Genomic DNA, 461,373 nt, shown 5'->3' with positions numbered 1-461,373 from the left:
CCAATAAATAGTTTATTATCGAATATTTTTTTGACTTTTTTTCTATGTTCAATACTTGTATTTACTTCAGTATCTTTTGCAAAAGGTAGGTTTAATTTTAATATATTTAATAACTCTGGAACTAATGATATTGTGAAATTTGATCAAAAAAAGCGTCTAGATATAAATAAATTAAAGGATATAGATTCTACTGATTCAATAATCCAACAAAAACTTCAGATCAAAGATTTAGATCAATCAAATAAAATCAATTCATCAGATGATTATTTAAATAATACAGATGAGAAAATAATAAATAAAAACATTGATAAACAAAAGACTTTAATAAATGAAAGTGAAAGTAATAAAGATCTTAAAATTTTAGAAAATAAGAAACCAAAATCAAATTTTATTTGAACTATTTTTGTTGTATTAATAAACAATTCTTAGGTTTTTTAAAAATTGTTTTATCAGATAAACTTTTTTTGTTTTTTGGTAGAGTTAGATGCTTTAATTAACGTGATTTCTATGAGTTTTAAAGGTGTCTGAAGCAAAGGGTAATCAACTCGCAACTATATCTGTTTACTTGAATACACCAATAATAGCAGTGCTTTTGGCTGTTGGATTCCTTTTGGGTTCTATTTTATTCGCTGGAATCTTAATTATTGCTAAATAGCTAATTTGTTTAATTCACTGCTAATAGCAGGAAGTAAAAATTGATCTTTGACTAATGCTTTTCCAGTTGTAAAAACAACTGTAAGCATTGGATTCTTATTAGGCGCTTGCCACCATGCGACATCATGGCGAACTTCACTCATTAGTCCAGCTTTGCTCCAAAGCTTAGACGCCAAAGGAAGTCCTGCTCCTAAAAAACCATCTACTTGATTCTCTAAATCTTGCTTGCGATTAACTGGATCGAGTGAACGTTGAAAAACTTTTTTTAAATGCTCGCTCTCTGATTTTGGGAGCATTTCAAGAGTCATTAATGATTCAAAGATCCTCGCACTTCCATCGCTTGTCATCTTGTTTCGGTTTTCATTGTTTTTTCCATAAAAATCCTTTTCCCTACCAAAAGGCCCATCATTCCATGTCTTTTGACTGCAGTTCCAATTTTCTATTTCAGGCCATTTAAGATCATTTAGCCATTGGTTAATTAATTGTCTTTGGATTTTCCATGCTTGAAAGTTTGACTCATTAAGTGATGGACCACTTGTTGTACCTGTCAATAGATCTAAAATATAACTTGTGGCGTCATTGTTAGAGTTTGCGATCATTTCATGTAATGCTCTTCTAAGTTCTTCGGAGTCGATGATTAAGTCTTTTTGTTTCCATACTTGGGTTGCTAATGCATAAACGATTTTTACTACACTTGCTGGATAAAACTCTTTGTTTGAATTCCACCCTGTCCCATAACCACTAGACGGAGATGGACTTTGTTTGTCATAACGTATGCATGTTATTGCAATATTTCTTTGAAGGCTTGGACGACCTTCTTTTTCAAATCTATCGAGGAGACCTTTTAGGCAATTTGCCATCTCATGGTCTTGTCGGTAGAACGCCATAGCGCTCGAGAAGAATTCAATATGACCTTAGAGGTTTTGCTAACTAAAGCTTCATTTGTATTAGGAAGTTTGTGGAAACTCCAAATAAATATAGATGGATTTAAAAGTCAAGATTGTGATGAACTAGTCACGCAAGCAAGTGTTGGTAGGACTTTTCAATTGCTTGATTATTTGAACTTGGAATTTGAAAACAAGGAAATTATCGATAAAGTTAAGGTGCGTCTTTTGGAAGATGATTATATTTGTTGGTTTAAATTTGCAGAATTAGCTCATAATGCTTCGAAAATAGAATCCTGGAAAGCTGAATTTCTGAGTGAAGAGAAAATCACTTCTAGTATTCCAAAAATCTTGGCTTGGACTAGGCTTGCGAAAACAATGAGTAATGAATATTTGTGGGGTGGAACTATAGGTCCCAATTTTGATTGCTCTGGTTTGGTTCAATCTGCTTTTGCAAGTTCAGGAATTTGGATACCAAGAGATGCTTATCAGCAGGAAAAATTCTGTAAAACTGTTGCATTGGATATTCAATCTTTAGATGGGAAATTAATACCTGGAGATTTACTATTCTTTGGCTCTTCTGAAAAATGCAATCATGTGGGATTGCATATTGAGAATGGTTTTTATATTCATAGTTCTGGGGTAAGTAATGGGCATAATGGAATAGAGATTGACGGTTTATTTCACCCGAACCTTGGCAAAATTGCTTCTTTTTACAGATCTCAATTTAGATCTGCTGGAAGAGTGATCTCTTGTTATCAGAGTGAAAAATCAAAAGAAGATTATTGACCCCTATGAGGAGTTTTGAATGAATTCTAATGTCGCGCTATCAGTAGTTGTTCCTATCTATAACGAAGAAGAAAGCCTCCCCTTTTTGGTGAATCAATTACTAGAAGTTTTAGAGCCTATGGAGGAAACTTTTGAATTAGTTTTAGTTAATGATGGTTCATCAGATAACAGCGCAGAGGTCATTAGAAAACTAAGCTTTGAGATCCCAGAATTAGTAGGAGTTCTTCTACGTAAAAACTATGGACAGACTGCTGCAATGGCAGCAGGCTTTGATAGTTCTTCCGGAGAGATAGTCGTTACACTTGATGGTGATTTGCAAAATGATCCTGCAGATATCCCTTTATTAGTTAATAAGATTAGGGATGGATTTGATCTCGTAAGTGGATGGAGATACCGAAGGCAAGATGCCGCTATCAGTAGAAAGCTTCCATCAAAAATTGCTAACCGATTGATTGGGAAAGTTACTGGAGTTCGACTTAATGATTATGGATGTTCTTTAAAAGCTTATAGGAAAGAAGTATTGATAGATATGAGATTATATGGTGAATTGCATAGATTTTTGCCTGTTCTAGCAAATATTGAAGGAGCTAGAATTACGGAGGTTAAAGTAAATCATAGAGCCCGTAAATTTGGATCTAGCAAGTATGGAATAGATAGAACTTTTAGAGTCTTAATGGACTTGTTGACTGTTTGGTTTATGAATAGATTTTTAACGAGACCGATGTATGTTTTTGGCTTTGGTGGAATTCTTGCAATTATTGGGAGCTTCTTAACCAGTTTTTACTTATTAACCATTAAACTTTTAGGTGAAGATATAGGAAGTAGACCTTTACTTTTTTTGGCTTTACTTCTTGCAGTGACTGGAGTTCAACTATTTGGTTTTGGATTGCTTGGAGAGCTTCAAATCCGTACTTATCATGAAAGTCAAAATAGACCAATTTATCGCATTAGAGAAACGTTTCGAGGAGGACGAGGAGCTTGAGATTTTTTATTTAAACCAATATTTTTTCCTTTATAAAATGAAATGCCAGCAGCAGACGCAATAACAACCCTACTGTCAGAATCCTTCAATCCTCTTCTTAAAAAAGGTAATGCTTTTTTGTTGTTCCATTTACTAACAATTTGGATGGCTAATAGACGATCACTTGGGTTGCTTGAGATTAATTTAGTTAAATGTTTTTTTGTTTCTATTGGATCAAGTGAAGGTTGATGTGAAAAAGGCTTGGAATTTTTATTAGTTAGTTTTATTGATTGTTGATTTTTTGAACTCTTTTCGATTACTAAAGCTGATGATGATACCTGTGCCTTAGAAAAAGAATCCTTGTGAAATTTGAAAAAAGCTGATGCCTTGGATTGTTTTTTTGAACTCCAAAGGATTAAAGCAATAATTAGAGCTAAACCACCAGCAAAAACTTGATTCATGATGAGAAAGAATTTTTAGTAATGCATCTTCGTTAAAGAAGATATATGGATTGAACTTTTATGTCATCAATGTGTTGTATATGGTTGGATTAGATCATAATTCTATAAAATAAAGATGGATTTATTGAAATAAGTAATGACTAGTGAACTAGCTTCAAGCTTGCTTCCCGCTATTCTGATTCCATTAGTTGGAATAATGGGTCCAGCTGTTTTCATCGTTTTGATTGGTAGGTACATAACTGCTACTGAGTAATTTCAAAAACTTAATCTTCTACCAATTCTTTTAGCCCATGACTAAATCTCAAGAAACACTTATGCAAAAATGGGCTGTGAAAACAGTCTCAGACCCAACTGTTGGCAATCTCCAAACCCCAGTTAACAGTGGTTGGTTTACAAAAATGGTTATAAATAATCTTCCTGTTTATAGAGAAGGCTTATCGCCAAACTTTAGAGGTCTCGAAACAGGTGCGATTTTTGGTTATTTACTTTTTGGTCCTTTTTCTATGACAGGTCCTCTTAGGAATACTGATTTTGCCTTGACGGCAGGTTTGCTTGGCGGTGTGGGGGCTATTCAAATATTGACTGCTCTTTTTATTCTTTACAACGCTGCAGGTAAGTCTCCGAATGTGCAACCTCCTGATGCAACAGTAGCTAATCCTCCTTCTGACTTATTCACCAGAGCAGGATGGAGTGATTTCACTAATGGTTTTTGGTTGGGTGGTACAGGAGGTGTCGTTTTTGCTTGGTTGCTAATTGGTACTTTGCATCTAGATACTATTCTTCCATTGATTAAGGAATATCATTTACTTGGAGCCTAAGATCTTTTCTAGAAGACGTTTAATTAAAAAACCCCTTGAATTAAGGGGTTTTTTAATTCTCTAAATTATTTACTTCAATTGACTGATATTTTTTAAAAACTTTAAAGTAGATGGATTTTATTGTATGCGTAATTCTTTATGAATGAATCTATTTCTGACAAATATCAATGGATAATCTAAGAAATATTATTTCCAATAAAAAAACACTGTCTTTAAAGACAGTGTTTTTTTATTGAAGCTCTTTATACAGAGTTAACCGAACTTCCCTGAAGTAGAGGCAATAACAAATGCTCCGAAGGTTACAAAGTTTCCAACAGTAAAATGAGTTAAACCAACTAATCGAGCTTGAACAATAGATAAGGCAACAGGCTTATCCCTCCATCCCACTAAATTAGCTATTGGAGTTCTTTGATGAGCCCAAACAAGAGTTTCAATAAGTTCTTGCCAATACCCCCTCCAGGAGATGAGGAACATAAAACCTGTTGCCCATATTAGATGACCAAATAAGAACATCCAAGCCCATGGGGATAAAGCGTTTACACCAAATGGGTTATAGCCGTTAATTAATTGAGAGCTATTCAGCCATAAGTAATCTCTAAACCAACCCATCAAATAGGTACCAGACTCATTGAATTGAGCCGTATTACCCATCCAAATTGCTAAATGCTTCCAATGCCAATAGAAGGTAATCCAAGCAATAGTATTTAAAGCCCAGAACATTGCCAAATAAGTAGCATCCCAAGAAGAACTATCACAAGTACCTCCTCGACCTGGACCATCACATGGGAAAGCAAAACCTAAGTCTTTTTTATCTGGAATTAGTTTTGTTCCTCTAGCGTCAAGAGCACCTTTAATAAGAATTAAAGCAGTTGTATGTAGTCCTAATGCAATAGCATGATGAACTAAGAAATCTGCTGGTCCAATAGGTAAGAAATTGGTAAGTGCATCTGGTCTATTGATCATGTCCATCCAGTAGTGATTACCTGGCATGGAATTTGCAGCTATGGATGCAGAACTTGATGCATTTGCTAGCAAAGCATTAAAGCCATACATCATTTTTCCACTAGCAGCCTGAGCGAATTGTGCAAAAACAGGCTCAATAAGAATTTGTTTTTCTGGTGTTCCAAAAGCTACAACCACATCGTTGTGAACATAAATTCCAAGTGTATGAAAGCCTAAAAGCATTGTTACCCAACTTAAGTGACTAATTAAAGCTTCCTTAGTGCTGAGGATTCTTGCTAGCACATTGTCTTTATTAAGCTCTGGATCATAATCTCTAACAAAGAAAATAGCTCCGTGTGAGAAAGCTCCAACCATCAAGAACATTGCTATGTATTGATGATGGGTATAAAGAGCAGATTGAGTAGTGTAATCCCTTGCGATAAATGCATATGAAGGTAATGCACCCATATGCTGAGCAACTAAGCTGCAAGCAACCCCTAGAGAAGCAAGTGCAAGACCGAGCTGAAAATGCAATGAGTTGTTAACTGTCTCGAAAAGACCGTTGTGCTTTATTCCGAAATAGCCTCTGTGTGGATCTTTTGGGTGACTTGTATTATGAGCTTCAACAATTTCTTTTAGACTGTGGCCAATACCAAAGTTGGTCCTATACATGTGACCAGCAATTATGAATACAACTCCTATAGCTAAATGATGGTGAGCGATATCGGTTAGCCAAAGTGATTCACTTTGAGGATGAAGTCCTCCTAAGAATGTAAATATTGCTGTTCCTGCACCTTGAGAAGTACCAAAAACCGCATCAAGAGAATCAGGATTTTGTGCATAGGCGCCCCAATTCCCAGAGAAGAATGGAGTTAAACCTTCTGGATGAGGCATAACAGTTAACCAGTTATCCCAGCCAACATGTATACCCCTTGACTCAGGTATGGCTACATGAATTAAGTGTCCTGTCCAAGCAATGCTGCTGAATCCAAATAGAACAGCTAAGTGATGGTTTAGTTGGGATTCAGCATTTTTAAACCAAGCTAATGATGGCCTGTATTTAGGTTGAAGATGCAGCCATCCTGCAAACAATAACCAGCAAACGAGAATGTTTATAAATATCGCACCTTGAAAAAGTTGCTCATTAGTTCTCATTCCAATTGTGTACCACCAATGGTATAAGCCAGAATAAGCAACGTTTACAGGAGAAGTAGCTCCTGCCTGAGTCAAAGCATCAGTAAGCCCCTGTCCAAAATGAGGATCCCAAATTGCATGAGCAATTGGACGAGTGTGGAGTGGATCGAGTACCCATTGCTCAAAGTTTCCTTGCCAAGCAATGTGAAAAAGATTTCCAGCAACCCAAAGCCCAATTATTGCTAGGTGACCAAAGTGGGTAGAGAAGAGCTTTTGATATAACTGCTCCTCTGTCATACCGTCATGACTTTCAAAGTCATGAGCAGTTGCTATGCCGTACCAGATTCTTCTGGTTGTTGGGTCTTGAGCAAGACCCTGACTAAAAGATGGAAATTTAGTTGCCATTTTATAAAAAATCAGAGAGGGTCAGCCGAGACCGATTAAGCGAGCGTGGAAGAAGGCCCAAGTTGTAGCAATTCCTCCAAGAAGGAAATGAGCTGCTCCTACTGCACGACCTTGAGTAATAGATAAAGCTCTTGGTTGGATAGTTGGAGCCAACTTAAGTTTATTATGAGCCCAAATAATTGACTCAAATAACTCTTGCCAGTAACCACGACCACTGAATAAGAACATAAGACTAAAGGCCCAAACGAAATGAGCTCCTAAGAACATCAAACCGTACATACTTATAGGTTGACCATAACTTGTTAAGACCTGGGATGACTGAGCCCATAGGAAATCTCTAAGCCATCCATTGATAGTTATGGAGCTTTGAGCAAAGTTACCTCCTGTTAGACCCCATACATCACTTTGCATCTTCCATGAGAAGTGGAAGATTACTACTGATAATCCGTTGTACATCCAGAATAATCCAAGGAATACATGATCCCATGAAGACACTTGGCATGTACCTCCCCTTCCAGGACCATCACAAGGGAACCTAAATCCAAGATTTGCTTTGTCTGGTATTAGTCTGGAACTTCTTGCGAATAAAACTCCTTTTAGGAGAATTAGCAGAGTGACATGAATTGTAAAAGCATGTATGTGGTGGATCATGAAATCAGCTGTTCCAAGGGGTATAGGTGCGATTCCAATTTTCCCCCCAACTTGACTTACAGAACCATTGAAAACCTCACTAACTAAGCCACTTTGAAGATTTACGTTTGCTCCTGCAAGGGTAGTAGAACCAGCTGCTGAATGATGAATGTTTTGTATCCACTGAGCAAAAACAGGTTGAAGTTGTATTCCTGTATCACTAAACATATCTGCAGGTCTTCCTAACGCACGCATTACATCGTTATGAATATAAAGACCAAAACTATGGAAGCCTAAGAACATGCAAGCCCAGTTTAGATGACTTATCAATGCATCTCTTGCTTTCAAGATTCGGTCAAGGACGTTATCAATATGAACAGCTGGGTCATAATCTCTAATCATTGCAATACCAGAATGTGCTGCTGCACCAACAATGAACAATCCACCAATCCACATGTGATGTGTAAATAGACCCAGAACAGTTGGATAATCGATAGACAAGTATGGATATGGAGGCATCGCATACATGTGATGAGAAATGATGATGCTTAAAGAGCCAATCATCGCAAGGTTTAGTCCTAGCTGGGCGTGCCAACTATTGGCTAAAAATTCATATATTCCCTTATGTCCATTTGGAGCAGGGAAAAGAATAGGATCTCCAGCATGATTATCAAGTATTTCTTTTAGGCTATGCCCTATTCCAAACATAGTTCTATATAAATGCCCACCAAATACAGCTAAAACTCCAAAAGCTAAATGATGATGTGAAATATCTGTCATCCACAAACTTCCTGTGACAGGATTCAGGCCACCTTTAAAAGTAAGAAAATCACTAAATGCCCACCAATTGGTTGTAAAGAAATTTTCTACTGTTCTTCCAGCAAGTCCAGGAAATATCTGACTAGCTATTGCTGGATTACAAAGCTCGTGAGGTAGAGGCATATCTGCAACTGAAGCTATTGGAATGCCATCAATAATTAGTGGCTTTCCCGCGTCAATAGCATCCATAAGTGCTGCAGTAGGTGCTCCAATGTGAATGCAATGCCCAGCCCAGGCAATTGAACCTAATCCCACAAGTCCAGCTATGTGGTGATTGAGCATAGATTCAAGATTTCTGAACCAATCGAGCTTGGGTGCGGCTTTGTGATAGTGATATATACCACCATGCAACATGATTGCAGCCATTAGAAGTGCACCAATAGCCAAAGCCATTAGCTCTGTTTCATTGGTGATGCCCCAGCCTCTCCACATCTGAAAAATTCCTGACGTGATCTGGATGCCGTGGTAATTTCCGCCTAAATCGGCGTTTAACATTTCTTGACCGACTATTGGCCAAACCACTTGAGCTCCTGGTTTGACATGAGTTGGGTCTGCAAGCCATCCAGAATAATTAGAAAAGCGAGCTCCATGGAAGAAAGCTGCACTCATCCAAATAAAGATGACTGCTAGATGGCCAAAGTGAGCAGAAAATACTTTTCTGCTGGTTTCTTGTAGATCTCCGACATGAGTATCAAAATCATGCGCATCTGCATGAAGATTCCATATCCAAGTTGTAGTTTTTGGACCCTTTGAAAGGGTCTTAGACCAAAAACCAGGCTTGTCAAGCTTGGAAAAATCTACTGGGATAGCATCAGTTTCGATAGGTCTATCGAGAACTGGTTCTTTTTTTTGTTCTCTTTCTGGTGGGCTAATGGTCATCGAGTGATTCCTTCAGGAATGTGATCGAGGTTTGGGGGGCCTAATTTTTAAAAATTAGGGTTAAATCTTTGGTAGGTAATACTACTTACTAAGCGGTATTACCTGTTGAAAGATTTTAGGAATTCAAGACCTACCTTTGAAGTTACTTGAATCCCTAGGTTGTGTGTTATCCCATAAGCATAAAGTAGACTCTCACTTACTACGGCTGCATGTAACAAATGTTCTACACTTTTTCTATGTCTTCTTGAAAACCAAATATTTTCCTAGTTAAGAAAGTCTATAGGTTTAAAAAGAAGTTAGAAAAATTTTTAAATGAGATATTCGGCTATGGTAATTATAAATATCTATTGAGTAAAATAATAGTTATTGTAATGCTTCTTGGATTTGATCGGATTTTTTATGTAGGTAAAAATACTTTTAAATTTAATTATTTAATGCTGGTTGTGGACTTAGGTGAATTTTATTGAATGCCGATTTAAAGATTTTTTGTTTTTAATAAAGCTTTCTCTAAGTGTTTTCCTAATATGAAATAACGTTATTTTTAACTCCTGTTCTGGCGAAAATATCAGTTAAAACCTCAAAAAGAATTGCCTTTGGATTTTCTTTAAGTTCTCTGCCTTTGCTTGAGAGATTAAAGGCAAGCAAACATGTAGATCAAATTTTTATATCTAATAGTTCAACTCTATCCTTAGATCAACAAATTGAAGGTTTAGTTGAATCCTTGCCATTTGATTTTTTAAAAAATCATTGGCAGAAAAGTAATAAAATAATTTTCATAGGTGCAATCGGAGCTGTAGTTAGACTCATATCTCCTTTTGTTAGATCTAAAGAAAATGATCCAGCGGTCTTTGTTATTGATTCAAAAGCTAAAAATATTATTACTCTTTTAGGAGGTCATAAGCAAGGAGGAGACTCATTTGCTAACGAGTTGGCAGCTGCTTTAGAGGCAGAAGTGATTTGTACTTCAGATTCATTTACTGAAAGAAGAATACCTTTGGATTGTTTTGGTGAAGGATGGGGTTGGAAAAGAGGAGGGGCAGATGTCGATTGGCGAAAATTAATGATTAGCCAGTCTAAAGAGCAAAAAAATATTGTTTTTCAATCAAAAGGGTCAAAATTGTGGCAGAAATTAAAAGGTTGTTCAAATTTTTCTTTTTTAGAGAAAAACGACCCAATCTCTTTTGAAGATATCAACTTATATATAGGTCAAGCAAATTCCAATATATGTGCATGGCATCCCCCATCAATAATTATTGGAATTGGTTGTGAAAGAAATACAGATGAAAAGCTAATTCAAAGAGCAATTCTTGAGTCATTGAATCAAAACGGCTTATCACTTCTTGCAATTTCTGGATTAGCAACTGTCGATAAAAAAAATGATGAAATGGGATTATTGAATTTGTCAAAAAAAAATGAGTGGCCAATTTATTTCTTTAGTGCCATTGAACTTTCAACAGTAAATGTTCCTAATCCCTCAAATGTTGTGTTGAATGAAATGGGAACTGCCTCAGTCGCTGAAGCAGCAGCAATTTTGTTAGGAGCATGCGGTGGAAGATTAATACAAGAAAAACAAATCTATTATTCCCAGGAAGATGAGTGTGGGGCTGTAACAATTGCATTGGTGGAGGTATCAACTCCTTTTGCACCTCATAAAGGTGAATTGCATTTAATTGGCAGTGGACCTGGCGAATTGGAAATGCTTACTTCTGACTCACGCCGAGTTTTAAATAGGTGCGTAGCTTGGATCGGTTATACTCCTTATTTAGATTATTTGGATTCAATTCGTCGCCCAGATCAGGTTCGCATTGATTCAAAATTAACCTTTGAAAAAGATCGATGTGAATACGCTCTTGAACTGGCAAAAGAGGGAGCAAGGGTTGCTCTTATTTCATCTGGAGACAGTGGAATTTATGGAATGGCAGGGTTAGCTCTTGAACTTTGGCTAAATGAAAAAATTGATTCAAGGCCTTTATTTCAAGTTCATCCAGGCATTAGCTCTTTCCAAATGGCTGCTGCAAAACTAGGAGCTCCCTTTATGAATGATTTTTGTTCTATCTCTTTAAGTGATCTTTTGACTCCATGGGATCAAATTGAGAGGAGAATAAAAAATGCAGCTATTGGTGATTTTGTCATTGCAATCTTTAATCCAAAATCAATAAAACGTGATTGGCAGTTAAAAAAGACAGTTGATTTATTACTCGAATTTCGCAAACCATGTACCCCTGTTGCTATTGCTCGAGAGCTTGGGAGGCCTGATGAAAGTCTAGAAATACATACTCTTGAAACTTTGCCATTTAATCAGGTCGATATGCTTACTATTTTGGTCATTGGTAATAGTCAAAGTGTCATTAAAAACAATAAATTTTTAACACCAAGAGGTTATTTTCCAAATTAATTTTTTGTTATTTCTTTAAAACCAAAAAATTGAATACTTTTTTAAGCTTATTTTTAGTTATCAACTTGAGAAGAAGTTAAAAAATCAAGTCAATCTTGAAATTCTTTCTAAAGTTAGTTTGTTATTAAAAGAACATTGCTTAAACCAGACTGGTTACGTGTTAAGGCACCACAGAAAGAGAGGATTGGCAATGTTGCTGATCTATTAGTCGATTTAAAACTCAATACAGTTTGTCAAGAAGCAAGTTGTCCAAATATTGGAGAATGTTTTGCAGGGGGTACTGCTACTTTTTTAATCATGGGCCCCGCTTGCACGCGGAGATGCCCTTATTGCGATATCTCATTTGATAATTCGAAAAGGCTTTTAGATCCATCAGAACCTGATCGTTTAGGTGAAGCTGTGTACAGGATGGGCTTAACTCATGTTGTAATAACTTCCGTGAATCGAGATGACTTAGAAGATGGAGGCGCTAGCCAATTTTTGAAATGTATTAAGGCTGTTCAAAGTAAATCTCCTTTTACCTCTATTGAAGTATTAATTCCAGATCTTTGTGGTAATTGGGATGCTTTGAAAATTATTTTGGATGCTGCTCCAAATGTGCTAAATCACAACATTGAGACAGTTCCAAGGCTATATCCAAGAGTAAGACCTCAAGGAAAATATGAAAGGTCTTTGGAATTATTACAAAGAGTTCGTGAAGGTTGGCCAAGAGTGTATACAAAATCAGGCTTAATGGCTGGATTAGGAGAAACGGATGAAGAGATTTTGAGCGTTCTTTATGATCTGCATCTACATAAAGTCGACATTGTAACTATTGGACAATATTTATCGCCAGGACCAAAACATTTACCTGTTAATAGATTTGTATCTCCTTCTCAATTTGATAGTTATCGTGTTGAGGGAGAAAATAAATTAGGATTTTTACAGGTCATTAGTTCACCATTAACTAGAAGTAGCTATCACGCTGGAGAAGTTAAAAAATTAATGATGTCTCATCCAAGATGATTTGAAAAATTTGGTTGACTTCCATCAATTGATATCCATTCTTGGAGTTCCCATATAACTAAATTATTTTTAATCATAGGATCATTTTCGATGATTTCTTTTGCTGTTAAATAATCTTTCGCTTCAAGAATTAATAAACCTCCTCCGCCGGGCTTCTTTTTTTCATTTATTAAATATCCACTATGGATATAATTACCTGATTTATTAATTTCTTTGACCCATTCTTTATGCATTAGTAAGAATTTTTTCCTTTCATTGTTAGATAATTCTAATGTTTTATTTTTAAACTTCTCTCTCTTAATAAATATAGGCATTCTTCTCTATCTATATTTTCGCTTTCTCCAGCGCTTCCTGAATACCTAATTTATTTTTCTCGCTTGGAGGAACTACTATTTTAAATAAGTTTCTCCACGAAGACCACTCTGAGAGAATATTGTTTGCTCTAGGACTTTTGGTTTTCTGATGATATTCAAAAATTAGATCCTTTAAGAATTGCTCTTGGTTAGTTGAAGTTAGATCGTGTACCTCAACAATTTCTTTGTTCATTCTTAAGTCAAGTTCATTTTTTTGATCAAGAATAAATGCTATGCCTCCAGTCATCCCTGCACCAATATTTCTTCCAGTTTTTCCTAGCACAACAACAACTCCTCCAGTCATATATTCACAACAATGGTCTCCCGCTCCTTCAATAACAGCATAAGCTCCACTATTGCGAACGCCAAAACGTTCACCTGCTATTCCAAGGGCGAATAATTTCCCACCGGTTGCTCCATATAAACATGTATTTCCAAGTATTACCTGAGCGTTAGATGTTTCATTGATAATTTCGGGGACAATCGTAATGGAACCCCCGTTAATCCCTTTGCCTACATAATCATTTGCTTCTCCTATTAAAGAAATATTCATTCCTTTTAATATAAATGCACCAAAACTTTGCCCAGCTGAACCTTTAAATATCAAATTTAAATTCCCATTAAAACCCTTATTTCCGTATTTCTTAGCTATTTCACCAGATATGCGTGCACAAACACTTCTATCTGTATTAATAATTGAGATTTCTTTAGTGATGCTCCCCTGCCTATTAATTGCTTTTGAAATTTCTTCATCTTTGAGAAGAGAGTTCTCAAGAACTTCTCCATTGCTATGAGCTTGGATTTCGTGGCTCAACCATGAACGATCTGTTGCGTTATCTAAAGGTTTGAGCAGGCTAGATAGGTCGACTTCTTTTGTTTTTGTTAGGTCTAGTTTCCTTGGTATTAATAAATCTGTTCTTCCAATAAGATCCTCGACCTTTGCTACACCAACTTGACTCATCAATTGTCTCACTTCCTCCGCTACGAAGATAAAGAAGTTAACAACATGTTCTGGTAGTCCTGGGAATCTTTTTCTTAAGCCCTCTTGTTGAGTTGCTACACCGACTGGACATTTATTTGTATGACAAATCCTCGCCATGATGCAACCTTCGGCAATCATTGCGATTGTTCCAAAACCATATTCTTCTGCTCCAAGTAAAGCCGCAATTAGGACATCCCATCCTGTCTTTAAACCTCCATCTGCTCTTAATAAAACCCTTTTTCGCAAACCATTTTCTAACAAAGATCGATGAACTTCAGTTAATCCAAGTTCCCATGGCAAACCAGCATGTTTAATTGAACTCAGTGGCGAGGCGCCTGTTCCACCATCATGTCCTGAAATTTGGATTACATCAGCATTGGCTTTTGCCACTCCCCCTGCAATTGTGCCAATACCTATTTCAGCAACTAATTTCACACTGACTTTTGCAGTTCGATTTATTTGATGTAGGTCGTGGATAAGTTGGGCAAGGTCTTCTATGGAGTAAATATCATGATGTGGGGGAGGAGAAATAAGAGCAACTCCTGGCTTGCTATTCCGAAGCTTGGCTATGTATTCATCAACCTTTGCTCCTGGTAATTGTCCTCCTTCTCCAGGTTTTGCTCCTTGAGCTACTTTGATTTCTAATTGCTTGCCGCTAGTTAAATATTCAGGGGTCACACCAAATCGGCCAGACGCAATTTGTTTAATTGCAGAACAGGCAGTATCTCCATTCAATAGTCCTTTGAGATTGGGTAAGGTCTTTGACTGATTATTTTCATCAACATCTTCAAGGACTTTGAATCTTGCAGGATCTTCTCCTCCCTCACCACTATTACTTTTGCCTCCAATTCTATTCATTGCTATTGCAAGAACTTCATGCGCTTCCCTTGATAGGGCACCGAGACTCATTCCACCAGTGCAAAATCTTTGGCAAATACTCTCAACACTCTCTATTTGATCAAGAGGTAAAGGGTGTGGAGCCTTTTTAAAAGTAAGTAGATCTCTTAGGGTTGTAGCTGGACGACTTTCTAGAAGTTGTTGATAAGTTTTGAAGTGGTCATATCCAGGACCAGCTTTCACTGCAGCATGAAGAATTTTTGACATTTCTGGATTATTTAAATGAAATTCTCCACTATTTCTATATTGAACAAATCCATTGAAATCAAGTTTTTTTTGCTCTAGTGCTGGGAAAGCTTTTTTATGAAATGAAATTGTCTCGATTGATAATTCGCTCAGAGTTAGTCCTGCTATACGACTTGTTGTTCCCTTGAAAGCTAAATCAATTAAATCTGCACCGATACCAATAGCTTCAAAGATTTGTGCTCCGTGATAACTTGCTAGTACTGAGATTCCTATCTTAGAAAGAATTTTTCTTAATCCATCTTCCATTGCTTTCTTAACATTATTTTGAGCAATCTCTACAGAAAGATTAGATAACTTCCCATCAGAAATAAGTTTTTGAGTTTTAGGTAATTGCCACCAATGACGAGTAGTTTCCCATGTCAACCAAGGACAAATTGCACTTGCTCCAAATCCAATCAGACAGGCTATGTGATGGGTACTCCAGCATTGAGCTGTATCTATAATTATCGATGTTTTTAGCCTTAGTCCCTTTCTAAGTAAATGATGATGAACTGCACCAACCGCAAGAAGAGGAGGTATGTAGGACTTATTTCGATTAATGTTTCTGTCTGAGAGGATTAGTATTTCTCCACCATTGATTACACTGTCTTCCGCTTCTTGACATAGATTTTTGAGACCTTTATCTAAGTTTCCTTCATCAAAATTGATAGGAATTAAAGTGGAAATTTCCTTAAAATTAAGCCCAGATTTTGTTATTGATGTTAATTCTTTTTCATTAATAATTGGTGATTTAATATGAATTAGTCTTGCTGATTCTGCTTTTGGAGATAATGGTGCTTTTCTAACACCAAGATACATTTCTAAACTGGTAACTAGTTTTTCTCTGAGAGGGTCAATTGGAGGGTTAGTGACTTGTGCAAATCTTTGCTTGAAATAGTCATAAAGAATATGAGATTTCTTTGAAAGGATGGCTAGTGGAATATCATCTCCCATGCAATAAGTTGGTTCTTTTGCATTTGCTGCCATACTATTAATTGTGTAATCAAAATCTTCTGCACTAAATCCAAATGCAATTTGTTGCTGCAATAACTCTTGCTTATTAAATTTATTATTTACTTCCCAATTTTGGTTGTTGAGATTTATACGATTTGCTTTTAACCAATCTAAGTATGGATATCTGTTTGCTGATTCTTCTTTGACATCCCAGTTTCGTAAAATCCTCTTTTTTTCTAAATCTACTTCTAGCATTTGCCCAGGTCCAAGTCGACCTTTTTCTTGGATTTGATTCTCATTTAATTCAACAACACCTGTTTCAGATCCCATAACAACATATCCATTTTTAGTGATGCAATAACGAGCTGGTCTAAGTCCGTTTCTATCTAGTGTTGCTCCTATATTTCTCCCATCAGTAAAAACTATTAATGCCGGCCCATCCCATGGCTCCTGAGTTCCTGCTGCGTATTCATAGAAAGCAGTTATTTCAGGCTTATTTATTAATTCAGGTTGGTCCCTAAAAGCCTCAGGTATAAGTGTTAATAAGCTATCAGTTATTGGTCTTCCACTTCGAACTAATAGTTCAAGAGTTAAATCAAGATTGGCTGAATCACTAAATAAATTATTGACAATGGGTTTTAGATCACTTGCATTGTCTCCCCATACTGAACTTATATCTGTTTCTGTTGCTTTTGCCCAATTTATATTTCCTAGCAATGTATTTATTTCTCCGTTATGTCCTAAAAGTCTCATGGGTTGAGCTAATGGCCATTTTGGCAAAGTATTCGTACTAAATCTTCTATGGTAAACAGCGTATGAAACTTCGAATCTATCGTCATTTAGATCTGTGTAAAAAGGAGCCAATACTTCAGATCTGACCATACCTTTATATACAATTGTTTTGCTACTTAAAGAGCATATATACAGTCCTAATTTATCTTCTTTTAATTCTATATTTGCTCGGTTTGAAATCCTTTGCCTTAGTCTAAAAAGTAAAGCTTCAAGATTAATTTCTTTATTCTTAATATCAACTATCCATTGTGTAATAAAGGGTTCATTCTCTCTTGCAAGTTTTCCTAAAACTTGATCATTAACAGGAACATCTCTCCATCCTTTAGAAGTTAAGCCTAAATATTCAGCTTCTTCTTCACATATATTCCTTGCTAATTCTCTATTATTTGTATCTTTGGGCATGAAAATCATGCCTATTCCTGATGATTGGGGTTCGCATTCTTTGGCAGTTTGCCAAACTTGCTTTAAATATGACCATGGAATTTCACATAAAATACCAGCACCATCACCTGAATCGCCATCTCCCCCGCATCCTCCTCTGTGCTCCATGCAGTTGAGGCCACGTAATGCTTGAGACAATACCCAATTACTTTGTTCGCCTTCTACGCTAGCTATGAAGCCAACTCCACAAGAATCTTTTTCCCCAGAAAAGGCATCTGGATAGGTGCTATCGCAGTAAGGCCAATTTGATCTTGAGAGTCGTTGATGCATGTTTTTTAACTTACTATTTTTCTTTTCTTGCAAAAGTGCTATCGGTAAGCTTTGAAATAGATGATTAGATTGATTTGATAGTTCTTAGAGTTACATCTTAAACATTTTTGTCGACCATCAAGTTTTTTATTCAATATTTTCTTTAAAATATTCTTTACTTATGCATAAACCTAGATAAAAAATAAAAATAAAATATTAATTGAAAAAAAATACTAATTTGGGTGCTTGACCAAGTAGTCTGGTGAATTGTTGAATCTGGTCGAACCTAGACCAATTATAAAATTAATGCCAACCATTCAACAGTTGATAAGAACGGAGAGAAAGACTCTCAAAACAAAGACAAAATCTCCTGCTTTGCGAGGTTGCCCAGAAAGGAGAGGAGTCTGTACAAGGGTTTACACCTCGACTCCCAAAAAACCTAACTCTGCTCTAAGAAAAGTAGCTCGAGTCAGATTAACTTCCGGTTTTGAAGTTACTGCTTACATTGGCGGTATCGGTCACAACCTTCAAGAGCACTCTGTAGTTTTGCTCAGAGGCGGAAGAGTTAAGGATCTACCAGGAGTGAGGTATCACATAGTAAGAGGAACGTTGGATACCGCTGGGGTTAAAGACCGTAAACAGTCAAGATCAAAATATGGAGCTAAATCTCCTAAGGAATAAAAACTTATTTTGATTCATTGAATTTTCCCATTAAACAAATTTAATTTCATGTCAAGAAGAAACGCTGCAGAAAAAAGACCTGTTCTGCCTGATCCTCAGTTCAATAATCGTTTGGCAAGTATGATGGTCCACCGATTGATGAAGCACGGTAAGAAATCAACAGCCCAAAGAATTCTTTCTGATGCCTTTGGTTTGATTAATGAACGAACTGGATCAGACCCGATTGAATTATTTGAAACAGCAGTGAAAAATGTCACACCTCTTGTTGAAGTTAGAGCTAGAAGAGTTGGTGGAGCTACATATCAAGTTCCAATGGAGGTTCGTCAAGAAAGAGGGACTGCAATGGCACTCAGATGGTTGGTAAATTTCTCAAGATCAAGAAATGGTAGAAGCATGGCTCAAAAACTTGCTGGGGAGCTTATGGATGCAGCTAATGAAGCTGGAAATGCAGTGAGGAAGAGGGAAGAGACCCATAAGATGGCCGAAGCAAATAAAGCTTTTGCTCATTATCGCTATTGATTTAATTCAAATTTTTCTATTTAAATCCTCAAAATATTTCTTTTTTAGCATGCTTAGTTGTAGAGTCCATGCGCATTTTAAAGCCCTTTAGTCGGAGTATTTTCTGTGGCACGCGCCTTTCCTTTGGAACGAGTTAGAAATATCGGGATTGCTGCACATATTGATGCTGGTAAAACCACTTGTACTGAAAGAATACTTTTCTATTCAGGTGTTGTTCATAAGATGGGAGAGGTTCATGATGGTGCCGCAGTCACCGATTGGATGGCTCAAGAGAGAGAGAGAGGAATTACTATTACCGCTGCGGCGATTTCGACTACATGGGACGATCATCGTATAAACATCATCGATACGCCAGGACACGTTGACTTCACAATTGAAGTTGAGCGCTCAATGAGAGTTCTCGATGGTGTAATTGCTGTCTTTTGCGCGGTTGGTGGCGTGCAGCCTCAATCTGAAACAGTTTGGCGTCAAGCCGACAGGTATTCAGTACCTAGGATGGTATTTGTCAATAAAATGGATAGAACTGGAGCGGATTTCCTTAAAGTCCATGGTCAAATCAAAGATAGATTAAAAGCAAATGCAGTTCCAATTCAGCTACCTATTGGAGCCGAAAATGACTTGAAAGGCATTATTGATCTCGTGGAAAATAAAGCATATATCTATAAAGATGATCTTGGAAAAGATATTGAGCAGACAGATGTTCCATCAGACATGGTTGATTTAGTATCTGATTGGCGATCAAAATTAATGGAGTCGATAGCTGAAACTGAGGAAGAATTGCTTGAGGCGTTTCTGGAAAATGGTGAGTTAACAATTGAACAACTCAAAACTGGAATAAGGGAAGGTGTTCTTAAACATGGTTTGGTTCCAATGTTATGCGGATCAGCTTTTAAAAATAAAGGGGTTCAGTTATTACTTGATGCAGTAGTTAATTATCTTCCTGCTCCTGTTGATGTACCTCCCATACAGGGGTTGCTACCGAATGGAAAAGAAGCTGTCAGACCTTCCGACGATAGCGCTCCATTTAGCGCTCTTGCATTCAAGGTAATGGCTGATCCATATGGCAAATTGACTTTTGTTCGAATGTATTCAGGTGTCCTTGAAAAAGGAAGTTATGTTCTCAACTCAACTAAGGATGCGAAAGAGAGAATATCTAGGTTGATAATTTTGAAAGCTGATGACCGTGAGGAAGTCGATGAATTAAGAGCTGGGGATCTTGGTGCTGTACTTGGCCTGAAAAATACAACAACTGGAGACACTTTATGCGCGTCCGAAGAGGCAATTGTTCTCGAAACTCTTTATATTCCTGAACCAGTCATTTCAGTTGCGGTAGAACCCAAAACTAAGAGTGATATGGAAAAGTTAGGCAAAGCGCTTACATCTCTTTCTGAGGAAGATCCAACATTCAGAGTCAGTACTGATCAAGAGACGAATCAAACTGTAATTGCAGGTATGGGTGAACTTCACTTAGAGATTTTGGTGGATCGTATGTTGAGAGAATTTAAGGTAGAGGCAAATATTGGAGCACCTCAAGTTTCATATAGAGAAACGATTAGAGCCAGTTCATCAGGGGAAGGAAAGTTTGCGAGACAAACAGGAGGTAAAGGGCAGTATGGACATGTTGTTATTGAAGTTGAGCCAGGTGAACCAGGAACTGGTTTTGAGTTTATTAATAAAATTGTCGGTGGATCTGTTCCAAAAGAATATATAAAACCTGCTGAATCAGGAATGAAAGAAACATGTGAATCTGGTGTTATTGCTGGCTATCCTTTAATTGATGTAAAAGTTACATTGGTTGATGGCTCCTATCATGATGTTGACTCATCAGAGATGGCTTTCAAGATTGCTGGCTCTATGGCTTTCAAAGATGGAATCAAGAAGTGCAATCCTGTCCTTCTAGAACCTATGATGAAAGTTGAGGTAGAAGTGCCTGAGGACTTCCTAGGCTCTATAATTGGAGATCTGTCCTCTAGACGAGGTCAGGTTGAAGGTCAATCTATCGACGATGGACAATCCAAAGTCCAGGCAAAAGTGCCATTAGCCGAAATGTTTGGCTATGCCACTCAACTCCGATCAATGACTCAAGGTCGGGGTATTTTCTCAATGGAGTTCAGCACCTACGAGGAAGTTCCTCGTAATGTTGCTGAAGCAATTATCTCCAAGAATCAGGGCAATTCCTGATCTCTAAAATTTACTAACCAATCCCCGATTCTTTAAAAAAAATGGCTCGCGAGAAGTTTGAGAGGAACAAACCTCACGTCAACATAGGTACTATTGGCCACGTTGACCATGGCAAAACAACACTGACTGCTGCAATTACAAAGGTTTTAGCCAAGAAAGGTCAAGCCGAAGCGCAAGATTACGCAGAAATTGATGGAGCTCCTGAAGAGCGTGAGCGCGGTATCACAATCAACACCGCTCACGTTGAATATGAGACTGATGGTAGGCATTATGCTCATGTTGATTGTCCAGGTCACGCTGATTATGTAAAAAACATGATCACAGGTGCTGCTCAGATGGACGGTGCAATTCTTGTTGTAGCAGCTACCGATGGAGCAATGGCACAAACAAAAGAACATATTCTTTTGGCCAAGCAGGTTGGCGTGCCTGCATTGGTTGTTGCACTAAATAAATGTGACATGGTCGATGATGAAGAAATGATAGAACTTGTAGAAATGGAGATTCGCGAACTCCTAACTAGTTATGACTTCCCTGGCGATGACATACCTGTTGTGCAAGTTTCAGGATTAAAAGCTATTGAAGGAGAAGCAGATTGGGAGACAAAAATAGATGAATTGATGACTGCTGTTGATTCTTCAATTCCAGAACCGGAACGTGAAATTGATAAGCCTTTCCTTATGGCTGTTGAAGACGTTTTCTCAATTACTGGTCGTGGAACTGTTGCCACTGGCCGAATTGAAAGAGGAAAAGTAACAGTTGGAGAGGAGGTTGAAATTGTAGGTATCAGAGATACGAGACTTACAACCGTTACCGGAGTAGAAATGTTTAGAAAGCTTCTTGATGAAGGTATGGCTGGAGATAATGTTGGACTTCTATTGAGAGGTATTCAAAAAGAAGATATTGAAAGAGGGATGGTTCTTGTCAAAAAAGGCTCCATTACTCCCCATACTAAATTTGAGGGTGAGGTTTATGTGTTGAAAAAAGAAGAGGGCGGCCGCCATACCCCTTTCTTTGCTGGTTATCGACCTCAGTTCTATATACGTACAACTGATGTAACAGGTCAAATTACGGCATTCACCTCTGATGATGGAAGCAATGTTGAAATGGTTATGCCTGGGGACAGAATAAAAATGACAGGTGAATTGATATCTCCTGTAGCTATCGAACAAGGAATGAGATTCGCAATTCGAGAAGGTGGACGTACTATTGGTGCGGGAGTGGTTTCTAAAATTATTGCGTAATCATTATGAGGATGACTTGTAATTTATTCAGGTCATCCTCTAGATTAATTAATCAATGAACTAATTAGTTCATATCAAAAAGAACCTCGAAAATTTAATTAACTTTTGGTAAACCCATTATGTCAACCGCAATAGCACAGCAAAAAATACGCATACGCCTAAAGGCTTTTGATAGAAGAATGCTTGATTTATCTTGCGACAAAATAATTGAGACTGCTGATACAACAGCTGCTTCAGCAATAGGGCCTATTCCTCTTCCAACAAAAAGAAAAATTTATTGTGTTCTTCGTTCGCCTCATGTTGATAAAGATTCAAGAGAGCATTTTGAAACAAGAACACACAGACGAATTATTGATATTTACAGCCCTTCTGCGAAGACTATTGACGCTCTAATGAAGTTGGATCTTCCAAGCGGAGTTGATATAGAAGTTAAGCTCTAGGTCTTTTTCTCTCAAACCAGAGATTGATTATCTAGGATATGTGTAATTAGGAATACCCATTTGAGCGAACTTTCAGTTAGGGAGCTAGCAATTTTTCCGTTGCCTGAGGTTGTGCTTTTTCCTCAGGAGTACTTGCCACTTCATATTTTTGAGACTCGTTACAGACTTATGCTTAAATCTGTTTTGCAGTCGGATAGCCGTTTTGGAGTTGTTAGATGGGATCCCACATCAAAAAAAATGGCAGATGTTGGTTGTTGTGCTGAGATTATCAAGCATCAAACTTCCCAAGATGGTAGAAGTAATATTGTCACTATTGGGCAGCAAAGATTTCGAATTTTAGAAATTATTAGTGAAACCCCTTTTATTAATGCCTTAGTTAGTTGGGTTGATGATGATAAAATATCAGATCAAAAAAAATTATTGGAACTTAAGGATTCCGTCACCACTGCTCTGAGAGATGTAGTTTCACTTACTTCAAAGTTAACTGAATCTGAGAAAGAACTTCCTGACTCTTTGCCTGAGATTCCCAGAGAGTTGTCTTTTTGGATAGCTGCTCACCTTGGAGGTCCAGTAGCTAGTGAACAGCAGAATTTATTAGAATTAACAAATACATATCACCGATTGGAAAGAGAATATGAACTTCTTGATCACACAAGAAGACAATTAGCTGCTAGAACTGCTTTGAAAGATACCTTTTCAAACGCTGATCAAACCAACAATTAATTATGCAATGGATATTGATTTTTATATTTAGTGTTTTCTTGCTAATAATATTAAGTACTCAATGGCTCAGAAAAAATCGCAAATATGAGTCTGTTAATAGCGTTGCATCCTCATATGATTCCTGGACTAATGACCGTCTATTAGAAAAACTCTGGGGTGAGCACATTCACCTTGGCTTTTATGAAAAACCAAGAATAAAAAAAGACTTTAGAAAAGCTAAGGTTGATTTTGTTCATGAGTTGGTTCGTTGGAGCGGTTTGGATAAGTTACCAAAAGGCTCGAGGATATTAGATGTAGGATGTGGAATAGGCGGAAGTTCAAGAATATTATCTAATGATTATGGATTTGACGTAATTGGTATTTCCATAAGTCATGAACAAATTAAAAGAGCAAATGAATTAACAGCCAATAAGGATTTTTGTCGTTTTGAAGTAATGAATGCGCTTGATTTGAAGTTTGAGAAAGGGAGCTTTGACGGGGTGTGGAGTGTTGAGGCTGGGCCTCATATTGCCGACAAACAAACTTTTGCAGATGAGATGCTCAGAGTCCTTCGACCTGGCGGGGTTTTAGCAATTGCTGATTGGAATAAAAGAGATTCCACAAAACATCCCTTAAATTTATTTGAAAAGTTAATCATGAATCAATTATTAATTCAATGGACCCATCCTGAATTTTCAAGTATCGAAGGATTTAAAAAAAACTTGTTAAATAGTCCTTATTGTGGAAGTTCTGTAGAGTCTTCCAATTGGACAAAATATACAATTCAATCTTGGAATGAATCAATATATGAAGGTTTTAGAAGACCTTCATCTATATTGAAATTAGGTTTCAGATCTTTTATAAAGGCATTTAGAGAAATACCAACGATACTAATGATGAGATGGTCTTTCTCAAGAGGTTTAATGAGGTTCGGTGTATTTAAATCAAGAGGATAGATTACTCAGCTTCTGAAGCGAAATAACATCCAAAATTTACTATTTGATTGCAAAGTGGAGATAACTCTTTAGTGATTTTTTCAAAGTCTTTTTTATTGGAATGATTTAAATCAAGATCTATGAAAAATATATATTCGCCCAGTTCTCTTTTAGAGGGTCGAGATTCAATTCTACTCATATTCAGACCAAGATTAGCAATGCAATTTAATGCTTTTAGTAATGCACCTGGACTATTTGACTTAAGGGAAAAAGCCAAACTTGCTTTATTTCCATCTACTTTATTATTGTTTTTACTTAGAAGAACGAATCTGGTGCAATTGCCTTCAATATCATTAATAGGGTAAGCCAGAATATTTAGTTCTTGACTTGCATCTTTTGATGCTATCGCAGCTCTAAATGAGCTACCTTTCACCATTCGGATGGCTTCTGCTGTTGAATTCGTTGGCAAATGAACGGCATTTGGAATATTGTCATTTAACCATTGACTGCATTGAGCTATAGCCTGAGGATGGGAAAGGACCTCTGAAATAGTTGAAATTGATCCGCTACTCATTAATGAGTGTTGGATAGGTAGGACGAGAGCTCTGTGAATAAATAGATTTTTATTTCTCCATAAAGAATCTAATGTTGTGGTAACACCACCTTCTACTGAATTTTCAATTGGTACAACGGCTGCTTCACAAAGATTGTTTGCAAGATTATCTACCACAGACCTTAACCCTTTGCATGGTGAGAACTCTGGCGAATCAAGCTTTTCTAAGGCTGCCAGAGCTTTTGCAGCTTTCTCAGCGTATGTTCCTTTAGGCCCAAGGTAGGCCACTCGAGTTGACATTAGATAAAAAAAATGGGGTAGATGCCGATAAGATCAAGATGAGCAAGTTTTTGATAATGGCTCTTGCCTTTAAAGCACGACAAAAGATTGATCTAGTTGTTCAAGATAATGCGGAGCAACTTCCTGATTATCTCTTACAACAGGAACGAGTTGTAGGAGCAATGCTTGATCCTGAAAAATTGACTTCTTTGGGGCCAGGTAGCTTCAAGTACGAAGTCACAAGTTTTAAGGTCTTTCAACTTCAAATAAATCCAATAGTATCAATAGGTGTAGAAAATACTGATAGAAAAATCAGAATGTACGTTACTGAAAGCCATTTAGATGGTTTAGGGTTTGTTGATGACTTTGACTTAACTTTGGATGCAATTCTTGAAGCAAAGCCATCAGGTCTTGAAGGTGAAGCTCTTTTAGGTGTAACAGTCAGTCAGCCGCAGCTATTGAGATTAATCCCTCCTAAAATGCTCGAGTCAACTGGGCAATCAATATTAAATGGAATTTTGTTAGGAATTAAGGCAAGGGTTGGGAAACAGCTCATAGTTGATTTTAATAATTGGTGTAAAGAAAATTAGTTACAAATAAATATCAATCTATTTCTAATCTGGAGAGAAAACTTTTTCTATGGAGTTTGGATACACCAGCCTTAATTAGGTTTTTCCTATGTATTTCAGTTCCATACCCCTTGTTTTTCTCGAGTCCATACGCCCTGAATTTGCGAGCTAGACGTATCATTAATTCATCTCTTGCTTCTTTGGCTAGAACACTTGCAGCAGCAATTGAGGGGAAATGACTTTCTCCTCGAACTTGTGTTTTTTGTTTTCCTGACCACAAACGGTTAGGTAATATACCATCCACCAGAAGTAGGTTTGGTGGTGATGAAAATTTTTCTAATGCTCTTAGCATTGCTTTTTCGGTAGCCTCTCTGATGCCGATACTGTCAATTTCTCTTGCCGAAGCCTGTCCTATAGACCAAGCGATTGAGTTTTTTTTAATTAAAGGAACTAAGTTATATCTTTGATGAGGACTTAATTTTTTACTGTCCCTCAATCCCTTACTTAAGAGCGTTGTTTCGTTCGCTTTGCTCAATATTACAGCTCCAGCAAAAACAGGACCAAATAAACAACCTTTCCCTACTTCATCAATTCCTGCAATTAGAGATTCCTTGGCTTCCATTTTTAAGAAGAAGCTGATGATCTTCTTCTTTTTCGCCTTGGGTCCTCATTAACTTCTTTTGATTCGGTGTCACTTAATTCATTTTTTTCGTCATCTAAAGCTACATTTGTATCGCGCTCATTGAGATTTTCGGTTTCTTCAGGATTTGTTGAATTGTGTTCCTCAAGATTGGTGCTTTTAAAACGAATAATATCTTTATTATCCGGGTTGGATTTGGCACTGGAAATGTTAGTTTTATTTTGTTTTTCTTCTTTATTAATTACTTTTTTTTCTTCTCCTATCTCATCTCCAGGTCTGATGATATTAACTGTGTAGTTTTCAGTTAGCGGAGGTTCTTCTAAAAGTAGTATAGGATCTAATCCCATTGAACTGTATACTAACTCTTCGTTCTTATTCATATTAATATTAAGTATAATCTTTTCTTTTCTGTTGTTGTTGTTATCTGCAATAGCATCTTCTTCAATGGTGTCTGAGGAGATAGATATTAAACTATTAGTCGTTAATTTATTCTCTTCGTTACTCAAGCTCGCGTCTATTTCGTTTGATTTATTTAAGCGTTTCTTTTTGATATTATTTTCTTGTAATGATTGTATTTCATTCTCGACAATTAAAGTTGAGCTGATTACTCCAGCTTCAGAAGAGATTGTTAGGTTTTTTTCTTGAATTGTTATATTTGGAAGATGCCCTTCTCCCTGGCAGTTAGTACAAGTTTTCCCAAACAATTCATATATATTTTGCCCTTGTCTTTTTCTGGTTAACTCAACAAGTCCAAGTTCTGTAAGCTGAGCAATTTGTGGTCGTGCTGAGTCTCCATTCATAGCAGATGTGAAATGTTCTAATAATTGAAGTTGATCTCTTCTTGTATCCATATCTATAAAATCAATAATAATTACCCCACCTATATTCCTTAATTTTAATTGTCTTGCTATTTCAATTGCTGCTTCACAATTAGTCCATAAAACTGTTTCTCTAGAATTTGCAGAACGAGTAAATGAGCCTGAATTAACATCAATGACTGTTAAAGCCTCGGTTGGTTCTATTATGATGTAACCACCAGATGGCAGTTCAACTCTTGGCTTTAAAGCATCAGTAATTGCAGCGATTACTCTGTATTTTTCTAAGATATTTTGTGATTCACTATGTAGCTCTATTACTAATTCCTTAGCATCCTTGCCAAGGAAATTTTTAACACGACCAACTGCTTCAGGATTATCAACGACTATATGGTTAACATTTTGGCTTGTATGATCTCTAAGAATTCTATGAATAAAATCTTCATCTCTATTTAAAAGAATTGGAGGAGTGCAATTTTCAGAGGCTTGTTGAATAAGTTCCCATTGTTTAAGAAGATTTTCAAGGTCATCTATTAAAAATTCTTCAGAAATATCTTGCGCTTCTGTCCTGATTAGAAGGCCAGTACTTGGTGGCTTAACTAGGACTCCTAATGCTCTAAGTCGATTCCTTTCACTTTCGCTGTTTATTCTTCTTGAAATATTTACACCTTGTCCATAAGGTTGAAGCACAAGATATCTACCTGGGAGAGCCAAGTTACCGGTTAATCTAGGACCTTTGGTTCCAGTAGGCTCTTTCATTACTTGCACTAAAACCTTTTGCCTTGGTTCTAGTAACTCTGTTATTCCTGCAGTAGCTTTTTTTAATCTAAGTGGTCCAAGATCATTTACATGAATAAAACCATTTTTTTCACTTTCTCCAATATTGACAAAAGCTGCATCTATTCCTGGAAGAACATTTTCAACTGTTCCTAAGAAAACATCTCCTATCTGGTAGCTACCTTGAGCTACGATTAATTCATCTATTCTCTCATCAGTGAGCAGAGCGGCAATTCGTAATTGCTCAGCAATGACAATTTGCTGGGGCATATATGATTTTGAGCTTTTTCAAGCTATTAAAAATTGAACAGCAGAAAACTGCATTATTAAGTTGTGAATTTTTGAACGCCTAAGAAACTTAAAGAGATTTTTGTTACTGTTCGAATTGGGAATTAAATATATTCCGGTAAATTTCTGGATTTGCCAGAGTTTAATCTAGTTGTCTCTTTAAGATTACTGACGTTAACTAAGCAAAAAAAGTCTTAAACCTTTTTGCAAAGTTATGATCATCTTATCACAGTATTACTTTTTAGATCTTATCGATTTGCATCTGTGGCCCCATGACATAATTTGTTCTTAATTATTGAATCGTCTACCTTTGATTATATGAAGGTGTCTAAGGGATTATCCTTAAAGAAATCTGGGTGATTTTTACGTGGTTCAAGTTAATGCTGATTACCTGAAATTAAAGGCAGGTTATCTTTTTCCAGAAATTTCTAGAAGAATTAAGGATTTTAAAGCTAATAATCCAGCGGCTGATTTAATCCGCTTAGGAATTGGTGATGTAACAGAACCTCTGCCCTTGGCTTGTCGCGAAGCAATGAAGGCGGCCATTGATGAGATGGGAACTGAGCAGGGCTTTAGAGGTTATGGCCCTGAGCAAGGGTATCAATGGCTTCGAGAGGCTATCTCGAAAAATGATTATTTATCTCGTGGTTGTGAAATTACAGCAGAAGAAATCTTTGTTTCGGACGGGTCCAAATGCGACAGCAGTAATATTTTAGATATTCTTGGGAAGGAAAATAAAATAGCAGTCACTGATCCTGTTTATCCAGTTTATGTCGACACTAATGTGATGGCTGGGAGGACAGGAGAAGCAAATTTAAGAGGTGAATATGATGGTTTAAATTATATTCCAATTACTTCAGAAAATGCTTTTGAGGCAGTAATACCAAAAGAAAAATTCGATTTAATTTATCTTTGTTTCCCTAATAACCCAACTGGGGCAGTCGCCACTAAAGAACAACTAGCCTCCTGGGTCCAATACGCAAAGGAAAATAATTCTTTGATTCTTTTTGATGCGGCTTATGAGGCTTTCATACAAGATGATTCAATACCACATTCGATTTATGAAATTCAAGGAGCTAAAGATTGTGCAATTGAGTTTCGTTCATTTTCGAAAAATGCAGGTTTTACTGGAACAAGATGTGCTTTTACAGTTATTCCTAGGTCTTTAAAAGGTAAAGCAGCTCAAAACGAAGTTGACTTGTGGTCTCTATGGAATCGTCGTCAAAGTACTAAATTCAATGGCGTAAGTTATATAGTTCAGAGAGGGGCTGAAGCGGTTTATTCCAAAGAAGGAAAAGCCCAAACTAAAAGATTGGTAAATTTTTATATGGATAATGCTCAAATTATCAAAACAAATTTAACTTCTGCCGGGTTTCAAGTATTTGGTGCAGTCAATGCTCCATATGCATGGATAAAAACTCCAAATAAAAAGAGTTCCTGGGATTTCTTTGACTTCTTACTTCAAAAAGCAAATGTGGTTGGGACTCCGGGAAGTGGCTTTGGAGCTGCGGGGGAGGGCTATTTTAGATTGTCTGCATTTAACAGTAGAGAAAATGTTGAAAAAGCAATGGAAAGGATCGTAAAATTGTGATACATATTCTCATGGTAAGTTCCTTTTCGAGAGCTATTCATGTCGGCAGTTTAATTATGGTTGACTCTGCAAATCAAACTGATGGAGACACTGCTGTTATTGATCGCGAAGTTCAGCGAGTACGAAAAGTATCTCCTAAATACAAGGTTTTACTTCATAATGATCCAGTGAATACAATGGATTATGTGGTTGAAACTTTAAGACAAGTAGTTCCTCAATTAAGTGAACAAGATGCTCTGAATATTATGTTGGAAACACATAATAATGGCATTGGACTTGTTATCGTTTGTGACTTAGAACCTGCTGAATTTTATTGTGAATCTTTAAAGTCAAAAGGTCTAACAAGCACAATAGAATTAGAAAACTGAAATTCTCCATACACATATTTTGGAATAGATGGTTGCATCAGAAAATGCAATTTGTTCCAACATTTAGTTTGTTTTTTTTTCTATATCCTTTGGGATGGTTTATTAGTCATTTTTTTTACTTAATTAAAAGTGATATTAGTTCAAATGATTTAAGTATTATAGGTACTTTAATAACATTCTCTCTGTTTTTAATCCTTCTACCTAGTTGGGGTAAAATTAGATGGAAAACTAATAATCTATGGCGATCTATAGGATTAGATTTTAGAAATAAATTTAGAGCACTAAAAATATTTTCTAGTGGATTTATATTTTCATTTTTTCTGTTATTAATTTTTTCTCTATTTTTTTTCTTGTTCGGTTGGATTGATAGCATTGCCTACATAAAAGGTGGTGCATTACTTAACGCAATATTATTGATAGTGGGCATTGGTTTTGCTGAAGAGCTAGTTTTTCGAGGATGGTTATTAGAGGAAATGGTTCTTTTGTTTGGCTTGAGGAAAGGAATTATTGTCCAATCTGCAATTTTCAGTCTCGCCCACTATCGATCTGATATTGGTTTATTAGCTTTAATTCCTTTTCTGACTGGTCTTTTTCTTTTTGGAATAGCCCTAACTTTAAGAAGAACTATTGATCAAGGATCATTGTTGGGCTGTATCGGTTTGCATGGTGGATTGGTTGGAATTTGGCATCTATTTGATTCGGGAATGGTCGTTTTTGCTATTGATACTCCTTATTTTTTGCTTGGGCCAAGCAAGGAGATGGTTAACCCAATTGGTAGCGTGATAGGTATAACATTTTTGTTAATCATTATATTTTTTCAACGAAAGTTTTTTGCAAGAACTGGACGATTTTTAGCCTTGACAGTTAAGGCTTCATCTAAAGATGAAACCCCATAATCTCTCTCTAATAAGTTCATAACTGTTCTGCCGAAATCGTTTGGATGTGTGTCGAAGGCCTCTAGACAAACCCTTCCGAACTCTTTACCCATTGGCTCTGGATTCCAGAGGAGTTTCCTAGCAGTCCAAGGCATTAAACTCATAGGATTATAACCAGGCTTTAATAAACCATTTTTTAATCCATATTCTTCTAATAATGTATGAGGCTGCAGTCCTATGAAAAATATGGATGGCTCAACAATATCAGCTCCAAAAATCTTTTCTAATTCTCTATGGTAAGCAACTGTTTGTCTTATCGTTTCTGGACGCTCGTCAATAACATTGAACGAATAATTTACTGAAACGTTTGCTTTAAAACCTGCTTTAGCTAGAAGTTCGCAATTTTTCAAAACTGTTTTTAAGTTGTATCCCATTCTCATTTTTCTGACAAGCTCTTGCGAGCCAGATGTTATTCCAATTTCGAAATAGCTCATACCTGTTCGAACCATTAATTCAGCTAATTCTTCGTCTAAATTGTCAGCTCTTATGTATGCGGCCCAATGAATATCCTGCAACCCTTCATCATAGATAGCTTGAAGAATATCTTTAGCGTTTTGAATGTGTCCTCTGGAAGGTATGAATTGGGCATCAGTAAACCAAAAGCCACGAACACCATAGTTGTATAATTGTTTAATTTCTTTAATAACTTCACTTACAGGATTAATCCTTACTTTCTTACCCTCAATAACAGTATAAATGCAATAACAACAGTTATGAGGACAACCCCTCTTGGTTTGTACTCCAATATAGAAATCTCCTCCGTCTAAATACCATTTAAATTCAGGCCAGATAGATTGAATGTATTTATAATCACATGCTGTTTTAATGATATTACTTGGTTTCTCATGAATAAGTTTTTCTCTAGGTGATTCTCCAACCACAAAACATCTCTCATCCGTAATTGATTCATTTCTAATTAATTTTTCTATTAATAACTCTCCTTCTCCTAAAGAAATAATAGTGCCTTTTGGGAGTGAATTTTTAAGTTGATTATAAAAAACACTAACAGCACCTCCACCTAATATTGCATTTGCATTTGGCTTAAATTTCTTTGCATATTTTAATCCCTTTTTTATTAATTTTTGGTTTCTCCATATTTCTCCGTAATGAGTTTTCATTAGTTGAAAGCCACCGAAGGCGCCTCGAATTTTCTTTAGAGGATTTCGAGCATAAAAGACTTCAAAAGAATTTTGTAATGGGTTACCACCTCTTCCATCTACAGGAGCATATATTTGTATATCTCTCCATGAAAAAACGATTAATGAGGGATGAAAATTTTTAATACTATTTATTAATATTCTTTCGACATCGAATATTGGTAAAGATGCTAAGTCTACGATTAATTGTTCAATTTCTGGGAAACACTTATGAATATGATCAGCTAAATAAATTGGTCCAATTGGGAAAATTGGATTACAAGGTAATCTGACATACAAGACCTTAACCTCTGATTTGGGTCCATGAATTTTTAACTCAGAAGTCAAATTTGCTTTCATCAGAACATCTATTAACAGTAAAAATAATCATCTAGAGATAAACACTAACAATTTGTTGACCTTTTTGATTGAAAATTAGATTAATGGTAAAAAGGGAGAAAATTCAATTTCATTCAAAATCGAATCAAAACGTAGTTGTAGAAGTCATTTTGACATTTTTCTGCTACTAGTAGGATAAAAATTTAAATGCAATGAAAAGTTTTTTCATGGATTTTTTAATCGATATTGATCAATTGCTTTAAAAAACAAAAAATAGATCAGACTAAACAAATAGATTTCATGCTTGGATTATGAATCCTCCAATGACTTTGATCATATACATCCTTAGCGGCGCTACTCTAGGAAGTTTGATGCTGTTAAGTGGAATTCCTGCAGCTCCACTTCTGGGATCGATTTTGGCGGCAGGTTTTTTAAGTATAAGTGGTCAATTTGAACCTGCTCAATGGCCCATAGGTACAAAAACTTTACTTGGAATTGGCGTAGGGACTGTTATTGGTACTGGCATTAATCGAGATACTCTTTCAGAGTTACAAACGCTATGGAAGCCGGCTATTTTAATTACTATTACTTTAATTCTTACAGGTCTTTGTGTTGGATTGCTTGTAGTCCGTTTATTTGGAATTGATCCTTTAATAGCCCTTTTAGGTTCTGCGCCTGGAGGAACACTTGGTATGAGTCTTGTTGGTGCTGAGCTTGGAGTAGGAGCTGCAGTGGCTGCAATTCATGCTTTTAGATTGATAACTGTTTTATTAATTACTCCTGCTGTTGTTAAGTATTTAGCGCCTATTTTTAATGTAAATGTTAATTAGATATTGGTAATGAAAACTCAGTAAAAATGATTGATTAACCCTTTTTTAAACTATAAAATTTTCCAAACAGAGTTTGCAGGTATTTTAGGCGCTTTATATTTATCTAAAGGTTCTGTAGTACTGATGCGCCATTCAGGGACGCGACATTGCACATAAGCTGGATTGTGAATAAGTACTCCTGGATTCGCATCTTTTTTGTAGGTAAAACCTCCTTTCCATACTCCTCCTTCTTGGAGTGAACCTTTAAACCAAACCCAACAATTTTCTTTTTCCATTTGATAAAGCTCAAAAAGTCTAAATATCTAAGTGTTTGTAATCTTTGATCTTTTGTTTATCTTCTTCTGCTTCTCCGCCTTTGTTGCAATTTACGCTTATATTTTTCAACAGGAGTTTCATGATGACGCAATCGCTTTAATTCTCCAAAGATGCCGGCTTTGGAAACTTGACGTTTAAAACGGCGAAGTGCTGATTCAATGCCTTCGTTTTCTCCAACAGTTACTTGTGTCAAAAAGATAAAAAATTCTATCTGATAATTTTACAGGACGATAAAGCATATTTTTGTTTTGACCTTTTTGGGAGAAAAAGATCTAGAATATTTTTTGAATTATCCAAATAGCTTTCTTCAAGTTTTGCTTATTAGCCAAATTATTGAGGTTTCCCCTTTTCGGACCATTCATTATTACTTCTTAGGTCCGTTAACCAATGACTATTTACATAGGGAATCTCTCGTTTGATGCTGAGGTAGAAGATATTGTTGGGGTTTTTAGCAGTTATGGCGAAGTTACTAATTGTAAGCTGCCGTTAGAAAGGGAGACAGGAAGAAAAAGGGGTTTCGCTTTTGTTGATATGGGCGATGATGATCAAGAACAAAAAGCAATCGATGATCTTCAAGACGTTGAATGGATGGGTAGAGCTATAAGAGTTACAAAAGCTAGACCTAAAAACAATTAATCAGATATTGAGTGAATTTTGCTATCTCTCTGCTGGCAAACTTGGCAGAACCCAATTTGATTTAAATTTTAATTAATTTTAGATTTCAGTCTATTAGCTCTTTAAGCATTTTCTCAAATTAATGCTGTAATGATAAGAAGTAAAGAGCAATGCCTTTTTAAATGGTTTACTCAGCAATTCCTTTCTCAACAATCACATTTGGCGGATTTAACCCTTTGGCTGCAATTGCAGGTCTAGTGATCTTTTTTCAGATCTCTCAAATTTACTATTATGGATTACCTGAGAATGAACCCACAGTTGAACTGTCTGATTCGGGCTCTTATAGATATCTTCAAAAACAATTTATTGGTGTTCAAATAGTCACTGCCCTTATTGCTGCCTCAGTTATGCTCGCAGGTCCTGATAAGATATTTTTCCCTTTTAAATATTTTTAAATTACAGTTAAATTTATTTTAAGTTTTAAAAAGGCAGCTAATTTAGCTGCCTTGTTTCTTAATGAAAGATTAAACTTAAATTAAAAATAATTTAAAGTAAGTAAAATCAATAATTTTTTTGATTAGCTTGTTTCGTCTTGGGATTATCACTTTGTTCATGATAAACATCAATCTATTAGATTGATGTTTTAATACTTTATATACTTAATTTCTTATGAAACTAAATCTTAAAAATTCTACTAATTCTCACAAGATAGTTAATGGAAATCAAAAGATTATTCAAGGTGAAAGTGTTAAAAATAATAATTACTTTTATCCTGATGGACATCGTATTACTCATCAAATGAGATGGTTTAAAGGGAGTAAAGAAAGAGGTTTAAAGTCTAATAGTGCTAACTAAAAAGAAGAATGATTAATAATTATTTTATATAAAAATCAAATGAGACAAACTAAAAGAAACAACAAAGTCAAGCCTGACCCCTATGAAGATGTTGTGAGTTTAGAACAACTTGATCCTTATGAATCCTTAATTAAGAAAAAATTATTTCTAAAAGAAAATAATAAAACTGTTGCATAATATAAATTACTTTATTTAATTATCTTCTCAGATTGATTTTTATATTTATTAAAAAGCCTCCTGTTTAATTTAGGAGGCTTTTTGATTAGATTTTAAGTTAAATTTAGAAGCTAAATGCAGTTTCAACAACAACACCTGTGTCGTCATCACCAGTACTTGTATCTTCAACAGTGAAGAAACCTGGAGTAAGTGTAACGTTATCGTTCAATGAATAAGTGTAAGAAACTTCAAATCCTGTTGAATCTAAAGAATCACTACCATCAACATCAGTTGAGTTGTAAGCAGCACTTAATGTTCCAGGACCAACTTCATAGTCAACACCAACGAACAAGTCAGTTGCATCAGCTCCTGTTTCTGGATCTGTTGTGTCATAAGCAACGCTGAATGTTGCATCAATTGATTCTGGGCTGTAGTAGATACCACCACCAAATGTGTCGTATCCAGCTGTTCCGCCTTCGCCGTCGTTAGAAGCGATTACAAGACCGCCACCAAAACCGTCGCCGTTATAGCCAAGTGTAAAAGTTGAAACATCATCGCCATCATCAGCACCGATTCCTACTGTAGAAGAAGAACCACCAACAGAAACGAAACTTACAGAAGCAACTACGCCGTTGTCATTAGAGTAAGCAACAGCAACTCCAGGACCAGTTTCGTTACCAGCTAGAGAATAAGGCATTGCGCCTAGTCTGAAAGCGTCTGAATAAGCAGAGGTTGTTGCGGCAACAACATCATCCTGATCAACCAAAGGTCCAACAGTTACTGAAAGATCTCCTACAGGGAAGGCATAAAATAGAGACTGAACATCTAGGTCACCTGTCTCAGCACTATCCATGCTTGCAAGTGGACCACTAGCATTACCAGCTACGATACCTGCAGAGAAAAGATCTTCACCAGTAAAGCTAGAGTTAACATCTAGTGTATATGCATACTGCATATAAAGTTCTTCTTCTGAATCAGATGTTCCGCCATCTGCAACTGAACCAGTTGTGAAAACAGCTGAACCAGAAAGAGTTGTTGTTGATGAAAATGCAGTATCTGCATTAGCTGCAAGTGGAGCCATTAGGCCCAAAGCAGCTGGAGCTACCAGCAAACGCTGAAAAAGCTTCATAGTGTCCTCACACAAATTATGAACAATTCATTTTTATGGTTAACAATTTAATTTGATGTAGTAGAAAATACATTATCAGATATATAAACGTCATAACGAATACATTCAAAAATTCTAATTTTCGATATTTTTAAGTTAATTGATTAATATTTTTTTAGTCATTATATTTCTTATTTGGCAACAATTAATCTTGTGAACTTTAGAGTATTTTGTAAACATTTATTGGATTTATGAAAATTGAGGGAATTACCTTTTTCTGATCAATCATTTTCTATTGAGTTAGCCTCTGGGCGTAAAGAAGAAATAAGCCATTCTCAGACAACAGCAGAAACACTTGAAAGTTTACTCAGGAATATCCTCTCTTCTGATGAAACTAGCTGATTATTTTCTATTCGATTAAGTATATTTTGTATTCGAATTCTTGTTGTAGTAGAAATCATGAATTTTTATTTTTTAACTAAGCAGACCTTAATTGTTAGTTCGCAATGAACTCTTTTAGAATTGTTTTACATTTAAAACTTTATTTTTTGTATAAGAAAGTACAAATACTTTTTTATTTATTTGTTTTAATTCCAAAAAATAATTTGTATGTTTATGGTCGAGTTCTCTTATAAAAACATCACCTCAAGCATGGTCATACTGAAATGCATTGGACCGGATAGATTTTTTATTGAAAGAGCTATTTTCCCTCAAGAAGTGTTTTCATCAATGGCTCCAGAAGGGTCTCAGCTTGAAATTTGGGGGATAGAGTCTTATGGGCCAAATTTAGAGCAAAGACTAAGAGTATCTGCTTCTACGGCAGAGGATCCAGTGGCAGCTTAGTTTTTTAACGATTCCATTATTAAAGTAATAGATATCTTTGTGCAAGTGGTAGCGATTCAACTGGTTCACAAGTTAAAAGCTCTCCGTTGGCAAAAACTTCGTATGTTTGAGGGTCAACTTCTATTTTTGGTCTTGCATCATTGAGTTTCATTGATTGTTTAGATATTTTTCTTGTGTCTTTAACGGCAGCATAAGGACGTTCTAATTTGAGTTGCGCTGGTATACCAGCGTCTATTGCGATCTCACTTAAGAAAGTAAGGCAAGTAGGATTCATCCCCTTTCCAAAAGAAGAAAACATTGGGTGACCATATACTGGTTGAGGAGTAGGAATGGAGGCATTTGCATCTCCCATTTGAGCCAATGCTATGGATCCACCTTTGATTACTAAGTCATGGCTAGATCAAGCATTAAAAAAAACTTTTGGTTGAAGCAATGGTTGAAAATTTTAAATCTATCCCTGCAATAGCGATAACTTTTTCGAACATAAAAAAATTAAACTCATAACTTACGATAATTTTTAGAGATAGTTAGCTAGTGGATTGTTTGTGTTATTTCATGGCCTTTTGGTTTTAGATCATCTAGGAGTAGCTCTTCATGGCATAGGTGAAATTTTTTTGCGCCTTGGGCTATTAAGCAGAAAGCATGGGACTTGGTTTTTATAGCTTTTTTATTTGGTGCATTTGATCTTTGGGGTACTTTAAAAATAGGCTTTAATTAGAAAGACAATTAGTCTAAATATTCTTATGGTTTGAAATCTGGGAGGGAGGTCAAAACCCTTCCCAGTAGTTGTGACCTCCTTACAGAAAACTTTGGAACGGCTTTTCTGATATGACAGTTATAGCTATTTTAGGTAAAAGTTAAGACTTAATTTATACCAAATTAAAAATTCATCAATAATCAATTGAAGTTATAAATTTATTTAAGTAGTTCCTAATCAGATAGAATTTTTTTGTTTAACTTTTTTTAATTCGTGCATGCTCTCTATTTGTTGGTATATAGATTGAAGTTGGTCGCAAATATGCTCAGTATTTTCTACTTTTTGTAATCTAAGTAGCATTTTCTCTATTTGCTCCTTGCATTCTAAAAAGACATGACAATAGATTGTCCCTGGCTCATATTGCATATTTAAAATGAAAAGAAGTTATTTTAAGTGAATTTATTAATTAAAAAAACTGTATTTATTAATTCCAAATACTCAAATTATATTAATTAATTATTTTAAAAATGATTAATTAATATAATATAATCTTACATTATACATTTAATGGAAATAAGTTTTTTAGTTACTGATTAACCCATCTCGGCTTTCATGGCTTCATGGATCCTCTTGCTCATGATTTCATGACCACAATATTGCAGATGTATCTCTTGTGACCCCTTGGCGGGTTTAGTTTGTGTGTACTTTAGTCCTCGGTAAGTTAGCTCAGCCATTGATGTAATTTCCATTGTTCAAGTCCCCGTTCCATGGCTTGAATCTAACTGCGACTCAAATTGAGCTGAACGTCGTTTGATGATACACAATACTATCCCAATCTGTTGAAGTCTCTTCAAAAATTATTATCAATCTAGATCTGAACTTCTGATTCATTGAAGAATTAGAGGGAATTAGATTTAATTTAAATTACCAATGAGAGGATCAGAGGATCTTATGAAATGAATAAAGAGGTAATTTACGACCTAGCCAGTCTAGAAATGTATGAATCTCTTGAGCCGGCATTGATCCATCCTGTCGCAATTGTTTTTGGATGAGTTTTATTGACTCGGCCTCTATGTATATGAGTAAGACCAGCTGGGAAAATAACTAGTTTTCCTCGTTCAGCAGTCTCATGATATTCCTGCCAGTGAAATTCTGTTCCTCCTGAATCGACATCATTGCAATAAAGAATCCACGCTAGGACTCTGTGTACTGGTTCGGTTGCTTCTTCGCTAATAGTCCAGTCACAGTGCCATTTCTTAAAACCCTCTCCAGGCGCATAACGTTGTAAGTTGAATATGGGATTAACAAAGAGGGATCTTTCAGGTGCGCATTCGCTAAAAAGCGGGCGTTCTTTTAGGTATTTTTGAAGACCAGCATTGACTCCTCTTATTATCACTTCAGACAAAGCAAATGATTCTGGATCAGTTCGATCTAAAGCAACAAGGCTGATATCAGTAGAAATTTTTGCAGGATCTGAATCATTATTTTCCCCATTACTGAAGGCTATTCCATTGCGATGCAAGTCTGTGCGACGATCGAAAAACGACATCACACCATCTGCCACAGATTCAAAACCCCTATTTCTGTAGCTAGCTACTAAATTCATAGGATTTATTTTTAGGTTTTGTGTTCTCTGTATAATTTAAATCACCTGAAAGTACCATTTTAATAAAAATTTAGATATATATTCCGTTCACTCGTGGTTGGGGAACAAGTGTTTTTAACTTAGACGAAGTTGTTTTAATTAATAGAGAATAATTAAGCGGCAGTTTTGTCTTTTAGAGACCTTAAATATCTCTTTCTTTGACCGCTACCTTCTACTTCAAAATGCCATGTAGATTTTTTGTTGTCAGTTTTTTTTAAGTTAACGCCAGGATTGCTAGTGCTGAACTTCTTATTAATCGGTGTATTCATAGGTGTATTAAAGCACATTTTCTAATTCTTTATGGTTCGGTCGTTACTTTTTCTCTCGTAAATAGCTAAAAAAAAGAGGCCCATTTGGACCCCTCTTTAAAATTAAAAACAATTTTGACTTTTACTTAGGCAATTCCTCGATTTTTATATGGGTCATCTCTGAAAGGCTGTGCTTCAAAACTTGGAGGTGAGTTATCTTTATAAGGATGAAATAGAGCATTACCCATTGAAATGAGTAATTCTTGAAGCCAAAGAATTGTTTTTTTCATTGAGTCCTCTGGTGGTACATAACCATACATAAGTTATTTGGAATGTTTATACATCAGTAAAAATCCCTCTTCTTGAATTTTTAATTTTCTAGCCAATAGCAATCAAGTAGCTTTCGAGCATCTATTGGATATCAAGAACTGTAACCTTATCCGAATCCTTGAGGTGCCGTTTTTGTCCGAACCTTAAAATCCCAAACCGTAACTCCTCCGTTTGCATTTATTGCAGCCAAGGCAGTGTCATCAGGATGCCAAGCGATTTGGCTTACAAGGTCACCTGCAAATGCACCACCAACTGGATCACCCTGACCATCGTTTTGGAGAAACCAAGAAAAAACTGAACCATCTCTTGCTCCAGAAGCTAAAAGCATCCCGTTGTGTGAGAAAGCAAGGCATGAAATGGGCTCCGTATGAAGCATTAACTCTCCTGGCACAGTGCCCTCAGGACCATCACCTTGAAAACTCCAAACCGTCACTCGATCACTACCCCCGGTAGCAAGGACTGTGCCGGTTTGATCAAAAGCTAGATGGCTTGGTTTACCTGGGTAGCCTGTCATCTCTGAATCTTGATCAGTTGAACGACGCCAGAAGTGAACAGAATTATCCTGACTGCCGCATGCCACTATGTCTCCATCTGGACTAAGCACCATAGATACCAGTGAGCCTCGCCACTCCAACTTTTGATTGATCTTGTCGCTTACTACATCAAAAAAAGTTACTTGGCCGTAGCATGCTGTGGCTAATTCATTGGAATTAGACCAAGAAATCGCGCTGACAGTGCTGGGATGCTCCTCTGATCGCCAATATTCTTGACCGTTTTCATCAAAAACATAGACGTATTTAGTAAAAACTACTGCTAAAAATTTTCCGTCTGGGGACCACTTGATGTGTTCAACCCATCCTTTACCAAGTTCCAAATTTTTAGTTGATTTACCCTCTTTGCTTTCCCATATACACACATGTCCATCCTGGCCAGCAGTTGCGAAAGTATTTCCATCTGGATGAATAGACATTGCTAGTAAACCACCTTTATGTATGTCTTTTGATTGCCAAATGAGCTTTCCAGATTTCCCCTCAAATGCGTAAAGCCCGCCAGCAACATCACCTACTAAAAAAGTTTTACCTTGTAGTGCCCAGCCGCAGACAATCGCATAGTCTTCAACTTGAGCAGACCAACCTTCATGAAGCATTCCCTTTGGACTAAATGCTTCTACAGCAGACATTTGTCAAACTCTCTACTCATTTCTGCTTCATCAAGATTTCTACCGATAAAGACGAGTTGATTACGACGAGGTTCATTGCCCCATTCTTTATCAGGTTGTGCTGTGAAGAGCATGTGTACTCCTTGAAAAACTATTCGCTTAGATTCACCCGCATAACTAATGAAACCTTTAGTGCGAAATATATCCACACCTTTCTCAGACAAAAGTCGACTAAGCCATCTATTGAGTTTCTCCGGATCTACATCACCGTCTCGCTCGATAGCGAATGAACCTACTTCGTCATCGTGTTCGTGTTCAGCTACCCAAACTCTCTCAGCAATTGGAGAAATTATGGAAATTTTTTGAGCACTATTTTTATCGTCCGCAGTTGAAGTTTGTACTTTAGTTAATTTCATATTAAATTCTTCGGCTGTATGTTGAGTGAATAGACCTATATCCCTTGCTTTATCAACATCTATGAAGAAGGACTTCGTCCCTTCGGATTGAAGTTGAAGGCTCACATGCTTACCGAATGGAACCATATCCCCTGGATTCATAAGTTGTTCTTGTTCTGCGTAGAGTCTTACGCATGATTCAGCACCTGTGTTAAGAGCTGTCTCGTCTTTGCCTTGGTCTAATAACTGGACGAGAGACATTGTGGGGTCTGGACCTTCTTCGAGCGTAAGTTCATAGCGACCTTTTTCAAGTGAAAAAACACCTGTCCACTCAAATGGGTATTCTGGTTCAAGAAAAGTTGGACGACGCTGAAGTACTTGATCTAGATCAAAAGCACTTAGATTTAGCACAGTATCAATTGAGACGTCTGCTTGTTTACTGCGTATGACACGAGCCATACGATTCATATCGCGTAGCCGTGATTCTAAGTTGTCGAGTGATTCATCTGAAACTAGATCAGTTTTATTTAGGACAAGGACGTCAGCAAAGGCAACTTGTTCCGAACTCTCATCACTTCGACCAAGTTGTTGCTCTATATGGGCTGCATCAACAAGTGTGACTATTCCATCAAGTGAAAACTCCTCACGGATTTCATCGTCCATAAAGAATGTCTGAGCGACAGGACCAGGATCAGCAAGGCCAGTAGTTTCAACTAATACATAGTCAAATTTGTCTCGCCTCTTCATGAGGTTTCCAAGTACACGAATAAGATCACCCCGGACGGTGCAGCAAATGCAACCATTCGACATCTCGAAAACCTCTTCATCAGCATTGATGACTAATCCCTGATCAATGCCAACTTCACCATATTCATTCTCAATAACAGCTATTTTTTTACCGTGTTCTTCGCTCAGGATTCGATTGAGTAGGGTTGTTTTGCCAGATCCTAGAAAACCAGTCAGTATTGTAACTGGTACTTTTTGCGTGTTGCTCATTTCTTTAATTAACGATGCGAACAATGAGTGCTATCAAGAGAAATATCAGTTAGCCAATTCTTTTGGATACCCAACAATTCAAGTGATTTTAATTCAAAGTCATCAAGCTCGTGATAGTTGTAAGGGACTTTGAGTCTTACTGTAAGCTTGCTATTCTCTTTTTTTAGCGAATGATTTGAAAATTGAAGTTCTTTTAGATTGGCATCAAAATCAGTTTCGACAGTAAGTTTTAATATCTTATCTTTATCCCATGGTTGTTTATCCATGAAACTTGCCTGGTCTTCCCAGTGTTGTTTGTAAACTTTATATCCTTTAGTTGGAGGCATTTTTTTATGCCGTCTACTTTTAAAAATGTAGACGGTATCGTATCTGTAAAAATTAAGGATTAATTAAAGTATTCCATTTACCCTCAAGTTCATCTCCCTCTTTCTCATCACATTCTCCACCAAGTGAATTAACAACTGTGCATGTGTTGTGTACTGCTACTGAAACAGTATTCCCTTCTAGCATTAGACCATCAACAAAGATTTGATTTTTTGCGATAGGAGTGGAAGTTTGTCTGCTGAGGTTTTTCAATAGCTTTGAAGGAGGCTTTTGCTCAGCAAATAATACATTTACGTTTTCTTCTTTAAGCTCGGATATTACTGTTGAAATGGTTTCTGGTCTAAGACTGGAAGAATCACCAAGAACATCTAGTAAGCTCATGGTCTTCAAGCCAAATGCATCTCCATAATATTCCATCGCTTTATGCTTAGAAACGATAGTCCTTTGATTGCTAGGAATCGTGGCAACTTGTTTTTGAGTCCATAAGTCGAGATCTTCCAAAATAGAATTAACAGATTGAGTTCTTTCTTTTAAAACTTTTTTTGTTTCTCTATCAAAAAAGGAAATTTTCTTATTGATATTTTTAGAAATGACATTTCCCATCTTGATGATGTTATGTGGATCATGCCAGACATGAGGATCTAAGCCACCATGATCATGGTGATGATGATCACCTTCATCTGGGACTTGAGCTATGGGTTCAACATCGTCGCCTGCGACATCTTTAAAGAAATGTTCATCGGCCTCAAACTCAAAAGGCATGTGCTCAGTAAAGAATGCATATTTACCAGCTTTTTTGATATTGACAGTAAATGATGTGACGTCTTTTTTATCGTTAAATGTAAGAACATATGCCTTTTCCTGAGCAATAAGCTTGTCATTATTGCGTTTAACTTCTGAATCTTTGGATCCTAATAATTCTTCTGCAAGCTCTTCTGATGCTTCAATATCACCAGAATTGAGAATAACCATTTTCATTGCAGGATCAGCATAGTCTCCATCAACTTTGGCAAAAGACCATTTGTATGTTCCTGCTGAAAGATCAAAAACACCAGCCCATTCAAAAGCTCCATCTCCATGGGAATCGCCATGATCATCGTGGTCATCATGATCGTCATGCTTAGCAGCTGAATGATCGTCATGATCATCGTGGTCGTCATGATCGTCTATTTCTATTGCACTTACACCAACGACAACAGTTAAGGGATTATCTAACCATTTTTTAATTGCAGGGGTCATCTCTGAACCAAGAGTAAATACTTGATTTGCACTTCTCAGGGTTTGAGCTTGTCTTGGAGTGATCTTGACATCATGAACGTCTTGCTTTCTGTCAATTAAGCAGGTTACGGGCGTTGAGGGTGGTGCAATCGCAGAGACAAGATCACAAACTAACGGCTCTACAGCAACAATTGATTTTGTATTTGCCTGCGCTGCCTGATTTATTCCAGAAATTAAAAATGCTCCAGCAACAAGAGAACTTTTGAGAACTGTTTTATTGATTAGGGATTTAGATTTTTTTGACTGATTTGAAAAATTCAACATTAAAAATATCAATTTAAGTAAAACGATAATCATTTTCATTCACTCATGGCAAGTGTATTATGTTTCTTGTCAGCAAATCCTTTAATTGATGCCTAGCTTGATTGCTGAAAATCTGACATATTCTTATTCGAGTAAAAATAAACCTGCTTTAAGCAAGGTTTCTCTAAAGCTTGAGCAAGGGACTTTGACAGCTCTTGTTGGCCCGAATGGTGCTGGTAAGTCCACATTGTTGAGCTTGTTGCAAGGTAGTAGCAAGCCAGATCAAGGGACAATTACTGTTGACGGAAAACCATTGAGTAATAATAGATCTCAAGTGGCTTTAATGCCTCAGAGGGGAAGACTGAATTGGAGTTTTCCAATTACTGTTGAAGAATTAGTTGCTTTAGGTCGAGTAAATCATTCTAAATCGACTTGTTGTGAATTAGAAGCTGCTCTTCAACGTGTTGGAATATCTCATTTAGCAACAAGGCGACTTGATTCTTTGTCTGGAGGTCAGCAACAAAGAGCATTACTCGCCAAAACCTTGATGAATCCTGCAAAAATATTTCTACTTGATGAACCTTGTTCCGCATTTGATCCCCCTGCAAAAGAAGATTTCCTATTAATCATCCGTCAGTTAGCTGATTCGGGACTGACGATGTTCGTTAGTAGTCATGATTGGGGGACGTCCTTAACTGCCTATGACAAAGTTGTTGTTCTAGATAAGATTATTTTGGCTTCTGGCAACCCTGAAGAGGTTCAGAAAAAACTTAGTTCAATTAATTACCTGAGATGGAAACTATAGTTGTGATTAATATTTATCAAATCTTATCAAGCATTCAATTCTTGGGAACAATTTTGGCAAAGGCCAAAGTATTCAAGAGTATGAAACAACAACTCAAATTTTCTAGAGGCTTTTTGGGGCTCATGAATTGTTTTGACGGGACATCCCTTCAATGGAGTAGTTTCTCCGCAGCTGACGCAAGTTAAATGATGAATATCTCTTTCAACTGGGGCATAAAGGACCTCGCCGTTAGGAAGGTGTCTCGAGCGGATCAAGCCTTGCTTTACTAACGATTGAAGGTTCCTGTAAACAGTCGTCAGCCCCATTGCATTGTCGCCATTATGAAGTTGTCTATGCAGTTCTTGTCCACTCAATTCATCAGTACAACTTTTCAGTTCATTGAGAAGTTGTTGCTGTCTCTTTGTGATTTCAGGTTTGCTTTTCTTCATTCGCAAGATCTTAATTGGATCTTTCTAACTGACAATACTGAATCATTAGCTTAATGTCTTTTATCAATACCAATTGGTGGATAATTCCTTTTCTTATAACTTGTTTCTCAGGAGTGCTCTGCCCGGCTATGGGAACTGTATTGATCACTCATAAAAGGCTTCTTCAAGTTAATTTAATTTCTCACTGCGTTTTGCCAGGACTTGCCTTAGCTATGGCGCTTGGAATTGACCCATCTATTGGAGGAGTCTTAAGCGGATTAGTGGGAGCTATTGCAGCAGAAAGTTTGACAAATAAAAAAAATCAAAATTATGAAGCTGTAATGAATACAATTCTTGCTGGTTCGATGGGACTTGGTGTTTTGCTTATACCTCTACTTGGAATCAGGATTGATTTAGAAGCTGTTTTATTTGGAGATTTATTAACTGCAAATTTGAGCGATTTATTAAGAACTTTGATTGCGTTCTCGGCATTTATTTGCCTACTGATTTTTGGTTACGACAAGCTTGTTCATATTGGTTTAGACCCAGAGGGAGCTGCTTCAAGTGGTGTTAATGTGTCTTTTTTAAATTTAGCTCTGGGATTTACCACTGCACTTGTCATTGTGAGCTCAATGTCAGCAGTCGGGGTCATCCTTGTGATTGCGTTACTCTCAACTCCAACTTTGTTGGGGTTACAGAAAGCAAGATCTTTAAAGATTGCGATGGTTCGATCTTCCATGTGTGGATTAGTTTTATCGACCATTGGTTTTTCTCTGGCTATGTTTATGAATTTGCCTCCAGGTCCACTTATTAGTGTTCTTTGTGTGATTTCATTGATCTTGCTTCCCAAGAATAATTAGATCAAGAAATCTCAAAATAATAACGGTTTGATTGTAGTTTGAATAAAATCGGAAATATATGATTGCTAACTCGTCCTTTTATTGATCGAATCATGAAGAGAACGCAACTCAATGTAAGTATTGACCCAAAACTTTTAGAAAAGATTAAAGAGAGTGCCAGGGTATCGGGCAAGTCATTGGTTAGTTATGTTTCTGATTGTTTTGTTAATCAAGTAAAGAACCTTCCTGTTGAATCGATAGATTCTCGATTTCAAATGATTGAACAAAGGCTTCAATCAATAGAAAAGAAACTTGACTTGCCTAATTATAAAAGCCAAAGAAAATCACCTTTTACATCTCATGAATTACAGAATTTTAATGAATTCATCAAAGCTGTTTTCAGAAAAGAGTTAAAGAGGAAGGGATATAGATCAACTAAAGAAGCATGGAACGATTTTATAAACCATATAAATTGCTTTGAACAATGGAATGAGACATGTTCTTTTAGGCTTAAAGAGTCTCTTTTTATTGAACATGCTGATCCTTTAACAAGCGAAGAAATTAATCACCTTAAAGAAGGACAAGTATGTCCTCAACCAATTCGAACAGGGATAATTAATTGGATAAACAATTCAGATAGAGGAGAATGTTGTTGCTCTGATAAAGGGTTCCCTTCGCAGCAACAAATTTGCGAAAAGGGTTCAATACTAGTCGAAGACATATATTCTTAGATCAATTAAGATCACTTTTCGAAAGTTAATTAAATACTAAATTGTTGAAAATAGGGGAGATGTATTTGATTTGTTTCTAGATATATTTACAAGACACTTATACAACAACTTTAAATTTTAATAACTTCAAGATTAATTTGGGTTGATATGGATTGCACAAGGCATCCACAATTTTCCCATCTTATGTACACCAACGCATCCGAGCTTTTTGGCTTCGATCTCTGCCTGAGCTTTAGTTGGATATGAATATATATTTTTTGAAGACGGAGAATTAGAACGATTGCTTGACTCTTGAATGGCATTATTTTCTGGACTCCATACCTTTAGTCCCATGGTCGTTATTCCCGCAGAAAATATTCCCATTCCGACTATGGAGGCATTCAATACGCCCATGGCTACAGCGCCAATAGAAACGACACCCATGGGAACAATTCCAATGCTAACAATCCCCATGGGAACAATCCCAATGGAAATGAATCCAAGTGGCGCTATTCCAAATGCAATTTTTTTTGGCTTGCTTCCACAATGTGAAGGCCCTTCGGTATCTTTTTGGTCGCTACTATTTAAAGCTGTCATTTATTGTTCCAAAATTTAGTGATGATGGTGATGTCCATCATGTGACTTGTTATTGTCTGCCTCTGCATTGGCAGCATGACTTTTACAAGGCATCCATTTGTCTCCCATTCTATGAGCTCCAGAGCAATTAAAATTTTTTGCTGCTTTTTCGGCCTCTCTTTTTGTGTCAAAAAGAGAGGGACTGACTTTCGTCTGAGAATTATCTGAACACCCTATAAGTGAAAAACAGACAGAAAAAATAATTGTGGAGAACATGAGCTGTAGTTTGTTCATGTTTCTAGTTTTATCTAGTATTCCTAGTTTTTAGCTTAATTAACTGAAGAGATTTGTCATTAATGATTGCTCAAATTCTAGAATAAACATTTTGATCAAACAATCCAAGGCTTCTTTAATTACTTATTGCAGAACTTGTTTTTGATAAAAAATGGCTTTTCAACGTCCCTCTAGCGAAGATTGAAAGAACAATTAATTGTATCTAAAAGCACATATTTTGTGCTTTTTTTACTCCAAGAGCTAATTTCGCCCTGAAAACATAGTTTAACTAGCTTAGCTAGTGATTTGATCTCGATGAGGCTCTTTTCGCGATTACTCTTGTTTCCTGTTGCTTTAGGCTTGATGGCTCCAATGGCTGTTGAAGCAGGAGGTGGTGATCATAAAAGTCATCACGATCACCATGATAGTCGCATGAAGATGGGGGATTTATACCCTTCGACAATGCTTATGGGTAAAACGACTTTTGTTTTGTGTGGAGTAGATGGCGTAAGCGATTCTGGAATGGGTGGAATGTCTACTTCTAAGGACAAGGATGGAACAGTTTTTCATTACGATACAAAGCTCATGTTTCTGACCTGTTTCACCGGTCAAGACATTCTTAAAACGGCTTTTCGCATAGCTAATTTTGGGATGATGGAGCCCTTCGGAATGATGGGTGAGGCAAGATTAGATACTGCTTTTAGTAGTAGTGATGCGTTAGACCTTCACAAGGCTTATTACCAATTCCCTGTTGGAGACGATATTCAAGTAACTTTTGGCCCCAAGCTTCGTCAAGATTATTTACTTGGTGTGTGGCCAAGTGCTTACCCAGGCGATGGAGTTTTATTTGTACTAAACCAGGCAGGAGCCAATGATACTTATTCCCAAAAAATGGGAGCGGGTGCTGGTATTACTTGGTCCTATGACAAATTAGTTGCTTCTGCACTCTTCGTTTCAGAAGACGCAGTAAATTCTTCGATTGGCTTCTTAGCTGATGAAGGCAAAGATCACATAACAACTCAGTTGGTATGGGTTGATGAGAAATTTACTCTTGCAGCGGCCCATACCCAAGCGGATAACGGGAATACTGATAATTCTCCTGATGTGAATGATTACTCTTCTTATGGAATTAGTGGTAGCTATCAATTCGGAGACGACTACAGCTTGAGTGTTGGTATTGGTTGGAAGAATCCTGAAAACTAGGATAATCCTGATACTGCAATGAATAAGGTGGAGGATTGCAAGACATGGTCTGTTGGCTTCCTATAGAATGATGCGTTTATTGAGGTAAATAAGTTTGGATTTGGTGTTGGGACAGCCGAAACTCATAGAGATTACAGTGGTTATGATGATCCTTTGGCTTGGGAAGCTTTTTATGATTTCACTGTGAACGATAGCGTCACAGTTACTCCAACTATATTTGTTATTGAAAAAGATGGCAAAGAAGATTTTAATGGAGCTTTGGTAAGAACTTCTTTCAAGTTCTGATATTAATTTCAGAGGTTTAGTGTTATTAGGGAATATTAAGTGACTCATTTTCATTGATTCCAAAATATAATTTTTTAATTTTTATTAGTTAGTTATCTAGAAAAAGCTGTTTACTGTTGTCTGATGAGTTAAAAGAATTCATGTTTTAGGCTTGGATCTTGTCTGAAATCTCTCACTATTAAATTCAACTGCTGCAATGGATTTCTTTGAAGCTTCTCGATTTCATTAAACTTTGGACTAGCTTTAACCTATTAGTCCACGTTCTTAAGCCACATCTAGACTGTCTTTTGCATGAGCAAGAAACATCACAGCTTTTACTTGGATGGAAGGAACGATTTATAGTTAGTACTTGTCTATGATTCTGATTTTGTAAGAAGTTAATATTGCCAATGAGTATGAGAGATTAACTTGCTCCTTTTTACAGTGGTTTCCATCCTTTATACTCAACTTATGAGCACCCATTGTGTTAGGGTCTCTTGGTTATTGATTTAAGTAAAGACTGCTTTCTATTTTTTCATACAAATATTATGACTTTAAATGCGACTGATAAAAGTGTTAAAGAAAAGATATCTTTCCAACTAACATCAGAAATTATTCGTCATCGGCTGAGAGAAGATGGTGCAAGATTTCATGCGAATGATAATATTTCAGATTACATTTTACCTGGAGAATTTGATACTCTTCAAGAAGAAGTTGAGATGCGTGTAAAAGAATTACTTAAGTCGTTATTAATTGATATAGATAATGATCACAATTCTCAAGATACTGCGAAAAGAGTCGCAAGAATGTACTTAAACGAAGTTTTTAAAGGTAGATATCACAAACAACCTAATGTTACGGATTTTCCTAATGCTAGGAATTTAGATGAAATATATACTTTAGGACCAATAAGTGTTCGCTCTGCTTGTTCACATCATCTCGTCCCAATTATCGGTGACTGCTGGATTGGAATTAAACCTGGAGACAAAGTTATTGGAATATCAAAATTTGCCCGTGTGGCTGATTGGGTATTTTCGAGACCACATATACAAGAAGAAGCGGTGATGATTCTTGCTGATGAAATTGAACGCTTATGTGAGCCTAAAGGCTTAGCAATTCTTGTTAAAGCTAAACATTTTTGTATGTGTTGGCGAGGAGTTAAAGAACCTAATACAAGTATGATTAACTCAATAGTAAGGGGAGATTTTAGGCATGATCCTAGCTTGAAGCAAGAATTCTTTGAGCTTGTTAAACAGCAACCTAATGGCTTGGCTTGTAATTAGTTAGTAATAATAATTACTGTCATTTTTTCATAGAATCCGAAGGGCTGGCTAATGTAGTTTTTATACTTGGAAATTTACATCTGAAAGATTTTAATTTTTCAGGTGTAAAAAACATTTGAAAAATTAAGCTATTGAATAATTTTGCTTATGCCGATGAGTGGAATCGAACCACCGACCTACTGGTTACGAATCAGTTGCTCTACCCCTGAGCTACACCGGCATTAGAATAAAGTTATCATCTTTAGATTTTTTTTTGAATAACTCTAATAAGCCTGGTTCCGATTTGGACCCTAATTTAAGGGCTAGACTTTTGAAGGAGACTAAAAATCCTTATCGGGGCTTGAGAAGAGCTGTTTGGATAGCACTCTTTGGGTCGGCGGCTCTAGGCTTATTGATTATGGTTACTAATATTATTGCGGGAGATACTGTATCTATCAATGATCTTGCAATTCAAGCCTCAGCATTAGTAATTCTTGGCTTTTTATTGTTTAAAGACAGGAGTAAGGAAGAAAAAAATTGATTAGTAAGTGAAGCTAATTAGTTAATTTTCTTCTTTGAGTAACAAGCTTGAAGGCTTCTATTTGATCTCCTTCTTCCCAATTTGCAAAACGATCACAACCTATTCCACATTCGAAACCTGTTGATACATCTTTGACATCATCTTTATTTCTTTTCAGTGAATCGATATCGCCTTCAAAAACGATTTGCTTTCCTCGTTTAACTCTTGCTCTGCAATTACGTTGTATTTTTCCATTTGTTACATAGCAACCAGCAACGGCACTTTTGCCAATTGAGAATATTGCTCTAACCTCAGCAACCCCTAAGGCTTCTTCAATCATTTCGGGCTCTAGTAGCCCCTCCATAGCTAATTGAATATCTTCTAAAAGTTTATAGATAACCTCATAGTCTCTTACGTCAACACCATTCGCATCAGCTGCGCGTTTGGCACCCGGCGCCATTGAAGTGTTAAATCCAACTATGACGGCTCCAGATGCGGCTGCTAAGTCAACATCAGTCTCAGTAATTTCACCTGGAGCTGATAGCAATACTCTTACTTGGACTTCGTCTTTGGGAAGCTGTTCTAGAGAACCAAGTATTGCTTCTAAACTTCCTTGGACATCTGCTTTTAGAATTATGTTTAATTCTTTTAGTTCGCCTTCACTTGCTTGGCCAGACATGGAAGAAAGTGATACACGTCTTGAAGCCATTTGCTGAGCAAGTCGCGCTGCTCGAGCATCTGTGGCACGTTCTCCAACCACTGATCTGGCGGCCTTTTCATCTGGGTACACCTCGAACTCATCACCGGCTGTTGGTACTTCACTGAATCCAAGAGCTTCAACAGGACAAGATGGGCCTGCTTCTTTAATTCTTGATCCATTTTCATCTACCATCGCTCTTATTTTGCCAAGCACGGGACCAGCTGCTACTACATCTCCTGACTTGAGGGTACCGTTTTGAACTAATAATGTTGCAACAGGACCTTTCGCTTTGTCTAAGTGAGCTTCTATAACTGTACCTTTTGCCAATCTATCTGGGTTGGCTTGTAAATCCTCTACTTCAGAGACCAACAAAACCATTTCTAAAAGTTTATCTATGTTTTTGCCTTTAATTGCACTAACGGGAACCATGACTACGTCTCCTCCCCATTCCTCTGACAATAAGTCTTGCTCTGATAATTCTTGTTTTACTCGGTCGGGAGATGATCCTTCTTTATCAATTTTATTAATCGCTACAACAATTGGAACCTTTGCAGCTCTTGCATGGCTTATAGCTTCAAGGGTTTGAGGCCTTACACCGTCATCAGCGGCTACAACCAAAATCGCAACATCTGTCACCCTAGTGCCTCTGGCTCTCATTGCTGTGAAGGCTTCATGGCCAGGAGTGTCAAGAAAAGTTAGTTTTCTAGTAGATCCATCATGTTCAGTTTCAATTTGATAAGCACCAATATGTTGAGTTATACCTCCAGCTTCTCCTGCCGCTACCCTCGCTTTTCTAATGGCGTCTAATAAGGATGTTTTTCCATGGTCTACATGTCCCATGACTGTGACAACGGGAGGCCTTTTGATCAGGTGTTTTAAATCTCCCTCTTCAATCATTTCAACGGTCTTCTTTGCAGCCTCTTCAACATCATCTTGAAGAACAGGTACCCCAAATTCCTCCGCAACTGTTTCGATTGTTGCTAGATCTAGCGATTGAGTGACAGTGGCAATAATTCCTTTAAAAAATAGTGATTTAATAATTTCAGAGCTTTCAACGCTCAACATATCAGCAAGTTCTTGAACAGTTAGATTGTCCTCTGGAACAACAATCATTTCAGGTCTTACAAGTTTTGCTTCTCTTGCTGCCCTTAATTCCATCGCCCGTCGTCGTTGCCTCTGACGAGTTGTTTCTTTCTTACGTTTTTTCAGAGCAGTTAAAGGCTTCCCATTGTTTCTCTTCCCGGATTTAGGCTTCGATGGTCGAGCTAAGCTCGCTGAGAGAACTACTGCTTGTTGCTCGCCTGCAAATCCGCTTGTTTCTGCAGTTAAAGCATCATCATTTTCTCCAATGATGTGGACTTTTTGACGCTGTTTTTGAGGCGATTTATTTCTTAAAGCATCCAGCTTTGCACTGTCATCCCAGTCAGGCCTCCCTGCCCTCCTTGGTGCTGTGGCAGTACCTCCTGGCCTATGAGCTGGCTTTCTTGGGGCTGCTGGGGTAGGTCTGTTAACTGGTGCCTTTGCTCCCGTTGCGTTTTCTCGTTTAGGTCTAGGACTACTTGTTGGAGAGTCAGCTTTTCTTTGAGGAGCATTTGGTCTGGCTTGAGGCTTTTGAAGTTGCATCAATTCACTTGGAGCAACTGGTTTTCTCATGCCAGATGGAACCCCTGGACGATTATTAGAGCGGTTTGGACCACCAACTGTCCTGGTAGGTACGCCAGGTCTATTTTGCCCTCCGCCTCGATTGGCAGATCCAGAGCGAACTGGTCCACTTACTCGGTTACTAGACCCAGGAAAATTTTGTCCCTGAATAGGTCGATTGGCTGCTCCACCTCGATTAGGAACTTGCCTATTTGGCGACCCAGGGCGAGTTGGCCCTCCTCCCCCTGCTCTCTTATTAGAACCAGGTCTATTTGATAATCCTTGACGATTTACAGATGCTGGAGGTTTTGGAGCTCCAGGTCTGGATGGCATTAATGGTTTTTTTCTTGCCTCGTTAGTCTGGGATTTATTTACTGGCTTTTCTCTTCGTATTGGTGCTCCTACAAGTTCAAGAGTATTTCCTTTGGTTGGAGGCTTGGGTGCCCTTGAAGGTGCGTTCTGTTTGTTTTGATTTTTGATTTTTTGGAAATTACCTGGACTAAATTTTTCAGAAGGAATTCCACCTTGATTATTTCCTGTTCTTGGATTGAGCCTATTGACTTCTATTTGTTTTTTATCCTGTATATTTATTTTTGGTCTACTTGGAGGTGCTAGTGGCCTTTTCGGCTCCTGACGATAATTAGGTTTTTCTTGATTGGTTGGCTTTTTAGCAGATTCTGAAATTAGGGTTTGATTGTTGACATTGTTATCTTTTTCTTGCTTGGTAAGAGGTATTTCTCTTTCTATTTGTGGCTCTGGCTTAGAAATAGATGGTTTTAATTCTTTTCTTGGCTTTGGAGGTAATGGTTTGTTTGGTTTAGAGGGTGCGGTTATTTGTTGTTGTTGAGAAAGTTTGGCTTTTTGAATTTTTTGGTTATTTGTGGGAGTTGATTCCTTAGCTTTAACTAAAGTTTGACTTGGTTTTAAAGGGACATTTAACTTTCCTTCTGAAGGCTTAGAGGGAACAGGAGGATTTTGATGAATTTCGGGTTTGGCGTTCTTTTGTGTTTTGGTAGGACTTTTTTTTACGGAAAGAATTTCTTTATCTAATTTCTTACTAGGTTTGCTTGTGGTTTTTAGACTATTGCTGTTTTTTAGAAAATCTTTGATTTGATTTGCTTCAAGAGTGCTTATTGAACTGCTATGGCTTTTTGCAGCAATAGCAAGTTTTCGAGCTGCATCTAGCACATCTTTATTGTCAAGGCTTAAGTCCTTGGACAATTCATAAATTCTGATTTTGCCGCTGCTGGTCATTAATGTTGTTCTTGAACTTTAGATTTGGTTTTTGAGTTAGTAGAGTTCTCTTAAAGAACATCATGCCTCAGTATCTGAATCAATGCAGGTATTAAGTTCTTTTTGGAGCATATTGAAAACGCTTGAGTGAATATCACATCTCAAGGCTTTTTGTAATCGTTTACGCTTCAAAGCTTCTTCAAAGCATGATTCAGTTGGACATAGATAGGCTGATCTTCCCATCCCGCCCGAGAGAACTACTCCATTCTGAAAATCCCTAGTAACTTTTAAAAAATACTTGCGATCAAGAACTTTTTTGCAAGCTACACATCTACGCAGAATGGGACTTTGACTCACCGGGTTCCTTCCTCTTGTGTAATTATTTTATCTTCAACAGTAAGAGATTCTTCTTTAATTTCTTCAATATCACTTTCACTAGATTCAGTTTCTGTTTCATCAGTTTCCAACTCTGATAATTGGTCGCCTTGAAAGTCTTCTTCGTCTTCTGGCAAAGGATAGAGCTCTCTTAATCTTGCGTCTTCTTCTGCTCTAGCTGCCTGTTCTGCCTCTAATCTTTGCTCAGCTTCTCTTTGTAATGACTCTTCTTCTTCTCTTTTGGAAATTAATTCTGCGACCTCAGAATCTTCAGTTGCTTGATCATATTCCTGTGAATTTTTGATATCTATTTTCCATCCTGTAAGCCTTGCCGCAAGCCTTACATTTTGTCCTTCTCTTCCAATTGCAAGGCTAAGTTGATCTGGAGGGACTAGTACATGGGCATGCTGGCCTTCCGGATCCACAAGTCTTACCACTTCAACTCTTGCAGGACTTAATGAGTTACATATGTATTGAACAGGGTCAGAAGACCAACGGATTACATCTATTTTTTCTCCGCGAAGTTCATTTACTACTTGTTGAATTCGTGATCCTCTGGCACCAATACATGCACCAACCGGGTCTACTTCTCTTTCAATACTGTCAACAGCTACTTTTGTTCTTGGACCTACTGCTCTTGAAGGTGGATTCGCTTCACGAGCAACAGCAACAATACGTACTGATCCTTCTTGTATTTCAGGAACTTCATTTTCAAACAAATAAACAACCAGTCCTGCATTTGATCTGCTTACAAAAAGTTGAGGTCCTCTTCTAGGGATTTCACTAACTTCTTTTAGAAATACTTTGAATGTGGCATTTGCTCGATAATTATCATTTGGCAATTGATCTCTTCTAGGAAGCTCTGCTTCTACTTCTGGTCTCCCTAAGCCTGAACTTACTGCCATAATTACTGATTGCCTTTCAAATCTGATAACTCTTGCAGTGAGGACTGGATCTTCTAAATCAGCAAATTCCTCTTGAATCATTCTTCTTTGTTGATCTCTAAGTTTTTGGGCTAAAACTTGCTTGGTTGTAGCCGCAGCCATTCGTCCAAAATCTTCTTTTTCAGGCGTTACATCTAGGACAACGGTATCTCCAACTTGAGCATCATCGGCAACTTGCATAACTTCAGCTATTGCTATTTGATGATCATCACTCTCAACATCTTCCACAATTATCTTACTTGCCAAAACTCTATAGCCCTCTTCTTCTAAATCCAAACCAACATCAAAGTTACTAAAATAATCTTCTTCAAAAGGATCTTCGCTGATACCTAAATAAAGAGTTCTTCGATATCTTTCATAACCTTTTAGAAGTGCTTCTCTTAAAGCAGCTTCGACAACTTGTGAAGGAAGCTTTTTTTCCTCACTAATGTCTTCAATTAAGTTATTTAAACCTGGGAGTAAAACAAGAGCCATCGATGATGGGATATAGAGATGAGAATGATTGAATTAGATAGTTGATATCTAGATTTAACCTGAAGGTGTTGTGAGTCGGACTTGAATAACGTCCTCGACTGGGATTCTGAGAGTCTTCCCCTTTTGATTTACATGTAGTTCATTATCTGTCCTTTTTAGAAGCAAACCATTAGTTTGTTGTTCAATTTTTTTTAAATCCTGATAAGTAACTTCTATTGGAAAGCCTTTAAAAATTTGAAAATCTTTTTCGCTAGTTAAGATTTCACTAATTCCTTCGCTACTAATTTCAAGAGTGAAAGGTTTATCGAGGATAGAAGATTTCTGAATAGCTTCATCAATATCTGCGCTTAAAATAGAGCAGTCATCAATAGTAATTTTTTTGTCAGGATTTTTGTGTCGAATATTAACTTGAATTGATAGCGGATTTAAGTGACTGATCATCTTAAACCCAGTTACATTAAAGCCAAAATTAGTTGCTGACCTTGCTGTAAGAATTTTCAATTCCGTAACGGTTTGATTAGACAAAAGGCAGAGTCGACGTCGGGCAGTAGCCCGAGCGGTTTTAAGATTTGACCCGCCCCTATTTAAAGAGGTACCGTCAGGCAATTAAATATTACTAGATAAAGGTTTCGGTTACCTCTAAAATCAAGTTATTCTTTTTTTTATTTAATTACTTTATTGTTTTTTAAGGGATTGAAATCACCATGCTGGGTCGTAAAAAGTTAGAAACCATGATTAGAACTAGAAAAATATTTTTGTTAGCAGTATTTCTCTTTTGCTTTCTACTGAGACCTTTAGCTTCATTTGCTTTAGAGGATTTTCAAGGAAGTGAATCTCATAGCTTTGTTGCCAATGTAGCGCGTAGGGTCTCGCCATCGGTAGTGAGAATAGACATGGAAAGGGATATTCAATCAGATGAATATGAGTCTGATTTGTTAGACCCTTTATTGAGAGATCTTTTAGGTGATTTAGGGACCTTCCCAAAAAAAGAAAGGGGACAAGGTTCTGGAGTGATAATTGACAGTTCGGGATTAGTGCTCACGAATGCTCATGTAGTTGAAAGAGTCGATCGTGTAATAATTACTCTTCAAAATGGGAATCAAGTTGATGGAAGAGTTGTAGGAACTGATGAAGTTACTGATTTAGCTCTGGTCAAAATTAAAGAATTTCCTGGCTTAGAGAGTGCAGAATTGGGTGATTCTGAAGACGTTCAAGTTGGTGATTGGGCAATAGCTCTTGGAACTCCTTATGGCCTAGAAAGTACTGTCACACTTGGTATAGTCAGTAGTCTTCATAGAGACATTAATAGCCTTGGCTTTTCTGATAAGAGATTGGATTTAATTCAAACTGACGCAGCAATTAACCCTGGCAATTCTGGAGGACCATTGATAAATTCAAATGGAGAAGTTATAGGAATAAATACTTTGGTCAGATCAGGACCAGGTGCTGGGCTAGGATTTGCAATCCCAATAAATCTTGCTTCAAAAGTTACTAATCAGCTGTTAACTAATGGTGAGGTTATTCATCCTTATTTAGGCGCTCAGTTGGTTTTATTGAATGAAAGAATAGCTAAAGAGCATAATCAAGATCCAAATTCATTGATTGTTTTACCTGAACGATCCGGTGCACTCGTTCAATCAGTTGTGCCCCAAAGTCCAGCTGAGGAAGGTGGTTTGAGACGTGGTGATCTTGTGATTAATGCAGAGGGTAATGTGATTAAGGATCCCAAGTCTTTACTTATTCAAGTTGAGAATGCTCAAATAGGCGAGCCATTTGAATTGGGAGTTCTTCGAAATAACATAGAGATCAATCTTTCTATTAAGCCAGCAGCTTTACCAGGTTTAAGCTGAAAATCTTGCTACTGTCACTTGAAACGCACGTAACAATGGATTCCCAAACTCAAATGAAACAAGCAGTTGCTCAAGCTGCTGTAGATCAAATTCAAAACGGCATGATTCTTGGTCTTGGCTCAGGATCGACCGCAGCATTGATGATTGAAGCTCTTGCTCTAAAACTAAGATCAGGTGAAATTAAGGATGTTGTTGGAGTATCTACATCTTTTCAAGGTGAAGTCCTTGCTGGTGAATTAGGAATTCCACTCAAATCTCTTTCTTCAGTTTCTGAAATTGACCTTGCAATTGATGGTGCAGATGAAGTTGATCCCAAATTTCAACTGATTAAAGGTGGAGGAGCTTGTCATGTGCAGGAAAAACTTGTGGCTGCTTTGGCTAAAAAATTTATAGTTGTTGTTGACTCAACTAAAATCGTTTCAAAATTGAATCTTGATTTCAAATTACCAGTAGAGGTCCTTCCAACTGCCTGGAAACAAGTACAAAAAACATTAGAAACATTAGGAGGAAAAGCAGATCTAAGAATGGCTATTAAAAAGGCAGGACCTATAGTTACTGATCAGGGAAACTTAATACTCGATTTATCTTTGAAGAATGGTATAGATCAACCCGAACTTTTAGAGAGTCAAATTAACAATATTCCAGGTGTTCTTGAAAATGGACTTTTTATAAATTTGACTGATGAGGTTTTAGTTGGGAAGGAAGAAAATGGCTTAGTGAGTGTTGAATCACTTAACAAGATTTAGAATCTCTTACTCGTATAGATTCTGCATGACTATGCAGCCCCTCACTGTTAGCTAATTGCACCACAGCATTTTTAGTCTCATTAAAGGCTTCTTTTGAAAAATCTATAAGCGAAGTGTTTTTCATAAAAGTTTCTACCCCAAGAGCACCTGCAAATCTTGCGGTACCTGACGTAGGAAGAGTATGATTTGGCCCACCAAGATAATCCCCAATAGCTTCTGGACTCCATGAACCCATAAATATTGCCCCGGCATTATGGATAATTTTTGATAATTCTTTTGGCTTGTTTACAAGCAACTCAAGATGTTCCGGCGCAAACGTATCACTTAATTTTGCACAAGTTTCTAAATCATCACAAATAACTATTAAACCCCAATCCATTATTGATTTTTGGCATATGTTAAATCTTGGATGATTTATTAATTGACGTTCAATTTCAGCTGGCAATTTTTCTGCTAATTTTTTTTCAGTAGTAATTAATATTGCTGAAGCTAGAGGATCATGTTCGGATTGAGCTAACATATCTGCTGCCACATGTTCTAATTTTGCAGACTGATCAGCGATTATTAGAATCTCACTTGGCCCAGCTAATGAATCAATTCCTACTTTTCCATAAACACTTTTCTTTGCCAATGTGACATATATATTTCCAGGCCCAGTAATCACGTCTACTTTTGGAATTGAATCAGTTCCATTAGCAAGCGCACCAATGGCTTGAGCTCCTCCAACACGAAAAACTTTTTTGATATCTGTTATATGTGCTGCAGCTAAAACGGTTTGGTTTATCTCTCCTTGAGAATTAGCAGGAGACACCATAATTGTCTCATTTACACCTGCAACATATGCTGGAATAGCATTCATTAAGACAGTGCTTGGGTAAGCGGCTCTTCCACCAGGGATATATATTCCCGCTTTTTCAACTGGGCTCCATCTTCTTCCTAGTGACTCACCATGTGATCCGGTATGAGTGATATTTTTTGGGACTTGAAGTCTATGAAAATTTTCAATTCTTTTTTTTGCCAATAAGAGTGAATCTTGCAGAACCTTAGGAGTATCTGACCAAGCTTTATGTATTAATTCTTCTGGAACTTGAAAATTTTCCGTTAGGAATCCATCAAATTGGTAAGTGTATTCCTTAAGAGCCTTATCTCCCCTTTCGCGAACGTTTTTAAGAATATCTTTAACCACCGTTTCCGCTTTATCTTGAACGGTCCCAGACGTTCTTTCCGCTATTTTTTTAAGCTCGAGCTGAGCTTGGGCAATGTTGTTAACTATTTTTATAGTTGATTTTTCAGAAGAGGTTTTTTGAACCTCATCTTTGTTAATTATTTGCGTCATGAACTTTTGGCTATTGGTTCAATTTGATTATCTTATGCCTTAATTTTGATTTATGTAGATCTTCTTCATGGTCTTGAGGTAGTGTGGATAAACAAAAGACTAAAACACCAAGCCTCCGTGGCAAATACCAACTCTGCTAAAAAGCGAATTCAAGTTGCGGAACGCAACCGCATCGAAAACAAAAACTACAAATCTACAGTTCGCACTTTGATGAAGCGATGCTTTGTTGCATGTGAATCATTTGAAAAGGAACCTGCTGAAGAATCTAAAGCAGATCTTCAAAAAGAATTTAATTTAGCCTTTAGCAAAATTGATAAAGCCGTTAAAAAAGGAGTTTTACATAGAAACACAGGGGCGAATCAGAAATCTAGACTTAGTGTGGCTCTTAAGAAAGTTTTGAAGGAAGTTATTTGAGAAAAATAATCTAAGATCTAAAATTGGAACAACATTTTATTTTTAATTTTGAGCGATTCTAAAAGTTCAATAATTGATAGTCACTGCCATATTGTTTTCTCTAATTTTAATGAAGATAGAGAACAAGTTGCAAAAAGGTGGAGGTCACAGGGGGTTAAAGCTTTATTACATGCTTGTGTAGAGCCGTCTGAAATCCCCGCTATTAGGTCAATGGCTGACCAATTTAACGAAATGAGATATTCAGTTGGAGTTCATCCATTGGATGTTAGTCACTGGGGACCTGAAACTTTAAATATTTTGAAAAATGCAGCTCTTGATGATAGTAGAGTTGTTGCAATAGGAGAGTTAGGGCTTGATCTTTTTAAAGAAAAGAACTTGAGCGAGCAGCTATCAATCTTAATTCCCCAATTAAACTTGGCTTTTGAATTGAATTTGCCAGTCATTGTTCATTGCAGAGATGCCGCTAAAGAAATGTTAGAAGTTTTCTATAAACTTTCTAGAGACGGTCGTTGTCCAAAAGGTGTAATGCATTGCTGGAGTGGAAATCTAAAAGAGATGAAAGAGTTCCTGAATCTTGGCTTTTATATAAGCTTTAGTGGAAATGTAACTTTCAAAAACGCTACTTATATCCATGAATGCGCGCAAGAAGTTCCTCCCAATAGGTTTTTAGTTGAGACAGATAGTCCTTTTTTATCACCTGTGCCTCATAGAGGGGAAAGGAACGAACCTTCTTTTGTAAAGCATGTAGTAGAGAAAATTTCAGAGCTAAGAGGTGAAAGTTTTTCTGAAATTGCCGAAAAAACAACTAAAAATGCAAGGGAATTGTTTGCGTTGCCTTAAATATCATCATTTCCTCTAGTTAATTATCTGATTTGAGTGTAGAGTTATTCATTGTCTTGCATAGCGTGGAATCTGCGCTTAACCCTTTAAGGTTCTACCTTTTGAGTCAGTTCGTTCGTTAATTAAGTAAATTCATTTTCAGATCTCAGTCTTTTCGGAGATTCTTTTTGTTTTTTCTTATTAAAGATCATTTTTGACCTAAAGGACAAGACATTCCCCTGTCCTCTAAATATAAACGCAGGTTCTCGAATGAGCAGAAGCGCGATTCAGGTAGCCAAAGCAGCTACATATCTGCCTGATTTGGTTGAGGTGCAAAGATCAAGTTTTAAGTGGTTTTTGGATAAAGGCTTGATAGAAGAATTAGACAATTTTTCTCCTATTACTGACTATACCGGGAAGCTGGAACTACATTTTATTGGGGCAGAATATAAGCTAAAGCGTCCTAGACACGATGTAGAAGAAGCAAAAAGAAGAGATGCAACTTTTGCTTCTCAAATGTATGTTACTTGTCGTTTAGTTAACAAAGAAACTGGAGAGATCAAAGAACAAGAGGTTTTTATAGGTGAACTCCCCTTAATGACTGAACGTGGAACTTTTATAATTAATGGCGCAGAGAGAGTCATAGTAAATCAAATTGTTCGAAGCCCTGGGGTTTATTTCAAGGATGAGCAAGATAAAAATGGTAGAAGAACCTACAATGCTAGCGTTATTCCTAACCGTGGAGCATGGTTAAAGTTTGAGACAGATAAAAATGATTTATTGCATGTTCGAGTAGATAAAACCAGAAAAATTAACGCTCATGTCCTAATGCGGGCTATGGGTTTATCAGATAATGATGTTATTGATAAATTACGACATCCAGAGTTTTATAAAAAGTCAATTGATGCAGCAAATGAAGAAGGGATAAGTTCAGAAGATCAAGCATTGTTAGAGCTTTACAAAAAGTTAAGACCTGGTGAACCCCCCTCAGTAAGTGGTGGTCAGCAGCTACTTCAAACAAGATTTTTTGACCCCAAAAGATATGACCTTGGAAGAGTTGGTAGATATAAAATTAATAAGAAATTACGCCTAACTATTCCCGACAATATAAGAACACTTACCAATGAAGATGTTCTTTCTACTCTAGATTATCTAATTAATTTAGAATTAGATGTTGGTGGAGCAACTTTGGATGATATTGATCATCTAGGGAATAGGAGGGTTAGGTCTGTTGGGGAGCTTTTACAAAATCAAGTTCGAGTTGGTTTAAATAGACTTGAAAGGATAATTAAAGAAAGGATGACTGTTGGAGAAACTGATTCACTTACTCCAGCGCAATTAGTTAACCCAAAACCTTTGGTTGCAGCCATAAAAGAATTTTTTGGTTCAAGTCAATTAAGTCAATTTATGGATCAAACCAATCCATTAGCAGAATTAACTCATAAAAGACGAATCTCTGCTTTGGGTCCAGGGGGGCTAACTCGAGAAAGAGCTGGTTTCGCAGTGAGAGATATTCATCCTTCTCATTATGGCAGACTTTGTCCTATCGAAACTCCCGAAGGACCCAATGCAGGTCTAATTAATTCATTAGCAACTCACGCAAGAGTCAATGAATATGGTTTTATTGAGACACCATTTTGGAAGGTAGAAAATGGACGATTAATTAAAGAAGGCGATCCTATTTATTTGTCTGCTGATTTAGAAGATGAATGCAGGGTCGCTCCTGGAGATGTAGCTACAGACAAAGAAGGAAAAATATTGGCAGAACTTGTTCCTGTTAGGTATAGGCAAGACTTTGAAACGGTTTCTCCTGAACAAGTTGATTATGTCCAACTATCACCTGTTCAAGTTATTTCTGTAGCAGCATCGTTAATTCCATTTTTGGAACACGATGATGCTAATAGAGCTTTGATGGGGTCAAACATGCAAAGACAAGCAGTACCTCTTTTGCGGCCAGAAAGACCCCTGGTTGGAACTGGTTTGGAGACTCAAGTTGCTAGAGACTCTGGCATGGTTCCCATTTCAAAAGTAAATGGAACCGTAACTTATGTAGATGCGAATGCAATTGTCGTGACTGATGAGGAAGGCAATGACCATACCCACTACTTACAAAAATATCAGAGATCTAATCAAGATACTTGTTTAAACCATAGGCCTATAGTTTTCAATGGTGATCCTGTTATCGTTGGGCAAGTTTTAGCCGATGGTTCAGCATGTGAAGGTGGGGAAATAGCACTTGGTCAAAATGTATTAATTGCATATATGCCATGGGAAGGATACAACTACGAAGATGCAATTTTAGTTAGTGAACGATTGGTTAAAGATGACCTATACACTTCTGTCCATATTGAAAAATATGAAATAGAAGCTCGTCAAACTAAGTTAGGCCCTGAAGAAATAACAAGAGAAATCCCAAATGTCTCTGAAGAAAGTCTTGGAAATTTGGATGAAATGGGAATTATTCGCATAGGAGCTTTCGTTGAAAGTGGAGACATTCTTGTTGGGAAAGTAACTCCTAAAGGAGAATCAGATCAACCGCCTGAGGAAAAACTTTTAAGAGCCATTTTCGGAGAAAAAGCTAGAGATGTAAGAGATAATTCTCTTCGAGTTCCCTCTACAGAGAGAGGAAGGGTTGTTGATGTAAGAATCTATACAAGAGAACAAGGGGATGAGCTACCACCTGGAGCAAATATGGTTGTCAGAGTCTATGTGGCTCAACGCAGAAAGATACAAGTTGGCGATAAAATGGCAGGGAGACATGGTAATAAAGGGATTATCAGTAGGATATTGCCTAGAGAGGATATGCCTTACCTCCCAGATGGCACACCTGTAGATATTTGCCTTAACCCTCTAGGCGTTCCTAGTCGAATGAATGTAGGACAAGTATTTGAACTGCTGATGGGTTGGGCTGCTTCAAACTTGGATTGTAGAGTTAAAATTGTCCCTTTTGATGAGATGTATGGATCAGAGATGTCTAATCAGACAGTTCAGGCTTATCTGAAAGAAGCGGCAAATCAGCCAGGTAAATCATGGATATATAACCCTGAGGACCCTGGAAAGTTACTACTTACGGATGGTCGAACTGGTGAGCCTTTTGATCAACCAGTTGCTGTTGGTTATGCCCATTTCCTAAAACTTGTACATCTAGTAGACGATAAAATTCATGCTCGTTCTACAGGTCCATATTCCTTGGTTACCCAGCAACCTCTTGGTGGCAAGGCGCAGCAAGGAGGGCAGAGATTGGGAGAAATGGAAGTATGGGCACTCGAGGCTTATGGCGCTGCATACACGTTACAAGAGCTTTTGACTGTTAAGTCTGATGATATGCAAGGGCGTAATGAAGCTCTTAATTCCATTGTTAAAGGAAAACCAATCCCAAGACCTGGGACTCCTGAATCCTTCAAGGTTTTGATGAGAGAACTTCAGTCATTGGGATTAGACATTGGAGTTTATACAGATGATGGAAAAGAAGTTGATTTAATGCAAGATGTTAATCCACGCAGGAGTACACCCAGTAGACCTACCTATGAATCCTTGGGTAAAGAATACGAGGAGTAATCGACGCAATCAAAACCAATCATCCAATCACTTTAATTTCTCATGACTAATAGCAATTTACGTACAGAAAATCATTTTGATTATGTCAAAATCAAACTAGCATCTCCTGAAAGAGTAATGGAATGGGGGCAAAGAACTTTGCCAAATGGACAAGTTGTAGGGGAAGTAACCAAGCCTGAAACAATAAATTATCGAACACTGAAGCCGGAGATGGATGGATTATTTTGTGAAAAGATTTTTGGCCCATCCAAGGATTGGGAATGCCATTGTGGAAAATATAAGAGAGTGAGACATCGTGGTATTGTTTGTGAAAGGTGTGGTGTTGAAGTAACTGAAAGTCGGGTTAGAAGGCATAGAATGGGATTCATTAAATTAGCAGCTCCTGTATCCCATGTTTGGTATTTAAAAGGTATTCCCAGTTATGTCGCTATTTTGTTAGACATGCCTCTTCGGGATGTCGAGCAAATTGTTTATTTTAATTGCTATGTTGTCTTAGATATAGGAGATAGTAAGGACCTCAAATATAAACAGCTATTAACTGAAGATGAATGGCTTGAGATTGAAGACGAGATTTATGCTGAAGATTCAACTATCGAGAATGAACCAATTGTGGGGATAGGTGCAGAGGCTTTAAAACAACTACTTGAAGATTTAAATTTAAAAGAAGTAGCCGAGCAATTGCGAGAAGAAATTGCAACAAGTAAAGGCCAGAAAAGGGCTAAGTTGATTAAAAGGCTAAGGGTGATTGATAATTTTATTGCTACAAGTGCTAGTCCAGAGTGGATGGTTTTAGATGCGATACCTGTAATACCTCCTGATTTGAGGCCTATGGTTCAATTGGATGGGGGGAGATTCGCAACTTCAGATTTAAATGACCTATATAGAAGAGTTATTAATAGGAACAACCGTCTTGCTCGTCTTCAAGAGATCTTAGCACCGGAAATAATAGTTAGAAATGAAAAAAGAATGCTACAAGAGGCGGTAGATGCACTTATTGATAATGGAAGAAGAGGAAGAACTGTTGTTGGTGCAAATAATCGTGCATTGAAATCTCTAAGCGATATTATTGAGGGTAAGCAAGGTAGATTTCGTCAGAACTTACTTGGGAAAAGGGTTGATTATTCTGGCCGTTCAGTAATAGTAGTTGGCCCTAAGTTGAAAATGCATCAATGTGGATTGCCCAAAGAAATGGCAATAGAGCTTTTTCAGCCTTTTGTAATTCATAGATTGATTCGTCAAAATATTGTCAACAACATCAAAGCTGCAAAGAAATTGATACAGAAAGCTGACGATGAAGTAATGCAGGTATTACAGGAAGTTATTGATGGTCATCCTATTCTTCTCAATCGTGCCCCAACTTTGCATCGATTAGGCATTCAAGCATTTGAGCCGAAATTAGTCGCTGGTCGAGCTATACAGTTGCATCCATTGGTATGTCCAGCTTTTAATGCTGATTTTGATGGGGATCAAATGGCTGTTCATGTCCCTTTAGCGATTGAGGCGCAAACTGAGGCAAGGATGTTGATGCTAGCCAGTAATAATATTCTTTCCCCCGCAACTGGTGATCCTATTGTTACTCCCTCTCAAGATATGGTTTTAGGCTCCTATTACCTAACTGCAATTCAGCCTCAAGCAATTCAACCTAAGTTCGGAGATTATTCATATACATATGCATCACTCTCTGACGTTTTACAAGCTCTAGAAGATAAGAGAATAGACTTGCATGATTGGGTTTGGGTAAGGTTCTCTGGTGAAATTGAGGATGATGAAGAGCTTCAGAAACCACGAAAGTCGGAGATTTTGAAAGATGGCACTCGTGTTGAGGAATGGACATATCGACGAGACCGATTAGATGAAGATGGAAGTTTAATTAGCCGTTATATCTTGACTACAGTTGGTCGTGTAGTGATGAATCATACGATTATTGATGCTGTAGCAGCCACCTCATAACTTTTAGAATAAACACCTTTCTTTCTTTCTTTAATACCTTTATTCATGACTTCTTCCTCTCCTAAAACTCGTAAATCCTCTACTAAATCAAAAGCAAAAAGAGGTTCAAAAGCAAAAAAAGCAGCAGCGATGAAAGTTATGCCAAGACTTTCTAAGACTCCTCCACCTTTTAGAAATAAAGTAGTTGATAAGAAAGGTTTGAAAAATTTAGTTGCATGGGCATTTAAACATCATGGAACCGCGGCAACTGCTGCTATGGCCGATCATTTAAAGGACTTAGGTTTCAGGTATGCAACTCAGGCAGCAGTTTCAATTTCTGTAGATGATTTAAAAGTTCCAGAAGCTAAGCAAGATTTACTTGGTCAGGCGGAAGAACAAATAACTGCTACAGAGGAATGCTATAGATTAGGAGAAATCACTGAGGTAGAGAGGCATACAAAAGTTATAGACACTTGGACAGAGACTAATGAAAGATTGGTTGATGCTGTTAAAAAGAATTTCAATCAAAATGATCCATTGAATTCAGTATGGATGATGGCAAATTCAGGAGCTAGAGGCAATATGTCTCAGGTTCGTCAGCTAGTTGGGATGAGAGGATTAATGGCAAACCCTCAAGGTGAGATCATTGACCTACCAATACGAACTAATTTTAGAGAAGGGCTAACAGTAACCGAATATGTCATCTCTTCTTATGGAGCGAGAAAAGGTCTTGTTGACACTGCTCTACGAACAGCTGACTCTGGATATTTAACTAGACGCTTGGTTGATGTAGCTCAAGATGTAATTGTTAGAGAAGAGGATTGTGGAACTACAAGATCAATTTTAATAAGTGCAGAGGACAAAAAGTTCGGTAATAGGCTTGTTGGACGATTGACATCAGAACAAATAGTTAATGTTGATCAGGATATTTTAGCTGAAAGAGATACTCCAATTGACCCACAACTATCTAAGAAATTTGAGCAATCAAATCTTCAGGGTGTCAGGGTTAGGTCTCCTCTCACATGTGAGGCGACCAGATCAGTTTGTCGTAAATGCTATGGTTGGGCCCTCGCTCACAACCAACTAGTTGATTTAGGGGAAGCAGTTGGTATTGTTGCTGCTCAATCTATTGGTGAACCAGGTACTCAATTAACAATGAGGACTTTCCACACTGGCGGAGTTTCAACAGCAGAGACTGGCGTTGTCCGCTCTACTGTTTCCGGTAAAGTTGAATTTGGTTCAAAGGCTCGAGTTAGAGGCTATAGAACACCACATGGTGTTGAGGCTCAGCAAGCAGAGGTTGATTTTAGTCTTAGTATTGTTCCTATAACTGGTGCTAAGTCTCAGAAGATTGATATACCTATAGGTTCTCTACTCTTCGTAGACAATAATCAAGATATCGATGTAGATGTGACCGTTGCTCAGATTGCTAGTGGAACTGTCCAGAAAAGTGTTGAAAAAGCTACTAAAGATGTTATATGTGATTTGGCTGGACAAGTTAGGCATGAATCAATTATTCAACCTAGAGAGGTTACAGATAGGCAAGGCAATATAACTCTTAAAGCTCAACGACTTGGTAGGCTTTGGGTCCTAGCGGGAGATGTATATAACTTACCTCCCAATGCTATGCCAGTTGTGTCTGGTAATGTCGCTGTAGACAAGGGACAGGTCTTAGCTGAAGCAAGCCAAGCAAGTGAGTTTGGAGGAGAGGTAAGACTAAGAGATTCCATTGGGGATTCCAGAGAAGTTCAAATAGTAACTACGTCTATGACGTTGAAGGATTTTAAATTGCTTGAAGAGTCGACTCACTCAGGTGAAATATGGCATCTTGAAGCAAAAGATAACACCCGTTATAGATTAAATACTATTCCTGGAAGTAAAATTGGCAATAACGAGGTCATTGCTGAGTTATCAGACGATCGTTTTAAAACTGAAACCGGAGGACTTATTAAATATGCTCCTGGACTAACAATTAAAAAAGCTCGTTCTGCAAAGAATGGTTATGAGGTTAGTAAAGGGGGGACTCTTTTATGGATTCCTCAAGAAACTCATGAAATAAATAAAGATATTTCACTATTGATGATTAAAGATCGTCAATGGATAGAGGCAGGCACAGAAGTCGTTAAAGATATTTTTAGTCAAACTGCTGGAATAGTTACTGTCACTCAGAAGAATGATATTCTAAGAGAAATTATAGTTAGAAGCGGTACTTTCAAGCTATGCAAAGAAAGTAAAGCACTAGATAGGTTTGAGGGTGATGGTCAAATAGTTAATCCTGGCGAAACTATCGCAAAAGGTATTAAGACTGATTCAATGGTTATGGTTCAATCAGTTGAAACACCAGAAGGTAAAGGTCTTTTACTACGACCTGTTGAGGAATTCACCATTCCTGACCAAGCGCAACTACCTGAATTGGATCATGTTAAACAACCTAAAGGCCCATCACTAGGAATTAAAGCATCTCAAAGACTTGCATTTAAGGATGGGGAACTTATTAAATCGGTTGAAGGTATCGAATTGCTTAAAACTCAATTGATGCTTGAGACATTTGATACAACACCACAGATGACAGTAGATGTAGAAGTTGTTAAAGACTCCAATTCAAAGGATATTGATAGACTGAAATTAGTTATTCTTGAAAGTATTTTAGTTAGAAGAGATACTACATCTGATTCAAGCCATGGCTCAACACATACGGAATTACAGATAGAAAATGCTCAAATTGTTTTAGCCGGAGATGTTGTTGCGACGACTCAGATCTTATGCAAGCAAGAGGGAATTGTTCAACTTCCTGATGCTTTTGACGGTGATCCTGTTCGTAGACTTATAGTTGAAAGGGATGAAGATACAATAACAATTGATTCCAAAGGAACCATTCTTTTGAAAGTTGGGCAAAGAGTAGTGGATGGTGACTTTGTTTCAAAAGACCAACCAATAGGTGCTTGTGGGGAAATAGAGAAGATTGATGGAAAGAAAGTTAAGTTGCGTCTAGGTAGACCTTATATGGTCTCACCAGATTCAGTCCTTCATGTTCGTGATGGGGATCTAGTCCAAAGAGGTGATGGTTTAGCCTTGCTGGTCTTTGAAAGACAAAAAACAGGAGACATTGTTCAAGGTTTACCAAGGATCGAAGAGTTGCTTGAAGCTCGTAGACCTAGGGATTCGGCTATCCTATGTAAAAAGTCCGGAACAGTAGATATTAAAAAAGGAGATGACGATGATTCTTTAGTTGTATCTATTATTGAAGATAATGATGTGATTTCCGAATATCCAATTTTGTTAGGACGTAATGTAATGGTTCGAAATAGCCAACAAGTTGTTGCTGGAGAGTTCTTGACCGATGGCCCAGTTAATCCTCATGAGCTTTTGGAGTGTTTCTTTGCAGACTTACGTGATAAAAAACCTCTAATGGATGCTGCTCAGGAGGCAATAGCAAAGCTTCAGCATAGGATGGTAAGTGAAGTACAAAATGTTTATAAATCTCAAGGAGTAGCTATAGATGACAAACACATAGAGGTAATTGTTCGGCAGATGACCAGTAAAGTTAGAATAGAAGATGCGGGAGACACTACATTTTTACCTGGAGAATTAATAGAACTCAGACAAGTTGAAGATACAAATCAGGCTATATCGATTACTGGAGGAGCTCCTTCAGAATTTACTCCTGTTTTACTTGGTATTACAAAAGCATCACTTAATACTGATAGTTTTATCTCAGCTGCCTCATTCCAAGAAACAACAAGAGTCCTGACCGAAGCGGCTATTGAAGGGAAGTCTGATTGGCTTCGTGGACTTAAAGAAAATGTAATTATTGGTCGCTTGATACCGGCTGGTACAGGTTTTAGTGGCTTTGTTGAAGAGCTGAATGATGAAGCAGGCCCTCATCCTGATATTTTGGCAGAAGATCCTGCTGGTTATCGAAGGATACAAAACCTTAGACCTGACTATACTGTTGACATGCCCTCCTCCCCAGTCGCCAAGAATACTGCTGTTTTGGATGACCCTAGTGAAGAGGATTTAGAGGCAACTAGAAGTAGACATGGAATCGACCCTACTACGAGTAATTTTGCAGCATTTGCTCGCCCAATAGGTGATGATGATTTAAATGAAGACCAAATGCCAGATCCTGCTGCTTTGGAGGGTTTGCAAGAAGAAGGATTACTTTCAGATGAATAAATGAATTTTTCTACAATACTCTTTTAATTTTTCTAATATTTAGTACCTCCACTTAATTGGCCATCGATGATTGATCCTCCTGTTGTTCCCAAACGTAAATTACCTCGGTATGGATTTCATACACATACCGAACGTGTTAATGGTAGATGGGCAATGATTGGTTTTATTGCATTAGTTCTTTTAGAATTTAAATTGGGGCATGGGTTGATGAATTGGTGACAAAACTTCCTAAACTATCAAGTAATTTCCCTTTACTTGGCTTAAGTTCGGAAGATCTTGAAGAATTTGCACGTCAGGAAGGTGAACAACCTTTTCGTGGTAGGCAAATTTATGAATGGATTTATCAAAGAGGGGCAAAAAGCTTAGACTCAATAACTGTTCTTCCAAAGAAATGGCGAGATTCATTAGAAAGTAAAGGAATAAATATTGGAAGACTTGATGAAGTTAATAGAGTTGTTGCGGCAGATGCAACATTAAAATTATTGATGGGGACTTTTGATGGTGAGATTATAGAAACAGTAGGAATACCAACAGACAAAAGACTTACTGTTTGTGTCTCTAGTCAAATTGGTTGTCCTATGGGTTGCAAGTTTTGTGCGACTGGGAAGGGGGGGCTTAATAGATCTCTTAATGTGAATGAGATAGTAGATCAAGTTATTAGTGTCCGAGAAACAATGAATAGGAGGCCAACACATGTTGTCTTCATGGGCATGGGAGAGCCACTTCTAAATATTGCTAATGTTTTAGACTCTATCGAATGTCTTACTAATGATATTGGTATTGGTCAAAGGAAAATAACTCTTAGTACTGTAGGAATACCTGATACTCTCTCAGATCTAGCAAAATTAGCTCAAGAGCGTTTAGGAAGAGTTAAATTCACCCTTGCAGTCAGCCTTCATGCACCTAATCAGAAGTTGCGTGAATTAATAATTCCTTCGGCCAGTTCTTATCCCATAACCTCATTACTTAACGACTGCAAAAAATATATAGAACTTACAGGTAGACGGGTGAGTTTTGAATATATTCTTCTTGGTGGTTTGAATGATAAACATATTCACGCTGAACAATTAGCTAATCTAATGAGAGGCTTTCAGAGCCATGTTAATTTGATAGCTTATAACCCAATTGCTGAAGAGAACTTTAAACGACCTAGCCAATCCAGAGTTAATGATTTTAGAGAACTACTAGAAAATCAGGGAATTGCTGTAAGTGTTCGTGCAAGTAGAGGTAGAGATAAAGATGCGGCATGCGGACAATTAAGAAGGAAGACAGTCGATAAAATTAAAATCAACTAATCAATAAAAATTAAAGATTTACCAGCTCTTATGACATTTATTGATTGGTTTATTTTCTTTATTTATTTATTATTTTCTTTGGCATTAGGGGTTTATATATCTCTCAAAAATCACAATGAAGCTGATTATTTTGTTGCTGGTCGCCGTCTAACTGGTTTGCTTGCAGGAATATCTATGGCTGCCACAACGTTTTCGATTGATACCCCTCTTTATGTGGCTGGCATTGTTGGGACTAGAGGCTTAGCCGGGAATTGGGAGTGGTGGAGTTTTGGACTTGCACATGTTGCTATGACAGTCATATTTGCTCCACTTTGGAGGCGTAGTGGAGTATTGACTGACGCAGCCTTTACTGAATTACGTTATGGGGGGAAACCAGCAGCTTATTTAAGAGGTATAAAAGCTTTTTTACTTTCTGTTCCAGTCAATTGTATTGGGATTGGTTATGCTTTCTTGGCAATGCGTAAAGTGGCAGAATCATTAGGAGTAGTGGATGGACATATTGTATTTGGGACGTTTACTGACACTATATTTTTAATGATTTTAGTTGCTTCGTTTGTTCTCATTTACACTGTTCTAGGGGGGCTTTGGGCGGTAGTTGTTAATGATTTTGTGCAATTGGTTTTGGCTCTTCTTGGTGCATTTGCTGTTTGCTATGTGGCTCTAGATGCTTCAGGTGGTATGACAGATTTATTAATAAAGTTACAGGCATTAGATCGACCTGAGCTGCTTTCTTTGTTCCCATGGATATTTAATAAAGATGGTTTCAATTGGTTGGATAGTTCAGGAATTAGTATTACTACTTTTTTCGCTTTTATTTCCTTGCAGTGGTGGAGTTTTAGACGTAGTGATGGTGGAGGGGAATTTATACAACGTTTATTGGCTACTAAAGATGAAAAACAAGCAACTTTGGCAGGAATAGTTTTTTTAATTGTTAATTATCTTATTCGCAGTTGGCTTTGGATTCTAGTTGGATTGGCGGGTTTAGTTCTTTTGCCTTATCAGAGTGACTGGGAATTAACTTATCCAAGTCTTGCTGTTACATATTTACCACCCATTGGACTTGGATTAGTTGTTGTTTCATTGGTTGCTGCATTTATGAGTACTGTAAGCACTTCAATTAATTGGGGGGCAAGTTATCTTGCACATGATCTGTATAAAAGATTTTTGAGACCATCGGCTGGCTCCCGAGAAATGATTCTTATGGGTCAGCTTGCAAGTATTTTGTTACTTCTAATTGGAGTCGTGACAGCTTTGTTTAATAACAGTATTGGTTCAATGTTTAGACTTGTGATTGCTATAGGTACAGGCCCAGGGGCTGTTCTTGTCCTTAGATGGTTTTGGTGGCGAGTTAATGCTCTAGCCGAACTTTCTGCAATGTTGAGTGGTTTTTTTATAGGCTTAATCACCTCAGTTTTTCCTTTGTTTATAATTGAAGATTTCGGGAAAAGACTTTTATTCACTACTTCAATTACCGCTGTAATTTGGATGCTTACTTTATTTTTTACTGAGCCAGAGTCTGAGGATACACTCAGTAAATTTGTTATGCAGGTAAAACCCCCAGGCCCAGGTTGGAACAAATTGAGGAAAAAATTGAAGATTGATCCAGTTGACTCTTTATTAGTGCTTGGATCTCGCTTCGTTTTAGGCTCAGGAATTCTCTATGGTGGCTTAGTCAGTATTGGAGCTTTCTTATTACATCAAGAGAGGAGCGCTTGGATTGCACTTTCCATTGCGGTCAGTTGTGTTTTTTTAATGAAGAAAACAAGACTAATAACTCAATAAGTTGACCCTTCATAGCCAAATGGTCAAAATTTAGAGCAGAATGAAATTCTAACTAACTTTCAACCTTGGGTTTCTTACGGACAACTCTTTTCCCTATTTTGATTGTGGCTCTTTTTGCTATCGCTTTGTTTGCAGTCAGCGCTCGAATATGGCTGCCTGGGGATATGCTTGCACCAGCACCAATTAATTAAGATTGCTCTTCGTCAGTCAGAGCTATGAATGATGCAAATCAAAATTTAAGTAAAGAAGGTTTGGCTAATTTGGCCATAGATCCTGATCTGTTGGCTCGGGAATTAGCCGCTCAGTTGGCTGGAGATCCTTTAGATGAAATCGAACTAGATAAAACTGATGAAGATTTATTGAATTCATCAAAAAAGTGCGATATCGCATTGAAATGGCTTCAATCTGGAAATGAAGAAAGACTTCAAGGTCTAAGAGTCTTCTGTGAGCATAGAGATTCCAGAGCTCCTCAATTCCTAGTCCCTTTACTTGAAGAACCTTCTCCTGTTGTGAGAATGAGTGCAGTTTATGCTTTAGGTAGAAATCCTTGTCCTAAAGCTATCGACCTTTTATTACATTTGTTAAGGTTCGATAGTAATGCTTATGTGAGAAAAGCTACTGCTTGGAGTCTTGGAAATTACTCAAATGCCCCTGTTCTAGAACCTCTAATTAATGCATTAAAACAAGATGTTTCTGCAGTTCGACTTTGGGCATCCAGTTCTCTAGCAGAAGTCGGACTTAATTCAGTAGAAAACTCTTTACCAGCAGCACATCAATTACTTGAAAGTTTGCAAATAGATGCTGAACCAATCGTTAGGAGCAACTGTATTTGGTCTCTTGGTCGCCTTTACAGCCTTTTGAGTGAGGAAATCAAATCTCACATAGTTGAGGCTTTTATTTCTGTTTTATTGAATGAGCGTGAGCCTTCTGTCAGGTATGAAGCAAGGACAGCTTTGGAGCAATTGGATAATCCAGAGGTACAAAAAAAATTAAAATCATTAATTGATGATGGTCAATTGCTTTAATTTTTGGTACAAAAACACTTCGTTGTAATTAATAATTCGCGAATCTATACTTTTTTTCTATATCATTCGTTACTTAGACCTTTATTACATGCCCCAACGCACATTGCGCTTTAAAATCCGACAAGATGGACGCGTTGAAGAAACCGTCGAAGGTCTTGTTGGAGAAGCATGTATCAATTTAACAGAGAAGCTTGAAGATGCCTTAGGCACCGTTGAGCGGAGAGAGCCAACCTCTGATACCTTTCTACGTGAAAAGGTCCAAAAACAGACTATTCCTGCAGAAATCCACTGATGTCACATTTCAGCACAGTAAAAACCCAGCTCCGTAAGAAAGAGTTCTTAAAACAGGCTCTTATAGACTTAGGATATGTTCCTAATGATGGTGAAAATTTGGTTAGGGGTTATAGAGGACAAACAGTCAAAGCTGAAATGACTGTCGAAATGAGCAAAGGAGCAGATATAGGATTTCGCTGGAATCAAAGTACAAAATCATATGAACTAGTAACTGATTTAGATCTATGGAAACAATCAATACCAGTAGAGAGATTTTTAGCTCAGGTCACTCAACGTTATGCTTTAAATACTGTTCTTGATTCAACTGCTCAAGAAGGATTTCAAGTATCCGAGCAAAAGAAAAATGTTGATGGGTCTATAGAATTAGTAGTTACTCGTTGGGACTCTTAAAGTACTAATTTAAATTGACTTTTGATCCTAGCGCCGCTTTTGAAACTAGGTCTAATGAGCATCAGCAGCTAGCTGATACTCATGATACTAATGCTGCTTTTGAAGCTTCAAATAATGAAGATTTCCAGCTTAATGGTAGAGATCCAGTCTTAGGAGGAAAATTAAGGGAAAAAGCTGTTTGGGTTGATGAGAGAAAATGTATAGGCTGTACATATTGCAGCTCAGTTGCTACTAATACATTTGCAATGGAACCTGAACAAGGAAGAGCAAGAGCGTTTAGACAAGATGGAGATAGTGATGAACTAATACAAGAAGCTATAGATACTTGCCCTGTGGATTGCATTGAATGGGTTCCTTTTGAGGACTTAAAGAAATTAGGAGAGGTCATAACAAATCATCATTTTAGGAATTTAGGTTTGCCCCCTGTTACCTGATTTTTAAAAGATTAAATTGACAAGAAATAAATATTTTAAAAATAGTTCAATTCCCAGTAGAAGATTTGGGCGAACAGAAATTCAAATGCCTGTTTTATCTCTTGGCGGAATGCGTTTTCAACAAAGTTGGAAGGATTTAGATCCTAAGGAAATCAACCAGCAACAACAAGAAATCTTGAAAAAAACTATTAATCGGGCTGCGCAAGAAGGCTTACATCACATAGAAACTGCTCGTCATTATGGGACATCAGAACTGCAAATAGGATGGGCCTTGGGTCAAATCGAAGACCCAAAAAGAATATTGCAAACAAAAATCCCACCAAATAATGATACTTCGATTTTTGAGCAAGAACTTGAGCTGAGTTTAAGTAAATTAGGCACAGAGAAAATTGATTTATTAGCTATTCATGGTATTAATCTTCCAGAGCATTTGAATATGGCTATTCGTCCTGAGGGGTGTCTAGAAATTGTTCGTCGTTGGCAAAAAGAGGGTCTTGTTGGTCATATTGGTTTCTCAACTCATGCAAAGACGGACCTGATAATAAAAACAATTGAAACAGGACTTTTTGATTATGTAAATCTGCATTGGTATTTTATTCGTCAAGAACATGAAAAAGCTTTAAAGGCAGCCAATGATTATGATATGGGTGTTTTTATTATTAGTCCAACTGATAAGGGAGGTCATTTACACACTCCGTCATTGAAACTTTTAGAGTTATGTAATCCTTTGCACCCAATAGAATTTAATGATTTGTTTTGTTTGAGAGACAAAAGAATTCATACCTTAAGTGTTGGAGCGTCAAAGCCTGAAGATCTTGATATTCATTTGCATGCCATCTCTAAAATAAATAATATAAAAAGTTCAATTGATATCATACAAAAACGATTAATAAACGCTTCATATGAGTCGCTAGGTGAAGCGTGGCTGACTACTTGGAAAGTAGGTTTACCTAGTTGGGATCAAACTCCAGGAGAGATAAATATACCTGTGTTGTTGTGGCTAAATAATTTATTAGAGGCTTGGGACATGGAAAGCTTTGCTAAAGATCGTTATGCTCTTTTAGGTAGAGGTGGACATTGGTTCCCAGGGGCAAACGCAGATTGCTTAGATTGTGAAGTGAGAGTGGATGACTTAAAAAAAGTCTTGGTTAATAGCCCGTGGAGGTCTGAAATACCAAGTGTTCTTAGAAAATTAAAAGATCGATTAGGGGGAGAAAGAAGAGATAGATTATGGGGTATTTAATAACCTAACGGCTGTTTTTTGGGTTTGCCAATAGGTCTTGGATATTCATTGGGGCATTTTTTAGTAGAGCTAATTCTAATAATATTTCTAATACCTCGATTATCAGGAAGTATAGATTCATGTATTTGTTTTATTTCTGCATTTAGTTGTTTCAAGGCTTTCTTTATTACCTTGTGCTCTGTTTGGCTCCAGGTCCCTTTGTATATGAGAGCTTGACCTCTCGAATTTAGAAAAGGCACGAGATATTCTGCTACTACAGTTGCTGGCGCAACGGCTCTAGCGATCGCATAGTCAAAACTTCCTCTAAAGACTTGGTCCTTTCCTGCTGACTCAGCTCGCTCGGTTACAACTGTTATACGAGAACTTAATCCAATTTCTTTTGAAACTTCTTTTAAGAAAGTCGTTTTCTTACTTGAAGAATCTAGAAGAGTGATATTTGAATTTGGTAAAGCTATGGCTATAGCTATACCGGGGAATCCACAGCCAGAACCAACATCTATATATTTTTGAGAAAGGATTTGAGATTGAAGTTCTTTTTTAAGTGGCAATAAACTATCATATACTTGTGCGATCCAGAAATCATCTCCATCTACTAGACGAGTAAGGTTTGTCTTCTTATTCCATTTCCTAAGTAACTCTTGTATTTGAATAAATTGATCTAGTTGTTTTTTAGTAGGCTCCCATTTAATTTTATCCCACATCATTGAATGAGTTAACTTTTTGTTGTTTTTATCAGTAGACATTTGGAGTTAAAAAAATAGTCAGGCCTAAGATATTTAGATAAAATCTGTATACATTAGATTATATTTTCTTTAATTGAAGCATTCTTATAATTGTTACGAATTGCTTGGGGTTTCTCCTTCTGCAAATAATGCAGAGCTTAGAAAAGCTTTTCGCAAACTCAGTTTGCGACTTCATCCAGATACCACCTCTCTTCCAAGTGATGAAGCGACAAAACAATTTCAAAGTGTTTGTGAGGCTTATGATTTATTAAGCGATCCTGTTCTAAGGGCAAATTACGATTTAAGTATAGAAAAAGAAAATAATTTTACAAATCAAAAAACAGAATCTAATTCAATCAAGATAGAACCTGTGCAATTTTCTAAATCTATAGGGGTAAGGCGACCATTTTCAGGTGGTGAATTGCTTTCACTTCTTCTTTTAATAACTTCTATTCTCTTGAGCTTGGCTCTAGGATTGTTGATTGCTCTTTTAAGGGGAGGAAGCATAGGATTTACTCCAAGTTGGTTGATGTGATTTATTTATGCTGTATGTATAACAAAATGAATTTATTGTTTCACAGAGATTGACTTTCTATTTAATACTATCTAAAAAAACTAAAACATACTAGGAGAGAGAGTTTAAACCCTCCTGGATTCCAAAATAGCATTTCTCTAGTTCTTCATCGGTGATACAAAGTGGTGGCATGAGATAAACCACATCTCCTAATGGCCTAATGAACACACCAGCCTTCATCGCATTGGTTTTTATGATTTTTCCCACTGAATTTAGGTATCCTTTTTTACCTTTAACTTTAATATTGAAAGCAGCAATAGTTCCTGTAATTCTTGGATATTCAATTCTTGAATCTTTAACTATTTTTTGTAGATGAGGTAGATGACGTGACTCGAAATCTAAAAATTTATAAGGGGATTTTTCTAGAAGATCTAAGCTGGCATTGGCCGCTGCACAGCCAAGTGGATTAGCTGTAAAACTATGCCCATGCCAGAAAGTATGCTTGGGATCCTCACCAAGGAACCCTTCCGAAATACGTTTGCTTGACATAGTTACTCCCATCGGAAGGAAACCACCCGTTAATCCTTTTGAGAGTGATATAAGGTCAGGCTTTAATTCAGCTCTTTGAAATGCAAATAATGCTCCACATCTTCCAAAGCCAGTCAAAACTTCATCTGTAATGAGTAAGGAATCGGCCTGGCGAATTCTTTTCTCTACTTCTACTAAAAATTCTGAACGAACCATTCTCATCCCTCCAGCCCCTTGCACTAATGGTTCAAGAATTACCGCAATAGTTGGCGTTTTCAAAAGGCGCTCAAGAGTTTCTAAAACTTCTTTTTCTCTTTTTTCAAAGCTTTCATCCCCCAACCATGTTTCAGGCCAAGGCACTCTACTAACAGGAAATAGCATTTGATCAAAAGGCTCACTAAATATATTTCGCTCTCCTACTGCCATTGCACCAAATGTATCTCCGTGATAGGCACCTTCAAATGCAATGATTTGAGATCTATTGTCACCCTTGTTTTTCCACCATTGACGGGCCATTTTTAAAGCAACTTCTACGGAAGTAGAGCCATTATCTGAAAAAAATAATTTTTCTAGACCTGTTAACTTACTTAGTCGATGAGCTAATAATTCAGCTTGTGGATGAGTGAAATCTGCAAAGATAATTTGCTCTAATTGCTCTGCTTGTTTTGCGATAGCTTTGGCAATATATTCATTTGCATGACCGTGTAGGGTGACCCACCAGCTACTAATACCATCGATTATTGGAGTTTTATTTTTAGGAAATAAAAGGGCATCTTTTGCTTTTTCAACTAATAATTGAGGTTTTGACGATGTAAGTTGTGTGAAAGGTGGCCAAATATGAGGATTCTGAAGAGTTTTATTCGAATTTTCTTTCTCATTCATTAAATTTAGTTTTCCTCTTATTTCATTTAACTTGATTAGAGTCAAAATAATCTATTGATTAATAAAAAAATAAAATTTTAATTTCAAATGTATTGTTTAAGCTTTTGACCTAATTGTTGTTTTTTCCATTCTTGAGAGAGAGCTTTTGAGCTGACTTCTTCAAAGATAGGAAGCCTTGCAAGAATTTTAGTACCTCCAAATTGTTCTAGAGTTTTTGGGTTGTCATTATGCGAAGGGCCGTTCAATACTATTCCTAATACATTTATATTTCTATTCCTTAAAGCCTCTAGGCTCAATAAAGTGTGATTGAGAGTACCAAGACCAGTTCTTGCTACAAGAATAATAGGTGATCCCCAGACTTTGATTTGATCTATTTGTAGCCAATTTCGATTTAAAGGAACCATTAGCCCACCTGCAGTTTCGACAATTATTAATTTGTCTAAGTCGGGTAAGTTTAAATTATTTGGTTCTATAAATCTAGATTCTTTTTCAGCAGCCCAATGTGGAGAGACTGGAGCCTTAAATTTATATTTTTCAGCAAGATGACGGTTAGGTGAAAGATCCAATAGCTTACAAACAGTTTGTGTATCTGTACCCTCATCGGTCCCGCTTTGAATGGGTTTCCAGTAGATACCATTAAGACCTTGGACGAAAAAACTACTGACTATTGTTTTCCCTACATCTGTATCAGTACCACAAATAATAATTCTTTTTGAGAAAATACTCATCGTTTTATTAATAAAAACTGAATAGACCAACTAAGGCTTACTTGTTTATCCTCATTGCAAACTGGCCAACAAGACAATAGATGGCGCCAATCTGAAATACTTAATTGTTTCTTGTCACTGCTGTGTGCTCCGACCTTAATCATCGGTTTCAATAATGAAGTTGCACTTCCAGCTGTCTGTTTGATAATTTCAACTTTGTTGTATAAAATATTTGGATTTGGAATGACTCTTAATAGTGAGTCGTGTGATGGTAACTCAAGAGCTGTACATTGTAATTCTGCCTGCTCTGCAGCTTCATACCACTCAGGAAAACTTCCTTGAATTGGGATTGCCAAAGCAATCCATCCATCTGGCCTGAGAGAGTTAAACCATTCCTTCAGTTGCTTTTGTGGGTTGTCGAGCCAATGTAATACAAAACTGGAAGCTAATAAATTTGCTTGTCTAGACCATTTAGGTAACCCATAATTTAAATCCCAAATTTGTATACTACTCTTTGTTGAATGTTGATCAAGCATCTTTTTAGAATTATCCAATCTCATTACATATTGGCTTGGATGCAGGGCCTCTAATGATTTTGCGAGGAGACCAGTGCCAGAACCAAGGTCAACCCACAGTCCATTTTTAATTGAATAATGTGAACATATCTTGGCGAGTTTGAAAGCAGTAAGTTTTTGAATTGATGCTGATTCGTTATAACTTAATGCAGCTTCGCTAAAGTTTTTATTAACTAGGCTAGACCATTGTTTTTGCATAATCAGATTCTAGCCAGTCTTTTATTCTTTTGATATTTTTGATTCTAGAAATAGAATGACCTTCTTCCTGAAGATTGATTATTGTGGGTAATACTTCTAAGTGTTTTTTTAAATCTTCAGCTAGCTTTTTTTTTGTTTGATTAGCTAATATATAGTCTTGCTTACTGTTAACAATAAGTACTTTGGCATTAGTATTTAAGCCAATTGGTAGAGAACCAGAATTCATAAGAAGTTTTAAATCACTTTTGAGTTTCACCCTTCCTGAGTCAGATATATGGAGGTGACTTGATTCTCTTGACTCAATGTCTATGTGATTAGGTTTATATGCTTTTATATGAAATTTTCTTAACATGGATGCTTCATTAGGTGTATCAATTGTATTCATCATCCTATTTAGAGCCATTGTTACAGAGCTACTCTCTTTGCCACTTGGAATAAAACGACTAAAACTATTGATTAAGACAACATGAGTAGATGTATTCAAAACTTGATTATCTATTAAATGTAAACCAAGAGAGTGACATATAGCAACTTTTTTTAGTTTGGCTGAGTTTAAGTTGTTGTTCCATTTGGGTGCATATGGACTTATCTCTTTATATCCGCGTTCACCAGTTTGCCATTGCCAATTGCAACACTTAAACAACTCTATCCAACTTGACCATTGATTGCTATCACCAGCCCACCCATGCATGGCAATAATTTCTTTCATTTGCTTTTAAGAACTTTGATGATTCTTTCAAATGCCTCTACTGGAGTATTTCGTTTGATAACTAATCTTAGTCTCGACTTCCCTTCAGGGACAGTGGGGGGACGGATCGCAACAGTAAGGAGACCTTGAGCCTCAAGTCTTTTTTGGTAATCGATAGCCAACTCGTCTGAACCTAAAATTATGGAGATTATTGGACCTTCTCCGAGAGGTCGTTGCCAACCAATTTGAGTTAATGTGTCTCTTAGAGATCTTGATTTCTTTTGGAGTTCGCTACCCCAGCGAGGATTGCTTTCAATTAGATTTAATGCAGCTAAAGCACTTGCACAGAGTGGAGGAGCCAATGCAGTTGTATAGCGAAATGCCCCACAGTTTTGTATTAGATTTTCTCCTCTTATCTTGTCTGTTGCCAGAAATGCTCCTCCACTTCCGAATGCTTTACCGAAAGTTCCACTGATCATTGAAATAGGTTCTTTTAGTCCAAATGACTCGCCTCTTCCCTCTGAACCCATAACGCCAAAAGCATGAGCTTCATCGACCAATAACTTTGCATCATATTTAATACATAGCTTTGAAATTTTCTTGATGGGAGCTGTTGTTCCCTCCATGCTGAAAAGACTCTCAGTAATTACTAAAGGTTTTTTCTGAGGATTACTTTGCCTACATTTATTTAAAAGTGTTTCTAATTCAAGTAAATTGTTGTGCTTGAATCTAATTAGCTTTGCTCCACTTGCTTTGACTCCAACGAGTAGAGAATGATGTATTAGACGATCACAAATAACAGGAGTATGACGGTCAGTAAGTGCTAAAACTGCAGCAAGATTAGCCTGGAAACCACTCGGGTAAAGTAGGACAATGTCACGATTAAGCCATTCAGCAAGTTTTGTTTCAAGTTTTTGATGAATATTTCTACTACCAGTAATAAATCTTGATCCTCCAGAACCAACTCCATCAGTTTCTAAAGTTTGTCTGGCTGCCTCAATTAATAATGGATGTCTTGCTAGATCTAGATAGTCATTGCTTGCCAAGTCAATTAACCTAATTTGATTCTTATATTCATCTACACCAATTAATTCTGATGAACTCTTTCCTGGCGTCCAAGTTCTGAGTTTACGAATTCTAGCTTTAGGGATTTCTGGCATATTGTTATTTGGGTGTTTGAGTTTGAAGATTTGAGTGTTGGCTTAACATTTTTTTCTTTAGTTTCTTGATTTCATTATGTATCCACGTCAATAATGATGTGGTCATAGAAAAATCCCCTAGGATTTAGCAATGACTTCATTAGAAAGAGATACGTCTGAGAACGAAATCCACCAAAACAATTTAAATCCAAAGGAAATCTTTCCTTTTGCATTGGATGAGTTTCAACTTAAAGCAATTGATTCACTCAATCAAGGGCATTCTGTGGTTGTCAGTGCCCCTACAGGATCAGGCAAAACATTAATAGGTGAGTATTCAATTTATAGAGCTATTTCTCATGGAAATAAGGTGTTTTATACAACGCCTTTAAAAGCTCTATCTAATCAAAAGTTAAGAGACTTTAGGCAGCAATTTGGGTCAAGCAATGTTGGCCTTTTAACAGGTGATTTAAGCCTGAATAGAGAGGCTTCGATTCTTGTTATGACCACTGAGATTTTTAGAAATATGCTTTATGCAGCAGCAGATAGAAATGATGATCCGTTGCTTGATGTAGAAACTGTTGTTCTTGATGAATGTCATTACATGAATGATGCTCATAGAGGGACAGTATGGGAGGAATCAATTATTCATTGTCCTAAATCGGTTCAGTTTGTTGCGTTATCTGCAACTGTTGCAAATGCTGGTCAATTAACTGATTGGATTGAGCAAGTTCATGGACCAACAGATCTTATAGCTAGTGATTTAAGGCCAGTTCCTCTGGAATTTAATTTTTGTAGTGCTAAAGGACTTCATCCATTACTAAATGATAAAGGGACTGGATTACATCCAAACTGTAAGATTTGGCGTCCAACAAAGTCACATAAGAAGAGAGGACGTATCTCCAAACCTAGTCAACCTGATGCTCCTTCATTGAGTTTTGTAATATCGAAAATGGCAGAGAAAAAAATGTTGCCAGCTATTTATTTCATATTTAGTCGTCGTGGTTGCGATAAAGCTGTGAAAACAATAGCTAGTACTTGCTTGGTTAACCAAGCTGAGAGAGATTTAATTCAAGCTCGATTCGAAAAGTATTCAATTTTAAATTCAGAAGGTCTTAGAGATGATTTGCATATAAGAGCTTTATTTAATGGGATTGCTTCTCATCATGCAGGTGTTCTGCCTGCATGGAAAGAATTCATTGAGGAATTATTTCAAGAAGGATTGATAAAGGTTGTATTTGCAACTGAAACATTAGCTGCTGGAATCAATATGCCGGCTAGAAGTACAATTATATCTACGTTATCTAAGAGATCAGATAATGGACATCGACAATTAATGGGGAGTGAATTTTTGCAAATGGCTGGTAGAGCTGGAAGAAGAGGTCTTGACCCTAAGGGGTATGTTGTCACAGTACAAACTCGATTTGAGGGAGTTCGAGAAGCCGGTCAATTGGCTACCAGCCCTGCCGATCCATTGATTAGTCAATTCACTCCAAGCTATGGAATGGTTCTGAATCTATTACAGAGATATGATTTGGATAAATCAAGAGAATTGATAGAAAGAAGCTTTAGTAGATATTTAGCTAGTTTGGATTTAGTCGAGGAGGAGAAAGAATTATCAAGATTAAAAAAGGAGTTTAAAGAATATAAAATCTATGCCGAAGAGGTACCTTGGTCAGATTTTGAAAGATACGAAAAAATAAAAAGTCATTTAAAGGAAGAAAGACGACTCTTGAAAATTCTCCAAAAACAATCTGCTGAAACTTTATCTAATGAACTGAGCTTGGCTTTAGAATTTGCAAATAATGGAACTCTTATAAGTTTAAAAACTGCCCAGCTACGAGGGAAAGTTACACCTGCTGTTATTGTTGAAAAAATACAAAAGGCAGATAAGAAATCTCAGTTATTGTGCTTAACAGATGATAATATTTGGATACTTATTTCTTGTAGGGAAGTTGTTAGTCTTTATGCTGATCTAACTTGCTTAGACGTATCACAACTTACGTCTCCTAAAATCATGAGATTGGGTGAAATATATCATGGTGATTTAATAAGTAATGAAATAGCTTCAATAATTTTCAATTTGGCGCAGAAAAATGATATGAGAACACCTCAGTATGATCTTGCAAGTGAAGTTTTGTCTCAAGCTAAATTAGTTAAATCCCTCGATGATGAATTGTTGCTTCAGCCAGCTCATCGCTGGGGAGATAAGAAAAAATTGAAGAAACATAGACGTAGGATGGGCGAATTAGATATTGAAATTCATGAACGTGAGGAGAGGTTGTATGACAGATCTAATCGTCACTGGGATACTTTCTTATCATTAATAAAAGTTCTAAACCACTTCGGATGCTTGGAAGATTTAACACCAACTGAAATCGGTAGAGGTATTGGGTCTTTAAGAGGTGAAAATGAGTTATGGATAGGTTTGGTTTTGATTAGTGGAAATCTTGATGAACTTACTCCAACAGAATTAGCTGGAGTTATTCAGTCAATTACTACGGAAGTTAATCGACCTGATCTATGGTCTGGATTCATTCCTAGTGCAGTTGCTGACGAGGCTTTTAATGATTTATCAAATATCCGAAGGGAATTGTTTAGAGTTCAAGAACGATTTGGTATAGAAGTCCCAATTTTATGGAGTTCAGAATTAATGGGTTTAGTAGAAGCCTGGGCAAGAGGGAGTACTTGGATTGATTTGATTGCAAACACTTCTTTAGATGAGGGAGATGTTGTAAGAATTCTCAGAAGAACAAATGATTTACTCTCACAAATCCCATATTGCGAGGCGGTGAGTAGGCAGCTTAGAAATAATGCTAAAACAGCGATGAAATTGATGGATAGATTCCCTGTATGTGAAGCTGAAGATATTAATCAAGCAAAAGAAAAGAAAAATGAAATTATCAACCCAGCAACTGAAAGAAATAATGAAATTAAAAAGTAATTTTTCAATTACGTCAAATCATAGATTTTGGATCAATAAGTCTATCAAATTCTTTTTCATCTATAAAATTGAGTTGATTGGATGCCTGTCTTAAACTGATATCCTTCTCATATGCTAATTGGGCAATTTTACTTGCTTTTTCGTATCCAATAGATGGTGCTAATGCAGTTACTAACATTAAGGAATTATCAAGATATTGTTTGATTTTTGGTTTGTTGGGTTTTATCCCTTCAATCATATTTTTTCTGCAACTTTTACATGAATTTTGAATAAGATGAATACTTTTTAAAATATTATAGCCAATTAATGGTTTATAAACGTTCATTTGTAGATGTCCCCCACTTCCTGCTATTGATACTGAGGTGTCCATTCCAATTATTTGAGTACATATCATTGCCATGGCTTCACATTGAGTAGGATTAATTTTCCCTGGCATTATTGAGCTTCCAGGCTCATTCGCTGGCAGCTGTAGTTCTGACAATCCAGCTCTTGGTCCACAAGATAAGAGCCTAAGATCATTAACAATCTTTAGAAAAGTGACTGCTAATAACTTGAGTTGAGACATGATATTTACTAGACCATCATGGCTAGCCATAATGGCAAATTTATTAGAGGCAGTTTTAAAAGGTAAATTTGTCTTTTTAGCAATATCAAGAGCAATAAGATTATCGAAATTTTCAGGAGTATTTAGCCCTGTCCCAATAGCGGTTCCACCTAATGGAAGGGGATAAAGTTCTTCAATGTTTATTTCTATGCGTCTTAACGCTGCTTCTAATTGAGTCTCCCAAGCAGATGCTTCTTGTCCAAGTGTTAGAGGTACAGCATCTTGAAGATGAGTACGTCCTATTTTTATTATGTCCTTCCATTCATTGCTTTTTTGATGGAATAGATTAATCATTTTTTTTAATTCAGGTATTAATGAGCCTTTTAGACTTTTTATTGTGGCGATCTGGATTGCTGCTGGAAAAACATCATTTGTAGATTGAGAGCGATTGACATGATCATTGGGATGTAATGGATTATGGCTACCTAAAGGATTGTTTAAGCGCTTTGAAGCAATATTGCTTATCACCTCATTGACGTTCATATTAGTTTGTGTCCCACTACCTGTTTGCCATATTTTCAATGGGAATTGATCATTATGCTTCCCTTCAGTAATTTCTGAACTTGCTTCGATGATCAATTTTGTGACTTCTGTATTTATTAGACCTAGATGATTATTTACTCGAGCAGCAGAGGCTTTAATTTGGGCAATTGCATGAATGATTTCAAGAGGCATGACCTCATCACCAATAGCAAAATTAGATATTGATCGTTGAGTTTGAGCTCCCCATAGCGCATCTTTTGGAACCTCAATTGAACCAAGGCTATCTTTTTCAAGTCGTTTCATATTGGACATTGATCTTGGGTTGAAATTTTTAGTTTTCTGATGGCTAAAGGTTTTAGATAAGTATCATGCTATCCACCCTTCTTTAGTCTAATAACTGATGGTAATCGATTTGGCTTTTGAAGTTATATACCAAGTCTATCCCAAATAACTTTCAATTTCGATTGATGTAATTCAGTTGAAAAGCAGTCAGAAAGTTTTTCTGGTGAGAGACTATTCATTACTTCTGGATCATTTTCAAGGTTTTTTTTGAAGTTCCCTTCGGGTTGATTCCAGGCTGAATGAGCATTTTTTTGGACAAGTCGATAAGAATCTTCTCGACTCATTCCATTCTCAACTAAAGCTAAAAGAACTCTTTGGCTAAAAACTACTCCTCCATAAATGTTCAAATTTTTAAGCATATTATTTGGATAAACCCCAAGACCTTTAATTATTGCGGTCATTTCTGTCATCATAAAATGAAGAGTAATAGATGTGTCTGGCAGCATTAATCTTTCATTGGAGCTGTGGCTTATATCTCTTTCATGCCATAGAGCTACATTTTCAAGAGCTGCAACCACATAACTTCTTAAAATTCTGGAAAGCCCACTTACTCTTTCACTTCTTATGGGATTTCTTTTATGAGGCATTGCGGAGCTTCCTTTTTGGCCTTTAGCAAAGTTTTCCTCTACTTCAAGAACATCCGTTCTTTGAAGGTTTCTTATTTCTGTAGAAAAACGATCTAATGAAGATCCAATCAAAGCAAGAACCTGTACATAATTAGCATGCCTATCTCTTGAGATAACTTGGGTACTAGCTGTATCACACTCAAGCCCTAAAAGATCGCAAGTTATTCTTTCTATCTCTGGATCAGTATTTGCATAAGTACCCATAGCCCCGCTAATTTGTCCAACCGAGATGTCTTTCTCAAGAATGTTTAGTCTATCTTTATTTCTGAGAGTCTCAGCTAGCCATCCCGCCAACTTGAATCCAAAGGTAATAGGTTCTCCATGAATCGCATGAGAACGTCCAATCATTACGGTTTGCTTATGCTGCCTAGCTAAATCTCTAATAGCTTCTTCAAGTAATAAAAGTTCTTTCCTTAGAAGCTTTACTGATGACTTTAATTGAAGTGCAAGACCAGTATCGAGGACATCGCTGCTGGTCATCCCAACATGTATGTAGCGACCCGCATCCCCAACATATTCATTTACATTTGTTAGGAAAGCAATTACGTCATGTCGAACTTCGGCTTCTATTTCGAGTATTCGCTCTGGTGTGAAATTTGCCTGTGATCGAATCTTTTCCATTGCATTAGTAGGGATTTTTCCCAACTTGCAATTAGCCTCACATGCAGCTATCTCTACATCAAGCCAAGTTTGGTATTTGGCCTGCTCAGACCATATATTTCCCATCTCTGGGTTTGTGTAACGCTCAATCAAAGTGCTACAAAGTTAAAGGTTAATTTAATTTAGTTCGTCAAGGTCAAGCTGACTTGAGTCTATTGTGTTCAACCTCCCAATGGACATATCTTCCCCAAGCTTGCTGTCTTACCCTGCATCTACCTCCTTTACAGTCAATTACTTGAAAGGGAGGCAAATCACTTGGTTGATTTGCAAATTTAGCAAAACTTCCTGGAGGCAGAAGTTCAAGGACTTCTCCTGTTTTGTGTTCTGGGGGTAAATGAAAATGGCCATGGCTAGATAGCTCATTGTCATTGGTTGGATGTCTGAGCTTTTTAGACAAAACCTTTGGTCAGTTGATTAGATTCTCTATTGAAAAAGAGAATTAGCACGAGTTCTGCGGTTTTTGTTCCGTTTCCTGTTTGTTTTTGTAAACAAATGACTAAAAAATCGCGATTAGATCTTCACTTGCTAACTAAAGGGCTGGTTAAATCTCGTCAAGAGGCACAAAGGCTTATAAGAGCTGGCAAAGTTAAAACTACTAACGGTCAAATCCTTGATAAGCCTGGTCAAGAAGTTTTAAAAGACCTTGAGATAAAAGTTACACAACCCTTGAGGTATGTATCTCGCGGAGGTGAAAAGTTAGCTGAAGCATTTAAACAATTTCCTCTCGATATTAAGAATCGAGTTTGTTTAGATGCTGGTATTTCAACTGGAGGTTTTACGGATTGCCTTTTGCAGTTGGGGGCATCAAAGGTATACGGAGTTGATGTTGGTTATGGCCAAACTGCATGGAGTATTAGAAATGACCCAAGAGTGGTTCTTATGGAACGAACTAATATTCGATATTTAACTCCTGAACAATTATTTAATGATGGAGATCCAAGACCAGACTTCGCAGTTGCAGACTTATCTTTTATCTCTCTTAAACTCGTTTTGCCTAGTCTTAAATCTCTTCTTCAAAAAGCTCGATCAGAACTACTTGTTTTAGTGAAACCTCAATTTGAGGTTGGTAAAGATAAAGTTGGTAAGGGTGGTGTAGTTCGTGATAAATGTCTGCATCTTGCAGCTATTAATGCTGTAGTTAAGGAATCTAAAAAATATGGATGGAGACCAAAAGGATTAATTGCATCTCCTTTAAAGGGACCTGCTGGTAATCAAGAATATCTTCTTTGGATGGGTGATGAAGTGAATGGAAATTTTGAAATCGAAAAATTGATAGATTTTGTGTAAGTTTAAAGAGCTGTTTCGTTCCTATCACCTGTTCTGATTCGAACTACAGAATCAATTGGGGTAATGAATATCTTTCCATCACCAATCTCACCAGTTTTGGCTGCATCAGCAATTGCTTTTAAAACAATTTCAGTTTTTTCATCTGGGACGACTACTTCAATTTTAAGTTTTTGAAGAAATTCGACGGTGAATTCTGAACCTCTGTATCTCTCAACTTGTCCTTTTTGTCTGCCAAATCCTCTCACTTCGCTTACTGTCATACCAACAATTCCTGCATTTACTAATGCAATTTTTACATCCTCCAATTTAAACGGACGTATTATTGCCTCTATCTTTTTCATATCGCTCAGAGTAACTGTATGGATATTAGATAATTTTTGATCAGAATTTGTCTATTTGACTTAGAGAATTGATGAAATTTATATTTAATCCGGCTTCTGTAGCATCTTCAGAAAGAATTTGTGCATCTTGGTTAGGAATTATTACTAAACCATCAATGATTGATTCCCAATGCTTGGATTCAAAATGAGTTTGCAACCATAGGATGCCATGAACACTATGCGCTTCTATTTGGGTGCCGTTTCTTTTTTCAGAAAGACTAATGTCCATAAAAATCCTTGTTTATGATCCTATTAAGGGGCATTGCGAGGATTTGTTTTGTGCTTGATGATACAAATTAGCTTTTTAACATCGTTTGGATACTTATGATTAGGAGAATTAGTGAAATTTAAATTTTAAATAAGCTTTTTATGTAGGCTGTACTTAACACGCTATTTAAATGTGATTAAGCGAGGAAAAAACACCAAGGATGAAATTTTGTATGGAGAAAGAGAAATAGCTGACGGTAATTTGATTTGTTTCCCAAATCCCAACAGTAATAGAGACTATGAAATTTTAATAGATTTCCCTGAATTTACATGTAAATGTCCTTTTTCAGGTTATCCAGATTTTGCAACCATGAGGATAATATATCAACCAAACATGAAGGTCATAGAACTAAAAGCGATTAAGCTTTATTTTAATAGTTTTCGTGAAAAGAAAATATCTCACGAGGAGGTTACTAATAAAATAATAGATGATTTTGTTGAGGCTTCTGATCCTAAGTGGATGCAATTAGTAGCAGATTTTAATCCCAGAGGAAATGTTCATACTATTATCAAAGTTTGTCATGGAAAAAGAAATAATCTAGATCTAATTTTGTAGGCAGCTAATAAATTGAGGCAATTCTTTTGACAGACCAAGAAGATTTCTATTGCTCAAGCCACCTATATAAATCTGTGATTTTTCCTTTTCATATAATACCCAGATTTTTTTAGTGGAGATTATACTTAATGAACCCCCTATAAGTATTATAGCAAAACTAGTATATACAAGCGGTACTCCAGGATCACGTTTTAAAAGTAATCCACTACTTGGAATTATATTTATTATCTTTATTAGCTTATCTTTGACTTCTGCTTCATTGTTTATACTTAAGCTTGCCAATTTCGTACCATTTTCATCATAAATTGTTACGGGTCCAAGTTCACTCCCTACTGTTAATAAGACTGGTTCTTTCCCATCTTTTTTGGTAGGTATTATTGTCCCCCAAACTTGTTCACCTAGATCAGGAATAGCTTTTATTGGGATTTGTAATTTTGGACTATTTTTAATCTGAAGTGTGATTGCTGCTAATGCCCAGTCGGCTTGATACAATGTTAATCCTTTGTATCTTAATGGATAATTAACACTAATCTCCTTTTCTTCATTATTGCCATTTGTTTCAATAATTTTTACTATCGATCTATATTGCTCAGCTCTTCCTAAGGGGTCTCTTTCGATTTGGAACTTTTGCAATTTAATAGTTAATCTTTTCTCATCATTATTGTTTAATAAATCTATTGATCTTCCAGGAGCTAAGAATTTTTCTATGGTTATCCCATTTAATGATCCGTATGTGGCACCTATCATTAATAGGATCATACCGAGATGAATTAATATAGGTCCTAATCTCCCAATTACTCCTTTTCTTGCAGCTATCCTTCCATCTGTTTCTCTAATATTCCAACCCTTTTTCTTTAAATTAATTGTCAGTTTTTCTAAGCCATTTGAAGGATTATCTGTTTTAATTGTTTGAGAAATAGAAAGCTTTGCTATTTGACTAGGCGATTTATAATCGATCCAATTTAATGCTGATTTAAGTATGGGTAATTGTCTTCTAAAGCTACAAACTGCAAGAGCTAAACCAAGCCAAATGAGTAGGAATAAAAACCAAAAACTTGTAAAAATATGATTGAACTCAAAAAGTAGTAATATTTTTCCATTGATTATTCCTAGAAAAGGATTATTATCAAAATTATCATAGTAGAATTGATCTGATTCTTGTTGCGGAATTATCGTTCCAGCTGCGCAAGAAATTGCTATCAATAATAATAGTAATATCGCAATCTTTAAGCTAGAAAGCCAATTTAAAACTTGGCTGAGTTTTCTCATCTATTTTATATCCAAAATGAAAAAAGGCTTATAAGACCTACAGTTAATAAAATAAATCCGCTAATTGGTGGAACCCACTTCCCAATAGGCTTTAATGATAATAATTTCGGAATACTTGCAGCAAAACCGCCTGCGACAAATAAAGGAACAATTTGTCCAATTGCAAAGCTTCCAAGTAAAATTGTCCCAGTAAGAGGGTTCCCCTGTTTAGCAACCCAGGCGAGAAGAACCGCTAGGACAGGAGTTGTACAAGGTGAGGAGGCTAGCCCAAAGGCCAATCCTGCTGAAACTGGTGCTAATGAAGGAGGAACTCGATTTGTCCAAATTTCAGGGTCAGGACCAGATGGAAGTGAGAATTTTAAAAGTCCAAGCAGATTAAGACCCATAATTATTGCTAGAAAACTAATGAATACTGAGAAAAAGCCTGGTAATTGCCCATAAATTTTCCCAGCAAACCCGCTTAGACTGCCCAATAAAATAAGTGATATGACTATACCGCTGCAGAAACTAATAGTTCTTTGTAATGGGTTTTGGTTGTTTTTAAATCCAGCTAAATATGCAACTGTTATTGGTAAAAGTGACAATGAACAAGGCCCTAAACTTGTCAAAAGTCCTCCTGTGAAAACTATTAGAAGTGTTAGGGGGTTTGGATTGTTTAGCCCATTATTAATTAACTGCTCGCTATGACGAGTCAAATCAGAAAGAATTAAACTTACAGAAGAAATGTTCAAAAAAAGATTCGCCATTACATATCAATACTCTAGATTATCTATTCAAAAGACTTTTTGAGGGATTTTTAACTAATAAATCTGAAGATTCAATCGAGGATCTCACCAATAAGGCAGCTATTAGTAAGCTTGAAATTAATGAGTTTCCCCCATAACTAATCAAAGGGAAAGGCAGACCAGTTGTAGGCATTGCACCTGATGAAACGGCTATGTGCATAATTGATTGGCCAACTAAAATAGTACCTGATCCAATAGCAATTAGCTTTGAATAATTACTTCTACAATTAAGAGATATTTTAAGAGTTAAATATGCAACCACAAGCAGAAATGATAAAAGTAAAATAGATCCGAAGAAACCAAATTCTTCAGCAAAAACTGCAAATATAAAATCAGTACTTCTATATGGTAGGTATTGTAGCTTTTGCATTGAAAGGCCATAACCTTCTCCAAATAAGCCTCCCGAGCCAATAGCATAAAGACTCTGTATTAGTTGGTAACCACTTACTTGTGGATCTTTCCATGGATTAATAAATGATAAAACGCGACTTTGTTGATAAGCATTAAAAAAAATACTTATTGAACCAATAGTTAAGCCTGTTAGAGCTGTATTAAAAAGATAGCGGAAATCAATACCAGCGGCTAAGGCAATCATCCAAAGCAATATTCCTATTAATGCAGCGGTACTTAAATTTGGTTGTTTTATAATTAATAAGATAATAGATGCAAAAATAGTTAGCCAAAATATTTTTTTTTCTGAATTTATTCTTTCCCATTGACCAAAAAGTTTTGCACTTTGGAGAATAATAAAAGGTTTGATTAACTCCGATGGTTGAAATTGGATTGGGCCGATAATCAGCCATCGAGTAGACCCATTAACAGTGCTACCGAAAAAACTTGTTGAGGCAATCAGTATCATTCCAATTAAAAGGCATGGTCCTGAGAGTCTTAGCCAGCTTTTTAGGTTGATTTTGATTGCTAGGTAGAAAATGCTCCAACTAGCGACCAGCCATATTATTTGTCTTTTTATGTAATAAGCACCTTCACCCATTTCTCTGGTAGCTACCCACCAACTAGCTGATCCAAGTATGAAAACTCCTGATATGCTCCAAAATGCAATTAATCCAATTATTAAGCGTCCTTCTTTGGGCCAAAAAGGCCAAGGCAATGGAAGTATGTTGTTGTTTATTAAATTACCAATATAATCTTTTGGTCCCTGAACATGTTTCACTTGGGAGTCAGTTAAAATCTTTTTATTAGAAATATTACTCAAAGGATCTTTTGCTTATATTCCATTGAGCCGCTTTATTGCCGTTTTGCCAAGTCTTTTGAAATTAACGAGTTTACCTTTTTATGGATTTGAACAAAATTCAGTGCTTTTTATGAGTCATTTTAATTGTTAATTATTTAGAGAAGATTAAAAAAACAGATCTATTATTAATTATCTAATTTTTATATCATTACGATTAAATTTTTAAATATTATTTATTGATTTGTTTTGAAAAGTTAAAACTTTTCTTAAAATAATTTGATCTTAATTAGTAAATTAACAAACTTTATCGATTTATGAAAAAAAATTTTTTTTGTTTTGATGCAAGTCTCGTGATAGATTCCCCGGGCCTTTGCAGAGAGCTTAGGTGTCTTGTTTGCAAAACAATTTTTCAGTTGCACAGAGTATCTTCACAATGAGGAATTTTTGTGGCATCTGAGATTTTTGAAAATTGCTCAAGTCTTGATCCTCTTCTGGATATTGACTCGTCGGATTCATCTTCCGGAGTCAAATCAGACGAATATCTTGAACTGCAATTTCGAGTATTACGTCTGGCATTTTTATTGACCATTTTTTCTGTTGGCATAGCTGGTTTCTTTTGGGGAATTCATGCTAGTGCAAGCCTATTTATTGGTGCTTTATCAGGGATTTTTTATTTTCGCTTGCTTGCTCGCGGAGTTGGAAGATTAGGTACTTCATCAAAAATTGTCGGTAAAATCCAGTTGTTAGTTCCGGTCCTTTTGGTTTTGGTGTCTTCTAGATTTCCTCAACTTGATTTGATTCCGGCTTTATTAGGATTTTTGCTTTATAAACCAGCGTTAATTATTCAGTTTCTCTATATGCCATAGAGGCTTATTTAGAAATCAAATTTTTAAGTTTTGTTTGTTTGGCTTTTATTTTCTACGCAACCTAACTTCCAGATAAATGGGTTTTTTGCCATTTGTTTTTCCTTTGGCTGAGTTAGAGGTGGGTCAACATCTCTATTGGCAAATTGGAAACTTTAGAATTCACGGCCAAGTCTTTATGACTTCATGGCTTCTAATAGGCGCTTTGCTTGCCTTAGTTGTCATTGGTACTAAAAAAATGGAACGTGATCCAAAAGGTGTTCAGAACCTTTTGGAATTTCTTTGGGATTACATACGTGATCTAGCAAGAACTCAAATTGGTGAAAAGGTTTATAGAGATTGGATGCCTTTCATCGGAACCCTCTTTTTGTTCATTTTTGTGAGCAATTGGGGCGGAGCACTAGTTCCGTGGAAGCTGATCGAACTACCAAGTGGTGAACTTGGAGCTCCTACAGCTGACATAAATACGACTGTTGCTTTAGCACTACTGGTATCTCTCTCATATTTTTATGCGGGTCTGAGCAATAAAGGTTTGCGTTACTTCGAGTACTACGTTCACCCAACGCCAATAATGCTCCCATTCAAAATTGTAGAAGATTTTACAAAGCCTTTATCTCTCTCTTTCCGTTTATTTGGAAACATTTTGGCAGACGAACTTGTTGTAGCGGTTCTTGTTTTTCTAGTACCCCTTGTTCTTCCAGTTCCAGTTATGTTTCTAGGCTTGTTTACTAGTGCTATTCAAGCTCTGATTTTTGCAACTCTTGCTGCTTATTACATCGGGGAAGCAGTTGAAGAGCATCATTAATCATTATTTTTTGCTACTGAATTAACTTTTCAATGGCAAATTTCCTGCTTTGAGGCCTGAAATTCTTTCAGTATCATCTCAAGAACTATGAGATGCACCCCTCGCAGGTATAAACTCCCGTTCACAACTCTATAAGCGTTTAAAGCGCTACACATCTTTAGCAGAATTATGGATTCCATTACCACCGCCGCATCAGTTGTTGCAGCTGGTTTAGCTGTAGGCCTTGGCGCAATAGGCCCTGGTATCGGTCAGGGTAGTGCTGCACAAGGAGCAGTAGAGGGTATAGCCCGCCAACCAGAAGCTGAGGGAAAAATCAGAGGTACTTTGCTTCTTTCTTTCGCTTTCATGGAATCACTTACCATTTATGGCCTTGTGGTTGCATTGGTGCTTCTCTTCGCTAACCCTTTTGCTGGTTGAATATTTCAAAGAAGGGCTGATTTAGTAAATCAATCAATTGATTAACTTTCAGCCCAAATATTTGAAAATTCTTTAGCAAATTTCAAATGCCGTTATGCGGCTCGCTTAAATTCTTGCACCCCTAGCTAATGCCAACTTTGTTTTTGTTTGGTGCCTCTGAGGGAGGTCTGTTTGATTTCGATGCAACTCTTCCGCTGATGGCGGTTCAAGTTGTATTGCTTACTTTCATATTAAACGCTCTTTTTTTCAAACCTGTTGGACGGGTAGTTGAAGAAAGAGAGGGTTATGTAAATACAAGTCGGGCAGAAGCAAAGAAAAAAATCGCTGAGGTTGAACGACTTGAGTCTGAACTCAAAGATCAGCTAAAAGAAGCTCGTCTTGAAGCTCAGAAAGTCATTCTTGAGGCAGAGCAGGATTCTGAGAAGCTTTATAAAGAAGCTCTTGCTCTTGCTACCTCAGAGGCAAATGCATCGAGAGAGAAAGCTAGGCGTGAGATTGATTCACAAAGAGATGAAGCTCTTAATCAACTCAAAAGCGAGGCTGAAAATCTTGGTGATTTGATTATTGAAAGACTCTTGGCAAAAAAATGACTTCTTTAATTTTCGCTTCCGAAGGCTTTGGCCTAAATTTAAATATTTTTGAGACCAACATTATCAACTTAGCAGTTGTTGTTTTTGGTCTCTATAAATTCTTGCCAGGTTTTTTAGGAAAAATTCTTGAAAGACGAAGAACCACAATTCTTTCTGACTTGAAAGAAGCAGAAGAGCGTTTAGCTCAAGCACAAGATTCTCTATCAAAAGCCAAAGACGAACTTGCCTCGGCTAAGCAAAAAGCAGACAAAATCAGAAATGATTGTAAAGCGAGAGCAGAAGCTATTCGTCTAGAAAGTGAAAAAAGAACAGTTGAGGAAATGGCAAGAATTAAACAAGGCGCTGCGTCTGACTTAAATTCTGAAGCTGCAAGAGTGACTGCTCAATTAAGAAAAGAGGCTGCAGAACTTGCTATTGAAAAAGCATTAGCAATGCTTCCTAAAAAGTTAGATTCGAATACTCAAGATAATTTTCTTAAACAGTCAATTAAAAATATTGGAGACAACTAATGCCACTACTTAATACTATTACTACTCCATATGCTGAAGCGTTTCTTCAAGTTGCTGAGAGCCGAAACGAAGTGGATGAAGTAGTAACTCAAGCTAAATCTATTTTAGAACTTTGGAATACTTGCCCTGAATTTAGTGATGCGATGGCATCGCCAGTTTTAGAGGTTAATCAGAAGAAAGCAGCTTTAGAAAAGCTTTTTGCTAGTCAGGTCACACCCTCTTTCTTAAACCTGCTAAAACTTTTGGCAGATCGACAGAGAATTGGATTGTTGAATTCTGTTCTTGAAAGATTAATGGAAATCTACCGAGAACAAAGAAATATTGCTTTAGCAACTATTACTTCAGCTTCGGCTTTGAATGAAGATCAACAATCTGAGCTACTCAAGAAAGTACAATCTATAGCTGGTACAGATAATTTAGAAATCGATCTCAAAGTCGACTCTGAATTGCTAGGTGGCTTTGTGGTCAATGTTGGATCAAAGGTCATTGATGCCAGCATCGCAGGGCAAGTTAGGCGACTTGGTCTTGCTTTGGCCAAGGTCAGCTAATACTTTACTGACTTTCTTCCTCTTCTTCCTCCCTTTCATCCTCCCCAACTTAAGTTAATCCCATGGTTTCCATACGTCCCGACGAGATCAGTTCAATCCTTAAACAGCAGATTGCTGATTACGATAAATCAGTTTCAGTTAGCAATGTAGGTACTGTTTTACAAATTGGTGATGGTATCGCAAGAGTTTATGGCCTAGAAAAGGTTATGGCAGGTGAACTAGTTGAGTTCGAAGATGGAACTGAAGGAATTGCTTTAAACCTTGAGGACGACAATGTTGGTGTCGTGTTAATGGGTGAAGCTTTAGGAGTTCAAGAGGGAAGCACAGTTAAAGCAACTGGAAAGATTGCTTCAGTCCCGGTTGGTGAGTCAATGCTCGGAAGAGTAGTTAATCCTCTTGGACAGCAAATTGATGGAAAAGGAGAGATGGCTACAACTGACTCAAGATTAATTGAGTCAATAGCTCCTGGAATTATTAAAAGAAAGTCAGTACATGAGCCTATGCAAACGGGAATCACATCTATTGATGCAATGATTCCTATTGGAAGAGGTCAGAGAGAGTTGATTATTGGAGATCGTCAAACAGGGAAAACTGCAATAGCTATCGACACAATCATCAACCAAAAAGGTCAAGATGTTGTTTGTGTTTATGTAGCTGTTGGTCAAAAACAAGCATCAGTAGCAAATGTAGTTGAAGTTCTTAAAGAAAAAGGAGCTTTGGATTACACGATTATTGTTAATGCAGGAGCATCTGAAGCTGCAGCTTTGCAGTATTTAGCTCCTTACACAGGTGCAGCAATTGCTGAGCACTTTATGTATCAAGGGAAGGCGACACTAGTTATTTATGACGACTTAACAAAGCAAGCTCAAGCTTATAGGCAAATGTCATTACTTTTACGTCGTCCACCTGGTCGTGAAGCATATCCAGGAGATGTTTTTTATTGCCATAGTCGCTTGCTTGAGAGGGCTGCAAAACTCTCTGACGCGATGGGGGCAGGATCAATGACTTCCTTGCCCATTATTGAAACGCAGGCTGGTGACGTTTCTGCTTATATACCCACCAACGTTATTTCAATTACTGATGGTCAGATTTTCTTGAGCTCAGATTTATTCAACTCTGGATTAAGACCTGCGATTAACGTTGGTATATCAGTTAGTCGAGTAGGAGGAGCTGCACAAACGAAAGCTATTAAGAAAATCGCCGGTACGTTAAAACTTGAACTAGCTCAGTTTGATGAACTTGCAGCATTCTCTCAATTTGCTTCAGATCTTGATGAGGCTACACAAAAGCAGTTAGGTAGAGGAAAAAGGCTTAGAGAGCTTCTTAAGCAACCTCAATTTGATCCTCTAAATTTAGCTGAACAGGTAGCTATTGTTTATGCAGGTGTGAAAGGATTGATAGATGAGGTGCCGGAGGAGGAAGTGACAAAGTTTGCTCGTGAATTGCGTGATTATCTAAAAACAAATAAGGCTGATTTCATTAAGAATGTTCTCTCTGAAAAAGTCTTAAGTGAAGCATCTGAATCAATGCTTAAAGACGCTATTGACGAGGTTAAATCCTCCATGCTTGCGGCTTAAATACAAATCGAAAGCTATCCTAAGAGAGACAATCACCTATGGCTAACCTAAAGGACATAAGAGACAGAATTGTATCTGTCAAAAACACTCGGAAAATTACAGAAGCGATGAGACTCGTCGCTGCTGCCAAAGTTAGGAGAGCACAGGATCAGGTCTTACGAAGTAGACCTTTCGCTGATCGATTAGCGAGGGTTTTAGAAAATATACAATCAAGAATGCAGTTTGAAGCGGCAGACTCTCCTCTTCTGAATAGGCGTGAAGTTAAGACAATTACTCTTTTGGCTGTTACTGGAGATAGAGGATTATGTGGGGGCTACAATGCAAATATTATTAAGCGAACAGAGAAACGCTATGCCGAATTAAAAGGTCAAGGATATAGTCCCGATCTAGTTTTAATTGGTAAGAAAGCTATAGGATACTTCGAGAATAGATCTAGTCTTTATAACATAAGAGCTACTTTTAAAGAATTAGAACAAGTCCCTACTTCAGAAGATGCAGGATCTATTACCAGTGAAGTATTAGCAGAATTCCTCTCTGAAAGTACTGATCGAATTGAGGTCATTTTTACCAAGTTTGTAAGCTTAGTTAGTTGTAATCCAACAATACAAACTCTTTTACCTTTGGATCCCCAAGGGATAGCAGATTCAGAAGATGAAATTTTTAGATTAACTACAAAAGATAGTCAATTAATCATTGAGAAAGATTCTGCTCCTTCGAATGATCAGCCGACATTACCATCGGATATTGTTTTTGAACAAAGTCCTGACCAACTTTTAAATGCTCTTTTACCTCTTTATTTGCAGAATCAATTACTACGTGCATTACAGGAGTCTGCTGCTTCAGAGTTAGCGAGTAGAATGACTGCAATGAATAACGCTAGTGACAATGCGAAGGAATTAGCTAAAAACCTTACTATTGACTATAATAAGGCGAGACAAGCCGCAATCACCCAAGAAATTTTAGAAGTTGTTGGTGGCGCTGCAGCATAGTTTCTTCTCTATATCCTACTTAGCTAATTCTCAAAGTATTAGTAATTAATACAGTGAATCTTGAATTTATAGAGTTAGACCTTGATTGGCCTTCTGAATTAAGCGTATTTGATTTGAAAAGTTATATTTTATCTAATTTAATAAAATATGGTGAACCTTTGAGGTGGGCCATTACTTCAGTGACTTCTCATCCTCAGAAAAAAATCCAGATAATATCTGTAGAAGTTTTGGTGATTATAAATCAAGATAACGGGAAAGGTATTAATCCTGAATTGAATTGATTTCTTTATGAATAAGATTGATCCTTTGCCAACATTATTGATTATTCCTACTGGCATAGGGTGCAGTGTCGGTGGATATGCAGGGGATGCAATCCCTGCCGCAAGATTATTGGCTGCTGCTAGTGAATGTTTAATAACTCATCCCAATGTTATGAATGGTGGATCTTTATATTGGCCAGATTCTTATATCCAATATGTAGAAGGGTATAGTTTAAATCTTTTTGCAGCTGGAGAAGTTTTTCTTAAACCAGTAAGACAACAAAAAGTAGGTTTGTTATTAGACGCTGGCTTAGACTCTGATTTAAAAAAAAGACATTTACAAGTGGCTGATGGCTGTGTCGCAAGTTTGGGGCTAGATATTGGCCCAGCAATTACCACTGAAAGAGCGATAGGAATTAATCTGAAAAAAGGTTTAAGTGGTTCAAGTTGGGGGAATATCGAAGAACCAGATGTTCTTTTAAGAGCTGCTGAAAAACTGAAGAAAGCTGGTGCCACTGCAATTGCTGTGGTAACTCGCTTCCCTGATGATAGTGATGAATTAGATACTAAACTTTATCGGCAAGGTAATGGTGTCGATATGATTGCGGGGGTCGAAGCTGTAATAAGTCATTTCCTGGTAAAACATTTATTGATTCCATGCGCACATGCACCGGGATTAGCGCCGTTACCAATTGATTATGATCTAGATCCTCGAACCTCAGGAGAGGAGATCGGATATACATTTTTGCAAAGTGTTTTAGTTGGTCTCAGTCGTGCACCCGATCTTATCTGTAAGTCAGCAATAAAAACTAAAGAAAATACTTTTTCACATGTGGAAACTTTATTAAAGAATACGGATTTAGGAGCGATTGTAGTGCCACAGGGCGCATTAGGTGGCGAAGCAGTTTTATCTTGTATCGAAAAATTTATTCCTTTGATAGTAGTTTCTAATCAAGGAGTATTAAATGTTAGCTCTACAAAGATGAGGCTAGATTGCTTAAGTGAAGAAAATAATAATATTTTGTATGCTGAAAATTATGTAGAGGCTGCTGGATTAATAACAGCTTTACGTTATGGGATTAATATTAAGTCTTTGCGAAGACCCATTCACTGCTTAAAAGAATTGAATGAGGAATAGAAGTAAATTTAAAATTTATCTTGAGGCTATTGGCTTTTTCCACCCACTTCCAAAAGCTTGATTACTAATTTTCAATAAAGGGGGTGCTTGATAACGTTTGAATTCGGCGTTTTTTAATAAGTTGGCTACTTTATCAACAATTGTTTGATCAAATCCTTTTTCTATTAAAACTTCTGTTGGTAAGTGCTCTTCAATTAATCCTTTTAGTATTGGATCAAGAATGAAATAATCCGGCAAAGAGTCGCTATCTAACTGTTCTGGTCGTAATTCAGCACTGGGAGGCTTGTTTCTTATTTCAGAGCCTATTATTTCTCCCGTTTCTGGGAGAAATAAATCATTCCTACAGCTGGATGATGACTCACTATCTATCCAATTACACAGATCAAATACACTTGTTTTATACAAATCTCCAATGACAGACAATCCTCCGTTCATGTCTCCGTAAAGGGTGCAGTATCCTACGGCCAGTTCTGATTTATTTCCTGTAGATAGAAGCAAATGCTTTTTTTGATTTGCAAGAGCCATCAAGATTGTTCCTCTAATACGAGATTGTAGATTTTCAGCTGTGATACCGGTTGGTGTGCCCCATGCTGAATTAGATAAAACATTATTAAAACTATTCATTACATCTGAGATCGGAATCTTTTGATGATGTATTCCAAGTCTATTAGCTAATGTCGTTGCATCATTTACAGACCCTGCTGAACTCCATGGAGATGGCATTAAAATCGCATGAACTTTAGAGATGCCTAAAGCTGCTACGGCAATAGTTGCTACTAGTGCTGAGTCGATACCCCCACTTAACCCAATAATGGCACTATTGAAATTACATTTTCTTGCATAATCTTTTACTCCAAGAACTAACGCTCTGAAAAGAACTTCTTGTGAAGTTGTGGGCTTACTTGATATAGACATTTGTTGATTGAGGGACGATATATCACAAATACCAACTGTCTCCTTAAAGGCAGGAAGTTCTTGTTGTAACGTGCCTTTTTTATTCAGCACAAAACTAGAACCATCAAAGATTAATTCATCATTCCCTCCTACTTGATTGACATAGACCACCGGACATGCAAGACGAATAGCTGCTTTTGATGCTACTTGTTGACGTAATAAACTTTTCGATTCAATAAATGGAGAAGCTGAGAGATTGATAAGCAAGTCTAATTTTTCTTTTTCTAAGGATTTTATAGGATCTTTCCCTAGGATTTTTTCATTTTGTAGGTTTTGTTCAACCCATATATCTTCACAAATAGTTATTCCGATCTTCCAAAGTTTTTCTTGGTAATTAAAGTTTAAAACACTACTATTGTCTGCAGAACGAAAATATCGTTTTTCATCAAAAACATCGTAAGTTGGTAGGAGTTGCTTCCTCGCTACGATACTCCAACTACCTTTTTCTAGAATAACAACTGAATTATACAGTTTAGGAATCTCTATATCTGGAGTTGCTTCTGCGATACCAATTAATACAGATAATTTTTGACTAAGATTACTTATTCTTTTGCTTAAATTATTTAAGATGTCTTTTTGTTCTTCGAAAAGTCTTGGATTAAATAATAAGTCTTTTGGAGGGTAGCCGATCAAAGAAAGCTCAGGTGTTATGACTAGATCGACATTCTTGTTTTTGATCTCTTTACACACATCAAATATTTTCTCGGCATTACCATCGAGATCTCCAATAACTGGATTGAGTTGGGCTAATGCTAATTTCATTATCTGTTATCTGCTAGACCGTATAGATTCTCTTCAAGTAGTAATGGGACAAGCTCCTCAGGTATAAGAACTTCTTGAGGTTTCTCTCTGAATTTCGAACTTGATGATTCAGGTATATGAAATGGCAAGAGATCAATTTTACCACCAAGTTTTTTAATCTCCTCTAATTGTTGATCACTAACTGGCCATCCATCTCTCATCGCGATAGCTATTGTTGCTTTACTGAGAATAGACTTAGCATTAAGCCACTTTGGAACTTGAACAGCTAAATCACTACCAATAACAAAACTAAAACTCGCCTCAGGCCATAGTTGGAAAGCTTTTTTTAGAGTATGAATTGTCCTGGGACTACTCAACTCTTGAACTAGTTCTAATTTAGGATGTGATATTTTTTTTACCAGAATTCTTAAAAGCTGAGTTCTTTTTAGAAGAGGAATTTGATGTTTTTTATCAGGGTTATCACTTGCCCATGTTATAACTTTTGGGAAGATTTTTGTTAATTCACTCAACAAGGCCTGGTGACCCAAAGTGGGTGGATCAGCGCTGGTTCCAAATAAGGCTATTGAATTTATTTTGACTTTCATGGCAATAAATAATTTTTATTTTTTGTCGTATTTGGTGTGATAAGTTTAAAGTCACCGAGTAATATTTTTAAGTCTGAATTTTTTTTGAGAAGATAGTCCAACATTAATCGAGGTCGCCCATCTTTTTTATTTGTATCATTAAGAAATTTATAAGCTGCAAGACGACCTATGAGTTTTGTTGCATTAATAGCAAGAGCTGCTTGTGCAATGGCTATCGGAGCAGTAGGTGCAAGACTTAATCCTCCTGTAAGAGGTGCAGCAAGAATCAGTATTTGCTTGAAAATATTTAGAGTAATTTGTATACCTATTTGTGCACCACCTAGTAATGAATTTTGAAAACTAAGTTTTTTTACTAATTGTCTGGCTGAAGACCCCCCTACCTCTAAACCATATAATTTACTTAGTTGTATAATAAGAGCACTATCAAAAGCTAAACCGGTAATCAGGTCAATCATTAAAAAGGGATTAATTGCTACTCCTGAGGCTTTTAGAGTTGCATATTTCCCAATTAAACTTTGTGCTTCTGCTTTCTTCTTTAGGAGTCGAGTCTCCTTGAGTGATTTGTAGAATTGATCTGCAATTCTTAAACTATTTATATAAAGAAGTAATTCACCACTTTGATCAATAATATCTTTCAGTTCGTTCTTTAGAGTATCAACTTTAGGCTTTTTTTGTTCACTTCTAACAGTTCCGTCTGGTTTTATTTTTGCTTCCCTTGGAGACGAAGACACCAGCGCAATTTTAAGCTTTTGTTTGCAGAATGATAATTTTCTGTGAATACTTGAAAGTATTAGTTTTGTCTCTCTTTTATCCCATTGATCACAACGATTCAATACTAGTAGTATGGGTTTGTTATTACTTAATAGCTTTTCAATGTAATTCAAATCGACTCGTGTTATGTCACTATCAATTACAAAAAGAATTAAATCTGTATCTAATACATAATTAAAATTTATTTTTTCTTTGTTAGAATTATTTATTTCATCTATACCAGGTGAGTCTATTAGCTCAACCTTGTCAAAGTTTTGAAAATTTTTGGACCAAATATAAGATTTACTAGTTTTTGTATTGCCGTTAATTATATCTGTTGGAAATATTTGCTTTTCAATTAATGCATTTAATAAGCTTGATTTGCCAACTCCTACTCGGCCATAAACTGAGATGTGTAGCTCTTTCCGTTGTGATTTGTTTATTTGAAAATCAAGTTGATTTAAAATGTCTTCAAATTTTGTTCTTTCGTAATTAGTAAGATTTAAGTTTTCTTTCCATTGATCAATGGAAAACTTGCATTTTGTGGGTATTTCCCTTTTGTTAATCATTTAGTTGATTTCCTCCACCAACCAGCTAAAACGGCCAAGACAGCTTCTGCTCCTATTAAACCAACAAATCCACCAAACTCATCTACGACGACTCTGACTCCGTTTTTATCTTGATTAAAACCAAGAAGTAGTCTATCTACTCGAATCATTTCTGGTACAAATTCTACATTTTCGCTTAGGTCGTAAGGTGTTAAATGAGAGTCTCCTTGAAGTAAAGAGGCTAATAGCTTTTCGCGGTTAGCGACGCCAACAACCTTGTCTACTTCTTCACCTAAGACTACCCACCATGTTGCATTATTTTCTAATAAGTTTGATTTCACGGATTGCAAAGAAACTCTTCCTGGAAGTGTTGGAGCAGCAACCCTTGGAGTCATTAGATCTTTAGCAGTAAGATCATTAAGCTGAAAAACTTTGGATATCATTGCAGCCTCATCTGCTTCTATTTGACCTATTTGAGATCCAAGTTTAGCCATTTGTCTTATTTCTTCTTCGTCTGTTGTTAGCTCGCTCTTGGCAGTGATAATTGGTAGTAGACGTTCAAGAATTATTAGCAATGGACGCATAACTATACTTAAGAAATCAAGCACAGGAGCACTTGTTAAACTTATTTGCAATGCAAGCCTTGTTCCAAGTGCTTTAGGCACAATTTCTCCAAGAAGTAAAACAAGAATGGTTAGACCAATAAAAAATATTGGTTTTACATTGCCGATCCTATTTTGAAATATAAAACTTGCGTAGCTACCAACCATCAAACTTCCAAAAATGTTGAAACTGTTATTAGCAATTGTTACCACAGTAAGAGTTCTTCCAATTCGGTGACGTAATTTTTCTAATTTTCTAGCTCCAAGTACTTTTGGTTCTCTTCTAGCAAGCTCATGCACGCGTAATGGGTTGACAGCCAATAATGCTGCTTCTATCCCTGAGCACATTGCAGAACCCATCAAAATAACTGTAATAAGAGCAGTTAAGAGCAGAATGTCTTGGCTCATCCTCTAAAGATTTTTTTAAAAGTAAGGATCTTTTGCTTTTATTTTTCCATTAAGTTCCTTCTCTTGCCATCCTTAAGAGTAAATAGGATTATTTTTGTGGCTGATTCAAGCGTTTTTCGTCGCCGTAGAGACATATTTTTGTCACATTTAGGCGAATATGCGGCCATTATTCCCGCTGCAGAACTAGTTACTCATCATGCAGATTGTGAATATCCGTTCAGGCAAAATAGTGATTTTTGGTATTTAACTGGTTTTGATGAGCCTAATGCAGTGGCATTGTTTTTACCTCATAAGCCCAAGGGGGAACAATATGTTCTATTTGTCTTACCTAAAGAGTCTGCCGCAGAAGTTTGGACAGGTTTTAGGTGGGGAACAAAAGGAGTTTTAGACAACTTCGATGTTGATATATCGCATCCTTTGAATGAATTACCAAACCTTTTGCCTCATTATTTAAAAGGCGCTGAAGGGATTGCTTTTCGAGTTGGGAAATATCCACATTTGGAGCCTTTGGTTTTGAAAACTTGGTCTGAGCATTTACAAAAACTTCCTAGAAGTGGAGTCGCTCCGTTTTCAATGATTGCGCCTTGCCCAATACTTCATGGCCTGAGACTTCGTAAGGATGAGTTTGAAATTGAAAGGATGCGTATTGCATCAAAAATTTCTGCGGAGGGCCATGAAATAGCTAGAGAATTTGCCCGCCCGGGGATGAATGAGAGAGAGATACAGGCTCAAATAGAAAAATACTTTCTTGAGAAGGGGACAAGAGGACCCGCTTATGGCTCAATAGTTGCTTCTGGTGATAATGCATGTGTACTTCATTACACTGCAAATAATTCACTCATAAGAGATGGAGAGCTTGTTTTGATCGATGCAGGTTGCTCTTTGGATGATTACTACAATGGTGACATAACAAGAACCTTTCCTGCTAATGGCAGATTTTCTGGAGAACAAAAAGCTTTATATGAAATTACTCTCACAGCTCAAGAAGCTGCAATTCGATGTGTTCGTCCAGGTGGCAATGCGGAAAATGTCCATATGACGGCTTTAAAACATCTTGTTGAGGGTTTAGTTGATATTGGCTTACTTGTTGGTGACGTGGATTCGATAATTGAACAAGAAGCTTATTCTCATTTATATATGCATCGAACTGGGCATTGGTTAGGTCTAGATGTCCATGATGTAGGGGCATATAGACTTGGTGATTATCATCTAAAACTTGAACCAGGAATAGTTTTAACAGTCGAACCTGGTATCTACATTAGTGACCGGTTAGCAGTACCAAATGGTCAGCCAGAGATAGATGAAAAGTGGAAGGGTATAGGAATTCGCATTGAGGATGATGTTTTAGTAACAAAAGATTCTGTAGAAGTATTGAGTAGTCATGCTGCGAAGCATGTGATTGATTTGGAAAATTAATTGAGTTTATTTAGTGATTTCTTAGAAAATAATTTTAATTAAATTGTCCATTTTGAATTGAATCTACTCAAATATTTTTCGCCTTACACAATTTCATAACTATAAAATAGTAGAAAAAATTTGAATTCCTGCTGTAGTAATTCAAATAGGTCCTAGTTCCTGTTAAGTTAGTAGATTGTTAGCTAGTTGAAAACTTAGAAATGATGGTTTCTGAAGAGGCTGGTACTGTTCAAGAAGATTTAACAGGTACTGAGGCAGGCACACAATCTGAAAATCAAGGAAAAATTAATTCTGAAGAAACCAAGTCAGGTCGGCCAAGTGCACTTGGAGGCGCTGCAGCATTGGCGACCGCAACCATAGATGCAGATGGCGTACCTTCTGGACATACTCCAAAGGCAGATGAGGGAAGATTTTTGCTAAAAATTCTTTGGTTGCCAGACAATGTGGCGTTGGCTGTTGATCAAATTGTTGGAGGTGGTCCTAGCCCACTTACAGCTTATTTCTTTTGGCCAAGAGAAGACGCATGGGAAACGTTAAAGTCTCAATTAGAAGAAAAAAGTTGGATTACTGATAATGAAAGAGTCGAAGTACTAAATAAAGCGACAGAGGTCATAAATTATTGGCAAGAGGAAGGGAAGGGTAAAACTTTGGAGCAAGCTAAAATTAAATTCCCTGATGTGACTTTTTGCGGTACTGCATAAAAAAATCCTTGAACAAAGTTATTGTTCAAGGACCTAAAAGTTTAATTAATAAAAATTATTCTGATTTTGATGCTTGAAACCAAGCTTTTGCTTTATTTAATGTTTCTTGAGCTTTAATTTTTTCAGTTGAAGTTTCTTTATCTGATGTTTGGCTTAATTTATTTTTTGCCTGTTCTAATTCAGCCTCAGCTTTAGTTGAATCAATATTTTTCCCCATCTCAGCCTTATTTACTAAAACTGTAACTTCATTGGATTCAACTTCTGCGAAACCTCCAGTTAGGGCAATTGAATCCCAATTACCGTTTTTTAAAACCCTTAAAACACCAAAATCAATAGCAGTAACCATTGAAATATGACCAGGCAATACTCCCAAAAGCCCTGTTGTGCTTGGGAGTATTATTTCATCAGCAGTGTCGTCAAACACGCTCTGATCAGGTGCAAGCACTCTTAAAGTTAAAGTCATTTCTTCAGGGTTTTAGAAAAACGTTGAGTGGGGTATTTGAACAGAAGCAAAATATTTAGGCTTTTGCTTCAGATTCTATTTTTTCTGCTTTGGCTTTCACCTCATCAATACTTCCAACAAGATAAAAAGCTTGCTCAGGAAGATGGTCTAGCTCACCAGCAAGAATCATATTGAAACCTTTGATTGTGTCCTCCAGTTTCACATATTTACCTGACATGCCTGTAAAGATTTCAGCAACAAAGAATGGCTGAGAGAGGAATTTTTCAATTTTACGGGCACGATCAACTGTCTTTCTATCTTCTTCTGATAGCTCGTCTAATCCCAAAATTGCAATGATATCCTGCAATTCCTTATACCTTTGAAGTGTTGACTGAACTGCTCTAGCTGTGCGGTAATGCTCATCGCCCACAACAGATGGCTGTAGCATTGTGCTGGTTGAGTCAAGTGGATCAACAGCAGGATAAATTCCCTTAGCTGCAAGAGCTCTTGCCAAAACTGTAGTTGCGTCTAAGTGAGCAAAAGTAGTGGCAGGCGCAGGGTCTGTTAAATCGTCAGCCGGTACATAAACAGCCTGAATGGAGGTAATAGATCCCTCAAGAGTAGAAGTAATCCTTTCTTGAAGCTCTCCTACGTCTGTTCCTAATGTTGGCTGATATCCAACTGCAGATGGCATACGTCCTAGTAATGCTGATACTTCTGAGCCAGCCTGAACAAATCTGAAGATGTTATCGATGAATAAAAGAACATCTTGCTTATTTACGTCACGAAAATGCTCAGCCATCGTCAATGCAGAGAGGCCCACTCTCATCCTTGCCCCTGGAGGCTCATTCATTTGACCAAAGCAAAGAGCTACTTTTGACTTGGTCAGATCTTCTGAATTGATAACTCCAGATTCTTTAAATTCCTCGTATAAATCGTTACCTTCTCTGGTTCTTTCTCCAACCCCACCAAAAACTGATACACCTCCATGTTCTTTGGCAATATTGTTAATGAGCTCTTGAATTAGAACTGTTTTACCTACACCTGCTCCTCCAAATAATCCGACTTTTCCTCCTTGACGGTATGGAGCAAGTAAATCAATAACTTTGATACCAGTCTCAAATACTTTTGGTTTTGTTTCTAGGTCTGTAAGGCTTGGAGCTGAACGGTGGATTGGTGAAGTGGTTACGTTCTTAAGATCTCCCTGTTCATCTACAGGTTCTCCAAGAACGTTGAAAATTCTGCCAAGTGTAGCTTCACCGACAGGTACAGAAATCGGGGCTCCAGTGTCTATAGCTTCCATACCTCTGACCAAACCATCAGTGCCGCTCATCGCAACGGCTCTAACTCTATGATCACCTAATAATTGTTGAACTTCTGCAGTAAGTGCAACATCTTGCCCAGCTGGATTCTTGCTTTCAATTCTTAACGCATTAAGAATGGAAGGGAGTTTTCCAGCGGGAAATTCAACATCTAAAACAGGGCCAATTACTTGGCGAACTATACCCTTAGTTCCAACAGTAGAGGTAGCAGAAGCGGCCATAAGATAACTAGAAACTTTGTGAGCATGCTCTGATGCGCATACTCTTATCAGCGGCTTAGACTACCACTCCACAGGCATTTTTTTTTAGTGTTCGGTCAACCGCACAGAATATATGTGGTCTAGAGCGTACTTAGATGCATAAATTAATACCGTTGGTAATGAGTAATACTCTTTATCGAGCAGCGCTAAGCGCTTTTGTTTTTTTTGCTACTGCACTAATTTATGGCAGCTGTATCTCTCAGCGTCTCCACTGTAAAGCCACTTGGGGATCGTGTATTTGTAAAAGTTTCTGAATCAGAAGAAAAGACGGCGGGTGGCATATTGCTTCCCGACACTGCTAAAGAGAAACCTCAAGTCGGTGAAGTTGCTCAGGTTGGTCCTGGCAAACGCAACGAAGATGGTTCCCGTCAATCTCCTGAAGTAAGTGTTGGAGACAAAGTTCTCTATAGCAAGTACGCAGGTACTGATATCAAGCTTGGCAGCGATGAGTATGTTCTTCTTTCTGAAAAAGACATACTTGCTGTCGTCAATTAAAACTCAGCTTCTAGCTGTAGTCCAAACCAAAAAACTTTCGAAATTAAAGGAAATCGCCTCTTATGGCTAAGCGCATCATTTACAACGAGCAAGCCCGCCGTGCACTCGAGCGAGGTATTGACATTTTGGCTGAATCAGTCGCTGTGACTTTAGGACCCAAAGGTCGTAATGTCGTTCTAGAGAAAAAGTTTGGTGCACCTCAAATAATCAATGATGGTGTAACAATTGCTAAGGAGATAGAACTCGAAGATCACATTGAAAACACCGGCGTTGCTCTAATCCGTCAAGCTGCTTCTAAAACCAACGATGCGGCAGGAGATGGTACAACCACCGCTACTGTCCTTGCTCATGCAATGGTCAAAGCAGGTTTAAAGAATGTCGCAGCTGGAGCTAATGCAATTACCTTGAAAAAAGGGATTGATAAGGCAACTGAATTTTTGGTTGAAAAAATAAAAGATCATTCCAAACCAATTAGCGATAGCAATGCAATTGCACAATGCGGAACCATTGCTGCTGGCAATGATGAAGAAGTTGGCAAAATGATCGCTGATGCAATGGACAAAGTAGGTAAAGAAGGCGTTATTTCTTTAGAAGAAGGTAAGTCAATGACCACCGAGCTAGAGGTCACTGAAGGAATGCGTTTCGATAAGGGATATATATCTCCTTACTTTGCAACCGATACTGAAAGGATGGAAGCAGTGTTGGATGAACCTTACATATTACTTACTGACAAAAAAATAGGTCTAGTTCAAGATCTTGTTCCAGTTTTAGAACAAGTTGCCAAAACTGGTAAACCTCTTCTAATCATTGCTGAAGATATAGAAAAAGAAGCTTTAGCTACTTTGGTTGTTAATAGACTTAGAGGAGTTTTAAATGTTGCAGCGGTTAAAGCTCCTGGCTTTGGTGATCGCAGAAAAGCGATGCTGGAAGACATGGCTGTTTTAACAAATGGTCAACTCATAACTGAGGATGCAGGATTAAAACTTGAAAATGCCACGCTTGATATGCTTGGAACTTCAAGGCGAGTCACAATTAATAAGGACACATCCACAATTGTTGCTGAAGGAAATGAAGTAGCTGTTAACGCTAGGTGTGAACAAATCAAGAAGCAGATGGATGAGACAGACTCAACCTATGACAAAGAAAAGCTTCAAGAAAGATTAGCTAAACTATCCGGTGGCGTGGCTGTAGTGAAGGTAGGGGCTGCAACTGAGACTGAGATGAAAGACAAGAAACTTCGCTTAGAAGATGCAATTAATGCAACTAAAGCTGCAGTTGAAGAGGGAATAGTTCCTGGGGGTGGTACTACACTTGCACATTTAGCTCCTTCACTAGGGGATTGGTCCTCAGCTAATCTCTCAGGAGAGGAATTAATCGGAGCAAATATTGTTGAGGCTGCTCTTACTTCTCCACTCATGCGCATAGCTGAAAATGCTGGGGCTAACGGAGCAGTTGTTGCTGAGAATGTTAAATCTAAGCCTGTCAATGATGGGTATAACGCCGCAACTGGTGAATATGTAGATATGCTTTCTGCGGGAATTGTTGACCCAGCAAAAGTAACCCGCTCAGGTTTGCAAAATGCTGCTTCAATAGCCGGAATGGTTCTCACAACTGAATGTATAGTTGCTGATTTACCTGAGAAGAAAGAAGCATCCCCAGCAGGCGGCATGGGCGGAGACTTCGATTATTAATTAATCTCTAACTGATAGTAAAAGTAAAAGGAGAGATAGATTATTTCTATTTCTCCTTTTTCTTTTCTTAAAAATTAAAAAGATAAGTATTTGATTATTCTCTAAACAATCCTTTGATATTTATAAACTTTAGTAAGAAAATATATAACTTACTAAGGAAAAAACACTATCTGGTTGTTATTGATTTTATTTTAACCACCCTGCACTAAGAATAACAGCAAGGGCTAGAAATAATATTAGACATGCCCATGTAGCTCTATTTAAGGTTGCCTCGGCACTACTGGCACTTGAGAACATAGAACTTCCACTTGATGCTAGTCCACCCATCCCATCGCCTTTTGGGCTATGAAGAAGAACTAAAAGTATTAAAAAAACCCCTGAAATTGCCCATGCCCAAGATAAAAGAGGAATGATCATTTTTTTGTTATTAATTATGCGGGTTGAGGAATAAGATTTGGTTTCTTAGGTAAGTTAATTGGCTCAATAAGAGTTGAACCGGTCATTGCTTTTGGTTTTGGTAAATTTAATAGGTGTAAAATAGTTGGCGCTAAATCAGATAATCCGCCTCCAGATTCTCTGAGTTTTATATCATTTCCATATCCATTCAATTTACGTTTTTCACCTTCAACAAGTATTACCGGTACAGGATTTGTTGTATGAGCCGTCCATGGTTGGCCATCTGGGCCAACCATAACTTCAGAATTACCATGATCAGCTGTTATCAATATAGATCCTCCTAGCTTTCCTATTGAATTTAATAATTTCCCAACGCAGCTATCAACTTTTTCATTAGCTTTTTTTGCCGCTGAAATTATTCCAGAATGTCCAACCATATCAGGATTCGCAAAATTAATTACCACTAATGAATATATTCCAGTTTCAATTGCTTTGATGCAACTGTCAGTGAGCTCATCAGCTGACATCTCGGGCTGAAGATCATATGTTGCCACTCTTGGAGAAGGCACAAGGTGTCTTGCTTCTCCTTTTAATGGTTTCTCAATCCCTCCATTTAGAAAATATGTTACGTGTGGATATTTTTCTGTTTCAGCTGTCCGATATTGTTTTAAACCGTGATCAGAAACTACTTGACCTAATAAATCATTTAATGGCTCAGGTGGGAAAGCAACTGAAACTGGAAGACCCGATTCATATTGTGTAAATGTAAGGACGTCAATATCTATTTTGTTTTTCCGTTCAAAGCCATCAAAATCTTTTAATTTAAGCGCCTTTACTAATTGCCTAGCTCTGTCAGGGCGGAAATTAAAAAAAACGACTCCATCTCCATCCATTAAGGATGAGGAGGAAAGTCTAATGGGTTCAATAAATTCATCTGTTATTCCTTCTTGATAGCTTTTCTTTATACTTTCTTCTGCTGATAAATCGCTAATTACAAAATTTGGATTAGTCAGCAATTCATAAGCTTTTGAAGTCCTTTCCCATCGATTATCTCGATCCATAGCCCAGTATCTGCCGCAAATAGATGAAATCTCTCCCACCCCTGTTGATTTGATTTTGTTTTCTAGTGTTTTTATATATTTAGAGGCGCTTTTTGCGGAAGTATCCCTTCCATCAGTGAATAAATGTAATGAGACATTTGAGAGCTCCTTTTTTGCAGCCCATTCAATTAATCCACATAAATGATTGATGTGGCTATGCACTCCTCCATCAGAACAAAGTCCCATGATATGCAGAGTTCCTCCATTCTCTTTTAAGTTTTTGGAAAAATCATTAAGAGCAGTATTTTCAATTAATTTATTTTCTTTGACTGTATTAGATATTCGAACCAATTCTTGCTGAATTATTCTTCCTGCTCCAATGGTTAGATGACCAACTTCGGAGTTCCCCATTTGCTCATCTGGAAGCCCTACATCTGCACCGCTTGCTTCGATAAGAGTATGAGGATAGGCATGCCATAAAGCATCAAATACAGGCGTTTCTGCCTGTTTTACAGCATTATGTTCAATTTCATCTGAGTACCCCCAACCATCAAGTATCGCCAATACTACTGGCGCTACTTTCTCTTTGCTTATTGAAACAGCGGGATTACTGCTTGACATTCAAAGAAATTGATTCCTAATAATGGTTGCTTTCGTATTAAATTACTTCCTAAATAGGTCAACAGGCTAATACTTTGATGTTTGGTTAGCTTTTCCCTATTAGATTTAAAAAGTATTTCAACTATTCCTAAGAAAAAATAAAATTTTTAGGACTTTAAAATATGTCTGAAGAAGCAATACAAAAAGAGATAGAGATCCTATCTAAAAAAGAATTTGATAGAACCATAAAAAGATTGGCTTCTCAAATACTGGAAAAGGTTCCAAATACTAATTCATTGTTGCTTGTTGGGATACCGACAAGAGGAGTTTATTTGTCTAAATTATTAGCAATGTATTTAGAGGAATTATCTGGTCAACAAGTCGAGAATGGATGTTTAGACCCTACTTTTCATAGAGATGATCTTGAGAAGGTTGGTACTCGAATAGCACAAGTCACGGATTTGCCCTCTACTCTCGATGATAGAGAGGTCGTCTTGGTTGATGATGTTATTTATACAGGGAGAACTATTAAAGCAGCATTAGAAGCTCTACATTTTTGGGGGCGAGCAAAAAGAGTGACGCTTCTTGCGATGATAGACAGAGGCCATAGAGAAGTTCCAATTCAACCAGACTTTTGTGGGCGGGTGGTTCCAACAAGTAAAGATGAGACTATTGATCTTAGATTGAGAGAAGTTGATGGCGAAGAGGGAGTATTTTTATGTAAAAAAAATAAAAGATAGTTATCTTATTTTTCCAAGATTTTGACTTGTGATTACATTATTATTTCGTAAATCAAAACCTTTAATATCAAGTTGACAATTTTCATTGATATTAAAATTTAATTTAATACAATCCTCCCCAATCTGACCAGGAGGGTCAAGAGGAATTGAAATAACAATATTATTTATTTTTTTAATTTTATCCTTAGATTCTATTTTTTTTAAAGTTGGTAATCCATTAATGTAGATAATCTCATATGAGCCTTCTTCCTGAGGTTCTCCAATTATTAAATCTATGCTTAATTGATTATTTACACTTGCGGCCAATATTATTTCTAAAGGTTTACTTGTTGGCCATGGTTGACCTGCTAGGAAAAGAGGATGCCATATATGTTTTTCATTTTTTTTATTCCAGCACCTCAGACTTACGCCTTTATTGAGAACATCTTTTACTTGAACTCCTGGAGTAAGATTTAATGCTCCTAATGCAATTGCTTCAATAGGTGGGGGAGTTAGAAAAGGGATTGAATCGCAAAGAATATTTAAATAATTTTTAATCAAAGGTATTTGTGATCCTCCTCCCACTAAAACAACACTATCAAGATCTTTTAATTCAAATGAATTTCTTTTAGCACTATTAATTGTTTGGTTAAATAATATTTTAATACTTTCTAAAAGTCCTTTATTAATAAGTAAATCTTCCAGTCCTTTCTTTGATAGACTTAAAAACTTTTCTTCATTTTGGTTAGTTTTTATTTTTTTTGAAATAACTAAGGTTTCCTTTATGCCTCCCTTACTTAAATTACATTTGAGTTCCTCTGCGATACTCAAGAGTGAATTTGTTGGCTTTTCATCTGGTAATAAATGATTAGCTATCCATCTATCTATATCTTTACCCCCCATACGAATTCCTGCTTTGCCAAGCACTTTTGCAGTGCGTAGAACCTGAGTACTTTTTCCTTCGAGATTATTTCCATCAAATCTAACTAGTTGCGCTATTGGAGAAGCTTTTCCCTCTCCTCCCTCTAAAGCAACAATTGACATGTCAATTGTACTTCCCCCAAAATCTAAAACAAGTAATGTTGACCCTGGCTCTAGTCCAGCGCCCATTGCAGCAGCAGTAGGTTCATCAACTAATGCAATTTCCTTTACTTTTAAAGAATTACTTATGTTGACTATCCAAGATCTATATTCTCGATATGTATCTACTGGAGCAGTTAATACAAGTCTTTTGATGTTTACTTTCGCTGAGGCTTTTTTCCAAATATTGTGAATTAAAATCTCACCAGCTTTTTCTGGAGTAATTTTTGAATTATATACTGGAGCAATTTCGGAAGATCCTATCCATCTTTTGAAATCTTGACTTAAGTTATTTTCGTTTTCTTCATTAATGAGTTCTAAATCTATAATTTGCTGTCCTATTAAATAGTTTTCTTCTTTTTCTGTTGTTTTCCAAACCAAACTTGGAATTTCACCGGGGGAACGACTAATTGGAGATAAATCTAAAAGTTCTGGAGATTCCCCATGCTCTTTCTGAAAAACAACTACTGTAGTTGAACTACCTAAATCAATTGCTAATGTTCCAGAATTATTTGTATTAATTTCAGATGACTTGATGTTTTCTAATTGATTTATTTTTTTATTCTCCATATTTCTTAGTGGTTGTTAATTGGGAGCAATCAGAATTAGTAAAAACCAAGTGATTATCAAAAACTAACACTATCGTTATTATTTGGCGAAAAATGTGGAAATGAACGATTCTCGCCTAGAATAAACCAACAATAAAGTTTTAAGTGTGATTAAATCAGGTTCAGGAGTAAATTCCAAGGATTTAGCAAAAAGAGGCGAGAGTCTTATCAGGCAGTCAACTAATCGCTACCTGACAACTGTTCGTATTGCTTTTAGAGCAAAGCAAAGAAGATTTGATGATTTTGACGGACTTTTAGAAGAATCAACAGTCAAGCCAGTACAAAGAGCAATAATTGAACTGAGTGATGAACAAGATCAACCTGATCTTTTGCCAGGGTAGGTGATCAAAAAAGAAGGTCCGGGTTGGAGAATAATTACAGATAAATCAAGAGGAAACTTTTCTGCGCTTATAGGTGGGGAAACCTGGGCAATTGAATTGAATCAATCTGAGTGGAAAAAATTAGTAAAAATAGTAATTCAATTGTCCGATCAATATTCATATGTTAAAGATCAATTAATGGGCAATGAGGATATAACTCTGGAATTAGAACGTAGCCCTTGGCTAGCAATTTTGAAAGGTGATCAATATGGATGGAACCTTAAATTGATTTTAAATCAAAGTGGTTTATTAAATCGAGGAGCAGAGGTCTATTGGCCTAGAAATGTGACTAAGCATGTCGCTAATGCAATGAGAACAATGTGGGATTCAGGCTATTTGTGAAAGAACTTAACTAAAAGTTTTTCAAAATTTCCCCAAATCAAACTTGCTATAACTCACAATTTTTCCACAGAATTAAAACGATTAACAAAGTCCTGACTATTTACTGTGGAAAAAGGCTGCTTTCGGCAGGCATAATTCGATTAACATATAGAACAAACACTTTAGATAAGAAAAACTTATAGCTTTTTCCTGAAGGTAGGTGGGCGCTAGGTCTGAAGATGAGACGGTTCGAGAAAGCGTTTTTTCATATTTGATTTTGATAGTAGTTTGCATGTGGATTTAAAATTTTCAAAAGCCTATTAAATGAACAATATTGATTTTACTAAAGAAAAAAGCTCGATCCAGGGTTCTGAGGTTTTGGAATCTGAGGATACTATTAGTTTTCAAACAGAAATACCCAAGCATATTCAACAAGCGATGAAGGTTTTTATTGAGAAACATCCGAATTGGGATCAATACAGGCTTTTACAAGCTGCACTTGCAGGGTTCTTGATCCAAAATGGTATCAGTTCCAGATTAATAACACGTCTTTATATTGGAAATATGTTTGGATCTCACTCTTTTTAAATTAATTTTTCACGAGCTTTTTTAAAAGTTCTAAAGCGATATCTTGTTTAATTGGCATTATTGACAGCCTATTACCTTTACGAACTAGAGTTAGATCTTCAGCCGTATAAGTTTCAGATAGCTCCTTTAATGTGATCATATTTTTAAATTCAGAGATATATTTAGTCTTTACGCAATCCCAGCGAGGATTGTCTCTATTAGATTTTTGGTCATAGTACTTTGAACTTTCATCAAACTGATAAGGGTCGACTAGATTTGTCCCAATTATTTCCATTAAACCTACTATGCCAGGTGGTTTCGTATTTGAATGATAAAAAAAAGCTTTATCTCCAATTTTCATTGACCTCATAAAATTTCTAGCTTGATAATTTCGAATTCCATCCCAAAGAGTTTCTACTTCATTCTTTAAATCTTTAATACTGTAAGCATCTGGCTCACTTTTCATTAGCCAATAGTTGATTTCTTTCTTTGACATTGATCTTGGGAGAAATACGGAGTTTGAGTAAAGTTTGAGTAAATCAGCGTCTAGTTACTCACATGCTTTCTTTGGTTATGTGAACTCTAACGTAGATCTATCAGGACAAACAGATCGCACAACACACAAGAAATAAATCTGGATAGCAGTTTTATCTATGTAATCCTTGGCCACAGTTTCTTGATTGATGAGCCAACATGTTCACACGTTGGTTACCAGTGAGCAGGATGCCAATGAGAGTTGAGGGAGCTGTTCTTTGCATCAGCTTCCTCATCTTGTTACGTGACCACTTTGATGTGCATAACTGTCAACTCATCAGTTACGCAAAGGCACGGATAATTCAGATATAGATTGATTTGATGAGTCATCTTTTGACGCTTCGCGTAGATGTTTAGCGTTTTGGACGCTAATTGGACAGGAATCTGGACGTAAAACCACCAATAATAATACAATTGTACTAATAATCAACCCCGCAGGATGAAGCGTGACGGATGGCTTAAGGAGCCGAGTGGAGTTTGGATACTGAGGTTTAGATATGATTGGTCGAGCTGGGATCAGAATCCAAAGGTCATTGTCGACAAAGGTAGGCTTGAACGTAATGGTATACCTCTACTTAAGAGTCGTAAGAGGATGCGTAGAAACCTAGCGATTCAGTTATGGAAGAACCTTTTGGCTAATGGCTGGCGAAGAATCAAACCTCAATGGGAATAGCCACATAAAAAAAGATTAATACCCTTACATATAAACAAGACCTACCCACCCCTGTGGGGGACATTCAGTCCTCGCCTTATACGTTATTAGGGTTCACAAATTTATTTTGAATTTTTAAGGCTATTAAATACGCCATTTTCCACAATTCTGAATTCAATACGTACACAATATCTATTTGATTCGTAGACAAGGTGTAGAAGATTTGTACCCAATATGGACATATTTAGTGTTACTTAGGGGTCAACCCTTGTCATAGTAAGGATTATTTAAAAATCAATATTGTCTACAAGTTTCCACAGGCTTTGCAAGTATTTTCCACAGGGTAGTAAATAAATTGTAGACAAGATATAAAGGGTCAACCCCCAGTCACGGTATACCGTAAAGGAATATTTCTTTATTACTTTTTGAATTCTTAAATATGTTGACAGTGTGTGTATAGTAAATTCTACAAATACATTTTCCTGTGAAAGCCATGAAGAATGGAACCAACACCTCTAAAGATTTAAAAGCACCAAGTTCTGAGAATGTCGATGCTTATAAAATGGGACCATCAGGTAGTCAGCCATTAATTAAGAAAGACATTGATTCTTCTGAATTGATGACTGAGGAGTATAGGGAAATTCTTCAGGATAATTTTGATAAAGATCAAGATGCTGGAAATCTTGCACAGCTAAATCAACGAACAAAGCTTCTACCTTCAATACGTTTAGTTCTAGATGAAATAAAACATGAATTCAAAACGGAAATGAAAGATATCAAAGAGAGACTCAACGCAATTGAAAACCATGTTGCTCAATTTGCAGAGGCAGAGAGAGGAGTGAATAGAGCAATAACTAATTCCTGCAATGAGCAAGCTCGTATGAGGAAAAAGAATAGAGAGGGATTTGAAGACACTCAACAAATGGTTCTACTTAAAGGTGAAGATGTAATTGAGGAAGTCCAATATCTTTCAACTGCAGTTAATAAGCTACAAGCATTACTCATTTGCCAAGACGATCAAATTCAGTGATAACTACCATTCTTTTGATCGCTTGGAAGTCGAGAGAAAATGAATAACTTTCCCTTCTACGTCTTAAGTCGATTAATCCTTTTCTGTGTCGTTGGCATAGTTATTAGACAGCAAAAGAAAAACTGATGTTCGTGAAGGGCTCAGAACATGGACAAGAGATACAGGTGTAATTGTCAGGATGAGAACCGATTCTGTAAAAGCTGTTAGTCCTAAGGGGGAGTATGGGCGTTATTTAGAGTGGACTTATTCAAGAACTGGTGAAGGTAACGAGAGTGGTTCAAGTTGGAGTGTCCAAGGAGATTGTCAAGATTTCACAGTGAACTGGGAAGCAGATTCAATGGGCTGGACATCAGTAAAAAGCCCTGAAGAATTTTTGAAAAAACGCTTTCCATTTCCCAGCCCTCAATGGGGCGAAAAAATGTCACCTTTATTTAGTCCTGCAAAAGAGGCAAAAGATGTTCTTTCAGAATTTTGTCCTCAAATGGATCGGCTTGTCAGAGAGGCAAACGAAGATTAATGAAACGTTTCTTACTATTAGTCCTAACCACTGGGCTTCTCTCCCCTATCGCTGCTAAGGCTGAAAGTATATGGCTAGTCCTTGGTTGGGCTGGCTCATATCAGATGGCTCTAGAAAAAATTGAGATGAAGAACATGTCTCAATGTAAGGAGCAAGGTGAGTTATGGATGGCAGAACTTGAAGATAAAAAGAGAAGAATGCATAAAGGATCTTTTCAAAGAGAACTACGGTATCGCTGCATAACAGGTAAATAAATGAAACGCCTACTACTTACATCTCTAATACTTGTTCTTGGGTTACCTGTTCATGCTGGTAGTCCAGATTTTTTTGACGATCAGCAAATTAAGGACTTCCTCTCGAAAGCTCATGGTCGAGTAATTTCTGATGAAGAGGTTAAAGAATATAGACAGGCTGAATGTGTAGGAATTGAGATGGGTATTCAAGCAAGACTTGATATAAATTCAGAGAATCCTACTAAAGGATTCGATAAAAAAATAATCAAATATTGCAAAATAGATAAAGCCAAAATCAAGGAACTCAAACAAGGAAACGAAAAGATCAAAAACAGCCCATCAAGAGTGGAGCGTTATCCTGAAAATTACGTTTATAAAGGCAAAACATATTGGGCTAGCAGAGTTTGTGAACCACCCAGAAGAATGGAAAAAAATAGCTAAATGGTGTAAGAAGGAAGACATACGGATGAGACTTGAAGGTAGACATCCAGAACAACAAAAGAAAAATACTTAAACCTAATTAAAGATAATCAAACTAAATATTGATTCCGTACTGTCCAGCAATACCCTCAAGATCATCCATAGAAAGATCAGAGAAATAACTACTAATACATTGAAAGGCGTGAAAGCTTTCTAGCTTTCCTCTCCCTCTGTAGATTTCTCTAGCAATTTTTTGTGCGAGCTGTTCTTTTGTCATTTGATTAAGCCGCCTCGGGACACCATCCAATCTTTCTCTCTAGTCGCTGCATCTAACAAAGACACTTTGAAGTTAGATGATCTCCATGAGGTATAAGACGTTGATGGAGATGACAAGTAAGGATCGTTCTGCAATGCCTGTCGCAGCAATAATTGAAATGTTGACATGTCATGCAAACGCTAGCTGAACGTGTGTGTTTAAGAGTGTCTTCTTCGAGATAGTCCCACTCCTCTGCTGGGTTGTAACGCTTCTGGGGTAAAACTTTTTGGGTGCGATACGAAGACATTGCCTTAATCCAATAGGTTCTGCTACCACTGAATTCCAATCTGATGCACGAAAAACGGCATAGGGTGAGGACGTTGGAGCCATGTGTCTGTAGCAGTACATCTGTACTAGCAATGGTAAGGAGACGTTGTCAAGTATTAATTAATTGTTTTTCATTAGATTCAGCGATTAATCATCAGATCTTTTTTGTTCAGGATTTGTTGCTTTGACTTGATTTGAAGGTGTCGAAGACTCCCAGTGATCGATCTCAGTATTCCTCTCTAGGAATGCCTTAACTAATGAGTAAGCGTACTTTGCATAGTTTGTATTGACTGAATCGGTCTGCTGTTCAAACTTCTTTAGTCCTTCTAATACCTCACTCCAATCTCGATTGAAGACCTATTCAACATCTTCTCTAAAACGTTGATCAGGTTTCCCGTCATCGTTGGTTGGAGTAAATATTCTTTTTAGTTCTGACATTATTTACATCCTGTGTTTTTACCTTCTTGAGTTGTCTTCACTTTGGAGAGGTTGTGTATCCGCCGTTCTAATTGCCTCTAGCTAATAGGGTTGAAATTATAGGTATTACCTGAGATTCCTTACATCTTCAGTTCCAAGGCTTCAACCAACCATATCATGAGCTACTTCTTTAGATATTCGCAGATACCCATTTCTTTATTCTCGATGCCAATCGAGTGCGAGATAGTGTAAATGCTTCTTTCTCTATAATAATGGCAAGTTATGGATCAATAGATAAAAGCAGCATTTGAGGCGTTGTCATCGCAAATTATTAAGAAGAAATTTTCAATAGATCTTGATGACTTATAAAGGAAAAATATAAGTACAAATTTTATTGTCTCTTTAACTGAAACAAATATATGGAAAGATCAGATAAACAAGAACAAAAAAAGAATCAATTCACTGATATAAAGATTTTCAATGTTCCATTTAATTTAGGTGAAACCAAAACCAATATTACTATTAGTACCAATACTACTTCTAAACCTTCTAAAGAAGAAATAATTAATCAAGCCTTGAAGTTTCATTCACAAGGAAAACTCAAAGCAGCAGCAAAATATTATCAACATTTCATCAATCAAGGGTTTATAGATCAAAGGGTTTTTTCTAATTATGGAATCATATTAAAAGGTCTTGGAAGATTACAAGATGCAGAATTGTCATACCGCAAAGCAATTGAAATTAAACCTGATTACGCAAATGCACATTACAATTTGGGTATCATATTGAAAGAACTTGGCAAATTACAAGATGCAGAATTGTCATACCGTAAAGCAATTGAAATTAAACCAGATTATATAGAATCTCATTACAATTTGGGCAATTTATTGAAAGAACTTGGCAAATTTCAAGATGCAGAATTGTCATACCGCAAAGCAATTGAGATTAGACCTGATTTCGCGAAAGCATACTATTCAATATCATTAATTAAATATTCTGATAAAGATAAGGTATGGCAGGATCTACTCTTTTCTAATAATATCTTAATTAATAAATCACAAAAAGATCAAGTTGATATTTATTTCGCAAGAGCAAATATTCTTCATAAAGAAAAAAACTATAGAGAAAGTGCAAAATATCTAAAATTATCAAATAACCTTAAACTCGATCTTAATCCGTCTAACTCTATTAGTTTAATCAATAGATCTAAAATATTACTCATTGAATCTGATCAAAAAAAAATTAATACAAAAGAATATAGAAATTCTTCTAAAAGTATTTTTATTGTAGGAATGCCTAGAAGTGGATCTACATTATTGGAATCAATTCTTAGTATGAACAATGATGTATATGATCTAGGTGAAACTAATATTCTAGAAGAATTATTCCTAGAGCATAAGAAGTCTAAACAAGTTATAAATCTTGCTGAATCTTATGCACAAAAAATTAATAATAAGACTAAATTGAATATCACAACTAACAAATGGTTATACAACTACCAATATGTAGGTATTATCTCTAATCAAATACCACATTGCAAAATCATTCACTGCTATAGAAATCCTTTAGATAATATTCTTTCAATTTACCGAGCACATTTTGGAAAAGGAAATCAATATTCCTCTTCCTTAGTTGATTGTGCAAAGGTTTATTTACATCAAGAAGAAGTAATGACAGAATATAAGAATAGATATAGATCAAAAATATATGACTTAAACTATGACTCATTAGTTAGCAAACCTCATAAAGAGATTCAATCTTTGATCTCTTGGTTAGGTTGGAAGTGGGAGGATAAATATCTATCTCCTCATCTAAATCCTCGATCAGTTAAAACAAGAAGCAATGTTGAAGTTCGGTCCCCAATCAATTCAAAATCAATTGGTGGATGGAAAAACTACAAAGATATGCTGAAACCTGCTATCGAAATACTTACTCAAAATAGTAAATATAAAGACATCACCACCTAAAAACATTTACAAAACTGGGCAAGATATAAGAGCAACATCCCAACATTTCAAAGCAATGTATCTTTTCTGGGTTTGAAAGCGACGATCAGACCTCTTCACAAGTATGAAAATAATTTGTTTTTGTAGAGAAAAACATCTTTCTACAATTTCTCCATAGAGATGGTAAAAGTGTGCCACACAAAAACCACACAAAACCAGCACCTCAAAACCCTTGTTATATCGTCATCACTCTTCCCACACAAAACTAAAACGAAACCATAAAAATCAAGTTATCACTGGAAAGTGACGTTTCAGTCACTCCCACTCAATAGTTCCCACCTCAAATATTGCTTGTAATCCCTGTTCTTCACACAACTATTTTTCTACACTTCTCGTGTGAAACATGTGTGAAAAGCATAGGAGACATATCTGCCCTCTAATATTCCCGTTTTAGACATTTATATAGATATTACGTAAATCAAATTACATACTCTTTCCGTTTGGTGACTTTGTCCCCTTGTCCTATGTTTTCTACGTAGAGAGATACTATAAATCTCCTTATTGTTCTCACTTTAGAGATTCAAGAATCATTTTAGAAAAAGTCAAGAAAAACTACTGTAGGAGTAAAATACAGAGGAGTAAAGCTAAAAGCGGCATATATGGAGGAATCTGATTTAACAAAACGAATCAAAAAAAAAGTCGCTAAAGTTAAAATATTCCCAGTGTCACTTGCTTTAGAAGAAAATAAAAACAACATTACTATTGTTTCTAATAGTCCTACTAAATCGTCTAAAGAACAAATTATTCATCAAGCATTTAAATTTCATGCACAAGGAAACATTTCAGAAGCAACAAGATATTATCAACATTTCATCAACAATGGATTCAAGGATGAGAAGGTTTTTACAAACTATGGAGTAATTCTAAAAAATATTGGGAAACCACAAGAAGCAGAAATCTTATACCGCAAAGCAATTGAGTTGAATCCTGGATACGCAATGGCACATTTAAATCTGGGAATTGTATTGAATAATCTTGATAAAATTGAAGAAGCAGTAGTATCAATTCGCAAAGCAATTGAACTTAAGCCTAATTACGCAGAGGCATATTGCAATCTGGGAGCCATATTAAAAGATCTTGGCAAAATTGAAGAAGCAGAAGTATCAATTCGCAAAGCAATTGAGCTTAAACCTAATTACGCAGATGCTTTGTTCAACCTTTCATATTTAGAGCTTTTAAAAAGTGATTACAAGTTTGGGCTAAAAAATTATGAGTTTAGATTACAAAAAGAAAAACCTTCTTCCATTCACGGAAATCCAAAAATAGAAAAAGTAGCTAATGAAGAATTTCAAAAAGGAAAAAAACTATTAGTCATAAGTGAGCAAGGTTTTGGCGATACTCTGCAATATATGCGCTACATACCTTATTTAAGAACTTTAGGTTTAGATGTTTCTTTTTGTGCTCAGGCAAAATTACATTCATTGATAAAAGCATCAAATATTGATCACAATCCATTAACCCCAGAGCAATCCACTTTAGTTTCAGAAGGTCAGTGGATTCCTCTTTTATCTTTACCTCTCTATCTAAAAATAAGCCCAGAAAAACCAATCCTTAATGAATCTTATATCTATTCAACAGATGAATTAAATAAAAAATGGAAAAACATACTCTCGAAAGAAAAAAGACCAATTATAGGACTTAATTGGCAAGGCAATCCAGCGATGGAAAAGACTTATCAAGGACGTTCGATCTCGTTAGAAACGTTTTCAATACTTCCAAATAAGAGTGAAATTACAATGCTTTCTCTACAAAAAGGATTTGGTTCAGAGCAATTAAATGATTGCTCATTTAAAAATAAGTTTGTTGAATGCCAACCACAAATTGATAAAATTTGGGATTTCCTTGAAAATGCTGCCATCATTGAAAACTGTGATTTAATTATTACTTGTGATACTTCAATTGCTCATTTAGCAGGAGGAATGGGGAAAAAAGTGTGGTTACTTCTAAAAGATATCCCTTTTTGGACTTGGGGACTGGAAAAGGAAAATACATTTTGGTATCCATCGATGAAATTATTCCGACAAAAAGAGCGAGATAATTGGCAAGAGGTTTTAGAGAGAGTTTCAAATAAGATAAATTTAGAAATGTAGTGTTGCGTTATGAATCAGTTTTTTTATTTGCAGTCGAGCATCTAATATATAAAAGTTGCTAAATTATAAAAATATTATTTTTATGTACCTATATTTTGTGCTTGAGGTAGCTTTTGATATGCAGACAACAAAGAAACTTACGTGAATAGCTTGCCTTCGCAAAGCCTCCAGCATCAACTCGTTTCTTATGTCCAGCCAGCCAGTCATCCAAAGCTTTTTTGACAGTCATCTTTGGTTGCTCTTTCTTTCTTTCTTTCTTTCTTTCTTTCTTTCTTTCTTTCTCTCTTCTCTAGCTAGTATTTCTTTCCTGCTAACTAACTTCACTTCTCGTTGAACCAATGTGAGGGTTCCAGTTGGAATCTTTTCTTGAGGTATCGCATCTCTTAATTTGTGAAGAGGTTCATTTTCCCTTAAAGCAATCATGGCTTCCATTGCCATGTCTTCAGCTTGCTCAATATTTTCTGCACCTTCTAATTTCTTGTTTCTATATCTTTTGGTCCCTTCGATCTTTTCCCTGTATAACCATTGACCAACGGCATTACCATTAGCATAAGTGAGAACAACACCACGCCCGCCTAAGACTTTCTTTTTCTCTTTGATCTTCAACTAAAAAGTTTGAATAAATCATATCAAATCTGTCAAATGCTAGTCACTTACTTAACTTTAACTTTTCATTAACCAATAGTTGATTTCTTTCTTTGACATTGATCTTGGGAGAAATACGAAGTTTGAGTAAAGCTTGAGTCAATCAGTTTCTAGTCGCCCACATGCTTTCTTTGATTAAGTGAAGTCTAACCTAGATCAATCAGCAGAAACAGATGGCACAACAGACAAGAAATAAATCTGGATAGCAGTTTTATCTATGTAATCCTTGGCCACGGTTTCATGATTGATGAGCCAAAATGTTTGTACGTTGGTTACCAGTGAGCAGGATGCCAATGAGAGTCGAGGGAGCAGTTCTTTGTATCAGCTTCCTCTTCTCGTTATACGACCACTTTTACATGCATAATGGTCAACTTATCAGTTACGCATGACTATGGATAACTCAGATATAGATTGATTTGTTAAATCATCTTTTGATACTTCTTGTGATTAAAGTTGCTTTTGTTCATTAATTGGGCATAAGTCTGAACAAAAATTACATATAATAATACAATTGCACTAACAAGCAACCTTAAGTAAGAAGCGTGATGGATGGCTTAAGGAGCCGAGTGGGTTTGGGTATTGAGGTTTAGGTATGACTGGTCGAGCTAGGATCAGAACCCTAAGGTGCTGAGAGAGAAAGTAAGAATGGAAAGGAATGGCATACCACTCTTGAAGACCCATAGAAGGATGAGAAGAAACCTAGCTATACAGCCATGGAAGGATCTATTGGCAATTGGCTGGAGACGTATCAATTCTCAATATGATTCAGCCAAGAAAGAAAAAACATTCATTCCTTCTTGGTTAAAGAAAGTTCGAGATGATTAATTTATCTTTCTTTCGTTTTCATATTTATGTTTGATCTCATCCATAGTTAGTGCAAATCCATTTTGCTTCTTATAAGCCTGTTGATAGTCCTTCTTGCAGTACTGGAGAACATGCTCAAGGTACTTGTCAGTATCTCCTCTCAATGGGCTCGTTCAAGTATGTAGAATATAATCTTATCTAATATTTCACCTCTACTTTTAATTGAGTTTTAAGAGTTCAATTTCTTTTATTATCTCTTTAACTGAAATAAAATATATGGAAAAATTAGATAAACAAGAACATAGAAAGAACAATGTCCCTGAAATAAAAACATTCCCAGTTCCATTCGCTTTAGGAGAAATTAAAGAAAATATATCTATTTTTACGAAGATTCATACTAAACCATCTAAAGAAGAAATAAGAAATCAAGCATTAAAGTTTCATTCACAAGGAAATATAACAGAAGCAGCCAATTATTATCAATATTTAATAGACCAAGGTTTTTGTGATTACATGGTTTTTTCGAATTATGGAGTCATATTAAAAAATCTGTACAAATCACAAGAAGCAGAATTTTTATACCGCAAAGCAATAGAATTGAATCCTAATTTTGCAGATGCACATTTCAATCTGGGAAACATATTGAGAGATCTTGGAAACTTAGAAGAAGCAGAATTATCGACTCGTAAAGCAATAGAATTGAATCCAAATTTTGCAGATGCACATTTTAATCTGGGAGGAATATTGAGAGATCTAGGCAATTTAGAAGATGCAGAATTGTCATACCGCAAAGCAATTGAAAACAAATCTGATTTCGCAGAAGCACATTCTAATCTGGGAAACATATTGAGAGATCTAGGCAAATTACAAGATGCAGAATTGTCATACCGCAAAGCAATTGAAAACAAATCTGATTTCGCAGAAGCACATTCTAATCTGGGAGGTATTTTGAGAGATCTAGGCAAATTACAAGACGCAGAAATATCCACTCGCAAAGCAATTGAAAACAAACCAGATTTCGCAGATGCTCATTATAATCTGGGAATCATATTGAGAGATCTAGGCAAATTACAAGACGCAGAAATATTCACTCTCAAAGCAATTCAACTGAATCCTGATTTCGCAGATGCATACTATTCACTATCGTTACTTAAATTTTCTGATGAAAATAAGATTTGGCAGAATAAACTCTTTTCTAAAAGTATCTTAAATAACAAATCGAAAATAGATGAAGTAGATATTTACTTTGCAAGAGCAAATATTCTCCATAAGGAAAAAAAGTATAAGGAAAGTGCTAAATATCTTATATTGGCAAATAAATTAAAACTTATTCTTAAACAATCAAACGCAAATACTTTAATCAAAAAATCTAAACTGCTATTAATCGAATCAGATAAAATAGAAATTAATCAACAAGAATATGCAAAACCACCAAATAGCATTTTCATTGTTGGTATGCCGAGAAGTGGTTCTACATTATTAGAATCAATTCTTAGTATGAATAAGAGTGTTGATGATTTAGGTGAGACTGTTATTCTCAAAGATTCATTTCTAGAAAATAAAAAGGTTGATCAAGTATTAACACTTGCTGAGCTCTATTGGAAAAAAATAAAAGACCTTAAGAAACAATCCAACATAACAACTAATAAAAATCTGTATAATTATCAATACACAGGTATCATTGCCAAGCAAATACCTAACGCAAAAATTATTCACTGTTTTCGCGATCCTTTAGATAATATTCTTTCAATTTACCGAGCACATTTTCCTAAAGGGACTGAATATTCCTCATCCCTAGTGGAATGTGCAAGAGTTTATTTAGATCAAGAAGAAGTCATGACAGAATATAAGAATAGATATAGATCAAAGATATACGACTTAAATTATGACTTATTAGTCAGCAATCCTAATAAAGAAATTAAATCTTTGATCTCTTGGTTAGGTTGGCAGTGGGACGATAAGTATTTATCACCTCATCTAAATCGACGCTACGTTTTAACAGCAAGTACTGTTCAAGTTCGTTCCCCTATCAATTCAAAATCAATTGGTGGATGGAAGAATTACAAAGAGATGATGCAACCTGCTATTGAAATCCTTACAAAAAACAAAAAATATCAAGACTTAATTGCTTAAATAATCAAAGACAGCACAATGTATAGAACTAATCTTTTTATAATATCGCTAAATAGTTTAATCTTAGCCCCATTTGCATATTGATTGCAAATATTTCCCTCAAAACTTGAGGAAGTATATATAGTCTCTTTAATTACCAGATATGAATAATCCTGTATGTCTACTGTTCCGAGCCGATAGTAGTTACTTCGCCTTCTCCAGAAAGTATAGTTGAGGAATTAGTAATTAAAAACTGGCCGATATGAACTTGTGAAGCGAGTCCTTTTGATTGGACTTATGACGACAAAGAGATATTCTCATTGCTTGAGGGTGAAGTAACTGTGACTCCTCAAGGTGGAAAACCTGTGAGTTTAAGTGCAGGTAACCTAGTTGTATTCCCATTGGGAATGAACTGTAGATGGGCTGCTTACTAATCGGTTCGAAAGCATTATCGATTTGGTGATTAAATATTGATACCTATCTATTAATAGAATTCAATATTTTAATGATTGATAAACTGATGCACTATCAAGGAGATTAAAACACCGGTCCAGATCCCTTTAAATAGTGTTGGATAATTGGCTTGGTTGATATCATTATCAATTGTTATTTGACTTAGATCTTTATTCATATTTAGAAATTAAGTTTTTTATTTTATTGCTTAGATATTTTACTTACTTTATTATTAAATACATACTATTAATAAATACATGACTTAGTCTTATTTTATACCTGCTAGATAAAATAATTAATATTATTCCTTAGTCTAGGCATTTGAGATGGAGATGAAATCCATGTTTTGACTGTATTTTGGACGAAGTTACACTCTGATGAGTATTTTATTACGTGAGATGGAAGTATTTGTTATAACAAGATTGTGAAAAAAAAGTTAATACTAAGTCACTTCGACTTCTAGGGAATCGCATGAGCAATTTTAACGATTTTCGAACAATGATACATAATTTGAATGAAGAAAAATTATCAGAACTTTGTGAGGAATTTCTTACTAATCATGAGGCTGCAATGAATATATTATTTAAATATTGTAGTGATTTTGGATTGGTATTTGATAGTCAAGAAATTAAAGATAATATGACAATCATGCATCAGAATGGAGACTTTGATGATATTGTCTGTTTTGGTATTGAATTATCAGAGAATCAATTATATAAGAAGTTTCATCCTTCTTGAATCATGTCTTATGATTCTTTTTCAAGCTCTTTTAATTTATTATTAATATCACATATTCTATTTTCAGCCATTGAAATATATTCTTTAGCACCATATTTACCTTCAAAAGTTTGACTTTTTTTCTTTAGAAAATTGTTATACATTTCTATATCTTCTTTCCACTGTTGCTTAGCTTCATTTAGCCTTTTTATCTCTTTATTCATTTTAGGAATTTAATCGATCTTAATTAATTTTGTGGAAATCAAAATTGTAGTTACTAATCCAATTATCTTAGCGCTAAACCTTCCCATAGGATTAGAAATTAAAAAGGATCTCTCCAATTTTCTAATTAGATATAATCTTTCCTGCCTCAAAGTCTTTTCTCCTCTCTGAATTAAAAGAGTTTCAATCATTTCATGTATTTGTTTATGTATAGGATGAGAGCTATTAATGCTCCAATATTCATCTAAAGCATGCAACTTACGAGTACTAAAAAATCTTATACTCCCATAAAATAAGTCTGAATTTTTTATAGGTAAGACCATATATACTAAAAGATTAAAAAATCTAAATTTTATTTTCGCTCTTTCCAAGACGAAACGTCTATTAAAAATGAAACAAATTTATGCTTATAAATTACCTTTGTCTTGATCAATTATGTGATTCTGTAATTTTCAAACCAGACCATTCTTTTTTTATTCCAGTAATCACTGTTATTTAAGACTTCTTCAATGCTTCTCTAGCATTTTAATAATGATTTGCTTTGGACTCAACTAAAACCAATCAACTAGCTTATCCTAGTGGGAGTTTATGAAAAAAATAAGTATCAGATTGATAGTAAACGAATTCACACCGTTGCGAAAATATACTAATTCAATAATCATTGATTTGAAGTCGAATTAATTTCAACAATGATCTCGGGTTTACGACTTTAAAGAAAGAACCATAAGCTCATGCGACTCTTATCGGATTTGTTGTTAAATGCATTCCAATAAATGATATCTAAGATAAATGCAAAATCTAAATCACAAAAGATTCAACTGGAAATCTATATCATAAGTAATTAAGATTCAAATTAAGAACATATTTGATCATTGATTATAAATAATTTGTACTCGAACTTATGAGCTGAAGCATATGCTTCAACATCAGTTTCTATTGAGCTGAGTTTTTATTGAATGTTCAGTCTGCAAAGAAATGGAGATTTGATTGCTAATTTTTACTCTAAATCAGATCGCATGTTAACCGCAGATGTACTATTAATCTAAATTGATTACCTTTATACAAATGCATTTATTTCTTGAATTAAATCGATTAGTTTATAAGTTATACAATCTTTTGAATTGTGTTTTGATCTTTATAATATATGTTTTGATTGACAATTATTTTAATTCCTTAACATATTATATATTTCAATAATATGTTTTATAAATCTTTAAGTCGCAAATATAGTTGCTAATAATATCTTTTATTTAACTTCATATTTTGTCTTAATCGTCATTATCATATTTTGAAATCTGGAGATAAAATTATGTTTGGATACTTATAATTTGATTAACCCATTAAGCATAGATAGTATTAATAAAACTTATTCGACTTGCTCGGAAATTAATAATTAAACTTTATTCTATTTTCATATCATATTCTATATCTATGATTGTATTTTCATCTAAAGGATAAAAAGTTGAAGTTCTAGCTGATTTTAGAGCTGCATTATCAATTGATTCAATTCCACTTTTAGTAAGTAATTCAGCTTTAGTAACTTTACCATTTGTGTTTATCCATATTTTTATTATTGCTTTGCCTTCTGCTCCTCTTCTTAGTGCAATCGAAGGATATATAGGACGAATACATTTTAAACATCTAACTTTTATTGTTCCTTTGCCTTTCAAGCTTCCCTTCTCTGGCTCATTATCCTTAATAAGATCTATCGAACCGCTACTTTTAACTTCTTTTGATATAGTTTGATTTATAGTATTTGTTTTTGAATTATAGTTCTCAATATTTTTTCTCTTAATAGCTTTATTTATTTTTTTATCTTTTGATAATTTAATTTGATCTAAAGTCTCTAGGTTCCTTTTGTATTTTTGGGGGTTTTCTTGTAATGAATTTCTCTCCGTAATTCTTTGAATTTTTTTTAGAGCTTCGCCAGTTTCTGATTCTATTAGATTATCAATCACCTCTATTGGAATAATTTTCTCTCCTAGAGTTACGTCTTTTTCATTTTCTCTAAATAAAAACAGTAAACAATGAATCAATATTGACAGAAGAATGTAGTAATTAATCTTGTCGATTTTTAATCTATACATTTTTCTCCTGTATTACAGATTTGTTTGGCTTTCTCTGACTAGTATTATGATAGAAATGTTTAGTATAACTCTTCTTGTTAGATCTTTTTAAATCTGGTGGTATAGTTATGTGGCCACTAATGATGATTTCAATCATTTCATTAGCATGTATATTGGAACGACTTTCATTTTGGCAAGAGTCGATTATAAGAAATGATAATCAACTAAATTTTACTGTTGAAAAATATTCAACTACTAATTACACAAATTATATCAAGAAAAAAAAGGCTGTTCATATTCCTCTTGAAAGAGTATTAGTAGATGCATTGAAAATGCTCGATAATAGTGTTTTAGATGATAAAAAAAATACTGATATTAAATTTGCTTTAGAAATATCAATCCAAGCAATGCAATCTGAATTTGGAAGGTTTAGCAACTTATTCTCTACGATTATTACTGTTTCTCCTTTACTTGGCCTATTGGGAACAGTTTTGGGACTTATCAATTCTTTCTCATATATAAGGCTCGGAGAATCTGGTGTTAATGCTCTAGAAGTTACTGGCGGAATAAGTGAGGCACTAATTTCGACAGCCACTGGACTAGTAGTGGCTATTATGACACTTATTTTTTCTAACTATTTTAATAGTTTATGGAAGAAACAAAATTCAATTTTAAATCAGTATTGTGGTAAATTCGAAATGCTATATAGAAAAAATAATTTTTCAAGTACGCTAAAATAATGCTTTACCTTAAAGAGGAAGATATTAATATAAAAAATAAAATCGATATTTTACCAATGATAGATATTATCTTTGCTATTTTGGCTTTTTTAATAATTTCTAGTCTTTATTTAACTCGTGTAGACACTATTGCTGTTGATTTACCTCAGGCAAGCAACTCTATCAAGCAAAATAATAATAAATTTATCAATATATCAATTGATAAGTTTGGTAATATCTTTATAAAGAAGGACAATATTAAATTAGAGGACCTTAAAACAGAGATTCTTAACTTGATTGATGAAACTAAGAATTTTATTGTTCTAAATGCAGATAAAGATATTTCGCATGGTTATGTGATTGATGTTTTAGATGTTCTTAGAAGTATTGATGATTTGAATATAGCAATTTCGACAAAGTCAGTAGATAAATTGAATTCTATTCCTTAAAGATTATGTTTATATCTAGTCAGAAAATACAACATTTTAGAACGCTTATATTTGTTTCTAGATTTCTTTTCTTAAGCCATTGGTTTATCGACTTGTGTCTATGAGATCTCAGCCAAATTAAGGTTTTAGTAAGCCTGATTAAACCCTTGATGGTTTAGGTTCTCTTTTTAAACTATCTCATTATGAGCAATATATTTTAGCCCTATTCGTAATATGAATTAAAAAGAATATTTTCAAAAACTTAAGAATCCAACGCAACTATTTTGATTATCAAATATATCTATTCCCCTTTTCTGGAATTCTATGAGTGATCCTCAATAAAGAAAACTACTATTTACTTAAGGTACTTGTATGTATTTTCTTATACTTTCTTTTTCTAGTATGTAAAAACTTTTTTCTTTAATATTTTATCGAATTTTCATAGAAAGTTTAAACTATAAGCTTGATTGAATTTGAACATATCCGTCAAATCTACAAATTATTTGGCTAAAGAATTGAGCAGGTCTTAAGATTGAAAACTATAAAAAACTAATCAATTATTAGCAGAAGAAACTCATGCCGCAATTCTTTCAATATCTAATAGTTTGGCAATATCACTATCTACTGCATCACCTTCTTCTTTACGTTTGACGAATTTATCAAAGTCAATCACATTACAATTTCTTCTCTTGAGATCAGCACTTTTATTTAAATAATCGAGCGACACTAGAAATACAGGAATAACACAGAATGGAATAACTAGGATGTAAAACTCTAAAGGCATTTTAATTTATATTAATAAATTCACCTTTACTTAAGTAGCCATTAATCGCAATAGGGATGTCACTTGATTTGCTGTTTTCCATATAATTTGTTGGATTTTAGCCATTAAATAAATTGGTATCTCATTAGTTTGCAGCTAAGGTTCCCCAAGCAGCATTCATGCGAATCCTGTTAAGCAGCTTGATCCTCCAGCTGACCATACCGATACCTCATCATGTCTATAACTTGATCCTTTGTACTCCAAGCTTTAATTCGATCCTTAATGCTAAGTAGTTCTGATTCAGTTAGTTCAAGGCGAGCTTTTTCCTGATGTTTCATTGAATTAAATACTTGTGGTGGTGATGATGATTTTAAGGCAGAGAAAACAGCAAAGAATAACTATTAATCCTCACAAATTTTGGATGAATTGATTCTCACACGTCTATATAGTTTGTCAATTCTTTTGGTGAATTAAGCAACAACCACTAATAGTGGGCTCGTACGTTATTGATTCAATCCAAGCATTATCAGTCTTTACATCTTAATCATTAAAGCTAATTTCAACTATTGAATCAGAGGTTTGTCTATGAAGGACGCTATATTAAGCAGCTTTAGAATCTTCCTTTTCTTGTAATACCTTCTTGATCTTGGAATACTTCCTCCCAATTTTATATTGCCTATGGAATAGATTTAACTGATTGCTGTCAACATTCGTGGCTTTAGTCTTAATCTCTGCTATGGGCTTAGTCATTTGACTCCATACAAAAAGCATAGCAAGTGCAGATACAAGTAATGGAAGGTAAGCTTTGATTAAGCTAACGACTACTAGAGTAGTTATAAAACAAAGAGAAAAGAGAGTCCATTCAGGAATTCTGCTATCTGCTTGCTTTTTCTTTTTTGATTTTAAAGAAGAAATGATTGGTAGATTAGGAGTCATTCGTTATTGAGTTGTAGGTGTATTGGCATAGAGGATGTACTAATTGTTTTATCTGTTCTAATAATTATCTGTTCTGACAATCAGCTTTATTTGATAAGCGTTCTTTTGCCCGATTCAAATAGTTTAAAATCTTTGGCCCGTAGTGATATCGAAAATACGGAGTTTGATAATGACACAGAGGTTATATTCTAACTAGATGATTTTTAACAAATTCAATCCAACTTGTAAATGTTTTTGGATGAATCCTCAATTGATTGAATCTTCTTCGCCCCTTTGTTCGAATGTCAATGAATTTTTATCTGCTCTCTTGCTTTTTATTTGCTAAATAACTAAAATTTGTAAATAAGTTATTTTGCTCCCTTCTAATTATTTTGCTTTTTAAATAACATAATCAAAGTAATTAGAAAGTAATTAGACCTTACATTAAAAAAACATTAGATAAGTTTAGATTAATTATTGATCATTTTCTTTTGCTCTACATTATAATCTCCTTATTCACGCCTTTGAAAAATGGATAATTTAGAGAGGAGTAATATTATTCCTAATGAATATAGATGAAATACCTCGATACGAAAAAATTTTTGAGAGTCTTCTTTGTTATTGCTTCTCTTATTATCGCCTTATTGCTTGGACTTTTGATTAGTATTAATTTTATTGTTAACCCTATTGTTTATTGGATTGCATCAACTGAAGGAGCTAGAATATTCTTAGGTTGTATTTTATCTTGGTTAGGCGTATCGAAATTATTTGATTTGTATTACAAGCGTTATAGGCGTAGAAAAAAACTTCAAAGATTCAATGCTCTCAACGTACCTTATCCGCGTACTTTTAAGGGTAGGAAATAATTGAATAAATCTTGCATGAAGAAGTAAGCTTGGTTGTATGAGGTTTAGAGGTTGTATAAATTAGTCTTTATCCCATATATATTATTTATATAATTGCGAGTAATTACTTAAGAGGGTTTTAACTTAGAAATTATATCAACTACTCAATAGTGTCGTATGGTGATTTGACAACATAAATTCTTAATTGATAGATAATAAACTCAGCCCCAATTTATCTAAATGATTTTTTCTAGGTCTGATCTCAATGCATCACTAAGCTTCATTCATTGTTTTGAAGAAGGCTGTGCAAATACATATAGATTGTAAAAAGGGATAAATGAACAAAAAATCCATAAAACTAAGTTTTCTTTACCTATATCTCTAAGTCTTCTTACTAATAAGGCTAAAAACACTAAAAATGAAGGAATACTGTACAAATAACTCCAGTCGTATACTTCTGCGATTGAATAAAAATTGTTAGGATCATCAACTAGATTGTTATTGGATAATACTGAAACTAAAGCTCCTATTAGCCCATCAAGTATAAAAAAGTGCCAAAATGGTATTCTACTTGTCTTGTCTTTATAATTAAAAATCTGGCTCCAAGCCAAAAAGTAATTTGAAAGAACTCTCTCTAAAAAATTCATAATTACTCTTATGTGTATTTATAGTTATGTAAGATCTTACTCATAAAAGGCTCTATGAGTTTTTCTTCTTATAAAAGATAATAATGAACCGAATTTTGTTGATACCTCTTTCTCTTTCTTTTGCTCTTATGTCTACGATAGCTGTTAATTCTGATGATCGAATTTATGAAACTAAGAATATTTGTGGACGATATTATGCAGTAGAAATAAACGGTGGAGATGCAGCAAGGTTATTAGGATTAAAAGATTCTGGTAGAGTTAGCTCAAGAGTTGAGCAGTACTGTAATTTCTTTCGCTAGATTCTTTGATTACGTTTTTCCCCTATGTCTAAATTCTATCTTCAGTAGTTGATTTTTTTTTATAGATCAATTGTTGGTTTTTTATCTAATCATAGAATTTACTTCTAAGTTCCAGTTAGGTTCCCTGGCTTTCCCCTAAGCATGTATAAAACCTGCTAATAAGTTTGAATATAAAATTTAATCTTTTGTAAATATCTGATGGGAAAGATCCAGGTGAATGAAAATTAAGTTATACGTCTTTTATAAATTTTATGATCAAGAGTAAAAAAGATCTAGAGGCTAAAGGGGTATTATTTAAGAGGAAGCATTATTTTGGATGTGAGGGCATAAGCTGTGTTGATTAGTCTTGTTAATGCTTCAACAGACTTTGGAATTAAAAATCTTTTTAAAAGTTTAGATCTTCACATAAATAAAAAGGAGAGACTTGGTTTGATTGGTCCAAATGGATCTGGTAAGTCAACACTTTTGAGAGTACTTGCAGGAATTGAACCTTTGATGGAGGGACAAAGGAGATGTTTATCATCTTTGCGGATCTCTTTAGTAGGGCAAGAGACAAGGTACAACAGCGAAAAAAGTATTTTGGAAGAAGTTCTTGAAGGATGTGGCGAAAAAAGAAAATTATTACTTAATTTCAGTAAGCTAAGTAGAAAAATTGCTCAAAATCCAGAAGATGAATATCTTTTGAAAAAGCTAGGTCAGGCGAGTGAAATGATGGATGCCGCTGGGGCATGGAATTTGGAACAGGATTGCCAAGATGTTCTAAGAAGACTAGGTATAAAAGATTTAGACAAGCGAGTAAAAGATCTTTCAGGTGGTTACCGCAAAAGAGTGGGACTTGCGGCTGCACTTGTCTCTAAACCTGACGTCTTACTTCTTGATGAACCTACCAATCACCTTGATGCATTTGCAGTGGAATGGCTTCAAAATTGGTTAGACCATTATGAGGGAGCTCTCGTTTTGATAACTCACGATAGATATGTTCTTGATCGAATTACTACTCGGATGGTCGAAATCAATAATGGAGTAGCGCGCAAATATTTGGGAAATTATCGTCAATTTCTTCAACAAAAAGTTGAACAAGAAAAATCAGATGCATCTACAAAGAAAAAATTTCAGGGTGTTTTAAGAAAGGAATTAGCTTGGTTAAGACAAGGTCCTAAAGCAAGAAGTACAAAACAAAAAGCACGTGTTCAAAGGATTGCTGAAATGCAAGCGAAACCTAAAAATCATGTCAAAACTAAATTAGAAATGAATTCATTGAGTAGAAGAATTGGAAAAATAGTAATTGAAGCTGTAGGAGTAGGACTCTCTTTAACTGATAAAGAGAGTAAGTTGGATCTTTTACATGATTTCACTTATAGCTTTAGTCCAGAGGATCGAGTAGGTATAATTGGTCCAAATGGAAGTGGTAAATCGACTCTTTTAGATCTAATTGCAGGTAAAAGATTGCCTACAAGTGGGGAGATAAAACTTGGAGAGACTGTTCATATTGGCTATCTTGATCAACATACAAATGATTTAAATCATGGGAGTGGCTTAAACCGTAAAGTTATCGAATTTGTGGAGGAAGCTGCATTACGCATTGATCATGGAGGAAAACAAATAACTGCATCACAACTCTTAGAAAAATTTCTGTTTCCACCCAGTCAGCAACATAGCCCTCTACTTAAACTTTCAGGAGGAGAAAAAAGAAGACTTGCTCTCTGTAAAATGCTCATACAAGCTCCTAACGTATTGTTGCTTGATGAACCTACAAATGATTTAGATATACAAACTCTAAGCGTGTTGGAAGATTTTCTTGAGGACTTCAAAGGTTGTGTCGTAGTCGTATCACATGATAGATATTTTCTTGATCGAACTATTGATCGAATTTTTAATTTTGAAAATGGCTACCTACGAAGATATGAAGGTAATTACTCTCGTTTTCTGGAACAAAAAATTTTAGAAGAGCGAAATAATGAAACCAAAGAACGAGATAAGATAGTTAATGATTCACAAAACAAGCGTAAATTAGAAATAAAATCAAATCCAAAAAATAATACGAGAAAATTGAGTTTTAAAGAAGCTAAAGAATTAAAGGAACTAGATCTGAAGCTACCGATGTTAGAAAAACAGAAAATATATTTAGAAAAAAAAATAATTAACAGTGATGTAGATATTAATGAAATAAGTCATCAATTAGCAAAGCTTATTGAATCTATTCAAGACCATGAGGATAGATGGCTTGAGCTAAGTGAGTTGTCTGAGTCTGCCAAGTAACAATGTAATGTTTCTCGTGATGCAGAAAAATAGATATAGATCAAATCGACACTATCAATATCTTGTGTATAACTATTAAAAAAAAGAATTTAGTGTTTACTACTTAATCATTCGATTTTCCAATGTAAAGCTCATTTCGATTCAAGCTACTGGAAGAGAACTTGAGTGCTTTTAAGGAATATGAATCATAGTCAATATTTATTGTAATGGAAGATGATTTTATATTGTGATCTTCTTCAGAGGCTCAAACAAATTTCACTAATACGTGATTGGTTTATTTGATTTAATCTCTTGCCTCCAGTAATTTAATGTATCTCAACCTGCTCATGTTTTTAGAATAATATTATCCTGTTTTTATGCCTATTAGAGATTATTGAATTGGTGGAGCGATATTTTCGCAAATTTCAAATGACGCATTTTCGTAGTTATTAATAGAAGACTAATAAGATTATGGTCATTTTTAGATAATTAGTCTTGGAGGCTCTGCATATAAACATATCTTACGATAATAAGAAATTCTATTATTAAAATAATTTCTGATGTGCAGTTCTTAACTATAATAATTCTATTGTAGACAGATGAATTGTGAAGTTGATTAAATTGCATAAATCTTTTGTTGAACGTGTTCAAAAAGAAATGGGGATATCCAACTATGCCCTTTATTGGTTTGGCTTCCTTGAGGGTGCTTTAGTTATGTGGTTACTCATGAAAGTTATTTCTGCTGTTTGGATGAAATCTGAGTTTCCCTTTTAATAAAGATGTTTTTAACAGGCAAATTATGGAGTTTCTAAAAAAAATACCTCCCAAAATCTATTTAACTTTTTCTTTGATTTTCATAACAACAGCTATTGGATTTCTTTTCTTAGGGAAATTTATTTTTGCCATCATATCTTTGGTAATTGGACTTATTTCATTAGTAGCATGGACTTTTTTTGGATTATTTGAAGAAACCAAAAACTCATAGATGCTTCAGTGATTTTTATATAAAGATTTGCCTAACAACAAATTCTCATGATTTCAGTATCCGTTAAGTAGGTTATTTTCCTTTTGAATGAATTTATTGTGTGTAAAAATTATTTGTGAGTTAATAATGGCTTTTATCCAGAGGTGATTTCTCCTTCAAGTAAAAAGGCAGCAGAGCAGGTAGAGATGCCTTGAATTGGCAATTTATAGCACTGCCGGGGGCTTGGTTTTGGTTTTAGTTGGGTTGTTTAAAACCCTTCTCCTTTTAATTGGAATGGCTTTTTTATTGGCTTTCATCTGGTCGGAATCAATAATTAACCGAAGATACTGAGAATTCTTTTCTCCAATAATTAAAGTCTTGCTCCAGGTGATTTTTGAGTTATCTCCCGATAATGAAATGGTGAACAGAGGGAACAGTTCTATAGAGAATATAAATAATAAGAACTAATAAATTTCCTCCAACAACCGCAGCTCCTGCTGCGAAGTTTCCTTCTTTAGTGGTGTAATCCCACTTTGGCTCGTTATCTGTCATGGTTGAATTATCAATCACTTTATTATTGCCATTTATTCTCTGCGATCAACAAATATAACTAATAAAAGAATAAAGAAACTCCTAATTTTTTCGAAATTCAAAATCTAATTTACTTTTCTTGAAGGTAAATGAGTTCTATATAAATGGGTTGAGAGTTTTTGAGACTTCAAATATGAGTCTATGACTACATTTTATAAAAAAAAATTATGATTCCTCTTTAGAAACCACTTCGGCATCAACAACTTCTTTTGAATCAACAAATTCGTTTCGTTTTCTATCTAACCAGCTATTAATACCAAATACAAGAGGCTTTGACCCTCGATAGATAAAAATGGCGGTAGGAAGAACACTTATTATTCCAACAGCAGGGTTTTTGAATATAAGTCGTCCTGCTTTGACATTAAAAAGAATAATTAAGAGAGAAGGAATTAAAACACTGAGAATAGTCTTTAGAGCTTCAGTCCATCCAACACGATAAACCCACCAAATTGAGGCTATACCAGAAATATATAAGATTAAATATGTCATGAAATATTAATTACCTAGTAAGTAAACTCTTATTATTTCAAGTATTCTAAGAACTTCTTTTACTCTTTGAGTTTCTATTCTCAAGAATGTAAACACTAAAAGCTACCAATAAAGTTAACAAAATAGATGCAGCCACCCAACTTAATTGACTTGAGGTCATGCCTAGGTAAGGGCCATCAATAGGTTGCTCAGACCAAGTGCCAGGTAAGTGCCAAACTTGTGGATTCGATAGAAAAACCATACGATACCTTTCCGTTGCTTTATGATCGAAGTTTATATTTAAAATGTATAAATGCTATGAATAATTACTTATCGTTACTTCTTTTGAGAATCAAAATTGATGAATAATTTGATTTTTAATTACTAACGAATATATTAATCCTTTAAAAATAATAATTACTCATGGCTAAGCCATAAAAGATAAGCCATCTTTAAGTTGAATTCATTTCGAAGTTACAATGTCTAGAGCTGTGAACTGGGTTTTACTTCAGTTGGCTATGAGTTATTACGGAGACTCAATGAAAGAGTTTCAAGTTGATGATGATTAGATACCTAAAAGTTTTGGATGTTTTTTAATCTCTAATCACTTTCATGAAATTACTCACTCAGTTCAGTATTCCTAATCCATGCAAGCTGATTTGGCTAAAATGAATAATAGATCTTCAAAAACACTGTGAAAAGCAGCTAAACAATAAAATCTTCATTTATTTTATGGGCAGTGTTTCTTTACCTGAAAATGTCTTTATGTTAATCACCACCTTTTAGTGGTTAGAAATACTTTTAATGTTGATTTTTGGCAAAAGAATACATATTCAATTAATTTAGCTTTTTTCTCAGGATTTCTTAATTGCTGGGGAATTTGAATTTTAATTTCTAGCTTTGATTAAAATCCTGGAGATTTGATGGCATATTCAAATCTGGATAGTGATCAATTCTCAATTTTAGAAAGCTGATAAGATCCAATCAAAAGTCGCGAAACCGTCTTTGGTCTGAAATATGAGTGTCACACTGGATTGTTTAATCCATTTTCAAGACAAGAATTGCAAATGTATTAATTATATCCTTTTTATACGTCTACTGTCTCGTATGATTTTATCCATATGTCTACTTTTAGTTAATAAATCACTCAAATATTTTTTAATTAATATATGTTGAAATATTATCTTTATTTACTACAGATACATTTGATTCAAGTTTAGTGTTCTTAGAGAAGCCTTTACAATCTAATTTTACTCTTTTTATTCTTTCTTTTTCCCAAATCCAGTAAACCGGATGAGCCTGCCGAGCCTTTTTTTGTTGTTTGTTTGATCTTAAACTAATAGGCAAGAATTCTTTTTTTGATCAAATAAAGCATCTCTACTTGGTTGATTCAAAACAATACTACCTTCTTCCCCTGATTCTGATCGGTAATAAGTTCCAGTTGGTATTTGAATTGCACCCATTGCTCTATTTAAAAAAAATCACATGGTACGGCTCATCCCATTTTGGATTGATAAGAGTGAATTTTCGACTACCTTCAATCACTAAATTGTGATCAATTTGGTGATGAATATAATACTGCTCAAAATTTCCGTCATCATCGGGAGATATGGCATATTCATGATGGATAAAAACATCAGCGCCATTTGATCTGTTTACACCTGTATCAAGAATGATACTTGTGGTGTTTCACGAAAAACACGAATAGGGACAAAGTGAAGAAGCATTTGTAAACCTCCTACCCTCATAGTTCTCTCATAATCGAAAACAATTAATTTATAAATCTCGGTTTTCACCTAGGCAGATATTTGTATATCAATTCTGATTCTCGCTAAGATTTAATGGATTAACCTTGCTTAGAGCTAAGACTTTTTAACTCCGAAAAAGAAAATACTTGTTTATTTATTATTGAACCTTCTGAGGATTCTTGATGTATGGATCTAGAAGATAAAACCCAAGGTCCTCCTTCGAATAAAGGGATAAAAGTATCTTCGTAAAAACTTTTTCCCTTTAAATCTTTTTTAGAAATTGGATCAAGATATTGGCTAGAATAACTCTTGCTTAAGTAGCCATTACCAGTATCAGTCACCTCTTTAGTGAGGATGATTATTAGATTTCCATGAATATGCCTGTAAACCATCGTAACAACATTGTTTTTGACCCTGTATTTGTCACCTTCGTTTTTCCCCCCAACTATAACTTCAGAGCCAATTTCGTTTGTATTTCCATAAGTAAAGGTATTTTTACCATGAGTTTGTTCAAATGATCTTCTAACTCGATGAATAGCAACTTCCCAAAGTTGTGAAGAAATGGCTTTGTGTATTTCTTCATCATCTATTTCATTAACAGTTGCTTTTAAATCTTGTCCTAAGGAAAATATTCCTTTTAGTTCTATTTCGCCATCTGTCCAAGAACATCTACCTTCATAACCAGGGAAACTTGATTCCCACGTGTAGCGATTTTCATAGGCAGACTTAAATAAATGCGTACAATCTGCTCCTATCATTTCGTTGTTTGGCATAAAACTTTGTTTGATTCTTATCTTAGTCAATTTGATTTATTAATAAACTAATTAAAAAAATATTTACGAAACCAAATTATTGATAGTTATCCATGGCATTTTTTATTAACAATCAACACATATAAATTACTTCCAAGAACTAATGTTTAATTGCATTTTACTTAAGTTATTTTGTTGCTAGCCCATAACATGCAAGAAATGGTTATCTCGCAAAAGCATCTTCCGAGTTGGAACTTTTAATATATCTCTCAAAAATTTGTAGATTACATGATACACATCAACGCAAATCATTTGACCTTATTAAGGATTAAATGGATTATTCGTTATTTTTTTCAACTAAGGACTGTCTGTTTGATGAGCGTAGAGACTCCTCCTCGCTATCAGCTTTTTCATCCCACCCCCAGCCTCGTTTGATTTCTTTCAGTGAACGGCCACTCTCTCTTTGCTGTGGACTTAAGGGAATCCAACTCCAATCAATTAAAAGTGTGGCGGCAACTCCAAAAAGGACATGTCCGACAAGTACCCCTACTACATCAACCGTAGTTAGTGATTCTTGTCCAATCGAGGGGTCGTACAAATTCTTTCTTGATTCACTTATAAATTATAGGAAATCAACAAGTGGTTCAAAAGAATGTAAGTAGTTTTTGTTTCTTGTATAGATTTTTCTAATGTATTTGATCACTTTTACTAGTATGTTCGGTTGACCACCATCAGCTAAAGGCGCAAATAGTTTACATTAATTTACATAAATTAACTTATTTTAAGATGACACCTGAAGCAGAAAAGTTTAACGGTTGGGCCGCAATGCTTGGCTTCGTTGCAGCCTTTGGAGCATATGCAACAACTGGACAAATAATTCCTGGAATCTTTTAGTTTCTAATCATGCAACCATCTAACAAGACGATTTTAGAAAGAAGTATTGGAAGGCCAGCCATGATGGCTTTCGTTCTTTTAACAGGTATCTACCTAACAACTGGTCAACTTATTCCCGGAGTTGTGTAATGTCTTCTCAAGAAAACAACAAAATAAACATTGATCCTGAGAAGGTTACCGCTGAAAGACTTAACGGCTATGCAGCACTATTTGGTTGTATCGCCTTAGTCGGTGCATATGCAACCACAGGTCAAATTATTCCTGGTTTTGTATAACTTTTTGAAAGATATCGTTAATTGACAGATATTTGATCTAAGTTTGGCAATTTTGAGTCCATTTACGAAGCCATTGATAAATCATTCAATGGCTAGGACCTCAACAAACAGATTTTTTAAGAATCGATTTAAGCTCTCGAAATTGAGAGCTTTTTTAGTGCTACATAATATCAATTAATTAAAAATTCAAAGGAATATTCCTCTTGATTGAACAAAGCTGTGAAAAGCTGGATTATGAAGATATTCAATATATAGTGCTATTAAAATTGCACCACTTAAGCAACCACTAGCAATTATTGCCCCAAAAATAAAAATTTGTTTTTTGTTTACATCTTTCTTCGTATCAACAAATACAAATCTCTTTGATCTTGAGATAGTCATTTAAGATTTTTCCAACTACTAATTAATTAGCTATAGCTTGTCATAATGATTTCCTGCTTAAGGGTTTCTTTATGAAACACTGTTTTCAGTGAAAACAGCTTTACAAGAAAATTCTTGAATTTCACCATTAGGTAAGAGATGAGCAAATCTTGGTTCATCCATTCTTAAACCATTTTTCTCATCCTGATAACTCCATAACCATTTCTTGTCAGTGAATGATATGTCACCGACCTTAAAAGATACTGGGAGCATGAGTTTTATATCTCGCCAATTAAGAACTATAAATGCTCCGTTATCAATATTTTCCAGATCATCAGTTATTGCGAAATCTCCATTTAAATTATTTCTAATAACTGCAGTTAGTCTATCTCCATCGCAATTGAAGTCCGAGGTGGGATGAAGAGTAATAAGTAAACTTAGAAAAAATGAAATAAAAACCATTATTTTAAGTGTAAGGTAAATTTTTTGTAAAAAATAACTTATTTTTTGTTTTTCATCATGATTGCTTTGCTTTTGATAAAAGTAAATTATTGGATACTTGATGAGAGCATAAATTCGGTAAGATAATATATAGATTATCTCCTTCAAATTAAAAACTCAAAAGATACTTATTTAAACTCTACGAAAATCAGTTGCAACTATCTTGGGGATTTGCACACTGAAGCAAAACATTCTCTTTCCGGAAGTGTTATTTATACTGATGCACCTAAAGACCATGATGGAGAAGGAAGAGGTTTTGCTCCAACTGATTTATTAGCTTCTTCTTTGGGAGCTTGTGTAATCACAATTATGGGTATTGAGGCAAAAAGTAGAGGGTGGGACCTTGGTAAGATTAAGGTTGATGTTTATAAGATAATGACGACAGAGGGTCCTAGGAAAATAAAGACTCTTGTGCTAGAAATTTTTATGCCATCTGAATTAGAGGTTCAAAAGTATAAAATCCTTAAAAAAACAGCTGAGAATTGTCCTGTAAAGCTTAATCTTGAGCCCTCTGTGGATATTAAGTTGAACTGGCACTATAAATAAATTTAAAATTGAAGCGGTTTTGTTGCTAATTTTTTAACTGTCTGTTTATTAAAAAGTACTTTGAGTGATGTACTTTTTGCATTGCTTAGACCAAGTACTAATCCTCTATTAAGACCAGCATTCATTAATACAGCTTTTGTTTGGAAAGGAGAGAAATGAAATATAAAGTTGTTGGGACTATAAATATTAGTAAAAGATAAGCCCTTAATCTTTGTTTAAATCCTGAGATAAAAGTATTGAGCCAAAAAATAAACAAACTATAGCCAAAAACAAATAAAATGGAGCCAAGGTAGGGGGTATATTTTTATTTATTATAATTCCATTAGTCTGCTCGAAGTATATTATTTTGCCAGGAATTGCATAAATATAGCTGAAATTAATGATCTTCCAATTAGATTTTTTGTTTGTTCAAAGTTCAGCTATCAATAGAGTTGTGAAAAATCAAGTTCTATTGTGAATTTGCAATACAGGAGATTTATTTATTTTTTATTATTATGTTATGTTTAATTTGTTTTTGTGGATATTTCTGTTTTTTATATAATTTTAAATTGTATGGCATTTTTTTTGTGGAGCAATCAAAATACAAAGATATTGCTATCTTGTTTTTAGATTATTTAAGTTTAATAATGAAAAGAGATTGGGATTCAGGTCCATCATTTTATAAGAAGGGTTCCTTCCATAATAAGATAGGCATGATATTACTTTGGATGTTTTTATGCTTGGCTTTAATTCAAATTTTTATATTAATTCTTAATTGAATTGTTTTTCCATAATTCTTTAATATTAAATTAGTGATGGATATATATAATATTAAATTGTAAATAGATTGAATTTGATTTCAATTTATCCAAGTTTAGTTAATTATGATCCTTCTCAAAATCACTAATGCATCAGATGTGGTTGCCTCTAAAGCAGGTAAAGTATTTGAGAAAATTACTCCGGATATGATTGATCAGAAGTTAGTTGAAAGTCAGGTTATTCAGCAGATGATTGATCAACTTCAATTGGAAGGTTTGAAAGGACAGATCTCTAGCGTCAAAGGTCTAGATCTTAGTGAGGATAGTTTGATAACTAAAAGTAGCTTTAAAATTAGGACTTCAAAGACCTTTTGAATTGCGAAATAATTACAAATATTGGCTATATTGAGAGAAAAAATAATAAGAAAATCCAGAATAGCTATTTTTGGTAGAATGTCTAGAATTTATTTTTTATACAAGCTCTTCAGGTTTGATCTGCTTTACATTGCATTAATTTTTCTTTTAGAAAAGTAATTATTTATTATTAAGAAGAGATTGGTTTTTATATATAGGTTTTATCTATTCTTGAAGAATACTACAAAGGATTTGTTTTGGGTTTTGGTGCCCCAGTAATAAGCAATGAAGAAGAGCGCTTAAAAGCTCTTGCTGAGTACAGGATTCTTGGTACTCAGCCTGAGCAATGTTATGACGACATAACGAAAATAGCTTCTTTAACTTGTGGAACTCCTATTTCCTTAATGAGTTTGGTTGATACAGATAAGCAATGGTTTAAATCAATGTGTGGGTTTGATACGAAAGAAACATCAAGGGACGTTTCTTTTTGTGCTCATGCAATTGCCAGTTCAGAACCTTTGATTGTTGAAGATGCTCTACTCGATGAGCGATTTAAATCAAATCCTTTGGTGGTTAAGGAACCAAAAATTCGTTTGTATGCTGGTTTCCCATTGCAAACCCCAAATGATCAACGAATAGGAACTCTCTGCGTGATTGATAGAAAGCCGGGAAATTTGTCTGCACAACAGCATCAAATTATGGAAGCATTATCTAGACAGGTTGTAACCTTATTGGAACTTCGTAAAAGATCTATTTCTCTTCTTGATGCTCTCACTCAAATGCATAATAATGAGGGTATTTTAACGACATGTTCATATTGCAAAGAGGTAAGGGATTCGGATGGTGAGTGGCAACATCTAGAAAAATATCTTTCGAAAATTTCAGATATTCGTTTTAGTCATGGGATTTGCGATTTATGTATGGAGAAGCATTTCCCTGATGTATTAGAAGTCTGGAGTGATGATAAACTTAATTTAAATAGTAAAAATAATAAGCCCGAATGCAAAAAAAGTAGTTAGTTATCTAGAAATAAATTCATGTGATTTAGTTGATTGCTAAACTTTTGATTAATATACATACTTTTAGAATTTAGGTATCAAACAGTTTTAATATGATTGGTTTTTTTGCTGCAATATCTGCAGTATTATCTTGGACTTTTGCGTGTTCTATTTGGCGTAGAGAATCTGAAAAATTACTACCTAGGCAAATCAATATTTATAAAAATGTTCTTGCTTCAATCTTCTTCTTACCAGTTGTCCTAACGATAAGTTGGTTCTCTGATATATTTTCTATATTTATTTTGATGGTAAGTGGAATAGTCGGTATTTCTATAGGGGATACTTTATATATAAATTCTTTAAAAATCATAGGTACGCGAAAAACTCTTTCATTTGAAGCGTTAACCCCAATAATTGCAACTACTTTAGGAACATTGAGTATCAATGAGATATATCCTCAAAAAGTATGGATAGGATCTTTGATTGTCTCTTTTTCTTTATTTATGATTGTACGTCAAAATACATTTAAAAAAGAGGATTCTAGAGAAATAAATTGTCTTGGTATCCTATGCGCGTTGGGATCGATCTTTTGTGCAGTTTTGGCAGCTTTAATGTCAAGATCAGTTTTAATGAGCTCAACATTAACTCCCTTAGAAACGACTGAAATTCGACTTTTATCAGCATCAATATTTTTATTTTTAATTTTTAAAAAAGATTTTTCGTATCTTCTTAAAAATAGATCAATAACTAAACAAAATCATTCAAGTTTGATTTTGTCAACCTTAATTGGTACTAATCTTGGAATATTATTTCAACAGATAGTTTTTAAATTTTTACCTATTGGAATTGGTTGGACTTTGTTAAGTCTTTCGCCTATTTTTGCACTTTTTATTTCAAAGAGAGAGGGAGATGAAATAAATAAATTAACAATCTTCTATTCTTTTTTATCTTTTATTGGAGTTGCTATTGCTTTGATTTAGACCTCAAAGTAATCATTTTCTTGCCAATATTCATCTGGATCATCTTCGAGGTCGGGCGGATCTTCTAGTTCTCCAGGCCTCTCACCTAATAGTATTAGCAATCCTTCTAGATATCTCATTTCTGAAGGATTATCTGATTTATTCAGGCGATCCTTGACCTTTTTCGCAACTTGAGGATCACCTTGCTCAACAGCTTTTGTTAATAAATAAATAGGATCGCTTTTGGGGTCTATTTCTTTCATTTATTCAAGAAAAATTTCTATCAGTTGTACCTGGATAGAAAAGAGTATTTTGATCGATATTAATTGCTGAAAACTTGATAGGTTCCCAAAATAAATCTCTAGTAATCAAGAAACGAATATCTTTCTCCTTTAAAAATTTCTCATTGACAAGTTCTTGAAGTACTTTTATCGGGATTTCTCCCCATTTTCTGGAATTAGTTAACCATTTATCCATTTCCCAAACAGGTTCAGAATTTATTATTTGAAATCCAAAGGCTTTTCCCCTGTCTTCTGATATCTCTGAAAGGTACCAATCACCTACTACACCATATAGGTGACAATAAATTAAATCATCAACCGAGCCTTTACTGTTTCCTGATATCGACTTCATCGATTTAGCTGTTGACTCTGGAACGAGAACAAGTGGATTTTGGTTTTGCTCGGACAAAATAAAATAGATTACAACCCTTTTAAAAAGGATTTTATACCTAATTATATTTTTTTAAAAGTACGTTTAGTTCTTTTTATTTCTTATGTGATAAACTTACTAATATTTAATCTTCATTGATCAGTTTCTGTTGATTTTAGGGCTTGTAAGGCCATGTTTATATGGGCTCCCATAGCTCCAAGAGCTATAAGAGATTTAGGATTTCTATTTTCACTTAAAACTTTCTCTTCCTTATGCATGATTAGTAATATTTTTTGACTTGTTTCAGTCCAGGTTTTAATCAAATTATTGAATTCTTGATTTTCCTTGATATTAGTGTTTTCAGAGGGGGCAATTGAAGATATATCTTTTTTGGCTTTGATCAAAAAATCATTTAATTTCTTGTGGCTAATAGCGTCTTGTGGGAATTTGTTGTTATTCAACTTATATCTGTAAGATCTTTACTTAAAGTATCATGTGTAAATTTTCCTTCAAGGGTGGATCCCCGACCAAATCTATTCTGTTTTGAAAAAGTAGTTCATGTAATACCTTTATATTTTTTAACTAATTCTTTGAAATGATCACCTCTTTCTTCGTAGTTTTGATATTGATCAAAACTTGCACAGGCTGGAGATAATAATATACTTTTGGAAGTTGTTTTTCTGGCTAAATTAATAGAGGCTTTTATCGCCTCTTCTAGATTTTGTTTGGCAATTACTTCTCCTTTATAAGAAGAATCTATTAATACTCTTTGTAAGTTTTGAGCACTAAGGCCAAATAATACTATTCCGTTAGCAGATTGCTTTATTTGTTTTATCCATGGAAGACAATCTCCTTTTTTTTGTATACCACCGGCTATTAAAATTATAGGAGCCGGAATAGATTTTAAAGCAGTTATGGAGGATTCAAAATTAGTAGCTTTACTGTCATTATAAAAATTTAAGTTGTTTATTTTCCCTAAATCTTCCAATCTATGGGGGATTCCTTTAAATGAATTTATAGATTTAGCAATTGATAAATGGTCAAGACCTATCTCTCTTGCTGCTGCTATTACGAGCAAGAGATTTTGCAAGTTATGATCACCAGGTACCTTTAGTATGGAGCTATGAAATAATTGTTGTTGGTCTTCAAAAATGTAACCTTCTTTATCGATCCAGAATTTGGCATAATGAGAATAGGAAGACTGTTTGTTTATTCCAACCCATATACCTTCAGGTAATTGCTCTCTTTTACCGTATAAATATTTATCATCAGAGTTATATATACGAATTGAAGCTTTCGTAATTAAACTACGCTTTATTTTGAAATATGTTTCTATATCATTATGTCTTTCTAAATGATCAGGAGTAAATGTTGTCCATATACCTATAGTAGGCGCTACTTTTGGTGAACTTTCAATTTGATAACTACTTAATTCTAAAACTAGCCAGTTTAACTTCTGGTAATTATTTTGTATGCTTTCAAAAGCAATTTTAGATAATGCTTTTCCAATATTCCCTCCCATTTCAGTATTTAAATCATTCAATTTAAGAACATGATTAAGCATATTAGTTACAGTAGTTTTTCCATTTGTTCCTGTAATACCAATAGATGGAATATGACTTAACCTTTCCCAAGCTAGTTCAACTTCTCCCTTAACGTTTATGTTTTTAGCTCTTAATTCTTTAAGAGCTATATGTTCCCAATCAATTCCTGGACTTACAATAATTGAATTAATTCTTCCTATCCATGGCTGGAAATTATTAATATTAAGTGGTTCGCCCAGTAAATATACATTGATTCCTTCAGTTTTTAATTGATTAGATATATTGATTAGTTGTTCATTTGAATTATTTTCTAATACTAAAACATTCTTGCCTTCTGATTTAAGTAGCCTTGCTGCATTTATTCCTGAGCTACCTAGCCCAAGGACAATATTTATTTTATTTGAATTTTTTTGTTTTGACAATTTGATTTAGAATTGAATGTAAATAGTTTTTTCCATTACTAGGTAGTTATTACCTTAGGATGAATTTCATTGCAAAAAACTTTGCTACTCCCTAATATAAAATATTTTTATTTGAGTATTATTTTGATTCTTAAACAAAGATATTTTACTTGTTAGTGCTCAGAAAGATATTCCTTGTTTAAACGTATTAAAATCAAGAAAAACTTGGAAACTTTCTTTCAATAAGGTTAAAAAACATTAATACTTCTGGCTTTATTCTTAAAAGTTGTTTTGATGCATAGGAATTAGCTTATTTTTAATGCCTGCAAACATTAATGATAGAGAAATGTTAAAACAAAAAGAAATTCATGAATCAATGAATATTGAGTATTCTCTAAATGGCTTGGCGAATCAGAGTGAGAGTGAAATCACATGGATTAAGCTTCATCAGATGTTTGATAAGTAAATAGTTTTAACATTTTTTCTTTTTTTTACTAAAGATCTATGCAATAAAGGTTTGCTTAATGGGCGATACTGGAATCGAACCAGTGACTCCTACCGTGTCAAGGTAGTGCTCTACCTCTGAGCTAATCGCCCTTGAAAATCGATTTAGAGCTGTGTTGAAAAGTTCTTTAATGAAATTAGCAGGCTATCGGACCTAATAATCATTGCCTTAGTAATTTGATTCTCCAGCGCTCTTTTTTGGTTTTGTCGATGTTTAAAATTTTAAGCGAACCTTTTTTCTCCAAATGAATAAGATCTCCAATATTTACCGATTTGCTTGGCTGCTCATTCAAGCTCCAGTTAAGTCGCAAATAGCCTTGTCTGATTTGACTCGTTATTTTTGATCTTGACAAACCAAAGCCTGCAGAGGCTATTGCATCAATCCTTGTAGAGGCTTCTACTGTATTAATTATTTTTTCTGGTCTTTTAAAAGGAATCTCCATCTCGTTGAAATTTAGTGCCTCAATTACTAATTCGACTTCTCTTAATTTTCCAATTTTTTTATTCATTAAATTCGCACATTTATCCGAGCAAATAGCTTGAGCTCCTCTATCTCTAATCAACCAAATGTCTCCAATTTCACCTTCTTTAGCGTCAAGCTTAAACAAGACATCTCTAAAATCATTTTGTTTTGCTCTATCAAAAAGGAAATTCCCTTTTAGATAAATACCTTTTACAGGAATATCTGAAGTGGGATAGTTCATTCTCTCTTCTGATCTTAGAAAACATATTCTTTTACGTTCGGCGCTCGGGAACCCTCCCTCAAAAAAAAGAGTTATATCATTAAGATTACAAAATTTTTTTTTTACTTCTTCTATTAATTGTGGTGAAACAAAAGGAGTCCATATGGCGACTCTCTCGCTAAGAGCCTTTTCGGCGTAGCCAAGTAAAGTCTCTAAATCTTGGCGAAAATGGCTATTAAACAGAATCTTTTCCTTTGGAAGATGCATGAAAAGAGATTAAATTTTTTCAATTTATATTGAAATAGTCTAAAGCTTTCTAAAGCAATATCTTGTTTAGATAAATATTATATTGAATCTTTAATTTAACGCTGTTAATATTTATAACCACTTTTTATTTTTAAATATTATTAAATAGAGTACTATTCTTTTTCTATGGTTATTACTTCTAGGTTGTCTGTTCCTTTTAGAATTGGCCAAGGTGGTTCTATTTCTATAGGAAATTCTAGAATTAAAAGCCAAAAACCTTCTTCACTTTTTTTTCTAATAGCTCTCAAATCATCAACTGTTTCTTGGTTAATGCCTCCTGCAGAAAAAAAACTTCCCACCGCACCTGAAATCATTCCAACTACGCCACCTAAAAGCTTTTCTAATTGATTTGGGAATCCCAAATCTGCAAATGTCTTTAGATCGGTCATTTGAGAAAAACTTAGGCCTGCAATAAAACCAAAGGGTATTAACCATGTCGCTAAAAATTTTTGGCGATCTTTTCTAGCAAGAGCTGGATTCAAAAGCTTGATATTATTAAAATTTGATTGATTAGCAAATACTTCTCCAGATGTGTCTAAATTTGAATTCTCATGGTTCGATTTATTATCTAATGGTTCCACAAGATCGTAATTGAGGATAGGTGTTTGAGCCTCTCCCAATTTAAGAAGCAACTCTTTTGCTAGTTTCTTTTCTTTTAGGAGGATGACGTATGTGGACACTAAATAGCTCCTTGAAATGTTTGGATATTCAATCCTGCTCAACATAATTCTGGTCAGCGGCAAATAGATCACTAAAGTTCAGATCGGCACGTGTATCGCCTTTAATGACGAAAGTTCTTGTTTCTGATCCCATTGATCAAGCAGGTATTGATATTCTTACTCAGGTTGCTCAGGTTGACCAAAAAGTAGGTCTTTCCATAGATGAGTTAAAGAATATAATTTGTGATTATGACGGATTAATGATCCGTTCAGGAACTCAAGTTACCTCGGATGTGATTGCTGAGGCAAAAAAATTGAGAATCATTGGTAGAGCAGGAGTTGGCGTAGATAATGTTGATGTGCCAACTGCAACCAGAAAAGGGGTCTTGGTTGTTAATTCTCCAGGTGGAAACACTATTGCTGCAGCTGAGCATGCACTGGCAATGATCCTTGCATTATCTAGAAATATTCCTCAAGCTCATGCAAGTATGTTTTCCGGTGGTTGGGATAGAAAGAAATATGTAGGAAATGAACTTTATAAGAAAACTTTAGGAGTAGTTGGACTTGGTAAGATTGGATCTCATGTCGCAAAAGTCGCGAATGCGATGGGTATGGAAGTAATTGGTTTTGATCCTTTTGTTTCCAGTGAAAGAGCTCAGCAAATGCAGGTTCGATTAAGTGATCTTGATGAGTTGTTCAAAGAATCTGATTATGTAACCCTTCATCTTCCAAGGACAACTGAAACAGAGAATTTAGTTGATAGTGACCTTCTTAGAACAATGAAACCAACTGCGAGATTGGTTAATTGTGCAAGGGGCGGAATTATTAATGAAAATGATTTAGCTCATGCATTAGAGGAAAATGTTATTCAAGGTGCTGCAATCGATGTTTATGCAAAAGAACCTTTAGCTGAAAATTCTCCTCTACGTTCTGTAAAAAAAGGTTTGCTACTTACGCCGCATTTGGGAGCTTCAACTGTTGAGGCTCAACAAAATGTTGCAATTGATGTTGCGGAACAAATTAGAGATGTTCTTTTAGGCTTGCCTGCTCGTAGCGCCGTAAATATTCCAGGACTTAGCGCAGAGATAATGGATAGTCTTAAACCACATTTAAAACTTGCGGAGACATTAGGATTATTAGTTAGTCAAATTTCAGGGGGACAGATCCAAAAATTAGAAGTCCGTTTACAGGGGGAATTCGCTCAACATCCTTCTCAGCCTCTTGTTATTGCAACTTTGAAGGGTTTACTCACCAGTGCATTGGGAGATAAAATTAATTACGTAAACGCCTCATTGGAAGCGAAAGGGCGTGGTATTGATGTAGTTGAAATTAAGGATGAGTTGAGCCCAGAGTTCGCTCGAGGATCTTTGCAGTTGGATAGCTTTAGCGATAAAGGAGGACATAGTGTATCTGGGACTGTTTTTGGTGATGGTGATCTTGGCATTACAAGTATTGATGAGTACCCGATAAATTTTGTGCCAAGTAGGCATATGCTTTTTACCAGGCACAGGGATATGCCTGGAATCATTGGTCAGATAGGTTCACTTCTTGGAAAACACAATGTGAATATCGCTTCAATGCAAGTAGGAAGAAGGATTGTAAGAGGCGAGGCCGTTATGGTTTTAAGTATAGATGATCCTATTCCCTCTGAATTGTTGGGCTCAATTCTTTCAATGCAAGGAATAAACGAAGCTCATTCTGTGACTTTATAAATTTTTGGTTAAAAAAACTATAAATTTGCAAAAATCTCAGCCTCCTTGGTTGAGGTTGGAGCAGGAATTTCAGGTTGAGTTAGAAGATTCTTTTTATTGGCTTTTGAGCAGTTTAGAAATTCATAGATTTTCTTTTGAGCATGATCCAAATGAAAAATCCACTCAAAAGCTATTTATATGGCTTCCTTTTAATGAGTGGGCAGCTAGAGATCAAGAGACCCTAGTACAATCCTTGATTTCGTTGGCAAAAACTTTTGACTTAATTCTTCCTCCATGTAAATGGATTAAAGTAAAAGATGAAGATTGGAGCTTAAGTTGGAAAAAAAGCTGGAAACCTGATCCTATTGGAAAATCAATTTTAATTTTACCGGCGTGGTTAGATGTACCTGAAAAATTTTTAGAACGAAAAATTGTTCGTTTAGATCCTGGAAGTGCTTTTGGAACTGGTAGCCATCCTTCTACAAGGCTATGCATTGAAGCCTTAGATAATAATCCTCCAGTAGGTCAAGTAATTGCTGATATAGGTTGTGGAAGTGGAATATTATCTTTAACTGCATTGAAATTAGGAGCAAAGAGTACTTTTTCAGTTGATACGGATTCTTTAGCAATATCAGCAACCAAAATTAATTCTTCTTTAAATGATTTTTCTGAAAATCTCTTAAATGTTTTTCTTGGTTCTCTTGAAGAAGTTGAGGCGAATATGCCGCGAACAAGAATTGATTTGGTGCTCTGCAATATTCTTGCACCTGTCATAAAATTAATAGGACCAGGTTTCGAGAAAATTATTGGTCATAAAGGTAAATTGATTTTGTCTGGTTTATTAGTTGAGCAAATTGAAGAACTTCAAGAATTCTTTTTACCACTTGGTTGGCATGTTCTTGAAATCAAAATAAAGAATCAATGGGCCTTAATGGTGTTGACTTTGGATTTACCTTGATTCAATAAATTCTAAATTTTTAGATTAAAACCCTTCATGACATCTTTTCAGATCACTTTTATTAATGAATTAAGTGGTCTTAAAGAAATTATTGATATCCCCGATGACAAATATATTCTTGATGCTGCATGTGAACAAAATATTGAGCTTCCCTACTCCTGTAGATCTGGAGCTTGTTCAAGTTGTGTTGCTAAATTAGAAAAAGGAGAGGTTGATCAACAGGATCAAAGTTTTTTGGACGATGATCAGATTAAAAAAGGTTATGTTTTGATTTGTGTGGCATATCCGACTTCGGATTGCACAATTAGAACCCATGCAGAAGACGAAATGTATTGATATTAATTTTTTCGCCAATTTTTTATCGTTTTGCTTGCCAAATATCTCCTTTCTCGCCAACCTTTTATTTATGTGCTCATGGGCGCAAAAAAAATTATTTATGAATTAATTGAATTCAGAAGTTTTGCCAACCAATAAAGTTCAAGGTCTTTTAGATCATGGTTCTATTCATTCAAGTATTGGTGGTCAATTTAGTTTTAGAGTTTTAGGGCCATGTTGTCGTCTCTATGACCGCGAAGAATTACCTTGGCCTTGTTGCAGACTCTCATGGCGAAGTAAGGAGCCTAGCTGGAGAAGAATTGGAAAAAGATTGGTAGCTGACATCGCTGCACAAAAATGTCCATCATATTCGGTTGAGATTATCGAACCTGGAGTGAAACCAACAAAAACTATTTTGACCTTATTTTCTAATCGTTTAGATAAGAATATTCAGGAATGGTGGTATAGCAAGCATCCACGTTCTAGAGATAGCTCCAATATTGCGCCTCAAGCGGCATGAGTTTAGGAAAATTGAAAATTCTTTTTGGATTTAAAGTGATGAAGATATGAAGCATTTCAGGCATAAGTTCATAACATTTTTCAAATTTGAAGGATAATTGTAAGTAATTAAATTTCAACACAGGGATGAACTTCGACTATCACGCTGTTGCTTCTGCCGCTACTGCTGCTATTCCTTTGGCTGCCGGAGCTGCTGGGGTTGGCTATTTTATATTGCGCCAAAAAGGTTTTGGCTTTGGGACCTCACACTTACTAGTTGGGTTGCCGATGTTCGCTGTTGGAGGAGCTGCAGCGGCTTTCTTTCTTGTTACAAAGTGAGAAAAGGTAGTTTTTCACAAATAAAAAAGGGGCCAAAGGCCCCTTTTTTATTTGTGAATTAAATTGTTGATTAATTTAAGTACCTGGGTTAAAACCTTTACCTTTGGTTGCAGGAACGTATCCAGCAGCTGTAGTACTACAACCAAGACTTTCGGCTGTACTACCAGTAGCTACTTCACAAAGTTTTTTCTGTTGACTTCTATCTAATACAGCATCTGTAAAGTCAGCGCCATCGATGGTTACACCATCAAAAACACTCTTAAGCAACTCTGCACCAGTAAGATTCACGTTTGTGAGGTTCGCATTGTCAAACCTTGTGGCATAAGCAATAACATTTGTCATGTTTGCTCCTGTTAGATCAGAGTCCTTCAAAGTTGAGACACTGAAATAAGCCCCAGTGAAATTAGCCCCACCAAGATCTTTTCCTGATAAGTCGTATTTTACATACTCTGTATTTTGTAAGTCCTTACCAGCCAAGCTTGGATCTAAGCTCTCCACTGAAGAAGGATCGCTGGGATACAGGGCACTTACAGAAAGAGGACTAATAACGAGACTTACAAGCACAGGTATCAAGACAAATAGTCTTGTAAGGGACCGTTTAAGGGAAGAAATAAGAGAATCCATTAATAACGCCAGCGATTAAAGAAGCACCAAACTCGACTATTGTTTCATGTAGAGGCATTTCATAGGCAAAGGGATCACGAACTGTTGCAGTTGCGGCTCTTATTTACATCAATCTGCAGAAAGTCGTTTGCTAGCTCAGTATTTGGGAAAATAGCTTTTGCCTCATTAAGCAAATCATTAGGACAGGTTTGATTCCCTGGGGTATACCTCGGGCTCAAATGAGTCAGAATTAGTTTCGCAACATTTGCTTTTGCAGCAATTTGAGCGGCCATAGTTGCAGTTGAATGTCCGCGTTCATAAGCCATTTGGGTTTCTTTATGAGAATAAGTTGATTCATGGATTAGTAGATCGGCCTCTCTGGAAAACTCAATTGCTGATTCTGTATAAACAGTATCTGTGCAATAAACCATGCTTACCCCCTTTCTGGGCGGACCGCAGAAATCTTTCCCTGAAAAAATTCGACCATCTTCTAATCTCACTTCTTCCCCTCTCTGTAGGGCTGCATAAACTGGACCAGGAGGTATTTTTTTTGATTTCGCTTTCTCTATATCAAATCTACCTGGTCTAGTTTTTTGATTCACTCTGTAAGCAAAAGATGGGATTCGATGCTTGAGTGGAGCAGATTTGACTTCTAACTCAGAATCTTCAAATAAAATTTCTTTATTAACAGCAGCATTTTCGACCCTATGGAATTTCAGAGAGTAAGCCAATCGACTTGAACTGTTGTATAGACAAGAATCAATAAAGTTTTTGAGAGGAGCTGGTCCGAACAATTCAATCCCAGAGCTGCTGCCTGCCAACCCAATACTTGCTAGAAGCCCAGGCAGCCCATAAATGTGATCCCCATGCATATGGGTGATAAATATCTTTTTTATTTGAGATAACTTAAGATTACTTCTCATGAACTGATGCTGTGTACCTTCGCCACAATCGAACAGCCACAATTCTGATCTTTGTGGAGGCTTTAGTACCATCGCTGATACATTCCTATTAAGAGTTGGCACCCCTGAACTTGTTCCTAGAAAAGTGACTTGCAAGTTTTCCCCTTTTAATACTTGGTGACATTCATTTCTTTGACCACTGGTGGATCTTCTTTCTTATAGGCAAAATTAGTATCTAAATCCAATTTTTATTGTGAGCGCATCACCAAAAAGAAAATCTGGATGGGCAATAATCTTTATCACTATAATTTTCATCTCTCCATTAAAGGCGATTGCGGCCAAAGAACCGATAATGCGTGTCTTGATAGGTAATGAAAATAAGGCAAGATTTAGAGCAGATAATTTAGAAAATATTCTTGTTCAAGGTACATCTCATGATCATAGAAGAATTAAATCTTTAAATTTAGTTTATGAAAAAAATAAGGTTAAGTATTCGATCAATAATAACCTAAATACATGGTTCGAATTACCGAATAATTTTAATTTAATTATTAGAAACGGTGATAAAAGAGGGATTTGGTTTAAGAATAGAAGATATGCTGGAGAATTAAGAATTTCATTAAACAATAAAAAGTTAAGTATAATAAATTATTTAAAATTAGAGAAGTATTTGAAAAGTGTCGTTGGTAGTGAAATGCCTAAAGAATTTCCTCTTGCAGCACTTCAAGCGCAAGCAATAGCAGCAAGAACTTATGCATTAAAACTTTTAGACAAAAATAAATTATTTGACTTACACTCAACACAAGATAGTCAAGTTTATTTAGGCCTTGAATCTGAAACTTCAAAAATAAATAGGGCAGTTAGAAGTACAAGGTCACTTGCTTTATTTTATGATAATCAGCTTATTAATGCTGTTTTTCATAGTAGTTCTGGAGGTAGAACTGAGAATAGTGGTCAAGTTTGGAAGTATCAATTACCTTATTTGAAAAGCGTTGTTGATTATGACCAAAATAGTAAAAAATATAGATGGAAGAATGAATTTACTTCTGTTGAGTTGGACGAAAAGTTTCCTGATTTAGGTGGAGTAAATAGTATTCAAATCATTGATAAAAGTAATACTGATAGAGTCTTGAAAATTAGAATTCATGGAAATAATGGAAATAAGATTATCTCAGGCAAAGAATTAAGAGAAAGATTACAATTGCTTAGTACTAAATTTGAAGTTTATTTGAGTTTTAACCAAGTTAACCTGGGTAATAAATTAAATTTTGCGGATAAAATAGTTGATGAATTTTCTCTACAACCTCTTCCGCCGATTCCAGTAAATCATTTTCTAGTGGTTGAAGGATATGGCGCTGGTCATGGGGTGGGGATGAGTCAATGGGGCGCAAAATCTATGGCTGAAAGAGGATCAAGTTTTAGTGAAATTTTAAAACATTATTATACAGGTGTGCAAATTAAAACCTATTAGTCAATTATATAAAAGGTGTAAGTTATATATCAAAAGATGGAGGTTTAATTCTTTTATCCAATTGCATCGAAAACAACCTTAGGTTTGATTGTATAACTTTCAGCTGAATTTGCTATGCCTAGGATGTTTCTTTCTTTATTTAATACTAATATGTTTTTAGTATGATTAATATTATCTTCAAAATCATTATTTTTTCCTATTTTTAAACGTTCAATGTTTTCTTTAAAACTTATCTTTCTACCTGAGCGCCAACTGAGAACCTCTTCATCAGAAATTAATTCAAAAGAAGACAGATGTTGAAAAAAAATATTAGGATTAAGAACTTTAGGTTTTTTATAATCTGGGTAAAAGTCTAATTTCTCAGGAAGTACAACTGAATGATGTTCCTTGAAATTATATGCTTTTGTTCGGCGCAACTTTTTTAAATAGCCACCGCACCCTATTTTCTCACCAATGTCTCTAGCTAATGATCTGATATATGTTCCTGTTGAGCAGTCAACGTCAATTAATAACTCACCTTTGTTTTGAGACCAGCTAATTAAATTTAATTTTTCGATAGTAACTTTCTTATGAATTAAATCAAATTTTTCTCCTTTTCTTGCTTTCTTATAAGCTCTCTCTCCGTTTACATGAACACTAGAAAAAATGGGAGGCTTTTGTAGTATCTCTCCTCGAAAAATTTCAAGTAGAGAATTTAAATCATTTTCGCTAATTAACGGCCAGTTTTTTGATGCTATAGTCTTACCTTGCATATCATCAGTATTTGTAGTGCTACCCAACTGAATGATGCCTCTATAACTTTTGGAGCCTTGTAAATAAGAGATTAATCTCGTCGCATTACCTATTGCTATTGGGAGTACTCCTGTGACTAAGGGATCTAGAGTTCCACTATGTCCAATTTTTTTTATACCAAATACTTTTCTGAGACGATTTACGCAATCGTGAGAAGTAAGCCCCGCAGGCTTATCAATGACAACAAATCCAAAAGGCTTTTTCAAAATTAATATTGCAGGTTGTCCCACGGATGAAATGATTGTTCAAGTAGCCCCGAACATTTAAAGTTATAACTTAGTGTGTTCAGTGAGCCAAATAATATGACCAATGTAGATCTAAGTATTTCTGGCTTCCTTAAAGATGGCTTTAACTTAAAAAAACATCTAATTGATTTCCTTACTATTGATAATGATGAATTAGATCAAAGATTGCTTAACGGTGTTGATGATTTAGCCGCTCTGCATCCAGGTGCATTTACAGAGAATAATGCAAGCGATTTTTATGAAGACAAAGTAGGAGATGCTCATTTAATAGATCTAGCATCTTGGCATTTAAATAGTTCTAATTACATAGCGGATACTCTTCGTCTACAACAAAAATTTGCTTCTGGAAAAGTTTTAGATTTTGGTGGAGGGATTGGTACGCATGCGCTGGCTGCTTCATTTTTGCCAGATGTTGAACATGTTTGGTTTGTGGACCTTAACCCTCAAAACCGTACTTTTGTAAAATATAGGTCCGAGGAATTAGGTATCGAAAATAAGATTTCAGTTTTTAGAGATTTAGAAAGCATCTCTGATGTTGTTTTTGACTCTCTTGTTTGCTTGGATGTCCTAGAACATCTTCCAGATCCAGCTAATCAATTGAAAATATTTTTGGAAAAACTTTCTCCTGAAGGAATAGCTCTAATGAATTGGTATTTTTATAAAGGAAAAAACGGAGAATATCCTTTTCATTTTGATGATCCAGGTTTGATTTCGAATTTCTTTACTACATTACAACTAAATTACTTAGAGGTTTTCCATCCTTTTTTAATTACTACTCGAGCTTACAAACCATTAAAAAAGATAAATTAGACTGTTTTGGCAGTGGAAATATTAATCCTTTTTCTATTTCTTAATCCTCTACGAATACTTTCGAAATGGACTGAGCCATCAGTCAGAGCGAAAAGAGTATCATCCTTACCTCTTCCTACATTAATTCCTGGAAGAATAGAGGTCCCTCTTTGTCGAATAAGAATAGATCCTGCCGTAACTTTCTCACCGCCATAAGCTTTAACACCAAGTCTTTTGGAGTTTGAGTCTCTTCCATTTCTGGTAGACCCAGTACCTTTCTTATGAGCCATGATTTATGTAATCTTTTGATTTTTTGTTATTACGATTCTACTTTATTGGCAGTGGTTTTGGTTGCTTTATCTTCTTTTGTTTTTTTAGCTTTTGATCCCACCGATATGGATTGAACTAAAACTCTTGTGAGCTCTTGACGATGGCCATTCTTACGTCTTGTCTTTTTCTTTGGACGCATTTTATAAACAATTATTTTTGGACCTCTTCTATGCTCTAGAACTTTTACTTCTACCTTTGCATCTTTGACATAAGGTTTTCCAAGTTTTAAATCTTTGCCATCGTTTAATAGAAGAACTTTGTCAATTGTTAAAACATCATCAACCTCGGCATGACATCGATCTAAGTCGTAATAGCGGTTGGCTTGAAGCCAAAATTGTTTCCCTGATGCTTCGACTATCGCATAAGTTTCATCTTGAGGAGTTTCCTTTTTGGGAGATGATTTTTTATCAGCCATGATTATTGGTGACACGTTAAGGCTCGAAATAAAATAAAAAGGGATTTCCTTTCTCTTTAATCGATTAAGCCCTAATCGTAATCGAAAAACAAACTAACATTTTGGCTTTTTGTCGGTTATTTAGTCAAGATTTAAAAAGGGCTTCTGCCTTATAGTTTTTTGGAGGATTCAAATGAATGCAAGGAAGACATATATTCTTAAGCTTTATGTGGCTGGAAATACGCCAAACTCCATGAGAGCTTTGAATACATTGAGAGAAATCTTAGAAAGTGAATTCAAAGGTGTCTATGCTCTTAAAGTTATTGATGTTTTAAAAAGTCCTCAATTAGCCGAAGAAGACAAAATACTTGCTACCCCAACTTTAGCCAAGATTTTACCTCCACCTGTGCGAAGAATAATTGGGGACTTATCAGATAGAGAAAAGGTTCTAATTGGATTGGATCTTTTGTATGGTGAATTATCTGATCAAGAAATGTTTTATTCCTCAGATAAATAGTGGAAGTATTTAAACAAGAGGTAAATGAATTCTTAAGTCCAACCGATAACTAAGGTCTTTTTACGGTTTCTTCATTATGTTTTATAGATAAGAGCTTAAGAGTTCTTCAATAAAAAAATTTGTCCAAAAATGCAGGTTCAAAAACTACCCACTGGAATTGAGGGCTTTGATGATATTTGTCATGGGGGGTTACCCAATGCCCGTAGCACCCTTGTTAGTGGTACTTCTGGGACAGGTAAAACAGTTTTTTCTTTGCAATATCTTCATCATGGAATATGTAATTTTGATGAACCTGGGATCTTTGTTACTTTTGAGGAATCACCTTTAGATATTGTTAGAAACGCGGCAAGTTTTGGCTGGGATTTACAAGGATTAATTGACCAAAATAAACTTTTTATTTTAGATGCATCACCAGACCCTGAGGGACAAGATGTTGCTGGAAATTTTGACTTATCTGGATTGATTGAAAGGATCAGTTATGCGATTAGAAAGTTTAAAGCTAAAAGAGTCGCTATTGATTCAATGACAGCAGTGTTCCAACAATATGATGCTATTTATGTTGTAAGAAGAGAGATTTTTCGTCTTATTGCAAGACTTAAGGAAATAGGTGTGACTACTGTTATGACTACTGAAAGAATAGATGAATATGGTCCAATTGCTAGATATGGAGTTGAAGAATTTGTTTCTGATAATGTTGTTATTTTGAGGAATGTTTTAGAGGCAGAGAAAAGGAGAAGAACTGTAGAAATTTTAAAATTAAGGGGAACTACACATATGAAGGGTGAATTTCCTTTCACAATGGGAAGTCAAGGAATAGTTGCCTTTCCTTTAGGAGCAATGAGGTTGACTCAAAGATCATCAAATATTCGAATAAGTTCTGGGGTCCCTGATTTAGATGAAATGTGTGGAGGTGGCTATTTTCAAGATTCAATTATTCTTGCTACTGGTGCAACTGGGACAGGAAAAACAATGCTAGTTTCTAAGTTTGTTGAAGATGCTTACATACATAAAGAAAGAACAATACTTTTTGCATATGAGGAATCAAGAGCACAACTTCTTCGTAATGCAACTAGCTGGGGGATAGATTTTGAAAAAATGGAAGAAGATGGTTTATTGAAGATTATTTGTGCGTACCCAGAATCAACTGGATTGGAGGACCATCTGCAAATCATCAAATCTGAGATTAGCGAATATAAACCTTCAAGAATGGCTATTGATTCTCTATCTGCATTAGCTAGAGGCGTAAGTTTGAATGCTTTCAGACAATTTGTTATTGGAGTCACTGGTTATGCAAAACAAGAAGAGATAGCAGGATTCTTTACTAATACTGCAGAAGAATTTATGGGAAGCCACTCAATTACTGATTCCCATATTTCAACAATAACCGACACTATTTTGCTTTTGCAATATGTAGAAATAAGAGGTGAAATGGCTAGAGCAATAAATGTATTTAAGATGCGTGGATCATGGCATGATAAGAGGATACGCGAATATATAATTACTAATGATGGCCCTGAGATTAAAGATTCATTTTCTAATTTTGAACAGATTTTTAGTGGAGCTCCTCACCGTATTAATCCCGAAGATCAGCAGCTGCCTGGCGTTTTTAAAAGCATTACATCAAAAGATGAATAATTTCTATTTAATTAAAGATTTATCATTTTCAAATTCCCAATTTTTCCTAGCAGATTTAAGTAATAGCTGATCAGCATCTGAGTCTTCAAGAGGAAGCTCAAACCAAAAAGTCGTACCAGTATTAGGTTCGCTAGCCATTCTTATTTCACTTCCATGTTTATTAACGATACCTTTAACAATTGAAAGACCTAATCCAGTCCCCACCTCAGTATGAACTGAGTCTTCAACCCTATAAAAACGTTCAAATATTCTTTGCTGGTCTATTTCAGAAATTCCACATCCTGTATCAGATACCTCCACTCTGATTTTAGGCATTGGAGATAATATCTCACAATGCGGAGCTTTATTATCTAGATCAACAGGAGAAGCAACGCATATATCTGGCCATGTATACGCCTTTAAATTTATTGTTCCTCCTTCGTTGCTAAATTTAAGTGCATTACCTACAAGGTTATCTAAAACTTGTAGAATCATATCCCAGTTGCCTAATACAAATGCTAAATTATTTTCAACATTTAGTATTAACTTAACATTTTTATCTTCAGCATTAAGTTTATAGTTTCTTAGAGTTTGTTCCATAGCGTCTTTTATACTTAGAGATTCTAATTGGATTGTTCTACCAGATTCTAATTTAGATAAATCAAGAACATCATTGACCAAGTGAGTAAGTCTATCTGTCTCTGAATTTGCAACGCCTAGGAATTCTTTTTGCTCATCTTTTGTAAGTTGCTCACCTAAATCATATAATGTCTCAACATAACTTTTTATATTAAATAAAGGTGTTCTTAATTCGTGTGAAACATTACTAATAAATCTCTTTTGTGCCGCATTTAATTGAACCTCCCTAGTCAGATCTTGAACCGTAACAGCAATACCCTTGATATTTTCTCCAGTTGTGTCTCTTACGGACTTTAAAACTATCCTAAGTGTTCTTGGTGGCTCTTCAAGATTGCAACGCAAGTCATCGCTGTCTCCAAAGTTGCTTAAAAGAGAATTTATTGGAGTTTCAAGTTGTTTTACAAGTAAATCAGGAAGTTGATTCAATAATTTTTGACCTTCAAGATTTCTACCTTCCCATCGAAAAAGTCTTCGAGCTGTGGGGTTAACTAAAACAATATTTCCTTGTTCATCAAGAAGAAGTGCTCCATCAGCCATAGTTGCTATTAAAGATTCTTGCTTGACTTGGGCAGCTTTTAGTTCTTCGATATTAGCCGCATCATAATCTTCTAATCTTGATGCCATTGCATTAAAACCGTTTAATAGTTCACCAAGTTCTCCACTCATGGGGAGATCTACTCTTGATTTGAAATTCCCTTTAGCAATCTCTCTGACTCCAATCACTAATTCTTTGATAGGGCGAGTAATTGTAAGAGCATTAAATACGGCCCCAATTATTACTAAGACCCAAATGGATATAAATACAGCAACAGTAATCTCTCTAGTTAATGCTGCTGTTGCAAGAGCTTTTTTGTTGGGTGTCACTCCCAGTGCCAAGGCACCTAGATATTCCCCCTTCCATAGCATTGGAACAAAAACATCAGTTACTTGACCTTGAGGAGTTGAATGTTGTCTGACTAATGGAAATTGAGGCTGCTTTTTTAATTCACTTGGGAGCTTAAGTTTTCTGGTTAGTTGTAATTCACCTTCAGCCTCAGATTCTGGATTTGTAGCACTTACTGGGATACCTAGTTTCACTAACCCATCTGGGTCAGTGAAGAAAATGTACCTTAAATTCCTACTTGAACGCCAAAATTTTTCCGCTACATTGAAAAGCTCCCTTGTTTGATTCTTTGCTACTAATTCCGTAACGTTTCCTGATAATAATAATCCTAAATCTCTCGCATATCTTGTATCGTTCATGCCTGCATCTCTCTGTATGCTACTTAACGCAAAAAAAGTAATAAGTGTCATTATAAAGCTAACTACTAGCGTTCCAAATGCTAGTAGCTTTGATCTTAAATTAAATCTTGACCACCATAAACTTATTTTTTCTAAAATACTTAAGTCATTCAAAAATACATCTTTTTTTGAAGGGGAAAAAGTATTATTTTGATTTGAATCTGAGTTATTCATCTAAGAGTTTATTGATTATCTCTGACTTGGTAACCTATATCTCTGCGAAAATGCATACCATCAAAGTCAATTTTTTTAAGGCTAGAATAAGCCAAATCGAAAGCTTTGTCGAAATTTTCCCCCTGTGCAACTACAGAAAGAACTCTTCCACCAGATGTAATTATATTGTCAAATTCGTCGATTGTGGTCCCAGCGTGAAATACTTGGAGCGAAGAATTCGGTTCAACCTTCATATTGATCTTGTCACCTGTTTGGGGTTTCTCAGGGTATCCTTTTGATGCGGCAACAATACATACACTGCATCCAGGATTGATGGTAAGTTTTGGTGCTTTTCCCAAATCGCCACGAGCACAAGCAAAAATTACAGATGCAAATTCCTCTCCCATTAATGGCATTAAGGCTTGACATTCTGGATCGCCAAAGCGGCAATTGAATTCAATAACTTTTGGTCCTGATGATGTGAGCATTAAGCCTGCATAAATAACACCTATGTAGTTGATTTTCTTTTTTTTCAGACCTTTTAAGGTTGGAATAAGAACAAGTTCAGTTATGTTTTCAAGATCTTTTTGATTAATTAAAAGCGCAGGTGCATAAGCTCCCATCCCGCCAGTATTTGGACCATTGTCTCCCTCAAGTAATCTTTTGTGATCCTGGGCTGGGGGAAGAACAATTAATTTCTCTCCATCACAAAGAGCAAAAATAGAAACTTCTGGCCCTTCAATTTTTTCTTCAAGGATAACTTTATCTCCTGCAGAGCCAAACTTTCCAGAAAATACGTCTTTAATTGCTTCCTTCGATTGATCAATTGTTTCACAAACAGTTACACCTTTACCTGCCGCAAGACCATCGGCTTTAATCACAAGAGGCTGGTTGAATCTTTGAAGAATTTTCATTGCTTCTTCTTCAGATCCTGTAGACCAGTACTTGGCAGTGGGAATATTGTTTTCAATCATTAGAGCTTTAGCCCAGTCTTTACTCGCCTCTAATTGAGCACCTTCTTTGCCTGGCCCAAAAACTGTAAGTCCTTTGTTACGCATTTTATTTGCCAAACCCTCAGCCAAAGGGACTTCAGGACCAATGATGACTAAATTAATTTGAAGTCGATGACATTCATTAATGAGTGTTTTTTGATCTTTAGATTTAGGTTTTAAACAAATACATTTTTCAAAGTTTGCAGTTCCACCATTCCCGGGGCAAACATATATTTGTTCAATAAATTGATTTTTTGATAGAGCCCAAGCAATAGAGTTTTCTCTTCCTCCACTTCCAATAATTAATATCCTTTTTAATTTGCTTGATTCTTCAACTTTTTGATTCTTTTTCATGGTTTTTTTGGGCTTGAGTGAAAAAGTAGTTTTAGTGGACCTTTAGTTACTTTTTGATTATTAATTAAAAAATTTTTTTTAGACAAGTTATTTTGTTGTTTGGGTTTTAGTTCTTAAATGAATTTGTTTTGATTTAGGTGATTTTTTTAGCATTATCTATTTATACTAATTAGATATCAGAGGTATTAATGAATCATATACAAGGATCACTCATATACGAAGGGAAGGCAAAAAGAGTTTTTGCATGTGAAGATCCATATAAGGTTTTAATAGAGTTCAAAAATGATGCTACTGCCTTTAACGCAAAAAAACGATCAGAGATCGAGGGTAAAGGACGATTGAATTGCAAAATTTCTGCAGCTCTTTTTAAATTGCTTAAGTTGAATGGAATTCCTACGCACTTCTTAGAACTTCATTCAGAAACATTTATGATTGCGGAAAAAATTAATGTAATCCCTTTAGAAGTTGTTATTCGCAATATTGCCACAGGCTCTTTGTGCAGAGAAACACCAATTAATCAAGGAACAATATTAAATCCCCCTCTGTTAGATTTATATTATAAAGATGATGAACTAGGAGACCCCATACTTACAGAAAGTAGATTGAAGTTGCTTGATTTGATTAGCTCTTCTCAGATGCTAGAAGTAGAGAAAATTACTAGAAGTGTTAACAAAATTTTAAAAGAATATTTTGATTCAATTGATTTACTATTGGTTGACTTTAAATTAGAGTTTGGTCTTAACTCATTAGGAAAGCTTGTGATAGCTGATGAAATAAGTCCAGATAATTGTAGGTTTTGGGATAAAAAAAATTCTGATCCTAAGGGACGTATTCTTGACAAAGATCGTTTTCGGCAAGATCTTGGGGGTGTGATAGATGCTTATGAGGAGATTTTGAAACGTATAGAAAAGGACTCCTATAATGCTATTTAAGAAATTATTTTCAGTAAGAATTCCGTCGTTTAACTAAATTGCTTCGAAATCTATGTTTAAAAGACACGCCAACTCTAATATGAAATTAATAAGTAAAGGTGCATATGCCGTTGCCTTTTTAGTTCCTTTTATTACTCCTGTTCAAGAAACTAAAGCTTCAAAAATAATCTCAGTTGGAAATCCACTCTTTGTTGAAAATGATCAGGTTGAAAGTTTTGAATTTACTGATCCATTCAATCAAAATAAATTGAATTTAAGTTTTGATGACTTTTTAATTTCTGAGGAATCAAATCAAAAAGATGCAAAAACTATATCTGAAGAAAAAAGAGTATTAATTTCAGAGATAATTATTAAGGGACTTGAGGATCATCCTGATAAAGAGCGTTTGGAAGTGCTTGCTTATGATGCAATGCTTATTAGACCTGGTAGTAAAGTTACAAGTAAAGAAGTCAAGAAGGATTTAGATCGAATTTATTCAACAGGTTGGTTTTCTGGTGCCAAAATTGAATCTTTACAGAGTGCTTTAGGTGTTCAACTTTTGATTAAAGTTGAGCCAAATCCTATATTAAATAAGATAAATATCCTACCTCGTGAAAGAAATCTATCAAATACAAAATTAAATGAGATTTTTAATGATGATTACGGAAAAACCTTAAATCTTAATACGCTGCAGATAAGGATTAAAGAAATTAAAGATTGGTATAATTCTAATGGATACTCATTGGCAAGGATCTTTGGTCCAAGTCGTGTGACAAATGATGGCATAGTTGAGCTTAAGATTCAAGAAGGATATATTGCAGGCATTGAGATTAATTTTATAGATGAGGATGGAAACAAAGAGGATGAAAAAGGCAGGTTAATAAAGGGAAAAACAAAAAAATGGGTAATTGAAAGAGAATTAATAACTAAAGTTGGGGATATTTTTGATAGAAATAAATTAGAAGCGGATATAAAAAGACTATACTCAACCTCCCTTTTTAATGATGTAAAAGTAACTCTTAAACCAGTAAATTCTGAACCTGGAAAGATTATAATTGTATTAGGAATAACAGAGCAGAGAACAGGCTCTTTGACTGGTGGTCTTGGATATAGTGGTGCTCAAGGTGTATTTGGACAGATTGGATTGCAAGAGTCAAACCTTGTTGGAAGATCATGGTCATCAAATATGAATTTGACTTATGGCGAATATGGAGCGCTTTTAAATCTTTCTTTATATGACCCTTGGATTAAAAATGATAAACATAGAACATCTCTTAGAACTTCATTGTATTTAAGTAGAGAAGTTCCCCAAGAATTTAGAAGTCAAGAGGGAGGAAGTATTAGAGGAGTTACAGATAGATATCAAGCACCTAATTCATCGATAAGTTATGACACTAATCAATCTCAAAACTTAGACTTAAATAATAATAATATTTTAATTGAAACAGGACCATTTACTAATCTTTCTTCGGCTAAGTTGTCGGCACCGCAGTTTAGTTGGTTTGATTACGAGGGTGATTCTATTGTCTTGGAGCGAACAGGCGGAGGCTTTTCTTTCGCAAGGCCGTTAAATAGTGGTCAGCCTCTAAAAAAGGTTCCTTGGAGTGTACTTATTGGTGCAAATTTCCAGAAGGTTAAGCCAATAGACTATGCAGGAGATAAAAGACCTTATGGCGTAGCATCAACAAATTTTAAAGAAGGTAAAGTTCCTAACAATGAAGTTATTTGTGTTGCCTACAATTGCGCTAGAGAAAATACTCTTGTTAGTTTTAAAAGTGCAGTTACTTACAATAATTTAGATAATTCAAGAAATCCAACTTCTGGAGATTATTTAAACATTGGTTCAGAACAATTTATTAGTTTTGGTGAAAATTCACCTACGTTTAATAGATCTAGGGTTAGTTATTCACGTTTTTATCCTGTTAATTGGTTAAAGTTTCATAAAGGATGTCGTCCCAATCCTGGTGAAAAATCAGATTGCTCTCAATCGATAGGTTTTCAAGCAAAGATAGGTACAATAATTGGTGACCTGCCTCCTTATGAAGCCTTTTGCTTAGGAGGAACAAGCTCTGTTAGGGGGTGGAATTCTTGTGATTTAGGCGTTGCAAGGAATTATGGAGAGGCAACAGCAGAATACAGATTTCCTGTTTGGCGATTGGTTTCTGGAGCGCTATTTGTTGATGCAGGATCTGATTTGGGCTCTCAGTCAAATGTCCCAGGGAAACCTGGGAAAATTCTTGAGAAACCAGGTTCTGGTTTCTCTGTTGGCCCTGGAGTAGTCATCAATACACCTGTTGGTCCCATTCGGATAGAGGCAGCGAGTCAAGATCTCAGTGGTAATTGGCGTTATAACATTGGAATTGGCTGGAAATTCTAGTGTTTTCTTTTCCTGCTGATTATGAACAGGGTTGGACTCTTCAAAATGAAATTAAAAAAGATGGTATTGGATTGCATACAGGTCTTAAATGTAAAGTCATCATTAAGCCAACAGAATTAAAGGGATTTCATATTTCTTTTTCAGATGAGCCCAATATCGTTATTCCTATAAATATTTCGCAGGTAAGAAATTCTCCTTTATGTACAACACTTGACCTGAATGGAAAAAAGGTGTCTACCGTTGAACACTTGTTGGCTTCTTTAATCGGTGTAGGGTTAACTCATGTCCACATAGAAATAGCTGGTAGGGAGATCCCTTTACTTGATGGTTCTGCCATTGGTTGGATAGAGGAAATTGAAAAAGTAGGAATGGTTAATTCCACTACATCTCCTAGGCAAAGGCCAGAAATAACATCTCCAATTTTTGTTAACAATGGAGAAAGTGTGATTTTTGCTACACCAGCAAAAAATTTGAAATTAATAGGTTTGATTGATTTTCCATATAAGGCAATTGGTCAACAAATGTTTTCGATTGAGCTGTCTCCAAATAGTTTTGTTAAAGAAATTGCGCCGGCACGAACATTTGGCTTTCTTGATCAGTTAGAAGGATTAAAGAAAGCTGGACTAATTAAAGGTGGAGCACTTGAAAATGCATTGGTGTGTAATGGTGATTCTTGGGTGAATCCACCCTTGAGATTTGCGAACGAACCAGTGCGTCATAAATTGCTTGACTTGATTGGAGATTTAGCTTTCGTTGGATTACCCAGAGCTCAAATTTTTGTTTATAAAGGGTCTCACTCTCTTCATGCCGAATTTGCAGCTTCTCTACAAAAGGTATTAACTTAATTAAATCTGATTTTGACTGACATTTCTCTCTCCTCTTCTCCTGTTTTAAATAGCGAGCAAATAATGGGGCTTTTGCCGCATAGATATCCTTTTGCTCTTGTTGACAGAGTGATAGAACATGACCAAGGCAAAAAAGCTGTGGCAATAAAAAATGTCACTCTCAATGAGCCTCAATTTCAAGGCCATTTCCCTGATAGACCATTAATGCCAGGAGTCTTAATAGTAGAAGCAATGGCTCAAGTAGGTGGCTTGATTGTTTCTCAAATGTCAGATCTTCCAAAAGGACTTTTTGTTTTCGCGGGGATTGATTCAGTTCGGTTTAGGCGACCAGTGGTACCTGGAGATCAATTATTGATATCTTGTGAATTGATAAGCATCAAAAGGAAGAGATTTGGAAAAGTTAGGGGAGAAGCAAAGGTGGATGATCAGTTGGTTTGTTCTGGAGATTTGATGTTCTCTCTTGTCGATTGAAGTTATGAGTGAACTTGAATATTCTGAACCCTTAATCGGAAATAAAAAAGTTGATATCCATGACTTTGCAGATGTTTCTCCGATGGCGGAACTTGGGGAAGGTGTATCTGTAAGTTCAGGAGCTGTTATTGGTCCAAATGTAATTGTTGGTCCAGGTACTTGGATAGGACCAAATGTAATTATCGAAGGGAAAGTGAAAATAGGTTCAAATAATAAGATCTTCCCAGGAGCATGTATCGGCTTAGAACCCCAAGATTTAAAGTATAAAGGAGATCCAACTGATGTTGTGATTGGAGATGATAATACTTTTAGAGAATGTGTAACAATTAATAGAGCGACATTTGAAGGAGAAAAAACTATAGTTGGCAATCAAAATTTGTTAATGGCATATTCACATTTAGGACATAATTGTGAAATTGGGAACAAGGTAGTCATAGCTAATAGCGTGCAAGTAGCAGGCCACGTTTGTGTTGAGGATCGAGCTGTTATTGGAGGTTGTTTGGGTATACACCAATTTGTACATATTGGTTATTTAGCCATGGTTGGAGGCATGACAAGAGTTGATAGAGATGTTCCTCCATATTGTCTTGCAGAAGGTCATCCTGGAAGATTACGGGGACTAAATAAAGTAGGAATAAAAAGGAAAAACTTAGATAAAGAGAATAAAGAAGAATATCTGCAATTGAAACGAATTTGGAACTTATTATTTAAATCTGAGTATGTAATTTCTGATGGTTTGGAAATTGCAAGACAAGAGAATTTGTTCCAATCTTCCTCTAGGTTATGTAGATTTATGGAAAGTTCTATAAGTAAAGGGAGAAGAGGTTCAATGCCTTCCTTAATTTCAACTCATAAATAAATAATGAAGTTATTAATCAGCACCGGTGAGGTCTCTGGAGACTTGCAGGGAAGCTTATTAATCAAGGCTTTAAAGACTAATGCGGTAAAAAGAAAAATTGAGTTAGAGATAATTGCTTTAGGTGGTAAAAGGATGAGAGAATCAGGGGCCCAATTAATATCCAATACTTCTTCAATAGGAGCAATTGGTTTTTTGGAAGCCCTTCCTTACGTTTTGCCAACATTAAATGCACAATCAAAAATTAATAATTACTTAAGTTGTTCACCTCCTGATGCTGTTGTTTTAATTGACTACATGGGGCCAAATATTCGACTAGGATTAAAAGTTAAAAAAAAATTTCCTAATGTACCGATTATTTATTATATTGCACCTCAAGAATGGGCATGGAGATTAGGTGATTCGGGTACAACAGATTTGATTAGTTTTACAGATAAAATATTAGCCATCTTTGAAGATGAAGCTAAGTTTTATTCAAATAAGGGAGGAAATGTAAAATTTGTAGGTCATCCAATGTTGGATTTTTATAAAAATATTCCTTCTAGAGAAGAATCATTTAAAAAGATAGGATTAACCTCTGATCAGAAACCACTTCTTCTTATTCCTGCTTCTCGAAAACAAGAGCTTAAATATATTTTGCCCACCTTGCTTAAAGCTGCTAAGCTACTTCAAGAAAAGGATCCTTCAATCATTGTCCTTATACCTTCTGGGTTAAAAGAATTTGATGGAATTTTAAATAATGCATTAAATGAATATGGTGTCTATGGAAGAATTATATTTTCGGATGAAGTTGATAATATAAAGCCATTTTTATTTTCGGCTGCTTATCTAGCCTTAGCTAAGTCTGGAACAATAAATATGGAATTAGCTCTAAACTTAGTTCCACAAATTGTTGGATATAAAGTAAGTAGAGTTACTGCTCTTTTTGCGAGATATTTATTGAGATTTAATGTTAAATATATTTCACCAGTTAATCTTCTTTTAAATAAAATGTTAATACCAGAGTTTATACAAGAGGATTTTAATGCTGAAAAAATCTTTAATGAAGCATTAAAAATCCTTGAAGATGATTCGATAAAAGAAGATATAATTTCTGGTTATAAAAAATTGAAAGATAAATTAGGAAAACCTGGAGTTACAGATAGAGCATCAAAGGATATCCTGGACTTATTAGTTCAATGATTCCTATGATTCAAAGCTTTAGAAAATTAATAGTAACTTGCTTCATTTTTCTAGTATTAATAGTTTCGCCGTTGCAAGCATTTGCTGAATTAGAAGAAGCTATTTTTGCAGGCGGTTGTTTTTGGTGCCTGGAACATGATCTAGAGAAACTTGATGGAGTTGTTTCGGTAGAAAGTGGATATTCCGGAGGAGATCTAACTAATCCGACTTATCAAAATCATAGTGGGCATCAAGAGGTTGTTAAAGTTAGTTTTGATTCTAATGTTATTAGCTATAAAGATTTGCTTCAGCAGTACTGGGTGAATATAGATCCTTTTGATGATAAGGGGCAGTTTTGTGATAGGGGTGATTCATATAAGCCTGTTATTTTTACATCTAATAAACAACAAGAAATTGATGCAAAAGATAGTCAAGAAAAAATATCTGTTGCATTAAATACGCCATTGGACCAATTAAAGGTTGATATTATTGATTCAAAATCTTTTTGGATAGCTGAGAAGTATCATCAAGATTTTGCAGTTAAAAATCCACTTAAATATAATTTCTATAGAACTAGTTGTGGTAGAGATAATAGATTAAAAAAAATCTGGGGCGAAGATAAATAATTTATTAATTCACTTTAAGATTCAATTCTTTAATCCAATTGACTAATGTTCTGACTCCATAACCAGTTGCCCCCTTTGGATTTATATCTCTATCTTTTTCAGTCCAACATGTACCTGCTATATCAATATGAGCCCATGGGATGCTTGAGTTCACAAATTCTTTAAGAAACAATGCAGCAGTAATTGATCCCCCTGGCCTGGGACCTGTGTTTTGCAAATCAGCAATAGATGATTTAATTCCAGATTTATATGAATCTTGCATCGGCATTCTCCAAATGCCTTCCCCAGCTTTACTAGCAGCTTTAGTTAATTGATCAGAGAGCTGATCATTGTCAGTCCATAATCCTGCTATTTCATCTCCTAGTGCAATAACACAAGCCCCGGTAAGGGTGGCTAGATCTACAACTGAATCAGGTTGAAGTTTGCATGCATAAACCAAAGCATCAGCTAAAGTTAATCTCCCTTCTGCGTCGGTATTGTTTACTTCAATGGTTTTTCCGTTTGAGGCTTTGATTATATCTCCGGGATGCAATGCAGAACCATTAATCATATTTTCGCAGGCAGCAACAATAAAATGAACTTCAGTGTTGCTTGGCTTTAGTTCTGCGATGGCTCTTGCCGTTCCCAGCACAGAAGCACTTCCTCCCATGTCATACTTCATTTTTTCAATTTGAGACGCACCTACTTTTAAGTTGTATCCTCCAGAGTCAAAAGTTAAGCCTTTTCCAATTAATACGACTTTGGTTTTTGGGGATTTTGGAGAGTATTTTAAGTGTATAAAATTTGGTTCTAAATCTGAACCTTTAGCAACTGCAAGGTACGCTCCCATTCCTTGCTCTTCGCATTCTTTTTTGTCAAGAATTTTTAAATCTAAATCATAATCAGTGGCTAATTTTTCAGCCTCCTTCGCCATTTGATAAGGGGTCAGGACATTGGGAGGCGCTGCAACTAGTTCTCTGGCAAATTTAACTCCTTCGCAAATTGGATTTATTTCAGCAATGGCTGATTTAGTGTTTTCTGTATCCAGGCCTATTAATTCAACTTCATCTATTTGAGTAGGTTCATTTGATTCTGATTTGAATCTAAGATCTTTAATAGATGTCAATCGAACTGCTTCGCCAACTGCGCATGCAGCTGAAGAAGGATCAAATGCATCCCAAGGGAAAAATATTCCTAATTTTGTTTCATAGCCTAAAATTTGGCGAGTACCAATTGAAGCTGCCTTTCGTAGATCATCAATTCGAAGCGTTTCGGCCTTGCCTAGTCCAACAAAGATTATTTTTTTTATTTGACCTTCTGTAAGTTCAATTGATAATTTTTGATTTTTTTTGGCTTCGAACTTTGACTCACTAAACCTATTGCTCAAAAAAGTTTCTTTTATGATTGTCTTAAATAAATTTATTTGATTTTTGATTGTTCCTTCCAAAATCCCTGCAATAAGTACTGAACCTGACCATTCGTTAATTTCTTTGGAGATTGCTGAAATTTGCATTTAATTTTTTTACTTGCACTTATGATAACAATTTTTACTAATTACTTTGAGAAGTAAAAGGTGTTGCCCATAATTCCCTTGTCTCTTTATTAAATGGTGGAAGCCAAGTTTGGATAAGCTTTTGTTCTAATTTTCTTCTCTCCTTGGTTTTAAATGGAACATCAAGCCAAAAACGAATGCTTAAATCAGTAGACATATTTGCTTTATGTAGAGAATCGGAATAACTTGAAAGATAACTTTTACAGTCATGTTCACCTTTCCACCTCTTTTCAGCGGAAATTGTTTCTCCTATATATAAAATTATATTTTCATTAGTATGAATAATTTTATCCATCACAAAATAAACCGCAGGTCCTTCGTGCATTGCTTTTGGATACCTCCAAAAACTTAAAGGTAAAGGAGTGAGTTCAATTGGGTTAAAAGTTTGTTTCGACTTTTCTGACCTAGATTCAAATAGTGAAGATTGAGTTACATTTTTATATCCGCATTTAAAAAGAGGGGATTGATGATTAAGGATTTTTTCTTGCCATCTATTAATTATTTTTTTATCAATAAATATATCTTGAAGAGGATTTTTTACTGAAAAATCAAAATCAAAATTATTAAATAAATCATATTGTTTATCGAATTTTATCATTTTAAAAAGATTAAAATAAAAGATAATGTTCAATTAAAATTTTCATAATGATATGATACATATTTTATATTGTTTTGACTTTGAACAGTTTGATCTTAGCTTAGCCAGATCAAATAAAAAGTATTTTTCTTCATTAGTAAGTTTTTATTTAACTTGTGTAAGGATTTTGTTTTTTGGGTGGTGTGGCTATTTACACTCCCTAAGCAAATGTTTTTAGGTGAAAATGATCTAAACTTTTTAGAAGATTTCAATGCTACAATCAATGACAATCGTTGAATTCAAAATCGAGCAATTGATCTATCAACCTGGGTTAAGGATATGAGTTTTTTTGAGTCTGAAATTGTTCAGGAAGAGGCAAAAAAACTTTTCACTGATTATCAGAATCTGATGCAATTAGGCTCTGATTACGGCAAATTTGATAGAGAAGGGAAAGTAATGTTTATTAATACTATGGAGAATTTGATGGAGAGGTATAAAGTTTTTATGAAAAGATTTGAACTTTCAGAAGATTTTCAGGCGAAAATGACTGTAGAACAGTTAAAGACTCAGTTGGGTCAATTTGGGATTACTCCTGATCAAATGTTTGATCAGATGAATAAAACCTTGGTGAGAATGAAATCAGAATTGGATAAATGATTAATTACTTTTTAATGTTTAGACTATGTTAGAAAAATTCAATGAATTACCTAATTGGATCTCTAGAGGTTTAGATGATCTTTTTCCTTATGATAATTCAGGAGATTCAGACCAAAGTTTTTTAAAGAAATTAGAACTTTCATCTTTAGAAAAAAATCCTTTACGGGTAAAACTTGGAATTGATCCAACAGGAACTGACATTCATATAGGTCATAGTATTCTTTTTAGAAAATTAAGAGCTTTCCAAGATGCTGGACACACTGCAGTACTTATAATAGGAGATTTTACAGCAAGGATTGGAGACCCAACCGGTAAAAGTAAAACTAGAATTCAGCTTTCTAAAGATGAGGTTGAATCAAATGCATTGAATTATCTTGAACAATTAGGCTTAGGTAAAGATCCCAAATATTCATTACTTGATTTTTCAAATCCTAGTCGCATAGAAATCAGAAGAAATAGTGAGTGGCTTGAAAATCTCAATTTGTCTAAAGTTATTGAACTTTTGTCAAATTCAACAGTTGGCCAAATGCTAGCTAAGGAGGATTTTAGTAATCGATATAAATCTGGCACTCCTATATCTCTTCATGAATTTCTCTATCCACTTCTTCAAGGATATGACTCAGTCGCAATCAATTCTGATTTAGAACTTGGTGGTACAGATCAAAAATTTAATATTGCTATGGGTAGAGATCTGCAACGAGCTTTTGGACAGAAACCCCAGTTTGGAATGCTGTTACCTATTTTAATTGGGTTAGATGGAACACAAAAAATGAGTAAAAGTTTGGATAATATTGTAGGAATAAATGAAGATTCATTATCTATGTATTCTAAATTAGAAAAGGTTCCAGATGCTTTAGTTCTCAGTTATTTAAATTTACTAACAAACGAAAACTTAAAAGATTTAAGTTCAAATCCAAGAGAGGTTCAAAAATTTATGGCTTTAAAAATAACATCTAACTTTAAAGGAATAGAAGCGGCAAAAAAAGCTCAGTTTAATTCCGAAAAATTAGTTTTAGGCACTCAAGACACTCTTGAAGAAATACCAGAAGCCTCAATTTCAAATGTAAATTTTCCAGCTAAAGCATTTTATTTATTTAGTAAGATGGAAATGTGTTCAAGTAGCAGTGAAGCAAGAAGACAAATTATTGGAGGTGGAGTGAGAATTGATGGAAAAAAAATTATGGATCCTAATCTAGAATTTGATACTCCGGATGAACTCGTAGGAAAAATATTGCAAGTAGGAAAGAAAAAATTTCTTCGTGTCTCAAGCTGATAGTTCGTTATGAAGAATATTGATCTTCCAAGTGAAAAAATAATTATTGCCTTAGATGGTATGGATAAGAACAATGTTTTGAATTTACTGGAAAAAATACCTGAAATTATCTGGGTTAAAGTGGGACTCGAATTGTTTGTTTCTGAAGGGCCAGATATATTATCAATCTTAAGAGATAAGGGAAAAAAAATATTTTTGGATCTTAAGTTTCATGATATTCCTACTACAGTTGCCAGAGCATGTTTTGTATCTTCGCAAACTGGTGCTGAATTTATTTCTTTACATACTTGTGCAGGTATAAAGGCTTTAAAGATGGCAAAGGAAGCTGCACATGAAGGAGCCTCAAAAGTTAATTTAAAGCCACCAAAACTTTTGGGAATAACGATCTTGACTAGTTGGAAAAAAGAAGCTTTTGCTAAAGATCTATTGATTGATCAATCAATAGATCAACGTGTTGCTCACCTAGCAGAGATTGCGTCTCAGTCTGGTTTAGGAGGATGCGTTTGTAGCCCTCGAGAGGTTCAATCCCTCCGTAAACTATATCCTGAGACTTTTGAGTTAATAACACCAGGAATCCGATCAATAGATTCAGAGCTTAACGATCAATCTAGGGTCTCTGATGCATCCGAAGCTCTCAAAATGGGGGCTTCAAAATTAGTTATCGGCAGAGCAATTACCCAATCAAATGATCCTGCTTATATGTTCAAAAGTTTTTGCGATAAAGCTGACGTTTGATTTGTTTAGGGTTGTCCTATTTTCGGCTCTTTACCTTTAATTAATCTCACTATATTCTCTCGGTGTCTCCAGATGACTAAAGTCATAGCTAACAATGAAATTAACAAATACGGAAGTGAAGTGCTTGAACTTTTAAAGCTTAAAAACATTATTAATGGTAGAAATAATGCCGCACTAACACTAGCAAGTGATACTATCCTAAATAATGTAATTACTACTAGGAAGATTGCTAAAGTGGCAACTCCAACTTGCCATGAAAGACCAAGAAATATTCCTAAACCTGTTGCTACAGCTTTACCACCTTTCCAATTAAGCCATATAGGCCAAATGTGACCAATTAAAGTTGATAGACCAATAGCTACTTGCCAGGAATCATTTAGGAGGAAATATTTCGCCAATAAAATAGATAAAATCCCTTTGAAAACATCAAGTAAAAACACTGTAATCGCTGCGCGCTTACCAATATGTCTTAAAACATTTGTTGCTCCTGTTGACCCTGAACCTAATGAACGAATATCAATTCCTTTAGCAATTCTTCCAGCTAAATAACCACTAGGAAAAGACCCAAATAAATATCCTAAAAATAGAATTAATAGATTCAAAATAGTTTAAATAGCAATTTTTATATTAAATCATCCTCTTCATATATTTCACTGGGACTTCCTGCAAAGGCTATCCAAGTTGGAAACTGAAGAATTGGAATTTCTACATTAATCTCAGCTGCATCAATAATAATAAAAGGTAATTCACCTCTTTCTTCAAGTCGATCTGCTCTTTCAATTAGTCCATCGGATCTTTCAAAAAGTACTATTCCGCTATTTGGTCCAAAATCCTCGCGGTTAAGTCCTAAGGCATCTTGGAGGCATCTTCTCCATTCTCCTAGCCTTTCTGGCTGACTTGCTAAAACCAAAGTTTGAAATTGTTCGCCATACAACTCACCTAAAATTGCAATAATCGCTGATGCAACTAGAGCATTCTTAGATCTATTCCCTCTGCTCGGTTGAGCTCCTCGCCCACCCATGCTGAAGAACCAATCTTCGAGCATTTCAATATCATTATCCTCAAGACTTCTTCTAAGTTTCCATGGCTCGGCATAAAAATCGGGTTGTTCCAGAAATTGACTAAAAAACCTTCTTATTAAACTCTCATCAGGTTTGAAAGTATCTGAAACAGCAGGGATAGCTTCCTGCTGCCTGGAAGGCTCAACTTTTTTATTTTCATCAAGTGGAGATGGCGTAACTATTACTGGTGGTACAACAAGCTCTAATTGCTCTGCGGATTGAGCTAAGTCTTGTAAGGCACCAGTTAAATATTCCTGAAAACCTTTAACTTTTCGAGCGATTGCGTCAGATTGACCTGAAAATGAGCTTTTAAGTTCAGTCTCAATTTGTAGTTTCTTTTTAGAAAGTTCTTCTAGTTCTTTTTCTAAATTTTCACGTGAAAACCTAAGTTCTTTTAGAGCAAAGTTAATTAAATCCTGTGACTGTTCGCTAGAGATTTTTTGGTTGTTTTCCGGACTATTGATGAATGGTGTTTCAGTTTTTTCCCCCAGAGGCTTTTGGGGTGAAGTTTTTAATGGTGATAAATTACCAACAGAAATATTCTGTTTTGAACTTTGTTTTTCTTTAGATAGATTTTCCTCTGATTCCATATTTCAAAAACTTTAATTAAGTTTTAGATTTTGATGATTCTACTTCTTTTTCTATTTCTAAATCCTTAACTCGTAACCTTAACTGTTCTTTTAATGAGTTGACCTCAAAAAGTATGGGTAATAGATGAGGGCTTGCTTTTTCTCTAAAGTAAAGAAAACCTGGCAATTTAGGAAATATAATTCTCCAGGCTATCCAATTTTTAAAAGGAAATCTTCTTAATTCATTGCCGAGTTGCATTACAACTAAATCGTCTTTAGTAAATTTCAATTTTAAGGTAAAAGATTGCAATAATAGAAAAAAACCAAAACTGCTAATTAATATCGTTGGCCAAGGATGAATTGGTGTTATTAAAAAAAATAAACCCAAAAATATTATAAAGATTGGTAAACGAAAAGAAGGAGGTAAAACCACAATATTTGTTTCAAGAGGTTTTTCAGAAGTCATAACTTTTAGGCAAAAAGAACTTGTGTGAGTAAAACATCTACCAAAGAAACGGTTATTAGAGTCATCACTACTGCTCCAGTAGTGCTTGATCCTACTTCTTTTGGCCCGCCTCTAGTAGTTAAACCCCATCCGCAAGCAATCATTGCAATTAAGAAACCAAATACTAATGCTTTGATAAGCATAAATGGTAGATCAGATGTTATTAACCATTCTCTTACGGAATTCCAAAAAATGCTTGGTGGAATTTGATAAAGAATGGTGCTGCTAAATTGACCGCTAAACAATGCTATTGAGAAAAACAATAAGCATTGGATTGGAGCCATTACAACCATTGCGCATAGTCTTGGAACTACTAGATATTCAACGGGATCTGTTTGTAGCATAGTAATGGCATCAATTTGTTCAGTCACTTTCATTGTCCCTATTTGAGCAGCGTAAGCAGTTGCAACTTTTCCAGTAAGAAGAGTTGCGGTAAGTAAAGGAGCTATCTCTCTAGACATGCCAATTGCTAAAAGGCCACCAACTGCAGAACCTAAACCTTGTTTACTCAATTCTGCGGCGACTTGAATATTGAAAACCGTTCCTGCTGCAATGCCTGTTATTAGAACGATAAGGAAGCTGCCAGGTCCTGCTTCCATTAATTGATCTATTAAATCTGATTTATTTATTTTTCCATTAGCTATTGATGCAATTGCTTGCCCTCCAATTAATATGCTGCTAAAGAATCTTCTTAGCCATCGAGGTGAGTAATTCATTAAACTAAATTTGTAGATTTTAAATCTAAACTTCGCCAGGGTTTCATAGTTATTAATCCAGCAATCACAAGAAAAGAGGGTATTAATCCCATGCATAATCTGATAGTGATAATTGCAGTTAAAGGTTGATCTAGATCTCCAAAACTTGATAAGCAATTAGTTGATGATTTATATCCTGCTAAAGATAAAAGAACTCCCAAAAATTGAACGCTTATCCCTATCCCAATTTTTTGAATAAAAACCATCCATGCTGTATATATTCCTGAGGGCTTTTCGGGATCTTTATCAATAGCATCTGGAAGTAAGGACCATGGAATAAGATAGGCTGTTGAGGCTCCAAATCCTACCAATATAATTATCAATAAAAGGATTAGCATTTTTATACTTTCAAAATTATTGATGAATAATAAATTATTGATACTTGCACCTCTTGCTATAGGAGGCATAAACATAACTAAAATGCAAGCTAATATCCATATTTTTCCTCCTTTGAAAAGTGCGGAAATTCTCCCGTATTTATTGGAATAAAAGCTCCAAAACTGAAGACCTAGTAGAGTACTTATTTGAAATGGTATTGGTATCCACTTTGAAATTTCAATTGGAACAAGCATTACTTGCTCGAGATAGATTAATGAAACGGTTTGCATTAATTGTAGTCCGCACCAAAGAAGCAAATAAAGAGCAATAATTCGTGTAAAGAGTTTATTATTTAAAACCCTTTTTAGTTGTTGATTAAAAGGCTCAGATTGCGAGGTAGGTTTTCTAGCTTTTTTTGCAAATGGGGCAAGTCCCCAACAAGCAATTAAAGTTGTAAAAGTAGCAATAATTCCTGTTACTCTTCCCATTGAAGAATAACCCTCAACTCCTTGAGATAAGAAACCTGCGGCTACTATTAACCCAGTGGTTCCAGCCAAAATAGACCCAGTAAATCTAGCCGCATTGAGTCTTGTTCTAATAGCTATATTTTCAGTCAGTTCTGTAGACAATGCGGCAAAAGGTAGATTTACCGCTGTGTAAGCAGTCATCAAGAAAATCGCAGCGAATACGTAATAAGTCGTTTTTGTTCCTAATTCTCCTGGAGGTACCCACCAAATTGCGGCAAGGAATAAACCAAGGGGGACAGCACCTCCAACCATCCAAGGAAGCCTTGGCCCCCATCTTGATCTGGTGTGATCACTCATCCATCCAATTAGCGGGTCATTTATCGCATCCCAAAGCTTTGAAACCATGAGCAATGAGCCTGCAATAAATGCTGGAATTCCTGCAGCACAAGTGAAAAATAGAAATAGGTAAGTACCTAATTGTATAGCGGCTAATCCTGTGCCAGCATCTCCCATTGCATAAGAGACCATTAGTCTTGTGCGATTATTTCCTTCGTAAATGGATGTGGACTTATTCACTCTTTTTTGGATAATGGGACTCGCAAGGTCATAATGTAAGAAGCTAAACTGGCATTTACTCCAAATGAGAGTAAATCTTTAGTTCTAGCGCGGGCGTAGTTTAGTGGTAAAACCTCAGCCTTCCAAGCTGATGATGCGGGTTCGATTCCCGCCGCCCGCTTGATTTTGATTCTCATAGTTTAATTTTTTTTGAATAATCGCTGGAGAGCATAAGTACAAGACTGTTACTTTCAATACGTATATTTGATTGATTACCTAATGGTTTTTTAGAGACATTTTTATTTTTTAAAACAGAGGTATCAATATATTTTTTCCATGGAGAAATTGGAGTTGGTAAGTCAAAAAGCATTGCTTGTTTATAAGCATTAAATCCAATCCAAATTGCTGAGCCTTCATTGTTTTTGTTTATGCTCAATCCAATAGTATGTGACCATTCACCCCAGTCAGGTTTATTAATTTTAATGCCATGCCACTGAATCCAAAAATCAGAAGTTCTGTCCTTACTATTATCGTGTTCATATTTGTAAATACTCTTAGGACTAAAAAATTCTGGTAGTTGTTTTCTTAGAGATATTAGCTTCAGCACGAATTCTTTTAAGTCGTGATCCCAATTTTTATGATCCCAATCCATCCAACCAAGAGGATTGTCTTGACACCATGTGTTGTTATTACCTCCTTGGCTTCTACCCACTTCGTCTCCCATTAAAAGCATTGGAATCCCAGGAGATAAAAGAAGTGTTGAAAGAAGATTTCTTTGTTGTCTTTGTCTTAAATTATTTATTTCTTTATTAGTAGTTGGTCCTTCAATTCCGTAATTAAAACTATTGTTATTATTCTCTCCATCTCGATTATTTTCACCATTTGCAAGATTATGCTTTTCATTAAAACTTACTAAATCTTTTAATGTGAATCCATCATGAGAAGTTATGAAATTAATACTAAATATATTAGCTAAATCATTATCATTATATAGTAATTTACTACCTGTTAATCTATCTTTAAGTGGCCATATTGTACCTTTTTCGCCCTTCCAAAATCTTCTAACATCATCTCTAAAGTGACCATTCCATGTTCTAAATTTTTTTGCTGGGAAATCCCCTAGTTTATAAAGTCCTCCACAATCCCAAGGCTCACTTATTAATTTCACATCACTAAGTTTAGGATCTGCTTCGATTTCTTCAAATAAGGGAGGCTCATCCAAAGGGATTAAATTTTCACCTCTGCTCAAAGCGATACCTAAGTCGAAACGAAATCCATCAACACCTAATTCAATTGCCCAACATCGTAAAGACTCCAATATTAATTTTCGAACTAAAGGACGATTGGCAGCAATACTATTTCCACATCCACTTACATCTTGGTAATTTTCATTCTCGTCTTGATGGTAGTAAGCTTTAGGGCCAAAACTTTTCCAACTGATACTTGGACCAACTTGATTACCTTCAGTTGTATGATTATAAACAACATCGATTAATACTTCTAGTCCATTATCATGGCAAACTTCTACAAATTGCTTAAATTGTTTCCTTGCTTCTAATGGATTACAACCATCTATAAAACCTTGATGAGGTGTGAACCAATTGATAGGGCTATAACCCCAATAATTCACTAGTCCTCTGGGGGCATCACTGGGATCAAAAGCGAATACAGGAAGTAATTCAATTGTTGTAATACCAAGACTTTTAAGATATGGTATCTTTTCAATTAATCCGATAAAAGTTCCTTTAGTCGATTCGTTAATAGTTGAATTAGCATTTTTAGTGAATCCACCAACATGTAACTCATAGATAATTGTTTCATTCCATCCATGTTTGGGCCTTGGATGAGATTTAAAATCAAAATAATCCCTTTTAGTTACTACTCCTTTTAGGAAATGATTGTAACCTCTGCTAACTATTTCTTTGTTATTTCTTATATAATTCTCCCACCCTGTAATTGCTCTTGCGCATGGATCTAAAACAAGGTGATTTTCTATAGCTTTGTTCTGATCTAATAAAATTTTATATCCATATAAGCTACCTTCAGCTAGGCCCTCAACTTCAACATGCCAATAATCTCCAGACCTATTTTTCTTATCTAAAGATATTGTTTCTTTTGGGTAGTCGTCATTTTCATTTTGGAAGATTAGTAATTCTAATTTTTTTGCATGTGGTGCTGCTATGGAGAAATTAACCCCATTAGGAGTAACTGAGCTGCCTAAAGGCCATGCTGAACCAACTTTTACTTTGCCCAATTGTGTTTGTCCTTCAAAAATGTAAGCAAGTAACTTTTCCTACAAGTTAGATGGATAGTTATTTTTAACAAGTTATAAAAAAATAAATTCAATGTGAAAGTAACAACTTCGCAATATTTGGAAAATGTTCAAATTGGAAGTTTTTTGAGCTTTTTAAGGGATTACAACTTCAAAAAGGATTTTTTTACGCTACGAAAATCAGTGGTTTTTCATCTATTTTCCTTTTTTTTCGTGTGATTATTATTTTGTAATACCAATAAATGTGCTGTTCTGCAGACCTTTGTTAATCCAAGTGAATTTAAATAACTTTCGGATTTTTCTTTGAAAAAGGAATTAATTTAAAAATTTAGAGCTGTTCTTGATATTAAATTGGAAAAAATCGTATTTACAGAAGCCTTTCCCTGATTGGCTTTTGAGCAGTAAATGGAAGCTTGTATTTTTTTTTAGGTCATTTAATGGAATTTTTTGAAGGATTTTTGAATCAAGAAAAAATTCACATATATTTTATAGAAAGCTTACTGTCACAAGCACTTTGGGTTGCAGGCAAGTGATTTGGTCCATACGATTAGCAAGATTGAGTTTTTTGGAAACTAATTACCTATTGGTTTTCCTCCTCTTACTCCCTGCTACAAACAATCAATCTTTCCAATGAACAAAGCAGATTTAGTCAACCTAGTTGCAGCTCGTACCGAGCTAACTAAAACAGATGTCTCTCTGGTAGTTGATGCCGCCATAGATACAATCATTGATTCTGTAGTGGAGGGTAAGAAAGTCTCCATTCTAGGTTTTGGATCTTTTGAGCCCCGTGATCGTTCTGCTCGTCAAGGCCTAAATCCTAAAACTGGAGAAAAGATAGCTATACCTGCTAAGAGAGTGCCTGCTTTTACGGCTGGTAAGTTGTTTAAAGACCGTGTTCAGGGATGATTTTTTAAAAAATTTTCTTCTTTGCAAACTCTATTTTTGTTTTATTAGGGACTCTTTAAAAAATGAGTCCTTTTTTTCTGTAAAAATTCTACTTTTGTCTGTTCAAGAAAATAATCCATCTTTTTAGAATCCATGATTTGTTATTCAAGCCCGAAAACTATTAAATTACTTTGATGGAGATTTTGCCTTGATTAGTTATCCATTTGATAAAATTAAATTAGTATTTATTGCTTTTATATATTTATTTATTTCTTTAAATCCATTGATGGCTTTAGAAAAAACAGATTTTCTTATAGTTGATATCCTCGTAAGGAATTGCTTTAAAGACATTAAATCTTGTGATAAAGCATTATTAAAAATACATAAATATCAAAAAAATGCTGCAATAAGCAAAAAGTTTTCTTGTCAAACTAGGTTACTTGGTTTAGAAGCAAATTTAATAATGGCGATGAATTCTAATTTTAAAAAGAATGATTCAAAAAGTATTATAGATTCTATTAAGAAATATTGCTAGATATAATCAATATATTGATTATAGATCTTTTGATTTGTTATTACGTCAAAAAACTTATGTGAAAAACTTGAACAAAATATGTTTTATCTGATTAATGTAAGTAAAATTAAATCTATAAAGATAAAGAAATTTTTCTAACTAAGACAATGGGCCCAAAAGCTTCTAATTCCAAAAAATCAAACGATAAGAAAATTAAGACTAGTAAGGCTAAAGAAAATAAATTTAAGAAATCAATTTCCAATGATCCAGATGTATTAGTTAACCTTCCAGCAGGAATGAAATATAAAGTCCCTGGTAAACGTCAAAGAGTCATTATTGGATCAATTGTAATTGGTTTGAATGTTTTATTAGTTATTAGTGTACTTGTTTACTTTTATAGTCCTTCATTTCAAGATTTTATTTACAATCTCGGACGAGGCTAGTGATTTCAAGCGCTTGATAATTTAATTATTAGAAATGGCAGGGTAATCTTAATAAAATAGGAAAATATTACTATTTAGGAAAAAAGTAAAGTTTGACTAAGAATCTTTTCTAAAGTTCTTGTTTAGAAGTTCTATATTTTAGTGTTTATTAGAGGAACATTAGTAGTAATGGTAGAAAAAAGTGGTCAGGAGTCAAAGTCGAAAAAGATTCCTCAACAGAGAAAGACAACACTTAAATGGGGAGCCAATGGTGAGCTATCAGCTCTAGATATGGTTCGCATATTAGACCGTTTAAATGATCAAGATTTAACTGAATGTGAAATTCCATTAGAAAAGAATAAAAAATTATAAATCCTTTTTTATCTACAAAAATAGCTATGATTATTAATAATTTATTTTTATAAGATGAAAATAGGTATTGCACTTATATGCTTGATTGCAGTAATTCTTGGGTATTTATATTTTTTTACAGGCTATAGATCAGCTTTTGAAGCTGATCAGCAATGCCATTATCAATTGAGATTGAAATCTATTGAACTAGAGGGCTTAGATTGCGATCATGATCTTGAAACTAATCAATGGCTTCTTTTTCAGAAGGGAGTAGATGACAAACCTTCTCAAGTTATTGAACGTTATCGTTATTAGTTTAAAAATTTGTTATTAACTGTTGAAAACATATATATTGCAGCTACTGATGAAATGATAGCTGTAATTATAAATGTTAAAAATTGTCCTAAGGATCCAGGAAGATATACATTCTGAAGGAAATAAAAATCAATCAGGGAGCCTATTGTTCCCCAAATAATTACCCAAGCAGATACGTAAGAAATACCTACTAAAGTTTTTTTATTCATGGCTGTTAGATGAAAATTGAGTTAATAGAATTAACAAAGATAAAAGAGATAAATCTTTATTCTTTAGCTAATCCCGAAAATTTTAAGTGTTGCTGGTTCGCCAGCAAAAGCTAATTCGGTGAGTATGAGCATTAAGAAACCGATCATAGCTAATCTGGCATTTACTAGTTCAGCATTCTCATTAAACCCAAAGACTTGTTTAACTTCTTCTCCTTTATTATTTATCCATTTAGGGTAAGAATTTAGATTCTGGCTTTGATCTATTAACTCTGGGTGATTTGTAGGTTCAATTTTTTTTGTATCATCTGGTTCTGAATTGAAAACTTGATTATTGATCTCAGAATCAGTATTAGACATTTTAATTTAGAATCAATTTATATATAGAAAATTATAAGCTATTTTGTAGGGATTCGTTTTTCCGAAATTAGCTATTTAGTTAGAATTGTTGAAAGTGAGCAAGTTACTGAATTATTTACAAAGAAACCAATATCAAAGAATAGAATTCATAAGCATATTGATTTGCGAATACTTATAATTAAATGTTATTTTTAAATTTATATTGACAATGCATGTGATTAGTATATTGCAATTAATAGATTTCTATCAAACAAATAAAGATTTGATTTTTCATCTTATTAAGTTTTGTTTTACTATTAATTGATAAGTTGTTTTCAGCTCATTTTCTTGCTAAAAAATTACTATATGTTTTTAATTAATGAATAGCTCTACACCGATTATTGCTGTTTTAGATTCTGTTGACCTTTTCATTCTCTTTCAAAGAGAACTAGTAAAAGAATATAAGGTCCCATGTAAAAACAATCTTGGTTGAGAATTATGTTGTTAAAACTTACTTGGTTGATACCTGGGCTGCCAATAATTGCATCTATCTTTACAGCAATTCTCTTATTTAGTTTTAGCAAAACAATGAATAGGCTTACAAAGCCAGTATCATTTGTTTTTATTATTAGTCTTGCTTTTTCCGAATTAATTGACTTTATTTTATTAAAGAAAGGTATATCAGGTAATGATTTTCTATTTGGAAGTGATTTAAAATTAGTTGTCGATAGACCAGCTTTAATAGCTTCTGAGTCTATGGGTTTTATTATCTTGTTGATTATGCTTTTTTCATTAGCAAAGTTTAAAAGAAGAAGTGGCTATGTTAGATACTTTATTTTTCTTGGATTCTTGAGTGGTTTGATTTACTTATTTTCTTTTAGTGGTAGTTTATTTCATGAATTTTATGATGTATTAATATCATCTTTAGATAAAGTATCTGTCTCTTTTTAGAAATATTATTTAGTAAGCTAAAATGCTGAATGAAAAATAATTTGAGTTTTAATAATTGATGATTTCTTTTTTTCTTGTCATAAAATCTAGGTTGTAATAAAATAAAACTAATATTGGATTTAAGGTTTTTCCTTTGAATGTAAATTCGTCTTTAGATCTTCCAAGCAATATTGCATTAGTTCATGAATGGTTTACTCCAAGATCAACTGGTGGTGCCGAGAATGTTGTTCAAGTAATTGATGATTTGTTAACTGAAATCTCTTCGCAGCCAGAACTTTTTTCTTTAGTTAATGAAGAGCGTTTACCAAAAGCTAGCTGGTTATTAAATAGAAAAGTAAGAACTAGCTTTATTCAAAAATTACCATTCGGGATCTCACATGTTCAGAAATATTTACCTCTTTTGCCTTTTGCAATTGAGCAACTTGATTTAGAAGGGTATCCATTGGTTATAAGCAGTAGTCATCTAGTGGCTAAAGGCATTTTAACGTCACCGGATCAACTTCATATTTGTTATGTACATACACCTGTCAGATACGCTTGGGATCAGATGAATGTATATCTGAAACGATCTTTTTTAAGAAGAATAGGTTTAGGACCATTAATTAGATTGCAATTACATTCTTTGAGGCAATGGGATCAATTAAGCAGCTCAAGAGTTGATTACTTAATTGCAAATTCTAATTTTACTGCAAAAAGGATTTGGAAGTACTGGAGAAGGCGCTCTGAGGTCTTACACCCGCCCGTTAATGTAAATCGTTTTGAATGGAATTTGCCTAGAGAAGATTTTTATTTAAGTGTCTGCAGATTGGTTCCTAATAAAAGAGTTGATTTACTTGTGAGAGCTTTTAATCGGCTCAAATTGCCTTTAATGGTTGTTGGAGATGGAGTTGAAAAAGCATATTTAAAACACCTTGCAGGTCCAACGGTTCATATCCTTGGATTTCAAAGTAAGGAAAATATTGAAAATCTAATGAGCAAATGTAGAGCTTTTGTTTATGCAGGTATTGAGGATTTCGGAATCGCGCCTGTTGAGGCAATGGCTTCTGGAGCTCCTGTTATCGCTTTTGGCAAGGGTGGGGTTTTAGATACAGTTAAATGTTTTAACTTTAAATCAGATAAAGGCGCAACAGGACTTCTTTTTCCTGATCAGACAGAGAAATCTTTAGTTGAAGCCGTCGAATTTTTTAAGGAAAAACAACTTTGGAAAGATTTAAATCCTGAGTTAATTAGAGATTGGGCTAATTCTTTTTCTCACGATTCATTTAAATTTAGATTTGAGAGAACCATAAATAGAGCGTGGAGTCAACATCTTAATTCTTGTGACATTGCTACTAGTGACCTTAGGTCTTGATCAAGAAAATCTTAATTAAGTATGGTGTGAATTTATTGAAGTGTTGAGCTTACTAATTCAATAATCTGTGCAAACTAATCCTAGAAAATCACTATTGCGATGGTCTGAGTTCCGTAAAGGTTCTCCAATAATTCCCTTTGAAGTTATCTCGAAAGAACCATCTTCTTTGCTAGCTGTAGAAATAATAAGAAATCAGAGTCGATATGGACGCACATTAAAAAGGATAGGGGATGTTATTTTTTCCTTGCTAGTTTTGAGTGTAGGATCACCAATATTTATTTTAATTGGAATATTAGTAAAGTTAAGTTCTCGTGGATCGATTTTTTATATTCAAAAAAGAGTAGGAAGAAATTATAGAGAATTTGGATGTATTAAGTTTCGGACTATGTATAAGGATGCTGATGAGCTACTGCCAAATTTATTAGAGAAATATCCTCTTATGAGAAAGGAATTTGAAAAAGATTTCAAATTACGTCAGGATCCTAGAATAACAAAATTAGGTAGATTTCTTCGACGATCTAGTTTAGATGAATTACCTCAATTCTTTAATGTACTTAAAGGAGAAATGAGTGTTGTTGGTCCAAGACCAATAGTAAGTAATGAGATAAATAAATATAGTCTATTTATGGAAGAAGTTATCTCTGTAAGACCAGGGCTGACAGGCTTATGGCAGGTTAGTGGTAGAAATAATCTTAGTTATAAAAAAAGGGTTGAATTAGATTTGTTTTATGCAAGAAATAGAAATATTCTACTTGATTTAGAAATCATTGTTCTTACATTAGGAGTATTGCTATTCCCAATGGATCGAGGTGCCTTTTGAATTTATAAATTTATAAATTTCATTATTAATGAAAAACCTAAAAGCCAGGCAAATTGAAGCCTATTACTAAGTTTAATGATCTTTTTGACTGAAAATATACTTGCTTGAGGCAAAGATCTTGCAATTGTTGGTTTTATCTTTTTCTTACCTTTGTAATAGTTTACCCCTCCCATTCTTACTTCGGCACAATGAGCAAATATTGCCTCAGAAATTCCAGAGTTGGGGGAAGGATCTACTTTGCCGTCCTTCCATGAATCCAATATTGTTTTAAAAATTGATTGTTTTGATCTGCAGCAAAAAGGAAGCGTAATTAATACAATTCTTGAAGGAATCCATGTCATTAAATCATCCAGCTTTGCTCCAGTAAAGCCAAGCCACTTTAATTTTCCTTCTTTGTATCCAACCATTGAATCAATAGTGCTTGATGCCTTAAATATCCAAGCCATGGCCAATGGACCAGGCAATAATTGATTAAATTGCCAGAAAATTGTTCCTAAAAAAATCCAAAATAACGGCGCAAAAATGCCATCCACGGAATTTTCACTTGCTGTTTCAGCTAATGCTCTAAGAATTTCATCTGTACCTAAATTCTTAACATCTCTACCAACTATAAGACTTAATTTTTCTCTTATAATATTAAGATTTTCTCTATGATTTTCCATAACAAGTAAATTTATTATTTCATAAATACTTTTACTTAAACTTCTTGAGGCAAGCGCACTACTTAAAATAAAAGAAAAAAACAAAGTACTTAAAATAGGATTTTTTATTTCCCAAAATAAAAATAATTGTTCTATCGTCCATCCAGCCAGGCCACTTAAAGATACGACTATAAGTGTAATTATTGAGCCTCCAATATATAATTTCGATTTACTATCTTTTGCAACTAATTCAGCTAATTTTCTCAATAAACTAATAGCCATACCCATTGATTCAACTGGGTGAGGCAGCCTTTTTGGATCGCCTATTAAAAGATCTAGAAGAACGGCAAAAAAGATTATATTAATGATACTTTCAGCTTTCTTTAAGCCAACTAAACATAGAGCGAAGTGTTTTGCCTACTCTTTCTATTGGAAGTTCTGAGTCTTTTTGGCGAATTTTTTTCATTTCAGGTTTTCCTGCATCGCATTCTTTTACAAAGTTTTTAGCAAAGGTACCATCTTGAATATCTGCAAGAATATTTTTCATCTCCTCTTTCGTCTCTTTAGTTATTAACCTTGGACCGCTTACGTAATCTCCATATTCAGCTGTATTTGAAATCGAATCCCTCATTGCAGTGAGCCCTCCCTTAACCATTAGATCAACTATTAATTTCACTTCATGCAAGCATTCGAAGTAGGCCAATTCAGGTTGATAGCCTGCTTCTACAAGAGTTTCAAAACCAGCTTTGACTAACTCTGAGAGGCCTCCACATAAAACTGCTTGCTCTCCAAAAAGATCCGTTTCTGTTTCTTCTTTAAAATTAGTTTCTAAAATGCCAGCACGTGTTCCGCCAATACCTTTTGCATATGCCATCGCAAGTGATCTTGCTTGGCCTGAGGCATCTTGCTCAATGGCAAATAAAGCTGGAACCCCTTGCCCATTTTGATACTCCCATCTGACGGTGTGACCTGGCCCTTTTGGAGCAATCATTACAACATCGACAAATTCAGGTGGCTTTATTAATTCAAAGCGAATATTGAAACCATGCGCAAAACTTAGAATTTTCCCTGGTTTTAAATGAGGTTCTATCTCTTTGTTATAAACATCTTTTTGAAACTCATCAGGCAAAAGTATCATGATCCAATCTGCCCTCTCGGAAGCCTTTGCGACGCTTAAGACTTCCAAACCATCAGAAGTTGCCTTATTGGCTGATCGACTTCCATCATAAAGTCCAACAACAACTTTGATTCCACTATCTTTTAAATTCAATGCATGTGCGTGCCCTTGAGATCCATAACCAATAATTGCAACAGTTTTATCTTGAAGAAGACCTAGGTCTGCATCGGAGTCGTAATAAAGTTTTGCCATGTGAGTGGGTATTTCAGAACTGTATTAAGGCTGAGCTTACGAAATAGAGTGCTATCGAAACCACTTTCATTTATATATTTTTTTGACTATCAAGACAATTTAATTAATTAGATACAAAAAAGGTACAAATATTTATCATTTCAACTTTCACTTGGATGGGTTATTACACGGTCGATTAGACCATAATTTTTTGCTTCTTCTGCACTCAAAAAGTAATCTCGATCTGTATCTTTTTCTATCTTCTCATATGTTTGTCCAGTCATCTCTGCCATGGATTTATTGAGCATTTCTTTAATTCTAAGAATTTCACGTGCCTCAATTTCTATATCGCTTGCTTGTCTTTGAGCAGTACCGCCAAGAGGCTGATGAATCATGATTCTGCTGTGGGGTAGTGCAAGCCTTTTCCCTTTTGTTCCTGCTGAGAGTAAAAATGCACCCATTGAGGCTGCTAACCCAACACAAATAGTTACAACGTCACTTTTTACATATTTCATCGTGTCATAGATCGCTAAACCGGCGGTTACGGAGCCTCCAGGACTGTTGATATACAAATAGATAGGCTTACTACTGTCTTCAGAATCAAGATAAAGCATTTGTGCTACGAGGCTATTGGCAATACCGTCATTTACTTCTTGACCAAGGAATAGAATTCTCTCTGCACCAAGTCTTGTATATATATCAACCCATCTTTCAAATTGACTTCCTGGAAGACGGTATGGAACGCTTGGAGTACCTATGGGCATGGCTAATTAATGTTGAGGAGATGAGGTTAATGATTTAAAAAAGTTTGGAGAAATTATTTGCTTATGCGGGCAAATTTTTCTCGCCTGGTAAGTCTTTTCTACTAGTTAGAACGCGATCTATAATCCCATAATCAACTGCTTCATGAGGGTTGAGATAACTCATCCTGTCTGAGTCTTTGCTTAATTGATCTACTGTTTTTCCAGTGTTATGACTTAGGATTTCTAGCATTGCTTTCTTGTTGTGAATAACTTCCTTAGCTCTGATTTGAATATCAGTTGCTTGACCTTGAGCACCACTTCTAGGCTGATGAAGAACAATTGATGCATGAGGTAATGCTGCTCTTTGCCCTTTAGTTCCAGCCGAGAGAATTACAGCTGCAGTTCCCATAGCTTGACCTATACAGATTGTGTGTACCGGAGGTTTCACATATCTGAGTGTGTCGCAAATAGCGAAGGCTTCGGTTTCAAATCCAATGGCATCTCCTGTGTACCAACTTGTTCCAGTTGAGTTGATATAAAAATATATAGGTTTTTCTGAATTATCAAATTCCAGAAAAAGAAGTTGGGCAATAATTAGTTCAGTTACATCCATTCCGAGTTGCCTTTTGGCATCATCATCGGAAAATAACGGCAAGCCTAAATAAACTATCCTTTCTTTCAGAAGAAGTGATGGTAAATCAGGGGGTGGAGTTCTCATTACGGCAGAATCGCCGTAATACGGAGAGGAGGCAGTCATATGAAGTTAAGTTTTCTTGGATTCGAGCCTAGCTAGATCTAGCCTTGAGATGCTCTTGTTTTTTCAAATTTGTTCGGGGGCTGATCATTTGAAGCTTTACTAAAAACCATTCGGCCCGTCGGTGTTTGTAATGCTCCAGTCACCACTACTTCAATTCGTTCACCGATCCATTGGAGACCCTCCTCAATAACAACCATTGTGCCATCTTCAAGATAGGCAATACCTTGTGAGTTTTCCTTACCTTCTCTAACTACTTTTAGATTTAACTTCTCACCGGGTTGAACTTCTGGCCTAACTGCTAAAACTAGATCACTTAAGTTGAGAACTTTTATTTCTTGTACTAGAGCTACTTGAGATAAGTTGTAATCGACTGTGATCAATATTCCTGAAATATCTGAGGTTAATTTTAAAAGAATTTCATCAGTTCCTTCCCCTTCGTATTTTGTACTGTTGATAACTAGTCTTCTTCCATAACTTTCTCTTAATTGATTAAGTAATTTTAGTCCTCTCCTCCCTTTCCCTCTTTTTTCGTTGTTACTTGAGTCAGCTAGTTTTTGTAGCTCATCCATAACTGATTGGGCTACGATTATTTGCCCTTCAATAAGTCCAAATCTAAGAAGGGCCTGAATGCGACCATCAATAATTACACTCGTATCTAAAACTTTTGCACTGGCTGGAGTTAGTATCCCATCTGCCATTAACAAAGACTCAGTGCTATTAGGATTGAAAAGACGTAAAACGGTTCGACCATGAACATCAGCAAGGTTATATCCAAGGACTCCAAAAAAAATGTTGCTTAATACTGCAAAAATAGGCTTTACAAAAAACAATTCAGTGGGTAAGGGTAAAAGCAGTACCGGTACCAATAAAAGTGTTGCTATGACAAGTCCAAGAACTATGCCTACAGATCTACTTACTAGTAGATCTGTAGGCATAGTTCTTATTCTCTTCGTTAATTTATTTCTAAATTGCTGAAAAAGGAAAGCTATTAAAAGACCTATAAGAGCAGTTAATCCTGATAAAGCAATCTTTAAATTTTTGAGATTTGTAATATGATTTAAAGTCTCTTCAGGTAACCAATTCACCCCAATCCATCCGGTGATAGCACCTGATATGAGAAATAAAACCAGAATAACTAAGTCTGCCATATATTCAGGTTATGCTTCCTTCTCGTTTTTTACTAAAGCTTTATTTATTTTCAAAGATTTGGATTGTAAAAGTGACCAATTATTTGGGTTTGTATATCTAGATCTCAAATGGTAGCTCCACCAAGAAGTGCATATTTGCATATACCCTTTTGCCATAAAAGATGTTTTTACTGTGATTTTTCCATTATCCCCTTAGGTGATAGCGCTCAAGGTCCAGGCAGTCCAGGGAAAACTTCTATTAACGCATATTTGGATTTAATTCATAGAGAGATTTTAATTGCTCCAAAAGGTCCTGCTTTATCAACAATCTATTTGGGTGGTGGAACCCCTTCTTTATTGAAAAAAAATGAGTTGGGTTATTTGTTGAAAAATCTTCAAAGAAAATTTGGATTTCAAGATGGTGCGGAGATAACTATGGAGGTTGATCCAGCAACATTTTTTGAAAATGATCTGAATGGATTCATAGAAGTTGGAATAAATAGATTTAGCTTGGGAGGGCAGGCATTTGATGACAGTACTTTGGCCTCAATTGGTCGAAAACATAATCGTTCACAATTAATAGAAGCTTGCAATTGGCTAAACAACTTATTGAAAAAAAGGATGATTAGAAGCTGGAGTCTTGATTTGATTCAAAATCTTCCGGGTTTAAATTTGTCTAAGTGGATTAAAGAGTTGGAACAAGCTGTTCATACGAAAGCCCCTCATTTGTCAATTTATGATTTAACTATCGAACCAAATACTGTTTTTGGCAGAACACACAAAAGAGGTAAGTTAAATATCCCAATTGAATCTGAAGCTCAAAAAATAGATTTCGAAACTAATAGATATCTTAAAAGTAATGGTTTTTCTAGATACGAGATTTCAAGTTATTCATTGCCTGGTCATGCATCTAGGCATAATCGTGTGTATTGGAGTGGTTCTGGATGGTGGGGGTTTGGGATGGGGGCAACAAGTGCTCCTTGGGGGGAGAGATTTGCTAGACCCAGAACAATTGCTGGTTATAAAGAGTGGATTGAACAGCAAGAGAGTCAATTATTAGAGCAAACTTTGTCTAATGAGAAGTCAAAACCAATGCCATTGGATGAACTACTTATGATCGGTCTCAGAAGACGAGAAGGTGTTCATTTGGAGGAACTTGCTAAAAAAGTTGGATGGACACAAAAAGAATGCGATAAGAATTTAGAATCACTGGAGAAATTTTGGCTTAATTCATTAAACGATGGATCGCTCTTAAGACACAACGGAAGGTATTTTTTAAGTGATCCAAAGGGAATGCAAATTAGTAACCAAATTTTGATTCAGATGTTTATGTGGTGGGATTCGCTTGATCTGAATTAGTGGATTCAATCCATTTTTTAAGGGCATTAATGCAAAGTTCACGTCCTCCAATTAAAGGTTTTGCAAAAGGAGGCTGTTCAAGTGAAAGACCAAGAATATCAGCTGTAACTCTTACCTGCCCATCGCACTCAATTCCTGCTCCAATTCCTATTACAGGAATATCTAAATGTTTCTTTAAGCGGCTAGCAATTTCTCCGGGGATATGTTCAAGAACTATTGCAAAACATCCTGATTCTTGAAGTCTTTTTGAATCATTGAGAATTTTTTCTTGACTATTTTTATCCCTGGCTTGCGATTTATATCCAAGTTGATGAACTGATTGCGGAGTTAGGCCAAGATGGCCCATAACTGGGATTCCCATTCTAATAAGTCTTTTAATTACATTTAAAGTTTCAGGTTCTGCTCCTTCAAGTTTTACTGCTGAAGCAGCTGAATTTTTAAGGAGAGTTCCTGCAGCTTCAACTGCCTTGTCTTCTCCGCATTGATAACTTAAGAAAGGGAGATCACAAACTACTAAAGGTTGTTCGGAAGGAGGTTTACAAAAACCTCTACAAACAGCCTGAGTATGGTGAAGCATTTGATCAAGTGTTACCGGAAGTGTTGTTGTGTGCCCTAAGACAACCATCCCAAGTGAATCTCCCACCAGAACTACATCAGCTCCAGCTGCCTCAACTATTGATGATGAGATAGCATCCCAGGCAGTTAATACAGTTATCTGTTTTCCCAACTTTTTGAAACGAACCAATTCAGTGGGTAGCATTTAATTCTTAATAACGTGATTAGCTATTGCTAGAATATTAGTGACTCGGCCTCATGCGGCTGTGACGCTCAAACCTGGTCAGGACCGGAAGGTAGCAGCCATACGGGATGCTCAAAGCAGGCGTGAGCTCCGGGTCACCTTAATCAAGAAAGTAGATTGGTATTAACGATTTTGTCTTAGACGTAAAAATTCAGGTATTGAAGCCCCTGCTTCCCTTGTTTCTGATTGCTCGTAGAGTGTTTGAGGTGAGAGTCTTGCTCTATTTCTTTCATTTGAATAAATTTGATTACTGTCGAATCCAGTAGCAATCACGGTTACCTGAATCTCTCCCTCAAGTTTTTCATCAACAACTGTACCTACAATAATATTTGCTTCAGGATCAACTACATCAGAAATAACTTCAGAAGCAGATGTCATATCTTCAAGAGTCATATCTTTACCTCCAGTTATATTTATCACACATCCTTTGGCTCCATCTATTCGCGCTGCTTCTAAGAGAGGACTATTGATTGCAGCTTGAGCTGCCTCAAGAGCTCTTGATCTTCCAGAGCCTAAGCCAATTCCTAAAAGCGCAGTACCAGCTTCGGTCATAACAGAACGTACATCAGCAAAATCTACATTCACCAAACCAGGACAAGTGATTATGTCACTTATTCCTTGAACTCCTTTCATTAGGACATCATCAGCGCTTCTAAAGGCTTCTTGCAAAGGTGCTCCTGAAATTACGTCTTTTAATCTGTCGTTTGGAATGACAATTAAAGTATCAACATTCTCTGCAAGCCGTGCGATACCTTCATCTGCCTGCCTTAAACGACGTTTGCCTTCAAAACTAAATGGTTTTGTAACTATCCCTACTGTTAAAGCACCACTTTCTTTGGCAACTTGAGCGACAACAGGGGCTGCTCCAGTTCCAGTACCTCCGCCCATGCCAGCGGCAATAAATACTAGGTCGACTCCTTCTAAGGCTTGTTGAAGATCAGCTCTTGATTCTTCTGCCGCCTTTTGTCCAATACTTGGATTGCCACCTGCCCCAAGACCTCGAGTTAAGCTTTGACCAAGCTGAACTCTATGGGTAGCGGATGATTGGATAAGAGCCTGAGCGTCTGTATTAAGTACTCGATATGTGACTCCATCAAGATCACTATTAATCATTCGGTTGACTGCATTGCTTCCGCCGCCGCCAACTCCAATAACCTCAATACGTGCAGATTGACTGGGCAGGATTCCATCATCCATGTTGAAACTAGATTTGTTTCCCATTCCCATCACCATATTCAGGATTAGAACTCTTTCTGGGCATTATGAACATCATCGATGAATTCTGTTGGCTTATAGGTTTAAATTGATTAACAAATTAATTTCCCTCATTGACCATGATTTGCTAAAAATATATTTAAGGTTTCTAAAAAAATTAGTCATAGCAGTACTTTTACTCTTCGCTCTGCAGTATTTTTTCTATTTTTAATTCCGGTTTGGTTGGATCTCTAAGATCCACGATCTTTACTTTTGTGTTGATTAAAAGATTTGGTAATGATTTTTGTAGCTGGTTGAGTTTATTAATTTGCTCGATTAAGCGATCCGTTTCAGAGCCTAAAAGGACTAAGTCGAAGTGCTCGGTTTTTAGGCTGATTTCTTGAAGAGGATTTATTATGATTTTTTGAAGAGGGCTTTGAAAAATAAATCTATTTTTAATTATTAAAATAATTTCCTTTTTTTTACTTGGATTCCAATTTTCTATAGATAATTTTATTTTATTTTGATTTGATTTGTTTACGAATTGAAGAGGTATCCACGATCCTTCAATATCAATCATTCCTTTTTCAATATTGTTTGAGATAACACGATTAGCAAAAGCTATTGGCTTTCTTTCTAAAATATTTAGATGAATTTCGGGAGGAAAGAACTTTCTACTTACTGAAACTCCTTTAATAGGAAGCTTTTTTATTAAATAAGATTCAATTTCTTTGGGATTTAATTCCAACAAATTTCTTGGATAAAAAATACTAGTTGTTTGTTTGATATCGTTATTTGAAATTCCAGATAAACCTTTGATTTTAGTTTGATCAAAACTTATTGGTTTCCATGCTTGGTTTAAAAATGTAAGAATCAGAAAAATTGAAGTACTTGAAAAAAAAATTAATTGCCAAAGTTCAATTAGAAAATTTTTATTTTGAAAAATATTCGAGACTTTTTTATTTGATATTAGATTACTCTTTTTTGATTTTCTGTTTTTTCTTTTATTTGATTTCAAAGGTCGCATCTTGCTCTGGACATGAGTTTGTCCATCCATTGACGAGCACGCTCAGCATCTGAAAAAGGCACATCTATTTCTCTGCCTGAACCAACAAGCCTGAGTCGGCAACGTCCTTCAGATTCTTTTGTTAACGGTGCCTCTCCTGAACTGAGAGCCATCAGCTCAACCATTTCTAATTTTTTAACTTCGAATGTTGCTTCCTCCTTGAAACTGCCTGCTTCGAAGCTGCTCCAGCATAAAATCCCAGCTTTTAATCGGGCAGCTCCTGTTCCATCAAGCTTTGCGAGCTCTGAACCTTTAGCCCAAATTAAATAAAGATTCTGTCGCCTTCTCTCTATCCAGCCAAGGGAAGCTATGAGAATAAAAGCCATCAATAATGGCAACCAAAGGAGACCGTGAATCATTTTTTGAAAAAGAGATCTAAAAATGTCATGGTTAATTTATTTTCTAGCTGTTTCTATGAGACTAGCAACAAGTTTTTCTAGTTTTAATCCAGAAGCTTCCCACAACATTGGATACATACTTGTTTTAGTAAAGCCAGGCAAGGTATTAACTTCATTTATATAAATCTTTTGGGTGCTCTCCTGATAAAAGAAATCGACTCTCGCTAAACCAAAAGCATTAAGAGCTTTACATGCCTCAATAGCTAGTTTTTGTATCTGATTAGATATGTTTATATTTAAATCAGCTGGGATAATTGTACTGCTTAAATTCTCATCATATTTTGACTCGTATGTGTACCAATCAGTTTGACATTTAACTTCGCCAACAACTGATGATTTCATTAAGGACTTTCCTAATACTCCACATTCAAGTTCTCTTCCATCAATATTTTTTTCTATTATAATTCTTTCATCATATTTTGCTGCTATTTTTATTCCGGTAATTAATTCTTGATTTGAGTATGCTTTAGTTATTCCGATAGAAGAACCCAAGTTGGCTGGCTTTACAAAACATGGATAATTTATTATTTCTTCTATTTGAGCAAAAATAGACTTCATGAATGATTTATCCGATAAATTATCTTTGTGTAAATAAATATATGGAGCTTGAGGAAGATTGAATGATTTGAAAATTGACTTCATTGCTATTTTATCCATGCCTAAAGATGAACCTAGAGTTCCTGAACCGACAAAGGGTTTTCCAGTTAATTTAAATAATCCCTGAATAACTCCATCTTCCCCATTTGGACCATGCAATGCGGGAAACCACACATCAACTTTGTTACTTTCTGCTGGAAAATTGGCGAGATTATTAATATAATTTCTACTACTTTTTATTGTTTTATTTGATTCTATTTCTCCTGATAAAATTGACTTTGAGTATTCTGAATCTGCCCAAAAACCATTCTTGTCGATGTAAATTGGATTTACAATAAAACGTTCAATGTTGCAAGGATGAGATAAGGCGGCATAAATAGTTTCAGCTGACTTTATAGAAACTTCATGTTCACTGGAATAACCACCAAAAACTAGTCCTATAATTTGCTTTTTATTCGACATTTCTATTTTGTTCTCAATATTCTATAAACGTATTTTATTGAATTAATAAACATTTATAACAAGCTTCCAGTTAATGAGAATGGGCGTATTTCATTGATTTTTATATTCACTAATTCTCCAGGTTGAGGTGATTTGCTATCAATTGAGGATTTTTGGAAAAATGTTAGACGATTTGTTCTAGTCCTTCCTAGTAATTGGGAATCATCTTTAGAATTTATGCTCTCAACAAGTATCTCCTGTAAAGAGTCTTTGTACCTTAAATTTCTTTTCTTTGCAGTCTTTTCTACTAATTTATTAATTTCTCTTAATCTATCGATTTTTATTATTTCAGATAATTGATTAGGCCATAAGGCAGCTGGAGTATTTGGTCTGGGAGAATAGGCTGCAGTATTGACCAGGTCAAATTTAACATCCTCTATAAGTGATAGCGTCTCTTCGAATTCATCTCTCGTCTCTCCTGGAAAAGCTACGATTGCATCAGAGGTAATTGACGAATTAGGCATTATTTGTTTTATATAATTTACAATTTCTTGATAGGTTTGAACTGTATATCCTCGACCCATATTTTTTAGTATTTTATTACTTCCACTTTGGACTGGGATATGAAAGTGTTCACAAACCTTAGGAAGTTTTGCACATACATCTATTAATTCTTTCGTGAAATATCTAGGGTGACTTGTGGCAAATCTTATACGCTCTATTCCCGCAACATCATGAATATATTCTAATAAATACGAAAGTGTTAATTGCCCAGATTTATTGAATTCATAAGCTTTAAAGTCTCTGCCATAAGCATCTATATTTTGCCCTAAAAGGGTTATCTCTTTATACCCAATTCTCGCTAATTCTTCTATTTCATGTTTAATAGCTTGTGGTGTTCGTGATTGTTCTTTACCTCTGACCGAGGGAACTACGCAATAAGTGCATCGCTCATTGCATCCATAAATAATGTTAACCCAACCACAGATAGCGCTCTCTCTTCTCGCTGTCGCAATGTCTTCGTAGATGTGCTGTTCATCAGTTGCTAAAACTTGGTGTCCGTTATCAACTTGATTAAGAAGAGTCTCCAGCCGATTTGCATGCTGAGGTCCCATAACAAGATCTACTTCAGGAACTCTTCTTAAAAGTGTTTCCCCTTCTTGTTGAGCTAAGCATCCTGCAATAATAATTTTTAAATTAGGATCTGATTTTTTCCTTCTAGCTTGCCTACCTAAATAGCTGTAAACTTTCTGCTCAGCATTATCACGAATAGTACATGTGTTGTAGAGAACTAAATCTGCCTTAAGTTCTTCTTCCGCAAGCTCATATCCCATCGTTTGCAAAATGCCTGACATTCTCTCTGAATCAGCCTTATTCATTTGACAACCGAAAGTGGTAATCCAGTAGCTTCCTCTAGGGCTTCTAAAAGACTTGCTTTGTTTAGTAGAAGCTATGGTTGTTGTCATCGCAGATTAATTTTTTTCCTTGGGGAAAAAAGATTTTTGAGATTGTCCAAAAAATCTTCAAGGGCGAGCGAGGGGATTCGAACCCCCGAATAGCGGCGCCACAAGCCGCTGCCTTAACCACTTGGCGACGCCCGCCTTGTGCTTTTAATCTACCAATGATTTGTCATTTTGAAATTCCAAAATGATTTTGGTAAAAAAATTTAGCTTGTGAGTATTGTAGATAGTACGTATTGAAAATATCACTTTTATATCTTGATCAAAACGCAATTGACTGGTATTGAAGTTACTGTGGTAGCAGAACCCGTAATAGTAAAAGCTCGGGATTGAAATCTATTCAAAAGTGAATTTCGCAAAAGATGTTGAATTGATTGCAAGTCCTCAAAAGTCTGGGCGAGTAGATGTTCTTGTTCCAAGATGTTTAATTGGTAATGGACAGGATGTATTAGGAACCTCAACTGATAAAGAAGGACTTTTGTCTGTTCAGGTTGAATGGCGAGATGGAATAATTACATCAATTGGGGGCTTACAAAAAACTTCAAAAGTTCCTGAGGAAATCCTTCTGCCAAGATTTGCAGAGCCGCATGCACATATAGATAAAGCATTTTCATGGTCACGTTCACCTAACTTGAGAGGTAGTTATCAAGAAGCTTTAGCAGCAAATCTCCGTGAATATGAATTGAGGTCCGAAGAAGAATTAATTTTCAGAGTTGAAAAGTGTCTCAATTTAGCTTTTGTTAATGGTATCAGGGCAATTAGATCTCACATAGATAGTTTTGGAAAAACAGCAATGAGAGATTGGGTTCTGATAGAAAGTATGAGAACAAAATGGCAAGAGAAATGTTTTTTGCAGTTTGTTGCTTTGGTTCCATTAGATTTTTGGCAAAGTGATGAAGGTGAGTTTTTAGCTCAAAGAGTTGCTCTTAATGGAGATCTCTTAGGTGGGGTAATAGCGCCTCCTTTCAATAAGACGAAGACTTTTAAGTCCTTACTTCACCTTGTGCAACTTGCAAATAGACTTAAGTGTGATATTGATCTTCATATTGATGAGTCTCAATTCTGCCCAGCTGGGGGATTGAAATTACTTCTAGAAGTATTAGACCAAGTTGAAAATGAGATATCAATAACTTGTAGTCATCTAAGCAACATGGGCTTGTTAAGAGAAAAAGAGATTTCATCTTTAGCGAACAAAATGGCTAAGAACAGATTGAAAGTTGTTGCATTACCACTAACTAATTCTTGGCTTTTAGGAAGAAAAGATCGATCTACTTTAACGAAAAGACCACTAGCCCCAATTTTTCAACTTCAAAAAGCTGGAGTCGATGTATCTGTAGGAGGAGACAATATAAATGATTCATGGTTCCCTTTATCTAATTTTGATCCTATAAATTTAATGTCGTTTTCTATGCCAATTGCTCATCTATCTCCCTGGGACAGATTGGGCCTCTCTCCATTTACTTGGTCTCCAGCAAATTTACTTAGCCTAAAATGGGATGGCCTTTTTCAAAAGGGAAGCCCTGCCGATTTTATTTTGTTAAATTCAAATAGTTGGGTAAAAGCTTTGTCTGAAAGACCTAAAAGAAGAGTAGTAGTTAATGGTGAATTCTTGAATGAATTGCCTAAAACAAATACAACATTCACAAATCATGAGTCATGACTAGTAAAGAGAAAATACAATTACTATTAAGTGAACTAAAACAAGTTTCTTATCTAGAGATCTACCAAAAGACTAGTGATTTAAAAAGGTTCTCTAAAGATTTCTTTGATTATTCACCAATATTGATTAATCAATTGAAGGATTGCTTGGCTGACATAGTTGTTCGACCACTTTCCGTAGATGCTATTATTGATGTTGCTCGAATTTGTAATAAGTACTCAACTCCGTTAACTCTTAGAGGGTCAGGAACAGGGAACTATGGGCAGAGTGTTCCCCTTGACGGTGGAGTAGTTATGGTTATGTCTGGTCTTAAGAAAATTAGAAATTTCGATTTAACATCAGGTGAAATCACAGTTGAATCTGGTTGTTTGCTTAGAGATATCAATGATGAGTTGATTAAACATGGCCGTCAATTACGGTTGCTTCCAAGTACATGGAGAAGCGCCTCTATTGGTGGTTTCATTGCTGGTGGTTCAGGTGGGATAGGATCCGTTCGTTGGGGCTTCCTTCGAGATCCTGGCCATTTGCAATCCTTAGAAATAATAACTACTGAGGATTCCCCAAGAAAACTAGAATTGAACGCAAATACTTCTGAGGCATTGAACCATGCTTATGGAACCAACGGAATAATTACTGCGTTGACATTAACAACTGCTCCATCTATTGAATGGCAACAAATAGTTGTCGATTGTTTTGATTGGAACCAGGCCATTGATTTGTTATGCAAATTTAATTGTGCTGCACTAGAACTTTATTTGGGAACATTACTAGAGAAAGAAATTGTTAATTATCTCCCGCATTGGTCTGGTAAGCCTTCAGGCAAGCATAGGATTTTATTGTTGGTCTCGCCTGATGGTGTTAGTACAATTGAGCGACTTGCAAAGTCGGCTGATGCAGATTTTGATGACTTAGGTCCGGAAAACCTTAAGGCTGGGACAGGTCTTCGAGAGCTTTCTTGGAACCATACAACTTTACATATGCGTGGCATTGATCCTGACTGGACCTATTTGCAAATGCTTCTTCCTCAGCCTGAATCTGAAATAATGAGTAAATTGAAATCTGAGTGGGGATCCAATCTTTTATGGCATTTAGAATGTGTTCGTCAAAATGGAGTTCAAAGAATAGCTTCACTCCCACTTGTTAAATGGCAAGGTGAAGAGGCTATGAATCAATTAATCAGTCAATGTAGAGACCTTGGTGCAGTGATTTTTAATCCGCATACAATCACTGTTGAAGATGGTGGTCTTGGTGTAGTTGATTCTGATCAAGTGCAAGCGAAGAGTAACTTTGATCCAAAAGGGATTCTCAATCCAGGTAAACTTAAAGGGTGGAATCTAAAAGAAAATTGATTTGATTTCTCTTTTTAAAACAATTTAACTTATCAATATTCCCCTTTTAAAAAGATCACCTATTAAATATAGTGATCCTGAAATGATAGGTGGTGGAGATGGCCATCTAGGTTGTTCTTTAAGTGCTGATAAAACATCCTCTACTCTAAGCGCTTCTTTGATTTGTTCTTTAAATTCAGGGCAAAAACTTAAAATTTGATCTTTAGACCAGCTCTGTTGGCCTGGGACAGGAACTACCCAAGCTAAATCTTTTTCTCTAATTAGCTTATGCAAAATGCCTATCATGTCTTTTCTTTTTTGAATCCCTAGTATCCAAATAATTCCACTTTCTTGATCAGTCCATGCGTCTCTTTCAACTGATAATTGTTTAGCCGCATGAGGATTATGTGCACCATCAACAACTATGGGCATCCCTTCCCATTTTGTTGTTTGAAGCCTTCCAGGCCATTTAGCAAGAGATAATCCTTCTCGAAGTTGTCCTTCTGAAATAGTCCATCCAATATTTTTTAAGGATTCAATAACCCCTTTGGCTACAGCTGCATTTTCTTTTTGGATTGCTCCTGATAAGCCGAGTTCCCAGTCTGATGGGATTGGATCTACCCAATGAATGACTGCTTGTTTCCTATTAGCAGTTTCTTCGAAAACTCTTTTTACAATATTGTGTTGAGTAGCTGTAATGACAGTACTCTTTGTAGTTATTACAGCTGATTTCTCAATAGCTATTTTTTCTAGACTATTGCCTAAGTATTCACAGTGATCAAGCCCAATAGCTCCAAATGCAATAATAGGTCTATATTGATGCGCGGTTGTTGCATCAAGTCTACCTCCAAGCCCTACCTCAAGGATAAGAAGTTCAACATCCCTTAAAGTAAAATATTTAAGTGCTATTGCAATAATACATTCAAAAGGAGTCAAACTATATTTTTTTGTAATTGGAGCAAGAGTCAGACTTAATGATTGAAATTCTTCTTTAGATATTTGAGTCTTATTGATACATATTCTTTCGACCCAATCAACTAAGTGGGGAGAGGTTGTAACTCCAGTTTTGATATTTACTAAGCTAAGAACACTATTAATAAAAGCCGCAATAGACCCTTTCCCATTCGTTCCTGCTATGTGAATAGCAGGTGTATTTTTACAGGGATCTCCCATGGCATTAATAGCCAATGACATACGATCTATGCCCAGGTTCATATCTCTAAACTCTGTGCGCTTACTTTCGAAAAAGAAATTTGATTGTGTTATGAAAGTTTCATCAGACATTTGTCTAGTCTCGATAAAAGCTCATTAATTTCTTTTTTTGTAATAGTTAGAGGAGGGACTATTCTTAATACTTTTATACCAGCTGATACTAGAAGTAGTTTTTGTTCTAGTGCAGATTTGACAATATCAAGAGATGTTATTTTTATATTGTCTTTTATAACGAGACCATGAATAAGACCAACGCCTCTAGTTGATACAAATATATCTGAATATTTATCTGAAAGTTTAATTAATCCCTCTTTTAATTGATTACCTCTCTCGGTAACTTTATTTAGGAGGTCTCTTTTTTGTATTTCTTTTCCAACGGTTAGAGCTGCTCTACAAGCGAAAGGGTTCCCTCCAAAAGTGCTGGCATGATCACCGGGCTCAAAGACATCAGCAAGTTGATTAACCAACAGAGCGCCAATGGCATGACCTCCACCAAGTCCTTTAGCTAGTGTGAAAACATCAGGTTCAATACCCAGTTGTTCATATCCCCAAAGAGTACCTGTCCTCCCCATTCCAGTTTGGACTTCGTCAAAGATTAATAAAATATTGCTGTAGGTACATTTTTTTCTTAAGAGCTCAAAAAATGATTTTTTTCCAATATTTATGCCTCCCTCTCCTTGAATAGGTTCGATAAATACAGCTGCAATTTTTGGGCCTTGTTTTTCTAAATCATCAAATAGATTTTCAAAAGATTCACTGTCGTTATAAGAAAAAAACTTAAATCCCTGAACCATTGGCTCGAAGCCTTTGTGGTATTTCGGTTGCCCTGTAGCACTTACAGCTGCGAGTGTTCTTCCGTGAAAGCTTTCCCTTGAGCAAAGAATGACAGGATTGTCGATTTTACGTTCTAAATTCCCATGTTTTCGTGCCAATTTAATTGCAGCTTCATTTGCCTCAGCGCCGCTATTACAAAAAAATACACTTTTGGCAAAACTTTTTGAGGTCAACCATTGAGCTAGTTCTTCTTGCTCTGGTATTCCGTAGAGATTAGATACATGTTGAAGTTTCCTTAATTGTTTTGATAAAGATTTAATTAATGCTTTATCGCTATGGCCTAGAGAACAAGTTGCAATGCCTGCTACAGCATCAAGGTATTTATGGCCTTTTTTGTCCCACACCCATGAGCCTTTACCCTTGGTGATATCTATGGGAAAACGATTATAAGTTTTCATCAATGAAGTGGGAGCGGTCGGACTTGAACCGACAAACCCGAAGGTGCCGCATTTTGAGTGCGGTGCGTCTACCAATTCCACCACGCTCCCATGTGTTTATTTTATGTTAAAACTAGCAAAAATATGAAACTAAGCTGCATTTTTTTGAGTATCAATGTTGTCTTTACTAATTATTTTGTTAGAGAAAGAACTTTGAGATGTCATTTGATCAAGTTTTCTAAAAATAATAGAACCTGCATTAGTTAATTTTTCTTCTAATTTTTCATAGCCTCTATCTAAGTGTTCGAGACCCGTGAAAATACTATTTCCTTTGGCAGAAAGACATGCAAGGATAATTGCAGCAGAGGAACGTAAATCTCCTCCCTCTACATTTGAACCTGTAAGTTCTTTTACTCCTTTTATGTGAGCAGTATTGTTTTCTAGATAAATGCAGGCACCCATTTTATTTAGCTCCAAAACATGTTGCATTCTCTTCTCAAAAACTCTTTCTTTGATTTTGCTTGAACCTTTAGCTGTGGCCATTAATGACATGAATGGAGCCTGAAGATCAGTTGGAAAGCCAGGGAATGGGCTTGTGGTTATATCAACTCCTGAAATCTCTCTTGGAATGATTTTTAAATGATTCCCATGATGAGATATTGAACAGCCACATTCTTGTAGTTTTGAAATAACAGCGCTCAAATGATTTGGGATTACTGGACCAATAATGAGAGGTGATCGTGTTATTGCTGCAGCAATAAGAAATGTTCCTGCTTCTATCCTGTCGGGGATAACACAATGAGAAGTGCCGCTTAAAGATTTCACTCCAATGATTGTGATTCTTTTTGTTCCAGCTCCAAAAACCTTTGCTCCCATTGAATTAAGCATTTTCGCGAGATCCTGGATCTCTGGCTCTCTCGCGGGATTCGATATTGTTGTTTTCCCTAAAGCTAAGCAAGAAGCCATCAAGATGGTTTCCGTAGCTCCAACGCTGGGATATTTAAGAGTAATATCTGCTCCAAGTAATCTTTTGTTTTTGGTTGAAACTTGAGCTTTTACTACATCATTTATAACTTCAACTTCCGCTCCTAAAGCCTTTAGACCATTAATATGTTCATCAACAGGTCTTGCTCCAATATTGCAACCACCAGGTAAAGGAATTTTTGCTTCTCCAAGTCTTGTAAGTAAGGGCCCAACACAGAAAAAACTTGCTCTTAAGCTATGAACTAGTTGATAGGGTAATTCAACGTTATGAATAGACTCTGAATTAATCTCGATAGAATTATTTTTTTTAGTTAACTTTGCGCCCAAATTACGAAGAATCTCTGACATGACTTCAATGTCCGTTAGTTGTGGGACATTTTTAATGAGGATTTTTTCTTTCGTAAGAAGAGACGCAGCCATTAAAGCTAGTGAAGAATTTTTTGCCCCACTAACTTTTAAAAAACCACTAAGCGGACGCCCTCCCTTTATCTCCAGATGTGGCGGAATAATATTCCTTTTAATTGTCGCCACACTACTCATGTTGGAGCGAGCTGCTTACCCAGCCATAATGCCAAGCGGATTTAAAATAGTCCAGTCAAGCTTAGTGAAAATTGATGGGTTCAAATTAAATATTGATAATGTTGAAAGTTTGAATAAAATTTTTAATATAGTTTCTATTGAATTTAATAAGAAAATTCAGTGGCTTTTTCAATGCAGGAAACTTTTTTGCTTTTCAAAAATTAAATAATTTGAGGTTAGAAAATTAATAATTCATATTCGCCATTGATTACAAGTAAAAGAAATCCTTTGGTTAGAAAATTAAGGGGTCTTTTGAAAAAAACTGGACGTGAAGAGCATTCTTCTCTTTTGCTTGAGGGGTCTCATTTATTAGAAGAGGCTTTGAAAACAAATTTTCTGCCAACAGAAGTTGTTGCGACTCCTGAATGGTGTGATGCGCATGAGGAAATTTTAAAAAAAATAGCTTCAAGATCATTGTTAACCCTAGTAACTAAGAACGTTTTAGAAGCATCTTTGTCAACAGTGACACCTGATGGTGTCGCAGCGATATTCCCAATGCCAGGGTTACCAAAACCGGGAAAAACCCCAAAACACATTTTAGCTTTAGATAGGATTCAGGATCCTGGCAATTTGGGAAATTTATTCAGATCAGCCCTTGCTGGTGAATATGAAGTTATGTGGTTGGCTTCTGGGGCAGATCCCCTCAATCAAAAGGTTTTAAGATCCTCAGCTGGCTCAGTTCTTCATTTACCTTTTGAACGGATGGGAGATTCATCCTCCTCAAGTATTGAAATGCTTGTTTCAAAACTCAATATTGCAATTGATGATAATTACCAAGTAGTTGGAACAATTTCACCGAATAAAATTACTGATAAGAAAGTGAGACCTTATTGGGAATTAGACTGGGATCTCCCTACTGTATTGGTTCTTGGTAATGAAGGCTCAGGTGTTCATTCTTCAATTGAAGCCTGTTGTACAGATTTTGTTACCTTGCCTCATAGCTCATTAGTTGATTCACTAAATGTGGCATCTGCTGCAGTTCCTCTCTTGTTGGAGCGACAAAGAGTAAAAATGGTAAGGGTATCCAAAAAAAACCGTGAGTGAAATTTCTTTTGACTTTGATTTAATTGTTGTCGGAGCTGGATATGGAGGGTTTGATGCTGCTAAACATGCAGCAGAAGCTGGCCTGAAAGTGGCGATTGCCGAATCAAGAGATATGGGTGGAACCTGTGTCAACAGAGGATGTGTACCTTCTAAAGCATTATTAGCAGCCAGTGGTAAAGTTCGTGAGCTTGCAAATGTTCCTCATCTTGCTGACTTTGGGATACATTCTGCTCCGGTTAGATTTGAACGTAAAAAAATTGCCGAACATGCAAAAAACTTAGTTGAGACAATTCGAAAAAATCTAACTAAAACATTAGAAAGATCGGGAGTTGAGATCCTTAAAGGAGAAGGACGTTTAGAAGGTAATCAAAAGGTTGGTTTAAGAGAAACTAATGGAGTTGATAGGATTTTTTCCGCTAGAGATATTATCTTGGCTACAGGCTCAGACCCTTTTGTACCGCCTGGGATTGAAATTGATGGACGAACTGTTTTTACAAGTGATGAGGCTATTAATTTAGAATGGTTGCCAAGATGGATTGCAATAATTGGTAGTGGCTATATAGGTCTGGAATTCGCTGATATTTACACAGCCTTAGGTTGTGAGGTGACCATGATTGAAGCTCTTGATAAAGTAATGCCTACTTTTGATCCTGACATAACGAAAATTGCTTCAAGAAACCTAATTGATAAAAGAGATATTGAAACTCGAGCTGGCGTGTTTGCTACTAAAGTTAAGCCAGGTTGTCCCGTCGAGGTCGAGCTTACAGATGCAAAGAGTCGAGAAGTGATCGAGGAGTTACAAGTTGACGCTGTTCTGGTAGCAACAGGCCGAGTACCTTCTACTCAAAATCTAAATCTACAATCTGTTGGAGTTGAAACAACGAGAGGTTTTATTCCAATTGATGATCAGATGAGAGTATTGGTGAATGAAAAACCAGTTTCTAATTTATGGGCAGTGGGAGATGTTACAGGTAAGTTGATGTTGGCACATACTGCTGCAGCGCAAGGGAGTATTGCTGTAGAAAATATTTTAGGAAAAGGAATAGAAATTGACTACAGAAGTATTCCTGCAGCGACTTTTACTCACCCTGAGATAAGTTCCGTTGGACTTTCGGAAGAAGAAGCAAAAGATCTAGCGAAAAGTGAAGGCTTTGAACTTGGAATTGTAAGGAGTTATTTTAAAGCGAACTCTAAGGCCTTGGCTGAATTAGAAAGTGATGGAATTATGAAGTTGATTTTTAATAAAGAGACGGGAGAGGTCCTTGGTGCTCATATATATGGATTACATGCTGCTGATCTTATACAAGAGGTTTCTAATGCAATTTCTAGAAGACAACGAGTCAATGACTTAGCAAAAGAAGTTCATACTCATCCAACATTAAGTGAAGTTGTAGAGGTTGCTTATAAACAGGCATCTTTACAATTAAAGAAGTAGTTAAATCTAATTTTATTTTTATAGATCATTAATTATTTAAATTATGGAAATCAGAAGAAGACCTCCTAACCCAAGTATAAAAGTAGCTAATTTAGAGTATGCAATCCCACATCCAGATTCAAAACCTAAAAACATTTTGGAGGAAATCGTTTGGGCAAAACATCTAGAAGTTGAGATTGCAAGAAAAAAAGTTTCGCTTGAAGATTTAAAAAAAAAGATCAAGGATTTACCAAAAACAAATAGATTTATAGATGCATTAAGAAATAGTAAGTCGAAACCAGCACTAATCGCAGAAATAAAAAAAGCCAGTCCGAGTAGAGGGATAATTAGAGAGGACTTTGACGCGAGAATGATAGGTAAAATGTATCAAAAGGGAGGTGCTAGTTGCATATCAGTCTTAACAGATAAAAAATTCTTTCAAGGTGGTTTTGATGTCTTAGTTGAAGTTAGAAAGGAAATAACAATCCCAATTCTTTGTAAGGATTTTATTCTTTACCCCTATCAGCTTTATCAAGCAAGAGCTGCGGGCGCTGATGCTGCACTTTTGATAGCCGCAATCCTGACTGATTCTGATTTAAAATACTTATCTAAGGTCGCTGAAAATTTGGGACTTACAATATTAGTAGAGGTTCATGACTCAAAAGAACTTGAAAGAGTACTAAATATTAATGTATTTAATTTAATAGGTATTAATAATAGGAATTTAAAGAGTTTTAAAACTGATCTTGAAATTACAAAGGAATTGGCTAAGAATTATGCTAACCAAATCAAGGAAAATTCTATTACTTTGGTAAGCGAGTCAGGTCTATTTACTCGAGAGGATTTGGCCTTAGTAAAGAGTTATGGTGCTGATGCTGTTTTGGTTGGTGAATCTCTTATGTCACAGGAAGATATATTAGGTGGAGTTATAAAGTTAATTGGTAAATTATAAATCAAGTAAAAGATATATACCAATCACTTAAATCTACTTAGAGAAAATTTTGTCTACTTTTCCAATAATTAAATCTAATTCAATTAAACCCAATTCTCTACTATCTGTGCTCTCAACGGAGTTGTCTCCCCTTAAATCAAATTTATTTTGATAAATCCTATGAATTCTTTTAATTATTAACTTATTTTTTGTTTTTGGATGAGAGGCAACGACAATATCGCCAATCTTTAAGTCAATATTTCTCGGATGTAATTTTTTATATGTTATCAAATCTCCCTCTTTAAGCGTTCCTTCCATAGAATTACCGACAACACGTAAATGTTGTCGGTAACCGATTATTAAAGAAAGTAAAGTAAATAAATCTGGCTTGTGGAAAAGACTTTTATCAGCTTGCGGTAACCCAGCTATCACTTCTACCTTTTGAAGACCAAAACATCGAGTGAATCTTTTGTACTGCTGCTAATAATTCTTCTGCTTTGGTTTGATCAATATTTACCTTGCATGCACTACAAAGCTTTGCTGCTTTCCAAAAAGTGTCATGAAGGTCTGGATATGTAGCTAGGTGTTCAGGTTTGAAATAATCAGTCCAGAGGATTAGAAGTTCTTTTTTGGTCTTTTGTGATTCTTCTTCTTTAATCGCAACGAATCGAGAAAAAGTATTGTTATAAGCTGAAATGGAAGCTTGATCATTACCAGCTGGAGCTAAAGCAATAAGTTTTTTTGTCATAGACAAAACTGCCTCTGCAGCAACTCTTGCAGAGGCAGGGTCGTATACACCGCAAGGTCCGTCACAGTGAGCGTGAACAGATTGTGCTGGTAGCTTGCTAAAGATTGATGTAAGTGTTTCGCTCAACATCTGAAAATAATTTGAGAATATTTTTTTTTACATTAATGGCGTTTGTCGACAAACGCCATAATTTTTTCTAGAGCTTTCTGAATAATTTAAGAAATTCACTTAACACCCAATAACTCCACTTCAAAAGTTAAAACTGAATTAGGGGGGATTGGACCTATTCCTCTGCTGCCATACCCCAATTCTGGAGGGATGACTAATTTTCTTTTACCTCCAACTTTCATTCCTGCGACTCCCTCATCCCAACCCTTTATCACCATTCCTGCACCTAAAGAAAATTCAAAAGGACCTCTTCCATAACTGCTGTCAAATTCTTTCCCATCATCAAGAGTACCCTTATAATTTACTGAGACACTTGTTCCTGGAGTGGCTTCTTGACCATCACCTAAAACTAATTCAGTGATTTTCAGCCCACTTGAAGTTACTTGAGATGCTCCTATCTCAGCTCCTCCGAGAGGAGCATTGCTTGCACTGGTTTTATCTGAGGCCATAGTGAAAAGTAATGGATTAGGGTCTTCTGGGTCTAATTCAAATGGATTAGTTACAGTCTCGTTTGTTTTTGTGGATTGCCTTACATCCGCTTGAATTGGTTGGTCAATTTGTAAGGCATTTGTTGGGGTTGGTGAGATGATTTGGCTGATAACTGCAATCATCAAGCAGCTGAGGCAAACAGAAAAGCTAATTAAGATTTCTCTCACAGCATTATTAAGTAGTCTGAAATATTCTTACAGATTAATACCCAAATTACATCTATTTAAAAGATAACTAACCAGAGAGTATGAATTTTGTCGGTGTATATTTTATCTAAATTGAATTTATGCATAATATCTATTCTCTTTTTTTTAAAGCTTTTGCTGGGGGATCTCTAGCAGGTATCTCCCTTAGTCAAGGCAACTATATATTCATGCTTTTGGGAATATCTTTCCTTTGGCCCGCTAGTAAGAATCCATGGGGAGGCTTTTGTTGGGGTGCGATGGCTATTTTATGGAGTCATAAGTGGTTGCTATATTTACATCCAATCACTTGGGTAGGGATAAACTCAAATTTAAGCCTACCTATTACCATTTTTATATGGCTTTTTTGTGGAGCCTTTGGAGGAGCTCTGGTTTTTATTTGGTCAGCTTTGAGTGGCTTTTTTGCTCTTAGAGGACTGCAGTTTTCTAAATTAGAAAATAAGTTTATTTATGCCGTCTTATTGTCAACTATATGGGGCCTAACTGAGGAAATACTATCTAGAGGTCCTTTGTTTTGGATGGGTGTAGGGCCAAGTTTATTACCACAAGATAGATATTTGGCTGGGTTAGCAAGATGGATAGGTTCGGGAGGATTGGCCTCCATACATCTTTTAGCTGGATGGTGGATTTGGCAATTTTCAATTGCTTTTCAAGCTAGAAAAAAATTCAAGAAATTGATTATTCTTGGCTTTGCTTATTTTTCTTTAGCTCATTTAATTGGATTTATCTTGTTGTTGGATTCTCCAACTGATTCGGCAGAAAAGGTTGCGATGTGGCAAACAAATATTCCAATAAGACAAAAATTTAATCAGGAGGAAATAAAGGCTTTGCCTTCAAAAGTAAATAGAGCATTGACTGATGCTGTTGAAATGAATGCATCTTTTTTAATTGCCCCAGAGGGAACGTTGCCTCTGGATAGATCAAAGATTCGAGATTTTCCTATTAAATTTCTCTCTGGAGGTTTCAGGAAAATAAATGGTTCTCTACGAAGTTCACTATTAATTTTTAATCCAGGTGAAGAGTCTTTTTCAGATGTATTGGATAAATCTAGATTAGTCCCTCTGGGAGAATGGATTCCTGCTTTGCCAAACTTTTTGAAAAATGGCCTCTCTGCAGTAGGTGGAATTAAAAGTGGAAATCCATCAAGACTTCTTGACTGGGAGGGACCATCTTTTGCAGGTGCTATTTGTTATGAATTGAGTAATGGGGAAGCCATAGCTAAAGCCGTAAATCAAGGGGCCAAATGGATTTTAGTAATTGCTAATTTAGATCCTTATCCTATTTCTTTGCAGAGACAATTTTTATCTATTGCTCAATTAAGGAGTATTGAAACATCAAAAAATTTAATATCTGTCTCCAATACTGGTCCAACATCTTTGATAAAAAGTAATGGAAAAATTGATACCCTCCTTAACCCAAATAAAGAACTTGTTCAGCTCGTTGACCTGGAATTAAATGGAAAGAAAACACTATATACATTTATTTATGAATTACCTATGATTGCTGTCATTCTTATAAGTTTAATAGCTCTTATGCAATTACGCAAAGATGGTTAATGTTAATACTCTTTCGAAATAAGTCCTCCTCCTAATACATAATCACCCTTGTAAAATACTGCTGCTTGTCCAGGAGTAATTGAAAATTGAGCTTCTTCAAAATGAATATGACATTTATAACAATAATTTTCTTTAGTACTATCAATAATTGGAATTAGAGTTGCTTTCACTGCTTTACTTCTATATCTAATTTGAACCTCAACTTCAATTGGTTCTTGAGGCGCTTCAATTGATACCCAATTTAAATCTTTTACAACACACTCTGACTGACCAGAATCTTCTCTTGGGGCAACAATTACTCTGTTTAAAGAGGCATCAATTTCAACAACATGTAAAGGTACTTCCCAGGCAATACCTAATCCCTTTCGTTGTCCTATAGTGAAATGCTGAATTCCATTATGGGAGCCTATAATTTGCCCGTTTTTAAGGACAACTTCTCCTTCCTTTTGGGGTAGATACTTATCAATAAATGCATTCATTGATCCGTAATGTTCAGCGAGACAAAGGTCTTGGCTTTCTGGCTTTTTAGCAGTTTTTAATGAATGTTTAAAAGCTTCGATTCGTGTTATCTCTTTGGTTAATTCTCCTAGAGGAAAAATTGTTTTTCCTAAAATTTCTTGAGGAAGATCATATAAAAAATAGCTTTGATCTTTGTTGAGATCTTTACCCCTTAAAAGTTTATGTCTTTTGATTCCATTACTTGGAAGATCATTTTTATTGAAAGATTCAGTTGAGTATCTAATCCTTGCGTAGTGTCCAGTAGCAATTTTTTCGATATTTTTATTTTCTTTAACCCATTTGAGCATTTCTGAGAATTTGACTGATTTATTGCAGCGCGAGCAAGGCAAAGGGGTAATTCCCTCCTCGTATCCTTTTAAGACATTATTGATAATTTCTTTTTGAAAGATTTCTTTTGAGTCAACTATGTGATGCTTGATTCCAAGTTGATCACATATCCCTGCAGCATCAATTAATCCATCAGAGCAGCAAGAACCTTTCCCTTTCATAAGCCACAAAGTTAACCCCACTACATCCCAACCAGCTTCACAGAGAAGAGCAGCCGTTAAGGAGCTATCTACGCCTCCGGAAAGCCCCACGACAACCGAATGATTTCCAGAAAACGTTTGCAGTCTTTTTAATGTTTTCTCGACTGTTTCGTCTGAAGTCAAATGATTTAAAACTTTTTTTGTTTCTCTTGTTTCCAAATTCATTGGCATTGATAGTAGCTTCTATTCATAGTGGGATTGGTTGCTTTTTGATTTTGAATTGGCCTCAATCTGACTCGGAGCATTTGATGGTTTCTTCAGAGCAGATGCAAAACATAGAAAAAAAAATGTTTTCTATGGGTATGCCTGTTGAAGCTTTGATGGAAAAAGTAGGGATTGGTATCTCATCATGGATATTAGACAGACAAGGATTGATTGAAAATGGTGCAATCGTTTTGGTAGGTCCAGGTCATAACGGAGGTGATGGACTTGTTGTTGCAAGAGAACTTTATATGGCAGGCGTAGATATCTCCATTTGGTGTCCATTTCCTTTGAAAAAAGAATTAACACAAAAACATTTTGATTATGCAATACAGATTGGGATTGAAAACTTGGAGCATAAACCCGATTCGAATTCTGATTTATTATGGATTGAGGCTTTATTTGGATTAGGACAATCAAGAGCTATTTCTGATGAAATAGTTCACTTATTGAATTCGAAGAAAACATTTAGTCCTGATAAGTTAGTTAGTATTGATGTCCCTGCGGGCCTGGACTCAGATAATGGAAATACAATATCAAATTCATCATGCATAGCTACTTTAACATTATCTTTAGGCCTATTTAAGTCTGGGTTAATTCAAGATTCAGCTATTGATTTTGTAGGTGATCTAGAGAGAGTAGATATCGGGATTCCAGATAAGATTTTGACTGATCTGCCTGAAACCCAGCCTCTAAGGATTTCTTTTTCAGATTTGTCTACTTTTACTTGGCCTAGGCCGAGTAAAAGTAAAAGCAAATACCAAAGAGGAAGAGTTCTTGTTGTTGCTGGGAGTGAGAGATACAGGGGAGCAGCATCACTTGCTTTGAATGGCGCTTTGGCAAGTGGAACTGGGAGTGTTAGCGCTTTTTTGCCTAAGTCAGTTTCATCTGCTCTTTGGAGTACGCATCCTGAAGTCTTATTGCTTGGCTGTCTAAAAACTTTTCAGGACGGCTCTTCAGATATTTCTACAGTTTTCAATGAGGTTGACCTAAATAGATTCGACTCAATTTTGCTTGGACCAGGATTAGGGATTGCAGAAGAAAAAGATTGTTTTGGAGCTGAATTAAAAGATTTCAAAGGCCTACTTATTCTTGATGCTGATGCAATAAATCGTCTGTCGAAAACTTCGAAAGGTTGGAAATGGCTAAATGATAGAAATGGACCTACCTGGCTTACGCCTCATTTAGATGAATTTCAAAGGCTATTTCCTTTTATTGATTGCTCGAATCCATTGAAGGCTGGAACTGATTCTGCAAAACTTTGCAGCTCTTCGGTCTTATTAAAATGTGCACATAGTGTTATTTCTGATCCAGAAGGCAAAACCTGGCAAATCGGACAAGTGAATTCAAGTATTGCAAGAACTGGTCTTGGCGATATTTTGGCTGGTTTCGTTTCAGGAATGGGAGCTATTGGCCTGGCAAGTAGTAATCGGTTGGATACTAATTTGCTCGCTGCATCTGCATTGATGCATGCATATGCTGGTGCATCTTGCCCAAGAGGGAGCACCGCAAGTGCTATTTGCACTTTTCTTGAAGAATTAATGAAAAAAGAAAATTCTTGAAATGTTTTGAAACAAACATTTACGGGGCTGTAATTGGTCTATTTGGTGTCATTTGTTAACTAATCGTCAACAGAATCTGAAGCCTTCTTGAAACCTACGCTTCTTTGGCGATTTCTGTAGGAAAGTCTTACCACTTTGAAGTACGGGGTCAAGAAACAATGGTTTCATCTGCACCCAAGCCTGCTGAATCACAAAAACGACGCAGCAGTGATCCAATTAGTTGGTACCTTTCCTCAATTGGAAGGGTTCCTCTTTTAACACCAGCTGAAGAAATTGAACTTGGTAATCAGGTTCAAACCATGATGAATCTCACTGAAGATGGTCAAATTAAAGAGCAAAGCAAAGAATTTAATTCTCATCAAAAAAGATTGATTCGAATAGGAAGAAGGGCAAAGGAGAGAATGATGAAAGCTAATCTTCGGCTAGTAGTCAGTGTCGCAAAAAAATATCAAGGAAAAGGTCTGGAACTTCTAGATTTAGTGCAGGAAGGCTCTCTTGGATTAGAAAGAGCAGTTGAGAAGTTTGACCCTACCCGTGGTTATAAGTTCTCTACTTATGCTTTTTGGTGGATAAGGCAAAGTATGACAAGAGCCATTGCTTGCCAGTCAAGAACAATTCGTCTTCCTGTTCATTTAAGTGAGAGATTAGCGACTATCAGAAAAATCAGCTTGGATTTGGCTCATAAGCTAGGGGCAATGCCTAGCCGTATTGAAATAGCTGAGGCAATGGAAATTGAGTTGGAAGAACTTGATTCGATTTTGAGACAAGCTCTTACTACAAGCAGTCTTGATGCCCCAGTCAACGGTGATGAAGGTCGTAGCTTCTTAGGTGATCTAATAGCAGATGGCTCTGGAGAAGAACCACTGGATAAAGTTGAACAAAAAATCCATCAAGAGCAACTAGGAAGATGGCTAAGTCATTTAAGTGAACAAGAACAGCACGTTATTAGACTTAGATTTGGATTAGAGGGTAATGAGAGACATACTCTCGCAGAGATAGGAAGACTTTTACAGGTTTCTCGTGAGAGGGTTAGACAAGTTGAGCTAAAGGCTTTAAGGAAATTGAGAAACCTCACTAGAAAGCTTCCAAGTGGAATCTGAAAATTTATTAATTATTAATATTTAGTTTTCTGCCCAGATATATCTAGTTAATTCACTAGGATCAGGTTCTGGTGCATTTAGAGCAAACTCAACTGCATCATTAACTTCTATATCAATTTCTTTCTCAATAATTTTCAATTCTTCATTAGTAACTAATCCAGAATTAGTAAGATCATTTTTTAGTTTTTTAATTGGATCTCTTTTTGCCCAGAATTCTTTTTCTTGCTCAGATCTCAGTTCGTCCGGATCGGCTAAAGAATGCCCTCTGAATCTGTAGGTTAAGCATTCTATCAAAGTAGGCCCTTCCCCAGCTCTTGCTCTCTCTAGGGCTCTTTGAGCGGCACCTCTTACAGCTAATACATCCATTCCATCAACCTCTTCTCCTTTCATCCCAAATGCAGAGGCTTTTCGCCATATTTCTGTCTCACTAGTCGCTCTGTCATGAGCCATTCCAATTGCCCATTTATTATTTTCGACCACAAATATGATGGGTAATTTCCACAATTGGGCCATATTTAAGCATTCATAAAATTGACCTATGTTGCAAGTGCCATCTCCAAAAAAGGCTGCAGTTACAGAATCACTATTTTCTTTAAGAGCCTCCCTTCTATATTTGCTTGTAAAGGCGGCCCCAAGTGCAACTGGAATACCCTCACCAATAAATGCATATCCTCCAAGTAGATGATGTTCTTTTGAAAAAAGATGCATAGAGCCTCCTCTTCCCTTGCTGCAGCCAGTTTCTTTACCGAATAACTCGCTCATTACCTCTTTTGCAGGGACTCCAGCACTTAAAGCATGGACATGATCTCTGTAAGTGCTACAAAACCAGTCATGTTTGCGTCGCATTGCACCAATGACTCCAGTGCTTATTGCTTCTTGTCCGTTGTAAAGATGGACAAACCCAAACATTTTTCCTCTGTAATACATTTCCGCACATTTGTCTTCAAAACGCCTTCCTAAAGTCATATCTTTGAAAAGATTTAAACCAATATCTCTATTGATTTCAGCGGGTTTTGTGTCAGAAAGATTGCTTAGTCTGTCCGCGTGTTCCTTGTGCTGACTGGGGTCTTGGCTGGTTTTGTCTGGGTTGGGAGACATGATTTTGTTCATATTCACTTATCAATCCTTTTTAGACTTTAAGCGTCAATGGATGCAAAATGATTAAAACGCCTTACGATGCCTAGAGATTTTTTCTAATTACCTGGTAGCGATTGGAATTACCTATTGATCATTTTCGCTTATTGGGGGTTAGCCCTTCTGCAAATGCTGAAGAAGTCCTCAGGGCTTTTCAGCTAAGGCTAGATCGTCCTCCCAAGCAAGGCTTTACTTATGAAGTTTTAGCTCAGAGATCTGAGTTATTGCGACTTTCTGCTGATCTTCTATCCAATCCTAAAGAACGTCAATCTTACGAACTTGCTCTGATTGAAGGCTCTTCAGGCCTTGATTTGTCTTCAAAAAGAGAAGTTGCTGGTTTACTTCTTCTTTGGGAATCAAAAGCTTCTTTCCAAGCGTTTAAACTTGCAAAAAAAGCATTACAACCTCCACAAGCTCCTGCTCTAGGTAGTGGTAGAGAATCTGATTTGACCTTGATAGCAGCTTTATCTTGTAGGGATGCTTCTATTGATGAGCAAGCGAGCAGAAGATATGCCTCCGGGGCTGAATTGCTTGAGGAGGGCATACAGTTATTACAAAGAATGGGTAAGCTTGTTGAAGAAAGAAAAACCCTTGAATTAGATTTAGAAGCTTTACTCCCATATAGAATTCTTGATTTATTAAGTAGAAACCAAGAAGATGAAAAATCTCATCATGATGGCATGAGGTTGCTTGAAGATTTTGTTAATAAAAGAGGAGGACTTGAAGGGAAAAGAAATTCAGAAAAAATAGGAGGATTAAATCAAACTGACTTTGAGCTATTTTTTCTTCAAATTAGGAAATTTTTAACGGCAAAAGAACAATCAAAACTTTACTTGAATTGGTACCGAAGAGGTTCTGAAGATGCAGCTTTCCTTGCCGCTTTTTCTCTAGTTGCCTCTGGCTTTTCTTCTAGGAAGCCAGAACTTTTACAAGAAGCTCGTAAATATCTCAGGAATATTAATATTAATGGCTTTGATGCGATGCCACTAATTGGATGCTTAGACCTTTTATTAGGGGATGTAAGACAGGCAGAAGCTCGTTTTAGAAGTAGTTCAGATGAGAAATTAAAAGATTGGTTAGATAACTATCCTGGTGAGACTTTGGCGGCTCTTTGTGACTATTGTCGAAATTGGTTGAAAAAAGATGTTTTAGTAGGTTTTAGTGATGTTGAAATACTATCTGTAAATCTTGATGATTGGTTTGCCGATAAAGAAGTACAAGATTATATAGAACAATTAGAAAAGAATGGAGCATTAGGTATTGCAAAGGCAGGCTTTTCTTTCCTATCTTCATTGGCCCCTGAACAACAACTTGAGAATAATTCATCAAAAAATCTTTTAGCAGAAGCAGGATTGCCAATGCCAGGGGGTGCCATAGATGAAATGCTGAGAGAAAAGTCATTTGAATCACCATTTAAAAGTAAAGAAGCTTTTTTAAGATCTGATTTAGTCAAAAACATAATTTCAAAATATTCTTTAGCAATTGAATTAATAAAAAATTCAGATTTTAAATCTTTCATATTGAAACGTCCAATTTATTCAAGTGCTTTAGCATTTGCCAGCCTATTTATTATTGGAACTAGTATTGGAATACTTACACAGAGAAAACCAAACGAAAATAACAATCTCAATAATATTTCAAGAAATGAGGTCATTAAACCAGATAAAATTAAAATTAATTATAATGAATCAAGTCAAAAATCAAATAACAAAGAAGGATTAAACTTAAATAAATTAATTCCTCTCACTTCATTGGCTCCATCAGATCAGGAAATTAAATTTCTTATTGAATCTTGGTTGAAAGGTAAAGCAGATATATTGAATGGTTTTGATAGTCAATTTCTTTCTTCTGTAGCAAGATCTTCGCTATTTAATAGAGTTATTGAACAAAGAAAGAAAGATAAATTATTAGGTCAAAGACAGATTATTGATGCAAATATAATTTCAATCAAAATTCTGCAAAGATCAGATAAAAGAATAGCAGCAGATGTAGAATTAAATTACAAAGATAAAACCATTAATTCTTCAGGTGAGGTTTTGACAGAAACCGTTATCCCTTCTTTGAAAGTAAAATATATAATAGGTAAGAATAAAAATAACTGGCAAGTTGTTGACTATATTAGTGGAAATTAAAAAATAATTTTAAAATTATTTCTTCAACACCAAGAAAATGTTTGATGAACTAACCAATCAATTTGAAGATGCTGTAAAGGCATTCAAAGGTGAAGCAAAAATTTCTGAGGAAAATGTTGATGAAGCACTTAAACAAGTCAGACGAGCTCTCCTAGAAGCAGATGTTAGTTTGACAGTGGTAAAAGAATTTATCGATGAAGTACGAGTTAAGGCTGTAGGTACAGAAGTTGTCAGAGGTATAAACCCAGGGCAGAAATTTATTCAAGTAGTTCATGAGCAACTTGTGAATGTCATGGGTGGAGAGAATGACCCCTTGGCAAATTCAAACGAAAAACCAACTGTGATTTTAATGGCTGGCCTTCAGGGAGCTGGAAAGACTACAGCCACAGCAAAACTTGGATTGCTTCTTAAAGAAAAAAATCAAAAACCATTACTGGTTGCTGCTGATACATATAGGCCAGCTGCTATCGATCAATTAGTAACTTTGGGGAATCAAATTGACGTAGATGTTTTTTATTTAGGTTCCGATTTCAAGCCTGAGGATATTGCCAGACAAGGTTTAGAAAAAGCTAAAGAAGAGGGATTCGACACTGTCCTTGTAGATACTGCTGGTCGACTTCAAATTGATACGGAAATGATGGGCGAGATGGTTCGTATTAAAAAGGCCGTTCAGCCTGATGAGGTTTTGTTGGTAGTGGATTCAATGATTGGCCAAGAGGCCGCAGATATTACCAGAAGTTTTCATGAAAAAGTAGGAATAACAGGTGCTGTTCTCACAAAGCTAGATGGAGATTCAAGAGGTGGAGCTGCTCTTTCTATAAGAAAAATCAGCGGTAAACCAATCAAATTTATAGGTACTGGAGAAAAGGTTGAGGCTTTGCAACCTTTCTATCCCGAGAGAATGGCGAGCAGAATTTTAGGCATGGGGGATGTTTTAACCCTTGTTGAAAAAGCACAGAAAGAAGTTGAAATTGCTGATGCAGAAGTCATGCAAAAAAAGCTTCAAGAAGCAACTTTTGATTTCTCAGATTTCGTAAAGCAGATGAGGATGATAAAACGAATGGGCTCGTTAGGGGGATTGATCAAAATGATTCCTGGGATGAATAAAATTGATGATGGAATGATAAAAAGTGGAGAAGATCAGCTAAAAAAAATCGAAGCAATGATTGGTTCAATGTCAGTAGAGGAAAGGAATAAGCCTGAATTATTGGCAGCACAACCATCAAGACGTCGGAGAGTTGCGAGTGGCAGCGGACATAAGTCAGCAGACGTTGATAAGGTTCTCGCTGATTTCCAGAGGATGCGAGGCTTGATGAAGCAGATGTCAACTGGAGGTGGGCTTCCAGGTATGGAGGGAGGACTTCCGGGTATGGGAGGACTTCCTGGAATGCCTTCATCAGGTGCTAATCCTTATCAGTCAAGAAAAGGAAGAGGAGGGCCCAATTCTGTACCCAGAAGACAGAGACCAGTTAAGAAAAAGAAAGGTTTTGGTGATCTTTAGGTATATCAAAAAGCTAAATTAATCATCTGTGGAGTATTATTAGTTTGAAGAACTTTTGAGTTCAATCCACTTACAAATAAATCGAAGATGATCAAGCTCCGCCTTAAGCGGTTTGGTAAAAAGCGTGAATCCAGTTTTCGTCTAGTTGCCTGTAATAGCACTTCCAGGCGAGATGGTCGCCCTCTACAAGAACTAGGCTTTTACAATCCAAGAACCAAGGAAACTAGGTTAGATACAGAGGCTTTGAGAATTCGACTAGGTCAAGGTGCTCAGCCTACTGATGCTGTAAGAACTTTATTAGAAAAAGGGGGACTACTTGAAAAGAAAGCTCGACCAGCTGAAGTTTTAGGTAAGCAAAAACAAGAAAAAGAGAGATCAGCAAAGAAAAAAGATGCAGCTGCATCGGAAACTTCTGAATAAGAAGTTTTGATGAGTATCAATAACTTGAAAAATATATATGTCTGAAGCAGCCACTGAGGGTCGCTTTTGTATAGATCTGCCTGATTCCGATGCTGCTACTGCTTTGTCAGGGACTGGTCAGGCAACACTTCATAGATTGGAAAATCTTACAGGAGCTAATTTTGCGTTAAGGGGATTGCAGCTCGAAATAAAGGGAACTTCTTATCAATTAGAGAGAGCTGCTGCAATTGTTGAATTAGTTAGGCCCATTTGGGAAGAAGGACAAATTGTTTCAATCGTTGATTTACATGCCGCGGCTAAAGCTTTGGATAATGGCAAAAAAAATGATCACGCCAAATCAACTACTAAAGTTTTAGCCAGAAGTCAAAGAGGAAATCTTTTAAGACCAAGGACAATTAGGCAAAAATTATATGTAGAAGCTATGGAGAAAAGTGATCTTACTTTTGCTTTAGGTCCAGCAGGAACAGGCAAAACATTCTTAGCAACTGTATTCGCGGTGCGAATGCTTACTGAGAGAAAAATTGAGAAAATTATTTTAACAAGACCTGCAGTTGAAGCTGGTGAAAGATTGGGCTTCTTACCTGGAGACTTGCAGCAAAAGGTTGATCCCTATTTAAGACCTTTATATGATTCTCTTCACTCTTTACTTGGACAAGAAAAAACTAATTTACTCATAGAAAAAAATGTGATTGAAGTTGCCCCTTTGGCTTATATGCGAGGAAGGACTTTAGAAGAATCCTTTGTAATACTTGATGAAGCTCAAAACACAACACCAGCACAAATGAGAATGGTTCTTACCAGGTTAGGTGAGAGATCAAGGATGGTAGTAACTGGCGATATAACCCAAGTAGACTTGCCATTTGGACAAATGAGTGGACTTATTGAAGCAGCTGATTTACTCGAAAAGGTTGATGGGATTTCAGTTTGCAGACTCACCTCGGCAGATGTAGTAAGACATCCTCTTGTTCAAAGCGTTGTTGATGCTTATGCAGAACTAGATAAAAAAAGACGATAGGGTGATCCGCATTCACATTTGTGAAGACTTATTTTTTTTGTGCCAAAATGAAAATTAATAATTATCTGGTGCGTTATGCCAGCAAACAGCAATTTTCAACAAGCTATTCGTGAAGCACAATCAAGTGCACTTATCGGTCCAAATGTAGTAAACAAAGCCTTGCCTTATGTAGGCGGAGGAATGGCATTAACTGGGTTAGGCGTTTTAGGCGGGCTTTCTTTACAAGCAACTAACAATCCTTTATTTGGCCCACTATTTATTGTCGCGTTTATTGCCGAAATAGTTCTATTCTTCATGGCAAGTAGCGCTGCCAACAATGCAAATAACTCTAAGGCGCTTCCACTTCTTACAGGATTCAGCTTATTAACTGGATTCACGTTAAGTGGGATTGTTGGTTTGGCAATTCAAGTTGCAGGAATGGGAGCCATAGGTACAGCTGTATTCGCTACTGGGATCACTTTCGTGATTGCATCTTCTGTCGGCAGGAAAATGAGTGACAACGTTGGTCAAGCTTTGCAAGGTGCAGTTGGGCTTGGACTTCTTGGTCTAATTATTGCAATGGTCTTCCAGTTAATTGGTGGTTTATTTGCCCCGGGGATGTTCGGAGGCAGTGGATTTGAATTAATGATTGCTGGCTTTGGAACTGTACTTTTTGTTGCAATGTCTTTTGTAGATTTCTACACAATGCCAAGAAGATACAACGATGAGCAGTACTTGGCCGGAGCATTGGGAATGTACCTGACTTACATTAACCTATTTGTTTTTGTTCTTCGTCTTATTATTGCTCTTCAGGGCGGTGGCAGAAGAGATTAATTCTAATTAATAAGCATAAAAAAGAGCTTTGCAGCTCTTTTTTATGTTGCAACTTCAAAAATACTTTCTGATATTGCCTTGATTTGTTCATCGTTATAACCCCATTTATTAAGAAAAATCAAGTCTGCTCCAAAACCTTTTGTTGCATCAAGTAAAACATCTAATCGTTTTTTTACCTGAGTTGAATCTAAAAGTTTAAGTAATTCAATACAACGAATTTTTATTCTCTCTGATTGGATTTCCTGAGGATCATTGTTTTTTCGATGTGTAATTATCATTGCTGAACTCATGGCAAGGTTTTTTACGGTTAAGTCAACAACAATTTTTCCAGAATTTCTTAATTGAAAAATCAAGGCATCAGGAAATCTATCCATTAATGGGCAATCTATTGAGAGACTTACAACAAAAAATCCTCGTGCACCCTCAACTGTTTTAATAAGCTCTCCAATTCGATCTGAAATAACTTCGTCACTAATTTCATCATTTTCCCAACTTTTGCACCAAAGCATTGATGCTTGCATAGCCTCTTTAAAAGTTGGTTTCTGTTCATTCATGGTTTTCCTGCTCTTTTAGAGTAAGGCTATAGATAATCGTAGAGAAAGAAATGTCTGTGGGAGATTTAAATCAAAAGGATTTTAAGTCTGGATTTATTGCATTAATAGGTAGACCCAATGTTGGTAAATCAACTTTAATAAATCAATTTGTTGGTGAGAAAATTGCGATTACATCACCCATTGCTCAAACCACTAGAAATCGATTAAAAGTAATACTTACGAATAAAAAGTCTCAAATTATTTTTGTAGACACCCCTGGTATTCATAAGCCTCACCATTTATTAGGTGAAAGACTTGTTCAGAGTGCAAAGAGATCTATTGGAGAGGTGGATGGGGTTTTAGTTATTTTTGAGGCCAATCATTCTCCAGGTAGGGGCGATGAATTTATTTTGAATTTGATTAGAAATTTACAAATCCCAGTGATTGTTGCTTTGAATAAATGGGATCTTGTTAAGTTGAGTCAATTTAATGAACGAAAAAAAGAATATTTAGATTTTTTTGAGGGTACAAATTGGCCAGTTTTTTATTGTAGTGCTCTTACAGGAAATGGATGTAATGAATTGATAAATGAAATAGAAGAAAAACTACCTTTGGGTCCTCAGTTATATCCAAGTCATATGACTTGTGATCATCCTGAGAAGTTTTTGATGGCTGAATTTATAAGAGAACAAGTTTTAATAAATACACGCGAAGAGGTTCCTCATAGTGTTGCAGTCTCTATTGATAAAATTGAAGATATACCCTCGAAAAAAAAATCTAAAGAGAATTCAAGAACAGGAATACTTGCAACTATTTGTGTTGAAAAAAAAAGTCAGAAAGGTATTTTAATTGGTAAAGGGGGAAGTATGTTGAAGAAAATTGGCCAGGAATCAAGACTACAAATTCAAACTTTAATTAATGGAAATGTCTATTTAGAATTGTTTGTTAAAGTTGTTCCTGACTGGAGAAGTAAATCTTCTCGACTTAATGAGTTTGGTTATGAAGGGAGCTAATTAAAATGAGTAAATTGAGGTTCGATGTAGTCAGCCTTTTTCCAGAAGCTTTTAAAAATTTTTTTAATCATGGACTTATAAAAAAGGCATTTGAAGAGAAGATTTCATCAATTCATATACATAATCCTCGTGACTATGCAATAGATAATTATCGAAAAGTTGATGATGAACCATATGGCGGAGGCGCTGGTATGGTTTTGAAGCCCGAACCTTATTTTTCGGTATTTGATCAAATTCCAAAGCTAAATAAAAAAAGGATACTTTTGATGACTCCACAAGGTAGAAAAATATCTCAATCTGATTTTTCTAGATGGTCAAAAGAAGATCAACTTATATTGATATGTGGTAGTTATGAGGGATTTGATGAGAGGATTCGGTCTCTAGTTGATGAAGAGATTTCAATAGGAGACTTTGTTCTTACCGGTGGAGAAATCCCTGCAATAGCTGTGATTAATGGAGTAGCTCGTTTATTGCCTGGCACTTTAGGCAGTGCTGAATCACTAGAAGAAGAAAGTCATAATGATTTTCTTTTAGAACATCCGCAATACACACGTCCTTCAGAATTTAAAGGTATGAAAGTTCCTGATGTTCTTCTGAGTGGTAACCATAAATTGATTAAAAAATGGAGGCAGAGGCAAAGAGAAATGAGGACTCAGTCACGTAGACCTGATTTGTTTGAACTTTGGAAGCTCGATCAATTATCACTCGAAAAGACAAGTTCATTATTGAAAACTGAAGTGAGCTTACAAATAGGTAACGAATATGAAATATCTGATCCTTGGTTCGATGATTGAACCAAGGATCAGATATTTCATATTCTTGTATGTAATGATTATGAGTCAACTTGAAAGAGTAAGAAGTGTTGCCAATAAGTGTGCTTTTTGAGCATTGATTTAGGACTGATACATGATAAAAACTAAGTTGTATTGAGATGATTTTAAGAATGCAACGAGCAAGAATGATATCTAATCCATTACCAAAAGGAACTCCAGTCAATCTGCGAAGAAGAGACTGGGGCATTGAAAGAGCACATACAACACCTAAAGGAAATGAAATATGTACACCCGCGCCTTATGAAAAATCAACTAAAATAAATAGAAAATTTCAGATATTGACAACAGATTTAATTGATCTGGGATATGTAGGTTGAGAAATCTCTATTTTTCAGTTTTAAAGTCGTTTCTAATAAGAAAGTTATTTATATTTGCCATTAAATAGTGATTTTTCTTTATCATTAACTGATTTGCGAGTATTAAATAACGCTTACTTAAATCCACTAAAGTTCGCTCTGTGCTGAACTATGATGGAATGATAGACAATTATTTAATTAATTACTTCGTAAACTTGCGTAGTTGAATTACAGATGAGTCAAAGGTCGAACTTCTTCCCCGAAAACCTGTGGTATGACTGATAATTTTCCTCAGCTACGCATCGGTAATGGTTATGACATGCACCGATTGGTTCCTGGTCGACCTTTAATACTTGGCGGGGTCAGGTTAAATCATCCTGAAGGTCTAGGGCTTGATGGGCATAGTGATGCAGATGTTCTTACTCATGCAATTATGGATGCAATCTTAGGAGCGTTATCTTTAGGTGATATTGGAAAGTATTTCCCTCCACATGATCCTAAATGGAAAAATGCAGATAGTTTGCTTCTTCTTGAACAAGTAATGGAATTAATAGAGAAGAAAGGTTGGCAAATTCAAAATATTGATTCAGTTATTGTTGCTGAAAGGCCAAAATTAAAACCTTATATTGACTTGATGAAGGAAAAAATATCGAGGAAGATAGGAGTCGACATTGATGATGTTGGAGTTAAAGCAACTACGAATGAGAGATTAGGTGCTGAGGGGAGAGAGGAAGGTATATGTTGTCATGCAGTGGTTTTGATGAAAAGGAATGAAAACAAGTAGAAAGAAAAATTTTATCGAAAAAATATTTAGGTTCCTTTTTGTTTCATTGATTTTTCTGTCTACTATTTTTGGAAACCTGAAAAACATTCAAGCTGAGTCGTTACTGAAAGTGAATTTTCCCAAGGGATCTATTGTCGAGCACCTTAAGCTTGATGTTCCGAAAAAATTTAAACATGCTTGGTTAAAAGCCGAAGAAGGGAGTTGGGAACCATGGTTGTTGAAACAAGATGGTTTTTTAGGACGCCAACTTTTTTGGGATCCTAAAGTTGAGGAAGCAACCTTATTGATTGGATGGGAGTCAAGAGCAGTTTGGAAAAAAATCTCTCAGACAGAAATAAATTTTGTCCAGCAGGATTTCGAAAAGATTGCCAGAAAAGAAACAGGTGAAACTAGCGGAAATCCTTTCCCATTGATTTTTGAAGGGGAGTTAAATCCAGAATAAAATGAATCAATCAATTATTGATTTTCAGAGGCGCCGTCGTCTAGGTGTAATTGAGGCCATATGGGGGGAGCATAAAACAATTGAACAAATTTCTGAAATTTTGAAAAAATATCAACTTGAGTCTGAAGTTGCTTTGGTAACAAGACTTTCCAAAGAGAAAGGAGAAAAACTATTAGTTGAATTTCCTTCTGCAGAGTTTCATGAAATATCTGGTTGCTTAACTATGGGGGAGTTTAAGGAATGTACTTCTTCGGAAGAAGAAGTAATTATTTTGACTGGAGGAACAAGTGATCTTGGAGTGGCTTCAGAAGCAGAAATAGCTTTGAATTTGCATGGAATAAAAACTAAATTATTGATTGATGTTGGTGTCGCAGGACTTCACAGGCTACTAGATAGGTTGGAAGAGATAAAATTAGCAAAAGTAGTTATTGTGTGCGCCGGCATGGAGGGCGCTTTACCCACTGTGCTTGCTGGATTAATTCCACAGCCAATTATTGGACTTCCTGTTTCAGTTGGATATGGGATTAGTGGTGGAGGTAAAACGGCTATGGAGGGAATGCTTGCAAGTTGTGCTCCAGGTTTATTAGTAGTAAATATTGATAATGGTTATGGTGCCGCAATGGCTGCTATGAGGATTTTATTAGCCTAATCTTTTGTTGAATTTATTTCTAGAACCTGTTCTAACCACAATTTCAACGAGTTTGGCAGTAAACCTTTTTCATATCGGAACATTGCTTCAGTAAGAACAGGTGTGTTTATCCATTGGATAGTCTTTCTCCTCATTTTTACTCTATTTTTTCACCTAAGTTGGACTATTTACTTTAGGAGCGCAAGGGGGAATTTGTAGTCTTAAGATTCTTCGTCATATTTGCTACCAAGTCTTGTTAGCTCATCACTATTGTTGCTCGATTCAACATCGAGAAGTCGAGTGACTAATTCTGATAAATCTCTTTGAGCAAGCTCTCCAGAGCTTTCCCATTTCATTGAACGAGGTTCTGGTTGTGAAGAAGCCGACACTTCTATTATTAAATAACTGTCACGGAATGCTAACTGTTATTTGTTTGTTTTTTGTCTCTTCTTTACGTAAATAAGATGAAAAGAATATAAAGAAATCAGGTTTTTGGTCTCTTTTGTTACTGGCTTTATAAATGTTTAAGATTTGGGTATTGAGTTATAAGTTCTTCTTCTCTCAGAGTTTCTCCCTCTCCGTCGGGTTGCCAGATAACTTCTAAAGCAATTAAATCATTTGATGTTATTGAGCCGAGTAATCTCAATGCATCTGTGATAATTTCGTTACTTGCATAGTTTTTTAGTTTTAAATCCTTTTTGGTTGCCACTAGAATCGTTATTGCTATGTATTCGTTTGTTGAATCAGCATCACCAGCATGGGAGGAGTCTTTGTTTGTTGGTCTAGATATTTGACCGGAATAGTTTGAGGTGAGTTCTGCTTTTAACTTACTTCTTTCAGTTATTGCTATCCGATTAAATGTTGATTCTGCGGAAGAAAAAGGAACGGAACCTGTTTCTATATTTGAATAGACCCATAATTCGGACTTACGTAATAAGGAGAGTGTTGTTTCTTGAAGAACTCTTTGAAGACCGGATGACGTTGAGGTGTTTGAAGAGGATGCAAGCTCTCTGAGCTTTAATTGGATATCTTTTGCGCTTGCCAACAAGCCAATCTGAAACTGTATTAAGGATACGTTGGTTGGGTTTGTAGATTGAGAAACTATTGAGTTGTTACTTGAGCTGGAAAAATCTGAAGGGTTTTTAAATGAATTAACAATCACACCAACGATTGACATAAGTATTAAAAATCCGAAAATCCCACCGCCACCAAATCCAAATATTGGTAATAAGAAAGGGAACCCAATCCCGCCTCCTCTATAGCCACTTCCATAGCCTCTAAAATTATTGCCTCCATAGCCTCCGTAATTTTGGCTTCGTGGTGCAGAGGGTGACTGAAAACTTCCTCCACCAATACGACCTCCACTTGCCGCTGAAGCCAGGTTGGGATTAATAAATAAAAAACAGGAAATTATTGATGAAATAATCAGAAAAGAAAAAAATCTTTTTCTTTTAAACCAGTTAAAGAGAGTAAATTGGAACACTTATTTTTTAGGTATTGACTAACTGTAGGAACCTCCACCAACAATTGTCACAACTTCTAAGCAATCGCCATTTTTTATTTTTGTACATAACCAATCTTTTGGATTAATAATTGCACCATTTAATTCAACTACAACCAATTGAGGTTTATAACCTAAGTGTTCAAGTAAACCCTCTAGTAGAAATTCTTTAATAGGGTTATCAATGGTTTTAGTTTCGCCGTTAATTGTTAATTTCATGTTAGTAATTTTAGAAGCTCTTCAGTTTTTGAAAAGGGGTCATTTGAATTAATGATTGCATCTGAAACGGCTATGCGTAGATTATTTATCTGGTTTAATTTGTTGATATTTGATCTATTAATTCCACCAATAGCAAATGCAGGTAGGAGAGTTTTACTTAATCCCTGTCTAAGGTTGTCAATTCCAATTGGATTTAGTTTCTTTTTTGTTTCAGAGGGAAAAACAGGTCCTATGCCAATATAGTCACAGCCTTCCTCTTCGGCATTCTTTATGTCTTCAAGGCAATGCGTGCTTCGGCCAATGATCTTTTCATCCCCTAAAAGCTCTCTCGCGATTTTTGTTGGGATATCGTCTTGACCTAGATGAATTCCATCAGCGTCAACCGCAAGTGCGATATCGATACGATCATTGACTATAAAAAGTGAATTGTATTTTTTACAAAGAGAGGCTAGGCATTTTGCTTGAAAAATTTTTTCATTATCATTTAAAAATTTTTCTCTATATTGAACTATTTTTACGCCAGCTTTTAGGGCCTGAAGAACGATTTCTTCAAGATTAGTCTTTTTTGTGGTGATTAAATATATGGAACAATCTTGTAAATTTTGTCTTTTAGGTAACCCCTGGGTTGTATTAAGCACTTTTATCTCTATCTCATAAGTTTCGTATCTAATTTTGGTAGCTACTTCACAAAGCTTCGGGTCTGTTATCCGTGTAAATTCCTCTATTACTCTTAAGGCTTCTTGAACTCTAGATGAGTTCGCAATAAATACAGACTCTGGGGTTGATCTGATTTTTTGTAAAGGATGAGAAACCCCCATCGCTGGGTCATTGGATGTAAGCCTCGCTTTTCGATAAATGTTGAGGTGATGTACCCCTAATTGTTGTCTCCAATCTTTAATTTGAATAGAATAATCCCTTCTTTTTAGACCAAACCTGCACCAATCTTCCATTACTCGAAGCCCTTCCCTAGCTCGATCAAGGTTCGCGTCAATTAATTGAGCAATACGATTATTAGATGGAGGGGTGACAGGCATTGATTTCATGTCATCCTTTATTAGATGATATGTATTTAAATTTTATTGTGGAAAATGATTCTGAGAACAATATGACCGTGCTTATTTGGGGTGTTTTTTTGTTGGGAGGCATAGGTTTATTTGTTGTGTGGGGATTATCTAATGCTTATCCCACTATTACTTAGATTTAGTAGTTTTTTCCAATATTTCTTTTGCCAATTTTGCATCTAAACTTATTTGTTGGCTCAGTGCTTCAAGGCTTTCAAACTTTTTTTGAAGTCTAATTCTTTGTACAGGTTCAATAATTAATTCTTGTCCTAATAGGTTTATTTCTTCTTGTAGAAGGTGAACTTCTACTGCTGATAATGAGCTTGGATCAATTGTAGGCTGAGGACCCATATTCATAACAGCTGAATAACGTTCTTTTTTGTTTGCTATTGAAGCCCAGGCTGCATAGACTCCCAAAGTTGGAAGGAATTTTCGACCATCTATTTTTAAATTTGCTGTTGGCCATCCAATCTTTTTCCCTAACCCCTTGCCTTTCTCTACCGTTCCTTTGAAGGTATATGGACGCTTCAGCAAATATTTTGCGTGTTTTAAATTACCGTCATTGAGTGCATTTCGTATTCTGCTACTACTAATCCGACCATCATTGTCCTCAAGGATAGGAATAGTAGAAATTTTTATACCAAGCGATGCGCCTATCTTTTTTAAAGTATGAATATCACCTTCTCTATTGTTCCCAAACCTAAAATTTTCTCCAACTGCTATGTGTTTGGCTTGAAGGGTTTTTACTAGTATTTCATCTACAAATGTCTCAGCACTTTTAGAGGCAAGAGTTTTATTGAATGGAACTAAAACTAATTGTTCTATTCCCAGTGGCTCGAGCAGTGATGTTTTTTCAGTTGGTAAATCTAATCTTAATCTCAATTCTCCGAAGAGAACCTCACGTGGGTGAGGCCAGAAACTGACAACAGTTGGAACCCCAATTGGATCTTTTACTATAGCTTTTATTACTTTTTTATGACCTAAATGAAGGCCATCGAAACTACCTAAAGCAAGTGCTGTAGGTAGTTTCGCGTTCTCAGGAGCACAGAGAGGGATCAAGATAAACGTGCAATTTTTGTGCTTAAATGGCAAGTTTGGTTTATTGCCTTATTCATCGTGATAGCAGATCAACGTGACTTTCAATTGCTTTCTCTAGGGATGAGAAGAATTGGTTGGCTTCGTTTTTGGATTCAAACAATTTTGGGTGTAGTGGTGGTGGGTGTTTTGTTGTTTAACAATGTTGGAAGTAGTTTAGCTAGAAACTCAGAGAGAGCATTGGGCTTAGGGCCAGGTTTGTCTCTCACGACATTGGCATTCATTTTATTGTTATTTAGCCTTTGGCAAGGCTGGTTGATAGTAAAGACTGGTAGAGCCCTAGGGAGCGAGGCTCGCCCAAGTAGAGGCGAAACGAGTCGATTGCTTAAGAGAGGCTTGATTGTCGATTTAGTTGGATTGGTATTTTCGTCGATTGGATATCAATCTTTAGCAGGCGCTTTGTTCGTTCAGGCGTCAATGCAAGCCCCTGGGATTTCCATTGGTGCAGGTATGAGGGCAATGGAAAATTATCCAATTACATCTTTAGAAATGCTTTCTGTCTTGAGTAACACACAAGTTTTATTTGCTCACTTGATTGGGCTGATTTTTTCTTTGTGGCTATTGCAAAGGATTTTTAGGAAAAACTAACTTTTAGATTAATTTTGGTAATTCATTCAAATCTCCTCTCCAAAAGAGATCTGGTTGAATAGGGGTTAATGAAGGCGAGCATAAAGCGATTTGAGATACATCACTTGGCCATCCTTTAGGTCCTTCACCAGCAGATTGAAGATCTTTTACGGCTTCTCCAGCCATCCAAAAATAGGTATTACCTCTTGGGTCGACTCGACGAATGAATTGTTCCTCGTATTGCCTTATTGAGAGTCTTGTCCAAACCAAATCTCCCATTTCTTTTTCTTCACAAGGAGGGATATTTAAATTTAGGAGTAAATTTTTTGGCCAACTTTGCTCAATTGCTTTTTCTGCAATATCTAAGGCTATTTTCCCAGCAAAACTAAAACTTTTCCATTGGAAACTTGCAATGCTTGCTGCTATGGAGGGGATTCCATCCAATGTCCCTTCAAGTGCAGCAGCCACAGTTCCTGAGCAAAAAATATCAGTACCTAGATTAGGTCCATGATTAATTCCGGAAAGAATTAAGTCTGGCTTTTGATCAAGAAGTTCATTAAGTGCGAGTTTTACGCAATCAGCAGGAGTACCACTACAACCCCAAGCTTTAATTCCTTCCCCAAATAATTCGTCTGCTTTTTCAGCTCTTATTGGGGAATGTAAAGTTAATCCATGACCAGTTGCTGATCTTTCTTGATCAGGACAAACAACAGTAACTTTATGTCCTCTTTTAGCTGCAGAAATAGCAAGTGTTCTTATCCCTTCTGCAAAAACTCCATCATCATTACTAATTAAAATTCTTAATGGTTTCATTTTTTAGCGATTGGGTTTTAGAACTTGGACTAATTACCGATTAAACTAGTACTTGAGATAGGAATTCATTGAGTTCAACATTATCCCTAAAACAGCTCATTAATGAGCTTGAGATTTTAGAAAACGAGGCTGCAAAAGAGATTGCTGCTTCTGAAAATCCTGAATCAATAGACAAATTAAGGTTGGGTTTCCTTGGAAAAAAAGGAAAACTCTCAATTCTTTTGGGCGAGATGAAAAATCTTTCTAGTGAGGAAAGACCTTTAATTGGTCAAAGAGCGAACGTTTTAAAAACTCAATTGCAAGAATTAATAAAGGAAAAGCTTGAATTTTTAAAAACTCAGTCTTTAAATCAGATACTAATAAAAGAAACTATAGATGTTACAGCACCTCCAACTGGTATTTCTCAAGGACATAGGCATCCTTTAATAACAACTACTGAGCAAATAATTGATCTTTTCTTGGGTCTTGGATACCAAGTTTCTGAAGGTCCTGAGATAGAAAATGATTACTATAATTTTGAAGCCTTAAATATTCCGCCAGACCATCCAGCTAGAGATATGCAAGATACTTTTTATTTAGGTGGAGAATATCTTTTAAGAACTCATACTTCACCTGTTCAGATCCGTTGCCTTGAGAGTAAAAAGCCTCCTGTAAGAATTGTCTCTCCTGGTCGTGTATATCGAAGAGATGCAGTTGATGCTACACATTCGCCAGTTTTTCATCAAATAGAGGTTTTGGCAATTGATCAAAATCTCGACTTTAGCCATCTCAGAGGAACAGTGATGGCTTTTTTAAAAGCTTTTTTTGGAGATTTACCTATTCGATTTAGGGCTAGTTATTTCCCATTCACTGAACCATCGGCAGAGGTTGATGTTCAATGGAGAGGGAAATGGTTAGAGGTTATGGGTTGCGGAATGGTTGATCCTGCTGTTCTTGAAGGATTAGGAATTGATCCAGACAAATACAGCGGATTTGCGGCTGGACTTGGTGTTGAAAGATTTTGTATGGTTCGTCATGGTGTGGATGATATTCGAAAGTTATACACAAGTGACCTTAGGTTTTTAGAACAATTTTAAAGTTGAATATTTTTTTGAATTAATTTTTTATGGTATTAAATAAGTATTATTCACATTTAATTGTAATATTGATGAATAGTTTGTGAAGTATGATCGGTGCCCCGAGTAGGACTGATCGTTAATGACGGGAAAGAGCTTGCTATTAAAACAGCAAAAACTTTTCAAAAGAAACTAGAAGGTTCTGGTTTTGATGTTGTCAGAGTTAGTAGCGCAGGCGGGTTATTAGGTTTTACTAATCCTGATCAATATATGAGTTCACAAGGATACAACTCATGTATTCCAGATGGCTTTGACTCTTCAATCTTGTTTGCTGTTGTCTTAGGAGGGGATGGAACTGTTTTATCTGCAGCAAGACAAACTGCACCTATTGGTATTCCCATACTCACTATTAATACAGGACATTTAGGCTTTTTAGCTGAGGCGTATCTTTCAGATATAGATAAAATTTTCAAGCATTTAGTTGCAAGAAAGTGGAAAATTGAGGAGAGAACCAGTCTTGTCGTAAGTGTTATGAGAGGAGATCAATGCCGTTGGGAAGCCCTCTGTCTTAATGAAATGGCATTACATAGGGAACCTATGACAAGTATGTGTCATTTTGAAATTTCTGTTGGTCGGCATGCACCCGTAGACATTTCTGCAGATGGCGTAATTCTATCTACTCCTACTGGATCAACTGCTTATTCGCTAAGTGCTGGGGGGCCAGTGATTACCCCAGATTGCCCTGTTTTGCAACTTACCCCAATCTCTCCTCATTCACTTGCATCAAGAGCGCTTGTCTTTAGTAATGAAGAACCAGTAACAGTTTTCCCTGCGACGCCTGAGAGATTGATGATGGTTGTAGATGGCAGTGCAGGCTGCTATGTCTGGCCAGAAGATCGGGTTTTAATTAGAAAAAGTGACCATCCGGTTAAATTTATTAGACTTTCAGATAATGAGTTCTTTCAAGTCCTTAGAAATAAATTAGGCTGGGGATTACCTCATGTAGCCAAACCTGATAAAAGATAAATTTAAAGTAATTCACCTTTTAAAATAAAGACAGGATTTAACGGAGATAATCTTATATCATCTCCAATATTTACACCTCTATATGATTGATGCTGACTAACTGATAACTTGTTAACTTTTGTTTTTAGTAATGACTCTAATCTTGATAATGATTTTAATGATATTAAAGGTATAATAATAATAGAGCAAGGATTAATTCTTTTTAATACTTCTTCAATGATTAAATATAAATATGATCCTCCACCACCTATGATTACTCTGTCTGGACATGAAAGATTATGTGTTATTTTTCTTTCTTTGAATACATTTAATACTTCATCTTCAATTATCAAAGATGGAATAACCCCAAGTCTTTTTGAGTTCTGATATATTATATTTTTACTTCCAATTCTTTTATCTATTGAGAGTAATTTCATGTTTGGAGATATTCTTAAGGCCTCCAATCCTATGCTTCCAACGCCACTACCTATATCCCATATTACTCCTTGCCTCGGCAGATTAAGTTCAGAAAGGATTTGAACTCTAACTTCTTTTTTTGTCATTAATCCAGGGCAGTCTCTATTTTGGAGGAAGATTGAATCATTTATTCCAAATAAAGGTAATTCTTCAGGTCTTTTTAGTGGCTCAAGTTTTTCAAAAAGAATCACGAGATGTAAAGGATCAAGATCAATTGGGAAATCTTTAATCGAATTAATCTTGATGATTCTTTCGTTTTTATATCCAAGCCTCTCAAAAGTCCAAAATTCATATTTTTTCTCAAATTCTAATGAATTAAGCAATTTATAAACTTCTTTAGCACCACCTTTATTTGGGTCGGTTAAAACGACTAGTGATGAGGGAAGTTTTTTAATTATCTTTTCAAATGCGAGGTGATCTCTTCCATGGAGACTGATCCATTGCGTGTCTTGCCAAGGTTTACCCAACCTTGAAAAAGCTAGTTGGAAAGAAGTCGCAGCAGGCTCAAAAGAAAGTTTTGATAAAGGAAAATTTTGTATTAATAATCTACCAATTCCAAACCATAGAGGATCACCTCCTGAAAATATAATTGTTGTTCTCTCTTCTTTTTTTAATAAACTTATAAAGTCATTTAATTTGTCAGTAGAAATCAACTCTATATTGTACTTTTTTACATTTTTATTTTTTAACCAAAACTTTAATGAATCTAAAATTCTTTGAGGAGCAGCAATTCTTTCTGCTTTGAATATTTGTTTCTCTTTAGATTCAAAAAAACTTTCAACATTAGAAGTATCAATTCCTATTACGTTTATCTGAGTAGACTCATTTTGCATGGCTTAGCTTAATGGACCTAGAAAATTTCTTTTTTATAGCTTTACTATTTTTTTGATGGAAATCAACTAAAACTTCAATAGTTAGTTTGAAAATTTTGTGAATCTTAAAAAAAATCAAGCTGAAAAGCACCTTTCTAGAAGATCTCGACTTAATGAAATTTTGATAGCTTTGATTAATCAACAAAAAGATTTAGAACTAATGGACGAAGGTATTGAGGTCTTTCAAAATCCTATTAATCACTCGAAGAAATATGATTCTTCAAAAATAATTGAACGTAATCAACGTATCATTAAGAAATATCAGTCACTCGTTCGCTCAGCAATTGCATTAGATGCGCTACTTGAATCAGAACAAAATGAAATTAGTGATGGAATGTTTTCTTAAGGCTTTTTTTCAAATACTTTCTTGTCTTTTAATTTCGTGTTGTTTTTTTACAATCGCAAAAAGCAGTTATGCTGATTCAAGTAAAAACATAAGTAATCAGCAAAGAGAAATAAAAAGAAGTATAGAAAGCTTGAGAGATATAGATTACCAAACTTGGCAAGTCATCGTATATCCAAGTTCTAAAGTCTCAAAGAATTTAAATTTAAGAATTGTTGGTTTCCCAGGATCTTTAAGGTTTGATCATCCTACCAATTTAATAATAAATTCAGGAAGAAAGAATTGGGAGCTCAAAGACATAACAAACAAAATAAAAGTTAAATCTGAGGTTTTGAATGATTCTGCTGCAGAATTTGATATTGGTCCTTTGATTACTGATTTGGATAAAAACAGACCTTTAAGATTGAACTTGCCAGGGGTAATAAACGATTTACCTATCCCCCCTTATCTAGTAAGTGAATGGAGAACGTTAGTTCAAGGAAATGATTGATTTACCTTTGGATCAGAAAAGATGGGTGCCATGGATGAGACGTTCAATCCAGTTGGCACTATTAGCAGAAGGTAGAACAAGTCCCAATCCGCTAGTAGGAGCAATTGTGCTTGACAGAAGTGGGAGACTTGTAGGAGAGGGTTTTCATTCTGGAGCAGGCAATGCTCATGCTGAAATAGAGGCACTTAATCAAGCTACAGATAAGTCACTTGAAGGAACAATTGTTGTAACACTTGAACCATGTTGTCATCAAGGTTTAACACCACCTTGCACAGAAGCGATTATAAAAGCAGGTCTTAAGAGAGTTGTTATTGGAATGGTTGATCCTGATCCAAGAGTTTCAGGGAATGGAATTTCAAGGTTAAAAGAAGCTGGATTAGAAGTAATAGAAGGTGTTTTAAACAAGGAATGTGAAGTGATTAATCGCGAATTTATTTTTCGAGTTCGTAATGGTCGTCCATGGGGAATTTTAAAATGGGCAATGAGTCTTGATGGAAGAATAGGTTTACCTAATGGACGCAGTAAGTGGATTACAAATAAACCTGCTAGGGAAAAAGTCCATCACATTAGATCGAAATGTGACGCAGTAATAGTGGGAGGAGGAACTGTTCGGGCTGATAATCCTCTTTTGACTTCAAGGGGAAAATCAACTTTTGAACCGTTAAGGGTGATTTTCTCAAGGTCATTAGATTTACCTAAATCTGCAAAACTTTGGGATACGAGAATTGCTAAGACAATCATTGCTTATGGGCCAGAAGGGGATGAAGCTTTCTTTTCTGATTTGCCAGATGGCCCAGAGAAATTGAGATTAAATTCGAATGATCCATCTGAATTGCTGATCTCTCTTGCGAAAAAAGGTTGTAATAAAATCCTCTGGGAATGCGGACCACTTTTAGCTACAAGTGCAATTGAGGCTGAATGTGTTCAGGAATTAGTGGTTTTTGTTGCACCAAAACTCTTGGGAGGGAAGTCTGCAATGACTCCTCTTAACAGTTTTGGATTTGAATCAATAAATTCTACCTACAAATTGCAACATTCTTTTTTAGAACAAAAAGGGGAAGATCTTTGTTGGAGTCTGCTTATTTAGGGCTTTAACTTTTTAAATTTAGATATTCGTTCGGATCTCCCTCCAGGTCAACAAGTCGATTTGGGATGAAAGTTGTCTAACTTGGTAGGAAATAAGTTTTTGCTAATGCCAATACGACAGGATGAAAACCAACCTAATAGACGTTTTGGGATAATTAATTTAGTTCTAATAGGTTTTGGAGCTCTACTTTTATTTAGTAGCTTTTTCCCCAGCTCAAATACTCAAGTTCCAAGGGTTCCTTACTCTTTATTCATCAATCAAGTTGATGACGGAGAAGTAAAACGCGCATACATAACTCAAGATCAAATTAGATACGAGCTTTCCACTGCGGAAGAAGGAGCACCATCTGTTCTTGCAACAACTCCAATTTTTGATATGGAGTTACCTCAAAGACTTGAGAAAAAAGGAGTTGAGTTTGCAGCTGCGCCCCCTAAAAAGCCCAACATCTTCACAACAATTCTTAGCTGGGTAGTTCCACCCTTAATTTTTATTCTTGTATTGCAATTTTTTGCACGCCGAAGTATGGGGGGAGGCGGTGCTCAAGGTGCTCTTAGCTTCACAAAAAGTAAGGCTAAAGTTTACGTCCCTGATGATGAATCAAAAGTTACTTTTGAAGACGTAGCAGGAGTAGATGAGGCTAAAGATGAATTGACTGAAATCGTAGATTTTCTTAAGAAGCCTCAAAGATATACAGATATTGGTGCACGAATTCCTAAAGGTGTTTTATTAGTAGGTCCTCCGGGGACTGGTAAAACCCTTCTATCCAAAGCAGTAGCAGGTGAAGCAGAAGTTCCTTTTTTTATTATTTCTGGTTCAGAATTCGTTGAGTTATTTGTTGGGGCAGGTGCAGCTAGAGTTAGAGACTTATTTGAACAAGCGAAGAAAAAAGCACCTTGCATAATATTTATTGATGAATTGGATGCGATTGGCAAAAGCCGATCAGGTTCTATGGGTGTAGTAGGAGGAAATGATGAAAGAGAGCAAACTTTAAATCAACTTCTCACAGAGATGGATGGTTTTGCTTCAACAGACAAGCCAGTTATAGTACTTGCAGCTACTAACCAACCTGAGGTCCTTGACGCAGCGTTATTACGTCCAGGTAGATTTGATAGACAAGTCCTTGTTGACAGACCTGATTTATCCGGTAGAAAAACTATCTTAGAAATTTATACAAAGAAAGTTAAACTTTCAAATGAAATTGATTTGGACCGTATAGCTCAAGCAACTAGTGGATTTGCTGGCGCTGACCTTGCCAATATGGTTAATGAAGCAGCCCTTCTAGCTGCCCGAGGTAAAAGGACTTCAGTTGAACAAAAAGATTTAAATGAAGCGATTGAAAGAGTGGTCGCAGGATTAGAGAAAAAAAGCCGAGTTTTGCAAGATGATGAGAAAAAAATCGTTGCTTATCATGAGGTCGGCCATGCAATAGTTGGTCACCTAATGCCTGGGGGTAGCAAAGTAGCAAAAATATCTATCGTTCCAAGAGGAATGAGTGCTTTGGGATATACCCTTCAATTGCCAACTGAGGAAAGATTTTTAAATTCAAAAGAAGATTTACAGGGTCAAATAGCTACTCTCCTTGGCGGTAGATCTGCAGAAGAAATAATCTTTGGAAAAATCACAACAGGAGCATCAAATGACCTTCAAAGAGCCACTGATTTAGCAGAACAAATGGTGGGTACCTACGGAATGAGCGATATTCTTGGACCCTTGGCATATGACAAGCAAGGAGGTGGTCAATTCCTTGGTGGAAACAACAACCCAAGAAGAGAATTAAGTGATGCAACTGCTCAAGCTATAGATAAAGAAGTTAGAAGTTTGGTAGATCATGCTCATGAAAACGCCTTAAATATACTTAAGAACAATCTTTCTTTATTAGAAGATATTTCTCAAAAAATCCTTGAGAAAGAAGTTATAGAGGGAGATGAGCTCAAAGAAATGCTTTCAAACAGTGTGATGCCTGAAAAAGTTTTAAATTAAAAGACTTGACTTTTATATCCTTTATCTCCGATAAAGGATATTTGAGGCTTATTTATGGCTTCAGTATCTATCGGCTTAGCTTCAGAATTAAATTCTTTCAGTAAAACAAATTTTCTTTCTTCATCTGATTTAAAAAGCAATCAGATTATTTCTTTATTTGAACTGGCAAAACAGCTAAAAACAGGAAATAGAAGAATAGACCTCGGAAATAGAGTCCTGGGCTTAATATTCAAAAAAGCCTCTACAAGGACAAGAGTCAGTTTTCAAGTAGCGATGGCAAGGCTTGGAGGTCAGACTGTTGATTTGAACCCTCAGGTTACACAACTTGGAAGGGGTGAACCAATTAAAGATACAGCAAGAGTTTTGAGTCGTTACTGTGATGTCCTTGCAATTCGAACATTTTCTCAGAAAGAACTAGAAGAATATGCTGAATGGTCGACTATTCCTGTTATTAATGCTCTAACTGACCTTGAGCATCCTTGTCAGGCACTAGCTGATTATTTAACAATTCAGGAGAACTTTGGAGCTCTTAAAGGTATCAATCTTTCATACATCGGGGATGGAAATAATGTCGCAAATTCATTGATGATCTGTGGAGCGATGTTGGGCGTTAATGTGACAATCTGCTCTCCAAATGGGTTTGAAGTAGATCAAAATATTGTAGAGAAGGCTCTATCAATTGCAGAATTTGGTTCGAAGATATCTATTTGCAATGATCCTTTAAAGGCAGTCAAAGAAGCTCAAGTGATTTACACTGATGTTTGGGCTTCAATGGGTCAAGAGGGAGAACATTTAAAGAGGAAAAAAGTTTTTGAAAAGTATAAAGTTGATCGGAAATTAATAGATCTTGCAAATGATGATCTAATTGTTTTGCATTGTTTGCCTGCTCATAGAGGAGAAGAAATAACAGAAGAGGTTTTAGAAAGTCCAAGTAGCCATGTTTTTAATCAAGCGGAGAATCGTCTTCATGTTCAGCAAGCTTTGCTTGCTGTTCAGCTTGGAGGACTTTAGGGTTGCGATTTTGAGGAATTTTAGGTACATATGTATTGAAGGACATATGTACTTAAATTATTCGAATGCCGGAAGAAGCTCTGACCACGGCCCAACAAGAACTCTATGATTGGCTTGTTGATTTCATAGGAAATCATCATCACAGCCCTTCAATTAGACAGATGATGCAAGCAATGGGGCTAAGATCTCCAGCACCGATCCAAAGTCGTTTAAGACATTTACAGCAAAAAGGTTGGATAAAATGGCAAGAAGGCCAAGCAAGGACGCTCCAGTTAATAGAAGAGAGTATTTCCGGTGTGCCTGTTTTGGGAGCAATAGCTGCTGGTGGATTAGTTGAAACTTTTGATGATGTGCAGGAAACTCTGGACTTAAATTCAGTTCTTCAACTAAAAGGACTATTTGCTTTAACGGTAAACGGAGATTCAATGATTGATTCTTTTATTGCTGATGGAGATATGGTTTTAATGGAACCTGTTTGTGACCCTTCTCGCTTGAGGAACGGAACTATTGTGAGTGCAATGGTTCCTGGCCTTGGGACTACTTTGAAGCATTTTTTTCGAGATGGAAGCTTAGTTCGTTTAGAAGCAGCTAATACCTCTTATGAACCTATAGAAATTGACGCTGAACAAGTGCATGTTCAAGGAAAGTTAGCAGCTGTATGGAGGAAAACCTAATTCTTTTCTATAACTAATTAAAATTAATCAACTTTTTTGCCTTCCAAGCTTTGAGCAAAGATTTTCTAATATTATCTTCTCGATAAACTAAATCATCTGCTGCAGTTAATGGACTTTCAGTTGCCAAGAAAGGCTTTCTTGTAGAAACCCCCAGTCCTTTTGCTTCTAGATAAATACCACCTTCCATGTGAACTATTTGAAAGGTCCAATTTTTATTCCAATAAATGGAAAACGGATTATGCATAAAATCACTATGACTCTAAATTATCTTTTATTGGCATGAAAGTCAGCAAAATAAATTAATTAGTTAATCGGCATATATCAAAATTTATTTTAAAAGATACAATTGAAATTATGACCTAATTATCTATATTATTAAAATAGTATGATAATGAAAAAAATATTTTTTAAGATTCTCTTGCTAATTAAACGATTTAGGTTTTAGATCTTGAAATAAATGATTCGCATAAAAAGGAATTAGGACTATTTCGTCAAGGGGAAGGACTGGAGAAGACTTGCTAGATATAGAAAAGCTAGAAAAGCTAGCACTGGTAGCCTTTCTCCTGTTTAATTATCTTTTCTATTAAGCTTAAGAAAGGTATATGGGTTGCATGTTTTTTCTTGAAAATGAATAAAACAGTATTGAATTTCGAGGAACTTAATAGGGGTTTTTCCACTTTTCCACAAAATTCATAATTTTAAAAAAATCTCAATAGGGTTCATGGCAATTGAATAAGTGGATTAATTACAAAAAAAACTTGAATTGATAAATCTCAGACATAGCAACCGTTTTCAAGGTTTTAGTATCTGTTGATACAACGAAATGTTCTTGTTAAAAATTCCGGACATAACTTCTTGTTATATGTGGAAACGAGGAAAATGTGGAAAAGTATCACTTTGTACAACGACCCCCTTGAAAGATAACTTTTTACGTCGGAAATTTATGGATTTAGTCTTGTCTTTTAGTGAAGGTGTGATTTTGTTAGTAAATTTTTGTTATGGATAATTTTCCCTACACAACTTTTCTAAAAAAAACTATTAAATCTTTGCAAATAGAAAACTTATTTAAATAAATTAAAATTAAGTTGATCCAAGAACCACAAAATCATCTGTTGAAATTAATTAGAAGATTAGAGAATTTTTTCAGAACGGTTTTGGTTGATTTTTATTAGGAGATAAATAATGAGTAATTTTTGATAAATATAGAAAAATAATACTTAAATCAAATCTTATTTTTACTATTATTTTCAAACTTCTATTTTTGTTGATAAATGAACTAATTATTTTCTAACTATTTGTTTATTATTTTGAAGAGTTCTGATACTTCACTTGAAAATCGATTTAAAAAATCTAGTATGTCCTAAATTTTTTAGTTTTTACAAACCCAAAATTGATACATACCGATGAAAGTATTTGTGTGCTTTTCTTCAAATTTTGCCCAGTTTTGTAAGTTGGTTTGTATCTTATCTTGTGGAAAGTAGCTCTTATATAGAGATTTTATTGGTTGAGGAAGTATAAATCCTAGAAACTTTAAATTATTTACACTTAAAGTCTCCTCTATTTGCTTAATTGTGAATCTATGTTCTTGAGCGTGAAAGCAAAGGTCACGGAACTCTGATAATGAATAAAAGTCTGCAAGGTCTTTTAAAGAATTTAAACCCTTTAATTGACCAGAAATAATTTTTTGTCTGAAATTACGGATATCTTTTTCATTAGTTTCAATTTCGTGTTTTTTTATATAATCTCTTGCATTCTTAACAACTTTTCTTGCTGAATCACTATATAAACCTAGATTTAGAAATCCATTAGGTTTTAAAATACTTAATAATGATTTCAACCCTTTTATAGGATCCTCCATATGATGTAAAACACCACTTGATTCAATAATATCAAAATCTTCCTCTAGTAAATTTACTTTTAATATGTCCATTTGAATTAGTTCGACATTATGAATGGCAAGTTCTTCAATTTTCCTTTGTGCATAAGAAAGACTGGCTAAGCTTAAGTCTATACCTGTTATTTGAGCATTATTATATCTCTGAGCACTTAAAATATGTTGACCTGTTCCACATCCAGCAACCAAAACTTTTAATTTGCTTTTACCTGAATTATGCCTGATATAATTAGGTTTTATTTCATGATTAATTGCTTGACTTACAGTGATTTGATTCTTTATTAAAAGGTTTCCATATTTCCATCTAGGATAGGGATTTTCTTCATATTGAGATTTTACTTTTCTAGAAATATTATCATTAATTTGGCCTATTTTTTTTATTCTTTTAGATAATTCAACTTCATTTAAAGGTTCTAATATTTGTAACTTTATTAGTTCTTTAAATCTTTGATTAGATGAACTAAATTTTTTTAGTGATGGTAACTTAGTAAGAAGTTTATATAATGGAAAATAGCAGGATAAAATTGAAATATTTGTTTCATTCACTTCGCCATCTTTACATCTATTTATGATTCTAAAAACAGATTCATTTTCTTGTTCAGTAAATGAATAAATATACTCATTAAGGAAGCATTGCTCTCCTAAAGCAAAAATAAATTCTAATTCAGAGTTTTTAATCCTCTCTTTATTTTCAGAGATCTTATGGCATAGCTTTTCTCTTAGCTTGGTTAGTAGTTCCTCTGATTTTAGATCTTCAAATATAAGATTTTTAAGTGCTTTAATTATGAGCCGATCAGTTATAAATAATTCTATTTCTGAAAAACTTGAATCTAATGTCTTTAGATTATTTATTATTTCACTTCTATATAAATAATTAATTGGTTTGAATAATGTTTTATGAGGCAAATCGTCTTTTTCTAGTAGAACATGCAGTATTCTTTTTAATTTTATTGTATCTAACTTAGATGGATCTGAATCTTTTAGAAAAAGAGTTATAGAAGAATAAACATTAGATAGTTTGGGATTGATTTCAATTACTTTCAGATAAGAATCAAATGCTTCTTGTGATTTACCAAGATCCTTCAATATACTTCCCAGATTTAAATGAGCATTTGCAAAATCAGGCTGAAGTTCAAGTGCTTTGCGAGTGGATATTTCTGCTTCTTTTAATTTGCCTAGATCTTTTAATATATATCCTAGATTTGAATGAGCCTCTGGGAAATTAGATTTAAGTTCAAGTGCTTTGCGAGTGGATATTTCTGCTTCTTTTAATTTGCCAAGATCTTTTAATATATTACCCAGATTTGAATGAGCCTCTGGGAAATTAGATTTAAGTTCAAGTGCTTTGCGAGTGGATATTTCTGCTTCTTTTAATTTGCCAAGATCTTTTAATATATTTCCTAAATATAGATGAGCCTCTGCGAAATCAGGTTTAATTTCAATGCTTCTGCTAAGAGATGATACGGCGTCTTTAATTTTATTTTTTTCAATGAGGATTTTGGCAAGAAGAAAATGAGATTTAAAAATATTAGGATTGAGATAGATAGCTTTACGACAAGCTTGTTCAGCTTCTTGTATCTTTCCTAGATCTTTTAAAACGGATCCAAGGATTAAGTGAGCCTTAAAGAAGTCAGGCTTGAGTTCAATGCATTTTCGCAAGGATTGCGCTGCTTCTTGAAGTTTATTTTGCTCAAGGAGGATTGTTCCGAGAAGGAAATGAGAGTTAAAGAGGTTAGGGTTAAGTTCTATTGCTTTGCGAGTGGATACTTCAGCTTCTTTGTCTCTCCCTAATTCTTTTAAAATAGCCCCAAGGTTTAGATGAGGTTGAAAGAAATCCGTTTTAAGCTCAATAGTTTTTCGAAGAGTCTGTTCTGCTTCTTGTAGTTTCTTCTGCTCAATAAGGATGCTGCTTAGCAACAAATTTGAGTGAAAGATATTGGGGTTTAGATCTATTGCTTTGCGACAACAAATCTCAGCTTCTTTACTGTTTCCTAATTGAAAATAACCATTTCCTAGATTGCTCCAAGCAGAAGCTGATTGAGGGTCAGATTCAGTTGCTTTTGTTAGTAATGCTAATGCTTTTTGTTTGTCACCTGCGTTGAGTTCAATGCTACCGAGATTAGTTAATGCTAGAGCATAATTATTATTAATAGAGAGTGCTTTTTCATAATACTTTTTAGCTTTATCAATATCCCCCATGGCTTGATATAAATTACCTAGATCTTTAATTACTTCATAATCATCAGGCTTAAGTATTAGTAATCTGTTCAAATATAAAAGAGCTTCATCTATTTTTCTTGTTGCTAAAAAAGATTTTGCTATTAATTTTATAGCTTCTATAGAATTGTTATCAGTATTTAATATTTGATTACAAGTGGCAATTGTTTGTTGATATTTATTTTGTTTAAATAGTGATTGAGCTATTTCTATATTAGCGTTCAAATCAAGAAGTAAAGTATATTCCTTATTATATCAGAATTTTTGTGGTTTTTTGTAGAACTGAGATATGAACCCATAAATATCTATAAAATAATAATCTCAAAACAAAAATCTACATGAAATATATATTTTCTATTTTATTATGGCAGGGTATATTTCTACTTTAGGCAAAGGAAATATTAGCCTACCACCATTGCTGATAAATTCTTTTTCACGCTCAATAAATTCATTTTTAAAGTGCCAAGGCAAAACCAGATAATAATCTGGTTTTAGTGCTCTTGACTCTTCCTCGGATATTATTGGTATATTCGTTCCTGGCGTTCTGTGTCCATATTTCCATTCATTCCTTTCTGCTGCTGCATCTATAAGCTCATTGTTAATTCCAAAAAATTGTAAGAGTACATTCCCTTTTGTTGAAGCTCCATAGATATGTATTTTCTTACCTTTCTTTTTTTCTTGTATGATAAAGCTCAATAATTCATCTCTTATTGATAATATTTTACTTTTAAACTCTATAAAAGTTTTTTGATTATCTATTTTGGCTTTTGACTCTATACTTTCAATAAGATCAAGATTTTTAGTATTTGTTTTATAATTGGAATTAGAGTGACAGATAAACACTCTTAATGAGCCACCATTCATATTATTAGTTTTTACATTAAATACTCTTAACTTTGCAAGACTTGTTACTAGTTTTATTTGTTTTAGTCCATAATAAGCTAAATGTTCATGGCAAATACTATCGAAAGATAAATCTTTAATCAAAATTGGTAGGTATGATTGTTCCATAATCCAAATCCCATTTTCATCTAAAATGGAAGCAATATCTTTTGCGAAGTTATTTGGGTTAGGTACATCATAAAAAACAGCTATTGAAGTAATTACTTTTGCTTTTTTAGTTGGACTAATCGAATTAAATATATGCTTTGAAAAAAATTCAGAAGATAAGTAAGTATTTGCTACAGGGTAATATGATCTATATTGTGTAATAGTAGGATCTATTCCAATTAGATTTATTTTAAACTTACTTTTATAGCTTTTTAATAGAGTGCCATCATTACTTGCTATATCTAAAACTGTATCTCCTTCTTTAATTTCAACTATTTTCTCTAGTTGGCTAACTATATTCCTGAGATGGTCACGCATTGTTCTATTAATACCAGATCTATATCCATAACCTTTTCTATATAAATCATTAAAGTCATAGTCATGAGTAAGCTGGGTTAAGTTGCATTTAGGATTGCAACATTGGACTAAATTAAGAGGAATTATTTCAGCATCAGCTTCATTTTTAGCTGGGAATCGAGTCGAAAGTGCTTGTAATCCGAAATCAAAAACAGGTATTAGATCCTTACAATTACATAAGCGACAGGAAATTCTTTTTATTATTTTCATGATTAATCCTGATTAGGTACTTGTAGATAAAATGTAATCAATTACATTCTTAGACTCTGGTCCATATTCTATTTCTTTTGAAAGCACTTGATTATCTATTGGGCCTTCAAATATTGACTTTGAATTAATTTTTCTTGCTACTTCACCAACACTAATGGCGTTATTCCCACCTAAATCTTTTATCCCACATAAATGAATGTTATTAGCTATCCATTCACCTACCCATTCCACGGGTGCAAAACAATATAAACTTTCTTTAGATATATAAACACGATTATTTTTTAAGAGGTCAATTAAAACACCTTTATTCAATCTTTCTCCATACATTGGTCCTAAACGAAGAATTAGATTATTTTCATTGCTTACAATCTTTTCGGCAGCAGCTTTGTGTCTACCGTATATTGTATTCAATTGAGAACGGGCAGATATAGAGCTGATTTGAATAATCTTTGAGCTTTTCCAATCATTTACTATATCAAATGTTTTTTTAACTGTCTCGTGAAAATCTAAATGAGGGTTTTGATTTGCCCAAAATCTTTTCGATGGCATTGCAGCATTAATTATTACATCATATTGTTTTTTTACTTTTGATTCTTCATAGTTTTCTCTAGTTATACAAGTTGTAGAAATCTCTTTATTATTCAAAATAAATTTCTTGATTGATCTACCTACAAAGCCATTTGACCCAATTAAGCCTACAGATTTCAATTTATTTACCTCTATTACTGATCAACTCTAACAATAGGTGGATCACAATCGTCCCAACGCTTGGTTAGCATTGCAATTATTGTCATCTCTGTAATGGCATAGACAGTATGAAATACATTAGTTTCAGTACGAATGCACATACCTTTACTTAAATGTATAAAACTTTCACTTTCTTTGTCCTCAGGCTCTTCTCGTGTTACTAGCACTCCTGAACCTGATGATACTAAAGAATATTCAATAAAATGTGGATGGTAATGGAATCCTCTTGTTTTGCCTGGTTGAAAGTAAAGCATATTAAATTCCACAAGTGGCTCATCCGGAATCCAAGTAAAGATTCCTCCTCTCCCATCTCTAACTGTGTCTAAGTTGCATTGAGGTCTTAATATTTCGACCTTCTTGCGCTTTACTGATGAGGACTGTTCCATTCCTGAATACTATCAAAGATTTCTTTCTAATCAATTAAAATTATTTTTACTATAAGATCAAAGTGACTTTTTTATTCGTATATTTTTAATTAATCTTATGAGATCATCTTAGATATGTAAGATTATAAAAATTGATTAGATTTTTATTAGTCCTCAACTAGTTTTCTATAGTCTGGATATGATTTTTCAATAAAATGATATGTATATGTTTTTTATTTATTTCTACAATACGATTGGAGTAAGCTCTTTATTATTATTATCAATCTTTTCATCTTTAATTCTTTGTTTATTTGTTGTTTAACATAGTAATTTTTTATATTATTTATTCTGAGGAAAAGGCTGAAATAATTAAACTTCCTTAGGATTCATTTTTATTTTTAATAAATTTATTTAATTCTATAGATATTCTCTCCATCACCTCATCCCAATTTGAGAATCCTTTCTGTCGAAATAACCTCATTGTTGGGAACCAGAATGTTCTTTCACCTTCTAAGCCCCATGTCCAAAAAGGTATTTTTTTTAGCATTAGCCAAACCTCTTTCCCCATTCCAGCTGCTAGTGGGGCAATACTACAGTCAATAGTAATTATTAAATCACAATTATCTATTATTGCAGCAGTCTCTGAATAGTCCCATATTTCATCAATCTTATCCTGACATTTAACAAAATGATCTTTGAAATGACATTTTTCTTTTTGCTCAGACCCATAACCCTTTTGGAAAGATACGAAACTAACATCATTTTTCTCAAGAATTATTGAGAATTTTTCTAAAGCTATTGAACGTCCAGGGTATGAGTTTTGCTCAAATTCTTTGTTCCCTTGCCAGTTAATACCAATAATTGGCTTTTTCTCTTTAGATAAAATATTATGCCATTTTAATTTAAGTGATTCTTTTGATTTAATATATACATTATTAATAATTGGATTATTAGGATTAACGCAGAAATATCTAAGTAAAGACTGTAATGGAATCCACTCACCTTCATTAATTAAACTACATTCTTCAGGTGCAATGGGATTTGAGTCAATTTCCGAATCCTTAATCAAGCTATGTAATTTTTTGGGAGCACAAAATGAAACATTTAATTTTTGTTTTTTCAAAGCCAATACATAACGCATATAGAAGATTATGTCACCTGCAGCTTGTTCACTAATAACTAATAGCTTTATTCCTTTTTTGAATTCATTTGTTTTATTTCTTTTGATTTTTGGTGACCCATATAGAGATGGTGCTGGTTGCTTTTTCCACCTGAATTCATAGTATTTAAGACCAGTAGAATAATCTTCTTGAAGTAGCTTTAGTAATCCTAGATTGAAAAAAGCCTGAGGATTATTTGGTCTAATTTGAATAGCTTTTCTAGTAGAATTTTCAGACTCATCAAATTGCCCTTCTTCTTTAAGTATACTTCCAAGGTTTAAATATGCTTCTGAGGAATTGGGATTAATTTCAATAGACTTGGAAGTAGCTATTTCGGCTTCTTTTAATTTTTCAATATTTGGATAACATTTTAATATGGACCCAAGATTTAAAAAAGCTTGAGAGGAATTAGGATTGATTTCTATAGCTTTACGAATACATATTTCTGCTTCTTTTAGATCTCCAGATTCGTGTAATATATTTCCAAGATGTAAGTAGGCCTGTAAAAAATTAGGATTAATTTTTATAGATTTACGAGTAGATATTTCTGCTTCTTTGAGTTTACCTAAATCTTTTAATATCACTCCAAGATTTAGATAATTCAGAGAGGAATTAGGACTAATTTCAATAGATTTACAAGTTGCTATCTCGGCTTCTTTTAGTTTACCCATCCTTTTTAATATATTTCCCAGATTAGAAAAAGCTTCCGAGAAATTAGGCTTAATTTCAATAGCTTTTCGAGTTGATATTTCTGCTTCTTCTAGTTTATCAAGATCTATCATAAGATTTCCAAGGTTTGAATGTGCCTCAGCAGAAATAGGATTAAATTCAATTGCTTTTCTAAATAAAATTTCAGCTTCTTTAAATTTACCTATATCTTTTAATATTATTCCATAATTCAAAAAAACATTGGTGTCATTAAAACCTTGATTTATGCAGTGTTGATAATATTTTGCTGCTTCTCTGACGTTCCCTTGAGAATGAAATTTAAATGCTTGATTAATTGTTTGCTCTTTAGTTTGTTTCGTGGGGGTATTGAGAGGAGTAGAAATAGTCTCTTTAATTTCTTTTGAAATAAATGGAATAGGGAATGTTTTAACTTTAGCGATTTTCTTTTTCCCTTGATCTTTATCACTAGATTCAACCATCTTCTACGAACTTCTAATTTCATTGATTCTACAACTCATTATAGTACTATTTGAAAGTCTTTCTGAGATTATTCTTATTTAATTCTTATAGATAGATAAATGATTAATTGATTGATAAAAGAACTATTTTCTCATTTACCTCAAGCTTCTGTCTTGTTTGAACATATCAGATGTCATTTTTCAAATCTCAACAAATATTTCTACAAGTGATTTTATTTTACAGTTTTGAGAGTTAAGAATATGCAAAAGAGTTTGATATCAATGTCTTTCTAATTCTTATTTCCTAACTTTTATCCATTCATTATAGCTTCTACTTCATAGTATCAACATCTCTTAAGGATTGAGCTCTCATTTATATCTATATATTCTGGCAGCAGCTTAAGATGAATGTTTTGAATCTATTATTTATTAGAACAAAGTCTAATATTATTATTTCTGTACTAAGTCAAAAACGAAACATATACGCTCTTCAGAGCTTTCAAAAGGAATTGTATGGTGAAATAAAGAGGAAGGGAATATACAAATATCTCTAGTTTCTACTTTCTTTATAGTTAAATTGAAATTCTTATCTTTATTAGGATATCTGGGACCTTTATAGCTAAAAGCTATATTACCTGATTCATTATCATGATCCTTATATTTTGGTATCTGGAGATAAAAACTACCAGTAATCCATCCATATTCATGATTGTGGCTCTTCAGGAAACCACCAGTTTTCATACTAATCATCCATGAACGCAGTTCATAATCTTTTGGCCAATTATTTATTAAACCTTGACCACTATCTTTAAACTTATTCTTATAAATCTCAATCTTAAGTTCTAATGCTTTTTTAATGGAGACTATAAATGGAAAGTCTAACGAAAATAAATTACCTGATGTTTGAATCCCTTCTTTTAAAAGACCCTGAGACCTATTTTCATATTTGTTGTCTTTTAGATAACTAATCAATTGGTTTAAGTATTCAATTGAAAATGATTTTTCATTTATCTTGTCCCAGTGTACATAATTTAGGGCATTATTACAGAATGGCGAATTATAATTGGCTTCGTAAATAATATTGGCGTGTTCAACTACACCTCCAATCTCGGCATTACAAATTCCCTGTTTGGTCATTTCAAGATATTTCTGATCAAACTCTTTTTTCCTATCAAGACATAATAAACAGCTTAGATATAAACTTTGAGAACGATTATGATTATTAAATTTAAGATAATGGATTGCTGACTCATAATTTTTTTCAGCATAAAATTGTTCGGCCAACGCAAAAGTATTCTTTTCTAATTTTGGGTTTATTTCAAAAGCCTTTAATCTTGAAGATTTAGCTTCTTTTAAATTGCCAAGATCTTTTAATATATTTGCAAGATTAGAATGAGCTACAGCGAATTCAGGATTAAGTTCAATAGCTTTGCGAGTTGATATCTCGGCCTCTTTCAAATTGCCAAGACTTTTAAATATGCCGCCTAGATTGGAATGGGCTTCTGCGAGATCAGATTTCAGTAAAATCGCTTTCCTTATTAATAACTCTGCTTCTTTTAAATTCCCAAGATCTTTTAATAGGCTTCCTAGGTTATTCAGAGAAATTGCACAATTAGGGTTAAGTTCAATTGATTTTCTTATTGATAATTCTGCTTCTTTCAAATTCCCAAGATCTTTTAAAAGGATCCCTAAATTGGAATGAGCCTCTGCAAAATTAGGATTTAATTCAATAGCTTTGAGTAGTGATAACTCTGCTTCCTTTGATTTACCAAGATCTTTTAATATATTTCCTAGATTTAAATGAGCAGTAGCGTAATCAGGTTTAAATTCAATTGCTTTGCGATATGAATGTTCTGCTTCTTTTCGTTTACCTTGAGCTTCTAAAATTATTCCATAATTAGAAAAAACTCTGTGATCTTTGAAACCCTGATTTATGAAATGTTGATAATATCTAGCTGCTTCTGAAATATTTCCTTGTGAGTGAAACTTGAATGCTTGATTAATGATTTGTTTTTGAGTATTTTCTATATTTTTATTACTAGAAATAGAAATATTTTCTTTTTGTTCTTGTAAATCAAATGGAACTGCGAATGTTTTAATTTCAGAGCCTGCTTGCTTATGGCTTCTTTTTTCCTTAGTCACCTTTAGCTGTTTTACAAAGGATCTATTAATTGTGATTATAACTCGCATCATCGAATCGAATCGATTGCTCAAAGAGTATGAAATAAGTAGAAGAGAAACTTAAAGAATTAATGCAAAGGAAATGGACTTGCTTGTTTAAGTTTTTGAGGTGATCAATATTCAGCTGCCACAAATGTTGGTATGGCTATGTATGAATTATCAAAGGGCGATGTAAAAAAGGTTTGCTAAAAATTCAACCAATTGGGTTTGCGCTATGTTCAAGACAAATAATTCCATATGATGGATTATAGGCTGATTCATAATGTAACAATCTCGTAGTATATATCAGTATGTACTCAAGTTTTAGTTTTATACACCAAAATTTGGAGATCATTTTTAAGTTTTTAGGGCACTACTCTCCTTTCCGATAGTTAACTCAGTTTATTTACTTCTTATCTTTTTAAAATATTTCTGATTAATATATTTATTTTTTCAGATTAATCTCTGCCAAATATTATTTGATGATATCTTTAAATTTTGCACTTCTATTGATTATTTCAATTGCTGGCTTCAATAAATCTTGATAATTATCCCAGCTAGATAGCTCATTCTTATTAATTATTTTTGAATTTACTCGACTAGATATTTTTCTTGTTTTTGGATCTAGACTAGGCTTTAAATATTTATCATTATTTTTCCAACCTAACCAGCAAAGAAGATTTTTTATTTCTTCTTCAGTATTAGTGACTAGATTATCATAATTTAGAAAATATATTTTAGAGCTATATGTTTTTCTATATTTTTCCATTAAAGAATCAACCTCCAACCAAAGATTTGTTGATTCAATGATAGAACATGAATAAGTATGTTTATTTCCCATATTCTTTTTATAAATTTCTTTGATATTATCCAAAGGATTTCTATAACAATAAATAATCTTAGCTGTTGCTATTTGGCTAGCTATTAATCCAGTATAAATCAGATTCATTGGGGTAGTTGTACATATATATGATTTTCCAAAATGTTCTAATTCGAGATTTTTAATATAGAATTCATATAAGCTTGGGTTAAGTGAATTCTCCTCGGCGCTAAGATATTTTTTTATAGCTTTTTCAAGTGCTGGAGTCTCTCCGCATTTTATTAATGTATTATTGCAGGCAAGTATTGACTCGGTAATTGTTTTACCAGACCTTGGCATTCCGACTATAAAGATTGGAATTGGAAGATTTGTTTTATTATTTAAATCATTTTTACTCTCTTTCCAATCTTTATAGAAATCTTTTATTTTTAACTTGATAGCTGAATAATTTGAACCATATATTTTACGATTAATATTATTGGCTTTTTTTAGGAAATCAGAAGCTTGTGAGAAATCGCATTTTTCTTCTGAGACATATGCTCTTGCGAAGAAAATATCAACTAGATCTTTTTTTTGTTGATTATGCAAGATTCTTTCAGAGAAGAGAATATCTTGCCATTTCTTGTTATCAGTGGAAGGATTAAGTATTGATAAGGTACAGTGTGGTTTCGCTAAATAAGGATTAATCTGAATTGCTTTTTGTAGTGATAATTGTGCTTCTTCTAATTTTCCCATATCTATCAATATACTGCCCAGATTGGAATGAGCTATTTCATAATCAGGATTAATTTGAATTGCCTTACGAGTTGATTTTTCAGCTTCTTTTATTCTGCCAAGATGATTTAAAATGATCCCTAAATTGGAATGGCCCTCACAGAAGTCAGGATTAATTTGAATTGCCTTACGAGTTAATCTTTCAGCTTCTTTTAGTTTACCAAGATCTTTTAAAAGGATCCCTAAATTGGAATGAGCCTCTGCAAAATTAGGATTTAATTCAATAGCTTTGAGTAGTGATAACTCTGCTTCCTTTAGTTTACCAAGATCTTTTAATATATTTCCTAGATTTAAATGAGCAGTAGCGTAATCAGGTTTAAATTCAATTGCTTTGCGATATGAATGTTCTGCTTCTTTTCGTTTACCTTGAGCTTCTAAAATTATTCCATAATTAGAAAAAACTCTGTGATCTTTGAAACCCTGATTTATGAAATGTTGATAATATCTAGCTGCTTCTGAAATATTTCCTTGTGAGTGAAACTTGAATGCTTGATTAATGATTTGTTTTTGAGTATTTTCTATATTTTTATTACTAGAAATAGAAATATTTTCTTTTTGTTCTTGTAAATCAAATGGAACTGCGAATGTTTTAATTTCAGAGCCTGCTTGCTTATGGCTTCTTTTTTCCTTAGTCACCTTTAGCTGTTTTACAAAGGATCTATTAATTGTGATTATAACTTCCAGCCAAGTGTTAACTTTTAGAATAAATTGACGCGCTGCAAATAATCAAGAGGGGATTTCTCTGTGATGGAAAATAATTTGTTTAGACTCATTTTTAATAAAGACGTTTGATAGTTTTCCTCGACGCTCCCTAGCGTGAAACCTCTTTTTATTCGGAAATAATAGTATGGGAAATTTACCAATGCTTGTTATGTCAATGTTTGTACTGTTTCTACTTCTTTTGCATTAGAACGAAGATTTCATAAGGAGCCTCTATTAGGTGCTCTTTTTTGGAAAATATAGTAGGTAGTTTGGATGAAATCGATAGGAATTAATGCTAGGGTTTCCTTCCGACTTGCTTATTCAAGTCCATAGCTTCAAAGATGTAGAGAGATGAGTGAAGGAAATAATATGAGGTAAGCAGAGGAGAAACCCTTTGAATTTTATCCAAAGCAATGAACTTGATTGTTAACGACTTTAAAGAGATAAATATTAAACAGCACAAAATGGGAGCAAAACCACTCACCAATCTTGACAAGCTGATGAAAAAAGGGCTGCTAAATAATCAATCAAGTGGCGTTCCACGTATGCAAGACAAGTAATTTAACTGGCTGGCTTAGAAGCTGAGTCCTCTAATGAAATATCGAGTTATCAAAATCCAGTAATTTATGTAAAAAAGAAACACTGGTGCTAGTTATTGAGCTCAGAGTATTTTATGAAAAGACATGATATATTGATTTCGAGCTTACTTAAGAATAATTACAAATGAAAAACATGGTTTTCTCTTTTTATATTTCTTTTTTGAGAGGAATAAGTATTATTTTGGTAATTAAATAGATAAAATAACGTGAATAATAAATTTAAATCTAATAATTCTATTAAAAAAGTTTTTTATGCTGAAGCTGATTATTCTCAGGATGAAATAGATGCGGTAATAGATGTTTTAAAAAACGATCGTCTTTCTTTAATGGGAGGAAAGAGAGTTAAGATATTAGAGCAAAAAGTTTCAAAAATATTCAATAAAAATTATGGACTAATGGTAAATAGTGGCTCATCTGCTAATCTTATTGCCTTTTCATCTCTTAAACTGAAAAAAGGTAGTAAAGTTATAACTCCTTCTCTGACTTTCTCAACTACAATTGCACCAATTGTTCAGAGCAAATTAATACCTTATTTTGTCGACGTAGAGCAAGAAACATTGCAAATAAATACATCTAGACTAAAGGAAATGGATTTAGATAATGTATCAGCAATTTGTGTACCTAATCTAATTGGCAATATAGCTAATTGGAATGATATATATAACTTTGCAAAGGAGAATAATCTTAGAATTGTAGAAGATTCTGCTGATACTATTGGGTATACATATAAGTCTAAACTTGAAAATTGGTCTGATATTACAACAACTAGTTTTTATGCATCCCATGTCATTACTGGTGCGGGGTTTGGTGGGATGGCTTCTTTTTCCAATTTAGAGGAATATAATTTTGGACTTTCTCTAAGAGGGTGGGGAAGACGATCATCTTTATATGGAGAAACGGAAGACTATGAAAGAAGATTCTCTGCGAAAATCGATGGCTTTGATTACGATGATAAATATGTATTTGATGAGATTGGGTATAATTTTATACCTTCTGAAATATCTGCAGCTTTCGCACTAGTTCAACTCAAAAAGTTAAAAGAAAATATTTTAAAAAGATCGAAAAACTTTAATTTTCTAAGTGATCAATTTTCTTTTTCTTCTAACTTTTATGTCCCAAGATCGTATGAAAATGTTAGTACGGGCTGGTTAGCATTCCCATTGATTCTAAAAAATAAGTTAGCCTCAAAAAGAAAAGAAATTCAGATCTTCTTAGAAAAAGAAGGTATTCAGACTAGGACAATCTTTTCGGGAAATATTATGAAACAACCTGTCGCTATGAAATTCAAGTGGGATAAATACGGTACATTTGAAGTAAGTGATAATATAATGAGATCTGGAATATTACTGGGGATTCATAATAGACAGAGTCAAGACAATCTGAATTATATAGTGGATAAAGTATTTGAAGCTGAATATTTATTTTCTAATTAATAAAAAGAGATTTACCTTTTAACGATTTAGTTCTATGAAGATTATTTTTAATATGCTGAATAATAAAAATTTCATAAGTCTATACCTTAAAATCTGATCAGATTAAATATATCTAATGGATTTTCATTATTCATCGAAGCGGAAAGGAATATTACTTGCAGGTGGAAAAGGTAGAAGATTAGCCCCTCTTACTAATTCATTAAGTAAACAGTTGATGCCTGTTTATGATAAACCAATGATTTATTACCCGATCACAAATTTAATGCTCTGCGGAATTAAGGAGATTTTAATTATTTGTGATTCAACCAATTTCAATTTATTTAAATATCTTTTAGGTGATGGAAATCAATGGGGGATATCAATTAGCTATGAAATTCAGGAAAAGCCAAAGGGTGTAGCACATGCAATTTCATTGGGTGAAACATTTGTTGATAAATGTAATGTGACTGTTGCACTTGGAGATAATATTTTTCACGGTAATGAATTTGTAAATCTAGTACGCTCTGCAGAATCTATTGTAAAAGGATGTACTGTTTTTGCGTATCCAGTTAGAGATCCTAAAGAATATGGTATTGTAAAGTTTGATAAATTTGATAATGTTATTGATATTGAAGAAAAACCACAATTCCCATCAAGTCAATATGCTATTACAGGAATATATTTCTATGACAATACTGTTTTTCAAAGAATAAAAGAAATACCAATTTCCTCGCGAGGAGAAATTGAAGTTACTGATTTAAATAGAAAATATTTAAAAGATAAACTTCTTAATGTAGAGATAATGGGAAGAGGAATGGCATGGCTGGATACGGGAACAATTGATTCACTTCAGGAAGCATCCTTTTATATTCGAACTCTGGAGCAAAGGCAAGGATTGAAAATAGGTTGCCCAGAAGAAGTAGCATGGCGACAAGGTTGGATTAACGATGAGCAATTAGAAACTTTAGCCCGTGAGTTAAGTGCTAGTGGGTACGGGCAATATCTATTAAAGTTATTAAAAAATAAATATCCCAGATGATCTTTTCTCTACAATTTTATGTTATTTAAGAAAATCAGCTAAGAATTATGATTACTTTTCCGAAACCTATAAATAGAGTTCTCGTTACTGGTGGTTCTGGTTTTATAGGAGGAACATTAGTAAGAAGATTACTTAAAGATACTCCTCATAAGATATTTAATTTAGATAAATTAGGCTATGCGAGTAACTTAGATGTTGTTAATAATGAATTAGATCTTAATAGATATCAATTAATAAATATTGACTTGGTAAATCATGAAGATACCAAAAATGCTATTGATTACATTGACCCAGATATTATTTTTCATTTAGCAGCAGAAACTCATGTTGATAGATCTATCGTAGGTCCACGAATATTCTTAGAAACTAACATAATAGGCACATTTAATTTATTGGAGTCTGTAGTTAATCATTGGAAATCACTTACATCTTCTAGAAAAGATTGTTTTAGGTTTATTCATATTAGTACCGATGAGGTTTTTGGTTCACTGGGCCCTAAAGGCCTTTTCTCTGAGGACAGTCCATATAATCCAAGTAGTCCATACTCAGCAACAAAGGCGGCTAGTGATCATTTAGTTAAATCTTGGTTCCTAACATATGGATTACCTTCAATAATAACTAACTCAAGTAATAACTTTGGAGCATGGCAATTACCAGAGAAATTAATTCCTGTAATTATTATGAATGCTATATCAAAAAAACCTATTCCAATATATGGCGATGGTAAAAATATTCGTGATTGGATTTATGTAGAAGATCATATAGATGCCTTAATAAAAATAGCTATAAATGGCAGAGTAGGAGATTCATACTGTATTGGAGGAAGTCAGGAAAAAAGCAATGAAGAGATTGTAGAAATTATTTGTCAATTATTAGACTGTCATAATAAATCAAATGCTCCTCATAACAGATTCAAGATTTTTGTAAACGACCGTAAGGGTCATGATAGAAGGTACGCTATTGATAATAATAAGATAAGACAAGAGTTGAATTGGTCTCCCAATTATAGTTTTTCGAATGCTATGTCATCAACCGTGAAATGGTACTTGGATAATATTGATTGGTGTACAAAATCTATTTAATATTTATTAATTAAAATTTTAAATAAATACATGGCATTTTGAACCTAATTCTGTTTCCATGATTGAATATTAACTCCATTTTCTTACAAGTATATTAAGTATAAATTATATCTCTAGGTTGTGACCCCTTTATTATCTAATTTAGATATCTTATTGGCTTTTAATTTATTTGATAATTCTCTCTCTTGGCCTTGTAGGAATTATCATGTAAGTTGACTAATAATAATTTCTTTAATTCAGACAAACTAATTAGAGGACTAAGATCTTCTAATGGTAAAGATGTAAGTCTTCCATCTGATGTTATAGAAACTGCTGATTTAGGGACTAGTTTCTGTTCCTTTGGCATAAATACTTCCAAAACAATAGGATCAGAATTGTCTAGGAATTCTGAAATTGTCCTATTAATATGATTTGGTTCACTAATTCTTAAATAAGTAAATCCAAGCGATTTTACTAATTTACTATAATCTGGACAACTCAAACCACTGCTCTTGTCTGTGCCTGCTCTTCTTCCTTTTAATATTGCATTTTGAGTATGTTTTATCATTAAATAACCATCGTTATTAAATATGATTATTTTCATTGGTATATTGTTACTAATAACTGAATGCAATTCCTGAAGATTCATCATTAACCCTCCGTCACAATTTAAACAGATAATATCTCTAGTTTGATCAGCAAACCAAGCTCCTATTGCTCCGGGTAATCCATAACCCATTTCACCAAGCCCTTGACTGCTAAACAATTTTTGCTCATCTTTTGTTTTTAATATTTGAAATCCACTGATAAGTGCTGTTCCCATGTCAGTAACAAAGGTTGTATTCTCCTTGGCTTTGGATCCTAATTCCGAAATCAAGTGATATGAATTTACAAAATTTTTATCATTATCTAAATGGCATGACTCTAGTAAAGGAAGAGACTTCTTAACTTCCTTTATATGTGTAAGCCATTCTTTTTTTATAACAAAATTTGGTTTTATTAATTTATGGATTTCTTTTAAAGTTAGAAAAGAATCAGAATTTAGTTTTTTGAATCTAGGACCTAACTTTTTCAACTCAAGAGTATCAATTTCAATAACAAAGATATCAGCTTCTCTTGCTATTTCATCATGCCTATATCCTATTTGAGGTACAGAAAGACGAGTGCCAATTGTGATCAACAAATCACAAGACTGTAAGATAATATTTCCTGCTCTGCTTCCATATGTACCAGCATGGCCAGCATAGAGCTCTTCTATAGGCTTAAAAATATCATTAGCTGTCCAAGAAGTTAAGTAAGGTATAGATAAATCTTTTAAAATAGTTTCTAATTCAATTTTATCACTAGAACGTAGTCCATTGCCAAGCCATAATAATGGTCTAGAAGAAATATTGATTTTTTCAATTAACTTATTAAGTAACAACGAATTGATATTATTTATTTTAAATGAAGACTTTTTGTCGCTTATTTTTCTCGTTTTGTTTAAATCAATATTATTCATCTTTTCTGACTGAATATCCATGGGCAAGTCAATAAGACAGGGTCCTTGTCTTGCGTCCTTGGCTAAATGTAAGCAAATATCAAGCTCATTAATTGCCTCCACTGCAGACATACAAGTAACCACTTTTTTCGTACAACTTGAGTAAATTGATTCAGTAAATACTCCTTGTATTCCTATCATTCTGCATATATTGTTATTTCTGAATTGCTGAGTAGATTCTTGGCCAGAAATTATCAAAATCGGGACACTATCAGCCCAAGCTCCCATTACACCTGTAAGCGCATTTGTTGTTCCTGCACCTGCTGTCACTAACACAACTGCCATTTCTCCAGACTGCATATAATAACCATGAGCTGCCATCACACATGCTTGTTCATGGTGAAGACAAACAAGTTCTAGCTTTTTATTTCTGTAAATCGAGTCAAATAAATATGCATTTGCAGATCCAATTATCCCAAATACGTACTTCACGCCAAAAGCAACAAGCTGATCAGCGATAAAATCAGAAACTAAAACATCATTCATCCTTAATCTGCTGGATTATTGAAATTAATTCTATTTAATGATAGCTTTATTGGACTAAGATACATAATGATTTTGGTTGAACAGCAAGTTTATTTACAATTAATTATTCTTTCAATATCATATTATTGATTTATATTTGTAATAAATTACTACCCCGATCATGTGTTAAGTATGATTAGAACATAGATTATGCAGTAGTTCTATTGTCTATATTTAATAGATTTAAAATTCACATTGGAGAAGTGATTTGAGTAAAAAAGTTGCGATACTTGGAACAGGGAATATCGGTTGTGATCTCCTTGTAAAATGCTTGAAAGAGAAACAGATAGAAGTGGTTTCTTTTAGTGGGAGACACAATAATTCAAAGGGACTTAGTTTTGCATCTGGTTTGGGAGTGCACACTACAGATAGAAGTATAGATGGGATAATTAATCACCATCAAAAGCCAGATGTTATTGTTGATGCAACAAGCTCTATTTACCATAAATACCATTATGAAGTAGCAAAAAAGAATAAGATTTTAATTGTTGACATGACTCCAGCGAATCTTGGTATATCTTGTTGTCCTGCTATTAATCTTGATGAATGTCTTAAAAAAGATAATATAAATATGATATCTTGCGGAGGTCAGGCATCTATTCCGATTTGCTTTGCTTTGAAGTCGTCAAATTGCAATTTAAGTTATATTGAAATTGTTTCTACTATTTCTTCTATTTCAACAGGAGTAGGTACAAGAATAAATATTTCTGAGTATATTACAGCGACAGAAAATGCAATAACTAATTTTACAGGAATAAAGAATGTCAAAGTTATTATAAATATTAGTCCTGCGCTTCCACCCATAACAATGAAAACAAGTGTTTTTGTAGAAAGTAAGGAGATAATTAATTATGATGATACAGTTGATAACATTAGATTAATGTCTGATAAAACTAGGGAATATGTTAAAGGTTATAAAAATATAATTACTTTAAAAACAATTGGAGATAAAACTTTGTCTCAGATAGAGGTAAGTGGAAGCGGAGATTACTTACCAGAGTATGCAGGAAATCTAGAGATAATTAATTGCGCAGCTTTGAATGTAATTAAAAATTTATGAAACTTCCGATTTTCTATGATGTGACATTAAGAGATGGTTCACATGCAAATAATCATTCCTTTACCTCGGGTTTTTGTTCTAAGTATATTGAACAAGCACATAAATCTGGCTTGAAGTTTATAGAGATTGGTCATGGTAATGGTTTAGGAGGAAGCAGCTTACAAATTGGAAAGTTAAAAGATCCTGATATTTTTAGATCATTAGAAAAATATATTAATGGCAATAAAGATATCAAGTTTGGGACCCATGTAATTCCAGGATTAGCTAAATTTTCAGATATAAAAAATATTGTTAATAAAGGAGTCTCAATAATAAGAGTTGGTTCCCATTGCTCTGAGGCTGATACTACAGAAACATATATTGAATATGCTGCAAATTGTGGCTGTGAAGTTTGGGGATTATTGATGATGTCGCACATGATTAGACCAGATCACCTCGCAAGAGAGGCAGAGAAAATGCAAAGTTACGGTGCTTCTCGAATTGTTTTTCTAGATTCAGCCGGTTCTCTTACTCCCAGCATGGTAAAAAAAATTTGTATTGAAGTTTTATCTGTTATAAAAATCCCCTTAGGTATACATACACATAATAATTTGCATGCAGCATTAGCAAATTCTTTATCTGCACTTTCTAATGGATGTTCTTCTGTTGATGTATGTTCTAGAGGATATGGTGCAGGTGCTGGGAATTTATCTATTGAGGCAATAGTAGCTATCTTAGAGAAAGATGGAATTGATACTGGTATGTCATTTGAAGAGTTAATTAAATTATCTACTTTGATAGAATCTAATTTTCCAGAAAGTCTTCCTCAAGTAGACTCACTCTCAACATCTACAGGATTTTATGGTTTATTTTCTGGCTATAAGAAAAAAATAATAGAAGTAGCAGAAGAATACAATATTGAAGAGATTGAACTAGTAAAGAGATTGGGAGAGTTGGATATAGTAGCAGGGCAAGAAGATCAAATTATTTCAATAGCTGCTGAACTAAGTAATAAGGAGAAGAAATCGTGAATACTCATATACATTTACTTGGCGGTACAGGAAGAATTGGAAACAAACTTGTCAATTCATTAAAATACAAACCAATAAATAAATTTTCTAATATCTGGGTTTATTGCGATGGAAATAAAGCCGTTAAATTTAATAAAGAAAATAGAGGTGTAGACTGTAAAGTATTAATAAGTTATAGAAATTACTCCAATTTTAAAATATCTAATTTGGTTTATAATAATGAAATAAAAAAAGATGATAGACATTTAATTATAAATTTACGAGGAGTTAATAGTAGAATTCATTGGATATCTAGACCATTAGATTCCATAGAAATTCAACATCAATCAATTAAAAATATTACTGAATCAGATATACATATTTATAAAAATTCAAAGTTAATTCATTTTAGTTCACAGCTTTGTGATCTGATTGAAAGTAAAAAAAGCCTACATGAAATTTGTGAAGGAGAAGATAGTTATAGACGAGCCTATATGATTAGCCGTCTTCATCAAGAAAGCATCATTTCAGCTTTTGCTTTTAAGCATGCATTATTCACAAAAATAATTAGATTACCTGCAGTTTATGGATTTGAAGATGATAATAATAGTCCTTGGGTCCTAAATGCATTTGTAAAACAAGGTTTGTCAAATGGAAGGATAATACCTAGGAAAGGTTCATCATATGTATGGTTGACTCATCAACAAGTTTTAGTTAATTACCTTCGAGATATAATTAATGATTATGGCGAGAAAAAAGGCGATAAAAATGTATCCTACCTGCGTCCACCAAGTATTGGGATTAAAATCAATGATTTAGCATGTTTAGTTATGGATGTGATTTCTAAATGTAATATTGATCAAATTAAATATAAGAGTCTAATTGGTTATGATATCAATAAAGAAGATCAATTGAAATTTAATTTCAACCTCTTAAAAGAGAATATAGATGATCTAATCTTGAAACATTCATCAAGATAGATATAAATTAATTATTCTAATTTTGAAAAATAAAATTGTTTTTTATTCTCTATTTGATTTTAAATAATTTGCTGTATCTAGAATTTGCTCTCTAAAACATGTAGCTTTAATATTATACTTTTTTAGTAAATTTATGAATTGATCTTGCGAAGAAATATAACTATCTGGATTTTTATTGAAGTCTATTTGATGAGTTGCCTCTGGCAAGTGAAATTGATCTGTTATTAATTTTGCAAGGGAGATTAAATCTGTTGTATGACTAACTGTATTTATAATTTGATTCATTGATCTATCATTGGATAGCAACCAACTGCAAGCTAATTCTGAAATATTTTTTGCATGGCCATAACTTCTATAGACAGGTCTGATCGAATCAATTTTGAATGATTCTCCTTTTATTGCCTTTAAAAGGAAACTACCAAGGGCGTAAATGGATGGATTCCTAACATAAGCACCAGAGAGTGCATAAATTCTAAGTATAAGAGAATTACCAAACTTAGAAATTTCCACTTCTTCCGCTTTTTTTAAATAAGCATAAGGATCTTTTGATATTAAATTTGGATCGTTGGATTTCTCATAAGAACAATCAAATGCGGATGCTGCTCCAGATGAAATTTCAACAACTTTATGATCTTTGCAAAGATTAAGTCCATCGGAAATTGTTTTTGTTATGAATTTATTAGTGTTAATATATTTATCCAAATTCGTACTTTTAATATAATTTCTTGTCACAAATGCTGAATGAATTAAGAGGATTTTATTAGTCTCTTTACATAATTTAGGAAAAATACTTAAATTTTTTACTTTAATTTCTATTCTATTCTTTTTACTATATCCTGTGGATTGTATGACCTTTTCTTTGCTAGCTAAAGCAACTACATTAGAGTTGAATTTATTGTACGCTATTTTCTTTTGTAATATATTCATGATATTTCTTCCTACCCATCCTGTAGCTCCCGTAACAACAATTAAGGATTCTTTGGATTTCATTTCTATATAGGTTGTTTTTATGCCTTAATTTTTCAATAGTTATTATAATATATAATTAGAGATATTACACGTTATCTATTTAGTTAGATTAATGTAAATATTTTCTAAATCCTTAGTGTATTTAGATGAATCAAAAAATGTGCAATTTCTTTTATTTCTTATCTTTTCTTTGATCTGATCAAATTTTTCTTTATTAGTTGCAAGTTTATATGCTAATTCCTCATATTCCGTTGTATTATATGTTATTAATTCGTTTAAATCACATGAATTTAAAATACTACCTGCAATTCTTGCAGAGCAACTCTTTCCTAATAATGTGATAATTGGCAATCCACATGATAATGCAATTTGTGCCATAGTTGCAGCGTTATAATTGAATGTATCTAAAAATAAATCAGCACAAGAGTGTCTTGAAAAATGATCATCAATTCCCACTCTTTCAGCAAAGATTACTCTTTCTTCAGATAGCTGATTCTTTCTTAGCTCTAAATGAATATTATTTATTGCTTCTTGATGAGGTTTTATTAGCCATAAAACACTGCCTTCTACTTTCTTTAATAACTTCATCCAAATAATAAATTCTTTTTTATTAATCTTATAAATCCCATTGAAGCAAGTGAAAACGAACCCCTTTAAGGGAAGACCTAATTCTTCTCTTTGGAATTTCTTCTCCGATATGAATTTCTTATCGTCAAAAGGGAGGTGACAATTGGGATGATATAAGACCTTCTCAATATAAAATTTCTTATTTTCTTCAGGAATTAATACTTTATCGGCAAGAATGTAATCATAGGATTTAGAGCCCATAGATCCAGGATAACCAAGATAGTTTATTTGAATAGGAGCAACTTTATGAAAGAAAATAGAACTTCTACTTGATTTTGTATAACCATTAAGATCTATAGCTATATCTATTTGATCATTTCTTACGACTTTGACTATTTCAATTTCTGATAGATTACTCACGTCTTTAAAAATAGAAACAGCTTCTTTTACTCTTATTGTGTAAGCATCTTTAATTTCAGATAGACTATAAGCATATATTTCAAATTTAGATTTATCATGTAATTCTAATGTCCTTATTAGTAAATGTGTTATTGAATGATCTTTGAAATCGGAGGAGAAGTAACCTATTTTAATTTTATTTTTTTTCGGGCAATTTATTTCTGGCAGTTCTTTACTTCTATTCTCTTGAGAAAATTTAATGGCACGTTTTAAATGATTTAATGGATTATCTTCTATGTACATTAATGATAGGGGTGCTACAGCCTTACCCTCTATCCCTATTTTATTTAAATAAGGTGAATACTTTTCTATTTCATCCCACATGCAAAGTTTAGATAAAATATAAATAATATTTGAAATAATGTGAATTTGTTTAGAATCTATTTCATAGGAGCTTTCGTATGCTTTCTTTGCTTCTTTTAATTTACCTAAATCACTCAATATTATTCCCAGATTATAATATGCTTCCGAGAAATTAGGATTGAGTTCAATAGCCTTTCTTTGTAATAATTCAGCTTCTTTTAATTTTCCGAGGTCTTTCAAAATGACTCCTAGATTTGAATGAGCTTCTGAGAAATCAGGATTGAGTTCAATAGCTTTGCGTTGATATAATTCAGCTTCTTTTAAATTGCCTAGATCTTTCAATATAACTCCTAGATTAGAATGGGCCTCTAGGAAATCAGGTTTAAGTTGAATAGCTTTGCGTTGATATAATTCAGCTTCTTTTAAATTGCCTAGCTCTTTCAATATAACTCCTAGATTAGAATGGGCCTCTGGGAAATCAGGTTTAAGTTGAATAGCTTTGCGTTGACATAACTCAGCTTCTTTTAAATTGCCTAAGTCTTTCAATATGATTCCTAGATTAGAATGAGCTTTAGAATAATTTGGATTTATTTCAATTGCTTTGCGTTGATATAATTCAGCTTCTTTTAAATTACCAAGATTACTCACAATAATTCCCAGATTATAATATGCTTCTGAGTAATTAGGTTTAAGTTGAATTGCTTTACGCTGATATAATTCTGCTTCTTTTAAATTGCCTAGCTCTTTCAATATGTTTCCAAGATTGGAATGAGCCTCTGGGAAATCAGGTTTAAGTTGAATAGCTTTGCGTTGATATAATTCAGCTTCCTTTAATTTGCCTAGCCCTTTTAATATGTTTCCAAGATTGGAATGAGCCTCAGGGGAATCAGGTTTAAGTTGAATCGCTTTGCGTTGATATAACTCAGCTTCCTTTAATTTTCCCAGGCCTTTTAATATAATTCCATAATTAGAAAAAACCCTATGATCTTTATAACCGTTCTTTATTAGATATTGATAATTTTTTGCTGCTGCTGAAATATTTCCTTGTGCATGAAACCTAAAGGCTTGATTTATTATTTGTTCTATAGAGGGCTTGGTATTCTTGTCGCTTTTCTTTTTTGATTGTTTCTGCTCTCCAAAACCTTTCATTTTTTAAACTTTCAGGTTCTTTCCTTTTTTGATAATACTATCCTTCTCACGAACTTTATGAAAATATATTGCGCTCATTAAATAGGCCGTAGATAATCTCTTTTAAAGAGAAGTGATTACTATAAATCTATTGAAAATAAGGGCGTTTTAGGTAGTGAAGTTTAATTTTTATGTTGCTTGATATTTATTGAATCATATTCATGTTAATGATTTGAAGCCATAACTTAGATTATAGAGAATATGCATGGGATAAGCCCCTGAAAACCGATAGAAGTATTAAAATGAATTGGATGCTAGAAGCTAATAAAAGAATAATGAGCACAATATTACGCAATTATGAAATGGCATTAACAGAAAGCAGGTAATAAATCCACTACTTGATATTGATTCTTACCTCTTTTTTGATTATATCTTAATCGCTAATTTTAATTAAAATTATCTGCAAATAGTGAAAAAAATACTCATAAATTTTCAACAAGGGATTCAAAAATTATCATCAAATGCTGTTTTTTACTTAATGTTATACAGCAAGGAGGAACAAGTAGATTAAATATATACAATAAAATCTATGCATATGTATTCCCTAAATGCATATTAACCAGTGAAGATTTGGTTATTTTTAAAATTCAGATATGCAGAAATGGATGCAAGAAAAAGTTGATAAGGGAGTAGTCACTTCTTTTCCTTATGCCTAATTATTGTTTATGTAGTCATTAACGTCTAAAAGTTTGGTGGCATATAGTTGGATATTTAGCGAATGACTAAGCAAAATTTGTTTAATGCTGTCTAATTTTACCGAGGTTGACAGACACTCTTAAATTTATAATTTTCATAATGATGTAGGTAGAGTAAAACTAAGGGAAAACCTTTAGCTTCGGTAAAGGTATGATAAATCTACCACCACTATTTATGAATTTATAATTCTTTTCAAATATTTCTTCCGCAAAGCTCCAGGCAAAAAGGAGGACATAATCTGGTGGATTTTTTGAATATAGCTTAGAACTATTATGGATCTTTAAATGAGATCCTGGAGTATAAAGACCTTGCTTGTGGGGAGCATCATCAATCATATAATCTAGAATATTTTTATCAATATTACAGAACTGAATTATTGTATTTGCCCTACCTGATGCCCCATAACCAGCTATTGATTTGCCTTTACTTTTAAGCTCTATAAGTAATTTATTTAAATTATTTCTAGAGCTATTTATCTTGTCAGCAAAATTAACGAATGTACTATATTTATTGTAATTTTTATTCAACTCATCTTGCTCTAATTTCTTAACATTGCTTGTTGGTAGATCTAGTTTACTTCCTTTCTTGCAGACATAAAATCTAATAGAGCCTCCATGAATTCCGATTTTCTTTAGATCATATATATTCATATTGAATCTAGAGAAATGATTTTTAGCTGATAGAAATGAATAATAAAAAAGATGTTCATGGTAAATCATATCATACTGTAATTCATCAATTAGGCTAGATAGATAGTGAACTTCAAAAATAAATATGCCATTATCTGAGAGTGAATTATAAATAGCAGAAGTTGTATCCTTAATGGTTGGTATATGAGCAAATACATTATTTGCCATAATTATATCTATCTTTCCATATTTATAAACGATTGATGAAGCAAGTTTTTTGGTAAAGAAATCATTGTAAAGAACTAAATTCTTATCATTATTAATATTATTAATAATATTTGAGGCTGGATCTACTCCAATAACTTTAAAGAAATTTTGTTCTAATAAAGGCTTCAATAAGACACCATCATTACATCCAAGTTCTAGTACAATAGAAGTACTAATATCTTCTGGAATAGATGATATTTCTAAAGCATATTGATTGAAATGATCTCTAAGAGTTTTTATTGCTGAGGATGAATAGAAATATTTAGAGAACATTTTTTCAGGCTTAACTATATCCACAACCTGCAACATAAAACACTGTTGACAAAAACAAATATTTAGAGGATATTTTTTCTCATTTATTATTTCATTATAATCCAAAAAAGCACCAGCTAAAGCAACATCACCGAAATTAATTACATCAGAAAGATTATTGCTATCGCAAAATGAACATTTAAATCTTTTATTAGTTTTAAGTTTGCCTGTGGAGGGCATATTTACTTTTTAAATATCAGTTTATTTTATCACTTTTGTTATGGGACAAACAACTCAGTCCCTTTCCCCTCCATTAGGACTTAGTCTAATGAGGTAGACCTCATTGTTTTTATATGACTTAATGAAATAGCTTGCCAATGAGTACTCAACGAAAATCAGGTTAAAATCTTTAATCCTCAGGCCATTTTGGCTTCATAAGGTTATTTGCTTCTTGACTTCATTTGAAGTAAAAATTTGAAGTTAATATTTATTTGTAAATTTAGCGATCTAAATTATTTAACTTTTATTAACGCTGACTTTTCTGGAAATTAATTAATAGTGCAGGCTAAAATGATTTTTGAACTAGATTATGATAAATATTTTCAAGATCTTGAGTAAATAATTCTGTATTATAAAGTGTTGATGTTTCTTTAAGTTTATTCAATTTAGATTTTAATCTAAGAATTTGTTCAGGGTTGTTAGCAATATGCAAAGCTTTTTCTTCGTATTCACTTTCACTATAAGTAATTAATTCGGTTAGTCCTATTGATGTTAATAGGCTAGCAGATGCTCTTGCAGCAAAACTTTGACCTATCTTTGTAAGTACAGGTAACCCAGCCCATAATGCATCGGAAGTGGTTGTACCTCCATTGCAATTAAAAGTATCAAGTGCCAAATCTCCGAGAGAGTATCTAGCTAGATGTTTCTCTAATGGTAAACTATCAGCGAATATTAATCTGTCAGGATCTACTTTTAGTTTTCTTGCTTCCTTGTATAAATTATTCATTGACCATTGATTTGATTTATATAACCAAAGAACACTTCCTTCAATTTTTGTAAGTAAGTTCATCCATATATTAAATTCTTTCTTTGTGATTTTATAATTGTTATTAAAACAAGTAAATATAAAGCCTTGATCTGGAAGTTTAAAATCTCTACGGAATATAGACTCTTTAGAAATTTCTTTTTTATTATCGTTACATTGAAAGCAATTTGACATTCTTATTATTTTTTCGGAATAAAACTTTTCATTCTCTTTAGGAATTATAATTTTATCAGCGATTATATAATCAATAGTATCAGAGCCAACAGAGCCAGGAAAACCTATGTAATTGATTTGTATTGGCGCCACCCTATATGAGAATATAGGCATTCTATTATGTTGAGTATATCCCATTAGATCTACTGCAATATCTAACTTATCATTTCTTGCTAATTCAACCGCTTCGATATCATTTAATTTTGTTATGTTTCTAAATATGCATCCAGATTTTTTTGCTCTTTCAGTATATTCATCTTCTTTTCTTGTAAATGAGTATAAATAAATTTTAAACCTAGATTTATCATGCATCTCAAGTAGAGGAGCGATTAATTGCATTACAGGATGATTACGGAAATCAGCAGAGAAATAACCTATGTGAATTATATTTTTTTTGGAAGATTTAATAGGTTTTATTGGTCGAGTATATTTTTCTTTGTAAAATCTTTCAGATCTTTTTAAATGCTTTAAAGGATTATCTTCTAATGAAAATAATCCCCAAGGGTTAATAGATTTTCCTTTTATACCAATTGATTTAAGCCATATATCATGAGTCTTTTCATCACTCCAGTCGCATATAGTGCCTTTGGTTTTAATTAAAGCAGTCTTTGCTGTTGATAATTGAGTATTCGATTTTAGTGCTTGATTATATTGATTTATGGCATCACCGAAATTACCAAGATCTTGGAATATATTCCCTAGATTGTAATGAGCTTCTGCGAAATCAGGTTGGATTTTAATTGCTTTGCGGTATGAGAATTCTGCTTCTTGCAGGTTGCCGAGATCTTTTAATATGAGTCCAAGGTTTGAATGAGCATTTGCGAAATCAGGTTGGATTTCAATTGCTTTACGTATTGATATTTCTGCTTCTTGTAGGTCGCCAAGATCTCTCAGTATGTTCCCCAAGCTGGAATGAGCCTCTGCAAAATCAGGATTAAGTTCAATTGCTTTACGAGTAAATAATTCTGCTTCTTGTAAGTTGCCAAGATCTCTTAAGACATTTCCTAGATTGTAATGAGCCTGAGCGAAATTAGGATTAAGCTCAATCGCTTTGCGTTGCCAAATTTCTGCTTCTTGTAAGTTACCAAGATCTCTCAAGACATTTCCTAGATTGGAATGGGCCTGAGCGAAATTAGGATTAAGCTCAATCGCTTTGCGATGCCAAATTTCTGCTTCTTGTAAGTTGCCAAGATCTCTTAAGACATTTCCTAGATTAGAATGGGCCTGAGCGAAATTAGGATTGAGTTCAATCGCTTTGCGATAAGTGAATTCTGCTTCTTGTAAGTTGCCAAGATCTCTTAATATATTTCCTAGATTGGAATGAGCCTGAGCGAAATCAGGATTAAGTTCAATCGCTTTACGGTATGAAATTGCTGCTTCTTTTAATTTTCCTAGATTTTTCAAAACTATTCCATAATTATAAAAAACTCTGTGATCTTTAAAACCTTTATTTATTAAATATTGATAATTTTTTGCTGCTTGTAAAATATTTCCTTGTGAATGAAATTGAAATGCTTGATTAATTAGTTGTTCTTCAGAACCTTTTGTGACGCTATTCGTAGGAAGAGTTATGTTCTCTTTGATTTCTTCTAGAGTAAATGGAACTGGGATTGTTTTTATCTCAGATATTCCTTTCTTTTTATCCTTTTTTCTCTTAGTCACATCTATTAGTTTTATGAGTAATATATGAATGACAATTATAACTTGGATTAGCGTTTAACTTCGAAAAGAAACATGTCTCATTAAATTAAGCAGGAGATAGTCCCTGATTAAAGAGAAGTGATTAGTCTAGATCTATTGAAAATAAAGGCGTTTTAGCTAGTGAAGTATAATGTTTACAGTATTTTAGATTGATTTAGGTACATTCATGTCAAAAATCTGGGACCATAGCTCAGTTGGTGGAGCAAAGGAATGGAATGCAGAAGGCTAATTATCCAAAATCATTAGAATCACTAAGATTCCTGGTTAAATTATAAAGTATTATCTCACAACTTAACAATAAAAATCTAAAAATCTTATTAATCAATCCTATACATTCTATTAGTTTGATTTTAGTATTTTTATTTTTAGTAACCTAGCCATGAATTAAGATAAAGAATAGCTATTGAAGTAGTGCAATTATCCAAAATTTTAGCTAGTTAAGACGTTTAATTCAATTATTATTATTATTATGTTTTTCAGTTAACTTAGTTATTACTTTGGCTGTCTATATTGGTTTTCAGATTCACAAACTCAATCGAAGAGATGATCGCTGAGAACTTCTAAAGGATACTCAAGTGAATAAAGTCATGTTCTCTGTTTTTTTACTATCGCAAAGGAATGACTTCCATCTTTTAATAATAGAAAAGAATCAAGCTTTTGATTCTAATACATTCTTTATTTATGGGTTGGCATTGTGTTTGCATATGCTCCAGAGGGAAATAAATCTAAATTGCATGGAGCTGGGATATGAAATAGCTAATAAACAAAAGATGGATCTAAGACCATGTTTCGCTGCGCTGTTGTTTGCTCAAGTCCATAGCTGCACCGAGGTAGCGACCCAGTAACCGAATAATACAAATTAAGAAGAAAAGGACAATCTCGAAGGATCAGAGCCAAGTTATTGGGATTGTTTGTTCAACACTTTGAAGAGACCATATTCAGCGGCCGAAAATTGTGCGAAAGTACTCTTGAATCTTTTACATGGGATGTGATAAAGCTGCTAAAAGTAATCTTAAGTGGTGTTGCTGCATAAGTAAGACAAGTGATTTGACTGGATGGATTTGTAGCCTAGACCCCCATAATAATATAGTTAGAGAAATTTAATCATAAGGATTAGATAGTTGAATATCTTTAATGCTTGAGTTCTTGATCATATTTAGAAAATAGTTAATAAAAAGTATAAGACTATAAATAGATATTCTCTTGATTTTTTATTTGTGTAATTATTATATTTCTAGTAAGTTTATATCAATCATAGACATAGTCGATTATTTTACTATAATCTTAGTAAAATAATTTAATAGTGTACAATTTTATTCCAAAAAATAAAAGAATTTTCATAACTGGTGGTACTGGTTTCTTAGGAAGAAGTCTTATTGAAAGGTTGTATAAAGATAATGAACTTATCATCTACTCTAGAGATGAGGCAAAACATTATTCTTTAAAGGAAAAATATCCAAATATTCATTTTGTTATAGGAGACATTAGAGATAAAGAGTTATTAAAGAGATCATCTAAAGGTGTAAATATTGGGATTTTTGCTGCAAGCTTAAAGCAAATCAGCTCATGTGATGAGAACCCGGAAGAAGCATTAAAAGTAATAGCAAATGGCGCTATCAATAGTAAACATGTAGCAATTGAAAATCAATTTGATGCCGCTACTTTTATCAGCTCTGATAAAAGTAGAGCTGCGACAACTATATATGGTAGTTTGAAATATTTTGCAGGTGAGCAATTCATATTGAAGAATAATTATGAAAGATATTGTAATACAAATTTATCTACAATGATCTATGGGAATGTTCTTAATTCTACAGGTAGTATTATTCCAATGATTTGGAAATCAATAAATTCAAATACAGAATTAACTTTATTTTCCCAGGACATGACGAGATTCATTATTGATGTTGATGAGGCAATTGATTTAATATTTAAAGGAATATCATACGACCAAGTATCAATTATTCCTAAATCAAAAAGTTTAAAAATTTTAGATTTGTTTGAGATATTTCATGAGAATTTTAATTTGAAATTTAATATAGGTTATCCTAGAATTGGTGAAAAGATCCATGAGGTTTTAGTCTCAAAAGAAGAAATAACAAGATTATCTAATTCAGATTGTGGAACTTTTTATATTTTAAAACCTAGTCTTCCAAGATTAAAATCAGATTTTTCTCAATTAATAAAAGGAGATTATAGCTCAAAAGATTGTTTGATTTCAAAATCAGAACTGAATAAAATTTTAAGGAAATTTAATTATTTTAAATTGTGAGAACATGAAGATCGCAATAATTGGATCCTCTGGAATGCTGGGGAGAATTGTATTAAATTATTTTCTTATGTTTGCGAAGCATATTCAATTAATAATTCCAAAAAAATACAATTTTGATATGAAAGATGAATTTTTAAGCTCATTAGAAAATGCTGATTTCGTTATAAATTGCTCTGGAGCTATTCCTCAGAAGATATCTGATTCTAAATCTATTACTACAAAAATAAATTATTTTAAAATCAATTATTTATTACCAGAATTATTACTTGAAAACAATTTCAAAGTTATACACCCCTGTTCTGATGGTGTTTTTAAGGGAAGTCCATATTTAGCTCCTTATGGAATAGACTCGTATTATGACTGTGATGATTTATATGGTAAAAGCAAGGTAAGTCTATATTCCAGAAATACTTACCTTCTTAATATTGATCTGATAAAGGTTATTAGGGCATCCATAATAGCTTCTGATAAATCTAGCAATTCATTATATTCTTGGACATTATCTAAAGTCAAATCATCCCATTTAATATTTGGATATATTAATCATTTTTGGAATGGTATTACTGCTTTAAAATGGGCAGAAATAGCTTTGAAAATAATTAATAACTTTGATTCTTTCCCTCCAATATCTGTGTATGGGACCAATACGATATCTAAATATGAACTAATTAGAAAAATACTTATTGTTAATAAATTTTCCCCAGATAAATATCTCAAACCTATACAAGCTAAACATACTTTAAATAGATCGTTAATTCTTGGTGAAAATAACTTTGGAGATATTTATAATTTATTAGTTGAATTGAAAGAATTTGAGGATTTGATTAATTAACAGTGCAGGCTAAAATGATTTTTGAACTAGATTATGATAAATATTTTCAAGATCTTGAGTAAATAATTCTGTATTATAAAGTGTTGATGTTTCTTTAAGTTTATTCAATTTAGATTTTAATCTATGAATTTGTTCAGGGTTGTTAGCAATATGCAAAGCTTTTTCTTCGTATTCACTTTCACTATAAGTAATTAATTCGGTTAGTCCTATTGAAGTTAATAGGCTAGCAGATGCTCTTGCAGCAAAACTTTGACCTATCTTTGTAAGTACAGGTAACCCAGCCCATAATGCATCGGAAGTGGTTGTACCTCCATTGCAATTAAAAGTATCAAGTGCCAAATCTCCGAGAGAGTATCTAGCTAGATGTTTCTCTAATGGTAAACTATCAGCGAATATTAATCTGTCAGGATCTACTTTTAGTTTTCTTGCTTCCTTGTATAAATTATTCATTGACCATTGATTTGATTTATATAACCAAAGAACACTTCCTTCAATTTTTGTAAGTAAGTTCATCCATATATTAAATTCTTTCTTTGTGATTTTATAATTGTTATTAAAACAAGTAAATATAAAGCCTTGATCTGGAAGTTTAAAATCTCTACGGAATATAGACTCTTTAGAAATTTCTTTTTTATTATCGTTACATTGAAAGCAATTTGGCATTCTTATTATTTTTTCGGAATAAAACTTTTCATTCTCTTTAGGAATTATAATTTTATCAGCGATTATATAATCAATAGTATCAGAGCCAACAGAGCCAGGAAAACCTATGTAATTGATTTGTATTGGCGCCACCCTATATGAGAATATAGGCATTCTATTATGTTGAGTATATCCCATTAGATCTACTGCAATATCTAACTTATCATTTCTTGCTAATTCAACCGCTTCGATATCATTTAATTTTGTTATGTTTCTAAATATGCATCCAGATTTTTTTGCTCTTTCAGTATATTCATCTTCTTTTCTTGTAAATGAGTATAAATAAATTTTAAACCTAGATTTATCATGCATCTCAAGTAGAGGAGCGATTAATTGCATTACAGGATGATTACGGAAATCAGCAGAGAAATAACCTATGTGAATTATATTTTTTTTGGAAGATTTAATAGGTTTTATTGGTCGAGTATATTTTTCTTTGTAAAATCTTTCAGATCTTTTTAAATGCTTTAAAGGATTATCTTCTAATGAAAATAATCCCAATGGTGGAATAGATTTTCCTTTTATACCAATTGATTTAAGCCATATATCATGAGTCTTTTCATCACTCCAGTCGCATATAGTGCCTTTGGTTTTAATTAAAGCAGTCTTTGCAGTTGATAATTGAGTGTTCGATTTTAGTGCTTGATTATATTGATTTATGGCATCACCGAAATTACCAAGATCTTGGAATATATTCCCTAGATTGTAATGAGCCTCTGCGAAATCAGGATTAAGTTCAATTGCTTTACGAGTAAATAATTCTGCTTCTTGCAGGTTGCCAACATCTTTTAATATATTTCCTAAATTGTAATGAGCAAGAGCGAAATCAGGTTGGATTTCAATTGCTTTACGTATTGATATTTCTGCTTCTTGTAGGTCGCCAAGATCTCTCAGTATGTTCCCCAAGCTGGAATGAGCCTCTGCAAAATCAGGATTAAGTTCAATTGCTTTACGAGTAAATAATTCTGCTTCTTGTAAGTTGCCAAGATCTTTTAATATGATTCCTCGATTGTAATGAGCAAGAGCGAAATTAGGATTAAGTTCAATTGCTTTACGAGTAAATAATTCTGCCTCTTGTAAGTTGCCAAGATCTCTTAAGACATTTCCTAGATTGGAATGGGCCTGAGCGAAATCAGGATTAAGCTCAATCGCTTTGCGATAAGTTAATTCTGCTTCTTGTAAGTTGCCAAGATCTCTTAATATATTTCCTAGATTGGAATGAGCCTGAGCGAAATCAGGATTAAGTTCAATTGCTTTACGAGTATATGATTCTGCTTCTTTGAATTTCCCTAGATTTTTTAAAATTGATCCATAATTAGAAAAAATCTTATGATCTTTAAAACCTTTATTTATTAAATATTGATAATTTTTTGCTGCTTGTAAAATATTTCCTTGTGAATGAAATTGAAATGCTTGATTAATTAGTTGTTCTTCAGAACCTTTTGTGACGTTATTCGTGGGAAGAGTGATGTTCTCTTTGATTTCTTCTAGAGCAAATGGAACTGAGAAAGTTTTTACCTTGGGGCTGTTTCTATTTTGATCTTTCTCTCTTTCAGTCACATCAATTAATTTAAGCTTGATCCGATGTTAATAGCTTATATGCTCTTTCAGCACTTTTGCCCTGATAATTTGTATTAAAAAACTCTTCTCTTAAGTGTTTCATGAAAGTTTCTTGTTAATTATTAAAAATAATTATTTTAGCCAATGGTTAGAAATTAAGAGTTCATAAGCTCTTTTTGCACTATCACCCTGGTAACTTAGATTAAAAAATTCTTCTCTTAGAGGTTTTATAATAGAAGTTGGTGGATGATTTTGGAGACAATAATTGCAAATAGAGCCTAGATTCTCTAATGTTGCTATTCTATCAGGGAAGAAAGATTTAAAGTAATCCTCACTTGATGAATCGCCTAAGTATATATCATTTTTAGATTCTAATTTCATATCTAAAAATGCAAAATTTTTGTTTAAGTAAAGAGCTCCAAACATTGAGCCTCCATAATCAAATAACATAAGATCAGCAAGCGCATATAGTTGAACATTGTCATCTTCACTGTCGTCTATATAGTTAAAATCTGAAGTAAAAAGTTTTTTATAACTTTCTGGATCATATATTTTCATATTGGGATGAGGTCTTACGACTAAATTATATTCACCTCTTAAAGACGAGATTGTTTTAATGTATTTGTCTACTGATGACAAATTACCCCAGGTTGTAAGCCATACAATAGTTTTCTTTTTAGGATCACATTTGAATTTTTCAAGGAGGTAATCCTTCTTGAAGCCAGGTTTAAAGTACTTATCGTACCTTGGATATCCCATCTGAGATGTAGGTATTTCATGCTTTATCTTGAATCTATCTTCGTGGTATGGGCCATAGCATAATATTCCATCATAGTATTTGTTCCAATAGGAATCAATTTGATATTTATTTTTTCCTGCAGCATACATATAGCGTATATTTTTTTTGCCAAATAATTTGATAACTGGCGGAGTTCTTTTTATTTCCTGATTGTTTATAATCTCACTAAATTTGTACACTTGACTACCAAGGTTTGATACAAGTTTGTCGTAAAATAAATTATTTTCATGAAGTTCTTTTACTGACCTTATTTTTATATCATTTTTATTTAAAACCTTACGGATTTTAAGTATAACTTCCTTTTCAATATTTTCAGTGTAAGGAACTAATATTTCAAAAATGCTTGGATTTATTTCTATTATTGGTCTAAAATGATTAAATATAGTATAGCTATAAATATAAAATGCTGTTTTATTTATTAATCTTGCATTCTCTCTATATGATTTTACAAATTTGTATGAAGGATTAAGTTTAATTGCATTCCATTCTGAAATGCTAGATTCCTTTGGTTTTCCTAAATCAAATAATATTTCACCAAGTTTTATATGATATTCATCTAAATCAGATTTTATTTTAATAGCTTTACGAATTGAGATCTCAGCTTCTTTTAATTTACCAAGATCTTTAAATATGCTTCCCAGATTGTAATGGGCATTTGCATAATTAGGTTTGATTTCAATAGCTTTTTGGTAGGACAATCCCGCTTCTTTTAATTTACCAATATCTTTTAATACATTTCCCAAATTTGAATGTGCATCAGCTAGATCAGGTTTGATTTTAATAGCTTTACGAATTGAGATCTCAGCTTCTTTTAATTTACCAAGATCTTTAAATATAATTCCCAGATTGGAATATGCCTCCGCAAAATTAGGATTAAGTTCAATGGCTTTACGAATTGATATTTCAGCTTCTTTTAATTTACCAAGATCTTTAAATATAATTCCCAGATTGGAATATGCCTCCGCAAAATTAGGATTAAGTTCAATGGCTTTACGATAGTAAAACTCTGCTTGCTTTGCTTCCCCAATGCTTTTTAGAATTACTCCATAGTTTGTAAAAACCTTCGCATCCCTGAATTCATTTTTGATGAAATGTTGATAATATTTTATTGCTTCTGAAATATTTCCTTGTGCATGAAATTTATATGCCTGATGAACAATTTGTTCTTTAGATGGTCTTACAGGGATATTATTGGAAATACAAATATTGTCTTTATTTTCTTCTAAAGCAAATGGAACTGTGAATATTTTCATCTCAGATCTTCCTTTCTTGTTATCTTCTTTTCTCTCGGTCATATCTATTGTTTTTATAGAGATTCTATTAATGAGAATTATAACTTGGATTAGGTTTTAACTTTCAAAAGAAATTTATCCCATCATATTAGGTAGGGGATCATCTCCCTACAAAGGTAACTAATTGGTCAAGACCCATTAAAAATAAGGATCTATTAATAAGCAAACACTACCCTTCTGGTAAAATTTCTTTTGATTATGGAAAATGGAATGAATTAGAGTTGTACAAATCTAGATCAGAGGGAATATCTACTTCTCCCCAGATACCTTCATAAGCGATTGTTTTAATACTTAAGGATTTAGAAATAAGAAGATATTTAAGAAAAGTAGTGACATCAATAGTGTCTCTTTTATAATCAGGAAGATTATAAAATATCTTTTTAAATATAGAAAATATTTTAGGTGTGAAACTAATAATCCCCATGTATTGGCCACATGCATTGCTTAGACAATCTAATGGCTCTCCAATATCTTTTAAAAAGCCTGCATTATCAATTGAGAAGGTCTCTGCATCAAAAGTTGGATCTTTAAAACGTTTTTTCCAAAGTTCTTTCCAACAAGAGCTATAAAGGATTGATAAATCTTTTTGATTTAGAAGAGATTTCAATGCTAATGAGTCATAAAAGATATCAGAATATGAAATAATTGCTGGATTTTCATTCAATAAATCTTTAGCAGTCATAATTGATATTAGCATATTACTTTTTAGCCAATTTGAATTATATAAAAGAGTTGCTTGAGCTTGATAAGCATCAAATAAATGAGAATTATAACCAGTAATAATATAGATTTTATTTATTCCTGCACGAAAAAATGCATCAAGTTGATATTCAATTAATGGCTTACCTTTTATTAATAGTAACGCCTTATGATTGTTTTTAGTAATCCAACCAAGTCTACTTCCTTTACCAGCCGCTAAAATAATTCCTATCATAAAGAAAATAAAGATCTTATTATTTTCTTATCCATTGGATGAATATTTTTATCTCTTTCGGGGTGCCACATACATCCATGCCAAGGTAATGTCTTATGAGAAATTGACTCAATAGAATTATCATTAGATCGATAAATAACCTTAAAACATTCTGGTAAACTGTCTATTGCAAAAGTATGGTATGAATTTACTTTTCGTGAACTAATGTCATTAATTTTATGTCTTTTAGCTAGATGTCCATCGACAGATCTCAGGGTCCCTCCAAAGAAAGAAGATATCATTTGCATTCCTCTACAAATTCCTAATACTTTAAGAGATTTGTCTTTGGCGATATTTAATGCTTCAAGTTCTACTTTGTCTCGCGTTATGTCATTTCCTATAATATCTCCACCAGTAAGTAAAAAACCATTTACAGAGTGATACTCACAATATTCATTTATCATATGTGTTTCCATGTTAGGAAGGAGAATATAATTAGATATAGAAAGAGTACTAAAAAGCTTAATCCAATCTCTAGAGATTGAATCTCTTTGTTCCTCGTAACCGATAGCTGAGGAAAGTCTAGTAGATACAGCGATTGTAAATTTCATTCTAGTAAGAAATTGTTCTTGATAAACAATTAAGATCAGTCGTTTTTTTCTGTAATAATTTTTTATAGGTATTTTCTCCGCATCCAATAGCAGCTGGTATATTTAATTCGGCACATCTAACTGACATATGAGAATTAGGTCCACCAAAGCAAGTAATTAGACCTGCTATTTCACGTGTAAATATCCAATCATAGCCTGGATCAGCATTTAATATTAATACTATTTTTCCATATAAGTCTTCACTGCAGTCTGAGTATTCATTAAGGGCTATTATGTCGCCTGATACAATAGATGATCCAATGAATGATGGAGCAGAATCGCTCATAGTTCCAACATATATATGTTTAGGGTCTGTTAAAATATGTGGAAGCTTTATATTTAGGCAGTCTTTATAATGATCTTTTGAAGATTTAATTTTCTGAGACAAATTAGAAAAAAGGTCTTTTGATGTTGAGTTATTGGAAAGATAAATAATATCACTCAAATCAATAAAAGAAAGATCTTCCTTGGAAAACCCTTGAAGTTCTCCCCAACGAGTTAAAAGAGTTAATGCGTAAGAAAGTAGTTTTGTAAATTCAAATTTAGCTTTCTCTCTCAATTTTATTGACTCGGAAATATAGAAAAACAATTGATTTGACGAAATAGTATTATTGCAATAATTATCTAAGAGTTTATTAATAGAGTTAATTTCGTTAATATTAAACTCAAACTTTATTGAATTTATTGGCTCTTTAATTGATTTTGACATCGAAGTAAATAGTTTTTCTCTTTCAGCGTATGTAGGAGAGCAGATATCATAAGTTGATGGACGTAAATGGCCATATTTTAATATGAATTTCCCATATGAATTATTCTTAATCAAAACATCGTTAAAATCTTTTATTAGTTCCGTAGTAACTCCTTGGATTGACTGTCTAAAGCTATTAATACGAGATGATGATATGCATTGTGATTCCTCTATTGAGCGTAATAATGATTCCGCAATAAATCCATGTCTAGCTAATATCGAAAAAGTGTAAGTCCCCTTTGATCGACATAAGTATAAAGTATCTATGAAATTACTTAGTATTTGATTTGGATGATTCGATTTTTCTAAATTATCAATTTTTTCTTTATAATTAGTTATTTCATTAATGGAGTCTTTTTCTCTCTCAAACTTTGAAGAACAAGAATTCTTTATTAGTGACAATGTTAATGAGTGGAGTTTTTTATAATAGTTATTAAACTCTTCCTCTCCTAGGCATTTTTTTAATACTTCCGAATTATTATTTATGAAGCTAAAATCAGTACAAGTTGTAGCAACTTCGAATTCGATTTTGTCATGTAAGTGTCTATTCTTCTCTAGCTTTTCAATCCAATAATCGACAAGTGATTCCCCTATTAAATCAGGTAAATTTGATGGTAAGAAGGAATTAAAACTTTTTCTTATATCGATGTAAGGATTATTCCCAACTGAGTACATTAAATCTTTATTAAGTAATGATTTATATCCCATTGATGCGCGTGCTTCATTCCATATCGATGATGTAATCAAAAATTGATACAAGCTTCTAGCAAGTGGCTTTGGGGAAACTCCAATTATTTCAGCAGGATTCCAGTCAGGCATCATTCCAAACATTGTTTTTTTGCCAACAATTCCAGAGCCTTTGATCGATAATCTGTCTAGATATTTTTTTAAAATAGGTAAAAGGTTTTTAACAGAGTTTTGAACATTTGGATGCCATCTTGATGAACAGGTTATCAAACGAATTTGTAATGTATAAAAATTACCTTTATTATCAGTCGCAAATTCAATATCAAGTGGACAGCCTTCAAAGAAAGATTCAATCTCTTTCACCATGTTTAAGATGCCAATTATCCTTGGAGAAGTTACTGATTTTTCAGGTGAATTTAAATATACATAAATTGTTTTAATACCTTTTCTACCTGATGTGACACCAGAAGAATCTATCTCACTTTCTACATAATTGATACAATAATAAGGTGCTCCTGAAGAAAGGTCTCGTGTCATAACAACTCCTGAAAGTGCTATGTAAGGAACAAACTGCTGGACAATTATTTGATTACCGCTTGAAATCTCCATAGAGTTTGAAACCATAAGAAGGGATTTGGATAATTCTTTATACGAGAAATTTTCTTGTAATGGTAAAGATAAGTAAAGCCCTGCTTTTGATTCATTCTCTGTATCCTCTTGTTCACAACTAGAGCGTATTATTATTTTTTTATTTTTAAAATGACTTAATATTTTTTCTATTACAATATTTAGATTATTAATTATCTCAACTTGATCAAAAACAATAAATTCTGGAACAGATGACTTAGTTAGATAAGGTTTTATTCTTTTTAATGTTTCTGCTTTTGAACCAAGTTTCATTATTTTTTATTTATAAAATTTGAATAACTATTATGCTTAAGCACAGGAAGAATTATATAATACATTAGATCATTTTTATTAGTATTTTGTAGTATTGGTTTTACTTTTAAATACATATGTTAAGCAAGTGTAGTCTTACCAGATCCAGATAATCCTGTAAACCAAATTATCATATATAAATATAAGGGTTTTGAAAGAGGTTAGTATCATTATACTAACAATCTATCTGATGTTAAAAGCATATATGCTATTTCAGCACTTTTACCTTGATAATTTGTCGTCCTCTTATCTTAGTCAACTTCTTACTAAGATATAGGCATTTTGCTTTGGATTCATTTCGGTTAGATCTATTTGTTTATAAAAGATCTAGATTCTATTTCTACTTTGTATACTAATCTAAAGTAGAGATAGAATCTGTCGAATAGACTATCTTGAAACCATTCGTCTTTATATAATATGATTATATGGATAACAGGTCTCCCTGGCTCTGGGAAAACTACTCTTGCTAAAAAACTTAAATCAATATTAGGATCAAAAATATCTAATAATATTGTACATTTAGATGGAGATAATATTAGAAGTATATTGCCTTATAAAGTATCCTACGCTAATGAAGACAGACTGAAATTATCGTTTTTTTATAGTGAATTGGCTTTATTAATAGAAAAAAGTAATTGTATAGTTATTTGTTCTTTCGTAGCATTGTTTAATATTGTACAAGAGAATACACGTACAAAAGCAAATGACTATTTTGAAATATTTCTAGATCCACCTCTAGATGAATTAGTTAAGAAGAATAAGAAGAATCTTTATTCACAAAACTCAGAATATATTTTTAAGCAATATGCAAAGAATGAATTCCCTGTAAATCCAGAAATAAGAATTAATACTATAGTTAATAGTGTTTACAAAGATCATTCAAATGAAATTACAAATCAAATCCTTAAACAATTTAAAACTACTATATAATATTTAGGCTTTATAGTTTATATTCAATCAAAATGGAAATAAATAGTAATAACCTTTTATGAATAAATTTTTTAAAACTTAAAGCTCTTATTAAGAAGTTGTTTTTTTGATATTAAATAGTAATAATTAGTTGTTCTTCAGAACCTTTCAAGACGCTATTCGTAGGAAGAGTGATGTTCTCTTTGATTTCTTCTAGAGAAAATGGAACTGGGAATATTTTATCTCAGATATTTCTTTCTTTTTATCTTTTTTTCTCTGAGTCACATCTATTAGTTTTATGAGTAATCTATGAATGACAATTATAACTTGGATTGGCGTTTACCTTTCAAAAAAATTTATCCTATACAACTAGGCAGGAAATAATCTCTGTTTAAAAAGGAAGTAATTTGTCCAGAACTTTTGCAAATAAAAACCTTTTATTGACTTTTCTCCTCTTTCCCTAGGGCTATTTCTTTATCTTGCGCGATGTTTTGGTGAATAATTCCCATGTCGTCAGCTTTTACAATATTTCATGACTTCTAAGAGGTTTTAACCGATTCCTAAGTTCTATTGTCATAACTAGTTTAATAAGTCATTGATTTTCTTTTATGAACCAGGTTAGATGTTCTTTATTTGAATGGCAAAGGAAATACAAGCAAAGAATTGTAATAACTATGAAAATGATGAAAAAAATAAATCTTTTATGGATAAAGCAAATTTTATAAAGTTTTTCCCAGGAAGATTTAATTTGTATAAGTTGAAAGAACTATTTTCCATATATATAAATACCGCCTTCTCAGTAATAGAAAAGATTCAAGCTTGAGGTCTAATCCCACGCCTTGCTAGCATTATAACTCTTTTGATTCGCAACCTGATTAGCTTATTAATCTTTGTGGATTATCTTCTGAATACATTTGAAATAATTAATTATTTGAATATAATTGATCATTGCTCCCATATTTTAAAGATGCTTTTGTTTTATTTAACTAAGAAAGCTTTAGCTTTAATCACTTAATGATTAGAGTATTAAAAATAAATTAATTTATTTTTCTAAGCCAGTTTAATGGATAATACTTTAAACAAGATAAGTTCATGTGAGGTTTGTTCTAATAAAAATCTTCTTGATGTTTTAAACCTTGGGAATATCCCTTTGTGTGATCAACTGATTGATATTGGTAATCCAGCTATATGTGATGAATTTCCAATAGAAATCGTTTTCTGTGAAAAATGCAATACAGCTCATCAGAAATATCAAGTTCCAAATAAAACTCTTTTTCCTGAAAATTATCACTACAGATCCAAAGCAACAAGTGTAGTTGTTGGTGGAATGATGAATTTAGTAGATAGCTGCATAAAAAGATACGGATCACTTATAGGACTTAATGTTCTTGATATTGGTTGTAATGATGGAACCCTTTTAGATCTTTTTAAACTCAAAGGAGCAAACACTTATGGAATTGAGCCTACTGGAGCAGCCATCGAGGCGATGCAGAGGCATAAAGTTATAAAAGATTTTTTTGATAAGGAAAATGCAGAGTCATTAATAAAGAGTTATGGTGAATTTGATTTAATTACTTTTACTAATGTTTTCGCTCATATAGAAGATTTTTCTTCTCTAATTAGAAATCTAAAAATTATTATGTCAGATAAAACAAAATTAATTATTGAAAACCATTATCTAGGTTCAGTACTAAAGAAAAAACAATTTGATACTTTTTATCAAGAGCATCCAAGGACTTATTCACTCAAATCATTTGTTGAGGTGGCTAAGAAATTGAATAGAAATATAACAGGATTAGAATTCCCAGGAAGAGATGGAGGGAATATTCGTATTTTCATCTCAAATCAAAAAGCCTTAGATAAATTAGAGGAAGATCTTGATTTTATTAGATTATTTGAAGAATTAAATTTAGATTTATTTAGATGGAAAAATAATAAAATATCTGAGATAGAGAATCTTATAAAAGTCCATGGTCCACTTCCTGCGAAGGCATTTCCAGGTAGAGCTACTATTTTAGTTAAATTGTTAGGATTAACACAGAATCATCTTTCAGCTGTTTATGAAATCAAGGGATCAGTTAAAACTGGAAAGTATGTTCCAGGAACAAGGATACCTATTTTACCGGAGAAAGATCTCTATAAGATAAAAGAGCAAAAACCTATTATAAATTTAGCTTGGCACATACCAAAGGCAGTAAGGCATAATTTAGCGCAGAATAATTATTTAGCAGAAGTTATTGATATTAAATAATTTATGAGAATACCTTTTCTTGATATTAATTCTATTAATAATGAGTTTTATAACGACTTTTCGAATGATTTTAAAAGAGTTTTAGAATCAGGTTCTTTAATTCTTTCCTCTGAAGTTCAGGAATTTGAGGATAGATTTGCTGAATATTGTCAAACAAAGTACTGTGTTGGTGTTGGTAATGGACTGCAAGCACTTGAGATAATCTTAAGAGGATGGGGTATCACAAAGGATGACGAAGTTATTGTGCCTTCAAATACTTTTATTGCAACTTGGCTAGCAATATCAAGTGTGGGTGCTATCCCAATACCTATAGAACCAGATATTGATACTTATAATATTAATCCAGATCTTATAGAAGAAAAAATAACTCCGAGAACAAAGGCTATTATTGTTGTTCATTTGTATGGCTTACCATGTGAAATGAATAAAATAAAAGAAATTGCAACTAGACATTCTCTTAAAATTTTGGAAGATGCAGCTCAATCCCATGGAGCAGAATATCAATCAAGAAAAGTAGGTTCTCTTGGAGATGCAGCAGCTTTTAGCTTTTATCCAAGTAAAAATCTTGGAGCATTGGGCGACGGTGGAGCAATAACGACTGATGATGAGAAATTATTTACAAAAGTTCGATTAATCAGAAATTATGGAAAAAGTGAAAATTATTTAAATAATTTGCAAGGAATGAACTCAAGACTAGATGAGTTGCAAGCTGCATTTCTAAGTACAAAACTTAAAAGCTTGGATGATATAAATCGAAGACGACGAAATATAGCCAATAAATATATTAATCAATTATTTGAAATTGAATCTATTAAAATACCAACGATTAATAATTACTCTTTACATGTTTTTCATTTATTTGTAGTTCGACATCCTAAAAGAATAAAGTTTAGAGAAGAATTATTTGATCTTGGTGTTGATACTTCAATACATTATCCGATACCACCACATTTGCAAAAAGCATATTCATATCTAAATCTTAATGAGGGTTCATTACCTATATCTGAAACTATACATAAAGAATGTATCAGCATTCCGATTTATCAAACTATGAATGAGGAACAAATTAGTTACGTTGTTTCTAGTATAAAAAAAGTTGTAAAGAAATTAGTTTAAATTTGAAATACTAGTTTAGTATTTATTTCTTCTTGATTTTTCTTGGGTATTATTTTATCTAATTAAGAATAAAAAATACTAGTATTGATTTCTAAGTTAACATTTTATACTTATGTCCTTTTGGGTTGCCAATGATTTGGTAAAGATATATTTTTCTTTGATGCCTCAATTGATGCTTTGAAAAATTGAATATATTCTTTGTAAATAGTCTTATCATTGAATAAAGAGGCGTTTGATTTAGAAATGATTTGATTTTTTATATCTTCTTTATATGATTTATCAAAAGCTAATTTTTTGACAATGGAAATAAACTCTTCTGGAGAATATGCAATGGGAGGATTAGTTATTTCCATTTGCCTATACCCAGCATAAGGATGCCTGGTACGAAAAATATCTGTAGGATAACTGACTACAGGAGTGCCTACAGACATCGCTTGATAAAAAGTATTACCCATCCCAAAATAAAAAGGTGCGAGGATAATATCAGCACTTTTTAAAATACTTAAGAAGTCATTACTGCTTACCCTAGAGTAGAATATTGTTCGTTTTAATAATAATCTAGTGTTAAACTCCCATCTCTCCTTTAGACTTTTAGTCATTGATTTCGTGGTTCCTTCTGCACAGTGAAAATATGCATTTGGTATCTCTTCTAATATTTTGTCTAAAATAAAATCAAAATCTGGATGAAATTTAAAAGATGTATGTGGCAGACCGATTAAAAAAGCTTTTTCCGGTAAATTTAAATCTGATCTTTTAAAACTACTTTTTTGAAGTACAGGTTTTTTGAAATTTACAGGAAGTCTACTTAATCTAATGACTTTTTCAGTCAAATGCTTTTCCGATCCCTTTAGATCATAATCATCACATGAAATTGCGTAATCTATATTAGGGGAACCAGAAGTATCTGAATGGCCCAAAGCATTTACTTGAACTAATGCAAGTCTTGATAAGGAAAGAAAATATGTGAAATTTGACATCCCTATTTCAGGATATAAAAGGATATCAATAGATTCATTTAATATAACCTTGCATGCCTCCTGAAAGTTATTAGGAAGATTTATTGATTTGCTTACTAACAAATCAAGTGATTTACTTTGTTCATCATGCTTGCTATTTGGTCCTCTAAATATTATTATTTCTATACCTGATGAGGCAAGATCTCTTATTATATTCCCAAAAAAATAATTAACTGAATGCGAATATAGGTATTCTGAACATATACCTAATCTAATCCTATTTCTTTTATTAAAGCTCTCTATTTGTTTTTCCTTGTCAAATGAGTTGTTGATGACTTTATCTTTTTCTGAAAGAGCACATGCTAATTCATTAAGTATTTCTTTGTTATCATCTTTCCCATGAAAAGCTAAATAAAAGATATGATTATTAAAATTAAAATTGTTATATAATGTAAAAGATTTATTTCTCATCGACAAGACATTCTTCCTAAATCTATCTCTCTCTATAGAGATTTGCTCTTTACTAAATGGTATTGGTGATAGGAAAAGCTTGGAAGAAAAGTAATATGCAAGATTATTTGGTTCATTTTCTAAGGCTTTATCAAATGAAATTTTAGCATCTTTAAAATCACCAATTTCATAAAGATTATTACCCAGATTATAATAAGCACTGGCTAAATTAGGATTAATATTAATTGCTTTCCTGATGTATAATTCTGCTTCTTTTGTATTCTTAAGGGCTCTTAATATAGTTCCTAGATTCGAGTAAGCCTCTGCGAAATTAGGTTTGATTTCAATAGCTTTTCGAGTAGATTCTTCTGCCTCTTTTAAGTGCCCAATCTCTCTCAATACATTTCCTAGATTTGAATGAGCCTCTGCTAAATTAGGATTCAATTCAATTGCTTTGCGAGTAGATTCTTCTGCTTTTTGTAGGTTGCCAAGTTCTTTCAATATGGTACCTAGGTTTAAATGAGCAGTATCGTAATCAGGATTAAGTTGAATAGCTTTTCGAGTTGATTCTTCTGCTTCTTGTAGGTCTCCAAGATCTTTCAATATGGTACCTAGGTTTAAATGAGCAGTATCGGAATCAGGATTCAATTCAATAGCTTTGCGGTATGAGATTTCTGCTTGTTGTAAGTTACCAAGATCTTTCAATATGTTCCCTAGGTTTAAATGAGCATTTGCTAAATTAGGATTCAATTCAATAGCTTTGCGAGTAGATAATTCAGCTTGTTGTAAGTTACCAAGATCTTTTAATATGATTCCTAGATTTAAATGAGCATTTGCAAAATTAGGATTCAATTCAATAGCTTTGCGAGTAGATAATTCAGCTTGTTGTAAGTTACCAAGATCTTTCAATATGATTCCTAGGTTTAAGTGAGCATTTGCAAAATTAGGATTCAATTCAATAGCTTTGCAAGTAGATAATTCTGCTTGTCGTAAGTTGCCAAGATTTCTCAATATGAGTCCTAGGTTTAAATGAGCATCTGAGAAATCAGGATTAAGTTCAATTGCCTTGCGTTGTGATAATTCTGCTTCTTTTAATTTACCAAGATTACTCAATATTTCTCCTAAATTGGCATAAGCATTTGCGAAATTAGGATTCAATTCAATTGCTTTTCGTTGTGATAATTCTGCTTCTTGTGATTTACCAAGATCTTTCAAAATCATCCCTAAATTATAATATAATTGTGCTGAATTAGGACTCAGTTCAATTGCTTTTTGATAGTATTTTTCTGCTTCTTTTAATTTACCAATACCTCTTAAGATCACTCCATAATTAGAAAAAACTCTGTGATCATTACATCCTTGATTTATTATTTGTTGATAATAATTGGTTGCTTCTGTGATATTTCCTTGTCTGTGAAATTTTAATGCTTGATCAATTAACTCCTCTTGCAAAGGTTTAGAAGGTTTAGAAGGTTTAGAAGGTTTAGAAGGAGTATTGGTAATAGCAGTAATATTGTCTTTATTTTCTTCTAAAGCAAATGGAACTGAGAAAGTTTTTACCTCGGGGCTGTTTTTATTTTGATCTTTCTCTTTTTCAGTCACACCTATTTGGATGTTAAGCAACTTTTCATTGGGACAATTATAGCTTTAAATACTCTTGATAAATTCATCAGCGATCCTGGCCCAGTTGATAACTGTTACTGAACTTCCTTCTTCACTTGGACCAAGTCTGAATTTCTCAGCTCCTTTAATGGATAGATTTCGATCATCAATAAGCCTTTTTAGTTCTGCAACCGCCGTATTAATCTTGGTTTGGTTTCGACTGTTCCATTCGTAAGGAATAAAAGTAGTTTCTCTGCGGCCATCTTCTCGGTGTCCAAGATTTACTTGAGTTTGAAGGATTCCCTTTATCTCTATTCCACGAAGAGACTATCCCTCGCCGTTCTCGAGTTTGATGGTTTTGCTCAGAATTTTCTGTCAATCAGCTCAAGAAGCCACTCTGTGATTGCTACTTCATTGCGCATTTTGTTGCGCAGAATTGTTATTTCAGACACTATCAAGTGATTTTGACTTTAACTCTAAATTCCTTGAGAACTTGTGATAGCAAAGTGTATAGAACGAATTGGGGCCATAGCTCAGCTGGTAGAGCACCTGCATGCCATGAAGCTCGAAATTTCCTGAATATCCTAGTTATAGATGCAAAAGTAACCCCTTAAAAGCAACTTACACAATGTAAAGCGCGCATAATTGAGCACATATCTGATAACCCTAGATATAGTGCCATTCAATCCCTTGCGAACAAACTGATATAGATAGATATATCTTTATGCTTAAACCAATGAAAAAGAGCTATTTTTAAATCTTTAAGGTTCGCAAAGGTATTTTTCGAATAAAATAGGGAGAGCTTTCGGATGAAGATGAAATTCATCTTTCATATATAAATTATTATTGTAACCATCTTTCGATGTGAGTTTATAAGAGTCAATAAAATAGCACCCTCTTGCGAGAACTTCTGATTTTATTATCTTGTTATACTCTCGAATTATAGCAAGCCTTTTTTTATCTAATTCGTCAATATATTGATCTGAGATTGTAGGAGCTGGAGTCCCAAAATAATATCTTTTGTTAAATCTTTGGGAAAGATTTTCTTCCATAAAATCTAAATATCCATTGATTGTTTCTTTACATACTTCTATCATATCTTTTCTGTATTTTAACGAATAAGAAAGTATACCTTCATTCTTTCGACAATCTATTTCACCAAAAGAAATTAGAATTTTATTGCTATCAACATAATTTTCGATTTGTGATTTGAAAAAAGATTGTATGGATTTATCTTTAGATTTTTTTGAAAAATGAAAAGCCTTTCCCCCAACTATATATGCTGGTTGTATTCTTTGTTTAGATGTTCCAAGGTTTAAAGTATGATGAGAAAATGTTAGGCAATGACTATCTCCTATATGTGGTATTCTATCTAAGGTAAAGTCAATCTTTATAGCTTTTATATTTTCATACAGTAGATTAAGACCTTTTAAATATCGATGGAGTAAGTATTGTTCCGAAGTTATTATTTTATTTAATGGATAGAGATGTGGTATAGATTGTATCTCCCTAAGATTTATTGAGGCATCTTCAAAATTACCTTGTATTATTTCATTATGGATAATCATAATTAAAGATAATAATCTTTTTTCTTGTGTTATTTCTTTTGATAGAAAAAGTTTGTAGGACTGATTTGATTTGTCTAATTCCCCCTTGTTTTGAAATAGCTGACCCAATCCTTCATAGGCGATATTTTGATTAGGATGGATTTTAATTGTTTGACGTAGAGATATTTCTGCTTCTTTTAATTTGCCTTGCCTTATCAAAATCAATCCCAGATTGGTATGAGAATTAGCGGAATCAGGATTGAGTTGAATAGCTTTTCGAGTAGATTCTTCTGCCTCTTTTAAGTGCCCAATCTCTCTCAATACATTTCCTAGATTTGAATGAGCCTCTGCTAAATTAGGATTCAATTCAATTGCTTTGCGAGTAGATTCTTCTGCTTTTTGTAGGTTGCCAAGTTCTTTCAATATGGTACCTAGGTTTAAATGAGCAGTATCGTAATCAGGATTAAGTTGAATAGCTTTTCGAGTTGATTCTTCTGCTTCTTGTAGGTCTCCAAGATCTTTCAATATGGTACCTAGGTTTAAATGAGCAGTATCGGAATCAGGATTCAATTCAATAGCTTTGCGGTATGAGATTTCTGCTTGTTGTAAGTTACCAAGATCTTTCAATATGTTCCCTAGGTTTAAATGAGCATTTGCTAAATTAGGATTCAATTCAATAGCTTTGCGAGTAGATAATTCAGCTTGTTGTAAGTTACCAAGATCTTTTAATATGATTCCTAGATTTAAATGAGCATTTGCAAAATTAGGATTCAATTCAATAGCTTTGCGAGTAGATAATTCAGCTTGTTGTAAGTTACCAAGATCTTTCAATATGATTCCTAGGTTTAAGTGAGCATTTGCAAAATTAGGATTCAATTCAATAGCTTTGCAAGTAGATAATTCTGCTTGTCGTAAGTTGCCAAGATTTCTCAATATGAGTCCTAGGTTTAAATGAGCATCTGAGAAATCAGGATTAAGTTCAATTGCCTTGCGTTGTGATAATTCTGCTTCTTTTAATTTACCAAGATTACTCAATATTTCTCCTAAATTGGCATAAGCATTTGCGAAATTAGGATTCAATTCAATTGCTTTTCGTTGTGATAATTCTGCTTCTTGTGATTTACCAAGATCTTTCAAAATCATCCCTAAATTATAATATAATTGTGCTGAATTAGGACTCAGTTCAATTGCTTTTTGATAGTATTTTTCTGCTTCTTTTAATTTACCAATACCTCTTAAGATCACTCCATAATTAGAAAAAACTCTGTGATCATTACATCCTTGATTTATTATTTGTTGATAATAATTGGTTGCTTCTGTGATATTTCCTTGTCTGTGAAATTTTAATGCTTGATCAATTAACTCCTCTTGCAAAGGTTTAGAAGGTTTAGAAGGAGTATTTGTAATAGCAGTAATATTGTCTTTATTTTCTTCTAAAGCAAATGGAACTGAGAAAGTTTTTACCTCGGGGCTGTTTTTATTTTGATCTTTCTCTCTTTCCCTCACATCTATTTGCTTGATAAGCAGGAAACTTTATAAATATCTTATACCTTAGATAGTCTTAACCGTTAAAAGACTTGACCAGTTGCAAATACATATTGCAAGTCTTCTACAAACGTTTGTTTTGCGCCCTTCTGGAGTAACTAGTTATCCACGTAAATTTTCAACCTTGATATTTTGGTGCGGCATTGCAGTATGAGCAATTAACAAGACATATCAAGATCAATCAAAGAATTTCATCGATTTCTGAAGTCTATTGTTTCACTAGCTTTTCAGGACGCTCCCTGCTGAATTCGAACTTGCGGCCCACTGCTTAGAAGGCAGTTGATTTTCGCTTGTAAAGTTTTGCTATTACTGGGTTTAGAGCTAAGTATTACAAAGTTATGCGCATCAAGGTGCGCACTATATCCATATCAAGATTAATTAGAACTATTCAGTTTATATCTATATTTTACCACTTTATTTCTTATTTGTTTATACATAAAAAAGAGCCACCAAAGGCAGCCCACATCGTAAAATCTAACCTAGGTATGAGGTATGACTCTACAGTAACTATAAAGGATTTGTGCTACTTTGTTTATAACTTTATCTCTGTAAATGACTAAATCAGGTAGAGCCGAAAGGAGCAAAACCTTATTTGCTCATGCTGTTCTCGTCTCGATTCGGGAAGAGCAGCTCGTCCAAAAACACTTTGATACTGACGATGACAGACCCAACCCCCCAGAGTTCGATCCCCTCAGCAACCCGCAGTCCAGACGGACTTCAAGTTGAAATTGGAAAAGCTTTTAAAGAAGTAGAAGCTGCTGAGAATAAGAGCGTTTCTATTGAAAACAGAATTAGATCAATCTCTGGGGTCTCTAATAACTTGCTGCCAAAAAGAAACTACGGACAGCCTGTTAATAGTGAAGAAATCGGGATGACTTTGCGCTCAATGATTGAAGCTAACGATCCATAATTGGGTGCTTATTTGGGACTTAGTACAGGATATTGGAGGAAATTGGAATTTCCAAATCAATGATTTCATATTGATTAAACAGATAATCCACAAAGATTGATAGGCTATTCAGTTTGAGTATAAAAAGCTAAATTGTTTTTCGGAAATATCGTATTTAGTAATTCTTTACTCGCTTTGAGTTATTAGATCGCTTTGATTTTCCTCTAGATATATCTAATCCTTCTTTAGTCAGGACAATCACAAAAATATTTTTTCTTATTTCCATAAATTAATTATCATAAATATTATTGAGCTCAAAATCAAACTATCTTACGAAAACTAGACTTAAACAGAATCTTAATTAGATTAAAGCTGTATCTGCTTTAATAACTACTAAACAGCAGACCACCGAGAATAAATAATTAATTTTCTTACAGAATGCATTCCTCTACTCATTTAAAAATTGACAATACCTTCAGAATTTAAAATTGCTCTCCTTGCTGAAGGCCATGGAGGTATAGCTGCTTTTCGTTCACTTAGTTTATATTTTGAGAAAATTGAGACCTTAACAAATGACAAAAAAATAAAAAGTATGATGAGGCCTAATGATAAATCCGTTGAATTAATTGAAGAAATTGAATCTAACTTTATAGTTTGTGCAGGATATACAAAGATTATCCCAAAAGAATTTTTAAAAAACAAAACTATAATTAATACCCATCCCTCTTTATTGCCAAAATACCGTGGTTTGCATGCTCTTGCCTGGGCAATATTAAATATGGAAGAGGAACTAGGTTTTACTATTCACTTAATGAATGAATATATTGATGATGGAGATATTTTAGAACAATTTAAAATAAAGTACGAATTTCAGACTTCGCAAGAAATAATGATATTATTTGACGATTATATCGCAACCAATCTGGGAAGAGTTGTTTTGGGATTCTTAGAAGAAAAAATAATTCCTGTAAAGCAAGATAAATCAAAAGCGACTTGGGTTACCAAAAGAAATCTAAATGATTGTATGGTAGATTTCAACGCAAGTAATGATTATATTTCTGCTATGTTTAGAGCTCTCGTAGAGCCATATCCTTTGCCAATAATAAAATTTAAAAACAATCTTTACGAAATTATTAATCACAAGTTAATTGAGACAACATATAGGATGCATACAGGAACGGTTATAAATATTGAAAATAACGACGTTTATATTAAAACCTCTGAGGGAATATTAATTATTAATTTGCTACGAGACTTTACAACAAAAGAAAAATTATTCGCAGGTGATATTCTTAAAATAGGAAAAAGACTTTGAGATTAGAAATATACAACCTATCTTATAAAAAATTGTGGGATACCTTCCTTGATGAATCAAAGAATGGTCATTTCTTTTTTAAGAGAGACTATCTAGAATATCACTCAGATAGATTTGAGGATATTTCTTTACTCATATTTGATGATAAGGACTCTCTTATAGCGTTATTGCCTGCGAATATAAGAGATAAAACTCTTATTTCTCATCAAGGTCTCACATTTGGAGGATTTATTATTGGCAATAATATGAGAACAGAAATCATGTTAGAAATCTTTAAAAGACTAAGGTTTTTTTGTATTCAAAAAGATATCAAAAGAATAGTTTATAAATGTTCTCCACACATTTACCACTTAAGGCCTTCAGAAGAAGATCTTTATGCATTATTTATAAACAATTTCAATTTAATCAGAAGAGATGTCACCTCTACTATTAACCTATTAAACAAAATAAAATACCAAGAAAGGCGTGAAAGATCAGTTAAAAAAGCAATAAAAAATGGATTAATTTTTGAAAAAACATTTGATTACTCCTCATACTGGGAATTGTTGGAAAAGATTTTAAAAAAGCATCATAATGTTAAACCTGTTCATAGCCTTGATGAAATTATAAAATTGTCAAATATGTTCCCGAATAATATAAAGTTATATGTTGCAAAGAAACAGGGAAAATTATTAGCTGGCACCTTGCTTTTTGAGAATGAGCAGATTGTTCACACTCAATATCTTGCAAATTCAGATGAAGGGAGAGGATTAGGTGCTCTTGATCTAGTTATCGATAGACTCCTTAACGAAACTTATATGCATAAGAAATATTTTTCCTTCGGCACATCTCTTGAAAAGACAGGTAAGTTATTGAATATTGGTTTAATTAATCAAAAAGAGGGTTTTGGAGCTAGATCTGTTACACATGATTCATATGAACTAATTATTTAAAGTTAAGATAGTTAATTAATTAATCAATTAGAAAGACTAATTTCTTATGAATATTTATGTTTCGTTGAAAACAGGATTAGATATGCAACTTCTGAAAAATCCTCAGAAATGCTCTTCGAAGAAATGATCAAGGTTCCTACCTAATGAATAAGGGAATCCATAACGATATCTTGATTTGTGCCGATGCAATGTTGGCTTGCTTCAACTCGATTGAAGAGAACAACGCTTGGAATCTGATGCCCGAATTTTTACCCGAATTAGCTAAGTGCATCGTGATGATGAACTGAGAGCTAAACATTCATTTAATTGAGGCCGAATGTGAAAAAAGCTACTAAACAAGAAATGGAAGTTAGGACTTCTAAGGCTGCTGACTTACTTGCTCTGGGGCATAGTTGCACCGTAGTAACGACCCGAGTGACCGAAGAGTATGCATTAAGCAGAAGACAAGCTCGAAGGATTACTGCGATGGCAATGGATTTGATTGTTCAAGACTTTGAAGAGATCAATATTGAGAGGCCGCAAATGGTGGCGAAACTACTCGTAAATCTCGAAGAAGGTATGCAAAAAGGACCTATTAATAACCAATCAAGTGGTGACGCTACCTGTGCAAGACAAATAATTTCATTGGCTGGATTAGCTGCTGATTCTTCGTATAACAATAGAGATAGAAAAATCTAGTATCAGTTCAAAAACTATGACTTTTTACTAATTCAACATATTTAGTTTCTAAATCTCTTGTAAATAACTCTGAATTAAACATAGGTGATGTTTCTTTTGCACTGTCTAATTTGGATTTTAAGCTTATTAATTTTTCAGGGTTTTGAGCAAGATATAAAGCTTTTTCTTCGTACTCACTTTCACTATAAGTAATTAATTCACTAAGACCCATCGTATTAAGAAGACTAGAAGTGAATCTTGCGGCATAACTTTTTCCTTGCTTTGTTAGGATAGGCATCCCTGCCCATAGTCCAAAAGTTGATGTTGAGCAGCCGTTAAAAGCAAAAGTATCAAGACCTAAACTCGCTAGAGAATGCCTTGCTAAATGTTTGTCTAATGGTAGATTATTTGCAAATATTAATCTATTTTTATCTATATTTCTTTTTTCAGCTTCGAGGCATAAGTTATTAATTGCCATTTTATTTTGTCCTTTTAACCAGAGCACACTGTCGTTTGTTTTTTTTAGTAATCTCATCCATATATCAAATTCATTTGGTGTTATTTTCTTTAGACTATTGAAACAAGTAAATATAAATCCTTTATCAGGCAAATTACAATCTTTACGTGAAATACAATCTTTGCTTATTTCCATTTTATCGTCAGTACATAGATAACAATTAGGCATTCTTATTATTTTTTCATTATAAAATCTTTCATGCCCATCTGGAATAACAATTTTATCAGCAATTATATAATCAAGTTTATTTGTTCCAATTGAACCTGGATAGCCAAGGTAGTTGATTTGAATGGGTGCGATTCTAGAAGAAAATATAGAAAATCTATTATGTCTTGTATACCCCATTAGATCTATAGCAATATCAATTTTTTCATCCCTAGCCAATTCTACAGCTTCGATATGATTTAACTTGCTTATATCTTTAAATATGCATCCAGACTTTCTTGCTCTTTCAGTGTATTCATCTTCTTTTTCGACAAAAGAGTATAAAGATATTTTATACTTTTCTTTATCATGTAATTCAAGTATTGAAGCAAGAAGAAGCATGACAGGATGATCTTTAAAATCAGCAGAGAAATAGCCAATGTGTATCTTTTCGTTATTTGATAAGGGGATTGAATATTCTGGTTGATAGTGATTTTGTTGGTATAAATTTTGTGCTCTTTTTAAATGCTTTAAGGGATTATCTTGGTAAGGTAGTAAGCTAAATGGTAAAACACAAGACCCTTCAATACCAAGATTCTTCAGCCAATTTGTTTGTATGTCTTGATTACTCCAATCGCATATTCTTCCTTTGGTTTTAATTAAACCAGCCTTGGCAATTGATAGTGAATTATTAAATTTTATCGCTTTCTTATAGTGATTTATAGCTTCATTGAGATTGCCAAGTTCATTCAATATGCCTCCTAAGTTTAAATGAGCCTCTGCAAGAGAAGGTTTAAGTTCAATTGCTTTGCGAATTGATAATTCAGCTTCTTGTGATTTGCCAAACTTGCTCAAAATCGTTCCCAGATTCGAATGTGCCTCTGCGGAATTAGGACTTAGTTGAATTGCTTTGCGGTATGACAATTCAGCTTCTTGTAAGTTTCCAAGATCTCTCAATATATTTCCAAGATTTGAATACGCGTCAGTGAGATCAGGATTAATTTTAATTGCTCTGCTTAGAGAGAGTTCTGCTTCTTTTAAGTTGCCAAGAGCTTTTAAAATCATCCCAAGATTGGAATGCGCCTCTGCATAATTAGGATTCAAGTCAATTGCTTTTCGAGTAGAGGTTTCTGCTTCTTCTAAGTTGCCAAGAGCTCTTAAAATCATCCCAAGATTGGAATGCGCCTCTGCATAATTAGGATTCAAGTCAATTGCTTTTCGAGTAGAGGTTTCTGCTTCTTCTAAGTTGCCAAGTTTACTCAATATTTCCCCTAAATTGGCATAAGCATTTGTGAAATTGTGATTAAGTTCAATTGCTTTGCGAGTAGATACTTCTGCTTCTTTTAAATCACCAAGATCTTTCAAAATGATCCCCAGATTATAATATAGATCTGCTAAATCAGGTTTAATATCAATTGCTTTTCGAGTATATAATTCTGCTTCTTTTAATTTACCAATACCTTTTAACATTGCTCCATAATTAGAAAAAACTCTGTGATCATTACATCCTTGATTTATTATCTTTTTATAATATTTTGTTGCTTCTTGAATATTTCCTTGTGAATGAAAATTAAATGCTTGATTGATTACTTGTTCCTTTGAAGGTTTATAAGGAGTGTTAGTTGAAATAGAAATATGCTCTTGCTTTTCTATCAAAGCAAATGGAACGGGGAATGTTTTGACTACAAAGCCTGCTTGTTTTTGATTTCTTTTTCCCCTGGTCAAATTATTTGTTTTGATAAGAATCTATTTTTAGAATTATACATTGCAATAAAAATTAGACTTTAAAAATAAATTGATCCTCTTCAAACTAATTAATAGTCGATCCATATGAAAAAGAAGTAATTAGTTCAGCCCCATTATGTCTTTGAGCATTTTTATTGCAATATGCGCCACTATGGGGGCCTTTTCCGCAATCCCAGTTGATAACTCTTACTGCATTTACTTCTTCACTTTGACCAAGTCTAAATTTCTCAGTTCTTTAATGCTTAGATTTCGATCATCAAAAAACATTTTTAGTTCTGCAACCGCCGTAGTAATCTTGGTTTAGTTTCGACTGTTCCATTCGTAAGGAATAAAAGTAGTTTCTCTACGGCCATTTTCTCAGAGTCTAAGAGATACTTGAGATTGAGGGACGCCCTTTATCTCTATTCCGCGAAGAGACCATCCCTCGCCGTTCTCGAGTTTGATGGTTTTGCGCAGAATTTTCTGCCAATCAGCTCTAAAAGCCACTCTGTGATTGGTAATCCATTGCCCATATTGTTGCGCAGAATTGCTATTTCAGCCACTATCAAGCACTATCAAGTGATTTTTTACCTTAACTATAAATTCCTTGAGAACTATTGATAACACAGCGTTTAGAACGAATTGGGGCCATAGCTCAGCTGGTAGAGCACCTGCATGGCATGCAGAACATCAAACCCTTAGAAGTCATTGCAATCACTAGGTTATCTCGTTAAGTAATAGATAATTGCCGCACAATTTACCGCATCACTCTAAAAACTTGTTATGTAAGCTTGTTCAGTCTATACCTCTGATTATTGCAGTTTTTGGCTTTAATAACTAATCACTAAATAATATAGAAAAGAGCTGCCAATGGGAGTCTAAATCATAAATAAGAACCCAAGTAAAAGGTGTACTTTAATTGTAATTATTGGGTTTTTCAGCTATTTTGATTATTAATTTGGCTACTTATTCGGTTGATCAGATTTATACATTCACGCCAAATAGCAACGCCTAGAAAGTCTCAAATGACTAAAGTCATTCACTCTGATTTTTTAACTGTCGCAGAAGCAATGACTTCCGCCCTTTCAACAATAGAAAAGAATCAAGCTTGGGTCTAATGCATCAGATGGTTTCTCAGAGACTTCTCAATAAGAGAATTAATACTCAATATGTTATTACTTATTCGTCTTATATTAATTATATAGATGATTATAGATGGCATAGGTGGTATAGATTGTATTTAGTCAAAAAAAATCTTAAGTGCTAGAAATCAAAGAAAAATTAAAGAAGAAAATTATACTTGGTTTACATTTTGGCCATGATGCTGGCATTGCAATTCTTGAAGAAGGTGTACCTAGAATTCATTTACTGAAGGAACGCCAAAATCGTGTGAAAAATTCTTTTGGATTAAATTTCTCTTTGATTGAAAAAGCATTAGATAATTGTAATCTTACTATTCAAGATATAGATCTTATTGCAATAACTTCAACTCAACCATACGAACTTATTTGGGTTGAAGGTCCAGAAGAATTTAAAATCGAATATGGTGAACATCCAGACTTGAAATTAAACTCATATTTTCATGAAAAAATTAAGCCACATGAGGAACAGTTTTCCAAAATGCTTGCAAGCTTTGCGATTGAGAAAATTTACTCTAATAAAAATAAAAATAATAATGATAATTATTTACTTCGTAGATTTCCTGAATATAAATATACAGAAAAGATTGATCTTGGCATAACAAAATCTTTACGTGATTTTCCCGAAGTAGATATTTGGAAAAAAGAGCTTGGATTAAAAGATATTTCGAAATTAAATTTAAGCTCGCTTCTAACAACAAATAAACAGCAAATCCTAAATAATATTTTTCATTATCCCATGCGCATTAATCTAAAGGGTCTCAGCATCCCTGGGGTAGCTATTCAGCACCATATAGCTCACGCAGCCTCTGCTTTTTTTGCAACTTCTAACGATAGAGCCGCAGTTATTACACATGATGGTGGTTTTTATAATAGAGGTCCACTAAATGGAATGATATTTTTTGGAAATTCAAATAAAATTTCACCTATTTTTCCGCATCATCTTGCGATAGGAGATCTATATGAAAATGTTGGCGCTTTTCTTGGCTTTGATATAGGCAGTGCCTCAGGGAAGCTTATGGGGCTGGCTCCTTATGGTAGGCCTATTTTCTTTACTCGATCAATGGTTGGGAATAGATATGATTGGATTTCAAATGGTATTAAAAATCCATTGAATGATTGGTTAAATCATTGCATAAATATTGCAAAGTTAAAAAATTATGATTTAAGCCCTATTGGAAATACCGATCGCATACTTGAATCAATTTGCGTAGATATAGCTGCTAGCACACAAAAAGTATTTGAAGAAACAATTTTGTACGCCACCGAATGTGCTGGAAAAATGTTACTTAACTCAGGGATTAAAATTGAAAACCTTTGCTTTTCAGGTGGAACAAGTTTAAATTGCCCTGCTAATTCTCGATTAGTAAATGAAGGCCCTTTTGATAACATTTTTATTCCACCAGATTGTGATGATAGTGGATTGCCCTTAGGCGCTGCAAAATATGTTTATCATCATATTTTAGAAAATCCACGTTTAAAAATCTCACAAAGTTCATTACGTTTGTTACCATATCTCGGTTTAACTTATAGTGATGAAAATATCAACTTTGCAGCAAGCAATGTTCAAGATAAAATAAATATAGAAGATGTAAATGAAATAGAGAAATTAGCAGCTAAAGACCTAAGTGAAAACAAAATTATTGCCTGGTTCGAGGGAAGAAGTGAAATTGGACCACGTGCGCTTGGTCATCGTTCTCTATTAATAAACGCTTCATTCGCTGAGAATTTAGAAAGAATGAATACTCTCAAATCAAGAGAGAACTGGCGGCCATTTGCGCCTGCTGTTCTAAAAGAAGATATGAACATCTATTTTCGAGGATTACAAAAAGAATCCCCATATATGCTCTTTACTGCTCAAGTAAAAACAAATGACATTCCAGCTGTTACTCACGTAGATGGATCTGCGAGGGTACAAACTGTAACAGAGGAGACTGGGGGATTATTTTTAATTCTCAAGCATTTAAAAGCACTGTCAGGTTGCTCAGTAGTACTCAACACATCTTTTAATGGCCCCAAAGAACCTATCATTGAGAAACCTAAGGAAGCTGTCGATTTTCTTTTAAGAACAAAGTTAGATGTTCTTTATTTGAATGGCAAAAGATATACAAGGAAAGATTGCTAATAGCTATGCAAATTCTGAAAGAAATTAAAACTTTTAAAAATACTATTGTTTTATTTAAAGAAGAATGCTTAGCTATAATCATTGTATGATTATAGTATTAAAAATAAACAAATTTATTATTCCAAACAGTAATAATTGACCCGCGTATATTACAAAGAGCTTACCGCAGATTTACCGCAGAATGTACCGCACATTGGGTATATCTGGGTGTATTTGGGTATATTTGAGTGGTGAAGTATAATGGTTATGTTGCTTGAGATTGATTGCAATCACTCTCATGTCAACGATTTGGGGCCATAGCTCAGTTGGTAGAGCACCTGCATGGCATGCAGGGGGTCAGCGGTTCGAGTCCGCTTGGCTCCATTAGGTTTTCTCAGTCACACCAATAGATTTCAGGGAATTTGCGATTCAGTTTGCTTGTGATATTGGAATTAATCCTTTCAAATATCCAACTTGGCAAATTCATCGAAAGAACGAATTTGGCCGCTTTAAATTGTTATTTAAGACCACAGATTCTCAGGAAAAAGAATTAATTCGTGGCGAATTTCAAAATAAAGTTAAAACCAAGGATCCAATAGAGAATGAAAAAGGTGAAGCGTTAGAAATTTTTCTATCGCATAAACGACAAGTAATTGTCCTAGGAGATCATCCAGACGATGACACTTGCATCTGGTACGACCTTGGCCCTGATGAGCTGATGGAGTTTCCCGATGAAGTTTGGGAATGGGTGAAGCAGATGGAAAGAAGAGCGATCATTGCAACTCGTAGTTCTGGTAAAAGTCGTCATCACTCAAGCGGCGATTTTAAGAGACTTGATGTTTGGCCGATTTGCGGAAGAGATTCAAATCTTTGGTGTGGCCAAAAGGCCGATGGAATGATTTCTTGCATGCGCGGGAACACTTTTGATGCAGAGCTAAGACATGGGCCGATAAGGCTTATGCAGGTGTTTAATGGTTATGTCTGTGTAAAAAAAGGCAGGATTGCTTGATTTTTATACCTGAAAAACAGAAGCGCAGAAGGAGTAAGAGTTATGCGTGATTCTTACGAAAAATTCCACTCTGACAAGGCTGGTATTCAACAACTACAGGAGTTCGCACTTCAATTACTGCGGGATAAAGTCCCACCTTTTAAACGCAATACTTACCTGCGTTCACTTGCTAGTGAGCTGGATCTTCTTATTAGAGATAAGGAGTTATTCCAAATCTTTGATGCAGCCAGATCAGAACTTAGGGGAACTTCAGATCCAGAACTCCCCGATATAGAACTAGAGATCAAAGATGAATCTTGGCTATGGGATGAACTCATAGCTTTGGAAACTTTAACCATAGTTACGGCTCTTCAAAAGGTTGGGAAAAGTTCTTTAATAAGTGCTTTTTTAGGATCCTTATCTTTTGGCTCTGAATGTTTAGGCAAGTCTGTTAATGGTGTCAAAGACCAATAATTATTGTTGGAACGGATCAACCATTAAGAGACTGGTCTGAAATTTTGGTTCCTGTTGGATTGATGGTTAAGACAGGAGACGATAAAAAGAAAATCGTTGATCCTGTAAAGGCTCTTCGGCATAAGGCAAAGCCGATCCATTTAAATGAGCAAGGCATTGAAAAGATCTATGACCTATATGAAAAACACAAAAACGCAGTAGTTCTTTTAGATGCTTTTGGATCTTTAATCTCAGGAATGGGACTAGATGAAAACCATGCAGATGCGACTGAACCTATTCGGTTCTTGACTGAAGCGATTGCTCCAACTGGAGCAACTTCTATCCTTCTTCATCACTCATCAAAAGGTCGATCAGATCAGAGAGCTTCCAATGCTGCGCGAGGTAGTAATGCTCTAACAGCAGAGGCAAGTCAGATCATCATGCTTGATTGGCTTAATGACAAAGATGAAAAGGATGAGCGCATCTGGGCGTGCATATCAAGCCAAGCCTATACCTCTAGCCATCATGGTTGCTAAAAATGGTATTGAAGCAAAACCAATGAGTTCAATATTAATTATTAACTTTAATCTTGAAACTAAATTCTGGGTAACTTTTGGAATAGTTCCCTTACTAAGAGGTATTGCCCATAAAACATATGTAACTGTGGGGTAAAGAGATAGAGAACCAACCAAAGCGAAAGTTACTATCTTTATCCAGAAAACAGGATTTTGAGTATAAAATTCCGAACCCTGACCAAACTTTAAAACTCTATATACTCCGCTAACCAAGAGAGCTATGCCTGCGATCCCATAAATAATGTCTGCAATAACCATAGATATAGCTTCTTGTTTGTTTGGATTTGGCTTTATTGAAATACGTTCAAATAACAACGCTCCAAAACAAACCATAAAGCTTAGGTAATGGATATACGCAACAGATGCCGATTTTAATAAGTCAGGAGGAAGGACTAATCCAATCGACATCACGTTAGTGCGAACAAATTATACAATAGCAAAAAACATTAGGCACAGAGGATGGGTGGTTGATTTATAAGAAAAAGATTGATAAGCCGCAATTCCTGAAAATATCATTCTCTTAAAGATAGATAAATAATTAAAGATAAAGAATCATTAGTCTATAGTTTTGATAAAAATGTGATTAAGAAAATCAGTCAAATAAGTAAGTCAAATATACTTTATATTGAAAATTCAAATTGCATCGAGCCTTTACGAAATTAGATAGATATTGAAAGACCTTGCATAATTGTCTGATTACATTCTTAATAAACGTAGATGGCGATTTCTGCATTGAAGATAATAACAATAGAAAGTTGGTTAAATAAATACATTTCAGTAAGATAAATATTTTATTTGTTATCATTTAAAAGTTATTTAAAATACTAGAATACAAAGATATAGAAATCAATCTAGTGATTAAAAATCAATTCAACAGACAAATACGAAGATTGGCTATCATTTTTATTATTATAGCTTCATCCATAACAGCTTTTAATGTAAGAATAGTCTCTGCGAAAGAAAATGAAACTCCTATATTAATTCAAAAAGTGTCAAAAGACTTTACCAAAAGATATTGCAACTCAATAGCATTTGGTCTTTCAAAGGAAAGTGCGATGAATTTTTCTTTTAAAGAAAGCAATCAAGTATTTAATAAAAGAAAAGGTTACAACAATATAGATAAAGAATTGCTTGCGGAAGAGATAGGAACAGCAGTTGTAGAAAAATGTGGTTACCCAATCAACTTATTAGGAGAAAGGGGTATTCTTGAATTTAAAAGTTACTATCTCTCAGTAGATCAAGAATCATCAGGAAAAATTAACAAAAAATGAGCAATTGGATAAGTTTTTGCAGGAATTAATTGCACTTGATATTTATTTTCTTAGTATAAGCTCTAAACAAATTCAAATCAGAATTAAGAAAAATTTATTAAAATCAACACTTAACCGATAAATTGATATGTCGATTGTGGACTTATAATGCTAAAAATTAATATTTTACTAGGTTTTCTGTTTGAAATTCTTATAAGGAATCATTAATGATAAAAACAAAAAATCATTTGCTTTGCCTATGCAAAAGAAAGTCATATGATTTATTTAGCTATGCTTTTTATATTTATTCTCTATATTGTTTATCATTAATGTGTATCCATTTGGAAATGTTGTATGGCTTATAATGCAATTAAAATGAATTATGCAACAAAGCATAATAATAGAATTTTTTATTTCTATTGGATATGTAACTCTATTAATTATTTGAGAGTTTATTTATGCCTTAATAAGGTTATTTGTACTCTATTACTCCGAATTTTGTTAACATTGAAATAATTAATGGTAGCTTTTCTTTTGATATTCCAATATGAGATAGATCTTTTATATGTAAGATTTGATTTTCATTTAAATACTCTATTAGATTATCGATAGAGGTTCCAACTATAATCCTTGAAAGAGAATCATGTAATCTATGTTTAATAATATCAGGGTTAACACTATTAACTTTTAATTTACTATTATTTATTTTTATCTCATTAGTTCCATAATTATCAAATAAGTATTTAATAGATGGTAAAAAGGCTTTCTGATTTTTAGTTGAAGCTCCTTTTGTTCTTTCAATATATAATTCAGTCCATAAATCGCGTAGTTGTTTTTGTACTATGTCCCAGGAGAATCTAGATCTCCAATATTTTTTTGCATTTACTCCCATTTCAATTCTTTTTTGTGGGTTTTTTGCAAGGAAAATTAGTCTTTCTGCCATTAAATTGTAGTCTAAACAAGTAGTCATACTTCTTAGACCAATCATATAATCATGATTTATTAATCCTAATTGATATTGAATATCGATATAATCTAATGAGTTCTCTGAACCTAAATAATAACTTGTTGGAATTAGATAACCGTTTTTTCCATCTAATACGAAGTCTTTATATCCGTTCCAATCACTAATAATAACTGGTAATTCTGCTGACATTGCCTCTACGACAGTTATGCCATATGTTTCTTGAATATTGTCAGAGGGAGAGACAAAAACATCTGCAGCCATTAATGCTAATTCCTTTTCTTCTTCTGTTGCATTTCTAAGGCCACCAAGCCTCTTCAAATTAAGTTTTTTAGTTCTTCTTGCTAGATCATTATATGCTTCTTCTGAATATTTATTATTAAAAACACCACATTCCAAGAGAATAACATTCTTATCTAAACAGCTCATTGCAGTTTTAGAAACTGCCTGATAAAGACTTAATGGATGAGCCTTAGCATGTGCACATAATCTACCTAAATACAAAATTATATAAGAATCCTTAGGAAGTTTCAAAGTATTTCTTGCTCTTATTCTTTTTTCTTGTCTTGTGGTGCTCTTATCGGTTAGGAAATCTTTTACTGCTAGTGGAATTATAGGTAATTTAATTGATTTCTTTTTAGGTAAAATCATATCAAATTTTTCTTCTAACGACTCATGATGATAATTTCTTATTCGTTCAACGACTTTTTTACCAGACGTAGAAGTACAAATTAAAGCATCCCAATCTTCAATATTACCCGTAACTGTATTTTGAATACTTTGAATTGCTGTTGTGCTACTTAATGTATGTATCATTCCTACAATAGAAAAGATATTGGATTTAGCTCCAGATCTTAAAGCGTTATATTTTACAATATTTGGATCTTGTATAAATAATGTTTTCAGATCATTTATTGAAAGTGTTGTCATAATATTTATTTTTGATTCTTTAGGTTGAATATCACTTAACAGGATTTCTAATTTTTTTTTAGCTGAATTGCTATCTGTGAATATATTTAATTGCTCGTTTTTTTTTAAGTTCTCTGTAATTCCTTTTACTATATTTATACCTGCGACTCTCCTTCCCAATAATTGCTTGCTTGTTAAATCAAAACTATCCTCAGCTAATACTAATGTTGCCGAATAGTTTTTATAGTTATTTTCAAAATCTTCCATTCTATAATTTACCTAAAGTTGAGAATACATTACCTTATTGGGAAGATTACATGAAATAGTTTGTATACCACTTCCTAATGAAAGAGATATATGCTTGATTTTTTTCATTTGCCGGAGAAATGATTTATGAGCCAATAAGTGATCTCATTTTAGTTATACCGTAATCTTCAACTCCCGCTCATACTCCGCTATATTTTTGCTAAACAAAAGAAATCTTAATTTAGCTAAGGGGGACTTGAATCGCTGACCCCTTTATGCAATGAAGCTCGAAAAATAATGTATTGAGCGTATAATAATTGAATGCAGATCATATCAAGTGGAGTTGCTGCCTGTGCAAGACAAATTATTTCACTAGCTGGTTTGGCTGCGGACTCTTAATACAACTCAAGAGGAAGGAGAACTTCTCAATAGATTTCACTGATTATTAATTAAGTACTGTTGTTTTTAACTGAAACCTTTCTGGCTTCAGTTCGTCCAAGTGACGCCTCAACTTGAGCAAGTACTTTATCTAGCTCATCAGTTTTTATTAATGATTTTTCAGCCATTAATCTGAGTTTTTTAAGTTCTTCAGAAGCTGATTTCATATCATCTCTTTGCAATAATTTTTGATGTTAAAGGGGTGTCAATAAATAAATAAGTAAAAGTTAATGTAAAAAAGGCTAGCAATGCACTTAAAAATAAAAACAGTATGAATAAACCTGTACTTGATTCAATATGTAAAAAATCAGCAGCCTTTATTAGTTCGTTGCCAGTAAAACCCATTACAAAATAATCTAACTTCTTCTAAGAATAATCATTTTAAAAATATACGAAGTAATTAAAAGTTGATGAGACAGACTAAAAATATATATTTCAATGTGATTTATAATCCAATTCTAACTTCCAAATGCTAATTGAATAGAAGGTCAAGTTATTTATATTCAAAAAAAAGTCCTCTCTATGGGCTAGAGAGAACTAAAAATGCTTTATTAATTTCATTATAAAGATGATTAGATTAAGAGCTACTTTTCATATGGAATGAACATATCAAAATATACATAATAAATAAATTTTAAATACTTTATCATGTAAGCATTCAAAATTAAGTTGATTAAATTTTTAGATTAATCATCTTTCTTTGCCTGGCTTTTCCCAATCGCTGGAGCATTCACACCATCAAAATTAGGACCAACTATTACTCCTACAATCGCAAAAAGTGCTATCGAAAGAACACCCGCTAAGATCGCCGTCGGAGCAGGTGTGCCAACTAATGAAGCAATAATCATAAGTGAATAAAATAATTAGAAAGAAGCTAATTTAGCAAAAGCTTTTTAGTACTAGAAACAAGAGATATGTAATTAATATGTATTTAAATGATTTTAAAAATGTAACAAATAATAGTATTGATGACACTTTTTTTGTATAGATAAATCTTTTAGAAATCGATTAAGATCAATTTTATAGGAGCCATTATTCAAAAGCCGAACTAATGAATATAAATACTTACGAGTAAGCCGATCTATTATTTTTTATTTAATTAATTTACCTTAAGCCGACTTTTTCATTTATTGATGGGTCAAATTCAAACATTACAAGAAAGCTTATCCGTTTTTCATTTGCTTCTATTATGTTTTAGTCCTTTGCTTCCTTTTTTATATTTTGAATTAGTTTCTAAATTACTAAAGAAAGACGATGACGATGACGATGATAGAGGTAGTGGAATCAATGTCTTAGCTTATCAAGCTTAAATAAACTAAGTTAAATAATTCTTATCTTTATAACTATTCTCCAAGAGCAATAGGTATATTTGCCGTGATCATTCTTTCTCTCTAGTTGACAATTTGATACCAAATAATATGTTTTTAAAACACAAATATTAATTAAGTAAAGGTTCAACCTAGAAATAGTAATTCATGAGATAAGATTTCGATCCATTTACTCTAAATTAATGAAATCAGCTCAAGATAGATATTTTTGTTGCTTGGAAAGTTGTCAGCACCATGAACAAATTGAGACTCCAAAAAGGATTTGTTTGGCAGTGTTAACAGATGATCCTTTTGACAATCCAAAAGTAAGTATTGTTCAGCCTTAAATTTATCAAACCTAACTATATGGCTTTTGATTTTAAAACTGTAATTGAAGATTATTGTGGAACAGGTAAACTCTCAGAAGAAGAAGTTGACTTCTTAGAGAGGGAGCATATTAAAACAATGAGTACAATTAGCGAAATATTATCTCCTTCAATTGCCCATTGGAATATTTGCGAAGCTTGTAATCTTGAACAAGGAAGTTACTGGATTACTTGTAATGCCTCAATCCTTGATAGGATTCGTCCAGTTAGAACGGGAAAGCCAAGAGCTTACAAATTATTTGATGCTCTTTGTCAATATAAGCTTTATGGACAAAATACATAATTCAATTAACAAAAAAAGTGTTCATGGTTGAAAATGATTTTTAATTAATTTATACGTGCTTAGTACAGGATGAAGTAGATAATATAAAGAAAAAATTATCACTTACATTTTTGATGAAAATATGAACTATTCAAATTTTCAAATGGATGTAGTTTGTTAAAAATACAAGTTTAATAATTATGCTTTCTAGAAAAAATGCTCATGAAGCAGTAGTAATTATGTTCGAACAAGCAGTAAAGCGTATGGAAGAACTTAATGAACCTGGCAGAAGGTGCCTTTACGAAGAATATAAAGAATGGATAGAAGGTCTTGGCGATAAAGGGGAAGAACAAGATGCGATGATCTTTAAATATATGGGCAAACCCCAAATCAACTAAGCATTTATTTCACCCAAGCAATTTGAATTAAGGAATGAATCCTATAAATTCTTTCAAAAAATGGTTGCTAAATATATTAATGCCTTATATAGAAGGAAAAAGAAAGCAAAAAGGAATTGATAAAGAATTAATGATCCTTGGAAATAGATTAGAAGGCTGAAATATATGTATGACTAAGATCAATTTTTTAGAAGTTTGAGGCGGTAACTTTAGAAAGTAAATAGGTTTTCGAATGACCTGCTTGAATTCCTAGGCAAAGAACCTAGCTTGGTTTAGTGTTTTTATTGGAAGATGACATTCTCTGAAGCTTTTTAATCATTCCTGATATTTTGAAGATACCTAAGGGAAATAAAACAAAAATCGAAAAAACTACTGCCAATTTATAGTCATCCATGGAGAATAAATCCTAGTTAACCATCATAAAAAATATAAAAGCACCACCAATAATTATTTTTGCAGCTATACCGAAAGCAATTATTTTCCCAAATCTAATTTTTAATTTAAGTTTGGTGATATTAGTTTTGGCTGGATGAGTGGAATTTATTATAGAAGTTCTTCCAAAAAGTGTTTGCATGATTATCGATCAAAATTATCTAAACAAACTAACAACTTTGTAACTTGGTTGAGATAAAGGTAACTAGCATAGAACTTCTTTTATATATTTTTGTAAAATAAGGTGGTATTGTTTTGTATTATTTTTCTTTGAACAGCTCTCCCTTTTTACAGGCAAAGTAATTCATCAACACTTTCCAATTATTGTTACTATATTTAAGTATAAAAAATTCTTCTAGACTTTATTCACATGTCAATAATATTCTTTTACTGCTTATCAATTTCACTTCTATTTGTAATATTTTTTACTTTCATATCAACTTTCATCGCAAAAAGAAAACCTAAATTTGTTCATCAAATTCAAGTAGAAATAGTTAAAACTCATTTAGAACAAATATACAATCTGAATACTTTTAAAGACTCAGTGCATCAATAATTAAATTTTACTAGGAACAATCAAAACGGATGCTCAAGAAAACTTTAATATTGTTTATTTGTGCGTTAGATAATAAGAAAAAAAGAATTAGCAGTCATTGAATTTCTTCTAGGAGTGAAAAAATATTGATGATATTTACGGTCTAAGTGCTAATGATTTCATTCTGTTGACATTTTCTAATCCTTCTTCCCGTACTTGATCATTGCAACAGGAAGTCCAACAGTAAAAGCAACTCCAATAACAAGAATCAAAATCCCTAATAGAGAAAAGATTTCAACACCAAGTCCATTTTGAGCAAAAAACATTACTTAAAGACTCCTACAGTAATCTCCAACATTACCTTCTTCATTGCCAATAAACTTTTTTTGAATCTTTTCGCCTGCACTCAATTCCTTCATTGTCTCTTTCAGTGAATAATGTTCAGCACATAAAAGTTTTGCTTTATTTACTTTGAATTGAGGAATCAACCCAACTGCAATCCCGATCAATTCGACTGTTGATGTAATGACGCAGTATATGATTATTTGCGGGCCTTTCTAAGGAGACATGAAAAAAGGGGCTTACTGCCCCCAAGATAAATCGATTGTCAACAATTCAATTCTGAATCAAGAATCATTTGCTGCAACTTCTTCACGAGCTTGTTTTTGCCTTTCTTCAAAAGCAGAACGCCTATAAGCAATAAGCATTCCATTTTGCGTCGCAGAAAGTTGTGCTTGGCGAAGCCTTTCTGCTCTTTTGATTCGCTCTTTAATGAGTAAAAGGTTGTTCATAACCCTTATCTGTTAATGGAAATCCCGTTCCCTATTTCCATGTCATGCGTCCAGTTATAACCAGACGAACGTATGGAATACCATAACAAATAAAATTAAGAAGTTAAAGTCATTACAAAGATTCTCTAGCTGTTTTAGATCGTGTCGACATGGTTGAATAGTTCAAAATGCGAAGAAGAGTTCTTTTAAGAAATACTCTTACTTGTAAACCCAATTGGCTTTAATAATTTTTGAGAATGGATTGCAATCCTGTGCTTGCCACATTGCCTCTTGTTTATTGTTGGCAATGATGGTTTCTTCGTGTGTCTTTCCTTTTGAATTAACCATTGTGACTGCAAATCTCATAGCAGATAATGGATAGACATTTCATATCTAGTTAGCTCAAAGAACTCATTATTGGCAAGTTCGCTTTTTACAAATTAAAAAAAAAAAAGACATGAAGAAGGAGGCGAGATTTTGGTCGCCTCCTTTGAGACAGGCACTTATTTTTTTACCTAGCGTGCCCTGTCTCCTAATCTATTTTTAAACCCTGCTTGAATAGGTGAGAATAAGAAAAAACACCTGTCTTATAATGAAATAACTATAAAAGGAATATTTTCATGAGTAGGAAAAGAGACAAAATTTGGACAGCCATCATTGCAACCAAGCAATGGTTCAGCAAATTATTCACCAGCGAAGCAGATGCTTTAGTTGATGACTTTGGTAATAATCCACCACCGGATATAGGGAATCAACCTTACTCAGGAGAGGATAATAAAAAAGGTGACTAACTATTTTTATCTTTTCAGAAGTTATTGCTCTATTAAAAATTAGAGTATAGGTTTATCTAACAGCAGCTTCTTTTTGCTTTTTATTAACTAATGATGCGAATCCGATACAAGCAAACGCAAGCAAGCCTAAGACTAAAAATGATTTAGCGAGAACAATTTCTGAAATCTCAAGAGTCATTTTTTTTTTTAACTACGATTTATAGATATATTGTGAGTTAATTCATTTAATGAAAAGTACGAATTAGACATATCAGAGTAAGTAAAGAAGATACCAAGAATATTATTCTTAACGGCTAATGTATCCGAATTAATTATCCAAACGACAAAAAAGCACAACTGCATTTGTTTTGAGTATTAGCCTCCAGTGACACCTTGCATTAAAAATGTTTATATTAGCAAGCAATCTTTATAAGGTTATTTAATTTTACAGGCGTTTTTAAACAATGAAAAACTTTCTACAAAAACTTTCTGACGTTTTAAAAGAGATAAGTCAGAAAATCGCTGAACTTTTAAAAGGAATTAGCGACAAAATTTCTGAATTTTTTAAAGGAAATAAATCAGTTGAAGTAGTTCAGCCTGTTAAAGAGACTCAGCCTGCCGAAGAAGTTCAACCTGCAGCGGAAGATCAATCAGTTGAAGAGACTCAGCCTGTCGAAGAAGTTCAACCTGTTGCAAAGAAAGAAGATAACTCTCAATAAATTCTATTAATTCCGATTTGTGATTGATCCTTTTAAGGGGGATTGTCCTACTGCATATATCGTAGTTGGACATCAAAAGTGTATTAGGTGACTAACGTTTTAATGTGTTAATAGATAATAATGAAATTTGTATTTAACTCCTTTGTAAAATAGGAATCATTTTCCCTCCATCAAAATCATCATCATCATTATCATTTAAAAATCTCATTCCAAAATCCCAACCTAGATAGCCTAAGAATGTGAAAAATAAGGTTTTCAAAAGTATTCCATGAGAAATATACGTCGCTAGTCCAATAATTATTCCAAAACATATTATTAATATTTCCAAGCGTTTTATTAAAAATTAAATGCTAACAAAGCAATTTTGTTTTTTATGTCTCTTATTTTTATATAAGTATTGATATTAAAGACATAAAAATAGTTCATTTAATCCTGTCTTTACCATTATTTGTCAGTAGATGGTCTATTACTTCTGGATGATTCCTTTTGCTTTAAGAATAGGCGTGTATGGGCAATTATCTCTGCTAAGCAATTCAAGAGCTGATGCAATAGAGCTTCTTGATCCATCTCTTAAAACTTTTTCAAAATATTCACACATTTCAAGAAGTTCAACTTCTGTTGGAGCGTCTCTAGACATCTATCTGAAATCTTCAGTGAACTCAATAACGTCTCTGCTTATTCCAAGTTTCATCGCTTCTTCTTCCAAAGTTAAATGACTTTGTTCGATTTCTTTTCTATAATTCATCACACTTTTACTTTCGTTCCCTGAAGGAGGGATTCCATCAATGACATCAAATAAAATACTTTTTCTTAGTTGTAATTCCATAAAAAAGTAACCTCTTTTTTATTTATGACTAATAATTCGTTTTCGGGAAATGATTTTTTAAACCATTCTTTGTATCAAATGGATAGTTATCTCAATTGTTGATATATACGGTCTTAGTCCTACAGCTATTAGGAGGTGGTCTATGGCTTAATCCCGCCGCTCGTCCCGCCAAATCGAAATAGCACCCGATAAGAAAGCTTGTTATTACAACCAATGAAAAGAATTCCCCTCTGCATAGCAGGTAGGGGGCAAAAAATACCTCATGTTTCTTAGGTGACTCCCCACCTTTTGAACACTTACTACCTATATACAGATATCTATTGTTTTTTATTTTTTTAGAAAAGGGATGAGACATAAGACAAATGCCTCATCTTCTTTTATTTCTGCTTTTTGGCCGCCTTAGGTGCCTTAGATCTTTCGCCAGAGATACTTTCTACCTCCATTTATTCGAGTTTGAGTACGCTCCCTGCAAGATTCGAACTTGCGGCCCACTGCTTAGAAGGCAGTTGCTCTATCCAGCTGAGCTAAGGGAGCTAAAAGGGATATTTAAGAGAAAAACGATAAAGATCGCTTTGCTCTGAAAAATCAACCATTTAAGACTACATACTGACGTAGCTTGCCACAAGCAGAATTAAGCAGACCAACAACAGCTTGATAAATTATTTGCTGAAATTGACTTTCTGAAATGCCAGGAATAGATATTTATATCACAAGGGTTAGGAGTTTATACTTATTCTGATAATATTTTTTGAGGATCTTGATTTGTTTAGAGTTTTTTGTAGGTTGAAAATTATTTTTACTACTTCTGTTGATTAGGTCTTATCTTGGATGGGTAGAAATGATAGAAATGATTTCAAGAAGGTTGACCAAGCCGCAAAAAGCGGAAATATTAGAGGCTTATATTGCTGGAGATAATACCAATGTCCTTGCAGAAAAATATAGTTGTACGGCCAATACTATAAATAGAACAGTCAAAACTTTATTGACAGAAACTGAATATAAACTTTTAAAGAAGAAAAGATCAAAGATTGTCAATAAAACTAAAAATTTAGTTGAGAATGAAAAAGGAAAAATGGAAGATTCAGAACAGACAAATTCATTAATTACATTTAAGGAAAAAGTTAATCAAGAAGATTTAATTTTAAAAGTAAATGAACAATCTCCTGTTAAAGAGTTTGAGGAAATTGCTTTTTTAGCTCTTGAGGATGCTGATGATTTTGGCGAAAATATATCCGCTGAAAAGCAAAATAATAAAAATGACCAGAACTTCGCAAATCATTTTGAGGAAATAACCCCCTTGCTCTCTAGTTTTGATTTTGATGTAGAGAAGCAAAAATCAGATTTTGAGATATTTAGCTATGAAATCCTCCCTGAGACCGTTTATATGATTGTTGATAAGAAAGTTGAGCTAGACTTTCAACCTATTTCTGATTTGCCTGAATGGAGTTTCTTGCCCGAGAAAGAATTACAAAGAAATGCAATTTTATTATTTTCTAATCAACGTGCTGCAAAAAGAATTTGTTCTAGAAATCAGAGAGTTATTAAAATTCCAAACACAAGTATTTTTAAACTTTCCAAATCATATTTGATTTCAAAAGGTATTACTAGATTAATTCTTGAAGATGCAATTATTGCTTTGGATGATTAGGACTTTTAAAATTAATTTTCTTCATTATTATTTATCATTAATACTGAAGTTAGGCCTCCAGACATTAATCCTAAAGTGAATGATGAACCAATTATGAAACCTATTGGTAGAGATACAGTCTTATTTATAAGAAAATTCAAACTATATTTCTTACTTAGGTTTTGAGATCCAAGGCAGAGAAAGAAAATTAGTAATATTGATGTAGCGAAATTTAGCGTTAAAAGTTTTAATTTGAAAAACATATAAAAGTTGTTTTAATTAAGATTTATATTTAATTAGCATTAAGCGAAAAACTTTATTTGTCAAGTTTCTTATGTAACTTTGAATAAAGCCATTTTCTTTCGTAACCTGTTTCTTCTGCAATTTTTCGAGCTGCGATGTTAGATTTTTCTCCTTTCTTGATTAATTCATTGAGCTTATTTAATGCTTCAGATTTACTTGTAGTATTATTATTAGTATTATTATTTCCTCCTAAAACTATTGTAAATTCGCCTTTAGGCTTATTAATAAGAAAATATTTTAGTACCTCTTCTATAGTTTTTCCTATTGACTCTTCGTACCTTTTTGTAAGTTCACGGGCTATTTGAATAGGGCGATCTTTTCCGCATAAAATAGATAAATCTTCTAAAAGTTTTATTAATTGATGTGGTGATTCATAGATGACTGTTGTTCTTTGTTCTTGAGAAATATTTTCCAAACGTTTTTTTCTAATACTTTGTTTTTTTGGAAGAAACCCTTCAAAACAAAATCTCTCTGAGGGTAATCCACTTATTACTAATGCTGTTATTGCTGCACATGGACCAGGGATGCAAATCACTTCATAACTCTTTGACCTTGCAGCGTGAACAAGTTCTTGTCCAGGATCATTAATTCCTGGTAACCCAGCATCACTAATTAAGGCAAGACTTCCACTACTCTCTAAAATTCCCAATAATTTAGTTTGTCGACTTTTGAAATTGTGTTTGTGATAGCTAAGGAGATCTACATCAGATCCTATTGTTTTCATTAGTTTTCCGCTCCTTCGAGTATCTTCACAGGCAATGAGTGATACTTTCTTAAGAATTGATTTTGCTCTTGGAGACAAATCACCTAAGTTGCCTATTGGGGTCCCTACTATATAAAGAGTCCCTGGACAAGGTTCTGATCTTTCTTGGAGAGGCTTGTGATCATCAATTAAATCCATTATGTCAATTGAACTTGTTGTGCCAAAAGAGGTCGACTTAACGACTTTATTGGATGAACTTAGAAAGCTTAGCTGGGCTGCTGCAGATGTTTTGATGGCTTATGCACGAGGAAATCAACCTCCCTATGGGTTCCAAAAATATTTGACTGTGGAAGAAGGTGGCGATGGACCAGTATCAGCAGCTGATACTGCAGTGAATCAATTATTGATCTCTGGTCTGAAGGATAACTTCACTTATAAAGAATGGGATATTTTAAGTGAAGAAACTTCTAAGGAGAAAACTTTTCAGCAAGCCGATTATCAAAAAGATTGGTGCTGGATCCTTGATCCGCTTGATGGGACAAAGGATTTTCTTCAAGGATCTGAAAACTATGCAGTTCATATCGCTTTGGCATATAAGCAAAAGCCAAAAATTGGGATAGTTTTGATTCCTGAAAAAGAGGAGCTTTGGTTTGGAATCATTGGAAGTGGTGCTTGGTATGAAAAACGTGATAGTTCGAAAAAGTCCGTTTCTTTTAGTAAAAGACTAGATTTATCTGAATTGGTTCTCGTCTCAAGCAAAAATCATCAAGAATCAAAACTTCTAAATCTTCTATCAACTTTGTCCTTTGCTGAAACGAAAAACATAGGAAGTGTTGGTTGTAAAGTCGCATCTATTTTGAGAGGAGACGCAGATGTTTATATCTCTCTATCTGGAAAAACTTCTCCAAAGGATTGGGATATGGCTGCCCCTCATGCGCTTATTGAGGCAGCTGGTGGAATGTTTTCTCATGCAGATGGAGTGAGTTTGACTTATAACAAAACAAATTATTCTCAATCTGGTTGTTTAATAGCAAGTCATGGGAAATCCCATCAAAATATTTGTAATAAAGCTATGAAGTTTTTCTCTACAGAAGAGCCTAAATATAAAGTTTAATTTTTAAGTAAGAGGGGCAACAGGAGTAGGAGTTGGCTCAGGATAATTGTTCATTCCGCCATTTTGAGGTACTCCTCTTAGGGTTAAATTTATACGTCCACGATTATCTATCTCTCTTACCCTTACAGTCACTTGGTCTCCAACTTTTACAACATCTTCAACTTTTTCTACTCTTGCTTCAGATAATTGAGAAATATGAATCATCCCTTCTTTGCCAGGAAGAATTTCCACAAAGGCACCAATTGGAATAATTCTTGTAATAGAGCCAGCGAAAACTTCTCCTTCATGAACTTTTCTAGTTAAACCTTCAATAATTCTTTGAGCTTCTTCTGCAGCTGCTCCATCATGAGATGCAATAGTTACTATCCCTCCATCTTCTATATCAATTTTAGTGTTGGTTCTTTCAGTGATCCCTTTTATTGTTCTTCCTCCAGGGCCAATGACAGTTCCTATGAGTTCTGGATCTATTCTAAAACTTAATAGTCTTGGTGCATGAGGAGAAAGATTATCTTTTGGCGTCTCAATTGCCTCTAACATTTTTCCTAATATATGAGTCCTAGCAGGAAGTGCTTGATTAATAGCATCCCCAATTGTCTCAATTGGTAGTCCAGTTATCTTCATATCCATTTGCAAGGCCGTAATTCCTTTTTCTGTCCCTGCAACTTTGAAATCCATATCTCCAAGAAAATCTTCTATCCCTTGAATATCAGTTAAAATCCTAACTTCTTTTCCTTCTTTAATTAGTCCCATTGCGGCTCCACCGACAGGAGCTTTTAAAGGAACTCCAGCATCCATCAAGGCTAGAGTACTACCGCAAACTGAAGCCATTGAAGTAGAACCATTTGAACTCAAGACTTCACTAACAACTCTAAGGACATAAGGGAAAGTATCTTTTGCTGGGAGAACAGGAATTAAGGCCCTTTCTGCTAAAGCTCCATGGCCAACTTCTCTTCTACCAGGAGTTCTCATTGGTTTAGTCTCTCCAACTGAGTAAGGTGGGAAGTTGTAATGATGTATATATGTCTTATCGGTGTTAGGGTTTAAATCGTCCATTTCTTGTGCATCACTTGGAGTGCCTAATGTTGCTGTAGAGAGAACTTGAGTTAAACCTCTTTGAAACAAAGCTGATCCATGAACTCTGTTAGGTAAAACGGCAGCATCTGCATCGATTTCCCTTACTTCATTTAATTCTCTTCCGTCGACTCTTTTGCCTTCTTTAATTATCTGATCTCTCATTAACTTTTTGGTTAAAGCTTTATAACTATTTTCTAACAACTTGTTATTTAAGGAAAGAGATTTTTTAACAGCATTATCATCTTTTAGTCCATCTATTTTTGAAGTAATACTTATCTTTATTTCTTCAATTTTATTGTCTCTCTCATCTTTTGTTTGATCAAAGTTTTTAAGAACTTCACTAATTGATTTTGTACAATTTTTGTCTAAATAATTTGAAATTGTGTCATCTACTTGAGGCGCTTCTGGCATCTCTTGTTTGATGCCTGCTTCTTTTAAAACTTCCTTCTGAGCATTGATTAATTCAGTTATGGCTTCGTATCCAAAATCAATAGCTTCAATAACATCTTGTTCTGAAAGTTGATTAGCTCCTGCTTCAACCATCACAACACCATCAGGAGTTCCTGCGACTACAAGGTCAAGATCACCTCTTTCGATTTCTCGATAACTTGGATTAAGAACGAAGTCATCTCCTAATAGGCCTACTCGAACGGCAGCCATAGGGCCTTGGAAAGGTATTCCTGCCATTAGTGTTGCCATTGAAGCTCCAGTTACAGCCAAAACATCTGCAGGAACTCTTTCATCTAAGGAGAGACATGTCGCAACTATTTGTATATCGTCTCTCATCCAACCAGGGAAAAGAGGTCTCATCGGGCGATCAATAAGTCTTGAGATTAAAGTTGCTCGCTCGGGGGGACGTCCTTCTCGTCTCATAAAACTTCCTGGAATCCGTCCAGCTGCATATAGCCTTTCTTCGTAATCACACATTAAAGGCAGGAAATCTACTCCTTCTCGTCCTGTAGATTTTGTTGCTGTTACAAGAACGGAGGTGTCCCCACATTCAATCATTACTGAACCACCAGCCTGTGGAGCAAATCTCCCTGTAGTGAGCTTTATCTCTCTACCATCGAAGGAAACGGATTTTGTCTGACCTTGCACGTGACTTTATAGCTTTTTGTCTTCACACATTCTTACACTTAATGGGACTAATTGAGTAAAAATCTTGATAGATTTGTTTCCTAGAGGAAACATTTACCACAATTACTGAAACTAAAAAAAAAGTGGGAGATTTAATCTTTCCCACTTATTGGTGTAAATAAATTTACTTTTAATTTTTACCAGCTTGATTTAACTACTCCAGGCAATTCACCATTATGAGCTCTTGACCTAAGTTGATTTCTGCAAAGACCGAAATCTCTATAAACACCTCTTGGCTTTCCAGTTGCCCAGCAACGATTCCTAATTCTATTTGGTGCGCAATTTCTAGGTAAAGCTTGAATCTTTCTATGGATTTCTAGTCTTTCCATGGGATCTTTGGCTGATTTGAAAGCATCAATAAGAGTTTTACGCTTCGTTGCGTATCTTTCTACGAGTTTTTTGCGCTTTACATCACGCGCTATCATTGATTTCTTGGCCATTAAGGGAGTTATTTAACTCATTTGAATAGCATATTAACTCCTTGCATGATTGTTTTAAGATATTGCCTGAAATTTATTTTTAAAATATTCTTGGCAACAAATGAAATTATCCATATATTTGCAATAGTTTATCTGTGAACCAATTGCTGAACTAAAGATAATTGTGTTGTATCGCGGATTATTAAAACCAAACTTAATCCTACAAGTAAGACAAAACCTGATTGCATAAAAGCTAATTGAATTTTCTCAGGAACTGGCTTCCCACGGATACTTTCTAAGACAAGAAGAACTAGTTGACCTCCATCAAGAAGAGGCAAAGGTAACGAGTTGAGAACTGCAAGATTAATGGAAACTAATGCAGAAAAGAGTACAAGACCTGATCCTCCTTGTTCTGAAAGCTGAGCACCAATTTCAACAATTTTCACAGGTCCACTTAACTGCTGAGCAGTTGAAGCAAAATTAGTAATCAAACTTTTATAGCCAATAACGGTTCGACTTAGTAATTCATAAAATTGTGAATTTGAGCTATTAACTATTTCACCAATATTCTTTGCTTTTGATAACTCATTTGGAAGATTGGGTTGTAATTGAGCTCCTATCCTTCCATTTCCTTCGTTGTCAGCGGGGGTTATATAAATTGTTTCGCTTTCATCTTGAGAAACTCTCTCGAAAAGTAATTCTTTCCCTGAAGATGTCTGAATAATATTGACTAAATTCATGATACCTTCTTTCCCTCTTCCTAATGGTTGACCATTTACGCTCATTATTCTGTCTCCAGCAACTAACCCTGATTTAAATGCAGGCTCATCTGGCTGTATTCCCATGATTATTACTCCTGGCTCAGCTGGAGTAGGAATCCCTGCAAAGCTTGCTTGACCAATGAGTACTATCCAAGCAAGTAATAAATTTGCTATTACACCTGCTGAAATAACTATTGCTCTTTGGTGAATTGGTCTATTCTTTAAAAGATCAGGGTCATTTGGTTTGACTAGAGAATTTGATTCTTCATCAGGAAAGGAGACGAACCCCCCTAAAGGAAGAGATCTAAGTGAATAAGTAATTCCATTTATTTCCTTTTTTAAAAGAGCTGGCCCAAAACCAATTGAAAACCCACTGACTTTAATTTTTTGAAGTATGGCTGCTAAAAAATGACCAGCTTCATGAAAAAAAATTAGAAGGCCAAGAACAGCTATAGATAAGAGAACGTTCATTAATTAGATTTTGATTGAGCTATTCTGGCTGTAATTTATTCGAACCGAAGTAAGGTATTAAGGCTTTTGGTAAATTGATACTTCCATCTGCTTGTTGACCATTTTCAAGAATCGCAGCCATAGTGCGACCTATAGCCAGTCCACTTCCATTTAAAGTATGCAAAAGTATATTTTTTTTATTGTTATCTTTTGTTCTTATTGAAGATCTTCTCGCTTGAAAGTCTCCACAATTGCTGCAACTAGATATTTCTCTAAAGGTATTTGCTCCTGAAAGCCAAACCTCCAGATCGTATGTCTTTTTTGCTGAAAAACCTAAATCTCCAGTGCAAAGCTCAATTACTCTATAAGGCAGTTCTAATTCTTGTAGAACAGATTCTGCATCATATGTGATTTGCTCTAAAGCTTCTTTAGATTTATCAGGACTAGAGAACCAATATAGTTCTACTTTATTGAATTGATGAAGTCTTATTAGTCCTCTAGTGTCTCTTCCGTAACTACCTGCTTCTCTTCTAAAGCAAGGACTATAAGCAACGTATTTTAATGGGAGCAAATCTTTTGGGATTATTTCACCTCTATGAAGAGATGTTAATGGAACTTCAGCAGTAGGAGTAAGCCATAAATCATCATCAGAACATCGAAAACTTTCCTCTGCAAATTTTGGGAGCTGACCTGATCCAGTAAGACTTGCTGTATTTACAAGAGCTGGCGGGAGAACTTCTACATATCCTTTTTTAACATGAAAATCAAGCATGAAATTTATAAGTGATCTTTCAAGTTTTGCAGCTTGGTTGAAAAGGGTTACAAATCGACTTTTGGCTATTAATGATGATCTCTCACTATCCCAGAGGTTTAATTGATTAGCAATTTCCCAATGCTCTTTTAGATTATCTCCTAAAAAAGGTTCACCCCATCTTCTTATTTCCTTATTGTCTTTTTCGCTTTTTCCCTCTATAGAATCTTTTTCTGGGAGATTTGGTATGCAAAGTATTTGTTCATTTAATCTTTGTGAAATCGATTTTTCTTCCTCTTCCATAATCGCAACTTGTTTTTTTATTTGATTGCCCTTAATGCGTAGGTTTGAGATCTCTTCTGAATTTGGAGATAGACCTTTTTTTATTTTTTGCCCAACCTCTTTGCCTATTGAATTTCCTTGCGCTTGTAAAAGGCTTCTTTTTTCCTCAAGCTCTTTGAGATCTTCGCAGGATTTTTGAAGGGGTTCTAAATCAATATTCATTCCTCTTGATACAAGTCCATCTTTAATTAAATTAGGATTTTCCCTAAGTAGTCTTTGATCTATCACTATCTAAATATTGAAGTCCTTTTAGCCTAAACGTTAATTGTTCCTAAAAATAAGCACGCTTGTTAATTTCTTTTGAATTAAGAACTATTTTTGGTTCTAAAACTGAAATTGATAGAAACTTTAAAAAAGTTTTGGTGATGAAGCTCTTGCTCTTCCACTAGAAGCCCATTCTTTTAAAGATTCAAGTTGCTCTCTTGCAGTTCTAGAAAGAGGTACCAGTTGACTTATAGCGAGTATTAAATCACCTTCAAGAAGTTCTCTTCTTTCTGCAAATGCAAAATACATTGCCTCTATAACTGATTGTTCTAATTCTGCTCCAGAAAATCCTTCAGTCCTATCAACAGCAGCATTTAAATCAATCTGTACATTAGGCCTTCGTTTTTGAAGATGAAGTTCAAGAATACTATGTCTTTCATTCCTAGAGGGTAATTCCAGCATAAAAATCTCATCAAATCTTCCTTTCCTAAGTAGCTCAGCAGGAAGCTTATCTATCCCATTTGCAGTTGCTACAAGAAAAACAGAAGAAGTTTTTTCTGACATCCAAGTAAGAATATTTGCAAGGACTCTTTGACTGGTTCCACCGTCACTTCTTCCATCTCCCCCAAAAGCTTTGTCAATTTCGTCAATCCATAAAATGCAAGGGGCCATAGCTTCAGCGCGCTGAATGGTTTCTCTTGTCCTAGCTTCACTGGCACCTACTAAACCGGCAAATAATCTACCTACATCAAGTCTTAATAATGGCATAGACCAGCTATTTGCTATTGCTTTAGCTACTAGAGATTTTCCTGTTCCTTGAGGGCCAACTAGCAAAACACCTTTAGGTAAAGGCAATCCAAAATCTTTTGCTTCTTCTGAGAAAGCTTGTTTTCTTTGCTTTAACCAATCTTTCAATATTTGTAAACCTCCAACATCATTGGGTGACTTAGTTGTTTTGCAATATTCCAAGACCTCGCTACGAGCAATAGATTGGCGTTTCTCTTCCAGTACTTCTATTAAATCTTCTTTGCCAATTTGACCTCTTTGTGCAAGAGCTCTAGCAGCTACTTTCCTTATTCTGGATTCACTAAGACCTCCACATGCATTTGTAAGTTCCTTTAAAATTTCCTCGTCTAATTGAGAATTACTTGCCTCAGCAATATTTGCTAAAAGTATCTTGATTTCATTTTCTTTAGGTAGGGGGAGGTCAAGAATAGTAAGGTCTTCTTCTAAATCGTTTGAAGGGCTCCATAATCCAGAACTAATAATTATGGAATGAGGCTTTGAACGAAGATGGACAGTTAAATTTTTTAGCATTCTTAGAATGCCAGGATCTTCACAAAAATGGTGAAAATCTTTTAATAAAAGTATCGTTGGAGAACTGTCATCCAGTTCCTTCAGCCATTCAAGAACTGCCATTGGCTGCCTAGAGCCAAGTTTATTGGAATTCAGAATATTACTGATACCATCTATATAATCCCACGATGCAAGTCTTCTTGGCGAAAGTCTCTTCGTAGAATTTTTTAAAAGAGTTTCAACTCTTTCTTCTTCATTACTCCTTATCCAAATAATTGGAGTTCTTGCTCTAATTAATAGATCAAGTTGCTCTTCCCAATTAGACATAAGCTATTAATCTAATTATACACAAGAGTTTATTAATATAATAAGCTCTATTCCTGAATTATTTATTACTTTTTGGTTCAAAAGGTAATCTTTCTGAATCTGATATTACTTCTGAAGATACAGAAACAGTAGGATTATTTTGCTGTTTAAGTTGATCATCAAGTATTTTTTGTAGATTATCTGGTAAGGATTCTCTGCTAAGCAGAAATGTTTGTAATCCTTGAAAAATATTTGCGATGACCATATATAGCAAAACACCAGCAGGCAAAGGGAAGAATAAAAACATTCCAGTAATCATTACCGGTGTAATTTTATTAGCAGTTGATTGTTGTTTGTTTACAGGCATTCCTCTTCCAGAGAGTACCTGAGAAATGACGAGTGTTAAACCAAAACCTGCTACTAGAATTGCAATATCCCAATGAATTGCCCCATCGACATAAAAGCCAACATTTCCTAAAGCTTTTATAAATAAGAAACCACTTTTGGCTGCTAAACCAGGGATCTTTGCTTCAACAGTAGCATCGCCAGGATTAAGTGCATTTACAGTCCCATCAGACGATACCTTTACAATATCTTCTCCTTTTGTGACTTTCCAAGAAGGAAAAAATTTAGATCCATTTTCATATTTCTTTAATTCGTTAACGTATGAATCTCCATTTAAAGTCTGCAAATTAATTTTAACTGAATCACCTGATCCGATTTTTGTGCCACCTGGAATAGTTGCAATAACAGGGAAATGATTCTTTTCAGTAATGAATATGGAGTGCTTCGCTGTCTTGAAAGGTTTTGGCTCAACAGCTGCTATTTGGTCTGAAGGTAAAACTTTGAGATTGACAAGATAAGGTACATCAGCAAAAGGTGAACCTCTTAAAGTTGCGAATAATGCGAATAATATTGGCATTTGAACAAGGAGAGGAAGGCATCCAGCTAGTGGACTACCAAATTCACCCATTAATTTCCCTAATTCTTCCTGTTGCTTTTGAGGATTGCTTGCATAGCGACTTTTGATTTCAGCCTGTCTTTTTTGCATGACAGGTTGAGCTATCTTCATCCTTCTTGCGCTTCTGATTGAGCCAGCGCTAAGAGGGAAAAGTGCCAGGCGGATAACTATGGTTAATGCGACAATCGCTAGTCCATAACTTGGAACTAATCCGTAGAAAAAATCTAGGATCGGGATAAGTAGATTGTCTGAGATGTACCCGATCACGGTGTTTAATTTAGAAAGATTGAGTTTGTTAGGCCAGTTTGCCTTAGAAGATGTGTTCTTGTCTCACATATTTGTGAGGGCTCATTAGTTTGAAAAGCCCTGGACATTTTTATCAAAATTGTTGATGGAAGATTTTTCTATTTTTTTTAGAATATACGATTCCGCTTCTCTAAAGTTGGGAATTGATCTAATTTCTAAGCGAGCTCCATCTTTTAAGACTAAAACCATATCACCATAAGACCCTAAACCTCTTGGAATAGCCCTGATTTCAGCTATTTGACTATAAACAACTTGAGTTTTATCTCTGCCTAGCCAGCCGCCAGTCACAGATATTCTACGAGTAGTTATTTTATATCTAACCCACAAAGCTCTAACCAGAGCTCCAAAAGTAAAAGGTAGTCCTATAAGTGTTATCCCAGCCATCAAGTTTATTATTAGATCACCACTTGCAGGGCCGCCTTCATAAAAAATGTCTTCATTGGAACTAATTGTCATTTTGTTATTCCAGCCTTAGTGAGTAGCTTGTCACATTCTTTAAGTAAAGCGCTATTGGAATTTTTCATGCAGGAGGGTTTCAAGGAAATAAATGCCCAAATTTCATTTTCAAGAGACATTTTAGAGAGTCTTTGTGACAAGTGTTGGTGGAATAACCGTCGAAGCTTATTTCTTGTAACTGATTTTTTGCTTACTTTATTACTTATTGAAATGGCACATCTAATTGAGGAACTGATTTTTGAGTTTAATCCTTTGACTTGAAGTTTCTTATTTGCTTTTGTAACCCTTAGGACCATTGAAGGGCTATAAAACCTTGAGCCTTCTTTATAAATGAAGTCAAAACATCTATGACCTTTGAGACGCATATTTTTTGGCAAAACCATTAGAAGAAACTTTTAGGGTAAGTATCTTTAAGAGACTGCTTTAAACAGTTAAACGAGCTCTTCCACGCTTTCTGCGAGTTCTAACAACTCTTCTCCCTGTGTGAGATCTCATTCTCACTCTGAAGCCGGAAACTCTTTTCCTTTTTCTGCTAGTTCCCCCAAAGGTTCTTTTTGTCATTACTATTTATTCCCGTATTGGTTTGATATGAAGCTTAATTTATCAGTTCACTGCACGTCTATGTTCCAAGTGCCTAAATATGTTGAGATAGGAATGTCTTCTGCTTTTTGGGAGAGTGCTCGCAATTGAAACATGCCTCTTTTTCTAGGATTGAATATTTTCATGACTACTGCGTAATTAGACTTGTTAGATGGAATTGGTTTTTCTGGAGAGATTTTAATAGAAGTTTGCTTATCAATAACTTCAATTAGAGAAGGAATATTTTCTATACAACGAGTCCTTTCAGTGTATCCTCCAATTTTCACTTTACAGAGGCTTAATTTTTTTGCCTTGATTTTTGCGTCAAAATAGTCAGGAACTACAATGGTCAATTTTGCAATATCTTCTTTTCTTTCCTTCCCTCTAAGAAAAAGGTAATAAGTTGCTCTTTCATTCCTTTCAGAATTGGATTGATAATATCTAAGTCTTTTATATCCTGGTTCTGGATCCCATTGGTGTTCAAAGAATCCTGGAGATGCAAAGGAGGCGGGAGCCAAGAGAGAAGTTCCTGGCCCAAAGATAAAAGCTGAAAATCCAATAAAAAAAACTTTCTTGATACTTGATGATGATTTCTTCTTGAACATAATTTGAATTTTTCAGAAATAATTAGTCACTTGAATTTTTTCAAGTGCATATTCATTTTTTTTTAATATAAGTGTTTGTTGGAGAAAAATTTAATTTATCTGTCTGGACGTAAATTTTTTGCTTTACCTAAATAAGGATTTTGAGGTATCTGATCATTAGCTAAAAAAGCGTAGGCAAGAAGTCGAATACATTTAGATAAGTCGTCTTTAACAAACATTTGTTGGCAATCTAAAAGTGCGATTTTTTCCCAGCCTGTTTTTTTTCTAGCAATAGAAGCGGGAAAACAAGCATTTATGTCCGATGTAACCGAGAAAGTAACAGAAATAATTTGATCTGGGATCAAATTATTTCTGGAGACCAATTCAAATAGCAATTCTTCTACCGCCAAAGTTATTGACTCAATAGAATTGTTTTCACAAGTCGTTGCCCCTCTCAACGCACACAGATAAGTGAATTCACTTTGAAAATTCATGGTTTATAAAGCCAAAGGATCTTTCCATTCCCCTCCAACTCCAGATTTAATGCATTTAGAAGATTGTGGATTAATTTTCCGCCTGGTAAAAACCCTAATAATTTCTTTTTGTTTTTACCAAAGGTAATGGGCTTTGTTTTTTCATCTAGGTTTGCAATTTTTATAGCAAGTAATTTTGCATCATTTTCATCGCCGATCTCATCTACCAGTCCAAATTCTTTAGCTTGCTCTCCAGTAAAAACTCTCCCATCAGCAAAACTCTTAACGACTTCTGGGGTTAAATTTCTTCCTTTTGATACTGCTAAAACAAATTGTTCATAACTGCTATCAATTAGAGATTGAAGTAGTTCCCTTTCCTCTTTTGATAGAGGTCGATCGGGGGAAAGGATGTCTTTATAAATCCCACTTTTAACAGTTTCAAATTTAACACCAACCTTTTCTAATAACTTTGATAGGTTGTTACCTCTTAAAATCACACCAATAGAGCCTGTTATTGTCCCTGGATTGGCAACAATTTTTTCAGCACCTACCCCTATATAGACCCCCCCAGAGGCTGAGATATTGCCAAAACTAGCTACAACATGACAACCTTTCTCTCTTAGTCTTAAGAGAGCGCTATGGATTTCTTGGCTATCACCAACTGTTCCCCCAGGGCTATCAATGCGAAGTAATAAGGCTGGGAACTCTCTTTCCTCAATTTGCTTTAATGCTTTGAGAACATTTTTTCGAGTTTCTGCGTTGATAGGACCTTCAATACAGATTCGTGCCATCCTTTTTTTGGATTTGCGTCTCAAGGGCCAAATCATTCAAATTATGCATAACTTTATTGATCTTAAAAAGGAGATTGCTTTCTGACCTTATGTTTGTCATTTGGAATTGGTTTTTGATGATTTTGCCGTTCGCTCTTTGGGGAACCTCAATGGCGGCAATGGCGCCTTTAGTTAATGCAGCGGGGCCTGAGATTGTAGCCTCACTTAGGCTTTTGCCTGCAGGCTTAGTAGTTTTAGCTTCAGTACCTTTTTTAAAGAGAAGTTGGAATATTTCAAAAGATGATTTGGTGTGGTTTCTCATATTTACTTTGATTGACGCAACTCTTTTTCAGATTTTTCTAGCTAAGGGTTTAATGGAAACAGGGGCAGGCTTGGGTTCTGTTCTTATCGATTCCCAACCTTTGATGGTTGCTTTACTAGCAAGAATTTTGTTTGGAGATGCAATAAATCCAATTGGATGGCTTGGATTGGTTCTTGGCTTGGTGGGAATAATTTGTCTTGGAGTCCCTACTGAGTTGCTTGGGAATTGGTTTTTGTTAGGTAAAGTTGAATCTGCAGGTAATTTTTTAAGCCACGGAGAAGTGTGGATGATATGCGCAGCCACTTCTATGGCGTTAGGGACGGTGCTTATTCGATTCGCTTGCAAGAACAGTGATCCTGTAGCGGTTACCGGATGGCACATGGTTTTAGGTAGCATTCCTCTTCTTATTTGGCATGTTTTTGATAAAAACTGGCCATTAGTACCAGATTGGTCTCCTTTTGAATGGACTTTGATGTCTTATTCAAGTTTGCTAGGAAGCGCACTGGCCTATGGATTATTTTTTTGGTTTGCAAGCCGTAAAGAATTAACAAGCTTTAGTACCCTTGCATTTTTAACACCGGTATTCGCTTTGGTTACTGGTGGAATTTGGTTAGGCGAGAGACTCTTTCCCATTCAGTGGGTTGGAGTCGTTTTGGTTTTAATCTCAGTACTATTTGTAAGCCAGAGAAGAAGATTTTGGGGAGATAAAAGCAATAATGAATTAATAAAAGAGGCTTAATTTACGTGATAAATAAGCAATTAAAAATTATTCTTGTAAGTACACCTATAGGTTATTTGGGTAGTGGCAAAGGTGGTGGAGTTGAACTTACTATTATTTCTTTAACCAAAGGATTAATTTTATTAGGACATAAAATTATTTTAGTAGCACCAAAAGGATCAAAATTACCTTTTGAAAGTGAACTGCTTGAAATAAGATTAATCGATGGAATTGATCAACCTAGTTGGCAACATCAGAAGAAAACAGATCCAGTTTTAATTCCTTCAAATGGCGTTTTACCAAGGTTATGGGAAGAGGTAATTGATATAGCTGATAAATCCGATGCAATTATTAACTTTGCATATGATTGGCTTCCATTATGGTTAACGAAAACTGAAGTAATTAAAATTTTTCATTTAATTAGCATGGGTGATGAATCAATAATAATGAAAGAAATAATTAGTGAAATAAGTCAATTATTTCCATTTCAGTTGGCCTTTCATACAGAAAGACAATCTAAAGATTACGCTTTAAAAACAGACCCAATTATTGTTGGTAATGGCTTTGATGTCGAAAATTATTTGTTCAATGAAAATGAGAATGGTCCGTTAGGTTGGGCTGGAAGAATCGCGCCAGAAAAAGGTTTAGAAGATGCCGTAAAAGTTGCTAATGATTTAGGTGAGAAATTATTAGTTTGGGGACTTAAAGAAGATAAAGAATACGCATTAAAAATTGAAAATACTTTCAAAAAAGATATTATTGAGTGGAGAGGATTCCTTCCTACGAATAAATTTCAGGAACAATTAGGACTATGTAGAGGGTTAATAAACACCCCTAAGTGGAATGAAGCTTACGGGAACGTTATTGTTGAAGCCATGGCTTGTGGGGTCCCTGTAATTGCATATGATCTTGGAGGACCTGGGGAATTGGTTCAAGATGGATTCAATGGTTTTTTGGTTAAACCTAATGATGTTGAAGGATTGATAAAAGCAACAAAATCAATTTCAGAAATCAAAAGAAAGAATTGTAGGGATTGGTTTGAAAAAAATGCCACTAATAAAGTATTTGCAGAACGTGTGGAGAGTTGGCTTAATAAAGGCTTAAATAAAAAAGACTCTGCAGACTTTCAAGATTAATTGAAAAGTTTAACGAACTTATCTTCCCCGACATTTAAACAAAGGAGACGTGGTCTTCTTTGTATTTTATTTTTTGGTTTAATAATTTTTGTTTGGAATTTAGGAGCAACAGGTTTAGTTGATGAAACCCCCCCTTTGTTTGCAGCAGCCAGTAGAGCAATGGCCGAAACGGGGAATTGGTTAACTCCTCAAGTAAATGGATTACCTCGTTTTGACAAGCCTCCTTTGGTTTATTGGTTAATGGGGATAGGGTTTTCAATCCCAGGCAATGTCTTTTGGGATCCTCTCGGTACTTGGGCTTCAAGACTTCCTTCCGCATTATCAACAATTTTTCTAATGCTTGTTTTAGGGGACACAATGATGAGATATCCCCAAGAAGAAAATAATTTCAATAGAAGAACAGCAGTTTTGGCTGCGTTGGTATTTGCATTGTCGCCTTTGGTCATAATTTGGGGAAGAATTGCTGTAAGCGATGCATTGTTATGCAGCACTTTAGGAATTTGCTTACTTCTTAAATGGAGAAGATACGCCAATCCAGAAGGAGAAGTTTGGTGGTTACCTTGGTTTTTTTTATCATTGGCGGTTTTAACAAAAGGTCCTGTCGCCTTGGTTTTATCTGGGCTAACAATTTTATTTTTTGCTTTATATCAAAATAATTTTTATGGGGTTTTTAAAATATTGAGAGTAATTCCAGGACTTCTTATTGTTTTTTTAATTAGCTTTCCTTGGTATTTAATTGAATTATTTATAGAGGGCAAACCCTTTTTTGAAAGTTTTTTTGGGTATCATAATCTTCAAAGGTTTACCTCGGTAGTAAATTCTCATGGCGAACCTTGGTGGTTCTTCTTAATAGTATTATGTATAGCTTCTTTACCTCTTACCCCATTTTTACTGATAAGTATTTGGAAAAATTTTTGCAATATTTTCAAATGGTCCAATAGGGATATTCACAAGCCAGAAAAGTCATTATTTGAGTTTTCATTTTTTTGGTTAATCGCTGTATTTGTTTTTTTTACTATTTCAGCTACAAAGCTACCAAGTTATTGGCTTCCTGCTACTCCAGCGGCATCAATTTTAATATCATTTTCCTTAACTAATCATATTAAAGAGGAATTCTTAAAATCTTTAGCTTGGAAAATTACGATATTTTTATCAATACTATTTTCCATATTTCTCTTCTTTTCAAAAATGTGGATTCAGCTTCTTAATGATCCTGAGATACCAAACTTCTCAGAAGAATTAACCAATAGCTTTTTACTCGAAAAAGCTGGATTTATTTTTCTTTTAATTGCTTTTCTAGGAATTATTTTTTCCTTTAGAAATATATATGGAAAACTGTTGATTTTGCAAATTCCTATATTTTTATCCCATTTTCTAATTGTGCTCCCAACTTTTGATTTGGCAGATAGGTTAAGACAACTCCCTTTAAGGCAAGCCTCAGAATTACTTTTAAACTCTCAAAATAGGAATGAACCTATAGTAATGGTAGGGGCTATGAAGCCGTCAATTCATTTTTATACTAATCAGGTCATTGTTTTTGAAGGGCGATCTAAAAATGCTTTGGTAAATGTTTCTGATCGGCTTAAAAATGAGAAAAGAAGAGGCTGGAAAGGAAGACCAATATATGGATCCAATGGCTCAGAAACAACGCTTTTAGTTATTGATAAAAGATCATTTGATAAATCTTATTGGCAAGGACTTAATCCAAAAGTCTTAGGTGATTTTGGTACATATAGCGTTTGGAGACTTAATAGAGCAATTCTTGAAAGACGAGCTACATCTTTGAGAAAAGATGGTGTTATTTCTACTTGGAAAAATCCTAGACCGGAAAGATTTTAAAAAAAGGGTTTAAACTCTACTGAATCGAATTTATTAAATCTTGTTTGCTACATTTTTCTGGGATTATAACAATGCCTAAATCATCCTGAAGCCTCTCTAAATCAATTACTGAGTCTTCAGTTATTGAGCTTATTACATCCTCAAGACTTGCTCCCATATCATTTGCCATTTCTATCAACATCCGCAAAGTCTCATCCTTTAAAGAGAGATTTACGTTTAAGGAAACGTATTGGTCTGAGCAATTATTTGAGTTCATAAAGAAAACATTAAGATATTATGGTGCTGTTTGGGGTGATTTATTAAATAGCTTTAAAAATTGACTTTTTTAGGGATATTTTTATTTATCTTTTCTGAATTTTAATTAGATATGTAAACGATCAAAAAAAATCTTCCTAAGTAATTACCTAGGAAGATTTAACAATTTAGTTAGTTTAAGGCTTAAAACATCTCGCCTTTTAACTTCTCAGCCCATCCTGATAGCCTTTCATCAGTCATGTCTGATTCACTGTCTTCGTCAAGAGGTAATCCGCAGAATTCTTCTCCAACTACACTTTTTGACTCGTCAAAAGTGTAATCACTCTTAGCTGTGTATCCAACCATTGAAGCACCTGCTTTCTGGAAGTACCTATGTAGCTCTTCCATTGCATCGCAATAGTTTTCGGTGTAAGTAGAAGAATCTCCTAAACCAAAAATTGCAACTTTCTTGCCGCTGAGATTTAGCTCTCCAATGTCTTCAAGGATTGAGTCCCAAGCAGTTCCTGATCTCTCAGAGTCAGCACCGGTGTTCCATGTAGGGATGCCACAAATAACCCCATCATGTCCAGCTAATTCACTAAGGTCATCGACGTCTGAAATATCCTTTGGACCTTCAGCAGAGTCAAGTAATCCGTGCAGCCGTTCAGCTATATCTTCGGTTTTACCTGTTGTTGTAGCGAAGTAGATTCCTACAGTCATGGAGCAATTTAAAATCAAGAATATTTTAAAGCAGCTTTGCACATTTAGAGTGAATTTGGTTTTTTTTAAATTTTCTTGTCTATTCAATATTGATTTTTGATACACAAAAAAGTCAATATTTGTTGCTCTTCTCTCTATTGAACAAATGTCTCATATCTATTTTTGTATCGATCAAGCTTCTTAAATATAGTGCTGAAAAGACTTTTCAAGGAAAACTCTTCAAAAGTATTAGAACAAAAAAGCAATTCCTATGGATGTTTAATACAATTGAAAAAAAAAATTTAAGAATTATTCAAAATAGGCCTTATTAAAGATCTTTATCTGAAAACATTTGTATTGGTTGATTTAAAACCTCTTCTGGAATTTATTTTTAAATTTTGCTTAATAGGTCAATCTTTTTGTATCAGTTTCAGTGGTTTATAAGTTTGGTCCCATCATTCCAAATCCACTTTGAAGTCCAAAGGAGATTATTACAAAAGTACTGATAGCCAACCCAATCAAAACCGAAGTGTAAAGCCTATTAACTCCATAGCCAGCTTCAACAGGATTGAAATCAGCAACTACAAAAGATTTCTTGCTGTATTTTCCTCTATCGCTTAGACCTATTGCTCCCAAGGCTGTTTGAGGTGTAAGAGTGCCGCCTTCGTCATCAAGGAACCAAGGCTTGTTAGGACTATTGTTTGCACTAGCTGACTTTGCTTCTGAGATGCCTGAAGTTACGTTAGAAGTGCTATTGATTCGACTTGAATCTTCTCTGAAAAATCTTGGAAACATATATGTATGCCAGAGGCCGATTACTCCAGCCCAAGCAATCATGCTTACTCCAGCTAATCCGAAAAGAATTTCTTTAAAACCGAATTCCATAAATCAAAGCAATTAATTTAGGCCTTTCTAGGGGCAGTAATCCCACCATATCAGAAGTAATGCGAGTCGACTTAGAGAGTTATTAAAGCTTCTAAATTCGGACCAATTTGTTACAGAATCCTTAGGGTCTTCTTCTTGATCAGCCTTTTTGACTCTCATATGCCAGGATTTGTCACATAAATATCCTAGATGGATGAACACACTTAAATTATTGCTGGTTCTATCTCCAGTTATTTTTACTCTTGCCTTTGCTGATTATTGGTTACGTAGATGGGGAGTATTTGTTTGGGATAATGGCCCGACTATTAAGAACGAGCAAGTTTGGGAAGATACTGCAATCGTTGCTGATAAAGGAAGACCTGCTGGGGGATACCCGGTTTTTACTGTTAGAACCCTGGCGGTAAACGCATTAGGAATCCCAACAGTGTTTTTCCTAGGAGCAATATTTGCAATGCAATTTATTCGCCGTGGTGTAATAAACGCATAGCTAACTCATAAATAAAAAAGAAAAAAGGCTTATCTTTAGGTAAGCTTTTTTTTTGATTTAAAAGAGATAATTAAAATTTCTATTGAATATTTTTAAATTATATATTTCTTTAATCAAAAAGAACTAAGACAGTTTATAATCTTGCTAGAAAAAAGTTTGTTATGGAAAGTCAAGAATCAAATCTAAATGAAAATAATAGCTCTACGGCTGTTTTAGAAAATACTGAAACTGAAACTGAAATTGTTTCATCCGTTAATCAATCAAGCTTCATTAATAAAAAAGAGGTATTCCCTACAGATCAAAACCTGATTTCAGAGATTATCGAGGATGCTTTCCCAAAAGATAAAGCAAATCAGCAATTAGGAATTCCTCAATCAGATACTTTTGCGTTTGCTAGTCGTATATTTTTCTTATGGGTTTGGCCAATAGTTCTGCATAACAAAGTCAGAAATTTAATTAATAATTTGAATTTTGCTCAGCCCTACTCTAGCCCTGGAGAAAATTCATATTCAGTAAGTGATACTGAAACCGTCTACACAATGACGAAAGACTCCTTTGCAGGCAAAGGAGGAATGAAATTCATGGGAATTAGATTTATGTCTATTTGGGTTTTCCCTGTTGCAATAACAGGAGCTGTTATGGAATTCCTATTCGTAGGACCACTTATGGGTACTAATCCTTTTGGTTAATACTTTAAGTCAAGTATTGACTTTGCTTTTTTGGACTTTGATAATTAACTATATTTCAGACGTTTCTGAAAGGAAAAAATGGAGTTACTTTTTTTGTAGGGTTGCTACTTGCAATAGCTTTACCTCTGATGTACATGAATAAACCAAGAGTGATTATCATCACAGGAGGATGTAAAGCAAGAGAGTTGCCAATTAGTTGTAGTTCTTCTCCTGACATTTAATTTATTTAATTCTCTAGTAACTATACCTTTAAAAGGAGCTGAATAAAAAATATTTAATATATATAAAAGAAATCATTATTCCTTACTTTTTCTATAAGTGATTTTTAGAATTAAAATCGAAAAGTTAAAAATAAAGGTAATTACATTTGCAATTAAAATCGGAGACGAATGGATCTTTAAGCCGTAAATAATCCAACAAATAAGACCTGTTAAAAATAGAATCAACATGATTAATGATACATCCTCCGCTGATTTAGTTTTCCATGTTTTATATAATTGAGGTAAAAACGCAATCGTAGTTAGCAAAGCTGCTGAGAAACCAAATAAATCTATATAATTAAAGTGACTCATCATCTTTTATAGGAATGAATATTGGCCAAAACCATATATTAATGAAAAAACCAGTACCTATCTTTATCCTGAATTCCTAGTCTTGTTTTAAAGATCTTATGAATGATCAGTCTGATTTTAATGATGAAGTTTTAAAGGAGAAACTGGAAACTTTATTGGATGAAGATAATGAAATTAAGAAATGGAATGAAGGACTATTAATAAAATCACTTATCCTTTTCCCAATAATAATTTTTATAGTTGGTTTATTTATTGTTAATAGACCAGCAAACTTAAAGGATCTATTATTTGTATTCATTTACCCTTTAGCCCTAATATCGATTGGGTTGATAATTATGTTTGTTATGAGAAGCAACTTAAAGTAGAAAGATATTAATAGAATCTTTTTACTTTAAATCTTGATTTTCATGTAGCCAATAAGGTTATACCAATGTAAGCTATCAGTAATTAAACATTAATATCCAATGGCAGGCGGACCATTATTACAACTTTGGGAAAACCTACTACCATTTGCTAAGGATTTGAGAATTCGCTTTGCAATAGCAATGCTAGGTAATGTTCTAGCAATATTATTTATTTTCACCCTATGTAAAATGTTTATTCCCGGCTTAGAAGATCAACTATTTAATTGATTTTTTAGCCCAGAATTGGTACATTTCTTTAAAAGAATTAGGATTTAGTTTTTCAAATTTATCCCATAATTCTAAATCTTTTAAAGAGTCTGTATCTTTATTATCTTTCTCATATTTATCTTTTATATCTTTCGAAAGAGTAAAACCTAGAAATTCAAGATTAGATACTTTTAAAAGATTTTTAATTTCAACTAAGGAGAAACAGTTTTCGTGACTATGAAAGCAGAGATCTCTGCACATTGAGGTTGAGTAAAAATCTGACCAATTTGTTATTTCATTTAACTGTATTATTTCTCCATTAAGAACATTTTTTCGGAAGCTTCTTATTCCATCAAGAGTTGGTTTAATATCTTTTTCTTTGATTAGTTCTCTCGCTTTCAGTATTTCTTTTCTTGCATACTTGCTGTATAAACCTAACTTTAAAAAACCTTTTGGTTCTAATACATTAAATAGATTTGATAGGCCTTTAGTAGGATCATTCATATGGTGAAGAACGCCTGAACATTCTATTAAATCAAATTTTTTGTTTAGTGAAGCTAATTCAAGTAAATCCATTTCTATAAAATCTACATTTTTCAAACCATATTCATCGATCTTTCTCTTTGCGTATGAGATACTTGAATTGCTTAAATCGATTGCTGTTATTTCGCAATTACTATAACGAGATGCTTCAAGTATTTGAATCCCCGTTCCACAACCAGCTATAAGTATATTTATTTTTTTATTTTTTAATTGAGTTGAATATGATTTAATTGCGTTTGGGTAAATTTCTGAATTAATAACTGATAAAAAGTTTAATCTGTTTACTTTAGTATATGAATTATATCTCCATCTAGGGTATGGATTTAATTCATACTGATTTTTTACTTCCATAGATATAGAATCTTTAATATTTCCTATTTTTTTAATCCCTTTTGAAATCTTTTTTTCTTCATTTAACTCTTTTAACTGTAGATTAATTAGATTATTTAGTTCTTTCTTTTTTGATACATAATTATTTAAATTAATCATTTCATTATTTATTGAAGATAGAGATTGGTAACATGAGATTAAGGCTAATTTGTAGTCTTTATTTTTATTTATATTGATAGTTTTCTTTAGTTCTCTTAGTTTATTTTTTTCTTCTGTCGATATATAGTAGACATATTCATTTAAGAAACATTGTGAGCCAAGGCCTATCGTAAAGTCAAAAATACTGTTATTTAATTTATCATTATCTGAATAGTTCATAAGAATATTCTTACGTATATTTCTCAAAACTTTTTCCCATAATGGAGAGCAAAAAATTAGTAGAGAGAGAGCTTTTACTAATTCCTTTTCCTTGATAAGAATTTTGAATTCATTACTCTCGAACAACTCCGATTCTAGAGTAGATAGTTTTTCTAATATTTCTTTGGAGATAAGGCTATTTATATTCCCAAATAGTTCTCTATGGGAGATATCTTTTCTATTTAATATATTTTTAAGTATTTCGCTATTGTCTTTCTCTGATGTGTTTAATAATTCTCCTTTTTTAATTAATTCGCTTATAAGTTGATAAGTTAAATCACTATTTTTGTTCAATAAAAGTTCTTTTTTACAAAGTGAGAGTGATTTTTCATAATTACCAATTTGGTTATATATTGTTGCTAGATTTAAATAACAGTTTTCTAATTTATTATCTAGCTCTATTGCTATCTCTGTATGTAAGATTGCCTTTTTTATCTCTTGTTTCTCTTTGTAGCAAGCTCCTAGATTCAAATGAGCGATAGCTGATTTATTATTTATTTCTATAGCTTTTAAATAATATTCTTCCGCTTCATTATATTTATTCAAATCTTTATATAATAAACCTAGATTTATATATGCATCAAAGTAATTCTTATCTAATTCGATTGCCTTTTTAAGTGATAATTCAGACTCATGATATTTATTTAAATTTTTTAATATTAATCCTCTGATACAATGTCCATTAGGCAGACTTGGTTTTAATTTAATAGCTTCTTTAATTATTGTTTCTGCTTTTTCTAAATTATGTAATTTATAATATAAAAAAGATAAATTTAATTTCGAGTAAATATGTCTTGGAAAACTTTCAGAACATTTTTCATATAGTTTAATAGCTTTATCATTTTCTTCTTTTCCCTCACATATGAGTGCGTAATTAGAAATTATATCTGCATCAGAATATCCATTTTTTAAAAAAGCTATATAACCTTTTTCTGCTTCATGTAAATTACCTTTAACATGATTATTGATTGATTTTTCTTTCAGATCCTTTTCTGAAAGCTTTTGAAGTTTTTTAGAAGAGCTTTTATTCTCTTGTTTCTTTTTCCCAAACCCACTCAATGATTTTTATTTAATTATAACTATTATACTAAAAGTCGAAAATCTTATAATTTTATTTAATAAATCTATAGTTTCCAAGCCATATTTACTAGTTGTTGATTTATAAATTATAGAGTTAATACCCTTTTATTAATTCTTCTTACCTCCATTATGCCCTAATTTTTTATATAATATATAGATATAGTATTAGGATGCAAATGCCTTTAAAGTTAGGCGATCAAATACCTGATTTTTCACTCTCTGATCAACTAGGTGTTCCTAGGACGAATAAGCAAGCTAAAGGTAGGCCGTTAGTTTTATTTTTTTATCCAAAAGATGATACCCCTGGTTGTACTGCTGAAAATTGCGGTTTTAGAGATAAATACGATCTTTTTAAGCTATTTGGTGCTGAGGTTTGGGGGGTTAGTGGTGACGATGAAGCAAGCCACAGATCTTTTGCAGACAAAAATAAGCTTCCATTTCCACTATTATGTGATACGGATAATTCCTTAAGAAAAGCTTTTGGTGTTCCTAAAGTTCTCGGTTTACTTGATGGCCGAGTAACTTATATTGTTGACTCTAAAGGAATTATTAGGCATATTTTTAATGACCTTTTAAATGGTCCTGCTCATGTTAATGAAGCGCTAAAGGTTTTAGGTGAAATAAGAAATTAATTTTCTAGTTAACTATTGAATTTGATCTTATTATCAAAATTAATTGATAGAAAATCAAGAGATAAATTCTTTAGAAGTTTTTTTTGCTTGTAATTTTTCTACAACTGTTTTAGAAGAAATTTTTGCAATATCATTTAGACCGTTTGCATTAAAAAATGGGGCTGTTGCCCAGTCGAATCCTTTACCAAAAGTATTGTCTGGAGAGACTATGTACCAATGGCATGCAGTGTCAGGTACATCGACGGCACATCTTGACCAATTATCACTCCACTGAGGTACTTGAACCCAAAGTAAGGTTGAAAAAAATAGAGAAAATAAAGAACTGAACATATCCTTAGTTTTACTAAAGCTTAGTGCTTTTTCCTCTTGAGCGAGGATTTGAAAATACTTTTTCTGTAAGATAATAAAATAGTAATTATAAGTTAATCTAATTAATCTTCCTATCATTTTTTAAGTATCTCAGGCATAAAATTTCTTGGGTCTCTTCATTTTCTCCAGAATTTACTATCCACTCTTTAAATTCTTGATAAAGAACGGATCTATCTATTCTATTTATTTCAGTCATCCTAATTAAGGTACAGCTAAGTGTGACTGAAATTATTTCTTCAATAGAGGGGTATTTTTTCACTTTTTGTTTTGAATGTCATTTAAATAATCTAATTAAAAATTCTCTCTAACGAGTCTGTTTGCTCATAATTTCATATTCAATTTACCAATTGAATATAAATATTTATAAATCTAAGGTATTTTTCAAAATATTTATTTTAATCTAGTTATTATTCCTTTATACTACTTTCTAAATCTATTTTTCAATGGTCAGAGAAAATGAAAATGAATCTTTCCTTATTTGGATTGAGGAGATTTGGGAAGAAATAGAGGTTCAAATTTATGGAATTGTAGGTGCAATATTCTTTTTTTGTGTTATTTATTTTATTTTTCATCCTCATTGGATGCTATCTATAGTTGATCTTTTTTCGAAAATTAAATTACCTTTAGGATAAATACTCAAGTATTAGAGAATGAATTTCATATTTAATTATTAGTGCTCTAAACTTTTCTCTTTGGCTACTAATTCTATAAATTTCCACACAAGAGCATGTTTATAGTCGTCCTTATTTGGACAAGCTGAAACTACTTCCTGCCATGAGAAATTATCTTTATCTTTATTCTCTTTTAATGGTGATCCAAAATCTCTTGCAAGATTAGAAAGAAAAGAGTATCCGAGTCTTTCTGAAGTGTATTCGATGATCTCATCTGAGTAACTCATATAGAGCAAGAGAGTGTCAGCTTGATAGTTATGTCTTGTGCATGCACCATCAGAACAACCACTACTCGCAATCTCTAAGCATGCTTTATGGTCGTAGGTTTCCTTGATTAACTCAACTAATTTTCCCATTTGATTCTTCCAACATTACTATTGTTATAGCTAATAAAAATTTTAATTACGTATTGAAACAAATAAAATTTAGAAAATGAGTAAATATTATTTTTCGTTGGATTTCTATCATGTTAATTTTATTAGTTCTTTTTTGATTTTAAAAATAATAAATATATTAGTCAACGAATTTCGAGTATAGCCATCTAAAAAATGCTCCTATAACTGGAATATTACCAAATGTTCCTGAACAAAAATCAAAATAGTCTCTATGTTCTTTTACCTTTCCTTCTTCATCAAATATTAATCTTGTTGTTCCATCGTATATAAATTCGATACCTTTTATTTTTAAACCCATTGTCCATTCAACAAAAGCAATATTCTTATTTATTACGATTGAATGTGATTCTAAATAAATATCGTCACATCTTTTTATTAATCCATCTTGAGCTTTGATGTATGCATCAATTCCATTTTTTTCTTGAGTAGGATCAATGAACTTAACTTGTTGATTGTACAAAGATTCCCATTCTTCTCTTGATGGAGCGTTCCCTCCATAAGATAAATTAAAGAATTTTTTTAATTCTTTCTCTTTGATGAGCATTGAATTTAACGTTAATAAGTACAATTTAGATTATTTAAATAGACATCGCGTTGAAGCCAAGTCATCAAGATAACTCGAAAATAGCTTAGATTTAGTATCTATTCATTTAGCTCATATGAACAGGAAGAACATCCTTATTTCTATTGTTGTCCTTGGAATAGGAATAATTCTCTATAAATTGCTTTTAGGACTTGTCCTCCCAATAGTTTTATTTGTCTCTCTTGGATATGTTTTGAAGTTTTTACTTAAGAATTCTGAGTCTGATTCAGTTGAGGAAGTTTCTCAGATTTTTACTAAAAGTGAAACCTCTGAATCAAGTGACAATATAGTTGAAATTAAACCTATTGAAGAAGAAAAGCTTGTTGAAGAAGAAAAGCTTGTTGAAGAAGAAAAGCTTGTTGAAGAAGAAAAGCTTGTTGAAGAAGAAAAGCCTGTTGAAGAAGAAAAGCCTGTTGAAGAAGAAAAGCCTGTTGAAGAAGAAAAGCCTGTTGAAGAAGAAAAGCTTGTTGAAGAAGAAAAGCTTGTTGAAGAAGAAAAGCTTGTTGAAGAAGAAAAGCCTGTTGAAGAAGAAAAGCCTGTTGAAGAAGAAAAGCCTTTTGAAGAAGAAAAGCCTTTTGAAGAAGAAAAGCCTTTTGAAGAGGATCAACCGGTCGAAGAAGATAAGACTGAAAATGGTTAGAATTTGATAGCTTTAATCATCTTTTAAGTTTCTTTAATGGATACAAATTCAAAAAAAAATTTTTGGTATTCAAAACCTTTCTGGTGTCAACCTTGGTCAATTATTAGCTTTGGAGCTTTAGTTCTAATTTTTAGTTGGAAAATATTTAATAACATTATTTTTACTTCAGTTGTAGGTATTTTTGTTTTTGTTTGGTGGATATTATTTTTAATACTTGTTCCGAATTCATATCAAGTAATTAATGATAAAGAATAACCATATTTTATTATTTTATTTTATTTTAAATATGCTTAAAAATTTATTCTCTATTTAATTTGGAAAAAAGCAAATAATAAATTTCAAGTTAATTCTTTAAATTCGCTGATCCCTAATGTTTTCGGATGGGAATCCTATATAACCACCTGAAAAGCGCTTTCGATTTGTCCAATAAAATTTAAACAACTCTCTTGTTGAGCTCGTTATAAGAGCTCCCCTGCCTATTCCTAGTCCGCTTGTCAGCTTTAGACTCGTTGGTGATTTCCAGCTTGAAGTGCTTGAAGATTCCATTAGATACTCCAATTGATTGATTAATTAAATACGTGAACAAACTTCTGCCTCTTTGGGCTTTTCATTAAGCATGCTTGGCGAATTAAATGATTTTGCTAGATTGCTCAACAAAGATAAAGCACCTCTCTATAGTACATTAGTATTACTAATAGTCAATTTTGTCTCTTGGTTGCATAGCATGGTACATTTTATATAATCACTATATCTAATTTATTTATAGTCAGAAAATCCTTCTACAATAAATAAATATTAAATTTTTTTATATAAAAGAGATATATAAATATATTTAAAATAAATTAAGACATAAAAAAGTTTTTTATTCTATAAATCTCATTAAAATATATTTCTAGATATAATGTTGTAAATAAATGAATTTCTTTTTTTTTACTTATTAAAAATCATTCTATATATAGAATATCTACCTAAAAATTAATTATTAATCTATTGGGAATATATATAATCAAGTAAATGTTAATTTATCTATAACAAGTATTTCCTGCTCTGTGAAATCGCTTACCGATATACAATTTATCCATTCTTTATATTCTTGAGCAATAGCTAATTGATCCTGCGGGCTGACCTCTACTGTTCTTTTTAAAATATCCGATAAACCTTTAATTAATATATCTTCTATGCTGTTTTGATTTTCTTTCATGTACTTATTGCATGTATTCCAGATTACCTTTTATTAATTTACTTGTAAAGAGTAAAATAGCTTTATAAGAATACAGTATTAGTAACTAAAATTCTATAAAATAAAATGTTATACAGCATTACTTTTATCTTTGTTATCTATTGATGGAATAAATCCTAGTTCTTCTATGGCTTCAACTAATGTAAGCTTGGAATCGTCTTTGGATGATTTTAAATTAATTATATTAGATTTTATTTCTGTATCATTTTTATCTAATTCTGTTGATTCTTTTTTAATAACTAAACTTTTATTAATGGATCTAATAACTCTATTAATAAAATTAATATTAATTAAATATAGTGATAATGTAATTCCAACAAAGACTAAAATAATATTATGAACAATAAAATATGACAGAACTAAAGTCACAGAGGAATATTCTATTATATGATTTTTTTTAGTGGTTTTCATAATTAGGCGACATCCTGTTGATTCCTTTTGTTTTGTCTTTCTAACAAGGTCAGATCATAAGACGATTGGATTTGATTATTATAGTCTAATTCGTTAATAAATCTTGATATATTTTCTTTCTTTTTTATCCATAGACGCTTTATTTTCGGCAAATCAGGGAGACCTACTTCCTTTTTATCGAGAGACTTTTTATATCGCTTTCTTTGTCCACTATCCATTATTGAGTTAAAGCTGTCAATATTTTGAGAAATCTCCCTTTTGATTTCTCTTGATTCTGTGATTGCCATTAATTCTGAAAGACTTCTTATGAATGGAATCATGCTGCATTCCTCTCCTCATCTTTTTTGCTTAGCTCGTTTTTTATAAGTTTATTTTTTCTATAGGCATTTATATAGTGTACATCATAAGATCCTAATCCTTCTTTCTTAGGGTTGTACAAATGGATGAATCTATTTCTAGGATGTGAATTCTTACTCATGATTTAAGCCGCTCTCTTTTTATTTTTTGTATCTTTTATAGCCTCTATAGTAAAGAGATATTTTGGCTTATATTTTTCTAGTAATTTCCTGGTAATACCATGTTTTATCTCGTTAATATTCTCAGACTCAAGCTTTTGTATTCCAGGGATTTTAGAACTTAATTTAGTGATTTTCATTTTAAGAATTGATAGTGAGATGCTATAGGAGTAAGTATTAGATAATCGAGTCAAGTTTTTCTCTATTTGAGATCAATTTACTAAGTTTCTTATTTTCGTCTTGAAGGTTGCTAATTATTTTTTTATAAGTATCGATCTTTTCTTTGAGGGATTTAATCTTATCGCTTTCTGTCCTTTGAGAGGATTTATTTGTTTTTTTCTGAGTCCCTTTGACTAGGCACCTTACAGTTGCTTCAGTCATCCTTTCACCGTTCCCCACCGCTTCGAATACCTTTTGCCGTTCCTTATCGGTTACTCCTTTGCTTCCCATCAGTGCGAGTGACCTTGGAGTTAGAGATGCAAGCAAGTTATCTTCTATGTCTGAACCCCCCAGCCAATTAGTGTATGCACTTACAAGATCAACGGCAAATCTTTCGGAGCAATTAATTGCTCCAGACTTCAAAAAGGCTCTCCAGTTGCCAGGCTTTATATTGCTTTTTATGTCTGAGAGGTTCGCCGCGACAGCCCTAAGCGACTGGCCGACACAACTCAGTTCTTCGTTGATTTCGACAACCGATTCTTTGACATACTCCACCTGCGCGGGTACGAGACCCTTGGTAACATCACTGTTGAGTGGAATATTCTCTAAGTCGACTACCTCTGTAGGCGATAATTCCATAGGCCAAGCTATATACCTTCCCAATATATGTCTTGTGACGATTCGGAACAATGGATACTGATGTACTATTTTCAATGTTTCTTTTTCTGTTAGTCCTTTTAATTTTTACAAGTTATTCATGAAATTGCTTTGTACAGATTTTTGAAAAAAGTATAATTTATGGCTAATTGTTGCTTTTAAGTACTTTCTGTCTAGCGTAAGGAGCAGCATGAATATAAATTATACCAAAAACTTCTATTCTAATGAGTTCTTGGTATGCGATAATTTATCGCAAGCATATCTGCGTCTATGCGACCTAGGAAGTGCTTTATTCGCGTAAATCGCTTGAGTCAACCTTCTAAGTATATATACTTATATTTTTTCATGTTTGTCCTCATCTAAATACTCGGGTTTAAATGATCACTAGTTGATTTAGAATTTAATTAATTTTCTAGGTAGGGCTATAAAAACGAGAAGTGCTTTAACTACTTCTTGATTGTTGACCTAACCAAGTTAAATACTTTCACCTCTAATTCCAGTCATAATCATTACTAAATGTATTTCCAGGACATAATTTCGACTCTTAATAACTTTTGGAGCGAAAAAGGTTGTTTGCTGCTGCAGCCATATGATTTAGAGAAGGGAGCGGGAACGATGAGCCCTCACTCTTTTTTGAGAGCGATAGGTCCTGAGCCATGGGCTGTCGCTTATGCAGAGCCTTGCCGAAGGCCGACTGATGGTAGGTATGGTGATAATCCAAATAGAGCGCAGCATTATTTCCAATATCAAGTTCTTATCAAGCCTTCTTTAGATAGTATTCAAGAAATTTATTTATCTTCTCTTCAATCCTTAGGCATTAATTCTAAAGATCACGATATTAGATTCGTTGAGGACAACTGGGAATCTCCAACTTTAGGGGCTTGGGGAGTGGGATGGGAAGTTTGGCTTGATGGTATGGAAGTGACTCAATTTACTTATTTTCAACAATGTGGTGGCCTTGATTGCAAGCCTGTCTCGATTGAGATAACTTATGGCTTAGAAAGATTGGGGATGTATTTACAAAATACTGAAAGTATATGGGATCTTTCCTGGAACAAAAATAATAAATATGGTGATATCTGGCTTCCTTTTGAAAAAGGTCAATGTAAATATAATTTTGAAGAATCTAACTCAGATAATTTAAGGAAACTTTTTGAAATTTATGAGGATGAGGCTAAGCAATTAATCGCAAAAAAGACTCCTGCACCTTGCCTAGACTATGTTTTGAAATGTAGCCATACGTTTAATTTGTTAGAGGCAAGGGGAGTTATCTCTGTTACAGAAAGAACCAAGATTATCGCAAGAATTCGATCTTTGGCTCGTAATGTTGCTGAAGCTTGGCTGGAAGAAAGAGAGGCTTTGGGGTTCCCACTTTGTTCTGATTAGTTGTTAACATCAAGTAATATTTTAGCTTTTGTAGATAATAAGTAGATCGAATAATATTCAGTGACGTATAAAAAGATACGTGCGGGGTATTGAGCTCTTTAATGTTTCAACGAATACATTAATATAAACTCGACATATTTGTGTGAGGACACAATGAAGCTTTTTCAGCGTTTGCTGGTAGCTCCTGCTGCTTTGGGCCTAATGGCTCCATTAGCTGCTAATGCCGACGTTACTGCGGCATCTAACGATTCAGATGTAAGTTCTGAAGTTATTCAAGCCCGTGTTGATGGAGTTGAATCTCAACTCGGCGAAATCATGGCTGGTCAGTTCTCTTCATCTACAAAGATGAGTGGCAAGGCTGCTTTCATCACTGGTTATGTTGATGATGATAATGAAACAGATACTGATTCCATCACCATGGAATATATGTATCAGTTGAACATGAATACCAGTTTCACTGGTGAAGACCTTCTATACACAAGAATTAAGGCGGGTAATGTATCTGATCATTTCGTAGACAAGGGTCAAGGTACTTATCTTTCAGCTGGTAAGAATACTTCAGATGCATTAAAAGTTGACAAGATTTGGTACCAATTCCCTGTTGGCGAAAGTCTTACTGTTTGGGTTGGACCAAAAATTGAGAACTACTACATGCTTGCAAGTTCTCCTTCCATTTATAAGCCAATAACTAAGCAATTTAGTCTAGGTGGAAATGGAACAGTCTATGGTTCAAGTACTAAAGCTGGTTTTGGTGCCGCATGGACACAGCAAACTGAGGATCCTTCTGCAGGTAGATGGGCATTAAGTGCAGCATATACTAGTCAGGGTGGAGCTAAGTCAGCAGAAGGCCAAGGATTATTTGGCGATGATGCTAAGTCCGCTTTGTTAACAAAGCTTGAATACGGCACACCACAATGGCAAGTTTCTGGAGCTGTAGCTTTCAAAGACAACGGTTGGTCTGATAGCTATTTCACAACATCAAAAGGTAAGGCAAGAGCTTCAGGTAGTTCTGAAACTGCTATTGGTTTGAGAGCTTATTGGAAGCCTGACAATACAGGAGCACTTCCTTCTGTTCAGCTTGGTTATGATACTTCTAGTATCGATGATGCAGGAACTGGTTTTGCAGATGAGGCATCAGGTTGGATGGTTGGCCTTAATTGGAAGGACCTATTCATTGATGGAAACAGAGCAGGACTTGCTGTTGGTTCAAGAGTTGCTGCTACAAATATCGTTGGTGGCGGTTCTGATCCATCTGAGGACAACTCTGTTTGGGAAGCTTACTATTCCTTCAAGGTTAATGATGGAGTAACAGTTACACCTGCAGTGTTTGGTAGCACAGATGTCGAAGCTGAAGGCAAAGACGTCACTGGAGCAGTTCTTCTAACTGAATTCAGATTCTAATTCAAATAAAAATTAGTAACTAAAAGTAGCGCCCTCAACAGGGGGCGCTTTTTTGTTGCATAAAAAAAGCCCATAAAGGGCTTTTCTTTTATTTAAAATAACAAATTACCAGCAGTTTTCACCTTCACCAATTGGGATGCATACATTTGATTTCTTGGCTTTATCAGCAGCTTTTTGAGCAGCTTCATCAAGTTTTCCATCCTCGTTAGCTTCTTGATCTGTTGTCCACTCCTTTAACCCACCCATGTTTTTATGCTTTTCACCAGCCATTGAATTGTCTGGAATAATTGCGTTTGCTGCTAAAGCAGCTGTTGCGGCAATAAATATTCCTATAGGTGTTTTACTTGGCATGCCGAGTCTGTTTTAAATATATTTTGATAGGAAGTGAGATCTAATAAAAGTTCTATTTTTACACTTTAATGTATAAAGTGATTAATTTAGCCTCCTAATCTTCTCAGGATATTGCTATAGGCCTGGAAAATTAAATCTAATTCATCGGATCGGCCATGTTTCGCTAGTAAGCCTTTTGCTCCAGCATCAAGTCCAAATAAAAAATTTCTATCTTCATTATTTTGAACATAGCTTTGAATCCAGCCTACACATACATAACGTTCACCATCTCTAACTTCAGCAACAGAATGCAATTGGGTGCTGGGATAAACTATCATCTCTCCAGCAGATAGTTTAATCTTTTCAGTTTTATTAATCGTCTGAATACATAATTCACCACCGCTATAATTTTCTGGGGCGTTTAAAAATAACGTAAAAGATAGATCACTTCTTCCTGAAGGCATGTAAGGATTATCAATATGAGTACCATAACCATGTCCATCCAAGGATTGAGTAAACATAACTCCATGGATTAGATTAGGTAATGTAAAACTTTTTAGTAGAGGATTTGATATTATTCTATTAACAATAGTATCTCGAAGCTCCATTGATAATTTTGAATTTTTATCTAATTGAAAATTAGACTTGATTTTTGCGGCATGGCTTCCTGCAGTTTTTTTTCCATCTTGCCATGATGATTTCTCTGCTTTGAGTTTATTGACTATTTGGAGAGCTTCTGACTCGTCGATTAGCGAATGAGTTAAATATTCCATTTTTTTATCTAGGTTTAATTACTATCCTAAAGTATTAACAAGATATCAATTTATACTCACATACGTATCAAAATTGCGAAGCTATTTTTAGCTTTCTCTTCTTGTCTAATGTATATAAAGATATTAATTCCTTCCTCTGTATAGATTAATGAATTTAATCAAGCGTATTTTTACTTCAGTAATAGCAGGTGCTCTATTAGTCTCTTCAAGTTCCAATCATGTTAAGGCCTCTAATAGAGAAGTAAGGATTTATTCCGGTAGGCATTACAACACTGATAAGCAGATATACAAGAAATTTGCGGAGGATACTGGGATAAAAATCCGTTTGATTGAGGCTACAGGTATTTCTCTAGTTGAGAGATTGAAAAGGGAAGGTGCGAATTCTAAAGCCGATGTAATTCTTCTCGTTGATGCGGCTCGGATTAGCAATGCTGCAAAAAGTGGACTTCTTCAGCCATATAGATCGGCTGAATTAGATAAAAATGTTCCAGTCTCATATAGGGATCCTCAAGCAAGGTGGTATGCCTTAACAAGAAGAGTGCGGGTTATGGTGGCTAATCCCAAGAAGGTTGATATAAATTCAATCAAAGATTATTCAGATCTTGCTAATCCGGCTTTGGAAGGGCTTGTTTGTGTGAGAAAAAGGAGCAGTCCATATAACCAATCTTTAGTAGCTAATCAAATTGTAAATAAAGGAGAAGCTAAAACTAAAGAATGGTTAAAAGGTATGATTTCAAATATTTCTGAGCCTTTTTTCCCTGGAGATATAGGCGTTATAAGAGCTGTAGCGCAGGGGAAATGTGGTGTAGGTATCGTTAATCACTACTACGTTTCAAGGATGCTTGCTGGTGTCAATGGAAGAAAAGATCAAATATTGGCTAAAAAAGTAAAAGTTCTTACTCCTAATCCTGCTCATGTGAATGTAAGTGCAGGTGGGATTGCTAAATATGCAGAAAACAAAGAGGAAGCTATTCAGCTCCTTGAGTATCTTGCTTCTCCTGATGGGAGTAGTGGATTAGCAGGTCCGACATTTGAACACCCTTTAGTTGGTTTTAATAAAACGGATGAAGTTACACAATTTGGAGAATTTACGCCTGATAGTGTGACCATTGATCAACTAGGAGCAAATAATAAAAAAGCAATAAAGCTTATGAGAAAAGCTGGTTGGGATTAAATAATTAAGAATTAGATTTTTAATTCTGTTTATTCTTAAGAGATAATAGAAGATTGGCTTAAACTTAATTCAATGGAGAGGTGGCTGAGTGGTCGAAAGCGAACGACTCGAAATCGTTTGATAGCTAAAACTATCCGTGGGTTCGAATCCCACCCTCTCCGTATTGATTAGAAGAAGCTTTTCTCTTACATATTTTCTTAAAGACTTTTATACTTATTAACTTAAGTGTGTTTAAAATTAAGAAGAGGAAGAAACGACTTGGAAAAATTACATGAATCTTCATCTTTTTACGATGAAGCACTTAATTTGATTGATTTAGATGATTATGAAGCGGCCATTAAATCTATTAAAAAGAATATTGATAGTCTTCGAAACCAAGATGATATTGCCTTAGCATATTTGAATTGTGGTTTTTTGAATGACAAATTAGGAGACAATGCATCTGCTATAGATGACTTCTCAAAATCAATTTTTTATGAAGCTAAAATAAATATTATTAAACAAAGGTCTAAAGATATTTCATTTAGTGGAAGAAGTAATTCTAGATATAAAAATGGTGATTATCAGGGGGCTATAGAGGATAAAAGAAAAGCTAAAAAAATTAGCTTATTGGAAATTGATAAATCTAATCAATTAGATACTATTAAAATTGATTATAAAAATATTTTGTTAGGTACATTTATAAAAATGGATCTAGAACCTAAGTATAATGTTCTAATTAAAGGTTCAAAGATGAAAAAAAGTAAATATGATCTAATTGCAGATTATAAAAAAGTGATTAGTGAGAAAAAAAAGGAGGAGTTGATAAATAAATTAGAGGTTATTAGTGAATCTAAGTATAAGATTGGAGATTATAAAGGTTCTATTAAAGCTATTAGAAGAGCAGAGAAATATTATTGATTATGAAAAATTGGATTTATTTGTTATTACCAATAGGGGTCACTGAAAAAATCAACATTAAGTTCCTTTTCGTTTGGAACGGTAGCGATACATGCGCGTATTACTTCTCCGTTAACTTCTATTTCGCATGCTCCGCAGCTTCCTCCTAGGCATCCAGTAGGGATTTCGATATTTGCATCATATGCAGCTTTTAACCATTCAATTCCAGGAGAGCAACTGCTTGATTTCTTATTAGGCCAGTTGATTTTTGTATTTTTCATTATTTAAATCATTTGATTAGATTTTCTATATTGATATTTCTTTCGAAGGCATCAGTTAATAAATCTAATAACTTCTCTCTTTTATCATGATTCTTCTCTTCATTGGTGTGTAGTTTATTTAATCCTTTTTTCTGTCTTATTTTATTAATCCATTGCCTCCGCCATTCATCATTTTCAAAAATACCATGTAAATAAGTTCCTCCAATAAAGCTTTTATCTTTATTCTCAATTACCCATCCTAAAGAACTATTTTTGAATAAGGAAATAATATTGGAATTTTTATTATTTATCAAATCGCTTTTTCCGTAATGCATCTCAAATCCCTTTATATTCTGTGAATCTGGCCATGAAACGAATTCTTCTCTTTGTGAGGTGTTCTTTATTTCTCCAAAGGTTGTTTTGATTGGGAGAAGGTTCATTCCGGTGTTTGAAAATGTATTATTCAGATCATGAATACTTTCCTGGTTATATGGGTCATATAATGATTTTCCTAGCATTTGTAATCCGCCACATATGCCAAAAATACTTCCTCCTTTTTTGGCATAATCTTTTATTTGATTACTCAAACCAGAGTTATTCAGACTCTCTAAATCTTTAATTGTTTGTTTGGTTCCAGGAATTATTAATACATCTGGTTTGCCTAGTTCTTGTCCAGGTTCTATCCATCGCATTTGAATACTTGAATCGTTAATGAATGGATCGAGATCAGAAAAATTGCTAATTCTAGGCAATTTTATTATTGCTATTTCTATCTCTGCACTTTGGTTTATTTGTTTCCTTTCAAATAGATCAAGAGAATCTTCAGGTGGGAAAATCTCTTTTAGCCAAGGTAAAATTCCTAAAACGGGGATGCCTGTTTCTTTCTCTATCCATGTAACTCCTGATTCAAATAAGGCTTTATCGCCTCTGAACCTATTAATAATAATTCCTTTTATTAATTTTTTTTCGTCTGGTTGCATTAATGCAATTGTTCCAATGATTTGTGCAAAAACGCCTCCTCTTTCAATATCTGCTACTAAAATACAATTTGCATTTAAATATTTTGCTAATTTCAAATTTGTAAGATCTTTATGTTGCAAATTTACTTCAACGGGACTTCCAGCTCCCTCAATAATGAGTCTCCCTTCTTTTTTGTTATTTAATAGGATTGCTAGGCCTTTTTTAATAGCTTGCCAGCCTGAATCGTACCAATCATCGTAATAATTTATCGCTTTACTAGTGCCGACACTTTTTCCAAGATGAATTACTTCACTTGTAGAATCCCCTTTTGGCTTCAGAAGCACTGGATTCATTTCGGCACTTGGCTCTAAGCCTGCAGACCAAGATTGGAGTGCTTGAGAATATGCCATTTCTCCCCCCTGAGTATCAACCCATGCGTTATTGCTCATGTTTTGACCCTTAAATGGTATTGGCTGTTCGCCTTTCCTTTTTAAACTTCGGCAAATGGCTGTAGCTATAAGCGTTTTCCCCGCACCACTAGAGGTTCCTAAAACCATTAAAGGTGTACGTTTTCGTTCTATATTCATCTTGGAGATAATAGGTATTTTAGACATTTAACTATTTTTTTTATTAGCGATGTTTTTTTAGTAATTAGATCTGAGTAGCTTTCTAGGACTTGTCTTCCAATGGGTGTAATACGAACTTTTGAAGTCAGGCCTTGGCCGTCGACTTCTCTTCTGAGAACACCTATCCTTATCAATTTTAGAAATTCATTTTCTATAAATAAAGAACTATTGATAAACATAAATTCTTGATTCAAATATTTTGATTTATTCTCGAAAACATTTTGAGCACTTAAGCTCCCTTCTTGAAGACTTTTAAAAAGAAAGGTGTTAAAGGGACAATTCCTTATCCCTTTCTTGGCTCTTCTAATGATTTTTTGATCAATCAACAACATTTAATTAAATGGATTTATTTTTAAATAGAAGATCAATAATGATCCAAAGTATTAAAAAATTTAGTTTTCTATGTTTCTGCTTGCCTCTGCTTCTAAAGCACGTCAAAAATTACTTGATCAAATATCTTTGAAACACAAAGTTATTGTAAGTGATTTTGATGAAACGCAGCTTGAGGAATTAAATCCAATCTTAAAGGTCAAATTATTGGCTAAGGGTAAAGCTGATAGTGCATTAAAAAAGTTGGTAAAAGAAGATAAGGGTTTAAATGTTTTTCAAGCTTTATTAGCTTGTGATTCTTTGTTTGAGTTCGAGGGGGAGATTTTTGAGAAGCCAATTAATAAAGACCAATTGATATCCAGATGGCAAAGGATGTCTGGAAAATCAGGATTGTTGCATACTGGACATTATTTGATTTCATTAGATAATTTGAAATCAGATATGGAAACTATCTCACGACATAAATGTTGTGAAGGGGTTGTGAGCACAAAAATTGAATTTATGTCTTTATCAAATATTGAGATTATAAAATATGCTTCAATTCCAGAACCATACAATTGTGCAGGTGGATTTGCTATTGAAGGTTATGGAGGACTTTTTATAAAAAAAATAGACGGATGTTTTAGTAATGTTGTTGGACTAAGCCTGCCATGGTTGAAAAATAATTTAGAAAAATTTGGTTTATCTAGATTACTTTTAGATAGAAAAGATTAGAAGGAAATATATTTTTAACCAAAAAAAAAGTCCTCTATAAAGAGGACTTTCTTTATTTATTGAGGGATTTAATCTAGATCAGGCATTGAAAGAGCAGGCTCTTGTGAACGACTGATACCTTTTTCAAATCCAGCTGCAGCAGCTCTAGCACGACCAGCATGCCAAAGATGACCCACAAAAGTAAACCATCCAAGGAAGAACTGAGCACCTGCGAGCCATTGACGCAAATTAACAAAGTTAACTGCATTAGGCTCAGTAATGATTCCACCAACTGAGTTGATAGATGCGTTAGGAGCATGTGTCATATATTCAGCAGCACGGCGAACTTGCCAAGGCTGAATATCATTTTGAATCTTCTCAAGGCTTAGTCCGTTTGGTCCTCTAAGTGGCTCGAGCCATGGTCCTCGGAAATCCCAAAAACGCATTGTCTCTCCACCAAAGATAATTTCACCAGTAGGAGAACGCATTAGGTATTTTCCTAAACCAGTTGGACCCATTGTTGAACCTACATTTGCACCAATTCTTTGGTCACGAACAAGGAATGTAAAACTTTGGGCTTGAGAGGCTTCAGCGTTTGTTGGACCGTAGAACTCAGATGGATAAGCAGTGTTATTGAACCAGATAAAACATGAAGCAACAAAACTTGCAACACAAATTCCACCCAATGCATAACTTAGAAGTCCTTCACCATTCCAGATAAAGGCTCTTCTAGCCCAACCGTAAGGCTGAGTGAAAATATGGAAGAGACCACCAATTATTTCAATCACACCAAGGTAAACATGTCCACCGACAATATCTTCCATTGAGTTAACACCAACCATCCAACCACCACCACCCCAAGGGGTTGATAGTAGATATCCGAAAATAATTCTTGGATCAAGTGTTGGGTTGATCAACCTAACTTCTCCTCCACCAGGAGCCCAAGTGTCGTAAGCACCTCCTATGTACATCCAATTGATGGACCATAAAAGAGCTCCAACGCCTAGAACAACCAAATGAAAACCAAGAATGTTGGTCATTTGATTTTTATCTCTCCAGTCAGTTGAGAAGAATGGGAAGTCTTCTTCTAGCTTTTCTGGACCAGCAAGAGAGTGAAAAACACCTCCAAAGCCTAAAATTCCAGATGCAACTAGGTGAATAACACCCGCAATGAAGAAGGGCCAAACATCAGTGACTTCTCCACCTGGACCAATTCCATATCCAAACATGGCCACGTGAGGCATACAAATCAAGCCTTGTTCCCACATGGGCTTATCCATGGTGAAATGACTTACTTCGAAAAGCATCATCGCGCCAGCCCAGAACACAATTAGTCCTGCGTGAGCAATGTGAGCACCCAAGAGTCTTCCAGAAAGGTTGATTAGCCTTGCATTACCTACATACCAGGCGTAACCAGTCTCTTCAAGACTTTGATTAGGAGCGTTGAGTAAACTATTAAAGGGCGTTTCCACGTGGGAGTACCTCCTCAGGGAATACAAAGTTTTCGTGTGGCTGGTCTACAGAAGACATCCAGGCACGCATACCTTCATTAAGAAGGATATTTTTAGTGTAGAAAGTTTCGAACTCAGGATCTTCAGCAGCTCTGATTTCTTGGCTAACGAAATCGTAAGCACGAAGGTTAAGAGCTAATCCAACGATTCCTATTGATGCAGCCCACATACCTGTTACTGGTACGAAGAGCATCAAGAAGTGAAGGAAACGCTTATTTGAGAAAGCAATACCGAAAATCTGACTCCAGAAACGGTTTGCAGTAATAAATGAGTAAGTTTCTTCTTCTTGAACGGGATCGAAACCTCTAAAAGTAGAACTCTGAGCTTTTCCATCAGAGTACTGACTTGAATCTTCGTAAAGAGTGTTCTGAACTGTTGCACCGTGAATAGCACAAAGAAGAGCACCACCAAGAATTCCAGCTACTCCCATCATGTGAAATGGATTAAGAGTGATGTTGTGAAATCCTTGTATGAAGAGGATGAAACGAAATATTGCTGCAACTCCAAAAGAAGGAGCGAAAAACCAACTATGCTGTCCTAATGGATAAATAAGGAAGCAAGCAGTGAATACTGCAATAACTGCTGAGAAAGCAAGTGCGTTATATGGACGGATACCAACTAGTCTTGCAATTTCGAATTGACGAAGCATAAAGCCAATAAGGCTAAATGCACCGTGTAGAGCAACGAAATTCCATAGGCCACCAAGCTGGAACCAGCGTGTTAAATCGCCCTGAGCTTCTGGTCCCCAAAGGAATAGAAGACTGTGACCCATGGCATCGCCAGGAGTACTAACAGCGGCTGTGAGGAAATTACATCCCTCAAGGTAAGAACTGGCTACACCATGGGTGTACCAGGAGGAAACGAAGGTTGTACCTGTAAACCATCCACCAATAGCTAGGAAAGCTGTAGGGAAGAGAAGTAGTCCAGACCAACCAACAAATACGAATCGGTCGCGCTTTAACCAGTCATCGAGGGCGTCAAACCAACCTCGTTCTGTTGCGCTTCCAACAGCGATCGTCATGGGAGGAGCGTTGCTGAGCTTTTGTATACGTCGAGGACTTTAACAACGATGACGGGGTTTGTGGGTGAATCTTTAACTTGATGAAATCCCTTGTATTGAAATGAGATAAAATTGATGTTTTTTATTTCTACTTATTAATTGTCAAAAACTTAGTCTCTATAATGTTTTGAAAGGGATGTCCTTCCCTATTTCATGAGCTTATGTCAACTGAATCAAAGTTAAGCCAATCAGAAAAAGAGTTATCTGATTTGGTTCTAGAACAGAAAATTAAAGGTTCGCGTAAGGTTTCGAACTATTTGGTTGCATCGATGCTCAGTATTGGTGGTGTCGGATTTTTGTTGGCTTCATTGTCTAGTTATTTTGGAAGAGATTTTTTACCATTAGGAAACCCCTCTACTCTGATTTTTGTTCCTCAAGGCTTGGTTATGGGTTTATATGGCGTTGTGGCTTTCTTGTTAGCTCTTTACTTCTGGAGACTTATAAGTATTGATTATGGTTCTGGTGTTAATAGATTTGATAAAAACAAAGGTGTCTTGTCTTTATCTAGAAGAGGTTTACTAAAAAATATAGAGATAGAAATTCCCATTGATGAGATTAAAGCTGTGAAGTTAGAAGTTAGAGAAGGATTTAACCCATTAAGAAGGGTATCTTTGAGAATCAAAGGTAGGAAGGATTTGCCAATATCTAGAGTTGGAGCTCCTAAGCCATTATTGGATTTAGAGAATGAAGGTGCTGAAATTGCTAGATTTTTAGAGGTTAACCTTGAAGGAATTTAAAAAGAAGAATAATAAGATTACAAAAATTTTTAAAAATATAACTTTCTCTAATAGATTTTTTCTACCACTTTATATCTATTTATTTGTTAATTTAATTTCTCTCTCTGGATGCTCAAGAATAAAGAAAAACGAAGAGATAAATATATGCTCTTCCACAAGTCGTGCCTGTTTACCATCGAAAGAATATGTCTTATTGATTACCAATAAAGGTAAGATAAAGATAGAGCTTTATGGAAAATTAGCCCCATTGACTGTTGGAAACTTTATATATTTTGTTGAGAAAGGTGCATATGATAAGACAATTTTCAACAGAGTTATTAATACACCTTACCCTTATATAATTAGAGGGGGAGCAAATAGTTTAATAAAAAATAAAAATAATTTTATAGATAATAAAAAAGAAAAAATAAGATCTATTCCTTTAGAAATAAAACTAAAAACAAATAATTTGCCAACATATGGAAAAAAAATTGATTTGATTAGTCAAATAAATAATATTGAACTTAAGCATAAAAGATCATATTTATCTATGGCAAGATCTAAACCAGTTAATTCAGCAAGTTTGCAGTTTTATATTTTACTAAAGTCTTTACCAGAACTTGATGGAAGGTTTGCTGTCTTTGGAAAAGTTATTAGTGGTATGGATGTAGTTGATAAAATTGAGGAAGAAGATTTTATAATTAAAGCGAAAAGAATCGATTCTTGAAGGAAAAATATTATTTTTTAGATTTCAACATTTCTGTGTTTACTCCTGAGGCTCTCTTAAGGGCAACTTTTCCAGTCCTAGCAATTTCTAAAATTCCATAAGGTTTCAATAAGTTTTCTAGAGCAACAAGTTTACCTGGATCGCCAACAACTTCAAGTGTGAGAGCATTATCAGAAACATCTACAACTTTTGCTCTGAAAACTTGAACAAGATCTAAAATTTTTCCTCTGTTTTCTGATGATGCCGAGACTTTTAAGAGCATTAACTCTCTTTCTACAGCGGGTAAAGTTGTTAAATCGAGAACATCTAAAACATTTATTAATTTATTTAGTTGTTTTGTCATTTGTTGCAGTGTTGAGTCGTCCCCTTGAACGACCATTGTTAATCTTGATATTCCTTTGGATTCTGCAGGGCCAACAGCCAAACTATCAATATTAAAGCCTCTTCGTGCAAAAAGTCCTGCAATCCTGCTTAGTGCTCCGGACTCATCTTCAACTAAAACTGAAAGTGTGTGCTTCATATTTTTTACTTAGAAGTTTTTAAGTTCTTCAGCCATTTCAGAACAATTTGATTGAAATGCATCGGTAACTCATCGTGGATACAATGACCTGCTTCATTAATTACTCTTAATTTAAGCCAAGGATGGAGCTTTATTAGTTTTTTTGCTAAAAATATAGGTATCAATTTATCTTGCTCTCCCCAAATTAATAAAATTGGTGGACGATTTGGCAGATTTTTAATCTTTTCAATAATAAATGGACCTTTTGAAGCGTTTGATCTATTGCTCATTCCAATACACATGGATCTAAGAGCTTTGAAGGCATTGACTCTCCTTGCGGGTACTGTAACTATTCTTTTTAATAACTTGTCATTTGAGATTGATCGAAAATAAGCGCTTTGGAGAGCGAAAGTAATTAATTTTGTCTTTGATATTAAATTTACTAAGCTCTTAAGTGGAAATAAATGGAAAAAAAGTTTTATCAAAAAACTTTTAACTTTTATAAGCCAACTTGGAAATGAAAGTTTAATTGGATTTATTAAAACTGGCTCTGGTAGTGGAGCAGCAATTATTGTTTTTATTAATTCTGGTCTTTGCAAGAGGGTAGTTATTGCTGTTAAAGCACCTAAAGAATTCCCAATTAAGATAACTTTTCCATTTTTTTTTATGTCTACAATATCATCAAGAAAAGCAGCTAATTGATTTGCCCAAAATTGGTTATCTAAATTCTTTATTTTGCCTTTGAAATTTTGCTCCGATTTTCCAAAACCTATTAAATCTATTCCATAAATCCTAAAACCTGCTGATGCAAAAACTTCTGCATTGTTTCTCCAGTGATCACTGCTAGCTCCAAATCCATGAATTAGAACAATGGGAGGATTTGATTCCTCTCCAGTCACTCTAAAGTGAACTTTAAGATCTTTGTAGTTCCAATTTTTAGACTCGCCCCAATCAGGGGATCCAATGAAAGAGTCTTTAGTAAAAATATTTGGCTGCATTTAGTTCTAAAACTTTAACTTTGTATCGGAACCGTTTTGAGTTCATTTTAAGTTTATTTTAAAAATTTACTCATGCGTTTCGATTGTTATCTGAATGTCAGGGCTTTAGGTTTTAATGGTAAATGAGTTAAATTATCTGAATGGCATCAGAAATTTTTGGAATCGCTGCAGTCTTTTGGGTTTTAATTCCCGTTGGGCTTTTAGGAGGAGTCCTACTTTTGAAATTTCAAGGTGATTAATTTCCACAATCCATAGTTTGCCCATTTAGGCTCCATTCTTGTAATGAATTCAACTATGCAAGTTCTGGTGATTGGTGGCACAGGAACTCTTGGTCGCCAAATAGCCAAAAACGCCATAGATGCAGGGCATAAAGTGCGTTGCATGGTTAGAAAGCCAAAATCGGCTTCATTCCTTCAGGAGTGGGGTTGTGAGTTAACTCGTGGCAATTTGCTAAATAAAGAAGATATTGAGTATGCGCTTGACGGGGTTGACGCTGTAATTGATGCAGCTACGAGCCGACCTGATGATCCTCGAAGCGTTTACGAAATAGATTGGGATGGAAAATTAAATCTATACAATGCTTGTGAAGAAAAAAATGTAAAAAGGGTAGTATTTTTATCTTTATTAGGTGCAGAAAAGTATAGAAAAATTCCTTTAATGGATATTAAATATTGCACTGAAGAATTACTTGTAAATTCATCTTTGGATTACACCATCTTGCAAGGTGTTGCTTTTATGCAAGGGGTAATTGGTCAATTTGCTATTCCCATATTGAATAATGAACCAGTTTGGATAAGTGCAACTCCCACTGATATTGCTTATATGAATACCCAGGACATAGCTCGATTTGCCGTAGCAGCGTTAAATAGGCCTCAAACCATAAAAGGAAGATTTCCGATCGTTGGACCTAAAGCTTGGAGTGCTAAAGAATTAGTTGATCTATGTGAAAAGTTTAGTGAAAAAAGAGCAAGAGTACTAAAAGTTTCTCCAACAATAATTTCCGTTGCCCAATCAGTTGTATCGTTTTTCGAACCAACGTTAAATGTAGCCGAGAGGCTTTCTTTCTCTGAATTGAGCGGTAGTGGAGGCAAATTGGATGCACCCATGGACGATACTTATGATGCTTTTGGCTTGAACCAAGCTGATTCAACGACAATGGAGGGTTATATAAAAGAGTATTACGGGGTCATATTGAAAAGGCTTAAAGATATTGGTGTTGATCTTGATATGGAAGAGAAAAAGAAATTCCCAATCTGAACTATTGCAAAAATATAGTTCGGTTGTACTATTGAAGAAAATTCCCTGCTGATGTCAATTAGTCAAATTAAAAACCTTAATAGAAGACTCGAGAATCTATCTAAAGAAGCTTCTTCAGAACTAGATAAGTTGTGTGGTAATGAATTATGGAAAAGTATTGGATTTGAAGCTTTTGATGGTTTGGCCGATGCTGGTTTGAGAGCTTCCGCGAATTATTATTATGGACAATTTCAAACTGCTCGAGAGTTGCAAGACATTTTTAGTTAAATATACATTTATTGGTTAATTAAAGACGTTTTAGAATACAATCATTTTAGTTAATTAGTGATGCAAAAAAAAACACATGATTGAAACATCCGGCGTGATTGAAAAAGAGCAAGGAAATGGATTTTATCTTGTAACTCTTGAACAGCCTGCTGGTCATCAATGCTTGTGTAGGGCTGCAGGGAAATTGACAAAATTTAGAATAAAATTGCTCGCAGGAGATAAAGTTCTTGTTGAAATAAGTCCCTATGATTTAACAAGAGGTCGTATTACATATAGAGAAAGAAACGTAGGTCCTGGAGGAGGAAGACAAGGTGGCAATAGACCAGGAGGGCCAAGGAAAAGATAATTCGCTAATCCACTAGTTCATCTAATGCGGATTTATATTCACTTCTTGCTTTAACACCTTTCCATTGTTTTTTTAATTCCTTATTTTTGAAAAGATGCACCGTGGGAGTTCCGCTTACTTCCGCTTGTATGGCAATATCTTGGTCATTTTCAATATCAATCTCAACACCAATCGCTTTCCCCTTCGATTCGTTAAGAACTCTGTAAAGTTGGGGCTTGAGTATGTGGCAAGGTCCGCAATTACTAGATGTATATATTACAAAAAGAGGTTTTCGGGTCTCATGGTACAACTTTCTAAGGGCATAACTTCCTTTTTGCCAAGTTTTTTCGGGATCGAAATTTTCCTCGTTACTAACTTCTAAAGTATTTTTTGTCTCAGTCTTTGATGGCTCTAATTCATCTCGTTTGATGAGAGTTGCTAGTTTATTATCTGATAGCCATCTTTCGGCGGCTAGGGCTGCCTTGCAACCACTGCCTGCAGCGGTAACACCTTGACGCCATTCCGAATCAGCAACATCTCCGGCGGCGTAAACACCTTCCAAAGAAGTTTCTGGTCTCCCAGGTTCTGTTAGTAAGTAACCTTTTGAATCTGTACTTAACTGATTTTTGAACAGAGACGTATTGGGAGTATGTCCAATTGCATAGAAAAGGCCTTTTGCTGAAATTTCATCTTCCTGATTTGTATTTTTTCGTTTAACTTTTAATTTCTCCAGCCAGTCATCACCTAAAACATCTAAAAGCTCAGTCTCCCAGTGAATAGTAATATTGGAGTTTGCTTCTACTCGATCTGCCATTGCCGCAGAGGCCTTTAACTTTTTTGATCTGACTAATAAATGTACATGGCTGCCGTATTTAGTTAGATATTCAGCTTCTTCACATGCTGAGTCCCCTCCTCCAACTACTGCTAATTCTTCGTTTCTAAATTGGGGAGTTGCCCCATCGCAAATTGCACAGGCACTAATACCTTTGCTCCAGAATGACTTCTCGTTTTTAAGACCCAGACGATTGGCGCTTGCTCCAGTGGAGATGATTAACGAGTTTGATTTAATATTTTGAGTGGAAGTGACAATAGAAAAGGGTCTTTTGCTTAAATCAATTGATATGGCATCTTCTTCAATTAATTTTGTCCCCCATCTAACAGCTTGAGCTTTGATTAAATCCATTAATTCTGGTCCTTGAACTCCATTAGGAAAACCTGGGAAATTCTCTACAAATGTTGTCGTCATTAATTGACCGCCAGGGATTCCACCTTTTTCAAAACCAGTAATAAGCAAAGGCTGAAGATTCGCTCTTGCCGCATAAATAGCAGCGGTAAATCCAGCGGGTCCTGATCCTACAATTACTAAATTTTCAGTTTTTAATTCTTTTTTCTCGGCTGGCATGCCATACCAAATCAAACTGACTTACACGATATAAGAAAAAATCTTTAAAGTGAATCTAAAGCATAAAAAGGATTAGTTTTAAATCTCAAATTTATTGAAAATCAAAGCTCTAAAAGTTCATCAGCGTCAAAATTTTCTTTTTGAAAATTAGGAACTTGTAAGGTTGAGGCTTTTACGCCCTCAGGATAAGTATTGACACATGTAATCCATTCACAGAATTCCTGATTGATAGCATAACTATCTTCATATCTTTCCACGCTATCAAGTAAAGCTATTCTGCTTGCTGCCCAACAGCTTGCGATACTTATTCTTTTGTTGAAAGAAGCATTCATAATTAATCTCCAACGACCACACCTTGACATGCCATTGGTAGATTAACTTGTGTTTTTTGGCACAAATTTGCGTTTTGTCTGGAAAAAGAAATTATCGCTTAAGATTTAAGATTTGCTTAATATTTGGAATTACGAGTGTAATTTTTGGGTAAAGGATATATTGATAGGTAGTTTATATGATTCTTTAAATATTTAATGGCTAATAAGTTAAACTGCTTCTGTATGATTGATTAATAGTTTTTCAACATCATTTATACCCTCAATTGCAGCATTTTTAGCTAATTCAAGATCACCATTAGCTTCTTCTTCCAAGGCTTTTGCAATCTTATTCGTTAATTCTTCTTTTTTTCCTTCAATCATTACAATTATTTCATTCTCTATTACTTTTCTAACAGCTTTAGATGGTAATTTATTATCTTTAGCCTCTGCAAATGTGCCTTGCACAAGTTCTTGAATAAATAGTCGATGTACCTCGCTGCTTCTTAAAAAACTTTCAGTCGCGTTGATGATACCTTCAACCAAAGCTTCGTCTGGTTCAGATTCTTTGTTTGCCAGTTTGAATTCCCAATCGAGATGTTTCCTCTGCCAACCAGAAGAATGAAGGCTTGGCATCACTGTTTGAGAAAAAGTGTCAACAGACATTTCGTAAATCCGTTCAGCTAATCGCTCACACCACTCTTTCCCATGACTTTGCAGATTTTTTTGCATGGCTGTTCTCGGAACAGCATGCCCACCGTGATGGCTATGACAAACACCATCAGGACATTCGATCGCGGTGAGGCTCATTTTTCTTGATCGATAACATTTTCTCATTTCCTTCATAGCCAAGGAAAACTATTAGGAAAACCTTTCTTAACTAAAAATGGTGGTTTTCAAACCTTTCCTCTCCTAATCTGAAGAAGGATAATTATTTTTACTTTGGTTAGTTTCTTAATTCCCTGCGAATCAGCTTTAGGGGAAACACGCGTTTCTGCTACTCCAGAGACGGTTAAAAAGTTTTTGGATTTGGGCTGTAAAGTTTTTTTTGAAAAAGGTGCAGGAGAGGCCGCTGGCTTTCTAGATAATTATTATGTGAAGGCTGGGGCTGAATTAGTTGAAAAGGAAAATAATGATGTAAAAAAATTAGTTGATATCGTTCTCTGCGTTCAACCCCCTGAAGAAAAATTCCTTTCATATTTGAAATGTGGCTCATTCCTTGTCGGCTTGTTGGATCCTTATGGGAATAAAAAATTAGCCGAAACATTAAAATCCCAGAAAATTTCTGCAATATCTTTGGAGTTGCTTCCGAGAATTAGCAGAGCTCAATCATCAGATGCTTTATCTTCCCAAGCAAATATAGCTGGATATAAATCTGTACTTTTAGCTGCTAGTGCTCTTGATCGATATTTTCCAATGTTAATGACTGCTGCTGGTACTATTCAGCCTTCAAAAGTTGTTGTTTTGGGTGCAGGGGTGGCCGGCCTTCAAGCTATTGCAACTGCAAAAAGACTAGGTGCTGTGGTTTATGTGAGTGATATTCGAGAGGCAGTGAAGGAGCAAGTTGAATCACTAGGAGCAAGATTTATTGAGCTTCCAAAGACTGATGAAACTCCATCAGAGTCGGGTGGATATGCAAAACAAGTTTCTGATGAATTTCTGATTGCACAAAGAAAAGAATTGGCAATTCAATTATCTGAAGCTGACGTGGCAATTTGCACTGCTCAGGTTCCTGGTAAAAAAGCTCCCAAACTTATTGATGAAAATATGTTGGATGATATGCGTCCTGGTTCGGTAGTGGTTGATCTTGCTGTTCTTAGTGGTGGTAATTGTGCATGTTCAAAACCAGGACAAACTATTGTTAGAAAAGGGGTGAAGATTGTGGGTGCTTCTAATCTCCCTTGCTCAATACCAAATCATGCAAGTTCTTTATATTCGAGAAATTTATTGTCTCTTCTTCAACCAATGTTTAAAGAGGGTAAGTTTTTAATTGATAACGATGATGAGCTTATTGCTGGTTCTTTGATTAGTAAGGATGGAGTAATACTCAAATCAGAGATTATAGAAAATGGAGGAACTAGGTCATGAGTTTTTTTAGTGAAGCTCTTTGGGTGCTTCTCCTTGGAAGCCTTTTGGGATTAGAGCTTATAGGAAAAGTCCCTCCAACTTTGCACACTCCACTAATGAGTGGGGCTAATGCAATTTCAGGCATCACGATGCTTGCGGCTTTAACTTTAATAATAAAATCTGGAGACAATTTACCTTTACTAATAATTGGATCAATATCTCTTGGATTTGCTTTGTTTAATGTGATTGGTGGCTTCCTTGTTACAGACAGGATGCTTGCAATGTTTAGTCGTAACAAAACTCGTAAATAGGATTATCTCTTATGACTTTTATTGCACCCATTAAGTTTGCTATTGATCTTCTGGCAGTTTTATTGCTTGCTTTAGGTATCAAAGGCCTTTCAAAAGTTAGATCAGCAAGAGAGGCGAATAGGCTTGCCGCCATTGCAATGATATTGGCTGCTTTTGGAGTATTGCTTAACTCTCAAGGAACCATAGGCATTTCTATTAACTCTTGGATTTGGATAATTTGTGGAACTTTAATTGGAGGCCTTTTAGGTGCCTTAACTGCTAAAAGGGTTCCAATGACTGCGATGCCTGAGATAGTAGCTTTGTTTAACGGTTGTGGAGGAATGTCATCGCTATTGGTGGCACTTGGTGTGGCTTTGTTCCCTTCGACAGAAGGCTCAGATGGTGTAGTCGGTGAACTTATTAGAAACCTCTCAATTGTCGTTTCTCTTTTTGTTGGAGCCATTACATTCTCTGGATCAATTGTGGCAATGGCTAAGCTTCAAGGTTGGCTTTCTACACCTTCTTGGACCCAAAGCAAAGCTAGGCATTTCTTCAATATTCTTTGTGCTGTTATTTCTTTGATAGGTGGAATCTATCTTTCAATCGATGGACAAAATGGTCTTTTTCTTATCGTAATTGCTTCATCTTTGCTGGGTATTGGAGTGACTCTTCCTATTGGAGGAGCCGATATGCCAGTAGTTATATCATTGCTAAATAGCTACTCAGGAGTTGCAGCAGCAGCAGCAGGATTTGTTGTCGGTAGTCAACTTTTGATTGTCGCCGGTGCAATGGTTGGAGCTGCTGGATTAATACTTACTCAAGTGATGTGTGATGGCATGAACAGATCTTTAGTTTCTGTATTGTTTGGGGGTGCACTTGGAGCTAGTTCTGTTACTTCAGGAGGTGGAGGGGGAGAATATACAAATATTACTAGTTGCAGCCCAGAAGAATGTGCGCTTACTCTTGAGGCGGCAGAGAGAGTTGTGATTGTTCCTGGTTATGGTCTTGCTGTAGCTCAGGCTCAGCACACACTAAGAGAGGTCACCAGAGTTTTAGAAAACGCCGACATAGAAGTCACATATGCTATTCATCCTGTTGCAGGAAGAATGCCTGGCCATATGAATGTTCTCTTGGCCGAAGCAGATGTTCCTTATGAGCAATTAAAAGAAATGGATGTAATCAATCCTGAATTTCCCGCGACGGATGTTGTATTAGTTTTAGGAGCCAATGATGTGGTTAACCCTCAGGCCAAGAATGATCAGACTTCACCTTTGTATGGAATGCCAGTTTTAGATGTTCAAGAAGCTAGAACTGTTTTTGTTGTTAAGAGAGGAATGAGTGCTGGATATTCAGGAATAAAAAATGACCTTTTTGATTTGCAAAATACCTCTATGGTCTTTGGAGATGCAAAAAAGGTTCTTGGAGATCTTTTATTGGAATTAAAGGAGCTTGGAGTTGGGAGTAAAGGATAATTTAAAAAAAGAAGATTTACTTTCAGATTTAGGAATAAGACCTTTTAAAGAGCGTCTCCCATGGATCGGTCCTGATCTTCAGACACTAAGAGATACCTTTGCATCAGATGAATTGCCTGATGCCTATTCGTCTGAAATTCGTATAAAGGTCCCACCTCTCAAAAGCAGAAAGACAGGAGGAGGCTTCTTGGTTGCCTACTTGGATAAGCCATCAAGTGTATCGAGCATTAATGGTTTAGTTCTACTTCTGCATGGTCTTGGTGGCTCAACTCGCAGAAGAGGTTTGACCAGAATGGCGAGTGCTTTGGTGCAATCAAATTTCGCTGTTTTGAAGCTTAATCTGAGAGGTTCAGATCCTTGTAGGGATTTTGTTGATGGTACCTATGCTGCTGAATGCAATAGTGATTTGATTCCTGTATTAAGGCGTGCCAGAGAGATTTCATATCAATTAACTGAAGACTATCAATCTTCAAAAAATATTCCTGTCTTTGGAGCTGGGATCTCTTTGGGTGGAACTATTCTTTTAAATGCTTGCATGTGTGATGAGTCTTTATTAGATGGATTGGTATGTATAAGTAGTCCTTTGGATTTGAATGAATGTAGTTCTTCTATTGAAAGACCAAGAAATTTTATTTATCAAAAATGGTTGTTAAATCGTTTAATTAGGCAAACTTTAGAAGATCCTTTTGGGATAGAAGAAAGGGAAAAGAATGCATTGTTAATAAATAGAAAGGATAAAGAAAGAAAAATAAATGATATTAGATCTTTTGATGATTTGATAACTGCTCCAAGGTGGGGATATAAAGATGTTGGAGAATATTATGCAAAAGCATCTCCTTTCTTCTCTCTTATAGAAAATAAAAAATCTCTTCCCAAAACATTATTTATTCAATCCAAAGATGATCCTTGGGTGCCTTTTTTAGCTGCTGAAAAACTAATGGAAAAAATGAAATTTTCTAATAATCAAATAGCTAATCAATTTATTTTTACTGATAAAGGGGGCCACAATGGATTTCATGGGGTTCAAGGTTGTTGGGGGGATCAAGTTGTTTCTAAATGGTTTTTATCTTTGAAAACTATTTAATCTAAAACTGAATTTTTGTAATATTTTTTTTTGAATAATCTAATACTTCTTCTCTGGCCCAGCTGTCAATTTCAAGAATTTCACTGAGGCTTGGATTTAGATTTAGGTCACATTTGTGTTTCTCGCAAATCGCCTCAATTACTTTTGGAATATCGATAAATTTAAACTTTTCTTCTAGAAATAGTTCTACTGCTTTTTCATTAGCAGCATTAAGCACGGCTGGCATTGTGCCCCCTGATTTTCCTGCGCTGTAAGCAAGTTCCATACATGGATATTTTTTGGTATCTGGTTCTTTAAAAGTTAAATTGCCTATTTCAGTAAGCTTTAATCTTGGCCAAGGTGTTTTAAGTCGACCAGGCCAACTTAAACAATACAAAATAGGGAGCTTCATATCTGGCCATCCCAATTGAGCTAAAACTGATGAATCATCCAATTCAACCATCGAGTGAATAATGCTTTGTGGATGGATAATGATTTCGATTTGGCCATATGAAAGACCAAAAAGATAATGCGCTTCAATTACTTCAAGTCCCTTATTCATAAGGGTTGCAGAATCTACAGTTATTTTCTTTCCCATGCTCCAATTAGGATGGCTAGTCGCGTCCTCGACAGTTGCTTTCACTAAATCTTCTGCTTTCCAATCTCTAAAAGCTCCTCCTGATGCAGTTAATTGAATGGATTTAAATCCTGGAGTAGGCACTCCTGTTGAGAGTCTTGCATTGTCAGCCCATGGCGTTCCTTGGAGACATTGAAATATCGCTGAGTGTTCAGAATCCGCAGGCAAGAGCCTACTTCCACTTTTTTTTAAAGCAGGAATGACAACTGGTCCTGCTGCAATTAAAGTTTCTTTATTTGCTAGAGCTAGGTCCTTTCCTGCTTCAATAGCTGCAAGTGTTGGTAGGAGGCCAGCACAGCCAACTATTCCAGTTACAACAAGATCTGAACTTTCCCAAGCTGCTGCAGTATCAAGTCCTTCGGCTCCCGCCATCAATAAGGGCTTTTTGAATATTTTTGAATCTTCTTTGAGACTATTTATTCTCCTAGACAGTTCTGGCAAAAGAGACTCATCGGCTAGAGAAACTACTTCAGGTTGATGAGTTTTAATTTGTTTGATTACTAAATCAAGATTCTTTCCTGCTGTTAGTGCAACAATTTTGAATTGATCAGGAAACTCTTCTGCAATTTGAAGGGTTTGAGTTCCAATAGATCCTGTTGAGCCTAAAACGCTTATGGCTTTCACATTGTGAAGTCAAGTATGACCAGTCTCCCATTTAAAGGTATAACCCAGTTATAAATTTACCAGTTTCTTCTGGATTTTAATAGAGATTTATTATGCAAGAAAGGGAACAATGGAGATCAGGACTGGGATTCGCACTCGCCGCGGCCGGTAGTGCAGTAGGCCTTGGAAATCTTTGGGGCTTTGCTTATAGGTCATCTCAAGGCGGTGGACTTGCTTTTCTTATCCTTTATGTATTGGTTGTTTTAGTTGTTTGCCTACCTGTTTTAGTTGCAGAGATGGTCTTGGGGAGAAGCACTTCAAGTAGTCCTTTCCTTGCTCCAATCAAAGCTGCTGGAGAGAATTGGAAGCCTCTAGGTTGGTTATTTGCAATTGCTTCTTGTGGAATTCTTTCTTATTACGCAGTGATAATGGGATGGACAATTGACACTTTCTTCCATTCCTTATTTATTGGCCTACCCTCAGATATGACTGAGGCGGGAGAATTTTTTGGTAAAATTAGCAGTGGTAATAGTGTATTTGTTGGTCAAATAATCAGCCTATTGTTAACTGCTTTTGTTGTTATTGCAGGCGTTCGTGGAGGTATAGAAAAACTAACAAAATGGGCAATGCCATTTTTATTTGGACTCCTTTTGTTGTTAGCTATATGGGCTGCAACTTTATCTGGGGCATGGGAAGGATATACATCATTTTTAATAAAATGGGATTCATCTCAACTTTTTGATAAAACCACAATAAGTAATGCATTTAAACAAGCTTTCTTTTCTTTAAGTTTGGGTATTGGAATTATGGTTGCTTATTCTTCATATCTAAACCGTAAAAATCATCTTCCTAAAGAAGCTTTGAGAGTCGCAACTTTGGATACTGCTGTGGGTTTACTTGCCGGTCTGATTACATTCCCTGTCGTTATGAGTTTTGGTTTGAAAGATGTTATCAGTGAATCAACTGTTGGTACTTTATTTATTGCTCTTCCCACTGGATTTGCAAATCTTGGATTGTTTGGGAGATTGATTGCTGCCGTTTTCTTTGGATTGGCCTTTATAGCTGCTATTACTTCTTCTATTTCATTAATGGAAGTACCAGTATCTTCTTTAATGGACAGGCTAAATTGGAGTAGGAAGAAGGCCGTTTGGATTTCAACATTATTGATCTTCTTGCTTGGAATACCGTCTGCTATTTCTACAGACTTTTTAGGCAAGTCCGATGCTATCTGTAATACACTCTTGATATTAGGCGGTCTTCTAATCTCAATTCTTTTGGGTTGGATTGTTCCAAATCGTTATGATGAGGATCTTGCAAATTCTAATGCTAATTTAAGAGTTAGAAGGTATCTAAAGTTTATGCTGCGCTGGGTTTCTCCACCAGTTATTGCTATAGGACTTTATTTAACAGTCTTATCTACAATAGAAACATTTGCTTAATCTGAAAGTTGTTTCCATTCCGTAACCCCTCTAGGTTTATCAATTAAATCAATTCCAATATTTTTCAAATCAGCTCTTATTTTATCAGCGAGTAAAAAGTCTTTATTAGCTTTGGCTAAGGATCTATTCTTGATAAGTTCTTCAATTTTATTAGTGTTAAGTTCAGTATTGTTTTTTGGTTTCTCTTGATTTAAATCTACTTTTAAGCCCAGAACTCCTGCCAACTCAGAGAGTAGTTCCCATTTATTAAAAACCTGATTAAGAATACCTTCGTCAACTTCATTGATATCTTTTCCGTTTAATAAATTTAGGCACTTTCTAATAGGTTGAGACAATTCAAAAAGTATAGATAAAGCACCAGATGTATTTAGGTCGTCATCCATATAATCTTCAAAGTCTGATAATAATTTAAATGAGTCTTTATCAAGTTTAATATTGGTAGATCTCTTTATCGGTTTATCTATGTTTATCTCGTTTTTAGATTGATCTTTGATTTTATAAATATAACCAAAAGACAGGCAATTATTTAATCTTTCCCAACCTTTTGAAGCAGCTTTTAGCGCTTCTTCCGTAAAATCTAGGGGCTTTCGGTAATTAGTTTGTAAAACAAAAAATCTCAAAGTCATAGGTGAAACACCTTCATTTAATAAAGACCTAATGGTTGTAAAGTTCCCTAGTGATTTACTCATCTTTTCACCCCTTACATTAACCATTCCATTGTGAAGCCAGTATTTTGCTAACTCTTTCCCATTACAGGCTTCAGATTGAGCTATTTCATTCTCATGATGAGGAAATATCAGGTCTGATCCACCAAGGTGAATATCAATACTTTCTCCTAATTCTTGTTTAACCATTGCTGAACACTCAATATGCCAACCTGGTCTGCCGTTCCCCCAAGGCGAAGAGTAACTAACCTCACCTGATTTAGACTTTTTCCAGAGAGCAAAATCAAGCGAGTTTTTTTTATTTTCTTTTTTATTTGTTTTTAATCTCCCTGCTGCATTATCTATCTGATTCTCAATTTCTCTTCCACTAAGTTTCCCATAATGTTTATGTTTATCTACTGAAAAATAAACATCACCATTTGATGAGTAAGCTACTTTTTTTTGTTCTAATTCTTCTATGAAATTAATAATTTGATGGAGGCATTTTGTCGCTCTTGGCATGCTGCTTGGTCTAAGAATGGAAAGAGCATCCATATCTTTATGAAATTCATCAATATTTCTTTCACTTAATTCATCAGTAGAACATCCTTCTTTATTTGCTCGATTAATAATTTTGTCATCAATATCTGTGAAGTTTTGTACAAACTTAACTTCAAATCCTTTCCAAGTTAAAAACCGTCTTAATACATCCCAATTAAGATAACTTCTTGCATGTCCTAGATGACAAAGATCATAAACAGTTACACCACAACAATATATTTTAACAAGATTAGGATTTATAGAGATAAAATCCTCTTTCTTTTTGGATAAGGTGTTAGTGAATTTTAGGGACAATTTCTTAGATAAAAATGTGAGAAATTATTGAATTTGTTAGCAACTATTTTGCCTCCATCCAATTTACTCCAACGCCAGTTTCAACTATAAGAGGGACACTAAGTTTTACAGCATTTTCCATCGTGTTTTGGACTAAGAGTTTTGTTTCCTCCAAATCTTTGGGATTAACTTCTAGCACAAGTTCATCATGCACTTGAAGTAGAATTTTCGCTGCCAATCCAGTTTTTCTTAAAGCTGAATGCAATTGAATCATTGCTAGCTTAATTATGTCTGCACTTGAGCCTTGAATAGGTGCGTTTGCTGCGGCTCTTAATTGTTGTGCTTCCATTCCTGCTCTTCTGGCCGTAGTTAAATCAATTTCATTTGGTGGAGTTCCTACTAGTCTTCCAAGCCCATTTTTATTGAAATGAAAATAACGTCTTCTCCCTAGCAATGTTTCAACAAACCCTTGGCTTAGTGCAAGTCTTTCTTGATATTCTAAAAATTTAAAAACGGCTGGATAACGTTCTTTGAATTTATTTAAAAAATATTTTGCTTCTATTAATGAAACGCCCGTTGATCTTGCAAACCTTTGAGCCCCCATACCATAAATAACCCCAAAATTTATTGTTTTTCCTATTCTTCTTTCATCGGCGTTAATGGCATCTTTTTCAAATAAAATTTTTGCTGTTAAAGAGTGGACATCTTCATTTTTTAAATAAGCATTTTTTAGTACTTCTTCACCTGATAGATGTGTGAGTATACGAAGTTCAATTTGTGAATAGTCTGCGCTTAGAAGTTTCCAATCTTTTTGCGGAAGAAAAGCTTTTCTTATTCGTCTACTAAATTCAGTTCTGACAGGGATATTTTGGAGATTTGGATTACTGCTACTTAATCTTCCAGTAGCGGTTACGGCTTGATTGAAATCTGTATGCACTCTACCCGTTTCTTTTTCAATAAGCTGAGGCAAAGCATCTACATAAGTATTAAGCAATTTGCTTATAGTGCGATGTTCAATGATCATTTTTACTATTGGATGCTCTGATTCCAGCTTTTCTAATACACCTGCATCTGTACTCCATCCTGTTTTTGTTTTTCTTGACTTCTTCCTATCTAAATTAAGTTTCTCAAAAAGTAATTCACCTAATTGTTTAGGTGATGAAAGGTTAAATTCATTTCCTGCAATCTTATAAACTTCCTCCTCAATAGTATTTAATTTTTGTGTTAACTCTAAAGATAAATCTTTTAAATACGGTATATCAATAATGATGCCTGTAGATTCTATTTCCGCCAAAACCTGCTCAAGTGGTTGTTCAACTTCTTTGAGTAAGTTTATTAATTTTTTACTTTTTTCTGTTAATCTATTAATATAAATGATTGCTAATTTTCTTGTTAAATAAACGTCCATCCCACAGTACATACTCGCAGACTTAATGTCCACAGAGGAGAAATCTTCTCCTTTTTTGACAACATCAGAAAAACTTTTGGGCTTAAATCCAAATTCTCTATAAGCAATTTCATCTAAACTATGTTTAAGAGTTGAATCACATATATAATCTGCAAGTAAAGTATCAATTACAACTCCATTTAATATAATTCCGTGTCTTAGCAAAATCAGTCTGTCGTATTTTGCATTCTGTAGGGTTTTAGGATTTTCATTGCTAGAGAACCAATCCTGAAGTGCAAAGATAACTTCTTCAATCTTTAATTGATTTATTTGGTTAATTTCTATTAAATCGGCTTCTTTCTTTTGATGTCCTATTGGTATGTAAACTATATCTTTTAATGATTCACCAAAACAAAATCCTAAGCCAACAAGTTCAGCTTTAAAAGGATTCAAATTGGTTGTTTCGGTATCAATTGCTATTGGTTTTGTCGCATCAGTATATTTCATTATTTGTGCAACAAAATTATTAAGTTCTTCAAGATTATCGATAATCTTTGGCTCTATCTGAGGAATATCTTTTGTTTCATTAAGCCTAGTTAGTTCAATATGCTCACTCTTATTATTAACGATCTTAATTTCTTCTGATGAGCGATTATTGTCTTGCTCTGATAATCCTTCATTAGAAAATAGAGCTTTAAAAGTTGAAACTTGTTTTAATAAACTATGTAACTCAAGTTTTTCCAGGCTTTCAGTTAGTTTTGATTCGTTAATACCTTCTAAGTTATGTTCTATTTTTTGACTTATAGGAATTTTAATTAATATTTCTGCAAGTTTTCTTGATAGATATGCATTATCTTTGTCTGCTTTTAGCTTTAATCTTACGGCTCCTTTTATGGCGCCTCGTTTAGCTTTTTCTCCTTCTTTCTCTAGCTCTTGGAGTGATTTATAAACTCCATCGAGATCATTGTTTTCGTTTAAAAGATTTATAGCCGTTTTTGGACCAACTCCTTTGACTCCTGGAATATTATCTGAGCTATCACCAGTTAAGGCTTTCAGATCAATAACCTTGTTTGGATTGACTCCAAGTTTCTCCCTTACGCCCTCTTCCCTAATAAGTTTAGGGTTTCCACTTTTTGCGTAGGGACCTCCTCCCATGTACAAGACTGCTATATCTCTTGCATCATCCACTAATTGGAATAAGTCTCTATCTCCAGAGAGAATTCTGACACTCCATCCTTTTTCAGCGGCATTGTTGGCTAGTGTTCCTAAGACATCATCCGCTTCATAGCCTGGGGCTTTGCAGATAGAGAGATTCAGGCTTTCTTTGAGAATCTCTTCAAGCTTATCTAAATCTTGAAAAAATATATCTGGTGCGACATCTCGATTCGCTTTGTAGTTTGGGTCTTCTTTGTGGCGAAATGTTGGCTCAGCTGTATCAAAAGCAATTGTTATCCCTTTTGGTTTGAGAGATTTGCAATTATCTAAAAGGCTTTTTAGAAAACCATAGGTAACACTTGTAGGGAAACCATCTTTTGTCGTAAGGCCTCCTTCCCCCCCTTTGCTAAAAGCATAAAAACTTCTAAAAGCTAATGAGTGGCCATCTATTAATAATAAAGTTGGCTTTCTTATTACTTCCATGAATAGTCAGAGAGGGATTGGTGTATTAACTTTTCCTTTTTTTAGCCCAAGGAGGAAGATCAATAAAAACTTTGTCTCCAGGTTCTAATCCAGATATTATGGCAGTCTTGCTACCACTACTAGTCCCTAATTCAACTTTTTTAAATTCTGGTTGATTGTTATTGCCGACTATTAGAACACCAGTTTTCCCCTTTTCCGTGACAATTGCAACTGTTGGAATAATCGTGCTGATTTTGGTTGCCCCCGTCTGAAAGTTGATATCAGATGTCATGCCAAGGCGTAAATCTAAAGGCCTATTACCCAACAACAAAGTGACTTCAAATGAAGTTACGTTGTTATTCTTGATTGCACTTGGAGAGATTTTGGAAACAACTGCTTTAAAACGCTTGTCAGGAAAAGCATCTACCCTAATACTTGCTTCTTGTCCAGTTTTTATTCTTCCTATATCACTTTCAGGAACTTTCGCAACTATTTCAAGACCTTGAGAAAGTTTGACTATTGATGAACTTGTAGCTCCACCCTCTCTTGAAGAAGAAGCGGAGGTCGTAGGAGTTACGAATGCCCCAGGGACTGCGTATCTGCTAGTTATTACTCCTCTAAAAGGTGCTCTTATGTTTGTCTCATTCTCTTCGACTTCTATTTGTTTAAATTTAGCTTCGCTTCTTAAAAACTTATTTTTATATTCTTCATACTCCTCTGCACTTATGGCACCTGCATTAAAGAGCATCTTCCTTCTAAGGTAACTCGCTTTTTGAGTTTCATAATTAGCTTTTATTTCGTCAATTCTAAATTCCAAGTCTCCAAAATCCATTTTTGCAATTAGATCTCCTTTCTTAACTTGATCTCCTTCCTCTACGAAAATTTCATCAAGTATTCCTTGTCTTTTTGGGCTTACGTTGACGCTTTTATTTGCTTTTAATTCACCACTTGCAGTTATCAAACCCGGCAAGCTGCCGCTTTCCGCTGCAATAGTAAATTCAGTTATGTCTTTATTAGATCCATTTTCTTGTGAAAGTTTAAAACTAATTCCACCAACACTTAATGCCGAAAGTGCAATGAGGCTTAAAATTTTTTTCTTTTTGAAGTTTTTCCAAATCATGTTGTGAAAATCAATTGCTCAAGAGTTTTAGAGGTTTTGATGATGTCAAAAAAGCTTAAAAACTTTCCTTTGGAGATTTATAACTATATTTTCGCTGTTAAAGGGGACGATTGGGTTTAATTTAGTCAGATTAATCAGCTGGCGTCTTTCAAAGACCCATTTCAATGCTTAAGGCCGGAATTGTTGGACTCCCAAATGTTGGAAAGTCCACCTTGTTTAATGCTCTTGTTGCGAATGCTCAAGCTCAAGCCGCAAACTTCCCTTTTTGTACGATTGAACCAAATGTAGGTTCTGTTTCAGTACCAGATCAACGTTTGAATTTGCTTGGTGAACTCAGTAAAAGTAAGCAAATCATTCCAACAAGAATGGAGTTTGTTGATATTGCTGGTCTCGTTAAGGGTGCAAGTAAAGGCGAGGGACTGGGTAACAAATTTTTAGCAAATATAAGGGAGGTGGATGCAATAGTTCATGTGATTAGGTGTTTTAAGGATGATGATGTTATTCATGTCTCTGGATCAGTAGACCCATCAAGAGATATTGAGATAATAAATTTAGAATTAGCATTATCTGATTTAAATCAGATAGAAAAACGTAGAACTAGATTAAAAAAACAAATAAGTACTAATAAGGAAGCAAAGTTAGAAGATGATGTGTTGGAAAAACTAAGCAAAGCTTTAGAGAATGAAAATGCAGTTAGGAGTGTTTCACTAACTGACGAAGAAAAAAATTTAATTAAACCATTAGGTTTATTAACGGAAAAACCAATTATTTATGCAACTAATCTTGGGGAAGATGAACTCGCGAAGGGTAATCCCTTTTCAGAAAAAGTAAATACACTGGCAAAGCAACAGGGATCTGAGTGTGTGAAGATCTCAGCCCAAGTTGAGGCAGAGTTGATTGAATTGGGAGAGGAAGAAAGAGATGCTTATTTAAATGGTTTAGGCGTTGAAGAGGGAGGTTTAATTAGTCTTATTAAAGCAACATATCGATTGTTGGGGTTAAGCACTTATTTCACTACTGGAGAAAAAGAAACTAAAGCTTGGACTATTTCTGATGGAATGACAGCACCTCAAGCAGCTGGGGTCATCCATACAGATTTTGAAAAAGGTTTTATTCGAGCTCAAACAATTTCATATGAAAAACTACTTGAAGCCGGTTCTCTCTCTGAGGCTCGAAACAAAGGTTGGTTAAGAAGTGAAGGGAAAGAATATGTAGTGAACGAAGGAGACGTTATGGAGTTTTTATTCAACGTATAAGCGTCCAGTCGTAGCAGGGGTTCTCAAAGGTTAGAATTGGTGCTGTTCTAACTTTTCGGTGTTTCCTATTTAATGTTTGATAGCTTTTATTTCAAAATAATCCATAACAATATTCAATCAAAATCTTTTCATTCATTAAGTTGAATCAATTAATTATTAATTACATATATTAATTTCTGCGAGCCCCAATCCTTCCCCCTGCCAATTAGGAAAATCATTCCAATTTGCCGATGGATTTTGATCATTAAGATCTAAAATAAAAGAAGTAAAATCTCCATCTGGATCAGTTCCCATCCCACACATTTCAGTGTTACAAACTCCCCATGAGGATGGTCTATAGAGTGATGATTCACCTGAAATCCAACCATTGCCATATGGCGCGCCCTCATCAGCTTCGGCAGTTTTTGTTAAACCTATATGTAAATTAAGGTGCCCTTGTTGTGGTGTTATATGTTTCCTTCCTTCTTCATTAAAAATATTCATTAGGAAATCATTTTCTTCCTTGTTGTTAATTGTTGTCAAATTACCTCCAAGATTCTTTGCGTTTGCCTGAGCCTCAAGCCAGCTTGGTCCCTTCACCCATGTATATGCTGAACAACCCCGCTCTATATAGGTTTCTTTAATAACAATGTCTTCGAATTGATCTGAAAGGACAAAGTCTCTTGTTTGTTGGCCTCTGAAAGTATTGCAAAGCATTCCCAAGCAATCTTGAAAGTTCGTCCCTGTTTCTCCTCTAAAACTATAAGTCAACTCGTTAGTGTTAGTCGCCAATATAAAAGTAGGCAATTGATCTGGTTCATTAGGTATCGCACTAATCAATCCCGTACCTGGGTTGCCATCACAGCTATTCCCTCCATCTGATTCAATTTGATAACCTTGAAGATTACTTGTGGTAAATGTTGACGCTATATATTCCCTATTTGTTTTCTTAACAGTGCACTCAGTTTGAATTTGTTTTAAGGCAGCCAACGCAGTTGTTGCCCTTGCTTTACGTGTAGTGCAAACAAAAGTTGGTATGGCTATCGCTGACAATACTGCCAGAACAGAAACAACCACAACAAGTTCAATTAAAGAGAAACCTTCTTCTTTTTCCCTAATGAGTTTCTTGAATTGCGTGAGTTGAACTGAACTCTTCACAAGTTCCAACAACCATATATTTAATCTAGTTTAGATAGAAATCAAAAGCTTTCATCCATTTCCCCTGAATTGATATACCTTTGCGTTCTAACTCTGTTCTTCTGTTCTAACTTACGTCTAACCGTGATTTTTGCTTGTAATCGACTGGTATAACTGGATGTGATGGAGTTTTTATTCAACGTATAGCAGACTAGTCATACAAAGGGTTCTCAAATATCTAGTTAGAATGAATTCTAACTTTCTTAGTCACATATTGGTATTTCTACAAGCCCTACGCCAGCATGTTGCCAATCAGGAAAATCATTCCATGCTAACTCTGTATATGACTCGTGATCTCGTATCGCAAGAGCAGTGTAATTACCATCCCAATCATCTCCTAACCCTGTAGCACCCCAATAGTTAGGCCTGTAACTAGAAGACTCACCTGAAATCCAACCGTCATTAGAGCCTGCATCCTTTTGTACATTATTTCTTGTCAAACCAATAAACAAATTTTTAACTCCTTGATTATCATCGCTCACATCATCCAATACTTTCTGGGTAAATTGATTTACGACCCATTCATTCTCTTCTTCATCATTAATCGTAGCCAAGTTCCCTCCAAGTGATATTGCAATAGCCTGAGCATCATCCCATTTTGGTCCATCTACCCAAACATAAGCAGAACAACCTCTTTCAACATAAGTATCTTTTATTACTCCTTCTCTCTTTTCTAGTTCGTCCTTCAATCCATCATCCCCATTGGGACCGTTAGAGATAGAACAAACTAATTTCAAACTATTTGATAGATTAGTCCCTGTCTGACCTTTAAAGCTATAAGTTAATTCATTATTATTTGCAGCTAAAATAAAAGTAGGCAATATCTCCGTGTCGGTAGGTATTGCACTAATTAATCCAGTTCCTGATGCGCCACCACAACTATTAGATCCATCAGATTGGATTTGATAAGAATTAAGATTGCTTGGAGTGTAAGTTTCTGAGGTTCTCTTCCCAGCTTTATTGATTTCACATTCTATTTGAATTTGTTTCATGGCTGCTAAAGCAGCAGTAGCTTGAGCTTTTCTCTGGAAGCATGTAAACGTGGGGATTGCAATCGCAGAGAGGACTGCAAGCACTGATACAACAACAACAAGTTCAACTAAAGAAAACCCTTCTTCTCTTTTTCTAAGGAGTTTCTTGAATTGCCTCAGTTGAATTGAACTCTTCACAAGTTCCAATAACTATATATTTAATCTAGTTTAGATAGAAATCAAAAGCTTTCATCCATTTCCCCTGAATTGATATACCTTTGCGTTCTAACTCTGTTCTTCTGTTCTAACTTACGTCTAACCGTGATTTTTGCTTGTAATCGACTGGTATAACTGGATGTGATGGAGTTTTTATTCAACGTCTAGGGGTTCAGTTATACCAGTTGATCTCGGCTTCTTTGGTTATACACTATTCTAACTTTGTTCTAACTTTTAGTAGATTCGAAGAGACATTAATGGTGAGGTCGAGGGATAAGAAGCCGTTCATGTAATCTATAACTTCTGTGGCCAAAATTAATTGTTTGATTGTTGTATTGGTTGAAATCTTTTTAATCATTCAAAAAAAGGGCTTTTAACCATATAAGTTTCATTGTTTCCACTACTACCACCATCTTCCGTAATCCCCGTGGTTCTTGAACTAAAGGAAATGTATTTACCATCTTTAGTTATTTGAGGCTCCCATAAATGATCATTAAATGAATTGGCTTTATCAGCTAACAATCTTTTTGTTTCTCCTGACGAAATATCATAGACATAAATATCTTTATGGCCATTAGTATCATTATCAACAATATTCGATGCAGAAGAATTATAAACTAAATAGTTATTATCCCCTGAAAAATTAAAGTTACCGCCACCTGAATAGCCATTCCCCTCAATTCCGTTGGCGTTCTTGCTGATCACATTTAATTGACCAGTGCTAAGATCTTTCATCATTATCTGAGCTTGTCCGTTTTCACCATTACTTGTGAAAACAACCATTGAACCATCTGGGGAAATAGTCGACCCAGATCCCCAATTACCAAAATCATCTAATCGATTTCCTTGACTATCTGATGAAACCAATGAAACAGTATTTGTCTCAAAGTCTTTAACATAAACATTTTTACCGCTTACCCCTGGTACCAGATCATCGCCATCATAGATAAAAGTTACTTTGGATCCATCGTCACTAACACCATTCCCATAACCACCAGACTGGGTAAAACCATCACCTGGCGAACCATCAGGTTTTGTAACGACAACTGATAGTTCGCCTGTATTCATATCTTTTCTATAAGCTAAAGTCCTAGACCAATCCTCAGATTGCCAAGCTGCTTCCTCTAATCCTGCAAGCTGAACATCAGGTGTCTCAAATAAAACAAATCTTCCGTCGGAGGATAGTACTGCTTCATCAATACTCCATTTATTTCTTTTCTTCTCGCCATTACTAAGCGTATCTACTCTTACAACTTCACCTGTCTCTAGGTCTTTCCTATACAGAGCTCCTCGATCATTCTCATTTGAATCAGCACCTGGTAGTCCATCAAAATCAACTGAACCATATTCATCAAGAGTTACCAATGCATATCTACCATCACATGAAATATCTTTAACTTGTTGTGAGTCTCCCGTTGATGGGACTCCATCCTTAGTAGACGTTATTAAAATTTTCTCGCCAGTATCAACACTTTGCCGATAAACCTGAGAATCGTCTCTATCTTTTGTTGTAATAAATTTTCCATTGCAACTAAGTTGACTATTTCCACCACTAGGACCAAAGCTCACAATATCGCCAATTCCGCTGCCAGGGTCAGGAGTTGGGCTAGGAGTTGGGCTAGGAGTTGGGCTAGGAGTTGGATCATTCGCAGCAGAGATACAAATCAAACTCATACATTCAGAAAAATTTTTTCCTGTTTGACCTCTATAGTCATAAGTTAATTCATTCGTATTGGACGCCAACAAGAATGTAGGCAATATATTCGTATCATTAGGTATTGCTCTAATCAATCCAGTTCCTGATGCTCCACTACAACTGTTGGATCCATCTGATTCGATTTGATAAGAATTAAGATTGTTTGGAGTGAATTCATTTGAAGCCTTTTTGAATCCTTTATTGATTTCACACTCAGTTTGAATTTGTTTCATGGCTGACAATGCAGCAGTCGCTTTTGCTTTTCTCTGTAAACAGTAAAATGAAGGGATTGCAATCGCAGACAAGACGGCAAGCACTGACAGAACAACGACCAACTCAACCAAAGAAAACCCTTCATCTTTTTTCTGAAGGAGTTTCTTTAGCCTCTCTAGCTGGATTGAATTCTTCACAAGGTTCAAAAAACTAATAACTAATCACTAATAACTAATATATTTTATAAAGAAATCTAGAAATTTTCATCCATTTTTGCTAAGTTTTATTTTTTGTGAGTTCTAACTATATTCTTCTTAGTTACTTCTAAACCTTAAAGATCATTTTCAGCTTTTGTAGGTTTGATTTTAACAGTTTTCTCCTTAATATATTTTTATCGAAAATTTCTTATTTGAAAAGATTGTTTAGTTTATAAATTAATAATAATACTTCAAACATAAACTTTTATATGCCTAGATTACAAATTATACTTTACGTCAGCTTGAATCCAATTGATAATTAGAATCGTAAAAGATTATTTAAGGTTAATTTGATAGAATTAATCCTTTCAAGCACTTACAAGGTCCTTCTGTGTTGGGCAATCCCAAGCTGTATGTTTTTAATTCAGCTTTTAAATGATACTGAAAAAAAGATTTCAAGCTACTACCGAAAGAGAATTTTTGCATATTCAGTCCTTTTCTTTATTACTACAGATTTTATTCCTTTAATATATTCTGCAATCAATAATTTTTCTAATGATCCATTTTTAGCGCGTGACAAAGTTATTGGATCATTGCCTTGGATGATTCTTATTATTAAGGGGCTTCAAGAAGGTTTTAAGTTAGATAAATCAGATCGTGGATTCTTTTATTCGCTCTGGGAACCTTTCTCAGCAGAATCAGAAAAAATAAATAATAGAAGAAAGAATACTAAAATAAATCATAATAATATTAATTCTAAGGAAAAAAACAAAGCTTATGATCCTCCTTCTTCATTAAACTTCTTATCTGATAAACAATCTAATTCGCTTTTAATGAAAGAGACTATGAAGAAATATAAGGAGGACGAGTTTGATTCATTTGATATAGAATCTGGCTCTGAAGTATTGGAAAGAGTAGAATTTATATTGAGTGAATCCTATAAGAATGATTTTTCTGATATTCATATTGAACCAAATGAATATAATTACAAAATACGTGTAAGAAAAGATGGAATACTTCAAAATTTTATAAATATAAAAAGCAAAGAAGGACTGCAATTAGTTGCCAGCTTAAAGAATTTAGCGGATATGGATGTATCTGAAAAAAGGGCTAGTCAGGATGGGAAAATTTATAAAAAATACAAAAATAAAAAACTTGAATTTAGATGTTCGACTGTTCCAGTAAGAAATGGAGAGTCTATGGTCTTAAGACTCTTAAAAAGTCATTCGTCTTCGTTAGACTTAAATACTTTAATTGATTTTTCATATGTAAGGAACTCTTTTAGGGATTTAATTAGCTTAAAAAATGGAATTATTATTGTTTCTGGCCCGACAGGCTCAGGCAAGTCTACTACTCTAGCAGCTGCTTTGAGAGAGATAGACAATGGAGAGAATAAAATAGTTACAGCTGAAGATCCAATTGAATATGATTTAGGTGGAGATATTGTTCAAACACAAGTTAATAAATCTAAAAATCAGACATTTTCATATCTTCTGAGAACATTCATGAGACATGATCCTGATGTTATTTTGATTGGAGAAACTCGCGATCCAGAGACTGCAAATGCCTCTATGGATGCATCAGAAACAGGACACCTCGTTTTTACAACTTTACACTCAAATAGTGCTGCAAGTTCGTTAACTAGATTGTTAGATATGGAAGTACCAAAGTACAAGTTAAATACTTCAGTTAGGGGTGTTCTAGCCCAAAGACTAGTGAGGCGTGTTTGCAATTCCTGTAGTGAATTACGAGAAATAACGCAAGAAGATTCAAATAAAACTGGTATTAAAAGTAATACACTAATTAGATATGCCTCTGTTATTTCAGAAGAAGAAAGAAATACAAATAATACTGTACACTGTAAGGAATGCTTGGGGCTAGGCTATAAAGGAAGATTAGGAATATATGAATTGCTAATTATCAATAGAAACATAAAGAATGCAATTGCAAAGGGAATGACGGATCTGGAAATACAAGATATTGCAATAGCAGATGGAATGATAACTTTAAGAGAGTATGGAAAACAACTAATATATAAACAATTAACTACGATTTCAGAGCTTGAAAGAGTTTGCAAAATATAAAGTATTATTTATAATATTTTATATGATAAAAGAGAATATTTGTAGAAATATTTGTATTTGAATTAGTATTATTTTATTTATTGAGCTTTCATTATTTTTTTGTATGTAATTGATATGATTAACATGAAAACAAGGAGTCTTTATTTAATGTCGAGGAATTAATTGATCCTAAAGTTTCTAGGCAATTTTAATAGGACTATGTTTTTATCCTATTCTAACTTTTGAAAACATAAAGTTAAATTTCTAGACATGAAGATCTAGTTAATCAAATATTTCACTAACCAAGCAAAAATGATTGTCGTTACGAATTTCTTATTGATAAAAGATGTAGCTCTGTTCAGAAGAATTCTTACTTTTTGAAAAAGATCCTTATAATAGGAAAAATAAAAAAAGATGAAAGGTAAAAAGAAGTCTCAGCTGAACATCAAGATTGATCCTAAGCTACTAATGAAACTAAAGTCTGAGTCAATTAAGAGTGGAAAAACACTAACGGCTTTTATTACTGAGTTATTAGAAGAAAGTTCAACAAAAGCGACGGAACATATTGAATTACTTGAACAAAGACTTTTAAGAGTTGAAGAAAAACTCAATTTAATAGAATCTTTATCGTTTGATGAAGAGCAAGATTTAAATCAAAGTGAGACTATCTTTTCTGATAGTGGAGCAAAGAAATATGGTGAGATTGCTAAAGAATTATTTGAGTTATATCGGAAAGAAAAAAACCTTTCTTTGAAAGATGCTTTCGCAGAATTATCTATTTGTCTTACTCATTACGATAGTCAACCTGAACTAGTCTTTGAAATCCTCTCGGGAAATCATGAGTTAACAGGTTTAGAAATGACACATGCCTATAGGAATGGATCTTGTGGAATGAGAAGTGCTTTATCTGAGTGGACTAACAGCTCTTTAGAACCATTGAATGAAGCTTTTCTAAAAGCTGTTGAGGTTAAAAATCTTGTATGAATAAAGATTGATCTTGTGCTGCAAGTTTTTCGCTTTGCTTGCGTTGTCTTAATTGAAGCCTAACCTTATTTTCCGCTCTAGTCGATTGTTATTCCTGGCTTTAATGATGTTTTATAACTTCCACAAAAAAAAGCTGCAAATAACTTGCAGCTTTTTTTTGTGGATGTTGATCTATTTGAATTAAACCAATCTCAAACGATTTAAATTTTAAATAAATAAAGCTGAAGCCACACCAGCAACTGCTATTACTATTCCACCCCATTTTATTACAGGCTGATCCTTGTCATAGGTATTTGAAACAAGAATTGCAGCGAGAAGGATTTCTACAAGGTTCTCATTAATCATGGGTCGAAGCCATTGTTGTAGTTGTTGCTACTTTTTCTAGCTGATATTTGTTGAATGGGCAACAAATATTAAGCACTTATTTGAATAATCCTCCAATACAATCAAAGCTCTCGAATATTTTTCTCGTGCGCATGTTGATATCTTGGCGCGGATATCGAGAAACTTAAAAAAGGATAATTTCATCTTTCTAATGGTCTAACACTGAAATTTGCTTGTAATTGATTGGTATAAATGGATCTGTTGGGGTTTTTCTAAAGTCTGGAAGCTTTCATTTCTACGATCCCAAGTGGTTTAATGAACTCTAGTCTATTTTTATTCTAACTTTTGTTTGGATATTATCTGGCTTGTAATTGATCTCTTTATCGCTTATCTGGATTCTTTAAATCTCTCATTAAGTAAATTTTACAATATAAGTCTATGTCTGAGTTTCTTCTTTCGCTTTAGATAAAACAATTTCTAAACGGAAAACCTCATGTATGCATAGATCCTCTGGATAATTAGATTTTTCATTATTGAACTGCTTCATGTCTTTCTTTTTAGAAAAGAGCTGATTCCGAAGCCTTTTCGTTCAACTTTTGTTCTTTTTGTTTGTCATAGGTCTAGTCAAGATTTTTTCTTTTCATAATCTAGATTTAAGATTGTTCAATTTATATTTGAAAGCAAGTATAGTAAAATAAAGAATATTTAGTAGAGCCTTTGACGAGCTTTATTAACCTTTTGTTTGAATATGAATATTAAAAACGAAAGTAATAATACTAATAATAATCAATATGAGAAATTAATAATATTTCCTATCCCATTTGGTTTAGATGAGATTAATGAGATCCATGATTATGCAACTAATATACCTTCTGAACCTTCTAAAGAAGAAATAATTATTAAAGCATTTAAATTTCATTCTCAAGGATGTATTTCAGAAGCAATCAAGTATTATAAGTGTTTTGTTAATCAAGGTTTTAAAGATCACAGAGTCTTTTCTAATTATGGAGTAATATTGAAACAAATGGGAAAATATAAAGAAGCAGAAGTTTTTCAACGTAAGGCTATTGAAATTAAATTTGATTTTGCTGAGGCTCATTCAAATTTAGGAATAACATTAATAGATCTTGGGAATTTAATTGAAGCAGAGATATCGATACGTAAAGCAATTGAATTCAAGCCGGATTATCCAGAGGCTCATTATAATCTTGGAACAACATTAATTAGAATGGGGAATTTAGTTGAAGCAGAGATATCGATGCGTAAAGCAATTGAACTTAAGCCTGATTACCCAGAGGCATATAATAATCTTGGAACGATCTTAAAAGATCTAGGCAAATTTAAAGAAGCAAATTTATCAATACGCAAAGCTATTAAACTTAAACCTGACTATATAGATGCTTACTTAAATCTAGGAATTATGCTGCGGGAGTTGGGAGATTTCAAAGAAGCTTTGAAATGCTCTCAAAGAATTATTGAGCTTAAACCATGGTCTATCAACGGATCATATACTTTTAATTATAAGACGAAATCGAACTGATATCATAATCTAGGAGTTTACGGAATTCAAACAAAATATTATTATTATTATTATCCTTTGAGTTTAATTCTTTTAAAATAATTTTTCTAGTCGAAATATTTAATTCAATAATTCTTAAGAATAATTCTTTACTAATATTAGCATTATCTATTCTTCTAATTAACTCATTAAAATAATTTACGGGTAATTTCTGATTGTTAATATCGGAAATAGGTAATCCTTCTATTATAATTTTATTTCCAGATCTTTCTATTTTCATAGAGTCATCACTAATATCATTACCTTTACAAAAAATATTAACACCTTTCCCTTTGATATTGATATTGAAAGGTATCGAGAAAACTATCGTTTCTTTACAAAAAAAACCATAGGTGAAAAAACGACTTAATGAACTTTTAGGACTATAATTATGAGTTATTTCAGTATTTAATGGAGGATAATTTGGTGTACTAATTCCTTCTTTACGCACTATAAAAGGCAATGAAATCACCTCGTGATTTACAAGTTCCAAAACTGGACAAATCATTGAGGATTTTCGAAATTTAAATGCTCGAGCATCAAGAAATTGCTTTAAAATTACATCACTCCAGTGCCCTTCATGTCTTTTACTTATGTCCACAATCGAATATTGTTTTAATAATCTCTTTAAATCTGGATGGAAGAGATTTAATCCTTTTTCGAACAATTCTGTTTCCTCCTTTCCACCTTCTCCCCACGAGAAATTATCTTGGTAGTAGCTAAAAAAGCTCTTTACATCTTGATTATATTTATCATGTTTTTTGATTCTTAATTTGTTGTCATCCAAATAAATATCATCTTTATTTATCATAAGAGTATAGGGAGTATAAATCTTTGATTTTCTTTGTGAATTGATAGGAAAAATACCTCTTCCATTTGCACCGTTCTTTTGGCATACATTATCGGCTACTCCTCCATGCTTACGAAACTCGGAAATTAGATTATTCCACTTTGTATCCATCAAAAAGATCTTAATTTTTTCAAATCATTATAAGTCTGATGTTCAGCCTAAACTTTGTAAATAGTTTTTTTTGACAGTAACTAAATAATTAACATGAAAGAGTTCGTAGGAATAGAGCTAAATATAATTTAATTTATATTTTTTTCAAGTTTTCTGGAGAATTGTTATGATCGGAATGAAAAAGCATTAAAACTTAAAACATGAAAGGTTTTGGTGAGCATCATAAATCTAACGAGAAAAAAGCTAGTAATAAAACCAGTTCAATAAATGAAGCAATAACATTCCCTGTCGCATTATCTATAGACAAATTAAACGAGGATATTTCTATTTCTACTAATACATCTTTCCTAACTTCTAAAGAACAAATAATTACCCAAGCATACATTTTTCATAATCAAGGAAACATTTCAGAAGCAAAAAAATATTATGAATATGTCATAAGTCAAGGTTTTAGTGATCCAAAAGTTTTTTTTAATTATGCAACTCTTTTAAAAAGTCTTGGCAAATTACACGAAGCCGAATTATCAACGCGCAAATCAATTGAACTAAATCCTGATTTTGCTTTTGCTCATGCCAACCTTGGAAATATTTTGAGTGACCTTGGAAAGTGGCAGGAAGCAGAATTATCACAAAGGAGAGCTGTTGAATTAAATCCTTATCTGGCAGAAGCACATTCTAATCTTGGAAACACTTTAAGAGAGCTTGGAAGATTAAAGGAAGCTGAAATGTCACTACTAAATGCAATTAAATTAAAACCTGATCTCGCTTTTGCTCATTTTAATCTTGGTTTAGTATTGAGAGATTTTGGTAAATCAATAGAAGCAGAAATATCGCTTCATAAAGCAATTAAACTAAATCCTCAATGTGCAAAGTCATATTCCACTCTTGGAAGCATACTTTTAGAACTTGGAAAATTCGAAGAAGCAGAGCTTATATTGCAAAAAGCTATTATAATCAATCCAGATTTGACTGAAATATATTACTCTCTTTCAAAACTAAAAAAAACTTTTCATAATAAGATATGGCTAGATAATCTTTTTTCTGCAGAATTTTTAAAAAACAAATCACAAGTCAAAAAGATAGATATATATTTTGCAAGAGCAAATATTCTGCACAAGAAAAAAATTTTTGAAGAAAGCTCTAGATATCTTAAATTGGCTAATAAATTAAAAAATGATCTTAACCCATCTAAATCAGATATTAGATTTAATAAATCTAAATTATTACTTATTGAATCAGATAAAAGAGATATAAATCTACTAGAAGAAACTCAATCTCCTACGAGCATTTTCATTGTTGGTATGCCAAGAAGTGGATCCACATTATTGGAATCTATTCTAAGTAGAAACTCTAATGTTAATGATTTGGGGGAGATTAATTTACTTGAGGAGTCTTTCCTCGAACATAAGAAAATCAATCAAAAACTAACTCTTGCTGAATTATATTGGAATAAAGTTAAGAATCATAAGAGTGAATTAACTATCACAACTAATAAATGGTTATACAATTATCAATACACAGGTATTATCGCTAAGGAAATACCTAACGCTAAAATAATTCATTGTTATAGAAATCCTTTAGATAATATTCTTTCACTCTATCGGACACATTTTACTAAGGCCAACGATTACTCCTCTTCCTTAACTGAATGCGCAAGAGTTTACTTGGATCAAGATAAAATAATGACTGAATACAAAAATAGGTATAGATCAAAAATATATGACTTAAATTATGATTTGCTTGTAAATAATTCATCTGATGAAATTAAATCTTTAATCGATTGGTTGGATTGGGAGTGGAATGAGGCCTATTTATCTCCTCATCTAAACCCTCGTTCGGTTTCAACAGCAAGTAGTGTTCAAGTGCGGTCACCGATTAATCCAAAATCCATAGGTGGATGGAAGAACTATAAAGATATGCTTCGTCCCGCGATTGAAATTTTGAAAAAAACTGATAAATATCATAATGTAGATTTAATTTGAAGATAGATATAATTATTAATTTTGGTATTAAATTCTCTTTTTTTTATTAATTACTAAGCCTTTTTGATTATAAACACTTTTAAAGTTTTATTCGACTATACCAAACTAGTTTATGCTAATTTATGGCACTTTGTATTTTTATTTACCCGACCTTTTAACTTTTGATTCATATTCTATTTAGTTATTTAGTGAGATATTATAGTATTAACAACCTAAGAAATGTATAGGTCTTTTATAGTAATCAATTGAATTAATTAAAGAGAGAGTTGAGTACATACCGAGGAATCTTTTTACAGCCTGGACATCTGGAAGAATACTCAGTGAGCGAGTTGCCTCTTTTTGGGTTTAGCAATATTGGGAATGGAAACTTGTAGAGGTGTTGGGATGCCAGTCGTTTTGTTGGTTGATATGAATTCATGAATGAAGCTCCTGAAAGTATGAGCTTGATGCATTAAATAGTTTCCATCTCTGGCTTGGGTTGGACATGTCTTGGTCCGAGTGGCTATGAACTGATTGATCATAATTATTTTTCTTGGCTTTATCTTCTAAGTCAGAACAAGTAGTGCCAGTGAGAGGAACTTTATAGGACCTCTTAATTTAAAAAGTGGGCTAGATTGGAATATTGAAATTATTTGATTCAAGCAGCGACTAGCTGCTGATACTAGTAAATATAGATTAAGTTTGACAGAATACTATCTAAACTATTACTTCTAGTAGATATAGATTATGTTTGGTAAATACTATTTAAACTATTACTTCTAGTAGATATAGATTATGTTTGGTAAATACTATTTAAACTATTACTTCTAGTAGATATAGATTATGTTTGGTAAATACTATTTAAACTATTACTTCTAGTAGATATAGATTATGTTTGGTAAATACTATTTAAACTATTACTTCTAGTAGATATAGATTATGTTTGATAAATACTATTTAAACTACTACTTCTAGCAATATAGATAAGTATGGAGCTGTTGATTGTTAATCGGTTTTAAAGTATTTACTGATTTTTATCTTGTTATTATTAAAGAATTGATTATAGTTAGGCTAGTCATAGATAGACAGAATGACTAAAAGTCAATTTAATATTAAAATATCAAAAGAGTTATTGATTAAGGTTAAACGTCAAGCGATGAGGTCGGGCAAAAGCCTTACTGAGCACATTACTGATTTAGTTACTAACTCCTTGTCTAATGATGATTTGCAAAATTCTGAATCTGATGGGTTAAACAAGATTCAGGAGATTGAGAAAAGATTAATTTCTCTTGAATCAATAGTAAAAAATAGGGAATATTTAAGTCAAAATTTAAAACCATTTAGCAATTCAGAAGCCATTAATTGTACAAAATTTATGAGAGCTCTTTTTGATAAAGAATTCGAAAAAGGAAACTTTGAAAATAAAGACCAGGCCTTTGACGATTTATTTAAGGTGATACAAATTTACGATCAATTAAGTAAGTCTTTTACTGATCGTTTGAGAGAAATAATGCTTAGCGATAATCCACCACCTTGGACAGGGAAAGAACTTAATGAATTGACTGGGAGTGATAAATGTAATTGTGCAATTAGAAAAGGTTTAATTATGTGGACTGGAAAATTAGATTGTCCTTCTCAACAGGAAATATGTGATAGAGGAGAAGAACTACTTTCTTTAATTTAAAAGATTTAAACACTTTTGATAAGTTTCTCACTTATCTCCCACAATCTTTTTCTTGAAGTTTGATTTAGCGCTTTAGGCGCATTTCTACATATCTTTGGGAACCCTCTGAAGTTGAACTTAGGACCATATTGTTCTCCTCCTTTGGCGCTAGATAATGTGGCGGCTGTTATTTGAGGTAGTGCACCCATTTTCGCGCTTTGAAACATGGGATCCATCAATTTATAAGCAAGTTCTTCTTGCCATGATTGATTAGCCTCAACCGATTTGGGTTGTAAATTTGTACGTGCAAATCCAGGATGAGCAAGTAGTGAAGATGTTTTTGAATTGCTCTCTTTAAGTTTTGAATTCAATTCCAAACCAAACATTACATTTGCAAGTTTGCTTTGCGCATATGAAGCCCAACGATCGTATTTAATATTTCCATTTAGATCGTCCCATTGAATTTTTCCAAAATATTGAACACCCGAGGTTACGGTGACAACCCTGGAGTTGATTTTTTCTTCAAGCATTGGTAATAATTCCAAGGTTAAACTCATATGAGCAAGATGATTAACCGCAAACTGTATTTCGAAACCTTGTTTACTAAAAGTCTTTGGCGGGGCCATTATTCCAGCATTATTTATTAGAACATCTAAGTTATCAAATTTTTTCCTGATATAATTAGTAAATTTCTTAACGTTTTTCAAATCGGATAAATCTAATTTAACTATTTCAATCTTTCCAGAGTAATCGTATTTCAAAAGTTTTTGTTTAGCTTCCTCTCCTTTAAGTAAGTCTCTGCAACACATAATTACTGTTGCCCCACGTCCTAGAAGGAATTTTGATGTTTCATAGCCAAGACCGCTATTCGCTCCAGTTATCAAGAATAATCTCCCACTTTGCATATTAATTTCATTCAAATTGAACATCGCTTGTTTAAACATATCAATTTACTATAGTTTTATTTCGTTCTATTTGTGGTAATTATGCTTTTTGTATTTATCATTAAATTTGTAAAATGCATTTTTAAATTTATAAAATCCTGAATTCGCATATTTCCAATAAATAAGATCTTCATCTCTATATATAAAATTAATCTTGGTTTTATTGTGATTTGCATATTTATTTATTAAATCTAAATTGTAACCAACGCCAGGATAAATGACATCTACACAATGATAATTATTCAAAAATATATCTATTTCATTCGATTTTAATACAGCTGAGTTAGGGATCAATTTGTTTACGTTTTTGATTAAACTTTCTTTGTACTGACTTACTTTCTCACTTAGATCAAATCCATAATTAACTACTCCATTGAAAATAATATAAACTTTTAAGTATGAATTAAATAGCTTTGATCTACCGCTAATATTCATATCATTGTCAAACATAATTAGAATATCACTTTTTTTGGAGTTTGCTTTGATTGGTAGTTTGTTTTGTTTATGTATTTTGGTTTTGATTGAATTCATTTTGTTAGACAGTCTTATTGGCATATTTCCGAAGCGATCTAAGGTGTATTTATTGATGTTTTCTTTAGTTGCTAGATAGGGCCTTTTATTTGTATGTATGCCTGCCACCCATCTCCAACTTAATGTGTTTGATGAAGCATCGCCATCTAATAAGTGTCTCATAAAAAGTCTTGCTCCTAATTGCCATGGTAGTTTTAAAGTGAATATCCATATACTTGCAAACCACATCCTTGAGTGATTATGTAAATAGTTATTTTCTCGAAGTTCTTCTACCCATGTATCGAAACAATCTATACCTGTTTTAGCATCCATCGCAGATATAAATAAGTCTGAATGATTTGACTTTTCTTCGAAATTTATATATTCAAACCATATTGATTTATGACTTTCAAGATAACCCTTCCAGTAGATTCTCCATAGGATTTCATCAATAAACTTTTTTTTCTTATCAAACTTTTTTAATTTTTCAAGTATTTCGTATTCGTAAAGAATTCTATGAGTTGTATATTTAGAAATCTGAGAAACATTAGTCCTATTATCTATGCCGTAATCGTAATTTCTTAGATGATGGTATGAATCAAGGTGATTGATAATAAATCTATCTAATACATTGTTGGCCTCTTCGAAAATATTCATTGAGTGTTGATTTTTAAAGTTGACTAATTATTGCAGTTTCTTTAAAGCTTTTATGGCTTCTTTTATATGGGCTGGACCATTTAGTAGATCCTCAAATATATGTTTTATTTTGCCTTTGGAGTCTATTATAAAAGTTACTCTTCCTTCAATAAATCCTAGCTTTTTTGGTACTCCAAATTGTTTTCTAAGATTATTATTTTGATCGCAAAGTAATGGATACTGAAGTTTATTTTTACTAGCAAATCCAAGATGGCTATGAGTATTACCATTGCTTACTCCCCACACCTCAGCTCCTAAAATTTTAAAAAGATCATATTTGTCTCTAAAGCCACAAACCTCAATAGTACAGCCGGGAGTATCGTCTTTTGGGTAAAAAAACAAAACCAAAGATTTGTTAAGTCCATTGGATGTTCTGATGTTTCCATTTTGATCTAATAATGAAAACGATGGAATTTGGTCACCAATTTTCAGCACACTGGGTCAAACTAAAAATGAATTATAATTAGTATTTTTTTTTGTGAGAGCTCTCTTTTACAGTAAGAACACTACCTAGAAAAAGATTGTAGAACCTTGCAGTTCTAATTTTGAGTTGAAATTTTTAAGTTAGTTTAGACAAAAAATCATAAGCTTTACGTCTGTGAGCCATTTTTTTATTAGGTTCCATTTTTTCAAGATTTCTTAGAATCATGGACAATCGATATTGGTCCTTGAACTTATTTTTATTGTCATCTATGAATGTCCAAAAAAGACTATCCCAAGTTGAACACCATTCTTCAGATTTATAGTTAGACATTTTTCGGATATAATTGGAACCTGAAATATATGGTTTAGTTGTAAACAGGCCTCCATCTGAAAATTGACTCATTCCATAAACATTGGGAACCATAACCCAATCGTATGCATCAATAAATAACTCCATAAACCATTTGTAGACTTGATTTGGGTGGAATCTGCATAGAAGCATTAAATTTCCAACTATCATTAGTCTTTCTATATGATGAGCATAACCGGTCTCTAAAATATTTTTTATTGAGTCATCTAAAGGCCTTATCCCTGTTTGACCAGTGTAAAAACTAGATGGAATTGGTTTATCCTCAAAATCCCAAAAGTTTCCATTTCGTAGTTCTAAACTATTACGTTTATACATTAATAGGATAAATTCACGCCAGCCAATAATTTGTCTAATAAATCCTTCATAGGAATTAATCCCAATATTATTGGATTGATAAAAATCTAAGGACTTATTTATTATTTGTCTGGGAGTGAGTAATCCTGAATTAATTAATGGAGAAAGAACACTATGCCAAAGTTTCCTATGGCTTGAGTGTATTGCATCTTCGTAATCTCCAAACAAATTTAATCTTTCAATTAAAAAACTATCTAACCATTCTTCCGCTTCTTTATGAGATGTAGGATAATTAAAGTTTTCATGAATTCCATAATATTCCCTGTGAATAGTAGAAATATCTTTCTTCGCTTTAGCTACAAACTTGTTTGTTTTTATATTTTTTATTATTGGTACATTGATTGACTTTGGTAATTTCTTTCTATTCACTTTGTCAAAACTCCATTCTCCGCCAGTTGGCGAACCATTTTTTTCAATAAGAATATTTAGTCTTTGTCTTTGACTCTTATAGAATTTCTGCATGCCAAATATCTTTTTTTGATTAAGGATTTCTTCAGATAAATCCTTGCATGTTAAAAACATTTCACTTTGTATTATTTCTAATTTGATATTATTTTTTAACGTGAAATCTTTTGTTCTTTTTTCTAGTGACCAATCAAATGCTTCATAAGTAATAAAATGATTAAAACCTTTTTCCAAAAGATAATTAAGATTGTCTTCAGTCCTTGATTCTCTTTTATGTTTTATATAAAGCACACTATGACCTTGTTTTATTAGTTCTTCTTCGTAATAGTCCATAGTCGCTTTATGGAAAATAATTTTTTGAGAATGAAATTTTTGTTTCCACTCACTATCAGAACCAAAAAATAGACTGTCTTGGATTAAGGCAATATATTTAATATCAAGAAATTGCTTTTTTATTCTAAATAATTGATTTGGAAAAATTAGGAATATTTTTCTCACTGTTTTGGCATAGGAAGAAATTTTACTTCTTGATAAGCATCTAAGAAGCTAATTATGTTGATTAAAAATAACTAAAAAATTTTTTTAATGCGAAGAATTTATTCAGAATAGCTAACTTCGTTTTTTCTTCTTCGGCATCTTTCAGAGCAATAAATGACATTCTCCCAGTTCTTAGACCATTTTTTCCTCCAAGAAAAATCTCTTTTGCACTTTGGGCATTTTTTTATCAGTTTAAATTTCACTTTTGGTTTGGTGATTTGAATCTTGTTTTCTGATTTGGGAACCCATGCTTTAACTTTCTTCCTGAAACTCTTCTCCTCCACATTTTGAATGAAGATGACTTTAAGCTCGCTCGCATTAACTGAATTACTTCTTTCTCTTTAAGATTGAATTGAAATTCGATCGCTTCGAAAGGAGTCCTATCTTCCCAAGCCATCTCTATAATGCGGTCAACCTCTGAAGTACTTAGATTTTTTATTAGCATTATCTATTGCAAAGTATAAATAATTTAGATGAAATTTGTGAAAATGTAAGTACGTAAATCCCTAAGATTTTATCAGATTTATAAAAAAGAAATCCCTACCAGTTTGTTTTTGGTGTATGAAATGAATTATTTTTCCTCACACTCAAGGTTTATTTTTGTTATGACATGTTCTGTTGATAGGAATTGAAGTCGAAGTTCGTTTCTCTGTCAACACTGGAAGAGTGCTTGCACTCTTCCAGTAATCAAAAAACCTCCTAACAGTTAAGCATTACTTATCAATTCGATTAGTTTAAATCATTAAACTTATAACCTCAAAGTTTTAACTAATTAATTACTATTTCAAAGTTAAGTTTTACTTATATACGGGTATAAAATGATATTTAATTATTAATCATTGGCGTTTTTTCTATGTTTTAGATAGTTAAAAAGTCTACTAACTTGTAGTGTGGAAAAAATATATTCCCCCCTGATTTCATATGCAGACCTATGGAAATCCAGATGTTACCTACGGGTGGTGGGCTGGTAATTCAAGGGTTACTAACCGCGCTGGAAAGTTTATTGCAGCTCATGCAGGTCATACGGGCTTAATTTCATTTGCTGCGGGAGCGAGCACTCTTTGGGAGTTAGCAAGGTTTGATCCTTCCATAGCTATGGGGCATCAAAGTTCTATCTTCCTTGCTCATCTTGCATCTATTGGAATTGGATTTGATGATGCAGGTGTTTGGACTGGAGCCAATGTTGCTTCAGTAGCAATAGTCCATATAATTGCTTCTCTTGTTTATGCGGGAGGAGCTCTTTCTCACTCTCTACTATTTGATGGGGATTTGGCTGATGGGCCAGGACCTACTACTCAAAAATTTAAGCTTGAATGGGACAACCCTGATAATTTGACATTTATTTTGGGTCATCATCTTATTTTCTTTGGGGTGGCTTGTATTGCTTTTGTTGAATGGGCCAGAATTCACGGAATTTATGACCCAGCAATAGGAGCTGTTAGACAAGTTGAGTACAACCTTAATTTGACAAATATTTGGAATCATCAATTTGATTTCTTGGCTATTGATAATCTTGAAGACGTTTTGGGTGGCCATGCGTTTTTAGCATTTGTTGAGATAACAGGTGGTGCTTTCCATATCGCTACTAAGCAGGTTGGAGAATACACAGAATTTAAAGGAGCCAACATCCTCTCTGCGGAGGCAGTTTTATCTTTCTCATTGGCTGGTATTGGTTGGATGGCAATTGTCGCAGCTTTCTGGTGTTCAACCAATACAACTGTTTATCCAGAGGCTTGGTACGGAGAGCCTTTAGCTTTGAAATTTGGTATTTCTCCCTATTGGATTGATACTGTAGATGTAAGTGACAGTACTGCATTCGCAGGCCACACGACGCGAGCTGCCTTGACAAATGTCCATTATTATTTTGGTTTCTTCTTCTTGCAAGGTCATTTATGGCATGCAATCCGTGCATTAGGATTTGACTTCAGGAGAGTCACAAATGCTGTCGCTGGTTTAGATAGAGCTCAAATTACTTTAAACGACTAACTAATTTCAAATACTTAAATACTTCATAAAGCTCCGTAATTTTTGCGGGGCTTTTTTTTTTAAATTGACGGATATTAATCAAGGATTCTAGTTTTCCATCTGTCACTGCTTTTTAGGGAAAATCAATCAATAAACTCAACTCTTTTGTTAATTAGTTTTGTGCATTAAATAAAGACCTTTTACGATTTCAAGCAAATTTATTGCACTAAATGTAAGGTAGGACGAATTTCGACTTTAATTTCCTCAATTATGCAGTCCTACGGAAACCCAGACGTCACTTACGGGTGGTGGGTTGGTAATTCTGTCGTAACAAATAAGTCAAGCCGATTTATTGGCTCGCATGTTGCTCATACAGGATTGATTTGTTTCGCAGCTGGTGCAAACACACTTTGGGAGCTTGCTAGATACAACCCAGATATTCCAATGGGTCACCAAGGAATGGTGAGTATCCCACACCTTGCTTCTATTGGTATTGGATTTGATCCAACTGGAACAGTATTTGACGGCACATCAATTGCTTTTATTGGTGTATTCCATCTGATTTGTTCAATGGTTTATGCGGGTGCAGGTCTATTGCATTCTTTGATCTTTAGCGAAGACACTCAAAATAGTTCAGGTTTGTTTGCTGATGATCGTCCTGAACACCGTCAGGCAGCAAGATACAAGCTTGAATGGGATAATCCCGATAATCAGACTTTTATCCTTGGACACCATTTGATTTTCTTTGGTGTTGCATGTATATGGTTTGTTGAGTGGGCTCGAATTCATGGGATTTACGATCCTGCCTTAGGAGCTGTTCGACAAGTCGAATACAACCTTAACCTCACCAATATCTGGAACCATCAGTTTGATTTCTTGGCTATCGATAGTCTTGAGGATGTTATGGGTGGTCATGCATTCTTAGCATTTGTTGAGATCACAGGTGGAGCTTTCCATATCGCTACTAAGCAGGTTGGAGAATATACAGAATTCAAAGGAAAGAACATTCTTTCTGCTGAAGCGGTACTTTCATGGTCTCTTGCTGGTATTGGTTGGATGGCAATTATTGCTGCTTTCTGGTGTGCAACAAATACAACTGTTTATCCAGAAGCTTGGTATGGAGAAACATTAGCTCTTAAATTTGGTATATCTCCTTATTGGATTGATACTGCCGATATGACTGGAGTTGTTAGTGGCCATACTTCAAGAGCTTGGCTTACAAATGTTCATTACTACCTGGGCTTTTTCTTCATTCAAGGTCACCTTTGGCATGCAATACGTGCTCTCGGCTTTGATTTTAAGAAGGTTACTGATTCAATTAGTAATCTTGATAGCGCAAGGGTTACCCTTTCTGATTAATTATTGGTTTTTAAGATTCCAAAAAAAAGAGCCTCGTGTTAAGCGAGGCTCTTTTTTTGTGATGAAAAACTTTAATTAGTTTTTAACTTTCTTTAGTTTTTATAGTTTTCAGGCTTTGCCCAAGGATCAATTCTTTTTGAGTCATCAGAATAATAAAAGAATTGAGATGCTCCAAAAACTGCTCCTAATCCACATAGAGCAGCTGCCAAATTAAAACCACCTGATGGTTTGATTAAACCAATATCTGATGGGTGTGGAAGCTGAGTGGCGAAATCAAGAAGGTGAGAAAAATCAATCATTGAGTAAAAAAATTGTTTTTATTGATAACCCAGGTGGCCACTTAGCCAAACCCGTGTCTGAGGATATTACATTAATTTGAGAACTAACATTGAAAAACAAAATTTTCTTAGTCATTTAAAACCCTTTTGGTAGTGATTTCTTCTTAGGAGGGAGATCATCTTTGATGTCTTCTGCTTTGGACCTGTAATTTTTTTGAAAAAGGTAAAAAACCACTGCTAAAAGACAAACTCCGAGCAGAACAAACCAAATTATTGTTGCGATATACGGGAGTCCATGAAGGTCTTGCAGTTCAAGTTGTAAAGCAGATTTCATTTTTGATATTTAAATTTTTCTTGAGTATTTCCATGAAAACCTAGTTTAGTTGCGGGTTGAGCCAATTTGAAGAAAAAAAACTTTACTACTTCTGTATAAGACCTTATTACTAATAGTAGTTTTTGAATTGAGCTGCCTGTATGGTGTGCTCACCGTATTACGCCAAAAATCTTAAATCATGCAGACCTACGGAAACCCGGATGTCACCTATGGTTGGTGGGCTGGAAACGCTGGGGTTACTAACAAATCTGGTAAATTCATTGCTGCTCACATTGCTCATACTGGGCTAATAGCCTTTGCAGCAGGTGGAAGTACTCTATGGGAACTAGCAAGATATAACCCTGAGATCCCAATGGGACACCAGAGTTCTATCTTTCTTGCTCATTTAGCTTCAATTGGTATCGGCTTTGATGAGGCTGGTGCTTGGACAGGGGCAGGAGTTGCTTCTATTGCCATCGTGCATTTGGTTCTTTCCATGGTTTATGGAGCCGGTGGTTTATTGCATTCAGTGCTATTTGTTGGCGATATGCAAGATTCAGAGGTACCTCAAGCTAGAAAGTTCAAGCTTGAATGGGATAATCCCGATAATCAGACTTTTATCCTTGGTCACCATTTGCTTTTCTTTGGTGTTGCATGTATATGGTTTGTTGAGTGGGCTCGAATTCATGGGATTTACGATCCTGCCCTAGGAGCTGTTCGACAAGTCGAATACAACCTTAACTTGACCAATATCTGGAACCATCAGTTTGACTTCTTGGCTATCGATAGTCTTGAGGATGTTATGGGTGGTCATGCATTCTTAGCATTTGTTGAGATCACAGGTGGAGCTTTCCATATCGCTACTAAGCAAGTTGGAGAATACACCAAATTTAAAGGAGCTGGTCTTCTTTCAGCAGAATCAATTCTTTCTTTCTCTCTAGCAGGAATTGGTTGGATGGCTGTAGTTGCAGCTTTCTGGTGTGCACAGAATACAACTGTCTACCCAGAAGCTTGGTATGGAGAAGCTTTGATCTTGAAGTTTGGTGTTGCTCCTTATTGGATTGATAGTGTTGATCTTTCAGGAGGTCCAGCTTTCTTTGGCCATACAACTAGAGCAGCTTTGGCAAACGTTCATTATTACTTTGGATTCTTCTTCCTCCAAGGTCATCTGTGGCATGCTTTAAGGGCTATGGGATTTGACTTTAAGAAAATTCTAAAAGAACCTCTTCCTGCTCAACTTTATTGATTATTTAAAAAATTAATTTTTATGAGAGAGGATTAAATCCTCTCTTTTTTTTTGCAAATTTTTTATCTTCTAATTTTGAACGATTTTCAAAAAAAATTAATTGGTTTTACAAGTTGAAAATTTTTTGTCAAAGAATTCTTTAGATCTTGTGTCTTTAGCTTCTTGGAATGATTAGTCGAGAATTTCGCCTATTTAAATTAAGCTATAACTAGACTTTGGAAGATTTTTTCTATATCCTGGAGATAATACCGCAGCTTAAATAAAATCGTTTTTATTATTGAAATGGGCAAAAATAGTCAAACTAAATAACGACCTCTAACTATTTTGCACATATCATTTCAACAGCGTGTAATCTGCACGCATATTTCGCCTGTATCGCTTAAAAAATTATGCAGAGCTATGGAAATCCAGATGTTACCTATGATTGGTGGGCTGGTAATTCTGTGGTCACCAACCGCTCAGGCCGATTTATTTCCTCCCATATTGGGCATACAGGATTAATCGCATTTGCAGCTGGTGGAAGCACGCTTTGGGAACTTGCCCGCTATAACCCTGATATCCCAATGGGACATCAGAGTTCCTTGTTTTTGGCTCATTTAGCTTCAATTGGAATTGGTTTCAATGAAGCTGGCACTTGGACAGGAGTTGGAGTAGCTGCAATAGCTATTGTTCATTTAATCTTGTCAATGGTTTATGGAGGAGGAGCTCTTCTGCATGCCGTCTATTTTGATGCTGATTTAGAAGAAAGTGACGTTCCTCGCGCTAGAAAATTCAAACTTGAATGGGAAAACCCAGATAATCAAACTTTCATACTTGGACACCATTTGTTTTTCTTTGGTGTTGCATGTATATGGTTTGTTGAATGGGCAAGGATTCATGGCATATACGACCCAGCAATTGGAGCAGTCCGGCAAGTTAATTACAACTTGGATTTAACAATGATTTGGAATCGTCAATTTGATTTCATTGAAATTGATAGCCTTGAAGATGTTATGGGTGGTCATGCTTTCCTAGCCTTTGCTGAATTAACAGGAGCCACTATTCATATGGTTGCTGGTTCAACTCAGTGGGAAAATAAGAGATTAGGCGAGTGGAGTAAGTTTAAAGGTGCTGAATTGCTCTCTGCAGAAGCAGTTCTATCATGGTCTCTTGCTGGCATTGGCTGGATGGCAATTGTTGCTGCTTTCTGGGCCGCAACCAACACAACCGTATATCCAACAGAGTGGTTTGGTGAACCATTGAAATTACAGTTCTCTGTAGCTCCATATTGGGTTGATACTGGAGATCTTTCTGATTCGACAGCTTTCTTCGGACATTCAACCAGAGCAGCCTTAGTAAATGTTCACTATTACTTCGGTTTCTTCTTTTTGCAAGGTCATTTTTGGCATGCTCTTCGTGCTTTAGGATTTGACTTCAAGAAGGTTGCTGATGCTATTGGTAACAGTCAAGGAGCTACTGTTAGAGTTGAAGGCGCAGGTTTCAACGGTAGAGCACCAAGATAAATTTAATTTAGAACAAAAAAACACCTCCCTTTGGGGGGTATTTTTTTGTCTATTTTTTCTCTAAAAGGCCAATTTTATGTAAAAAATGAGAGAGACCTATAAAGACCTCTAACTATTCTGGTAAAAACAATTCTAAAAAGTGTAATGTAACCAAAATTTCGACTTTAATTCCTTAATTATGCAGACCTACGGAAACCCAGACGTCACCTACGGGTGGTGGGTTGGCAATTCTGTGGTGACCAATCGAGCTGGTCGATTCATAGGGTCACATATCGGACACACAGGCCTGATTTGCTTTGCAGCTGGTGGAAGCACCCTTTGGGAGCTTGCTCGCTACAACCCAGAGATACCAATGGGACATCAAAGTTCCATTTTTCTTGCTCATCTAGCATCTCTTGGCATTGGCTTTGATGAGGCTGGTGTATGGACAGGAGCTGGTGTAGCAACAATTGCTATTTTCCATTTGATTTTTTCAGCTGTATATGGAACGGCTGGATTGGCTCATTCACTCTTATTTGATCCGGACCTGAAAGATGGTCCTATCCCTACCACTAAGAAATTCAAACTAGAATGGGACAACCCAGATAATTTGACATTCATTCTTGGACATCATTTGATTTTCTTTGGGGTTGCAAATATATGGTTTGTTGAGTGGGCAAGATGGCATGGAATTTACGACCCAGCCCTAGGTGAAATCAGAACAATCTTCCCTGGATATGGTGATTTTGGAATGGTTTACGGGCATCAGTTCGACTTCCTAACCATTGACAGCCTTGAAGAAGTAATGAGCGGACATGCATTCTTGGCATTCGTTCAAATAAGTGGTGGTGCATGGCACATAGCTACAAAACAGCTGGGTGAATACACCGAATTCAAAGGCAAAGGATTGCTCTCTGCAGAAGCAGTTCTTTCATGGTCTCTTGCTGGTATTGGCTGGATGGCAATTGTTGCTGCATTCTGGTGTGCACAAAATACAACTGTTTATCCAATTGATTGGTATGGAGAACCTTTAGCTTTGAAATTTGGAATTTCTCCTTATTGGGTAGATACAGGAGATGTATCTGATAGCACTGCGTTTTTAGGCCATACAACTAGAGCAGCTTTGTCAAATGTTCACTATTACTTTGGATTCTTCTTTATTCAAGGTCATATTTGGCATGCTCTTAGAGCTATGGGATTTGATTTCCGTCGTGTTGTTGGATCAGTAGCTTCTTTAGCAACAACTGAGAGTTAGTAGATAGAAATTCAAATTTCAATAAAAAGGCCTCATCAAATTTGATGAGGCCTTTTTTTATTGAAAACATATCTAATTCACCATCAATCTCTTTTTGTATCAATATTCTCTTCATTAATTGAATCTTCAGGAGTGATTTTTATTTCGCTAGTTGGGAATATTTCAGGTTCAGAGGTAACTCCAGGTTCAGAGGTAACTATAGGTTCAGAGGTTACTTCAGGTTCAGATGTAACTATAGGTTCAGAGGTTACTTCAGATTCAGATGTAACTATAGGTTCAGATGTAACTTCAGGTTCAGATGTAACTTCAGGTTCAGATGTAACTACAGGTTCAGAGGTTACTACAGGTTCAGAGGTTACTTCAGGTTCAGAGGTTACTTCAGGTTCAGATGTAACTACAGGTTCAGAGGTTACTACAGGTTCAGAGGTTACTTCAGGTTCAGAGGTTACTACAGGTTCAGAGGTTACTTCAGGTTCAGAGGTTACTTCAGGTTCAGAGGTTACTTCAGGTTCAGAGGTTACTACAGGTTCAGAGGGAACATTAGCTTCTGAAATTACTTCAGGTTGCGACTCTGTTGCCTCATCTTTCAGCTGAGTCGGTTCTTGCTCTAATTTTGCTTGAAGTAACTCTTTAACTATCAAAAACAGCTTTTTAAAATTAGATAAGAGTTCTTTAATATTTTCATATATATCTTTGAGAATGGTTTTAATCTCCAAAGCTTTCTCTCCTTTATTGAAGAAAAGTAAGGCGGAAACTACTAATACTGAGATTAATATGAAAATAAATAGAGTAAGCATTTTTTTATCTGTTAGATATCATTAAGATCGCTCTTTATTCTTATGCTTTCAAGTGTTTATTTACAATGAACAACGAAGAGAGACATTCCATATTAAATTCAATCCCATCTGAGGAAATAGATTTCTTATGAATACAGTGAAGCTGACTATTTTTTTTTGATGGAGAATGCCCTTTTGTTAAAGAAAATTTGATTTCTTGGAATCAAAAAATCCAAAGGGACACCTAAAATTTATTTATATGAAAACCCCTAATTTTCTTAATATCCTAAATGCGGAATTATTTACAGACAAATGATGGAGAGAATCGATTCTTTAAAAAGTGATTGCTAAGTAATTAAGGATATTAAGGCTTTTCAAGAGGCTTACATTTTTATTGGTTTCGGTTGGATTTATCCCTAACACAACCCATTTTTGATTAATTTGTTGATTTTATTTAAGGGGCATTGACGAAACAGCGATTAAAAATATTTTCGACCTTGTTTAGAAAAGTTATTTTTTGAAAGGGCTTTTAAATTTTTTTGATCTTATTAATAATTAATTATATTTAATAAATTATTTTAGACTTAATTATAAAAGGCAATAAATTTACTACCCAAATGTTGAACCATTGAATCCCCAATTTGAGGCTTTAACGTCAATAAATTCAATATAAATCCTGTTCATATTTATGTTCGTATTAGATCCAATCAACTCGCATAAATCCTTGCTCATCGAGGAGGGGGTCAGTGAGCCAATTGATTTAATTTGGACAAAACAACATGGTTCGTCGGATCCAGCGAATGTCATTTTGTTATCTCTTTGGATCAACGTCATTACATAATTTTCAGATTTGCTCGTTAGCGCGGCAACCATTTTAGAAATACTCTTTTGGAGCAAATCTTCATTTTCTACAACACATTTGGCGGATGTATTGATTTGAATGAATGGCATGAGTGTATAAGTCTTTGAGAAATACTAATACTCGAATGGGAGCTTGAATTGTTAAAAATTAAAAAGATCCAAAGATCCAAAGATCCAAAGATCCAAAGATCCAAAGATCCAAAGATCCAAAGATCCAAAGATCCAAAGATCCAAAGATCTCAAATTCAAAGTTCTCAGTAAAAAAAAAATAAAATCTTAAAAAATTAGAAAGATCCTGTAAATTTTCCTGTTAGAGCCTCAATAATTTTATTTTCCTAGTAACTTAGTCGAACGTTATTCATAAAAATGAATCAGAATAATTTTCAAGCCATCGTTCAAGAAAGTGAAGAAGAGTCTCGTTCAAATGGTGAAACCTTATTGCTTGGAGGTGTTTTGATATTTTTTAATGTTTTTGTGATGTTATTCGTAGGGTTCTATTGGATGAACCCTGTAATGCACGAATTTATCTCTGGCAGACCTCTTTTGTGATTAGCATTAGATATCCCATTACATTAATTTGTCTTATCAATGTATATAAAGTTCTTTAATAGGAGAGATAATTGCACTATTCAGGTTGATTATCAACTTTACACATGAATTTTGATTTTCTTTTTTCAAAAACTATTAAATATGTGCTTAGCTTTTTAATCATATTTTTTAGCGTGAGTCCAGCATTTGCTGGTGCCAATGTGGCAGTTAAGGGTGAGGGGGACGAAGTCCCAAGCTACGTTCGATCTGACATAACTGGATTTAATTTTCATGGAGAAGATTTACATCTTTCTTCAATAGCGGGTGCAATGGCAAGAGATGCTGACTTTAGTGATGTTGATCTTCATGGAACAACCTTGACTTTGTCTGATCTCAAAGGTTCAAATCTTAACGGTATAGATCTTACTGATACTCTATCGGACAGGGTTAACTTCCAAAAAACAGATCTAAGAAATGCGGTTTTGATAAACATGATCGCATCAGGTAGCAGCTTTGCTGGTGCTCAAATTGAAGGGGCTGATTTCACATTTGCAATTCTTGACAGTGAAGATCAGAGAAATCTTTGTAAAATAGCTGATGGTGTTAATCCAACAACAGGCGTTTCTACTAGGGAAAGTCTTGAATGTGTAGGAGATAAAGAATCATATAAACCAGCCATGCCAGCTGCTTAATGCTTGCAATAGTACAAAAAAGATTTGTTATAAAAAAATAGAATTAGTTGCAATTTCTTTTTTATTGGTTTTCTTTAAAAAAGAGATTAAATTTATTGTGAAGAATTTTTGGCCACATCGATCCAAGGCAGAGGGGTTCTCAATTCAAAATCTTGCGCGTAAATATCGTTTAAAGATCTCGAGCGTCTCTTCTAAGCAAATATCAAATAAACTTCTAGACGATAAGAATGTAATATCTATAAAAGAAGAAAGTAAGAAGATCACGACGGTTAATCTATCTGTTAAAAGAATACATTGGGCGAATAGAGATTTTTCAGAGTATAAGGAGGCAGCTTAATTTTATTTTTTTGAAGGTTTTTTTGTGTCTTGTATATTTTTAGTAAGAGGAATTGTTGATAAAACAAAAGAGATGACAAACAATACTGTTATTCCAACAAGACTCCAAAAAGTTAGGTTAGATAGCTCTAATTCTCCAAATGAGACTGTTAGGTAAGAAATCAATGTTTAATTTGTCAAAAATTTTTCAATGAGATTTTAGCAATAATTATATTTTTTATAATTATTGTTATTCTTCTTTTAAGATTTACACATATTTTTTCTTTCCATCATTACTTATTTTGTAAATTCCTCCTTTTGGTCCTACAAATAGCATTTCACCATTAATTTTTGATTTACCGAATTTACTTAACCTAGATCTATGAATATCTGCTTTTTCTCTTAGTTCTTCCTCTGAATACCATGTCCCCAAAGGAATATTTTTACAAGGATCAAGTAAAAGAGAATTTGTAAATTCTTCAGATATCCTTTTTCGACGAACACTTATATTTTTGAACCTTTTCTTGAATCTTTCCATTAAACTCTTTCTATTAGAAAAATTTTTTCTCTTGTTTAAAGTTATGAATATATATATAAAGAATATTATTAAAAATATTGGTACCAATTTCACTATAGATAATTATAACCTTACCTAATTAAAGCAACTTCTAGAAATAAAGCCAGTTGATTACAAAATATGAAATTTATTTCTCTTGACATTGTATCTTTATTTTCTCTTGATTATCAAGTCGAAGCCTAGATTCGTTTTTTTTGAAAGTACTTCTTTTTTTACAAAACCTTTTTTAAATAGACCTATAATTATTATTATTGATTCAACAAAAAGAGAAATAATTGAAAATATTAAAATTATAAAATCATTAGTAACAGAATTTTTATTGATTGGTTTTATATTCTTTTTTTCTTGCTTTTTCATTTTAGTAAGGTCCGTAATGTGTTGAGCATTCAGCACCGCAATATGCACCTATATTGATGGCTTGCTCTAAATTTAGTTTAGCTGAGAGAGCTGTAGTGACAGCTCCTGCGAAGCAGTCTCCACATCCATAGGTGTCGAGCTCTTTTGAACTAGGTTTAATGGATTTGTATTTAATATTTTTAGGGAAAATTGTCCCACCTAATTTACCTTTTGTTGAAATGTATATTTCTGGTTTAGGTTCAAGTTCTTCAAAATTTATTTCCTCACCAGGATCAAGACCGCTACCAATTAAAGCGTCGATTTTTACTTTCGCATTCTTTAGGGTTTGCTCGCCTGTTCGGGGAGTGGCAGATAAGAATTTAGCTTTCCTGGCAAGTCTTATTCCTTCTTTATCCGTTGCGGTAACAAAAATACCATCGTAATTTTTCATATCACCCCAAGGTAGTTTGTCAGAGGCGATTGGCTGTAATCTCTCTCCGATGACTGTAATTGCTCTTTCTCCATCTTTACTAATCAAGCTAATGCCTTTTCTTGTTGGTTTTTCACGCCAAGCTACTTTTACATTTAAACCAAGTTTAGTAAGCCTTTCGTAGCATTTTTCACCGTAATTGTCTTTACCTAAAGATGTGATTAAATCAACAGGTCCATTTATCAATCTTGCCATTTGTACAGCTGCGACTGCAGCACCCCCTGCCGCTTCCTCAAAGCAATCTTTTGCATGTGAAATCACCCCGGCTATTGGAAGCTGATCTACCTTTAAGAATGTGACCCATTCAACATGACCAATAACAGCTAATTTAAGTTTAGGAAGTTTAAATATTTTCTTAGGTACATCAATTTTCATTCTTAACTAACCAGATTAACTCTAATATAGTTAGTTAATTTCATAAGTAAAAATATGAAATTTTTTTTTCATGAAATAGACAAACTTTATAATAATTCTGATATATTATTTTGTATTAAATAAATTTTACCTTATGATAAGACATATTAAATGGTTGAAATGGGTTTATTTATTATTGGCTATATTAGGAGCTGTTTTACCTACACTCGCAAATATTGAATTTGCAAAAAGCTATGGATCTGCTTTTGATATTCAATTATTTATAGAATTGGCTAATAATAATCCAGCTTCCCAGTCTTTATCTAGAGATCTATTTATAGGGGCAACAGCTGTATTTGTTTGGATAATTTCAGAATCAAAGAGACTAGAGATGAAAAATCTATGGATTGTAATATTAACTACATTTACCATTGCATTTGCTTTTTCAGCTCCTCTCTTTTTGTATTTAAGGGAATTAAGAATTGAAGAAATGAATAGGAATTAAATTAATTTACAAGGATTAGATGTCTTTATTTTATATTCTTTATATTTTTAGTTATTGGTAATAAAGCCATACAAATAAGACTAATAATTAGCCATAAATAAATGGCCGTATCGAAATTATCTATTAACTTTCCTGCCATCCAAGGGACTGTTAAAGAACTAATTCCAAAGCACTGAGAATATAAGGCTATTGCTGACCCTTGGTATTTACTTGGAGAAGATTTTATAATTGAATCTGAAGCAGATGGTAGGAATATGCATAGAGAAATTGTTAGAGGTATGAACGCTAAAAATATTAATAGATATCCATCAACTAAGAAATTGGAAAGTGATAAGAAAATAAAACCTATAAGTAGTAATATTAAGCATAATTGAAATTTATAAGATGGGTTTTTATTCCTTAAAAAATAACCTACTGGCCATTGAAAAATTGCAAGTAAAACCAGTTTGATTGATACTAATGTTGCTACTCTTTGTTCTGTAAATGGTACCCTTATTATACCACCGTTAGCTAAATCTAATGGAAGAATACTTTGCAATAAACTCATTACTCCTGTTACAAATAGAGTTATGAGAAATAAAGGAAATAAATTGATTATCCATTTCAGATTAGATTTTTTATCTATATTTTTATAATTAAATGCTACATCATCTTTCTCCTTAGATTTGGCTTGAATCTTGCTTATATATAGCCTATTAAATAGAATATTGAATATATATAACATGCAGAAACTGTCAATTAAATATATTATTCTAGGCATTTCAAGGTATGTTCCAACTGTGCCCAGAAATACCCCAATGGTCACTCCAATTGCATCAGCGCTTCTTGCAAGAGAATAACCTTCATTTGATTTAATATGGTTATCGCAATTAAGTGGAATTGCTAATTCTGCAGAAGGCCAATAAATCCCAGCTGCAGCTCCTAAAAAAAATTGACCACAAAGGTAAGCTAAATAATTTTGTGAATAAAAAAGAATAAAATCAGATAATATTGAAATTAAACATGCAATTTTAATTGCTTTCCCATAACTAAATTTGTTGTCAAGTAAATATCCTGTTCCAAGCCTTGTTGTTATCCCAGCAAATGCAGCTGTAGTTATTCCGCTACCGATTTGTTCAGCTGAAAATCCTAAGCTATTAAAAATTATTGGAGTTAAATACAATACTCCACCTGCTCCTATTGCTGTCCATAGCCGTGCCTTTATGATTAATCTTAGGGATACTGGGAATCTTTCCCAATAATTGCTAACACTAGAAGTTGAGAACAAATTCATTCATTAAAAAATTAGTTGTTCTTGGAACAGTTGGAAGCTTACTAGCACCTTCTTGTATTTATCCAGAACTAAAAGCAGCAGAGAGATTTGAAATTCATTTTGATGGAATGTCTATTCCAATTTCGGTAAAAGAATTGATTGATTGGAGTAATGGTGCAGAGGAAAAAAATTCAGAATTAGCCAGTTGGCTTAATTTACTAGGCTTTAAGGAAAGGGATGGTTTGGCAAAGTTCTTAAATACCCCTTTGGTAAGAGATAAAAGTATGGCAAGACAAATTTTGAGAAGCTGGTCAGGTCGAAAATTACTTGATGAAGTAAGTGATTTAATACTTATGGATGAAGATAGCTCCGGCGAAAGTGTTCTAGATACTTTGGAAAACCTTCTAGATAAAAAGGATGAGGTGACAACATTTGATCTTCTGAACTCACTCTCTGTTAAAGCAATTCATATTGATTTGGATGGGTGGATTGAAGTAGCTAGCAACTGGAGAAGTGAATTAAATAAACAACAAAAACTCATATCTGATTTGGTCTCAATTAATGAGTCATCGGTTAAAAGAGAAGAAATCAATGTTTTACCTCTTGAAATAAAAGAAACTGAATACGAATTGATTTCATTAACTGTTTCTCATCGAAATGAGCCTTTAAATTTAGAGGTTTGGAACCCCTCCTTTAGAGAGAAAACTAGAGAAAATTGGGTTTTGTTAATGCCTGGATTAGGAGGTGATCGTAATCATTTTAATTGGCTTGCAAGAAGTCTAAGTCATAATGGTTGGCCTGTTGTCGTTCTAGATCATCCAGGTAGTGACTCATTAGCATTAGAAGCTTTGTTAAAAGGAAGACTTCCTCTCCCAGGTGCTGAAGTTATACCTGATCGAATTAAAGATTTAGATAATGTACTTCAGGCTAAAAAATTAGGCAAGATTGATATTTCAGCTGAGAAGGTTGTCTTGATGGGGCATTCTTTAGGTGCGCTTACAGCTATTTTAGCTTCAGGGGTGAAAATAGATGATCAACTTGAAAATAGATGTCAAAAGGTCCTTGATAATCTCTCTCTGACTAATTTATCTTCACTTTTGCAATGTCAGTTAATAGACATTACTTTGCCAGATAGAGAAAAAATGGAAAATCTTTCAGCTATTGTTGGCATGAATAGTTTCGGGAGTTTTTTGTGGGAAAAGAATTTAGATAATCAAATAAATATTCCTCTTTTTCTTACCGGAGGAACTTTTGATTTAGTTACACCATCTATAAGTGAACAACTCGGATTATTGCTTGCTTTAAGTTCAAGCCCTTTGAGTAGAGTTCTTTTAATTGAAGGAGCTAGTCATTTTTCACCTATTAGAGTAGAGGGACAGATGTATCAGTCTAAAGGTAAGGACTTGTTTAATCTCGGAGAATCAATTGTTGGATATCATCCACTTTCTGTTCAGAGCTTATTAGCTTTTGAGATCATCAGCTTTCTAGAAAGATTAGAAGAGAATAAATCAATTTCTTCTAATACTAATTTAACTAAAGGAGAACTTAAATTTCATATTATGGATAGGGATATAATTGAAAAACTTGTCAATATTCAATAGCTAACTCTTGGATCAATATATGCAATAGCGATATCTATTCCAACACTAATCATGACAACAAGGCTTGATATTATAACAACTATTCCTTGTACAACAGGATAATCTCTTTGGTTAATCGCCTCTTGAAGCCCAAGAGCAATTCCAGGCCAAGAGAATGTTATTTCAATTAAAAGTGCTCCACCAATTAAAGAAGAAACTGTTAATCCAGTAATTGTCAAGATTGGGAGAAGTGTATTTGGTAAAGCATGCTTAATTAATATTCTAGAGTTATTTAATCCTCTACTTTTTGCGGCCTCAATATAATCTTTTTTCAAAACTTCCTCAAGATTTAATCTTAATGTCCTGCTGAATATTCCACTTAATAATATCCCTAGAGTGACTGAGGGTAATATTAAGTGTTTAAAAGAACCAAAGAAGATTTCAATGTTTTTGTCTAAAATACTATCTAAAAGTAAGAAACCAGTAATTGGAGGAGGAGTAAAAGCTCCAGGAGGTAACCTTCCACCAATGGGTAACCAACCTAGAAAAACAGCAAAGATAATTTGAATTAGCATTGCTGCCCAAAAAGGAGGTAGAGCATAGGTACCAATTCCAAAAATCCTTCCCCAGAAATCTATTTTGCCTTCTGGTTTGACTGCTCCTAAAAAACCAATTAAATAGCCTAATAGCGATGCTATTAATATTGAAAATATAGCTAATTCCATACTTGCCGGAAGAGCCTTGGAAATAATTACTTTTACAGGTTCTTGCGTGTTTAATGAGACTCCTAAATTTCCATGAATTAATTGATTTAAATATTCAATATATTGATTAATTAGAGGTTTATCTAATCCAAGTTTAATTCTTAGGCTTTCCCTTGCAAATTCATTGGCTCGAGTACCTAAAATTGCATCTACTGGATCGCCTGGTGCAATTCTCAACAATATGAAAACTAAGCTCGAAATTATCCAAAGCATAATTGGCAATAGAGTTAATCTCGAAAGAATATATTTGAAAAGCCCCTTTTTAGATGCCAAAACTATTCTCTTTTTAAGTTTTTTAGAATAATTAATCCATCGCTTGAGAATTCTGGTTTACTAATTTCTTTTAAAGACCAAGCTTTAGGATTAACTAGCCAAATTGGTAAGTAGGCACTTCCTTGTGCTGCAAGTTGTTCAACTTTTATTAAATTATTTAATCTACTTTCTCCCTCTAGTTCTTCACTTTTTTCCAAAAGTTCTTGTAATTTAATATCACCCCAAAAACTACCACTGAATACAGCTTCGCCCTTAAGGCAAGAATTATTATTTATTTCATTACAACTTAATAAGGGAGTTAAGTATGCTTCTGGGTCAGGATATGCTCCAGTCCAATCTAATATAACTGCATCAAAAGCCCCATCGGAAAGTTGTTTATAAACTGTGGTTGATTCAATTCCATTTAAAGTTATTTCTATACAATCAGATAAATCTCTTTTAATTTGATCTTTCCATGTAAGAGCAAGTAATTTATCAGCAGGTATATTAGATCTAAATGTTAATGGAATAGAAAGAATATCTTTTTCGCAGTAGCCTTCTTTTCTCAATAAAGATCTTGCAATATTAGGATTATATTTAGGCCATGGTGAAAATTCTTTTTTGTGTAATTGAGGAGGGACTATTGATCTTAAGGGCTTTCTAGTTCCAAAACTTACTTGTTGACTAATTAGCTCTCTATCAATTGTGTAGGAAAGAGCCTCCCTGATTTTCTTTTTTTCTAAAGGTAATTTATCACTTTTAAATGTAATATATCCTATCTCTATTGGATCACCTTCTCCTGATTTAAGTTGATCCTTATTAACCATATTATTTAATGTTACTCGCTGCATATCGTCGATAGAGTTTGAAATTAGGACATCAACTTCTTTTGTTTTTATAGCCCCAAAAAGAGTACTAGAATTATTGTAATTTATAAAATCAATTCCTTTGTTCAGAGGCTTTGCTCCCCAATAATTGTTAAATGGCTTGATTATTTGTTGATTTGAGTTGAAGCTTTCTAAAAAGTAAGGACCAGTTCCAATGAAATTTTCATTATTGAAACTATCTTTATAATTTGAATATGCATTAGGTGATACAGGAGTTAAATTTACTGATGTTAAGAGACTTTTTAAAGAACTCGATGGCTTTTTTAATTTTATTCTTATAAGAAATTCATCTTTGACCTCAATATCTTCTATTTTTTCGTTTAATAGATAATTTAAAGTCCCTATTTCTCTAAAACGGTTAAGGCTAAAAGCCATCGCTTCTGCATTAAATGTGCTTCCATCGTGAAAGGAGATATTTTTTTTTAGTGGAATATCTATTAGCAAACCATTCTTACTTACTTTCGGTAAATTTCTAGCTAGGCTTGGAGAAAGATTCCCTTCTTTATCTATTTTGTATAAAGTATCTCCAAGAGCGCTTAATATTTGTAATGTCCTAAGAGTATTTGCTTGAGCAGGATCAAGGGATTCAATTTTACCTGCACTTGCAACAATAATATTCTCTCTTTTCTTATATTGAACGCAAGATAACTGGAAAATTATCAAGAAAATACTTGATAATTTTAAAATATTTTTTACGTAATTTGTTTTTGACATTTAATATAAGATTTTATAATAATTCCTACTGAGTAAAATATTTATTGATTAGTAGATACTTGTTTAATTGATATCTCGAAAACTGGCGAACCTTTTGGGTTAAGTGGCCATTCTCTAACCCAACATTTTTCATATGAATTATCTATTCCTAATACTTGAAAAAGTTCTTTTTGATTTTTTAGATAAACACAATCTCCTTGATGAATATTTTTTTCTGTTTCTTTTCTGGATTTCTCAATTACGTTTTTGGATGTTTTCATGGTTTAGTTCCGAAAAGAAATTTAAGATAAAATTTCCTTTGTTCTACTTATATAATTAGCAACTTAATTCAGATTTGACTAGTTTTGGTTAGCTAAAGGCAACCCATAGTTGATGCAATTCTCTTAACTTGTGGCAAGTTTTTTATATCTAAAAGAGCCTCTTCAAGTTGACCTTGATTAATCTTATGAGTAATAACTACTATCTCTGCTTCTTTATCCGTTGCATCAAATTGCACAATTGATTCAATAGATATTTTTTTCTTTCCAAAAATAGTCCCGATTTCTCCAATTACTCCTGGACTATCTTCCGCAATAAGTCGAATGTAATTCTTCTTGGTTATTTGTTTCTTTTCTGCTAAGTGACACCTTCTCCAACTTTTTGCTGAAAGAAGAGGATCTAAGTTCAAGACTTTGTCTTCACTCATAGATTGAATACCTGCAATGTTAAGAATGTCGGCAACAACAGCTGATGCGGTTGGACCTGATCCTGCACCTGGTCCAAAAAACATTACTTGGCCAATTGGATTTCCTTCTACGAGGATTGCATTGTTAACTCCATTTACCCCTGCTAATGGATTGTCTTCAGGTACCAATGTGGGCTCAACCCAAACAGATAATGGTTGACTATTTTCGCCTTTTGATTGAGTTTCGCCTTTCTCAGATATTGCTAAAAGCTTGATTCCATATCCTAACTTTCTTGCGTAGTTAACATCTATGCCTTCTAGGTGATTTATTCCAGTTGTTGGTATGCAAGACCGATTAATAGATCCACCAAAGGCAAGGCCACTTAGAATTGCAATTTTGTCAGCTGCATCGGATCCCTCGACATCAGCAGCTGGATCACTTTCTGCATATCCAAGCGCTTGGGCCTCTTTTAAAACATCCTCATAATTAACTCCTTCTTTATCCATTCGGGAGAGGATGTAATTAGTTGTTCCATTTATTATTCCGCTTACTTTAGTTATTTGATTTCCCCCTAATGATTGCTTTAGAGGCTCAATTATTGGAATTCCTCCTCCTACTGCTGCTTCAATGAGGACATAAACCCCAGCGGCTTTTGCTTCATTTGAAATCTCTTCACCATGTCTTGCAATTACTGCTTTATTAGCAGTGACTACAGATTTTCCTGCTCTTATGGCTTTGATGATTAATGATTTTGCTGGCTCAATACCCCCCATTACTTCAACCACTATTTGAATATTGGGATTGTTTACTATTTCAATTGGGTTTGTTGTAAGTATTGAATCTGGGATGGATATATCTCTTTTCTTTTGTAGATTCCTTACTGCAATACCTATAAGTTCAAGTTCCTCAACCAGCGGATGTCTGTCATTAGGACTGTTAATGATATTTGCAACACCCTGACCAACAGTGCCTAGACCAAGCAAACCGATACCAACTTTTTTCATGTTTTTATAAGGTGATGATTTTGTTTAAATCCTGTTTATTCGTTCTCAGAGCTTGGAACTGATAGATTTTTTGCTTGAGCTTTCATTTTTAGGAATATGTTGAGAAAACCATTAGCTCTTGATGGTGTCAAACTTTTGCTTAGTCCAGTCATCTCTATAAATTTTTCATTTATAGAGAGTACTTCAAAAGGTGTTAGATCATTCAAACCTTTTATTAGAAAAGCTAGCAATCCTTTTGTTATGAGAGCATCTGAATATCCTTTCCATTGGATTTTTCCATTCAAAAGAATTCCAAGAACATATACTTCTGAAATGCATCCTTTTACCTTTGTAGTTTCCAGGTGAAGATCTTCAGTTAGTAAAGGCAAACTTTTAGCTAGCCATAGAATATATTCATAGCGCCTTTTTGGATCTGAGGTTGACTGTAGACGTTCTATAAGATTATCTAATGAATCACTCCCATAAGTATTTGTGAAAGTTTTTTCTTTGATTTCAGTCACCTCTTCAGTTCAAGCAATTTATATATATTAAAGCCTAACTAATTATTTAGTTGCTTCAATTTGATGTAGACCTTTTTCGCTAATCCAGCCATTAAAGGGAACGTCCCATTTGTCTCTGGGTAATGCTTTTTTAGATATGCAATTATTACTGATGACTACAAAAGATGGTATGGAAAACCACAAATCTCTTTGTCGAAGACGATCAAAGTATCCGCCTCCATAACCTAATCTGTATCCTTTTTGATCGATAGCTAATGCTGGTACAAATAGGATAGAAATATCATTGGGGTTAATGGCATTTTCGCCTATTGGCGCCGGAATCTTGTTTGCATCTCTCCCTAGTGGATTATTTGACCAATGATGGTATTTAATGCCTTTGCTTTTAGAACTCGAAGGTAAAGCAACTTTTTGATTGTTATTGTCTTTAATAAATCTAATATCCACTTCACCTTTTAATGGCCAATAAATACCTATATATTTTCCTTCAACATGATATTTATTCAAAAGTGTTTTTAATGTTGATTTAACATTTGACTTTATTTTCTTATGTATTAAAGATGAATTGGAATTTCGAATTAAGTAATATTCCTTTCTTTTGAGTTCTTTTTTTAGTTTAATATCGTCAAACCTGTTTTTCATAAATAATATATTTTAACTATGGATTAAATTATTGAAGATAAATTCCAGTTAATGCTATGGCTAGTGCATCTGCAGCATCATCTGGCTTTGGCGGGGAAGTTATACTGAGTTCATGCATGACTGAATTTAAAACCTCATCTTTATCTGAATGACCATAACCCGTTACAGCAAGTTTGATTTGCATTGGTGGGAATTCTTTAATAGGAATATTGTGCTTTCCTAAAATCATCATTATTACTCCGCGAGCCTGAACAACGCTAATTGTTGTACTAGATCGGTAAAAGAAAAACTTTTCTACTGCTGCAGAATTTGGATTCCATTTATTAATTATTGAGCTTAAATCATTTGAAATCTCTACAAGTCTTTTTTCTTCTTTTTGTGTTGACTTTGTTTCTATAATTCCGCAATCTAACATTATTTTTTCTCCTTTTATTTCATCAATTATTCCATAACCTACTCTTGCTAGCCCTGGATCTATTCCTATTATTCTCACTTAGTTTGTTGTAGCCAGTTCAAATTCAGATACATCATTAGTTTCATTCCTTTCAAATACTTTGCAAAAAGCTTTTATTACTCTATCTCCTGAATCTACTTGTTCAAGAGGATCTTTTCGAAGTCTATGCCTTAAAGCTGTAGATACGACACGAGCAATATCTTCTTCAGTTACTTCTTTCCTTCCTTCAAAGGCAGCAAGGGCTCTAGCTGCTCTATTTGTAACAATATCTCCTCTAAGTCCATCGACATCAAGTTCACCGCAAACTGCTGAAATCTTTAGTCTGAGATCTTCATCGATATAAACCTCATTAAGTAGATTTTGAGCCTCAACCACTTTCTGTTGAAGCGAGTCTTGGTTATCCTGAACCGCATCGCTAAAAGATTCGGGATCATTGTCAAAGGCTGTGCGTTGATCAACAACTTGAACACGAAGTTTTGCTTCTCTTACTGTTCGCACTTCCACACTCATGCCAAAACGATCAAGTAACTGTGGCCTTAATTCTCCTTCCTCAGGGTTCCCTGAACCAATAAGCACAAATCTTGCAGGATGTCGAACCGAAATCCCCTCACGTTCAACTGTATTCCAGCCTGATGCTGCAGAATCTAGAAGTACGTCAACAAGGTGATCATCCAGCAAATTGACTTCGTCAACATAAAGCAATCCTCTGTTCGCTTTAGCTAGTAATCCCGGTTCAAAAGCTCTAACTCCTTCACTAAGAGCCTTTTCAATATCAATAGTTCCACATAATCTATCCTCAGTAGCGCCTAATGGTAGATCAATCATTGGAACTTGTTTCTCGCCTTTTTTAATGTCGCTGCCACTTTCTATTTTTTCCCTGACATCATTGCTTTGAAGGTCTGGATCATCAAGAGAGCTGTTATATGGATCTCCTTCAACGACTTCAATAGCAGGTAATAGATCTGCAAGTGCTCTTATGGTGGTGGACTTCCCTGTACCTCTATCACCCATTATCATTACTCCGCCTATCCTCGGGTCAATAACATTTAAAAGAAGCGCTAGCTTCATTTCCTCTTGTCCAATCACTGAAGTGAATGGAAAAACTCTGCGTTTTCTAGTTGGACTCACTTTCTTATTACTGGTAACAAGATTGTTTCATAAGCAGGCCACTTTAGATTGATAAAGTTCAAAAAAAAAATGATAATGAAAAGCAAAAGTTTATTTAATTGAGTAAAAAATCTAATTTGGTTTACTTGATTTTTGCCCTGGCACAAGAAAAGGGACTAATTCTGCCGATAAATTTCTTATCAACTCAGGTGATCTTGGGTCGTTAAATGGACCTTTTACAATAAAACTTGCAAATGCCCTTGAGTTATGTGGAGTTTGAATTTGAGCAGTATCTGCATATGAGATTCCAATATCACCAGTTTTGTTGTGAACTAAATAACCTTTTAATGAAAGATGATAGTCAGTATTTTTAGATTCTTTTCCTAGCCCTCTTAAAATTCCAGAGGGTATTAATGTATTTGTTTTCGATTTACCCATTATTTCTCTGAAAATATCTCTAGAACTAACATTAAGTAAATACCCATTATCGACAAGAGCCATGGCCATTGATAGATCCTTTGTTGATGTGATATTTGTCCCATCAAGATCAGGAAGATAATTGTTTAGTTGTGTATCTTTTAATCCAATTTCTCTGAATTTTTGATTAACGATTTTGATTCCCCCTAATCTTTTTATGAGCAAATTAGTTGCTGTATTATCACTAACTCTAATCATTTCTGAGGCTACTTCATAAACAGGGAAAACTTCACCAATCTCTTGGTATGCCATCCAGCCAGAACCACTACCGATTGTATCTTTAGAAAGTACCAATTTTTCATTCCAAAATATTTCTCCTCTCTCTAGCATTCTCAGTAAAATAATTAGAATAGGAACCTTTATACTGCTTGCAGCAGATAGCTTTGTATCGGATTTAATTTCAGCATAGAGTTGATTATCTAATGATAAGAAAAAAGCACTAACATATAGATCAGGATTTTCCTTGATAAGGTATTCCCATTTATTAATCAATTCTTCTAGTCTTTCAAATTTTTCTAATTTATCATTGTAAAATGATGATAAATTAGATTTTCTAGTTAGTAATTTTTTCTCAAGAGATCTACTTGGTTTTGCTGTTGGATTAATTTTTCTATTGATTTTATAGGTTTGTTTGATTGGTCCAACTATTGTTAGAAAACTTCCAAGTAAAACTGATAAGGCTATGCTTGTTAGAAATATATTTGTTATTACTTTAAAATTACTTTTCAATTTGAGATGAAAACTATAAACCTTCGCTAGCTATTGTAGCTTGTTATTTTAATTAATCATTTTTATTTTTGATTTTCCACCTTGCTTGGCTAATTATTCCTCTAATTAGTGCAACTTCATCATCTTTTATCTCGCCTCTCAAAAATAATTGTTTTATTTTGCTCATTTTCGCTTTATATGTATGTTTCATCAAGAAACCAATATCAAGTAAAAGACTACCTGCATCATCAATACAATCTTCTAATTTAATTAAATTTGCAGGATCACTTATTTTTGTATGGGGTTTTAATAAATCAAGCTCATTTAATTGAATGAATTGATGAAGAACAATTGCGACTGCATGTGAAAGATTTAATGATGGATAATTTTCACTTGTATTAAGACTAATCACTTTATTTGCTTTCAGAAGCTCTTCATTAGACAAACCTCTGTCTTCTCTTCCGAAAACTAAAGCTATTGTTTCTTTTTTTTCTGAGTTAAGAGCCCAGCTCAAAGCATCTTTATTTGAATTAAGTGGGATTTCTCCATGTTCTTTTCTTCCGCAAGTGGCAATGATTCTTGAGCAGTCTGAAAGTGCTGAATTTAGATCCTTATACACTTTTGCTTTTTCTAAAATTCGCAAACCTCTTACAGACATCTTTTTCGCTTCTTGATCTAAATAATCGCATTTAGGAGAAACCAGCCTTAATTCATGAACATTAAAATTTTCACAGAGTCTCGCAACGCTTCCAACATTGATAGGCCCTGATGGTTCAACAAGTACTACTTTTATAGTTTTTTTAATAGCCACTAGAATTAATTGAATGCATATATGCCAATAGATCAGCCATTGATTGAGGTTCAATTTCAAAACTTGGCATTGGTGGGGTTAATCCTCGAATTACTTGATTAATAATCCTTTTATCACTCATCTCTTTAGTCGTTTCGTGGAGGTCAGGCCCTACTAATCCTTGAGCTGAAATCCCGTGGCAACCTACACAATTGATCTTAAATAATTTGCTCCCAGATAAAGCTTCGCCTCTAATAGATAAGGTTTCAGTTATGAAAGGATCTTGCTTTAAGTCTCCCATTATCCAAAAAAGGATAAGGAATACGAGAGTAGCAGTTGATAAAAGGAATATTCGCCAAGAGCTAATCTTTTGGTCTTTGTTAATTAATGCTTTTGATGACGGAGTATTCACTAAAACCTCTTTGACATGAAAGAATTGTTACTGGTAATTATGAAAAATGCGAGCCAATGATTGAGCCTCTGCTATGTGGGATTGTTCTTGGACTTGTTCCCATAACATTATTAGGCCTTTTTGTTAGTGCATGGAATCAGTATCGTCGAAGCAGTTCAATGCCTGATTGGGAATGAGAAAAACAAGAGAGGTGTTTCCATAAAATTTCTCTTTTTTTAATTTCCAACCATTATGTATTCTTGGCATTGATTTTGGCGAGCATTCGCATATCAAAGTAGATGATTTTTTAACCCATTTTTTAGACAATAAAAGTTCTTGTGAAAGTTCATATAATCCAGATTCGTATGGAGGGTCAAGAAAAACAAAATCAAATTTTTCTTGAGGACATTGATGAGGGTGATTTTTAACAAACTCAATTTTTTTGTTTTTCGGACCCTTTTTGAGAAATGAAATCAATTCAGTGCATATAACTTCAATATGCATTGAATGAAGCATGGTATTTGATACATCTATAAGGTTTTTTTTACATGTTTTAACTGCTTCCCTCTGCTTTTCAATTGCAAGAACCCTTTTCACTCCCCTTTGAAGAGCCTCACATGCCATTGCTCCACTTCCACTGCAAAGATCTAGCCAACTTGCTTCTTTGAGTTCGTTCCCAAGAATATTTATTATTGCCTCTCTTACTTTTGAGGAGGTTGGTCTTGTTTTTTGGTTTAAAGGACTTTCTATCCTTTTCCCCGAAATAAGTTTCAGTTTCCCTTTCAAACTAAAATTTAGTTTTCTTCAACCAATTAATCCAGTTGAAAATAAGTTTCTGTCCTGCATTACCTGATTTTTCAGGATGAAACTGAAAGGCCCCAGTATTTTTATGCCAAACAATAGATGTGACGTCAGTTTTACCAAATTTTGTTGTGGCCACGGTTTTTTCTGGTTCTGAAGGACATGCTGAGTATGAATGGACGAAATACATCCAATTAGAATCAGTATAATTTTCTAGAATAGGGCATTTGTTTGTTTTATATATCGGAGACCAACCAATATGAGGGATTCTCTCATTTTTTTCTTGAGGTAATTTGCGAATATGACCTTTAATAACTCCTAAACCACCAGAAGACCCCTCATCACTAGTCTCGAATAAAAGCTGCAATCCCAAACAAATGCCAATAAGTGGTTTCCCGTTGTTTATCCATTCAATTATTGAGGGTACTAGTTCAGTTTTTCTTAAATTCATCATTGCGGGATCAAAAGCACCAACTCCGGGAAGAATTAAAGCATCACATGAATGTAGGTTTTTGACATCACAAATAATATCTAGAGGTTGATTAAGCCTTTTAAAGGCTTGTTGAACGGAAAAAAGATTACCCATTCCATAATCTATTAATCCAATTTTTGCCAAAAGATTTACCTTTGATTTACTTGTATTGGTCTTTGAAAATCTAAATTCTGAAATTTGTAATTAAAGGTGTTTGGAGATTGTTCCAGAAAGGGTAGCTTTAGGAACTGCTCCGACAACAGTATCCACTTTTTGACCGCCTTTAAAGATCATTAAAGTTGGGATGCTTCTGATTCCATACTGACTTGCAACATTTGGGTTCTCATCAGTATTTAATTTGAAAACTTTTATTTTGCCTTCGAAATCTTTTGAGATCTCTTCAACAATCGGAGCAACCATTCTGCATGGTCCGCACCAAGGTGCCCAAAAATCAACCAAAACAGGCACTTCACTCTGGAGGACTTCTTGTTCGAAAGAGGAATCAGTTACTGCAGAAGCTGTGGACATACCTTAGAAGTCTTAAGAACTAAATCATAACAATTGTATTTTGCCTATAAAAAGATTTTCTGCCATTTTTAAACGAAGTTTGAATATTGATGTGTGGTTTTTGGATAAGAAAAACCCGAACAAGTCGGGCATTTACGTGTGTGAGGAGTGTGAGAGCAAAGGCTCTCACTACTTAATTCTAACCATTGTATTTAATTCTGAAATCTTTCAGTAGCTTTATTTTCCCATTCCAAGTTGTTGTGCTTTTTGATAAACTTTCCCTTCTGTTAACAAAGAAGGTGCAATAACTACTTCAACTTTTTGCATTTCTTTGAGATCGGTAGCCCCCAGGGTCCCCATAGATGTTTTTATCGCTCCTAATAAATTGTGGGTTCCATCATCAAGTATTGCAGGGCCACAAAGAATACTTTTTAAACTTCCAGTCGTTCCAACTTTAATCCTTGTGCCTCGAGGTAGTACAGGACTTGGAGTAGCCATCCCCCAATGAAAACCCTTTCCAGGCGCTTCTTGAGATCTTGCAATTGGGGACCCAATCATAACTGAGTCAGCACCACAAGCTATGCATTTGCAAATATCCCCACCAGTGATAATTCCACCATCAGCAATGATTGGAATATATTTTCCGCTTTCCTTTTGAAAATCATCCCTTGCAGCAGCGCAATCAGAAATAGCAGTAGCTTGAGGGATACCAACTCCTAATACACCTCTTGAGGTGCAAGCTGCTCCAGGCCCAATTCCGACCATTACTGCTGCTGCGCCTGCTCTCATGAGCTCTAAAGAGACTTCATACGTGACGCAATTCCCAATAGCAACAGGTATACCAATGTTTTCGCAAAGATCATGAAGGTCAAGATTTTGACTACCCTCTTTACCCAGATGTTCAGTTGAAACTACTGTTGCCTGAAGAAAAAACAAGTCAGCACCTGAGTCTTTGACTAAATTTCTATACTTAATTGCAGCCAATGGGGTCCCGCTTACAGCAGCAATACCCCCTTTGTTTTTTATTTCTTGAATTCTTTTTAAAATTAATTTTTCTTTTATTGGTTTCTTATAAATTTCTTGCATCAGAGGAACAAATTCCTCTTTCCCAATGGATTGGATTTTGGTTAGCACCTCTTTTGGATCTTCATATCTAGTTTGTACTCCCTCAAGATTTAAAACACCCAGTGCCCCTAATTGTGAGAGGGCGACTGCCATATTTACATCTACAACACCATCCATCGCGCTTGCGATTATGGGAATATCTCTTTTGATACCTCCGATTTCCCAGTTGGTCTTTGTGATTTCAGGGTCAACTGTTCTTACTCCTGGAACTAATGCGATTTCATCAATCCCATAGGCTCTTCGAACAGTTTTGGTGCGTCCTAGTTGAATATTCACACCTAAATTTTGTAAGTTCTCGTCAAACTACCAACTGAAGTGCCAAATTGAGCAAATGTTGGGAATAGATAATCAAGATTTTGCTTATTTTTTTGATTTATTACACGATTGAGGAATTCTATTAAGGAAATTTATGCCATGTTTTTGTAATAGTTGATTTTGTTAAAGGTGATTTACTTTCAGATATATGGTTATTCACTTTTAAAGGTTTATTAATGCTCAGATGTTCTTATAATTGGTAAAACTCTTATATATGGCTGATCCATTGGGACCTAATAGTACTGGTCCCGGGCAATCCGACGATCGGATCATCCAGACTGACTTGAGAAACGAAATGTCGCGTTCCTATCTGGAATACGCGATGAGTGTGATTGTTGGTAGGGCTTTACCTGATTCGAGAGATGGGCTTAAGCCAGTTCATCGGAGGATTCTTTATGCCATGTATGAGCTTGGGCTGACGAGTGATAGGCCATACAGAAAATGCGCTCGTGTAGTGGGAGAAGTTCTAGGTAAATTCCATCCACATGGTGATACAGCCGTTTATGACGCTTTGGTCAGGATGGCTCAAGATTTTTCAATGCAGATGCCTCTGATTGATGGGCATGGGAATTTTGGATCTGTTGATAATGATCCTCCTGCTGCAATGAGATATACAGAATCCAGATTGCAATCTTTAACTACTGATAGCTTGCTTGAAGATATTGAATCTGAAACAGTTGATTTCGCGGATAATTTTGATGGATCTGTGCAAGAGCCAACTGTATTACCTGCAAGAATTCCTCAATTGTTATTAAATGGTTCTTCTGGAATAGCTGTAGGTATGGCAACGAACATACCTCCCCACAATTTGGTCGAATTGATTGATGGATTAATGGCTTTAATTTCTAATCCTGAGTTAGAAGAAATAGAGTTGATGAATATAATCAAAGGCCCAGATTTCCCAACCGGTGGTCAGATACTTGGTAGAAGTGGAATTAAAGAGACATACCTTAGTGGAAGAGGCTCAATAACAATGAGAGGAGTCGCTCAAATAGAAACCATTGAAAATCCAGGAAGACCAGACAGGGATGCAGTTGTAATCACTGAACTTCCCTATCAAACAAATAAAGCAGGATTAATAGAACGAATCGCTGATATGGTCAACGATAAAAAACTTGAAGGAATTGCAGATATAAGAGATGAAAGTGATAGAGATGGAATGAGAATTGTTGTTGAATTAAGAAGAGATTCATATCCTCAAGTTGTTTTAAATAACTTATTCAAACTCACTCCTTTGCAGACTAATTTTAGTGCAAATATGCTTGCATTGGTTAATGGTGAGCCAGTTATATTGTCGCTTAGAAAAATGTTGCAAGTGTTTTTGGATTTTAGAGTAGAAATAATAGAAAAAAGAACAAAATATCTTTTGAAGAAGGCAGAAAGTAGAGATCATATATTATTAGGATTATTATTGGCTTTAGATCAGCTAGATGAAATAATTAGTCTTATAAGATCAGCCTCTGATTCTGCTACCGCTAAAAAGAAATTACAAGAAATACATGGTTTAACAGATATTCAGTCTGATGCTATTTTGCAGATGCAGTTAAGAAGACTAACCGCGTTAGAGGCAGATAAAATAAGACTTGAACATGAAGATTTGCTTGAAAAAATAATAGATTTAAAAGATATTTTAAATAAAAAAGAAAGGGTGTTTGAAATTACAAAAATAGAATTAAATGAAATAAAAGAAAAATATAATTCTCCAAGAAGAACAGAAATTCTTGATCTTGGAGGAGGTCTGGAGGATATTGATTTAATCGCGAACGAAAGATCAGTAGTGTTGTTAACCGAGACAGGATATCTAAAGAGGATGCCTGTTAATGAATTTGAATCAACAAGTCGCGGTACTAGAGGTAAAGCAGGGACCCGAAGCCAAGGAGAGGAAGAGGTGAAAAAATTTATTAGTTGTAATGACCATGACAATCTCCTCCTATTTAGTGATAGAGGCGTTGCTTATGCCCTTCCTGCTTACAGAGTTCCTCAATGTAGTAGAACTGCAAAAGGTACCCCCATTGTTCAATTGCTTCCAATTCCACGGGAAGAAGCTATAACTTCGTTACTTTCTGTGAGTTCTTTTGATGATGAAAACTATTTATTGATGCTTACAAGGGGGGGGTATATAAAAAGAACTCCTCTTTCAGCTTTCAGCAAGATCAGAGCAAATGGGCTTATTGCGATAAGTTTGGAGGATGGAGATGCTTTGACTTGGGTTCGGTTGGCTGAGTCTGACGATAGTGTTTTGATTGGTTCCAAAAATGGAATGACAATCCACTTTAGATTAAATGATTCTGAATTACGGCCTTTAGGTAGAACCGCAAGAGGGGTTAGGTCGATGAATCTTAAATCTGGAGATTCTCTTGTAAGTATGGATGTTTTATCTACTGAGTTGGCTGATCATGTTGATAAAAGTGAGCAGGCAGAAGAAGCTGAGGATGAATCACCAGTATCTGAGGGACCTTGGGTTCTTGTTGCCTCTGGAAGTGGTCTAGGAAAAAGAGTCCCTGTTACACAATTTCGCTTGCAAAAAAGAGCAGGAATGGGGTTAAGAGCAATGAAATTCAGAAAAGATGGAGATGAACTTGTAGGTTTAAGGGTTTTAGGAAAAGGAGAAGAATTATTATTAGTCAGTGAAAGAGGAGTAATTGTCAGAACTAGTGCGGATAAGATCTCTCAACAATCAAGAGCTGCAACTGGCGTAAGAATTCAAAAGCTAGATAATGGCGATAAGTTGTCTGAGGTTGTTTTAGTTCCTCCAGAACAAATCAATGATGATGAAGAAAAAGAATCATTTACTACTAATGAATCAAAAAATACTGAACCAACGTCAAAAAATTGAAATCGAATAATTTTGCTGATGTATTAGTTTTGGGAGCAGGACCAGCTGCTCTTTGCATCACGGCTGAGTTAGTTCAACAAGGTCTCAATGTTCAAGCAATAGCTTCTAAGTCTCCTTTGGAACCTTGGCCCAATACTTATGGCATCTGGGCCTCTGAGCTTGAGTCTATAAATATGCAGGAATTATTAAAATATAGATGGAAAGATACTGTTAGTTTCTTTGGAGATGGATTCAGTGAAAAGGGTAATACTTGTACAAATCATTTTCTTGATTACGGCCTTTTTAATTCTATTAATTTTCAGGAGGCTCTTCTCGAACGATGTAATGGACTTTCCTGGCAAGTAGAAACTGTAAAAAATATTGACTTTAATGAGAGAGAAACGGTTGTTATTTGCATCTCTGGTAAAAAATACTTCGCTAGGCTCGTTATTGATGCAAGCGGTCATAAAACCCCTTTTATTAGAAGGCCTAAGCATGATCCAATAGCTAAGCAGGCCGCCTACGGGGTGGTTGGAAAATTTAGTTCTGCTCCTGTGGCGAAGAATCGTTTTGTGTTAATGGACTTTAGACCAGATCATTTAAATGCAAATCAATTGAGTGAGCCTCCTTCTTTTCTTTATGCTATGGACTTAGGAGATGGAAGGTATTTTGTTGAAGAAACATCATTGGCTTGTGCCCCTCCAGTTTCATTTGAATCATTGAAAAAAAGATTAGATTCACGACTATCAAGTAAAGGAATTCAAATTGAGGAAATAATCCATGAAGAACATTGTCTTTTCCCTATGAATTTGCCATTGCCTTATAGAGATCAACCTCTTTTGGCCTTTGGGGGGTCGGCCAGTATGGTTCATCCTGCTTCGGGTTATCTTGTCGGATCCCTTTTAAGGAGGGCACCCTCATTAGCAAAGGAGATAGCAAAAGTAATCAAAAAGGATCCTCTTATGCCTACCTCTCAGATAGCTAGAAGAGGATGGAAAACCCTTTGGACAACTGAATTGGTTCAAAGACATCGTCTTTATCAATTTGGACTTCAAAGATTAATGAGTTTTGACGAATCGCTATTAAGATCTTTTTTTGATACTTTTTTTAAATTACCAAAACAAGATTGGTACGGATATCTAACTAATACTCTTCCTTTGCTAAGACTATTCCTTGTCATGCTCAGGTTATTTTCTATTGCCCCAATTAAAGTTAGATTAGGAATGATTGGTTTCCTAATAAAAAAGAAAGATTAAATTTAGATTTTCTTTTTCCAATCAATGAGTGAAATCAAAGGAAATATACCATCTTCTTTTTCTATCTCTTTTAAAATATTTGTATTAACAAGTTTTTTATCTTTAATTGAATTTATTAACATCCAAAATCTCTTGATATGTAAGTTTATTCTCTCTCTTGCTAGCTCAGTAGTAGTTCCTGCCTTGAGAATAAAACTCCAATCTGAAGATTGACATAATAGAAGTTCTCTTCCTGCTTGCTTAATTACTTTGATATTTGATTCTTCTATTAAACCTTTTGAACAAATACTTACCATTTCTGTTCCGGCTTTACTCCATTCATGCACAATCCAAGCATTTTCCTTGTTTAACCAATAATTATGAAAGCCACCTTGTCCCCAACTCGATGGAGAAGGATTGCATAATTGGATTTTGGATGTTGTTTGTAGCGCCTCTTTTAGCGTAATCAATTTAATACCTTCCTTTTTTGATTTAACAAATAAATGGGATAGAAATATTGGGCCTTCAAACCACCAATGACCAAAAAGTTCAGCATCAAAAGGAGCAATCAAGAATGGCTCTATTTTCATTGATTTTTCAAGTTTTAAAAGTTGTTTTTTTCTGTCCTTTAAATATTTCTCGGCATCTTTTTCAACACAATGTTTTGCAACTTGAGGGTCATATTGTTGTTTATTTGCTAAAGATGTATTTTTAGAAGAAATTTTAAATAACTTTATTCCCAGTGGTCTTTTCTCATTAATTCCTATTTTTTTTAGGTTTTCTAGTGATAAATCCCAACCCAAGTCTCTATGGAATTCTCTGTAGTTTGGATTTCCTGGATATCCATCCCTCGCTGACCATACTGGAAGAGTTGATTCACTATCTCTACCAAAAAAAGCTACTCCTCTTTTTGTACAAATAGGAGCATATAAGCCATATCTTGGTCTTGGATCTGCATTCAACAAGCCGTGTCCATCAAGAACAGCATATCTAAGACCTGACTCGGCCATTAATTCATCTAAGCCTTCGTAATATGCACATTCAGGCAACCAAATACCAAGTGGAGCGTTACTGAAAAGACGCTTATGCTCTCTTACAGCAGTTTTTAATTGAGCCCTAACGGTTTCAGGGTTTTCTCTTAAGAGAGGAAGATATCCATGAGTTGCGGCGCAAGTGAGAATATCAATTGCTTCTGATGTTTGTAATTTGTCAAATCGTCCAATTAGGTCGCCTCGACAGCTATTCCAGCTTGCTAATTGCTTTTTTAAGTGATCTGTCAGATGAATTGCTGCTTTTACGCATTCTGTTTCAAGTTTATTGAGAAGCTCTAATCTTATGGATACCCATTTCTCAAAGCGATTTTTTAATACTTCATCTTCCAAAAGAGAAAGTAAGGTTGGGGATAGCCCTATTGTGATTTTAGGTTCATGCTCGTTTGAGCTAGAGGCTTCTTCAAGTGTTTCTAAAAGTGGTAAATAACATTCAACTAGAGCTTGAAAGAACCAATCCTCCTCAAGGGAGCCAGGCTCTCCTGATCTCACATAAGGCAGATGGGCATGCAGGACTATGGCGAGATTGCCTTTAGTCATTAAAACTCCCAGATTTTGGATTTGATCCTTGGATACTTATACTCTTCAGTTGCACAAGAAGAGATAAACTTTAAGTTATAATCCAAATCTAGTTAAATTAGTTACCAAGAATAATTGATTTTTTTATTTTGACTAAGACTTGTTTATTTATATTTGATATTAGATCTTTCTACATTTTTAATTTTATCAAAGTAAAAAATGTAGAAAGATCTAATAAATAGTTAGAAACTTAATATTTTTTGTAGAAATTTATGAGAAATATACTAGAATTTTATCTATTCATATAGATCTATATAAGGTCTAGTTATTTTATATATTCTTACTATGGCCAAAGATCCAGGCCGAGTCTTAATTTTTGATACCACTTTAAGGGATGGAGAACAATCTCCTGGTGCGAGTCTTAATTTAGAAGAAAAGTTAGCTATTGCTCAGCAATTAGCAAGATTAGGTGTAGATGTTATTGAGGCAGGATTTCCTTTCGCTAGCCCTGGCGATTTTGCGGCAGTTCAGAAAATAGCTGAGCATGTAGGAGGAGAAGAAGGGCCTATTATTTGTGGACTATCAAGAGCTTCAAAACCTGATATCAAAGCTTGTGCTGATGCGATTGCTCCAGCACCCAGGAAAAGGATTCATACCTTTATCGCTACCAGCGACATTCACCTTGAACATAAACTAAGGAAATCCAGAAAAGAAGTTCTTGATATCGTCCCAGATATGGTTGGTTACGCTAAAAGTTTTGTTGATGATGTTGAATTTTCTTGCGAAGATGCTGCAAGGAGTGATTTGGATTTTCTTTATGAGGTAATTGAATTAGCTATATCTTCAGGAGCTAATACTATAAATATTCCAGATACAGTTGGTTATACAACCCCTTCTGAATTTGGAGATTTAATATTAAATATCAATAAAAATGTTCCAAATATTAATGAAGCAGTTCTCTCAGTTCATGGCCACAATGACTTAGGACTTGCTGTCGCAAACTTCCTTGAGGCTGTAAAGAATGGGGCTCGACAGCTTGAATGCACTATTAATGGAATAGGAGAGAGAGCAGGTAATGCTGCTTTAGAAGAATTGATTATGGCTCTTCATGTAAGAAGATCATATTTTAATCCGTTTTTTGGTAGGCCTCCTGAATCTCCAACCCCTCTAACAGCAGTAAGAACTGAGGAAATAACCAAATCCTCTCGTTTGGTTTCCAACTTAACTGGGATGGTCGTACAACCGAATAAAGCAATTGTGGGAGCTAACGCTTTTGCTCATGAATCTGGAATACATCAAGATGGAGTATTGAAAAACAGGCTTACATATGAAATTATCGATGCAAAAACAGTTGGGTTGTCAGACAATAAAATTTCTTTAGGAAAATTGAGTGGTAGGAGTGCTGTTCGAGCCAGATTAGAGGACCTTGGATATGATTTAAATAGAGAAGATCTTAATGAAGCTTTCGCTAGATTTAAAGACTTAGCAGATAGGAAAAGAGAGATAACTGATCGTGATTTAGAGGCCATTGTTAGTGAACAAGTTCAATTGCCAGAAGCTTTATTCCAATTGAAATTAGTCCAAGTAAGTTGTGGAACATCATTAATGCCAACTGCAACAGTAACTGTTGTCGCAGAAGAGGGAGAGGAGAAAACGTCCGTCTCTCTAGGGACAGGACCTGTTGATGCAGTTGTACGAGCTTTGGATTCTCTAACTGAAGAACCTAATGAATTGATTGAATTCTCCGTAAAGTCAGTTACAGAGGGGATTGATGCTTTAGGAGAAGTTACGATTCGAATAAGAAGAGATGGGAACCTCTTCTCAGGTCACTCTGCTGATACTGATGTTGTTGTTGCCGCTGCGCAAGCATACATAAATGCTCTTAATAGATTAGTAGCTGCTGAAGGAAGAAAATCAATTCATCCACAGCATGACCTAGCTCAGATAGATACAAAAGGGGTCTAACAACTTTTCGATTGGCTTTTATTCTTCTCCTGAAATAGGCTTCCGTAAATTTTTTTTGTTAAATGACCAAAATCTAGTTCTCAAAGATTAATATGTGTTGTGACGGTTTGATATGCGCACATAAATGGCTTTTAAAAGGAATCTTTATCGACTTACAGGACTTGATGGGTCTCCCCACCATGTTCTTGATGCACCATATGAAAGTATTGAAGCAGCTCTTAAAGCAGCAAAAGTGTGGTGCAATGGTCAAGGGTTGAGTTGCACAATCAAAGATAGAGGAATAGGTGTAGAAGTTCTTGCAGGAAATGGAACTTGGAGAACTGTTTGTTATCCATCTAATTGTTTGCAACCTGCTGTCGCTTAAAACATATTCATTATCATTCTTATGATTTTATTTAAGACAATAATTTTTTAAAAATGGGTTCAGGAATGCGCGGCTACTGGACACTTACTTGGTTTGGTTTGATTTCAAATACACTTGCAATTCCTTTTATTGCTTATGTTGTTGGATCAGGGCCTCCTCTTCAAACTGCCAATATTACTATTGCTATTAGCCTTGCATGGCCAGCTGCCGTAACTGGAATTGTTGCTTCAGCAGGTTTATTCGCTCAAAGAGGATGGGGGGTCATTTTATCAATAGTTGCTTTATCGATGACTCTTTCGGGTACTTTGCCCTACGGAATAATCAGATTAGTTAAAGTAAATGATTTATTAGGAATAAGCGGTTTATCACTTCTTATTGCAGTACTTAATTTACTGGCGTTGCTCTACTGGTGTAGAAGAGGACATAGACGAATTAGGCTTTAACTAATAGTAAATTTAAATAAATCTAGCAATTTTCACCTTGAGTTAAAGCTGGGATATTTTAATCTTCTGTGACGCATTCTCCTCCAGACAGAGACAAAAGCCCTAAGTACTATTTCTATCTCTGCTCTCGTTAAACTACTCTCTTTTAACTGGCCATCAATCTGACGGGATTGAATTATTTTTCTAACTGTTTTGCAAGCATCGATGTCTGAAGAAGAAGAGTCAAGAGCTCTTAATGCTGCCTCGCAGCCATCCGCAAGCATAAGGATCCCCGTTTCTTTTGAATGAGGAATAGGACCTTTATATCTAAAACGTTTTTCAGAGGCAGAAGGATCACTTTCTCTAGCTTTATGAAGAAAATATCCCATTTTTAAGGTACCTTGATGTTCTGGGATGAAATCAGCGATAGGAGATGGCAGTCGATATCTTCTCGCAAGCTTCAATCCTTCATCTACATGGGCTTGAAGAATATCAGCGCTTTTATATGGATTTTTAATTTCTTCATGTGGGTTTATTCCATCTTTTTGATTTTCAATAAACCAATTAGGAGCATGTAATTTCCCCACATCATGGTAAAGAGCTCCAGTTCTTATTAGGTCAACATCAGCTCCAATCACTCTTGCTCCTTCCTCTGCGAGACTTAGAATTGTTAAAGTATGTTCAAACGTACCTGGTGCTTCTCTCGATAAACGGCGAAGTAAAGGACGTTCTTGATCAGCAAGTTCCATTAATCTTGCTCTGGTAAGTAATCCAAATGTATTTTCTAATATCGGAATAATTAATATTGTTGCCATTAGTATTGCGCTTATAATAAGTGTCTCATTAAATAGAGAATTAGAATCAAAAGATAGGTTTTTGAGCTCTAAATTTTTCTCTTTAATTACTTGATTAAAAATCAACCATTGCCCTAATAATGCACCAAAAGGTACAAATAAAGCTATTTGAAGTACTTGTGCTCTGCTTCTCATTCTTCTGCCTAAGAATGCAACAAATGAACCAGCAACACAAGCAATTATTAGTCTAACTTCACTAAATTCATTGAGAGATAATGGCCACATTAGGCTAGCAGCTGCCATCCAGGTCAATGATGTTATACTACCTATCCCTTGCGAAAGAAGTAGTGTGGGAGGTAATATTAATTGCATTGGGCTAGCTATAGGACCAAGCCAATTTTTTGTTAGTTGAACTACTAATAATAAAGTTAATGATAGTAGACCATGTCTAGCCTTGAGCCTAGGCTTCTCTCTTCTCATTATCATAAGAAGTAACCCACAACTTCCCATCGCTTCTGAGAAAGTAATTAACCACTTTAAGGGCCTAGGACTTCTACTTACTTTATTAAAATGTTCAAGAATATCAAATTCTTGTGAGCTTATTGGATCACCTTTTTTTGTAATTAGAGTACCTTCTTTAACTTTTATAGTTCTTATATCATCTTGTTTAACTAAATTTTCAAGTAATATATTAGTTCTTAATGTATCAACTTTTAAATTACTTTTTTGATAAAAGCTACTTGACAATATTTTTGCACCTAATGATCTGTTTGGAGAATCTTGTTTACCTAGATCTATTAATTGAAGTGAAGAAGCTTCATTAAGTTGATCAAGTGCAAGTGTATTGATGATTCCTTGGGAAAGCATTTTTTTTGAAGCATTTTTTATCTCTACTTTCCATTCTTCCCATTCACTATCTGAAACATTAACCAGCCAAATTTTCTCTGAATTTGTTGGATTAATATCATTTATACCTCCCTCGGAATTATTATATTTTAAAGAACGTAGTTTTTTGATTTTTTGAAAAACAATCTTTTCTAAATTATTAGATTTATTTTTATCGATAACTTGGACAAAACTTTCTTTTAATCCTTGTTTCTTTTCTTTTAAGGCTTTAGTGTCTATTACTGTTGCGTTTCTAGGGGCTATTTCATTGAATTGAGCAATATCTCCTGGTTTGAGATCGGGAACAGCAAGTAACTTATAACTTGAAAATATTGCTACTAATAGGCAGACCATTAGGAGAACTGACTTGTCAGTTGCTGACCAGCGAAGGATTGGCCGCCTTGGAGATTGACTCCCTAACCATATCCTCCAAATTTTTTTTGGACTGGGTAATTTAGCCAAAGACCTTCCCACCTTCCTTAACGCTAGGTTTAATGCGTTGATTAATTGAATTCGTATTCATTTTATTTATGCCAAAAATTTTAGATGGAAAAAAACTTGCTCAGGAGATCGAATTGATGCTTCAACAGGCTATCGAATCTGGCTTGGAAGTCGCGGAACGCCCTCCTGGTCTTGCTGTCCTTAGGGTTGGAAATGATCCTGCAAGTGAAGTTTATGTCAATTACAAAGAAAAAGCATGCGATCGAATAGGTGTCAAAAGTTTTGCAAAACATTTAAAAAAAGATATTTCATTGGAGGAACTAACAGAAACCATTAAAAGCTTCAATCAAGAAAAGAATGTTGATGGGATTTTATTGCAACTTCCATTACCTGTGCACCTTGATGAGGCAAGTTTGCTTAGGAGTATTGATCCTGATAAGGATGCTGATGGTCTACACCCTTTGAACCTAGGAAGATTAATAAAGGGAGAGAAGGGCCCAAGATCATGTACCCCCGCTGGTGTTATGGCTCTGCTTGAGCGAAATCAAATCAAAATTGAAGGAAAAAGAGCAGTAGTTATTGGACGGAGTATCCTCGTTGGAAAGCCAATGGCTTTGATGCTTGAAGCGGCAAATGCAACCGTCACTGTTGCTCATTCAAGAACAAAAGATTTACCTTCTTTGACAAGGGAGGCTGATTTACTTGTCGTAGCAGCTGGTAAACCCTATCTGATTGGGAAAAATCATGTCAGAGAGAATTGCGTGGTTATTGATGTAGGTATTCACAGACTTCCGTATGATCAAGAAAACATAAATGAGCTCAAAAAAACTAAACTTTGTGGAGATGTAAAGATATTTGAAATTGAAGATAAAGTTGCCGCCTATTCTCCCGTGCCTGGTGGTGTAGGCCCTATGACAGTAACAATGCTTCTAGCAAATACTGTTGATAGATGGCAGAAACATTGTGGATTACCTTTAACTATTAGTCATTTACTTCCATGAATCACAATGTCCTGAGAGAATTGGTAGGAATCGATTTTTTGCATGCAGGAAGCAATAGCTTCTTTTGACTTCGCTGAGTATCTAGAGAAAACTAGAGCTCGCGTTGAAGATGCGCTAGATGCGTCTCTGGGGCCCGAAAAGCCTGAAAAATTAAGAGAGTCTATGCGTTATTCCCTTTTGGCTGGAGGGAAGAGATTAAGACCAATCCTTTGTCTGGCTGCATGCGAACTTGCAGGAGGTGAAGTTGAAAAAGCTTTGCCTACAGCAGTTGCTCTTGAAATGATTCATACAATGTCTCTTATTCATGACGATCTACCCTCGATGGATAATGACGATCTTCGTAGAGGGCGTCCTACGAATCACAAAGTTTACGGAGATGCAGTCGCAATACTTGCTGGAGATGCTCTTCTGACAAGAGCTTTTGAGATGGTATCAATTCGTACAGAGGGGATACCTTCAGGGAGATTATTGAAAATAGTAGGTGAGCTTTCTTTAGTAGCAGGGGCTCCCGGACTTGTCGGAGGACAAGTAGTTGATCTCGATTGTGAAGGAAAAGAAGTGGACTTGGAAACCCTAGAGTACATTCATCTTCACAAGACAGGAGCACTGCTAAAGGCATGTGTCACATGTGGAGCCTTGATAGGGGGAGCTGATGAGAAGCTTTTGGAAGCATTAAGTGTCTATGCGAGAGGGATTGGATTGGCATTTCAAATAATTGATGACATTCTTGATGTAACTGCAAGTAGTGAAGTATTGGGTAAAACAGCAGGAAAGGATTTAATTGCTGATAAGACTACTTATCCAAAATTACTTGGACTTGATGAATCAAGAAGGAGAGCAGATCTTTTAGTCGCTGAAGCAAAAAATGCTCTTGATCCTTGGCCAGAGCAATCAAAACCTCTTCTTGCATTGGCTGATTACATTACAAGTAGAGATAGATGAATATCAATCCAATTTTCGAATCTCAATTTGTTTATATTCTTGATAATGCAGTTCTGGCTTGGGGACTAGCTGCCTGTGGTATTGCTCAATTTTCTAAATTATTTTTTGAATTGATTTTCAATCAAAGGTGGCGACCGTCAGTACTTATAGAAACAGGAGGCATGCCTTCAAGTCATTCGGCTTTGGTAACAGGAACTGCTGCAGGATTGGGACTTCAGATGGGTTTTAATGACCCAGTATTTGCCTTGGCTTCAACAATTGCTTTTATTGTTATGTATGACGCCTCTGGAATAAGAAGATCGGCAGGTTTAACAGCAGCAAAAGTTAATCAAATTTCAGAAGATAATTCAAACGAATTCATTCGTGAAAATGCTTTAAAAGAATCTTTGGGACACACTAAAATCGAGGTGCTGGTGGGAAGTTTCCTTGGCCCTATTGTGGCTTTGCCAGGTATTTTCTTTATCGGCTCACCTTTGCACATCTTGCAAATGATTGGATTAGTTTCTGTGTGAAAGAACTAAAAAAAACAGAAGACAGTTTCTCCTTAACTAAAGATCAAGAAAAATCTCTAGATTTATTTTGTGAGTGGCTCAAAGCCCCATATTCCTTTAAACCCTTTGTAATTAAAGGCTTTGCGGGTAGTGGAAAAACATATTTATCCATGAAATTATTAAGAAAAGTCGATGAATTAGATTTTTGTTGGACTGTGGTTGCACCAACTCATAAAGCTGTAGGTGTATTAAGGGAGGGTTTAAAAACTGAATCTATTCAACCCACATGGTTTCCCTCTACCATTCACCGTTTACTTCGACTTAAATTGAAAAGACAGGCAGATATAGAAATATGTGAAAAAACAGATCAAACCGATAGTTCTTTGGAAAATTTAGGACTTGTATTAATTGATGAAGCATCAATGATTGATTCCAAATTATTGGAGATAACTCTCGAATGCGCTAGATGTAATTCGACACGTTTGGTTTTTGTTGGTGATCCAGCTCAACTTCCACCAGTAGGAGAAAGTTCTAGCTCAGTTTTTTTAATGAAAAGAGCAGTTAATACTGAACTGAAGGAAGTTGTTCGTCATCAAGGCCCTGTCCTCAAACTGGCGAAAATCATTAGAGATGGTCAAATTCCTTGCAATCAGCCACCAATATTGCCAATCATAAAAACTAAGAAAGGGAATGTTGGATTATTAGATAGAAATAGTTGGCTTGAAAAAGCTAAATCAGCATTGCGGTTATCTTCTTTAGAAGATGATCCCGATAGAGCAAGAATTTTGTGCTACACGAATCGAATTGTTGACAACTTAGTTCCTCATGCAAGAAGAGCTATTCATGGTGAGATGGCTGATCAATATCAAGTTTTGCCTGGGGAGGTCTTAATTAGTCGCAAGGCAGTGATGGTAAATGCTTCTTTAAATGAGGATGAGCTTGGAGAAGAACCAGATATTTTGATTAATTCCAATAGAGAGATGGTTGTTGAAGATGTAATTCCAAATAGTTTTGATTTGGCTTCTTTTGAAACCCATCTGGATTTTGAAAATTCGCTTCCTGTTATTGAAACTCAGATAGCTAGAGTTAACTCTGATCAAAAAGAATTTTCTTTGAGATTAATGCCACCAATCGGTTCAAAATCTCGAGTTGATTTAGATTTTGCTTTAAATGAATTGAGTAATAAGGCTAGAGACATTGGAAAGAAAAATAGTGCTTCTATTTGGAAACTTTTCTTTTTTATCAGAGATTCCTTCGCTTCTTTAGGTCCTGCTTCTGTTCTTACAATTCATAGGAGTCAAGGAAGTACTTTTGGAGAAGTGTTTATAACTTCTGATGTTTTTTGGCCTAAAGATCTTGAATTTAGGAGAAGGCTTGTTTACGTTGCAGTAAGCAGAGCGAGCAAAGGAGTATGGATTGTTGGAGATAATACAAGCAATACTAATCGAGCTCTCTTAAAGAAATTATTAATCGACTAATTTAGAAAAAGTTATAAAAAAGATTTGATTGAGGAATAATTCATAACACTTCTTTTCCAATTTTCTAAAATAATAGGAGAACTTGCCCAATGAAGATGTATCCAGCTTGCATGAATTAAATGATTACAAAAACCTTCATTTTTAATCTCAATATTCCATCCTTTAATATCCCATAGTCTATTTATTTTTGAATTATAGCTTTTATTAATTATTTCCCAGCGATGAAATTCATGTCCTATTAATTTATTGCCAGGAGTAGTAATCGGACTTTTATTTTTACTTATTGCTTCTCTATAACCTATTTTTAAATCACCTTTTCTAGCCTTGAAAGGTAATATTCCAGTCATTGAATGCTCCCTACCTTCATGATCAAATATACTTTTACCTAAAAGCATCATTCCGCCACATTCAGCGTATATGGGAAACTTTTTTGAAAATATTTTTATTGAATTTAGGCTTATTTTTGAATTACTTAATTGCTTTGCATGTTGCTCAGGAAAACCACCAGGTATTATCAATCCTCTCGCTTCTTTTGGAATACTTTTGTTTTCAAGTGGCTTCCAAGTAATAGTTGGCATCCCATTTTCTTCTAATAATTCTTTTGTTTCTTGATATCTAAAATGAAAGGCTTCATCTTCAGCAATAGCAATTGGGTGAATTAATTCTGACTCTTTCTTTGGTAAGAAGTTAATTGTTTTTTTATTAGATTTTGGAGGTAATAAAAGTTTTCTAAAACTTTCAATGTCTAGATTATCTTTGGCTATTGATGCCCACTTTTTAACCTTAATATCTAAGTCCAGTATTTCATGGGCTGGAGCTAAACCTAAATGCCGTGATGGAATAAATAAGTCTTTGCATAAAGGAAGAGAGCCCAATGACTTTATATTGATTTGATCAAGAACCTCCAATAATATTTTTTCATGTCTAAGAGATTGAACATTATTTAGAACAACGCCTTCAATTTTTAATTCTTTATCATGCTCTCTAAATCCTTTTATTAGGGCTGCTAGTGATGCAGCCTTTCCCCTGGCATCAACAATTAGAACTATTGGAAGACTTAAAACCTTTGCTAGTTCAGCCGTACTGCCTTTTGAACTACTGCCAATTCCATCGAATAATCCCATTACGCCTTCAACGAATGAATAATCAGTTAGTCCTCCAAAGTGATTAAAATTTTCTGTAACCCAATTTTCACCAGACAGAATTAAATCAAGATTTCTGCAAGCTTTGTTGGAAGCTGCGGTTAGTTGTTGAGTGTCTAAATAATCAGGTCCAGCTTTAAATGTTTGAACTGTTTTATTTATACTTTTCAACCAAGAAATCAAAAGAAGACTTAAAAGAGTTTTGCCACTGTTACTAGACACAGCAGAGATTACGCATGCCATTTAATGACTATATTTATTTAGCTTGATTAACTAAATCAAGCATTTCTTTGGCTATGGGTGTCGCACTTGCAAGTAAAGGACTCGTATTACCTCTACTGCTGGAAAGCAAACGAGCAACATCATTTTCTAAAGATTCTTTTTGAATAGGAACGACTTGTTCAATAAGTTCCATTCTTGCCATACCCCCAGCTTCTAGTCTCATACATTCCCCAGATTCTGAAGCGAGAATCACACAAATATCGTTTTTTTGCTTGTTTTTTTCTTTTGCAATTAACCTTAGACCTACTATTTGTCCAGGATTTAAGCTTGGTTTACCAATTGGTAGAGAAGTAATACCAACTTCAACAAGAGTTTTGTCAGGGCGAACAAAATTAACTTTCATCTGGTCTTGTTTTGAGAAGATGCGATTTTCTAGCTTCCAATTGAGGCGATCAGCAATCCATGCAGCAAGTAAAAGACCTTGAACTGTTTGAGATCCCTCAATGTCAATATCAATTTTATGTAAATTATCTAGAGCATCTCTTCTTTGAAGTGGATCAAATACCATTGCTAATGTTTCTCTCCAACCTCTAAGACGAAGCCAATTCAGGTCGTTAACAGCTTGTCCAGATTGAATTCTTTGAAGTAATAAATCCAAGCAGTCTATTGGTTCTCCTAGTGAAGTATCAATAATTAATCTTCGATTTGGCAGCGCTAAAGCATTAAGAAATCCAGGCGCCTCATCTATTCTTCCATTCCACCACAACCAAGAGGGAAGTTCATCAGGGACAAGAGTCTCTACAATGTTTAGTCCATCATTTATTGCGGTTTTACTTCCTCTTAAAACAATTACGTCGCCACAAGCTGTTTTGCCTCCCCCTTCTTCAGGAAGAGGACAATATGCAGCAACTAAAGTTTCTAAATTATTTTCTTTTTCAATTGTTGGTGCAATTGTAATTAATCTTCGAGGTTGCAAATTACTTATTGAGGTGTCAATATGTTGACCCCTTAGATCTTCAACATTTTTAATTAACTCATCATCTTGAATTGAAGATTGAACTCTGAAATCAAGTGGTGAAGTGCTGTTAGGAAGATCCCCATTTAAGATGATTTCTCTTGCAGCTTCTATAAGATCATTCCTTTGACTACCTACTACTGGCCCAGAAATTTTTCCAGCTTTGACTAGTTTTTGTTCAATCCAAGCAGGTTGCCAGACAATTAAACAAAAAGTGTTAGCTCCTTTGTCTCCTCGCTCATCATGAGACCACAGTTGTTCAAGATAAGTAGGGATTTCAGTTGGAGGTAACTGAAGAGGGGTTTGAAGGGTTAGTTGAGGAGACATTTAATTTTGTTTGAATGAAAGATTTAGATTCAATTTGTTCAAGGTCGTCTCCATAGAAGTTGATCTTTGCCAATAAGTAAGTCTGATTCGGGAGGTCCCCATGTTCTTGATTCGTATTGATAAACAGGTAATTCCCATGGAGAATCCTCAATTTTCTCAAGCAGAGGAGTATATAAACGCCATGCAGCCTCTACTTCATCACTTCGAGTAAACAATGTTGGATCTCCCAGCATTGCATCAGCAAGTAGCCTTACATAACCTTCATCTGAGGGCTCTCCAAAGGATTCGTCATAAGAAAACTCCATATTTACAGGTCTACTTCTCATCCCAGATCCTGGTGACTTAACCTCAAAACTAAATTCAGCTCCTTCGTTGGGTTGAATTCTGAGAATTAATTGGTTTGATGTTGGGCATCCCCCGGCTGCATCAAAAAGATGAACAGGAGCTTCTCTAAATGTAAGAACAACCTCACTAAGTCTTTTTGCTAATCGTTTGCCAGTCCTTACATAAAAAGGGACCCCTTGCCATCTCCAATTATCTATGAAAAGCTTCATCGCAACATATGTTTCGGTTGTGCTGTTTGGATTAACGCCTGGTTCTTCTCTATATCCAAGGAGTGGATCTTCATCACTACCTCCTTTTGAGTACTGTCCCCTAACGCAACATTCCCAAGGCTTTTCTTCATTGGCAAGCTTCACTGCTTGAAGAACTTTTGCTTTTTCATTTCTTATGGCTTCTGGATCAAAATGACCAGGTGGCTCCATTGCTGTTAAGGCAAGCATTTGAGTTAGATGATTTTGAACCATATCTCTAAGAGCTCCTGAAGATTCGTAATAACCAGCTCGATCTTCTACACCAACTGTTTCGGCACTGGTGATTTGAACACTTGAGATATAATTTCTATTCCAAATAGGTTCAAAAATTGTGTTTGCAAATCTTAGAACAAGAATATTTTGAACGGTTTCTTTTCCTAAATAATGATCTATTCGAAAGATCTGACTTTCTTGAGCACAACCTTGAACGAGAGAATTGAGTGACTGTGCGCTATTGAAGTCTCTCCCAAAAGGTTTTTCAATTACAATTCTACTCCGCTTGGGATCTTTCAATAACCCTGCTGCAGCCAAAGCTCTACATCCACTTCCATAGAATTTGGGAGATACTGAAAGGTAAAAAGTTCGATTACCATGGGTTGCTCTTAACTTATCAATTATTTCAAGTCTTTCCCCAAGCTTTATTAAATGTTCTGGTTGTTGAAGGTCTACAGGTTCATAGAAAAGATTTTTAGAAAATAATTCCCATTCTTTTGGACTTTCGTTTATTTGAGAAGAGAGAGCTTCCTCCATTTTCTCTTTAAATATTTCATCACTCCAGTGTCTTCTTGCACAGCCTAAAACCGCAAACTCACTTGGTAATCTTCTTTGTTTAAAAAGCTCAAATAAAGCAGGAACAAGTTTCCTGTGTGTTAAATCCCCTGAGGCACCAAAAATAACCAGACATTGAGGAGGTACTACTCGCTCTTGGCGAAGACCTATTCTCAATGGATTTGTTACTGGCATGCTCATTGATAAATTCCTTGCCAATTAGATGAAAAATATGATCCAAGTTGCTTCTAATCATTCCGCCATTTTTGGTGGTCGGAGGTCTAAAAACAAAATTGATATTGTTAATTAAATATAGAAAAAATATTTGTAAAGTAATTAATAATTATCGCTTTCCGGACTTTTTATTTATCTAATAAGTCTCAGCATGCCATCTGCCTGCTTTTCTGAGTTTAGGTCTAAGTTCAGACCAATTTAAACCTTTTGCAGCAGCTGCAGTTGACATTGCCTCGTCTATACCTGGTTCCATCCCTTTTAATCCACATAAATAAATATGAGTTTTAGGATTTTCAATCATGTTGAATATTTCTTCTGCATTTTCAAGAACCCTGTCTTGAATATACATCCTTCCTCCTTTTGAGTTCTTTTGCTCTCTGCTAATTGCTTTTGTATATCTAAGATTGTCGGGGAATTTTGATTTGTAATGTTCAAAATCAGAATCATAGAGAAGATTAGCTGTTTTTGGGGCACCCATAAATAACCAAGCTTTCCCTTTGAAATTCCATTTATGTTTTTCAATTTCTGTAGGTTCAAACATCCTTCTTAAATATGCTCTCATTGGAGCTATACCAGTTCCTGTGGCGAGCATTATTATGTTTGAGTCTTCTTCCTCTGGAAGAAGCATTTCTTTTCCTACTGGGCCACTAATTTTTACTTTATCGCCAGGGGATAGGTTACACAGATAGGTAGAGCAAACGCCATTAATGGTTTCACCATCTTTTTCGTACTGAAGTTGGCGAACACATAATGAGAGAGTATTTCCTTCGAAGTTATCACCATATCTCGTACTCGCAATTGAATAAAGCCTTGGCCTATGCGGCTTGCCTTTTGCATCTTCTCCTGCTGCGAGTATTCCACAACTTTGGCCTTCAACATATTTGAAGTCAGGGTCTCCTCCAGATAGATCAAAAGTTATATGTTGAACTTTACCAATCGCTCCTTCTTTTAATGCTGAATAATTTTCGGTCACAGTCCCTGTGAAAGGTGCTTTTGGCTTATAGGTATTAACCGGTACATCCGAATGAGGTTTCTTTGCAGCAGCAGCTTTAGGCGCAGCAGCAGCAGCTTTAGGCGCAGCAGCAGCAGCAGCAGCTTTAGGCGCAGCAGCAGCTTTAGGCGCAGCAGCAGCAGCTTTAGGCGCAGCAGCAGCTTTAGGCGCAGCAGCAGCTTTAGGCGCAGCAGCAGCTTTAGGCGCAGCAGCAGCTTTGGAAGGAGCTGTAACTTTTTCGCTTAGAGCATTCTTACCAGTTCGCAGCATTGCACCAAATGAATATTGCCTACGTATTAGGTAGAAAAAACCAATTATGATAGGAATATGCGCAAGACCACCAATAACTACCTTTGTCTCTGAGTAAGCCATAAAAACTTAAATTAGAACGTGAGATTACCAATAAGAGGTAACTTTTAGCTGTTTTATCTTCATATTACTAATTTATTAGTTCATCTTTTGAGACCGTCACAAGATCATTCCTAATCTAATGCCCCTAATATTGAGGTTTTAAGAATTGAGATTGTTCTTATTTATTAACATAATATTTTTTCTTTCTTTTTTTAGTGGAATTTTATTTAGAAAAATGAATTTATTAAGTAGTTGATAGATTGAAAAAATTTAAGCCAAGAGGAATTATTTTTTTATAAAGTTTTCCCCTAGAAGTTTTTAAAATTTAAAGAAATTTTGCTTATAGCCCCAAGGGGATTCGAACCCCTGTCGCCTCCGTGAAAGGGAGGTGTCCTAGGCCTCTAGACGATGGGGCCAGATGCAGTGACAAATCTATTTGACACAAAAGAAAGTTACGGGCCAGCGTTGCCACTCGTCAAGGCTTCTTGATCCTTATTTTGACCACGCCATACAGGAACAGTGAAATAGAAACATGCTCCTTCAGTTGGTTTGGAAACTACCCAGATCTTGCCTCCATGCACTTCAACAATTCTTCTACAAACTGAAAGACCAATGCCAAAGCCGATTGTCTCTTGAGAAGTTTGCGGAAGCCTGACTCGATCAACAAAAATTCTTTGTTGTTCTTCTGGTGGAATACCTGGTCCATTATCTCTAACAATTACTTCAACCCATTGATTTGTTCTGTGAAGCATTGTTATAAAAATTTCACCTTTGTCTTCGGAAAATTTCAAAGCATTTTCAATGAGGTTCAACAAAACCTGCATCATTCTTCTTTGATCTGCGAAAACGGAGGGTAAATCAGATGGAATGTCTGTATTTATTTTTATTTTCCTACTGAGCCATAGTTTTTCAAGCTCAAGAATTGCTTCAGCAGAAATATTCGCAAGATCAACTTTTTGAGGATTAAACAATGTTTCCCAACGAGTACTGCCAACTTCTAATAAATCCTTTGAGAGTAATTCAATTTCTTCTAGCCTTCTCTTAAGTACCTCTTGGAATTTAGTCATGCTTATTTGTCCAAGCTTTTGGCTTTGAAGCGCTAAGCCAGCTGCTGTTAATGGAGTTCTCAACTCATGAGCAACCATTCTTAAGAGACTTTCTTGAGAATGTATTTTTTTTGTAAGTGTTTCGTTTTCTTGTCGAAGAACAAGAAGATCATCCTCGAGAAGAAGTTCTTTTTGTATTTGATTTGATTCAACCGTTTTAGCTCTAAGGCTTATTCCTCCTCCTTTAAGTAGCCCTTCATGTTGCCATCTTGGAACCCAAGTTTTAACTTGCTCAAAAATCGAGCTGCCTGCAAAAATCTGCTTAGGTTGGGGTTCTAATTTTATAAGTGCAGGAATTGCTACCAATTTATAAAACTCAAGTAATTCAGGATTCTCAAAAGGATCTGAAAATTCTAAAGTAACGTTAAAATCACAATTCTCTCCTTCCAAGTATTCAATTAACGAACGAATATCTCCCCTTGAGAGGTGGTGACGAGATGCCACAAGCAACAGTTTTAACTGCCGTCTATCGTTAGCTTCGGCACTAATCACAGTGTCGAGCAATCTAAATAATTACGTATACCTTAAGGTAAAGAGACTCGTTTTAGGTATTAGCTAATAATTAATTGAATACTTTTTTAAACCTCTCAGTTCCAGTTAAATGGCTATTTCTTATTCATCTGGTATTGGAAGAACTCAAAAATCTTCGGAAGGTATTGATAGACTTAGGATTGACTTTGAAAGTAATTTAAGGCGATGGTTTGGTAGAAATATTGGCTTATGGCATTCTAGGCGACAATATTTTTTTGATGAAGAAAAGGCTGTTGATTTGGAAATGTATATCAGTGTAGCCAAGATAACTCAAATAGATTCTGAATTTGAGAGTTATCGGTTTAAGTGGTGGTGCGAAGATGAAAAAGATTTTTTTATTAAAAGACCAACTTATAAAAGTGAAGGAGAAATAACGGCAAGACTTGAAGGCCATCAACTAATTCGTGATTGTTCTTATTTATCTGATTCTTCATGCATATCAAACATAAGACAAGTTGATGAACACGAATTAATTCTCGAGTCTAATTACGATGATTGGCATGTATTGGAACATACACGCTTGATAGATCAGGACAAATATAGATCAAGAAATATTTATAGTTGGTTTAAAGATGATTTGAAGATAGTGGAAAATCATCATGAAATAAGGATTAAGAATCCCAACTGACCAGTCGATTAAAACTATTTTGATAGACCTTAATGTATATTGTATATTTAATTTGCATGTGAAGAATTTTGATAGATTTTTTGCTGCATAAATGTTTACGGATTAAAATCAATTGAGAAAAATGAACAAATCTCCAAGAAAAAAAATCTTGGCTATATCAATTTTATTCGCCTCAATACTTTTATCAAGTTGTAGTTCCTCCATCAAGTCAGAATCTAATCCAACTAAAATGAGCTCTGATAAAAAGGATGTTGATTTTATTCCTGCTAATGACGAAGATATCTTTTTATATAGACAAATAGGAATTAGCTATCTATGTATGGCAAGACAGATTGAAATTGAATTTCCTAAGGCTATTTCCTTGGCAGCGAAAAATTATGCATTGCTTATTTCAGGAAGGCATGGTGGATTTATTAAAGAATTAGGAAAAGAAAAAATACCAGAAAAAAATATTTATAATGGAGCAATTTTACAACTTCTTGATGGAGCCATGAAGAATTGTCCTGACATGGTTCCTGAAGAAGATAAGAAAAAATTCTTAAAAACTGTTGAACAATTAAACCAAAAGAAATAAATATTAAATAAAATTAGATAAAATTTATTTAATATGTCAAATCCAAAAACCATTAAATTATCAGATTATATTGAATACCCATTTCTAATACCATTCATATATTTAGATTTTGAGATTGGCAAGGATTATGTTGTTGTTCAATCTTTAATGACAGTTAAGGCAAAGACTAAAGAATCTACAAAGCTTATTCTACAAGGCAAGCAAATTAAATTATTATCAATATCAATAAATGGAAAAGAGTTGAAGTCTAAAGAATATTCAATTTCTGATGACAACTTGATTATAGATAGTCCTCCCGTTTCAGAATTTGAATTAGGAATAAGATCTCAAATAGATCCTTTTAGTAATACATCATTAGAAGGGTTATATTTAAGTTCAGGCATGTTGACTACACAATGTGAAGCAGAGGGATTTAGAAGTATTTGCTATCATCCCGATAGGCCAGATGTGTTAAGTAAGTATACAGTAAGACTAGAGGCTGATAGGAATTTATATCCAGTATTATTGTCAAATGGGAATAAGAAGTATTCAGGGGAGTTGAAAAATAATAGTAGTAGACACGAAATAATTTGGGAAGACCCTTTCCCTAAGCCTTGTTATTTATTCGCCTTAGTTGCAGGTAAATTAAATTCAGTTTCAGATTCATATTTTACAAATAATGGTAGATTGATTGATATTAAAATATATGTGGAATCTGGGGATGAAAAATATACAAAACATGCTATAAATTCTCTAAAAAAAGCAATGAGATGGGACGAGGATAATTATGGCCTTGAATATGACTTAGATGAATATAAAATTGTTGCCGTAAGGCATTTTAATATGGGAGCGATGGAAAATAAGGGACTAAATATTTTTAATTCTAAGTTGGTTTTGGCTGACTCAAATACAGCTACAGATGATGAACTAGAGAGAATAGAAAGTGTAATAGCGCACGAATATTTTCATAATTGGACTGGGAATAGAATTACATGTCGAGATTGGTTTCAGCTCTCTTTAAAAGAAGGTTTGACAGTTTTCAGAGATCAATCTTTTACTTCTGATCTTCATAGTGTAGGCATAAAAAGAATAGAAGATGTGTCATTCCTTAGAAACTTTCAATTTGCTGAAGATAAAGGCCCTACATCCCATGCTGTGAAGCCTAAAGAGTATGTAGCTATTGATAATTTTTATACAACAACAATATATGAAAAGGGAGCTGAGTTAATAAGAATGCTTGAGCTTTTGCTAGGTAAGGAGAAGTTTTTTAGAGGTATTAACCTTTATTTTCAAACTTTTGATGGGAAGGCTGCTACAACTGAGGATTTCATTAATTCATTAATTAAAGGTGCTTATTTTGAAGAGGGAAGTTGTCCTTTTGATGTAACAAAGTTTCTAAACTGGTACTATAAATCAGGTACACCAAAAGTTTAT

The 461,373-nt window shown here is 34.6% G+C and carries 478 protein-coding genes, 9 tRNA genes, 1 other RNA gene and 4 pseudogenes (2 of these 492 cut by a window edge); 241 read left to right on the top strand and 251 right to left on the bottom strand.

Translation table 11 applies throughout. The features are described 5' to 3' along the window. Window positions 1–396, top strand: the 3' portion of a protein-coding gene (locus tag AC6EIZ_RS06580; RefSeq protein ID WP_498509828.1) for a hypothetical protein. It extends 168 nt beyond the left edge of the window; only the last 396 of its 564 coding nucleotides appear in the window; its start codon lies off the left edge, out of view; it ends in the stop codon at window positions 394–396. Window positions 397–520: 124 nt separating this feature from the next. After that, window positions 521–655, top strand: a complete 135-nt coding sequence (locus AC6EIZ_RS06575) for a hypothetical protein (protein WP_498509826.1) — start codon at window positions 521–523, stop codon at window positions 653–655. Here the strand turns inward: AC6EIZ_RS06575 and AC6EIZ_RS06570 are convergent. After that, window positions 648–1,541, bottom strand: coding sequence for a serine hydrolase (locus tag AC6EIZ_RS06570; RefSeq protein WP_498509824.1), 894 nt, complete (start codon window positions 1,539–1,541; stop codon window positions 648–650). The two genes, AC6EIZ_RS06575 and AC6EIZ_RS06570, sit on opposite strands and share 8 nt — an antisense overlap. A gap of 21 nt (window positions 1,542–1,562) precedes the next feature. Here AC6EIZ_RS06570 and AC6EIZ_RS06565 point away from each other — a divergent pair, with 21 nt between their 5' ends. Beyond that, window positions 1,563–2,327: a C40 family peptidase gene (locus AC6EIZ_RS06565; RefSeq protein ID WP_498509822.1), complete on the top strand. Its 765-nt coding sequence runs from the start codon at window positions 1,563–1,565 to the stop codon at window positions 2,325–2,327. A 19-nt stretch (window positions 2,328–2,346) separates the two neighbouring features. Next, window positions 2,347–3,309 carry a glycosyltransferase family 2 protein gene (locus AC6EIZ_RS06560; RefSeq protein WP_498509820.1) on the top strand — a complete coding sequence of 321 codons (963 nt, stop codon included), beginning with the start codon at window positions 2,347–2,349 and terminating at the stop codon, window positions 3,307–3,309. Here AC6EIZ_RS06560 and AC6EIZ_RS06555 read toward each other — a convergent pair. After that, complete coding sequence (locus tag AC6EIZ_RS06555; protein ID WP_498509818.1) at window positions 3,267–3,749, bottom strand: HEAT repeat domain-containing protein; 483 nt, start codon at window positions 3,747–3,749, stop codon at window positions 3,267–3,269. The genes AC6EIZ_RS06560 and AC6EIZ_RS06555 overlap by 43 nt on opposite strands. Before the next feature lie 136 nt (window positions 3,750–3,885). Between AC6EIZ_RS06555 and AC6EIZ_RS06550 the strand changes: the two genes are divergently transcribed. Continuing rightward, window positions 3,886–4,002: a photosystem I reaction center subunit VIII gene (locus AC6EIZ_RS06550; RefSeq protein WP_011295429.1), complete on the top strand. Its 117-nt coding sequence runs from the start codon at window positions 3,886–3,888 to the stop codon at window positions 4,000–4,002. A 37-nt stretch (window positions 4,003–4,039) separates the two neighbouring features. Continuing rightward, window positions 4,040–4,567 (top strand): photosystem I reaction center protein subunit XI, encoded by a 528-nt coding sequence (locus AC6EIZ_RS06545; protein ID WP_498509816.1) that lies wholly within the window; start codon window positions 4,040–4,042, stop codon window positions 4,565–4,567. A gap of 252 nt (window positions 4,568–4,819) precedes the next feature. On the opposite strand, the gene psaB is transcribed toward AC6EIZ_RS06545, so the two are convergent. Then, on the bottom strand, window positions 4,820–7,048 hold the full coding sequence (gene psaB, locus AC6EIZ_RS06540; RefSeq protein ID WP_498509814.1) for a photosystem I core protein PsaB: 2,229 nt from the start codon (window positions 7,046–7,048) through the stop codon (window positions 4,820–4,822). Between the two features lie 21 nt (window positions 7,049–7,069). Continuing rightward, complete coding sequence (gene psaA, locus AC6EIZ_RS06535; protein WP_498509812.1) at window positions 7,070–9,376, bottom strand: photosystem I core protein PsaA; 2,307 nt, start codon at window positions 9,374–9,376, stop codon at window positions 7,070–7,072. 613 nt (window positions 9,377–9,989) lie between these two features. On the opposite strand from psaA, the gene cobJ reads away from it, so the two are divergent. Together cobJ and lipA are read left to right on the top strand one after the other, a co-directional pair. Further along, window positions 9,990–11,771 carry a precorrin-3B C(17)-methyltransferase gene (cobJ, locus tag AC6EIZ_RS06530; RefSeq protein WP_498513211.1) on the top strand — a complete coding sequence of 594 codons (1,782 nt, stop codon included), beginning with the start codon at window positions 9,990–9,992 and terminating at the stop codon, window positions 11,769–11,771. 135 nt (window positions 11,772–11,906) lie between these two features. Then, entirely contained in the window at window positions 11,907–12,776 is an 870-nt protein-coding gene (gene lipA, locus AC6EIZ_RS06525) for a lipoyl synthase (RefSeq protein ID WP_498509810.1), read from the top strand. On the opposite strand, the gene AC6EIZ_RS06520 is transcribed toward lipA, so the two are convergent. Together AC6EIZ_RS06520 and gltB are read right to left on the bottom strand one after the other, a co-directional pair. Beyond that, complete coding sequence (locus AC6EIZ_RS06520) at window positions 12,764–13,090, bottom strand: YciI family protein (protein WP_498509808.1); 327 nt, start codon at window positions 13,088–13,090, stop codon at window positions 12,764–12,766. The two genes, lipA and AC6EIZ_RS06520, sit on opposite strands and share 13 nt — an antisense overlap. Before the next feature lie 10 nt (window positions 13,091–13,100). After that, window positions 13,101–17,690: a glutamate synthase large subunit gene (gene gltB, locus AC6EIZ_RS06515; RefSeq protein WP_498509806.1), complete on the bottom strand. Its 4,590-nt coding sequence runs from the start codon at window positions 17,688–17,690 to the stop codon at window positions 13,101–13,103. A 285-nt stretch (window positions 17,691–17,975) separates the two neighbouring features. On the opposite strand from gltB, the gene rpsL reads away from it, so the two are divergent. From rpsL to AC6EIZ_RS06480, 7 genes are all read left to right on the top strand, one after another. Continuing rightward, on the top strand, window positions 17,976–18,350 hold the full coding sequence (gene rpsL, locus AC6EIZ_RS06510; RefSeq protein ID WP_158467243.1) for a 30S ribosomal protein S12: 375 nt from the start codon (window positions 17,976–17,978) through the stop codon (window positions 18,348–18,350). Between the two features lie 48 nt (window positions 18,351–18,398). Beyond that, on the top strand, window positions 18,399–18,869 hold the full coding sequence (gene rpsG, locus AC6EIZ_RS06505) for a 30S ribosomal protein S7 (RefSeq protein WP_498461533.1): 471 nt from the start codon (window positions 18,399–18,401) through the stop codon (window positions 18,867–18,869). Window positions 18,870–18,974: 105 nt separating this feature from the next. Further along, window positions 18,975–21,050, top strand: a complete 2,076-nt coding sequence (gene fusA / locus AC6EIZ_RS06500; RefSeq protein ID WP_498509804.1) for an elongation factor G — start codon at window positions 18,975–18,977, stop codon at window positions 21,048–21,050. 41 nt (window positions 21,051–21,091) lie between these two features. Beyond that, entirely contained in the window at window positions 21,092–22,291 is a 1,200-nt protein-coding gene (gene tuf, locus AC6EIZ_RS06495; protein WP_498509802.1) for an elongation factor Tu, read from the top strand. Window positions 22,292–22,410: 119 nt separating this feature from the next. Next, window positions 22,411–22,731 carry a 30S ribosomal protein S10 gene (gene rpsJ / locus AC6EIZ_RS06490; protein ID WP_009788866.1) on the top strand — a complete coding sequence of 107 codons (321 nt, stop codon included), beginning with the start codon at window positions 22,411–22,413 and terminating at the stop codon, window positions 22,729–22,731. A 60-nt stretch (window positions 22,732–22,791) separates the two neighbouring features. Next, entirely contained in the window at window positions 22,792–23,454 is a 663-nt protein-coding gene (locus tag AC6EIZ_RS06485; RefSeq protein ID WP_498509799.1) for an LON peptidase substrate-binding domain-containing protein, read from the top strand. 2 nt (window positions 23,455–23,456) lie between these two features. Next, complete coding sequence (locus AC6EIZ_RS06480) at window positions 23,457–24,389, top strand: methyltransferase domain-containing protein (protein WP_498509797.1); 933 nt, start codon at window positions 23,457–23,459, stop codon at window positions 24,387–24,389. Window position 24,390: 1 nt separating this feature from the next. Here AC6EIZ_RS06480 and pheA read toward each other — a convergent pair whose 3' ends face one another. Next, the gene (gene pheA, locus AC6EIZ_RS06475; RefSeq protein ID WP_498509795.1) at window positions 24,391–25,221 is read right to left on the bottom strand and encodes a prephenate dehydratase; all 831 of its coding nucleotides are present in this window, start codon (window positions 25,219–25,221) and stop codon (window positions 24,391–24,393) included. 56 nt (window positions 25,222–25,277) lie between these two features. Here pheA and AC6EIZ_RS06470 point away from each other — a divergent pair, with 56 nt between their 5' ends. Continuing rightward, on the top strand, window positions 25,278–25,790 hold the full coding sequence (locus AC6EIZ_RS06470; RefSeq protein ID WP_498509793.1) for a DUF1997 domain-containing protein: 513 nt from the start codon (window positions 25,278–25,280) through the stop codon (window positions 25,788–25,790). A gap of 13 nt (window positions 25,791–25,803) precedes the next feature. On the opposite strand, the gene AC6EIZ_RS06465 is transcribed toward AC6EIZ_RS06470, so the two are convergent. After that, the gene (locus AC6EIZ_RS06465; protein WP_498509792.1) at window positions 25,804–26,391 is read right to left on the bottom strand and encodes a ribonuclease HII; all 588 of its coding nucleotides are present in this window, start codon (window positions 26,389–26,391) and stop codon (window positions 25,804–25,806) included. 2 nt (window positions 26,392–26,393) lie between these two features. Then, window positions 26,394–28,271 carry an Rne/Rng family ribonuclease gene (locus AC6EIZ_RS06460; protein ID WP_498509790.1) on the bottom strand — a complete coding sequence of 626 codons (1,878 nt, stop codon included), beginning with the start codon at window positions 28,269–28,271 and terminating at the stop codon, window positions 26,394–26,396. 385 nt (window positions 28,272–28,656) lie between these two features. Here AC6EIZ_RS06460 and AC6EIZ_RS06455 point away from each other — a divergent pair, with 385 nt between their 5' ends. From AC6EIZ_RS06455 to AC6EIZ_RS06445, 3 genes are read left to right on the top strand one after another with little or no spacing between them, the layout of a single operon-like run. Then, on the top strand, window positions 28,657–29,880 hold the full coding sequence (locus AC6EIZ_RS06455) for an LL-diaminopimelate aminotransferase (RefSeq protein WP_498509789.1): 1,224 nt from the start codon (window positions 28,657–28,659) through the stop codon (window positions 29,878–29,880). 56 nt (window positions 29,881–29,936) lie between these two features. Further along, window positions 29,937–30,248 carry an ATP-dependent Clp protease adapter ClpS gene (clpS, locus tag AC6EIZ_RS06450; protein WP_498509787.1) on the top strand — a complete coding sequence of 104 codons (312 nt, stop codon included), beginning with the start codon at window positions 29,937–29,939 and terminating at the stop codon, window positions 30,246–30,248. A 44-nt stretch (window positions 30,249–30,292) separates the two neighbouring features. Then, on the top strand, window positions 30,293–31,144 hold the full coding sequence (locus tag AC6EIZ_RS06445) for a CPBP family intramembrane glutamic endopeptidase (RefSeq protein WP_498509785.1): 852 nt from the start codon (window positions 30,293–30,295) through the stop codon (window positions 31,142–31,144). Here AC6EIZ_RS06445 and AC6EIZ_RS06440 read toward each other — a convergent pair. Beyond that, window positions 31,066–32,679 (bottom strand): photosystem II high light acclimation radical SAM protein, encoded by a 1,614-nt coding sequence (locus AC6EIZ_RS06440; protein ID WP_498509783.1) that lies wholly within the window; start codon window positions 32,677–32,679, stop codon window positions 31,066–31,068. The genes AC6EIZ_RS06445 and AC6EIZ_RS06440 overlap by 79 nt on opposite strands. Window positions 32,680–32,969: 290 nt before the next feature. Between AC6EIZ_RS06440 and AC6EIZ_RS06435 the strand changes: the two genes are divergently transcribed. After that, window positions 32,970–33,488 carry an AbrB family transcriptional regulator gene (locus AC6EIZ_RS06435; protein ID WP_498509781.1) on the top strand — a complete coding sequence of 173 codons (519 nt, stop codon included), beginning with the start codon at window positions 32,970–32,972 and terminating at the stop codon, window positions 33,486–33,488. 50 nt (window positions 33,489–33,538) lie between these two features. On the opposite strand, the gene AC6EIZ_RS06430 is transcribed toward AC6EIZ_RS06435, so the two are convergent. Together AC6EIZ_RS06430 and rpsU are read right to left on the bottom strand one after the other, a co-directional pair. After that, complete coding sequence (locus tag AC6EIZ_RS06430; RefSeq protein ID WP_498509779.1) at window positions 33,539–33,763, bottom strand: hypothetical protein; 225 nt, start codon at window positions 33,761–33,763, stop codon at window positions 33,539–33,541. A 56-nt stretch (window positions 33,764–33,819) separates the two neighbouring features. After that, window positions 33,820–33,996, bottom strand: coding sequence for a 30S ribosomal protein S21 (gene rpsU, locus AC6EIZ_RS06425; RefSeq protein ID WP_011295405.1), 177 nt, complete (start codon window positions 33,994–33,996; stop codon window positions 33,820–33,822). 194 nt (window positions 33,997–34,190) lie between these two features. On the opposite strand from rpsU, the gene rbp reads away from it, so the two are divergent. The 4 genes from rbp to AC6EIZ_RS06405 all read left to right on the top strand — a co-directional run bounded on the left by rbp (window position 34,191) and on the right by AC6EIZ_RS06405 (window position 35,450). Next, window positions 34,191–34,439, top strand: a complete 249-nt coding sequence (gene rbp / locus AC6EIZ_RS06420; RefSeq protein WP_498509778.1) for an RNA-binding regulator — start codon at window positions 34,191–34,193, stop codon at window positions 34,437–34,439. 161 nt (window positions 34,440–34,600) lie between these two features. Next, on the top strand, window positions 34,601–34,873 hold the full coding sequence (locus tag AC6EIZ_RS06415) for a hypothetical protein (RefSeq protein WP_498509776.1): 273 nt from the start codon (window positions 34,601–34,603) through the stop codon (window positions 34,871–34,873). A gap of 214 nt (window positions 34,874–35,087) precedes the next feature. Then, complete coding sequence (locus AC6EIZ_RS06410) at window positions 35,088–35,273, top strand: hypothetical protein (RefSeq protein ID WP_498509775.1); 186 nt, start codon at window positions 35,088–35,090, stop codon at window positions 35,271–35,273. 39 nt (window positions 35,274–35,312) lie between these two features. Further along, the gene (locus AC6EIZ_RS06405; protein WP_498509773.1) at window positions 35,313–35,450 is read left to right on the top strand and encodes a hypothetical protein; all 138 of its coding nucleotides are present in this window, start codon (window positions 35,313–35,315) and stop codon (window positions 35,448–35,450) included. A 103-nt stretch (window positions 35,451–35,553) separates the two neighbouring features. On the opposite strand, the gene AC6EIZ_RS06400 is transcribed toward AC6EIZ_RS06405, so the two are convergent. Then, complete coding sequence (locus AC6EIZ_RS06400) at window positions 35,554–36,558, bottom strand: porin (protein ID WP_498509772.1); 1,005 nt, start codon at window positions 36,556–36,558, stop codon at window positions 35,554–35,556. A gap of 237 nt (window positions 36,559–36,795) precedes the next feature. On the opposite strand from AC6EIZ_RS06400, the gene AC6EIZ_RS06395 reads away from it, so the two are divergent. Beyond that, the gene (locus AC6EIZ_RS06395; protein ID WP_498513287.1) at window positions 36,796–36,939 is read left to right on the top strand and encodes a hypothetical protein; all 144 of its coding nucleotides are present in this window, start codon (window positions 36,796–36,798) and stop codon (window positions 36,937–36,939) included. On the opposite strand, the pseudogene AC6EIZ_RS06390 reads toward AC6EIZ_RS06395, so the two are convergent. Then, window positions 36,939–36,998 (bottom strand): annotated as a pseudogene (locus tag AC6EIZ_RS06390) (hypothetical protein); the annotation flags it as partial. The gene AC6EIZ_RS06395 and the pseudogene AC6EIZ_RS06390 sit on opposite strands and share 1 nt — an antisense overlap. Window positions 36,999–37,152: 154 nt before the next feature. Here AC6EIZ_RS06390 and AC6EIZ_RS06385 point away from each other — a divergent pair. Beyond that, entirely contained in the window at window positions 37,153–37,380 is a 228-nt protein-coding gene (locus AC6EIZ_RS06385) for a DUF1830 domain-containing protein (protein ID WP_498509770.1), read from the top strand. 19 nt (window positions 37,381–37,399) lie between these two features. Here AC6EIZ_RS06385 and ureC read toward each other — a convergent pair. Beyond that, a pseudogene (gene ureC, locus AC6EIZ_RS06380) lies at window positions 37,400–37,771 on the bottom strand (urease subunit alpha); the annotation flags it as partial. A gap of 148 nt (window positions 37,772–37,919) precedes the next feature. Between ureC and AC6EIZ_RS06375 the strand changes: the two are divergent. Further along, window positions 37,920–38,098: pseudogene (locus AC6EIZ_RS06375) on the top strand (DUF8641 family protein). Window positions 38,099–39,050: 952 nt separating this feature from the next. On the opposite strand, the gene AC6EIZ_RS06370 reads toward AC6EIZ_RS06375, so the two are convergent. The 7 genes from AC6EIZ_RS06370 to AC6EIZ_RS06340 all read right to left on the bottom strand — a co-directional run bounded on the left by AC6EIZ_RS06370 (window position 39,051) and on the right by AC6EIZ_RS06340 (window position 44,716). Further along, window positions 39,051–39,683 carry a 2OG-Fe(II) oxygenase gene (locus tag AC6EIZ_RS06370; RefSeq protein WP_498509768.1) on the bottom strand — a complete coding sequence of 211 codons (633 nt, stop codon included), beginning with the start codon at window positions 39,681–39,683 and terminating at the stop codon, window positions 39,051–39,053. 152 nt (window positions 39,684–39,835) lie between these two features. After that, window positions 39,836–39,991 (bottom strand): hypothetical protein, encoded by a 156-nt coding sequence (locus AC6EIZ_RS06365; protein ID WP_498509766.1) that lies wholly within the window; start codon window positions 39,989–39,991, stop codon window positions 39,836–39,838. Between the two features lie 125 nt (window positions 39,992–40,116). After that, window positions 40,117–40,260, bottom strand: coding sequence for a hypothetical protein (locus tag AC6EIZ_RS06360; protein ID WP_011295192.1), 144 nt, complete (start codon window positions 40,258–40,260; stop codon window positions 40,117–40,119). A gap of 146 nt (window positions 40,261–40,406) precedes the next feature. Next, a complete protein-coding gene (locus AC6EIZ_RS06355) occupies window positions 40,407–41,480 on the bottom strand; it encodes a WD40 repeat domain-containing protein (protein ID WP_498509765.1) in 1,074 nt (357 codons plus the stop codon). Further along, on the bottom strand, window positions 41,468–42,850 hold the full coding sequence (locus tag AC6EIZ_RS06350) for a CobW family GTP-binding protein (protein ID WP_498509764.1): 1,383 nt from the start codon (window positions 42,848–42,850) through the stop codon (window positions 41,468–41,470). Before AC6EIZ_RS06350 ends, AC6EIZ_RS06355 begins: the two co-directional genes overlap by 13 nt. 8 nt (window positions 42,851–42,858) lie before the next feature. After that, window positions 42,859–43,176 (bottom strand): hypothetical protein, encoded by a 318-nt coding sequence (locus tag AC6EIZ_RS06345; RefSeq protein ID WP_498509762.1) that lies wholly within the window; start codon window positions 43,174–43,176, stop codon window positions 42,859–42,861. A gap of 52 nt (window positions 43,177–43,228) precedes the next feature. Further along, window positions 43,229–44,716, bottom strand: coding sequence for a metal ABC transporter substrate-binding protein (locus AC6EIZ_RS06340; RefSeq protein WP_498509760.1), 1,488 nt, complete (start codon window positions 44,714–44,716; stop codon window positions 43,229–43,231). Window positions 44,717–44,804: 88 nt separating this feature from the next. On the opposite strand from AC6EIZ_RS06340, the gene AC6EIZ_RS06335 reads away from it, so the two are divergent. Next, window positions 44,805–45,500 carry an ABC transporter ATP-binding protein gene (locus tag AC6EIZ_RS06335; protein ID WP_498509758.1) on the top strand — a complete coding sequence of 232 codons (696 nt, stop codon included), beginning with the start codon at window positions 44,805–44,807 and terminating at the stop codon, window positions 45,498–45,500. A 26-nt stretch (window positions 45,501–45,526) separates the two neighbouring features. Here the strand turns inward: AC6EIZ_RS06335 and AC6EIZ_RS06330 are convergent, their stop codons facing one another. Next, window positions 45,527–45,928: a Fur family transcriptional regulator gene (locus AC6EIZ_RS06330; RefSeq protein WP_498509756.1), complete on the bottom strand. Its 402-nt coding sequence runs from the start codon at window positions 45,926–45,928 to the stop codon at window positions 45,527–45,529. A gap of 53 nt (window positions 45,929–45,981) precedes the next feature. On the opposite strand from AC6EIZ_RS06330, the gene AC6EIZ_RS06325 reads away from it, so the two are divergent. Then, window positions 45,982–46,767 (top strand): metal ABC transporter permease, encoded by a 786-nt coding sequence (locus tag AC6EIZ_RS06325; protein WP_498509754.1) that lies wholly within the window; start codon window positions 45,982–45,984, stop codon window positions 46,765–46,767. Window positions 46,768–46,859: 92 nt separating this feature from the next. After that, on the top strand, window positions 46,860–47,477 hold the full coding sequence (locus AC6EIZ_RS06320) for a hypothetical protein (protein ID WP_498509752.1): 618 nt from the start codon (window positions 46,860–46,862) through the stop codon (window positions 47,475–47,477). A 132-nt stretch (window positions 47,478–47,609) separates the two neighbouring features. Here the strand turns inward: AC6EIZ_RS06320 and AC6EIZ_RS06315 are convergent, their stop codons facing one another. Beyond that, complete coding sequence (locus tag AC6EIZ_RS06315; RefSeq protein WP_498509750.1) at window positions 47,610–48,053, bottom strand: DUF3721 domain-containing protein; 444 nt, start codon at window positions 48,051–48,053, stop codon at window positions 47,610–47,612. Window positions 48,054–48,068: 15 nt separating this feature from the next. Further along, on the bottom strand, window positions 48,069–48,326 hold the full coding sequence (locus AC6EIZ_RS06310; protein WP_498509748.1) for a DUF3721 domain-containing protein: 258 nt from the start codon (window positions 48,324–48,326) through the stop codon (window positions 48,069–48,071). A gap of 294 nt (window positions 48,327–48,620) precedes the next feature. Between AC6EIZ_RS06310 and AC6EIZ_RS06305 the strand changes: the two genes are divergently transcribed. Continuing rightward, window positions 48,621–49,508, top strand: coding sequence for a porin (locus AC6EIZ_RS06305; RefSeq protein ID WP_498509746.1), 888 nt, complete (start codon window positions 48,621–48,623; stop codon window positions 49,506–49,508). Window positions 49,509–50,320: 812 nt separating this feature from the next. Beyond that, window positions 50,321–51,055: a GTP cyclohydrolase I gene (gene folE / locus AC6EIZ_RS06300; protein WP_498509745.1), complete on the top strand. Its 735-nt coding sequence runs from the start codon at window positions 50,321–50,323 to the stop codon at window positions 51,053–51,055. 148 nt (window positions 51,056–51,203) lie between these two features. Here the strand turns inward: folE and AC6EIZ_RS06295 are convergent. Continuing rightward, a tRNA-Thr gene (locus tag AC6EIZ_RS06295) sits at window positions 51,204–51,275 on the bottom strand. Between the two features lie 33 nt (window positions 51,276–51,308). Between AC6EIZ_RS06295 and AC6EIZ_RS06290 the strand changes: the two genes are divergently transcribed. Continuing rightward, window positions 51,309–51,575 carry a DUF3493 domain-containing protein gene (locus tag AC6EIZ_RS06290; protein ID WP_498509743.1) on the top strand — a complete coding sequence of 89 codons (267 nt, stop codon included), beginning with the start codon at window positions 51,309–51,311 and terminating at the stop codon, window positions 51,573–51,575. 13 nt (window positions 51,576–51,588) lie between these two features. Here AC6EIZ_RS06290 and infB read toward each other — a convergent pair whose 3' ends face one another. From infB to AC6EIZ_RS06270, 4 genes are read right to left on the bottom strand one after another with little or no spacing between them, the layout of a single operon-like run. Beyond that, window positions 51,589–55,149 (bottom strand): translation initiation factor IF-2, encoded by a 3,561-nt coding sequence (gene infB / locus AC6EIZ_RS06285; protein WP_498509741.1) that lies wholly within the window; start codon window positions 55,147–55,149, stop codon window positions 51,589–51,591. Between the two features lie 60 nt (window positions 55,150–55,209). Continuing rightward, window positions 55,210–55,485, bottom strand: a complete 276-nt coding sequence (locus AC6EIZ_RS06280) for a YlxR family protein (protein WP_498509739.1) — start codon at window positions 55,483–55,485, stop codon at window positions 55,210–55,212. Further along, window positions 55,482–56,921: a transcription termination factor NusA gene (nusA, locus tag AC6EIZ_RS06275; RefSeq protein WP_498509738.1), complete on the bottom strand. Its 1,440-nt coding sequence runs from the start codon at window positions 56,919–56,921 to the stop codon at window positions 55,482–55,484. The genes AC6EIZ_RS06280 and nusA overlap by 4 nt, the downstream gene beginning before the upstream one ends. Before the next feature lie 54 nt (window positions 56,922–56,975). Beyond that, complete coding sequence (locus tag AC6EIZ_RS06270) at window positions 56,976–57,527, bottom strand: LSm family protein (protein ID WP_498509736.1); 552 nt, start codon at window positions 57,525–57,527, stop codon at window positions 56,976–56,978. Between the two features lie 98 nt (window positions 57,528–57,625). Here AC6EIZ_RS06270 and AC6EIZ_RS06265 point away from each other — a divergent pair, with 98 nt between their 5' ends. Both AC6EIZ_RS06265 and rpiA read left to right on the top strand, forming a co-directional pair. Beyond that, window positions 57,626–58,771: a trypsin-like peptidase domain-containing protein gene (locus tag AC6EIZ_RS06265; RefSeq protein ID WP_498509734.1), complete on the top strand. Its 1,146-nt coding sequence runs from the start codon at window positions 57,626–57,628 to the stop codon at window positions 58,769–58,771. A 35-nt stretch (window positions 58,772–58,806) separates the two neighbouring features. Then, window positions 58,807–59,517, top strand: coding sequence for a ribose-5-phosphate isomerase RpiA (gene rpiA, locus AC6EIZ_RS06260; RefSeq protein ID WP_498509732.1), 711 nt, complete (start codon window positions 58,807–58,809; stop codon window positions 59,515–59,517). Here rpiA and hisD read toward each other — a convergent pair. Next, window positions 59,504–60,853, bottom strand: coding sequence for a histidinol dehydrogenase (hisD, locus tag AC6EIZ_RS06255; RefSeq protein ID WP_498509730.1), 1,350 nt, complete (start codon window positions 60,851–60,853; stop codon window positions 59,504–59,506). The two genes, rpiA and hisD, sit on opposite strands and share 14 nt — an antisense overlap. A 117-nt stretch (window positions 60,854–60,970) precedes the next feature. On the opposite strand from hisD, the gene rpsT reads away from it, so the two are divergent. The 14 genes from rpsT to AC6EIZ_RS06185 all read left to right on the top strand — a co-directional run bounded on the left by rpsT (window position 60,971) and on the right by AC6EIZ_RS06185 (window position 78,212). Continuing rightward, window positions 60,971–61,267 (top strand): 30S ribosomal protein S20, encoded by a 297-nt coding sequence (rpsT, locus tag AC6EIZ_RS06250; RefSeq protein WP_498513209.1) that lies wholly within the window; start codon window positions 60,971–60,973, stop codon window positions 61,265–61,267. Between the two features lie 48 nt (window positions 61,268–61,315). Beyond that, a complete protein-coding gene (locus AC6EIZ_RS06245) occupies window positions 61,316–62,107 on the top strand; it encodes a TatD family hydrolase (RefSeq protein WP_498509728.1) in 792 nt (263 codons plus the stop codon). A 249-nt stretch (window positions 62,108–62,356) separates the two neighbouring features. After that, entirely contained in the window at window positions 62,357–65,644 is a 3,288-nt protein-coding gene (rpoB, locus tag AC6EIZ_RS06240; RefSeq protein WP_498509726.1) for a DNA-directed RNA polymerase subunit beta, read from the top strand. 42 nt (window positions 65,645–65,686) lie between these two features. Further along, window positions 65,687–67,594 carry a DNA-directed RNA polymerase subunit gamma gene (locus AC6EIZ_RS06235; protein ID WP_498509724.1) on the top strand — a complete coding sequence of 636 codons (1,908 nt, stop codon included), beginning with the start codon at window positions 65,687–65,689 and terminating at the stop codon, window positions 67,592–67,594. A 45-nt stretch (window positions 67,595–67,639) separates the two neighbouring features. Beyond that, window positions 67,640–71,749 carry a DNA-directed RNA polymerase subunit beta' gene (locus AC6EIZ_RS06230; protein ID WP_498509722.1) on the top strand — a complete coding sequence of 1,370 codons (4,110 nt, stop codon included), beginning with the start codon at window positions 67,640–67,642 and terminating at the stop codon, window positions 71,747–71,749. Window positions 71,750–71,815: 66 nt separating this feature from the next. Beyond that, window positions 71,816–71,968 carry a CAB/ELIP/HLIP family chlorophyll-binding protein gene (locus AC6EIZ_RS06225; RefSeq protein WP_038654151.1) on the top strand — a complete coding sequence of 51 codons (153 nt, stop codon included), beginning with the start codon at window positions 71,816–71,818 and terminating at the stop codon, window positions 71,966–71,968. Next, on the top strand, window positions 71,965–73,044 hold the full coding sequence (gene rlmN / locus AC6EIZ_RS06220; protein ID WP_498509719.1) for a dual-specificity RNA methyltransferase RlmN: 1,080 nt from the start codon (window positions 71,965–71,967) through the stop codon (window positions 73,042–73,044). The genes AC6EIZ_RS06225 and rlmN overlap by 4 nt, the downstream gene beginning before the upstream one ends. 30 nt (window positions 73,045–73,074) lie before the next feature. Beyond that, window positions 73,075–74,826 carry a sodium:solute symporter family protein gene (locus tag AC6EIZ_RS06215; RefSeq protein WP_498509717.1) on the top strand — a complete coding sequence of 584 codons (1,752 nt, stop codon included), beginning with the start codon at window positions 73,075–73,077 and terminating at the stop codon, window positions 74,824–74,826. Between the two features lie 65 nt (window positions 74,827–74,891). After that, the gene (locus tag AC6EIZ_RS06210) at window positions 74,892–75,017 is read left to right on the top strand and encodes a DUF8624 family small hydrophobic protein (protein ID WP_498509715.1); all 126 of its coding nucleotides are present in this window, start codon (window positions 74,892–74,894) and stop codon (window positions 75,015–75,017) included. A 24-nt stretch (window positions 75,018–75,041) separates the two neighbouring features. Continuing rightward, a complete protein-coding gene (locus AC6EIZ_RS06205; RefSeq protein WP_498509713.1) occupies window positions 75,042–75,851 on the top strand; it encodes a HEAT repeat domain-containing protein in 810 nt (269 codons plus the stop codon). An 88-nt stretch (window positions 75,852–75,939) separates the two neighbouring features. Further along, complete coding sequence (locus AC6EIZ_RS06200; RefSeq protein WP_498509711.1) at window positions 75,940–76,143, top strand: DUF2997 domain-containing protein; 204 nt, start codon at window positions 75,940–75,942, stop codon at window positions 76,141–76,143. Next, window positions 76,143–76,535, top strand: a complete 393-nt coding sequence (locus tag AC6EIZ_RS06195) for a DUF1257 domain-containing protein (protein ID WP_498509710.1) — start codon at window positions 76,143–76,145, stop codon at window positions 76,533–76,535. The genes AC6EIZ_RS06200 and AC6EIZ_RS06195 overlap by 1 nt, the downstream gene beginning before the upstream one ends. 14 nt (window positions 76,536–76,549) lie before the next feature. Further along, on the top strand, window positions 76,550–76,969 hold the full coding sequence (locus tag AC6EIZ_RS06190; protein ID WP_498509708.1) for a ferredoxin: 420 nt from the start codon (window positions 76,550–76,552) through the stop codon (window positions 76,967–76,969). 85 nt (window positions 76,970–77,054) lie between these two features. Further along, complete coding sequence (locus AC6EIZ_RS06185; protein ID WP_498513207.1) at window positions 77,055–78,212, top strand: aldo/keto reductase; 1,158 nt, start codon at window positions 77,055–77,057, stop codon at window positions 78,210–78,212. Here AC6EIZ_RS06185 and rsmG read toward each other — a convergent pair. Then, window positions 78,209–78,955: a 16S rRNA (guanine(527)-N(7))-methyltransferase RsmG gene (gene rsmG, locus AC6EIZ_RS06180; protein WP_498509706.1), complete on the bottom strand. Its 747-nt coding sequence runs from the start codon at window positions 78,953–78,955 to the stop codon at window positions 78,209–78,211. The genes AC6EIZ_RS06185 and rsmG overlap by 4 nt on opposite strands. 73 nt (window positions 78,956–79,028) lie before the next feature. Between rsmG and AC6EIZ_RS06175 the strand changes: the two genes are divergently transcribed. After that, the gene (locus AC6EIZ_RS06175) at window positions 79,029–79,469 is read left to right on the top strand and encodes a J domain-containing protein (protein WP_498509704.1); all 441 of its coding nucleotides are present in this window, start codon (window positions 79,029–79,031) and stop codon (window positions 79,467–79,469) included. Between the two features lie 90 nt (window positions 79,470–79,559). Here AC6EIZ_RS06175 and bioA read toward each other — a convergent pair whose 3' ends face one another. The 5 genes from bioA to AC6EIZ_RS06150 form a co-directional block, all read right to left on the bottom strand. After that, on the bottom strand, window positions 79,560–80,858 hold the full coding sequence (gene bioA / locus AC6EIZ_RS06170; protein WP_498513205.1) for an adenosylmethionine--8-amino-7-oxononanoate transaminase: 1,299 nt from the start codon (window positions 80,856–80,858) through the stop codon (window positions 79,560–79,562). Window positions 80,859–80,941: 83 nt separating this feature from the next. Then, entirely contained in the window at window positions 80,942–81,586 is a 645-nt protein-coding gene (gene bioD, locus AC6EIZ_RS06165) for a dethiobiotin synthase (RefSeq protein WP_498509702.1), read from the bottom strand. Then, the gene (locus AC6EIZ_RS06160) at window positions 81,583–82,338 is read right to left on the bottom strand and encodes a methyltransferase domain-containing protein (RefSeq protein ID WP_498509700.1); all 756 of its coding nucleotides are present in this window, start codon (window positions 82,336–82,338) and stop codon (window positions 81,583–81,585) included. Before AC6EIZ_RS06160 ends, bioD begins: the two co-directional genes overlap by 4 nt. Next, window positions 82,319–83,047 (bottom strand): alpha/beta hydrolase, encoded by a 729-nt coding sequence (locus AC6EIZ_RS06155; RefSeq protein WP_498509698.1) that lies wholly within the window; start codon window positions 83,045–83,047, stop codon window positions 82,319–82,321. Before AC6EIZ_RS06155 ends, AC6EIZ_RS06160 begins: the two co-directional genes overlap by 20 nt. After that, the gene (locus AC6EIZ_RS06150; RefSeq protein WP_498509696.1) at window positions 83,044–84,186 is read right to left on the bottom strand and encodes an aminotransferase class I/II-fold pyridoxal phosphate-dependent enzyme; all 1,143 of its coding nucleotides are present in this window, start codon (window positions 84,184–84,186) and stop codon (window positions 83,044–83,046) included. Before AC6EIZ_RS06150 ends, AC6EIZ_RS06155 begins: the two co-directional genes overlap by 4 nt. A gap of 130 nt (window positions 84,187–84,316) precedes the next feature. On the opposite strand from AC6EIZ_RS06150, the gene AC6EIZ_RS06145 reads away from it, so the two are divergent. Further along, window positions 84,317–87,106 (top strand): DEAD/DEAH box helicase, encoded by a 2,790-nt coding sequence (locus AC6EIZ_RS06145; RefSeq protein ID WP_498509695.1) that lies wholly within the window; start codon window positions 84,317–84,319, stop codon window positions 87,104–87,106. A 13-nt stretch (window positions 87,107–87,119) separates the two neighbouring features. Here AC6EIZ_RS06145 and AC6EIZ_RS06140 read toward each other — a convergent pair whose 3' ends face one another. The 3 genes from AC6EIZ_RS06140 to AC6EIZ_RS06130 all read right to left on the bottom strand — a co-directional run bounded on the left by AC6EIZ_RS06140 (window position 87,120) and on the right by AC6EIZ_RS06130 (window position 90,218). Beyond that, a complete protein-coding gene (locus tag AC6EIZ_RS06140) occupies window positions 87,120–88,505 on the bottom strand; it encodes a class II fumarate hydratase (protein WP_498509693.1) in 1,386 nt (461 codons plus the stop codon). A gap of 113 nt (window positions 88,506–88,618) precedes the next feature. Continuing rightward, window positions 88,619–89,914 carry an adenylosuccinate lyase gene (gene purB / locus AC6EIZ_RS06135; protein ID WP_498509692.1) on the bottom strand — a complete coding sequence of 432 codons (1,296 nt, stop codon included), beginning with the start codon at window positions 89,912–89,914 and terminating at the stop codon, window positions 88,619–88,621. Window positions 89,915–89,957: 43 nt separating this feature from the next. Next, a complete protein-coding gene (locus tag AC6EIZ_RS06130) occupies window positions 89,958–90,218 on the bottom strand; it encodes a hypothetical protein (protein ID WP_498509690.1) in 261 nt (86 codons plus the stop codon). A 95-nt stretch (window positions 90,219–90,313) separates the two neighbouring features. Here AC6EIZ_RS06130 and AC6EIZ_RS06125 point away from each other — a divergent pair, with 95 nt between their 5' ends. Further along, window positions 90,314–91,108, top strand: a complete 795-nt coding sequence (locus AC6EIZ_RS06125) for a TlyA family RNA methyltransferase (protein ID WP_498509688.1) — start codon at window positions 90,314–90,316, stop codon at window positions 91,106–91,108. Window positions 91,109–91,110: 2 nt separating this feature from the next. Here the strand turns inward: AC6EIZ_RS06125 and AC6EIZ_RS06120 are convergent, their stop codons facing one another. Both AC6EIZ_RS06120 and AC6EIZ_RS06115 read right to left on the bottom strand, forming a co-directional pair. Then, window positions 91,111–91,449 carry a P-II family nitrogen regulator gene (locus AC6EIZ_RS06120; RefSeq protein WP_269608835.1) on the bottom strand — a complete coding sequence of 113 codons (339 nt, stop codon included), beginning with the start codon at window positions 91,447–91,449 and terminating at the stop codon, window positions 91,111–91,113. Window positions 91,450–91,489: 40 nt separating this feature from the next. After that, window positions 91,490–91,717, bottom strand: a complete 228-nt coding sequence (locus AC6EIZ_RS06115; RefSeq protein WP_498509686.1) for a hypothetical protein — start codon at window positions 91,715–91,717, stop codon at window positions 91,490–91,492. Between the two features lie 207 nt (window positions 91,718–91,924). Here AC6EIZ_RS06115 and queF point away from each other — a divergent pair, with 207 nt between their 5' ends. Next, window positions 91,925–92,311 (top strand): preQ(1) synthase, encoded by a 387-nt coding sequence (gene queF, locus AC6EIZ_RS06110; protein ID WP_498513203.1) that lies wholly within the window; start codon window positions 91,925–91,927, stop codon window positions 92,309–92,311. On the opposite strand, the gene AC6EIZ_RS06105 is transcribed toward queF, so the two are convergent. The 3 genes from AC6EIZ_RS06105 to AC6EIZ_RS06095 are packed head-to-tail and all read right to left on the bottom strand — an operon-like array spanning window position 92,300 to window position 95,536. After that, window positions 92,300–93,580 carry a cytochrome c biogenesis ResB family protein gene (locus tag AC6EIZ_RS06105; protein WP_498509684.1) on the bottom strand — a complete coding sequence of 427 codons (1,281 nt, stop codon included), beginning with the start codon at window positions 93,578–93,580 and terminating at the stop codon, window positions 92,300–92,302. The two genes, queF and AC6EIZ_RS06105, sit on opposite strands and share 12 nt — an antisense overlap. A gap of 5 nt (window positions 93,581–93,585) precedes the next feature. Beyond that, the gene (locus AC6EIZ_RS06100; protein ID WP_498509682.1) at window positions 93,586–94,326 is read right to left on the bottom strand and encodes a cytochrome c biogenesis CcdA family protein; all 741 of its coding nucleotides are present in this window, start codon (window positions 94,324–94,326) and stop codon (window positions 93,586–93,588) included. Window positions 94,327–94,345: 19 nt separating this feature from the next. Further along, window positions 94,346–95,536: an FtsW/RodA/SpoVE family cell cycle protein gene (locus tag AC6EIZ_RS06095; protein WP_498509680.1), complete on the bottom strand. Its 1,191-nt coding sequence runs from the start codon at window positions 95,534–95,536 to the stop codon at window positions 94,346–94,348. 467 nt (window positions 95,537–96,003) lie between these two features. Between AC6EIZ_RS06095 and AC6EIZ_RS06090 the strand changes: the two genes are divergently transcribed. The 10 genes from AC6EIZ_RS06090 to AC6EIZ_RS06045 all read left to right on the top strand — a co-directional run bounded on the left by AC6EIZ_RS06090 (window position 96,004) and on the right by AC6EIZ_RS06045 (window position 103,253). Further along, window positions 96,004–96,423 carry an ATP synthase subunit I gene (locus tag AC6EIZ_RS06090; protein ID WP_498509678.1) on the top strand — a complete coding sequence of 140 codons (420 nt, stop codon included), beginning with the start codon at window positions 96,004–96,006 and terminating at the stop codon, window positions 96,421–96,423. A 76-nt stretch (window positions 96,424–96,499) separates the two neighbouring features. Further along, complete coding sequence (gene atpB / locus AC6EIZ_RS06085; protein WP_269606848.1) at window positions 96,500–97,225, top strand: F0F1 ATP synthase subunit A; 726 nt, start codon at window positions 96,500–96,502, stop codon at window positions 97,223–97,225. A 168-nt stretch (window positions 97,226–97,393) separates the two neighbouring features. Further along, window positions 97,394–97,642: an ATP synthase F0 subunit C gene (gene atpE / locus AC6EIZ_RS06080; protein ID WP_011125758.1), complete on the top strand. Its 249-nt coding sequence runs from the start codon at window positions 97,394–97,396 to the stop codon at window positions 97,640–97,642. Between the two features lie 128 nt (window positions 97,643–97,770). Then, window positions 97,771–98,232: a F0F1 ATP synthase subunit B' gene (locus tag AC6EIZ_RS06075; RefSeq protein WP_498509676.1), complete on the top strand. Its 462-nt coding sequence runs from the start codon at window positions 97,771–97,773 to the stop codon at window positions 98,230–98,232. Beyond that, window positions 98,229–98,741 carry a F0F1 ATP synthase subunit B gene (locus tag AC6EIZ_RS06070; RefSeq protein WP_498509675.1) on the top strand — a complete coding sequence of 171 codons (513 nt, stop codon included), beginning with the start codon at window positions 98,229–98,231 and terminating at the stop codon, window positions 98,739–98,741. The genes AC6EIZ_RS06075 and AC6EIZ_RS06070 overlap by 4 nt, the downstream gene beginning before the upstream one ends. After that, the gene (gene atpH, locus AC6EIZ_RS06065; protein WP_498509673.1) at window positions 98,741–99,289 is read left to right on the top strand and encodes an ATP synthase F1 subunit delta; all 549 of its coding nucleotides are present in this window, start codon (window positions 98,741–98,743) and stop codon (window positions 99,287–99,289) included. The genes AC6EIZ_RS06070 and atpH overlap by 1 nt, the downstream gene beginning before the upstream one ends. Before the next feature lie 62 nt (window positions 99,290–99,351). Continuing rightward, window positions 99,352–100,866, top strand: coding sequence for a F0F1 ATP synthase subunit alpha (gene atpA / locus AC6EIZ_RS06060; RefSeq protein ID WP_498509671.1), 1,515 nt, complete (start codon window positions 99,352–99,354; stop codon window positions 100,864–100,866). 38 nt (window positions 100,867–100,904) lie between these two features. Further along, the gene (locus AC6EIZ_RS06055; protein WP_498509669.1) at window positions 100,905–101,855 is read left to right on the top strand and encodes a F0F1 ATP synthase subunit gamma; all 951 of its coding nucleotides are present in this window, start codon (window positions 100,905–100,907) and stop codon (window positions 101,853–101,855) included. A gap of 53 nt (window positions 101,856–101,908) precedes the next feature. Further along, complete coding sequence (locus AC6EIZ_RS06050) at window positions 101,909–102,136, top strand: DUF8621 family protein (protein WP_498509667.1); 228 nt, start codon at window positions 101,909–101,911, stop codon at window positions 102,134–102,136. 7 nt (window positions 102,137–102,143) lie between these two features. Continuing rightward, complete coding sequence (locus AC6EIZ_RS06045) at window positions 102,144–103,253, top strand: DUF3326 domain-containing protein (protein ID WP_498509665.1); 1,110 nt, start codon at window positions 102,144–102,146, stop codon at window positions 103,251–103,253. A 15-nt stretch (window positions 103,254–103,268) separates the two neighbouring features. On the opposite strand, the gene AC6EIZ_RS06040 is transcribed toward AC6EIZ_RS06045, so the two are convergent. The 4 genes from AC6EIZ_RS06040 to AC6EIZ_RS06025 are packed head-to-tail and all read right to left on the bottom strand — an operon-like array spanning window position 103,269 to window position 107,861. After that, window positions 103,269–104,969 carry an NAD+ synthase gene (locus AC6EIZ_RS06040; RefSeq protein WP_498509663.1) on the bottom strand — a complete coding sequence of 567 codons (1,701 nt, stop codon included), beginning with the start codon at window positions 104,967–104,969 and terminating at the stop codon, window positions 103,269–103,271. Beyond that, window positions 104,969–105,553, bottom strand: coding sequence for a nicotinate-nucleotide adenylyltransferase (locus AC6EIZ_RS06035; protein ID WP_498509662.1), 585 nt, complete (start codon window positions 105,551–105,553; stop codon window positions 104,969–104,971). The genes AC6EIZ_RS06040 and AC6EIZ_RS06035 overlap by 1 nt, the downstream gene beginning before the upstream one ends. After that, window positions 105,550–106,872, bottom strand: coding sequence for a GTP-binding protein (locus AC6EIZ_RS06030; RefSeq protein WP_498509660.1), 1,323 nt, complete (start codon window positions 106,870–106,872; stop codon window positions 105,550–105,552). Before AC6EIZ_RS06030 ends, AC6EIZ_RS06035 begins: the two co-directional genes overlap by 4 nt. Further along, window positions 106,869–107,861, bottom strand: a complete 993-nt coding sequence (locus tag AC6EIZ_RS06025; RefSeq protein WP_498509659.1) for a CNNM domain-containing protein — start codon at window positions 107,859–107,861, stop codon at window positions 106,869–106,871. The genes AC6EIZ_RS06030 and AC6EIZ_RS06025 overlap by 4 nt, the downstream gene beginning before the upstream one ends. A gap of 96 nt (window positions 107,862–107,957) precedes the next feature. Here AC6EIZ_RS06025 and AC6EIZ_RS06020 point away from each other — a divergent pair, with 96 nt between their 5' ends. Then, entirely contained in the window at window positions 107,958–109,277 is a 1,320-nt protein-coding gene (locus AC6EIZ_RS06020) for an aminopeptidase P N-terminal domain-containing protein (protein ID WP_498509657.1), read from the top strand. 200 nt (window positions 109,278–109,477) lie between these two features. Then, window positions 109,478–109,978, top strand: a complete 501-nt coding sequence (locus tag AC6EIZ_RS06015) for a 30S ribosomal protein PSRP-3 (RefSeq protein WP_498509655.1) — start codon at window positions 109,478–109,480, stop codon at window positions 109,976–109,978. Window positions 109,979–110,033: 55 nt separating this feature from the next. Here AC6EIZ_RS06015 and atpC read toward each other — a convergent pair whose 3' ends face one another. Continuing rightward, entirely contained in the window at window positions 110,034–110,441 is a 408-nt protein-coding gene (atpC, locus tag AC6EIZ_RS06010) for an ATP synthase F1 subunit epsilon (protein ID WP_498509653.1), read from the bottom strand. Between the two features lie 55 nt (window positions 110,442–110,496). Continuing rightward, complete coding sequence (atpD, locus tag AC6EIZ_RS06005; protein WP_498509651.1) at window positions 110,497–111,963, bottom strand: F0F1 ATP synthase subunit beta; 1,467 nt, start codon at window positions 111,961–111,963, stop codon at window positions 110,497–110,499. A gap of 222 nt (window positions 111,964–112,185) precedes the next feature. Here atpD and groES point away from each other — a divergent pair, with 222 nt between their 5' ends. Together groES and groL are read left to right on the top strand one after the other, a co-directional pair. Beyond that, the gene (groES, locus tag AC6EIZ_RS06000; RefSeq protein WP_011295315.1) at window positions 112,186–112,497 is read left to right on the top strand and encodes a co-chaperone GroES; all 312 of its coding nucleotides are present in this window, start codon (window positions 112,186–112,188) and stop codon (window positions 112,495–112,497) included. Between the two features lie 62 nt (window positions 112,498–112,559). Beyond that, the gene (gene groL, locus AC6EIZ_RS05995; RefSeq protein ID WP_498509649.1) at window positions 112,560–114,188 is read left to right on the top strand and encodes a chaperonin GroEL; all 1,629 of its coding nucleotides are present in this window, start codon (window positions 112,560–112,562) and stop codon (window positions 114,186–114,188) included. A gap of 186 nt (window positions 114,189–114,374) precedes the next feature. On the opposite strand, the gene secG is transcribed toward groL, so the two are convergent. Then, window positions 114,375–114,605 carry a preprotein translocase subunit SecG gene (secG, locus tag AC6EIZ_RS05990; protein ID WP_498509647.1) on the bottom strand — a complete coding sequence of 77 codons (231 nt, stop codon included), beginning with the start codon at window positions 114,603–114,605 and terminating at the stop codon, window positions 114,375–114,377. Window positions 114,606–114,619: 14 nt separating this feature from the next. Continuing rightward, window positions 114,620–116,245 (bottom strand): 2,3-bisphosphoglycerate-independent phosphoglycerate mutase, encoded by a 1,626-nt coding sequence (gene gpmI / locus AC6EIZ_RS05985; protein WP_498509646.1) that lies wholly within the window; start codon window positions 116,243–116,245, stop codon window positions 114,620–114,622. Window positions 116,246–116,406: 161 nt separating this feature from the next. On the opposite strand from gpmI, the gene pyrR reads away from it, so the two are divergent. Then, on the top strand, window positions 116,407–116,964 hold the full coding sequence (gene pyrR, locus AC6EIZ_RS05980; RefSeq protein WP_498509645.1) for a bifunctional pyr operon transcriptional regulator/uracil phosphoribosyltransferase PyrR: 558 nt from the start codon (window positions 116,407–116,409) through the stop codon (window positions 116,962–116,964). On the opposite strand, the gene AC6EIZ_RS05975 is transcribed toward pyrR, so the two are convergent. Then, window positions 116,965–118,593: an Hsp70 family protein gene (locus AC6EIZ_RS05975; RefSeq protein ID WP_498509643.1), complete on the bottom strand. Its 1,629-nt coding sequence runs from the start codon at window positions 118,591–118,593 to the stop codon at window positions 116,965–116,967. Between the two features lie 145 nt (window positions 118,594–118,738). Between AC6EIZ_RS05975 and AC6EIZ_RS05970 the strand changes: the two genes are divergently transcribed. From AC6EIZ_RS05970 to AC6EIZ_RS05960, 3 genes are all read left to right on the top strand, one after another. Further along, complete coding sequence (locus AC6EIZ_RS05970) at window positions 118,739–118,972, top strand: DNA-directed RNA polymerase subunit omega (protein ID WP_498461439.1); 234 nt, start codon at window positions 118,739–118,741, stop codon at window positions 118,970–118,972. Then, window positions 118,973–119,353 carry a DUF1818 family protein gene (locus AC6EIZ_RS05965; RefSeq protein ID WP_498509641.1) on the top strand — a complete coding sequence of 127 codons (381 nt, stop codon included), beginning with the start codon at window positions 118,973–118,975 and terminating at the stop codon, window positions 119,351–119,353. A 303-nt stretch (window positions 119,354–119,656) separates the two neighbouring features. Beyond that, on the top strand, window positions 119,657–119,920 hold the full coding sequence (locus AC6EIZ_RS05960; RefSeq protein WP_498509639.1) for a DUF2811 domain-containing protein: 264 nt from the start codon (window positions 119,657–119,659) through the stop codon (window positions 119,918–119,920). 1 nt (window position 119,921) lies between these two features. On the opposite strand, the gene AC6EIZ_RS05955 is transcribed toward AC6EIZ_RS05960, so the two are convergent. Then, complete coding sequence (locus AC6EIZ_RS05955) at window positions 119,922–120,395, bottom strand: EVE domain-containing protein (protein WP_498509637.1); 474 nt, start codon at window positions 120,393–120,395, stop codon at window positions 119,922–119,924. 477 nt (window positions 120,396–120,872) lie between these two features. Between AC6EIZ_RS05955 and AC6EIZ_RS05950 the strand changes: the two genes are divergently transcribed. The 5 genes from AC6EIZ_RS05950 to AC6EIZ_RS05930 all read left to right on the top strand — a co-directional run bounded on the left by AC6EIZ_RS05950 (window position 120,873) and on the right by AC6EIZ_RS05930 (window position 123,306). Beyond that, window positions 120,873–121,106, top strand: a complete 234-nt coding sequence (locus tag AC6EIZ_RS05950; protein WP_498461435.1) for a DUF1651 domain-containing protein — start codon at window positions 120,873–120,875, stop codon at window positions 121,104–121,106. Between the two features lie 472 nt (window positions 121,107–121,578). Beyond that, complete coding sequence (locus AC6EIZ_RS05945; protein WP_498509635.1) at window positions 121,579–122,115, top strand: hypothetical protein; 537 nt, start codon at window positions 121,579–121,581, stop codon at window positions 122,113–122,115. A gap of 178 nt (window positions 122,116–122,293) precedes the next feature. After that, window positions 122,294–122,632 carry a hypothetical protein gene (locus tag AC6EIZ_RS05940; RefSeq protein ID WP_498509633.1) on the top strand — a complete coding sequence of 113 codons (339 nt, stop codon included), beginning with the start codon at window positions 122,294–122,296 and terminating at the stop codon, window positions 122,630–122,632. Further along, window positions 122,632–122,886, top strand: coding sequence for a hypothetical protein (locus AC6EIZ_RS05935; protein ID WP_498509631.1), 255 nt, complete (start codon window positions 122,632–122,634; stop codon window positions 122,884–122,886). The genes AC6EIZ_RS05940 and AC6EIZ_RS05935 overlap by 1 nt, the downstream gene beginning before the upstream one ends. Then, window positions 122,887–123,306 carry a hypothetical protein gene (locus AC6EIZ_RS05930; RefSeq protein ID WP_498509629.1) on the top strand — a complete coding sequence of 140 codons (420 nt, stop codon included), beginning with the start codon at window positions 122,887–122,889 and terminating at the stop codon, window positions 123,304–123,306. Window positions 123,307–123,400: 94 nt separating this feature from the next. Here AC6EIZ_RS05930 and AC6EIZ_RS05925 read toward each other — a convergent pair whose 3' ends face one another. Together AC6EIZ_RS05925 and AC6EIZ_RS05920 are read right to left on the bottom strand one after the other, a co-directional pair. Next, window positions 123,401–123,562 carry a hypothetical protein gene (locus tag AC6EIZ_RS05925; RefSeq protein WP_498509627.1) on the bottom strand — a complete coding sequence of 54 codons (162 nt, stop codon included), beginning with the start codon at window positions 123,560–123,562 and terminating at the stop codon, window positions 123,401–123,403. Then, a complete protein-coding gene (locus AC6EIZ_RS05920) occupies window positions 123,559–123,729 on the bottom strand; it encodes a hypothetical protein (protein WP_498509626.1) in 171 nt (56 codons plus the stop codon). Before AC6EIZ_RS05920 ends, AC6EIZ_RS05925 begins: the two co-directional genes overlap by 4 nt. A 975-nt stretch (window positions 123,730–124,704) precedes the next feature. On the opposite strand from AC6EIZ_RS05920, the gene AC6EIZ_RS05915 reads away from it, so the two are divergent. Both AC6EIZ_RS05915 and AC6EIZ_RS05910 read left to right on the top strand, forming a co-directional pair. Then, entirely contained in the window at window positions 124,705–126,252 is a 1,548-nt protein-coding gene (locus tag AC6EIZ_RS05915; protein WP_498509624.1) for a sulfotransferase family protein, read from the top strand. A gap of 638 nt (window positions 126,253–126,890) precedes the next feature. Next, window positions 126,891–128,381, top strand: a complete 1,491-nt coding sequence (locus AC6EIZ_RS05910) for a tetratricopeptide repeat protein (protein WP_498509622.1) — start codon at window positions 126,891–126,893, stop codon at window positions 128,379–128,381. 88 nt (window positions 128,382–128,469) lie between these two features. On the opposite strand, the gene AC6EIZ_RS05905 is transcribed toward AC6EIZ_RS05910, so the two are convergent. Continuing rightward, window positions 128,470–128,610, bottom strand: coding sequence for a hypothetical protein (locus AC6EIZ_RS05905; RefSeq protein WP_498509620.1), 141 nt, complete (start codon window positions 128,608–128,610; stop codon window positions 128,470–128,472). After that, complete coding sequence (locus AC6EIZ_RS05900) at window positions 128,607–128,987, bottom strand: hypothetical protein (protein ID WP_498509618.1); 381 nt, start codon at window positions 128,985–128,987, stop codon at window positions 128,607–128,609. Before AC6EIZ_RS05900 ends, AC6EIZ_RS05905 begins: the two co-directional genes overlap by 4 nt. A gap of 684 nt (window positions 128,988–129,671) precedes the next feature. Here AC6EIZ_RS05900 and AC6EIZ_RS05895 point away from each other — a divergent pair. The 4 genes from AC6EIZ_RS05895 (at window position 129,672) to AC6EIZ_RS05880 (ending at window position 133,133) form a co-directional block, all read left to right on the top strand. Next, window positions 129,672–129,851, top strand: a complete 180-nt coding sequence (locus AC6EIZ_RS05895) for a DUF1651 domain-containing protein (RefSeq protein ID WP_498509616.1) — start codon at window positions 129,672–129,674, stop codon at window positions 129,849–129,851. Window positions 129,852–130,106: 255 nt separating this feature from the next. Further along, window positions 130,107–131,963, top strand: coding sequence for a tetratricopeptide repeat-containing sulfotransferase family protein (locus tag AC6EIZ_RS05890; protein ID WP_498513130.1), 1,857 nt, complete (start codon window positions 130,107–130,109; stop codon window positions 131,961–131,963). Between the two features lie 299 nt (window positions 131,964–132,262). Then, window positions 132,263–132,376, top strand: a complete 114-nt coding sequence (locus tag AC6EIZ_RS05885) for a cupin domain-containing protein (RefSeq protein WP_498513128.1) — start codon at window positions 132,263–132,265, stop codon at window positions 132,374–132,376. 490 nt (window positions 132,377–132,866) lie between these two features. After that, window positions 132,867–133,133 carry a hypothetical protein gene (locus tag AC6EIZ_RS05880; protein WP_498513126.1) on the top strand — a complete coding sequence of 89 codons (267 nt, stop codon included), beginning with the start codon at window positions 132,867–132,869 and terminating at the stop codon, window positions 133,131–133,133. An 8-nt stretch (window positions 133,134–133,141) separates the two neighbouring features. On the opposite strand, the gene AC6EIZ_RS05875 is transcribed toward AC6EIZ_RS05880, so the two are convergent. The 3 genes from AC6EIZ_RS05875 to AC6EIZ_RS05865 all read right to left on the bottom strand — a co-directional run bounded on the left by AC6EIZ_RS05875 (window position 133,142) and on the right by AC6EIZ_RS05865 (window position 135,421). Further along, window positions 133,142–133,336 (bottom strand): hypothetical protein, encoded by a 195-nt coding sequence (locus AC6EIZ_RS05875; RefSeq protein ID WP_498513124.1) that lies wholly within the window; start codon window positions 133,334–133,336, stop codon window positions 133,142–133,144. A gap of 9 nt (window positions 133,337–133,345) precedes the next feature. Next, window positions 133,346–133,657, bottom strand: coding sequence for a hypothetical protein (locus tag AC6EIZ_RS05870; protein ID WP_498513122.1), 312 nt, complete (start codon window positions 133,655–133,657; stop codon window positions 133,346–133,348). A gap of 1,077 nt (window positions 133,658–134,734) precedes the next feature. Then, window positions 134,735–135,421 (bottom strand): energy transducer TonB, encoded by a 687-nt coding sequence (locus AC6EIZ_RS05865; RefSeq protein ID WP_498513121.1) that lies wholly within the window; start codon window positions 135,419–135,421, stop codon window positions 134,735–134,737. Between the two features lie 74 nt (window positions 135,422–135,495). Here AC6EIZ_RS05865 and AC6EIZ_RS05860 point away from each other — a divergent pair, with 74 nt between their 5' ends. Continuing rightward, window positions 135,496–136,140 (top strand): MotA/TolQ/ExbB proton channel family protein, encoded by a 645-nt coding sequence (locus AC6EIZ_RS05860; RefSeq protein ID WP_498513120.1) that lies wholly within the window; start codon window positions 135,496–135,498, stop codon window positions 136,138–136,140. Continuing rightward, window positions 136,140–136,568 carry an ExbD/TolR family protein gene (locus AC6EIZ_RS05855; RefSeq protein WP_498513119.1) on the top strand — a complete coding sequence of 143 codons (429 nt, stop codon included), beginning with the start codon at window positions 136,140–136,142 and terminating at the stop codon, window positions 136,566–136,568. The genes AC6EIZ_RS05860 and AC6EIZ_RS05855 overlap by 1 nt, the downstream gene beginning before the upstream one ends. A 553-nt stretch (window positions 136,569–137,121) precedes the next feature. Here the strand turns inward: AC6EIZ_RS05855 and AC6EIZ_RS05850 are convergent. From AC6EIZ_RS05850 to AC6EIZ_RS05835, 4 genes are all read right to left on the bottom strand, one after another. Further along, window positions 137,122–137,331, bottom strand: coding sequence for a hypothetical protein (locus tag AC6EIZ_RS05850; protein ID WP_498513118.1), 210 nt, complete (start codon window positions 137,329–137,331; stop codon window positions 137,122–137,124). Between the two features lie 170 nt (window positions 137,332–137,501). Beyond that, entirely contained in the window at window positions 137,502–137,648 is a 147-nt protein-coding gene (locus AC6EIZ_RS05845) for a hypothetical protein (RefSeq protein WP_498513117.1), read from the bottom strand. A 262-nt stretch (window positions 137,649–137,910) separates the two neighbouring features. Further along, window positions 137,911–138,246: a hypothetical protein gene (locus AC6EIZ_RS05840; RefSeq protein WP_498513116.1), complete on the bottom strand. Its 336-nt coding sequence runs from the start codon at window positions 138,244–138,246 to the stop codon at window positions 137,911–137,913. Window positions 138,247–139,354: 1,108 nt separating this feature from the next. Continuing rightward, a complete protein-coding gene (locus AC6EIZ_RS05835) occupies window positions 139,355–139,717 on the bottom strand; it encodes a DUF805 domain-containing protein (protein ID WP_498513115.1) in 363 nt (120 codons plus the stop codon). Between the two features lie 83 nt (window positions 139,718–139,800). Here AC6EIZ_RS05835 and AC6EIZ_RS05830 point away from each other — a divergent pair, with 83 nt between their 5' ends. The 3 genes from AC6EIZ_RS05830 (at window position 139,801) to AC6EIZ_RS05820 (ending at window position 143,028) form a co-directional block, all read left to right on the top strand. Further along, the gene (locus AC6EIZ_RS05830) at window positions 139,801–140,016 is read left to right on the top strand and encodes a hypothetical protein (protein WP_498513113.1); all 216 of its coding nucleotides are present in this window, start codon (window positions 139,801–139,803) and stop codon (window positions 140,014–140,016) included. A gap of 333 nt (window positions 140,017–140,349) precedes the next feature. After that, window positions 140,350–142,275, top strand: coding sequence for an ABC-F family ATP-binding cassette domain-containing protein (locus AC6EIZ_RS05825; RefSeq protein ID WP_498513111.1), 1,926 nt, complete (start codon window positions 140,350–140,352; stop codon window positions 142,273–142,275). 600 nt (window positions 142,276–142,875) lie between these two features. Continuing rightward, on the top strand, window positions 142,876–143,028 hold the full coding sequence (locus AC6EIZ_RS05820; RefSeq protein WP_498513109.1) for a hypothetical protein: 153 nt from the start codon (window positions 142,876–142,878) through the stop codon (window positions 143,026–143,028). Between the two features lie 57 nt (window positions 143,029–143,085). Here the strand turns inward: AC6EIZ_RS05820 and AC6EIZ_RS05815 are convergent, their stop codons facing one another. From AC6EIZ_RS05815 to AC6EIZ_RS05785, 7 genes and pseudogenes are all read right to left on the bottom strand, one after another. Next, window positions 143,086–143,229 carry a hypothetical protein gene (locus AC6EIZ_RS05815; RefSeq protein WP_498513107.1) on the bottom strand — a complete coding sequence of 48 codons (144 nt, stop codon included), beginning with the start codon at window positions 143,227–143,229 and terminating at the stop codon, window positions 143,086–143,088. Between the two features lie 388 nt (window positions 143,230–143,617). After that, window positions 143,618–143,770 (bottom strand): hypothetical protein, encoded by a 153-nt coding sequence (locus tag AC6EIZ_RS05810; protein ID WP_011295035.1) that lies wholly within the window; start codon window positions 143,768–143,770, stop codon window positions 143,618–143,620. 204 nt (window positions 143,771–143,974) lie between these two features. Further along, complete coding sequence (locus AC6EIZ_RS05805; protein WP_498513105.1) at window positions 143,975–144,298, bottom strand: hypothetical protein; 324 nt, start codon at window positions 144,296–144,298, stop codon at window positions 143,975–143,977. A 46-nt stretch (window positions 144,299–144,344) separates the two neighbouring features. Beyond that, window positions 144,345–144,539 (bottom strand): hypothetical protein, encoded by a 195-nt coding sequence (locus AC6EIZ_RS05800; protein ID WP_498513103.1) that lies wholly within the window; start codon window positions 144,537–144,539, stop codon window positions 144,345–144,347. 896 nt (window positions 144,540–145,435) lie between these two features. Beyond that, window positions 145,436–146,004: pseudogene (locus AC6EIZ_RS05795) on the bottom strand (hemagglutinin). A gap of 119 nt (window positions 146,005–146,123) precedes the next feature. Beyond that, entirely contained in the window at window positions 146,124–146,798 is a 675-nt protein-coding gene (locus tag AC6EIZ_RS05790) for a DUF3386 domain-containing protein (protein ID WP_498513101.1), read from the bottom strand. 316 nt (window positions 146,799–147,114) lie between these two features. Further along, on the bottom strand, window positions 147,115–147,375 hold the full coding sequence (locus AC6EIZ_RS05785) for a hypothetical protein (protein WP_498513099.1): 261 nt from the start codon (window positions 147,373–147,375) through the stop codon (window positions 147,115–147,117). Between the two features lie 188 nt (window positions 147,376–147,563). On the opposite strand from AC6EIZ_RS05785, the gene AC6EIZ_RS05780 reads away from it, so the two are divergent. Genes AC6EIZ_RS05780 through AC6EIZ_RS05770 form a run of 3 tightly spaced genes read left to right on the top strand, consistent with a single transcriptional unit; the run spans window position 147,564 to window position 147,946 of the window. Next, window positions 147,564–147,671, top strand: coding sequence for a high light inducible protein (locus AC6EIZ_RS05780; RefSeq protein WP_011125327.1), 108 nt, complete (start codon window positions 147,564–147,566; stop codon window positions 147,669–147,671). Window positions 147,672–147,680: 9 nt separating this feature from the next. Beyond that, window positions 147,681–147,800 (top strand): high light inducible protein, encoded by a 120-nt coding sequence (locus AC6EIZ_RS05775; RefSeq protein WP_011294968.1) that lies wholly within the window; start codon window positions 147,681–147,683, stop codon window positions 147,798–147,800. After that, window positions 147,800–147,946 (top strand): high light inducible protein, encoded by a 147-nt coding sequence (locus tag AC6EIZ_RS05770; protein WP_498513097.1) that lies wholly within the window; start codon window positions 147,800–147,802, stop codon window positions 147,944–147,946. The genes AC6EIZ_RS05775 and AC6EIZ_RS05770 overlap by 1 nt, the downstream gene beginning before the upstream one ends. Window positions 147,947–148,132: 186 nt before the next feature. On the opposite strand, the gene AC6EIZ_RS05765 is transcribed toward AC6EIZ_RS05770, so the two are convergent. Continuing rightward, a complete protein-coding gene (locus AC6EIZ_RS05765; RefSeq protein WP_498513095.1) occupies window positions 148,133–148,327 on the bottom strand; it encodes a hypothetical protein in 195 nt (64 codons plus the stop codon). 69 nt (window positions 148,328–148,396) lie between these two features. Further along, window positions 148,397–148,768 (bottom strand): DUF8671 domain-containing protein, encoded by a 372-nt coding sequence (locus tag AC6EIZ_RS05760; protein WP_498513093.1) that lies wholly within the window; start codon window positions 148,766–148,768, stop codon window positions 148,397–148,399. Window positions 148,769–148,978: 210 nt separating this feature from the next. Between AC6EIZ_RS05760 and AC6EIZ_RS05755 the strand changes: the two genes are divergently transcribed. From AC6EIZ_RS05755 to AC6EIZ_RS05740, 4 genes are all read left to right on the top strand, one after another. After that, on the top strand, window positions 148,979–149,353 hold the full coding sequence (locus tag AC6EIZ_RS05755; protein ID WP_498513091.1) for an OsmC family protein: 375 nt from the start codon (window positions 148,979–148,981) through the stop codon (window positions 149,351–149,353). 863 nt (window positions 149,354–150,216) lie between these two features. Beyond that, the gene (locus AC6EIZ_RS05750) at window positions 150,217–150,465 is read left to right on the top strand and encodes a DUF8653 family protein (protein ID WP_498513088.1); all 249 of its coding nucleotides are present in this window, start codon (window positions 150,217–150,219) and stop codon (window positions 150,463–150,465) included. Between the two features lie 236 nt (window positions 150,466–150,701). Next, the gene (locus AC6EIZ_RS05745) at window positions 150,702–151,463 is read left to right on the top strand and encodes a GAF domain-containing protein (RefSeq protein WP_498513086.1); all 762 of its coding nucleotides are present in this window, start codon (window positions 150,702–150,704) and stop codon (window positions 151,461–151,463) included. Window positions 151,464–151,555: 92 nt separating this feature from the next. Further along, complete coding sequence (locus AC6EIZ_RS05740) at window positions 151,556–152,422, top strand: EamA family transporter (protein WP_498513084.1); 867 nt, start codon at window positions 151,556–151,558, stop codon at window positions 152,420–152,422. Here the strand turns inward: AC6EIZ_RS05740 and AC6EIZ_RS05735 are convergent. From AC6EIZ_RS05735 to murD, 4 genes are all read right to left on the bottom strand, one after another. Continuing rightward, window positions 152,419–152,664, bottom strand: coding sequence for a hypothetical protein (locus AC6EIZ_RS05735; RefSeq protein WP_498513082.1), 246 nt, complete (start codon window positions 152,662–152,664; stop codon window positions 152,419–152,421). The two genes, AC6EIZ_RS05740 and AC6EIZ_RS05735, sit on opposite strands and share 4 nt — an antisense overlap. Window positions 152,665–152,668: 4 nt before the next feature. Further along, window positions 152,669–153,091: a hypothetical protein gene (locus AC6EIZ_RS05730; protein ID WP_498513080.1), complete on the bottom strand. Its 423-nt coding sequence runs from the start codon at window positions 153,089–153,091 to the stop codon at window positions 152,669–152,671. A 113-nt stretch (window positions 153,092–153,204) separates the two neighbouring features. Further along, window positions 153,205–153,513 carry an MATH domain-containing protein gene (locus tag AC6EIZ_RS05725; protein WP_498513078.1) on the bottom strand — a complete coding sequence of 103 codons (309 nt, stop codon included), beginning with the start codon at window positions 153,511–153,513 and terminating at the stop codon, window positions 153,205–153,207. Window positions 153,514–153,608: 95 nt separating this feature from the next. After that, window positions 153,609–155,018: a UDP-N-acetylmuramoyl-L-alanine--D-glutamate ligase gene (gene murD / locus AC6EIZ_RS05720; protein WP_498513076.1), complete on the bottom strand. Its 1,410-nt coding sequence runs from the start codon at window positions 155,016–155,018 to the stop codon at window positions 153,609–153,611. Window positions 155,019–155,316: 298 nt separating this feature from the next. Between murD and AC6EIZ_RS05715 the strand changes: the two genes are divergently transcribed. After that, window positions 155,317–155,463 (top strand): hypothetical protein, encoded by a 147-nt coding sequence (locus AC6EIZ_RS05715; protein ID WP_498513074.1) that lies wholly within the window; start codon window positions 155,317–155,319, stop codon window positions 155,461–155,463. 59 nt (window positions 155,464–155,522) lie between these two features. Here AC6EIZ_RS05715 and AC6EIZ_RS05710 read toward each other — a convergent pair. The 3 genes from AC6EIZ_RS05710 to AC6EIZ_RS05700 form a co-directional block, all read right to left on the bottom strand. Next, window positions 155,523–155,594: transfer RNA gene (locus AC6EIZ_RS05710), tRNA-Val, on the bottom strand. Window positions 155,595–155,662: 68 nt separating this feature from the next. Further along, window positions 155,663–156,451 (bottom strand): photosystem II electron transport protein, Sll1252 family, encoded by a 789-nt coding sequence (locus AC6EIZ_RS05705; RefSeq protein WP_498513072.1) that lies wholly within the window; start codon window positions 156,449–156,451, stop codon window positions 155,663–155,665. A 152-nt stretch (window positions 156,452–156,603) separates the two neighbouring features. After that, a complete protein-coding gene (locus tag AC6EIZ_RS05700) occupies window positions 156,604–157,170 on the bottom strand; it encodes a hypothetical protein (RefSeq protein ID WP_498513070.1) in 567 nt (188 codons plus the stop codon). A gap of 104 nt (window positions 157,171–157,274) precedes the next feature. Here AC6EIZ_RS05700 and serA point away from each other — a divergent pair, with 104 nt between their 5' ends. The 5 genes from serA to AC6EIZ_RS05675 all read left to right on the top strand — a co-directional run bounded on the left by serA (window position 157,275) and on the right by AC6EIZ_RS05675 (window position 160,950). Then, window positions 157,275–158,861 (top strand): phosphoglycerate dehydrogenase, encoded by a 1,587-nt coding sequence (gene serA / locus AC6EIZ_RS05695; protein ID WP_498513068.1) that lies wholly within the window; start codon window positions 157,275–157,277, stop codon window positions 158,859–158,861. Between the two features lie 4 nt (window positions 158,862–158,865). Continuing rightward, entirely contained in the window at window positions 158,866–159,798 is a 933-nt protein-coding gene (gene prmA / locus AC6EIZ_RS05690; protein ID WP_498513066.1) for a 50S ribosomal protein L11 methyltransferase, read from the top strand. A 36-nt stretch (window positions 159,799–159,834) separates the two neighbouring features. Then, the gene (locus AC6EIZ_RS05685; protein WP_498513064.1) at window positions 159,835–160,134 is read left to right on the top strand and encodes a 2Fe-2S iron-sulfur cluster-binding protein; all 300 of its coding nucleotides are present in this window, start codon (window positions 159,835–159,837) and stop codon (window positions 160,132–160,134) included. A gap of 109 nt (window positions 160,135–160,243) precedes the next feature. Further along, on the top strand, window positions 160,244–160,633 hold the full coding sequence (locus AC6EIZ_RS05680; RefSeq protein ID WP_498513062.1) for a DUF8632 family protein: 390 nt from the start codon (window positions 160,244–160,246) through the stop codon (window positions 160,631–160,633). A 125-nt stretch (window positions 160,634–160,758) separates the two neighbouring features. After that, a complete protein-coding gene (locus AC6EIZ_RS05675) occupies window positions 160,759–160,950 on the top strand; it encodes a hypothetical protein (RefSeq protein WP_038653995.1) in 192 nt (63 codons plus the stop codon). Between the two features lie 75 nt (window positions 160,951–161,025). On the opposite strand, the gene AC6EIZ_RS05670 is transcribed toward AC6EIZ_RS05675, so the two are convergent. Next, the gene (locus AC6EIZ_RS05670; RefSeq protein WP_498513060.1) at window positions 161,026–161,574 is read right to left on the bottom strand and encodes a pentapeptide repeat-containing protein; all 549 of its coding nucleotides are present in this window, start codon (window positions 161,572–161,574) and stop codon (window positions 161,026–161,028) included. Between the two features lie 74 nt (window positions 161,575–161,648). Continuing rightward, window positions 161,649–162,611, bottom strand: a complete 963-nt coding sequence (rnz, locus tag AC6EIZ_RS05665; RefSeq protein WP_498513058.1) for a ribonuclease Z — start codon at window positions 162,609–162,611, stop codon at window positions 161,649–161,651. A 97-nt stretch (window positions 162,612–162,708) separates the two neighbouring features. Here rnz and AC6EIZ_RS05660 point away from each other — a divergent pair, with 97 nt between their 5' ends. Then, complete coding sequence (locus AC6EIZ_RS05660) at window positions 162,709–163,926, top strand: SpoIID/LytB domain-containing protein (RefSeq protein WP_498513056.1); 1,218 nt, start codon at window positions 162,709–162,711, stop codon at window positions 163,924–163,926. A 53-nt stretch (window positions 163,927–163,979) separates the two neighbouring features. Here AC6EIZ_RS05660 and truB read toward each other — a convergent pair whose 3' ends face one another. Beyond that, a complete protein-coding gene (gene truB, locus AC6EIZ_RS05655; protein WP_498513201.1) occupies window positions 163,980–164,924 on the bottom strand; it encodes a tRNA pseudouridine(55) synthase TruB in 945 nt (314 codons plus the stop codon). A 96-nt stretch (window positions 164,925–165,020) separates the two neighbouring features. On the opposite strand from truB, the gene AC6EIZ_RS05650 reads away from it, so the two are divergent. Further along, window positions 165,021–165,773, top strand: coding sequence for a class I SAM-dependent methyltransferase (locus AC6EIZ_RS05650; protein WP_498513054.1), 753 nt, complete (start codon window positions 165,021–165,023; stop codon window positions 165,771–165,773). On the opposite strand, the gene rpmA is transcribed toward AC6EIZ_RS05650, so the two are convergent. Next, window positions 165,770–166,042, bottom strand: coding sequence for a 50S ribosomal protein L27 (gene rpmA, locus AC6EIZ_RS05645; protein WP_498513052.1), 273 nt, complete (start codon window positions 166,040–166,042; stop codon window positions 165,770–165,772). The genes AC6EIZ_RS05650 and rpmA overlap by 4 nt on opposite strands. Window positions 166,043–166,071: 29 nt before the next feature. Then, the gene (gene rplU, locus AC6EIZ_RS05640) at window positions 166,072–166,497 is read right to left on the bottom strand and encodes a 50S ribosomal protein L21 (protein WP_498513050.1); all 426 of its coding nucleotides are present in this window, start codon (window positions 166,495–166,497) and stop codon (window positions 166,072–166,074) included. 172 nt (window positions 166,498–166,669) lie between these two features. Here rplU and kaiB point away from each other — a divergent pair, with 172 nt between their 5' ends. Together kaiB and kaiC are read left to right on the top strand one after the other, a co-directional pair. After that, entirely contained in the window at window positions 166,670–166,993 is a 324-nt protein-coding gene (gene kaiB, locus AC6EIZ_RS05635; RefSeq protein WP_498513048.1) for a circadian clock protein KaiB, read from the top strand. Between the two features lie 129 nt (window positions 166,994–167,122). Continuing rightward, entirely contained in the window at window positions 167,123–168,628 is a 1,506-nt protein-coding gene (kaiC, locus tag AC6EIZ_RS05630) for a circadian clock protein KaiC (RefSeq protein ID WP_498513046.1), read from the top strand. 3 nt (window positions 168,629–168,631) lie between these two features. Here kaiC and AC6EIZ_RS05625 read toward each other — a convergent pair whose 3' ends face one another. Together AC6EIZ_RS05625 and purD are read right to left on the bottom strand one after the other, a co-directional pair. Continuing rightward, window positions 168,632–170,701 carry a HAMP domain-containing sensor histidine kinase gene (locus tag AC6EIZ_RS05625; RefSeq protein WP_498513044.1) on the bottom strand — a complete coding sequence of 690 codons (2,070 nt, stop codon included), beginning with the start codon at window positions 170,699–170,701 and terminating at the stop codon, window positions 168,632–168,634. 8 nt (window positions 170,702–170,709) lie between these two features. Beyond that, complete coding sequence (purD, locus tag AC6EIZ_RS05620) at window positions 170,710–172,026, bottom strand: phosphoribosylamine--glycine ligase (protein WP_498513042.1); 1,317 nt, start codon at window positions 172,024–172,026, stop codon at window positions 170,710–170,712. A gap of 188 nt (window positions 172,027–172,214) precedes the next feature. On the opposite strand from purD, the gene purC reads away from it, so the two are divergent. From purC to msrA, 7 genes are all read left to right on the top strand, one after another. Further along, complete coding sequence (purC, locus tag AC6EIZ_RS05615) at window positions 172,215–172,958, top strand: phosphoribosylaminoimidazolesuccinocarboxamide synthase (protein WP_498513040.1); 744 nt, start codon at window positions 172,215–172,217, stop codon at window positions 172,956–172,958. A 52-nt stretch (window positions 172,959–173,010) separates the two neighbouring features. Then, on the top strand, window positions 173,011–175,314 hold the full coding sequence (locus AC6EIZ_RS05610) for a BamA/TamA family outer membrane protein (protein WP_498513039.1): 2,304 nt from the start codon (window positions 173,011–173,013) through the stop codon (window positions 175,312–175,314). Further along, window positions 175,314–176,159 carry a UDP-3-O-acyl-N-acetylglucosamine deacetylase gene (gene lpxC / locus AC6EIZ_RS05605; protein WP_498513037.1) on the top strand — a complete coding sequence of 282 codons (846 nt, stop codon included), beginning with the start codon at window positions 175,314–175,316 and terminating at the stop codon, window positions 176,157–176,159. Before AC6EIZ_RS05610 ends, lpxC begins: the two co-directional genes overlap by 1 nt. Before the next feature lie 63 nt (window positions 176,160–176,222). After that, the gene (fabZ, locus tag AC6EIZ_RS05600; RefSeq protein WP_498513199.1) at window positions 176,223–176,630 is read left to right on the top strand and encodes a 3-hydroxyacyl-ACP dehydratase FabZ; all 408 of its coding nucleotides are present in this window, start codon (window positions 176,223–176,225) and stop codon (window positions 176,628–176,630) included. Window positions 176,631–176,634: 4 nt separating this feature from the next. After that, complete coding sequence (gene lpxA, locus AC6EIZ_RS05595; RefSeq protein ID WP_498513035.1) at window positions 176,635–177,489, top strand: acyl-ACP--UDP-N-acetylglucosamine O-acyltransferase; 855 nt, start codon at window positions 176,635–176,637, stop codon at window positions 177,487–177,489. A gap of 3 nt (window positions 177,490–177,492) precedes the next feature. Continuing rightward, window positions 177,493–178,668, top strand: coding sequence for a lipid-A-disaccharide synthase (gene lpxB, locus AC6EIZ_RS05590; protein ID WP_498513033.1), 1,176 nt, complete (start codon window positions 177,493–177,495; stop codon window positions 178,666–178,668). Beyond that, entirely contained in the window at window positions 178,665–179,273 is a 609-nt protein-coding gene (msrA, locus tag AC6EIZ_RS05585) for a peptide-methionine (S)-S-oxide reductase MsrA (protein ID WP_498513031.1), read from the top strand. Before lpxB ends, msrA begins: the two co-directional genes overlap by 4 nt. Window positions 179,274–179,277: 4 nt before the next feature. Here the strand turns inward: msrA and AC6EIZ_RS05580 are convergent, their stop codons facing one another. Further along, window positions 179,278–180,765, bottom strand: coding sequence for a leucyl aminopeptidase (locus tag AC6EIZ_RS05580; RefSeq protein ID WP_498513029.1), 1,488 nt, complete (start codon window positions 180,763–180,765; stop codon window positions 179,278–179,280). 37 nt (window positions 180,766–180,802) lie between these two features. Further along, complete coding sequence (locus AC6EIZ_RS05575; RefSeq protein ID WP_498513027.1) at window positions 180,803–181,402, bottom strand: GIY-YIG nuclease family protein; 600 nt, start codon at window positions 181,400–181,402, stop codon at window positions 180,803–180,805. Between the two features lie 318 nt (window positions 181,403–181,720). Here AC6EIZ_RS05575 and AC6EIZ_RS05570 point away from each other — a divergent pair, with 318 nt between their 5' ends. From AC6EIZ_RS05570 to pyrF, 3 genes are read left to right on the top strand one after another with little or no spacing between them, the layout of a single operon-like run. Beyond that, a complete protein-coding gene (locus tag AC6EIZ_RS05570) occupies window positions 181,721–182,038 on the top strand; it encodes a DUF1825 family protein (RefSeq protein WP_498508050.1) in 318 nt (105 codons plus the stop codon). 25 nt (window positions 182,039–182,063) lie between these two features. Then, window positions 182,064–183,311: a tyrosine--tRNA ligase gene (gene tyrS / locus AC6EIZ_RS05565; RefSeq protein ID WP_498513025.1), complete on the top strand. Its 1,248-nt coding sequence runs from the start codon at window positions 182,064–182,066 to the stop codon at window positions 183,309–183,311. 9 nt (window positions 183,312–183,320) lie between these two features. Continuing rightward, entirely contained in the window at window positions 183,321–184,046 is a 726-nt protein-coding gene (gene pyrF, locus AC6EIZ_RS05560; RefSeq protein WP_498513023.1) for an orotidine-5'-phosphate decarboxylase, read from the top strand. A 5-nt stretch (window positions 184,047–184,051) separates the two neighbouring features. Here the strand turns inward: pyrF and plsY are convergent, their stop codons facing one another. From plsY to AC6EIZ_RS05535, 5 genes are read right to left on the bottom strand one after another with little or no spacing between them, the layout of a single operon-like run. Beyond that, window positions 184,052–184,648, bottom strand: coding sequence for a glycerol-3-phosphate 1-O-acyltransferase PlsY (plsY, locus tag AC6EIZ_RS05555; RefSeq protein WP_498513022.1), 597 nt, complete (start codon window positions 184,646–184,648; stop codon window positions 184,052–184,054). A 20-nt stretch (window positions 184,649–184,668) separates the two neighbouring features. Further along, window positions 184,669–185,697, bottom strand: a complete 1,029-nt coding sequence (locus tag AC6EIZ_RS05550) for a DUF3086 domain-containing protein (protein WP_498513020.1) — start codon at window positions 185,695–185,697, stop codon at window positions 184,669–184,671. Window positions 185,698–185,713: 16 nt separating this feature from the next. After that, window positions 185,714–186,142 carry a DUF3119 family protein gene (locus tag AC6EIZ_RS05545; RefSeq protein WP_498513019.1) on the bottom strand — a complete coding sequence of 143 codons (429 nt, stop codon included), beginning with the start codon at window positions 186,140–186,142 and terminating at the stop codon, window positions 185,714–185,716. A 5-nt stretch (window positions 186,143–186,147) separates the two neighbouring features. Continuing rightward, entirely contained in the window at window positions 186,148–186,897 is a 750-nt protein-coding gene (locus AC6EIZ_RS05540; protein WP_498513017.1) for an MlaE family ABC transporter permease, read from the bottom strand. Further along, a complete protein-coding gene (locus tag AC6EIZ_RS05535) occupies window positions 186,897–188,249 on the bottom strand; it encodes an MFS transporter (protein ID WP_498513197.1) in 1,353 nt (450 codons plus the stop codon). Before AC6EIZ_RS05535 ends, AC6EIZ_RS05540 begins: the two co-directional genes overlap by 1 nt. 137 nt (window positions 188,250–188,386) lie before the next feature. Here AC6EIZ_RS05535 and AC6EIZ_RS05530 point away from each other — a divergent pair. After that, window positions 188,387–188,457 (top strand) — tRNA-Gly (locus AC6EIZ_RS05530). Window positions 188,458–188,469: 12 nt separating this feature from the next. Here the strand turns inward: AC6EIZ_RS05530 and AC6EIZ_RS05525 are convergent. Continuing rightward, entirely contained in the window at window positions 188,470–190,530 is a 2,061-nt protein-coding gene (locus AC6EIZ_RS05525; RefSeq protein WP_498513015.1) for a glycogen debranching protein, read from the bottom strand. 648 nt (window positions 190,531–191,178) lie between these two features. Between AC6EIZ_RS05525 and AC6EIZ_RS05520 the strand changes: the two genes are divergently transcribed. The 5 genes from AC6EIZ_RS05520 to AC6EIZ_RS05500 all read left to right on the top strand — a co-directional run bounded on the left by AC6EIZ_RS05520 (window position 191,179) and on the right by AC6EIZ_RS05500 (window position 193,035). Further along, window positions 191,179–191,454, top strand: coding sequence for an HU family DNA-binding protein (locus AC6EIZ_RS05520; RefSeq protein ID WP_011295240.1), 276 nt, complete (start codon window positions 191,179–191,181; stop codon window positions 191,452–191,454). A gap of 187 nt (window positions 191,455–191,641) precedes the next feature. Continuing rightward, window positions 191,642–191,968 carry a hypothetical protein gene (locus tag AC6EIZ_RS05515; protein WP_498513013.1) on the top strand — a complete coding sequence of 109 codons (327 nt, stop codon included), beginning with the start codon at window positions 191,642–191,644 and terminating at the stop codon, window positions 191,966–191,968. Between the two features lie 146 nt (window positions 191,969–192,114). Beyond that, window positions 192,115–192,390 (top strand): hypothetical protein, encoded by a 276-nt coding sequence (locus AC6EIZ_RS05510; protein ID WP_498513011.1) that lies wholly within the window; start codon window positions 192,115–192,117, stop codon window positions 192,388–192,390. A gap of 141 nt (window positions 192,391–192,531) precedes the next feature. Continuing rightward, window positions 192,532–192,741 carry a DUF8633 family putative protein gene (locus AC6EIZ_RS05505; RefSeq protein ID WP_498513009.1) on the top strand — a complete coding sequence of 70 codons (210 nt, stop codon included), beginning with the start codon at window positions 192,532–192,534 and terminating at the stop codon, window positions 192,739–192,741. A gap of 54 nt (window positions 192,742–192,795) precedes the next feature. Further along, window positions 192,796–193,035, top strand: coding sequence for a hypothetical protein (locus AC6EIZ_RS05500; protein WP_498513008.1), 240 nt, complete (start codon window positions 192,796–192,798; stop codon window positions 193,033–193,035). Here AC6EIZ_RS05500 and AC6EIZ_RS05495 read toward each other — a convergent pair. After that, on the bottom strand, window positions 193,032–193,244 hold the full coding sequence (locus tag AC6EIZ_RS05495; RefSeq protein ID WP_498513007.1) for a hypothetical protein: 213 nt from the start codon (window positions 193,242–193,244) through the stop codon (window positions 193,032–193,034). The two genes, AC6EIZ_RS05500 and AC6EIZ_RS05495, sit on opposite strands and share 4 nt — an antisense overlap. A 63-nt stretch (window positions 193,245–193,307) precedes the next feature. Continuing rightward, complete coding sequence (locus tag AC6EIZ_RS05490) at window positions 193,308–193,601, bottom strand: high light inducible protein (RefSeq protein WP_498513006.1); 294 nt, start codon at window positions 193,599–193,601, stop codon at window positions 193,308–193,310. A 477-nt stretch (window positions 193,602–194,078) separates the two neighbouring features. Here AC6EIZ_RS05490 and AC6EIZ_RS05485 point away from each other — a divergent pair, with 477 nt between their 5' ends. The 3 genes from AC6EIZ_RS05485 (at window position 194,079) to AC6EIZ_RS05475 (ending at window position 196,702) form a co-directional block, all read left to right on the top strand. Next, window positions 194,079–194,531, top strand: coding sequence for an NAD(P)H-quinone oxidoreductase NdhF (locus tag AC6EIZ_RS05485; protein ID WP_498513005.1), 453 nt, complete (start codon window positions 194,079–194,081; stop codon window positions 194,529–194,531). 133 nt (window positions 194,532–194,664) lie between these two features. After that, window positions 194,665–195,882, top strand: coding sequence for a glycosyltransferase (locus tag AC6EIZ_RS05480; RefSeq protein WP_498513004.1), 1,218 nt, complete (start codon window positions 194,665–194,667; stop codon window positions 195,880–195,882). Window positions 195,883–195,949: 67 nt separating this feature from the next. Then, window positions 195,950–196,702, top strand: a complete 753-nt coding sequence (locus AC6EIZ_RS05475) for an undecaprenyl-phosphate galactose phosphotransferase family protein (protein WP_498513002.1) — start codon at window positions 195,950–195,952, stop codon at window positions 196,700–196,702. 2 nt (window positions 196,703–196,704) lie between these two features. On the opposite strand, the gene cbiB is transcribed toward AC6EIZ_RS05475, so the two are convergent. The 5 genes from cbiB to AC6EIZ_RS05450 form a co-directional block, all read right to left on the bottom strand. Beyond that, window positions 196,705–197,652 (bottom strand): adenosylcobinamide-phosphate synthase CbiB, encoded by a 948-nt coding sequence (cbiB, locus tag AC6EIZ_RS05470; protein WP_498513194.1) that lies wholly within the window; start codon window positions 197,650–197,652, stop codon window positions 196,705–196,707. A gap of 64 nt (window positions 197,653–197,716) precedes the next feature. Then, window positions 197,717–198,712, bottom strand: coding sequence for a ketol-acid reductoisomerase (ilvC, locus tag AC6EIZ_RS05465; RefSeq protein WP_498513000.1), 996 nt, complete (start codon window positions 198,710–198,712; stop codon window positions 197,717–197,719). 140 nt (window positions 198,713–198,852) lie between these two features. Continuing rightward, window positions 198,853–199,455, bottom strand: a complete 603-nt coding sequence (locus AC6EIZ_RS05460; protein WP_269613625.1) for an ATP-dependent Clp protease proteolytic subunit — start codon at window positions 199,453–199,455, stop codon at window positions 198,853–198,855. A 61-nt stretch (window positions 199,456–199,516) separates the two neighbouring features. Continuing rightward, window positions 199,517–200,191 carry an ATP-dependent Clp protease proteolytic subunit gene (locus AC6EIZ_RS05455; RefSeq protein ID WP_498512998.1) on the bottom strand — a complete coding sequence of 225 codons (675 nt, stop codon included), beginning with the start codon at window positions 200,189–200,191 and terminating at the stop codon, window positions 199,517–199,519. 38 nt (window positions 200,192–200,229) lie between these two features. Next, window positions 200,230–201,339: a PIN/TRAM domain-containing protein gene (locus AC6EIZ_RS05450; RefSeq protein WP_498512997.1), complete on the bottom strand. Its 1,110-nt coding sequence runs from the start codon at window positions 201,337–201,339 to the stop codon at window positions 200,230–200,232. Between the two features lie 108 nt (window positions 201,340–201,447). Here AC6EIZ_RS05450 and hemW point away from each other — a divergent pair, with 108 nt between their 5' ends. Continuing rightward, entirely contained in the window at window positions 201,448–202,677 is a 1,230-nt protein-coding gene (gene hemW, locus AC6EIZ_RS05445; protein ID WP_498512995.1) for a radical SAM family heme chaperone HemW, read from the top strand. On the opposite strand, the gene panB is transcribed toward hemW, so the two are convergent. Then, on the bottom strand, window positions 202,646–203,437 hold the full coding sequence (gene panB / locus AC6EIZ_RS05440; protein ID WP_498512994.1) for a 3-methyl-2-oxobutanoate hydroxymethyltransferase: 792 nt from the start codon (window positions 203,435–203,437) through the stop codon (window positions 202,646–202,648). The genes hemW and panB overlap by 32 nt on opposite strands. 42 nt (window positions 203,438–203,479) lie before the next feature. Here panB and ffs point away from each other — a divergent pair. After that, an RNA gene (ffs, locus tag AC6EIZ_RS05435) (signal recognition particle sRNA small type) lies at window positions 203,480–203,576 on the top strand. A 23-nt stretch (window positions 203,577–203,599) separates the two neighbouring features. On the opposite strand, the gene ftsZ is transcribed toward ffs, so the two are convergent. The 6 genes from ftsZ to AC6EIZ_RS05405 form a co-directional block, all read right to left on the bottom strand. Next, the gene (ftsZ, locus tag AC6EIZ_RS05430; protein WP_498512992.1) at window positions 203,600–204,697 is read right to left on the bottom strand and encodes a cell division protein FtsZ; all 1,098 of its coding nucleotides are present in this window, start codon (window positions 204,695–204,697) and stop codon (window positions 203,600–203,602) included. A gap of 169 nt (window positions 204,698–204,866) precedes the next feature. Next, window positions 204,867–205,727 (bottom strand): cell division protein FtsQ/DivIB, encoded by an 861-nt coding sequence (locus AC6EIZ_RS05425; protein ID WP_498512990.1) that lies wholly within the window; start codon window positions 205,725–205,727, stop codon window positions 204,867–204,869. Further along, window positions 205,685–206,095 (bottom strand): hypothetical protein, encoded by a 411-nt coding sequence (locus AC6EIZ_RS05420; protein ID WP_269606653.1) that lies wholly within the window; start codon window positions 206,093–206,095, stop codon window positions 205,685–205,687. Before AC6EIZ_RS05420 ends, AC6EIZ_RS05425 begins: the two co-directional genes overlap by 43 nt. 36 nt (window positions 206,096–206,131) lie before the next feature. After that, window positions 206,132–207,193: a D-alanine--D-alanine ligase family protein gene (locus AC6EIZ_RS05415; RefSeq protein WP_498512989.1), complete on the bottom strand. Its 1,062-nt coding sequence runs from the start codon at window positions 207,191–207,193 to the stop codon at window positions 206,132–206,134. Window positions 207,194–207,246: 53 nt separating this feature from the next. After that, window positions 207,247–208,638: a tRNA (N6-isopentenyl adenosine(37)-C2)-methylthiotransferase MiaB gene (gene miaB, locus AC6EIZ_RS05410; RefSeq protein ID WP_498512988.1), complete on the bottom strand. Its 1,392-nt coding sequence runs from the start codon at window positions 208,636–208,638 to the stop codon at window positions 207,247–207,249. Window positions 208,639–208,700: 62 nt separating this feature from the next. After that, window positions 208,701–208,773, bottom strand: a tRNA-His gene (locus AC6EIZ_RS05405). A gap of 205 nt (window positions 208,774–208,978) precedes the next feature. Between AC6EIZ_RS05405 and AC6EIZ_RS05400 the strand changes: the two genes are divergently transcribed. Beyond that, window positions 208,979–210,292 carry an amidohydrolase family protein gene (locus AC6EIZ_RS05400; RefSeq protein ID WP_498512987.1) on the top strand — a complete coding sequence of 438 codons (1,314 nt, stop codon included), beginning with the start codon at window positions 208,979–208,981 and terminating at the stop codon, window positions 210,290–210,292. After that, window positions 210,289–211,641 (top strand): FAD-binding oxidoreductase, encoded by a 1,353-nt coding sequence (locus AC6EIZ_RS05395; RefSeq protein ID WP_498512986.1) that lies wholly within the window; start codon window positions 210,289–210,291, stop codon window positions 211,639–211,641. The genes AC6EIZ_RS05400 and AC6EIZ_RS05395 overlap by 4 nt, the downstream gene beginning before the upstream one ends. Before the next feature lie 24 nt (window positions 211,642–211,665). Here AC6EIZ_RS05395 and AC6EIZ_RS05390 read toward each other — a convergent pair whose 3' ends face one another. The 4 genes from AC6EIZ_RS05390 to murA all read right to left on the bottom strand — a co-directional run bounded on the left by AC6EIZ_RS05390 (window position 211,666) and on the right by murA (window position 215,567). Next, window positions 211,666–212,835 carry a bifunctional folylpolyglutamate synthase/dihydrofolate synthase gene (locus AC6EIZ_RS05390; protein ID WP_498512985.1) on the bottom strand — a complete coding sequence of 390 codons (1,170 nt, stop codon included), beginning with the start codon at window positions 212,833–212,835 and terminating at the stop codon, window positions 211,666–211,668. A 47-nt stretch (window positions 212,836–212,882) separates the two neighbouring features. After that, window positions 212,883–214,064: an aspartate aminotransferase family protein gene (locus AC6EIZ_RS05385; protein WP_498512984.1), complete on the bottom strand. Its 1,182-nt coding sequence runs from the start codon at window positions 214,062–214,064 to the stop codon at window positions 212,883–212,885. 8 nt (window positions 214,065–214,072) lie between these two features. Beyond that, window positions 214,073–214,154 (bottom strand) — tRNA-Leu (locus AC6EIZ_RS05380). 39 nt (window positions 214,155–214,193) lie between these two features. Further along, window positions 214,194–215,567 carry a UDP-N-acetylglucosamine 1-carboxyvinyltransferase gene (gene murA / locus AC6EIZ_RS05375; protein ID WP_498512982.1) on the bottom strand — a complete coding sequence of 458 codons (1,374 nt, stop codon included), beginning with the start codon at window positions 215,565–215,567 and terminating at the stop codon, window positions 214,194–214,196. Window positions 215,568–215,810: 243 nt separating this feature from the next. Here murA and AC6EIZ_RS05370 point away from each other — a divergent pair, with 243 nt between their 5' ends. The 3 genes from AC6EIZ_RS05370 to trpC are packed head-to-tail and all read left to right on the top strand — an operon-like array spanning window position 215,811 to window position 219,016. After that, window positions 215,811–216,650 carry a TrmH family RNA methyltransferase gene (locus tag AC6EIZ_RS05370; RefSeq protein WP_498512981.1) on the top strand — a complete coding sequence of 280 codons (840 nt, stop codon included), beginning with the start codon at window positions 215,811–215,813 and terminating at the stop codon, window positions 216,648–216,650. Further along, window positions 216,643–218,085 carry a dihydrolipoyl dehydrogenase gene (lpdA, locus tag AC6EIZ_RS05365; protein WP_498512979.1) on the top strand — a complete coding sequence of 481 codons (1,443 nt, stop codon included), beginning with the start codon at window positions 216,643–216,645 and terminating at the stop codon, window positions 218,083–218,085. Before AC6EIZ_RS05370 ends, lpdA begins: the two co-directional genes overlap by 8 nt. A 43-nt stretch (window positions 218,086–218,128) precedes the next feature. Continuing rightward, entirely contained in the window at window positions 218,129–219,016 is an 888-nt protein-coding gene (gene trpC / locus AC6EIZ_RS05360) for an indole-3-glycerol phosphate synthase TrpC (protein WP_498512978.1), read from the top strand. Between the two features lie 33 nt (window positions 219,017–219,049). Here trpC and sodX read toward each other — a convergent pair whose 3' ends face one another. The 3 genes from sodX to AC6EIZ_RS05345 all read right to left on the bottom strand — a co-directional run bounded on the left by sodX (window position 219,050) and on the right by AC6EIZ_RS05345 (window position 220,567). Continuing rightward, on the bottom strand, window positions 219,050–219,427 hold the full coding sequence (gene sodX, locus AC6EIZ_RS05355) for a nickel-type superoxide dismutase maturation protease (RefSeq protein WP_498512977.1): 378 nt from the start codon (window positions 219,425–219,427) through the stop codon (window positions 219,050–219,052). Further along, the gene (sodN, locus tag AC6EIZ_RS05350) at window positions 219,402–219,872 is read right to left on the bottom strand and encodes a superoxide dismutase, Ni (RefSeq protein WP_498512976.1); all 471 of its coding nucleotides are present in this window, start codon (window positions 219,870–219,872) and stop codon (window positions 219,402–219,404) included. The genes sodX and sodN overlap by 26 nt, the downstream gene beginning before the upstream one ends. Before the next feature lie 95 nt (window positions 219,873–219,967). Next, window positions 219,968–220,567: an FKBP-type peptidyl-prolyl cis-trans isomerase gene (locus AC6EIZ_RS05345; protein ID WP_498512974.1), complete on the bottom strand. Its 600-nt coding sequence runs from the start codon at window positions 220,565–220,567 to the stop codon at window positions 219,968–219,970. Window positions 220,568–220,686: 119 nt separating this feature from the next. Between AC6EIZ_RS05345 and AC6EIZ_RS05340 the strand changes: the two genes are divergently transcribed. Then, window positions 220,687–222,159: an apolipoprotein N-acyltransferase gene (locus AC6EIZ_RS05340; RefSeq protein ID WP_498512973.1), complete on the top strand. Its 1,473-nt coding sequence runs from the start codon at window positions 220,687–220,689 to the stop codon at window positions 222,157–222,159. Window positions 222,160–222,161: 2 nt separating this feature from the next. Here the strand turns inward: AC6EIZ_RS05340 and mnmA are convergent, their stop codons facing one another. Continuing rightward, the gene (gene mnmA / locus AC6EIZ_RS05335; RefSeq protein ID WP_498512972.1) at window positions 222,162–223,376 is read right to left on the bottom strand and encodes a tRNA 2-thiouridine(34) synthase MnmA; all 1,215 of its coding nucleotides are present in this window, start codon (window positions 223,374–223,376) and stop codon (window positions 222,162–222,164) included. Between mnmA and AC6EIZ_RS05330 the strand changes: the two genes are divergently transcribed. Together AC6EIZ_RS05330 and AC6EIZ_RS05325 are read left to right on the top strand one after the other, a co-directional pair. Continuing rightward, window positions 223,355–224,968 (top strand): NAD(P)H-hydrate dehydratase, encoded by a 1,614-nt coding sequence (locus AC6EIZ_RS05330; protein WP_498512971.1) that lies wholly within the window; start codon window positions 223,355–223,357, stop codon window positions 224,966–224,968. The two genes, mnmA and AC6EIZ_RS05330, sit on opposite strands and share 22 nt — an antisense overlap. Window positions 224,969–225,126: 158 nt before the next feature. Further along, complete coding sequence (locus AC6EIZ_RS05325) at window positions 225,127–226,068, top strand: RpoD/SigA family RNA polymerase sigma factor (RefSeq protein ID WP_498512970.1); 942 nt, start codon at window positions 225,127–225,129, stop codon at window positions 226,066–226,068. A 21-nt stretch (window positions 226,069–226,089) separates the two neighbouring features. Here AC6EIZ_RS05325 and pdhA read toward each other — a convergent pair whose 3' ends face one another. Further along, window positions 226,090–227,166, bottom strand: coding sequence for a pyruvate dehydrogenase (acetyl-transferring) E1 component subunit alpha (gene pdhA, locus AC6EIZ_RS05320; protein ID WP_498512969.1), 1,077 nt, complete (start codon window positions 227,164–227,166; stop codon window positions 226,090–226,092). Between the two features lie 113 nt (window positions 227,167–227,279). On the opposite strand from pdhA, the gene AC6EIZ_RS05315 reads away from it, so the two are divergent. From AC6EIZ_RS05315 to AC6EIZ_RS05295, 5 genes are all read left to right on the top strand, one after another. Then, window positions 227,280–229,334, top strand: a complete 2,055-nt coding sequence (locus AC6EIZ_RS05315; RefSeq protein ID WP_498512968.1) for an IMS domain-containing protein — start codon at window positions 227,280–227,282, stop codon at window positions 229,332–229,334. A 37-nt stretch (window positions 229,335–229,371) separates the two neighbouring features. Beyond that, complete coding sequence (ffh, locus tag AC6EIZ_RS05310; RefSeq protein WP_498512967.1) at window positions 229,372–230,835, top strand: signal recognition particle protein; 1,464 nt, start codon at window positions 229,372–229,374, stop codon at window positions 230,833–230,835. 87 nt (window positions 230,836–230,922) lie between these two features. Next, the gene (gene rpsP / locus AC6EIZ_RS05305) at window positions 230,923–231,255 is read left to right on the top strand and encodes a 30S ribosomal protein S16 (RefSeq protein ID WP_498512966.1); all 333 of its coding nucleotides are present in this window, start codon (window positions 230,923–230,925) and stop codon (window positions 231,253–231,255) included. A gap of 37 nt (window positions 231,256–231,292) precedes the next feature. Beyond that, window positions 231,293–232,270 carry a PhoH family protein gene (locus AC6EIZ_RS05300; protein WP_498512965.1) on the top strand — a complete coding sequence of 326 codons (978 nt, stop codon included), beginning with the start codon at window positions 231,293–231,295 and terminating at the stop codon, window positions 232,268–232,270. A 75-nt stretch (window positions 232,271–232,345) separates the two neighbouring features. Beyond that, window positions 232,346–233,083: a Bax inhibitor-1/YccA family protein gene (locus AC6EIZ_RS05295; RefSeq protein ID WP_498512963.1), complete on the top strand. Its 738-nt coding sequence runs from the start codon at window positions 232,346–232,348 to the stop codon at window positions 233,081–233,083. 41 nt (window positions 233,084–233,124) lie between these two features. Here AC6EIZ_RS05295 and AC6EIZ_RS05290 read toward each other — a convergent pair whose 3' ends face one another. Further along, complete coding sequence (locus tag AC6EIZ_RS05290; RefSeq protein WP_498512962.1) at window positions 233,125–233,637, bottom strand: sll1618 family protein; 513 nt, start codon at window positions 233,635–233,637, stop codon at window positions 233,125–233,127. A 50-nt stretch (window positions 233,638–233,687) separates the two neighbouring features. On the opposite strand from AC6EIZ_RS05290, the gene era reads away from it, so the two are divergent. The 6 genes from era to larB all read left to right on the top strand — a co-directional run bounded on the left by era (window position 233,688) and on the right by larB (window position 237,633). Beyond that, window positions 233,688–234,629, top strand: coding sequence for a GTPase Era (gene era, locus AC6EIZ_RS05285; RefSeq protein ID WP_498512961.1), 942 nt, complete (start codon window positions 233,688–233,690; stop codon window positions 234,627–234,629). A 5-nt stretch (window positions 234,630–234,634) separates the two neighbouring features. Beyond that, window positions 234,635–235,423, top strand: a complete 789-nt coding sequence (gene trmD, locus AC6EIZ_RS05280; protein ID WP_498512960.1) for a tRNA (guanosine(37)-N1)-methyltransferase TrmD — start codon at window positions 234,635–234,637, stop codon at window positions 235,421–235,423. 149 nt (window positions 235,424–235,572) lie between these two features. Beyond that, window positions 235,573–235,779 carry a hypothetical protein gene (locus AC6EIZ_RS05275; RefSeq protein ID WP_498512959.1) on the top strand — a complete coding sequence of 69 codons (207 nt, stop codon included), beginning with the start codon at window positions 235,573–235,575 and terminating at the stop codon, window positions 235,777–235,779. A gap of 253 nt (window positions 235,780–236,032) precedes the next feature. Then, complete coding sequence (gene ispF, locus AC6EIZ_RS05270) at window positions 236,033–236,542, top strand: 2-C-methyl-D-erythritol 2,4-cyclodiphosphate synthase (protein ID WP_498512958.1); 510 nt, start codon at window positions 236,033–236,035, stop codon at window positions 236,540–236,542. Window positions 236,543–236,651: 109 nt separating this feature from the next. Next, window positions 236,652–236,984 carry a TIGR03792 family protein gene (locus tag AC6EIZ_RS05265; protein WP_498512957.1) on the top strand — a complete coding sequence of 111 codons (333 nt, stop codon included), beginning with the start codon at window positions 236,652–236,654 and terminating at the stop codon, window positions 236,982–236,984. 1 nt (window position 236,985) lies between these two features. Next, window positions 236,986–237,633, top strand: coding sequence for a nickel pincer cofactor biosynthesis protein LarB (gene larB, locus AC6EIZ_RS05260; RefSeq protein ID WP_498512956.1), 648 nt, complete (start codon window positions 236,986–236,988; stop codon window positions 237,631–237,633). Between the two features lie 200 nt (window positions 237,634–237,833). Here larB and AC6EIZ_RS05255 read toward each other — a convergent pair whose 3' ends face one another. From AC6EIZ_RS05255 to AC6EIZ_RS05235, 5 genes are all read right to left on the bottom strand, one after another. Then, window positions 237,834–238,001, bottom strand: a complete 168-nt coding sequence (locus AC6EIZ_RS05255) for a DUF8633 family putative protein (protein WP_269606593.1) — start codon at window positions 237,999–238,001, stop codon at window positions 237,834–237,836. A 125-nt stretch (window positions 238,002–238,126) separates the two neighbouring features. After that, entirely contained in the window at window positions 238,127–239,095 is a 969-nt protein-coding gene (locus AC6EIZ_RS05250; RefSeq protein ID WP_498512955.1) for a DUF1517 domain-containing protein, read from the bottom strand. An 18-nt stretch (window positions 239,096–239,113) separates the two neighbouring features. Beyond that, complete coding sequence (gene thiS / locus AC6EIZ_RS05245; RefSeq protein ID WP_498512954.1) at window positions 239,114–239,332, bottom strand: sulfur carrier protein ThiS; 219 nt, start codon at window positions 239,330–239,332, stop codon at window positions 239,114–239,116. Next, a complete protein-coding gene (locus tag AC6EIZ_RS05240) occupies window positions 239,329–240,375 on the bottom strand; it encodes a thiamine phosphate synthase (RefSeq protein WP_498512953.1) in 1,047 nt (348 codons plus the stop codon). Before AC6EIZ_RS05240 ends, thiS begins: the two co-directional genes overlap by 4 nt. A gap of 147 nt (window positions 240,376–240,522) precedes the next feature. Then, entirely contained in the window at window positions 240,523–241,452 is a 930-nt protein-coding gene (locus AC6EIZ_RS05235) for a bifunctional riboflavin kinase/FAD synthetase (RefSeq protein ID WP_498512952.1), read from the bottom strand. 60 nt (window positions 241,453–241,512) lie between these two features. On the opposite strand from AC6EIZ_RS05235, the gene AC6EIZ_RS05230 reads away from it, so the two are divergent. Then, window positions 241,513–242,076 (top strand): DUF3611 family protein, encoded by a 564-nt coding sequence (locus tag AC6EIZ_RS05230; protein WP_498513192.1) that lies wholly within the window; start codon window positions 241,513–241,515, stop codon window positions 242,074–242,076. Between the two features lie 3 nt (window positions 242,077–242,079). On the opposite strand, the gene surE is transcribed toward AC6EIZ_RS05230, so the two are convergent. Then, entirely contained in the window at window positions 242,080–242,868 is a 789-nt protein-coding gene (surE, locus tag AC6EIZ_RS05225; RefSeq protein ID WP_498512951.1) for a 5'/3'-nucleotidase SurE, read from the bottom strand. Between the two features lie 68 nt (window positions 242,869–242,936). Here surE and pheS point away from each other — a divergent pair, with 68 nt between their 5' ends. Together pheS and AC6EIZ_RS05215 are read left to right on the top strand one after the other, a co-directional pair. Then, window positions 242,937–243,944: a phenylalanine--tRNA ligase subunit alpha gene (gene pheS, locus AC6EIZ_RS05220; protein ID WP_498512950.1), complete on the top strand. Its 1,008-nt coding sequence runs from the start codon at window positions 242,937–242,939 to the stop codon at window positions 243,942–243,944. A 96-nt stretch (window positions 243,945–244,040) separates the two neighbouring features. Next, window positions 244,041–244,949 (top strand): NAD(+) kinase, encoded by a 909-nt coding sequence (locus AC6EIZ_RS05215; protein ID WP_498512949.1) that lies wholly within the window; start codon window positions 244,041–244,043, stop codon window positions 244,947–244,949. A 2-nt stretch (window positions 244,950–244,951) separates the two neighbouring features. Here AC6EIZ_RS05215 and cbiE read toward each other — a convergent pair whose 3' ends face one another. Continuing rightward, entirely contained in the window at window positions 244,952–246,238 is a 1,287-nt protein-coding gene (gene cbiE / locus AC6EIZ_RS05210) for a precorrin-6y C5,15-methyltransferase (decarboxylating) subunit CbiE (protein WP_498512948.1), read from the bottom strand. 97 nt (window positions 246,239–246,335) lie between these two features. Between cbiE and AC6EIZ_RS05205 the strand changes: the two genes are divergently transcribed. From AC6EIZ_RS05205 to lexA, 6 genes are all read left to right on the top strand, one after another. Beyond that, window positions 246,336–246,623 (top strand): DUF8678 family protein, encoded by a 288-nt coding sequence (locus AC6EIZ_RS05205; RefSeq protein WP_498512947.1) that lies wholly within the window; start codon window positions 246,336–246,338, stop codon window positions 246,621–246,623. Further along, window positions 246,607–247,110 (top strand): DUF3122 domain-containing protein, encoded by a 504-nt coding sequence (locus AC6EIZ_RS05200; protein WP_498512946.1) that lies wholly within the window; start codon window positions 246,607–246,609, stop codon window positions 247,108–247,110. Before AC6EIZ_RS05205 ends, AC6EIZ_RS05200 begins: the two co-directional genes overlap by 17 nt. Continuing rightward, window positions 247,103–248,197 carry a bifunctional diaminohydroxyphosphoribosylaminopyrimidine deaminase/5-amino-6-(5-phosphoribosylamino)uracil reductase RibD gene (ribD, locus tag AC6EIZ_RS05195; RefSeq protein WP_498512944.1) on the top strand — a complete coding sequence of 365 codons (1,095 nt, stop codon included), beginning with the start codon at window positions 247,103–247,105 and terminating at the stop codon, window positions 248,195–248,197. The genes AC6EIZ_RS05200 and ribD overlap by 8 nt, the downstream gene beginning before the upstream one ends. 105 nt (window positions 248,198–248,302) lie before the next feature. After that, the gene (gene ftsH / locus AC6EIZ_RS05190) at window positions 248,303–250,177 is read left to right on the top strand and encodes an ATP-dependent zinc metalloprotease FtsH (protein ID WP_498512943.1); all 1,875 of its coding nucleotides are present in this window, start codon (window positions 248,303–248,305) and stop codon (window positions 250,175–250,177) included. A gap of 54 nt (window positions 250,178–250,231) precedes the next feature. Next, window positions 250,232–251,188 carry an ornithine carbamoyltransferase gene (argF, locus tag AC6EIZ_RS05185; RefSeq protein WP_498512942.1) on the top strand — a complete coding sequence of 319 codons (957 nt, stop codon included), beginning with the start codon at window positions 250,232–250,234 and terminating at the stop codon, window positions 251,186–251,188. Between the two features lie 65 nt (window positions 251,189–251,253). Then, complete coding sequence (lexA, locus tag AC6EIZ_RS05180) at window positions 251,254–251,862, top strand: transcriptional repressor LexA (RefSeq protein WP_498512941.1); 609 nt, start codon at window positions 251,254–251,256, stop codon at window positions 251,860–251,862. 13 nt (window positions 251,863–251,875) lie between these two features. On the opposite strand, the gene AC6EIZ_RS05175 is transcribed toward lexA, so the two are convergent. The 8 genes from AC6EIZ_RS05175 to AC6EIZ_RS05140 form a co-directional block, all read right to left on the bottom strand. Continuing rightward, window positions 251,876–252,049: a copper-binding protein gene (locus AC6EIZ_RS05175; RefSeq protein WP_498512940.1), complete on the bottom strand. Its 174-nt coding sequence runs from the start codon at window positions 252,047–252,049 to the stop codon at window positions 251,876–251,878. Between the two features lie 1,182 nt (window positions 252,050–253,231). Then, window positions 253,232–256,198, bottom strand: coding sequence for a tetratricopeptide repeat protein (locus AC6EIZ_RS05170; RefSeq protein ID WP_498512938.1), 2,967 nt, complete (start codon window positions 256,196–256,198; stop codon window positions 253,232–253,234). A gap of 129 nt (window positions 256,199–256,327) precedes the next feature. Then, window positions 256,328–257,590 carry a class I SAM-dependent methyltransferase gene (locus AC6EIZ_RS05165; protein WP_498512936.1) on the bottom strand — a complete coding sequence of 421 codons (1,263 nt, stop codon included), beginning with the start codon at window positions 257,588–257,590 and terminating at the stop codon, window positions 256,328–256,330. A 12-nt stretch (window positions 257,591–257,602) separates the two neighbouring features. Next, complete coding sequence (locus tag AC6EIZ_RS05160; protein ID WP_498512935.1) at window positions 257,603–258,298, bottom strand: Rossmann-fold NAD(P)-binding domain-containing protein; 696 nt, start codon at window positions 258,296–258,298, stop codon at window positions 257,603–257,605. 14 nt (window positions 258,299–258,312) lie between these two features. Next, a complete protein-coding gene (locus tag AC6EIZ_RS05155) occupies window positions 258,313–258,723 on the bottom strand; it encodes a cupin domain-containing protein (protein ID WP_498512934.1) in 411 nt (136 codons plus the stop codon). Between the two features lie 358 nt (window positions 258,724–259,081). Further along, a complete protein-coding gene (locus tag AC6EIZ_RS05150) occupies window positions 259,082–261,010 on the bottom strand; it encodes a tetratricopeptide repeat protein (protein ID WP_498512933.1) in 1,929 nt (642 codons plus the stop codon). A gap of 429 nt (window positions 261,011–261,439) precedes the next feature. Further along, complete coding sequence (locus tag AC6EIZ_RS05145) at window positions 261,440–263,131, bottom strand: tetratricopeptide repeat protein (protein ID WP_498512932.1); 1,692 nt, start codon at window positions 263,129–263,131, stop codon at window positions 261,440–261,442. Between the two features lie 493 nt (window positions 263,132–263,624). Next, window positions 263,625–265,379, bottom strand: coding sequence for a tetratricopeptide repeat-containing sulfotransferase family protein (locus AC6EIZ_RS05140; RefSeq protein ID WP_498512931.1), 1,755 nt, complete (start codon window positions 265,377–265,379; stop codon window positions 263,625–263,627). Between the two features lie 871 nt (window positions 265,380–266,250). On the opposite strand from AC6EIZ_RS05140, the gene AC6EIZ_RS05135 reads away from it, so the two are divergent. From AC6EIZ_RS05135 to rfbB, 3 genes are all read left to right on the top strand, one after another. Then, complete coding sequence (locus AC6EIZ_RS05135) at window positions 266,251–267,477, top strand: DegT/DnrJ/EryC1/StrS family aminotransferase (protein ID WP_498512930.1); 1,227 nt, start codon at window positions 266,251–266,253, stop codon at window positions 267,475–267,477. 115 nt (window positions 267,478–267,592) lie between these two features. Continuing rightward, window positions 267,593–268,495 carry a glucose-1-phosphate thymidylyltransferase RfbA gene (gene rfbA, locus AC6EIZ_RS05130; RefSeq protein ID WP_498512929.1) on the top strand — a complete coding sequence of 301 codons (903 nt, stop codon included), beginning with the start codon at window positions 267,593–267,595 and terminating at the stop codon, window positions 268,493–268,495. Window positions 268,496–268,542: 47 nt separating this feature from the next. Next, entirely contained in the window at window positions 268,543–269,577 is a 1,035-nt protein-coding gene (gene rfbB / locus AC6EIZ_RS05125) for a dTDP-glucose 4,6-dehydratase (RefSeq protein WP_498512928.1), read from the top strand. A gap of 160 nt (window positions 269,578–269,737) precedes the next feature. On the opposite strand, the gene AC6EIZ_RS05120 is transcribed toward rfbB, so the two are convergent. Beyond that, window positions 269,738–271,582: a thiamine pyrophosphate-binding protein gene (locus tag AC6EIZ_RS05120; RefSeq protein WP_498512926.1), complete on the bottom strand. Its 1,845-nt coding sequence runs from the start codon at window positions 271,580–271,582 to the stop codon at window positions 269,738–269,740. 247 nt (window positions 271,583–271,829) lie between these two features. Here AC6EIZ_RS05120 and AC6EIZ_RS05115 point away from each other — a divergent pair, with 247 nt between their 5' ends. Genes AC6EIZ_RS05115 through AC6EIZ_RS05105 form a run of 3 tightly spaced genes read left to right on the top strand, consistent with a single transcriptional unit; the run spans window position 271,830 to window position 274,650 of the window. Further along, window positions 271,830–272,681: an acetaldehyde dehydrogenase (acetylating) gene (locus tag AC6EIZ_RS05115; RefSeq protein ID WP_498512924.1), complete on the top strand. Its 852-nt coding sequence runs from the start codon at window positions 271,830–271,832 to the stop codon at window positions 272,679–272,681. Continuing rightward, window positions 272,678–273,691 (top strand): hydroxymethylglutaryl-CoA lyase-like TIM-barrel protein, encoded by a 1,014-nt coding sequence (locus AC6EIZ_RS05110; RefSeq protein WP_498512922.1) that lies wholly within the window; start codon window positions 272,678–272,680, stop codon window positions 273,689–273,691. Before AC6EIZ_RS05115 ends, AC6EIZ_RS05110 begins: the two co-directional genes overlap by 4 nt. Then, on the top strand, window positions 273,688–274,650 hold the full coding sequence (locus tag AC6EIZ_RS05105; RefSeq protein WP_498512920.1) for an NAD-dependent epimerase/dehydratase family protein: 963 nt from the start codon (window positions 273,688–273,690) through the stop codon (window positions 274,648–274,650). The genes AC6EIZ_RS05110 and AC6EIZ_RS05105 overlap by 4 nt, the downstream gene beginning before the upstream one ends. Window positions 274,651–274,692: 42 nt before the next feature. On the opposite strand, the gene AC6EIZ_RS05100 is transcribed toward AC6EIZ_RS05105, so the two are convergent. From AC6EIZ_RS05100 to AC6EIZ_RS05085, 4 genes are all read right to left on the bottom strand, one after another. After that, window positions 274,693–275,640 carry an NAD-dependent epimerase/dehydratase family protein gene (locus AC6EIZ_RS05100; RefSeq protein WP_498512918.1) on the bottom strand — a complete coding sequence of 316 codons (948 nt, stop codon included), beginning with the start codon at window positions 275,638–275,640 and terminating at the stop codon, window positions 274,693–274,695. 75 nt (window positions 275,641–275,715) lie between these two features. After that, the gene (locus AC6EIZ_RS05095) at window positions 275,716–278,097 is read right to left on the bottom strand and encodes a tetratricopeptide repeat protein (RefSeq protein ID WP_498512917.1); all 2,382 of its coding nucleotides are present in this window, start codon (window positions 278,095–278,097) and stop codon (window positions 275,716–275,718) included. An 854-nt stretch (window positions 278,098–278,951) separates the two neighbouring features. Continuing rightward, a complete protein-coding gene (locus AC6EIZ_RS05090; protein ID WP_498512915.1) occupies window positions 278,952–280,220 on the bottom strand; it encodes a class I SAM-dependent methyltransferase in 1,269 nt (422 codons plus the stop codon). 325 nt (window positions 280,221–280,545) lie between these two features. Continuing rightward, entirely contained in the window at window positions 280,546–282,900 is a 2,355-nt protein-coding gene (locus AC6EIZ_RS05085) for a tetratricopeptide repeat protein (protein ID WP_498512913.1), read from the bottom strand. Window positions 282,901–284,242: 1,342 nt separating this feature from the next. On the opposite strand from AC6EIZ_RS05085, the gene AC6EIZ_RS05080 reads away from it, so the two are divergent. Then, window positions 284,243–285,211, top strand: coding sequence for a polysaccharide biosynthesis protein (locus tag AC6EIZ_RS05080; protein ID WP_498512912.1), 969 nt, complete (start codon window positions 284,243–284,245; stop codon window positions 285,209–285,211). Window positions 285,212–285,215: 4 nt separating this feature from the next. Beyond that, a complete protein-coding gene (locus tag AC6EIZ_RS05075; protein ID WP_498512910.1) occupies window positions 285,216–286,043 on the top strand; it encodes a Rossmann-fold NAD(P)-binding domain-containing protein in 828 nt (275 codons plus the stop codon). Window positions 286,044–286,052: 9 nt separating this feature from the next. Here AC6EIZ_RS05075 and AC6EIZ_RS05070 read toward each other — a convergent pair whose 3' ends face one another. The 6 genes from AC6EIZ_RS05070 to AC6EIZ_RS05045 all read right to left on the bottom strand — a co-directional run bounded on the left by AC6EIZ_RS05070 (window position 286,053) and on the right by AC6EIZ_RS05045 (window position 294,467). Further along, entirely contained in the window at window positions 286,053–288,305 is a 2,253-nt protein-coding gene (locus AC6EIZ_RS05070) for an O-linked N-acetylglucosamine transferase family protein (RefSeq protein WP_498512908.1), read from the bottom strand. 132 nt (window positions 288,306–288,437) lie between these two features. Then, window positions 288,438–290,399, bottom strand: a complete 1,962-nt coding sequence (locus AC6EIZ_RS05065) for a tetratricopeptide repeat protein (RefSeq protein ID WP_498512906.1) — start codon at window positions 290,397–290,399, stop codon at window positions 288,438–288,440. A gap of 193 nt (window positions 290,400–290,592) precedes the next feature. Further along, window positions 290,593–291,330 (bottom strand): phosphocholine cytidylyltransferase family protein, encoded by a 738-nt coding sequence (locus AC6EIZ_RS05060; protein ID WP_498512904.1) that lies wholly within the window; start codon window positions 291,328–291,330, stop codon window positions 290,593–290,595. After that, window positions 291,327–291,920 carry a gamma-glutamyl-gamma-aminobutyrate hydrolase family protein gene (locus AC6EIZ_RS05055; RefSeq protein WP_498512902.1) on the bottom strand — a complete coding sequence of 198 codons (594 nt, stop codon included), beginning with the start codon at window positions 291,918–291,920 and terminating at the stop codon, window positions 291,327–291,329. The genes AC6EIZ_RS05060 and AC6EIZ_RS05055 overlap by 4 nt, the downstream gene beginning before the upstream one ends. 1 nt (window position 291,921) lies before the next feature. Next, window positions 291,922–294,294, bottom strand: coding sequence for a PEP-utilizing enzyme (locus AC6EIZ_RS05050; RefSeq protein WP_498512900.1), 2,373 nt, complete (start codon window positions 294,292–294,294; stop codon window positions 291,922–291,924). Window positions 294,295–294,413: 119 nt separating this feature from the next. After that, the gene (locus AC6EIZ_RS05045; protein WP_498513190.1) at window positions 294,414–294,467 is read right to left on the bottom strand and encodes an adenylyl-sulfate kinase; all 54 of its coding nucleotides are present in this window, start codon (window positions 294,465–294,467) and stop codon (window positions 294,414–294,416) included. A 283-nt stretch (window positions 294,468–294,750) separates the two neighbouring features. On the opposite strand from AC6EIZ_RS05045, the gene AC6EIZ_RS05040 reads away from it, so the two are divergent. The 4 genes from AC6EIZ_RS05040 to AC6EIZ_RS05025 all read left to right on the top strand — a co-directional run bounded on the left by AC6EIZ_RS05040 (window position 294,751) and on the right by AC6EIZ_RS05025 (window position 298,609). Next, window positions 294,751–295,263: an adenylyl-sulfate kinase gene (locus AC6EIZ_RS05040; RefSeq protein ID WP_498512898.1), complete on the top strand. Its 513-nt coding sequence runs from the start codon at window positions 294,751–294,753 to the stop codon at window positions 295,261–295,263. Between the two features lie 616 nt (window positions 295,264–295,879). After that, window positions 295,880–296,065 (top strand): hypothetical protein, encoded by a 186-nt coding sequence (locus tag AC6EIZ_RS05035; protein WP_498512897.1) that lies wholly within the window; start codon window positions 295,880–295,882, stop codon window positions 296,063–296,065. A 240-nt stretch (window positions 296,066–296,305) separates the two neighbouring features. Further along, window positions 296,306–297,493, top strand: a complete 1,188-nt coding sequence (locus AC6EIZ_RS05030) for a class I SAM-dependent methyltransferase (protein ID WP_498512895.1) — start codon at window positions 296,306–296,308, stop codon at window positions 297,491–297,493. Window positions 297,494–297,496: 3 nt separating this feature from the next. Next, window positions 297,497–298,609: a DegT/DnrJ/EryC1/StrS family aminotransferase gene (locus AC6EIZ_RS05025; RefSeq protein ID WP_498512893.1), complete on the top strand. Its 1,113-nt coding sequence runs from the start codon at window positions 297,497–297,499 to the stop codon at window positions 298,607–298,609. Window positions 298,610–298,719: 110 nt separating this feature from the next. Here AC6EIZ_RS05025 and AC6EIZ_RS05020 read toward each other — a convergent pair whose 3' ends face one another. Both AC6EIZ_RS05020 and AC6EIZ_RS05015 read right to left on the bottom strand, forming a co-directional pair. Next, window positions 298,720–301,617: a tetratricopeptide repeat protein gene (locus AC6EIZ_RS05020; RefSeq protein ID WP_498512891.1), complete on the bottom strand. Its 2,898-nt coding sequence runs from the start codon at window positions 301,615–301,617 to the stop codon at window positions 298,720–298,722. Between the two features lie 761 nt (window positions 301,618–302,378). Continuing rightward, a complete protein-coding gene (locus AC6EIZ_RS05015; RefSeq protein WP_498512889.1) occupies window positions 302,379–304,670 on the bottom strand; it encodes a tetratricopeptide repeat protein in 2,292 nt (763 codons plus the stop codon). 697 nt (window positions 304,671–305,367) lie between these two features. Between AC6EIZ_RS05015 and AC6EIZ_RS05010 the strand changes: the two genes are divergently transcribed. From AC6EIZ_RS05010 to AC6EIZ_RS04995, 4 genes are all read left to right on the top strand, one after another. Continuing rightward, window positions 305,368–305,619, top strand: coding sequence for a hypothetical protein (locus tag AC6EIZ_RS05010; RefSeq protein WP_498512887.1), 252 nt, complete (start codon window positions 305,368–305,370; stop codon window positions 305,617–305,619). A gap of 442 nt (window positions 305,620–306,061) precedes the next feature. After that, a complete protein-coding gene (locus tag AC6EIZ_RS05005) occupies window positions 306,062–306,913 on the top strand; it encodes a methionyl-tRNA formyltransferase (protein WP_498512885.1) in 852 nt (283 codons plus the stop codon). Continuing rightward, a complete protein-coding gene (locus tag AC6EIZ_RS05000; RefSeq protein ID WP_498512883.1) occupies window positions 306,910–307,845 on the top strand; it encodes a GNAT family N-acetyltransferase in 936 nt (311 codons plus the stop codon). The genes AC6EIZ_RS05005 and AC6EIZ_RS05000 overlap by 4 nt, the downstream gene beginning before the upstream one ends. A gap of 318 nt (window positions 307,846–308,163) precedes the next feature. Continuing rightward, window positions 308,164–308,523 carry a hypothetical protein gene (locus AC6EIZ_RS04995; protein WP_498512881.1) on the top strand — a complete coding sequence of 120 codons (360 nt, stop codon included), beginning with the start codon at window positions 308,164–308,166 and terminating at the stop codon, window positions 308,521–308,523. A gap of 7 nt (window positions 308,524–308,530) precedes the next feature. Here the strand turns inward: AC6EIZ_RS04995 and AC6EIZ_RS04990 are convergent, their stop codons facing one another. Next, window positions 308,531–310,888: a tetratricopeptide repeat protein gene (locus AC6EIZ_RS04990; RefSeq protein WP_498512879.1), complete on the bottom strand. Its 2,358-nt coding sequence runs from the start codon at window positions 310,886–310,888 to the stop codon at window positions 308,531–308,533. A gap of 1,260 nt (window positions 310,889–312,148) precedes the next feature. Here AC6EIZ_RS04990 and AC6EIZ_RS04985 point away from each other — a divergent pair. The 5 genes from AC6EIZ_RS04985 (at window position 312,149) to AC6EIZ_RS04965 (ending at window position 316,108) form a co-directional block, all read left to right on the top strand. Continuing rightward, window positions 312,149–314,152, top strand: coding sequence for a carbamoyltransferase C-terminal domain-containing protein (locus AC6EIZ_RS04985; protein ID WP_498512877.1), 2,004 nt, complete (start codon window positions 312,149–312,151; stop codon window positions 314,150–314,152). Window positions 314,153–314,442: 290 nt separating this feature from the next. After that, window positions 314,443–314,515, top strand: a tRNA-Ala gene (locus AC6EIZ_RS04980). 130 nt (window positions 314,516–314,645) lie between these two features. Continuing rightward, window positions 314,646–315,140, top strand: coding sequence for a hypothetical protein (locus tag AC6EIZ_RS04975; RefSeq protein ID WP_498512875.1), 495 nt, complete (start codon window positions 314,646–314,648; stop codon window positions 315,138–315,140). Between the two features lie 42 nt (window positions 315,141–315,182). Continuing rightward, window positions 315,183–315,593: a hypothetical protein gene (locus AC6EIZ_RS04970; protein ID WP_498512873.1), complete on the top strand. Its 411-nt coding sequence runs from the start codon at window positions 315,183–315,185 to the stop codon at window positions 315,591–315,593. Window positions 315,594–315,637: 44 nt separating this feature from the next. After that, a complete protein-coding gene (locus AC6EIZ_RS04965) occupies window positions 315,638–316,108 on the top strand; it encodes a hypothetical protein (protein ID WP_498512871.1) in 471 nt (156 codons plus the stop codon). On the opposite strand, the gene AC6EIZ_RS04960 is transcribed toward AC6EIZ_RS04965, so the two are convergent. Next, on the bottom strand, window positions 316,070–316,555 hold the full coding sequence (locus tag AC6EIZ_RS04960) for a DUF2214 family protein (protein ID WP_498512869.1): 486 nt from the start codon (window positions 316,553–316,555) through the stop codon (window positions 316,070–316,072). The genes AC6EIZ_RS04965 and AC6EIZ_RS04960 overlap by 39 nt on opposite strands. 446 nt (window positions 316,556–317,001) lie before the next feature. On the opposite strand from AC6EIZ_RS04960, the gene AC6EIZ_RS04955 reads away from it, so the two are divergent. Then, window positions 317,002–317,418: a hypothetical protein gene (locus tag AC6EIZ_RS04955; RefSeq protein ID WP_498512867.1), complete on the top strand. Its 417-nt coding sequence runs from the start codon at window positions 317,002–317,004 to the stop codon at window positions 317,416–317,418. A 451-nt stretch (window positions 317,419–317,869) separates the two neighbouring features. On the opposite strand, the gene AC6EIZ_RS04950 is transcribed toward AC6EIZ_RS04955, so the two are convergent. The 3 genes from AC6EIZ_RS04950 to AC6EIZ_RS04940 all read right to left on the bottom strand — a co-directional run bounded on the left by AC6EIZ_RS04950 (window position 317,870) and on the right by AC6EIZ_RS04940 (window position 320,802). Next, window positions 317,870–319,537, bottom strand: a complete 1,668-nt coding sequence (locus tag AC6EIZ_RS04950; protein WP_498512865.1) for a glycosyltransferase family 4 protein — start codon at window positions 319,535–319,537, stop codon at window positions 317,870–317,872. Window positions 319,538–319,965: 428 nt separating this feature from the next. Continuing rightward, window positions 319,966–320,121, bottom strand: coding sequence for a hypothetical protein (locus AC6EIZ_RS04945; protein ID WP_498512863.1), 156 nt, complete (start codon window positions 320,119–320,121; stop codon window positions 319,966–319,968). A gap of 519 nt (window positions 320,122–320,640) precedes the next feature. Continuing rightward, a complete protein-coding gene (locus AC6EIZ_RS04940; protein ID WP_498512861.1) occupies window positions 320,641–320,802 on the bottom strand; it encodes a hypothetical protein in 162 nt (53 codons plus the stop codon). Between the two features lie 285 nt (window positions 320,803–321,087). On the opposite strand from AC6EIZ_RS04940, the gene AC6EIZ_RS04935 reads away from it, so the two are divergent. The 5 genes from AC6EIZ_RS04935 to AC6EIZ_RS04915 all read left to right on the top strand — a co-directional run bounded on the left by AC6EIZ_RS04935 (window position 321,088) and on the right by AC6EIZ_RS04915 (window position 322,467). Continuing rightward, window positions 321,088–321,264 (top strand): hypothetical protein, encoded by a 177-nt coding sequence (locus tag AC6EIZ_RS04935; protein WP_413682836.1) that lies wholly within the window; start codon window positions 321,088–321,090, stop codon window positions 321,262–321,264. 200 nt (window positions 321,265–321,464) lie between these two features. After that, entirely contained in the window at window positions 321,465–321,608 is a 144-nt protein-coding gene (locus tag AC6EIZ_RS04930) for a hypothetical protein (protein WP_498512859.1), read from the top strand. Window positions 321,609–321,627: 19 nt separating this feature from the next. After that, complete coding sequence (locus AC6EIZ_RS04925) at window positions 321,628–321,930, top strand: hypothetical protein (RefSeq protein ID WP_498507615.1); 303 nt, start codon at window positions 321,628–321,630, stop codon at window positions 321,928–321,930. 179 nt (window positions 321,931–322,109) lie between these two features. Beyond that, window positions 322,110–322,307: a hypothetical protein gene (locus AC6EIZ_RS04920; RefSeq protein WP_498512857.1), complete on the top strand. Its 198-nt coding sequence runs from the start codon at window positions 322,110–322,112 to the stop codon at window positions 322,305–322,307. Between the two features lie 34 nt (window positions 322,308–322,341). Next, complete coding sequence (locus AC6EIZ_RS04915) at window positions 322,342–322,467, top strand: hypothetical protein (protein ID WP_498512855.1); 126 nt, start codon at window positions 322,342–322,344, stop codon at window positions 322,465–322,467. Between the two features lie 246 nt (window positions 322,468–322,713). On the opposite strand, the gene AC6EIZ_RS04910 is transcribed toward AC6EIZ_RS04915, so the two are convergent. The 5 genes from AC6EIZ_RS04910 to AC6EIZ_RS04890 form a co-directional block, all read right to left on the bottom strand. Next, the gene (locus AC6EIZ_RS04910; RefSeq protein WP_498512853.1) at window positions 322,714–322,881 is read right to left on the bottom strand and encodes a hypothetical protein; all 168 of its coding nucleotides are present in this window, start codon (window positions 322,879–322,881) and stop codon (window positions 322,714–322,716) included. A 590-nt stretch (window positions 322,882–323,471) separates the two neighbouring features. After that, window positions 323,472–323,600, bottom strand: coding sequence for a hypothetical protein (locus AC6EIZ_RS04905; RefSeq protein ID WP_498512851.1), 129 nt, complete (start codon window positions 323,598–323,600; stop codon window positions 323,472–323,474). 3 nt (window positions 323,601–323,603) lie between these two features. Further along, window positions 323,604–323,783, bottom strand: coding sequence for a hypothetical protein (locus AC6EIZ_RS04900; RefSeq protein ID WP_498512849.1), 180 nt, complete (start codon window positions 323,781–323,783; stop codon window positions 323,604–323,606). Window positions 323,784–323,900: 117 nt separating this feature from the next. Further along, window positions 323,901–324,065 (bottom strand): hypothetical protein, encoded by a 165-nt coding sequence (locus tag AC6EIZ_RS04895; protein ID WP_498512847.1) that lies wholly within the window; start codon window positions 324,063–324,065, stop codon window positions 323,901–323,903. A gap of 198 nt (window positions 324,066–324,263) precedes the next feature. Further along, the gene (locus tag AC6EIZ_RS04890) at window positions 324,264–324,410 is read right to left on the bottom strand and encodes a hypothetical protein (RefSeq protein WP_498512845.1); all 147 of its coding nucleotides are present in this window, start codon (window positions 324,408–324,410) and stop codon (window positions 324,264–324,266) included. 254 nt (window positions 324,411–324,664) lie between these two features. On the opposite strand from AC6EIZ_RS04890, the gene AC6EIZ_RS04885 reads away from it, so the two are divergent. Next, window positions 324,665–324,835, top strand: a complete 171-nt coding sequence (locus AC6EIZ_RS04885; RefSeq protein ID WP_498512843.1) for a hypothetical protein — start codon at window positions 324,665–324,667, stop codon at window positions 324,833–324,835. Between the two features lie 52 nt (window positions 324,836–324,887). On the opposite strand, the gene AC6EIZ_RS04880 is transcribed toward AC6EIZ_RS04885, so the two are convergent. Beyond that, a complete protein-coding gene (locus AC6EIZ_RS04880) occupies window positions 324,888–325,013 on the bottom strand; it encodes a hypothetical protein (protein WP_498512841.1) in 126 nt (41 codons plus the stop codon). Between the two features lie 265 nt (window positions 325,014–325,278). Here AC6EIZ_RS04880 and AC6EIZ_RS04875 point away from each other — a divergent pair, with 265 nt between their 5' ends. Next, window positions 325,279–325,533, top strand: a complete 255-nt coding sequence (locus tag AC6EIZ_RS04875; RefSeq protein ID WP_498512839.1) for a hypothetical protein — start codon at window positions 325,279–325,281, stop codon at window positions 325,531–325,533. A gap of 133 nt (window positions 325,534–325,666) precedes the next feature. Here the strand turns inward: AC6EIZ_RS04875 and AC6EIZ_RS04870 are convergent, their stop codons facing one another. The 4 genes from AC6EIZ_RS04870 to AC6EIZ_RS04855 all read right to left on the bottom strand — a co-directional run bounded on the left by AC6EIZ_RS04870 (window position 325,667) and on the right by AC6EIZ_RS04855 (window position 326,893). Next, complete coding sequence (locus AC6EIZ_RS04870; RefSeq protein ID WP_498512837.1) at window positions 325,667–325,861, bottom strand: hypothetical protein; 195 nt, start codon at window positions 325,859–325,861, stop codon at window positions 325,667–325,669. Between the two features lie 138 nt (window positions 325,862–325,999). Then, complete coding sequence (locus tag AC6EIZ_RS04865) at window positions 326,000–326,170, bottom strand: hypothetical protein (protein WP_498512835.1); 171 nt, start codon at window positions 326,168–326,170, stop codon at window positions 326,000–326,002. Further along, window positions 326,171–326,359: a hypothetical protein gene (locus AC6EIZ_RS04860; RefSeq protein ID WP_498512833.1), complete on the bottom strand. Its 189-nt coding sequence runs from the start codon at window positions 326,357–326,359 to the stop codon at window positions 326,171–326,173. It lies immediately after the preceding gene. Between the two features lie 460 nt (window positions 326,360–326,819). Continuing rightward, a tRNA-Arg gene (locus AC6EIZ_RS04855) sits at window positions 326,820–326,893 on the bottom strand. A gap of 304 nt (window positions 326,894–327,197) precedes the next feature. Here AC6EIZ_RS04855 and AC6EIZ_RS04850 point away from each other — a divergent pair. Continuing rightward, window positions 327,198–328,007, top strand: a complete 810-nt coding sequence (locus AC6EIZ_RS04850) for a hypothetical protein (protein WP_498512831.1) — start codon at window positions 327,198–327,200, stop codon at window positions 328,005–328,007. A gap of 295 nt (window positions 328,008–328,302) precedes the next feature. Here the strand turns inward: AC6EIZ_RS04850 and rsmI are convergent, their stop codons facing one another. Next, complete coding sequence (rsmI, locus tag AC6EIZ_RS04845) at window positions 328,303–329,190, bottom strand: 16S rRNA (cytidine(1402)-2'-O)-methyltransferase (RefSeq protein WP_498512829.1); 888 nt, start codon at window positions 329,188–329,190, stop codon at window positions 328,303–328,305. 1 nt (window position 329,191) lies between these two features. On the opposite strand from rsmI, the gene AC6EIZ_RS04840 reads away from it, so the two are divergent. Next, on the top strand, window positions 329,192–330,106 hold the full coding sequence (locus AC6EIZ_RS04840; RefSeq protein WP_498512827.1) for a 3'(2'),5'-bisphosphate nucleotidase CysQ family protein: 915 nt from the start codon (window positions 329,192–329,194) through the stop codon (window positions 330,104–330,106). Window positions 330,107–330,109: 3 nt separating this feature from the next. Here AC6EIZ_RS04840 and AC6EIZ_RS04835 read toward each other — a convergent pair whose 3' ends face one another. From AC6EIZ_RS04835 to sppA, 12 genes are all read right to left on the bottom strand, one after another. Next, window positions 330,110–332,278 carry a polyribonucleotide nucleotidyltransferase gene (locus tag AC6EIZ_RS04835; RefSeq protein ID WP_498512825.1) on the bottom strand — a complete coding sequence of 723 codons (2,169 nt, stop codon included), beginning with the start codon at window positions 332,276–332,278 and terminating at the stop codon, window positions 330,110–330,112. Between the two features lie 176 nt (window positions 332,279–332,454). Further along, entirely contained in the window at window positions 332,455–332,757 is a 303-nt protein-coding gene (rpsN, locus tag AC6EIZ_RS04830; protein ID WP_498512823.1) for a 30S ribosomal protein S14, read from the bottom strand. A gap of 128 nt (window positions 332,758–332,885) precedes the next feature. Next, window positions 332,886–333,968, bottom strand: a complete 1,083-nt coding sequence (gene rseP / locus AC6EIZ_RS04825) for an RIP metalloprotease RseP (protein WP_498512821.1) — start codon at window positions 333,966–333,968, stop codon at window positions 332,886–332,888. A 19-nt stretch (window positions 333,969–333,987) separates the two neighbouring features. Further along, the gene (serS, locus tag AC6EIZ_RS04820) at window positions 333,988–335,268 is read right to left on the bottom strand and encodes a serine--tRNA ligase (RefSeq protein ID WP_498512819.1); all 1,281 of its coding nucleotides are present in this window, start codon (window positions 335,266–335,268) and stop codon (window positions 333,988–333,990) included. A 120-nt stretch (window positions 335,269–335,388) separates the two neighbouring features. Beyond that, window positions 335,389–336,867, bottom strand: coding sequence for a Ycf46 family AAA ATPase (locus AC6EIZ_RS04815; RefSeq protein ID WP_498512817.1), 1,479 nt, complete (start codon window positions 336,865–336,867; stop codon window positions 335,389–335,391). A 58-nt stretch (window positions 336,868–336,925) separates the two neighbouring features. Next, the gene (gene yidC / locus AC6EIZ_RS04810) at window positions 336,926–338,074 is read right to left on the bottom strand and encodes a membrane protein insertase YidC (protein WP_498512815.1); all 1,149 of its coding nucleotides are present in this window, start codon (window positions 338,072–338,074) and stop codon (window positions 336,926–336,928) included. 84 nt (window positions 338,075–338,158) lie between these two features. Then, on the bottom strand, window positions 338,159–338,569 hold the full coding sequence (locus tag AC6EIZ_RS04805; protein WP_498512813.1) for a PH domain-containing protein: 411 nt from the start codon (window positions 338,567–338,569) through the stop codon (window positions 338,159–338,161). After that, window positions 338,566–338,952: a ribonuclease P protein component gene (gene rnpA, locus AC6EIZ_RS04800; RefSeq protein WP_498512812.1), complete on the bottom strand. Its 387-nt coding sequence runs from the start codon at window positions 338,950–338,952 to the stop codon at window positions 338,566–338,568. Before rnpA ends, AC6EIZ_RS04805 begins: the two co-directional genes overlap by 4 nt. Before the next feature lie 40 nt (window positions 338,953–338,992). Next, window positions 338,993–339,130 carry a 50S ribosomal protein L34 gene (rpmH, locus tag AC6EIZ_RS04795; RefSeq protein WP_269606465.1) on the bottom strand — a complete coding sequence of 46 codons (138 nt, stop codon included), beginning with the start codon at window positions 339,128–339,130 and terminating at the stop codon, window positions 338,993–338,995. Window positions 339,131–339,177: 47 nt separating this feature from the next. Beyond that, window positions 339,178–339,753 (bottom strand): DUF2808 domain-containing protein, encoded by a 576-nt coding sequence (locus AC6EIZ_RS04790; protein WP_498512810.1) that lies wholly within the window; start codon window positions 339,751–339,753, stop codon window positions 339,178–339,180. A 95-nt stretch (window positions 339,754–339,848) separates the two neighbouring features. Then, window positions 339,849–340,226, bottom strand: a complete 378-nt coding sequence (aroH, locus tag AC6EIZ_RS04785; RefSeq protein WP_498512808.1) for a chorismate mutase — start codon at window positions 340,224–340,226, stop codon at window positions 339,849–339,851. Next, entirely contained in the window at window positions 340,223–341,032 is an 810-nt protein-coding gene (gene sppA, locus AC6EIZ_RS04780) for a signal peptide peptidase SppA (protein WP_498512806.1), read from the bottom strand. The genes aroH and sppA overlap by 4 nt, the downstream gene beginning before the upstream one ends. A gap of 53 nt (window positions 341,033–341,085) precedes the next feature. On the opposite strand from sppA, the gene AC6EIZ_RS04775 reads away from it, so the two are divergent. Genes AC6EIZ_RS04775 through AC6EIZ_RS04765 form a run of 3 tightly spaced genes read left to right on the top strand, consistent with a single transcriptional unit; the run spans window position 341,086 to window position 344,990 of the window. Beyond that, entirely contained in the window at window positions 341,086–342,036 is a 951-nt protein-coding gene (locus tag AC6EIZ_RS04775) for a DMT family transporter (RefSeq protein ID WP_498512804.1), read from the top strand. Window positions 342,037–342,041: 5 nt separating this feature from the next. Further along, window positions 342,042–343,151 carry a glycosyltransferase family 4 protein gene (locus AC6EIZ_RS04770; protein WP_498512802.1) on the top strand — a complete coding sequence of 370 codons (1,110 nt, stop codon included), beginning with the start codon at window positions 342,042–342,044 and terminating at the stop codon, window positions 343,149–343,151. Next, the gene (locus tag AC6EIZ_RS04765; RefSeq protein WP_498512800.1) at window positions 343,152–344,990 is read left to right on the top strand and encodes an ArnT family glycosyltransferase; all 1,839 of its coding nucleotides are present in this window, start codon (window positions 343,152–343,154) and stop codon (window positions 344,988–344,990) included. 16 nt (window positions 344,991–345,006) lie between these two features. On the opposite strand, the gene AC6EIZ_RS04760 is transcribed toward AC6EIZ_RS04765, so the two are convergent. The 3 genes from AC6EIZ_RS04760 to AC6EIZ_RS04750 form a co-directional block, all read right to left on the bottom strand. Then, complete coding sequence (locus tag AC6EIZ_RS04760; RefSeq protein WP_498512798.1) at window positions 345,007–345,246, bottom strand: CopG family transcriptional regulator; 240 nt, start codon at window positions 345,244–345,246, stop codon at window positions 345,007–345,009. Between the two features lie 182 nt (window positions 345,247–345,428). Further along, complete coding sequence (fldA, locus tag AC6EIZ_RS04755) at window positions 345,429–345,944, bottom strand: flavodoxin FldA (RefSeq protein WP_498512796.1); 516 nt, start codon at window positions 345,942–345,944, stop codon at window positions 345,429–345,431. 417 nt (window positions 345,945–346,361) lie between these two features. Then, window positions 346,362–346,808 (bottom strand): hypothetical protein, encoded by a 447-nt coding sequence (locus AC6EIZ_RS04750; protein WP_498512794.1) that lies wholly within the window; start codon window positions 346,806–346,808, stop codon window positions 346,362–346,364. Window positions 346,809–347,001: 193 nt separating this feature from the next. On the opposite strand from AC6EIZ_RS04750, the gene psbF reads away from it, so the two are divergent. Together psbF and AC6EIZ_RS04740 are read left to right on the top strand one after the other, a co-directional pair. After that, window positions 347,002–347,295 carry a cytochrome b559 subunit beta, long form gene (gene psbF / locus AC6EIZ_RS04745; RefSeq protein ID WP_269606448.1) on the top strand — a complete coding sequence of 98 codons (294 nt, stop codon included), beginning with the start codon at window positions 347,002–347,004 and terminating at the stop codon, window positions 347,293–347,295. A gap of 161 nt (window positions 347,296–347,456) precedes the next feature. Continuing rightward, the gene (locus tag AC6EIZ_RS04740) at window positions 347,457–347,984 is read left to right on the top strand and encodes a hypothetical protein (protein WP_498512791.1); all 528 of its coding nucleotides are present in this window, start codon (window positions 347,457–347,459) and stop codon (window positions 347,982–347,984) included. A gap of 55 nt (window positions 347,985–348,039) precedes the next feature. Here AC6EIZ_RS04740 and AC6EIZ_RS04735 read toward each other — a convergent pair whose 3' ends face one another. Then, window positions 348,040–348,201 (bottom strand): hypothetical protein, encoded by a 162-nt coding sequence (locus tag AC6EIZ_RS04735; RefSeq protein ID WP_498512789.1) that lies wholly within the window; start codon window positions 348,199–348,201, stop codon window positions 348,040–348,042. A 79-nt stretch (window positions 348,202–348,280) separates the two neighbouring features. Next, complete coding sequence (locus tag AC6EIZ_RS04730) at window positions 348,281–348,556, bottom strand: SemiSWEET family sugar transporter (protein WP_498513188.1); 276 nt, start codon at window positions 348,554–348,556, stop codon at window positions 348,281–348,283. Window positions 348,557–348,654: 98 nt separating this feature from the next. Between AC6EIZ_RS04730 and AC6EIZ_RS04725 the strand changes: the two genes are divergently transcribed. Then, window positions 348,655–348,921, top strand: coding sequence for a hypothetical protein (locus tag AC6EIZ_RS04725; protein WP_498512788.1), 267 nt, complete (start codon window positions 348,655–348,657; stop codon window positions 348,919–348,921). A gap of 99 nt (window positions 348,922–349,020) precedes the next feature. Continuing rightward, window positions 349,021–349,188, top strand: coding sequence for a hypothetical protein (locus AC6EIZ_RS04720; protein WP_498512787.1), 168 nt, complete (start codon window positions 349,021–349,023; stop codon window positions 349,186–349,188). Here AC6EIZ_RS04720 and AC6EIZ_RS04715 read toward each other — a convergent pair. Continuing rightward, window positions 349,177–351,516, bottom strand: a complete 2,340-nt coding sequence (locus AC6EIZ_RS04715) for a tetratricopeptide repeat protein (protein ID WP_498512785.1) — start codon at window positions 351,514–351,516, stop codon at window positions 349,177–349,179. The genes AC6EIZ_RS04720 and AC6EIZ_RS04715 overlap by 12 nt on opposite strands. 197 nt (window positions 351,517–351,713) lie before the next feature. On the opposite strand from AC6EIZ_RS04715, the gene AC6EIZ_RS04710 reads away from it, so the two are divergent. After that, complete coding sequence (locus AC6EIZ_RS04710) at window positions 351,714–352,169, top strand: peroxiredoxin (protein ID WP_498512783.1); 456 nt, start codon at window positions 351,714–351,716, stop codon at window positions 352,167–352,169. Window positions 352,170–352,223: 54 nt separating this feature from the next. Here AC6EIZ_RS04710 and AC6EIZ_RS04705 read toward each other — a convergent pair whose 3' ends face one another. Then, window positions 352,224–352,499 carry a DUF8643 family protein gene (locus tag AC6EIZ_RS04705; RefSeq protein WP_498512781.1) on the bottom strand — a complete coding sequence of 92 codons (276 nt, stop codon included), beginning with the start codon at window positions 352,497–352,499 and terminating at the stop codon, window positions 352,224–352,226. Window positions 352,500–352,596: 97 nt separating this feature from the next. Next, entirely contained in the window at window positions 352,597–352,797 is a 201-nt protein-coding gene (locus AC6EIZ_RS04700; protein ID WP_498512779.1) for a hypothetical protein, read from the bottom strand. Window positions 352,798–352,981: 184 nt separating this feature from the next. Between AC6EIZ_RS04700 and AC6EIZ_RS04695 the strand changes: the two genes are divergently transcribed. Continuing rightward, on the top strand, window positions 352,982–353,170 hold the full coding sequence (locus AC6EIZ_RS04695; RefSeq protein WP_498512777.1) for a hypothetical protein: 189 nt from the start codon (window positions 352,982–352,984) through the stop codon (window positions 353,168–353,170). 38 nt (window positions 353,171–353,208) lie between these two features. On the opposite strand, the gene AC6EIZ_RS04690 is transcribed toward AC6EIZ_RS04695, so the two are convergent. Further along, window positions 353,209–353,565, bottom strand: a complete 357-nt coding sequence (locus AC6EIZ_RS04690) for a hypothetical protein (protein ID WP_498512775.1) — start codon at window positions 353,563–353,565, stop codon at window positions 353,209–353,211. 157 nt (window positions 353,566–353,722) lie between these two features. Further along, a complete protein-coding gene (locus tag AC6EIZ_RS04685; RefSeq protein WP_498512773.1) occupies window positions 353,723–354,148 on the bottom strand; it encodes a nuclear transport factor 2 family protein in 426 nt (141 codons plus the stop codon). Window positions 354,149–354,263: 115 nt separating this feature from the next. Here AC6EIZ_RS04685 and AC6EIZ_RS04680 point away from each other — a divergent pair, with 115 nt between their 5' ends. Further along, the gene (locus AC6EIZ_RS04680; protein ID WP_498512771.1) at window positions 354,264–354,827 is read left to right on the top strand and encodes a hypothetical protein; all 564 of its coding nucleotides are present in this window, start codon (window positions 354,264–354,266) and stop codon (window positions 354,825–354,827) included. 36 nt (window positions 354,828–354,863) lie between these two features. Next, entirely contained in the window at window positions 354,864–355,082 is a 219-nt protein-coding gene (locus tag AC6EIZ_RS04675) for a DUF6737 family protein (protein WP_498512769.1), read from the top strand. A 96-nt stretch (window positions 355,083–355,178) separates the two neighbouring features. Here AC6EIZ_RS04675 and AC6EIZ_RS04670 read toward each other — a convergent pair whose 3' ends face one another. From AC6EIZ_RS04670 to AC6EIZ_RS04640, 7 genes are all read right to left on the bottom strand, one after another. Continuing rightward, window positions 355,179–355,373 (bottom strand): hypothetical protein, encoded by a 195-nt coding sequence (locus tag AC6EIZ_RS04670; RefSeq protein WP_498512768.1) that lies wholly within the window; start codon window positions 355,371–355,373, stop codon window positions 355,179–355,181. A gap of 460 nt (window positions 355,374–355,833) precedes the next feature. Further along, entirely contained in the window at window positions 355,834–356,028 is a 195-nt protein-coding gene (locus AC6EIZ_RS04665; protein ID WP_498512766.1) for a hypothetical protein, read from the bottom strand. 108 nt (window positions 356,029–356,136) lie between these two features. Next, window positions 356,137–356,436: a hypothetical protein gene (locus AC6EIZ_RS04660; RefSeq protein ID WP_498512764.1), complete on the bottom strand. Its 300-nt coding sequence runs from the start codon at window positions 356,434–356,436 to the stop codon at window positions 356,137–356,139. Between the two features lie 44 nt (window positions 356,437–356,480). Next, window positions 356,481–356,798 (bottom strand): hypothetical protein, encoded by a 318-nt coding sequence (locus tag AC6EIZ_RS04655; RefSeq protein ID WP_498512762.1) that lies wholly within the window; start codon window positions 356,796–356,798, stop codon window positions 356,481–356,483. Continuing rightward, window positions 356,795–356,956: a hypothetical protein gene (locus AC6EIZ_RS04650; RefSeq protein WP_498512760.1), complete on the bottom strand. Its 162-nt coding sequence runs from the start codon at window positions 356,954–356,956 to the stop codon at window positions 356,795–356,797. The genes AC6EIZ_RS04655 and AC6EIZ_RS04650 overlap by 4 nt, the downstream gene beginning before the upstream one ends. A 3-nt stretch (window positions 356,957–356,959) precedes the next feature. After that, window positions 356,960–357,133, bottom strand: a complete 174-nt coding sequence (locus tag AC6EIZ_RS04645; protein ID WP_498512759.1) for a hypothetical protein — start codon at window positions 357,131–357,133, stop codon at window positions 356,960–356,962. 37 nt (window positions 357,134–357,170) lie between these two features. After that, on the bottom strand, window positions 357,171–357,866 hold the full coding sequence (locus AC6EIZ_RS04640; protein WP_498512758.1) for a hypothetical protein: 696 nt from the start codon (window positions 357,864–357,866) through the stop codon (window positions 357,171–357,173). Window positions 357,867–358,325: 459 nt separating this feature from the next. On the opposite strand from AC6EIZ_RS04640, the gene glyQ reads away from it, so the two are divergent. Together glyQ and AC6EIZ_RS04630 are read left to right on the top strand one after the other, a co-directional pair. After that, complete coding sequence (gene glyQ / locus AC6EIZ_RS04635) at window positions 358,326–359,195, top strand: glycine--tRNA ligase subunit alpha (protein WP_498512756.1); 870 nt, start codon at window positions 358,326–358,328, stop codon at window positions 359,193–359,195. 153 nt (window positions 359,196–359,348) lie between these two features. Next, entirely contained in the window at window positions 359,349–360,596 is a 1,248-nt protein-coding gene (locus AC6EIZ_RS04630; RefSeq protein WP_498512754.1) for an iron uptake porin, read from the top strand. Window positions 360,597–360,701: 105 nt separating this feature from the next. Here the strand turns inward: AC6EIZ_RS04630 and AC6EIZ_RS04625 are convergent, their stop codons facing one another. Together AC6EIZ_RS04625 and AC6EIZ_RS04620 are read right to left on the bottom strand one after the other, a co-directional pair. After that, window positions 360,702–360,947 carry a hypothetical protein gene (locus tag AC6EIZ_RS04625; RefSeq protein ID WP_498512753.1) on the bottom strand — a complete coding sequence of 82 codons (246 nt, stop codon included), beginning with the start codon at window positions 360,945–360,947 and terminating at the stop codon, window positions 360,702–360,704. Between the two features lie 86 nt (window positions 360,948–361,033). Next, window positions 361,034–361,699: a Fe2+-dependent dioxygenase gene (locus AC6EIZ_RS04620; RefSeq protein ID WP_498512751.1), complete on the bottom strand. Its 666-nt coding sequence runs from the start codon at window positions 361,697–361,699 to the stop codon at window positions 361,034–361,036. 148 nt (window positions 361,700–361,847) lie between these two features. Between AC6EIZ_RS04620 and AC6EIZ_RS04615 the strand changes: the two genes are divergently transcribed. The 3 genes from AC6EIZ_RS04615 to AC6EIZ_RS04605 all read left to right on the top strand — a co-directional run bounded on the left by AC6EIZ_RS04615 (window position 361,848) and on the right by AC6EIZ_RS04605 (window position 363,773). Next, window positions 361,848–362,873 carry an extracellular solute-binding protein gene (locus AC6EIZ_RS04615; protein WP_498512749.1) on the top strand — a complete coding sequence of 342 codons (1,026 nt, stop codon included), beginning with the start codon at window positions 361,848–361,850 and terminating at the stop codon, window positions 362,871–362,873. 74 nt (window positions 362,874–362,947) lie between these two features. Continuing rightward, window positions 362,948–363,034: transfer RNA gene (locus AC6EIZ_RS04610), tRNA-Ser, on the top strand. Window positions 363,035–363,131: 97 nt separating this feature from the next. Then, window positions 363,132–363,773, top strand: coding sequence for a tetratricopeptide repeat protein (locus AC6EIZ_RS04605; RefSeq protein WP_498512748.1), 642 nt, complete (start codon window positions 363,132–363,134; stop codon window positions 363,771–363,773). Between the two features lie 26 nt (window positions 363,774–363,799). Here the strand turns inward: AC6EIZ_RS04605 and AC6EIZ_RS04600 are convergent, their stop codons facing one another. Genes AC6EIZ_RS04600 through AC6EIZ_RS04590 form a run of 3 tightly spaced genes read right to left on the bottom strand, consistent with a single transcriptional unit; the run spans window position 363,800 to window position 365,930 of the window. Then, window positions 363,800–364,033, bottom strand: coding sequence for a 2Fe-2S iron-sulfur cluster-binding protein (locus AC6EIZ_RS04600; RefSeq protein WP_498512746.1), 234 nt, complete (start codon window positions 364,031–364,033; stop codon window positions 363,800–363,802). Between the two features lie 8 nt (window positions 364,034–364,041). Then, window positions 364,042–365,559 carry a cobyric acid synthase gene (locus AC6EIZ_RS04595; RefSeq protein ID WP_498513186.1) on the bottom strand — a complete coding sequence of 506 codons (1,518 nt, stop codon included), beginning with the start codon at window positions 365,557–365,559 and terminating at the stop codon, window positions 364,042–364,044. Next, window positions 365,556–365,930: an Npun_F0494 family protein gene (locus AC6EIZ_RS04590; RefSeq protein ID WP_498512744.1), complete on the bottom strand. Its 375-nt coding sequence runs from the start codon at window positions 365,928–365,930 to the stop codon at window positions 365,556–365,558. Before AC6EIZ_RS04590 ends, AC6EIZ_RS04595 begins: the two co-directional genes overlap by 4 nt. A 70-nt stretch (window positions 365,931–366,000) precedes the next feature. Here AC6EIZ_RS04590 and AC6EIZ_RS04585 point away from each other — a divergent pair, with 70 nt between their 5' ends. Further along, a complete protein-coding gene (locus AC6EIZ_RS04585) occupies window positions 366,001–366,642 on the top strand; it encodes a nucleoside triphosphate pyrophosphatase (RefSeq protein ID WP_498512742.1) in 642 nt (213 codons plus the stop codon). Window positions 366,643–366,710: 68 nt separating this feature from the next. On the opposite strand, the gene psbC is transcribed toward AC6EIZ_RS04585, so the two are convergent. Next, window positions 366,711–368,093, bottom strand: coding sequence for a photosystem II reaction center protein CP43 (gene psbC / locus AC6EIZ_RS04580; protein ID WP_011824174.1), 1,383 nt, complete (start codon window positions 368,091–368,093; stop codon window positions 366,711–366,713). Continuing rightward, complete coding sequence (gene psbD / locus AC6EIZ_RS04575; protein WP_036905018.1) at window positions 368,077–369,153, bottom strand: photosystem II D2 protein (photosystem q(a) protein); 1,077 nt, start codon at window positions 369,151–369,153, stop codon at window positions 368,077–368,079. The genes psbC and psbD overlap by 17 nt, the downstream gene beginning before the upstream one ends. 200 nt (window positions 369,154–369,353) lie before the next feature. Here psbD and AC6EIZ_RS04570 point away from each other — a divergent pair, with 200 nt between their 5' ends. Further along, window positions 369,354–369,929 (top strand): photosystem I assembly protein Ycf4, encoded by a 576-nt coding sequence (locus AC6EIZ_RS04570; RefSeq protein ID WP_498512739.1) that lies wholly within the window; start codon window positions 369,354–369,356, stop codon window positions 369,927–369,929. Then, the gene (locus AC6EIZ_RS04565) at window positions 369,916–370,635 is read left to right on the top strand and encodes a peptidylprolyl isomerase (RefSeq protein ID WP_498512737.1); all 720 of its coding nucleotides are present in this window, start codon (window positions 369,916–369,918) and stop codon (window positions 370,633–370,635) included. The genes AC6EIZ_RS04570 and AC6EIZ_RS04565 overlap by 14 nt, the downstream gene beginning before the upstream one ends. Window positions 370,636–370,645: 10 nt before the next feature. On the opposite strand, the gene ilvN is transcribed toward AC6EIZ_RS04565, so the two are convergent. Further along, a complete protein-coding gene (ilvN, locus tag AC6EIZ_RS04560) occupies window positions 370,646–371,155 on the bottom strand; it encodes an acetolactate synthase small subunit (RefSeq protein WP_498512735.1) in 510 nt (169 codons plus the stop codon). 5 nt (window positions 371,156–371,160) lie between these two features. Beyond that, window positions 371,161–372,132: an alpha/beta fold hydrolase gene (locus AC6EIZ_RS04555; RefSeq protein WP_498512733.1), complete on the bottom strand. Its 972-nt coding sequence runs from the start codon at window positions 372,130–372,132 to the stop codon at window positions 371,161–371,163. Window positions 372,133–372,272: 140 nt separating this feature from the next. Here AC6EIZ_RS04555 and petM point away from each other — a divergent pair, with 140 nt between their 5' ends. The 4 genes from petM to infA all read left to right on the top strand — a co-directional run bounded on the left by petM (window position 372,273) and on the right by infA (window position 374,002). Further along, entirely contained in the window at window positions 372,273–372,371 is a 99-nt protein-coding gene (petM, locus tag AC6EIZ_RS04550) for a cytochrome b6-f complex subunit PetM (RefSeq protein ID WP_498512731.1), read from the top strand. A 55-nt stretch (window positions 372,372–372,426) separates the two neighbouring features. Then, a complete protein-coding gene (locus tag AC6EIZ_RS04545; RefSeq protein WP_498513184.1) occupies window positions 372,427–373,389 on the top strand; it encodes an NAD(P)H-binding protein in 963 nt (320 codons plus the stop codon). 51 nt (window positions 373,390–373,440) lie between these two features. Beyond that, window positions 373,441–373,656, top strand: a complete 216-nt coding sequence (locus AC6EIZ_RS04540; RefSeq protein WP_011294848.1) for a DUF8669 family protein — start codon at window positions 373,441–373,443, stop codon at window positions 373,654–373,656. Window positions 373,657–373,732: 76 nt separating this feature from the next. Beyond that, the gene (gene infA, locus AC6EIZ_RS04535; RefSeq protein ID WP_011294847.1) at window positions 373,733–374,002 is read left to right on the top strand and encodes a translation initiation factor IF-1; all 270 of its coding nucleotides are present in this window, start codon (window positions 373,733–373,735) and stop codon (window positions 374,000–374,002) included. Between the two features lie 4 nt (window positions 374,003–374,006). On the opposite strand, the gene trxB is transcribed toward infA, so the two are convergent. From trxB to AC6EIZ_RS04520, 3 genes are all read right to left on the bottom strand, one after another. After that, the gene (gene trxB, locus AC6EIZ_RS04530) at window positions 374,007–375,383 is read right to left on the bottom strand and encodes a thioredoxin-disulfide reductase (RefSeq protein ID WP_498512729.1); all 1,377 of its coding nucleotides are present in this window, start codon (window positions 375,381–375,383) and stop codon (window positions 374,007–374,009) included. Between the two features lie 101 nt (window positions 375,384–375,484). Further along, a complete protein-coding gene (locus AC6EIZ_RS04525) occupies window positions 375,485–375,715 on the bottom strand; it encodes a DUF8673 family protein (RefSeq protein ID WP_269611312.1) in 231 nt (76 codons plus the stop codon). Between the two features lie 207 nt (window positions 375,716–375,922). Then, window positions 375,923–376,501, bottom strand: coding sequence for an EF-1 guanine nucleotide exchange domain-containing protein (locus AC6EIZ_RS04520; RefSeq protein WP_498512726.1), 579 nt, complete (start codon window positions 376,499–376,501; stop codon window positions 375,923–375,925). Between the two features lie 132 nt (window positions 376,502–376,633). Here AC6EIZ_RS04520 and AC6EIZ_RS04515 point away from each other — a divergent pair, with 132 nt between their 5' ends. Genes AC6EIZ_RS04515 through AC6EIZ_RS04500 form a run of 4 tightly spaced genes read left to right on the top strand, consistent with a single transcriptional unit; the run spans window position 376,634 to window position 380,604 of the window. After that, window positions 376,634–377,779: a Re/Si-specific NAD(P)(+) transhydrogenase subunit alpha gene (locus AC6EIZ_RS04515; RefSeq protein ID WP_498512724.1), complete on the top strand. Its 1,146-nt coding sequence runs from the start codon at window positions 376,634–376,636 to the stop codon at window positions 377,777–377,779. Continuing rightward, the gene (locus tag AC6EIZ_RS04510; RefSeq protein ID WP_498512722.1) at window positions 377,776–378,069 is read left to right on the top strand and encodes an NAD(P) transhydrogenase subunit alpha part 2; all 294 of its coding nucleotides are present in this window, start codon (window positions 377,776–377,778) and stop codon (window positions 378,067–378,069) included. Before AC6EIZ_RS04515 ends, AC6EIZ_RS04510 begins: the two co-directional genes overlap by 4 nt. Window positions 378,070–378,080: 11 nt before the next feature. Then, window positions 378,081–379,520, top strand: a complete 1,440-nt coding sequence (locus tag AC6EIZ_RS04505) for an NAD(P)(+) transhydrogenase (Re/Si-specific) subunit beta (RefSeq protein ID WP_498512720.1) — start codon at window positions 378,081–378,083, stop codon at window positions 379,518–379,520. Then, window positions 379,504–380,604 (top strand): alpha/beta fold hydrolase, encoded by a 1,101-nt coding sequence (locus AC6EIZ_RS04500; protein ID WP_498512718.1) that lies wholly within the window; start codon window positions 379,504–379,506, stop codon window positions 380,602–380,604. The genes AC6EIZ_RS04505 and AC6EIZ_RS04500 overlap by 17 nt, the downstream gene beginning before the upstream one ends. 1 nt (window position 380,605) lies before the next feature. Here the strand turns inward: AC6EIZ_RS04500 and AC6EIZ_RS04495 are convergent, their stop codons facing one another. Further along, window positions 380,606–381,844: a 1-deoxy-D-xylulose-5-phosphate reductoisomerase gene (locus AC6EIZ_RS04495; protein WP_498512716.1), complete on the bottom strand. Its 1,239-nt coding sequence runs from the start codon at window positions 381,842–381,844 to the stop codon at window positions 380,606–380,608. A gap of 92 nt (window positions 381,845–381,936) precedes the next feature. On the opposite strand from AC6EIZ_RS04495, the gene AC6EIZ_RS04490 reads away from it, so the two are divergent. Beyond that, window positions 381,937–383,262, top strand: coding sequence for a sodium-dependent transporter (locus AC6EIZ_RS04490; RefSeq protein WP_498512714.1), 1,326 nt, complete (start codon window positions 381,937–381,939; stop codon window positions 383,260–383,262). Here the strand turns inward: AC6EIZ_RS04490 and cysS are convergent. The 3 genes from cysS to AC6EIZ_RS04475 are packed head-to-tail and all read right to left on the bottom strand — an operon-like array spanning window position 383,259 to window position 388,864. Next, window positions 383,259–384,761 (bottom strand): cysteine--tRNA ligase, encoded by a 1,503-nt coding sequence (gene cysS / locus AC6EIZ_RS04485; RefSeq protein ID WP_498512713.1) that lies wholly within the window; start codon window positions 384,759–384,761, stop codon window positions 383,259–383,261. The genes AC6EIZ_RS04490 and cysS overlap by 4 nt on opposite strands. A gap of 43 nt (window positions 384,762–384,804) precedes the next feature. Continuing rightward, window positions 384,805–387,765, bottom strand: a complete 2,961-nt coding sequence (polA, locus tag AC6EIZ_RS04480) for a DNA polymerase I (protein ID WP_498512712.1) — start codon at window positions 387,763–387,765, stop codon at window positions 384,805–384,807. A 25-nt stretch (window positions 387,766–387,790) separates the two neighbouring features. Then, window positions 387,791–388,864: an efflux RND transporter periplasmic adaptor subunit gene (locus tag AC6EIZ_RS04475; protein WP_498512710.1), complete on the bottom strand. Its 1,074-nt coding sequence runs from the start codon at window positions 388,862–388,864 to the stop codon at window positions 387,791–387,793. A 164-nt stretch (window positions 388,865–389,028) separates the two neighbouring features. Here AC6EIZ_RS04475 and ychF point away from each other — a divergent pair, with 164 nt between their 5' ends. Further along, entirely contained in the window at window positions 389,029–390,120 is a 1,092-nt protein-coding gene (ychF, locus tag AC6EIZ_RS04470; RefSeq protein ID WP_498512708.1) for a redox-regulated ATPase YchF, read from the top strand. A 156-nt stretch (window positions 390,121–390,276) separates the two neighbouring features. Here the strand turns inward: ychF and AC6EIZ_RS04465 are convergent, their stop codons facing one another. From AC6EIZ_RS04465 to AC6EIZ_RS04455, 3 genes are all read right to left on the bottom strand, one after another. Continuing rightward, on the bottom strand, window positions 390,277–391,257 hold the full coding sequence (locus tag AC6EIZ_RS04465) for a prepilin-type N-terminal cleavage/methylation domain-containing protein (RefSeq protein WP_498512706.1): 981 nt from the start codon (window positions 391,255–391,257) through the stop codon (window positions 390,277–390,279). Between the two features lie 242 nt (window positions 391,258–391,499). Continuing rightward, window positions 391,500–392,465 (bottom strand): prepilin-type N-terminal cleavage/methylation domain-containing protein, encoded by a 966-nt coding sequence (locus AC6EIZ_RS04460; RefSeq protein ID WP_498512704.1) that lies wholly within the window; start codon window positions 392,463–392,465, stop codon window positions 391,500–391,502. Between the two features lie 372 nt (window positions 392,466–392,837). Beyond that, on the bottom strand, window positions 392,838–394,589 hold the full coding sequence (locus AC6EIZ_RS04455; RefSeq protein ID WP_498512702.1) for a prepilin-type N-terminal cleavage/methylation domain-containing protein: 1,752 nt from the start codon (window positions 394,587–394,589) through the stop codon (window positions 392,838–392,840). Between the two features lie 413 nt (window positions 394,590–395,002). Between AC6EIZ_RS04455 and AC6EIZ_RS04450 the strand changes: the two genes are divergently transcribed. Together AC6EIZ_RS04450 and AC6EIZ_RS04445 are read left to right on the top strand one after the other, a co-directional pair. Then, window positions 395,003–396,673, top strand: coding sequence for a GspE/PulE family protein (locus AC6EIZ_RS04450; RefSeq protein WP_498512701.1), 1,671 nt, complete (start codon window positions 395,003–395,005; stop codon window positions 396,671–396,673). Between the two features lie 447 nt (window positions 396,674–397,120). Further along, window positions 397,121–397,636, top strand: a complete 516-nt coding sequence (locus tag AC6EIZ_RS04445; RefSeq protein WP_498512700.1) for a hypothetical protein — start codon at window positions 397,121–397,123, stop codon at window positions 397,634–397,636. 207 nt (window positions 397,637–397,843) lie between these two features. Here AC6EIZ_RS04445 and AC6EIZ_RS04440 read toward each other — a convergent pair whose 3' ends face one another. Beyond that, window positions 397,844–397,981 carry a hypothetical protein gene (locus tag AC6EIZ_RS04440; protein WP_498512698.1) on the bottom strand — a complete coding sequence of 46 codons (138 nt, stop codon included), beginning with the start codon at window positions 397,979–397,981 and terminating at the stop codon, window positions 397,844–397,846. 727 nt (window positions 397,982–398,708) lie between these two features. On the opposite strand from AC6EIZ_RS04440, the gene AC6EIZ_RS04435 reads away from it, so the two are divergent. Further along, complete coding sequence (locus AC6EIZ_RS04435) at window positions 398,709–399,500, top strand: tetratricopeptide repeat protein (protein ID WP_498512697.1); 792 nt, start codon at window positions 398,709–398,711, stop codon at window positions 399,498–399,500. Here the strand turns inward: AC6EIZ_RS04435 and AC6EIZ_RS04430 are convergent. Then, window positions 399,475–400,479 carry a hypothetical protein gene (locus tag AC6EIZ_RS04430; RefSeq protein ID WP_498512695.1) on the bottom strand — a complete coding sequence of 335 codons (1,005 nt, stop codon included), beginning with the start codon at window positions 400,477–400,479 and terminating at the stop codon, window positions 399,475–399,477. The two genes, AC6EIZ_RS04435 and AC6EIZ_RS04430, sit on opposite strands and share 26 nt — an antisense overlap. A 200-nt stretch (window positions 400,480–400,679) precedes the next feature. Between AC6EIZ_RS04430 and AC6EIZ_RS04425 the strand changes: the two genes are divergently transcribed. Together AC6EIZ_RS04425 and AC6EIZ_RS04420 are read left to right on the top strand one after the other, a co-directional pair. Then, window positions 400,680–402,461 (top strand): tetratricopeptide repeat protein, encoded by a 1,782-nt coding sequence (locus AC6EIZ_RS04425; protein ID WP_498512694.1) that lies wholly within the window; start codon window positions 400,680–400,682, stop codon window positions 402,459–402,461. Between the two features lie 1,069 nt (window positions 402,462–403,530). Then, window positions 403,531–404,124: a hypothetical protein gene (locus AC6EIZ_RS04420; protein WP_498512692.1), complete on the top strand. Its 594-nt coding sequence runs from the start codon at window positions 403,531–403,533 to the stop codon at window positions 404,122–404,124. 5 nt (window positions 404,125–404,129) lie between these two features. On the opposite strand, the gene AC6EIZ_RS04415 is transcribed toward AC6EIZ_RS04420, so the two are convergent. From AC6EIZ_RS04415 to AC6EIZ_RS04390, 6 genes are all read right to left on the bottom strand, one after another. Beyond that, the gene (locus AC6EIZ_RS04415) at window positions 404,130–405,032 is read right to left on the bottom strand and encodes an oxidoreductase (protein WP_498513182.1); all 903 of its coding nucleotides are present in this window, start codon (window positions 405,030–405,032) and stop codon (window positions 404,130–404,132) included. Between the two features lie 42 nt (window positions 405,033–405,074). Continuing rightward, complete coding sequence (locus tag AC6EIZ_RS04410; RefSeq protein WP_498512691.1) at window positions 405,075–406,214, bottom strand: FAD-binding domain-containing protein; 1,140 nt, start codon at window positions 406,212–406,214, stop codon at window positions 405,075–405,077. 27 nt (window positions 406,215–406,241) lie between these two features. Next, complete coding sequence (locus AC6EIZ_RS04405) at window positions 406,242–406,685, bottom strand: peroxiredoxin (RefSeq protein WP_498513180.1); 444 nt, start codon at window positions 406,683–406,685, stop codon at window positions 406,242–406,244. A gap of 127 nt (window positions 406,686–406,812) precedes the next feature. Continuing rightward, complete coding sequence (locus AC6EIZ_RS04400; protein WP_498512689.1) at window positions 406,813–408,303, bottom strand: cryptochrome/photolyase family protein; 1,491 nt, start codon at window positions 408,301–408,303, stop codon at window positions 406,813–406,815. A 98-nt stretch (window positions 408,304–408,401) separates the two neighbouring features. After that, window positions 408,402–408,545, bottom strand: a complete 144-nt coding sequence (locus AC6EIZ_RS04395; RefSeq protein ID WP_498512688.1) for a DUF2256 domain-containing protein — start codon at window positions 408,543–408,545, stop codon at window positions 408,402–408,404. Then, the gene (locus AC6EIZ_RS04390) at window positions 408,542–408,787 is read right to left on the bottom strand and encodes a TIGR03643 family protein (protein WP_498512686.1); all 246 of its coding nucleotides are present in this window, start codon (window positions 408,785–408,787) and stop codon (window positions 408,542–408,544) included. The genes AC6EIZ_RS04395 and AC6EIZ_RS04390 overlap by 4 nt, the downstream gene beginning before the upstream one ends. A 476-nt stretch (window positions 408,788–409,263) precedes the next feature. Here AC6EIZ_RS04390 and AC6EIZ_RS04385 point away from each other — a divergent pair, with 476 nt between their 5' ends. Beyond that, window positions 409,264–410,328, top strand: a complete 1,065-nt coding sequence (locus tag AC6EIZ_RS04385) for a chlorophyll a/b binding light-harvesting protein (protein WP_498512684.1) — start codon at window positions 409,264–409,266, stop codon at window positions 410,326–410,328. Between the two features lie 249 nt (window positions 410,329–410,577). Then, complete coding sequence (locus tag AC6EIZ_RS04380) at window positions 410,578–411,666, top strand: chlorophyll a/b binding light-harvesting protein (RefSeq protein WP_498512682.1); 1,089 nt, start codon at window positions 410,578–410,580, stop codon at window positions 411,664–411,666. A gap of 92 nt (window positions 411,667–411,758) precedes the next feature. On the opposite strand, the gene AC6EIZ_RS04375 is transcribed toward AC6EIZ_RS04380, so the two are convergent. Next, a complete protein-coding gene (locus tag AC6EIZ_RS04375) occupies window positions 411,759–411,965 on the bottom strand; it encodes a hypothetical protein (RefSeq protein WP_498512680.1) in 207 nt (68 codons plus the stop codon). 115 nt (window positions 411,966–412,080) lie between these two features. Next, entirely contained in the window at window positions 412,081–412,278 is a 198-nt protein-coding gene (locus AC6EIZ_RS04370) for a hypothetical protein (RefSeq protein WP_498512678.1), read from the bottom strand. Between the two features lie 178 nt (window positions 412,279–412,456). On the opposite strand from AC6EIZ_RS04370, the gene AC6EIZ_RS04365 reads away from it, so the two are divergent. From AC6EIZ_RS04365 to AC6EIZ_RS04355, 3 genes are all read left to right on the top strand, one after another. Continuing rightward, window positions 412,457–413,503, top strand: coding sequence for a chlorophyll a/b binding light-harvesting protein (locus AC6EIZ_RS04365; RefSeq protein WP_498512676.1), 1,047 nt, complete (start codon window positions 412,457–412,459; stop codon window positions 413,501–413,503). A 389-nt stretch (window positions 413,504–413,892) separates the two neighbouring features. After that, window positions 413,893–415,005 (top strand): chlorophyll a/b binding light-harvesting protein, encoded by a 1,113-nt coding sequence (locus tag AC6EIZ_RS04360; RefSeq protein WP_498512674.1) that lies wholly within the window; start codon window positions 413,893–413,895, stop codon window positions 415,003–415,005. Between the two features lie 178 nt (window positions 415,006–415,183). Continuing rightward, a complete protein-coding gene (locus tag AC6EIZ_RS04355) occupies window positions 415,184–416,239 on the top strand; it encodes a chlorophyll a/b binding light-harvesting protein (protein WP_498512672.1) in 1,056 nt (351 codons plus the stop codon). A gap of 83 nt (window positions 416,240–416,322) precedes the next feature. On the opposite strand, the gene AC6EIZ_RS04350 is transcribed toward AC6EIZ_RS04355, so the two are convergent. Both AC6EIZ_RS04350 and AC6EIZ_RS04345 read right to left on the bottom strand, forming a co-directional pair. Then, complete coding sequence (locus tag AC6EIZ_RS04350; RefSeq protein ID WP_498512670.1) at window positions 416,323–417,036, bottom strand: hypothetical protein; 714 nt, start codon at window positions 417,034–417,036, stop codon at window positions 416,323–416,325. A 588-nt stretch (window positions 417,037–417,624) separates the two neighbouring features. Beyond that, the gene (locus tag AC6EIZ_RS04345; RefSeq protein ID WP_498512668.1) at window positions 417,625–417,966 is read right to left on the bottom strand and encodes a phenylpyruvate tautomerase MIF-related protein; all 342 of its coding nucleotides are present in this window, start codon (window positions 417,964–417,966) and stop codon (window positions 417,625–417,627) included. Window positions 417,967–418,242: 276 nt separating this feature from the next. On the opposite strand from AC6EIZ_RS04345, the gene AC6EIZ_RS04340 reads away from it, so the two are divergent. The 3 genes from AC6EIZ_RS04340 to AC6EIZ_RS04330 all read left to right on the top strand — a co-directional run bounded on the left by AC6EIZ_RS04340 (window position 418,243) and on the right by AC6EIZ_RS04330 (window position 419,589). Next, complete coding sequence (locus AC6EIZ_RS04340) at window positions 418,243–418,425, top strand: hypothetical protein (RefSeq protein WP_498512666.1); 183 nt, start codon at window positions 418,243–418,245, stop codon at window positions 418,423–418,425. 104 nt (window positions 418,426–418,529) lie between these two features. Beyond that, window positions 418,530–419,096 carry a pentapeptide repeat-containing protein gene (locus AC6EIZ_RS04335; protein ID WP_498512664.1) on the top strand — a complete coding sequence of 189 codons (567 nt, stop codon included), beginning with the start codon at window positions 418,530–418,532 and terminating at the stop codon, window positions 419,094–419,096. A 361-nt stretch (window positions 419,097–419,457) separates the two neighbouring features. After that, window positions 419,458–419,589 carry a hypothetical protein gene (locus AC6EIZ_RS04330; RefSeq protein WP_498512663.1) on the top strand — a complete coding sequence of 44 codons (132 nt, stop codon included), beginning with the start codon at window positions 419,458–419,460 and terminating at the stop codon, window positions 419,587–419,589. Between the two features lie 90 nt (window positions 419,590–419,679). Here the strand turns inward: AC6EIZ_RS04330 and AC6EIZ_RS04325 are convergent, their stop codons facing one another. Continuing rightward, window positions 419,680–419,949: a hypothetical protein gene (locus AC6EIZ_RS04325; protein ID WP_498512661.1), complete on the bottom strand. Its 270-nt coding sequence runs from the start codon at window positions 419,947–419,949 to the stop codon at window positions 419,680–419,682. A gap of 397 nt (window positions 419,950–420,346) precedes the next feature. Then, window positions 420,347–421,189, bottom strand: a complete 843-nt coding sequence (locus AC6EIZ_RS04320) for a PfkB family carbohydrate kinase (protein WP_498512659.1) — start codon at window positions 421,187–421,189, stop codon at window positions 420,347–420,349. A 133-nt stretch (window positions 421,190–421,322) separates the two neighbouring features. On the opposite strand from AC6EIZ_RS04320, the gene AC6EIZ_RS04315 reads away from it, so the two are divergent. Beyond that, complete coding sequence (locus tag AC6EIZ_RS04315) at window positions 421,323–421,673, top strand: DUF2834 domain-containing protein (RefSeq protein ID WP_498512658.1); 351 nt, start codon at window positions 421,323–421,325, stop codon at window positions 421,671–421,673. A 25-nt stretch (window positions 421,674–421,698) separates the two neighbouring features. On the opposite strand, the gene AC6EIZ_RS04310 is transcribed toward AC6EIZ_RS04315, so the two are convergent. Next, a complete protein-coding gene (locus AC6EIZ_RS04310) occupies window positions 421,699–422,946 on the bottom strand; it encodes an MFS transporter (RefSeq protein WP_498512656.1) in 1,248 nt (415 codons plus the stop codon). Here AC6EIZ_RS04310 and AC6EIZ_RS04305 point away from each other — a divergent pair. Then, the gene (locus AC6EIZ_RS04305; RefSeq protein WP_498512654.1) at window positions 422,931–424,526 is read left to right on the top strand and encodes an alpha/beta hydrolase; all 1,596 of its coding nucleotides are present in this window, start codon (window positions 422,931–422,933) and stop codon (window positions 424,524–424,526) included. The genes AC6EIZ_RS04310 and AC6EIZ_RS04305 overlap by 16 nt on opposite strands. Here the strand turns inward: AC6EIZ_RS04305 and AC6EIZ_RS04300 are convergent. The 11 genes from AC6EIZ_RS04300 to AC6EIZ_RS04250 form a co-directional block, all read right to left on the bottom strand. Beyond that, on the bottom strand, window positions 424,520–425,542 hold the full coding sequence (locus AC6EIZ_RS04300) for an ABC transporter permease (protein ID WP_498512652.1): 1,023 nt from the start codon (window positions 425,540–425,542) through the stop codon (window positions 424,520–424,522). The genes AC6EIZ_RS04305 and AC6EIZ_RS04300 overlap by 7 nt on opposite strands. Before the next feature lie 2 nt (window positions 425,543–425,544). Further along, window positions 425,545–427,122 (bottom strand): ABC transporter substrate-binding protein, encoded by a 1,578-nt coding sequence (locus tag AC6EIZ_RS04295; RefSeq protein WP_498512650.1) that lies wholly within the window; start codon window positions 427,120–427,122, stop codon window positions 425,545–425,547. A gap of 41 nt (window positions 427,123–427,163) precedes the next feature. Continuing rightward, a complete protein-coding gene (locus AC6EIZ_RS04290; protein WP_498512648.1) occupies window positions 427,164–427,382 on the bottom strand; it encodes a DUF8657 domain-containing function in 219 nt (72 codons plus the stop codon). A gap of 92 nt (window positions 427,383–427,474) precedes the next feature. Beyond that, complete coding sequence (locus tag AC6EIZ_RS04285) at window positions 427,475–428,791, bottom strand: homoserine dehydrogenase (RefSeq protein WP_498512647.1); 1,317 nt, start codon at window positions 428,789–428,791, stop codon at window positions 427,475–427,477. A gap of 35 nt (window positions 428,792–428,826) precedes the next feature. Further along, complete coding sequence (locus AC6EIZ_RS04280) at window positions 428,827–429,291, bottom strand: SufE family protein (protein ID WP_498512646.1); 465 nt, start codon at window positions 429,289–429,291, stop codon at window positions 428,827–428,829. Between the two features lie 42 nt (window positions 429,292–429,333). Continuing rightward, window positions 429,334–429,930 carry a 5-formyltetrahydrofolate cyclo-ligase gene (locus AC6EIZ_RS04275; RefSeq protein WP_498512645.1) on the bottom strand — a complete coding sequence of 199 codons (597 nt, stop codon included), beginning with the start codon at window positions 429,928–429,930 and terminating at the stop codon, window positions 429,334–429,336. 28 nt (window positions 429,931–429,958) lie between these two features. After that, a complete protein-coding gene (ruvC, locus tag AC6EIZ_RS04270; RefSeq protein WP_498512643.1) occupies window positions 429,959–430,423 on the bottom strand; it encodes a crossover junction endodeoxyribonuclease RuvC in 465 nt (154 codons plus the stop codon). Beyond that, complete coding sequence (gene bchI, locus AC6EIZ_RS04265; RefSeq protein ID WP_498512641.1) at window positions 430,424–431,512, bottom strand: magnesium chelatase ATPase subunit I; 1,089 nt, start codon at window positions 431,510–431,512, stop codon at window positions 430,424–430,426. A 111-nt stretch (window positions 431,513–431,623) separates the two neighbouring features. Next, window positions 431,624–432,697 carry a serine hydrolase gene (locus AC6EIZ_RS04260; protein ID WP_498512639.1) on the bottom strand — a complete coding sequence of 358 codons (1,074 nt, stop codon included), beginning with the start codon at window positions 432,695–432,697 and terminating at the stop codon, window positions 431,624–431,626. 52 nt (window positions 432,698–432,749) lie between these two features. Continuing rightward, a complete protein-coding gene (locus AC6EIZ_RS04255) occupies window positions 432,750–433,487 on the bottom strand; it encodes an RNA methyltransferase (protein ID WP_498512637.1) in 738 nt (245 codons plus the stop codon). Continuing rightward, the gene (locus AC6EIZ_RS04250; RefSeq protein WP_498512636.1) at window positions 433,477–433,878 is read right to left on the bottom strand and encodes a c-type cytochrome; all 402 of its coding nucleotides are present in this window, start codon (window positions 433,876–433,878) and stop codon (window positions 433,477–433,479) included. Before AC6EIZ_RS04250 ends, AC6EIZ_RS04255 begins: the two co-directional genes overlap by 11 nt. Window positions 433,879–433,934: 56 nt before the next feature. Between AC6EIZ_RS04250 and petG the strand changes: the two genes are divergently transcribed. Continuing rightward, window positions 433,935–434,054 (top strand): cytochrome b6-f complex subunit V, encoded by a 120-nt coding sequence (petG, locus tag AC6EIZ_RS04245; RefSeq protein ID WP_011294783.1) that lies wholly within the window; start codon window positions 433,935–433,937, stop codon window positions 434,052–434,054. Here the strand turns inward: petG and rsmD are convergent. From rsmD to AC6EIZ_RS04225, 4 genes are all read right to left on the bottom strand, one after another. Further along, window positions 434,002–434,643 carry a 16S rRNA (guanine(966)-N(2))-methyltransferase RsmD gene (gene rsmD, locus AC6EIZ_RS04240; protein WP_498512634.1) on the bottom strand — a complete coding sequence of 214 codons (642 nt, stop codon included), beginning with the start codon at window positions 434,641–434,643 and terminating at the stop codon, window positions 434,002–434,004. The genes petG and rsmD overlap by 53 nt on opposite strands. Window position 434,644: 1 nt before the next feature. Next, window positions 434,645–435,274 carry an imidazole glycerol phosphate synthase subunit HisH gene (gene hisH / locus AC6EIZ_RS04235; RefSeq protein WP_498512632.1) on the bottom strand — a complete coding sequence of 210 codons (630 nt, stop codon included), beginning with the start codon at window positions 435,272–435,274 and terminating at the stop codon, window positions 434,645–434,647. Window positions 435,275–435,334: 60 nt separating this feature from the next. Next, the gene (trxA, locus tag AC6EIZ_RS04230; protein ID WP_498512631.1) at window positions 435,335–435,658 is read right to left on the bottom strand and encodes a thioredoxin; all 324 of its coding nucleotides are present in this window, start codon (window positions 435,656–435,658) and stop codon (window positions 435,335–435,337) included. Between the two features lie 216 nt (window positions 435,659–435,874). Further along, entirely contained in the window at window positions 435,875–437,038 is a 1,164-nt protein-coding gene (locus AC6EIZ_RS04225) for a GuaB3 family IMP dehydrogenase-related protein (RefSeq protein WP_498512629.1), read from the bottom strand. Between the two features lie 253 nt (window positions 437,039–437,291). Here AC6EIZ_RS04225 and gyrA point away from each other — a divergent pair, with 253 nt between their 5' ends. Both gyrA and crtL read left to right on the top strand, forming a co-directional pair. Beyond that, entirely contained in the window at window positions 437,292–439,913 is a 2,622-nt protein-coding gene (gene gyrA, locus AC6EIZ_RS04220; protein ID WP_498512627.1) for a DNA gyrase subunit A, read from the top strand. After that, on the top strand, window positions 439,910–441,148 hold the full coding sequence (crtL, locus tag AC6EIZ_RS04215; RefSeq protein ID WP_498512626.1) for a lycopene beta cyclase: 1,239 nt from the start codon (window positions 439,910–439,912) through the stop codon (window positions 441,146–441,148). The genes gyrA and crtL overlap by 4 nt, the downstream gene beginning before the upstream one ends. 2 nt (window positions 441,149–441,150) lie before the next feature. Here crtL and AC6EIZ_RS04210 read toward each other — a convergent pair whose 3' ends face one another. After that, a complete protein-coding gene (locus tag AC6EIZ_RS04210) occupies window positions 441,151–442,716 on the bottom strand; it encodes a glycoside hydrolase family 57 protein (protein ID WP_498512625.1) in 1,566 nt (521 codons plus the stop codon). Between the two features lie 324 nt (window positions 442,717–443,040). Here AC6EIZ_RS04210 and AC6EIZ_RS04205 point away from each other — a divergent pair, with 324 nt between their 5' ends. From AC6EIZ_RS04205 to AC6EIZ_RS04195, 3 genes are all read left to right on the top strand, one after another. Then, window positions 443,041–444,660 (top strand): 2-isopropylmalate synthase, encoded by a 1,620-nt coding sequence (locus tag AC6EIZ_RS04205; protein ID WP_498512623.1) that lies wholly within the window; start codon window positions 443,041–443,043, stop codon window positions 444,658–444,660. A 124-nt stretch (window positions 444,661–444,784) separates the two neighbouring features. After that, window positions 444,785–445,024 (top strand): hypothetical protein, encoded by a 240-nt coding sequence (locus AC6EIZ_RS04200; RefSeq protein WP_498512621.1) that lies wholly within the window; start codon window positions 444,785–444,787, stop codon window positions 445,022–445,024. 65 nt (window positions 445,025–445,089) lie between these two features. After that, complete coding sequence (locus AC6EIZ_RS04195; RefSeq protein ID WP_498512619.1) at window positions 445,090–445,467, top strand: hypothetical protein; 378 nt, start codon at window positions 445,090–445,092, stop codon at window positions 445,465–445,467. Between the two features lie 32 nt (window positions 445,468–445,499). Here AC6EIZ_RS04195 and AC6EIZ_RS04190 read toward each other — a convergent pair whose 3' ends face one another. Then, the gene (locus tag AC6EIZ_RS04190) at window positions 445,500–447,479 is read right to left on the bottom strand and encodes an HDIG domain-containing metalloprotein (RefSeq protein WP_498513178.1); all 1,980 of its coding nucleotides are present in this window, start codon (window positions 447,477–447,479) and stop codon (window positions 445,500–445,502) included. Between the two features lie 176 nt (window positions 447,480–447,655). On the opposite strand from AC6EIZ_RS04190, the gene folD reads away from it, so the two are divergent. From folD to AC6EIZ_RS04170, 4 genes are read left to right on the top strand one after another with little or no spacing between them, the layout of a single operon-like run. After that, the gene (gene folD, locus AC6EIZ_RS04185) at window positions 447,656–448,567 is read left to right on the top strand and encodes a bifunctional methylenetetrahydrofolate dehydrogenase/methenyltetrahydrofolate cyclohydrolase FolD (RefSeq protein ID WP_498512617.1); all 912 of its coding nucleotides are present in this window, start codon (window positions 447,656–447,658) and stop codon (window positions 448,565–448,567) included. 42 nt (window positions 448,568–448,609) lie between these two features. Beyond that, a complete protein-coding gene (crtE, locus tag AC6EIZ_RS04180) occupies window positions 448,610–449,509 on the top strand; it encodes a geranylgeranyl diphosphate synthase CrtE (RefSeq protein ID WP_498512615.1) in 900 nt (299 codons plus the stop codon). Next, window positions 449,506–450,021, top strand: coding sequence for a divergent PAP2 family protein (locus AC6EIZ_RS04175; RefSeq protein ID WP_498512613.1), 516 nt, complete (start codon window positions 449,506–449,508; stop codon window positions 450,019–450,021). The genes crtE and AC6EIZ_RS04175 overlap by 4 nt, the downstream gene beginning before the upstream one ends. Then, window positions 450,018–451,478: an ATP-dependent DNA helicase gene (locus tag AC6EIZ_RS04170; RefSeq protein ID WP_498512611.1), complete on the top strand. Its 1,461-nt coding sequence runs from the start codon at window positions 450,018–450,020 to the stop codon at window positions 451,476–451,478. The genes AC6EIZ_RS04175 and AC6EIZ_RS04170 overlap by 4 nt, the downstream gene beginning before the upstream one ends. An 11-nt stretch (window positions 451,479–451,489) precedes the next feature. Here the strand turns inward: AC6EIZ_RS04170 and AC6EIZ_RS04165 are convergent, their stop codons facing one another. The 6 genes from AC6EIZ_RS04165 to AC6EIZ_RS04140 all read right to left on the bottom strand — a co-directional run bounded on the left by AC6EIZ_RS04165 (window position 451,490) and on the right by AC6EIZ_RS04140 (window position 458,719). Continuing rightward, a complete protein-coding gene (locus AC6EIZ_RS04165; RefSeq protein ID WP_498512609.1) occupies window positions 451,490–452,842 on the bottom strand; it encodes a cobyrinic acid a,c-diamide synthase CobB in 1,353 nt (450 codons plus the stop codon). A gap of 34 nt (window positions 452,843–452,876) precedes the next feature. Beyond that, a complete protein-coding gene (locus AC6EIZ_RS04160) occupies window positions 452,877–454,184 on the bottom strand; it encodes a glucose-6-phosphate dehydrogenase assembly protein OpcA (protein ID WP_498512607.1) in 1,308 nt (435 codons plus the stop codon). Between the two features lie 38 nt (window positions 454,185–454,222). Beyond that, on the bottom strand, window positions 454,223–455,746 hold the full coding sequence (gene zwf, locus AC6EIZ_RS04155; RefSeq protein ID WP_498513177.1) for a glucose-6-phosphate dehydrogenase: 1,524 nt from the start codon (window positions 455,744–455,746) through the stop codon (window positions 454,223–454,225). A 169-nt stretch (window positions 455,747–455,915) separates the two neighbouring features. Further along, window positions 455,916–457,142 carry a ferredoxin-NADP reductase gene (locus AC6EIZ_RS04150; protein WP_498512606.1) on the bottom strand — a complete coding sequence of 409 codons (1,227 nt, stop codon included), beginning with the start codon at window positions 457,140–457,142 and terminating at the stop codon, window positions 455,916–455,918. 322 nt (window positions 457,143–457,464) lie between these two features. Then, a tRNA-Glu gene (locus tag AC6EIZ_RS04145) sits at window positions 457,465–457,537 on the bottom strand. A 36-nt stretch (window positions 457,538–457,573) separates the two neighbouring features. Next, window positions 457,574–458,719, bottom strand: a complete 1,146-nt coding sequence (locus AC6EIZ_RS04140) for a histidine kinase (protein WP_498513175.1) — start codon at window positions 458,717–458,719, stop codon at window positions 457,574–457,576. 109 nt (window positions 458,720–458,828) lie between these two features. Here AC6EIZ_RS04140 and AC6EIZ_RS04135 point away from each other — a divergent pair, with 109 nt between their 5' ends. The 3 genes from AC6EIZ_RS04135 to pepN all read left to right on the top strand — a co-directional run. After that, window positions 458,829–459,386: a hypothetical protein gene (locus AC6EIZ_RS04135; protein WP_498512604.1), complete on the top strand. Its 558-nt coding sequence runs from the start codon at window positions 458,829–458,831 to the stop codon at window positions 459,384–459,386. Window positions 459,387–459,507: 121 nt separating this feature from the next. Next, window positions 459,508–459,960 carry a DUF8650 domain-containing protein gene (locus AC6EIZ_RS04130; protein ID WP_498512602.1) on the top strand — a complete coding sequence of 151 codons (453 nt, stop codon included), beginning with the start codon at window positions 459,508–459,510 and terminating at the stop codon, window positions 459,958–459,960. Between the two features lie 33 nt (window positions 459,961–459,993). Further along, window positions 459,994–461,373: the 5' portion of an aminopeptidase N gene (gene pepN, locus AC6EIZ_RS04125; RefSeq protein WP_498512600.1), read on the top strand. 1,242 nt of this gene lie beyond the right edge of the window; 1,380 of the gene's 2,622 nt are visible here — the first part of the coding sequence; its start codon is at window positions 459,994–459,996; its stop codon lies off the right edge, out of view.

The organism is Prochlorococcus sp. G4PB16 (assembly GCF_059772465.1).
Note: the sequence above shows the minus strand (reverse complement) of the source record. Positions and strands in the feature narration are given on the sequence as shown.

Excerpts from the sequence above, each read along its gene's own strand:
- AC6EIZ_RS06570 (WP_498509824.1), bottom strand. The coding sequence starts at position 1,541 with ATGGCGTTCTACCGACAAGACCATGAGATGGCAAATTGCCTAAAAGGT.
- AC6EIZ_RS06565 (WP_498509822.1), top strand. The coding sequence starts at position 1,563 with ATGACCTTAGAGGTTTTGCTAACTAAAGCTTCATTTGTATTAGGAAGT.
- AC6EIZ_RS06560 (WP_498509820.1), top strand. The coding sequence starts at position 2,347 with ATGAATTCTAATGTCGCGCTATCAGTAGTTGTTCCTATCTATAACGAA.
- AC6EIZ_RS06555 (WP_498509818.1), bottom strand. The coding sequence starts at position 3,749 with ATGAATCAAGTTTTTGCTGGTGGTTTAGCTCTAATTATTGCTTTAATC.
- AC6EIZ_RS06550 (WP_011295429.1), top strand. The coding sequence starts at position 3,886 with ATGACTAGTGAACTAGCTTCAAGCTTGCTTCCCGCTATTCTGATTCCA.
- AC6EIZ_RS06545 (WP_498509816.1), top strand. The coding sequence starts at position 4,040 with ATGACTAAATCTCAAGAAACACTTATGCAAAAATGGGCTGTGAAAACA.
- psaB (WP_498509814.1), bottom strand. The coding sequence starts at position 7,048 with ATGGCAACTAAATTTCCATCTTTTAGTCAGGGTCTTGCTCAAGACCCA.
- psaA (WP_498509812.1), bottom strand. The coding sequence starts at position 9,376 with ATGACCATTAGCCCACCAGAAAGAGAACAAAAAAAAGAACCAGTTCTC.
- AC6EIZ_RS06520 (WP_498509808.1), bottom strand. The coding sequence starts at position 13,090 with ATGCCTATATTTATTAAGAGAGAGAAGTTTAAAAATAAAACATTAGAA.
- gltB (WP_498509806.1), bottom strand. The coding sequence starts at position 17,690 with ATGCATCAACGACTCTCAAGATCAAATTGGCCTTACTGCGATAGCACC.
- rpsL (WP_158467243.1), top strand. The coding sequence starts at position 17,976 with ATGCCAACCATTCAACAGTTGATAAGAACGGAGAGAAAGACTCTCAAA.
- rpsG (WP_498461533.1), top strand. The coding sequence starts at position 18,399 with ATGTCAAGAAGAAACGCTGCAGAAAAAAGACCTGTTCTGCCTGATCCT.
- tuf (WP_498509802.1), top strand. The coding sequence starts at position 21,092 with ATGGCTCGCGAGAAGTTTGAGAGGAACAAACCTCACGTCAACATAGGT.
- rpsJ (WP_009788866.1), top strand. The coding sequence starts at position 22,411 with ATGTCAACCGCAATAGCACAGCAAAAAATACGCATACGCCTAAAGGCT.
- AC6EIZ_RS06480 (WP_498509797.1), top strand. The coding sequence starts at position 23,457 with ATGCAATGGATATTGATTTTTATATTTAGTGTTTTCTTGCTAATAATA.
- pheA (WP_498509795.1), bottom strand. The coding sequence starts at position 25,221 with ATGTCAACTCGAGTGGCCTACCTTGGGCCTAAAGGAACATACGCTGAG.
- AC6EIZ_RS06470 (WP_498509793.1), top strand. The coding sequence starts at position 25,278 with ATGGCTCTTGCCTTTAAAGCACGACAAAAGATTGATCTAGTTGTTCAA.
- AC6EIZ_RS06465 (WP_498509792.1), bottom strand. The coding sequence starts at position 26,391 with ATGGAAGCCAAGGAATCTCTAATTGCAGGAATTGATGAAGTAGGGAAA.
- AC6EIZ_RS06460 (WP_498509790.1), bottom strand. The coding sequence starts at position 28,271 with ATGCCCCAGCAAATTGTCATTGCTGAGCAATTACGAATTGCCGCTCTG.
- clpS (WP_498509787.1), top strand. The coding sequence starts at position 29,937 with ATGGTTGACTCTGCAAATCAAACTGATGGAGACACTGCTGTTATTGAT.
- AC6EIZ_RS06445 (WP_498509785.1), top strand. The coding sequence starts at position 30,293 with ATGCAATTTGTTCCAACATTTAGTTTGTTTTTTTTTCTATATCCTTTG.
- AC6EIZ_RS06440 (WP_498509783.1), bottom strand. The coding sequence starts at position 32,679 with ATGAAAGCAAATTTGACTTCTGAGTTAAAAATTCATGGACCCAAATCA.
- AC6EIZ_RS06435 (WP_498509781.1), top strand. The coding sequence starts at position 32,970 with ATGAATCCTCCAATGACTTTGATCATATACATCCTTAGCGGCGCTACT.
- AC6EIZ_RS06430 (WP_498509779.1), bottom strand. The coding sequence starts at position 33,763 with ATGGAAAAAGAAAATTGTTGGGTTTGGTTTAAAGGTTCACTCCAAGAA.
- rbp (WP_498509778.1), top strand. The coding sequence starts at position 34,191 with ATGACTATTTACATAGGGAATCTCTCGTTTGATGCTGAGGTAGAAGAT.
- AC6EIZ_RS06415 (WP_498509776.1), top strand. The coding sequence starts at position 34,601 with ATGGTTTACTCAGCAATTCCTTTCTCAACAATCACATTTGGCGGATTT.
- AC6EIZ_RS06410 (WP_498509775.1), top strand. The coding sequence starts at position 35,088 with ATGAAACTAAATCTTAAAAATTCTACTAATTCTCACAAGATAGTTAAT.
- AC6EIZ_RS06405 (WP_498509773.1), top strand. The coding sequence starts at position 35,313 with ATGAGACAAACTAAAAGAAACAACAAAGTCAAGCCTGACCCCTATGAA.
- AC6EIZ_RS06400 (WP_498509772.1), bottom strand. The coding sequence starts at position 36,558 with ATGAAGCTTTTTCAGCGTTTGCTGGTAGCTCCAGCTGCTTTGGGCCTA.
- AC6EIZ_RS06385 (WP_498509770.1), top strand. The coding sequence starts at position 37,153 with ATGGTCGAGTTCTCTTATAAAAACATCACCTCAAGCATGGTCATACTG.
- AC6EIZ_RS06370 (WP_498509768.1), bottom strand. The coding sequence starts at position 39,683 with ATGAATTTAGTAGCTAGCTACAGAAATAGGGGTTTTGAATCTGTGGCA.
- AC6EIZ_RS06365 (WP_498509766.1), bottom strand. The coding sequence starts at position 39,991 with ATGAATACACCGATTAATAAGAAGTTCAGCACTAGCAATCCTGGCGTT.
- AC6EIZ_RS06360 (WP_011295192.1), bottom strand. The coding sequence starts at position 40,260 with ATGAAAAAAACAATTCTTTGGCTTCAAGAATTACTCATTTCAATGGGT.
- AC6EIZ_RS06355 (WP_498509765.1), bottom strand. The coding sequence starts at position 41,480 with ATGTCTGCTGTAGAAGCATTTAGTCCAAAGGGAATGCTTCATGAAGGT.
- AC6EIZ_RS06350 (WP_498509764.1), bottom strand. The coding sequence starts at position 42,850 with ATGAGCAACACGCAAAAAGTACCAGTTACAATACTGACTGGTTTTCTA.
- AC6EIZ_RS06345 (WP_498509762.1), bottom strand. The coding sequence starts at position 43,176 with ATGCCTCCAACTAAAGGATATAAAGTTTACAAACAACACTGGGAAGAC.
- AC6EIZ_RS06340 (WP_498509760.1), bottom strand. The coding sequence starts at position 44,716 with ATGTTGAATTTTTCAAATCAGTCAAAAAAATCTAAATCCCTAATCAAT.
- AC6EIZ_RS06335 (WP_498509758.1), top strand. The coding sequence starts at position 44,805 with ATGCCTAGCTTGATTGCTGAAAATCTGACATATTCTTATTCGAGTAAA.
- AC6EIZ_RS06330 (WP_498509756.1), bottom strand. The coding sequence starts at position 45,928 with ATGAAGAAAAGCAAACCTGAAATCACAAAGAGACAGCAACAACTTCTC.
- AC6EIZ_RS06325 (WP_498509754.1), top strand. The coding sequence starts at position 45,982 with ATGTCTTTTATCAATACCAATTGGTGGATAATTCCTTTTCTTATAACT.
- AC6EIZ_RS06320 (WP_498509752.1), top strand. The coding sequence starts at position 46,860 with ATGAAGAGAACGCAACTCAATGTAAGTATTGACCCAAAACTTTTAGAA.
- AC6EIZ_RS06315 (WP_498509750.1), bottom strand. The coding sequence starts at position 48,053 with ATGACAGCTTTAAATAGTAGCGACCAAAAAGATACCGAAGGGCCTTCA.
- AC6EIZ_RS06310 (WP_498509748.1), bottom strand. The coding sequence starts at position 48,326 with ATGAACAAACTACAGCTCATGTTCTCCACAATTATTTTTTCTGTCTGT.
- AC6EIZ_RS06305 (WP_498509746.1), top strand. The coding sequence starts at position 48,621 with ATGAGGCTCTTTTCGCGATTACTCTTGTTTCCTGTTGCTTTAGGCTTG.
- folE (WP_498509745.1), top strand. The coding sequence starts at position 50,321 with ATGACTTTAAATGCGACTGATAAAAGTGTTAAAGAAAAGATATCTTTC.
- infB (WP_498509741.1), bottom strand. The coding sequence starts at position 55,149 with ATGACCAGCAGCGGCAAAATCAGAATTTATGAATTGTCCAAGGACTTA.
- nusA (WP_498509738.1), bottom strand. The coding sequence starts at position 56,921 with ATGGCTCTTGTTTTACTCCCAGGTTTAAATAACTTAATTGAAGACATT.
- AC6EIZ_RS06265 (WP_498509734.1), top strand. The coding sequence starts at position 57,626 with ATGCTGGGTCGTAAAAAGTTAGAAACCATGATTAGAACTAGAAAAATA.
- rpiA (WP_498509732.1), top strand. The coding sequence starts at position 58,807 with ATGGATTCCCAAACTCAAATGAAACAAGCAGTTGCTCAAGCTGCTGTA.
- hisD (WP_498509730.1), bottom strand. The coding sequence starts at position 60,853 with ATGACGCAAATAATTAACAAAGATGAGGTTCAAAAAACCTCTTCTGAA.
- rpoB (WP_498509726.1), top strand. The coding sequence starts at position 62,357 with ATGAGCAGAAGCGCGATTCAGGTAGCCAAAGCAGCTACATATCTGCCT.
- AC6EIZ_RS06235 (WP_498509724.1), top strand. The coding sequence starts at position 65,687 with ATGACTAATAGCAATTTACGTACAGAAAATCATTTTGATTATGTCAAA.
- AC6EIZ_RS06230 (WP_498509722.1), top strand. The coding sequence starts at position 67,640 with ATGACTTCTTCCTCTCCTAAAACTCGTAAATCCTCTACTAAATCAAAA.
- AC6EIZ_RS06225 (WP_038654151.1), top strand. The coding sequence starts at position 71,816 with ATGATTGATCCTCCTGTTGTTCCCAAACGTAAATTACCTCGGTATGGA.
- AC6EIZ_RS06215 (WP_498509717.1), top strand. The coding sequence starts at position 73,075 with ATGACATTTATTGATTGGTTTATTTTCTTTATTTATTTATTATTTTCT.
- AC6EIZ_RS06205 (WP_498509713.1), top strand. The coding sequence starts at position 75,042 with ATGAATGATGCAAATCAAAATTTAAGTAAAGAAGGTTTGGCTAATTTG.
- AC6EIZ_RS06200 (WP_498509711.1), top strand. The coding sequence starts at position 75,940 with ATGCCCCAACGCACATTGCGCTTTAAAATCCGACAAGATGGACGCGTT.
- AC6EIZ_RS06195 (WP_498509710.1), top strand. The coding sequence starts at position 76,143 with ATGTCACATTTCAGCACAGTAAAAACCCAGCTCCGTAAGAAAGAGTTC.
- AC6EIZ_RS06185 (WP_498513207.1), top strand. The coding sequence starts at position 77,055 with ATGCCTGTTTTATCTCTTGGCGGAATGCGTTTTCAACAAAGTTGGAAG.
- rsmG (WP_498509706.1), bottom strand. The coding sequence starts at position 78,955 with ATGTCTACTGATAAAAACAACAAAAAGTTAACTCATTCAATGATGTGG.
- bioA (WP_498513205.1), bottom strand. The coding sequence starts at position 80,858 with ATGAATGAGAAAGAAAATTCGAATAAAACTCTTCAGAATCCTCATATT.
- bioD (WP_498509702.1), bottom strand. The coding sequence starts at position 81,586 with ATGAGTATTTTCTCAAAAAGAATTATTATTTGTGGTACTGATACAGAT.
- AC6EIZ_RS06160 (WP_498509700.1), bottom strand. The coding sequence starts at position 82,338 with ATGCAAAAACAATGGTCTAGCCTAGTTAATAAAAACTTTAGCGAAGCT.
- AC6EIZ_RS06155 (WP_498509698.1), bottom strand. The coding sequence starts at position 83,047 with ATGAAAGAAATTATTGCCATGCATGGGTGGGCTGGTGATAGCAATCAA.
- AC6EIZ_RS06150 (WP_498509696.1), bottom strand. The coding sequence starts at position 84,186 with ATGCCAGAAATCCCTAAAGCTAGAATTCGTAAACTCAGAACTTGGACG.
- AC6EIZ_RS06145 (WP_498509695.1), top strand. The coding sequence starts at position 84,317 with ATGACTTCATTAGAAAGAGATACGTCTGAGAACGAAATCCACCAAAAC.
- AC6EIZ_RS06140 (WP_498509693.1), bottom strand. The coding sequence starts at position 88,505 with ATGTCCAATATGAAACGACTTGAAAAAGATAGCCTTGGTTCAATTGAG.
- AC6EIZ_RS06125 (WP_498509688.1), top strand. The coding sequence starts at position 90,314 with ATGACTAAAAAATCGCGATTAGATCTTCACTTGCTAACTAAAGGGCTG.
- AC6EIZ_RS06120 (WP_269608835.1), bottom strand. The coding sequence starts at position 91,449 with ATGAAAAAGATAGAGGCAATAATACGTCCGTTTAAATTGGAGGATGTA.
- AC6EIZ_RS06115 (WP_498509686.1), bottom strand. The coding sequence starts at position 91,717 with ATGGACATTAGTCTTTCTGAAAAAAGAAACGGCACCCAAATAGAAGCG.
- AC6EIZ_RS06105 (WP_498509684.1), bottom strand. The coding sequence starts at position 93,580 with ATGAGAAAACTCAGCCAAGTTTTAAATTGGCTTTCTAGCTTAAAGATT.
- AC6EIZ_RS06100 (WP_498509682.1), bottom strand. The coding sequence starts at position 94,326 with ATGGCGAATCTTTTTTTGAACATTTCTTCTGTAAGTTTAATTCTTTCT.
- atpB (WP_269606848.1), top strand. The coding sequence starts at position 96,500 with ATGGGTTTTTTGCCATTTGTTTTTCCTTTGGCTGAGTTAGAGGTGGGT.
- atpE (WP_011125758.1), top strand. The coding sequence starts at position 97,394 with ATGGATTCCATTACCACCGCCGCATCAGTTGTTGCAGCTGGTTTAGCT.
- AC6EIZ_RS06075 (WP_498509676.1), top strand. The coding sequence starts at position 97,771 with ATGCCAACTTTGTTTTTGTTTGGTGCCTCTGAGGGAGGTCTGTTTGAT.
- AC6EIZ_RS06070 (WP_498509675.1), top strand. The coding sequence starts at position 98,229 with ATGACTTCTTTAATTTTCGCTTCCGAAGGCTTTGGCCTAAATTTAAAT.
- atpH (WP_498509673.1), top strand. The coding sequence starts at position 98,741 with ATGCCACTACTTAATACTATTACTACTCCATATGCTGAAGCGTTTCTT.
- atpA (WP_498509671.1), top strand. The coding sequence starts at position 99,352 with ATGGTTTCCATACGTCCCGACGAGATCAGTTCAATCCTTAAACAGCAG.
- AC6EIZ_RS06055 (WP_498509669.1), top strand. The coding sequence starts at position 100,905 with ATGGCTAACCTAAAGGACATAAGAGACAGAATTGTATCTGTCAAAAAC.
- AC6EIZ_RS06045 (WP_498509665.1), top strand. The coding sequence starts at position 102,144 with ATGAATAAGATTGATCCTTTGCCAACATTATTGATTATTCCTACTGGC.
- AC6EIZ_RS06040 (WP_498509663.1), bottom strand. The coding sequence starts at position 104,969 with ATGAAATTAGCATTAGCCCAACTCAATCCAGTTATTGGAGATCTCGAT.
- AC6EIZ_RS06035 (WP_498509662.1), bottom strand. The coding sequence starts at position 105,553 with ATGAAAGTCAAAATAAATTCAATAGCCTTATTTGGAACCAGCGCTGAT.
- AC6EIZ_RS06030 (WP_498509660.1), bottom strand. The coding sequence starts at position 106,872 with ATGATTAACAAAAGGGAAATACCCACAAAATGCAAGTTTTCCATTGAT.
- AC6EIZ_RS06025 (WP_498509659.1), bottom strand. The coding sequence starts at position 107,861 with ATGAGCCAAGACATTCTGCTCTTAACTGCTCTTATTACAGTTATTTTG.
- AC6EIZ_RS06015 (WP_498509655.1), top strand. The coding sequence starts at position 109,478 with ATGATGGTTTCTGAAGAGGCTGGTACTGTTCAAGAAGATTTAACAGGT.
- atpC (WP_498509653.1), bottom strand. The coding sequence starts at position 110,441 with ATGACTTTAACTTTAAGAGTGCTTGCACCTGATCAGAGCGTGTTTGAC.
- atpD (WP_498509651.1), bottom strand. The coding sequence starts at position 111,963 with ATGGCCGCTTCTGCTACCTCTACTGTTGGAACTAAGGGTATAGTTCGC.
- groES (WP_011295315.1), top strand. The coding sequence starts at position 112,186 with ATGGCAGCTGTATCTCTCAGCGTCTCCACTGTAAAGCCACTTGGGGAT.
- groL (WP_498509649.1), top strand. The coding sequence starts at position 112,560 with ATGGCTAAGCGCATCATTTACAACGAGCAAGCCCGCCGTGCACTCGAG.
- secG (WP_498509647.1), bottom strand. The coding sequence starts at position 114,605 with ATGATCATTCCTCTTTTATCTTGGGCATGGGCAATTTCAGGGGTTTTT.
- gpmI (WP_498509646.1), bottom strand. The coding sequence starts at position 116,245 with ATGTCAAGCAGTAATCCCGCTGTTTCAATAAGCAAAGAGAAAGTAGCG.
- pyrR (WP_498509645.1), top strand. The coding sequence starts at position 116,407 with ATGTCTGAAGAAGCAATACAAAAAGAGATAGAGATCCTATCTAAAAAA.
- AC6EIZ_RS05975 (WP_498509643.1), bottom strand. The coding sequence starts at position 118,593 with ATGGAGAATAAAAAAATAAATCAATTAGAAAACATCAAGTCATCTGAA.
- AC6EIZ_RS05960 (WP_498509639.1), top strand. The coding sequence starts at position 119,657 with ATGAACAATATTGATTTTACTAAAGAAAAAAGCTCGATCCAGGGTTCT.
- AC6EIZ_RS05955 (WP_498509637.1), bottom strand. The coding sequence starts at position 120,395 with ATGTCAAAGAAAGAAATCAACTATTGGCTAATGAAAAGTGAGCCAGAT.
- AC6EIZ_RS05950 (WP_498461435.1), top strand. The coding sequence starts at position 120,873 with ATGAAGCGTGACGGATGGCTTAAGGAGCCGAGTGGAGTTTGGATACTG.
- AC6EIZ_RS05945 (WP_498509635.1), top strand. The coding sequence starts at position 121,579 with ATGAAGAATGGAACCAACACCTCTAAAGATTTAAAAGCACCAAGTTCT.
- AC6EIZ_RS05940 (WP_498509633.1), top strand. The coding sequence starts at position 122,294 with ATGAGAACCGATTCTGTAAAAGCTGTTAGTCCTAAGGGGGAGTATGGG.
- AC6EIZ_RS05935 (WP_498509631.1), top strand. The coding sequence starts at position 122,632 with ATGAAACGTTTCTTACTATTAGTCCTAACCACTGGGCTTCTCTCCCCT.
- AC6EIZ_RS05930 (WP_498509629.1), top strand. The coding sequence starts at position 122,887 with ATGAAACGCCTACTACTTACATCTCTAATACTTGTTCTTGGGTTACCT.
- AC6EIZ_RS05925 (WP_498509627.1), bottom strand. The coding sequence starts at position 123,562 with ATGACAAAAGAACAGCTCGCACAAAAAATTGCTAGAGAAATCTACAGA.
- AC6EIZ_RS05920 (WP_498509626.1), bottom strand. The coding sequence starts at position 123,729 with ATGTCAACATTTCAATTATTGCTGCGACAGGCATTGCAGAACGATCCT.
- AC6EIZ_RS05915 (WP_498509624.1), top strand. The coding sequence starts at position 124,705 with ATGGAAAGATCAGATAAACAAGAACAAAAAAAGAATCAATTCACTGAT.
- AC6EIZ_RS05910 (WP_498509622.1), top strand. The coding sequence starts at position 126,891 with ATGGAGGAATCTGATTTAACAAAACGAATCAAAAAAAAAGTCGCTAAA.
- AC6EIZ_RS05905 (WP_498509620.1), bottom strand. The coding sequence starts at position 128,610 with ATGACTGTCAAAAAAGCTTTGGATGACTGGCTGGCTGGACATAAGAAA.
- AC6EIZ_RS05895 (WP_498509616.1), top strand. The coding sequence starts at position 129,672 with ATGGAAAGGAATGGCATACCACTCTTGAAGACCCATAGAAGGATGAGA.
- AC6EIZ_RS05890 (WP_498513130.1), top strand. The coding sequence starts at position 130,107 with ATGGAAAAATTAGATAAACAAGAACATAGAAAGAACAATGTCCCTGAA.
- AC6EIZ_RS05880 (WP_498513126.1), top strand. The coding sequence starts at position 132,867 with ATGAGCAATTTTAACGATTTTCGAACAATGATACATAATTTGAATGAA.
- AC6EIZ_RS05875 (WP_498513124.1), bottom strand. The coding sequence starts at position 133,336 with ATGAATAAAGAGATAAAAAGGCTAAATGAAGCTAAGCAACAGTGGAAA.
- AC6EIZ_RS05870 (WP_498513122.1), bottom strand. The coding sequence starts at position 133,657 with ATGGTCTTACCTATAAAAAATTCAGACTTATTTTATGGGAGTATAAGA.
- AC6EIZ_RS05865 (WP_498513121.1), bottom strand. The coding sequence starts at position 135,421 with ATGTATAGATTAAAAATCGACAAGATTAATTACTACATTCTTCTGTCA.
- AC6EIZ_RS05855 (WP_498513119.1), top strand. The coding sequence starts at position 136,140 with ATGCTTTACCTTAAAGAGGAAGATATTAATATAAAAAATAAAATCGAT.
- AC6EIZ_RS05850 (WP_498513118.1), bottom strand. The coding sequence starts at position 137,331 with ATGCCTTTAGAGTTTTACATCCTAGTTATTCCATTCTGTGTTATTCCT.
- AC6EIZ_RS05845 (WP_498513117.1), bottom strand. The coding sequence starts at position 137,648 with ATGAAACATCAGGAAAAAGCTCGCCTTGAACTAACTGAATCAGAACTA.
- AC6EIZ_RS05840 (WP_498513116.1), bottom strand. The coding sequence starts at position 138,246 with ATGACTCCTAATCTACCAATCATTTCTTCTTTAAAATCAAAAAAGAAA.
- AC6EIZ_RS05835 (WP_498513115.1), bottom strand. The coding sequence starts at position 139,717 with ATGAATTTTTTAGAGAGAGTTCTTTCAAATTACTTTTTGGCTTGGAGC.
- AC6EIZ_RS05830 (WP_498513113.1), top strand. The coding sequence starts at position 139,801 with ATGAACCGAATTTTGTTGATACCTCTTTCTCTTTCTTTTGCTCTTATG.
- AC6EIZ_RS05810 (WP_011295035.1), bottom strand. The coding sequence starts at position 143,770 with ATGACAGATAACGAGCCAAAGTGGGATTACACCACTAAAGAAGGAAAC.
- AC6EIZ_RS05805 (WP_498513105.1), bottom strand. The coding sequence starts at position 144,298 with ATGACATATTTAATCTTATATATTTCTGGTATAGCCTCAATTTGGTGG.
- AC6EIZ_RS05800 (WP_498513103.1), bottom strand. The coding sequence starts at position 144,539 with ATGGTTTTTCTATCGAATCCACAAGTTTGGCACTTACCTGGCACTTGG.
- AC6EIZ_RS05790 (WP_498513101.1), bottom strand. The coding sequence starts at position 146,798 with ATGCCAAACAACGAAATGATAGGAGCAGATTGTACGCATTTATTTAAG.
- AC6EIZ_RS05780 (WP_011125327.1), top strand. The coding sequence starts at position 147,564 with ATGACACCTGAAGCAGAAAAGTTTAACGGTTGGGCCGCAATGCTTGGC.
- AC6EIZ_RS05775 (WP_011294968.1), top strand. The coding sequence starts at position 147,681 with ATGCAACCATCTAACAAGACGATTTTAGAAAGAAGTATTGGAAGGCCA.
- AC6EIZ_RS05770 (WP_498513097.1), top strand. The coding sequence starts at position 147,800 with ATGTCTTCTCAAGAAAACAACAAAATAAACATTGATCCTGAGAAGGTT.
- AC6EIZ_RS05765 (WP_498513095.1), bottom strand. The coding sequence starts at position 148,327 with ATGACTATCTCAAGATCAAAGAGATTTGTATTTGTTGATACGAAGAAA.
- AC6EIZ_RS05760 (WP_498513093.1), bottom strand. The coding sequence starts at position 148,768 with ATGGTTTTTATTTCATTTTTTCTAAGTTTACTTATTACTCTTCATCCC.
- AC6EIZ_RS05750 (WP_498513088.1), top strand. The coding sequence starts at position 150,217 with ATGATCCTTCTCAAAATCACTAATGCATCAGATGTGGTTGCCTCTAAA.
- AC6EIZ_RS05740 (WP_498513084.1), top strand. The coding sequence starts at position 151,556 with ATGATTGGTTTTTTTGCTGCAATATCTGCAGTATTATCTTGGACTTTT.
- AC6EIZ_RS05735 (WP_498513082.1), bottom strand. The coding sequence starts at position 152,664 with ATGAAAGAAATAGACCCCAAAAGCGATCCTATTTATTTATTAACAAAA.
- AC6EIZ_RS05715 (WP_498513074.1), top strand. The coding sequence starts at position 155,317 with ATGCCTGCAAACATTAATGATAGAGAAATGTTAAAACAAAAAGAAATT.
- AC6EIZ_RS05705 (WP_498513072.1), bottom strand. The coding sequence starts at position 156,451 with ATGCATCTTCCAAAGGAAAAGATTCTGTTTAATAGCCATTTTCGCCAA.
- serA (WP_498513068.1), top strand. The coding sequence starts at position 157,275 with ATGACGAAAGTTCTTGTTTCTGATCCCATTGATCAAGCAGGTATTGAT.
- AC6EIZ_RS05685 (WP_498513064.1), top strand. The coding sequence starts at position 159,835 with ATGACATCTTTTCAGATCACTTTTATTAATGAATTAAGTGGTCTTAAA.
- AC6EIZ_RS05675 (WP_038653995.1), top strand. The coding sequence starts at position 160,759 with ATGAACTTCGACTATCACGCTGTTGCTTCTGCCGCTACTGCTGCTATT.
- AC6EIZ_RS05670 (WP_498513060.1), bottom strand. The coding sequence starts at position 161,574 with ATGGATTCTCTTATTTCTTCCCTTAAACGGTCCCTTACAAGACTATTT.
- AC6EIZ_RS05650 (WP_498513054.1), top strand. The coding sequence starts at position 165,021 with ATGACCAATGTAGATCTAAGTATTTCTGGCTTCCTTAAAGATGGCTTT.
- rpmA (WP_498513052.1), bottom strand. The coding sequence starts at position 166,042 with ATGGCTCATAAGAAAGGTACTGGGTCTACCAGAAATGGAAGAGACTCA.
- rplU (WP_498513050.1), bottom strand. The coding sequence starts at position 166,497 with ATGGCTGATAAAAAATCATCTCCCAAAAAGGAAACTCCTCAAGATGAA.
- kaiB (WP_498513048.1), top strand. The coding sequence starts at position 166,670 with ATGAATGCAAGGAAGACATATATTCTTAAGCTTTATGTGGCTGGAAAT.
- kaiC (WP_498513046.1), top strand. The coding sequence starts at position 167,123 with ATGCAGGTTCAAAAACTACCCACTGGAATTGAGGGCTTTGATGATATT.
- AC6EIZ_RS05625 (WP_498513044.1), bottom strand. The coding sequence starts at position 170,701 with ATGAATAACTCAGATTCAAATCAAAATAATACTTTTTCCCCTTCAAAA.
- purD (WP_498513042.1), bottom strand. The coding sequence starts at position 172,026 with ATGAAAAAGAATCAAAAAGTTGAAGAATCAAGCAAATTAAAAAGGATA.
- purC (WP_498513040.1), top strand. The coding sequence starts at position 172,215 with ATGAATCATATACAAGGATCACTCATATACGAAGGGAAGGCAAAAAGA.
- AC6EIZ_RS05610 (WP_498513039.1), top strand. The coding sequence starts at position 173,011 with ATGTTTAAAAGACACGCCAACTCTAATATGAAATTAATAAGTAAAGGT.
- fabZ (WP_498513199.1), top strand. The coding sequence starts at position 176,223 with ATGGGGCTTTTGCCGCATAGATATCCTTTTGCTCTTGTTGACAGAGTG.
- lpxA (WP_498513035.1), top strand. The coding sequence starts at position 176,635 with ATGAGTGAACTTGAATATTCTGAACCCTTAATCGGAAATAAAAAAGTT.
- lpxB (WP_498513033.1), top strand. The coding sequence starts at position 177,493 with ATGAAGTTATTAATCAGCACCGGTGAGGTCTCTGGAGACTTGCAGGGA.
- msrA (WP_498513031.1), top strand. The coding sequence starts at position 178,665 with ATGATTCCTATGATTCAAAGCTTTAGAAAATTAATAGTAACTTGCTTC.
- AC6EIZ_RS05580 (WP_498513029.1), bottom strand. The coding sequence starts at position 180,765 with ATGCAAATTTCAGCAATCTCCAAAGAAATTAACGAATGGTCAGGTTCA.
- AC6EIZ_RS05575 (WP_498513027.1), bottom strand. The coding sequence starts at position 181,402 with ATGATAAAATTCGATAAACAATATGATTTATTTAATAATTTTGATTTT.
- AC6EIZ_RS05570 (WP_498508050.1), top strand. The coding sequence starts at position 181,721 with ATGAGTTTTTTTGAGTCTGAAATTGTTCAGGAAGAGGCAAAAAAACTT.
- tyrS (WP_498513025.1), top strand. The coding sequence starts at position 182,064 with ATGTTAGAAAAATTCAATGAATTACCTAATTGGATCTCTAGAGGTTTA.
- pyrF (WP_498513023.1), top strand. The coding sequence starts at position 183,321 with ATGAAGAATATTGATCTTCCAAGTGAAAAAATAATTATTGCCTTAGAT.
- AC6EIZ_RS05550 (WP_498513020.1), bottom strand. The coding sequence starts at position 185,697 with ATGGAATCAGAGGAAAATCTATCTAAAGAAAAACAAAGTTCAAAACAG.
- AC6EIZ_RS05545 (WP_498513019.1), bottom strand. The coding sequence starts at position 186,142 with ATGACTTCTGAAAAACCTCTTGAAACAAATATTGTGGTTTTACCTCCT.
- AC6EIZ_RS05540 (WP_498513017.1), bottom strand. The coding sequence starts at position 186,897 with ATGAATTACTCACCTCGATGGCTAAGAAGATTCTTTAGCAGCATATTA.
- AC6EIZ_RS05535 (WP_498513197.1), bottom strand. The coding sequence starts at position 188,249 with ATGGTCTCTTATGCAATGGGAGATGCTGGCACAGGATTAGCCGCTATA.
- AC6EIZ_RS05520 (WP_011295240.1), top strand. The coding sequence starts at position 191,179 with ATGAACAAAGCAGATTTAGTCAACCTAGTTGCAGCTCGTACCGAGCTA.
- AC6EIZ_RS05510 (WP_498513011.1), top strand. The coding sequence starts at position 192,115 with ATGGGCCCAAAAGCTTCTAATTCCAAAAAATCAAACGATAAGAAAATT.
- AC6EIZ_RS05500 (WP_498513008.1), top strand. The coding sequence starts at position 192,796 with ATGAAAATAGGTATTGCACTTATATGCTTGATTGCAGTAATTCTTGGG.
- AC6EIZ_RS05495 (WP_498513007.1), bottom strand. The coding sequence starts at position 193,244 with ATGAATAAAAAAACTTTAGTAGGTATTTCTTACGTATCTGCTTGGGTA.
- AC6EIZ_RS05490 (WP_498513006.1), bottom strand. The coding sequence starts at position 193,601 with ATGTCTAATACTGATTCTGAGATCAATAATCAAGTTTTCAATTCAGAA.
- AC6EIZ_RS05485 (WP_498513005.1), top strand. The coding sequence starts at position 194,079 with ATGTTGTTAAAACTTACTTGGTTGATACCTGGGCTGCCAATAATTGCA.
- ilvC (WP_498513000.1), bottom strand. The coding sequence starts at position 198,712 with ATGGCAAAACTTTATTACGACTCCGATGCAGACCTAGGTCTTCTTCAA.
- AC6EIZ_RS05460 (WP_269613625.1), bottom strand. The coding sequence starts at position 199,455 with ATGCCCATAGGTACTCCAAGCGTTCCATACCGTCTTCCAGGAAGTCAA.
- AC6EIZ_RS05455 (WP_498512998.1), bottom strand. The coding sequence starts at position 200,191 with ATGACTGCCTCCTCTCCGTATTACGGCGATTCTGCCGTAATGAGAACT.
- AC6EIZ_RS05450 (WP_498512997.1), bottom strand. The coding sequence starts at position 201,339 with ATGGCAGACTTAGTTATTCTGGTTTTATTTCTCATATCAGGTGCTATC.
- hemW (WP_498512995.1), top strand. The coding sequence starts at position 201,448 with ATGGTAGCTCCACCAAGAAGTGCATATTTGCATATACCCTTTTGCCAT.
- panB (WP_498512994.1), bottom strand. The coding sequence starts at position 203,437 with ATGCTACCCACTGAATTGGTTCGTTTCAAAAAGTTGGGAAAACAGATA.
- ftsZ (WP_498512992.1), bottom strand. The coding sequence starts at position 204,697 with ATGGGAAACAAATCTAGTTTCAACATGGATGATGGAATCCTGCCCAGT.
- AC6EIZ_RS05425 (WP_498512990.1), bottom strand. The coding sequence starts at position 205,727 with ATGGATGGACAAACTCATGTCCAGAGCAAGATGCGACCTTTGAAATCA.
- AC6EIZ_RS05420 (WP_269606653.1), bottom strand. The coding sequence starts at position 206,095 with ATGATTCACGGTCTCCTTTGGTTGCCATTATTGATGGCTTTTATTCTC.
- AC6EIZ_RS05415 (WP_498512989.1), bottom strand. The coding sequence starts at position 207,193 with ATGTCGAATAAAAAGCAAATTATAGGACTAGTTTTTGGTGGTTATTCC.
- miaB (WP_498512988.1), bottom strand. The coding sequence starts at position 208,638 with ATGACAACAACCATAGCTTCTACTAAACAAAGCAAGTCTTTTAGAAGC.
- AC6EIZ_RS05395 (WP_498512986.1), top strand. The coding sequence starts at position 210,289 with ATGACTAGTAAAGAGAAAATACAATTACTATTAAGTGAACTAAAACAA.
- AC6EIZ_RS05390 (WP_498512985.1), bottom strand. The coding sequence starts at position 212,835 with ATGAACCTGGGCATAGATCGTATGTCATTGGCTATTAATGCCATGGGA.
- AC6EIZ_RS05385 (WP_498512984.1), bottom strand. The coding sequence starts at position 214,064 with ATGAAAACTTATAATCGTTTTCCCATAGATATCACCAAGGGTAAAGGC.
- murA (WP_498512982.1), bottom strand. The coding sequence starts at position 215,567 with ATGAGTAGTGTGGCGACAATTAAAAGGAATATTATTCCGCCACATCTG.
- trpC (WP_498512978.1), top strand. The coding sequence starts at position 218,129 with ATGGAAATCAGAAGAAGACCTCCTAACCCAAGTATAAAAGTAGCTAAT.
- sodN (WP_498512976.1), bottom strand. The coding sequence starts at position 219,872 with ATGTTGAGCGAAACACTTACATCAATCTTTAGCAAGCTACCAGCACAA.
- AC6EIZ_RS05340 (WP_498512973.1), top strand. The coding sequence starts at position 220,687 with ATGCATAATATCTATTCTCTTTTTTTTAAAGCTTTTGCTGGGGGATCT.
- mnmA (WP_498512972.1), bottom strand. The coding sequence starts at position 223,376 with ATGCCAATGAATTTGGAAACAAGAGAAACAAAAAAAGTTTTAAATCAT.
- AC6EIZ_RS05325 (WP_498512970.1), top strand. The coding sequence starts at position 225,127 with ATGGTTTCATCTGCACCCAAGCCTGCTGAATCACAAAAACGACGCAGC.
- pdhA (WP_498512969.1), bottom strand. The coding sequence starts at position 227,166 with ATGTCTCCCAACCCAGACAAAACCAGCCAAGACCCCAGTCAGCACAAG.
- ffh (WP_498512967.1), top strand. The coding sequence starts at position 229,372 with ATGTTTGATGAACTAACCAATCAATTTGAAGATGCTGTAAAGGCATTC.
- rpsP (WP_498512966.1), top strand. The coding sequence starts at position 230,923 with ATGATCAAGCTCCGCCTTAAGCGGTTTGGTAAAAAGCGTGAATCCAGT.
- AC6EIZ_RS05300 (WP_498512965.1), top strand. The coding sequence starts at position 231,293 with ATGTCTGAAGCAGCCACTGAGGGTCGCTTTTGTATAGATCTGCCTGAT.
- AC6EIZ_RS05295 (WP_498512963.1), top strand. The coding sequence starts at position 232,346 with ATGCCAGCAAACAGCAATTTTCAACAAGCTATTCGTGAAGCACAATCA.
- AC6EIZ_RS05290 (WP_498512962.1), bottom strand. The coding sequence starts at position 233,637 with ATGAATGAACAGAAACCAACTTTTAAAGAGGCTATGCAAGCATCAATG.
- era (WP_498512961.1), top strand. The coding sequence starts at position 233,688 with ATGTCTGTGGGAGATTTAAATCAAAAGGATTTTAAGTCTGGATTTATT.
- trmD (WP_498512960.1), top strand. The coding sequence starts at position 234,635 with ATGAGTAAATTGAGGTTCGATGTAGTCAGCCTTTTTCCAGAAGCTTTT.
- AC6EIZ_RS05275 (WP_498512959.1), top strand. The coding sequence starts at position 235,573 with ATGCAACGAGCAAGAATGATATCTAATCCATTACCAAAAGGAACTCCA.
- ispF (WP_498512958.1), top strand. The coding sequence starts at position 236,033 with ATGACTGATAATTTTCCTCAGCTACGCATCGGTAATGGTTATGACATG.
- larB (WP_498512956.1), top strand. The coding sequence starts at position 236,986 with ATGAATCAATCAATTATTGATTTTCAGAGGCGCCGTCGTCTAGGTGTA.
- thiS (WP_498512954.1), bottom strand. The coding sequence starts at position 239,332 with ATGAAATTAACAATTAACGGCGAAACTAAAACCATTGATAACCCTATT.
- AC6EIZ_RS05240 (WP_498512953.1), bottom strand. The coding sequence starts at position 240,375 with ATGAAATCAATGCCTGTCACCCCTCCATCTAATAATCGTATTGCTCAA.
- surE (WP_498512951.1), bottom strand. The coding sequence starts at position 242,868 with ATGAAACCATTAAGAATTTTAATTAGTAATGATGATGGAGTTTTTGCA.
- cbiE (WP_498512948.1), bottom strand. The coding sequence starts at position 246,238 with ATGCAAAATGAGTCTACTCAGATAAACGTAATAGGAATTGATACTTCT.
- AC6EIZ_RS05200 (WP_498512946.1), top strand. The coding sequence starts at position 246,607 with ATGGAATGTTTTCTTAAGGCTTTTTTTCAAATACTTTCTTGTCTTTTA.
- ribD (WP_498512944.1), top strand. The coding sequence starts at position 247,103 with ATGATTGATTTACCTTTGGATCAGAAAAGATGGGTGCCATGGATGAGA.
- ftsH (WP_498512943.1), top strand. The coding sequence starts at position 248,303 with ATGCCAATACGACAGGATGAAAACCAACCTAATAGACGTTTTGGGATA.
- argF (WP_498512942.1), top strand. The coding sequence starts at position 250,232 with ATGGCTTCAGTATCTATCGGCTTAGCTTCAGAATTAAATTCTTTCAGT.
- lexA (WP_498512941.1), top strand. The coding sequence starts at position 251,254 with ATGCCGGAAGAAGCTCTGACCACGGCCCAACAAGAACTCTATGATTGG.
- AC6EIZ_RS05175 (WP_498512940.1), bottom strand. The coding sequence starts at position 252,049 with ATGGAAGGTGGTATTTATCTAGAAGCAAAAGGACTGGGGGTTTCTACA.
- AC6EIZ_RS05165 (WP_498512936.1), bottom strand. The coding sequence starts at position 257,590 with ATGAAAATAATAAAAAGAATTTCCTGTCGCTTATGTAATTGTAAGGAT.
- AC6EIZ_RS05155 (WP_498512934.1), bottom strand. The coding sequence starts at position 258,723 with ATGGAACAGTCCTCATCAGTAAAGCGCAAGAAGGTCGAAATATTAAGA.
- AC6EIZ_RS05150 (WP_498512933.1), bottom strand. The coding sequence starts at position 261,010 with ATGGTTGAATCTAGTGATAAAGATCAAGGGAAAAAGAAAATCGCTAAA.
- rfbA (WP_498512929.1), top strand. The coding sequence starts at position 267,593 with ATGGATTTTCATTATTCATCGAAGCGGAAAGGAATATTACTTGCAGGT.
- rfbB (WP_498512928.1), top strand. The coding sequence starts at position 268,543 with ATGATTACTTTTCCGAAACCTATAAATAGAGTTCTCGTTACTGGTGGT.
- AC6EIZ_RS05120 (WP_498512926.1), bottom strand. The coding sequence starts at position 271,582 with ATGAATGATGTTTTAGTTTCTGATTTTATCGCTGATCAGCTTGTTGCT.
- AC6EIZ_RS05110 (WP_498512922.1), top strand. The coding sequence starts at position 272,678 with ATGAAACTTCCGATTTTCTATGATGTGACATTAAGAGATGGTTCACAT.
- AC6EIZ_RS05100 (WP_498512918.1), bottom strand. The coding sequence starts at position 275,640 with ATGAAATCCAAAGAATCCTTAATTGTTGTTACGGGAGCTACAGGATGG.
- AC6EIZ_RS05095 (WP_498512917.1), bottom strand. The coding sequence starts at position 278,097 with ATGAAAGGTTTTGGAGAGCAGAAACAATCAAAAAAGAAAAGCGACAAG.
- AC6EIZ_RS05090 (WP_498512915.1), bottom strand. The coding sequence starts at position 280,220 with ATGCCCTCCACAGGCAAACTTAAAACTAATAAAAGATTTAAATGTTCA.
- AC6EIZ_RS05075 (WP_498512910.1), top strand. The coding sequence starts at position 285,216 with ATGAAGATCGCAATAATTGGATCCTCTGGAATGCTGGGGAGAATTGTA.
- AC6EIZ_RS05065 (WP_498512906.1), bottom strand. The coding sequence starts at position 290,399 with ATGACCGAGAGAAAAGAAGATAACAAGAAAGGAAGATCTGAGATGAAA.
- AC6EIZ_RS05060 (WP_498512904.1), bottom strand. The coding sequence starts at position 291,330 with ATGATAGGAATTATTTTAGCGGCTGGTAAAGGAAGTAGACTTGGTTGG.
- AC6EIZ_RS05055 (WP_498512902.1), bottom strand. The coding sequence starts at position 291,920 with ATGAAATTTACAATCGCTGTATCTACTAGACTTTCCTCAGCTATCGGT.
- AC6EIZ_RS05050 (WP_498512900.1), bottom strand. The coding sequence starts at position 294,294 with ATGAAACTTGGTTCAAAAGCAGAAACATTAAAAAGAATAAAACCTTAT.
- AC6EIZ_RS05040 (WP_498512898.1), top strand. The coding sequence starts at position 294,751 with ATGATTATATGGATAACAGGTCTCCCTGGCTCTGGGAAAACTACTCTT.
- AC6EIZ_RS05035 (WP_498512897.1), top strand. The coding sequence starts at position 295,880 with ATGGCAAAGGAAATACAAGCAAAGAATTGTAATAACTATGAAAATGAT.
- AC6EIZ_RS05030 (WP_498512895.1), top strand. The coding sequence starts at position 296,306 with ATGGATAATACTTTAAACAAGATAAGTTCATGTGAGGTTTGTTCTAAT.
- AC6EIZ_RS05025 (WP_498512893.1), top strand. The coding sequence starts at position 297,497 with ATGAGAATACCTTTTCTTGATATTAATTCTATTAATAATGAGTTTTAT.
- AC6EIZ_RS05010 (WP_498512887.1), top strand. The coding sequence starts at position 305,368 with ATGACAGACCCAACCCCCCAGAGTTCGATCCCCTCAGCAACCCGCAGT.
- AC6EIZ_RS04970 (WP_498512873.1), top strand. The coding sequence starts at position 315,183 with ATGCGTGATTCTTACGAAAAATTCCACTCTGACAAGGCTGGTATTCAA.
- AC6EIZ_RS04960 (WP_498512869.1), bottom strand. The coding sequence starts at position 316,555 with ATGTCGATTGGATTAGTCCTTCCTCCTGACTTATTAAAATCGGCATCT.
- AC6EIZ_RS04950 (WP_498512865.1), bottom strand. The coding sequence starts at position 319,537 with ATGGAAGATTTTGAAAATAACTATAAAAACTATTCGGCAACATTAGTA.
- AC6EIZ_RS04945 (WP_498512863.1), bottom strand. The coding sequence starts at position 320,121 with ATGAAATCAGCTTCTGAAGAACTTAAAAAACTCAGATTAATGGCTGAA.
- AC6EIZ_RS04940 (WP_498512861.1), bottom strand. The coding sequence starts at position 320,802 with ATGATTATTGCTTCATTAGTTGGCACACCTGCTCCGACGGCGATCTTA.
- AC6EIZ_RS04935 (WP_413682836.1), top strand. The coding sequence starts at position 321,088 with ATGGGTCAAATTCAAACATTACAAGAAAGCTTATCCGTTTTTCATTTG.
- AC6EIZ_RS04930 (WP_498512859.1), top strand. The coding sequence starts at position 321,465 with ATGAAATCAGCTCAAGATAGATATTTTTGTTGCTTGGAAAGTTGTCAG.
- AC6EIZ_RS04925 (WP_498507615.1), top strand. The coding sequence starts at position 321,628 with ATGGCTTTTGATTTTAAAACTGTAATTGAAGATTATTGTGGAACAGGT.
- AC6EIZ_RS04920 (WP_498512857.1), top strand. The coding sequence starts at position 322,110 with ATGCTTTCTAGAAAAAATGCTCATGAAGCAGTAGTAATTATGTTCGAA.
- AC6EIZ_RS04915 (WP_498512855.1), top strand. The coding sequence starts at position 322,342 with ATGAATCCTATAAATTCTTTCAAAAAATGGTTGCTAAATATATTAATG.
- AC6EIZ_RS04910 (WP_498512853.1), bottom strand. The coding sequence starts at position 322,881 with ATGCAAACACTTTTTGGAAGAACTTCTATAATAAATTCCACTCATCCA.
- AC6EIZ_RS04905 (WP_498512851.1), bottom strand. The coding sequence starts at position 323,600 with ATGTTTTTTGCTCAAAATGGACTTGGTGTTGAAATCTTTTCTCTATTA.
- AC6EIZ_RS04895 (WP_498512847.1), bottom strand. The coding sequence starts at position 324,065 with ATGAACAACCTTTTACTCATTAAAGAGCGAATCAAAAGAGCAGAAAGG.
- AC6EIZ_RS04890 (WP_498512845.1), bottom strand. The coding sequence starts at position 324,410 with ATGAGATTTGCAGTCACAATGGTTAATTCAAAAGGAAAGACACACGAA.
- AC6EIZ_RS04885 (WP_498512843.1), top strand. The coding sequence starts at position 324,665 with ATGAGTAGGAAAAGAGACAAAATTTGGACAGCCATCATTGCAACCAAG.
- AC6EIZ_RS04880 (WP_498512841.1), bottom strand. The coding sequence starts at position 325,013 with ATGACTCTTGAGATTTCAGAAATTGTTCTCGCTAAATCATTTTTAGTC.
- AC6EIZ_RS04875 (WP_498512839.1), top strand. The coding sequence starts at position 325,279 with ATGAAAAACTTTCTACAAAAACTTTCTGACGTTTTAAAAGAGATAAGT.
- AC6EIZ_RS04865 (WP_498512835.1), bottom strand. The coding sequence starts at position 326,170 with ATGTCTAGAGACGCTCCAACAGAAGTTGAACTTCTTGAAATGTGTGAA.
- AC6EIZ_RS04860 (WP_498512833.1), bottom strand. The coding sequence starts at position 326,359 with ATGGAATTACAACTAAGAAAAAGTATTTTATTTGATGTCATTGATGGA.
- AC6EIZ_RS04850 (WP_498512831.1), top strand. The coding sequence starts at position 327,198 with ATGATAGAAATGATTTCAAGAAGGTTGACCAAGCCGCAAAAAGCGGAA.
- rsmI (WP_498512829.1), bottom strand. The coding sequence starts at position 329,190 with ATGGATTTAATTGATGATCACAAGCCTCTCCAAGAAAGATCAGAACCT.
- AC6EIZ_RS04840 (WP_498512827.1), top strand. The coding sequence starts at position 329,192 with ATGTCAATTGAACTTGTTGTGCCAAAAGAGGTCGACTTAACGACTTTA.
- rpsN (WP_498512823.1), bottom strand. The coding sequence starts at position 332,757 with ATGGCCAAGAAATCAATGATAGCGCGTGATGTAAAGCGCAAAAAACTC.
- rseP (WP_498512821.1), bottom strand. The coding sequence starts at position 333,968 with ATGAACGTTCTCTTATCTATAGCTGTTCTTGGCCTTCTAATTTTTTTT.
- AC6EIZ_RS04815 (WP_498512817.1), bottom strand. The coding sequence starts at position 336,867 with ATGTCTAATTGGGAAGAGCAACTTGATCTATTAATTAGAGCAAGAACT.
- AC6EIZ_RS04805 (WP_498512813.1), bottom strand. The coding sequence starts at position 338,569 with ATGACAATTAGTTCCAATGAAGACATTTTTTATGAAGGCGGCCCTGCA.
- rnpA (WP_498512812.1), bottom strand. The coding sequence starts at position 338,952 with ATGGTTTTGCCAAAAAATATGCGTCTCAAAGGTCATAGATGTTTTGAC.
- rpmH (WP_269606465.1), bottom strand. The coding sequence starts at position 339,130 with ATGACAAAAAGAACCTTTGGGGGAACTAGCAGAAAAAGGAAAAGAGTT.
- AC6EIZ_RS04790 (WP_498512810.1), bottom strand. The coding sequence starts at position 339,753 with ATGTTCAAGAAGAAATCATCATCAAGTATCAAGAAAGTTTTTTTTATT.
- aroH (WP_498512808.1), bottom strand. The coding sequence starts at position 340,226 with ATGAATTTTCAAAGTGAATTCACTTATCTGTGTGCGTTGAGAGGGGCA.
- sppA (WP_498512806.1), bottom strand. The coding sequence starts at position 341,032 with ATGATTTGGCCCTTGAGACGCAAATCCAAAAAAAGGATGGCACGAATC.
- AC6EIZ_RS04775 (WP_498512804.1), top strand. The coding sequence starts at position 341,086 with ATGTTTGTCATTTGGAATTGGTTTTTGATGATTTTGCCGTTCGCTCTT.
- AC6EIZ_RS04760 (WP_498512798.1), bottom strand. The coding sequence starts at position 345,246 with ATGAACTCAAATAATTGCTCAGACCAATACGTTTCCTTAAACGTAAAT.
- fldA (WP_498512796.1), bottom strand. The coding sequence starts at position 345,944 with ATGACTGTAGGAATCTACTTCGCTACAACAACAGGTAAAACCGAAGAT.
- AC6EIZ_RS04750 (WP_498512794.1), bottom strand. The coding sequence starts at position 346,808 with ATGGAATTCGGTTTTAAAGAAATTCTTTTCGGATTAGCTGGAGTAAGC.
- psbF (WP_269606448.1), top strand. The coding sequence starts at position 347,002 with ATGAACACACTTAAATTATTGCTGGTTCTATCTCCAGTTATTTTTACT.
- AC6EIZ_RS04740 (WP_498512791.1), top strand. The coding sequence starts at position 347,457 with ATGGAAAGTCAAGAATCAAATCTAAATGAAAATAATAGCTCTACGGCT.
- AC6EIZ_RS04735 (WP_498512789.1), bottom strand. The coding sequence starts at position 348,201 with ATGTCAGGAGAAGAACTACAACTAATTGGCAACTCTCTTGCTTTACAT.
- AC6EIZ_RS04730 (WP_498513188.1), bottom strand. The coding sequence starts at position 348,556 with ATGAGTCACTTTAATTATATAGATTTATTTGGTTTCTCAGCAGCTTTG.
- AC6EIZ_RS04725 (WP_498512788.1), top strand. The coding sequence starts at position 348,655 with ATGAATGATCAGTCTGATTTTAATGATGAAGTTTTAAAGGAGAAACTG.
- AC6EIZ_RS04720 (WP_498512787.1), top strand. The coding sequence starts at position 349,021 with ATGGCAGGCGGACCATTATTACAACTTTGGGAAAACCTACTACCATTT.
- AC6EIZ_RS04710 (WP_498512783.1), top strand. The coding sequence starts at position 351,714 with ATGCCTTTAAAGTTAGGCGATCAAATACCTGATTTTTCACTCTCTGAT.
- AC6EIZ_RS04705 (WP_498512781.1), bottom strand. The coding sequence starts at position 352,499 with ATGTTCAGTTCTTTATTTTCTCTATTTTTTTCAACCTTACTTTGGGTT.
- AC6EIZ_RS04695 (WP_498512777.1), top strand. The coding sequence starts at position 352,982 with ATGGTCAGAGAAAATGAAAATGAATCTTTCCTTATTTGGATTGAGGAG.
- AC6EIZ_RS04690 (WP_498512775.1), bottom strand. The coding sequence starts at position 353,565 with ATGGGAAAATTAGTTGAGTTAATCAAGGAAACCTACGACCATAAAGCA.
- AC6EIZ_RS04685 (WP_498512773.1), bottom strand. The coding sequence starts at position 354,148 with ATGCTCATCAAAGAGAAAGAATTAAAAAAATTCTTTAATTTATCTTAT.
- AC6EIZ_RS04680 (WP_498512771.1), top strand. The coding sequence starts at position 354,264 with ATGAACAGGAAGAACATCCTTATTTCTATTGTTGTCCTTGGAATAGGA.
- AC6EIZ_RS04675 (WP_498512769.1), top strand. The coding sequence starts at position 354,864 with ATGGATACAAATTCAAAAAAAAATTTTTGGTATTCAAAACCTTTCTGG.
- AC6EIZ_RS04670 (WP_498512768.1), bottom strand. The coding sequence starts at position 355,373 with ATGGAATCTTCAAGCACTTCAAGCTGGAAATCACCAACGAGTCTAAAG.
- AC6EIZ_RS04665 (WP_498512766.1), bottom strand. The coding sequence starts at position 356,028 with ATGAAAGAAAATCAAAACAGCATAGAAGATATATTAATTAAAGGTTTA.
- AC6EIZ_RS04655 (WP_498512762.1), bottom strand. The coding sequence starts at position 356,798 with ATGATTCCATTCATAAGAAGTCTTTCAGAATTAATGGCAATCACAGAA.
- AC6EIZ_RS04650 (WP_498512760.1), bottom strand. The coding sequence starts at position 356,956 with ATGAGTAAGAATTCACATCCTAGAAATAGATTCATCCATTTGTACAAC.
- AC6EIZ_RS04645 (WP_498512759.1), bottom strand. The coding sequence starts at position 357,133 with ATGAAAATCACTAAATTAAGTTCTAAAATCCCTGGAATACAAAAGCTT.
- glyQ (WP_498512756.1), top strand. The coding sequence starts at position 358,326 with ATGTATTTCCAGGACATAATTTCGACTCTTAATAACTTTTGGAGCGAA.
- AC6EIZ_RS04630 (WP_498512754.1), top strand. The coding sequence starts at position 359,349 with ATGAAGCTTTTTCAGCGTTTGCTGGTAGCTCCTGCTGCTTTGGGCCTA.
- AC6EIZ_RS04625 (WP_498512753.1), bottom strand. The coding sequence starts at position 360,947 with ATGCCAAGTAAAACACCTATAGGAATATTTATTGCCGCAACAGCTGCT.
- AC6EIZ_RS04620 (WP_498512751.1), bottom strand. The coding sequence starts at position 361,699 with ATGGAATATTTAACTCATTCGCTAATCGACGAGTCAGAAGCTCTCCAA.
- AC6EIZ_RS04615 (WP_498512749.1), top strand. The coding sequence starts at position 361,848 with ATGAATTTAATCAAGCGTATTTTTACTTCAGTAATAGCAGGTGCTCTA.
- AC6EIZ_RS04600 (WP_498512746.1), bottom strand. The coding sequence starts at position 364,033 with ATGAAAAATACAAAAATCAACTGGCCTAATAAGAAATCAAGCAGTTGC.
- AC6EIZ_RS04595 (WP_498513186.1), bottom strand. The coding sequence starts at position 365,559 with ATGAATATAGAACGAAAACGTACACCTTTAATGGTTTTAGGAACCTCT.
- AC6EIZ_RS04590 (WP_498512744.1), bottom strand. The coding sequence starts at position 365,930 with ATGTTGTTGATTGATCAAAAAATCATTAGAAGAGCCAAGAAAGGGATA.
- AC6EIZ_RS04585 (WP_498512742.1), top strand. The coding sequence starts at position 366,001 with ATGTTTCTGCTTGCCTCTGCTTCTAAAGCACGTCAAAAATTACTTGAT.
- psbD (WP_036905018.1), bottom strand. The coding sequence starts at position 369,153 with ATGACGATCGCTGTTGGAAGCGCAACAGAACGAGGTTGGTTTGACGCC.
- AC6EIZ_RS04570 (WP_498512739.1), top strand. The coding sequence starts at position 369,354 with ATGTCAACTGAATCAAAGTTAAGCCAATCAGAAAAAGAGTTATCTGAT.
- ilvN (WP_498512735.1), bottom strand. The coding sequence starts at position 371,155 with ATGAAGCACACACTTTCAGTTTTAGTTGAAGATGAGTCCGGAGCACTA.
- AC6EIZ_RS04555 (WP_498512733.1), bottom strand. The coding sequence starts at position 372,132 with ATGCAGCCAAATATTTTTACTAAAGACTCTTTCATTGGATCCCCTGAT.
- petM (WP_498512731.1), top strand. The coding sequence starts at position 372,273 with ATGGCATCAGAAATTTTTGGAATCGCTGCAGTCTTTTGGGTTTTAATT.
- AC6EIZ_RS04545 (WP_498513184.1), top strand. The coding sequence starts at position 372,427 with ATGCAAGTTCTGGTGATTGGTGGCACAGGAACTCTTGGTCGCCAAATA.
- AC6EIZ_RS04540 (WP_011294848.1), top strand. The coding sequence starts at position 373,441 with ATGTCAATTAGTCAAATTAAAAACCTTAATAGAAGACTCGAGAATCTA.
- infA (WP_011294847.1), top strand. The coding sequence starts at position 373,733 with ATGATTGAAACATCCGGCGTGATTGAAAAAGAGCAAGGAAATGGATTT.
- trxB (WP_498512729.1), bottom strand. The coding sequence starts at position 375,383 with ATGCCAGCCGAGAAAAAAGAATTAAAAACTGAAAATTTAGTAATTGTA.
- AC6EIZ_RS04525 (WP_269611312.1), bottom strand. The coding sequence starts at position 375,715 with ATGAATGCTTCTTTCAACAAAAGAATAAGTATCGCAAGCTGTTGGGCA.
- AC6EIZ_RS04520 (WP_498512726.1), bottom strand. The coding sequence starts at position 376,501 with ATGAGCCTCACCGCGATCGAATGTCCTGATGGTGTTTGTCATAGCCAT.
- AC6EIZ_RS04510 (WP_498512722.1), top strand. The coding sequence starts at position 377,776 with ATGAGTTTTTTTAGTGAAGCTCTTTGGGTGCTTCTCCTTGGAAGCCTT.
- AC6EIZ_RS04505 (WP_498512720.1), top strand. The coding sequence starts at position 378,081 with ATGACTTTTATTGCACCCATTAAGTTTGCTATTGATCTTCTGGCAGTT.
- AC6EIZ_RS04490 (WP_498512714.1), top strand. The coding sequence starts at position 381,937 with ATGCAAGAAAGGGAACAATGGAGATCAGGACTGGGATTCGCACTCGCC.
- polA (WP_498512712.1), bottom strand. The coding sequence starts at position 387,765 with ATGGAAGTAATAAGAAAGCCAACTTTATTATTAATAGATGGCCACTCA.
- AC6EIZ_RS04475 (WP_498512710.1), bottom strand. The coding sequence starts at position 388,864 with ATGATTTGGAAAAACTTCAAAAAGAAAAAAATTTTAAGCCTCATTGCA.
- ychF (WP_498512708.1), top strand. The coding sequence starts at position 389,029 with ATGCTTAAGGCCGGAATTGTTGGACTCCCAAATGTTGGAAAGTCCACC.
- AC6EIZ_RS04450 (WP_498512701.1), top strand. The coding sequence starts at position 395,003 with ATGTTTTTAATTCAGCTTTTAAATGATACTGAAAAAAAGATTTCAAGC.
- AC6EIZ_RS04445 (WP_498512700.1), top strand. The coding sequence starts at position 397,121 with ATGAAACTAAAGTCTGAGTCAATTAAGAGTGGAAAAACACTAACGGCT.
- AC6EIZ_RS04440 (WP_498512698.1), bottom strand. The coding sequence starts at position 397,981 with ATGATTAATGAGAACCTTGTAGAAATCCTTCTCGCTGCAATTCTTGTT.
- AC6EIZ_RS04435 (WP_498512697.1), top strand. The coding sequence starts at position 398,709 with ATGAATATTAAAAACGAAAGTAATAATACTAATAATAATCAATATGAG.
- AC6EIZ_RS04430 (WP_498512695.1), bottom strand. The coding sequence starts at position 400,479 with ATGGATACAAAGTGGAATAATCTAATTTCCGAGTTTCGTAAGCATGGA.
- AC6EIZ_RS04425 (WP_498512694.1), top strand. The coding sequence starts at position 400,680 with ATGAAAGGTTTTGGTGAGCATCATAAATCTAACGAGAAAAAAGCTAGT.
- AC6EIZ_RS04420 (WP_498512692.1), top strand. The coding sequence starts at position 403,531 with ATGACTAAAAGTCAATTTAATATTAAAATATCAAAAGAGTTATTGATT.
- AC6EIZ_RS04415 (WP_498513182.1), bottom strand. The coding sequence starts at position 405,032 with ATGTTCAATTTGAATGAAATTAATATGCAAAGTGGGAGATTATTCTTG.
- AC6EIZ_RS04410 (WP_498512691.1), bottom strand. The coding sequence starts at position 406,214 with ATGAATATTTTCGAAGAGGCCAACAATGTATTAGATAGATTTATTATC.
- AC6EIZ_RS04390 (WP_498512686.1), bottom strand. The coding sequence starts at position 408,787 with ATGCTAATAAAAAATCTAAGTACTTCAGAGGTTGACCGCATTATAGAG.
- AC6EIZ_RS04385 (WP_498512684.1), top strand. The coding sequence starts at position 409,264 with ATGCAGACCTATGGAAATCCAGATGTTACCTACGGGTGGTGGGCTGGT.
- AC6EIZ_RS04380 (WP_498512682.1), top strand. The coding sequence starts at position 410,578 with ATGCAGTCCTACGGAAACCCAGACGTCACTTACGGGTGGTGGGTTGGT.
- AC6EIZ_RS04375 (WP_498512680.1), bottom strand. The coding sequence starts at position 411,965 with ATGATTGATTTTTCTCACCTTCTTGATTTCGCCACTCAGCTTCCACAC.
- AC6EIZ_RS04370 (WP_498512678.1), bottom strand. The coding sequence starts at position 412,278 with ATGAAATCTGCTTTACAACTTGAACTGCAAGACCTTCATGGACTCCCG.
- AC6EIZ_RS04365 (WP_498512676.1), top strand. The coding sequence starts at position 412,457 with ATGCAGACCTACGGAAACCCGGATGTCACCTATGGTTGGTGGGCTGGA.
- AC6EIZ_RS04360 (WP_498512674.1), top strand. The coding sequence starts at position 413,893 with ATGCAGAGCTATGGAAATCCAGATGTTACCTATGATTGGTGGGCTGGT.
- AC6EIZ_RS04355 (WP_498512672.1), top strand. The coding sequence starts at position 415,184 with ATGCAGACCTACGGAAACCCAGACGTCACCTACGGGTGGTGGGTTGGC.
- AC6EIZ_RS04350 (WP_498512670.1), bottom strand. The coding sequence starts at position 417,036 with ATGCTTACTCTATTTATTTTCATATTAATCTCAGTATTAGTAGTTTCC.
- AC6EIZ_RS04345 (WP_498512668.1), bottom strand. The coding sequence starts at position 417,966 with ATGCCATTCATTCAAATCAATACATCCGCCAAATGTGTTGTAGAAAAT.
- AC6EIZ_RS04340 (WP_498512666.1), top strand. The coding sequence starts at position 418,243 with ATGAATCAGAATAATTTTCAAGCCATCGTTCAAGAAAGTGAAGAAGAG.
- AC6EIZ_RS04335 (WP_498512664.1), top strand. The coding sequence starts at position 418,530 with ATGAATTTTGATTTTCTTTTTTCAAAAACTATTAAATATGTGCTTAGC.
- AC6EIZ_RS04325 (WP_498512661.1), bottom strand. The coding sequence starts at position 419,949 with ATGGAAAGATTCAAGAAAAGGTTCAAAAATATAAGTGTTCGTCGAAAA.
- AC6EIZ_RS04320 (WP_498512659.1), bottom strand. The coding sequence starts at position 421,189 with ATGAAAATTGATGTACCTAAGAAAATATTTAAACTTCCTAAACTTAAA.
- AC6EIZ_RS04315 (WP_498512658.1), top strand. The coding sequence starts at position 421,323 with ATGATAAGACATATTAAATGGTTGAAATGGGTTTATTTATTATTGGCT.
- AC6EIZ_RS04310 (WP_498512656.1), bottom strand. The coding sequence starts at position 422,946 with ATGAATTTGTTCTCAACTTCTAGTGTTAGCAATTATTGGGAAAGATTC.
- AC6EIZ_RS04295 (WP_498512650.1), bottom strand. The coding sequence starts at position 427,122 with ATGTCAAAAACAAATTACGTAAAAAATATTTTAAAATTATCAAGTATT.
- AC6EIZ_RS04290 (WP_498512648.1), bottom strand. The coding sequence starts at position 427,382 with ATGAAAACATCCAAAAACGTAATTGAGAAATCCAGAAAAGAAACAGAA.
- AC6EIZ_RS04285 (WP_498512647.1), bottom strand. The coding sequence starts at position 428,791 with ATGAAAAAAGTTGGTATCGGTTTGCTTGGTCTAGGCACTGTTGGTCAG.
- AC6EIZ_RS04275 (WP_498512645.1), bottom strand. The coding sequence starts at position 429,930 with ATGAAAAACAGGTTTGACGATATTAAACTAAAAAAAGAACTCAAAAGA.
- petG (WP_011294783.1), top strand. The coding sequence starts at position 433,935 with ATGATTGAGCCTCTGCTATGTGGGATTGTTCTTGGACTTGTTCCCATA.
- trxA (WP_498512631.1), bottom strand. The coding sequence starts at position 435,658 with ATGTCCACAGCTTCTGCAGTAACTGATTCCTCTTTCGAACAAGAAGTC.
- gyrA (WP_498512627.1), top strand. The coding sequence starts at position 437,292 with ATGGCTGATCCATTGGGACCTAATAGTACTGGTCCCGGGCAATCCGAC.
- AC6EIZ_RS04210 (WP_498512625.1), bottom strand. The coding sequence starts at position 442,716 with ATGACTAAAGGCAATCTCGCCATAGTCCTGCATGCCCATCTGCCTTAT.
- AC6EIZ_RS04205 (WP_498512623.1), top strand. The coding sequence starts at position 443,041 with ATGGCCAAAGATCCAGGCCGAGTCTTAATTTTTGATACCACTTTAAGG.
- AC6EIZ_RS04200 (WP_498512621.1), top strand. The coding sequence starts at position 444,785 with ATGGCTTTTAAAAGGAATCTTTATCGACTTACAGGACTTGATGGGTCT.
- AC6EIZ_RS04195 (WP_498512619.1), top strand. The coding sequence starts at position 445,090 with ATGCGCGGCTACTGGACACTTACTTGGTTTGGTTTGATTTCAAATACA.
- AC6EIZ_RS04190 (WP_498513178.1), bottom strand. The coding sequence starts at position 447,479 with ATGGTCTGCCTATTAGTAGCAATATTTTCAAGTTATAAGTTACTTGCT.
- folD (WP_498512617.1), top strand. The coding sequence starts at position 447,656 with ATGCCAAAAATTTTAGATGGAAAAAAACTTGCTCAGGAGATCGAATTG.
- crtE (WP_498512615.1), top strand. The coding sequence starts at position 448,610 with ATGCAGGAAGCAATAGCTTCTTTTGACTTCGCTGAGTATCTAGAGAAA.
- AC6EIZ_RS04175 (WP_498512613.1), top strand. The coding sequence starts at position 449,506 with ATGAATATCAATCCAATTTTCGAATCTCAATTTGTTTATATTCTTGAT.
- AC6EIZ_RS04160 (WP_498512607.1), bottom strand. The coding sequence starts at position 454,184 with ATGTCTCCTCAACTAACCCTTCAAACCCCTCTTCAGTTACCTCCAACT.
- zwf (WP_498513177.1), bottom strand. The coding sequence starts at position 455,746 with ATGAGCATGCCAGTAACAAATCCATTGAGAATAGGTCTTCGCCAAGAG.
- AC6EIZ_RS04150 (WP_498512606.1), bottom strand. The coding sequence starts at position 457,142 with ATGGCTTACTCAGAGACAAAGGTAGTTATTGGTGGTCTTGCGCATATT.
- AC6EIZ_RS04135 (WP_498512604.1), top strand. The coding sequence starts at position 458,829 with ATGGCTATTTCTTATTCATCTGGTATTGGAAGAACTCAAAAATCTTCG.
- AC6EIZ_RS04130 (WP_498512602.1), top strand. The coding sequence starts at position 459,508 with ATGAACAAATCTCCAAGAAAAAAAATCTTGGCTATATCAATTTTATTC.